This is a genomic window from Mitsuaria sp. 7 (assembly GCF_001653795.1).
Taxonomy (GTDB): Bacteria; Pseudomonadota; Gammaproteobacteria; order Burkholderiales; family Burkholderiaceae_C; genus Roseateles.
Window position 1 is genome coordinate 3,408,719 of record NZ_CP011514.1, and the last position, 454,751, is coordinate 3,863,469.

The 454,751-nt window shown below is 68.2% G+C and carries 402 protein-coding genes, 6 tRNA genes, 1 other RNA gene, 4 pseudogenes and 1 riboswitch (2 of these 414 running past the window's edge); of the genes and pseudogenes, 173 read left to right on the forward strand and 240 right to left on the reverse strand.

The features are described 5' to 3' along the window. From ABE85_RS14925 to ABE85_RS14965, 9 genes are all read right to left on the reverse strand, one after another. A protein-coding gene (locus ABE85_RS14925; protein ID WP_197507014.1) for a DUF695 domain-containing protein crosses the window boundary here: on the reverse strand, window positions 1–468 show its 5' portion. 51 nt of this gene lie to the left of the window's left edge; only the first 468 of its 519 coding nucleotides appear in the window; it begins with the start codon at window positions 466–468; the stop codon falls past the left edge of the window. Next, entirely contained in the window at window positions 446–1,003 is a 558-nt protein-coding gene (locus ABE85_RS14930) for a hypothetical protein (RefSeq protein ID WP_067276074.1), read from the reverse strand. The genes ABE85_RS14925 and ABE85_RS14930 overlap by 23 nt, the downstream gene beginning before the upstream one ends. Before the next feature lie 67 nt (window positions 1,004–1,070). After that, window positions 1,071–1,529 carry a hypothetical protein gene (locus ABE85_RS14935; protein WP_067276077.1) on the reverse strand — a complete coding sequence of 153 codons (459 nt, stop codon included), beginning with the start codon at window positions 1,527–1,529 and terminating at the stop codon, window positions 1,071–1,073. Between the two features lie 2 nt (window positions 1,530–1,531). Beyond that, complete coding sequence (locus ABE85_RS14940) at window positions 1,532–2,095, reverse strand: SMI1/KNR4 family protein (RefSeq protein WP_067276080.1); 564 nt, start codon at window positions 2,093–2,095, stop codon at window positions 1,532–1,534. 78 nt (window positions 2,096–2,173) lie between these two features. Continuing rightward, window positions 2,174–2,767 carry a hypothetical protein gene (locus tag ABE85_RS14945; RefSeq protein ID WP_067276084.1) on the reverse strand — a complete coding sequence of 198 codons (594 nt, stop codon included), beginning with the start codon at window positions 2,765–2,767 and terminating at the stop codon, window positions 2,174–2,176. Between the two features lie 35 nt (window positions 2,768–2,802). After that, window positions 2,803–3,486, reverse strand: a complete 684-nt coding sequence (locus ABE85_RS14950) for a hypothetical protein (RefSeq protein WP_067276088.1) — start codon at window positions 3,484–3,486, stop codon at window positions 2,803–2,805. 87 nt (window positions 3,487–3,573) lie between these two features. Beyond that, the gene (locus ABE85_RS14955) at window positions 3,574–4,017 is read right to left on the reverse strand and encodes a hypothetical protein (protein WP_157522442.1); all 444 of its coding nucleotides are present in this window, start codon (window positions 4,015–4,017) and stop codon (window positions 3,574–3,576) included. A gap of 126 nt (window positions 4,018–4,143) precedes the next feature. Next, window positions 4,144–4,644 carry an endonuclease V gene (locus ABE85_RS14960; RefSeq protein ID WP_067276094.1) on the reverse strand — a complete coding sequence of 167 codons (501 nt, stop codon included), beginning with the start codon at window positions 4,642–4,644 and terminating at the stop codon, window positions 4,144–4,146. A gap of 115 nt (window positions 4,645–4,759) precedes the next feature. Beyond that, the gene (locus ABE85_RS14965; RefSeq protein WP_067276098.1) at window positions 4,760–5,203 is read right to left on the reverse strand and encodes a DUF6196 family protein; all 444 of its coding nucleotides are present in this window, start codon (window positions 5,201–5,203) and stop codon (window positions 4,760–4,762) included. On the opposite strand from ABE85_RS14965, the gene ABE85_RS26970 reads away from it, so the two are divergent. After that, window positions 5,202–5,804 carry a GNAT family N-acetyltransferase gene (locus ABE85_RS26970; protein ID WP_197507016.1) on the forward strand — a complete coding sequence of 201 codons (603 nt, stop codon included), beginning with the start codon at window positions 5,202–5,204 and terminating at the stop codon, window positions 5,802–5,804. The genes ABE85_RS14965 and ABE85_RS26970 overlap by 2 nt on opposite strands. Before the next feature lie 68 nt (window positions 5,805–5,872). On the opposite strand, the gene ABE85_RS14975 is transcribed toward ABE85_RS26970, so the two are convergent. From ABE85_RS14975 to ABE85_RS27620, 3 genes are all read right to left on the reverse strand, one after another. Next, window positions 5,873–6,106, reverse strand: coding sequence for a hypothetical protein (locus tag ABE85_RS14975; protein WP_067276102.1), 234 nt, complete (start codon window positions 6,104–6,106; stop codon window positions 5,873–5,875). Window positions 6,107–6,260: 154 nt separating this feature from the next. Next, window positions 6,261–6,593 (reverse strand): hypothetical protein, encoded by a 333-nt coding sequence (locus ABE85_RS27615; protein WP_157522448.1) that lies wholly within the window; start codon window positions 6,591–6,593, stop codon window positions 6,261–6,263. Between the two features lie 17 nt (window positions 6,594–6,610). Continuing rightward, entirely contained in the window at window positions 6,611–7,240 is a 630-nt protein-coding gene (locus tag ABE85_RS27620; RefSeq protein ID WP_157522451.1) for a DUF6338 family protein, read from the reverse strand. A gap of 130 nt (window positions 7,241–7,370) precedes the next feature. Here ABE85_RS27620 and ABE85_RS27625 point away from each other — a divergent pair, with 130 nt between their 5' ends. Beyond that, window positions 7,371–7,571, forward strand: a complete 201-nt coding sequence (locus ABE85_RS27625; RefSeq protein WP_157522454.1) for a hypothetical protein — start codon at window positions 7,371–7,373, stop codon at window positions 7,569–7,571. Window positions 7,572–7,682: 111 nt separating this feature from the next. Here ABE85_RS27625 and ABE85_RS14980 read toward each other — a convergent pair whose 3' ends face one another. The 4 genes from ABE85_RS14980 to ABE85_RS14995 form a co-directional block, all read right to left on the reverse strand. Next, complete coding sequence (locus tag ABE85_RS14980) at window positions 7,683–8,021, reverse strand: GNAT family N-acetyltransferase (RefSeq protein ID WP_409072587.1); 339 nt, start codon at window positions 8,019–8,021, stop codon at window positions 7,683–7,685. Between the two features lie 9 nt (window positions 8,022–8,030). After that, the gene (locus ABE85_RS14985; protein WP_067276110.1) at window positions 8,031–8,216 is read right to left on the reverse strand and encodes a hypothetical protein; all 186 of its coding nucleotides are present in this window, start codon (window positions 8,214–8,216) and stop codon (window positions 8,031–8,033) included. 308 nt (window positions 8,217–8,524) lie between these two features. After that, complete coding sequence (locus ABE85_RS14990) at window positions 8,525–8,749, reverse strand: hypothetical protein (RefSeq protein ID WP_197507018.1); 225 nt, start codon at window positions 8,747–8,749, stop codon at window positions 8,525–8,527. Then, window positions 8,746–9,210 (reverse strand): hypothetical protein, encoded by a 465-nt coding sequence (locus tag ABE85_RS14995; protein ID WP_067276113.1) that lies wholly within the window; start codon window positions 9,208–9,210, stop codon window positions 8,746–8,748. The genes ABE85_RS14990 and ABE85_RS14995 overlap by 4 nt, the downstream gene beginning before the upstream one ends. A gap of 324 nt (window positions 9,211–9,534) precedes the next feature. On the opposite strand from ABE85_RS14995, the gene ABE85_RS15000 reads away from it, so the two are divergent. After that, window positions 9,535–9,753, forward strand: a complete 219-nt coding sequence (locus ABE85_RS15000) for a hypothetical protein (protein ID WP_067276115.1) — start codon at window positions 9,535–9,537, stop codon at window positions 9,751–9,753. Window positions 9,754–9,893: 140 nt separating this feature from the next. Here ABE85_RS15000 and ABE85_RS15005 read toward each other — a convergent pair whose 3' ends face one another. The 19 genes from ABE85_RS15005 to ABE85_RS15095 form a co-directional block, all read right to left on the reverse strand. After that, the gene (locus ABE85_RS15005) at window positions 9,894–10,370 is read right to left on the reverse strand and encodes a hypothetical protein (protein WP_067276117.1); all 477 of its coding nucleotides are present in this window, start codon (window positions 10,368–10,370) and stop codon (window positions 9,894–9,896) included. 322 nt (window positions 10,371–10,692) lie between these two features. Beyond that, complete coding sequence (locus ABE85_RS15010) at window positions 10,693–12,834, reverse strand: AAA family ATPase (protein WP_157522457.1); 2,142 nt, start codon at window positions 12,832–12,834, stop codon at window positions 10,693–10,695. Window positions 12,835–12,849: 15 nt separating this feature from the next. Further along, the gene (locus ABE85_RS15015; protein WP_067276125.1) at window positions 12,850–14,226 is read right to left on the reverse strand and encodes a methyl-accepting chemotaxis protein; all 1,377 of its coding nucleotides are present in this window, start codon (window positions 14,224–14,226) and stop codon (window positions 12,850–12,852) included. 59 nt (window positions 14,227–14,285) lie between these two features. Continuing rightward, window positions 14,286–14,999 carry an RNA polymerase sigma factor FliA gene (locus tag ABE85_RS15020; protein WP_067276129.1) on the reverse strand — a complete coding sequence of 238 codons (714 nt, stop codon included), beginning with the start codon at window positions 14,997–14,999 and terminating at the stop codon, window positions 14,286–14,288. 21 nt (window positions 15,000–15,020) lie between these two features. Continuing rightward, a complete protein-coding gene (locus tag ABE85_RS15025) occupies window positions 15,021–15,842 on the reverse strand; it encodes a hypothetical protein (protein WP_067276132.1) in 822 nt (273 codons plus the stop codon). A gap of 320 nt (window positions 15,843–16,162) precedes the next feature. Next, a complete protein-coding gene (flhF, locus tag ABE85_RS15030) occupies window positions 16,163–17,869 on the reverse strand; it encodes a flagellar biosynthesis protein FlhF (protein ID WP_067276136.1) in 1,707 nt (568 codons plus the stop codon). Continuing rightward, window positions 17,866–19,968 carry a flagellar biosynthesis protein FlhA gene (gene flhA / locus ABE85_RS15035; RefSeq protein WP_067276139.1) on the reverse strand — a complete coding sequence of 701 codons (2,103 nt, stop codon included), beginning with the start codon at window positions 19,966–19,968 and terminating at the stop codon, window positions 17,866–17,868. The genes flhF and flhA overlap by 4 nt, the downstream gene beginning before the upstream one ends. A 168-nt stretch (window positions 19,969–20,136) precedes the next feature. Next, the gene (locus ABE85_RS15040; protein WP_067276143.1) at window positions 20,137–21,333 is read right to left on the reverse strand and encodes a flagellar biosynthesis protein FlhB; all 1,197 of its coding nucleotides are present in this window, start codon (window positions 21,331–21,333) and stop codon (window positions 20,137–20,139) included. Between the two features lie 167 nt (window positions 21,334–21,500). Beyond that, on the reverse strand, window positions 21,501–22,139 hold the full coding sequence (locus ABE85_RS15045) for a protein phosphatase CheZ (RefSeq protein ID WP_082938636.1): 639 nt from the start codon (window positions 22,137–22,139) through the stop codon (window positions 21,501–21,503). A 16-nt stretch (window positions 22,140–22,155) separates the two neighbouring features. Next, the gene (gene cheY, locus ABE85_RS15050; protein ID WP_067276146.1) at window positions 22,156–22,548 is read right to left on the reverse strand and encodes a chemotaxis response regulator CheY; all 393 of its coding nucleotides are present in this window, start codon (window positions 22,546–22,548) and stop codon (window positions 22,156–22,158) included. Between the two features lie 73 nt (window positions 22,549–22,621). Next, the gene (motB, locus tag ABE85_RS15055; protein ID WP_067276149.1) at window positions 22,622–23,569 is read right to left on the reverse strand and encodes a flagellar motor protein MotB; all 948 of its coding nucleotides are present in this window, start codon (window positions 23,567–23,569) and stop codon (window positions 22,622–22,624) included. Between the two features lie 15 nt (window positions 23,570–23,584). Continuing rightward, a complete protein-coding gene (gene motA / locus ABE85_RS15060; protein ID WP_067276152.1) occupies window positions 23,585–24,442 on the reverse strand; it encodes a flagellar motor stator protein MotA in 858 nt (285 codons plus the stop codon). A 12-nt stretch (window positions 24,443–24,454) separates the two neighbouring features. Next, on the reverse strand, window positions 24,455–25,213 hold the full coding sequence (locus ABE85_RS15065; RefSeq protein ID WP_067276154.1) for a hypothetical protein: 759 nt from the start codon (window positions 25,211–25,213) through the stop codon (window positions 24,455–24,457). A 10-nt stretch (window positions 25,214–25,223) separates the two neighbouring features. Beyond that, the gene (flhC, locus tag ABE85_RS15070) at window positions 25,224–25,760 is read right to left on the reverse strand and encodes a flagellar transcriptional regulator FlhC (protein ID WP_067276156.1); all 537 of its coding nucleotides are present in this window, start codon (window positions 25,758–25,760) and stop codon (window positions 25,224–25,226) included. Between the two features lie 56 nt (window positions 25,761–25,816). After that, the gene (gene flhD, locus ABE85_RS15075; protein WP_067276158.1) at window positions 25,817–26,140 is read right to left on the reverse strand and encodes a flagellar transcriptional regulator FlhD; all 324 of its coding nucleotides are present in this window, start codon (window positions 26,138–26,140) and stop codon (window positions 25,817–25,819) included. 189 nt (window positions 26,141–26,329) lie between these two features. Beyond that, window positions 26,330–27,370, reverse strand: coding sequence for a glycosyltransferase (locus ABE85_RS15080; protein ID WP_067276159.1), 1,041 nt, complete (start codon window positions 27,368–27,370; stop codon window positions 26,330–26,332). Window positions 27,371–27,398: 28 nt separating this feature from the next. After that, on the reverse strand, window positions 27,399–27,935 hold the full coding sequence (flhC, locus tag ABE85_RS15085) for a flagellar transcriptional regulator FlhC (protein ID WP_067276161.1): 537 nt from the start codon (window positions 27,933–27,935) through the stop codon (window positions 27,399–27,401). 74 nt (window positions 27,936–28,009) lie between these two features. Then, a complete protein-coding gene (flhD, locus tag ABE85_RS15090) occupies window positions 28,010–28,336 on the reverse strand; it encodes a flagellar transcriptional regulator FlhD (RefSeq protein WP_067276165.1) in 327 nt (108 codons plus the stop codon). 249 nt (window positions 28,337–28,585) lie between these two features. Beyond that, the gene (locus tag ABE85_RS15095) at window positions 28,586–29,035 is read right to left on the reverse strand and encodes a tetratricopeptide repeat protein (RefSeq protein ID WP_231993307.1); all 450 of its coding nucleotides are present in this window, start codon (window positions 29,033–29,035) and stop codon (window positions 28,586–28,588) included. A gap of 697 nt (window positions 29,036–29,732) precedes the next feature. Between ABE85_RS15095 and ABE85_RS15100 the strand changes: the two genes are divergently transcribed. The 7 genes from ABE85_RS15100 (at window position 29,733) to ABE85_RS15130 (ending at window position 36,680) form a co-directional block, all read left to right on the forward strand. Further along, window positions 29,733–30,572: a flagellin gene (locus tag ABE85_RS15100; RefSeq protein ID WP_067276170.1), complete on the forward strand. Its 840-nt coding sequence runs from the start codon at window positions 29,733–29,735 to the stop codon at window positions 30,570–30,572. A 472-nt stretch (window positions 30,573–31,044) separates the two neighbouring features. Next, complete coding sequence (locus ABE85_RS15105) at window positions 31,045–31,890, forward strand: flagellin (protein WP_067276172.1); 846 nt, start codon at window positions 31,045–31,047, stop codon at window positions 31,888–31,890. A gap of 329 nt (window positions 31,891–32,219) precedes the next feature. After that, complete coding sequence (locus tag ABE85_RS15110; protein WP_067276175.1) at window positions 32,220–33,089, forward strand: flagellin; 870 nt, start codon at window positions 32,220–32,222, stop codon at window positions 33,087–33,089. A gap of 164 nt (window positions 33,090–33,253) precedes the next feature. Next, window positions 33,254–34,726, forward strand: coding sequence for a flagellar filament capping protein FliD (gene fliD, locus ABE85_RS15115; protein ID WP_067276177.1), 1,473 nt, complete (start codon window positions 33,254–33,256; stop codon window positions 34,724–34,726). A gap of 212 nt (window positions 34,727–34,938) precedes the next feature. After that, entirely contained in the window at window positions 34,939–35,373 is a 435-nt protein-coding gene (gene fliS, locus ABE85_RS15120) for a flagellar export chaperone FliS (protein WP_067276180.1), read from the forward strand. A gap of 107 nt (window positions 35,374–35,480) precedes the next feature. Continuing rightward, complete coding sequence (locus tag ABE85_RS15125; RefSeq protein WP_067282807.1) at window positions 35,481–35,780, forward strand: flagellar protein FliT; 300 nt, start codon at window positions 35,481–35,483, stop codon at window positions 35,778–35,780. A 162-nt stretch (window positions 35,781–35,942) separates the two neighbouring features. Next, a complete protein-coding gene (locus ABE85_RS15130; RefSeq protein WP_197507020.1) occupies window positions 35,943–36,680 on the forward strand; it encodes a flagellar brake protein in 738 nt (245 codons plus the stop codon). Between the two features lie 87 nt (window positions 36,681–36,767). Here ABE85_RS15130 and fliE read toward each other — a convergent pair whose 3' ends face one another. Then, entirely contained in the window at window positions 36,768–37,088 is a 321-nt protein-coding gene (fliE, locus tag ABE85_RS15135; protein ID WP_231993099.1) for a flagellar hook-basal body complex protein FliE, read from the reverse strand. Window positions 37,089–37,252: 164 nt separating this feature from the next. On the opposite strand from fliE, the gene fliF reads away from it, so the two are divergent. From fliF to fliR, 13 genes are all read left to right on the forward strand, one after another. Continuing rightward, window positions 37,253–38,986, forward strand: a complete 1,734-nt coding sequence (fliF, locus tag ABE85_RS15140; RefSeq protein ID WP_082938638.1) for a flagellar basal-body MS-ring/collar protein FliF — start codon at window positions 37,253–37,255, stop codon at window positions 38,984–38,986. A 47-nt stretch (window positions 38,987–39,033) separates the two neighbouring features. Then, entirely contained in the window at window positions 39,034–40,029 is a 996-nt protein-coding gene (fliG, locus tag ABE85_RS15145; protein ID WP_067276186.1) for a flagellar motor switch protein FliG, read from the forward strand. Window positions 40,030–40,068: 39 nt separating this feature from the next. Next, window positions 40,069–40,932 (forward strand): FliH/SctL family protein, encoded by an 864-nt coding sequence (locus ABE85_RS15150; RefSeq protein WP_067276189.1) that lies wholly within the window; start codon window positions 40,069–40,071, stop codon window positions 40,930–40,932. Next, window positions 40,929–42,353 carry a flagellar protein export ATPase FliI gene (gene fliI, locus ABE85_RS15155; RefSeq protein WP_067276193.1) on the forward strand — a complete coding sequence of 475 codons (1,425 nt, stop codon included), beginning with the start codon at window positions 40,929–40,931 and terminating at the stop codon, window positions 42,351–42,353. The genes ABE85_RS15150 and fliI overlap by 4 nt, the downstream gene beginning before the upstream one ends. A gap of 34 nt (window positions 42,354–42,387) precedes the next feature. Next, window positions 42,388–42,858 carry a flagellar export protein FliJ gene (gene fliJ, locus ABE85_RS15160; RefSeq protein WP_067276196.1) on the forward strand — a complete coding sequence of 157 codons (471 nt, stop codon included), beginning with the start codon at window positions 42,388–42,390 and terminating at the stop codon, window positions 42,856–42,858. A gap of 33 nt (window positions 42,859–42,891) precedes the next feature. Continuing rightward, window positions 42,892–44,379, forward strand: a complete 1,488-nt coding sequence (locus ABE85_RS15165; protein ID WP_067276202.1) for a flagellar hook-length control protein FliK — start codon at window positions 42,892–42,894, stop codon at window positions 44,377–44,379. Window positions 44,380–44,515: 136 nt separating this feature from the next. Beyond that, window positions 44,516–45,097, forward strand: coding sequence for a flagellar basal body-associated FliL family protein (locus ABE85_RS15170; RefSeq protein ID WP_067276206.1), 582 nt, complete (start codon window positions 44,516–44,518; stop codon window positions 45,095–45,097). A gap of 25 nt (window positions 45,098–45,122) precedes the next feature. Then, the gene (gene fliM / locus ABE85_RS15175; RefSeq protein ID WP_067276207.1) at window positions 45,123–46,124 is read left to right on the forward strand and encodes a flagellar motor switch protein FliM; all 1,002 of its coding nucleotides are present in this window, start codon (window positions 45,123–45,125) and stop codon (window positions 46,122–46,124) included. Beyond that, window positions 46,117–46,557: a flagellar motor switch protein FliN gene (gene fliN / locus ABE85_RS15180; RefSeq protein ID WP_067276209.1), complete on the forward strand. Its 441-nt coding sequence runs from the start codon at window positions 46,117–46,119 to the stop codon at window positions 46,555–46,557. The genes fliM and fliN overlap by 8 nt, the downstream gene beginning before the upstream one ends. 60 nt (window positions 46,558–46,617) lie before the next feature. Next, a complete protein-coding gene (locus ABE85_RS15185; RefSeq protein ID WP_067276215.1) occupies window positions 46,618–46,983 on the forward strand; it encodes a flagellar biosynthetic protein FliO in 366 nt (121 codons plus the stop codon). Between the two features lie 13 nt (window positions 46,984–46,996). After that, window positions 46,997–47,812: a flagellar type III secretion system pore protein FliP gene (gene fliP, locus ABE85_RS15190; RefSeq protein WP_067276216.1), complete on the forward strand. Its 816-nt coding sequence runs from the start codon at window positions 46,997–46,999 to the stop codon at window positions 47,810–47,812. A gap of 51 nt (window positions 47,813–47,863) precedes the next feature. Further along, a complete protein-coding gene (fliQ, locus tag ABE85_RS15195) occupies window positions 47,864–48,133 on the forward strand; it encodes a flagellar biosynthesis protein FliQ (protein WP_067276217.1) in 270 nt (89 codons plus the stop codon). Window positions 48,134–48,194: 61 nt separating this feature from the next. After that, window positions 48,195–48,959 (forward strand): flagellar biosynthetic protein FliR, encoded by a 765-nt coding sequence (gene fliR, locus ABE85_RS15200; protein ID WP_067276219.1) that lies wholly within the window; start codon window positions 48,195–48,197, stop codon window positions 48,957–48,959. Between the two features lie 54 nt (window positions 48,960–49,013). On the opposite strand, the gene ABE85_RS15205 is transcribed toward fliR, so the two are convergent. The 6 genes from ABE85_RS15205 to ABE85_RS15230 all read right to left on the reverse strand — a co-directional run bounded on the left by ABE85_RS15205 (window position 49,014) and on the right by ABE85_RS15230 (window position 55,489). Then, the gene (locus tag ABE85_RS15205) at window positions 49,014–50,330 is read right to left on the reverse strand and encodes an ABC transporter permease (protein WP_067276222.1); all 1,317 of its coding nucleotides are present in this window, start codon (window positions 50,328–50,330) and stop codon (window positions 49,014–49,016) included. A gap of 2 nt (window positions 50,331–50,332) precedes the next feature. After that, window positions 50,333–51,502, reverse strand: coding sequence for an ABC transporter permease (locus ABE85_RS15210; protein WP_067276223.1), 1,170 nt, complete (start codon window positions 51,500–51,502; stop codon window positions 50,333–50,335). A 42-nt stretch (window positions 51,503–51,544) separates the two neighbouring features. Further along, on the reverse strand, window positions 51,545–52,240 hold the full coding sequence (locus ABE85_RS15215) for an ABC transporter ATP-binding protein (RefSeq protein WP_067276225.1): 696 nt from the start codon (window positions 52,238–52,240) through the stop codon (window positions 51,545–51,547). Between the two features lie 64 nt (window positions 52,241–52,304). Beyond that, a complete protein-coding gene (locus tag ABE85_RS15220) occupies window positions 52,305–53,522 on the reverse strand; it encodes an efflux RND transporter periplasmic adaptor subunit (RefSeq protein ID WP_197507021.1) in 1,218 nt (405 codons plus the stop codon). A 162-nt stretch (window positions 53,523–53,684) separates the two neighbouring features. Further along, window positions 53,685–54,332, reverse strand: a complete 648-nt coding sequence (locus ABE85_RS15225; protein ID WP_067276230.1) for a response regulator transcription factor — start codon at window positions 54,330–54,332, stop codon at window positions 53,685–53,687. Next, window positions 54,329–55,489: a histidine kinase gene (locus ABE85_RS15230; protein ID WP_067276232.1), complete on the reverse strand. Its 1,161-nt coding sequence runs from the start codon at window positions 55,487–55,489 to the stop codon at window positions 54,329–54,331. Before ABE85_RS15230 ends, ABE85_RS15225 begins: the two co-directional genes overlap by 4 nt. 282 nt (window positions 55,490–55,771) lie before the next feature. Here ABE85_RS15230 and ABE85_RS15235 point away from each other — a divergent pair, with 282 nt between their 5' ends. From ABE85_RS15235 to ABE85_RS15265, 7 genes are all read left to right on the forward strand, one after another. Further along, window positions 55,772–56,230 carry a hypothetical protein gene (locus tag ABE85_RS15235; protein ID WP_067276237.1) on the forward strand — a complete coding sequence of 153 codons (459 nt, stop codon included), beginning with the start codon at window positions 55,772–55,774 and terminating at the stop codon, window positions 56,228–56,230. A gap of 121 nt (window positions 56,231–56,351) precedes the next feature. Further along, a complete protein-coding gene (locus tag ABE85_RS15240; RefSeq protein ID WP_067068294.1) occupies window positions 56,352–56,714 on the forward strand; it encodes a response regulator in 363 nt (120 codons plus the stop codon). A 19-nt stretch (window positions 56,715–56,733) separates the two neighbouring features. Further along, window positions 56,734–58,875 (forward strand): chemotaxis protein CheA, encoded by a 2,142-nt coding sequence (locus ABE85_RS15245; protein ID WP_067276239.1) that lies wholly within the window; start codon window positions 56,734–56,736, stop codon window positions 58,873–58,875. A gap of 70 nt (window positions 58,876–58,945) precedes the next feature. Then, window positions 58,946–60,853: a methyl-accepting chemotaxis protein gene (locus tag ABE85_RS15250; protein WP_067276241.1), complete on the forward strand. Its 1,908-nt coding sequence runs from the start codon at window positions 58,946–58,948 to the stop codon at window positions 60,851–60,853. Between the two features lie 21 nt (window positions 60,854–60,874). After that, window positions 60,875–61,420, forward strand: coding sequence for a chemotaxis protein CheW (locus ABE85_RS15255; protein ID WP_082938639.1), 546 nt, complete (start codon window positions 60,875–60,877; stop codon window positions 61,418–61,420). Window positions 61,421–61,566: 146 nt separating this feature from the next. Next, window positions 61,567–63,672, forward strand: a complete 2,106-nt coding sequence (locus ABE85_RS28760) for a methyl-accepting chemotaxis protein (protein WP_067276243.1) — start codon at window positions 61,567–61,569, stop codon at window positions 63,670–63,672. A gap of 139 nt (window positions 63,673–63,811) precedes the next feature. Then, the gene (locus ABE85_RS15265) at window positions 63,812–65,887 is read left to right on the forward strand and encodes a M3 family metallopeptidase (protein WP_067276245.1); all 2,076 of its coding nucleotides are present in this window, start codon (window positions 63,812–63,814) and stop codon (window positions 65,885–65,887) included. Between the two features lie 65 nt (window positions 65,888–65,952). On the opposite strand, the gene ABE85_RS15270 is transcribed toward ABE85_RS15265, so the two are convergent. The 3 genes from ABE85_RS15270 to ABE85_RS15280 form a co-directional block, all read right to left on the reverse strand. Next, window positions 65,953–69,162 carry an EAL domain-containing protein gene (locus ABE85_RS15270; protein ID WP_197507022.1) on the reverse strand — a complete coding sequence of 1,070 codons (3,210 nt, stop codon included), beginning with the start codon at window positions 69,160–69,162 and terminating at the stop codon, window positions 65,953–65,955. Window positions 69,163–69,173: 11 nt separating this feature from the next. After that, window positions 69,174–69,848: a FecR domain-containing protein gene (locus ABE85_RS15275; protein ID WP_197507023.1), complete on the reverse strand. Its 675-nt coding sequence runs from the start codon at window positions 69,846–69,848 to the stop codon at window positions 69,174–69,176. A 62-nt stretch (window positions 69,849–69,910) separates the two neighbouring features. Continuing rightward, complete coding sequence (locus ABE85_RS15280) at window positions 69,911–73,069, reverse strand: CHAT domain-containing protein (RefSeq protein WP_157522466.1); 3,159 nt, start codon at window positions 73,067–73,069, stop codon at window positions 69,911–69,913. A gap of 220 nt (window positions 73,070–73,289) precedes the next feature. Here ABE85_RS15280 and ABE85_RS15285 point away from each other — a divergent pair, with 220 nt between their 5' ends. Continuing rightward, window positions 73,290–74,258 carry a hypothetical protein gene (locus ABE85_RS15285; protein WP_157522469.1) on the forward strand — a complete coding sequence of 323 codons (969 nt, stop codon included), beginning with the start codon at window positions 73,290–73,292 and terminating at the stop codon, window positions 74,256–74,258. A gap of 16 nt (window positions 74,259–74,274) precedes the next feature. On the opposite strand, the gene ABE85_RS15290 is transcribed toward ABE85_RS15285, so the two are convergent. The 6 genes from ABE85_RS15290 to ABE85_RS15315 form a co-directional block, all read right to left on the reverse strand. Beyond that, entirely contained in the window at window positions 74,275–75,489 is a 1,215-nt protein-coding gene (locus ABE85_RS15290; RefSeq protein WP_067276257.1) for an MFS transporter, read from the reverse strand. Beyond that, window positions 75,486–76,913 carry a DNA recombination protein RmuC gene (gene rmuC, locus ABE85_RS15295; protein WP_067276259.1) on the reverse strand — a complete coding sequence of 476 codons (1,428 nt, stop codon included), beginning with the start codon at window positions 76,911–76,913 and terminating at the stop codon, window positions 75,486–75,488. Before rmuC ends, ABE85_RS15290 begins: the two co-directional genes overlap by 4 nt. A 13-nt stretch (window positions 76,914–76,926) precedes the next feature. Further along, window positions 76,927–77,910 carry a D-glycerate dehydrogenase gene (locus ABE85_RS15300; RefSeq protein WP_067276263.1) on the reverse strand — a complete coding sequence of 328 codons (984 nt, stop codon included), beginning with the start codon at window positions 77,908–77,910 and terminating at the stop codon, window positions 76,927–76,929. A 98-nt stretch (window positions 77,911–78,008) separates the two neighbouring features. Continuing rightward, window positions 78,009–78,740, reverse strand: a complete 732-nt coding sequence (locus ABE85_RS15305; protein ID WP_067276269.1) for a nitroreductase — start codon at window positions 78,738–78,740, stop codon at window positions 78,009–78,011. Next, a complete protein-coding gene (locus ABE85_RS15310) occupies window positions 78,737–79,213 on the reverse strand; it encodes a thioesterase family protein (protein ID WP_067276272.1) in 477 nt (158 codons plus the stop codon). Before ABE85_RS15310 ends, ABE85_RS15305 begins: the two co-directional genes overlap by 4 nt. 82 nt (window positions 79,214–79,295) lie before the next feature. Continuing rightward, window positions 79,296–80,234, reverse strand: a complete 939-nt coding sequence (locus ABE85_RS15315) for a histone deacetylase (RefSeq protein ID WP_067276275.1) — start codon at window positions 80,232–80,234, stop codon at window positions 79,296–79,298. A 231-nt stretch (window positions 80,235–80,465) separates the two neighbouring features. Here ABE85_RS15315 and phaP point away from each other — a divergent pair, with 231 nt between their 5' ends. Then, entirely contained in the window at window positions 80,466–81,023 is a 558-nt protein-coding gene (gene phaP, locus ABE85_RS15320) for a TIGR01841 family phasin (protein ID WP_067276284.1), read from the forward strand. A gap of 208 nt (window positions 81,024–81,231) precedes the next feature. On the opposite strand, the gene ABE85_RS15325 is transcribed toward phaP, so the two are convergent. After that, window positions 81,232–81,960 carry a TetR/AcrR family transcriptional regulator gene (locus ABE85_RS15325; RefSeq protein WP_067276286.1) on the reverse strand — a complete coding sequence of 243 codons (729 nt, stop codon included), beginning with the start codon at window positions 81,958–81,960 and terminating at the stop codon, window positions 81,232–81,234. A gap of 177 nt (window positions 81,961–82,137) precedes the next feature. Between ABE85_RS15325 and ABE85_RS28765 the strand changes: the two genes are divergently transcribed. The 3 genes from ABE85_RS28765 (at window position 82,138) to ABE85_RS15340 (ending at window position 85,573) form a co-directional block, all read left to right on the forward strand. Next, window positions 82,138–83,676: a methyl-accepting chemotaxis protein gene (locus ABE85_RS28765; RefSeq protein ID WP_067276289.1), complete on the forward strand. Its 1,539-nt coding sequence runs from the start codon at window positions 82,138–82,140 to the stop codon at window positions 83,674–83,676. 37 nt (window positions 83,677–83,713) lie between these two features. Further along, window positions 83,714–84,283: a YdeI family protein gene (locus ABE85_RS15335; protein ID WP_067276296.1), complete on the forward strand. Its 570-nt coding sequence runs from the start codon at window positions 83,714–83,716 to the stop codon at window positions 84,281–84,283. A gap of 111 nt (window positions 84,284–84,394) precedes the next feature. Beyond that, window positions 84,395–85,573 carry a hypothetical protein gene (locus ABE85_RS15340; RefSeq protein WP_157522472.1) on the forward strand — a complete coding sequence of 393 codons (1,179 nt, stop codon included), beginning with the start codon at window positions 84,395–84,397 and terminating at the stop codon, window positions 85,571–85,573. A gap of 18 nt (window positions 85,574–85,591) precedes the next feature. On the opposite strand, the gene ABE85_RS15345 is transcribed toward ABE85_RS15340, so the two are convergent. Then, complete coding sequence (locus ABE85_RS15345; RefSeq protein ID WP_082938641.1) at window positions 85,592–86,584, reverse strand: patatin-like phospholipase family protein; 993 nt, start codon at window positions 86,582–86,584, stop codon at window positions 85,592–85,594. Between the two features lie 106 nt (window positions 86,585–86,690). Between ABE85_RS15345 and ABE85_RS15350 the strand changes: the two genes are divergently transcribed. Then, the gene (locus ABE85_RS15350; protein ID WP_067276300.1) at window positions 86,691–89,081 is read left to right on the forward strand and encodes a penicillin acylase family protein; all 2,391 of its coding nucleotides are present in this window, start codon (window positions 86,691–86,693) and stop codon (window positions 89,079–89,081) included. A 63-nt stretch (window positions 89,082–89,144) separates the two neighbouring features. Here the strand turns inward: ABE85_RS15350 and pncB are convergent, their stop codons facing one another. Continuing rightward, entirely contained in the window at window positions 89,145–90,359 is a 1,215-nt protein-coding gene (gene pncB, locus ABE85_RS15355) for a nicotinate phosphoribosyltransferase (protein WP_067276302.1), read from the reverse strand. Between the two features lie 132 nt (window positions 90,360–90,491). On the opposite strand from pncB, the gene ABE85_RS15360 reads away from it, so the two are divergent. After that, window positions 90,492–91,277 carry a hypothetical protein gene (locus ABE85_RS15360; RefSeq protein ID WP_067276305.1) on the forward strand — a complete coding sequence of 262 codons (786 nt, stop codon included), beginning with the start codon at window positions 90,492–90,494 and terminating at the stop codon, window positions 91,275–91,277. Between the two features lie 121 nt (window positions 91,278–91,398). On the opposite strand, the gene ABE85_RS15365 is transcribed toward ABE85_RS15360, so the two are convergent. Then, window positions 91,399–91,824: an Lrp/AsnC family transcriptional regulator gene (locus ABE85_RS15365; protein ID WP_067282820.1), complete on the reverse strand. Its 426-nt coding sequence runs from the start codon at window positions 91,822–91,824 to the stop codon at window positions 91,399–91,401. Window positions 91,825–92,005: 181 nt separating this feature from the next. On the opposite strand from ABE85_RS15365, the gene ABE85_RS15370 reads away from it, so the two are divergent. The 12 genes from ABE85_RS15370 (at window position 92,006) to ABE85_RS15420 (ending at window position 103,296) form a co-directional block, all read left to right on the forward strand. Further along, window positions 92,006–93,190, forward strand: coding sequence for an ornithine cyclodeaminase (locus ABE85_RS15370; protein WP_082939046.1), 1,185 nt, complete (start codon window positions 92,006–92,008; stop codon window positions 93,188–93,190). After that, on the forward strand, window positions 93,130–94,050 hold the full coding sequence (gene ybiB, locus ABE85_RS15375; RefSeq protein ID WP_067276308.1) for a DNA-binding protein YbiB: 921 nt from the start codon (window positions 93,130–93,132) through the stop codon (window positions 94,048–94,050). Before ABE85_RS15370 ends, ybiB begins: the two co-directional genes overlap by 61 nt. Before the next feature lie 278 nt (window positions 94,051–94,328). Continuing rightward, window positions 94,329–96,017 (forward strand): nitrite/sulfite reductase, encoded by a 1,689-nt coding sequence (locus ABE85_RS15380; RefSeq protein ID WP_067276311.1) that lies wholly within the window; start codon window positions 94,329–94,331, stop codon window positions 96,015–96,017. A gap of 17 nt (window positions 96,018–96,034) precedes the next feature. Continuing rightward, the gene (locus tag ABE85_RS15385; RefSeq protein WP_231993100.1) at window positions 96,035–96,553 is read left to right on the forward strand and encodes a DUF934 domain-containing protein; all 519 of its coding nucleotides are present in this window, start codon (window positions 96,035–96,037) and stop codon (window positions 96,551–96,553) included. A gap of 2 nt (window positions 96,554–96,555) precedes the next feature. Further along, window positions 96,556–98,385 carry a sulfate adenylyltransferase subunit CysD gene (gene cysD / locus ABE85_RS28865; RefSeq protein ID WP_082938642.1) on the forward strand — a complete coding sequence of 610 codons (1,830 nt, stop codon included), beginning with the start codon at window positions 96,556–96,558 and terminating at the stop codon, window positions 98,383–98,385. Then, window positions 98,385–99,725, forward strand: a complete 1,341-nt coding sequence (locus tag ABE85_RS15395) for a sulfate adenylyltransferase subunit 1 (protein ID WP_082938643.1) — start codon at window positions 98,385–98,387, stop codon at window positions 99,723–99,725. Before cysD ends, ABE85_RS15395 begins: the two co-directional genes overlap by 1 nt. A 55-nt stretch (window positions 99,726–99,780) precedes the next feature. Continuing rightward, complete coding sequence (gene cobA / locus ABE85_RS15400) at window positions 99,781–100,599, forward strand: uroporphyrinogen-III C-methyltransferase (RefSeq protein WP_082938644.1); 819 nt, start codon at window positions 99,781–99,783, stop codon at window positions 100,597–100,599. A gap of 108 nt (window positions 100,600–100,707) precedes the next feature. Then, a complete protein-coding gene (gene fdxA, locus ABE85_RS15405; RefSeq protein ID WP_067276314.1) occupies window positions 100,708–101,031 on the forward strand; it encodes a ferredoxin FdxA in 324 nt (107 codons plus the stop codon). A gap of 57 nt (window positions 101,032–101,088) precedes the next feature. Beyond that, window positions 101,089–102,192: an NAD(P)/FAD-dependent oxidoreductase gene (locus ABE85_RS15410; RefSeq protein ID WP_067276316.1), complete on the forward strand. Its 1,104-nt coding sequence runs from the start codon at window positions 101,089–101,091 to the stop codon at window positions 102,190–102,192. 192 nt (window positions 102,193–102,384) lie between these two features. After that, complete coding sequence (locus ABE85_RS15415; RefSeq protein WP_231993101.1) at window positions 102,385–102,696, forward strand: DUF2442 domain-containing protein; 312 nt, start codon at window positions 102,385–102,387, stop codon at window positions 102,694–102,696. Between the two features lie 29 nt (window positions 102,697–102,725). Beyond that, window positions 102,726–102,857, forward strand: a complete 132-nt coding sequence (locus ABE85_RS28660; RefSeq protein ID WP_255362455.1) for a hypothetical protein — start codon at window positions 102,726–102,728, stop codon at window positions 102,855–102,857. 103 nt (window positions 102,858–102,960) lie between these two features. Continuing rightward, window positions 102,961–103,296, forward strand: a complete 336-nt coding sequence (locus tag ABE85_RS15420; protein WP_067276319.1) for a hypothetical protein — start codon at window positions 102,961–102,963, stop codon at window positions 103,294–103,296. Here the strand turns inward: ABE85_RS15420 and ABE85_RS15425 are convergent. From ABE85_RS15425 to ABE85_RS15470, 10 genes are all read right to left on the reverse strand, one after another. After that, a complete protein-coding gene (locus tag ABE85_RS15425) occupies window positions 103,293–103,517 on the reverse strand; it encodes a hypothetical protein (RefSeq protein WP_067276323.1) in 225 nt (74 codons plus the stop codon). The two genes, ABE85_RS15420 and ABE85_RS15425, sit on opposite strands and share 4 nt — an antisense overlap. 19 nt (window positions 103,518–103,536) lie before the next feature. After that, a complete protein-coding gene (locus ABE85_RS15430) occupies window positions 103,537–105,084 on the reverse strand; it encodes a DHA2 family efflux MFS transporter permease subunit (protein WP_067276327.1) in 1,548 nt (515 codons plus the stop codon). 22 nt (window positions 105,085–105,106) lie between these two features. Beyond that, on the reverse strand, window positions 105,107–106,303 hold the full coding sequence (locus ABE85_RS15435) for an HlyD family efflux transporter periplasmic adaptor subunit (RefSeq protein ID WP_082938645.1): 1,197 nt from the start codon (window positions 106,301–106,303) through the stop codon (window positions 105,107–105,109). 100 nt (window positions 106,304–106,403) lie between these two features. Then, complete coding sequence (locus ABE85_RS15440) at window positions 106,404–107,843, reverse strand: efflux transporter outer membrane subunit (protein ID WP_082939047.1); 1,440 nt, start codon at window positions 107,841–107,843, stop codon at window positions 106,404–106,406. 117 nt (window positions 107,844–107,960) lie between these two features. Beyond that, entirely contained in the window at window positions 107,961–110,840 is a 2,880-nt protein-coding gene (locus ABE85_RS15445) for an AAA family ATPase (protein ID WP_067276334.1), read from the reverse strand. A gap of 158 nt (window positions 110,841–110,998) precedes the next feature. Then, on the reverse strand, window positions 110,999–111,253 hold the full coding sequence (locus ABE85_RS15450) for a hypothetical protein (protein ID WP_067276336.1): 255 nt from the start codon (window positions 111,251–111,253) through the stop codon (window positions 110,999–111,001). Window positions 111,254–111,458: 205 nt separating this feature from the next. Then, complete coding sequence (locus ABE85_RS15455) at window positions 111,459–111,791, reverse strand: DUF4148 domain-containing protein (protein WP_067276338.1); 333 nt, start codon at window positions 111,789–111,791, stop codon at window positions 111,459–111,461. A 262-nt stretch (window positions 111,792–112,053) separates the two neighbouring features. Beyond that, on the reverse strand, window positions 112,054–112,308 hold the full coding sequence (locus tag ABE85_RS15460) for a hypothetical protein (protein ID WP_067276341.1): 255 nt from the start codon (window positions 112,306–112,308) through the stop codon (window positions 112,054–112,056). Window positions 112,309–112,513: 205 nt separating this feature from the next. Continuing rightward, window positions 112,514–112,843, reverse strand: a complete 330-nt coding sequence (locus ABE85_RS15465; RefSeq protein WP_067276343.1) for a DUF4148 domain-containing protein — start codon at window positions 112,841–112,843, stop codon at window positions 112,514–112,516. A 258-nt stretch (window positions 112,844–113,101) separates the two neighbouring features. After that, a complete protein-coding gene (locus ABE85_RS15470; protein WP_067276344.1) occupies window positions 113,102–113,353 on the reverse strand; it encodes a hypothetical protein in 252 nt (83 codons plus the stop codon). 169 nt (window positions 113,354–113,522) lie between these two features. Here ABE85_RS15470 and ABE85_RS15475 point away from each other — a divergent pair, with 169 nt between their 5' ends. The 5 genes from ABE85_RS15475 (at window position 113,523) to ABE85_RS15495 (ending at window position 117,540) form a co-directional block, all read left to right on the forward strand. Then, entirely contained in the window at window positions 113,523–113,999 is a 477-nt protein-coding gene (locus ABE85_RS15475) for a GNAT family N-acetyltransferase (protein WP_067276347.1), read from the forward strand. Between the two features lie 54 nt (window positions 114,000–114,053). Next, a riboswitch (TPP riboswitch) is annotated at window positions 114,054–114,162 on the forward strand. Between the two features lie 80 nt (window positions 114,163–114,242). Then, window positions 114,243–116,474: a TonB-dependent siderophore receptor gene (locus ABE85_RS15480; protein WP_067276349.1), complete on the forward strand. Its 2,232-nt coding sequence runs from the start codon at window positions 114,243–114,245 to the stop codon at window positions 116,472–116,474. A 36-nt stretch (window positions 116,475–116,510) separates the two neighbouring features. Then, window positions 116,511–116,586, forward strand: a tRNA-Asn gene (locus tag ABE85_RS15485). Between the two features lie 103 nt (window positions 116,587–116,689). Beyond that, a tRNA-Asn gene (locus ABE85_RS15490) sits at window positions 116,690–116,765 on the forward strand. 61 nt (window positions 116,766–116,826) lie between these two features. Then, window positions 116,827–117,540, forward strand: coding sequence for a methyltransferase domain-containing protein (locus ABE85_RS15495; RefSeq protein WP_310732583.1), 714 nt, complete (start codon window positions 116,827–116,829; stop codon window positions 117,538–117,540). On the opposite strand, the gene ABE85_RS27985 is transcribed toward ABE85_RS15495, so the two are convergent. Next, the gene (locus ABE85_RS27985) at window positions 117,512–118,144 is read right to left on the reverse strand and encodes a hypothetical protein (protein ID WP_197507025.1); all 633 of its coding nucleotides are present in this window, start codon (window positions 118,142–118,144) and stop codon (window positions 117,512–117,514) included. The genes ABE85_RS15495 and ABE85_RS27985 overlap by 29 nt on opposite strands. Before the next feature lie 207 nt (window positions 118,145–118,351). Here ABE85_RS27985 and ABE85_RS27990 point away from each other — a divergent pair, with 207 nt between their 5' ends. Then, window positions 118,352–118,966, forward strand: a complete 615-nt coding sequence (locus tag ABE85_RS27990) for a DUF4124 domain-containing protein (protein WP_197507026.1) — start codon at window positions 118,352–118,354, stop codon at window positions 118,964–118,966. 21 nt (window positions 118,967–118,987) lie between these two features. On the opposite strand, the gene ABE85_RS15510 is transcribed toward ABE85_RS27990, so the two are convergent. The 3 genes from ABE85_RS15510 to ABE85_RS15520 form a co-directional block, all read right to left on the reverse strand. After that, a complete protein-coding gene (locus tag ABE85_RS15510; protein ID WP_157522475.1) occupies window positions 118,988–119,617 on the reverse strand; it encodes a hypothetical protein in 630 nt (209 codons plus the stop codon). A gap of 53 nt (window positions 119,618–119,670) precedes the next feature. Continuing rightward, window positions 119,671–120,432 (reverse strand): YoaK family protein, encoded by a 762-nt coding sequence (locus ABE85_RS15515; RefSeq protein ID WP_067276362.1) that lies wholly within the window; start codon window positions 120,430–120,432, stop codon window positions 119,671–119,673. Window positions 120,433–120,547: 115 nt separating this feature from the next. Further along, entirely contained in the window at window positions 120,548–120,940 is a 393-nt protein-coding gene (locus tag ABE85_RS15520) for a response regulator (protein WP_067276364.1), read from the reverse strand. Between the two features lie 136 nt (window positions 120,941–121,076). Between ABE85_RS15520 and ABE85_RS15525 the strand changes: the two genes are divergently transcribed. Beyond that, window positions 121,077–122,126, forward strand: a complete 1,050-nt coding sequence (locus ABE85_RS15525) for a LacI family DNA-binding transcriptional regulator (protein WP_067276368.1) — start codon at window positions 121,077–121,079, stop codon at window positions 122,124–122,126. A 195-nt stretch (window positions 122,127–122,321) separates the two neighbouring features. Here the strand turns inward: ABE85_RS15525 and ABE85_RS15530 are convergent, their stop codons facing one another. Further along, entirely contained in the window at window positions 122,322–122,552 is a 231-nt protein-coding gene (locus ABE85_RS15530; RefSeq protein WP_067276371.1) for a hypothetical protein, read from the reverse strand. A 63-nt stretch (window positions 122,553–122,615) separates the two neighbouring features. Beyond that, window positions 122,616–122,831, reverse strand: coding sequence for a Blp family class II bacteriocin (locus tag ABE85_RS15535; RefSeq protein WP_067276374.1), 216 nt, complete (start codon window positions 122,829–122,831; stop codon window positions 122,616–122,618). 436 nt (window positions 122,832–123,267) lie between these two features. Here ABE85_RS15535 and ABE85_RS15540 point away from each other — a divergent pair, with 436 nt between their 5' ends. Beyond that, window positions 123,268–125,652, forward strand: coding sequence for a TonB-dependent siderophore receptor (locus ABE85_RS15540; RefSeq protein WP_082938648.1), 2,385 nt, complete (start codon window positions 123,268–123,270; stop codon window positions 125,650–125,652). 253 nt (window positions 125,653–125,905) lie between these two features. On the opposite strand, the gene ABE85_RS15545 is transcribed toward ABE85_RS15540, so the two are convergent. From ABE85_RS15545 to ABE85_RS15560, 4 genes are all read right to left on the reverse strand, one after another. After that, window positions 125,906–126,328, reverse strand: coding sequence for a cold-shock protein (locus ABE85_RS15545; protein ID WP_231993102.1), 423 nt, complete (start codon window positions 126,326–126,328; stop codon window positions 125,906–125,908). 202 nt (window positions 126,329–126,530) lie between these two features. Further along, a complete protein-coding gene (locus ABE85_RS15550; protein ID WP_231993103.1) occupies window positions 126,531–128,528 on the reverse strand; it encodes a S9 family peptidase in 1,998 nt (665 codons plus the stop codon). Between the two features lie 169 nt (window positions 128,529–128,697). Next, complete coding sequence (gene guaD / locus ABE85_RS15555) at window positions 128,698–130,011, reverse strand: guanine deaminase (protein WP_067276380.1); 1,314 nt, start codon at window positions 130,009–130,011, stop codon at window positions 128,698–128,700. 55 nt (window positions 130,012–130,066) lie between these two features. Then, window positions 130,067–131,026 carry a LysR family transcriptional regulator gene (locus ABE85_RS15560; protein WP_231993104.1) on the reverse strand — a complete coding sequence of 320 codons (960 nt, stop codon included), beginning with the start codon at window positions 131,024–131,026 and terminating at the stop codon, window positions 130,067–130,069. A 206-nt stretch (window positions 131,027–131,232) separates the two neighbouring features. Here ABE85_RS15560 and xdhA point away from each other — a divergent pair, with 206 nt between their 5' ends. Continuing rightward, window positions 131,233–132,756, forward strand: a complete 1,524-nt coding sequence (xdhA, locus tag ABE85_RS15565) for a xanthine dehydrogenase small subunit (RefSeq protein ID WP_067276389.1) — start codon at window positions 131,233–131,235, stop codon at window positions 132,754–132,756. Further along, complete coding sequence (gene xdhB / locus ABE85_RS15570; protein WP_067276391.1) at window positions 132,753–135,164, forward strand: xanthine dehydrogenase molybdopterin binding subunit; 2,412 nt, start codon at window positions 132,753–132,755, stop codon at window positions 135,162–135,164. The genes xdhA and xdhB overlap by 4 nt, the downstream gene beginning before the upstream one ends. 799 nt (window positions 135,165–135,963) lie before the next feature. Here xdhB and ABE85_RS15575 read toward each other — a convergent pair. The 7 genes from ABE85_RS15575 to ABE85_RS15585 form a co-directional block, all read right to left on the reverse strand. Next, a complete protein-coding gene (locus ABE85_RS15575) occupies window positions 135,964–136,368 on the reverse strand; it encodes a DUF4288 domain-containing protein (protein ID WP_082938649.1) in 405 nt (134 codons plus the stop codon). Between the two features lie 168 nt (window positions 136,369–136,536). Next, window positions 136,537–136,890, reverse strand: a complete 354-nt coding sequence (locus tag ABE85_RS26990; RefSeq protein ID WP_157522478.1) for a tetratricopeptide repeat protein — start codon at window positions 136,888–136,890, stop codon at window positions 136,537–136,539. 124 nt (window positions 136,891–137,014) lie between these two features. Further along, on the reverse strand, window positions 137,015–137,401 hold the full coding sequence (locus ABE85_RS27630; protein WP_157522481.1) for a hypothetical protein: 387 nt from the start codon (window positions 137,399–137,401) through the stop codon (window positions 137,015–137,017). A 589-nt stretch (window positions 137,402–137,990) separates the two neighbouring features. Then, window positions 137,991–138,266 (reverse strand): hypothetical protein, encoded by a 276-nt coding sequence (locus tag ABE85_RS27635; protein WP_157522484.1) that lies wholly within the window; start codon window positions 138,264–138,266, stop codon window positions 137,991–137,993. Further along, on the reverse strand, window positions 138,263–138,562 hold the full coding sequence (locus tag ABE85_RS27640) for a hypothetical protein (RefSeq protein ID WP_157522487.1): 300 nt from the start codon (window positions 138,560–138,562) through the stop codon (window positions 138,263–138,265). The genes ABE85_RS27635 and ABE85_RS27640 overlap by 4 nt, the downstream gene beginning before the upstream one ends. Before the next feature lie 11 nt (window positions 138,563–138,573). Next, window positions 138,574–142,590 (reverse strand): RHS repeat-associated core domain-containing protein, encoded by a 4,017-nt coding sequence (locus tag ABE85_RS15580; protein ID WP_067276394.1) that lies wholly within the window; start codon window positions 142,588–142,590, stop codon window positions 138,574–138,576. A gap of 178 nt (window positions 142,591–142,768) precedes the next feature. After that, window positions 142,769–143,746 (reverse strand): SLAC1 anion channel family protein, encoded by a 978-nt coding sequence (locus ABE85_RS15585; protein ID WP_067276397.1) that lies wholly within the window; start codon window positions 143,744–143,746, stop codon window positions 142,769–142,771. A gap of 217 nt (window positions 143,747–143,963) precedes the next feature. Between ABE85_RS15585 and ABE85_RS15590 the strand changes: the two genes are divergently transcribed. Together ABE85_RS15590 and ABE85_RS15595 are read left to right on the forward strand one after the other, a co-directional pair. Further along, complete coding sequence (locus ABE85_RS15590; RefSeq protein ID WP_067276399.1) at window positions 143,964–144,914, forward strand: GlxA family transcriptional regulator; 951 nt, start codon at window positions 143,964–143,966, stop codon at window positions 144,912–144,914. A 129-nt stretch (window positions 144,915–145,043) separates the two neighbouring features. After that, a complete protein-coding gene (locus ABE85_RS15595; protein WP_067276403.1) occupies window positions 145,044–146,312 on the forward strand; it encodes a hypothetical protein in 1,269 nt (422 codons plus the stop codon). 48 nt (window positions 146,313–146,360) lie between these two features. On the opposite strand, the gene ABE85_RS15600 is transcribed toward ABE85_RS15595, so the two are convergent. Next, a complete protein-coding gene (locus ABE85_RS15600) occupies window positions 146,361–148,967 on the reverse strand; it encodes a DUF2339 domain-containing protein (RefSeq protein WP_067276406.1) in 2,607 nt (868 codons plus the stop codon). Window positions 148,968–149,215: 248 nt separating this feature from the next. Continuing rightward, window positions 149,216–151,231 carry a peptidase inhibitor family I36 protein gene (locus tag ABE85_RS15605; RefSeq protein ID WP_067276407.1) on the reverse strand — a complete coding sequence of 672 codons (2,016 nt, stop codon included), beginning with the start codon at window positions 151,229–151,231 and terminating at the stop codon, window positions 149,216–149,218. 321 nt (window positions 151,232–151,552) lie between these two features. On the opposite strand from ABE85_RS15605, the gene ABE85_RS15610 reads away from it, so the two are divergent. Continuing rightward, complete coding sequence (locus ABE85_RS15610; RefSeq protein WP_067276409.1) at window positions 151,553–152,965, forward strand: carbohydrate-binding protein; 1,413 nt, start codon at window positions 151,553–151,555, stop codon at window positions 152,963–152,965. A gap of 108 nt (window positions 152,966–153,073) precedes the next feature. Here the strand turns inward: ABE85_RS15610 and ABE85_RS15615 are convergent, their stop codons facing one another. From ABE85_RS15615 to kduI, 27 genes are all read right to left on the reverse strand, one after another. Continuing rightward, a complete protein-coding gene (locus ABE85_RS15615; protein ID WP_067276411.1) occupies window positions 153,074–153,424 on the reverse strand; it encodes a GFA family protein in 351 nt (116 codons plus the stop codon). Window positions 153,425–153,630: 206 nt separating this feature from the next. Further along, entirely contained in the window at window positions 153,631–154,596 is a 966-nt protein-coding gene (locus ABE85_RS15620; RefSeq protein ID WP_157522490.1) for a hypothetical protein, read from the reverse strand. Window positions 154,597–154,697: 101 nt separating this feature from the next. Continuing rightward, complete coding sequence (locus ABE85_RS15625) at window positions 154,698–155,957, reverse strand: HlyD family secretion protein (protein ID WP_157522493.1); 1,260 nt, start codon at window positions 155,955–155,957, stop codon at window positions 154,698–154,700. Between the two features lie 3 nt (window positions 155,958–155,960). After that, on the reverse strand, window positions 155,961–156,476 hold the full coding sequence (locus ABE85_RS15630; RefSeq protein WP_157522496.1) for a DUF6932 family protein: 516 nt from the start codon (window positions 156,474–156,476) through the stop codon (window positions 155,961–155,963). Beyond that, the gene (locus ABE85_RS15635) at window positions 156,473–158,647 is read right to left on the reverse strand and encodes a peptidase domain-containing ABC transporter (protein WP_067276423.1); all 2,175 of its coding nucleotides are present in this window, start codon (window positions 158,645–158,647) and stop codon (window positions 156,473–156,475) included. Before ABE85_RS15635 ends, ABE85_RS15630 begins: the two co-directional genes overlap by 4 nt. Beyond that, a complete protein-coding gene (locus ABE85_RS15640; protein WP_082938651.1) occupies window positions 158,644–159,462 on the reverse strand; it encodes a Fic family protein in 819 nt (272 codons plus the stop codon). Before ABE85_RS15640 ends, ABE85_RS15635 begins: the two co-directional genes overlap by 4 nt. Further along, window positions 159,440–159,646 (reverse strand): hypothetical protein, encoded by a 207-nt coding sequence (locus ABE85_RS27995; RefSeq protein ID WP_067276429.1) that lies wholly within the window; start codon window positions 159,644–159,646, stop codon window positions 159,440–159,442. Before ABE85_RS27995 ends, ABE85_RS15640 begins: the two co-directional genes overlap by 23 nt. 92 nt (window positions 159,647–159,738) lie before the next feature. Further along, window positions 159,739–160,137 carry a hypothetical protein gene (locus ABE85_RS15650; protein WP_067276431.1) on the reverse strand — a complete coding sequence of 133 codons (399 nt, stop codon included), beginning with the start codon at window positions 160,135–160,137 and terminating at the stop codon, window positions 159,739–159,741. Between the two features lie 8 nt (window positions 160,138–160,145). Continuing rightward, window positions 160,146–160,916 carry a hypothetical protein gene (locus ABE85_RS15655; protein WP_067276434.1) on the reverse strand — a complete coding sequence of 257 codons (771 nt, stop codon included), beginning with the start codon at window positions 160,914–160,916 and terminating at the stop codon, window positions 160,146–160,148. A gap of 314 nt (window positions 160,917–161,230) precedes the next feature. Further along, the gene (locus ABE85_RS15660) at window positions 161,231–162,088 is read right to left on the reverse strand and encodes an HDOD domain-containing protein (protein WP_157522502.1); all 858 of its coding nucleotides are present in this window, start codon (window positions 162,086–162,088) and stop codon (window positions 161,231–161,233) included. A 64-nt stretch (window positions 162,089–162,152) separates the two neighbouring features. Further along, window positions 162,153–162,857: a Crp/Fnr family transcriptional regulator gene (locus ABE85_RS15665; protein WP_157522504.1), complete on the reverse strand. Its 705-nt coding sequence runs from the start codon at window positions 162,855–162,857 to the stop codon at window positions 162,153–162,155. Window positions 162,858–163,099: 242 nt separating this feature from the next. Then, the gene (locus ABE85_RS15670) at window positions 163,100–164,503 is read right to left on the reverse strand and encodes a glycerate kinase (RefSeq protein WP_082938652.1); all 1,404 of its coding nucleotides are present in this window, start codon (window positions 164,501–164,503) and stop codon (window positions 163,100–163,102) included. A 27-nt stretch (window positions 164,504–164,530) separates the two neighbouring features. After that, window positions 164,531–165,445: a 2-hydroxy-3-oxopropionate reductase gene (locus ABE85_RS15675; RefSeq protein WP_067276446.1), complete on the reverse strand. Its 915-nt coding sequence runs from the start codon at window positions 165,443–165,445 to the stop codon at window positions 164,531–164,533. A gap of 38 nt (window positions 165,446–165,483) precedes the next feature. Next, entirely contained in the window at window positions 165,484–166,269 is a 786-nt protein-coding gene (garL, locus tag ABE85_RS15680; RefSeq protein ID WP_067276449.1) for a 2-dehydro-3-deoxyglucarate aldolase, read from the reverse strand. A gap of 88 nt (window positions 166,270–166,357) precedes the next feature. Continuing rightward, window positions 166,358–167,341: a tripartite tricarboxylate transporter substrate binding protein gene (locus tag ABE85_RS15685; protein WP_067276451.1), complete on the reverse strand. Its 984-nt coding sequence runs from the start codon at window positions 167,339–167,341 to the stop codon at window positions 166,358–166,360. Window positions 167,342–167,376: 35 nt separating this feature from the next. Continuing rightward, entirely contained in the window at window positions 167,377–168,663 is a 1,287-nt protein-coding gene (locus ABE85_RS15690) for an enolase C-terminal domain-like protein (protein WP_067282844.1), read from the reverse strand. A gap of 97 nt (window positions 168,664–168,760) precedes the next feature. After that, on the reverse strand, window positions 168,761–169,756 hold the full coding sequence (locus ABE85_RS15695; RefSeq protein ID WP_067276453.1) for a tripartite tricarboxylate transporter substrate binding protein: 996 nt from the start codon (window positions 169,754–169,756) through the stop codon (window positions 168,761–168,763). 326 nt (window positions 169,757–170,082) lie between these two features. Further along, window positions 170,083–170,829 carry a FadR/GntR family transcriptional regulator gene (locus ABE85_RS15700; RefSeq protein WP_067276455.1) on the reverse strand — a complete coding sequence of 249 codons (747 nt, stop codon included), beginning with the start codon at window positions 170,827–170,829 and terminating at the stop codon, window positions 170,083–170,085. Between the two features lie 196 nt (window positions 170,830–171,025). Then, entirely contained in the window at window positions 171,026–171,832 is an 807-nt protein-coding gene (gene kdgR, locus ABE85_RS15705; RefSeq protein ID WP_067276457.1) for a DNA-binding transcriptional regulator KdgR, read from the reverse strand. A 29-nt stretch (window positions 171,833–171,861) separates the two neighbouring features. Next, window positions 171,862–174,246: a pectinesterase family protein gene (locus ABE85_RS15710; protein ID WP_067276460.1), complete on the reverse strand. Its 2,385-nt coding sequence runs from the start codon at window positions 174,244–174,246 to the stop codon at window positions 171,862–171,864. Beyond that, a complete protein-coding gene (locus tag ABE85_RS15715; RefSeq protein ID WP_067276465.1) occupies window positions 174,246–175,397 on the reverse strand; it encodes an oligogalacturonate lyase family protein in 1,152 nt (383 codons plus the stop codon). The genes ABE85_RS15710 and ABE85_RS15715 overlap by 1 nt, the downstream gene beginning before the upstream one ends. An 8-nt stretch (window positions 175,398–175,405) precedes the next feature. Further along, window positions 175,406–176,746: an ABC transporter substrate-binding protein gene (locus ABE85_RS15720; protein WP_067276468.1), complete on the reverse strand. Its 1,341-nt coding sequence runs from the start codon at window positions 176,744–176,746 to the stop codon at window positions 175,406–175,408. After that, a complete protein-coding gene (locus ABE85_RS15725) occupies window positions 176,743–177,960 on the reverse strand; it encodes an ABC transporter ATP-binding protein (RefSeq protein ID WP_067276471.1) in 1,218 nt (405 codons plus the stop codon). Before ABE85_RS15725 ends, ABE85_RS15720 begins: the two co-directional genes overlap by 4 nt. A gap of 4 nt (window positions 177,961–177,964) precedes the next feature. Then, complete coding sequence (locus tag ABE85_RS15730) at window positions 177,965–178,894, reverse strand: carbohydrate ABC transporter permease (RefSeq protein ID WP_082938653.1); 930 nt, start codon at window positions 178,892–178,894, stop codon at window positions 177,965–177,967. Next, window positions 178,891–179,778 carry a carbohydrate ABC transporter permease gene (locus tag ABE85_RS15735; RefSeq protein WP_067276474.1) on the reverse strand — a complete coding sequence of 296 codons (888 nt, stop codon included), beginning with the start codon at window positions 179,776–179,778 and terminating at the stop codon, window positions 178,891–178,893. The genes ABE85_RS15730 and ABE85_RS15735 overlap by 4 nt, the downstream gene beginning before the upstream one ends. 145 nt (window positions 179,779–179,923) lie before the next feature. Further along, a complete protein-coding gene (gene kduD / locus ABE85_RS15740; protein WP_067276476.1) occupies window positions 179,924–180,685 on the reverse strand; it encodes a 2-dehydro-3-deoxy-D-gluconate 5-dehydrogenase KduD in 762 nt (253 codons plus the stop codon). Between the two features lie 41 nt (window positions 180,686–180,726). Next, the gene (kduI, locus tag ABE85_RS15745) at window positions 180,727–181,563 is read right to left on the reverse strand and encodes a 5-dehydro-4-deoxy-D-glucuronate isomerase (protein WP_067276479.1); all 837 of its coding nucleotides are present in this window, start codon (window positions 181,561–181,563) and stop codon (window positions 180,727–180,729) included. A gap of 181 nt (window positions 181,564–181,744) precedes the next feature. Between kduI and ABE85_RS15750 the strand changes: the two genes are divergently transcribed. The 3 genes from ABE85_RS15750 (at window position 181,745) to ABE85_RS15760 (ending at window position 186,141) form a co-directional block, all read left to right on the forward strand. Beyond that, complete coding sequence (locus ABE85_RS15750; protein WP_067276481.1) at window positions 181,745–182,080, forward strand: cupin domain-containing protein; 336 nt, start codon at window positions 181,745–181,747, stop codon at window positions 182,078–182,080. Between the two features lie 258 nt (window positions 182,081–182,338). Next, window positions 182,339–185,269, forward strand: a complete 2,931-nt coding sequence (locus tag ABE85_RS15755; protein ID WP_197507028.1) for a TonB-dependent receptor — start codon at window positions 182,339–182,341, stop codon at window positions 185,267–185,269. Between the two features lie 107 nt (window positions 185,270–185,376). Next, on the forward strand, window positions 185,377–186,141 hold the full coding sequence (locus tag ABE85_RS15760; RefSeq protein ID WP_067276487.1) for a rhamnogalacturonan acetylesterase: 765 nt from the start codon (window positions 185,377–185,379) through the stop codon (window positions 186,139–186,141). An 18-nt stretch (window positions 186,142–186,159) separates the two neighbouring features. Here the strand turns inward: ABE85_RS15760 and ABE85_RS15765 are convergent, their stop codons facing one another. The 7 genes from ABE85_RS15765 to ABE85_RS15795 all read right to left on the reverse strand — a co-directional run bounded on the left by ABE85_RS15765 (window position 186,160) and on the right by ABE85_RS15795 (window position 194,243). Further along, window positions 186,160–187,158 carry a sugar kinase gene (locus tag ABE85_RS15765; protein WP_067276490.1) on the reverse strand — a complete coding sequence of 333 codons (999 nt, stop codon included), beginning with the start codon at window positions 187,156–187,158 and terminating at the stop codon, window positions 186,160–186,162. Between the two features lie 148 nt (window positions 187,159–187,306). Then, on the reverse strand, window positions 187,307–190,321 hold the full coding sequence (locus ABE85_RS15770) for a bpX6 domain-containing protein (protein ID WP_067276493.1): 3,015 nt from the start codon (window positions 190,319–190,321) through the stop codon (window positions 187,307–187,309). Continuing rightward, entirely contained in the window at window positions 190,318–192,276 is a 1,959-nt protein-coding gene (locus tag ABE85_RS15775; RefSeq protein ID WP_067276496.1) for a hypothetical protein, read from the reverse strand. The genes ABE85_RS15770 and ABE85_RS15775 overlap by 4 nt, the downstream gene beginning before the upstream one ends. Then, a complete protein-coding gene (locus tag ABE85_RS15780) occupies window positions 192,273–192,749 on the reverse strand; it encodes a hypothetical protein (protein WP_067282849.1) in 477 nt (158 codons plus the stop codon). Before ABE85_RS15780 ends, ABE85_RS15775 begins: the two co-directional genes overlap by 4 nt. 17 nt (window positions 192,750–192,766) lie before the next feature. Continuing rightward, complete coding sequence (locus ABE85_RS15785) at window positions 192,767–193,912, reverse strand: AAA family ATPase (protein ID WP_067276499.1); 1,146 nt, start codon at window positions 193,910–193,912, stop codon at window positions 192,767–192,769. A 160-nt stretch (window positions 193,913–194,072) separates the two neighbouring features. Next, a tRNA-His gene (locus tag ABE85_RS15790) sits at window positions 194,073–194,149 on the reverse strand. Between the two features lie 8 nt (window positions 194,150–194,157). After that, a tRNA-Cys gene (locus ABE85_RS15795) sits at window positions 194,158–194,243 on the reverse strand. Between the two features lie 562 nt (window positions 194,244–194,805). Here ABE85_RS15795 and ABE85_RS15800 point away from each other — a divergent pair. Continuing rightward, window positions 194,806–195,183 carry a hypothetical protein gene (locus tag ABE85_RS15800; RefSeq protein WP_067276502.1) on the forward strand — a complete coding sequence of 126 codons (378 nt, stop codon included), beginning with the start codon at window positions 194,806–194,808 and terminating at the stop codon, window positions 195,181–195,183. A gap of 24 nt (window positions 195,184–195,207) precedes the next feature. Here ABE85_RS15800 and ABE85_RS15805 read toward each other — a convergent pair whose 3' ends face one another. The 3 genes from ABE85_RS15805 to uraH form a co-directional block, all read right to left on the reverse strand. Beyond that, window positions 195,208–196,461 (reverse strand): urate hydroxylase PuuD, encoded by a 1,254-nt coding sequence (locus ABE85_RS15805; protein ID WP_067276505.1) that lies wholly within the window; start codon window positions 196,459–196,461, stop codon window positions 195,208–195,210. A 286-nt stretch (window positions 196,462–196,747) separates the two neighbouring features. Continuing rightward, window positions 196,748–197,566: a xanthine dehydrogenase accessory protein XdhC gene (gene xdhC / locus ABE85_RS15815; protein ID WP_067276511.1), complete on the reverse strand. Its 819-nt coding sequence runs from the start codon at window positions 197,564–197,566 to the stop codon at window positions 196,748–196,750. Between the two features lie 9 nt (window positions 197,567–197,575). Beyond that, on the reverse strand, window positions 197,576–197,929 hold the full coding sequence (uraH, locus tag ABE85_RS15820) for a hydroxyisourate hydrolase (RefSeq protein ID WP_067276514.1): 354 nt from the start codon (window positions 197,927–197,929) through the stop codon (window positions 197,576–197,578). A 135-nt stretch (window positions 197,930–198,064) separates the two neighbouring features. Between uraH and ABE85_RS15825 the strand changes: the two genes are divergently transcribed. From ABE85_RS15825 to ABE85_RS15850, 6 genes are read left to right on the forward strand one after another with little or no spacing between them, the layout of a single operon-like run. Then, window positions 198,065–198,748, forward strand: a complete 684-nt coding sequence (locus tag ABE85_RS15825) for a GntR family transcriptional regulator (RefSeq protein WP_067276517.1) — start codon at window positions 198,065–198,067, stop codon at window positions 198,746–198,748. A 52-nt stretch (window positions 198,749–198,800) separates the two neighbouring features. Beyond that, window positions 198,801–199,757 (forward strand): allantoinase PuuE, encoded by a 957-nt coding sequence (puuE, locus tag ABE85_RS15830; protein ID WP_067276520.1) that lies wholly within the window; start codon window positions 198,801–198,803, stop codon window positions 199,755–199,757. 15 nt (window positions 199,758–199,772) lie between these two features. After that, a complete protein-coding gene (gene uraD / locus ABE85_RS15835; protein WP_067276523.1) occupies window positions 199,773–201,626 on the forward strand; it encodes a 2-oxo-4-hydroxy-4-carboxy-5-ureidoimidazoline decarboxylase in 1,854 nt (617 codons plus the stop codon). 30 nt (window positions 201,627–201,656) lie between these two features. Continuing rightward, window positions 201,657–202,940, forward strand: coding sequence for a M20/M25/M40 family metallo-hydrolase (locus tag ABE85_RS15840; protein WP_067276526.1), 1,284 nt, complete (start codon window positions 201,657–201,659; stop codon window positions 202,938–202,940). Window positions 202,941–202,978: 38 nt separating this feature from the next. Next, on the forward strand, window positions 202,979–203,377 hold the full coding sequence (locus tag ABE85_RS15845; RefSeq protein ID WP_067276529.1) for a DUF2946 domain-containing protein: 399 nt from the start codon (window positions 202,979–202,981) through the stop codon (window positions 203,375–203,377). A 55-nt stretch (window positions 203,378–203,432) separates the two neighbouring features. Next, window positions 203,433–205,769: a TonB-dependent receptor gene (locus tag ABE85_RS15850; RefSeq protein WP_067276533.1), complete on the forward strand. Its 2,337-nt coding sequence runs from the start codon at window positions 203,433–203,435 to the stop codon at window positions 205,767–205,769. Here ABE85_RS15850 and ABE85_RS15855 read toward each other — a convergent pair. Both ABE85_RS15855 and ABE85_RS15860 read right to left on the reverse strand, forming a co-directional pair. Then, window positions 205,763–206,065, reverse strand: a complete 303-nt coding sequence (locus ABE85_RS15855; RefSeq protein ID WP_067276538.1) for a type II toxin-antitoxin system RelE/ParE family toxin — start codon at window positions 206,063–206,065, stop codon at window positions 205,763–205,765. The genes ABE85_RS15850 and ABE85_RS15855 overlap by 7 nt on opposite strands. Beyond that, window positions 206,062–206,373 (reverse strand): hypothetical protein, encoded by a 312-nt coding sequence (locus tag ABE85_RS15860; RefSeq protein ID WP_157522507.1) that lies wholly within the window; start codon window positions 206,371–206,373, stop codon window positions 206,062–206,064. Before ABE85_RS15860 ends, ABE85_RS15855 begins: the two co-directional genes overlap by 4 nt. A gap of 321 nt (window positions 206,374–206,694) precedes the next feature. On the opposite strand from ABE85_RS15860, the gene ABE85_RS15865 reads away from it, so the two are divergent. The 5 genes from ABE85_RS15865 to ABE85_RS15885 all read left to right on the forward strand — a co-directional run bounded on the left by ABE85_RS15865 (window position 206,695) and on the right by ABE85_RS15885 (window position 213,533). Beyond that, window positions 206,695–208,917, forward strand: coding sequence for a prolyl oligopeptidase family protein (locus ABE85_RS15865; RefSeq protein ID WP_067276543.1), 2,223 nt, complete (start codon window positions 206,695–206,697; stop codon window positions 208,915–208,917). Between the two features lie 223 nt (window positions 208,918–209,140). Continuing rightward, a complete protein-coding gene (locus ABE85_RS15870; protein WP_157522510.1) occupies window positions 209,141–209,611 on the forward strand; it encodes a hypothetical protein in 471 nt (156 codons plus the stop codon). Window positions 209,612–209,758: 147 nt separating this feature from the next. Then, a complete protein-coding gene (locus ABE85_RS15875) occupies window positions 209,759–210,997 on the forward strand; it encodes a hypothetical protein (protein ID WP_067276549.1) in 1,239 nt (412 codons plus the stop codon). A 286-nt stretch (window positions 210,998–211,283) separates the two neighbouring features. After that, complete coding sequence (locus tag ABE85_RS15880) at window positions 211,284–212,705, forward strand: hypothetical protein (RefSeq protein ID WP_157522513.1); 1,422 nt, start codon at window positions 211,284–211,286, stop codon at window positions 212,703–212,705. A 75-nt stretch (window positions 212,706–212,780) separates the two neighbouring features. Next, entirely contained in the window at window positions 212,781–213,533 is a 753-nt protein-coding gene (locus tag ABE85_RS15885; RefSeq protein WP_067276555.1) for a hypothetical protein, read from the forward strand. A 36-nt stretch (window positions 213,534–213,569) separates the two neighbouring features. On the opposite strand, the pseudogene ABE85_RS15890 reads toward ABE85_RS15885, so the two are convergent. Continuing rightward, window positions 213,570–216,001: pseudogene (locus ABE85_RS15890) on the reverse strand (membrane-bound PQQ-dependent dehydrogenase, glucose/quinate/shikimate family). Between the two features lie 103 nt (window positions 216,002–216,104). Between ABE85_RS15890 and ABE85_RS15895 the strand changes: the two are divergent. After that, on the forward strand, window positions 216,105–218,618 hold the full coding sequence (locus tag ABE85_RS15895; RefSeq protein ID WP_067276556.1) for a hypothetical protein: 2,514 nt from the start codon (window positions 216,105–216,107) through the stop codon (window positions 218,616–218,618). Here the strand turns inward: ABE85_RS15895 and ABE85_RS15900 are convergent. Further along, window positions 218,567–219,841, reverse strand: a complete 1,275-nt coding sequence (locus tag ABE85_RS15900; RefSeq protein WP_067276559.1) for an SAM-dependent methyltransferase — start codon at window positions 219,839–219,841, stop codon at window positions 218,567–218,569. The two genes, ABE85_RS15895 and ABE85_RS15900, sit on opposite strands and share 52 nt — an antisense overlap. A 127-nt stretch (window positions 219,842–219,968) precedes the next feature. Between ABE85_RS15900 and ABE85_RS15905 the strand changes: the two genes are divergently transcribed. From ABE85_RS15905 to ABE85_RS15915, 3 genes are all read left to right on the forward strand, one after another. Then, a complete protein-coding gene (locus ABE85_RS15905; protein WP_157522519.1) occupies window positions 219,969–223,349 on the forward strand; it encodes a hypothetical protein in 3,381 nt (1,126 codons plus the stop codon). Between the two features lie 2 nt (window positions 223,350–223,351). After that, window positions 223,352–227,140: a hypothetical protein gene (locus tag ABE85_RS15910; protein WP_067276564.1), complete on the forward strand. Its 3,789-nt coding sequence runs from the start codon at window positions 223,352–223,354 to the stop codon at window positions 227,138–227,140. Between the two features lie 64 nt (window positions 227,141–227,204). Then, window positions 227,205–230,738 carry a hypothetical protein gene (locus tag ABE85_RS15915; protein WP_067276567.1) on the forward strand — a complete coding sequence of 1,178 codons (3,534 nt, stop codon included), beginning with the start codon at window positions 227,205–227,207 and terminating at the stop codon, window positions 230,736–230,738. Between the two features lie 45 nt (window positions 230,739–230,783). Here the strand turns inward: ABE85_RS15915 and ABE85_RS28770 are convergent, their stop codons facing one another. Then, window positions 230,784–231,758 carry a response regulator gene (locus ABE85_RS28770; protein ID WP_197507030.1) on the reverse strand — a complete coding sequence of 325 codons (975 nt, stop codon included), beginning with the start codon at window positions 231,756–231,758 and terminating at the stop codon, window positions 230,784–230,786. A gap of 181 nt (window positions 231,759–231,939) precedes the next feature. Here ABE85_RS28770 and ABE85_RS28005 point away from each other — a divergent pair, with 181 nt between their 5' ends. Then, window positions 231,940–233,349, forward strand: coding sequence for a hypothetical protein (locus ABE85_RS28005; protein ID WP_197507032.1), 1,410 nt, complete (start codon window positions 231,940–231,942; stop codon window positions 233,347–233,349). 90 nt (window positions 233,350–233,439) lie between these two features. On the opposite strand, the gene argJ is transcribed toward ABE85_RS28005, so the two are convergent. The 3 genes from argJ to secA form a co-directional block, all read right to left on the reverse strand. Then, entirely contained in the window at window positions 233,440–234,669 is a 1,230-nt protein-coding gene (gene argJ / locus ABE85_RS15930) for a bifunctional glutamate N-acetyltransferase/amino-acid acetyltransferase ArgJ (RefSeq protein WP_067276577.1), read from the reverse strand. Window positions 234,670–234,802: 133 nt separating this feature from the next. Next, a complete protein-coding gene (locus ABE85_RS15935) occupies window positions 234,803–235,909 on the reverse strand; it encodes an FxDxF family double-cut PEP-CTERM protein (protein ID WP_067276580.1) in 1,107 nt (368 codons plus the stop codon). Window positions 235,910–236,201: 292 nt separating this feature from the next. Continuing rightward, a complete protein-coding gene (gene secA / locus ABE85_RS15940; RefSeq protein WP_067276583.1) occupies window positions 236,202–238,961 on the reverse strand; it encodes a preprotein translocase subunit SecA in 2,760 nt (919 codons plus the stop codon). Window positions 238,962–239,216: 255 nt separating this feature from the next. Here secA and ABE85_RS15945 point away from each other — a divergent pair, with 255 nt between their 5' ends. Continuing rightward, complete coding sequence (locus ABE85_RS15945) at window positions 239,217–239,552, forward strand: hypothetical protein (protein ID WP_067276587.1); 336 nt, start codon at window positions 239,217–239,219, stop codon at window positions 239,550–239,552. Between the two features lie 85 nt (window positions 239,553–239,637). Here the strand turns inward: ABE85_RS15945 and ABE85_RS15950 are convergent. The 6 genes from ABE85_RS15950 to petA form a co-directional block, all read right to left on the reverse strand. Then, window positions 239,638–239,713: transfer RNA gene (locus tag ABE85_RS15950), tRNA-Thr, on the reverse strand. A 132-nt stretch (window positions 239,714–239,845) separates the two neighbouring features. Continuing rightward, entirely contained in the window at window positions 239,846–240,403 is a 558-nt protein-coding gene (locus ABE85_RS15955; protein ID WP_067276589.1) for a ClpXP protease specificity-enhancing factor, read from the reverse strand. 14 nt (window positions 240,404–240,417) lie between these two features. After that, a complete protein-coding gene (locus ABE85_RS15960) occupies window positions 240,418–241,035 on the reverse strand; it encodes a glutathione S-transferase N-terminal domain-containing protein (protein WP_067276593.1) in 618 nt (205 codons plus the stop codon). A gap of 166 nt (window positions 241,036–241,201) precedes the next feature. Then, entirely contained in the window at window positions 241,202–241,984 is a 783-nt protein-coding gene (locus ABE85_RS15965; protein ID WP_067276596.1) for a cytochrome c1, read from the reverse strand. A 26-nt stretch (window positions 241,985–242,010) separates the two neighbouring features. Continuing rightward, entirely contained in the window at window positions 242,011–243,411 is a 1,401-nt protein-coding gene (locus ABE85_RS15970) for a cytochrome bc complex cytochrome b subunit (protein WP_067276598.1), read from the reverse strand. A gap of 32 nt (window positions 243,412–243,443) precedes the next feature. Continuing rightward, a complete protein-coding gene (petA, locus tag ABE85_RS15975) occupies window positions 243,444–244,040 on the reverse strand; it encodes a ubiquinol-cytochrome c reductase iron-sulfur subunit (RefSeq protein WP_067276601.1) in 597 nt (198 codons plus the stop codon). Window positions 244,041–244,261: 221 nt separating this feature from the next. On the opposite strand from petA, the gene mscL reads away from it, so the two are divergent. Then, complete coding sequence (mscL, locus tag ABE85_RS15980; protein WP_067276605.1) at window positions 244,262–244,705, forward strand: large conductance mechanosensitive channel protein MscL; 444 nt, start codon at window positions 244,262–244,264, stop codon at window positions 244,703–244,705. A gap of 117 nt (window positions 244,706–244,822) precedes the next feature. After that, window positions 244,823–247,240: a DUF1631 family protein gene (locus tag ABE85_RS15985; protein ID WP_067276608.1), complete on the forward strand. Its 2,418-nt coding sequence runs from the start codon at window positions 244,823–244,825 to the stop codon at window positions 247,238–247,240. A 25-nt stretch (window positions 247,241–247,265) separates the two neighbouring features. Here ABE85_RS15985 and pdxA read toward each other — a convergent pair whose 3' ends face one another. Both pdxA and ABE85_RS15995 read right to left on the reverse strand, forming a co-directional pair. Then, window positions 247,266–248,294 carry a 4-hydroxythreonine-4-phosphate dehydrogenase PdxA gene (gene pdxA / locus ABE85_RS15990; protein ID WP_067276611.1) on the reverse strand — a complete coding sequence of 343 codons (1,029 nt, stop codon included), beginning with the start codon at window positions 248,292–248,294 and terminating at the stop codon, window positions 247,266–247,268. Continuing rightward, a complete protein-coding gene (locus tag ABE85_RS15995; RefSeq protein WP_067276614.1) occupies window positions 248,291–249,043 on the reverse strand; it encodes a Nif3-like dinuclear metal center hexameric protein in 753 nt (250 codons plus the stop codon). Before ABE85_RS15995 ends, pdxA begins: the two co-directional genes overlap by 4 nt. A 13-nt stretch (window positions 249,044–249,056) precedes the next feature. On the opposite strand from ABE85_RS15995, the gene ABE85_RS16000 reads away from it, so the two are divergent. The 5 genes from ABE85_RS16000 (at window position 249,057) to ABE85_RS16020 (ending at window position 253,841) form a co-directional block, all read left to right on the forward strand. Continuing rightward, complete coding sequence (locus tag ABE85_RS16000; protein ID WP_067276617.1) at window positions 249,057–250,217, forward strand: trypsin-like peptidase domain-containing protein; 1,161 nt, start codon at window positions 249,057–249,059, stop codon at window positions 250,215–250,217. 3 nt (window positions 250,218–250,220) lie between these two features. Continuing rightward, entirely contained in the window at window positions 250,221–250,970 is a 750-nt protein-coding gene (locus tag ABE85_RS16005) for a HesA/MoeB/ThiF family protein (RefSeq protein WP_067276620.1), read from the forward strand. Between the two features lie 119 nt (window positions 250,971–251,089). Then, on the forward strand, window positions 251,090–252,046 hold the full coding sequence (locus tag ABE85_RS16010; RefSeq protein WP_067276624.1) for an LOG family protein: 957 nt from the start codon (window positions 251,090–251,092) through the stop codon (window positions 252,044–252,046). A 46-nt stretch (window positions 252,047–252,092) separates the two neighbouring features. Continuing rightward, window positions 252,093–253,013, forward strand: a complete 921-nt coding sequence (gene rocF, locus ABE85_RS16015; RefSeq protein ID WP_067276627.1) for an arginase — start codon at window positions 252,093–252,095, stop codon at window positions 253,011–253,013. Window positions 253,014–253,310: 297 nt separating this feature from the next. Next, window positions 253,311–253,841 (forward strand): spore coat U domain-containing protein, encoded by a 531-nt coding sequence (locus ABE85_RS16020; protein WP_067276630.1) that lies wholly within the window; start codon window positions 253,311–253,313, stop codon window positions 253,839–253,841. 83 nt (window positions 253,842–253,924) lie between these two features. On the opposite strand, the gene ABE85_RS16025 is transcribed toward ABE85_RS16020, so the two are convergent. Together ABE85_RS16025 and ABE85_RS16030 are read right to left on the reverse strand one after the other, a co-directional pair. Beyond that, the gene (locus ABE85_RS16025) at window positions 253,925–254,857 is read right to left on the reverse strand and encodes a ketopantoate reductase family protein (RefSeq protein WP_067276633.1); all 933 of its coding nucleotides are present in this window, start codon (window positions 254,855–254,857) and stop codon (window positions 253,925–253,927) included. A 61-nt stretch (window positions 254,858–254,918) separates the two neighbouring features. Continuing rightward, window positions 254,919–255,803: a DUF429 domain-containing protein gene (locus ABE85_RS16030; protein WP_157522525.1), complete on the reverse strand. Its 885-nt coding sequence runs from the start codon at window positions 255,801–255,803 to the stop codon at window positions 254,919–254,921. Between the two features lie 110 nt (window positions 255,804–255,913). Here ABE85_RS16030 and ABE85_RS16035 point away from each other — a divergent pair, with 110 nt between their 5' ends. Further along, window positions 255,914–257,596: a diguanylate cyclase gene (locus tag ABE85_RS16035; protein ID WP_067276639.1), complete on the forward strand. Its 1,683-nt coding sequence runs from the start codon at window positions 255,914–255,916 to the stop codon at window positions 257,594–257,596. A gap of 10 nt (window positions 257,597–257,606) precedes the next feature. Here the strand turns inward: ABE85_RS16035 and ABE85_RS16040 are convergent, their stop codons facing one another. The 7 genes from ABE85_RS16040 to hutC all read right to left on the reverse strand — a co-directional run bounded on the left by ABE85_RS16040 (window position 257,607) and on the right by hutC (window position 265,973). Then, window positions 257,607–259,163 (reverse strand): methyl-accepting chemotaxis protein, encoded by a 1,557-nt coding sequence (locus ABE85_RS16040; RefSeq protein ID WP_067276642.1) that lies wholly within the window; start codon window positions 259,161–259,163, stop codon window positions 257,607–257,609. Window positions 259,164–259,429: 266 nt separating this feature from the next. Beyond that, window positions 259,430–260,986, reverse strand: coding sequence for a methyl-accepting chemotaxis protein (locus ABE85_RS28775; protein WP_067276646.1), 1,557 nt, complete (start codon window positions 260,984–260,986; stop codon window positions 259,430–259,432). Window positions 260,987–261,064: 78 nt separating this feature from the next. Then, window positions 261,065–262,420 carry a formimidoylglutamate deiminase gene (gene hutF, locus ABE85_RS16050; RefSeq protein WP_067276648.1) on the reverse strand — a complete coding sequence of 452 codons (1,356 nt, stop codon included), beginning with the start codon at window positions 262,418–262,420 and terminating at the stop codon, window positions 261,065–261,067. Further along, on the reverse strand, window positions 262,417–263,241 hold the full coding sequence (gene hutG / locus ABE85_RS16055) for an N-formylglutamate deformylase (protein ID WP_067276651.1): 825 nt from the start codon (window positions 263,239–263,241) through the stop codon (window positions 262,417–262,419). Before hutG ends, hutF begins: the two co-directional genes overlap by 4 nt. A gap of 70 nt (window positions 263,242–263,311) precedes the next feature. Then, on the reverse strand, window positions 263,312–264,565 hold the full coding sequence (hutI, locus tag ABE85_RS16060; protein ID WP_067276655.1) for an imidazolonepropionase: 1,254 nt from the start codon (window positions 264,563–264,565) through the stop codon (window positions 263,312–263,314). Beyond that, a complete protein-coding gene (locus tag ABE85_RS16065) occupies window positions 264,562–265,116 on the reverse strand; it encodes a HutD family protein (protein ID WP_067276659.1) in 555 nt (184 codons plus the stop codon). The genes hutI and ABE85_RS16065 overlap by 4 nt, the downstream gene beginning before the upstream one ends. A gap of 122 nt (window positions 265,117–265,238) precedes the next feature. Continuing rightward, a complete protein-coding gene (hutC, locus tag ABE85_RS16070) occupies window positions 265,239–265,973 on the reverse strand; it encodes a histidine utilization repressor (RefSeq protein WP_067276663.1) in 735 nt (244 codons plus the stop codon). 106 nt (window positions 265,974–266,079) lie between these two features. Here hutC and hutU point away from each other — a divergent pair, with 106 nt between their 5' ends. The 3 genes from hutU to ABE85_RS16085 are packed head-to-tail and all read left to right on the forward strand — an operon-like array spanning window position 266,080 to window position 270,812. Then, window positions 266,080–267,777, forward strand: a complete 1,698-nt coding sequence (gene hutU, locus ABE85_RS16075; RefSeq protein ID WP_067276667.1) for a urocanate hydratase — start codon at window positions 266,080–266,082, stop codon at window positions 267,775–267,777. A gap of 52 nt (window positions 267,778–267,829) precedes the next feature. Then, complete coding sequence (gene hutH / locus ABE85_RS16080; RefSeq protein ID WP_067276670.1) at window positions 267,830–269,389, forward strand: histidine ammonia-lyase; 1,560 nt, start codon at window positions 267,830–267,832, stop codon at window positions 269,387–269,389. A gap of 49 nt (window positions 269,390–269,438) precedes the next feature. Further along, window positions 269,439–270,812 (forward strand): alpha/beta hydrolase, encoded by a 1,374-nt coding sequence (locus tag ABE85_RS16085; protein ID WP_082938658.1) that lies wholly within the window; start codon window positions 269,439–269,441, stop codon window positions 270,810–270,812. 123 nt (window positions 270,813–270,935) lie between these two features. Here ABE85_RS16085 and clsB read toward each other — a convergent pair whose 3' ends face one another. The 3 genes from clsB to nudB form a co-directional block, all read right to left on the reverse strand. Then, window positions 270,936–272,210, reverse strand: a complete 1,275-nt coding sequence (gene clsB, locus ABE85_RS16090; RefSeq protein WP_067276677.1) for a cardiolipin synthase ClsB — start codon at window positions 272,208–272,210, stop codon at window positions 270,936–270,938. Next, window positions 272,207–272,911 carry an endonuclease/exonuclease/phosphatase family protein gene (locus ABE85_RS16095; RefSeq protein ID WP_231993309.1) on the reverse strand — a complete coding sequence of 235 codons (705 nt, stop codon included), beginning with the start codon at window positions 272,909–272,911 and terminating at the stop codon, window positions 272,207–272,209. The genes clsB and ABE85_RS16095 overlap by 4 nt, the downstream gene beginning before the upstream one ends. 119 nt (window positions 272,912–273,030) lie before the next feature. Further along, window positions 273,031–273,582, reverse strand: a complete 552-nt coding sequence (gene nudB / locus ABE85_RS16100; RefSeq protein ID WP_082938660.1) for a dihydroneopterin triphosphate diphosphatase — start codon at window positions 273,580–273,582, stop codon at window positions 273,031–273,033. 303 nt (window positions 273,583–273,885) lie between these two features. Between nudB and ABE85_RS16105 the strand changes: the two genes are divergently transcribed. Genes ABE85_RS16105 through ABE85_RS16115 form a run of 3 tightly spaced genes read left to right on the forward strand, consistent with a single transcriptional unit; the run spans window position 273,886 to window position 275,604 of the window. Next, window positions 273,886–274,299, forward strand: coding sequence for a hypothetical protein (locus ABE85_RS16105; RefSeq protein ID WP_067276681.1), 414 nt, complete (start codon window positions 273,886–273,888; stop codon window positions 274,297–274,299). A gap of 2 nt (window positions 274,300–274,301) precedes the next feature. Then, window positions 274,302–274,862 carry a hypothetical protein gene (locus tag ABE85_RS16110; RefSeq protein ID WP_067276684.1) on the forward strand — a complete coding sequence of 187 codons (561 nt, stop codon included), beginning with the start codon at window positions 274,302–274,304 and terminating at the stop codon, window positions 274,860–274,862. A gap of 43 nt (window positions 274,863–274,905) precedes the next feature. After that, the gene (locus ABE85_RS16115; RefSeq protein ID WP_067276687.1) at window positions 274,906–275,604 is read left to right on the forward strand and encodes a flagellar basal body L-ring protein FlgH; all 699 of its coding nucleotides are present in this window, start codon (window positions 274,906–274,908) and stop codon (window positions 275,602–275,604) included. Between the two features lie 85 nt (window positions 275,605–275,689). Here ABE85_RS16115 and ABE85_RS16120 read toward each other — a convergent pair whose 3' ends face one another. From ABE85_RS16120 to ABE85_RS16130, 3 genes are all read right to left on the reverse strand, one after another. Next, window positions 275,690–277,186 carry a hypothetical protein gene (locus tag ABE85_RS16120; protein ID WP_157522528.1) on the reverse strand — a complete coding sequence of 499 codons (1,497 nt, stop codon included), beginning with the start codon at window positions 277,184–277,186 and terminating at the stop codon, window positions 275,690–275,692. A gap of 167 nt (window positions 277,187–277,353) precedes the next feature. Then, the gene (locus ABE85_RS16125; RefSeq protein ID WP_082938661.1) at window positions 277,354–278,631 is read right to left on the reverse strand and encodes an HD-GYP domain-containing protein; all 1,278 of its coding nucleotides are present in this window, start codon (window positions 278,629–278,631) and stop codon (window positions 277,354–277,356) included. A gap of 144 nt (window positions 278,632–278,775) precedes the next feature. After that, window positions 278,776–279,516 (reverse strand): c-type cytochrome, encoded by a 741-nt coding sequence (locus ABE85_RS16130; protein WP_231993105.1) that lies wholly within the window; start codon window positions 279,514–279,516, stop codon window positions 278,776–278,778. Between the two features lie 88 nt (window positions 279,517–279,604). On the opposite strand from ABE85_RS16130, the gene ABE85_RS16135 reads away from it, so the two are divergent. The 4 genes from ABE85_RS16135 (at window position 279,605) to ABE85_RS16150 (ending at window position 283,549) form a co-directional block, all read left to right on the forward strand. Beyond that, window positions 279,605–280,447 (forward strand): MoxR family ATPase, encoded by an 843-nt coding sequence (locus tag ABE85_RS16135; protein ID WP_067276695.1) that lies wholly within the window; start codon window positions 279,605–279,607, stop codon window positions 280,445–280,447. Between the two features lie 22 nt (window positions 280,448–280,469). Continuing rightward, a complete protein-coding gene (locus tag ABE85_RS16140) occupies window positions 280,470–280,694 on the forward strand; it encodes a hypothetical protein (protein ID WP_067276699.1) in 225 nt (74 codons plus the stop codon). Window positions 280,695–280,757: 63 nt separating this feature from the next. Next, window positions 280,758–281,366, forward strand: coding sequence for a GNAT family N-acetyltransferase (locus ABE85_RS16145; protein ID WP_067276702.1), 609 nt, complete (start codon window positions 280,758–280,760; stop codon window positions 281,364–281,366). Further along, on the forward strand, window positions 281,366–283,549 hold the full coding sequence (locus ABE85_RS16150; protein WP_067276705.1) for a S9 family peptidase: 2,184 nt from the start codon (window positions 281,366–281,368) through the stop codon (window positions 283,547–283,549). The genes ABE85_RS16145 and ABE85_RS16150 overlap by 1 nt, the downstream gene beginning before the upstream one ends. On the opposite strand, the gene ABE85_RS27000 is transcribed toward ABE85_RS16150, so the two are convergent. Together ABE85_RS27000 and ABE85_RS16155 are read right to left on the reverse strand one after the other, a co-directional pair. Next, window positions 283,461–284,204, reverse strand: a complete 744-nt coding sequence (locus tag ABE85_RS27000; RefSeq protein ID WP_197507036.1) for an MHFG family PEP-CTERM protein — start codon at window positions 284,202–284,204, stop codon at window positions 283,461–283,463. The two genes, ABE85_RS16150 and ABE85_RS27000, sit on opposite strands and share 89 nt — an antisense overlap. 393 nt (window positions 284,205–284,597) lie before the next feature. Beyond that, complete coding sequence (locus ABE85_RS16155) at window positions 284,598–285,890, reverse strand: EAL domain-containing protein (protein WP_082938664.1); 1,293 nt, start codon at window positions 285,888–285,890, stop codon at window positions 284,598–284,600. Between the two features lie 131 nt (window positions 285,891–286,021). Between ABE85_RS16155 and ABE85_RS16160 the strand changes: the two genes are divergently transcribed. The 4 genes from ABE85_RS16160 to ABE85_RS16175 all read left to right on the forward strand — a co-directional run bounded on the left by ABE85_RS16160 (window position 286,022) and on the right by ABE85_RS16175 (window position 293,655). After that, entirely contained in the window at window positions 286,022–287,215 is a 1,194-nt protein-coding gene (locus ABE85_RS16160) for a VWA domain-containing protein (protein ID WP_067276708.1), read from the forward strand. Next, entirely contained in the window at window positions 287,212–289,146 is a 1,935-nt protein-coding gene (locus ABE85_RS16165; RefSeq protein WP_067276712.1) for an autotransporter assembly complex family protein, read from the forward strand. The genes ABE85_RS16160 and ABE85_RS16165 overlap by 4 nt, the downstream gene beginning before the upstream one ends. 4 nt (window positions 289,147–289,150) lie before the next feature. Beyond that, window positions 289,151–293,443, forward strand: coding sequence for a translocation/assembly module TamB domain-containing protein (locus tag ABE85_RS16170; RefSeq protein ID WP_082938665.1), 4,293 nt, complete (start codon window positions 289,151–289,153; stop codon window positions 293,441–293,443). Between the two features lie 137 nt (window positions 293,444–293,580). Beyond that, window positions 293,581–293,655, forward strand: a tRNA-Arg gene (locus ABE85_RS16175). Window positions 293,656–293,672: 17 nt separating this feature from the next. Here the strand turns inward: ABE85_RS16175 and ABE85_RS16180 are convergent. Next, window positions 293,673–294,014: a cupin domain-containing protein gene (locus ABE85_RS16180; protein ID WP_067276718.1), complete on the reverse strand. Its 342-nt coding sequence runs from the start codon at window positions 294,012–294,014 to the stop codon at window positions 293,673–293,675. Between the two features lie 325 nt (window positions 294,015–294,339). Here ABE85_RS16180 and ABE85_RS16185 point away from each other — a divergent pair, with 325 nt between their 5' ends. Continuing rightward, window positions 294,340–295,785, forward strand: a complete 1,446-nt coding sequence (locus tag ABE85_RS16185; RefSeq protein WP_067276722.1) for a S41 family peptidase — start codon at window positions 294,340–294,342, stop codon at window positions 295,783–295,785. A gap of 197 nt (window positions 295,786–295,982) precedes the next feature. On the opposite strand, the gene tatC is transcribed toward ABE85_RS16185, so the two are convergent. The 13 genes and pseudogenes from tatC to argB form a co-directional block, all read right to left on the reverse strand. Beyond that, on the reverse strand, window positions 295,983–296,777 hold the full coding sequence (gene tatC / locus ABE85_RS16190) for a twin-arginine translocase subunit TatC (protein ID WP_067276725.1): 795 nt from the start codon (window positions 296,775–296,777) through the stop codon (window positions 295,983–295,985). Continuing rightward, window positions 296,774–296,932: pseudogene (gene tatB / locus ABE85_RS28870) on the reverse strand (twin-arginine translocase subunit TatB); the annotation flags it as partial. The gene tatC and the pseudogene tatB (ABE85_RS28870), both read right to left, overlap by 4 nt. Before the next feature lie 134 nt (window positions 296,933–297,066). Next, window positions 297,067–297,259, reverse strand: a pseudogene (gene tatB, locus ABE85_RS28875) (Sec-independent protein translocase protein TatB); the annotation flags it as partial. A gap of 11 nt (window positions 297,260–297,270) precedes the next feature. Next, the gene (tatA, locus tag ABE85_RS16200; protein ID WP_067276733.1) at window positions 297,271–297,501 is read right to left on the reverse strand and encodes a Sec-independent protein translocase subunit TatA; all 231 of its coding nucleotides are present in this window, start codon (window positions 297,499–297,501) and stop codon (window positions 297,271–297,273) included. A 193-nt stretch (window positions 297,502–297,694) separates the two neighbouring features. Then, window positions 297,695–298,042 (reverse strand): histidine triad nucleotide-binding protein, encoded by a 348-nt coding sequence (locus ABE85_RS16205; protein WP_067276736.1) that lies wholly within the window; start codon window positions 298,040–298,042, stop codon window positions 297,695–297,697. Window positions 298,043–298,086: 44 nt separating this feature from the next. Further along, a complete protein-coding gene (locus tag ABE85_RS16210; protein ID WP_067276740.1) occupies window positions 298,087–298,488 on the reverse strand; it encodes a hypothetical protein in 402 nt (133 codons plus the stop codon). A 24-nt stretch (window positions 298,489–298,512) separates the two neighbouring features. Beyond that, a complete protein-coding gene (locus tag ABE85_RS16215) occupies window positions 298,513–298,878 on the reverse strand; it encodes a phosphoribosyl-ATP diphosphatase (protein WP_231993310.1) in 366 nt (121 codons plus the stop codon). A gap of 107 nt (window positions 298,879–298,985) precedes the next feature. Beyond that, window positions 298,986–299,378, reverse strand: coding sequence for a phosphoribosyl-AMP cyclohydrolase (hisI, locus tag ABE85_RS16220; RefSeq protein ID WP_067276743.1), 393 nt, complete (start codon window positions 299,376–299,378; stop codon window positions 298,986–298,988). 58 nt (window positions 299,379–299,436) lie between these two features. Continuing rightward, complete coding sequence (locus tag ABE85_RS16225) at window positions 299,437–299,922, reverse strand: NUDIX domain-containing protein (protein ID WP_067276747.1); 486 nt, start codon at window positions 299,920–299,922, stop codon at window positions 299,437–299,439. Beyond that, window positions 299,915–300,817, reverse strand: coding sequence for an ATP-binding protein (locus ABE85_RS16230; protein ID WP_067276750.1), 903 nt, complete (start codon window positions 300,815–300,817; stop codon window positions 299,915–299,917). Before ABE85_RS16230 ends, ABE85_RS16225 begins: the two co-directional genes overlap by 8 nt. Before the next feature lie 57 nt (window positions 300,818–300,874). After that, on the reverse strand, window positions 300,875–301,513 hold the full coding sequence (gene slmA / locus ABE85_RS16235) for a nucleoid occlusion factor SlmA (RefSeq protein WP_067276753.1): 639 nt from the start codon (window positions 301,511–301,513) through the stop codon (window positions 300,875–300,877). A gap of 180 nt (window positions 301,514–301,693) precedes the next feature. After that, window positions 301,694–302,383, reverse strand: a complete 690-nt coding sequence (locus ABE85_RS16240) for a response regulator transcription factor (protein WP_067276757.1) — start codon at window positions 302,381–302,383, stop codon at window positions 301,694–301,696. A gap of 267 nt (window positions 302,384–302,650) precedes the next feature. Further along, a complete protein-coding gene (gene argB, locus ABE85_RS16245) occupies window positions 302,651–303,565 on the reverse strand; it encodes an acetylglutamate kinase (protein ID WP_067276760.1) in 915 nt (304 codons plus the stop codon). 104 nt (window positions 303,566–303,669) lie between these two features. Here argB and ABE85_RS16250 point away from each other — a divergent pair, with 104 nt between their 5' ends. Genes ABE85_RS16250 through ABE85_RS16260 form a run of 3 tightly spaced genes read left to right on the forward strand, consistent with a single transcriptional unit; the run spans window position 303,670 to window position 305,477 of the window. After that, on the forward strand, window positions 303,670–304,614 hold the full coding sequence (locus tag ABE85_RS16250) for a cation diffusion facilitator family transporter (protein WP_067276763.1): 945 nt from the start codon (window positions 303,670–303,672) through the stop codon (window positions 304,612–304,614). Continuing rightward, window positions 304,611–305,048 (forward strand): D-aminoacyl-tRNA deacylase, encoded by a 438-nt coding sequence (gene dtd / locus ABE85_RS16255; RefSeq protein WP_067276766.1) that lies wholly within the window; start codon window positions 304,611–304,613, stop codon window positions 305,046–305,048. Before ABE85_RS16250 ends, dtd begins: the two co-directional genes overlap by 4 nt. 45 nt (window positions 305,049–305,093) lie before the next feature. Beyond that, on the forward strand, window positions 305,094–305,477 hold the full coding sequence (locus ABE85_RS16260) for a VOC family protein (RefSeq protein ID WP_067276770.1): 384 nt from the start codon (window positions 305,094–305,096) through the stop codon (window positions 305,475–305,477). Between the two features lie 121 nt (window positions 305,478–305,598). Here the strand turns inward: ABE85_RS16260 and ABE85_RS16265 are convergent, their stop codons facing one another. From ABE85_RS16265 to ABE85_RS16310, 10 genes are all read right to left on the reverse strand, one after another. Next, the gene (locus tag ABE85_RS16265) at window positions 305,599–306,564 is read right to left on the reverse strand and encodes a tripartite tricarboxylate transporter substrate-binding protein (RefSeq protein WP_067276773.1); all 966 of its coding nucleotides are present in this window, start codon (window positions 306,562–306,564) and stop codon (window positions 305,599–305,601) included. Between the two features lie 139 nt (window positions 306,565–306,703). After that, window positions 306,704–307,996, reverse strand: a complete 1,293-nt coding sequence (locus ABE85_RS16270) for a phenylacetate--CoA ligase family protein (RefSeq protein WP_067276777.1) — start codon at window positions 307,994–307,996, stop codon at window positions 306,704–306,706. Continuing rightward, window positions 307,996–308,286, reverse strand: coding sequence for a hypothetical protein (locus ABE85_RS16275; protein ID WP_067282868.1), 291 nt, complete (start codon window positions 308,284–308,286; stop codon window positions 307,996–307,998). The genes ABE85_RS16270 and ABE85_RS16275 overlap by 1 nt, the downstream gene beginning before the upstream one ends. Before the next feature lie 27 nt (window positions 308,287–308,313). Then, on the reverse strand, window positions 308,314–309,180 hold the full coding sequence (locus tag ABE85_RS16280; protein WP_082939050.1) for an ABC transporter ATP-binding protein: 867 nt from the start codon (window positions 309,178–309,180) through the stop codon (window positions 308,314–308,316). A gap of 46 nt (window positions 309,181–309,226) precedes the next feature. Next, on the reverse strand, window positions 309,227–310,540 hold the full coding sequence (locus ABE85_RS16285) for an ABC transporter substrate-binding protein (protein ID WP_067276783.1): 1,314 nt from the start codon (window positions 310,538–310,540) through the stop codon (window positions 309,227–309,229). An 85-nt stretch (window positions 310,541–310,625) separates the two neighbouring features. Further along, entirely contained in the window at window positions 310,626–311,687 is a 1,062-nt protein-coding gene (locus ABE85_RS16290; protein WP_067276786.1) for a branched-chain amino acid ABC transporter permease, read from the reverse strand. Window positions 311,688–311,720: 33 nt separating this feature from the next. Then, entirely contained in the window at window positions 311,721–312,650 is a 930-nt protein-coding gene (locus ABE85_RS16295) for a branched-chain amino acid ABC transporter permease (RefSeq protein WP_067276790.1), read from the reverse strand. A 48-nt stretch (window positions 312,651–312,698) separates the two neighbouring features. Then, window positions 312,699–313,637 (reverse strand): ABC transporter ATP-binding protein, encoded by a 939-nt coding sequence (locus ABE85_RS16300; protein WP_082938668.1) that lies wholly within the window; start codon window positions 313,635–313,637, stop codon window positions 312,699–312,701. After that, window positions 313,637–315,583 carry a long-chain fatty acid--CoA ligase gene (locus ABE85_RS16305; RefSeq protein ID WP_157522531.1) on the reverse strand — a complete coding sequence of 649 codons (1,947 nt, stop codon included), beginning with the start codon at window positions 315,581–315,583 and terminating at the stop codon, window positions 313,637–313,639. The genes ABE85_RS16300 and ABE85_RS16305 overlap by 1 nt, the downstream gene beginning before the upstream one ends. A gap of 147 nt (window positions 315,584–315,730) precedes the next feature. Beyond that, window positions 315,731–316,156 (reverse strand): hypothetical protein, encoded by a 426-nt coding sequence (locus ABE85_RS16310; RefSeq protein ID WP_157522534.1) that lies wholly within the window; start codon window positions 316,154–316,156, stop codon window positions 315,731–315,733. A gap of 305 nt (window positions 316,157–316,461) precedes the next feature. On the opposite strand from ABE85_RS16310, the gene ABE85_RS16315 reads away from it, so the two are divergent. Next, entirely contained in the window at window positions 316,462–317,118 is a 657-nt protein-coding gene (locus tag ABE85_RS16315) for a Crp/Fnr family transcriptional regulator (protein WP_231993311.1), read from the forward strand. Window positions 317,119–317,127: 9 nt separating this feature from the next. Here ABE85_RS16315 and ABE85_RS16320 read toward each other — a convergent pair whose 3' ends face one another. Next, on the reverse strand, window positions 317,128–317,718 hold the full coding sequence (locus tag ABE85_RS16320; protein ID WP_067276800.1) for a GNAT family N-acetyltransferase: 591 nt from the start codon (window positions 317,716–317,718) through the stop codon (window positions 317,128–317,130). A gap of 346 nt (window positions 317,719–318,064) precedes the next feature. On the opposite strand from ABE85_RS16320, the gene ABE85_RS16325 reads away from it, so the two are divergent. The 7 genes from ABE85_RS16325 (at window position 318,065) to ABE85_RS16355 (ending at window position 327,562) form a co-directional block, all read left to right on the forward strand. Beyond that, window positions 318,065–318,748 carry a response regulator transcription factor gene (locus ABE85_RS16325; protein ID WP_067276804.1) on the forward strand — a complete coding sequence of 228 codons (684 nt, stop codon included), beginning with the start codon at window positions 318,065–318,067 and terminating at the stop codon, window positions 318,746–318,748. After that, a complete protein-coding gene (locus tag ABE85_RS16330) occupies window positions 318,738–320,114 on the forward strand; it encodes a HAMP domain-containing sensor histidine kinase (RefSeq protein ID WP_082938670.1) in 1,377 nt (458 codons plus the stop codon). Before ABE85_RS16325 ends, ABE85_RS16330 begins: the two co-directional genes overlap by 11 nt. Window positions 320,115–320,216: 102 nt before the next feature. Continuing rightward, window positions 320,217–321,059, forward strand: a complete 843-nt coding sequence (imuA, locus tag ABE85_RS16335) for a translesion DNA synthesis-associated protein ImuA (protein ID WP_157522537.1) — start codon at window positions 320,217–320,219, stop codon at window positions 321,057–321,059. Further along, window positions 321,010–322,404, forward strand: coding sequence for a DNA polymerase Y family protein (locus ABE85_RS16340; RefSeq protein WP_231993106.1), 1,395 nt, complete (start codon window positions 321,010–321,012; stop codon window positions 322,402–322,404). The genes imuA and ABE85_RS16340 overlap by 50 nt, the downstream gene beginning before the upstream one ends. After that, complete coding sequence (locus tag ABE85_RS16345) at window positions 322,397–325,681, forward strand: error-prone DNA polymerase (protein ID WP_067276811.1); 3,285 nt, start codon at window positions 322,397–322,399, stop codon at window positions 325,679–325,681. The genes ABE85_RS16340 and ABE85_RS16345 overlap by 8 nt, the downstream gene beginning before the upstream one ends. 284 nt (window positions 325,682–325,965) lie before the next feature. Further along, a complete protein-coding gene (locus tag ABE85_RS16350; RefSeq protein WP_067276815.1) occupies window positions 325,966–326,775 on the forward strand; it encodes an alpha/beta fold hydrolase in 810 nt (269 codons plus the stop codon). Between the two features lie 109 nt (window positions 326,776–326,884). Further along, a complete protein-coding gene (locus ABE85_RS16355; protein ID WP_067276818.1) occupies window positions 326,885–327,562 on the forward strand; it encodes a hypothetical protein in 678 nt (225 codons plus the stop codon). A gap of 182 nt (window positions 327,563–327,744) precedes the next feature. Here ABE85_RS16355 and ABE85_RS16360 read toward each other — a convergent pair whose 3' ends face one another. Continuing rightward, window positions 327,745–328,782, reverse strand: coding sequence for a hypothetical protein (locus tag ABE85_RS16360; protein ID WP_067276822.1), 1,038 nt, complete (start codon window positions 328,780–328,782; stop codon window positions 327,745–327,747). A gap of 155 nt (window positions 328,783–328,937) precedes the next feature. Between ABE85_RS16360 and ABE85_RS16365 the strand changes: the two genes are divergently transcribed. From ABE85_RS16365 to ABE85_RS16385, 6 genes are all read left to right on the forward strand, one after another. Then, a complete protein-coding gene (locus tag ABE85_RS16365) occupies window positions 328,938–330,440 on the forward strand; it encodes a hypothetical protein (protein ID WP_067276825.1) in 1,503 nt (500 codons plus the stop codon). Between the two features lie 79 nt (window positions 330,441–330,519). After that, window positions 330,520–331,101: a helix-turn-helix domain-containing protein gene (locus ABE85_RS28440; RefSeq protein WP_231993107.1), complete on the forward strand. Its 582-nt coding sequence runs from the start codon at window positions 330,520–330,522 to the stop codon at window positions 331,099–331,101. Further along, window positions 331,005–331,544, forward strand: a complete 540-nt coding sequence (locus ABE85_RS28445) for an IS3 family transposase (RefSeq protein ID WP_231993312.1) — start codon at window positions 331,005–331,007, stop codon at window positions 331,542–331,544. Before ABE85_RS28440 ends, ABE85_RS28445 begins: the two co-directional genes overlap by 97 nt. Window positions 331,545–331,607: 63 nt before the next feature. Continuing rightward, on the forward strand, window positions 331,608–331,922 hold the full coding sequence (locus ABE85_RS28450) for an IS3 family transposase (RefSeq protein ID WP_231993108.1): 315 nt from the start codon (window positions 331,608–331,610) through the stop codon (window positions 331,920–331,922). Window positions 331,923–332,100: 178 nt separating this feature from the next. Then, window positions 332,101–332,943: a class D beta-lactamase gene (gene blaOXA / locus ABE85_RS16380; protein WP_067276829.1), complete on the forward strand. Its 843-nt coding sequence runs from the start codon at window positions 332,101–332,103 to the stop codon at window positions 332,941–332,943. Between the two features lie 43 nt (window positions 332,944–332,986). Next, a complete protein-coding gene (locus ABE85_RS16385; RefSeq protein ID WP_067276832.1) occupies window positions 332,987–333,481 on the forward strand; it encodes a copper chaperone PCu(A)C in 495 nt (164 codons plus the stop codon). 18 nt (window positions 333,482–333,499) lie between these two features. Here the strand turns inward: ABE85_RS16385 and ABE85_RS16390 are convergent, their stop codons facing one another. Further along, window positions 333,500–334,435 carry a LysR family transcriptional regulator gene (locus tag ABE85_RS16390; protein WP_067276840.1) on the reverse strand — a complete coding sequence of 312 codons (936 nt, stop codon included), beginning with the start codon at window positions 334,433–334,435 and terminating at the stop codon, window positions 333,500–333,502. A 164-nt stretch (window positions 334,436–334,599) separates the two neighbouring features. Here ABE85_RS16390 and ABE85_RS16395 point away from each other — a divergent pair, with 164 nt between their 5' ends. Together ABE85_RS16395 and ABE85_RS16400 are read left to right on the forward strand one after the other, a co-directional pair. Further along, window positions 334,600–335,640 (forward strand): zinc-binding alcohol dehydrogenase family protein, encoded by a 1,041-nt coding sequence (locus ABE85_RS16395; protein ID WP_067276842.1) that lies wholly within the window; start codon window positions 334,600–334,602, stop codon window positions 335,638–335,640. 235 nt (window positions 335,641–335,875) lie between these two features. Continuing rightward, the gene (locus tag ABE85_RS16400) at window positions 335,876–336,877 is read left to right on the forward strand and encodes a hypothetical protein (RefSeq protein ID WP_067276843.1); all 1,002 of its coding nucleotides are present in this window, start codon (window positions 335,876–335,878) and stop codon (window positions 336,875–336,877) included. Window positions 336,878–336,904: 27 nt separating this feature from the next. Here ABE85_RS16400 and ABE85_RS16405 read toward each other — a convergent pair whose 3' ends face one another. After that, window positions 336,905–338,032, reverse strand: coding sequence for a zf-TFIIB domain-containing protein (locus ABE85_RS16405; protein ID WP_067276846.1), 1,128 nt, complete (start codon window positions 338,030–338,032; stop codon window positions 336,905–336,907). 134 nt (window positions 338,033–338,166) lie between these two features. Between ABE85_RS16405 and ABE85_RS16410 the strand changes: the two genes are divergently transcribed. Continuing rightward, on the forward strand, window positions 338,167–338,757 hold the full coding sequence (locus ABE85_RS16410) for a phasin family protein (protein WP_067276848.1): 591 nt from the start codon (window positions 338,167–338,169) through the stop codon (window positions 338,755–338,757). Between the two features lie 153 nt (window positions 338,758–338,910). After that, entirely contained in the window at window positions 338,911–339,555 is a 645-nt protein-coding gene (locus tag ABE85_RS16415; protein WP_067276851.1) for a PEP-CTERM sorting domain-containing protein, read from the forward strand. A 182-nt stretch (window positions 339,556–339,737) separates the two neighbouring features. On the opposite strand, the gene ABE85_RS16420 is transcribed toward ABE85_RS16415, so the two are convergent. Beyond that, window positions 339,738–341,234 carry a carboxypeptidase M32 gene (locus ABE85_RS16420; RefSeq protein ID WP_067276854.1) on the reverse strand — a complete coding sequence of 499 codons (1,497 nt, stop codon included), beginning with the start codon at window positions 341,232–341,234 and terminating at the stop codon, window positions 339,738–339,740. 90 nt (window positions 341,235–341,324) lie between these two features. Beyond that, complete coding sequence (locus tag ABE85_RS16425) at window positions 341,325–341,807, reverse strand: YqaA family protein (protein ID WP_067276858.1); 483 nt, start codon at window positions 341,805–341,807, stop codon at window positions 341,325–341,327. Between the two features lie 21 nt (window positions 341,808–341,828). Here ABE85_RS16425 and ABE85_RS16430 point away from each other — a divergent pair, with 21 nt between their 5' ends. The 7 genes and pseudogenes from ABE85_RS16430 to ABE85_RS16460 all read left to right on the forward strand — a co-directional run bounded on the left by ABE85_RS16430 (window position 341,829) and on the right by ABE85_RS16460 (window position 349,787). Further along, window positions 341,829–342,782 (forward strand): ABC transporter substrate-binding protein, encoded by a 954-nt coding sequence (locus ABE85_RS16430; RefSeq protein ID WP_082938672.1) that lies wholly within the window; start codon window positions 341,829–341,831, stop codon window positions 342,780–342,782. A gap of 75 nt (window positions 342,783–342,857) precedes the next feature. Continuing rightward, a complete protein-coding gene (dusB, locus tag ABE85_RS16435; protein WP_082938673.1) occupies window positions 342,858–343,979 on the forward strand; it encodes a tRNA dihydrouridine synthase DusB in 1,122 nt (373 codons plus the stop codon). Continuing rightward, entirely contained in the window at window positions 343,976–344,209 is a 234-nt protein-coding gene (locus ABE85_RS16440; protein ID WP_067276865.1) for a helix-turn-helix domain-containing protein, read from the forward strand. The genes dusB and ABE85_RS16440 overlap by 4 nt, the downstream gene beginning before the upstream one ends. A gap of 114 nt (window positions 344,210–344,323) precedes the next feature. Further along, entirely contained in the window at window positions 344,324–345,904 is a 1,581-nt protein-coding gene (purH, locus tag ABE85_RS16445; protein ID WP_067282889.1) for a bifunctional phosphoribosylaminoimidazolecarboxamide formyltransferase/IMP cyclohydrolase, read from the forward strand. Window positions 345,905–346,037: 133 nt separating this feature from the next. After that, window positions 346,038–346,556, forward strand: coding sequence for a porin family protein (locus tag ABE85_RS16450; RefSeq protein WP_067276866.1), 519 nt, complete (start codon window positions 346,038–346,040; stop codon window positions 346,554–346,556). 193 nt (window positions 346,557–346,749) lie between these two features. After that, a pseudogene (locus ABE85_RS16455) lies at window positions 346,750–348,162 on the forward strand (coniferyl aldehyde dehydrogenase); the annotation flags it as partial. Next, complete coding sequence (locus tag ABE85_RS16460; RefSeq protein WP_067276872.1) at window positions 348,159–349,787, forward strand: GMC family oxidoreductase; 1,629 nt, start codon at window positions 348,159–348,161, stop codon at window positions 349,785–349,787. The pseudogene ABE85_RS16455 and the gene ABE85_RS16460, both read left to right, overlap by 4 nt. A 54-nt stretch (window positions 349,788–349,841) precedes the next feature. Here the strand turns inward: ABE85_RS16460 and ABE85_RS16465 are convergent, their stop codons facing one another. Next, window positions 349,842–352,214, reverse strand: coding sequence for a hypothetical protein (locus tag ABE85_RS16465; protein ID WP_157522541.1), 2,373 nt, complete (start codon window positions 352,212–352,214; stop codon window positions 349,842–349,844). 239 nt (window positions 352,215–352,453) lie between these two features. Here ABE85_RS16465 and ABE85_RS16470 point away from each other — a divergent pair, with 239 nt between their 5' ends. Genes ABE85_RS16470 through ruvC form a run of 3 tightly spaced genes read left to right on the forward strand, consistent with a single transcriptional unit; the run spans window position 352,454 to window position 354,635 of the window. Further along, window positions 352,454–353,083: a 1-acyl-sn-glycerol-3-phosphate acyltransferase gene (locus tag ABE85_RS16470; RefSeq protein ID WP_067276879.1), complete on the forward strand. Its 630-nt coding sequence runs from the start codon at window positions 352,454–352,456 to the stop codon at window positions 353,081–353,083. Continuing rightward, window positions 353,080–354,066: a phosphatidate cytidylyltransferase gene (locus ABE85_RS16475; protein WP_067276882.1), complete on the forward strand. Its 987-nt coding sequence runs from the start codon at window positions 353,080–353,082 to the stop codon at window positions 354,064–354,066. Before ABE85_RS16470 ends, ABE85_RS16475 begins: the two co-directional genes overlap by 4 nt. A gap of 20 nt (window positions 354,067–354,086) precedes the next feature. Next, on the forward strand, window positions 354,087–354,635 hold the full coding sequence (gene ruvC / locus ABE85_RS16480) for a crossover junction endodeoxyribonuclease RuvC (protein ID WP_067276885.1): 549 nt from the start codon (window positions 354,087–354,089) through the stop codon (window positions 354,633–354,635). 15 nt (window positions 354,636–354,650) lie between these two features. Here ruvC and ABE85_RS16485 read toward each other — a convergent pair whose 3' ends face one another. Further along, window positions 354,651–355,160, reverse strand: a complete 510-nt coding sequence (locus ABE85_RS16485) for a cupin domain-containing protein (protein WP_067276889.1) — start codon at window positions 355,158–355,160, stop codon at window positions 354,651–354,653. 188 nt (window positions 355,161–355,348) lie between these two features. Between ABE85_RS16485 and ABE85_RS16490 the strand changes: the two genes are divergently transcribed. The 4 genes from ABE85_RS16490 to ABE85_RS16505 all read left to right on the forward strand — a co-directional run bounded on the left by ABE85_RS16490 (window position 355,349) and on the right by ABE85_RS16505 (window position 357,530). Further along, window positions 355,349–356,137: a TIGR04255 family protein gene (locus tag ABE85_RS16490; protein ID WP_082938674.1), complete on the forward strand. Its 789-nt coding sequence runs from the start codon at window positions 355,349–355,351 to the stop codon at window positions 356,135–356,137. Next, complete coding sequence (locus ABE85_RS16495) at window positions 356,134–356,631, forward strand: hypothetical protein (protein WP_157522544.1); 498 nt, start codon at window positions 356,134–356,136, stop codon at window positions 356,629–356,631. Before ABE85_RS16490 ends, ABE85_RS16495 begins: the two co-directional genes overlap by 4 nt. Before the next feature lie 107 nt (window positions 356,632–356,738). Beyond that, complete coding sequence (locus tag ABE85_RS27655; protein WP_157522547.1) at window positions 356,739–357,236, forward strand: hypothetical protein; 498 nt, start codon at window positions 356,739–356,741, stop codon at window positions 357,234–357,236. A gap of 78 nt (window positions 357,237–357,314) precedes the next feature. Beyond that, a complete protein-coding gene (locus ABE85_RS16505; protein WP_067276901.1) occupies window positions 357,315–357,530 on the forward strand; it encodes a DUF1902 domain-containing protein in 216 nt (71 codons plus the stop codon). A 3-nt stretch (window positions 357,531–357,533) separates the two neighbouring features. Here ABE85_RS16505 and ABE85_RS16510 read toward each other — a convergent pair whose 3' ends face one another. After that, the gene (locus ABE85_RS16510; RefSeq protein WP_067276906.1) at window positions 357,534–357,869 is read right to left on the reverse strand and encodes a DUF805 domain-containing protein; all 336 of its coding nucleotides are present in this window, start codon (window positions 357,867–357,869) and stop codon (window positions 357,534–357,536) included. Between the two features lie 180 nt (window positions 357,870–358,049). Here ABE85_RS16510 and ABE85_RS16515 point away from each other — a divergent pair, with 180 nt between their 5' ends. The 6 genes from ABE85_RS16515 (at window position 358,050) to ABE85_RS16540 (ending at window position 366,036) form a co-directional block, all read left to right on the forward strand. Then, window positions 358,050–358,427 (forward strand): hypothetical protein, encoded by a 378-nt coding sequence (locus tag ABE85_RS16515; protein ID WP_067276909.1) that lies wholly within the window; start codon window positions 358,050–358,052, stop codon window positions 358,425–358,427. Between the two features lie 60 nt (window positions 358,428–358,487). Further along, window positions 358,488–359,021, forward strand: a complete 534-nt coding sequence (locus tag ABE85_RS16520; protein WP_197507037.1) for an RNA polymerase sigma factor — start codon at window positions 358,488–358,490, stop codon at window positions 359,019–359,021. Window positions 359,022–359,031: 10 nt separating this feature from the next. After that, window positions 359,032–359,943, forward strand: coding sequence for an anti-sigma factor (locus ABE85_RS16525; RefSeq protein ID WP_067276912.1), 912 nt, complete (start codon window positions 359,032–359,034; stop codon window positions 359,941–359,943). A gap of 81 nt (window positions 359,944–360,024) precedes the next feature. Continuing rightward, entirely contained in the window at window positions 360,025–361,782 is a 1,758-nt protein-coding gene (locus ABE85_RS16530; RefSeq protein ID WP_067276915.1) for an ABC transporter ATP-binding protein, read from the forward strand. After that, window positions 361,769–363,565: an ABC transporter ATP-binding protein gene (locus tag ABE85_RS16535; RefSeq protein WP_310732584.1), complete on the forward strand. Its 1,797-nt coding sequence runs from the start codon at window positions 361,769–361,771 to the stop codon at window positions 363,563–363,565. The genes ABE85_RS16530 and ABE85_RS16535 overlap by 14 nt, the downstream gene beginning before the upstream one ends. Window positions 363,566–363,717: 152 nt before the next feature. Further along, window positions 363,718–366,036: a PKD domain-containing protein gene (locus ABE85_RS16540; protein WP_067276918.1), complete on the forward strand. Its 2,319-nt coding sequence runs from the start codon at window positions 363,718–363,720 to the stop codon at window positions 366,034–366,036. A 117-nt stretch (window positions 366,037–366,153) separates the two neighbouring features. On the opposite strand, the gene ABE85_RS16545 is transcribed toward ABE85_RS16540, so the two are convergent. From ABE85_RS16545 to ABE85_RS16635, 19 genes are all read right to left on the reverse strand, one after another. Then, complete coding sequence (locus ABE85_RS16545; RefSeq protein ID WP_067276921.1) at window positions 366,154–366,339, reverse strand: hypothetical protein; 186 nt, start codon at window positions 366,337–366,339, stop codon at window positions 366,154–366,156. 19 nt (window positions 366,340–366,358) lie between these two features. Further along, window positions 366,359–367,294 (reverse strand): UDP-3-O-acyl-N-acetylglucosamine deacetylase, encoded by a 936-nt coding sequence (lpxC, locus tag ABE85_RS16550; protein ID WP_067276923.1) that lies wholly within the window; start codon window positions 367,292–367,294, stop codon window positions 366,359–366,361. Window positions 367,295–367,317: 23 nt separating this feature from the next. Continuing rightward, complete coding sequence (locus ABE85_RS16555) at window positions 367,318–369,531, reverse strand: sensor histidine kinase (protein ID WP_082938676.1); 2,214 nt, start codon at window positions 369,529–369,531, stop codon at window positions 367,318–367,320. Window positions 369,532–369,811: 280 nt separating this feature from the next. Further along, on the reverse strand, window positions 369,812–371,047 hold the full coding sequence (ftsZ, locus tag ABE85_RS16560; protein WP_067276929.1) for a cell division protein FtsZ: 1,236 nt from the start codon (window positions 371,045–371,047) through the stop codon (window positions 369,812–369,814). A 123-nt stretch (window positions 371,048–371,170) separates the two neighbouring features. Next, window positions 371,171–372,400, reverse strand: coding sequence for a cell division protein FtsA (gene ftsA, locus ABE85_RS16565; protein WP_067276931.1), 1,230 nt, complete (start codon window positions 372,398–372,400; stop codon window positions 371,171–371,173). Between the two features lie 8 nt (window positions 372,401–372,408). Beyond that, window positions 372,409–373,245, reverse strand: coding sequence for a cell division protein FtsQ/DivIB (locus ABE85_RS16570; protein ID WP_067276932.1), 837 nt, complete (start codon window positions 373,243–373,245; stop codon window positions 372,409–372,411). Window positions 373,246–373,301: 56 nt separating this feature from the next. Beyond that, the gene (locus ABE85_RS16575) at window positions 373,302–374,327 is read right to left on the reverse strand and encodes a D-alanine--D-alanine ligase (RefSeq protein WP_082938677.1); all 1,026 of its coding nucleotides are present in this window, start codon (window positions 374,325–374,327) and stop codon (window positions 373,302–373,304) included. After that, complete coding sequence (gene murC / locus ABE85_RS16580; protein ID WP_067276934.1) at window positions 374,324–375,799, reverse strand: UDP-N-acetylmuramate--L-alanine ligase; 1,476 nt, start codon at window positions 375,797–375,799, stop codon at window positions 374,324–374,326. Before murC ends, ABE85_RS16575 begins: the two co-directional genes overlap by 4 nt. Beyond that, window positions 375,796–376,905 carry an undecaprenyldiphospho-muramoylpentapeptide beta-N-acetylglucosaminyltransferase gene (gene murG / locus ABE85_RS16585; RefSeq protein WP_067276936.1) on the reverse strand — a complete coding sequence of 370 codons (1,110 nt, stop codon included), beginning with the start codon at window positions 376,903–376,905 and terminating at the stop codon, window positions 375,796–375,798. Before murG ends, murC begins: the two co-directional genes overlap by 4 nt. Then, entirely contained in the window at window positions 376,902–378,185 is a 1,284-nt protein-coding gene (ftsW, locus tag ABE85_RS16590; protein WP_067276940.1) for a putative lipid II flippase FtsW, read from the reverse strand. Before ftsW ends, murG begins: the two co-directional genes overlap by 4 nt. Beyond that, window positions 378,182–380,125, reverse strand: coding sequence for a UDP-N-acetylmuramoyl-L-alanine--D-glutamate ligase (gene murD, locus ABE85_RS16595; protein WP_067276942.1), 1,944 nt, complete (start codon window positions 380,123–380,125; stop codon window positions 378,182–378,184). Before murD ends, ftsW begins: the two co-directional genes overlap by 4 nt. Before the next feature lie 17 nt (window positions 380,126–380,142). Next, complete coding sequence (mraY, locus tag ABE85_RS16600; protein WP_067276945.1) at window positions 380,143–381,321, reverse strand: phospho-N-acetylmuramoyl-pentapeptide-transferase; 1,179 nt, start codon at window positions 381,319–381,321, stop codon at window positions 380,143–380,145. Next, window positions 381,311–382,777 (reverse strand): UDP-N-acetylmuramoyl-tripeptide--D-alanyl-D-alanine ligase, encoded by a 1,467-nt coding sequence (gene murF / locus ABE85_RS16605; protein ID WP_067276948.1) that lies wholly within the window; start codon window positions 382,775–382,777, stop codon window positions 381,311–381,313. Before murF ends, mraY begins: the two co-directional genes overlap by 11 nt. Then, complete coding sequence (locus tag ABE85_RS16610; protein ID WP_067276951.1) at window positions 382,777–384,288, reverse strand: UDP-N-acetylmuramoyl-L-alanyl-D-glutamate--2,6-diaminopimelate ligase; 1,512 nt, start codon at window positions 384,286–384,288, stop codon at window positions 382,777–382,779. Before ABE85_RS16610 ends, murF begins: the two co-directional genes overlap by 1 nt. Window positions 384,289–384,301: 13 nt before the next feature. Then, window positions 384,302–386,122 carry a penicillin-binding protein 2 gene (locus ABE85_RS16615; RefSeq protein ID WP_082938678.1) on the reverse strand — a complete coding sequence of 607 codons (1,821 nt, stop codon included), beginning with the start codon at window positions 386,120–386,122 and terminating at the stop codon, window positions 384,302–384,304. Beyond that, window positions 386,119–386,445, reverse strand: a complete 327-nt coding sequence (gene ftsL, locus ABE85_RS16620; RefSeq protein WP_067276954.1) for a cell division protein FtsL — start codon at window positions 386,443–386,445, stop codon at window positions 386,119–386,121. The genes ABE85_RS16615 and ftsL overlap by 4 nt, the downstream gene beginning before the upstream one ends. Further along, on the reverse strand, window positions 386,442–387,458 hold the full coding sequence (gene rsmH / locus ABE85_RS16625) for a 16S rRNA (cytosine(1402)-N(4))-methyltransferase RsmH (RefSeq protein ID WP_067276957.1): 1,017 nt from the start codon (window positions 387,456–387,458) through the stop codon (window positions 386,442–386,444). Before rsmH ends, ftsL begins: the two co-directional genes overlap by 4 nt. 5 nt (window positions 387,459–387,463) lie before the next feature. Continuing rightward, window positions 387,464–387,892 (reverse strand): division/cell wall cluster transcriptional repressor MraZ, encoded by a 429-nt coding sequence (mraZ, locus tag ABE85_RS16630; RefSeq protein ID WP_067282905.1) that lies wholly within the window; start codon window positions 387,890–387,892, stop codon window positions 387,464–387,466. Between the two features lie 390 nt (window positions 387,893–388,282). Next, window positions 388,283–389,401, reverse strand: a complete 1,119-nt coding sequence (locus ABE85_RS16635; RefSeq protein WP_082938679.1) for an MBL fold metallo-hydrolase — start codon at window positions 389,399–389,401, stop codon at window positions 388,283–388,285. Window positions 389,402–389,718: 317 nt separating this feature from the next. Here ABE85_RS16635 and ABE85_RS16645 point away from each other — a divergent pair, with 317 nt between their 5' ends. Beyond that, window positions 389,719–390,327 (forward strand): TetR/AcrR family transcriptional regulator, encoded by a 609-nt coding sequence (locus ABE85_RS16645; protein WP_067282913.1) that lies wholly within the window; start codon window positions 389,719–389,721, stop codon window positions 390,325–390,327. 92 nt (window positions 390,328–390,419) lie between these two features. On the opposite strand, the gene ABE85_RS28780 is transcribed toward ABE85_RS16645, so the two are convergent. The 3 genes from ABE85_RS28780 to ABE85_RS16660 all read right to left on the reverse strand — a co-directional run bounded on the left by ABE85_RS28780 (window position 390,420) and on the right by ABE85_RS16660 (window position 394,709). Next, window positions 390,420–392,246 carry a methyl-accepting chemotaxis protein gene (locus tag ABE85_RS28780; RefSeq protein WP_067276965.1) on the reverse strand — a complete coding sequence of 609 codons (1,827 nt, stop codon included), beginning with the start codon at window positions 392,244–392,246 and terminating at the stop codon, window positions 390,420–390,422. A gap of 177 nt (window positions 392,247–392,423) precedes the next feature. Beyond that, complete coding sequence (locus tag ABE85_RS16655; RefSeq protein ID WP_082938681.1) at window positions 392,424–393,401, reverse strand: carbonic anhydrase; 978 nt, start codon at window positions 393,399–393,401, stop codon at window positions 392,424–392,426. 87 nt (window positions 393,402–393,488) lie between these two features. Further along, window positions 393,489–394,709, reverse strand: coding sequence for a multidrug effflux MFS transporter (locus ABE85_RS16660; protein ID WP_067276968.1), 1,221 nt, complete (start codon window positions 394,707–394,709; stop codon window positions 393,489–393,491). A gap of 213 nt (window positions 394,710–394,922) precedes the next feature. Here ABE85_RS16660 and ABE85_RS16665 point away from each other — a divergent pair, with 213 nt between their 5' ends. From ABE85_RS16665 to ABE85_RS16680, 4 genes are all read left to right on the forward strand, one after another. Next, complete coding sequence (locus ABE85_RS16665; RefSeq protein ID WP_197507038.1) at window positions 394,923–395,894, forward strand: Gfo/Idh/MocA family protein; 972 nt, start codon at window positions 394,923–394,925, stop codon at window positions 395,892–395,894. Between the two features lie 58 nt (window positions 395,895–395,952). After that, an RNA gene (rnpB, locus tag ABE85_RS16670) (RNase P RNA component class A) lies at window positions 395,953–396,288 on the forward strand. Window positions 396,289–396,385: 97 nt separating this feature from the next. Further along, window positions 396,386–396,853: a GNAT family N-acetyltransferase gene (locus ABE85_RS16675; RefSeq protein ID WP_067276974.1), complete on the forward strand. Its 468-nt coding sequence runs from the start codon at window positions 396,386–396,388 to the stop codon at window positions 396,851–396,853. Window positions 396,854–396,971: 118 nt separating this feature from the next. After that, window positions 396,972–398,072 (forward strand): acyltransferase, encoded by a 1,101-nt coding sequence (locus ABE85_RS16680; RefSeq protein WP_067276982.1) that lies wholly within the window; start codon window positions 396,972–396,974, stop codon window positions 398,070–398,072. Window positions 398,073–398,075: 3 nt separating this feature from the next. Here the strand turns inward: ABE85_RS16680 and ABE85_RS16685 are convergent, their stop codons facing one another. From ABE85_RS16685 to ABE85_RS16695, 3 genes are all read right to left on the reverse strand, one after another. Beyond that, window positions 398,076–399,152, reverse strand: a complete 1,077-nt coding sequence (locus ABE85_RS16685; RefSeq protein WP_067276992.1) for an FHA domain-containing protein — start codon at window positions 399,150–399,152, stop codon at window positions 398,076–398,078. Further along, entirely contained in the window at window positions 399,134–400,597 is a 1,464-nt protein-coding gene (locus ABE85_RS16690; RefSeq protein ID WP_067276994.1) for a serine protease, read from the reverse strand. The genes ABE85_RS16685 and ABE85_RS16690 overlap by 19 nt, the downstream gene beginning before the upstream one ends. Window positions 400,598–400,734: 137 nt before the next feature. Continuing rightward, the gene (locus tag ABE85_RS16695; protein WP_197507039.1) at window positions 400,735–401,982 is read right to left on the reverse strand and encodes a cyanophycinase; all 1,248 of its coding nucleotides are present in this window, start codon (window positions 401,980–401,982) and stop codon (window positions 400,735–400,737) included. Between the two features lie 384 nt (window positions 401,983–402,366). Between ABE85_RS16695 and ABE85_RS16700 the strand changes: the two genes are divergently transcribed. Further along, entirely contained in the window at window positions 402,367–405,201 is a 2,835-nt protein-coding gene (locus ABE85_RS16700) for a TonB-dependent receptor (RefSeq protein ID WP_067277000.1), read from the forward strand. A 129-nt stretch (window positions 405,202–405,330) separates the two neighbouring features. Here the strand turns inward: ABE85_RS16700 and pyrC are convergent, their stop codons facing one another. The 8 genes from pyrC to ABE85_RS16740 all read right to left on the reverse strand — a co-directional run bounded on the left by pyrC (window position 405,331) and on the right by ABE85_RS16740 (window position 413,032). Next, entirely contained in the window at window positions 405,331–406,365 is a 1,035-nt protein-coding gene (pyrC, locus tag ABE85_RS16705; protein WP_067277003.1) for a dihydroorotase, read from the reverse strand. Between the two features lie 14 nt (window positions 406,366–406,379). Next, window positions 406,380–406,595 (reverse strand): hypothetical protein, encoded by a 216-nt coding sequence (locus tag ABE85_RS16710; RefSeq protein ID WP_067277007.1) that lies wholly within the window; start codon window positions 406,593–406,595, stop codon window positions 406,380–406,382. 281 nt (window positions 406,596–406,876) lie between these two features. Next, window positions 406,877–407,611 carry an amino acid ABC transporter ATP-binding protein gene (locus ABE85_RS16715; protein ID WP_067277009.1) on the reverse strand — a complete coding sequence of 245 codons (735 nt, stop codon included), beginning with the start codon at window positions 407,609–407,611 and terminating at the stop codon, window positions 406,877–406,879. A gap of 10 nt (window positions 407,612–407,621) precedes the next feature. Continuing rightward, window positions 407,622–408,287 (reverse strand): amino acid ABC transporter permease, encoded by a 666-nt coding sequence (locus ABE85_RS16720; protein ID WP_067277013.1) that lies wholly within the window; start codon window positions 408,285–408,287, stop codon window positions 407,622–407,624. Window position 408,288: 1 nt separating this feature from the next. Next, window positions 408,289–409,023, reverse strand: coding sequence for an amino acid ABC transporter permease (locus ABE85_RS16725; protein WP_067277017.1), 735 nt, complete (start codon window positions 409,021–409,023; stop codon window positions 408,289–408,291). A gap of 78 nt (window positions 409,024–409,101) precedes the next feature. After that, on the reverse strand, window positions 409,102–409,995 hold the full coding sequence (locus tag ABE85_RS16730) for an amino acid ABC transporter substrate-binding protein (protein WP_067277020.1): 894 nt from the start codon (window positions 409,993–409,995) through the stop codon (window positions 409,102–409,104). Window positions 409,996–410,207: 212 nt separating this feature from the next. Next, window positions 410,208–411,137, reverse strand: a complete 930-nt coding sequence (locus ABE85_RS16735; protein ID WP_067277023.1) for a LysR substrate-binding domain-containing protein — start codon at window positions 411,135–411,137, stop codon at window positions 410,208–410,210. 11 nt (window positions 411,138–411,148) lie between these two features. After that, window positions 411,149–413,032 carry an ABC transporter ATP-binding protein/permease gene (locus ABE85_RS16740; RefSeq protein WP_067277027.1) on the reverse strand — a complete coding sequence of 628 codons (1,884 nt, stop codon included), beginning with the start codon at window positions 413,030–413,032 and terminating at the stop codon, window positions 411,149–411,151. A gap of 98 nt (window positions 413,033–413,130) precedes the next feature. Between ABE85_RS16740 and ABE85_RS16745 the strand changes: the two genes are divergently transcribed. Both ABE85_RS16745 and ABE85_RS16750 read left to right on the forward strand, forming a co-directional pair. After that, entirely contained in the window at window positions 413,131–413,646 is a 516-nt protein-coding gene (locus ABE85_RS16745) for an acyl-CoA thioesterase (RefSeq protein ID WP_067282920.1), read from the forward strand. A gap of 189 nt (window positions 413,647–413,835) precedes the next feature. Further along, window positions 413,836–415,176 carry a dicarboxylate/amino acid:cation symporter gene (locus ABE85_RS16750; RefSeq protein WP_067277030.1) on the forward strand — a complete coding sequence of 447 codons (1,341 nt, stop codon included), beginning with the start codon at window positions 413,836–413,838 and terminating at the stop codon, window positions 415,174–415,176. A 102-nt stretch (window positions 415,177–415,278) separates the two neighbouring features. Here ABE85_RS16750 and ABE85_RS16755 read toward each other — a convergent pair whose 3' ends face one another. After that, on the reverse strand, window positions 415,279–415,524 hold the full coding sequence (locus ABE85_RS16755; RefSeq protein WP_067277033.1) for a hypothetical protein: 246 nt from the start codon (window positions 415,522–415,524) through the stop codon (window positions 415,279–415,281). A gap of 365 nt (window positions 415,525–415,889) precedes the next feature. Here ABE85_RS16755 and ABE85_RS16760 point away from each other — a divergent pair, with 365 nt between their 5' ends. Genes ABE85_RS16760 through ABE85_RS16790 form a run of 7 tightly spaced genes read left to right on the forward strand, consistent with a single transcriptional unit; the run spans window position 415,890 to window position 423,446 of the window. Then, window positions 415,890–417,233 carry a sugar ABC transporter substrate-binding protein gene (locus tag ABE85_RS16760; RefSeq protein ID WP_067277036.1) on the forward strand — a complete coding sequence of 448 codons (1,344 nt, stop codon included), beginning with the start codon at window positions 415,890–415,892 and terminating at the stop codon, window positions 417,231–417,233. A gap of 6 nt (window positions 417,234–417,239) precedes the next feature. Next, window positions 417,240–418,100: a carbohydrate ABC transporter permease gene (locus tag ABE85_RS16765; RefSeq protein ID WP_067277040.1), complete on the forward strand. Its 861-nt coding sequence runs from the start codon at window positions 417,240–417,242 to the stop codon at window positions 418,098–418,100. 13 nt (window positions 418,101–418,113) lie between these two features. Further along, the gene (locus tag ABE85_RS16770) at window positions 418,114–418,950 is read left to right on the forward strand and encodes a carbohydrate ABC transporter permease (RefSeq protein ID WP_067277043.1); all 837 of its coding nucleotides are present in this window, start codon (window positions 418,114–418,116) and stop codon (window positions 418,948–418,950) included. 12 nt (window positions 418,951–418,962) lie between these two features. Next, complete coding sequence (locus tag ABE85_RS16775; protein ID WP_067277046.1) at window positions 418,963–420,015, forward strand: ABC transporter ATP-binding protein; 1,053 nt, start codon at window positions 418,963–418,965, stop codon at window positions 420,013–420,015. Beyond that, on the forward strand, window positions 420,012–421,436 hold the full coding sequence (gene dalD, locus ABE85_RS16780; RefSeq protein WP_067277050.1) for a D-arabinitol 4-dehydrogenase: 1,425 nt from the start codon (window positions 420,012–420,014) through the stop codon (window positions 421,434–421,436). Before ABE85_RS16775 ends, dalD begins: the two co-directional genes overlap by 4 nt. After that, entirely contained in the window at window positions 421,436–422,368 is a 933-nt protein-coding gene (locus tag ABE85_RS16785) for an AraC family transcriptional regulator (RefSeq protein ID WP_067277054.1), read from the forward strand. The genes dalD and ABE85_RS16785 overlap by 1 nt, the downstream gene beginning before the upstream one ends. A 40-nt stretch (window positions 422,369–422,408) precedes the next feature. Then, the gene (locus ABE85_RS16790) at window positions 422,409–423,446 is read left to right on the forward strand and encodes a PfkB family carbohydrate kinase (RefSeq protein WP_067277057.1); all 1,038 of its coding nucleotides are present in this window, start codon (window positions 422,409–422,411) and stop codon (window positions 423,444–423,446) included. 12 nt (window positions 423,447–423,458) lie between these two features. Here ABE85_RS16790 and ABE85_RS16795 read toward each other — a convergent pair whose 3' ends face one another. The 7 genes from ABE85_RS16795 to ABE85_RS16825 all read right to left on the reverse strand — a co-directional run bounded on the left by ABE85_RS16795 (window position 423,459) and on the right by ABE85_RS16825 (window position 432,217). Further along, window positions 423,459–424,220: an enoyl-CoA hydratase gene (locus ABE85_RS16795; protein ID WP_067277060.1), complete on the reverse strand. Its 762-nt coding sequence runs from the start codon at window positions 424,218–424,220 to the stop codon at window positions 423,459–423,461. A gap of 34 nt (window positions 424,221–424,254) precedes the next feature. After that, window positions 424,255–425,106: an alpha/beta fold hydrolase gene (locus tag ABE85_RS16800; protein WP_067277063.1), complete on the reverse strand. Its 852-nt coding sequence runs from the start codon at window positions 425,104–425,106 to the stop codon at window positions 424,255–424,257. Window positions 425,107–425,279: 173 nt separating this feature from the next. Then, window positions 425,280–426,494: an acetyl-CoA C-acyltransferase gene (locus ABE85_RS16805; RefSeq protein WP_067277066.1), complete on the reverse strand. Its 1,215-nt coding sequence runs from the start codon at window positions 426,492–426,494 to the stop codon at window positions 425,280–425,282. A 26-nt stretch (window positions 426,495–426,520) separates the two neighbouring features. Continuing rightward, window positions 426,521–428,917 carry a 3-hydroxyacyl-CoA dehydrogenase/enoyl-CoA hydratase family protein gene (locus ABE85_RS16810; RefSeq protein ID WP_067277068.1) on the reverse strand — a complete coding sequence of 799 codons (2,397 nt, stop codon included), beginning with the start codon at window positions 428,915–428,917 and terminating at the stop codon, window positions 426,521–426,523. A gap of 126 nt (window positions 428,918–429,043) precedes the next feature. Continuing rightward, the gene (locus tag ABE85_RS16815) at window positions 429,044–429,517 is read right to left on the reverse strand and encodes a DUF2147 domain-containing protein (protein ID WP_197507040.1); all 474 of its coding nucleotides are present in this window, start codon (window positions 429,515–429,517) and stop codon (window positions 429,044–429,046) included. Window positions 429,518–429,610: 93 nt separating this feature from the next. Next, entirely contained in the window at window positions 429,611–431,401 is a 1,791-nt protein-coding gene (locus ABE85_RS16820; RefSeq protein WP_067277070.1) for an acyl-CoA dehydrogenase C-terminal domain-containing protein, read from the reverse strand. A 54-nt stretch (window positions 431,402–431,455) separates the two neighbouring features. Continuing rightward, complete coding sequence (locus ABE85_RS16825) at window positions 431,456–432,217, reverse strand: TetR/AcrR family transcriptional regulator (RefSeq protein WP_067277073.1); 762 nt, start codon at window positions 432,215–432,217, stop codon at window positions 431,456–431,458. Window positions 432,218–432,460: 243 nt separating this feature from the next. On the opposite strand from ABE85_RS16825, the gene ABE85_RS16830 reads away from it, so the two are divergent. From ABE85_RS16830 to ABE85_RS16870, 9 genes are all read left to right on the forward strand, one after another. After that, entirely contained in the window at window positions 432,461–432,967 is a 507-nt protein-coding gene (locus ABE85_RS16830) for a chemotaxis protein CheW (RefSeq protein WP_082938686.1), read from the forward strand. Next, window positions 432,964–434,451 carry a protein-glutamate O-methyltransferase CheR gene (locus tag ABE85_RS16835; RefSeq protein ID WP_067277077.1) on the forward strand — a complete coding sequence of 496 codons (1,488 nt, stop codon included), beginning with the start codon at window positions 432,964–432,966 and terminating at the stop codon, window positions 434,449–434,451. Before ABE85_RS16830 ends, ABE85_RS16835 begins: the two co-directional genes overlap by 4 nt. Further along, the gene (locus tag ABE85_RS16840) at window positions 434,448–435,032 is read left to right on the forward strand and encodes a chemotaxis protein CheW (RefSeq protein WP_067277079.1); all 585 of its coding nucleotides are present in this window, start codon (window positions 434,448–434,450) and stop codon (window positions 435,030–435,032) included. The genes ABE85_RS16835 and ABE85_RS16840 overlap by 4 nt, the downstream gene beginning before the upstream one ends. Window positions 435,033–435,046: 14 nt before the next feature. Continuing rightward, window positions 435,047–436,507 carry a CHASE3 domain-containing protein gene (locus tag ABE85_RS16845; protein WP_197507041.1) on the forward strand — a complete coding sequence of 487 codons (1,461 nt, stop codon included), beginning with the start codon at window positions 435,047–435,049 and terminating at the stop codon, window positions 436,505–436,507. 12 nt (window positions 436,508–436,519) lie between these two features. Then, complete coding sequence (locus tag ABE85_RS16850) at window positions 436,520–438,658, forward strand: hybrid sensor histidine kinase/response regulator (RefSeq protein ID WP_067277085.1); 2,139 nt, start codon at window positions 436,520–436,522, stop codon at window positions 438,656–438,658. Next, window positions 438,655–439,767, forward strand: coding sequence for a chemotaxis-specific protein-glutamate methyltransferase CheB (cheB, locus tag ABE85_RS16855; RefSeq protein ID WP_067277088.1), 1,113 nt, complete (start codon window positions 438,655–438,657; stop codon window positions 439,765–439,767). The genes ABE85_RS16850 and cheB overlap by 4 nt, the downstream gene beginning before the upstream one ends. Continuing rightward, entirely contained in the window at window positions 439,764–442,769 is a 3,006-nt protein-coding gene (locus ABE85_RS16860) for a response regulator (RefSeq protein WP_067277092.1), read from the forward strand. The genes cheB and ABE85_RS16860 overlap by 4 nt, the downstream gene beginning before the upstream one ends. Window positions 442,770–442,871: 102 nt before the next feature. Next, window positions 442,872–443,606, forward strand: coding sequence for a response regulator transcription factor (locus tag ABE85_RS16865; RefSeq protein WP_067277095.1), 735 nt, complete (start codon window positions 442,872–442,874; stop codon window positions 443,604–443,606). A gap of 200 nt (window positions 443,607–443,806) precedes the next feature. Further along, the gene (locus ABE85_RS16870) at window positions 443,807–444,367 is read left to right on the forward strand and encodes an HNH endonuclease (protein ID WP_067277099.1); all 561 of its coding nucleotides are present in this window, start codon (window positions 443,807–443,809) and stop codon (window positions 444,365–444,367) included. Window positions 444,368–444,386: 19 nt separating this feature from the next. On the opposite strand, the gene ABE85_RS16875 is transcribed toward ABE85_RS16870, so the two are convergent. From ABE85_RS16875 to ABE85_RS16885, 3 genes are read right to left on the reverse strand one after another with little or no spacing between them, the layout of a single operon-like run. Further along, a complete protein-coding gene (locus tag ABE85_RS16875) occupies window positions 444,387–446,630 on the reverse strand; it encodes a xanthine dehydrogenase family protein molybdopterin-binding subunit (RefSeq protein WP_067277101.1) in 2,244 nt (747 codons plus the stop codon). A gap of 1 nt (window position 446,631) precedes the next feature. After that, window positions 446,632–447,627, reverse strand: coding sequence for a xanthine dehydrogenase family protein subunit M (locus ABE85_RS16880; protein WP_067277105.1), 996 nt, complete (start codon window positions 447,625–447,627; stop codon window positions 446,632–446,634). Then, window positions 447,620–448,231, reverse strand: coding sequence for a (2Fe-2S)-binding protein (locus ABE85_RS16885; RefSeq protein WP_082938689.1), 612 nt, complete (start codon window positions 448,229–448,231; stop codon window positions 447,620–447,622). Before ABE85_RS16885 ends, ABE85_RS16880 begins: the two co-directional genes overlap by 8 nt. A gap of 111 nt (window positions 448,232–448,342) precedes the next feature. On the opposite strand from ABE85_RS16885, the gene ABE85_RS16890 reads away from it, so the two are divergent. Continuing rightward, window positions 448,343–448,783, forward strand: coding sequence for a helix-turn-helix domain-containing protein (locus ABE85_RS16890; RefSeq protein ID WP_067277108.1), 441 nt, complete (start codon window positions 448,343–448,345; stop codon window positions 448,781–448,783). 208 nt (window positions 448,784–448,991) lie between these two features. Further along, the gene (locus tag ABE85_RS16895; protein WP_067277111.1) at window positions 448,992–449,459 is read left to right on the forward strand and encodes a glycine zipper 2TM domain-containing protein; all 468 of its coding nucleotides are present in this window, start codon (window positions 448,992–448,994) and stop codon (window positions 449,457–449,459) included. Between the two features lie 78 nt (window positions 449,460–449,537). Here ABE85_RS16895 and ABE85_RS28020 read toward each other — a convergent pair whose 3' ends face one another. The 9 genes from ABE85_RS28020 to cyoB all read right to left on the reverse strand — a co-directional run. Further along, complete coding sequence (locus tag ABE85_RS28020; RefSeq protein WP_082938690.1) at window positions 449,538–449,732, reverse strand: DUF86 domain-containing protein; 195 nt, start codon at window positions 449,730–449,732, stop codon at window positions 449,538–449,540. Next, entirely contained in the window at window positions 449,719–449,901 is a 183-nt protein-coding gene (locus tag ABE85_RS28025) for a hypothetical protein (protein ID WP_082938691.1), read from the reverse strand. The genes ABE85_RS28020 and ABE85_RS28025 overlap by 14 nt, the downstream gene beginning before the upstream one ends. Next, complete coding sequence (locus ABE85_RS16905; protein ID WP_067277113.1) at window positions 449,898–450,188, reverse strand: nucleotidyltransferase family protein; 291 nt, start codon at window positions 450,186–450,188, stop codon at window positions 449,898–449,900. The genes ABE85_RS28025 and ABE85_RS16905 overlap by 4 nt, the downstream gene beginning before the upstream one ends. Window positions 450,189–450,275: 87 nt before the next feature. Next, the gene (locus ABE85_RS16910; protein ID WP_067282930.1) at window positions 450,276–450,848 is read right to left on the reverse strand and encodes a response regulator transcription factor; all 573 of its coding nucleotides are present in this window, start codon (window positions 450,846–450,848) and stop codon (window positions 450,276–450,278) included. Beyond that, window positions 450,835–452,331 carry an ATP-binding protein gene (locus ABE85_RS16915; protein WP_231993110.1) on the reverse strand — a complete coding sequence of 499 codons (1,497 nt, stop codon included), beginning with the start codon at window positions 452,329–452,331 and terminating at the stop codon, window positions 450,835–450,837. The genes ABE85_RS16910 and ABE85_RS16915 overlap by 14 nt, the downstream gene beginning before the upstream one ends. Beyond that, a complete protein-coding gene (locus tag ABE85_RS16920) occupies window positions 452,255–453,094 on the reverse strand; it encodes an SURF1 family protein (protein ID WP_067277116.1) in 840 nt (279 codons plus the stop codon). Before ABE85_RS16920 ends, ABE85_RS16915 begins: the two co-directional genes overlap by 77 nt. Then, the gene (gene cyoD / locus ABE85_RS16925; RefSeq protein ID WP_067277118.1) at window positions 453,094–453,486 is read right to left on the reverse strand and encodes a cytochrome o ubiquinol oxidase subunit IV; all 393 of its coding nucleotides are present in this window, start codon (window positions 453,484–453,486) and stop codon (window positions 453,094–453,096) included. Before cyoD ends, ABE85_RS16920 begins: the two co-directional genes overlap by 1 nt. Continuing rightward, window positions 453,483–454,106: a cytochrome o ubiquinol oxidase subunit III gene (gene cyoC, locus ABE85_RS16930; RefSeq protein ID WP_067277119.1), complete on the reverse strand. Its 624-nt coding sequence runs from the start codon at window positions 454,104–454,106 to the stop codon at window positions 453,483–453,485. The genes cyoD and cyoC overlap by 4 nt, the downstream gene beginning before the upstream one ends. A 22-nt stretch (window positions 454,107–454,128) precedes the next feature. Beyond that, window positions 454,129–454,751 carry the end of a cytochrome o ubiquinol oxidase subunit I gene (cyoB, locus tag ABE85_RS16935; protein ID WP_067277120.1) on the reverse strand. Its footprint extends 1,372 nt past the window's final position, so the window shows 623 of its 1,995 coding nt (coding positions 1,373–1,995); the start codon falls outside the window, past its right edge; the stop codon is at window positions 454,129–454,131.

Consider the following 454,751-nt stretch of genomic DNA (forward strand, 5'->3'; position numbering starts at 1 on the left):
CGCCCAGTCCGGATCATTGAAGAACTCGATCTTGACGGGAAAGGCCGGCTGCCCCTTGAGCAGATCATTCATGCCCTTCATGAAGATGTCCGTGCTCTCCGCATAGAAGAGCCATTCCTTGACCTTGGCGCCGGTGGTCACGCGAACGCTTTCGGAGTTGCCGTTGTCGCAGGTCAAGGGATCGAGCGAGCGCTCGAACTGCAGCTGGGCCTGGTTCACGTCGGAGGGTGGCATCGAGTCTTCGGACTCGTAGGGCCAGGTGATCACCACGGCGTGGTGCAGCGGCTTGAGCTCCGCCAACACGGGCTTGGTCAGCTTGAGCCGGACGACCAGCTTCTGGTTCAGGACATCGTTGGAGATGTCATAGATGCGCCAGGTCCGGAGATAGGCTTCCGCCTCCTCGGAGAATTTCGTTTCGGGGCGCGATCTCTGCCTGCGGAAGAGCTCAAGGAAGTTCACTTTTTTCATTGGGGTCGTGGCGTGCGCGCCTGGCCTCGCGCAGCAGCATGACGATGATGGCGCCATCATTTTGACCGCGCGGGATCAGCGCACTCAGCAGGAGCAGGACATTGCCGAGCGTCAGCACGATCACGGCGCAGTTCAGCGGCAGGTAGTCCGGAGGTCCGAAGATCCACAGCGACACCCCCACGAGCAGCAGGACCAGGATCTGGGCCAGGATGCCGCCGGCGTAGACGATCACGGCGCTTGTGATCGATCGGGGTTCCGAGGCCATGCACCATCCCCCGGCGCCGGCCAGCACGATGCCATGGACTTCCAGCGACATCGCCTTCGCCGCCGCGGCGTGACCGAGCTCATGGATCAACACCAGGACGATGCAGGTCAGCGAGCACCAGAAGAAGATCGGCAGCGACGGGCCGCCCGTCGCCATCATGAGCACCAGCCCGATGGCGGAGCCCAGGGCGGGCAATGTCCAGTGGAGGAAGAACGGCAGCCCCATGACGCGGAACGTCAGATAGGGGCCGTCCTGCGGGGGTTGATCCATCGGGCCGACTGTATTCACGTCCGCATCCGCTGCGACACGGGAGTTCACCCGAGACGACGGCGGACCGTCAAGGGCCGGGTCTTGTCCCTGAGGGACTGGTCGAGCCGGCGGTGCAGGCCACCCGCCTGGCCACGAAGCTGAGATCCGCCTTCTGATGTCGGAGCGTGAGCACGTCATCGACCAACGACTGGATGTCGTAGACGTCCGTGTACAGGGCGTGTCGCGTATCCACCGGCCGGCCGCCGACCCGCTGCGTCAGCGTGGTGTAGATCCCGTCCTTCCGATGCCACTGCCCTTCCTCGATCTTGAGGACGTCCTGCTCATTGACGATGAACGCGATGTGGAAACTGCCGTCGGCGCTCCGGTTGATCAGCGACTTCACCGTGCGCTGGTATTCAGGCTGGAAATCCTCGCCAGACCAGCAACCGACGAGTGCGTCTTCCGGATCGGGCTTCGGAAACTTCGGCGTGCAGGCCGAGAGCGCGATCAACGCGATGAACGTCGCAGCGAAGGTGCGGAACGGCAAGGTCAGGCGTCCTCTTTGGGGACCAGACCACCGAAGTCTTCCGAGTACACGTACTCGCCGGCCAGGACGTCCGAGACGTACTGCTTCAGCCATTCGCCGAAACCGCTGGCCAGGATCTCCCGCTCGGCGGAGTCGTGCCACATCGTGATGACCTGGCCGACTTCGCCCCCGTCGTCAGGCGCGAGATCGAGGCAATAGTGATTGCCGCCATGTTCGTAGGTGAAAGGGATCCAGAGCGCGTTCCACCAATCATTGCGCACGCCCTCGTCGGGCTCGGACTCGATGCCGTTGAAGTCGCCCGAATCGAGCAGCTCCTTCCAGACCGTCCATTGATCCAGGATGCCCGCAGTCGACAGGAAATCGGCGTTGTCGAACAGCCCGCCGGCCGAGTCCGACTGGCCGTTGTGAACCTTCAGGCAGTCGATGAAATCCTGCGGGAGGCGAGCGCCGAGCGCCTGCTCCAGCGCGGAGATCTCGTCGTCCGTCGCGGGCGGGTTGAGAGACGCCAGTCCCTCGGGCCAGTTGGCGGCGAGCCAGTCCTCGAACTGCTTCCAGAGATCGTTCATCAGTGCCACTCCTTCGATGCGCCTGCCGCCAATCGGCGGCGTGCGGGACTCTAGCAAAGCACGCTCAGGCGTTTCGTGTCAGAACCACCCGCCCCACTCGCTGAGCGGCACCGCGCCAGCCTTGAGAGACGGATCGCGTCGACGCTCTTCGCGCCATGCTCCGCCCGGTCGCCGCTCCCGCTCGACGATCTCGCCTGTGAGCAGGTTCCGGCTGCTCGCCTGCTCCAGTATTTCGCTGTCATGCCGCTCGTCGCTGCCGACCAGCCTCAGCGCCCCCGCTCGCCATTTGAAGCGTTCGTCGAAGTTGTTCAGCATCGTGCCGTCGCCGCTGTGGAAGCAGCTCAACGACAGCGACGCCTTGCTGAGGGAGATCTCCGTCCCGTGCTGGCAGTTGGTGAACGGTCGGGTCGCGGTCCACAGACGCAGCGACTGCGCGCTGTCGCGCTTGAACACCGCGACCAGGACCTGGTTGTTGCCGCCCGGCACCTCCATGGATACGGCGATCTCCGGCCGGCCGTCTCCGTCAAGATCCCCCTCGTTGGTGGACTCGATGATCTTGTGGCTCGGAAAGGCCGCGGCGGCGGCTTGGCGCAGGAGCGGGTCCTCGGCACTCCAGGCCGATGAGGCGAGCAAGGTGTGGGAGACCCACAGCAACAGGGCGGCGCGAATCATGGCGGCATTCTCAGGCAGCCGCCAACGATCACAGATCATCGCGTCGACAACTTGATCGACCAACCGTCGAGGCGCTGCGCCACGAGGGCGCGGAGACGCTCCTCGTCGGCGCCGATGAGGGTGATGGCGCCGGAGTACCCACCGGGAATGTGCGGCAGTGGATGGTGAAGGATGTCGACGCTCGCAAGCTCCGATCGCAGGAGGACCGGCTCAGCGCTTTCAACAATGCGGAAGGTGCCGTCGGGCTCCTTGCGACTGCGTTCCACGACGGCCAACTCGAATACGGCGCCAACCGGAACGTCCAGCCTGCCAGCATTGGTCACCACCCAGCGCCCATCAGGGAGCTGACGATCGACCAGCACCTCATGGCGCGGCTGGTCCCCGCTCCTGAACGTCGCCCGGGCGCCGGCGCGAATGCAAGCCGCCTCCGCGCGTTCGACCTCGAAGTCAAGAAACAGCCCGAGGTCCCAGATCAACCGCCCTTCCCGATGCTGCGCTTCCAGCTTGAACGGCTCGAAGCGCTCGGCAAAGGAGAGCGCATGCTTGAGTTTGAGCAGCAGCTTCAGCGCATCCTTCTCGGAATCGATGGTGACCGTTCCCGTGAAGAGCTCGCGGCCCGCCGGTGCGCTGAGATTCAAGGCGACATGGCAATGCACGGCGATCTCGTTCCCGCAGTTCTGGCACTGCCAGATCTCCAACGCCGAGGGGGTCGCGGGCACGGTGAACTTCGTGCCGCCGCAGGAGGGACACTCCGAGGCTCCGTCATGGAGAGGCCTGGGTTTGCTCACGGCAGCGAGTCTCACAGGTCAGGCGCTCCCGCGGCTCTGCAGATGAATGGTCGCTCCGACATGGAAGGCCGCGACGGGAATCGCCACCGACAGCAGGAGGGCCCAGATAGGAAATGGCGGGAAGTATGCGCACAGGTAGCTCAGCAATGTCAGCCCCGCCTGCACGCCCCCGGCGATGAGCGCGTCGGCATGAGGCGAGGACTCGCTCAACCGCGCCGTCCACGCGCCGCCGGCCAAGTTGCCGAGGAACGCCAGCGCAAGAACGATCATCAGGTAGGAGCTGGACTGGGTCGCGCCCATGGCGACCTCATTGAGCGACACGCCCTGCGCGAGCTGCACCTGGACGTAGACCAGGCCGAACAAGGTCGACAGGACGAAGTAGAGGCCGCTGGCGATGCACACGCCGATCACCACCGCCGTCCTTCTTCCGATCGGACCGCCTTGCGCGGTCAACACCGACATCACCATGCTTCCTCCCGAGTTGAATCCGCGTGCGCCACTGTGATCGGGCGCTTGCGCGACGGGCGGAGCATAGCAACGGGAGGCGTCGCTCCTCGCGGGATCGAAGCGAGGGCAATGCGCGCGGAATCAGTCCGCGTTCTTCGCGAGGCGGGCGGCGAGCTTCATGAGCGTCGGCACGCGCTTCCTGCCGTGCATGGATCGCAGCCGCACCTTGGCCGCGCCGATGTCGAGGCCTGCGCAGGTCACCACCAGCGGCGGGGTCTCCTCTTCGCGCATGACCTCGAACTGCGACGACAGGCCCGGCAGGCTCTTCTTCGAAACACCGACGACGGGCACGCTGCCGCCCAGTGCGTGATAGAGGTGCTGGCCAAGGCCCGGCGTGTCGTCGGCATCCAGGTGGACGAAGCCGTCGATCAGGACGAGCTCGGGTTCCAGGTTGTGCTCGCGCAGCAGTTGCATCACGCAGGGCAGTTCCCGCAGGTCGAGTTCCCCGCGGACGGCCTTCTCCACATGGGCGATGCGCGAGACGTAGGTCTTCTCCGCTTCGGCGGCATCCCAGGCCTCGAACGCCACGGCGGCGGCATTGGCCTGCGCGCCATCGAAGTGAACTGCGACTATGAGTTTCATGCGCGGGATTATGGGTCGCGGCACTGCGCGCATCCGGCGATCAGTGACGGCACTGCCCCGGTCGATCTGCGCAAGGCCTGACCCCGGCGGCCACGGCGGCGATCGGCGATATCAGTCAGGCTGACGCGGACGCATTGACCAAGGACTGCACCTCCGCGATCACGCTTTCCGCGAGCACGGCGGGCACGCCCCAGTAGTCGAAGATGCCGCCGTCGCCGTGGTTCTGTCCACAGGTGACGAACACACCGGTTCCAAAGCGCGTCTTGAGATGCGTGGCGAGCCAGCCGACGAACCCGCTGTTGTCCGCGCCCGCAGGAAAGTGGAAGCGGAAAAGACCGAAGAGGTCCGCTCCTGCGTCTTCACTGGGGACGAGCTGGCTCCAGACGGCATCGTCGCGCACGAGTGCCAGAGCATCCGGCCGCACGGACGTGGCGAAGCTGTCGAGCGGGAACTCCTCGAACGCCCAGGTTCCCGGATAGACGCGCAGGCGTGCCTGGGTGATCACGCGCCTGAGGCGTCGCTCGGTCTGTTCAACTGTTTCGCGGGAGATGTCGACCATGGGGTTGCCGTCGGTTGCAGGGGAGCGGGATGTTGCACCAGACGAGACCGGGACGACGTCGCTGCGTCTAGAAACCCTGAGCCCGACCTCCACGACGAACGCATCTGGCCGGGAGCGCATCTCCGCTGCCCGGCAAAATGCCCGCATGGAAACCCCTTGGATCATCCGGCGCGTCGCCCCTTCCGACGCTGATCAAGTCGCGGCGCATGGCTGCTTTCGCGAGGACGATGCCGAGCGTCGTCCCGCCTACTCGGCCTGGGTGAAGCCGCACATCGGGTCCGGGAGCTATCTGGGCTGGTTCGCCGTCGACGACGGCGTCGTCGCGGGCGGCGCCGGCGTGATCCTGCTGGACTGGGGACCGACACGCGGGAATCCCGGCGGCCAGATGGCCCGGGTCACGAATGTCTTCACCGCCGACACACATCGCCGCCGCGGGGTCGCGAAGGCGCTCGTCGTGGCGGCGCTTGAGCACTTGCGAGGGCTGGGCATCAACGAGGTCCGGCTCGGCGCGACCGAGGATGCGCGGGAACTCTACCGATCGCTGGGGTTCACGGAGTACGCGGCGGAAATGCGGACCAGGTTGCAGACGCCAGGGACATGACGGCGCCCGGATCTGCGATTGAGCAGGACTCATTGGCAGGCAACACCTGGCACTCCTGATCGTCAGGCTCAGCGATAGGCAAATGGATCCCAGGGATACAAATCCTTCGCTTCTTCTCCCATACGGCGATATCGAAGACCCATATACAGGCCCGTCGCCAAGCCGATCAACGTCATTGTCCAGTTGGCCCACGAATCTCCCCAGTCCCCAAGGACGAACGAACTCCCGAAGACGAACCGCAAGGCCAGGGACGCGACCTCCTGCAAACCTCGGAAGTAGAGGATGAAGCAGAACAGCATCATGAGATGGTCGCCTCGATCCCTTTCAACACGCCAGAGCAGCCAATAGGGAACGATTGCGCAGATGCCTGGTGCGCAGTAAGTAATGAATGTGATGAATGGGTCAGTGAATATCTGCATTCAACCACCGTGCTTCCCAGAATTCGCAAATCGGCGATTAACGAACATAAATTGGCTCGAAGGGGTAGTACTTCTTCCCAATGCGTCGGCAATGGCGCGCCAACAGGACGGCAATGACAGCACCGATCGAGCTGAGCGCCGCAAGCGATGCCGCTTCTCCCCAAGCGCCAAACATGAGGGTGCTGCCAAAAATGACTTGGCAAAGGGCTGACGCAAATCGACCAATGAATTGGGCATTTGCGGCAAACAATATAATCATAAGAACAACGTCGCGAAAACTACGACGGATTGGCCACATCACCCAGTAAGGGACACCTGCCAGCACGCCCGGCAAAAAATAGAAAAAAGCATCATTGAATTGATTTTCCATAACCAATCTCACCTCGATCAATATTGCATTGGCAGATGACTTGCCGTCCGGCTCATCGCGATCAAACTGCGTGCTTGTCGCTTACCCAAGAATTGGACCCAAGAGACCTCTTGAGCAGGCAAAAGCACTGCGGACGCTCCTGACTGAAACTCCACGGCCTGCCCGCTCATCGCAACGAGTGGGGTAGTCAAGAGAAAATGACCCGTTGTTGAATCCTCTGGCCATCCCTCTGGCCAACCAAATACCTTTCGGCCGTCCTTGAGATGCAAGATCAGATGGGACTTTTCGGCGCGAAACACTTCATACCAACGAAGGCGGCATGATTGCTGACGTTCTTCATTACCCCTTGAGCTACGCCTCTTACGATCGTTAGAGCGAACTAGCTTTGCCGATCCGGTGACAACGGAAATCGCAATCCCGATTGGGATGACAAGCTGAGCAAGACTCTCCCAAGCGCCCAGCGCAGACAGCGGAGTCGCCTTCAATATTCGCGCGCTCATTTCCGACAAGACCAGCACCACGAGGGAATCAATCCAGAGCATCACCTGCGGACGTTTGACCAGTAGGTTGAATGACGCGGCGCCCACGAGTCCCGGGAGCATCATGATGGTGCCCTGAAGACCAATATTTGAAAATAGATCAGCCAAAGCGGCTCCCGGAAGAGAAATGCAAGACACACCGCAATGGCGTGCCGACAGATGACTCCTCCTGGAGCCTGGCCATCGCTCCAGTGACGGGAAATTTCCCCGGCAGGTGGCGATCGCAGGTTGCCGTGCGTTGAATGAATCGAAGGATATCGGCGAGCGTCGGATCGCTCAATCACTCGTCGAAGTGGCGGAACGCCTAGAATCGGTAGTCGATTCAATGCCGGAAATTCTTGGTTTGCTGCACGTCAAGAAGAGCGACGTCAAACTCGCCAACATAAAGGTAGGTTCACGACAACTGCTTGCTGGAGGAGCTATTGAAGCAAGCCATTAAAAATGACCTGTCCGTGCTGATCACCCAAAACCAGACGAGTGCCACACGCTCCCGCGTAAGCACTCGTTTTCCCTTCGACGACCGCAGCCGAGTGCGACGGCTCTGAATGAATCAGGTCACCACTGGCGGCACGACGTCGTTGACCACGAACTCGACGAACTCGGCCACATCCGGCGGGACGACCTCCCGCACGGACGAGAACGGCAGCCGCTTGAAGGCGCGGTCCCAGAAGGCCAGGGCGCGCAGGTCGTCGCGGAAGACGCAGACCAGCCACGGATGGTCCGTGGCGAGGATGGTCTGCCGGATGACCTCGGTGGCGATGCCCTGATCCCGGTACTTCGGCAGCACGTACAGATCGCCGAACTCGAGGACCGTTCGCTGGATCGTCCCATCGCGCAGGTTCTGGTGACCGACGAGGAGAAGGCCGGCGACCTCCCCCTTCTGACGAATGAGGTAGGCCTAATCGAAGGCATCAGGATCCCCCAGCCGGCCAAGGAAACCGGAGAGCGAGTTGAAGCGCCCGTTGGCATCGATGTCCTCGCCGGACCAGAACGAGGATTCGAGTTCGTAGAACTGCCAGAGGTTGTCCAGCAAGGTCGCGTCGGCGGGCGTGACGCGGGTCAGGGTGATCGAGGGAGGCGTCATGAGGTGCGCGGAAACGGAAATCGAGCATCGCTCTGAACTGGGAGCCGACGCGTGGAATTAGGCAGACGCAAGTCTGGGGTCAGTCCTTGCCTTCAGGTCAATACGGTCACCGGAGCACAGACCGACAAGCTCGCCTGCGCGCCCTCCGTGGGCGGGACTACCGCAGGAGCAAGGCCGTCTCATCGCCCGTCCGTGCATTGGGTCGATGCTGACGCAGCGTAGCTCGCAGAGTCATCCCCAAAACAGAACGAGTGCCACACGCTCCCGCATGGGCACTCGTTTTCTTTCTACCGATCACATTGAGACATTCACACGTGAAGATCGCTCAGCGGCACGCCTGCTTCCTCCTCAACCTCCAGGTACTGTTCCTTCAGATAGGCGAGAAACTGCGTGAGGTGGACGTGGTACTCCTCGTAGTCGGCGCGCTCATGCTCGCGAATCGTCTCGCTACGAAGTAGCCCTTCGTGATACAGGACTGCGTCGCGAACAGCTTGCAGGAGCATTGGCGCAAATGCGTTCGGAATGGTGATCACGCGGCTTCCTTTATCGCGTTCTTAGCCAACTCAATGAGAAGGTGTTTGAACTGTTCCAACGGCATATCGAATGCTGGAGCAATGGTGTAGTGGGTCGCGCCGTATTGCTCATTGAGAGCGTCGCGCACGATAGCCAGACCATGGGGGAGCACGGTGCCAGCGCCAATTCGATAGTACGACCAATCCTTGCCCGGGGGCACGCCAGGCTTGTCGAAGGTACTGATGCCACGGGGCGCGTTTCGGACCGACACCCACTTCGCACCCTTGCGATCAACGATGGTGATGTCAGCCGGCCTCAGGCGTCCGTTGGACAAGGTGGTGGGCTGCTCCACGAAATCGAAAAGCGCGCCTCCTCGGCGGGCGTTAAGGGCCCGCCAGAGGTGCACGGGCACACGACCTTCGAAGTAGCGATCCACTTGCCCCTTCGAGATATAGACGTCCTTCAGAACGGTGTCGGTCACGCTTGCCTCGCATGTTGTCAAAGATCCGACACGGTAAGAACGAATGGCGGCGAATGGAAAGTGACCAAGGTCCCGCTGTTCACGCTTGGTTGCACGGCCACAGACCGCTTTCCGCTCAGACAGAACGACGCTTATCGCAAGCGCGCGTCCGCGCCGCCTCTTGTTGCTAAGCCATTCGGCCCTAAGCATCCGTTAGCCGAAACGGAACTGCCAGTCATCGGAAGACTTGAGGAGGCAGAAACGCGACGGTATTGATAGCGTTGACGGAGCTGCCACGCTAGATGACAGCCACCAATATCAAGCGACTATCAAGGAGGAACGAACATGGCGCAGTTCATCATCAACAAGAATGTGCAGGCCAACGGAGACTACGAAGTTCACAACCTCTCGGCCGGTTGCAACTACATGCCGCTGCCGCAGAACCAGATCGACCTCGGCGAACATTCTTCATGTTCAGGGGCTGTAGCCGCGGCGAAAAAGCAGTGGCCGAATGATCGGATCAACGGCTGCTACTACTGTTGCCGCGCGTGCCACACGACGTAAGAGATCGCCGCAGTTCGGAGCGATACCAGCGCCGCATCTAGCGCACGCCCCAAAACAAAACGAGTGCCGCACGCTCCCGCGTGGGCACTCGTTTTCTTTTGGGGTCTGGGGTTTGTGTGGGGTTCTACCAGTGAGAGACATCAGCTCGCCTGAACCGAGTTCTTCACTTGGCGGTTGTGGTCCTCGACGACCGCGATCTCCATGACCGCGAAGAAACTGGCGACCTCATGGAGGAGATCGACGGCGGTATCGCGGAGGCAGCCGTTGGCGCGGTGCTGGCTCATGGGGACGTCGAAATCCTGCATCAGCGAGATCACCTGGGTGAGGCGCTCGCGGACATTGAACATGGCGGTGCGGACGGTGGTGGACTGCTTGAGCACGAGCGGATAGCGGTAGCAGCTGCCGTCTTCGAGCATGTCATAGCGATAGGGATTGCCGGCGGCGACGCTGAGCTGCTCCAGGGTGCGTTCGGAATTGAGCGCGAGGGGCATGCGGTCGAGGAGCGGGACGGCGGGGGTGCCGGGTGCCGGGTCCAAGTCGAGGTGTTCGAGGGCGAGGAATTCGGAGAGGCGGAAATTGCTTTCGGCGACGGATTCGAGGAAGCGATTGGTGAGCATGGGGAGGAGGTCCTTAACTAAACGGCAGTTGAGGGACGACCACCTGAGCAATTGAATGCGGAGGGTGGGCGAGATGTCAAAACACGCCACCTAGCGCGTGCGGCCGTCCTCGCGGATCGACCCATCTCGCCCGCAAACTTTACGGGCGGGAGAATGGCAGCATTTACGGTGCGCCGCCGCTAGGTGGTTGGTGTTTTGAGCACCTGTCTGAATTATTTTCCGAGTGCTCTGATCGCGCAATTCCATGAATCAACAGAAATCACCAGCGAATCAGTAGTACCAGTTCACGCTCCGATCAATGCAGCAGTCTTCACGGATTTAATTAAATCTTAGCAACATATCGATCACATTCAGATATAACAAACTGCGGCACCATTTGATATTCACGGGGATTCAACTGATAAATAGAGTTATTCTCAATGTGAAAGGCTTCGTTGATGAACTTCAGCACCACATCTGAACCTACCCCATCAACCGAATCATCGAACATGATTCGATATAGATGCAATTTTTCGTAATTATTGGTCGCCGTGCTATACAAGGCTTTCATTGCCGCTCTATCCTGAACGGTAGCAATGATCGTGGCGTAATCAAAATCAGGCACTCTGCTTTTGATGCTCGCCACGCCCGCATCTATTTCGGGCTGTGTCATCAGTCGCCACGAGGAGGCGGCAACGTCGCGTGTTTGAGGAACATCCCTCTTGTGGAATATGTTCGACAATATATCAAACTCAAATCCCTTATCGTGGGTGATCTCGTACAGACGTCGTAGATAGACCAACCTGTTGAGCATCGGGATGGAAGTGTTCAGATTCTCATCGTGCAGCTCCAAGAAGGTTTTCACATTTCCCCTCTGGATCGATTTTTCCGAAAGCACTCCATTAACGTTCTCAAGAAAACATACGACCGGTGGATCGAATCGATCAGTGTGGTGAACCAGCATATCAACAACAGGATCGATGTCATGCGTCAAAAGAAGTACCGTCTTTCCGCGCAAAGAGGGTTGACGGCGAAAAAGCATATCGACGATCGCATATTTCTTGTTCTTATCGAACGAGGAAATCGGATCATCTAGGACAATGAGCGGAGCGTTTGACTTGATTGCATCAAACATAAATAGCACGAGAGCGACAGCATTTCGCTCTCCAAAGCTCAGGTGTTCCCTCACCTCTGATACGTCTCCATCGGCCTCCTTATGCTTCAACTTCAACCGATGCTGACCATCTGGGCCCGCCCTCAAATGCATCTCATACGAGTACCCTGCATTTCTAAGGAAGCTGTTGATGTTGTCGCTATATTCTTCCACCACGCTGCGCACAAGCTTTTGCTGCTTGACGATGGCACCCTGCAATAGGCCAGCCTTATCCGAAAGCGATTGAACACCGCTATTGACAATAGCAACTTTTGCTTTTGTCTCGTCAGACTTGAGGTGATTAAAGAGGTCCAGGTCGATAACATACCCCTTGAGCTCTTCAATTACTTTCCCAACCTCCTTAAGGGAAAGGAATCCAATTTCTCTGCTTTTCTTAAATTGAGCATTCAATGAGTCGATTTGAGTCTTGATCTCCAGAAGAACGCCGACCTGCTGGTCGTTGTAGGCCTCTGTATTGCGGACGAACTTATCGACCAGCTGGCGCGTGCCCTCAGAAAAGTATTTATTTAACCGTTCAAAGGTCGACACAATCTTGTTTAGATTTTCAACCGACTTCGGGTCATATGTCTCTGCAACCTTCTTTATGGTCTCACGCTTCGTCTCAATATCATTTGTGCAATATGGACAATCGTGACCCACCTCCAGATACTCAGCTCCGTCCTGCTGCCACTTTATCCATTTAAAGCCGTTCTGATGCTGGATATAAGGCTTGTAAGCTTCCAGACCTTCGGGGATATTCTCAACTCGATTACCCTCCTTAAAGGCCTTAGCCAATGGACTCGAGCCGTGAATGCCTTTCGCGGGCTTTCCAAAGCTTGCACTCAACTCATCAAAGTCTCTTACAAGCTGCTCGATTTCTGAATCTCCGGAAAGTGCTTTTCGTAGTGCTTGTACCAAGTCATCGATCTGCTGCACTCCTGAATCGTATTCAGGCGAACGCACAAGCAAGTCAAAGCTACCTTTCAGCATGTCGTCAGGCTGAAAGACGAATCCATTTATATAGGCTTCATTGAAAATCTTCGCTGAAGCAATCTGCTCCAATCCGACAACCTCGGGGACCGGCGCACCCTTTACGCCTCTGTATTTGAAAGGGACTAGAGATGCGAGTGCACCGGCCCCTTGATTCATTAAGCTCAACGCCTTGGCGAGGGTACTTTTTCCCGTGCCATTGATGGCGTACTTAACATTCAGCCGTCCAGGCTCAATGTTGAAAATAGCGGATTCGATATTGTTGCAATGCTTTATTTCGAATTTCATATCTTCTCCCTGAAGATTGTTATCTTTAATTTCAAGCAGGCGGGTCACCTGCACCAAACACACTCCACGTTAAAACCCAAACGCCAACCTCACCCCACCCCAATGCCTCCCAGCAACGGTGACGGGTGCCGAAGCCTCCTTGAGCAGCACGAAGTTCCCGCCGCCCATATCCCGGCGGTAGGTTTGAAGGAGGAACGGGCGTTGATTCCGGGCTGAGGCCAGCCCTGTCCGGTCGTTGAAGATCCGCCGGTAACGGCTGTTGGCTGTATTCCAAGCCACGTCGCCCGCGCGCTGGGGTTGGCAATAGCGCTTGTTATGCGCCGCCACATACCCGTTTCGGTCCACCGCGATGCAGAACACCACCTTGTCCGAGAACTTCAGCACCCGCTCCTGGACCTCCGGGAACAGCTGATCCGCGATCTGCGTGAATCTCGTCGTGAACTGCTGCGGGTCGGTCCCCGCGATCGGCTGGTAATGCTCGTCGAAGAGCGACGACACATCGATCCGCTTCTCCTTCACCGCCCGTTCGAGCAACCCCGCGATCTCCGCCGCCGCCGCCTGCACCGCCTGGATGTACGGCGAGTCCTCGACCTCGACGCCGCTCGACGCGATCTGCTCGATCATCTGCTCCGACAGCCGCAGGAACCGGTCGCTGCACGCGAACGCCGACTCCAGCTTGCGCATCGCCTGCTGGATCTCCACCCCCAGCTCTCCCGAGCGCTCCGCCAACTGCTGCGTCGTCGCCTGGCTCTCCTGCGCCGACTTCGCGATGAGGTCGACGTCGACCTCCACATCCGCGAACGCCTGCAGGATCTTGCTCTGGCCGGCTCCTCCCGAGCCGTCCGCCCTCAGCTCCCGGCTGAAGGTCTCGATCCGCGAATCCAGCGTCCCCACCGTGCCCATGATGGCCTTCGACGACGCCTCCACCTGCGCCGCGAGGTCCTTCACCGCATCCGCCACCACGCCGAAACCGCGGCCCGCCTCGCCGGCGCGCTTGGCCTCCACCGACGCGTTGAACGCCACCAGCCGCGTCTGCAACGCGATCTTCGTGATCTCGGACGCCGCGTCCGACACCTGCCGCAAGGTCGACACGATCCCGCCCACTTCGTCGCCCACGCCGGACAGCGCCGTGCGCGCGCGCTCGACCGCTTCGCGGGTCTGGTTCGTGGATTGGTTGATGCCGTCCTGCGCATGCCGGACCTGCTCGAGCTCCGAGCCCAGCGCCTGCATCGCCTGCGCCTGCGAGGTCACGACCTTCTGCGTGTCCTCCAGCAGTCCGCGGACTTCGGCCGCGTCGCGGCCCAGTTTGGATACGCCGCTCGACAGCTCTCGAACGACCTTGGTGGTGTTGCCCTGCAGCGTCGGCTCGCGAAAGCCAACCTCGGCTCCCCCCACCGACGCGTCAGGCGCCGCCTTCCCGGCGCGCCTGCGCAATGAGTCCCACATCGGACGCTCCCCTCATGGTTCTTGGACCACAAGGATTGCGGCCGCGTATGCGGCTCGTTTTACCAGTCGCGCAGCTTCACGCGCAATCGGGCAATCGCTTGACTGTGCAGCTGGCACACCCGCGATTCGGTCACCTTGAGCACCGCCGCGATCTCTTTCAGGTTCATGTCATGTTCGTAGTACATGGACATGACGTAAGCCTCGCGCTCCGGCAGGTTCTTGATCGCCTCCACCAGCGCCTCGCGCATGCGGTGGTCGCCCAGCATCGCCATCGGATCCGCCGAGTTGTCCCCGACGTGCCGGTCCAGATAGTCGTCGTTGTCCTCGCCTCCGGAGATGTCCTCCAGATAGACCAGCTGCGTCCCGCGCACCTTGCCCAGCATCTCCTGGTACTCGGTCAGCGAGATGCCCATCTCGACGGCGATCTCGGACTCCTGCGGCGGACGGCCGAGCTTCTGTTCGAGCTTGTGCACCGCGCTCTCGATCGAGCGCTGCTGGCGGCGGTTGCCGCGGCTCATCCAGTCGCTGCCCCGCAGTTCATCGAGCATCGCGCCGCGGATGCGCTGCGTCGCGAAGGTCTCGAACTGCACGCCCTGCGCCGTGTCGAAGCGCGACAGCGCGTCCGTCAGGCCGATCAGGCCGACCTGGATCAGGTCGTCCAGTTCAACGTTGGCCGGCAGTTTCGCGATCATCTGATGCGCCAGTCGGCGCACCAGCGGGCTGTACTGGCGGATCAGCGAGTTGTTGTCGAGTTGACCCTTGGCGGTGTACATCGTCTCGTCTCCAATCCGGCGTCAATGCGCAGCGAGGGTCACGCCTTGCGGGGCGCGGCCAGCCTTGGGCTGCCACATCGGCCGCGGACGCAGCGGCATCGCATCAGCAGCGCTGTCGAGCGCCGCCCCCGGTACCGAGGCCAGCAGCAGTTCGCGCGCCATGTGACGCAGCTCGTGCGTCAGCGGCGCGGACACCGGCTGGCGGGGATCCATGCAGGCCCACTCGCGCAGCACCGCGCCGAGGAAGCCGTCGCCGCAGCTCGAGAGCTGCTGCGCGATCCGCTCCGCCAGGCGCAGCTGCGGATTGCAGGCCAGCAGCAGGCTGTAGACCATCAGGCCCGCGCGCTGCGTCAGCCACTTCATGCCGGCGTAGGCGTAGGTCACGCTCTGCACGTCGGTGTCGGCCAGCAGCACCGGTCGCACTTCGCGCGAGACCAGCACGCGGCTGAGTTCCGCGGCGCTGGCGTGCAGCAGGACGACGTCGGCGAACGGGGCCGCGTCGGTCACTGCTTCCAGGAATTGGGCGGCCGAGCCGTTGGCATTCACGTAGCGCATCGGCAGTCCGCGCGCCGCGAGGAAGGAGACCTTCGCCGACAGCGGTTCCACGCAGGCCGCGAGGTCCACCGCCGCGAGTTCCGAGGCCGCCGAGGCGTGCTCGCCCGCGTCCACGACCAGCGTGTGCAACCCGAGTTCGCCGAAGGCCGCGCACATGCCTTCCAGCAGCGCGCCGCTTCCTACGACATGCGGGTTGCTCACCACCGGCACCACGCGCACGCGCGCCGTGGCGAACAGGCGGCGCAGGCCGTCGGCCTGGTCCTTGGGAGCATTGCTGAAGTCGCGCATTGGGCTGCTCTGTGTCTCTTGCGTGTTCCGCCCCAGCGCCCTTGTCCCTCTCGAAAGGAACCGGCCATTGCTGGAGCCGTTACCGGAAGTTTCGCCCCGGGGGCCACTCCTTGACCGGGAATTGAAAGGGGGAAACACCCCGCTTTTCTCTCCCGGCACCCTCACCTCGTGGACCTCTCACACAACGACGTCGAGCCGTCCCCCGCAGCAACGGAAAAAGGGGGAAGAGCCCGAGCCCTTCCCCCTTTCTAGAACTTGTGACCGGGTTTGGCAACTCCCGTCCCCGGGATGCCCCCTCCGATCGAGCGGTCAGCGCTTGGTCAGTTCATCCCCATCGGCGAGGATGCGCCCGCCGCGCCGGCCATCGTGCCGGCGGTGAAGATCAGGTTGACGTCCGAGGCGTCGACGCGCCAGGCCGATTGGCCGTGGCTGCGCAGCGCGCGCTGCACCAGCGCCTGCGACGACAGGCGATGCCAGTCTTCCGGCACGCGCTGGCCGTTGGTGACGCCCAGGACGCGCAGCTTGTGGCGGATCACGGTGTCCAGCGCCGGGGCCAGCTTCACCGCCTCGTCCAGCTTGGACAGGATGACGCCTTGCGCTTCCGCGCCGCGCCAGGCGCCCACCACGTCCTCGATCGTCTCGCCCTGCTGGGCGGCGTTGACGACCAGGATGCGCTTGATGCTCTTGTGCGCCAGCATGTCCAGCAGCTCGGCGGTCCGGCTGTCGCGCTGGGCCGTGCCGGCCGTGTCGATCAGCACCATCTTCTTGGACGACAGCAGGTCCAGCAGGTCTTCCAGCGACGCGCGGTCATGCGCCGTGTGCACCGGCACGCCGAGGATGCGGCCGTAGGCGCGCAGCTGCTCGTGAGCGCCGATCCGGTAGGCGTCCAGCGTGATCAGGCCGAGCTGGCTCGCGCCGTACTTGGTCGCGAAAGCCGCGGCGATCTTGGCCGTCGTCGTCGTCTTGCCGACGCCCGTCGAGCCGATCATCGCGAACACCCCGCCCTGGTCTTCCAGGGGCGGTTGCTGCTCGGCGGTCTGCACGTTGCGCGACAGCACGTTGGCGGCCCATGCGTGGGAATCGGCTTCCTCGGTCGTCTTGGCCGGCAGGCCTTCGACCAGCTTGCGCACCAGGGCCGGCGAGAAACCGGAGTCCAGCAGCTTCTGCGTCAGGCGGGCCTGCGCCGGCTGGCGCTGGAGCTTCTCCATGAAGGCCAGCGCGCCGAAGCGCTCTTCGATCATGCCCTTCATCGCGCGGAGCTCGGTCATCATCTCCTGCTCGCGACGCGAGGACGCCGGCATGTCGTTCAGCGGATGGTTGCCCATGCCACCGAAGCCGTGGCCGATGCCGCCCAGGTCCTGCATGGCCTGCTGCTGCACGCGGATCTCGTCGCGCAGCACCGGCGGCACGACGCGCGGCGCGGGGGCCGGCGCGGGTTCGTAGGCACGCTCGTCGACGCGACGGGCGCCCAGGGTCTGCATCGCGGAACGCGCGCGCTGATCGCGCTGCGCGGCCATCGAGGCGACCGAGTCATTCAGTTGCGTCTGCGAGAAGGCCGGGGCCGGCTCGTCCATCATCGGATCGGGCAGGCCGTTCATCTCGGCCGAGCGGCGCTTGAGCATGCGTTCCCGGACGTAGTCCTGGAAGGACAGCGTGCTCATGGCCATCGCGTTGACGTCCTCGCCCACCGAGCCATCGAAGCCGGGCTCGGCACGCTGCGGAGCCGGCGACGCGGCCAGACGCTGCTTGAGCGCCTGACGCGGTTGCACCTCTTCCCGATGCTGCTGGCGCTGCGGCTGGGCGGCGGGCTGGCGCGGCGCGGCGGCGCGGGGCGCTGCAGCGGCGGCACGCGGCGTCGAGGCGGCGACGCGCTCGATCTGCGACATGCCTTCCGGCGCCATCGCCAGCACCTCCACCCCTTCGGGGCAGGGCTTGTTCGAGAGCACGACCGCTTCGTCGCCGAAGGCCTGGCGGACCAGGGCCATGGCTTCGCGGGAATTGCGGGCGGTAAAGCGTTTGACGTTCATGCCGTGCCTCCGATGATGGAGCCGATGCGGATCGTGTGCGTTTCAGGAATCTCGCTGTGTCCCAGCACCTTCAGCCGCGGCGCAGCGCGCTTGAGCAGACGGGCCAGGGGAGCGCGAATCAAGTCGGGCACCAGCAGGCAGGCGGGCAAACCGCGATCCTCTTGGGATTGCGCGGTCTGCGCGGCACTTCTTGCAAGCGTGTCGGCCACACCGGGATCCAGCGCCGCGCCGTGAGGCGAGTGCAGGGCCTGCGAGACCAGACGTTCCAGCTCGGGATCGAGGGCGATGACGTCGAGCTCCTTGGCCGGTCCGTAGATCTGCTGCACGATCGCCGGAGCGATGTGGATGCGGATGCGACGGGCCAGCTCGGCGGGATCGGTCGTCTGCGTGGCGTTTTCGGCCAGGCTTTCCACGATGGAACGCATGTCGCGGATGTGCACGCCCTCTTCCAGCAGGAACTGGAGGACTCGTTGCAGGGCGGCGACATTGACCATCTTTGGAATCACGTCTTCGATGAGTTGGGGCGCTTGCTTGGTGAGGTGATCCACCAGCTGCTGGGTTTCCACTCGACCCAACAACCGGGCCGCGTGAACTTGCAGCAAGTGTGAAAGATGAGTGGCCACCACGGTCGCGCAATCAACGACGGTAAAGCCCGCCATTTGCGCCATATCCCGTTGCCGCTCCTCCACCCAGACCGCCGGGAGTCCGAAGGCAGGATCCGTGGTGGGCGTCCCGATCAGCTTCTGCGTGGCGTGGCCGGGGTTGATGGCGAGCCACATGCCCGGGTAGGCCTCGGCTTCCCCGATCACCGCGCCGCGCAGCGTCACGCGGTACTGGCTGGGGCGCAGTTCCAGGTTGTCCCGGATGTGCACCGACGGGGGCAGGAAACCGATGTCCTGCGCAAACTTGCGGCGTACGCCCTTGATGCGGCTCAGCAGGTCGCCTTCGCGGGACTTGTCGACCAGCGTGATCAGGCGGTAGCCGACTTCCAGGCCCAGCGTGTCCACGGCGACCACGTCGTCCCAGGAGGCTTCGGCATCCGGGTTCGGCGCGCCAGGAACCGGCGCAGCGGCCTTGCTGCGGGTCTCGGCCGCCTTCGTGGCCTGCTCCTTGGTGCGCAGCCAGTATGCCAAGTAGCCCAGGGCGCCGGCGATGATCATGAACACCAGGTGCGGCATGCCCGGGATCAGGCCCAGGAGGAAGACGACACCCGCGGTGATGGCGACGGCCTTGATCGAGCCGAACACCTGCGAGCCGATCATCTGGCCGACGTCCTTGTCCTTGCCGACGCGCGACACGACCAGGGCGGAGGAGACGGAGATCAGCAGCGCGGGGATCTGCGCCACCAGCGCGTCGCCGACGGCCAGCAGGATGTAGCTGTCGGCGGCCTGGCCAGCGGTCAGGCCGTGCTGCACCACGCCGATGACGAAGCCGCCGACGATGTTGATGAAGAGGATCAGGATGCCGGCGATCGCGTCGCCGCGGACGAACTTCGAGGCACCGTCCATGGAGCCGAAGAAGTCCGCTTCGTCGCCCAGTTCGGCGCGGCGGCGCTTGGCTTCCTTCTCGTCGATCAGGCCGGCGGACAGGTCGGCGTCGATCGCCATCTGCTTGCCGGGCATCGCGTCCAGGGTGAAACGCGCGCCGACTTCGGCGATCCGCTCCGCACCCTTGGTGACCACGATGAAGTTGATCACCACCAGGATCGCGAACACGATCAGGCCGACGGCGAAGTTGCCGCCGATCAGGAAGTGGCCGAAGGATTCGATGACCTTGCCCGCGGCGCCGGCGCCGGTGTGGCCTTCCAGCAGCACCACGCGGGTGGAGGCGACGTTCAGCGACAGGCGCAGCAGCGTCGTGATCAGCAGGACGGTCGGGAAGGCGGCGAAGTCCAGCGGCCGCAGCATCTGCGAGGCCACCAGCATCACCATGATGGACATGGCGATGTTGAAGGTGAAGAACAGGTCCAGGGCGAAGGCCGGCAGCGGCAGCACCATCATCGACAGGATGATCATGATGGCGATCGGCGCCCCGAGCGCCTGCACGATGGCGGCGCGGGGTCCGAGGAAGTTCTGCAAACGGGCCATCAGCTCGTTCATCGGGTCTGCCTTCTGCCTGTTGGGGGCCGGGGGGAATCACTCGCCCGACACTGCCGTCGAGCCCCGCCATTGTTCGGCGGGAGCCTCGTTTCCTTTAGCTGGATAAAGGGGGGAATCTCCCCCGAAATCGGGCCTCGCCCCCAGGGCCCCTAGGGCGTGGTCATCCCTTCAGGCGGGGTTGCCTTCGGGGAACTGGTCGTCCAGTTCTTCCTCCGGCGGCGTCCAGCCCGGCTTCTTGTGCGGATCGAGCTCGTCGGGCACCGGCGGGTTCGGCACGGCCTGCGGCGAGGCGCCCTGCCCCTTCAGCGCGGCCTTGAGCTGGTACACGTAGGCCAGCACCTGCGCCACGGCGCCGAAGAGCGCGCCGGGGATCTCCCGGTCCAGCTCGGCGTGGGCGTACAGGGCACGGGCCAGCGCCGGCGCCTGCAGCACCGGCACCTTGTTTTCCTTGGCGACGTCGCGGATCTTGAACGCCAGCAGGTCCATGCCCTTGGCCACGACGCGCGGCGCGCCGAACTTGGTTTCGTCGTAGGCGATCGCGACCGCATAGTGGGTCGGGTTCATCACGACCAGGTCGGCCTTCGGCACGGCCTGCAGCATCCGGCGCTTCACCAGCTCCCGGGCCTTGGCGCGCATCTTGTGCTTCATCTCCAGGTTGCCTTCGGCTTCCTTGAGCTCGTTCTTGGCTTCCTCGCGGGACATCTTCAGCCGCTTGAGGTACTGGAAGCGCTGCAGCGGCACGTCGATGACGGCGAACAGCGCCAGGCACAGGCCCAGCATCATCAGGCCGCCCATCAGCTGCTTGCCCGCGAAGGCCAGCGCCGCCGGCAGCGGCACCGACATGATCCCGATGAAGCCCGCGATGCGGTCCTTCAGCGCCATCGCGCCGACGACGCCCAGCACCAGCGACAGCGCCACGGCCTTCAGCGCCGTGGTCAGGTTCTGCATCTGGAACAGCTTGCCGAACCCGGTGATCGGATTGAGGTTGGAGAACTTCGGCGCCAGCGGCTTCATCGTGAAGTTCCAGCCACCGGAAGCGATGTGAGCCGCGATCGCGGCCAGCGCCAGGATGATCAGCGCCGGCAGGCCCAGCATGAAGCCCTGCCAGGTCAGCGTCGACAGGCGCTCGGTCATCATGCCGGCGCTGCGCAGCTGTTCGGCATCGAAACGCAGCGAGCCTTCCAGCATGCGCTGCAGGGTTTCGACAGCGTACGGTGTCGAGGTCGCGAACAAGGCGCCGCCCGTGGCCATCACCGCGAAATGCGGCAGGTCCCGGGAGCGCGGCAGTTGACCCTCCTTGCGAGATCTTTCGATCTTTTTCTGCGAGGCGGGTAAGTTGCGGTCTTGTGCGTCTTGATCGGCCATGGGTGGTCACGGCGCAAATGCCGTGGCCTCGCCATTGTTCGGCCGGAGGGGGTTTCGCTTTAGCCGGATAAAGGCCCGAAATCAGCCGGACTTCAGCACGCAGGCCCAGAAAGCAGAAACCCGCGCCTGGGCGCGGGTTTCGTTGCGGCAATACCAGCTTCGAAGAATCAGAAGCCCAGCGATGCCAGCAGATCGTCCACTTCGGACTGGTTGGCCACCACGTCGGCGCGGCCTTCCGGATTCACGACCGGTCCTTGCAGGATGCTCGGATCGACCTTTTCGCGCTGTTCCGGCGGGACCACCGAGACCAGCAGCTTCACCAGCGAATCTTCCAGGTCGTTGGCAAGCGTCACGACTTTGGCCACCACCTGGCCGGTCAGGTCATGGAAGTCCTGCGACAGCATGATGTCGGTCAGGTGGGTGTCGATCTTCGACGTGGAGGATTCGACCTCCTTGACGAAGTTCAGCACCGCGCCGGACGCCACCGCGCGGACCGGGTCCGCGGTGATCGCCTGGGCCATCGCGTTGGCGGCTTCGGTGATCTTGGCGTGCTCGGCCTTGGCCTGGTCGACCGAGTTCAGCACCTTGTTGGCGGCGTCGGCGGTCTTGTTGGCGATGTAGGTCAGGCGGCTGCGCGCGTCGGGCAGCCCGTCGGTCGCGACCTGCAGCTTGGGCATCACGCCCAACTGCTGCATCGTGTCGTGCAGCACGCGCGTGATCGTGCCGATCTGTTGGAACACCTCGGGCGAGACCGTCAAGGGCTCGTTGGATTGCGAGGTCAGTTTGGCCAGCTCTTCCATCTGCATGGTGGGACTCCCAGCGTCAGGCCGCAGCGGCCAGCTTCTGCATGATCTTCAGGACCTTTTCCTCCAGCGTGGCCTTCGTGAATGGCTTCACGATGTAGCCCGCCGCACCGCTTTGCGCGGCCAGGACGATGTCTTCCTTGCGGGCTTCCGCCGTCACCATCAGCACCGGCAGGTGCTTCAGCGTGGCGTCTTCCTTGATGGCCTTGAGCAGTTCGAAGCCATTCATGTTGGGCATGTTGATGTCGCTGACGACGAAATCGTATTTCGCCTGTTTCAGCATGCTCAGGGCCTCGACGCCGTCTTCCGCCTCTTCGGCGTTGTTGTAGCCGATCTCCTTCAGCAGACCGCGCACGATCCGGCGCATGGTCGAGAAGTCGTCGACGATCAAGAATTTCATGTCAGTGCTCATGGCGTTCCTCTGAGGGGACTGGAGGGCTTAAGGCGAGATCTGGTTATAGATGACAGAACGTCGATCCGGAACGTTATCGACCCGCGGGCGCGGAACTTGAGGCCTGCGGCGCGCTCGCCGCGGGGTCTGAAGCGTCCTCGTCCTCATCGGGCAGGTTCTTCAGCACCGCATCTTCAGCGTCGCGATTCATCACGATGATGCTGATGCGGCGATTGACTTGGGCCTTGGGGTCTTTCGTGTCGAGCAACTTGCTCGACGCCAACCCCTGCACGCGAAGGACCCGGGCATCCGGCAAACCGCCCGCCACCAGCTCGCGCCGCGAGGCATTGGCCCGGTCCGCCGACAGTTCCCAGTTGCTGTATCCGCGCTCGCCTGCAGAAAACGGCTGTGAATCCGTATGACCTTCCAGCGTCAGCCGGTTGGGCACCTCGGACAACACGTTGCCGAGTTCCTGCAGCAACTCGCGCATATACGGTTTCACCACCGCGCTGCCGCTGTCAAACATCGGACGATTATTCTCGTCCACGATTTGAATCCGCAAGCCCTCGCGTGTCATGTCGAGTCGGATTTGTCCACCTAATGCCGCAATTTTCGGGTTCTCGGCGATGATTTTCTCGACCTTGTCCTTCAACTGCTGCAGACGTACGCGCTCCGCCCGCCGCTGCTCTTCCTTGAGGGCCTTCAGGTTGATGGTTTTGCGGGGAGATTGGACGTCGCCGGCCTTGACCTGGCCGGTCTGGCGCGTCAGGTCCTGACCGCCGCCCTTGATGATGTGCGACGCGTCGCCCGAACCCGAGCCGCCGAACATCGCCACCTTCAACGGCGAGGCGAAATAGTCCGCGATGCCCTTCTTGTCGCCCTCGGTCGTCGAGCCGAGCAGCCACATCAGCAGGAAGAAGGCCATCATCGCCGTCACGAAGTCGGCGTACGCGATCTTCCACGCGCCGCCGTGAGCGGCATGGCCGCCCTTCTTGACGCGTTTGATGATGATGGGCTGGAGCTTCTTGGCGTCACCGGCCATGGTGATTCACTCCGTTCACTTCTTCTTCACGTGGCCTTCGAGCTCGGCGAAGGTCGGGCGCTCAGTCGAGTACAGCACCTTGCGTCCGAATTCGATCGCCACCTGCGGTGCGTAGCCCTGCATCGAGGCCAGCAGCGTGGTCTTGATGCATTGGAGTTCCTTGCCGGCCTCGTCGACCTTGGCTTCCAGCGCGCCGGCCAGCGGCTCGGCGAAGGCGTAGGCCAGGAGAATTCCGAGGAAAGTACCGACCAGCGCCGAGCCGATCATCCCGCCCAGCACCGCCGGCGGCTGACCGACCGAGCCCATGGTGTTCACCACGCCCAGCACCGCGGCCACGATGCCGAAGGCCGGCAGGCCACCCGCCAGACGTTGCAGCGCGATCACGGCGAGGAAGGCCTCGTGGTGGTGGGTATCGATCTCGGCGTCCATCAGGGACTCGATCTCGTGTGCGTTCAGATTGCCGGAGACCATCATCCGCAGGTAGTCGGTGATGAACTCGGTGACGTGGTGGTCATTGCCCACCGTCGGGTATTTCTGGAACAGCGCCGAGCTGTGCGGATCCTCGACGTCCTTTTCGATGGACATCAGGCCTTCCTTGCGCGCCTTCTGCAGGATGTCGTACAGCAGCGCCAGCAGCTCCATGTAGCGCGCCTTGGTGTACTTGCTGCCCTTGAAGCAGTCGCCCAGGCCCTTCATGGTGGCCTTCATGACCTTGGGCGGGTTCGTGGCGAGCATGCCGCCGATCGCCGCGCCGAAGATGGTGGTCATCTCGAACGGCAGTGCGTGCAGCACCACGCTGATGTTGCCTCCGTGCGCGATGAACACGCCGAAGATGCAGGCCAGTGCCAGCAGCCAACCGATGATGACAAACATGAAATGGGTTCCTCAGGCCTTGAGTTCGCTCACCCGGTAGACATACAGCTGATGCCGGGTGCCGGTGTCCAGTTGCGCGAAGACGGGTTGTCCCGGCAGCGGAAAGTCCAGGCTGACCAGCCAACTGCCCGGTCGCATTTCGTTGCGCGCCTTGTGCAGCGCGCGTGGCATCGATTCGGGTCTCTGGAAAAGATAGACCAGGTCCGTCTCGCGCCACGACTGGGCCCACAGGTCGCCCCTGGCAATATCGGCCCAGGGGCAGCGCAGGCGGGCCAGCAGCCACAGGAAGCCACTGTATTCAATGCCCGCGAAACGCACGCCCGGATAAGCGCGGCGAAGAGCCACCAATCCGTCGCCTAGTCCGCAGCCGGCATCCAGCACGCGTGCGCCCTCGTGCAGCTTCACACGTTCCGGGAGCGCGCGCAGCGCGTCGTGAGGAGTCGGGAATAGCGGAGCGTCGCTCCAGCCGCGGCGGGGATAGGCCAATACGAGCACGGCCAGTGGGATCAGCCAGATCCATGCCGGCAGATCGGTGCCCGTGAAAAGCAAGGCCATCGGAAACCCGGCGGCCACGATCATCCGGCGCCAGGTCTGGCGATGGAGTCCGGCGAGGATCAGCCCGAGGCCGGAGGCGACGATCGCCGCTGGCCAGTCGGGCCCGAACAGGCGCCAGATAGCGAAGCAGGCGCCCCAGCTCAGCAGCGCCAGCGTCGGCCAACGCAGCGCGGAGGGAGTGTCTCCAGAAGCGGCGCGGGGAAGTCGGGCAGCCATGGCGGCGCCCTCAATGCATCTGGATGCCGCCGGCCGCCTTGCCCTTGCCGGCGCGCGCCGGGGGGTTGCACAGGCCGCAGACGTAGTGCTTGGCAACCTCGTGCGGGTGGGTCACGAAATGACCGCCGCACTTGCTGCACTTGGTCATCGTCAGCATGCCGTTGTCCACGAACTTCACCAGGCGCCACGCGCGGGTGACGGACAGCAGCTGTTCCAGGTTCTGCGCTGCGGTCTGCTCCTGGTACAGCTGGTAGGCCTTGATGACGACGTCGATCTCGTCCATCTCGGCGACCTTGTTCAGGTACTCGTGAATGTTCAGGAACAGGCTGGCGTGGATGTTGGGCTGCCAGGTCATGAACCAGTCCGTCGAGAACGGCAGCTGGCCCTTGCTGGGACTCTTGCCCGAGACTTCCTTGTACAGGCGCAACAGACGCTCGTAGCTCAGGTCTGTTTCCGACTCCAGCACCTGCAGGCGCGCGCCCAGATGAATCAGCGTCACCGCACGATCGATCTGCTTGGCTTCGGTCAGGATGGACTTGGTGCGCATGTCGGTGTCTCCGGCTTCAGTTCAGCTTCAGTTGACGCAAGGGGCGTCGATATGACTCAGGCGGCTTCCTGATGACGTCCAGCCATCAGGATGGAGGCATGCAGACGGGACACGCTGTCGTTGGCGGCCGGCTTGCCGTGCGAGGTCAGCAGGCCCCACACCAGGTCGTCGTCCATGCGGAAGCGGCACAGCAGCGTGTTGCCCGAGGCGATCTTCAGCATCTGGGCGGCGCTCAGCGTGTTCAGCAGCGTCGCGGTTTCTTCCGAGATGCCCAGACGATACAGCGCCTGCTCGCGGTCGGCACGGATCAGGCTCTGGGCCAGCATCAGGTACGACAGGTTGGCTTCGCGGATCTCGGCGAGGATTTGGTCGGCGTTCATCGTTCGGCTCCTGGGGTGTTGGGTGCTGATGTCGTTTCGTTTCAGCGTGAGACGAACTGTAGAGATCCCGACATGTCAGCAACATCAGGTCGCTTCCATCTCCGACTTAGGGAGCGCGCCGACGCGCTTGTCAGATGAATTCCTACAAGATGCCAGATCAGCGCCATCGCGGCGCTGCTTTTTGAGGGATCACCGCGCCCCGCGCAGTGCCTTGGCCTCCTCTGGACGCCCGGTGGCCTCCAGGACCAAGGCAAGGTTGTAGGCCGCCAGGCGACTGCCGCGCCCCTCAACAGCGCCCGGCATGTCCGGACGCTCGCCGATCTCAAGGCAGCGGCGCCACGCGCCCTCAATCATCGGAACCAGGGCCTCGGCGCGTTGAGGCTCGTCCGCCGCCCAGTCCAGCAGCAGATCCCCCAGCGCGAAGAAGAAGTCCGGCGAGTCCGCGCATCTTTGCAATTGCGTTTCAGCGAAGACCATGCCGTCGGCATGGCGCTTCAGCGATTTCAGGCTAAAGAGTCTTCTCGCGACCAGGTCGTTCCACCATGCGGGCAGGAATGGCAACGAGGTCAAGCGGTCTGCGGCATTCGCGAACGCAGCTTCCGCAGCCGCGAAGCGGTCGTAGACCGAAAAATCCTTGCCAAGCTGGTACCAGAGATACGGATTCGCGGGATCCTCGTCGACTGCGGCGCGCAGCAACTCCTCATTGCGACCTTGCTTCACGTGAAGCCGTTCCGGCAGGTAGCCGTCGTGCGCCACATGGACGTCGAGTGCCCGGACAGGCAAGTCATGCGCGGGCTGTTCGTGGATGCGGCCGGTGTATCGGATATGCCCCGGGAGCACGCGGCTGAGGCGCGATTGAGCGGTACCGCCGTCGAAGTGATCCTGGAGCGCGATCGTGCCGATGAATTCGGGCGCCGTGTCGCGCAACGCCTCAAGCGCAGCCCCACCGCCCTCCCCGACCAGCCATTCATCGGCGTCCAGCACGATGTGCCAGTCGGCGCCTGCAGCATCGAGCGCGGCATTGCGCGCGGCGGCGAAATCATTGATCCACGGGAAATGCGCGACCCGGGCGCCTGCGGCTTCGGCCAGACGAACGGTGTCATCGGTCGACCCGGTGTCCATGACCAGTAGTTCGTCCACGAATGGACGAACGCTGGTCAGCAACCTGGCGATCGTCGCCGCCTCATTGCGGGCGATGACGACCAGGCAACTGCGCCAGCGAGTGGACATTCGAAGGAGCGAACCTGACTCGATGCGCTCAATGCATCTGGATGCCGCCGGCCGCCTTGCCCTTGCCGGCACGCGCCGGGGGGTTGCACAGGCCGCAGACGTAATGCTTGGCGACCTCGTGCGGGTGGGTCACGAAGTGGCCGCCGCATTTGCTGCACTTGGTCATGGTCAGCATGCCGTTGTCCACGAACTTCACCAGGCGCCACGCGCGGGTGACGGACAGCAGCTGTTCCAGGTTCTGCGCAGCGGCCTGTTCCTGGTACAGCTGGTAGGCCTTGATGACGACGTCGATCTCGTCCATCTCGGCGACCTTGTTCAGGTACTCGTGGATGTTCAGGAACAGGCTGGCGTGGATGTTGGGCTGCCAGGTCATGAACCAGTCCGTCGAGAACGGCAGTTGGCCCTTGCTGGGGCTCTTGCCCGAGACCTCCTTGTACAGGCGCAGCAGACGCTCGTAGCTCAGGTCCGTTTCCGATTCCAGCACCTGCAGGCGCGCGCCCAACTTGATCAGCGTCACGGCACGGTCGATCTGCTTGGCTTCGGTCAGGATGGACTTGTTGCGCATGGGGTGCTCCGGTATGTGTCGGATGTTCTCTGGCGGCAATTTCTCTGCCCGGGGCAGTTGCCTGATGACCTGGATCAGGCCGCGGCTTCCTGATGACGGCCGGCCATCAGGATGGAGGCATGCAGGCGGGAGACGCTGTCGTTGGCGGCCGGCTTGCCGTGCGAGGTCAGCAGACCCCACACCAGGTCGTCGTCCATGCGGAAGCGGCACAGCAGCGTGTTGCCGGAGGCCATCTTCATCATCTGCGCCGGGCTCAGCGTGTTCAGCAGCGTCGCGGTCTCTTCCGAGATGCCCAAGCGATACAACGCCTGTTCCCGGTCCGTACGGATCAGGCTCTGGGCCAGCATCAGATACGACAGGTTGGCTTCGCGGATCTCGGCAAGGATCTGGTCGCTGTTCATCTGGTGGCTCCTGGTGTGTGGCGTTGCTGCGATGGAATGAATTCTGAAGAAACACGCAGTCGCGCGACATCAGGCTGGCGCCAGAGACAAGCTAGGGAGCGGGACGACCGCCTTGTCAGCCTGATTCCTACACGGTGACAGGCCCCAAAGAGAAAACCGCCGGACGAAGCCCGTGGTTGCAGGCTCGGCGGCGGTTTTTCAGGGAGACAGCCTGTCAGGCTGTCCCGGTAGCGACGGATCGTCGGTCGCTCAGGCGGCTTGCAGGCGAATCAGTTCGGAGTCGACGATCGCCATGAGTTCCGGCGAATCGCGGCGCAGCATTTCGAGCGCTTCACCCGCATTGAGGATGTTCAGCACCTCGATCGCAGCCTTCACCTCGCCCAGGCCCGACAGCGCGAAGCCGAGGGTATAGAGGGAAGGCGCGTGTTGCGGTGAGAGCTCGACGGCGCGATGCGCATATAGCGCGGCATCGCTCAGTTGGCCCGCGGCGAGCAGCAGCGCGCCGACGTCGGACAGCAGGTCGACGCTCATTGGCGCCATTTCCAGCGCGTTGTAGAGCAGTGCGACGCCGTCGCCGATGCGACCCTGCGCGGCTTGCGCATACGCGGCGTTGCGCGCCTGGGCCAGCAGGAGGCGAGCCTCGCTGGATCCCGGGCGGATCGTTCCATGAAATTGTTCGTCGATCGACGCGTCGATCATCGACACGGCGGACCGTGCCTCGGTTTGCGCTTGCAGTGGCATAGACCTCTCCATGGTCGTTGGGACTCGTCGATCGAGTCCGGTCTCGAGCCGAGACCGGTCCCGGCGAAGGTGACGGATGCGGCGATCCCGCTTGTCGGCATCGCCAGGAGGCACTTTAGGGTGGCACCCCCGTGATCGAGCACACGAAAAGCGCCGGCATTCCCCCTCAATCCCTGCTCATTCATGCCGTAGATACCCCCATGTCCGTCGCCAGACCGACGCCCAGACAGCAGTCCGGGTGAAAGTCAAACGACAAACAACGCGTTGCAAGACCTGCTTATCTCTGGATCACAAGTCTTGACAAATTGCCCTCAAGTTCTAAGGCGAGGGGCCCGATAACCAACTCAACGGGGCTGCTGAACGCAGCGACAAGCCAGCAAAGACAAGCAGTCTTGCTAGCAGGTCGAAGCAGGCAGGCGGCACGTGGTCCGGTTAGAAGGCCTGACGTTCTTGGCTTCCGATGAGGGGTGGGACGGCAACGGTTGACTAGCGTCGGACTGGGACCGAACCGGGAAATGGCCCGGGCGGTTCAGCAGGAGCATCCGAGATCCTCGGCCGGTTCGCCTCACGGCGGGTCGGAGGATCGGAGGACTCAGGCGCTCATGTGTGGTTCGGCGCTTTTGCCGGTATTTACGTATAGCTGTTAGGAGCAATCATGGCCCAGATCATCAACACCAACCTGCTGTCGCTCAACGCCCAGCGCAACACCAGCACCAGCGCCACCTCGTTGGCCACGTCGATGCAGCGCCTGTCGTCGGGTCTGCGCGTCAACTCCGCCAAGGACGACGCCGCCGGCCTGTCGATCGCCGATCGCATGAACTCGCAAGTCCGCGGCATGAACGTCGCCCAGCGCAATGCGAACGACGGCATCTCCCTGTCGCAGACGGCTGAAGGCGCGCTGTCCAAGGTGGGCGATTCGCTGCAGCGCATGCGTGAACTGGCGGTGCAGGCCCGCAACGCCACGAACACGACGTCCGACCTGGACTCGATCGGTCAGGAATACAGCCAGCTGGGCTCGGAAATCACCCGGGTGCTGGGCGGCACGACCTTCAACGGCCGCGCCATCCTTGCGGGTGACTCCGGCACGCAGACCTTCCAGATCGGCGCCAACACGACGGTCAACGACTCGGTCGACGTCACGACGACCAACATGACCACGGACACGACCATCACCGGCGTGACCGGCGGCGCGATCTCCGCTGGCTCCTCGACCACCGACCTGGCCACCGTGATCGACAACATCGACGCGGCGATCAAGACGGTGTCGGGCGAACGCTCGAAGCTGGGTGCCTCGCAGAACCGTTTCGACGCGATCGTGTCGAACCTGCAGATCTCGGTCGAGAACCAGACCGCTGCCCGCAGCCGGATCATGGATGCCGACTTCGCTTCGGAAACCGCGAACCTGAGCCGTGCGCAGATCCTGCAACAGGCCGGCAACGCGATGATCGCCCAGGCCAACCAGGCTCCCCAGCAAGTGCTGGCCCTGCTGCGCTAAGAAGGAACAGGAAACCGTCGCCGCTCACGCGTCGACGGGTGCCGGGATCCTCGAAGGGGACGCAGTCCCCTTCTCTTTCCCCATCGCCGCCTCGGTGGTGGTGAAAGAGAAGTCAACGAGCGAGGGTGGGGCCGGAATGGGGCTTGGGGTTCCCGGAGGGACGCCCCATGCCCCGTGGAGAGCCCGCGCCAGGCCTCCCGAAGGCTGTCTTCAGACCGGCTTGACTCCGGCATCAACCCGGCGTGCCGCAAGTGCCCGCCGAGAGTGGCTCCCCGCCACTCCTTCACGCCCGCAATGAGGCGTTACAGGCTTTCTTTTCAAGAAGGCCTCAAGTCCATTCCTACGCGTCCCGATAACTGCATCAACGGGTCCGCAATTCAACAGCAAGGGCCACGTGGTCCGGCTCAGTCGGACGATTATTCAACCGTCCGCCGAGACCGCAGAAGGTCTTTGAAATTTAAAGGAATGGATCATGGCTCAGATCATCAACACCAATCTGCAATCCCTCAACGCCCAGCGCAACCTGTCGTCCTCGCAGTCGTCGCTGTCGGTGTCGATGCAGCGCCTGTCCTCGGGTCTGCGCGTCAACTCCGCCAAGGATGACGCCGCCGGCCTGGCGATCGCCGAGCGCATGAACACGCAAGTCCGCGGCATGAACGTTGCGATGCGCAACGCCAATGACGGCATCTCGCTGGCGCAGACCGCTGAAGGCGCGCTGTCCAAGGTGGGTGATTCTCTGCAGCGTATGCGTGAACTGGCCGTCCAGGCCCGCAACGCGACGAACACGACCTCCGACCTCGATTCGATCGGCAAGGAATACGCGCAGTTGGGCCAGGAAATCGGCCGGGTCATCGCCGGCACGACCTTCAACGGCAAGTCCATCCTGGGCGCCGACGCCGGCACGCAGACCTTCCAGATCGGCGCCAACACGACGGCGAACGACTCGGTCGACGTGATCACCAACGACATGACCGGCGATCCGTCGATCACGGCCGTCACCGGCGGCACCATCGACGCCGCCTCGACGCCCGACACGCTGAAGACGGTGATCGACAACATCGACGCCGCCATCACCACGGTCTCCGGCCAGCGCGCCATCCTGGGCGCCTCGCAGAACCGGTTCGACGCGATCATCTCCAACCTGTCGGTCTCGGTGGAGAACCAGACCGCCGCCCGCAGCCGCATCATGGATGCCGACTTCGCCGCGGAAACCGCCAACCTGAGCCGCGCGCAGATCCTGCAGCAGGCCGGCAACACGATGGTGGCGCAGGCCAACCAGCTCCCGCAGCAGGTGCTGTCGCTGCTGCGCGGCGGCTGATCCCGCGTCTATATCGACCGACTCCTCAAGCACCGGCCTTCGCGGCCGGGCCTCCAAAGGCTCCGCATCGCCCCTTCCGGGACCGATGCGGGGCCTTCTTTTATTGGTTCGGTAATGGCCGGTTTTCCGCCTTCTAATCGGCCAATCGGCGTTGAAGCACGTTTCGCACAATGGGAACCATCGAGCACGTAGTACCGCTCGACCACCGGTCCAACCGGCAGATCCAAACAATGACTGCGATGGCGCAGCGAGGATCCGCAGGTGAGGTCGGGACCCGACCCACCTAACCGGGATCGCAGCCAGGACAGGATCTCCGCAGGAGTGCATCAATGCCACAGACCATCAACACCAACATTGCCTCGCTGAACGCGCAACGCAATCTGAACTCGTCGCAGTCGTCGTTGGCGACCTCGATGCAGCGCCTGTCGTCGGGCCTGCGGGTGAACTCCGCGAAGGACGACGCCGCCGGACTGGCGATCGCCGAACGCATGAACTCGCAAGCACGAGGCATGACCGTGGCGATGCGCAATGCCAACGACGGCATCTCGCTGTCGCAGACGGCTGAAGGCGCGCTCGGCAAGGTCGCCGATTCGCTGCAGCGGATGCGCGAACTGGCCATCCAGGCGCGCAACGCGACCAACGCGGACAGCGACAAGGATTCGCTGGACAAGGAATTCGGCGAGCTCGCCAAGGAAATCCAGCGCGTCACTGCGGGGACGACCTTCAACGGCAAGTACATCCTCGGTGCGGATGCCTCGACGCCTCAGACCTTCCAGGTCGGCCCGAACACGACGTCCAACGACGAGATCACGGTCACGACGCCCAACATGTCGCAGGACCCGACGATCACGAACGTCGCCGGACAGGATGCGAACGGCACGGGCCGGGCCGTCATCGATCGAACGGCGGACGCGGCGGCGATCGCAACGGTGGTGTCGAACATCGACACCGCGCTGGACACCGTCAACAGCCAGCGCGCGACGCTGGGAGCCACGCAGAACCGCTTCGACGCAGTGATCTCCAACCTGCAGGTGGCTTACGAGAACCAGACCGCCGCCCGCAGCCGGATCATGGATGCCGATTTCGCGGTCGAAACCTCCAACCTGAGTCGCGCGCAGATCCTGCAGCAGGCCGGCAACGCGATGGTCGCTCAGGCCAACCAGTTGCCGCAGCAGGTGCTGTCACTGCTCAAGGGCTGATAGAAAAACGCAATCAGATCGCCCAGGCTCCGTCCTAAAGTCGGACCGCCATGGGCCGATATCCAGGACAGGGCCTCACGCGACACACGCGAGGCCCTGTCGCGCATGGGACTTCCGTGCAGGAAGCCGGGTCACGCTGACCAGGATCACAGGGAGTACGAACGATGGCATCCATTACTTCGGCCGGTCTCGGCAGCGGCCTGGACGTCGAGAGCATCGTCACGAAGCTGGTCTCGCTCGAGAAGCAGCCGATCGCCGACCTGCAGACGCGCACCGACACGATCAAGACGCAGATCTCCGAGTACGGGAAGATCAAGAGTGCCTTCAGCGCGATGCGCGACGCGGCGGCCAAGCTGGCCAATCCGACCACCTGGGCTGCCTTGACCGCGACGTCCTCCGACACGAGCATGGCCACGGTCATCGCAGGCGCCGGATCGGGCGCGGGCTCCTACGCGCTAAGCGTGACCAACCTGGCGTCGCCGCAGTCGCTGTCGAGCAAGGCCTTCGCGACCAACGCGACGGTCGGGTCGGGTTCGATGACCATCGAACTGGGTCAATGGAGCTCGGACAACACGACCTTCACCGGCAAGAACGGCTCGTCGCCGGTGAGCGTCTCCATCTCGGCCACGGACACGCTGTCCAGCATCCGCGACAAGATCAACGGCGCGGGCGCCGGCGTGCTTGCCTCGGTCGTGACCGACGCCAACGGTCAGCGACTGGTGATCCGATCCAAGGACACCGGCGAGGCCAACGGCTTCCGCATCACCACCGCCGACGACGACGGCAACGGGGCCGATGCGAACGGCTTGTCCGCCCTCGCCTACGACCCGACGTCCTCGATCAAGTCGATGACCCAGAACACCTCGGCCATGAACGCCAACCTGACCGTCAACGGCCTGGCGATCAGCTCTGCGTCCAACAACATCGAAGGCGCCGTCGACGGCCTGACGATCAACCTGCTCAAGGGTGGCACCAAGGATCCCGCGAATCCCGACGACCCCACGAAGAACATTCCCGCGCAGTCGACCATCACCGTCGGCCAGGACAAGGACAGCGTCAAGAAGGCGATCACCGACTTCGTCACGTCGTACAACAGCCTGATGACGTTGATGCGCAACGACACAAAGTACGACGACACCAACAAGACCGCCGGCGCGCTCCAGGGCGACAGCACGGCCGTCGGCCTGCAGAGCCAGTTGCGCAACATCACCGCCTCCGGAAGCACCTTGGGCGGCAAGTTCGGACGGCTGTCGGACATCGGCCTGGACATCAACGCCGACGGCACGATGAAAGTCACGGACACCAAGCTGACCAGCGCGCTGGGCAGCATGAGCGACCTCAAGAACCTGTTCATGGGCGTGGACAGCACCAACCCGAACAACAATGGCCTGGCCACGCGCTGGCGCGGTTTCGCCGACCAGGTCACGGGCTTCGACGGCTCGATCACGACGCGGACGACCGGGTTGCAATCGCGGGTGACGGCGAACGGCAAACGCACCGACGAGTTGAACGACCGCGCCGACGCCTACGAGAAGCGCCTGCGCGCGCAATACACGGCGCTGGACACGCAGATGGCCAAGCTCAACGACTTGCAGAGTTATGTCAGCAAGATCACCAGCATGATCAGCAGCGCCTGACGCGGAGACCGCGGTCGCGATCGGAACAAGACCGTCGTCGCCGCCCTTCTCCGGCGCTTCGAAAAGAGCACCGACAAGCCTCCTCACGGAGGCTTTCCTTTTTCTTCACACGAGCAAAATTTCGAGACAAATTCGACACGGGGGAGGCTCAAGTTGGGTCGGCGGGGGCCGAAAACTGATTCAAGCACTTCAGCACACCGCAGCAACAAATCATGTACGGCAACTCCTCCCCCTTCGCCTCCCACGGTCAGCGCGCCAGCAGCATGTACAACCGCGTCGGCGTGGAAACGGACGTGATGACGGCCTCGCCGCATCGCCTGGTGAGCCTGCTGCTGGACGGCGCGTTCGATTCGATGACGCAAGCCATCGGCGCGATCCGCTCCGGCAACGTCGAAGTGAAGAACCGCAGCCTGAGCCGCGCGGTCCGCATCCTGGACGAAGGCCTGAAAGCGGCCCTCAACCTGGAATCGGGCGAACTGGCCCTGGACCTGCGCGACCTGTATGCCTACGTCTGCACCCGGCTGACCTACGCGAACCTGCGCAGCGACGACGTCGCGATCGAGGAATGCGTGAAGCTGCTGCAGCCGATCAAGGAAGCCTGGGCCAGCATCGCCCCGGCCGCCGCCGACCAACGCGCCGCGGCCTGAGCCCCGGCCCCACCCTTCAGCCTGACGACTTGAGAAGTTCCATGTCCAAGTACACCGCCAAGCCCCAGACCTCCGTCGCCCACGCCGCCCCGACCCCGGACCGCCTCATGAGCACCCAACTGTTGAGCTACTACGAAGCCATCGAACAAGCCAGCGCCGACATGCTGAGCGCCGCCCGTTCGGGCAACTGGGACGAAGTGGTGAAGCTCGAAGGCGCCTGCGTGCTGTTGATCTCGCAGCTCAAGCATGCGGCTTCCAGCCAGAACCTGGGCCCGGACGAAGCGCAGTTGAAGACGCGCATCATGCAGCGCATCCTGGTCAACGATGCGGAGATCCGCCATCTGGCCGAGCCGTGGCTGGAAGACCTGGACCAGCTGATGAAGGGCAAGTCCAAGACGGTCCACTGATCCGCTTGCTGAGCGGCTCCGCGATCCGAGACATCGATCACGCGAGCGGGCCTCAGGCTCACGACAGCGCCGCGACCGGCCCCTTGAACGGATGGGGTTGGCGCGGCGTTTGCCTTGGGGATGCGAGAGAATTTTCCCAACGAATCCTGCCGGATGCTGGCCTTGAGCGACCTGAAGCAACCCCCGACCTCCCCCGACGCCGCGGACACCGATTTCCGGATGGACGCGCCCGGCGAGATCATGAACTGGCTGCGCGAACTGCTGCAGTCGCAGGCGCGCATCCAGCTGTCGACGCCGGACGGCGAAGCGATCCACACCGTGCTGCGGGCGCTGGACACGCCGCACGGGATGCTGACGATGGAAGCGCCGCAGTCGGGTGATACCTTGGCGCCAGTGCTGGCCAGCGACGAGCTGGTGGCGACGGCCTTCCTGGACAAGATCAAGCTGCAGTTCGACGTTTCCGGGCTGGTGGCGATCCGGGGCGACGGCGCCGAGGTGTTGCGCTCGCCCGTGCCGCTGCGGCTTTACCGCTTCCAACGCCGACAAGCCTATCGGGTGGCGTCAGCCGGCCAGCTGTACCCCGCATTGAAGCTGGCGAATGCTGACCTTCCCCGGATCCGCGTCGTGAACGTGAGCGCCGGCGGCGTCGCACTGCAGTGGCCGGCCAACGTGATCCCGGTCCCCCAGGCGGGCGAGGAAATCAGCGGGACGCTGGAACTCGAGCGCGAGGTCAGCTTCTCCACGCTGCTGCGCATCCAGCACATGTCGGAGAGCGAACAAGGCGCGCCCCACCATGCGGGCTGCGCCTTTGTCTCCTTGTCGCCCAACGCGGCGCGCGCGCTTCAGATCTTCATCGACCAGGCGCAGAAGCGGGAACGGTTGATGCGCCGCAGCATCTGAGACGTCCCTCTCAGAATGAAAAAAGCCGCCCAAGAGGCGGCTTTTTCGTTCGCGATGCGGTGAATTGGTCGTCGACACTTCAGGCGCTCACACCTGCATGTTCATGATTTCCGAATAGGCGGACACCAGTCGGTTGCGGACCTGCAGGGTGGCCTGGAAACCGATCTGCGCCTTCTGCATGGCAACCATGGTCTCTTCCAGGCTGACGGTCGGGTTGTCCAGCTGAACCTCCCGCTGCAGCCGCGAGGCCTCGTTCTGCTGCGTGCTGACGGACTTCAACGCCGAACTCATCGCATCCGCGAAGCTCGCGCCGCCCGACGCGGCCTTGGCCACCGGCTGACCCTGGGGGGTCAGTCCGGCGCGCGCCACCGCGTTGGCGAAGTCGAAGGGTTTGAGTTTCAGGTCCACGGAACGCATCGTACGGATGCCGGCGTTGTCCATAGCTCCGAACTGGGGGGCCTTCTTCGGCCTGTTCCCACCATTCTTGAGGGCGTCGATCGAAATAATCCAGACCTGTGCCGAGGCGTCCGCCTGGGCACTCCGTTCGACACCAGCCGTACACCGACCACCCCATGGACAACGCCCTGAGCAGCCCCGCCGCCGGACTTCCCGAGGTGCAGCAGACCGCCAAGCCGGCCGGCCTGCCCGCCCGCCTGGCGGCGATGCCCACGAAGAGCAAGATGATGCTCGGCGGTGGCGTGGCCGCCCTGCTGGCGGTCATCGTGGCGATGTCGATGATGACGGCCAAGCCCGACTACCGTCCGCTGTTCTCCGGCCTGTCCGACAAGGACGGCGGCGCCGTCATCGCGCAGCTCGCGCAGTTGAACGTGCCCTACCGCAACGACCCGGGCGGCGTCATCATGGTCCCCGCCAACCAAGTCTACGACCTGCGCATGAAGCTGGCGTCGGCCGGTCTGCCCAAGGGCGGCGTCGTCGGCTTCGAGCTCATGGACAAGCAGTCCATCGGCCAGACCGCCTTCAACGAACGACTGAACTTCCAGCGCGGTCTCGAAGGCGAGCTCACCCGCACCATCACCGCCATGGCCGACGTCGCCGATGCGCGCGTCCATCTGGCCATGCCGCAGCAGAACGGCTTCTTCCGTGAGCAGCAGAAGCCCAGCGCCTCGGTGATGCTGACGCTGCGCGGCGGCCGCACGCTGGACCGCGCCCAGATCGCCGGCATCGTCCACCTGGTGTCCTCGTCGGTGCCGGAGCTGAACCCCAAGGCCGTCAGCGTGCTCGACAGCACCGGCGCCCTGCTCTCCCAGAACCCGGACGGCAACGCCATCGGCCTGGACAGCCAGCAGCTCCAGTACAAGCAGCAGGTCGAAGCCAATCTGAACAAGCGCATCGCCGAACTGCTCGAACCGATGGTCGGCCGCGACAACCTGCGCTCGACGGTCACCGCCGACGTCGACTTCAGCCAAGTCGAGTCCACGGCCGAGGAATACAAGCCCAACCAAGGCCCGAACACGCAGAGCAGCGTGCGCCGCCTGACCTCGGAAGAACAGTCCGGCGGCGCCGCCGGCACGCCCACCGGCGTGCCCGGCGCGACCACCAACCAGGTTCCGCCGCAGGCTGCGGCGCCGATCAACGGCCAGGCACAACCCCTGCAGCCGGCCGGCCAGTCGGGCGGCACGCAGAACCTGCGCCGCAACAACGACACGCAGTTCGAGCTGGACCGCACCGTGCGCGTCACCCGCAACGCGATCGGCCAGATCCGTCGCCTGAACGCGGCCGTCGTCGTGAATCAGAAGACCGTCACCGACAAGAACGGCAAGACGTCCAGCCAGCCGCTGTCCGAGAACGAGATCCAGAAGCTGGACTCGCTGGTCAAGGAAGCGCTGGGCTTCTCGCAGGACCGCGGCGACTCGGTCAAGGTGCTCAGCGCCCCGTTCGTGTCCGACAAGATCGAGAACGCCGACGTGCCGCTGTGGCAGCAACCGTGGCTGCGCGACGTCGCCCGCGACTTCGCCGTGCCCGCCGCCCTGGTGCTGGTCGCGCTGATCGCCGTGTTCGGGCTGGTTCGCCCTGCTCTCAAGGCGGCTTTCCCGCCGCCCGTCGAACAGAAGGACGACACTGCCAGCAACGCCGCGCTCAGCGTGGTCGAAGACGAGCAACTGGCGCTTGGCGGTCCGCGCGGCCCGGGCGGCCTGCCGGCCCTGGAAGCGCCGATCTCCAACGACAAGCTCGAACGCGCCCGCCAGCTGGCCAAGGCGAATCCGATCGCCGTGGCCAACATCATGCGCGCCTGGGTCAACGGCGAGGAGCTGGAAACAGCCGCCCCCGCCGGCGCCCGCCGCTGAGCCCCGCCGACAAGAACGCCCCACCGGATCGTTAGCGAGAAATCACCATGGACGACAAAGGCGTAGAAGACGCAGCCATCCTGCTGATGTCGCTGGGCGAGGAAGAGGCCTCCGAGGTCTTCAAGCACCTCGCGCCCAAGGAAGTGCAGAAGCTCGGCGAGACCATCGCCAAGATGAAGGTCGTGCCGCGCGAGCGCGTCGAGCGCGTGCTCGACAAGTTCGACCTCGTCGCCGAGACCCAGAGCACCCTGGTCAGCGACACCGACGAGTACGTCCGTTCCGTGCTGCGCAAGGCGCTGGGCGAGGACAAGGCGAACCTGCTGCTGGACCGGATCCTGCAAGGCTCGGACGTTTCCTCGATCGAATCGCTGAAGTGGATGGATCCGGGCTCCGTCGCGGAGCTGCTGCGCAACGAGCATCCGCAGATCGTGGCCGCCATCCTCTCGCACCTGGACTTCGACCAGAGCAGCTCGGTGCTGCGCGTCTTCACCGAGCGCCAGCGCAATGAAGTGCTGATCCGCATCGCCACGCTGGACGGCATCCAGCCGTTGGCGCTGAAGGACCTCAACGAGGTCATGGGTCAGATCCTGGCCGGCGGCGAGCGCATGAAGAAGTCGAACCTGGGCGGCGTCAAGACCGCGGCCGAGATCATCAACATGATGGGCACCAGCGTCGAGGCTTCAGTGCTGGACTACATCCGCGAGGCCGACTCCGACCTGGCGCAGAAGATCATGGACAACATGTTCACGTTCGACGACGTGGACAAGATCGACGACCGCGGCATCCAGGCCATTCTCAAGGAAGTGCAGTCCGAATCGCTCATCGTCGCGCTCAAGGGCGCCGGCCCGGAGCTGCGCGAGAAGATCTTCCGCAACATGTCTTCCCGTGCCGCCGAAACGCTGCGCGAGGACCTGGATTCGCGCGGCCCGGTCCGCCTCTCCGAGGTCGAGGCCGAGCAGAAGGAAATCCTCAAGGTCGTCCGCCGTCTCGTCGACGAGGGCCAGATCGTGCTCGCCGGCGGCGGCGACGACCAGTTCCTGTAATACGCTGGGCTCCCCTTCCGCCGACGGACACCCGCACCGATGGTCACCCGCCCACCCCGCCAAGTTCCGCCACCGCCCCGCGCCGACGGCGATCAACAGCGCGGCAGCACCTATGGCCGCATCATTCCCCGGGAGGAGCTCTCCGGCTTCGCCGCATGGAATCCCGGTGCGCTCGAGGGTGGCGCCGCGCCGCGCCGTCCCACGGTCACCGCGCCCGCGCCGGTCGAACCACCGCCCCCGCCGCCGCCGCCCGGCCCCAGCGTCGAAGAGCTGCTGCAGCAGGCCCGGCAGTCCGGGTACCAGGACGGCTACCGCGATGGCATGGCCGCGCTGGACGCCTTCAAGCAGAGCTTCGCCAAGCAGATCAGCGCCCAGGTGGGCCAGTTGGTCGCGAGCTTCGACCAGGACCTGTCCGCGATGGAGCAGGACATGGCGGAGGCGCTCGCCCGCACCGCCGTCGAACTGGCCCGCCAGGTCGTCCGCAATGAGCTGGAGACGGCGCCCGAACTGGTGTCCAAGGTGGCGCACGACGCCGTCGAGGCGCTGCTGATCAACGCCCGCCACGTGCGTGTGCGCGTGCACCCCGACGACCTGCCGCTGGTGCTGGACGGTGCCGGTCAGGAGCTTCGCGCCCGCGAGGCGCAGGTGATTCCCGATCCCTCGATCGCCCGCGGCGGCGTCAAGGTCGACGCCGACATCTGCAGCGTCGACGCCTCCCTGCCAGCCCGCTGGCAATCGGCAGTCGGCGCGCTGGGCCAGAACTCCGTCTGGGAGAACCGCCGCAGCGCCGCCGATGAACAACGGGACGCGCGGCTGGACTTCCGCCTCGAGCCCACGCCCAGCCAGTACGGCGGGCTGCCCCACGGGACGAATCAAGGCGTCCCCGAGGACCGCGACCCATGAGTGCACGCACCGACCGCTGGCGCCAGTACTTCGACGACCTGCAGGCTTTCGCCGGCAACGCGCCGCCGATCGAGCCGCAGGGCAAGCTGGTGCGCGTCGCCGGCCTGGTGCTGGAAGCCACCGGCGTGAAGGTGCCGGTCGGGTCGGTGTGCGAGATCCACATGCCCTCGAGCGCGACGTCGCCGCGTCGCGGGCAGCGTCCCGTCACGGCGGAGGTGGTCGGGTTCTCCGGCGACCGTGCCTACCTGATGCCGACCGACGAGATCCAGGGCCTGGCCAGCGGCGCGATGGTGCTGCCGCGTCCGGCGGCCCTGCACGGTCCCGTGCTCGGCGAAGAACGTCATCCCTGGCGCCGCGACGAGGACCGCGGCCTGCATCTGCCAATGGGCGACGGCCTGCTGGGGCGCGTCGTCGACCCCCAGGGCCACCCGATCGACCGCCGCGGCCCTCTGGCCGACATCCGCGACGAACCCATGGTCCGCCGCCCGATCAACGCGATGGACCGCGACCCGGTCCGCCGCCCGCTGGACACCGGCGTGCGCGCCATCAATTCGTTGCTGACCGTCGGCCGCGGACAGCGCCTCGGCCTGTTCGCCGGCACCGGCGTCGGCAAGTCCGTGCTGCTGGGCATGATGGCCCGCTACACGCAGGCGGACGTCATCGTCGTCGGCCTGATCGGCGAGCGCGGCCGGGAAGTGAAGGAGTTCATCGAGGACATCCTCGGCGAGGAAGGCCTGCGCCGCAGCGTCGTCGTCGCCGCGCCCGCAGATGCGCCGCCGCTGCTGCGCATGCAGGGCGCGACCTACGCCACCGCGATCGCCGAGCATTTCCGCGACCGCGGCCAGCACGTGCTGCTGCTGATGGATTCGCTCACCCGCTACGCGATGGCGCAGCGGGAGATCGCCCTCGCGATCGGCGAACCGCCGGCAACCAAGGGCTATCCGCCTTCCTGCTTCGCGAAGCTTCCGCAGTTGGTGGAACGCAGTGGCAACGGCTTGGCCGGTGAAGGTTCGATCACCGCCTTCTATACCGTCCTGTCCGAAGGCGACGACCAGCAGGACCCGATCGCCGATGCCGCACGAGGCATCCTGGACGGCCACATCGTGCTCAGCCGCGAGTTGGCGGAGAGTGGGCACTACCCCGCGATCGACGTGGAACGGTCCATCTCGCGTGTCATGACCAGCGTGGCCGACAAACGCCACGTTGAACTGGCGCGCCGCTTCCGGCAGCTTCTGGCGAAGTACAACAAGGCCCGCGATCTGATCCAGCTGGGCGCCTATCAGCCTGGCCACGACCCCGAGTTGGACATGGCGGTCCGCCTGCACGGCGACATGGACCGATTGCTCCAACAAGACATGCATTCCCCCGCTTCTTTGAACGATTGCCTCAATCAGTTGACCGCCACACTTAACTTTGCGTGATAGCTGCCGACATCCGTAAAGCGAGGTCATCGACATGAGTAGTTCCAATCTGCAGGCCCTGACCGTTCTCCTCGAACGCGCGGAGGCCGAGCGCGATGAAGCGCTGCGTCATCTGCAGGACGCGCAGTCGCGTGCGAACGCGGCGCGCAACCAGCATGACCAGCTGTCGCAGTACCGCACGGACTACCGCACCCGCTGGTCGCAGGAATTCGCCCAACGGACGACGGTGCAACTGCTGGGCTGCTATCAGAACTTCGGCCAGCGCCTGGACCAGGCGATCGGTCAGCAGGGCGGCATCGCCGACTACGCCGACCAGCGCCTGTCCGCTGCCCGAGACCTGGTGCGCGAGCGCGAACTGCGCGTCGCGTCGGTCCGCAAGCTGATCGAGCGCCGTCGCGCCGAAACCCTGCGCACCCAGATGCGTCAGGAACAGCGCGCCACCGACGAACAGGCCGCCCGTGCCGCCTCGCGCGGCGGCAACCCGATGTCCCGGCTGGTCGCCTGATCGCGGCCCGGTCCACCCGGAACCTTCCTCGCCATGACGCAGATCCAGAACATGAACCCGACGCCGGGTGCCCTCGGCGGCCTCGGCGCGAACAACCCCGCCTACACCGGCCGCAAGGACGGTGCGTCGACGGACTTCTCCCGCCTGCTCAACCAGAGCAACCAGCAGTTGCAGGACCAGTCGGCGCAATCGGCCAAGACGGCCATGGCACAACTGCAATCGCAGCAGTTGGCGAGCCAGCAGGCGAAATCACAGCAGCAATCCAGACAGCTGGAAGCCCAACAACTGGCGCAGCGCCAGGAGTCGGCACAGCCGCCCAAGCCCGCGTCACCGCCTCCCCGTTCGCCGGAGAACACCGCCGCGAAGGACGAGAACAAGCTCGCCGCGCGCAATGCCGCAGCCCGCAATAGCGCGAACAAGGCCGAAGACGCCAGGACGCCGACCCGCAGCACCACGAAGTCGGATCCGGCGACGGCCGGGGAAGCGACGGACGTGGCTGACGCCGCCGAGGCCACCGATCCGGCGGACACCGCCCGGGCCGATGCCGCCAGCGGCAAGGACGCCGAACGCGTCGATGCCAAGGACGGTGACGACAAGGACAAGAAGGCCGCCAAGGACGCGAAAGACACCAGCGCCACCGCTGCCGAGCAGATCCTGGCGATGCTGCGCGGCGACGCGCCGGCTGAGGCCAAGACCCTCCCGCGTGCCGGCACCGACGCAACCGAAGGGGACGAGGCGGGCACCGACGCCCTGCCCGGCGGCGCGCATGCCCATGGCAAGCAACCGACAACCGGCGATGTCCTGCGTGAGCGTCAACAGCTTCAACGCGAGTTGAGCCAGGCCGCCTCCGGCGCCTCTGGTGCGACCGAAGGCGCGGACAAGAGCGCTCAGACCGACGCGCTGCAGGCCGCCTCCAGCGGCGCGCACGAGATCTCGATGGGCGACGCTGCCGCGAAGGGGCCGCAACCGAGCTTCGAAGCGCTGCTCGCCGCGGCGCAGCAGGCGGGACCGGCTTCCGGCACTGCCGGCGCCGATTCAGCCTCCGCGACCCAGGCGCCCAGCGTGCCGCTCAGCCAGCCGCTGGACAGCCCCGACTTCGCACCGGAACTGTCCGCCAGCGTCAGCCTCCTGATCCAGGACGGCGTGCACGAGGCCCAACTCCAGCTCAACCCGACCGAGATGGGCCCGGTGTCGATCAACATCCAGCTCGACGGCCAGCAGGCGCAGGTGAACTTCCACGCCCAGCACGCAGCGACCCGCGAGGTGCTGGAACGCAGCCTGCCGGATCTGGCGGCCGCGCTCCAGGCCCAGGGCTTGACCCTGAGCGGCGGCGGGGTGTTCGCCCAGTCGCAGTCCAGTGGCGGCCAGAATCGTGGCGATGGATCCGCCGACGGCACTTCGAACGGCAATGGCCGCCGGGGCGGCCGCGGTCAAGGCTCCGAGGACGACGGCGCGATCACTGCCGCCGGCCGGTCGGAGCGTCGCTCCGCACCGCGCGGCCTGGTCGACCTGTACGCCTGACAGTCTCCGAGTCTGACCGGAATCCGCCGCCTTTTCGCGCGTTGAGCGCTTTGGCGGCGCTTCACAATGGGAGACATTGCCGGGTCATCCGATCCGGTTCCCCGCCAACGTCCCTCATTTCATCACCGGAGCGCCCATGGCCACAGCCGCCGCAGGCAACGACGCCGCCGTCAAGGGTGGCGGCAAGAAGAAGCTGATCATCATCGTCGCCATCGTCCTGGTGGTGGTGCTGGTGGGCGTCGCCGCGTTGCTGATGATGAAGAAGAAGTCGCATGCCGACGACGAGGAAGGCGCTGCCGCCGAGGAGAAGCCTGCGGCGGCCGCACACGCCAAGCCGGGCACCCCGCCGACCTTCGTCCCGCTGGACCCGTTCACGGTGAACCTGGCCGACAAGGAAGTCGACCGCTTCGCGCAGGTCGGCATCACGCTGGAAGTCGCCGACGCGCACTTCGCCGACCAGCTCAAGGCCTACATGCCGGCCATCCGCAACAACGTGCTGCTGGTGCTGTCGCACAAGACCTCGGCCGAACTGCTGAGCGCCGAAGGCAAGGAAAAGCTGGCCAAGGAAATCCGCCGCGAAGCCGTGCGCCCGATGGGCATCGAGCTCGACGACGAGGATGAGGACGAGGACGCCGCGCCCAAGAAGAAAAAGAAGAAGAAGCGCCAGGTCGAGAGCCCGGTGACGCAGGTCCTGTTCTCCACGTTCATCGTGCAGTGACGAGCCGCACAGCAAGGAGCGCGCGATGAATCAGCAGATCCTTTCCCAAGACGAAGTCGATGCCCTGCTGCAGGGCATCACCGGCGAGAGCCAGAAGCTCGAGGCCGAAGAGGTCCAGACCGGCGGCATCCGCGAGTACAACCTCGCGAGCCAGGAACGGATCGTCCGTGGGCGCATGCCCACGATGGAGATCATCAACGAACGCTTCGCGCGGAACATCCGCATCGGGCTGTTCAACTTCATCCGCAAGAGCCCGGAAGTGGCCATCGGCGGCATCAAGGTGCAGAAGTACAGCGCCTTCCTGCGCGAGATCGTCGTCCCGACCAACTTCAACATCGTGTCCGTGAAGCCGCTGCGCGGCAGCGGACTGATCGTCTGCGACCCGACGCTGGTGTTCGCGGTCATCGACTCGCTGTTCGGCGGCATCGGCAAGTTCCACACCCGCATCGAGGGCCGTGACTTCTCCGCCACCGAGCAGCGCGTGATCCTTCGCCTGGTCGAAGTGATCATCCAGGAGTACACCAAGGCGTGGAAGGGCATCTATCCGCTGGAGCTGGAATACCAGCGCTCGGAGATGCAGCCGCAGTTCGCCAACATCGCCACGCCCAGCGAGATCATCGTATCCACGTCGTTCACGCTGGAAATCGGCGAAACCAGCGGCACGGTGTACTTCTGCATTCCGTATTCGACGCTGGAGCCGATCCGCGACGTGCTCTACAGCACCACGCAGGGCGACTCGAGCGAACCCGACCGCCGCTGGGTGAACCTGCTCAAGCACCAGATCCAGTCGGCCGAGGTCGAACTGGTGGCGGAGCTGGCCAAGGCCCCCGCGACGGTGGAACAGCTGCTGGCCTTCAAGCCGGGCGACTTCATCGAGCTGGACCTGGAGCAGATCATCCAGGCCAAGGTGGACGGCGTGCCGGTGTTCGACTGCCACTACGGCACCTCGAACGGCAAGTATTCGATCAAGATTGAAAAGATGCTGACCGGCCCGGATGCCGGCTGGCTGGGAGCCCGGAATGGCTGACAACACCCCGATGGACGAACAGGACGCAATGGCCGCCGAATGGGCGGCGGCACTGGCGGAAGCCGGCGGCGGCGGCAGCGAGGTCGCGTCCGAAGTGCAGCAGGTGACCGAACAGGTCGCGCCGGCCGCCTTCACCAACTTCTCGCCGACGCCGGGCAACCTGCCTGGCAGCGACATCAACATGATCCTGGACATCCCCGTCCAGCTCACGGTTGAACTCGGCCGCACGCGCATTCCCATCAAGAACATCCTGCAGCTGGCGCAGGGCTCGGTCGTCGAGCTCGACGCGCTCGCGGGCGAGCCGATGGACGTGCTGGTCAACGGCTACCTGATCGCGCAGGGCGAGGTCGTGGTCGTGAACGACAAGTTCGGCATCCGCCTCACCGACATCGTGACGCCGTCCGAACGGATGCGCCGACTCAGCAAGGCCTGACCCCTCCCCAGCCCCACTCCGGTGGGGCTGATGCGTTTCAGGGACGCATAATTCGACGCCATGAACAACAGCCTCGTCCCCCTCCTCTGGTTCCTGGCCATCCTCGCCTTGATTCCGGTCGTGCTGTGGCTCCTCAAGCGCACGCCGCTGGGCGGTGGTGCATTGGGCGGACAGCTGCGCACCGTGGCTCAGCTGGTGATCGCACCGAGCCAGCGCATCGTGATCGTCGAGGTCGGCCAGAACGAGGACCGTCAGTGGCTCGTGCTCGGCATCACCGGCCAGCAGATCCGCACCCTCCATGTGATGCCGCCGCAAGAGGATGTCGGCGCTGCGTTGCAGGCAGCGCAGCCTTCGTTCTCCTCGCTGCTCAAGCGCAGCCTGGGCGGCAGGCACGCCGATGGCCCCGGATCCAATACATCGGCCTGATCGGGAACGGCGCATGACCGCTTCGACCTCCCAAGCTCCAGCCCTGCACGCGCCCCGTCGCCCGCGGCTGTCGCGGCGTGCGCTGGGCGTCGCCGGCGTGCTCGCGCTCGGCGGTCTCAGTGCCGCGGCGTGGGCCCAGCAAGGCGGCGGCGCGCCCGCCAGCGTGCCGCTGATCATCGGCCAGGGCGCCGGGGGCAACAGCTATTCGGTCCCGATCCAGACGCTGCTGTTCTTCACCGCGCTTGGCTTCCTGCCGGCCGTGCTGCTGATGATGACCGGCTTCACCCGGATCGTGATCGTGCTGTCGCTACTGCGCCAGGCGCTCGGCACGCAGGCGGCACCGCCGAACCAAGTGATCGTCGGCCTGTCGCTGTTCCTCACCTTCTTCGTGATGAGCCCGACGCTGGACCGCGTCTACGCCGAGGCCTACCAGCCCTACCAGGCCGGTCAGATCGGCTTCGAGGTCGCGCTCGACCGCGCGCAGGTGCCGATGCGCGCCTTCATGCTGAAGCAGACCCGTCAATCGGACGTTGCGCTGTTCGCCAAGCTGGCCAAGCTCGAGCCCAACGTCGCGCCCGAGAACGTGCCCTTCCGCGTGCTGGTGCCGGCCTTCGTGACCAGCGAGCTGAAATCCGCGTTCCAGATCGCGTTCCTGATCTTCATCCCGTTCCTGGTGATCGACATGATCGTCTCCAGCGTGCTGATGAGCCTGGGGATGATGATGCTGTCGCCGGTGCTGGTCTCGCTGCCGTTCAAGCTGATGCTGTTCGTGCTGGCGGACGGCTGGAACCTGCTGCTGGGGTCGCTGGCGGCGTCGTTCGCGCAGTAGCGGCGCGCCCGTTCCGAAGCGATCCAACGTAGCGACTCCAAGGACAAGCCCATGGATGCACAACAGGTTTTTTCAATCGGCCAGCAGGGGCTGTACGTGCTGCTGATGGTCGCGGCGCCCATCCTGCTGACGGTGCTGGCGGTCGGCGTGCTGGTGTCGGTGTTCCAGGCGGCGACGCAGATCAACGAATCGACGCTGTCGTTCGTGCCCAAGATCGTCGCCGCGGTGCTGGTGCTTGCGATCGCCGGGCCCTGGATGATCACGACGTTGGTCGAATACATCCAGCGCACGCTGCAGAGCATCCCGCAGGCGCTGGGCTGAGGCGCGTCACCGCGCCTCCTTGTCCGACGCTGCCGCACGGATCCCACGGCCCTCGATCCCGATGATCTCCTTCAGCGAAGCGCAACTGCTGGCGTGGATCAGTCCGATCCTGTGGCCGTTCGTCCGCACGCTGGCGCTGTTCGCCGGGATGCCGGTCTTCAGCCAGCGTCAGGTGCCGGCGCGCGTGCGCATCGGGCTCGCGCTGTTCATCTCGGTGGCCGCGCAACCGTCTCTGCCGGCCATGCCGGTGATCCCGCTCGACTCTCTGCCGCAGCTCCTCGCGGTAACCGGGCAGCAGCTGCTGATCGGACTGGCGATGGGCTTTGCCGTGCGGGTCGTGTTCGCGGCGCTGGAATTCGCCGGGGAATTGATCGGCCTGCAGATGGGGCTCAACTTCGCGGGGTTCTTCGATCCGTCGACCGGTTCTCAGGGGACATCGACGTCGCGCTTCCTGGGCTCGATGGTGGCGTTCCTGTTCGTCGCGATCAACGGCCACCTGATGCTGATCAACTCGCTGGTCGAGAGCTTCCAGGCCTTCCCCGTCGGAGAGGAACCGTTCCGCTTCCTGCGCATCGCGCAGCCTCAGGTCTGGGGCGCGGAGATCTTCCGCATGGGACTGTGGATCGCGCTGCCGCTGATCACGATGCTGATGTTCGTGAACCTCGTGCTCGGCATCATCTCGCGCGTGGCGCCGCAGTTGAACGTGTTCTCCATCGGCTTCCCGCTGACGGTGAGCATCGGCCTCGTCGGTCTGGTCGCGACACTGCCGTTGATGCATCAGCCGTTCATGATCGCCCTGGAACGGATGCTGGCGGCGTTCAACTGACCACTGCGGAGTTCTGGCCGACCGATGCTTGCCAGTATCGGTCGGCGTCCCGCTTCAGAGCTCGCGCAGCGCTGTCGTGACCGGCAGGCTCGCCGCCCGCACCGCAGGGAACAGGCCCCCGATGAAGCCGATGGCCAGGGCCCACTTGAGGCCTTCCCACAGCAGTTGTCCCGACACCCTCAGCTCGAAGCTCAGCTTGCCCACGGACCCGGCCGCCATCGTCGACGCCGAATGTCCGTTGAAGATCAGATAGGCGATCCCCCCACCGATGATGCCGCCGATCGCGGCCAGCAGCATCGTCTCCAGCATCACCGCCACCACCACCGGCAGTCCGGGGAAGCCGATGGCGCGCAGCGTGGCGATCTCACGGGCTCGTGTCGCAACGGCCGCGAACATGGTGTTCAAGGCGCCGAACACTGCGCCGACCGCCATGATCGATCCGACCACGATCCCGATGATCCGCAGGATCTTGGTCATCTGCTCCGATTGCTTCGCGAAGAACGCCAGCGTCGTCGTGGCATCCACCTTCAGTTGCGGATTGGCTTCGAGCGCCGCCTTGAACTCCTTGAAGGCGCTCGCATCCGTCAGCTTCACCGTCACGGAATTGCGGCTCGCGCCTCGCCGATAGGTGTCGGCAACGACCGGTGCATCGGCCCACAACTCGGATTCCATCGAGTCACCCGACGCGAACACCCCCGTGACCGTCCACATCTGGCTGCCCAGTCGGATCTGCTTGCCCGGCTCCAGACCCTCGAACTGGCGCGCCGCGCCTTGCCCGACGATCAGCTCCTTCAGCCCCGCCTGGAACTTGCGCCCGGCGACGATCCTGATCTGCGGCCGCACCGCGAAGGCCTCGTCGCCGACGCCGCGCATCTGGACGCTGCCCTCCTCGTCCGTCTTCGTGCCCTTGACCGGCAGGTTGGCCGCGACCACCGTCTCGGCGGACAGCAGCGGCTCGCCCTTCGCGGACTTCGCCACGCCCGGCGCCTGCCCGATCTGCGTGATGTCGTCGCGCGTCATGACGGACGCCACCTCCGCCGCCGAGGCGCCGCGCAGCACGATGGCCGTGTCTTCACTGCCCGACTTGCGCAGCGTCTCCGAATAGCCCTCGGCCATCGCCAGCAGCGCCACCAGCACGCCGACCACGCCCGCGATGCCCACGACGATCACCGCCGACGAGCCGATGCGCTGAGGCAGCGTGCTCACGCCGACGCCGGTCACCGAGCGCGCCTGCGCACCTCGCCGGGTCAGGAACATCCACAGTGCCAGCAGCACCGCCAGGCCGAGCGCCCCGACCCACGGCAACATCACCCACGCCACCAGCACGAGCACCAGCAGCAGCACCAATCCCAGGTTCTTCAGGAATTTCATGGTCAGGCCCTCCCCGCCAGCGCATCGGTGATGTTCAGCCGCATCGCGTTCAAGGCCGGCAGCGCGCCGACGATCACGCCGAACAGCACCATCAGCCCGACGCCGGTGGCCCAGCTGTTCAAGCCGGCCGCCGGCAGGCGCAGCGTGCCGCCGCTGCCCGCGCTCACGGCCGGCCCGATGACGCTCGCCAGTGCCAGTCCGATGACGCCGCCGATCACCAGCAGCAGCACCGACTCCGCCAGCACCATCGCCAGCACGCTGCGGCCGGAGAAACCGATCGTCTTCAGCACGGCGATCTCGCTGGTGCGCTCGCGCACGGCCTGCATCATCGTGTTGCCCGACAGCAGCAGCAGCGTGAAGAACACCGCGCCCATGATCGAGCTGACGATCAGTCCGATGTCCGCCACCTGCTTCATCCACGAGGCCATCGCCGCCTGCTCGGTCTGCGTGCGGGTCTCATGGTCCGAGTTGGCCGAGATCGCGTCGATCGCCTTGGCCACGCGGTCCGCCTGGTTCGCGTCGGCGACCCGGGTCACGTACCAGCCGACCGCGCCCTGGTTGTAGGGCGTCGTGTCGTCGAAGTACTTCCAGTTCAGCAGGAACAGCTGGTCGTACCAGCCGCTGGACTTCTTGTCCGCGGCATGGATCAGGCCGACGACCTCGAACTGCCAGTTCTTGCTGCCGTTGCGGTCAGGGAAGATCGTCGACTGCAGCGGGATCTTGTCCCCGACTTTCCAGTTGAAGCGCTTGGCCAACCCCTCGCCCACCAGCGCACCGATGCGTGTCGTCGCAAAGGCCTGTTTCGCCTGATCGGTGACGACCATCTCCGGATACATGTCGAGGTAGTTCGGCGCGACCGCGAAGCTGAAGACCTGGTTGTGCGGATCCTGGTAAGCGCCGCCGAACCAGTTGGCATAGGTCACCAGCTTGACGCCGTCCACCGATTGGAGGCGCTGCGTCAGCGCCATCGGCAAGGTCTGGATGAAGGACAGCCGCGAGCCGGTCTGCAGCCGCGACGCGCCGTTGGCCGACTGGCCGGCCTGGTCGAAGGAGGTGCGGACCGCGTCCAGCAGCCCGAACAGCAGGAACGCGGTGATGATGGACACCAGCGTCAGCACTGTCCGGAGCTTGCGCCGGAACAGCGCCGCCCAGATGAGGTGAAGGTATTTCATGGCGAGCCCTTTCTTGCGGGACTTGACCTTGGCGCGGCGGCCTCAGGCCGAGGCGGACACGGTCTGCTCGACCAGCGTGCCCTTGTCCAGGTGCAGCGTCTGACGGGCGCGCTCGGCGGCCTTCGGATCGTGCGTCACCATCACGATGGTCTTCCCGTGGTCCCGGTTGAGCGCCTGAAGCAAGGCCAGCACGTCCTCGGCCGATTGACGGTCCAGGTCGCCGGTGGGCTCGTCGCAGACGAGCAGGGTCGGGTCGGAGACGATCGCCCGCGCGATCGACACGCGCTGCTGCTGGCCGCCAGAGAGTTCCGTGGGCTTGTGGCTGGCACGGTCCGACAGGCCCACCAGCTGCAGCGCGATCGCGGCGCGCTTCTTGCGCTCGGCTGCCGACAGCTTGGTCAGCAGCAGCGGCAGCTCCACGTTGCGCTGCGCCGAGAGCGTCGGCATCAGGTTGTAGAACTGGAACACGAAGCCCACCCGGGCCGCTCGCCACTTCGCCAGCGCCGCAGAGCTGAGCTGGTCGATGCGCTCCCCGCCGATGGCGATGCTGCCGCCGCTGGGCTGGTCCAGCCCGCCGATGAGGTTGAGCAGCGTCGTCTTGCCGGAGCCGGACGGGCCCATCAGCGCCAGGAACTCGCCCTGCTGCACATCCAGGTCGATGTGATGCAGCACCTCCACCTTCTGCTTGCCGCGGGTGTAGACCTTGGACAGGTCACGGATCTCGATCAGATTGCTCACGGTGACTCCTCGCTTCGGTTTCCTGGACTTCCAGCGGGGACGTGGCGTCCCCGCGCTGTCGGCTTCACCTGCCGGCCGCCGGCTTGATCTCGCCGCCGTCGCGCAAGGCTTCGGGCGGATTGAGGACGACGGTGTCGCCGGCCTTCACGCCGTCGAGCACCACCGCCTGGTCTCCGACCGGCGTGCCCTGGCGCACCTTGCGCTGGGCGACGGTCTGGCCGGTCACGACGAACACGAGGTCGCCGCCATCGCGTGATACGACAGCCGACTTCGGCACGAGCACGCCGGGCGGCGGCGCGGTCTGCGCGCTTTCCTTCGCGGCGAGGAAGGACACGCGGACACCCATGTCGGGCACGACGCGCTGGTCCTTCTGCTCGAGCGCAACCCGCACCTTCACAGTCGCCTTGCCGCGGTCGGCCGAGGGCACCACCGCGATCACGTGCGCCGGGATGCGCCAGTCGGGATAGGCATCCAGCACCGCCTGGGCCGGCATGTCGGCCTTGACCTGGCCGATGTAGGCCTCGTTGACGTCGACGTCCACTTCCAGCGAGTCCATGTCGACGATGGTGCCGACGCCGGTCCGCGTGAAGCCGCCGCCGGCGGAGAGCGGCGACACAATCTCGCCGACCTGCGCCGCCTTCGCGATAATGACGCCAGAGAACGGCGCCTTGACGACCGTGTAGTCGAAATTGACCTGCGCCTGTGTGGCCTGCGCAGCGGCGGCATCGGCCTCGCGCCGGCGCGCTTCCAGCTGCGCAGCGTAGGCGTTCACCGCTGTGCGGGCCTGTTCGGCGGACTGTTTGGTGGTCATGCCGCTGAGGGCCAGCTCGTCCTGGCGCTTCAGGTCGGACTGCGACTGGAGCCAGTGCGCACGCGTCGCTTCGATGTTGGCCTGCGCGCTCTTCACGTTGGCCCGGGCCATGTCGAGCGCGGCCCGCAACGCGTGATCCTCGAGACGGGCCAACACCTGACCCTTCTGGATCTTGTCGCCTTCCTCGAACAGCACCTCGGTCAGTGTGCCGGTAATCTGCGTCGATACCGTCGCGGCACGACGCGCCGTCACGTAGCCGGTCGCCTGCAGGACGGCTGCGCCGCCTGCGCCGCCGCGCGACTGGGCCGTGGCGGTCTCAACCTCCGGCACCTGCGACTGCCGCCACCACCACCAGCCACCCACGACCAGCAGCGCCAACACGACCAGCACAGCCACCAGCGTCCAGACCCACCGGGGCGGCCCGCCCCCGTGGTCGTCGCGCTCGTTCCCCTGGATGCGCAGCTCTTTCAACAGTGCGGTATCGATGACGGCCCCCTGTGTGTCAGTACGGGGCGCATTCTCCGAGGCGCCCCCTGCTCGTCAATGCTGACTTGCGATGAATGGCGGCTGGCTGGCGTGAACGTCCCTGGATGACGACGAACGGGGACGGAGGATTTCGACTGAGGCCTGGACTCAGCTTTCGACCAGTCCGTTGCGGATGGCGTAGACCGTCAGTTCTGAGTTGTTGGACAACGCCAGCTTCTCCAGCACCCGCGCGCGGTACACGCTCACCGTCTTGGGGCTGAGCATCAGCTCCTCGGCGATGTCGGACAGGCGCTTGCCCGACGCGATCATCACCAGGGTCTGGAGTTCGCGATCGGACAACTTCTGGTGGGCCTGCTCCGGCGCCGGCGCGGTCAGGCTCTCCACCAGCATCTGCGCGATCTCGGGCGTCACGTACTTGCGTCCCTGCGCCACCGTGCGCACCGCCTGCACCAGCAGTTGCGGATCGCCGCCCTTGTTCACGTATCCGTAGGCTCCGGCGCGCAGCGCGCGTATCGCGTACTGGTCCTCGGGGTACATCGACACGATCAGCACCCTTGTCGTCGTTCCCTCGTCCTTGAGCACGTGCAACACGTCCAGACCGCTGCGACCCGGCATGTTGATGTCGAGCACCAGTACGTCGCACTGTTTGTCGACCGCCAGCGTGCGCATCAGGCTGCGCAGCTCGCCGTAATCGCCGGCTTCGCCGACCACCTCGATGTCTGGCGCGTCGGACAGCGTGTCGCGGATGCCTCGACGGATCAGCGCATGGTCGTCGCAAAGGATCACTTTGATCATAGGGCGCCCCACGAAGAGGGGTCATGGCCGGCACCGGCAGGGACCGGCTCCCCGTCGTCGTCGAATTCGAAATCGCCGATCACGCCGCGCAAGGGCACGGACAGGATCAGCGCCGTGCCCTGCAAGCCGCTGCTGAGATCCACCCAGCCGCCAACCGTCGCCGCGCGCTCGCGCAACCCGCGAATGCCGAAGCTGCGGGCCTTGCTCAGGTCGCCCGGCGCGACACCGTGGCCGTTGTCCTTGATCTCCAGCGTCAGCACGCCGCCCTCCATGCTCAATTCCACGTCGACCTTGGTCGCCCCGGCATGTTTGGACACATTGGTCAGCGCCTCCTGCGCGCAGCGGTAGGCCACCAGCGGGACGCCCGCCGGCAACTGGAATTGCTCGCCGACATGTCGCACCGCGGTGGCGATGCCGGTCCGGCGCTCGAAGCGTGCCGCGAGCCATTGCACTGCTGCCAGCAATCCTTGTTCCAGGATGGCCGGGCGGAGGTTGTGCATGATGCGCTGGCTCGATTCGATGGCGCTGGTCACCGTCTCCAGCGCCGACTGCACGCGCTGCTGGACGTCATCGTCCTTGCTGTGACGCGCGATCCAGGCCAAGTCGAACTTCAGCGCCGTCAGCGATCCCCCGACGTCGTCGTGGATCTCGCGGGCGATCGCCGCCCGTTCCATCTCGACGCTCGTCTGCAGGTGCCCCGCCAGCTCGTGCAGCTGCTGCTTGGATTTGAGCAGTTCTCGGTCAGCCTCCTGCCGCGCGAGTTGGGCCTCGCAGGACTCGATCGCGTGCATCAGCGCCGGCGCCAGCCGCGTCAGGTTGTTCTTGAGCAGGTAATCCGAAGCCCCGGTGCGCATCGCCGCGACCGCCGTGTCCTCGCCGATTTCACCCGACACCAGCACGAACGGGAGCACCAGTTGCCGCTGCTTGATCATGTCCAGCACGACCAGTCCCGAATACCCGGGGAGGTTGTAATCGGAAATCACCGCATCCCAGGTCCGGTCGAGGGCTGCCTCGATATCGGGCAGCGTGTCCAGCCGCGTGATCTCGAATCGCAATCCGGACCGCTGCAACTGGGCCAGGATCAGTTGGTGATCCAGGTCGGAATCCTCGATATGAAGCAGGCGCAGAGAGCGCTCGGCCAGGGGGAGAGTCGGCATGGCCGGGAGTATGCCAAGTTTGTCGCGCATCCCTCATCTATGCAGGGAGCCCCCACGCATTATTCATCTGGAAACCTTAGAGTCTTGGGTTTACCCTTATCGAGATTTGCCACGGTCAAGTCGATGACCAAACGATCTGACCTATTGGGATGACTTTGCACGGTTAGTCCCGTCGACAGATGCGTGGCAAAAGCCGAAGATTCTTGCCAGCCGACAAGTCCGGGCGCATGTCTGAGTTGGGCAGACATGAAGACGCACCAGGACACCCTAAGTGGAGCCAAGATGCAAATCGATGAGACGTCGGTCGAGCCGGAAGGCACAGGACTGATGCCGCTGCTCGCCGCTGCCGAGCTGCAGGACCATCTGATGACGGTCAACAACGATCTCGAGCGCCTGCAGCGCCTGCTTGATGACGCCTGCGAAGCGTTGTCGACGCATTTCTTCGGCGCTTCGAGCCTTGTGGACCAGATGCGCGAGCGTCTGCCGGAAGCCAAGGATCAGGATGCGCTGCAGCAGCTGATGCTGCATCTGGCCGGTGCGATCACCGCGCTGCAGTTCCAGGACATGTCGACGCAGTTGATCGCGCACACCAGCCAGCGACTGCGCAACTGTTCCGACCAGCTTGCGCGCGACACCTTCGGGGACGACGAGGACGGCATGGCCGTCGTCGAAACCGCCCCCCTGCGCCCCAATCCCGTCACGCAAGACGAGATGGACGCCGGTTCGGTTGAACTTTTCTGAATGTTCCCCCGATCCGTCCGTTAGGTCACGAAATCACCGGGCACCGTCACCAGACCGCCCTCAAGGTCCTCAAGAATCTTCAGGTCCACCCGAAAACCGCTTGTCATCCGGAGAACTCAAAATGCCCTCGATCCTCGCCGTAGACGATTCGGCCTCCATGCGCCAGATGGTCTCGTTCACCCTCAAGAATGCGGGTTTCAACGTCGTGGAGGCGGTGGACGGGCAAGATGCTTGGGAGAAGTCGTCCCAGCGCGATTTCGATCTGGTGCTGACCGACCAGAACATGCCCCGGATGGACGGCATCAGCCTGACCAAGAAGCTGCGCGACAACCCCAAGTTCAAGACCACGCCGATCCTGATCCTGACCACCGAGTCCAGCGATCAGATGAAGCAGGCGGGTCGTGCGGCGGGCGCCACCGGCTGGCTGGTGAAGCCTTTCGACCCGGCCAAGCTGATCGAGGTGATCGGCAAGGTGATTCGCTGAAGGCTAGCTGGAGAGATTCATGGGAGATATGACCTCCGAGGGCGCAAACCTGGGTGCTGGCATCGACCTGAGCCAGTTCTACCAGGTCTTCTTCGAAGAAGCCGGGGAGAACCTCGACAACATGGAACAGCTGCTGCTGAACCTGGACATCGAGAACCCGGACGACGAGCAGATGAACGCCATCTTCCGCTGCGCCCATTCGATCAAGGGTGGCGCGGCGACGTTCGGCTTCAACGACGTGGCCGAACTGACGCACCAGATGGAAACGCTGCTGGACAAGCTGCGTCGCCACGAGCTGGCGCCGACCTCGCCGATGGTGGATGTGCTGCTGCAATCCGGCGATGCGCTGAAGGCGCAACTGGCCCGCCATCAGGGATCGGGCGCCGACGCGGTGGACACTTCCGCCTTGCTGAGCAGCATCCGCACGCTGGTGGACGGCGGCACATTGGACGGCACGCGCGCACCCGCTCCCGCGCCCGCCACCTTGGCCGCGCCCGCCGCGGCACCTGCGGCGCCCGCGGCAGCCCCGCTGAAATCGAACGTTCGCCAGCTTGAACTCCTCGTCGGCCCGCTGAGCGACGCCGCGCAGGCCGACAATCTGGTCGAGCTGTTCAAGGAAATCACGGACCTCGGCACGATCGAGCCGCTGGACGGCGGCATCTCCGCCGACGGCATGCGTCGCTTCAAGGTGCTGACGAGCAGTACCGACAACGATCTGCTGGACCTGTTCACCTTCCACGTTTCGCGCGAGCAGGTCAAGCTGCTGCCGCTGAGCGAAGGCTTCGGCTTCCACGAGGGTGCGCCCGGCGCGCCGCTGGAGACCAAGAAGGACGAGGACCCCGGCTACGGCTTCTTCGACGACGCGCCCGGCGTGCCGGAAGCGACCGCCGCCGAAGCCAAGGCCGAGGCGCCCAAGACCAACGTGCCGGTGCCCGCCGCCAAGCCTGCGGCGCCCGCTCGCACCGACGTCGCCCCGCGCGCCGGCGGTGCCAGCCCGGATCAGTCCACGTTGCGCGTGTCTGTCGAAAAGGTGGATCAGTTGATCAACCTGGTCGGCGAACTCGTCATCACGCAGGCGATGCTGGCGCAGAACAGCCGCAACCTCGACCCGGGCCTGTATCAGCAATTGGCTTCCGGACTCGCCGACCTGGAGCGCAACACGCGCGATCTTCAGGAATCGGTCATGTCGATCCGCATGATCCCGATGTCGGTCGTGTTCAACCGTTTCCCGCGGATGCTGCGCGACCTGGCGGCCAAGCTCGGCAAGAAGGTCGAGTTGGTCACGCAAGGCGAAGCGACCGAACTTGACAAAGGCCTGGTCGAGAAGATCACCGATCCGCTGACCCACCTGGTGCGCAACAGCTGCGACCATGGCATCGAATCGCCCGCCGACCGCGCCGCCAAGGGCAAGCCCGAGCAGGGCACGATCACGCTGGTCGCCTCCCACCAGGGTGGCTCCATCGTCATCGAAGTGCGCGACGATGGACGCGGACTGAACCGCGAGAAGCTGATCCGCAAGGCCCGCGAAAAGGGCATCGACGCGCCGGACACGATGACCGACCAGGAGGTCTGGGGCCTGATCTTCGCGCCGGGTTTCTCGACCGCCGATCAGGTCACGGACGTTTCCGGCCGTGGCGTGGGCATGGACGTCGTGAAGAAGAACATCACCTCCCTCGGTGGCACGGTGGAGATCGATTCCGCCGAAGGCTACGGCATGAAGGTCTCTGTCCGCCTGCCGCTGACCCTGGCCATCATGGACGGCATGAGCGTGGGCGTCGGTGAAGAGGTCTACATCCTTCCGCTGTCGTCGGTGGTCGAGTCCTTCCAGGTCCAGTCCGACACGATCAAGACAGTCGGCGGTTCGGGTCGCGTGGTCGAGGTCCGCGACGAGTACATGCCCGTCGTCGAGCTCGAGCAGGTGTTCAACGTGCCCCGCTTCGACTTCGAGCATGTCAGCTCGATCATGGTTGTCGTCGAGGCCGAGGGCGGCCGCGTGGCGATGCTGGTGGACGAACTGCTCGGCCAGCAGCAGGTGGTGGTGAAGAACCTCGAAGCGAACTACCGCAAGGTGACGGACGTCTCCGGCGCGACCATCATGGGCGACGGTCGCGTGGCGCTGATCCTGGACGTGGGCAGCCTGGTGCGTCGCTCGCGTCATTGACACTCCCGGGCGTTTTTGAATCAGGGCGGACGTCGGTCGAAAGCCGGCGTCCAACGCATAAGAGGTAGACATGAATTTCAGCGCATTGATGCGTCAATTCAGCATCCGGACCCGCATGATCGGCGCGATCGGCATCGTGCTGGCGCTGTTGATGGTGGTCGGCAGCGTGGGACTGTTCGGCATGCAGTCGATGCGCGGCCAGACGCAGGAGTTCCTCGAGAAATCGACCGCTCGCGGCAATCTGCTCGGCGACCTCGCGGGCACGATGGGCAAGCTCCGTGTCCATGAGAAGGACATGATCATCAACTACGAGAAGCCCGAGGTGGTCAAGGATCGCCACGCCAAGTGGGATGCCGCCCGCAAGAAGGCTTCGGAACAACTGGCTGAGCTCGCCAAGCTCAGCGGCGCCGACGACCAGGACGCGATCAAGAAGTTGCAGACCGCGCTGGAGACCTACGGCGCCAAATCCGCGAACGTGGTGACGCAGTTGGAAGCCGGCGCATACGATCATGCAGCGGTCGCCGACCGGCTGCTGCAGCCCGCCAAGGACCAGGTGGCGGAAGCCGAGAAGCAGCTTGACGAACTGGCCACCCGCCTCGAAGCGCAGTCGGAAGCGATGCGCAAGGGCATGGAAAGCACCCAGGGCGGCGTGTTGTGGACCTTCGGCCTGGTGCTGGTGTTCGCCGCCATCGTCGTGGTGCCACTGACGCTGTTGAACATGCAGACCATCTGCGCTCCGTTGGCCGACGCCGAAGCCCTGGCGGCCGCGATCGCCGAAGGTGACCTGTCGCGCACGATGAAGCCGGTTGAAGGTGTCGACGAGGCATCCAAGCTGATGCGCTCGCTGCACCACATGCAGGAAGCGTTGCAGTCGATGGTCAGCCAGTTGCGGACCGCGGCCGATTCGATCCGCACCGCTTCGGTCGAGATCGCGACCGGCAACCAGGACTTGTCCAGCCGCACCGAACAGACCGCTTCCAACCTGCAAGAAGCCGCGTCCTCGCTGGTCCAGTTGACGGGCACCGTCAAGCAGACTGCCGACTCGGCGCGCACCGCCAACCAACTGGCCTCCTCCGCGTCCGGCGCGGCAGCCAAAGGCGGCGAGGTGGTGAGCCAGGTCGTCTCGACGATGGACGAGATCAACGCCAGTTCCAAGCGCATCAGCGACATCATCGGCACGATCGACGGCATCGCGTTCCAGACCAACATCCTGGCTTTGAATGCTGCCGTGGAAGCCGCCCGCGCAGGCGAACAGGGCCGTGGCTTCGCGGTCGTGGCCGGAGAGGTCCGTTCGCTGGCACAGCGCAGTGCCGAAGCCGCTCGCGAGATCAAGACGCTGATCGGCGCCAGCGTCGAGCGCGTCGAGACCGGCTCGCGCCTGGTGCAGGAAGCGGGCAGCACGATGAGCGACATCGTCTCCAGCGTGCAGCGGGTGACGGACATCATCGGCGAGATCACCGCCGCCTCCAGTGAACAGAGCGACGGCATCAGCCAGGTCAACCAGGGTGTCAGCAACCTGGACCAGATGACGCAGCAGAACGCCGCACTGGTCGAGCAGTCCGCCGCCGCCGCCGAAAGCCTGAAGGACCAAGCCGAGCGCCTGGGCGGCGTGGTCGACCGCTTCCGCGTGTCCGGCAACGCGACGGCGCTTTCGGCGACCGCGTTCACTGCCAAGTCGAGCACCGTGACGAAACCGGCCGCCACCTCGACCGCAGCCGCTTCTACGACGACGACGATGGCGCCGGTCAAACCGGCCGCCAAGTTCGAACACAAGGCCGCGCCGGCCAAGCCCGCCGCAGCGAAGGCCAAGCCGGCAAAGTCGGTCACCGCGCCCGCTACCAGACCCACCACCACGGCGTCGGCAAAACCAGCCGCCGCCAAGCCCGCAGCCTCGCCCAAGGCAGCGCCAGCACCGTTCACTCCCAAGCCGGCAGCCCCGGCCACCACCGCCGACGACGGCGACTGGGAAACCTTCTAATCAGCCGCACGAGGTCAACACATGGAAATCGTCCAACAAACCGGCACGCAAGTCGTGCAAGCGAACTCTGGCGCGCTGGTCCCGCAAGGTGCCGCGAATGCCGCCCCCGCCAGCGGTGAGTACCTCACCTTCCGCCTGGGCCAGGAGGAATACGGCATCGATATCCTGAAAGTCCAGGAGATCCGTTCCTACGAGCAGCCGACCCGCATCGCCAACGCGCCCGATTTCATCAAGGGTGTCGTGAACCTGCGCGGCGTGATCGTGCCGATCGTCGATCTGCGCCTGAAGCTGGGCTGCGCGACGGCCGAGTACAACAGCTTCACCGTCGTGATCGTGCTGAACGTCAAGAACCGCGTCGTCGGCGCGGTGGTGGACTCGGTGTCCGACGTGCTGGAACTGAATCGCGACGTGATCCGTCCGGCGCCGGAGTTGAGCGCGAGCACCGTCAACACCAGCTTCATCATGGGCATCGGCGCAGTCGCCGAGCGCATGCTGATCCTGATCGACATCGAGGGTCTCATGTCCAGCGCGGACATGGGGCTGATGGACGCGGTCACGATCGCCTGATCGAACAAAGAAGACGCCCGGCCCGCCCGGGCGTTTTTTCTGGTCGGTCCGCGCCGTGATGGCGCGCCAAGAGAGAGCGTGTTACGTGGGGGAATGGCGCCAGAGAGCGTGATGCCCGGTGCCGGCAACAGCCAAGGAGCCCGTTCATGTTCGACTCGATCAAGACCCGGCTGATCGCGCTGGGCGTCGGCATCGTCGCCCTGACGCTGCTGGCGATCACCGTCGCCAACTACGTGACCGTGCGGGGCCATACCCGGCAGCAGGTTTCCCAATCCCTCGATGAACTGGCCGCGGCCCGTTCCGATGCGATCCGCCAGTGGGTCCGTTCGCAGCGCGACATCGTCTCGTCGCTGCAGCCGGCCGTCGCGGCCGCCGATCCGGTGCCGCTGTTGCAGCAGGCAGCGAAGTCGGGGCGACTCGAGGCCGCCTACGTCGGGTTCGCCGACAAGAAGATCGTCTTCAATACGCCGCAGAATCTGCCGGCCGACTACGACCCCACCGCGCGGCCCTGGTACACCGGCGCTGCAGGCGCCTCGGGTACCGTACTGACTGCGCCGTACATGGACGCCTCCAAAGGCAGGTTGGTCGTCACCTTCGCCGCAGCAGACAAGAGTGGCGGAGGCACCAAGGCCGTCATCGCGACGGACGTGTTCCTGGACGACGTCGTCGCGACGGTCCAGGCGATCAAGCCGACGCCGGGCGGCTTCGCATTCCTGATGTCGAAGGACGGCAAGATCGTTGCACACCCCGACGCCAAGCTGGCGCTGAAGGACGCCACCGCCATCTCCGGGCAGTTGACCCCGCAGGCGTTGGCCACGGCGCTGGATCCGGCCGCGGGCTGGGTGGAAGCGAATGTAGGCGGCGATGTCTTCCTGGTCAGCGGCACGCCGATCGCGGACACCGACTGGCAATTGTTCGTCGCCGCGAAGAAGGACGAGGCCCTGGCCTCGTTGAGCGCGCTCCTTCGCACCGCGGTCATCACTGCGCTGGTGATGATGGCGATCGCGGCGGTTGCGATGACCGGCACGATCAGCGCGATGCTGCGCGGCGTAGACCGCGTGCGCGCCGCGCTCGACGACATCAGCGCCGGTGACGGCGACCTGACGCAACGCCTGCCGGCGGGCGGTCGCGACGAGGTCGGCCGGATCGCCTCGTCATTCAACCTGTTCGCCGAGAAGATCCAGCGCATCCTGCTGGACGTGCGCGCGGCCAGCAACTCGATCACGACGGCCTCCAGCGAGATCGCGATCGGCTCGCAGGACCTGTCGCAGCGCACCGAGGAAACAGCGTCCAACCTGCAACAGGCGGCGTCGTCGATGGAGGAGTTGACCGCGACCGTTCGCCAGACCTCAGACGCGGCGCAGACAGCCAACCAGCTGGCGTCGAGCGCGTCCAGCGCGGCGGCGCGCGGCGGTCAGGTCGTGGGCCAGGTGGTCTCGACGATGGACGAGATCACCGCCAGTTCCAGAAAGATCAACGACATCATCGGGACCATCGATGGCATTGCCTTCCAGACCAACATCCTCGCCTTGAACGCGGCGGTGGAAGCCGCGCGCGCCGGCGAACAGGGCCGCGGTTTCGCCGTGGTCGCGAGCGAGGTGCGTTCGCTGGCGCAGCGCAGCGCCGAAGCGGCCAAGGAGATCAAGACGCTGATCGGCGCCAGCGTGACCAGCGTCGAGGCCGGTTCACGACTGGTGCAGGCGGCGGGCGAGTCGATGAGCGACATCGTGGGGAGCGTGCAGCGGGTCACCGACATCATCGGTGAGATCACCGCCGCGTCGACCGAACAGAGCAGCGGCATCGCGCAGGTCAACGACGCCGTCGTGCAGCTGGACCGGATGACGCAGCAGAACGCGGCCCTGGTGGAGGAATCGGCGGCCGCCGCGGAAAGCCTCAAGGACCAGGCCCACCGCTTGACGGAGATCGTCTCGGTCTTCCGCCTGGGCTCGGAAGGAATGGCATCGGTCGCGCGGCCTGCGAAGCCCGCACCGACCTCCCGACCGGCGACGTCCGCCGCGTCATCGACTTCGTCGTCGAAGTCGCCGAAGTCCGGCGCGCCGATCGCGGCGCCGAAGCCGGCGTCCAAGGTCATGGCCACGGCCGCGGGCGGTGCCGTGCATGACGCCGTCAAGCCTCCCCTTTCTACGCCGAGGCCGGTGTCGAAGCCGAACCCGAAGCCCGCGGTGACGACGGCCCCGCCGCCGCCCCGACCGGCGCCGGCGGCCGACGACGGCGACTGGGAAACCTTCTGAGGAAGAGAATGCAGGTCTCGTGCGCGGCACGTCCGACTTGATAGCGCGGACGCCGCCCCCACGATAGAAACCTCCCGCGCATCCGCGCGCGAAAGGCTGAGACACTGTCCCGGCATTTCGCCAGACTCACGAGGCCTGCATGACCGACTCCACCGCCGCCGCGCCTTCCGCTGCTTCCTACGATGCGAACCCGCTGCTTTCCACTGCGTCGCTGCCCGATTTCGCCGCGATCGATCCCTCGCACATCCAGCCGGCCATCACCGAGCTGTTGACCCAGGCCCAGAGGGCGCTCGACCAGGTCACGGGCCCCGACGCCCCCGCCGACTACGATTTCCTGTCCCGCACGCTGAACGTCGCCTCGGAGCGCCTGGGGACCGCCTGGGGGGCCGTGGGCCACCTGAACGCGGTCGCCAACACCCCGGCGCTGCGCGAGGCCTACAACGCGATGTTGCCGGCGGTCACCGAGTTCTACACCGCACTGGGCGCCAACGAGGCCCTCTACGCCAAGTACAAGGCCATCGCCGCATTGCCCGACCTGACGCCCGAGCGCGCGCAGCTGCTGAAGCACGCGATCCGCGATTTCGTGCTGTCCGGCGCCGAACTGCAGGGCGAGGCCAAGGAGCGCTTCGCGAAGATCCAGGAACGCAGCGCCGAACTCGGGCAAGCCTTTTCCGAACACGTGATGGACGCCACCGACGGCTGGAGCTACCTGGCCAAGGCGTCCGAGCTGAAGGGCGTCCCCGCGGACGTGATCGCCAACGCGCGCGCCGCGGCGGAGAAGGATGGCAGCACGGATCCCGACACGCACAAGGTGACGCTGCACTTCCCCGTCTACATGCCGGTGATGCAGTACGCCGAGGACCGCGCGCTGCGCGAGCGGCTGTACCGCGCGTACGTCACGCGCGCCAGCGAACTCGGCGACAAGCCGGACTGGGACAACGGCCCGCTGATGCAGGAACTGCTGATGCTGCGCCAGGAGGAGGCCCGCCTGCTGGGCTTCGCCAGCTTCGCCGACGCCTCGCTGGTGCCGAAGATGGCGACCTCGCCCGCGCAGGTCCTGGACTTCCTGCGCGATCTGGCCGGACGCGCCCGCCCGTATGCGCAGCGTGATCTGGACGAGCTGCACGACTTCGCCAAGGCGGCGCTGCGCATGGACGACCTGCAGGCCTGGGACCTGCCGTTCGTGTCCGAGAAGCTCAAGGAGGCGCGCTACGCGTTCTCCGACCAGGAGGTCCGGCAATACCTGACCCTGCCGCGCGTGCTGGACGGACTGTTCCGTATCGTCGACCGACTGTTCGGCGTGCAGTTGGTACCGGCGACGGCGTCCCTGTGGCACGAGTCGGTGCAGTTCTGCGAGCTGCGCCGCGACGGGCGGCTGATCGGCCAGGTCTACCTGGACCTCTATGCGCGCACCGGCAAGCGGCCGGGTGCCTGGATGGACGAGGTCCGCAGCCGCTGGGCACGACCCGACCTGGCGGGCACGGGCGCCGAGCAGATCCCTGTCGCGCACCTGGTCTGCAACTTCCCTCAAGGCGCCGACGGCAAGCCGGCGCTGCTGACGCACGACGACGTCACGACGCTTTTCCACGAATGCGGCCACGGCCTGCATCATCTGCTCACGCGCGTGGCGGAGCTGGGCGTGTCGGGCATCTCGGGCGTCGAGTGGGACGCCGTCGAACTGCCGAGCCAGTTCATGGAGAACTTCTGCTGGGAGTGGGAAGTGATCCAGCAGTTGTCCGCGCATGTGGACACCGGTGAGCCGCTGCCACGCGCGCTCTTCGACAAGATGCTGGCGGCGAAGAACTTCCAGGCCGGGCTGCAGACGCTGCGCCAGATCGAGTTCTCGCTCTTCGACATGCGCTTGCATGCGGAGCCCGGCGCGGAGACGCGCGTGCAGGAGCTGCTGGACGAGGTGCGTTCCGAAGTGGCCGTGCTGCCGCCGCCGGCGTTCAACCGCTTCCAGCACAGTTTCTCGCACATCTTTGCCGGCGGTTATGCGGCGGGCTACTACAGCTACAAGTGGGCGGAGGTGCTGTCAGCCGATTGCTGGAGCGCCTTCGAGGAGGAAGGCGTATTCAACCCGGCGACGGGCCGGCGCTACCTCGACGAGATCCTGTCCATGGGCAGCGTTCGCGACGCGATGGACAACTTCAAGGCCTTCCGTGGTCGGGAGCCGCAGATCGATGCATTGCTGCGGCATCAGGGCATGGCGTGAAGAATCGAGCCCGGAGGATGCCGCCGGCATCGATCCGGGCTTGATGCCGACCGACTGCCCGGCCTTTACCCCGGCTTCTTCCACGGCACCGTCTGGATGAGCCGCTTCGCCTCCTCGGCCGGCAGGGCCTTGGCGAACAGCCAGCCCTGCGCCACCTGCACGCCGAGCTCCTCCAGCAGCGCGGCTTGCGCCTCCTCCTCCACGCCCTCGGCCAAGGTCTGCTTGCCAAGCGCGTCGGCGAGACCCACGATGGTCCGCACGATCTCGCGCGACTCGCGACCGGCGCCCAGCCGCATCACGAAGCTCCGGTCGATCTTCAGCGTGTCGAACGGGAAGCGGTGCAGGTAGGCGAGCGACGAGTAACCCGTCCCGAAGTCGTCGATCGACAGCTTGAAGCCCATGCGCGCCAGCTCCTGCAGCACCTCGGCGCTGCGCTGCGGATTGGCCATCGCCATACTCTCCGTGACCTCGAGCTTGAGCTGCGACGCCGGCACGTCGCCGAGCGCCTTCAGCGTCTCGCGCGCGTCGTTGAGCAGTTCAGCGTCCCGCTCCAGCTGCACGCCCGACACGTTGACCGCGATCTCGCCCTTGAAGCCGATCTCGCGCCAGCGACGCAGCTGCAGCGCCGCTTCGATCAGCGTCCAGCGACCGATCTCGACGATCTGTCCGCTCTCCTCGGCCACGGGAATGAAGTCGCCGGGCATCACCATGCCGCGCGTCGGATGCTTCCAGCGGATCAAGGCCTCGAAGCCGAGCAGCGCGCGGTCCGACAGTCTCACGAAGGGCTGGTAGTGGAGCTGGAACTCGCCGGCTTCCAGACCGCGCGCGATGTTCTCCTTCACCCAGCGCCGCGACTGCTCGACCAGTTGCTGCGCAGGATCGAACAGGCGCGCGTGGCCAGCGCCGGCGGCCTTGGCGCGAGCCAGCGCGCTTTCCGCCGCGGCCATCAGGTCGTCCGGACTGAAGTTGCCCTGGCCCGTGAACGCCCAGCCGGCGCACGCGGTGAGGCGATGCGCGCCGGTGCGCGCGGCTGGCGCGGTCGGAGTGGCAGGAGCAGCCGAGGCAGGCGCCGTGGTCGGACTGATCGACTCCATCGGGACGGCCGCCACCGAGCCCTGCACGGCCTCGAGGGTGTCGAACAGGAAGGGCTCCTCGATGCGCGCCAGCGCCCACTCGGGCACGCGATCGACAAGCGCGCCGGCTTCGATGCGGGCCTCGAAGAGCACGCCGAACTGGTCCGCGCCCAGCCGCGCGACCACGCGACCCGCGCGCGCCGCGCGTCCCGCGCCGCCGGCCAGTCGCCGCGCACTCTCGATCAGCACGGCGTCCCCGGCGATCAGGCCGTGACGTTCGTTGAACGCGCGGAAATCATCCAGGCCCACCAGCGCGACGCCGATCGGTACGCCGGGCGTGGGATTGGCCAGCCGCTGCGCCAGCAGCTCGACGAACAGCGCGCGATTGGGCAGTCCCGTGAGCCGGTCGTGCAGCGCCTCATGCGCGACCTGCGCCTGCAGGCGTTCGTTCTCGCTGATGTCGGTCAGCGAGCCGGCCATGCGCACCGGCTTGCCGTCCTGGCGCACCGCGACGCCGCGTGCCAGCAGCGCGCGGGTCTGGCCGCCCTGCTCGAAGTGCAGCACGTGATGGAACTGGAAGCTGCGGCCTTGAAGGTGCGCGTCGAGATCGGCGCGGAACAAGCCCGCCGCCGGCTCGTCCAGCGGTCTCGTGAAGCGCTCGATGCTGCCCCGCGTCACGTCCTCGGATGCCGCCCGCTTCGGGCGGTGCCAGAAGCGGCGCTTCGTGCCGCCGGGCTCTTCGCCCGGCGCCCGCGCGTCGCCCATCAGCGCGAGCCAGCGGGCCGACACGTCGAGCCGGTCCGAGGCGATGTCCCAGTCCCACAGCCCGTCGTTCGCGCCCAGGGCCGCCAGGGCATAGCGTTCCTCGCTCACCGTCAGGCGCCGGAGCGCCTCACGTCGGCGCGACTGGTCGGCGAGCGCGCGCAGCGTCAACGCGGCGAGACTCGCCGCTGCCACCGCCAGCAGCGGATAGGCGAGCGCCAGGACCAGGTGTTCCTCCTCGAACGCCCACTGCGCGCCGTAGAGACCGCCGCCAACGAGCAGCACCACGACCGGCAGCCCCCGCCACAGCGATCCGCGCGCCAGCAGCAGCGCGCACAGCAGCGGCAGCACCAGCAGCGCGGCCAGCTCGGCGAGCGGGGCCCACGACGGCCGCGTCAGCGTGCGACCGGTCAGGATGTTGTCGACGACGGTCGCGAGCCGCTCCATGCCGGGCAGGCCCGCGTCGAAGGGGCTCGGGAAATGGTCGCCGGCGCCGAGCGCCGACACGCCGATGATCACGATGCGGTTGCGCAGCGCCTCCTCGGGCACCTTGCCGTCGACGAGATCGGCCAGGGTCACCGAAGGGAAGGTGCCCGCCGGGCCGTAGTAGTTGACGCCCTGGCGCGACAGCAGATCCAGCGGCACGCGCAGCGAGCCCCAGCGCAGGTCGCGGCTCCAGCGCAGCGTGGCCTCGGACCACGGCTGGCGCATCGCGTCCCCGGCGATGCGCACGGCCAGCGACGGATAGACCTCGCCGTCCAGCGGCAAGGCCGGCAGATCGTGGCGCAGGGTGCCGTCGATCTCGCGCTCCGCCTGAACGTGGCCGAGCGCCTTCGCCGCCGACAGCAACGGCTCCGGCGGCGCGTCGGCACGTTCGGGCAGCAGCGCGCTGCGCGGCGTGCCTTCGGCACGCATGAACGCCTGAGGAAGCAGGCCGGGCGGAACGATGCCGGACGGCGCCGAAGCCGCACCGGCTGCAGCGACGCCGCCGATACCGCCGCCGGTTCCTGGCGGCATGGCGAACGGCAGCAGCACCGGCGCGCCGCCGCGCATCGCGGCCGCGAGCGCCGCGTCGCTTTCAGGCTTCGCGTCGAGCAGCAGCATGTCGACAGCGATGAGGCGCGGCCTGGCCGCCTGCAACTTCGTGATCGCATCGGCCAGCAGCGGACGTCCCGGCGCCATGCCGCCGAAGCGCGCGGCGCTGGCGTCGTCGAACCGCACCAGCGTGACCGGATAGGTCGCGCCGGGCGCCAGCCGGCCGCGCCACTGCGCCTGCGCGTCCTGCACCAGGCCGTCCAGGCGCGCCAGCGGTCCCGCCTGCAGGTGCGAGAGCCACAGCATCGCCACGGCCGCCGTGACCAGCAGCGCGACGATCGCCTGCGCCCAGGCCCAGCGCGACGGCCAGCGCCAGGCACCACGCTGCCGGCTGCGGGAACTCATGCCCGACGTCATCAGACCCCCGACAGGCGGTCCAGCGCCGCGCGGACCCGGTCCGCCGGCCAGGTCGTCGCAGAGGTACAGCCTTGCGACACCTCGCAGTCCGTGCCGCCGGCGCGGTCGACGACCACCGGCAGCTGCGCGCCCAGTCCCCGCGTCCGACCCGCGGCGCGCGGGCCCGGCAGCACGGCGACCTGACCCGACTGCACGTGCACGGAGGTCTGCTCGTTGTCGCCGACCTCCACGAGGAACTCCGTGCCACGCACCGCCGTCACCGCCGACGGCGTGCGCACCTCCCACTTGCCCGAGCCGGATGGGGTCACCTTCTGCCCCAGCAGGCCGCGTTCGAGCAGCAGGGACACGTCGCGCGCGCCTTCCGCATAACCGGGCATGACGCCCGTGCCCGCGTCGGTGCCGAGATTCAGCCGGGTCAAGGTCAGTTGGCTGCGATCGCCGACGACCAGGCTGGATCCGTCCGGACAGCGCAAGCGCACGCGGCCGTTGTCGCCGGTGCGCAGCTGGGCCCCCTCGCCCACCTTGTCCCCGATCCTCAGCGGCTGCGCCTGGCCCGCGACGACGCGCGTCGCGTCGCCCGCCAGCGCGGCGACCTCGCAGGCCTGCGCCCGTGCGGCCAGCGCGACCATCGTCATCGCCGCGATCAACGCGGCGTCCCTCATCACGTGTGTCATCGTTGTTGTCATCGTTCTCATCATCGTGTGTTCGTCGCGGATGAATGCGGCGGCCGACATCATCACTGCGCCGGGTCGCCGAACAGCGCGTAGGCCGCCCAGTAGTACGGATGCGTCCATTGGCCCTGCCCCTCCTGGCCGTCGGCGATCTGCAGCTGCGCGCGCCTCAGGCCGCCGGCGCGCGTGTCGGCCGGCTGCAGCGCGGCGCTGGTCAGCGCGGCGGCGGAGGCGGACTCCACCGCCCAATGCGTGGCCAGCACCGACCGCGCCCCGGCGAAGAAGAAGCCGCGCACCAGCCCCGACATCGCCGCGCCGCCCTGCTCGCCGGCCGCCGTGTTGCAGGCCGACAGCAGCACCCACTGCGCGTTCATGCGCAGCGTCAGCACGTCGTCGAGCTCGAGCAGCGGCGACGCGGTCTCGTCCGCCTCGGCCGCGAGCGCCAGTGCCGGCTTCGAGATGCCCGGCAGCTCGCCCGGCATCAGGCCGTGCGTCGCGAAGGCGAGCACGCGACGATCGGCCAACGGCGCCGTCAGGACCGCACTGCGCGTCGCGGCCGGGCCCAGACGCAGATCGGCGACCGGATCGGCGCCGAGCGCACGCGCGATCGCGACCAGCTCCGCGCGCGTCTCCGGCAGCGGAGGAATGTCGGCATAACGAAAGCCGAGTTGCGCGTCGTAGCTGCCCGCCGCGCGCGTGGGTGTCGGCGCGAGCAGGTGGCGCGCACTCATGCCCGGCTTGGCCTGCGGGGTTTGTGCAGCCTTTGGCGCCTGCGAGGTCTGCGGACCCGGCGAAGTCGGCGCGACGGCACTGCGATCGAACGCCGGATCGCCGAATCCGAGCAGCGCTTTCGGCGCCGCCGCGGACGGGCCGGCGCGACGCAGCGCCTGCAGCGAGGCGCCCGACGGGAGTTGCACCACGGCGTGCTGCCGCAGCAGCCAGGCCACCGGGCGCCCGGCGGCGGGCGCCTCGGTCACGAGCGCCGCGAGCGGCAGTCCCGCCAGTGGTCCGTCGCCCGCGACGATCAGCGTCTGGAGCCCCTGCCGGTTGAGCGGCGACAGCAGTTCTCGATGGAGCGACTGCAGCTCCGGCAAGGCCTGCGCGAGCGGCGTCTCGCGCCCGGCCGGCATCGCGCTGAGGTCCAGGCGCAGCCGCAGTGCCTTCACGCGCCGGGCCAGCGCAGACGCGCCTTCCGGCACCGCGCGGAACTGCGCCGGCGCATCGGCGCGCAGCAGCCAGATCAGCGTCTGTTCATCGAGCGCGTGCACGACCAGCAGTCCCTCGCCGACGCGCAGCCTCGCGCTCAGCACCGCGGCGCCGGGCGTGGCCGGCGTGATCAGGTCGGCATAGGCAGGATAGGCCGCGGCCAGCTTCTGCCGCTGCACCGCCAGCGTCTCGCGCGCGGAGCTCGCCGCGCCCTGCTGCGCCAGCAGCTGCTGGCGCAGCGCCTTCAGCGCGTCCTCGCGCGGCTTGCGCTGCTCTTTCGGCAGGGCCTTGAAGGCCTCGCCAGCCAACTCCTTGCGCAGCTTGTCCTCCTCCGCGATCAATGCGGCCACCTGGCTGTACTGCCCCGACGCGGCCTTGCGCAGCGACTGCTCCTGGTCCAGCAGGCCGCGCAATTCGGGCGTCGCCGCCAGCATCCGCGCGGTGCTGTCGGCCAACGCGCGTTGCGTGCTGCCGAGCTTGCGCCGGTCGGCGATCTGCAGCGCCCGATCGACCACGGCCGGCGGCAGCGCCTCGCCCGCGATCGCGCGTCGCGCCGCCTGCGCGAGGAACTCGTCGAAGGCCAGCCCGAGCACGAAGCCGCGGAAGCCGCGCGCGTCCAGGTCCACCCAGCCGTCGCTGCGATCCAGCGTGGCGGCGAAGAGCTGCTCGTAGTCGCTCATCGCACCGCCCGTGTCACCGCGCAGCAGCCGCACGACGGCGCGCACGCCGGCGCTCTCGCGCGTCTGCGGATGATCCTGGCCGTAGATGCGCGTGCGATAGCGCAGCGTGCGCTCGGCCGTCTCCAGCGCCTCGTCGAGCCGGCCGGCCTTGGCGGCCAGCAGGGCGCTCAGCCGGTTGTCCTGCGCCCGGCTGCGCGCGACGCCGTCGCCCCCGAGTTCCTCTAGGAACTGGCGATAGGCCTGGTCGGCCTCGACCCAGCGCTTGAGACCGAGCAGCGCCCGCACGATCTCCTGGCGCGCGAGCCAGCGCGTCTGGCTCGCCGCGGACGCATTCGCCTTCGCGAGCATCGCCTCCGACTGCCGCGCAGCGGCCAGTGCTTCCTCATGCTGCTGCGACGCGTTGAGCGCGGTCGCGGCGCGGTAGTGCCAGCGTGCGCCGGGGCCGTCCTCCAACTGACCGGCCCGCCACAGCGCGAGGTTGTCCTGCGCGATGTCGGCCGCCTCCCGGGTGCGCCCCTGCGCGACGAGCGCGTAGACCAGCATCCCCTGAGAGCCGTCCAGCCAGCCTTGCCACTGCCGCAGCGTGTCCGCATCGACGCGCGACTCGCCGCCGGTCCGGAGCAGTTCCCTTGAACGGGCGACCGCCTGGCGCAAGGTCGCCACGGCCGCCGCGCCGTCGCCGGTCAGGCGCTCGACCTCGGAGCGCACCTGCAGCCGGTCGATGGTCAGCGGCAGTCCTGGCTGCTGCTTGAGCGCCTCCGCCGCCAACGCGTCGGCGCGGCTCCAGGCGCGCAGCATCACGTTGCGGTCCTGGCCCCCGTTGGCCAGGAAGTAGGTCTGACGCAGCGCGACGGCCGCGCGCGCGGCCGCGCTGAGCTGCCTGTCGGCCATCAGTGGCTCGCACGCCGCCAGGGCGGTGCCGGAGCTGCCCCAGGTGTACTCGGTGATCAGGTAGAGCCGGATCCATCCCTCGCCGCCGGGCCGCCCGCGGCCCAGCGTCATCAGCGCCCTGGCGATCTCGATCTGGCGGGCGCGGTCCTCGATCCGTCGTGCCGCCGGCCATTGCCGCTGCAGCAGCGCATAACGGGCATCCAGCGCGTCGGGCAGAGGTTCGGCGAGGAGGCGACGCGCCTCCTCCACGCTGAGCCCGCCGGCAAGTCCGTCCTGGGCGTCGGCGTCCTCGGCGGTCGCGGTACCGGGCGCCTCTTCCTGCGCGAGCACGACGTCGGCCAACGGCCCGAGGGCCGCGCCGGTGATCAGCCACGCGCCCAGCCATCGTCCGAAAGATCGTGTCGGCGCGCATCGACGCCGCGTCGGTGTCCGGCGCGTTCCCAACATCTTGTGCGGCTCCTGTCCGGCCTGCGCCGGGCTGACGACCATCCTAGGTGAATGACTGCAGGCCCCCAACACCGCGAGTGCGGTGTTGAACGACGACCAGTCCGACACCGCGAGGGCGGTGTTCCCGCCGCACGAGGGAATGCGGCCTTGTCCGACAGACCGCCTCCGCGGCCGGTCTTAAGGTCAATCAACGGCCTTCGGGCCAGCGATGGAGTTCGCCATGCGTTCCTTCCCGCACCTTCCCCATCCGCACCTCGGTCGGATGTTCCGGCAGGCCAAGCATCCGGCACCGCATCACGGGGCGTTGTTCTGGTTCGCCCACGCGGCCGTGCTGCTGGGCCTGCTGCTGATCGCGACCGAGGTCTCCGCGCAGCAGGGCGCAGGACTGCGCGCGCAGTACGACCAGCTCGCGCCGCAGCTCACGAAGAGTCCGTTCCAGAAGCCCATCGTGCTGAGCTCCGCCGACGACACCGAACGTCCCACCGGGGAGATGCACGCCGTCGTCGATCATCCGTTCGGCACGCTGTCCGGCGCGCTGCGCAACGCCGATGCCTGGTGCGATCTGCTGACGCTGCCGGCCAACGTCAAGCGCTGCGCCGTCGAGGACGACCCGGCGCCGGGCGCGACGCTGCACATGGCCATCGGCCGCAAGTTCGACCAGCCTATCGAGGACGCCTACGCGCTCGACTTCCGTTTCCAGGTGCTGGCGGCGCAGCCGCAGTACCTGCTCGTGGAGATGAGCGCGAACAAGGGGCCGATGGGCACCAGCCATTACCGTCTCACGCTCGAGGCGGTGCCGCTCGATGCGAAGCGCTCGTTCGTGCGCCTGCGCTACGCCTACATGAACAACCTCGCGGCGCGCGTCGCCACCAGCGCCTACCTGTCCACGTCGGGCCGCGACAAGGTGGGCTTCACCGTGGTCGGACGCGACGACGACGGCCAGCCGCGTTACGTCGGCGGCATCCAGGGCATCGCGGAGCGCAACACGATGCGCTACTTCCTGGCGATCGAGTCCTACCTCGACACGCTGCCGGCGCCGCCCGAGCAGCGGCTCGACAAGCGGTTGCGCGACTGGTTCGCGGCCACCGAGCGTTATGCGCGCCAGCTCCACGAGCAGTCGCTCGACGAGTACGTCGCCATGAAGCACAAGGAAGCGCGCCGGCAGGTCGCCATCGCTCCGGGCGGGTGATGCCCTGAGGGCGTGCTCAGGGCGCACCGCCCGGGGGCTCGTGGCGCGGCGACTCGATCTGCCGCGCTGCCCATTGCGCGCCGACCAGGATGGAGGCCATCAGCCACAACGGCGCGGCCGCGACGCTCGCGGCGGCCAGCACGCCGAAGCCCAGCGGCATCGCGACCGTCGCGCCGTTGGCGGCCAGCATCCGCAAGCCGAGCGCCTGGCCATGGCGATCCGGCGGCGTGACCTGATGCATCGTCGCCAGCACCATCGGCTGCACGGCGCCGAGCGCCAATCCCAGCATGGCTGAACCGAGCATCAAGCCGAGCGTGCCGGGCAGCCACGCGTAGACGAGGAGCGTGACGGTCGCGACCGCCATCGCGACGCGCAACGCCTTCACGTCGTCGATCCGATGCGCCCACCGGACGATGGCCAGCCGGACCAGCGTCGCCGCCGCCGCGAAGCTGCCCAGCACCAGGCCGATGCTCGAGGCCGACAGCCCTTTCGCATGGCCCACGACGGGCACTACGAAGCTGTGGGCGTCCCAGCACGAGGACATCGCGACGTTGACGATCAGCAGGTTGCGCAGGCCGCGGTCCTTCAACAGGTCCCACGCGGGACGCGGCTTGACGCCGGCCTTGGCGGGCGCGGGCACGTGACGCGGCACGCGCCTTGCGATCGCCCAGGCAGCGAGCGGCAGCAGCGTTGACAACACCAGCGCGGCGGTGAATCCGGCCGTGTCGATGACGATGCCGGTGATGACCGGCGCGAACGCGTTGGACAGCGCGGGACCGAGCGCCACCCAACTGAACACGCGCTTGAGTTGCGAGGCGTCGTGCGCCATCAGGCCCGCCTCGCGCTGGATCGCGACGGCCGCGACCGCCACGGCGCCGCCGCACAGCAGGCAGCCCGACGCCAGCAGCCAGACCCAGCCCAGGACCTGCGCGCACAGCGCCAGCACCGCGCCGGCGAAGGCCATCGCGACGCCTATCCCCACCGGGCGATGGAAGCCGTGGCGGTCGGCCAGCCGACCGGCCCACAACGACAGGCCCAGCGGCGCGACCGCGAAGAGGCTGAGCAGCACGCCGACGAATCCGCCACCGTAGCCCTGATGCAGCACCCACAGCGTGGCCGCGACGCGCGTCGTCGCCATGCACGCGTGCACCGCGACCAGCGAGGCGATGACCGCCACGAAGCCGGCGCTCAGGCCGGTATAGCCCTTCGTCGCCGATGCGTCGTGGGTCATCCCGCGGCGCCCTCGTCCTCGAGATCGGACTCGCCGTCGGCAGCGATTCCCGCACCGCCGCCGGCAGCGTTCGCTGCGCCCGCACCGACACCGACGCCGACGCCGACGCCGAGCTTCAGCACACGTGCGGCCTCGTCTTCCGGCAAGGCCTCGACGGACTTCAGCTCACGGGTCATCACGCGCGTGCGCCGCTCCGCGAGTTCGATGTTGTTGCTGGCCTCGTCGAGCTTCTTCTTCGTCTTGGCCAGCACGTCGCCGAATTTCCCGAACTCCGTCTTGACCGCGCGCAGCACGTCCCAGACCTCGGCGGAGCGCTTCTCCAAGGCCAGGGTCCGGAAGCCCATCTGCAGGCTGGAAAGCGTCGCCAGCAGCGTCGTCGGTCCGACCAGCATCACCTTGTGCTCGCGCTGCAGCGCCTCGCTCAGGCCGGGCCGGCGCAGCGCCTCGGCGTACAGGCCCTCGGTGGGCACGAACAGCAGCGCGAAGTCGGTCGTGTGCGGCGGGCCGAGGTACTTCTCCCGGATGCTCTTCGCCTCCAGGCGCAGCCGGGTCTCGATCGCGCGACCGGCGATTTCCGCCGCGGGGGCGTCGGCGCGCTCCTGCGCGTCGAGCAGACGTTCGTAGTCCTCACGCGGGAATTTGGCGTCGATCGGCAGCCAGATCGGCTGGCCGTCGTCGCGCTGCCCGGGCAGCTTGAGCGCGAACTCGACGCGCGCGCCGGTGCCCGGCACGGTCTCGACATTCGACGCGAACTGTTCGGGCGTGAAGACCTGCTCCAGCAGCGCCGCCAGTTGCACCTCGCCGAAGATGCCGCGCGTCTTGACGTTGGTCAGCACCCGGTTCAGCGAACCGACGTCGCGCGCCAGCGTCTGCATCTCGCCGAGTCCGCGGTAGACCTGCTCCAGCCGTTCCGCCACCTGCTTGAAGCTCTCGCCCAGGCGCTGCTCCAGCGTGGCATGCAGCTTTTCGTCGACGGTCGCCCGCATCTGCTCGAGCTTCTTCTCGTTGTCCTGCTGGATCGCCTGCAGTCGCGCCTCGACGGTGCGGCGCGTCTCGGCCAGGCCGGCCTCGTTGCGCTGTCCCAGGGCCTGCAGCTGTTCCGTCAGCACGGTCGTCATGCGGGACGCGGCGGCGTCCTGCGCCTCGCGCGCACGGGCCGCCTGCTGGCCCAGCGCCTGCTGGAACTGCGTCAGCGTCGCCAGCGTCTCCTGGCGCAGCCCGGCGTTGCCGCGGTTGAGTTCGTCGCGCAGCGCGCGCTCCAGGCGTTCCAGGCGTTCGCCCGTCTGCTGCATGAGCGGCGCGAGGACCGCGGAAGGATCGGTGCGGGCGGGCCGTCGGAACAGGACCACCCCGATCAGCACGATGACGACAAGGAACAGGAGCACGGCCGCGAGGACCATGACCTGCCAGAACGACAGATTCATCCGCCCGATTCTCTCAGCGCTTGAGCACCTCGGGATTCAGTGCCGTCGGCGGAACACCGCCGGTCAGCGCGGCGATCAGGTTGTCCACGGCGAGGTCGCTCATGGCGCGGCGCGTCGCGATCGTGGCGCTGGCGATGTGGGGCGTGAGCACGACGTTCGTGCACGCGAGCAGCGACGGGTGCACCTTGGGTTCGCCCTCGAACACATCCAGGCCCGCGGCGGCGATGGTGCCGGCCTGGAGCTCGGCGGCCAGCGCCGCGTCATCGACGACACCGCCGCGGGCGATGTTGGTCAGCGTCGCCGTCTTCCTCATCAGGCGCAGTTCGCGCTGGCCGATCAGGTGGTGCGAGGACGCGCTGTACGGCACGACGATCACCAGATGGTCGGCACGCTGCAGCAGTTCATCCTTCTCGACCCAGGTCGCGCCCAGCGGACCTTCCTGGTCGGCCGGCAGCCGCGAACGGTTGTGATACAGCACCGGCATGCCGAAGCCGAGGTGCCCGCGGCGGGCGATCGCCGCGCCGATGCGGCCCATGCCGAGCACGCCCAGCGTCGCGCCGTGGATGTCCGCGCCGGCGAACATCGTCACCGACCATTCCTTCCATTCCCCGCGGCGCAGGAAGTGTTCGCTCTCGGTGATGCGGCGGGCCGTGGTCATCATCAGCGCGAAGCCGAAGTCGGCGGTGGTCTCGGTCAGCACGTCCGGCGCGTTGGTCACCACGACGCCGCGCGCCGTGCAGGCCGGCACGTCGATGTTGTTGTAGCCCACGGCCATCGTGCAGATGGCCTTGAGGTCGGGACAGGCATCGAGCAGCTTGGCGTCGATCCTGTCGCCGCCGGCGATGTACGCGCCGGACTTGCCCTGCAGGCGACGGATCAGCTCGTCCTGAGACCAGCCGGTGTCGCTGTCGTTGGTCTCGACCTCGAAGTGCGGACGCAGCCGGTCGACGATGTCGTCGAAGGTCTTGCGGGCCACCAGGACGCTGGGCTTGCTCATGGACGCATCTCCTTGCAGGGAAGCGCCAACTGTAGAGCGGACCTTCCCGCCGCCCGCACGCGGATCGCCCACGGGCATCGGGAATCAGCGTCGGCGTGTCACTCCAGAAAACGGGTGAACGACGCGACCGGATCGCGCTCGGTCACCAGCGTGTTCTCGACCGCGGCCGGATCCGCGTACCCGAGCGACATGCCGCAGACCAGCTGCTGTTGCGGCGACAGGCCCAGTTCCTCCGCGATCACGCGGTGGAACTGCGTGAACGCCGCCTGCGGGCAGGTGTGCAGGCCGCGGCCGCGGGCGGCGACCATGAGGTTCTGCAGGAACATGCCGTAGTCCAGCCAGCTGCCCTGCTGCATCACGCGATCGATGGTGAACATCAGGCCGACCGGCGCGTCGAAGAAGCGGTAGTTGCGGCCGTGCTGTTCGTGCATGCGCAGCTTGTCCCCCTTGGTGATGCCGAGCAGGCCGTACAGGTCCCAGCCGACCTTGCGGCGGCGGTCGATGTAGGGCGAGACCCACTCGCGCGGGTAGTACGCGTATTCCTCGCCGTGGGTGGCGAGTTCCTCGGGGTCGTCGTAGGTCGCCTGGATGCGCGTGACCAGCCGGTCCTTGGCCGCGCCGGTCAGCACGTGGACCTGCCAGGGCTGCGTGTTCGTGCCCGACGGCGCGCGGGCCGCGACGGTCAGCAGGTCTTCGATCAGCGCGCGAGGCACCGGGGTCGGCAGGAACGCGCGCATCGAATGCCGCGTCACGATCGCGGCCTCGACGGCGGCGGACTGCTCGGGCGTCGGCGGGACGAAGGGGTCGGGGAAGGAAGCGGGGAAGCTCATGGCATCTCCAGCGCGCTGAGCGCATTCAGATAGGACTCGGGCAGTTGCGCCACCGGGCGCCGGGACTCACGATCGACGTACACGTGGACGAAGTGGCCGCGCGCCGCGCACAGGGGCTCGCCTCCGGCGAACAGGCCGATCTCGTAGCGGACGCTGGAGCGGCCGCGCTTCGCGACCCGCAGGCCGGCCTCGATGTGCTGCGGGAACGCCAGCGACGCGAAGAAGTTGCAGTGGGTCTCGATGACCAGGCCGATCACCTCGCCGTGGTGCAGGTCCAGCGCGCCCTGCTCGATCAGGTAGCGGTTCACCGCCGTGTCGAACAGGCTGTAGTAGACGACGTTGTTCAGGTGGCCGTAGACGTCGTTGTCCATCCAGCGGGTCGGGACCGGGACGAAGCGGGCGAAGGCCTCGCGCGGCTCGGCGGCCGGGCGCGCATCGGCGGAGGCGACGGGGGAGTCGGTGGCAGCACTCATGCGCCGATTCTTCCACCGCCGCGCGGGGTCAGGTGTCGCGCGGGCTACTGGTGCACACCCATGGATTGGCAAGGCAACAATCTCAGCGGTTCTGCCACCGCTCCCAGGCACGCGCCGCGGCCTCCAGCGTCCGCATCTGCACGTCGACGGTGACGCTCAGGTCCTCGCCATAGCCGCCGGCCATGCTCAACGCGACGGGGATGCGGCGCTCAAAGAGCGCCTCCAGCACGATGCGGTCGCGTCGCAGCAGGCCGTCCGCACTGAGCTTGAGCCGGCCGAGCCTGTCGCCCTCGTGCGGGTCGGCGCCAGCCAGATAGAACGCCAGCCCGGGCGGCCGGTCCGCCATCCGTCGCCAGACCTCGGCGAGCGCCGTCTCCAGCGCGTCGAGGTAGACCGCGTCGCCGCAGGCGTCGGGCAGGCCGACGTCCAGGTCGCTGGACTCCTTGCGGAAGGGGAAGTTCTTCTCCCCGTGGATCGAGCAGGTGAAGACGCTGTCGTCGTCGCGGAAGATGCTCGCGGTGCCGTTGCCCTGATGGACGTCGAGGTCGACGACCAGCACTTGCAGACCACGGCGCTCCGGATGGCGCCGGTGCCATTCGGCCTGCATCAGCCGCGCCGCGACCGCGACATCGTTGAACACGCAGAAGCCGCTGCCCTTGTCCGCATACGCATGGTGCGTGCCGCCCGCCAGGCTGGCGGCGACGCCCTCTTCCAGGGCGGCGCGCGCCGCGGCGATGGTCGCCCCCACGGAGCACATCGAGCGCCGCGGCAGCCCCGGCGCCCAGGGGAAGCCGATCTCCCGCTGCGCCGCCGCGCTCAAGGTGCCGTGCACGACCGCGTCGATGTAGTCCGGCGTGTGGACCAGCGAGAGTTCCTCCGGCCCGGCGGCCTCCGCCACCCGAGGCCGCATCACGCCGGGCGCCCGCTCCACGCGCTCCCGCAGCATCTGGTACTTGGACTGCGGGAAGCGGTGACCCGGCGGGAGCGCCAGCGTCAAATGGTCGTAATGGAAGGCGAGCATGGTCGGGACCCTAGCAGAGGGCCGGCGCCAGCGCTCCGGCGCGCCTGGAGGCGCTGCTGACAGGGGCTCCGGAGGACAGAACCCGAACTTTGCTGCGATGCACAAAAAGTGCTTGCAATCATCGCCGGCGGTCCTATACTGATTCCATGCTGCACCGCAACAAATGTGTGGCGACGGCGCTCAGCCCGCCGCGTTTTCCCCGGCTGACCTCATTCCTCAAGGAGATTTCGCATGCTGACTGCTGACCAAGTGCTGGACCAACAAAAGAACCTGCAAGCTTCGTGGTTCGGCCTGACCGCCAAGGCCTTCGAAGGCTATGAAAAGCTGGTCGAACTGAACCTGCAAGTCGCCAAGACTGCCCTCGGCGAAGCCGCCGAAACCGCCCAGCAAGCCATCACGGTCAAGGATCCGCAGGAGCTGTGGGCCCTGCAGACCGCGCTGCTGCAACCGTCGGCTGAAAAGGCCGTCGCCTACAGCCGCCACCTGTACGACATCGCCACCTCGACCTCGTCCGAGTTCGTGAAGCTGGCGGAGTCGCAAGTGGCTGACGCCCAGGTCAAGTTCGGCGCCGTCGTCGACAACGCGACCAAGAACGCTCCGGCTGGCACGGAAAATGCTGTTGCTTTGGTGAAGTCGGCGGTGGCCGCGGCCAACAACGCTTACGAAAGCCTGCACAAGGCCGCCAAGCAAGCCACCGACATCGCGGAATCCAATTTCAACGCCGTGACCAGCACGGCGGTGAAGGCGACCCAGACCGCCACCCGCAGCGCCAAGCGCGCCGCGGCCTGAGCGAACGAGTTGCCGTATCGGTTGTCTCCTCGGTACCCAAGGAAGTCTAGCTTCCCAAGTGCCCTTCAAAGCCCAGCGTCATGCGCTGGGCTTTTTTTTCGCCTGTACGGGCCGCTGATGCAGCGCCCCACTCGGCGTCAAGGGCACCGCGGCGGTGCGCCGGTGATCGCCCGGATGCCCAGGCTGCGGGCATCGCAGGACTGGACGGTCAATCCGCGGCGGTCGGAGAGGCGCCCGACGACACCGGATCCGCGGCGGCCGGTCGCGCACCCGCCGCGAACTGCGCGTACTGGTCCGCCACGTCGCGCAGCACGCCCTGCACCGTGAACTCGCGCAGCGCCTCGCGGTCGTAGAGCGGATATCGGGGCAGCCCGATCGTCATCATCATGAAGCCCATGGTGCGGACCGACATCTGGTCGCACATCGAGCGGATCGCGACCTCGCCGGGCTCGAAGCCGGCCGGCGCGCAGGCCGCGACACGCTCCCGCATCAGTCCGAGCAGCCGGTTGTAGACGGGCTGCTGCGCCTGGCCGATCTCGTCGAGCGTGCCGGTCTGCGTCAGCGACATGTAGATCATGCGGAACTGCTCCGGATGCCGCTCCCAGAAGTCGAGCAGGCAGCGCGTGTGCGCCTCCAGCACCTTGCGGGGGCCGCGCTGGTCCTTGGAGGCATCCAGCAGTTCGTCCGTCAGCGACTCGAACACCTCGATCCACAGGCCGTCCAGCAGCGCCTTCTTGCTTTCGAAGTAGCTGTAGATCGCCATCGTCGAGATGCCGAGCTCCTGCGCCAGCCGGCGCATGCTGAGCGCCTCCACGCCTTCGTCGCGGTAGATCTTGCGTGCACGCTCCAGCATCTCGCGCTTGAGCGCGGCCATCTCGGCCGGACCGCGGCGCAGCCGGGGCCGTTCGCGGTCGGAGTCCTGATCGGTGTTTCGCACGGCGTTCCTGTCCCAAAAGGTTATTGTCGGTGTACGTTAACTCATACCACTGGCCACGTTAAATACTCACGAACCCTGGTCGCCAGGAGGCACGGTGAATTTCGTACAAGTACGAAAATAGCTGCAAACGGCATTCCCGCGCCTCTTTGCGGGTTCCTCTCCTGCAAAGAGTTCCTCATGCTCGACCGCCTGTCCGTGGGCGCCAAGCTCAGCTTGGCCTTTTTCTGCGTTCTCCTGATCACCGCCCTGCTGGGCGGCCTGGCCCTGTTCCAACTGGGCCGGGTCAACGACACCGCCACCGACATGGCGGCGAACTGGCTGCCGTCGTCCCGCGTGGCGCAGTCGATCAACCAGGAGGTCACTCGCCTGCGCACCCGCGAGTACCGGCTGCTGCTGACGGAGGGCAATGCACGCGCCACCTACGCCGAGAAGATCGCGCAGGGCCGCCAGACCATCGAACAGCGCCTGAAGGCCTATGAGCCGATGGTGTCCTCGCCCGCCGAGGGCGAAAAGCTGCGGCAGATCCGGACGCTGTGGGCGACCTATGACGCGCACAACATCAAGCTGGTCGAAGCCGCGGTCCGCGGCGACGACGACACCGCCAAGCACCTGCTGGCCGTGGACAGCCTGCCCACGTATGAAGCCATGGGCAAGGCCGTGGACGAGCTGGTCGAGATCAACACCGCCGGCGCCGCCGCGGCCGACGCGCTGGGCGACCAGATCTACGACCGCAGCCGCTGGATGATCATCGGCATGACGCTGCTGGCCGTCGCGATCGGCGCGACGCTGGGCTTCGTGATCACCCGCAAGATCACCCGGCCGCTGGCGGCCTCGGTCGTGATCGCCGAGGCGGTCGCCGCGGGCGATCTGACCCGCACGCTGCACGTCCAGGGCCGCGATGAAGTGGCGCAGCTGCAGACCGCGCTGATGCGCATGGTCGGACAGCTGAAGTCGGTGGTCGCGCAGGTGCGCGACGGCGTGGAATCGGTGTCGAGCGCCTCGTCGCAGATCGCCGTCGGCAACCAGGACCTCTCGGCGCGCACCGAGCAGACCGCGGCCAACCTCGAGGAAACCGCGTCGAGCATGGAGCAGCTGACCAGCGCCGTCGGCCAGTCCGCCGACACCGCGCGCCAGGCCAACCAGCTCGCCGGCAGCGCCGCCGAGTCGGCCGCGCGCGGCGGCAAGGTCGTCGGACAGGTCGTGTCGCGGATGCAGGAGATCAGCGCCTCGTCGACCCGCATCGCCGACATCATCGGCACCATCGACGGCATCGCGTTCCAGACCAACATCCTGGCGCTGAACGCCGCGGTCGAGGCCGCTCGCGCGGGCGAGCAGGGCCGCGGCTTCGCGGTCGTCGCGAGCGAAGTGCGCTCGCTGGCGCAGCGCAGCGCCGAGGCGGCCAAGGAGATCAAGACGCTGATCAACCGCTCGGTCGAGACGGTCGAAGCCGGCACGTCGGACGTCGCCGAAGCGGGTCGCACGATGGACGAGATCGTCCACGGCGTGCGCCGCGTCACCGACCTGATGGGCGAGATCGCCGCGGCCGCCACCGAGCAGCGCGACGGCATCGCGCAGGTCAACCAGGCCGTCGCGAACCTGGACCAGATGACGCAGCAGAACGCCGCGCTGGTCGAGGAGTCGACCGCCGCGTCCGGCTCGCTGCGCGAGCAGGCGCAGCGTCTGTCGGAGGTCGTCTCGGTGTTCAAGGTCGCCTGACCGCCCGGGGGCCGGGGCGCGGGCATACTTCCGCCCCATGGCCACCCGCACCCCGATCTTCTTCGCCAGTGCCGCGGCGTTCCGCGACTGGCTCGACGAGCATGCCGCCACGGCCACCGAGGTCCTGGTCGGCTTCCACAAGCGCGCCACCGGCGAGGCGAGCCTCGCCTGGCCCGAATCGGTCGACGAGGCGCTGTGCCACGGCTGGATCGACGGCGTGCGCACCCGCATCGACGACAAGCGCTACAAGATCCGCTTCACGCCGCGCAAGGCGGTGTCCATCTGGAGCGCCGTCAACATCGGCCGCGCCGAAGCGCTGATCCAGGAAGGCCGGATGAAGCCCGCCGGCCTCGCGGCGTTCGAGCGCCGGCAGGAGGAGCGCTCTCGCGTGTACGCCTTCGAGCAGCCCAAGGAACTGGTCGAGTTCTCGCCCTCGCACGAGGTGATCTTCATGCGCGATGCGAAGGCCTGGGCCTTCTTCCAGGCGCAGCCGGACGGCTACCGCCGCACCAGCATCTGGCACATCCTCAGCGCGAAGAAGCCGGAGACGCAGCTGGCGCGTCTGGAGAAGCTCATCGAGGCGAGCGCGCGCGGCGAACGACTCTGAGCGGGAGCGCCGGCTCCGGCGCCTGGCGTCACCGCGCGCCTCGGGTTGTCATGCGCACTCGATGCGGATGACTACTGATCGGACCTCCTCAACCTCCGGAGTCTTCCGATCATGCGAACGTCTCTTCGCTTCACCTCGCGATGCCGCATCGCGTTGGCGACCGTCCTCGTTTCCTCCGCTGGCGTCGCCCTTGCGGACACTGCATCGACCACGCCGGCAGCACAATCACTGCCGACCGAATGGAAGGAGTGGCATGGTCACTACTATCGCCTCGAAGCCGATGGCCATCTGAGTTGCTACAGCGAGAACAGCAAAAAGAACGCTTGCAGCATCGACGTGCCGGTTAAGGAGAAAGCACAGCCATTGAAATGCAACGACGCGCGCTGGGGCCGCAAGGAACACAAGCGGACGGGGTATCAGGTCGAAGGACACTGGTGCAACAGGGTCTACGCCAACCTGTTCGCCGAGTGGAAGAGCTATGCCCCGTTGGGGTTCGACATGCAGCTCGCCACCACACCCTACAAGGACGTCATGTGCAGGTCCGACAACGGCACCACGTGTCTGCCCGCCACGACGTCCGCTTCGACGAACCCCATCGACCCCTTGGTGTGCGGAAAGATCTATCGGAAGCGCATGGGAGGAACCAGCACGGGATACGACGATCCGAAGCATTGGTGTAGCTCGCCGGAATTCCAACGCATCGAAAAACCGGTTGGGTCGAGTGTTGGCAAGGAAAATGAGTTCCTAGAACACTTGCTCGTCTTATCCCCCTGGGAGGCCAAGGACGAGCCCGCGTGGATCCTGCGGGTGCAGTTGCCCGACCCCGCGAAAATCGACGTCGAATTCGCGGTGAGAGGTAAGGAGTATCTCGGCCCTGCCCCCGCCGAATCGAGGGTTGCAGCCGTCGCCATCAAGAATGACGAGATCGTGGTGGTGAACAATTTTGCAAGTGCCCTCGGGAACAACGTGCAAGTGGATACCGAGGGGCGCGCCACTCTTGCGATCAAGATGCAAGGGAACGGTCGCTTCGACTTCTTCCAACTACCTGGCTGGAACTGGCCCTTGGATGTGGAGCAAGCGCTTATATCGAGCGCAGAGGTGGCGGAAGACCATCGACGTTGGGGCCTCCCGGTCAGCGACTCATGGCTGAACTCCAAGCCCAATTCAAAGATCGCCATCCGGACATCCAAGCCAAAGGTCGCAGACATGAAGCCTGGGGAAAATCCTTTGGCGATGCATTTGGTCCACGAGCTGCTGGTCACCAAGAAGCGCCCGGCTCCCGGCTTGTAAACGCTGTGCGGACAGCATTCAGCGCGTCTTCGCCGCGACCTTGCGCCTGATCTCCGGCAGCATCGCCGTCGCCACCTCGCGCCCGAGCGCGATGGCGCGGCGGCGCGTGGTGAAGTCCGATCCGCTGAAGCCGTCCAGCTTCGGCCGCAGCACGACGTCCGCGCCCTGCAGCTCGTACTGGTTGATCGACTTGCCCATGATCGAGAAGGTCTGCAGCAGCATGCGCATCGCGTCGCCGGGGATCTTCGGATCGGGCGGCTCGCCGATGTCGACGGCGATGACGAACTCCGCGCCCATCTGCTTGGCGAAACGCACCGGCACCGGCGCGACCAGGCCACCGTCCACGTACTCGCGGTTGCCGATCTTGACCGGCTGGAACACCGCCGGCACCGCGCTCGACGCGCGCACCGCCGTGCCCACGTCGCCCTGCCGGAACAGGATCGGCGAGCCGTCGCCCAGGTCCGTCGCGACGATGCCCAGCGGCAGCGGGAGCTGCTCCAGCCCGCGATTGCCCGTCATCTGACGGACGTAGCGCGCCAGCGCCTCGCCGCGGATCAATCCGCGCATCGGGAAGGTCCAGTCGGTGATGGCGCCCTCGTCCATCGCCTCGGCGACCGTCTGCAGTTCCTTGCCCGTGCGACCCGCGGCATAGAGCGCGCCCACCAGGCTGCCGGCCGAGGTGCCGCAGACCAGGTCGACCTTGATTCCGTTCTCCTCCAGCACCTGGATCACGCCGATGTGTGCGAAGCCGCGCGCCGCGCCGCCGCCCAGCGCCAGCCCGACGCGCGGCGGCTTGGGGATCGGCTTGGGCGTGACCGGCGTGGGCAGCTCAGGGTCAGGTGTTGTCACGACCGGCGGTGGCGCCGAGGACGGCGTGAAGGTCGAGCACGCGCTCAACGCGCTCAACGCGCTCAATCCCAGCGCGCCGGCGGCGGTCAGCCAACGGCGGCGGGAAGGCAGCGCCAGCGTGGCGGTGACAGGCTTGGTATGGTCGCGATCGTCTCGGGGCATGGCGCGGGATTCTAGGGAAGCTCTGTAGCAAAGCTGTTGCAGCGCGCACGCACAATCGCGCCCCGGAAATCGAGCCCGAAAATCGACGCCCGAACGAGGAGAACCCATGAGTGGAAAGAGCGCGCTGCGGCGTTGGACCGTACGGGGCCTGGCCGGGCTGCCGTTCCTGCTGGTCGCGCTGGCCATCGCGGCGTGGGCGTGCGTACGCGCCAGCCTGCCGCAGCTGGACGGCGACGCCGAGATTCCCGGTCTGAGCGCGCCCGTGAGCCTGGGTCGCGACGCGCTGGGCACGCTGGTCGTCGAGGGCCGCACGCGACTGGACGTGGCGCGCGGCCTGGGGTTCGCCCACGCGCAGGAGCGCTTCTTCGAGATGGACCTGACGCGCCGTTCGGCGGCCGGGGAGCTGTCCGCGCTGTTCGGCGCCAAGGCGCTGGAGCGCGACCGCACGCGCCGCGTCCACCGTCTGCGCGCACGTCTGACCGATCGCTTCGAAGGACTGTCCGGCGAGGACCGGTTGCTGCTGCTTGCCTACACGGAAGGCGTCAACGCCGGCCTCCATGCGCTGCCGATGCGGCCCTGGCAGTACCTGCTGCTGCGCGCCAGGCCGCAGGACTGGACGCCGGTCGACTCCCTGCTCGTGATCTCGGAGATGTACTTCATGCTGCAGTCGGGCAGCTTCGACGCGGGCTTCGAACGCGCGACGCTGCGCGAGCACGCCGGCGATGCCCTCTTCGACTGGCTCAGCCCGCGCGGCGGTCGCTGGGACGCAGCGCTGGACGGCAGCCAGCTGCCGGCGCCGACTATGCCGACCTCGGCGCAGCTCGACGTGAGCAAGGCACACGTCCCCGACTCGCCCGCCTCTTCCGCTTCTTCCGCCAGCGGACCGGCCAGCGCCATGTCCAGCCGCATGTCCAGTCCTGATCTGCCGGTCCTGGGCAGCAACAGCTGGGCGGTGGCGGGTTCGCGCTCGACGCACGGCGGCGCGATCCTGGCCGACGACATGCACCTGGGCCTGGGCGTGCCCAGCATCTGGTACCGCGCGCAGTTCCAGATCGGCGCCGGCCCGAGCGGCCTGCGCGCCGCCGGCGTGACGCTGCCCGGCCTGCCGGCGCTGGTGGTGGGTTCCAACGGCGCCGTCGCCTGGGGCTTCACGAATGCCTACGGGCAATGGTTCGACTGGATCGAGGTTCCGCCCGATGCCAAGGTCTCGACGCGGACCGAAACGTTGGAGGTCCACGCCGGTCCGGCGGTGACCCTGGACGTGAGCGAGGTCGGCGACGCACCGATCGTCACCGTCGACGGCGGACGCCGCTTCGCGCTGCACTGGATCGCCCACCAGGGCGCGGCCTACAACCTGGAACTCGACCGCATGCTGCAGGTGCGGCACGTCAGCGATGCGCTGGCGCTCGCACAACGCGCCGGGATGCCGCACCAGAACCTGCTGGCCGCCGATCGCGACGGCCAGATCGGCTGGACCGTCGCCGGGCGGCTGTGGGCGCAGCCGGGGCTGCCCGAGGGCTACGGCCGGTTCATCGCGCCGTCGGCGATGCGGCGCGACTGGCTGGCGCCCGATCGCGCGCCCCAGGTGCTGTCGCCGGCACAGGGTCAGCTGTGGACCGCCAACAACCGCCAGCTCGACGGCGCGCCGGGTGAGCTGCTCGGCGACGGCGGCTTCGACCTGGGCGCCCGCGCGCAGCAGATCCGCGACCGGCTCTCGGCCCGGGAAAAGCACGACGAGGGCTCCCTCGGCGCCATCCACCAGGACGACGAGGCGCGCTTCATGAAGACCTGGGCGGCGCGTCTGCTGGCGGCCTCGCGCACCGATGCCGGCGCGAATCCGACGCACCGGGCCTTCGTGCAACTGCTCGAGAACTGGAACGGTCGCGCCGATGCGGATTCCGCGGCCTACCGCCTGGTGCGCCAGGCGCGGCTGCGGGTGCTGGACACGCTGTGGGACGCCTGGACGCTGCCGTCGCTCGGCGAGCGGCAGCTCGATCCGAAGCGGCGCATCCGCTGGCGCAACCAGTTCGAATACAGCGCCGCACGCGCCGTCGACGAGCGCCCGCCGCACCTGTTGCCGGCCGCGTTCGCGAGCTGGGATGCGCTGCTGCTGGCGCAGCTGGACGGCGCGGTGCGCGAGGTCGCACCGGACGGCAACCTCGGCGGCGCCACCTGGGGCGCGCAGAACGCGAGCCGCATCCAGCATCCGCTGGCCAAGGCCATCCCGGCGTTGTCGCGCTGGCTCGACATGCCGTCGGTGCCGCAGAGCGGCGACAGCAACCTCCCACATGTCGCCGGCCCCGCCTTCGGACAGTCGGAGAGGCTGGTCGTGTCGCCCGGTCGCGAGGAACAGGGCTGGCTCTCGATGCCGGGCGGCCAGAGCGGCCATCCGATGTCGCCGTTCTACGGCGCGGGGCATCAGGACTGGGTCGAGGGGAAACCGACACCGCTGCTGGCGGGGCCGGTGATCCATCGGATCACGGCGCATCGCGACTGATGCCCGAGCCCCGCGCGGCCGCGGCTCCGGGTCGTGCGCCGCGCTGGACGCCCGCCTGATCGCTCAGACCGGCGTCGGCACCTTGAACACCTGCCGCAGGTAGGCCAGGAAGGTCTGGTCCTCGCACATGGTCTTGCCGGGGCTGTCCGAGAGCTTGGCCACCGGCTGACCGTTGACGTGGGTGAGCTTGATGACGATGTTCAGCGTCGGCAGGCCCACGTCGTTGCTGAGCTTGGTGCCGATGCCGAAGCCCAGCTGGACGCGGTCCGCGAAGTGGCGGTACAGCGCCAGCGCCTTCGGCATGTCGAGCGCGTCGGAGAACACCAGCCGCTTGGTGTTGGCGTCGATGCGCAGCTGGTCGTAGTGGGCGAGCGCCTTCTCGCCCCACTCGACCGGATCGCCCGAATCGTGGCGCAGTCCGTCGAAGAGCTTGGCGAAGTAGAGGTCGAAATCGGCCAGGAACGCGTCCATGCCGATGACGTCCGTCAGCGCGATGCCGAGGTCGCCGCGGTACTCCTGCACCCAGTCCTCCAGCGCGGCCTTCTGGTGGTCGCGTAGCCGCACGCCGGTGGCCTGGTAGGCCTGCAGGTACTCGTGCGCCATGGTGCCGATCGGCACCAGACCGAGCTCCTTGGCCAGCAGCACGTTGGACGTGCCGCGGAAGGTCTCCGGCAGCTCGTCGCGCAGCGTGCGCAGGACTTCCTCGTGCCAGGCGCCGGAGAAACGCCGCCTCAGGCCGAAGTCGAAGAACTGGAACGGGTGGCGGCGCGGCGCCTCCTCCCGCGCGAAGGTCCGGATCAGATCGATCTTCTGCGCGAGCCGACGACGCCCCTCCTCGATCGCGGCGGCCTGATCGAAGCGGCGGAAGTACAGCTCGTTGACCATCGCCAGCACGAAGATCTCGAAGGCCATCACATGGACCTGCGGACCGCGCACGACGATCTCGAGCTTCTCGCCGTCCGCGCGCACCGTGATGAACGCGCGCTGGAAGCGGAAGATGCGCAGCAGGTCGATGAAGTCGGGCTTCATGAAGCGCAAGCGGCTCAGGTACTCGAGCTCGTCGGCGCGGAAGGTCAGCGCGCACAGGTGGTCGATCTCGCGCTCCAGGTCCTCCACCAGTTCCGCCAGCGGGTATTGCGGCGTGTTGCGGCACGCGAAGCGGTACTCCGACTGCGCCTGCGGATACCGGTGCAGCATCGCCTGCCACATGGTGAACTTGTAGAGATCGGTCTCCAGCAGACTGCGGATCACCGGGGGCGTGGCGTCGGTACGGCTCATGGGCGGGGACTGTACCCGCGGGGCCGCGAAGCTCGGCGATGATCGCGGCTTCGCCACACGCCGAGTCCGCCCTTCGTGCACGAGCCCTCCGCCCACCCCCGTTGCGTCGGCCCCCTGCGTCGCTTGAGTGCCGTGGCGCTGCTGCTGTTGCTGTCGGTGGCCGCGCCCGTGCGCGCGCAGGTCCCCGTCGCGGTCGACAAGCCGCCTGACGCCGCCACCGCGATGAAGCTGGTCTACGGGGGCAACACCTGGCGCGACGGCCGCGCCGCGGCGTTCTTCGGCGGACGCTCGCCGACGCTGCGCGCCGAAGTCCGCGAGGTGTTCCGCGGGCGCTACGTCGAATCGAACGTCGACAAGCTGATGCTGGTGTATCAACTGACGCCGGGCCCGCGCGACCAGTTCCGCTGCGCGGCCTGCGTGCCCGCGCTCGGTGCCGCGGTGCTCGCCGCCGACGAGGCCGGCCGCTGGAAGCTTCGCGCCAAGGGCCTGCTGCTGATGCCGGGCGCGCCGGGCTCCGGCGACGAGGACCTGCAGCTGCTGCAGATCGCCGACGAGCACTGGATCCTGCGCAGCCGCCGCTACGACGTCGACCGCGGCGGCGAGAGCCGCACCGAACGGCTGGTGCTCGAACGCGACGGCGAGATGCAACTCGGCGCGGAGCTCGGCTTCGACAACAAGCCCGGGCCGCTCGCCTGCGGCGCGACGGCGTCGCCGCAGACTTCCGGCGTCAGCGTGCTGAGCCCCGGGCGCGGCCCGCGTGTCGAGATCGTGCTGCGCTTCAACGAAGGCGCGTGCAACGCGCTGCGCGCGGTGGTGCAGCGCACGCGCATGGAGCTGCGCGACGGCCGCTTCCAGCTCGAACCCGACGCCCCCGAACCGGACGACGACGACGCGCCGGCGTCCGCCCCGAAGCGTTGACGCGCCTGATCGCTGACGCGCAGGCGCGACCCGGCGTTCAAGGACTTCATGGGCCTCATGGGCCTCATTAGCCTCATGGGCTCATGGGCTCATGGGCTCATGGGCTCATGGGCTCATGGGCTCAAGCGAGCTTGTAGGTCTGCAGGTGGATGCTGGTCTCGGTCGCGCCGATGCCCTTGATCAGGCGCACGCGCTCGAGGATCTCGGCGAGTTCGTTGAGGTTGTCCGCGCGCAGCTCGGCGAGCAGGTCCCACCGCCCGTTGGTGTCGAACAGCCCCGCCACGCCAGGCTCCCCGAGCAGGATGCCGACCACCTCGCGGGTGCGGTTGCCCTCCACCGCGATGCTCGTCCAGGCCGTGATGTGCGGCTGCGCCACGTCGGCCCGCAGCTTCACCGTGTAGCCGACGATCTGGCCGCTGTCCTCCAGCTTGGTCAGCCGGTTGGTCACCGTCCCGCGCGACACCTTCAGCTTGTGCGCGAGCGTCGCGATGCTGGCGCGGGCGTCCTGGCGCAGCAGCGCGATGAGTTGATGGTCGAGTGTGTCCATGTTGGTGCACCGGCGGCCGCATTGCGCGCGCATCGCCCAGGGTTAACCCGGATTTCACAGCAAAACGCCAGGGTTCGCTGACGAAATGCACAAGGCGCTTCGATTATTGATCAGTTCTCTGGCTTCCTGCTGACACGCCGATCCGAAGAATGGAGGCATTCCCACAGCCATGAGTCCGCCGATGACGACCCGCCTCCTCCTCACGCCTGACGTTGCCCGCGTCGTCCGACACGACGGCATCGCCCAGAGCTTCCAGACCCTCGCGCGCTACATCGCCGAGGACTACGTCCGCTGGAGCGAATTCGACAAGAGCGCCCGCGTCGCCAACCACTCGGACGACGGCGTGATCGAGCTGATGCCGATCTCGGATGCCTCGCTCTACAGCTTCAAGTACGTCAACGGCCACCCCAAAAACCACCGCGTGGGCCTGCCCACCGTGATGGCTTTCGGCGTGCTCGCCGACGTCGCGACCGGCACGCCGGCGCTGCTGTCGGAGCTGACGCTCAGCACGGCGCTGCGCACCGCGGCCACCTCCGCGCTGGCCGCGCAACACCTGGCACGTCCCGGCTCGCGCAAGATGGCCCTGATCGGCAACGGCGCGCAGAGCGAGTTCCAGGCGCTGGCCTTCCACCACCTGCTGGGCATCGACGAGATCCGCCTCTTCGACGTCGACCCGGCCGCGACGGACAAGCTGGTCCGTCATCTGTCGCGCATCGACGGTCTGACGCTGATCCGCTGCCGCGATGCCGCTGAAGCGGCGCGCGGCGCCGACATCATCACGACGGTCACGGCCGACAAGCGCAACGCGACCATCGTGACGCCCGACATGATCGAGCCCGGCATGCACGTCAACGGCGTCGGTGGCGACTGCCCCGGGAAGACCGAACTGCACCACGACGTGCTGGCGCAGGCCAACGTGTTCGTCGAGTACGAGCCGCAGTCGCGCATCGAAGGCGACGTGCAGCAGATGCCGGCGGACTTCCCCGTCACCGAGTTCTGGCGCGTGCTGCGCGGCGAAGCCGCCGGCCGACGCAGCGCCGACGAGGTCACCGTGTTCGATTCGGTCGGCTTCGCGCTCGAGGACTTCGCGACGCTGCGCTGGCTGGGCGACCGCGCCGAGGCGCTCGGACTGGGACGCGAACTGGCCCTGGTGCCCGCGATGGACGATCCGAAGGACCTGTTCGGGGAACTGGACCTCAGGTCTCACGCCGAGGCCGAGGCCATGGGCGACGCCCAAGCGGCGACCAGCGTTCCCGCAGGCCTCCGGGCGGCACTCTTAAACTGCGTCCCTCAACGGAAGGACGCATGGACTACGCCCCCCTCCTCAAGGAAATCGGCCGAGGCGCTCGCGGCGCCCGCGACCTGACGCGCGAGCAGGCGCGCGGACTCTTCGCCGCCCTGCTCGACGGCACCGTGCCCGACCTGGAGCGCGGTGCGATCCTGATCGCGATGCGCATCAAGGGGGAGAGCCTCGACGAGCTGCTCGGCTTCGTCGAGGCGATGCAAACCGGCGCCGCCCGCGTGGCCGCACCGGCAGGCCCCCGGACCGTCGTGCTGCCCACCTTCAACGGCGCGCGCAAGCAGGCCAACCTGATGCCGCTGGTGGCGATGCTGCTGGCACGTGAGGGCATCCCGGTGCTGATCCACGGTCGGCACGACTTCGACAGTCGCATCAGCCCGTTCGAGCTCTTCGAGGCCTTGGCGCTGCCCGTCGCCCAGGACGTGGACGAGGCCGGCCGACGCCTGGCCTCGGATCGTCTGGCCATCCTGCCGACCGAAGTCATCCATCCCGGCCTCGACGCGATGATGTCGCTACGCCCGCGCATGGGCCTGCGCAACAGCAGCCACAGCGTCGCCAAGTTGCTGGATCCGCTGCCGGGACGCAGTGTGCGCGTGGTCGCCGTGACCCACCCGGAATACGTGGACAGCATGGGCGAGGCCTTGCCCCGGTTGAGCGCAGACGACGGACGCGCCCTCCTCATGCGCGCCAGCGAAGGCGAGGCCTACCTGCACCTGCGGCGCAAGGCCCACCTGCAAGGCTTCGCGAACGGGCAAGGCCTGGATCTCAACCCGGCAAGCAACGAGGATCTGGACTGGGCGCTGTCTCCCGCTTGCGAGCCCGAAGCCAACGCCGACTTCATTCGGACGATCCTGGCCGGCTCCGAGCCACTGCCCCCTCGGATCGCCGATCAGATTTCGGCTCTACGCCGGCTGGCAACGGCTTGAGCGCGGCCTGCGGCCGTAAAACCCACCCTCACCCCTCCCTCTCCCGCCCCTGCGGGAGAGGGGGAATACGAAGGGCGCGGCGCCCCCCGGGTGAGGGCCAACCGCCTTTTGCAAGATTCTTCATATGCTTATCTGGCCATAAGCAATCTACGAATTTGTAGTTCTCATATATATAAAGCGTTCATAGAGTGCAGACTCCCGGCCAGCCCTGGGCCAGCCGCGGTGTCAGTTGACGCGGCGGGGTCCCTTGTGAAACCCGGCCGGCCCTAGCTGACGCCATGTACGCCTATACCGATTTCGACCGCCAGTTCGTCCACGCCCGCGCGGCCCAGTTCCGTGACCAGCTCGAACGCCATCTGGCGGGTCAGTTGCCCGACGACGACTTCCGCGCGCTGCGCCTGCAGAACGGCTGGTACATCCAGCGCCATGCGCCCATGCTGCGCGTCGCCGTGCCTTACGGGGTGCTGGACAGCCGCCAGCTCCGCCAGCTGGCCCGCATCGCCCGCGAACACGACCGCGGCTACGGCCACTTCACGACGCGCCAGAACCTGCAGTTCAACTGGATCCCGTTGCCGCAATCCGCGGACGTGATGGACCTGCTGGCCGATGTCGACATGCACGGCATCCAGACCAGCGGCAACTGCATCCGCAACATCACCAGCGACGTCACCGCCGGCGTGGCGGCGGACGAGCTGATCGACCCGCGCCCCTACGCCGAAGTGCTGCGTCAGTGGTCGACGCTGCATCCTGAATTCGCCTTCCTGCCGCGCAAGTTCAAGATCGCGATCTCCGGCGCGAAGGAGGACCGCGCCGCCATCGCGTGGCACGACATCGGCCTGCAGCTGCGCAAGAACGACGCCGGCGAAATCGGCTTCCAGGTCTTCGTGGGCGGCGGCATGGGTCGCACGCCGATCATCGGCCAGGAGATCAGCCCCTTCGTGCCATGGCAGCACATCCTGCTGTACCTCGAAGCGATCGTGCGCACGTACAACCGCTTCGGCCGCCGCGACAACATGTACAAGGCGCGCATCAAGATCCTGGTGAAGGCCGAAGGCCAAGCCTATTTCGACGCGGTCAACGCCGAGTACCAATCGATCATCAGCGACGACACGGGCAGCCACGAGCAGATCATTCCCGAAGCGGAACTGGCCCGCGTCGCCGCGAGCTTCGTCGAGCCGCAAGGCGTGACCCCGGTGCCGGGCGTCGACATCTTCGCCGGCGCTTCGCCGGCCTACCGCCGATGGCTGGAGCGGAACGTCCACGCGCACCGCGTCAGCGGCTACCGCTCGGTGACGCTGTCACTCAAGCGCGTCGGCCTGCCGCCGGGCGACATCACCGACGCGCAGATGGATGCGGCCGCCGCGCTGTCCGATGCGTACAGCCACGGCGAGCTGCGCGTCTCGCACGACCAGAACCTGCTGCTGCCCTGGGTGCGCGAGAGCGACCTCGCCGCGCTCTTCGAAGCCGCGAAGGAACACGGCTTCGCCACGCCCAACATCGGCCTGCTGACCGACATGATCGTCTGCCCCGGCGGCGACTTCTGCGCGCTGGCCAACGCCCGCTCGATCCCGGTCGCGGCCGAGATCACCGACCGCTTCCAGGACCTTGACGAGCTCTGGGACATCGGCGACATCGACCTGCACATCAGCGGCTGCATCAACAGCTGCGGGCATCACCACAGCGGCCACATCGGCGTGCTCGGCGTCGACAAGGACGGCAGCGAGTGGTACCAGATCACGCTGGGCGGCTCGGACGGCTCGACGCTGTCGGGCACCGCGGTGCCGGGCAAGGTGATCGGCCCGTCCTTCGCCGCCGATGAGGCCGCCGACGCGGTCGAGGCCGTGATCGCGACCTACCGCCGCGAACGCGAGGCCGGCGAGCGTTTCCTGCAGACGGTCCGCCGCATCGGCCTGGACGCCTTCAAGCAGGCGACCAACGACATCCGCCGCAGCACCGCCAAGCAATGACCCCGAGCACGCCGGACATGGAACGCCCCCGCATCATGAAGTTCGTCTCCAAGGCCCAGGACCCCTGGCATACCTGCGCCGGCGAGGACGGCCCCCAGCCGCATCCCGCCGCCGCCGACCACAAGCTGCTGACGCTGGAGCAGTGGCACGCCGTGCGCGACACCTGGCCGGAAGGCCTGGCCACCGGCGTGGTCCTGCCCAACGACGTCGACGTGCTCGACCTGAAGACCGACCTGCCGCGTCTGGCGCTGATCGTGCTGCAGTTCCCGAAGTGGGTCGACGGCCGCGCCTACAGCCAGGCGCACGTGCTGCGCTCGCGACTGCGTTTCGCCGGCGAAGTGCGCGCGATCGGCGAAGTGCTGGTCGACATGCTGCCGCTGCTGCAGCGCTGCGGCGTCGACGCCGTGCAGATGCGCGGCGACCAGAACCAGGAAGCGGCCGAGCGCGCGCTGGGGTTCTTCGCCGGCCACTACCAGGCGGACGTCAACGAGACGCGCCCGCTGTTCGCCCGGCCGGGCCAGAAGACCGAGGCCTGAGCATGAGCGGCGAGGTGTCTTCGCTGGACTTCGCGCCCATCGGCGGCGCGTCCGACGACGGATCGGCCGGCGTCTCCGCGTTGCCCGGCGCCGATGTCGGCGTCGGCTCGGCCATCAGCTTGTATGCCCGCAAGACCGCCGGCTTCGACGAGCGCGTCGCGCGCACGGTCGAGGTGCTGAAGCAGGCCGCGGCGGACTTCGGTCCCGGCGCGCTGCAGTCGACCTCGTTGGGCGTCGAGGACATGGTCATCACCGACCTGATCGCGCGCCACGGCCTGCCGATCGCTCTGGCGACGCTGGACACCGGCAAGCTGCACGTGGAGACGCTGGCGTTGATCCCGCGCATCCACGACCGCTACGGGATCGATGTCGAAGTCTTCGCGCCGGTGAACGAGCAGGTCGTCCACTTCGTCCGCGCCAACGGCGAAGAGCCGATGTACCGCAGCGTCGAGTTGCGCAAGGCCTGCTGCGGCGTGCGCAAGCTCGAACCGCTCTCGCGCATGCTGGCCGGCCGCACGGCCTGGATCACCGGCCTGCGCCGCGAGCAGAGCACCAACCGCGCCGAGGTCCCGTTCCGTGAGGACGACGGCCACGGCCGCACCAAGATCAATCCGCTGGCCGAGTGGAGCTGGGTCGACGTCTGGCACTACGTGCAGCAGCATGTCGTTCCCTACAACCCGCTGCATGACCAGTTCATGCCCAGCATCGGCTGCGCGCCCTGCACGCGCGCGATCGCCGTCGGCGAGGACTTCCGCGCCGGCCGCTGGTGGTGGGAAGACAGCTCGAAGGAATGCGGCCTGCACGCCACGCACACCGAATCTGAACCCGAAGCGTCCCCCCCCGACGTTGAATGCGACCTCCGGAGCCCCGGCATGAACGCCCCCGTGAACCTCGAACAACTGCTGCCGCTGGCGGATCACCGCCACCTGGACCACCTCGAAGAGGAGGCCATCTTCATCCTGCGCGAGGTCGCTGCCGCCTTCGAGCGCCCTGCCCTGCTGTTCTCGGGCGGCAAGGATTCGTGCGTCGTGCTGCGCCTGGCCGAGAAGGCCTTCAAGCGCCGCATCGCCGGCAACGAGTTCGCCGGCAAGCTGCCCTTCCCGCTGGTCCACGTCGACACCGGCCACAACTTCCCCGAGGTGATCGAGTTCCGCGACCGCCGCGTCGAGGAGATGGGCGAGCGCCTGGTCGTCGGTCATCTCGAAGACTCGATCAGGAAGGGCACGATCCGGCTGGCGCATCCGCTGGAATCGCGCAACGGCCACCAGACGGTGACGCTGCTGGAGACCATCGAGGAACACCGCTTCGACGTGCTCATCGGCGGCGCCCGCCGCGACGAGGAGAAGGCGCGCGCCAAGGAGCGCATCTTCAGCCACCGCGACAGCTTCGGCCAATGGCAGCCGAAGGAACAGCGGCCCGAGCTGTGGAACCTCTTCAACACCCGCATCCGTCCGGGCGAGCACTTCCGCGCCTTCCCGATCAGCAACTGGACCGAGCTGGACGTGTGGCTCTACATCGCCCGCGAGAACATCCCGCTGCCGTCGCTGTACTTCGCGCACGACCGCCAGGTGATCCGCCGCAAGGGCCTGCTGGTGCCGCTGACCGACGTGACCCCGCCGGAAGCCGGCGAGACCGTCGAGACCGCGCAGGTGCGCTTCCGCACCGTCGGCGACATGACCTGCACCTGCCCGGTGGAGAGCCCCGCCGCCAACGCCGCCGACATCGTCGCCGAGACGCTGACGGTCACCGTCTCCGAGCGCGGCGCGACCCGCATGGACGACCGCACCTCCGACGCCTCGATGGAGCGCCGCAAGAAGGAGGGCTACTTCTGATGTCCGCCTTCCTGAACGCCCTGAGCCCAGTGAGCACCGTGAGCCCCTCCCCCGCCGTGACCAAGATCCATCAATCCGACCTCGACACGACGCACCGTGCGCTGCGTTTCCTGACCGCCGGCAGCGTCGACGACGGCAAGAGCACGCTGATCGGGCGCCTGCTCTTCGACAGCCGCGCGATCCTCGCCGACCAGCTCGACACGCTGGCCAAGCGGGCCGCCGGCCAGCCGATCGACCTCAGCCTGCTGACCGACGGCCTCGAAGCCGAGCGCGAACAGGGCATCACGATCGACGTCGCCTACCGCTACTTCGCGACCAAGCAGCGCAAGTTCATCATTGCCGACGCGCCGGGCCATGAGCAGTACACCCGGAACATGGTGACCGCCGCCGCGGGCAGCGATGCCGCGGTCGTGCTGGTGGACGTGACCAAGCTGGACCTGTCGGTCGACGACGTCCCGCTGCTGGCGCAGACGCGCCGCCACAGCCTGCTGGCGCACCTGCTGCGCGTGCCGAGCATCGTCTTCGCGATCAACAAGATCGACGCCGCCGCGAATCCGGGCGACGCGTTCCGCAAGGTCTCGGCCGCGCTGGAGAAGTTCGCCTCGGCCGCCGGCATCCGCGTGACCGCGGTGGTGCCCGTCTCCGCGCTGCGCGGCGACAACGTGACGCAGCCGCTGGCAGCGGACTGGTACGACGGCCCGTCGCTGCTGCAGGTGCTGGAGTCGCTGCCGACCGTGCAGGAGACCGTCGAGGCGCCGCTGGCGCTGCCGGTCCAGTACGTGGCCAAGGACGGCGACGGCACGGGCAACAACCCGCGCGTGCTGTGGGGCCGCATCGCGCAAGGCCAGGTGCAGGTCGGCGACGAAGTGCAGATCCTGCCGAGCGGCCAGACCGCCATCGTCGGCGAGCTGCGCCGCGCCGGCGAGCCGGTGGCGACCTCGGTCGCCGGTGAATCGGCCGGGCTGCTGCTGGACCGCCAGGTCGACGTCTCGCGCGGCGACTGGATCGTCGCGCCGGGCGCGGCCACGCCCCGCCGCACGTTCGAAGCCACGCTCGCGTGGATCGACACCGAGCCCGCCGTGCTGGGCCGCAAGTACTGGGTGCGTCACGGCAACCGCTGGGTCCAGGCCCGCATCGCCGCGATCGATCACCGGCTCGACATCCAGACGCTGGCCGAGACCGAGGCCCACGAGCTGTCGGTCAACGAGATCGGCCACGTCACCATCGAGCTGCAGGCCGAGCTGCCGCTGCAGCCGTACGCGGACAACCGCGTCGGCGGCGCGCTGATCGTCGTGGACCCCACCAGCAACCGCACCAGCGGCGCGCTGCTGGTCCGCTGACCGCCCGCCCTTCGTCCACCCCACGTCCGCCCACCGACTGCCAGGAACCACCGCCATGGGACGAGTCCTCTTCGTCAGCGCCGGCCCCGGCGCCGCCGACCTGATCACGCTGCGCGGCGCGCGGGCGCTCGCGCTGGCGGACGTCGTGCTGTTCGACGCCCTGACCGACCCGGCGCTGCGCGAGCTCGCGCCGCAGGCGAAGTGGCTGGACGTCGGCAAGCGCGGGTTCTGCCATTCCACGAAGCAGACGGCGATCAATGCCGCGCTGGTCCGTGAGGCGAAGGCGCATGACGTCGTCGTCCGCTTGAAGGGCGGCGATGCCAACGTCTTCGGCCGCCTCGAGGAAGAACTCCTGGCGCTGGCCGAGGCCGACATCCCCTACGAGATCGTCCCGGGCGTGACCGCCGCGATCGCGGCCGCCGCGCAGACCGGGCGTCCGCTCACGCGGCGCGGCGCGGGCCGCAGCGTCGCGCTGACCACGGCGATGACACGCGAGGGAGACCTCCAGGCCGGCAAGTCCGCCGACACCGAGGTGTTCTACATGGCCGGCCAGCAGCTGGCCGCCCTCTCCCGCCGGCTGCTCGCCGCGGGCTGGGACGCCGGCACGCCGGTGAGCGTCGTGTCGCGGGCCGGGTGCGCCGATGCGCTGTCCAGCGAGCACGACGTGGCCTCGCTGGGCGCGGCGTCGATGCTGCACAAGGGACGGCCGACCGTGGTGATCGTCGGCGCGGGCGCAGCCCCGCTGGCGGGGGCTCCGCAAGCCGTTCTGGAGGCCGGTCCGGTGGTCCATGTGGGCGATTACGCGACACCGTCCTCACGCCAAGACCTTGAGCCGCAGGGGCTGGAATCCCTGCCGCAAGGGCCGAACGTTTAAAATCCCCTGTTTACCGTCAGCGCCATCGAGCCCACCGTCCACGGACCGCCAGGGGATCGCTGATTTTCGAGGGCCCGTTTTGCCGGCCCCGTCACTAGAAGAGCCGCTATGACCCACGTCGTCACCGAAGCCTGCATTCGCTGCAAATACACCGACTGCGTCGATGTCTGTCCCGTCGACTGCTTCCGCGAAGGTCCGAACTTCCTGACCATCGATCCCGATGAGTGCATCGACTGCGCGGTCTGCATCCCGGAGTGCCCGGTGAACGCGATCATGCCGGAGGAGGACGTGCCCGGCGATCAGCAGATCATGATCAAGCTGAACGCCGACCTGGCGAAGAAATGGCCCAGCATCACCAAGCGCAAGGCCCCGCTCCCGGACGCCGAGGAGTGGAAGGACAAGACGGGCAAGATCGATCAGCTGGTCCGCTGACCGATCCCCTCATCTCGCGGCGTCGGGTCCTGCTGCCGGCGGCCGCCCCACACAAGAATGGAAACGCAAGTGACTGAAGCGACCTCCGCCCCGCACGCGGGCGTGATCGAAACCGACGCCGTCATCGTCGGCGCGGGCCCGGTGGGCCTGTTCCAGGTGTTCGAACTGGGCCTGCTCGAGATCAAGGCCCACATCATCGACTCGCTGGCCTATCCCGGCGGCCAGTGCATCGAGCTGTACCCGGACAAGCCGATCTACGACATCCCGGCGCTGCCGGTGGTGACGGGCAAGGAGCTGACCGACAACCTGATGAAGCAGATCGAGCCCTTCGGCGCGACCTTCCATCTGGGGCAGGAGGTCACGACGGTCGAGAAGCAGGAAGACGGTCGTTTCTTCGTCGCGACGAGCAAGGGCACGCAGTTCCTGACCAAGACCATCTTCATCGCGGGCGGCGTGGGCTCGTTCCAGCCGCGCACGCTGAAGATCGAGGGCATCGACAAGTTCGAGGGCTCGCAGGTCCATTACCGCGTGCGCAACCCGTCGCAGTTCGCCGGCAAGAACCTGGTGATCATCGGCGGCGGCGATTCGGCGCTGGACTGGGCGCTGAACTTCTGCGCGGCCAACGACGACGGCAACCCGCACAAGGCGGAGAGCGTGATCCTGGTGCACCGCCGCGACGGCTTCCGTGCCGCGCCGGCCTCGGTGGCCAAGATGCGCGAGCTCTGCGACGCCTACGAGATGCAGTTCATCGTCGGCCAGGTCAGCGACCTGGACGAAGGCGAGGACGCGCTGAAGGGCCTGAAGATCACCGGCGGCGACGGCGTGACGCGCGTCGTGCCGGCGGACCAGGTGCTGGTGTTCTTCGGCCTGTCGCCCAAGCTGGGCCCGATCGCCGAGTGGGGCCTGTCGCTGGAGAAGAAGCAGATCCAGGTCGACACCGAGAAGTTCCAGACCAACGTGCCGGGCATCTTCGCGGTGGGGGACATCAACACCTACCCGGGCAAGAAGAAGCTGATCCTGTCGGGCTTCCACGAGGCCGCGCTGGCCGCGTTCGGCGCGATGCCGATCATCAACCCGGAAAAGCGCGTCCACCTGCAGTACACGACCACCAGCCCGAAGCTGCACAAGGTGCTGGGCGTCGAGACGCCGAACTTCGACTGAATGTGACGAGCGCTTCGACGAAGCGCCTCCGAAAAGAAGCCCGCCTGGCGAATGCCGGCGGGCTTTGTCTTTGGGCGGAAGCATGAGCTTGTGATTGATCAATACACGCGTCGAGCGAAAGGTGGACAGTTCCCACTCTTGTCTCAGGACACTGTCGGGGATGCAACCATTGCACCGGAGGAGCACGAACTCATGAAGACGCCGCAATTCACTTTGACGAGCGTCATTCCGACGCCGCGGGCCTCCTTGCTTCTGACGTTTGCCGACGGCGAGAAGTTCGAGGTCGATCTCGTCGACGTGATCACGAAACTCCGCGCACTCGGCCCGTTGAAAGATCAAGGTCTCTTCATGAGGGCGCGCCTGGGCGAGTTCCACGACACCGTCGTCTGGGATGAGGACGGCTCGCTGGAACTGGCGGCTGACAACCTTCGCGCAATGGGTATCGAGCAGACGGGGGGATCTCGCACGAGTTCATCGTGCGCTGGATGTATGAGAACGAACTGAACCTGGAGACAGCCGCCTTGGCGTTGGGCATGTCCCGTCGCATGGTGGCGTACTACCGCAGCGGCGCGAAGGCTGTGCCGCGCACCGTCGCATTGGCCTGTCTCGGCTGGCGGGCGATGAAGCTGGGCCAAGTCGACGATCGATTCGCGCTGGCCGCGTGAGTTCAAGGAGCCTGTCGGCTGCCCAGCGCACTTCGCTGGATGACAGAGAATCCCCGCCAGACTCGCGTACTGCGAGCGTTTTCTTGTGAGGGAGAAGAGACCGATGCCCACCACATTCAACGGAACCGGAACGAAATACGTCGGCGAGCGCGAGCACGATCGCGGCGGCCGCTACATCACGACGAAGTGGATCGTCCTCCTCGGACTGCCGCTGGTGCCGCTGAGCTCATGGCGCGTCTTTCCGCTCAATGACGGCGCCTCGCAGGACCACTCGCATCTGCTCAGCAGCGGCGCCAGCCTGTCGGAGGAGTCCGTCGCCGCGGAGCCCGTGCCGCTGAACTGGCGACAGGTGCTGAACGTCTACGCGATCGTGATTCCGGTGATCGCCTTCCTGGTCTGGGCGTTCTTCCGCCTGCTCCCGGGCGGCATCAAGTTCTAGCCCTTCGGATGGTGGCCGGGAGCCACCGGCCCCGGCGCCTCGGTCAACTCCCGCGCCAGCCCCTCCAGCAACGACGCCGCATCGTCGAAGTCGAAGACCTGTCCAGTGGCCAGGTTCTCGACCCGTCCGCTCAGCACACCTCGCGCCGGATCGGCCTGCCGATCCAGCTTGAGGACGTAATGCCGGCGTACCGGATGCAGCGGGTCCTGGGTCAGGGTCATGGCCGTCGTCCTCCTGCGCTCAGTGCCCGGCCTCGCTCATCGCCACCGCACGCGTCGGCCTTGGCGCGAGCCAGATGGCGAAGGCGGAGATCATGAACAGCGACGCCACGATCCAGAAGATGTGGTTGGTCGCGAGCATCACGCTCTGACCGGTGAGCAGGTTGTCGAGCATCGCGTTGCGCGCGTCCGGCGCCAGCCCCAGTCCGGTGAGCGAGCGCATCACCTCCCCCGACCGGTCCAGCGAACCCACCAGATCCGCATGGATGGCCGTCGTGCGGTTCTCCCAGCTCGTGGTGACCAGCGAGGTCGCGACCGCGCCGGCCAGCGTGCGCATGAAGTTCTGCAGCCCGGCCGCGGAAGCGGTCTCGTGCGGCTCGACGCTGCCCAGCGAGAGCGCCGTGAGCGGCACGAAGAAGAACGGCATGCCCGCGCCCATCAGCAGCAGCGGGAGGGCGACCTGCCAGTAGCCCATCTGCGTCGTGCCCACCGTGCGCAGCATCATCACGCCGCCCAGCCAGGCCAGGCCGAAGAACACCAGCGGACGCGGATCCACCTTGCCCGCCAGCTTGCCGGCCAGCGGCGCCGCCGCGACCGCCAGCACGCCGGACCAGGCCGTCGCCAGGCCCGCCCACGTGGACGTGTAGCCCATGAAGCTCTGCAGCCACAGCGGCGTGAGCACGTTCGCGCCGAACATCGCGCCGAAGCCCAGCGCGATCGTCAGCACGCCGACGGCGAAGCCGCGGTGGCGGAACACCCGCAGGTCGACGATCGGATAGGGCTCGGTCAACTCCCAGATCAGGAAGGCGACGAAGCCGACCGCGGCGACCACCGCCAGCGCGATGATCTCGTTGGACGCGAACCAGTCCTTCTCCTTGCCCAGGTCCAGCATCAGCTGCAGCGCGCCGACGAAGACGATGAGCAGCAGCAGTCCGACGCGGTCGATCGGCTTGCGTTCGAGCGGGGTCTCGTAGCGGCGCAGCAGGCGCGCCGCGACCGGTGCGACGGCGAGCGCGATCGGTACGTTGATGAAGAAGATCAGCGGCCACGAGAACGCATCGCAGAGCCAGCCGCCGAGGATGGGACCGAGGATGGGCGCGACCAGCGTCGTCATCGCCCATAGCGCCATCGCGCTGCCGGCCTTCTCCTTCGGGAACACGCGCAGCAGCAACGTCTGCGACAACGGCATCAGCGAGCCGCCCGACAGGCCTTGCAGCACGCGGCCGGTGACCAGCAGACCGAGCGTCGGCGAGAGGCCGCACAGCGCCGAGCACAGCCCGAACAGCACCATCGCCGTCGAGAACACGCGCACCGCGCCGAAGCGGCCCGCGATCCAGCCGGTGAGCGGCACGATGCAGGCCTCGGCGACGGCGTAGGAGGTGATGACCCAGGTGCCCTGGCTCGAACTGATGCCGAGGCTGCCGGCGATGTCGGGCACGGAGACGTTGGCGATCGTCATGTCCAGCACCGCGATGAAGTTCGCGGCGGCCAGGACGATGGCGGCGAGCCACAACTGCCCGCCCTCGAGCGGGCGGTCGTCGGCGTGGTTGGAAAGGACGGCGGCGGTCATGGCGCGGCTCCGGGATTGCGGCTCACTCGGCGCGCGTGTCGACGGTGGCGCTCATCGACAGGCCGACCTGCAGCGGCCGCTCGGCGAGCTCGCGCGGGTCCAGCGCGATGCGCACCGGCACGCGCTGCACGACCTTGATCCAGTTGCCGGTCGCGTTCTGCGCCGGGATCGCGGCGAAGGCCGATCCCGTGCCGCCGGACAGGCCTTGCACGGTGCCGTGATAGACGACCGAGCGACCGTAGAGGTCGGACTCGATCTCGACCCGCTGACCGATGCGGACCTTGTCGAGCTGCCCTTCCTTGAAGTTGGCGTCGACGTGCACCTGCCCGATCGGGACGATGCTGAGCAGCGGCGTGCCGGCGGCGACCTGCTGGCCGAGCTGCACGGCGCGGCGGGCGACGACGCCGTCCACCGGCGCGCGCACGACCATGCGTTCGAGGTTGACGCGGGCCTGGTCGCGCCTGGCGCGGGCGAGCGCGACCTCGGGATTGGTGTCCTCGCTGACGCCGGCGATCAGCGTGGCGTTCGCTTCGCGCTGGCCGACGGCCGCGACACGGTTGGCGGCGCTCTGCGCGGCAGCGGCCTTGGCGGCGGCGAGCGCGGCGCTCGACGTCAGGAAGGCGTTGCGCGCGCGGGTGATCTCGTCAGCGGAGACCGAGCCCGAATCGGCGAGCGCCTCGCGCCGCTGCAGGTCGACGCGGGCGCGGTCGAGGTCCGCGGAGGCGGAGGCCAGTTGCGCCTCGGCGCGGATGCGATCGGAGTCGCGCGCGGAGATCTGGGCCGCGAGGCTCGCGTCGTTGGCGACGTAGCCGCGCACGCGGCGCTGCGCGCGGCCGAGCTCGGCCTCGGCCTGATCCAGCGCGAGGCGCGCGTCGGTCTCGTCGAGCACGACCAGCACGTCGCCGCGCTTCACGCCCTGCGTGTCGGCGACGCGCACGTCGCGCACGATGCCGCCGACGAAGGGCGTGACCTGCGCGGTCTCGGCCGCGGTGTAGGCGTTGTCGGTGGTGACGTAGTGCGACGCGAAGAAGTGCTCGTAGGCGAAGACGCCCACCGCCGCGGCGACGACCGTCAGCGCGAGCACGGTGAACAGCCGCTTGCGCGTTTCGGGGCGGGCCGGCGCGGCGGGCGCGGCCTGGGCCGGTGGCTCGACGGCGTGCAGATGCTGCGATGGATGTGGAGGCTGATGCGACGGGGCATCGAAGACGGCTTCGGACATGGCGGGACTCGCTTTCTCTCTCGGGCTTCTTGTCGGGGGGAACGGGTTCGGGATCAGGCCAGGCGCCAGACTTGGATACAGAGCCGGGCGCAGCGGGGATTCAGGACTTCGGTGCGGCGCTGTAGCCACCACCCAGCGCGCGCTTCAACGACACGTCGAGCGTGAACGCGCGCGAGCGCAGGTCGGTCTGCGCGCGGCGGTTGGACAGCCAGGCGTCCTCGGCCGTGAGCACTTCCAGGTAGGTGGAGAGGCCGCCGGTGTAGCGCCGCTGCTGGATCTCCCAGGCCTCGCGCGCGGCGTCGACGCCTGCATCGGTGCTGGTCAGCTCGCCGCCTAGGGACCGTGTGCTGGCGGCGATGTCGGCCACTTCCTGCAGCGCCTGCACGACGACCTGGTCGTAGCTCGCGACGGCCGCATCGGCATCGGCGCGGGCGCCACGGAACTGGCCGCGCAGCCGGCCGCCGTCGAAGATGGGCAGCGAGATCGCCGGACCGATGCTGCCGGTGAAGGCGCCGCCGTCGGTCAGCTTCGACAGGCCGAGCGACTGCATGCCGGCGAAGGCGGTGAGATTCACATCGGGATAGAACGCCGCCCTGGCGGAGTCGACACGGCCGAGCGCGGCTTCGACACGCAGGCGCGCCGCGACGATGTCGGGACGGCGACCCAGCAGTTGCGCGGGCAGACGTTCGGGCAGGCCGAACTCGCGGGCGACGTCCAGTTGCGGACGCGTCAGCGCCAGACCGCGATCGGGACCGGCGCCGGCCAGCGCCGCGAGGCGATGCCGCTGCAGCGTGAGCTGCTCGCGCGCCGACAGCAGGTCGGCCGCGGCCATCGCGTGCCGGGCCTCGACCTGGCGCACGCTGCCCAGCGTCTCCAGTCCGTTGTCGCGGCGCATGCGGAACAGCTCGACGGTCTTCTGACGCACGGCCAGCGCGGCCTCGGCGGTGTCCTGCACGGCCCAGAGCCGGGCGAACTCGGCGTAGCCCGAGGCGATAGCGGCCGCCAGCATCAGCCGCGCCTGCGCCGCGTCGGCCTGGGCCGCTTCGGCATCGGAGAGCGCCGCCGCCAGCGCCGCCCGGTTGCGGCCCCAGAAGTCGAGGTCCCAGGAGAAGTCCAGCGTCGCGCGGCCGTAGTCCTTCCAGCCTTCGGGCACGGCGACGCGCGGGGTCAGGTACTCGTAGCTCTGCTTCTGCCCGGTGATCGAGGCATTGCCGCGCAGCTGCGGCCGGTCGGCGGCGCGCGAGGTCTGCACGGTGGCTTCCGCCCGCGCCAGACGCGCCTGGGCGGTGGCGATCGACGGCGACCCGACGAGCGCCTCATCGATCAGCTGATCGAGCTGCCCATCGCCGTACCCGCGCCACCAGGCATCGGACGGCCAGTCGGCGCGGGCGGCGGCGAGCGCCTGCGTGGACACGTAGCCGTCGACCGGTCGCGGGGTGGTGAGCGCCGGCACGTCGGGCAGCGCGGCGCAGGCGGCCAACGCGAGCGCCACGGCCGAGACCAGCGCGGGGCGGACAAAGCGTCGAAGGCAGGGGGACATCGTCATTTCTCCAGGTCGTCACGGTCGGCGCGGAAGGCGCGGCAACCATGGACTGAAGCGTAGGGACGACGGTCGAGGAAGTCGTTCGGGAACGGTCGGGGAACGGTCCGGAAACGGTCAGGACGCCAGCAGCGCGTCGGCGCGCGCGAGCACGGGCCAAGGCAGCGTGTCCCGCCAGCGCGAGCGCACCTCCCGCAGGGCGTCGAGGTCCGCGGCCGTTGCATCGGGCAGCTCGCAGAGCGTCAGCCGGGCGACGAGTTCCGCCGTCAGCGCGCCCTGCTCCCGCGCGATGCGGGCCGACGTCCCGGCCGCCGAACGCGCGCCGGCGTGGTCGCCTTCGCGCGCGGCCAGCGTGGCGTCCGACACCCACAGGTCGGGCAGATGGAGCGTCTCACCCAGCCGCTCAGCCATCTCGAAACCCTCCGCCAGATGGCGCCGCGCGGCGTCCGTATCGCCGGCGGCGAGCGCCGCGTCGACGGCCATCCGCTGCAGCCCGGACGCCTCGAACCACGCGCCGGTGGCCGCGTGGGCGGCGCAGCCCGCCTCGACCTCGCGCAAGCCCGTCACGGCGTCGCCGGTACAGGCACGGGCCCATCCGAGCATCGCCAGGCTCGGGCCCTCGCCCTGCCCCAGCTGATGCTCGCGCACCAGCTCGCGCATGCGCACAGTCCGGGTCATCACCGCCTCGGCGCGATCGAAACGCACGTCGACGATGCTGGCGCAACGCGCCGTGAAGCCGCGCATCACCGGCAGCCCGATCTTGACGGCATGCGCGACGGCAGCGGCGGCCCACTCGGTGGCGATCTCGCCGTCGCCGACGCAGGCGTGGGCGACCGCTCCGACGCCCAACGCCAGTGCGGAGGGGTCATGCAGCACGGTCGGCGGAAGACGCGGATGCCCCAGGGCCTCGGTGAGCGCACGCGCCTCATGCACGAGCGGCAGCACCTCGCGCAGGCGTCCGCGCTGCAGCAGCGTGACGGCCAGGGACACGGCGCCCGCCGCGCGCAGCAGGTCGTCGTCGAAGACGTCGGCGGCCACGCGCAGCCGCAGCGCGATCGCCTCGGCCTGCAGGTACTCGCCGCTGGCGATGAACATCCAGACCAGGCCCGTCATCACCCAGGCGCGATGCTGGGTCGGCGGCAGCATCTCGCAGAGCGCCGCGCAGCGCAGATAGGCCTCGCGACCTTCCGGCGTCGTCACGCCGGTCGACTGGGCGAGCGACGCGCCGCGCATCTGCTGCAGCGCCAGTTCGACCACGCAGCGGGCCTCGCCGTCGGGGCAGCGATCGAGCAGGGCCAGGCCCCGCGTGACGAGCAGCAGCGCCTCCCGCGGCGCGAAGCGCCCGAGCGCACGCTCCCCCGCGGCCGCGTAGGCGCTCATGGCGGCGAGCGCCTCCAGCCCGCGCTCGTGGTGCAGCGCGAGCGCGGCGGCGAAGGTCTCGATCCGGTCCGCGCGCAGCTGCCCCAGCGCGGCCGCGGCCCGCCGATGCAGGCCCACGCGTGTGGACGGTGCGATCCGCTGATAGAGCGCCTGCCGGTACAGCGCATGGCGGAACGCGAAGCGCGACTCCAGCGTGCCGTCCGCGAGCGTCTCCAGCACCGAGTGCGCGAGCCAGGCCTGACGCCGGGCCAGCTCATCGCACTGCATCGCCACGACCGCGGCATCCAGGCCCAGCATCGCGGCGACGATGGAACACTCGAACTCGACGCCGCAGACGGCGGCGGCTTCCAGCAACGTTGCCGCTTCGGGCGCGAGCCGCGCGCGCTGACGCTCGATGACGCCGGCGAGCGAGTCCGGCACGGGCCAGTCGTCGGAGGACGCCGCCTCGCTTGACGCGGCGGCGAGCTCATCGATCGCGTTGGCGACGAAGAGCGGCAGCCCGTCGGTCTGTCGATGAAGGCGTCGCACATGCGCCTCGTCGGCCACAAGGCCGGGCCGATGGCGCGAGAGATAGACGGCGAGCTCGGCTTCGCTGAACGGGTCGAGGAGCAATTCCTCGCAGAGCCTGCGGGCGCGCAGTTCGTGGCGAAGGCCGTTGAGCGGATGCTCGCTGGCGACGAGCTCGGGCGTCCGGTAGGTCGCGATCCACATCAGCCGCGCAGGCGGCCGGCGACGCGCGACGTGGTCGATCAAGCGGACGGTCGCCTCGTCGCACCAGTGCAGGTCCTCGGTGACGAGCAGCAGCGGGCGCACGGCGGTGAGCTGCTCCACGAGCTCCGAGAACTCGCGCAGCATGCGGTCCTGGGTCGAGTTCGCGAGGCCGGCCTGCAGGCGCTCCTGCTCGTCGCGGTCGATGAGCCAGGGCAGCTGCAGCAGCCAGGTCGGCGCGACGCGACGCAACAGCGCGATGAGCGAGGCGTCCGTCCGCGCGAGGCCGGCGAGCGCATCCAGCACGGGCAGGTAGGGCTCGCCCTCGCCGACCTGCTCGATGCACTGGCCGTGCGCGGTGGCCGCGTCGCCGAGCGCGGCGACGAAGGCGTCGATCATCGCGGTCTTGCCGATGCCGGCTTCACCGGCGACACAGCACAGTTGCCGTTGCCCGCCTGAGGCGCGCGCCCAGGCGGCGTGAAGGCGCGCAAGTTCGGCCTCGCGGCCGATGAGACCGGACGACTCGACCATCGACGTCGCGGCTTCGCGTTCAGCGCCACCGTCCGACTCGCCGTTCCGATCGCCTTCGACCGGCCCGATGAAGCGATACCCGCGGCGCGAGGCGGTCTCCACCCAGCGCGGGCTCTTCGCATCGTCGCCGAGCGCGGCGCGCAGTTCGCTGATCGTCGTCTTGAGGACGGATTCGCTGACGTGCCGATGTCCCCAGACGGCATCAAGCAACGCGTCCTTGGTGACGAGCTGCCCGGCGTTGCGCAGCAGTTCCGCGAGCACGCCGAAGGCCTTGGGCGCGAGCCCGACTGCCCGGCCGTCGGCCAGCAGCCGCGCGTCCGCCTCATCGAAGGCGAAGGGGCCGAAGCGCAGTGACAGAGGAGTTCGGGGATCGTCCATGGCGGCGGAATTATCGACCTGCCCGGAGTCGCGCGCAGGACCACAGGCAGGGGTCTCCAGAAAGCAGAACGCCCGGCACGGGCCGGGCGTTTTCTGGGAGCGGGGGAGGCGGTGTCAGCCGGAGCCTCGCTCCATCGATACAGCGAAACCGTCAGGCCTTACTGGGCCAAAGCGATCTGGCCCACGTCGGCCGACGTGTCGCGGCGGCCGGTGATGTAGACGGTGGGCAGCTGTTCGCGCTTGGCGGTGATGACCACCGGTTCCAGCGTGATGATGGAAGCGCGCATTTCGCGCTGACCTTCGGCGTGGGCGATGCCCAGGCCCAGCACCACAGCGGCCACGGCACCGAAGAGGACGGCCTTGACGGTGGTGTTGGTGGCGGAAGAGATCTGCAGGCGGGCGGTGTGGGTCATGTCGTTCTCCTGAAGCGGTTTGCTGTGTCGATGGAGTCAGTGTCGTCATCGACCCGGCCGCTTGCGAGCCCCAGGAGACGAAGCTCCACGGCGGCGGCGTGAACTGCATCTGCGGCAGACAAACGGGAGCGGCTCCAGGCCGTCATCAAAGGGAAACGCCGCCAGGACCTGCGTCCTGGCGGCGTTGCGCGGGGGGCTTCAAGTCTCAGCGGGCGGACACACCTTCGACGACGGCGCCCTTGCCTTCCTTGGCGGCGAAGCGCTGCACCAGTTCGGCGTACTTCGGCGAGGACTTGAGCGCCGCATAGCGGGCTTCAGCCTGCGTGCGCTGGGTGGCGTTCAGCGCGAAGTCTTCGGTGCGGTCCACGGCAGCCAGGCCGGACTCGCGATAGATCTCCAGATCGGCCAGCACTTCAGCGCGGCGCTTCTGGCTTTGCGTGATGGGGTCGAGGTGGCTGTAGCTCTGCGCGAAGACCGGCGAGGCGGCGGCCGACAGGACGATCAACGCGGCGGCGATCAGGGTCTTGGTGGTGGTCATGATGGTTCCTTCGAGAGGGCGTGGAGGTGGGTGTCTGGTATCGGAGCCGGCTTCGTCTGCCGTTGACTGAACAATAGAAGGCGGCCCGCTCTGCATAAATACGGAGGGACGCAATGGATGGATGCAGTGGCAGCAACAATCCGATTCGCAGGAAGGGGACGCCAGAATGCAGAACGCCCGGCACAGGCCGGGCGTTTGCGGGGAGCGGGAGGGCGGTGTCAGCCGGAGCCTCGCTCCATCGATACAGCGAAACCGTCAGGCCTTACTGGGCCGAAGCGATCTGGACCGCGTCCGCCGACGTGTCGCGGCGACCGGTGATGTAGACGGTCGGCAGCTGTTCGCGCTTGGCGGTGATGACCACCGGATCCAGCGTGATGATCGAGGCGCGCATCTCGCGCTGACCTTCGGCGCGGGCGATGCCCAGGCCCAGCACCACAGCGGCCACGGCGCCGAAGAGGACGGCCTTGACGGTGGTGTTGGTAGCGGAAGAGATCTGCAGGCGGGCGGTGTGGGTCATGTCGTTCTCCTGAAGCGGTTTGCTGTGTCGATGGAGTCAGTGTCGTCATCGACGCGGCTCCTTTCGAGGGGCAGGAGACGAAGCCGCATGGCGGCGGCGTGAACTGCATCAGCGACGGACAAACGGAAAGCGCCATCAGGCGCTTTCAATGAGAAACGCCGCCGGGACCTGCGTCCGGGCGGCGCTGCGGGGGCTGGATCGGCGCTCAGCGGGCGGAGACGCCTTCCGTGACGGCGCCCTTGCCTTCCTTCGCGGCGAAGCGCTGCACCAGCGCGGCGTACTTCGGCGAGACCTTCAGTTCTGCGTAGCGGGCTTCCGCCTTGGCGCGCTGGTTCAGTTCCAGCGAGGTGTCTTCTGTGCGGTCGACGGCGGCCAAGCCCGACTCACGATAGATCTCCAGGTCGGCCAGCACTTCAGCGCGGCTCTTCTGGCTCTGCGTGATCGGGTCGAGGTGGCTGTAGCTCTGCGCGAAGGCCGGCACGGCGGCGGCGGACAGGGCGATCAGGGCGGTGGCGATCAGGGTCTTGGCGGTCATGATGGTTTCCTTTGAGAGAGCGTTGGATCGGGGTGTATGGGGTCTTGGGCCGGCTTCGTTTGCCGATGACTGAAGGTTAGGTCCGGGCCCCGTCTGGATAAACGGCCCGCGTCGCAATGGGCCGTTGTGATCGCCGCAACAATCGCCCGCGCTCGGCACAAAGCAAGACGCCCGGCATGAGCCGGGCGTCTTGCATGGGAGCGAACCGAAGTCGTCAGTCCGTGGATCGCTCCACCGATACAGCGCGACCTGGGACGTTCACTCGGCCAAGGCGACTTGCGTGTCGACCGCGTCGGCGCTGCGGCGGCCCGTGATGTAGACGGTCGGCAGCTGTTCGCGCTTCACGGAGATCACCACCGGATCCAGCGTGACGATCGAGGCGCGCATCTCGCGCTGGCCTTGTGCATGAGCGATCCCGAGGCCCAGGGCCAGCGCCGCGATGGCACCGAAGGCGACGGCCTTGACGGTGGTGCTGGTGGCGGAAGTGATGCTGAGGCGGGTGGCGTTCATGTCGATCTCCTGAAGGCGTTGGCTGTGTCGATGGAGTCAGTGTCGTCATCGACCCGGCTGCTTGCGAGCGACAGGAGACGAAGCTGCGCGGCGGCGGCGTGAACTGCATCTGCGGCGGACAAACGGGAGCTGCTCCCAACCACGACGAGCGACTGGCTAGACTCCCCCGATGCCCACCTCCCTCCGCCTCGTCGACATCACGCGCGACAACTTCGACGCCGTCGCTTGCCTAGCGGTCCATGACCACCAGCGCGACTTCCTGGCCAGCAACTCGTACTCGATCGCTGAAGCGAGCTTCAACCCCGCGCTCCGGACGCGAGCGGTCTTCGTGGAAGACCGTCCCGTCGGATTCATCATGTACGTCGTTCCGGAGGCGGATGACGACGAGCCGGGCTGCTATGGCATCTGGCGGTTCATGATCGACCGCGCCTGCCAGGGCTTCGGATACGGACGGGCCGCCCTGTCTGCGGTGCTCCGCGAGATCGAGTCCAACGGCGACGCCATCAAGATCTTCATCAGCTACAAGCAGGACAACGAATTCGCGAAGCGCTTCTACGAAAGCTTCGGATTCGAGGAGGACGGGATCGATTCAGACTCCAACGAGATGGTGGCGGCGCTCGACCCGAGACGCGGTCGGCCCGGCTGAAAAGTGGGAATTGACGCTCGACTAGAATCACCACCACTCGCCGGCCCGTCCGGCGAGTTTCGCTAGGGGTGCTGCACCATCGATCCGTCGACGGCGCGGCTGAGAAAGTCCCTTTGAACCTGATTGAGGTAATCCTCGCGCAGGGAAGCATGCCTTCGACACGCCTCGTGTCCCGCACGCCGCCTTCTCATCGGCGTGCCCGGTTTGCCCACCTGCCATCGCATTTCTGGCTTCGGCACATCGATGGCAACTTCGTCCGCTCTGAATTCCTTCCCGCTGCACCGGCTCGCGATCGCGCTGATCGCCGGCGGCGTCTCGCTCCATGCCGCTGCGCAGTCGACAACGCCGGCCGACGCACCCGGCAACGCGGTCGCCAACACTGCGGCGACCGCCCCCGCCCTGCCCAGCGTCGTCGTCAAGGGCACGTCCGAAGCGCCCGTGATGGCCGGCGGCTTCGGCGACACGCCCGTCGCCAAGCTCCCGATCCAGGCCAGCATCGTCACCGCCGAGCAGCTCACCGACCGCGGCCTGTTCAACCTCGCCGGGCTGACGCTGCTCGACGCGAGCGTGGGCGACTCGTACAACTCCGCGGGCTACGTCTCCTATCTGAAGATCCGCGGCTACGACCTCGACAACCGCTTCAACTACCGCCGCGACGGCCTGCCGATCAACGCCGAGACCGCCCTGTCGCTCGCCAACAAGAGCAGCGCCGAGATCATCAAGGGCACGACCGGCATCCAGGCCGGTACCAGCGCCCCGGGCGGCCTGGTGAACCTCGTCGTGAAGCGTCCGACGGTGGAGCTCACCAGCGTGCGCCTGGGCGTGAGCGAGCGCGGCACGATCGAGTCCGCGATGGACTGGAGCCACCGCTTCGGCGACGGACACGGCAACGACAAGGCCTTCGGCCTGCGCGTCAACATCGAGGCCGCCAAGCTGCGCCCCGAACTGCGCGACGCCGACGGCCATCGCTGGTTGATGGCCGTCGCCGGCGACTGGCGCGTCACGCGCGACACGCTGGTCGAGGCGGAGGTCGAGATCAGCCGCCAATCCCAGCCGAGCCAGCCCGGCTTCAGCCTGCTCGGCGACAAGCTGCCCGACGCGAAGGCCATCGATCCGCGCATCAACCTGAACAACCAGTCGTGGAGTCAGCCGGTGGTCTTCGAAGGCCGCACCGCCTCGCTGCGCGTGCAGCATCAGCTGAACGCCGACTGGAAGCTGCAGGCGCACGCGGCGATCCAGCGTCTGGTGAACGACGACCGCCTCGCCTATCCGTTCGGCTGCACCGCGGGCGACGGCACCTACTACCCGAGCACCTACTGCCCCGACGGCACCTTCGATCAATACGACTTCCGCAGCGACAACGAGCATCGCAACAGCGATGCGCTCGACCTGTCCGCGCAAGGCAAGCTGAGCCTGCTCGGCATGGAGCACCAGATCACGACGGGCGTGCTGTTCTCGCGCTACAAGAGCCGGCTGCAGGGCCAGGCCTACAACTGGGCGGGCACCGGCAACATCTGGGGCACGCTGCCGACGGTCGCCGACCCGACGCTGGGTGCGACCAACACGGACCGCACCGAGCGCAGCACCGAGTTCTACTTCCGCGACGCGATGCAGTTCAGCGCGCAGTGGCAGGGCTGGCTGGGCCTGCGCCACACGCGGCTGGATCGCGATTCGTTCAAGGTCAACGTGCCTGCCGGCGAGGACAACGAAGCGACGAGCTATCGCCAGTCGGTCACCACGCCGTGGCTGGGCGTGAGCTACGCGATCGATCCTCAACTGCTGGCGTATGCGAGCTGGGGTGAAGGCGTCGAATCGGCCGTCGCGCCCAACCTGCCGATCTACGCGAATGCCGGTCGACCGCTGGCGGCGATCCGCAGCAAGCAATGGGAGATCGGTCTGAAGTCGGGCAGCCGCACGGTGGACTGGTCGATCAACTACTTCGACATCAGCAAGCCGGCGACGAACGATGTGCCGGTGGTGGTGGGCGGCGCCGACATGCTCGAGAGCCGCATCGACGGCAAGCAGAACCATCGCGGCGTGGAAGCGCAGGCCGACCTGAAGTGGACGGGCGGCGGCCTGATGGCGAGCGGCATGAAGCTGCACGCGCGTCGCGACGGCAGCGCGGACGCGACGCTCAACGGCCTGAAGCCGACGAACGTGCCGGAGACGGTGCTGAAGCTGCAGGCGCGGCAGAGCGCGGGCCTCCCCGGGCTGGAGCTGCAGGCAGGCGTGGTCTACGAAGGCAAGCGCATGGTGGTGCCGGACAACTCGGTGGCGATCCCGAGCTGGACGCGACTGGACCTGGGCGCGCGCTACGAGCAGAACGTCGGGCGGCAACTGCTGATCTGGCGGGTCGGCGTGGACAACGTGACGGACCGTCGCGCGTGGCGGGAGTCGCCTTATCAATACGGCCACGTCTACCTGTACCCGCTCGCCAATCGCACGTGGCGTGCGTCGGTGGAGTGGGTCTTGTGAAGGTGTGATTTTTCTGTGTATACTCTTAGGCTCTGATCCCCGATAGCTCAGTCGGTAGAGCGCCGGACTGTTAATCCGTAGGTCCCTGGTTCGAGCCCAGGTCGGGGAGCCAAGATCAGACAACGAAGGTCTTCGGACCTTCGTTTTATTTCAGCCAGTGTCCTACCGAAGATGCTGGCCCAAGAATTCAGATCGATTGGATCTGAGCAGACTTTTCCTCGATAGCTCAGTCGGTAGAGCGCCGGACTGTTAATCCGTAGGTCCCTGGTTCGAGCCCAGGTCGAGGAGCCAAAAATTGAAGCCCCATTCGCGAAAGCGAGTGGGGCTTTTTCTTTGGCTTGGCGCCCTTCCCTTGACGCTGCGCAACTCATGCAACATCATGAGTTTCATGAATTCATCTTTCACCGATTCCACCGCCGTGGCGAGCTACGCCGAGCGCACGTCGCGGCTCGTTCCCGGCCTGGCATCGCTGCATGCGATGACGGGGGTGCTGCTGGCCGAGCGGGCGCCCGTCGACGCCCGCATCCTTGTGCTCGGCGCAGGCGGCGGCATGGAACTCAAGGCCCTTGCGGAGACCCACCCTTCATGGACCTTCGTCGGCGTCGATCCGTCCGAGCAGATGCTGGACCTCGCGCGGTCGAGCCTGGGCGAGCACCTGCAACGGACCACGCTGCATCACGGCTACATCGACACCGCGCCGGAAGGTCTGTTCGATGGTGCCACCTGCCTGCTGACGCTGCACTTCCTGTCCGAAGACGAACGGCTGGCGACACTGAAAGCCATGGCGCGCCGTCTCAGGCCGGGAGCACCGCTGGTCGTCGCCCACCATAGCCTGCCGGCCTCACCGGAGGAGCGGAGCATTTGGCTCATGCGGTATGCCGACTACAACACTCAAGCCGGCGTGCGGATCGCCCAGGCGCGCGCCAGTGCGATCGCCATCGGCGAGCGCCTGCCGCTGCTGGCGCCGGGGCAGGAAGTCGCCCTGTTGCAGGCTGCCGGATTCACCCAGGTCGAGCTTTTCTACGCCGCGCTGACGTTCAAGGGATGGGTCGCGCGAAAGGCGTGAATGCGGCAGCAGCGCGCCGGGCATTGACTCTGGTCCACCCCGATGCGATCAGACCGATCAGGCCGATGACCCAGAGCAGCATCGTCGCCGGCTCCGGCACATAGGTCGGCGTTGCAAATGCATGGTTCAGGTCGGGGCCGACGACGCGTCCGAAGGCGACCGGCAGATTCTCAGGTCCGGCATTGACGCCCGAATACACGAAGAAGTTGATGTCCGTTCCTGTGTCAGGCGCGATGCGCGTGCTGAATGAGTAGGTCAGCAGACCTCCAGGATCCACGTCGTAGGTTCGGGACCCCCACGTCCAGAAGGAGCCATAGACCGGGACCCCGTCCTGGGTCCAACCGCCGACCGCCAGCGCGAAGTTCCAACCCTCCGGTTCGGAATGCGAGGCCGGCCACGGGGCATAGAAACTGGCGATGTAGTTCGACCGGATGGCGAGTTCCCGGAATCCCCCTTCCGGCAGGGCATCGGTGTCGAGGACATAGGTGTAGGTGTAGAGACGAGTCACTTGGTTGAACGTCACTTCGCTCGTTACCGGCGCGTTCGCGTACACGGCGCCGCTCACCCAGACCAGGAGCAGCGCCAACAGACGTTGAAAGTTCATTGCGATCTCCCACTGCAGTTGGAACGCGAGCTTCAACCTTGCCGGTGTTCGGGCGCAAGCCGTGACCGAGGACTTTCCAGTGACAGGATCGGGCACGCCAACGCGAGTGCGCGACGTGGGAGACCGATGTCCGGGACAACATTCGCACCGTCCCCGGTCAACTGCGCCGCATGTCGGTGCGTTCGACTTCTTTCAGGGAGACCTCACATGTCAATGATCCGCTCGACCCTTGTCGGCATGCTGTTCGGCGTCTGCGCCGCAGCGGGCGTCCACGCCCAAGTCTGGAAATGCACCACCGACGGCAAGACCCATTACTCGGACCAGCCCTGCGCGGCGAAGGGCGAGCAGATGAAGACGCAGGCCTTGCAGAGCAACGTGATCGACACGTCGGCGGACCGCGCCGCGGCCGAACGCTCCAGAGCGGCAACTGAGCAGCAGCAAGCGAATGCGGCTCCCGCTGCCGCGCCAGCCGCCCCCACCAACGCCTGCCCCTCCGACCGCGACATCACCGCGATGGAGACCAAGGCCAGCTCGATCTCGCTGAGCGCCGATGCCAAGCGTTTCATCCAGGATGAGATCCGCCGCGCGCGCCAATGCCAGAAGGGCCAGGGCAGCTACTCGGCCTCGGACTGGAACGTGAGCAAGCAAGCCGTCGATGCGCAGAGCAGCCTGACCGGCGGGGCCGACGCACGCCGTCGCGCCGAGGCGATGCACAGCGCCGCCAACGCCAGTGAAGGCGACCGCATCGCCCGTCAGCGCGAGGCCGACGAGCGCAACGCGCAGCGCCGGCTGAACGCCCAACAACCGCTGCGCGATCGCTGAAGTCGAACGCCCCGAAGTCGTTCAGTGGGTGAGGCGACTCTTCCGCCAAGCCAGATAGCTCGCCAGCTCCGTGAACGGCAGGAACCCCTCGTCATCGGGGTCCGCGGGCATCTCGCAGACTTCCACCAGATCGACGTCCGTCGCGGCCGCCTTCTCTCCGAGCGCCGTATCCAGGATCAGCAGCAGCCCGTTGGCGAACTCCTCTTCCTGGTCGTCGTTGAAGCCTTGAACGGCCACGCGCAGTCCGAGCACCTCCGGCGAGTCGGGATCCACGAGCGGCTCGAACCACATGTCGTCGGGGTTCAGCTCCAGGCCGCGATAGCCGATGCTGAAACCGAAGCCCATCGCCGGCTTCAACGGCACCGCCGTCCATCCCGGCAGCTCCGGCGCCACCGAGACCATCGCCTCGACCAGCGGGAACAGCTCCCAGTCGCCTTGCGCGGTGATCACCAGCTCGCGATCCTTCTCGCCGGCCGCCGAGACCTCGAACCACAGGCCCTCGTTCACGGCCTGCAGGCGTGCGAGCAGCTCGTCCCAGAACGGATCGTCCGGCGACTCCAGGGCGTTCAGGTCCGACTGGTGCGACGCCAGCCAGGCCCAGAAGGCGTTGATCTTCTGCGGGTCCAGGTCGACGTCGAGGTGGTCTTGCATGCGGGGCTCCAGTTCGCCGGATTGTGCGTCGGCCAGGAACGGTTCCGGCGCGCTCAGCGCCCCCGCGTGAGGAGGCCGCGCCACCGCCCCCAGTCCTTCGTCACCGGCGGCAACGCCAGCACGAACAGCACCGCCGCCAGCGGCACCACGCACACGAACCCGAGGTACTTGAACCCCAGCGCCCCCGCGCCGCCGCCGAGCACGAACGCCGCCAGCAGTCCGCCCGCCCTCATCGCCCGCTGCCGGTCATGCCGCACCGCCACGCGCTTCACCGACGGCTGCCGGTTCCAATAGAGCATCTTCCCGAGCTCCATCCCCAGGTCGGTGATGTTCCCCGTCATGTGGGTGGTGCGGATGCTCCCGCCCGAGGTCTTGGATCCCACCGCGTTCTGCAGCCCCATGATGAACGCCAGCAGCAGCACCGTCAGCGGCACCGCGAACGGCGTGTGCCAGGTCAGCGTGATCGCGCCCATCAGCCCGAAGGGGAACAGCAGCGCCGCCTCCAGCATCAGCGGCAGCGCATAGACGCTGCGAAGGCCGTGCTGCCTCGCCCAGTTCACCAGCACCGCGCAGACCGCCGCGCCGCCCAGGAAGGCCAGGATCGCCCCCAGCGCGTTCAGCACCAGCGTCCCCTGCCCCATCACCGCGCCGTCCGCCAGCTGCGAGGCGAAGCCCGTCATGTGCGAGGTGTAGCGCTGCAGGATCAGGAACCCGCCCGCATTCACCGCGCCCGCGTTGAACGCGAGCAGCAGCCCCAGCGCCTGGTTCGTGGACGGCGCGCGATGGCGGCTCGTCAGGTGCAGCAGTCGCCTCACGGCGCCTCCCGATGTCGATCACGGTGCGGCCGATGATACGGGTGCGCCCGCCGGGCCGCGGCTGCCGCGACGGCGACAGTTGCGGCGACGGTTGCGGCCCCGGTCCCGGCGACGCTCAGTAGATCGTCGGCTGGCCGTCGAGCTTCGCGCCGTACTTGGTCAAGGTCTTGTGCAGCCGGCCGAAGTCGATCGGCTTGACGAAGTAGTCGTCGAAGATCAGGTCCTCGGCGGACTCGAAGTCCGTGTTCAGCGGCGTGCCGCTGACCGCGATCGCGATCAGCGCCGGCAGGCTCACCTTCAGCCGTCCGGCCAGGTGCCGACCGTCGGCGTCGGGCATGTCGATGTCGGTGATCAGGAGGTCCGGCTCCCACTTCAGCCCGATGCCGATCGCCTCCAGCCCGCTGCGCGCGACCCGCAGCTCGAAGTTGTAGACGGTGAGCAGTTCGCGCAGGAGATCCAGCGAGTCCGGCTGGTCATCGGCGACCAGGACCTTGAGACGTTCCGACATGGCTTGGCAGGAATGACAGTTGGGGCGGCAAGAGCAAGCGGCGGGCCTGGGCGAATGCCGAGGCGGGAGTCGCGGCGCATTCTTCCATCAAGCGCGCGCGGGAGTAGGATCATCGGGTTCTTGAAAGCGCTTTCCCATGAAGAGAAAGAAGCCCCTCCTGTCCACGTCCAGCGAGGTCACGCTGGGCATGGTGGCCGCCGCCAGCGGCGTCTCGCCGAGCACCGTCTCGCGCGTGCTCAGCGGCGCCGCGCAGGTGAGTTCGGACAAGGCCGAGCGTGTCCGCCGCGCGATCGACCAGCTGGGCTTCGTTCCCAACACCATCGCCCGCGCGCTCGCGGACGGGAGAACCTTCAACGTCGGGCTGCTCGCGCAGTACTTCGAGAGCCCGTTCTACGCGCTGATGCTGCGCGGCATCGAGGAAGTGCTGACGCCCGCAGGCTACGGCCTCGTCGTGGCGAGCGGGCATTGGCAGCCGGATGAGGAGCAGCGCTGCATCGCCTCGCTGCGATCGCGGCGCGTGGACGGGATCATCGTGTTGACCGGCGGTTTGAGCGATGAGTTCCTCGCCGCGCTCGCGCGCGAACTGCCCGTCGTCGTGACCGGTCGCGCGCTGCAGGCGGTGGGGCTCCATGCGCTGAAGACGGACGACCTCGAAGGCGCGCGCGTGGCGACGCGGCATCTGATCGAGCGCGGCCACACGCGCATCGCCTTCATCAGCGGCGATCCGGCGCACGCGGACTCCTCGGAGCGCGAGCGCGGCTACCGCGCGGCGTTCGCCGAAGCGGGTCTTGCCGTCGATGAGGCCCTGATCGGCAGCGGCGACTATTGCGAGGTCGGCGGCGCCGCGGCGATGACGCGGATGCTCGACCACGGTGCGCAGTTCACGGCGGTCTTCGCGGCCAACGACCAGATGGCGGCCGGCGCCGCGCGCGTGCTGCACAGCCGCGGCTTGCGCGTGCCGGAAGACGTCTCGCTCGTCGGCTACGACGATCTCCTGAACACCGCGCATGCCAGTCCGCCGCGCACGACGGTCGATGTCCACATCGCCGAGCTCGGACGCCGCGCGGCGTCCGCGATGCTGGATCTGCTGCGCACCGGCGGCTCGACGATCGAGCCGCCCGCGCCGCAGTTGATCGTGCGCGAGTCGACGCGACGCCTGCAGCCCGCAGTGGCGAGCACCTGCTGATGAACTGACCCGCTCTGGCCTTGCTTTTCGTCAACTGCCCGTCACAAAAGCTCGGCAGAATGCAATGCATCCGAGGCAACAACCGGCTGCACTACTGGGCAGAGAGCTGGAACCCGTCACCAGCGTCGCGGATACCCCATTCAGAAACGAAGCCACCCCCGGGGTGGCTTCTTTCATTGGGACTTCAGGAAGGCCTCACTGCGAGGAAAGCCTCCAGATGCCACGGCCAAAGAGCGCGACCATGATCGGGCCAAAGGCAAGGCTCACGACCAGCAGCTTCCAGTTCGCATCGAAGTGCCCATCGATGACGACGCCGATGGCGACGAACAGGCCGAAGAAGAGCATCGACAGGCCAAACGAGAAGAAGAGCAAAAACCTGCGCGGTCCGGCGACACGCAACTTCTCAAGGTCGAGTAGATCGAGCATAGGGTCCCCAGTTAGGTTCAAGAGGGACGCGCCGTCGACCGACAGCGCGCCCCGGGACTTCGATCAATGCGCCTGGTACGAGACCCAGTAATGATGGACCGCGCCACCAACGGCGCCGACGGCAGCACCGCCCAGGAATCCCACAGGCGTGCCGCCAGTCACCGCGAATCCGGCGAAGCCGCCGGCAAGCGCGCCCTTGCCGATGTCGCTCAACAAGGCATCAGAGATGCCCCCAGCAACAATCTCAATTTCTTCCAGCGTGAGTTCACGCAGTTCCATTGTGTTGACTCCAAGAAGGATGACTGAAGGAAAAGCGGCCATCAACTGCGCCGCCGTGACTTGCTCGCGACCAGTCAGCGAGCCCCTTCAATGTGCCCACGGCGTTCAACGCAGCCAATTACATGAGTCAGTGCATGGCACTGACGTCTTCCACCCATTCGAGGCGGATAACACTCAAAGTGGTTAAGCAAGCTCCCACTCCGACCCGCATTTGCGGGGTTTCCACCTAGCTGCGTCGCGCCCGCCCATCACCTTGGGTAAAGAACTTTGAAAGTCCGCGCTCGCCTCCGTCACGAAACGTACAGCGTGCGATCCTTTCGACCATTCCGCACCGACACGCCCTCCTGCCGTCGTGCGCGGCGCCCCCACAACCCCGTTTCGCGCTTCCGTCCCAGCCATCGCCAGATCGGGCCGCGCTTGCTCCTGCCATTGCTCAATGACAAGCACCCGCCGACCTGCCCTGCATCCGCTCCCCTTCGCCCTCCTGCTGGGCCTGAGCGCCTCCGCCTGGTCGCAGACCACGCCACCCGCTCCCGCCACGCCGCCCGCAAAAGCACCGTCGCCGACGCCTGACCGCTCGCGCCCCGCGGCGCCGCCCGCCACCAAGGAAGCCGAGAACCCCACCCAGCTCGACCGCGTCGAGGTCCAGGGCACCTCGCGCGACGACGACCAGCGGCGCGCCTCCACCGCCTCCAAGATCGTCATCGGCCGCGAGGAGATCGAACGCTACGGCGACGCCACCATCGGCGAGGTGCTCAAGCGCCTGCCCGGCGTCACCACCGGCGGCCGACCCGGCCGCGGCGGCGAGGTCCGCATGCGCGGCATGGGCGGCGGCTACACCCAGATCCTCGTCAACGGCGAACGCATGCCGCCGGGCTTCTCGCTCGACGAGCTCCCGCCCGAACAGATCGAACGCATCGAGGTCATGCGCGCCCCCACCGCCGAGTTCGGCGCGCGCGCCATCGCCGGCACCATCAACGTCGTCCTGCGCGAAGCCCTCCAGCGACGGCTCAACGAGGTCCGCCTGGCCACCGCCTTCGAGCGCGACCACGTCACCCCGCACTTCAACTGGACCCGCAACGACAAGATCGGCGACAACGGCGACGCCTACAACTTCACCGTCAACGCGATGCAGCACAAGCGCGTCGACGACATCGACTCGCGCTCGTTCACCCACGTGTTCGACAAGGACACCGGCGTCACGCAGCGCGACACGCTGCTGACCAACCTCGGCCAGTCCCGCGACGAGCGCAAGTCGCTCAACATGACCGGCCGCCTCCAGCTGCGCCTGGACGGCGGCGACACGATCGCGATCCAGCCCTTCCTGATGGCCAATCGCGGCGAGTCGTCCAGCAACTTCCATCAGACGCAGACGCCACCGATCACCAACGACAAGGATCCCGAAGCCCTGCGCTACAACACCGCCGCCACGGACGGCAGCAGCCGTTCCAACATGGCCCGGCTCAACGTGCAGTGGAACAAGCGCCTGGACGACAAGTCGCGCGTCGAGACCCGCATGGGCGTCGGCCGCATGACGATGTCCAGCCAGAGCCATCGCGCGGAGGACACGGTCACCGACACGGCGACGGATTTCTACCGGACGCAGGACGACACCACCCGCAGCCGCGACACCTCGTGGAGCTTCAACACGAAGCTGACCCACCAGATGGACAACGACCACAACCTGGTCGCCGGCGTCGAAGGCGAAGGCACCAAACGCCACCAGAACCGCGTCTGCCTGCAGAGCTACACCGAAGGCGCCGCCGGCACCGCCTGCAGCTTCCTCGCCGACTTCGGCGACAACGTCGACGCGTCCACGCGGCGCTTCGCCGCCTATGCGCAGGACGAGTGGAACGTCGGCAAGCAGTGGGGCTTCTACGCCGGCCTGCGCTGGGAAGGCATCAAGACGGAAAGCACCAACAACCAGGGGCCCGTCAGCAACAGCTCCAGCGTGCTGACCCCGTTGCTGCACGCCGTCTACAAGATCGACGAGAAGAGTCGCGAGCAGATCCGCGCCAGCCTGACCCGCAGCTACAAGTCGCCCAACCTGAACGACGTCATCGGACGGCTGAGCATCAGCAACCGCTTCCCGTGCGACGACCCCAACCTGCCCTGCTCGTACAACACCGTCGACTCGCCGGACCGGCTCGGCAACCCCGATCTCAAGCCGGAGATGGCCACGGGTGTCGAGATCGGTTACGAGAAATACCTTTCGAAGGGCGGCCTGCTCAGCGCCAACTTCTTCTATCGCCGCATCACGGACCTGATCCGCAACCAGGTCGTGCTCGAGACCGTGCCCTACGCCCCCGTGCAGCGCTACGTCGTGCGACCGCGCAACATCGGCAACGCCAGGACCTACGGCGTGGAGCTCGAGGCCAAGTTCCGCCTCGACGAGTACCTGACCGACGCGCTCCCGGTCAACCTGCGCAGCAACCTCTCGCTGTTCCATTCGGCCGTCGACGGCATCCAGGGCCCCAACAACAAGCTGGACCAGCAGCCGCGCTACACGGCCAACCTCGGTGCCGACTACCGGCTGCGCTCGGTGCCGCTGACGCTGGGCGCCTCGTTAAACTACACGCCGTCGACGCTGCTCCAGCAGAGCAACCAGATCCTCAACGAGATCGACAAGAAGCGCGTCATCGACCTCTCCGCGATGTGGACCTTCTCGCCGGTCGTGGCGGTGCGCGTCGCCGCCAGCAACCTCGTCCCGCTGACCTACGGCAACGGCAGCATCGCCACCACGCCGGGCCGCATCGTCACCAGCGAAAGCACCGGTCGCAGCTTCACCGTATGGACGGTCCGCCTCGAACTGAAGGTGTGATCCCCTCCCCCGCGGCCCGTGCTCCGAGTCAACGGAAGCCGGGCAGGGGGCGACGATTTTGTGAGCATGCGAACAGTATGAGGAGCCCCCTGCCCGGCTTTCGTTGACGAGCGGGAGCAGCGAGCGCCAGACGCAAAAAAGGCTGCCCGGGGGCAGCCTGAAAGATGCGGAGCGAGAGGGCCTCCGCGAGGGCGACGGGGCTGCAGGTGCCAGCCCCAAGGAGTAAACAGTTCAGCCGCGGTTCAGCCGCGGTTCAGCGGCGCGCCTGGCCTTGTGCCTGGTCCTGCGCCTGGCTCAGGAACTTGCCCCCGATGGCATGGCTGGCCGGTGCCCACACGGTGGCGCCGACGCCCAGCACCAGCAGCGCCAGGACCGTCCACGTCAGCGGCGACGTGCGGCGGCGCGCGATCGGACGCGGCGGGCGCGAGCCCATGCGGGCGGGACGCAGCTGCGACGGCAGCTTGTATTCCTGCAGACGATGCACCCGCACCGCCTGTTTGCTGCCGTCACTTCTGGACACAACCTCGAAGCTCAGGCGCTCGCCTTCGCGGGGCGGTTGTCCGTCCATGGGGAAGGCCGAGACGTGCACGAACAGCGCATCACCGCCCTGCTCCGGCTTCATCATCCCGTGGCCGCGCTCGGCGTACCAACTCTCCAACGTGCCATCGAATCGCATGATCTGATCCCCCATCGTGTAGAAGCCCGACGAGCCCCGCAGGCTTGTGGCCTGCGCGGGGCGTCCTGGACCGGGCGCTTCTCTCTGTGTCTGGACAAAAAGGCCCGGCACTTGGCCGGGCTCTTTTCTTGTCTGGGGGCATCGTGCCTATGCCGGCGCGAGGCGCGGCAACAGCCTGTAAACCGTGCAACTTCGCACGGAATTAATTCTTCAGGCCGGGCTTCAGGTACTTGTCGAGGAATTCGAGCATCTTCTGGTTGGCCTCGATCTGGTTCTTCTTCTTCGAGAAGCCGTGGCCCTCGTCGTCGAAGACCACGTACTCGACCGGCACGCCGTTCTTCTTCACCGCGTCGACGATCTCGTCGCTCTCCGGCTTGATGACGCGCGGATCGTTCCTGCCCTGGATCACCAGCAGCGGCTTGCGGATCTCCTTGGCGTGGAACAGCGGCGAGGTCGCGACCAGGAAATCCTTGTCCTTCACCGGATCGCCGATCTCCAGGTACAGCGCCTTGCGGAAGCTCTCCCAGTACGGCGGGATGGACTCCAGCGTGCGCAGCCAGTTGGACACGCCGAAGATGTCGATGCCGACCTTGAAGGCTTCCGGCCGGAAGGCCATCGCCGCCAGCGTCATGTAGCCGCCGTAGCTGCCGCCCATGATGCCGATGCGCTCGGGGTCGATGACGCCCGTGCCGGCGAGGTAGGTCTTGGCCTCGATGCAGTCCCACAGCGGCTCGCGGCCGTGCTTGCCATCGTCCGCGGTGAAGAAGGTCTTGCCGTAGCCCGAGCTGCCGCGGTTGTTGATGCCCAGCACCGCGTAGCCGTGGTTGACCAGGTACTGCACCATCGCCGCGTAGCCGCGCGTGGTCTGGCCGCCGGGGCCGCCGTGGACCATCACCACGGCCGGCACCTTGTTGGTGGGCGACGCTTCCTTGGGCTCGTAGTAGACCGAAGGGATCACCATCCCGTCGAACGATCGGAAGCGGACGATGCGGCCTTCGACGAGTTCCTCCGGATCGATGTCCTTGGACAGCGTGCGGGTCAGCTGCTTCACCTGCTTCGTCCCGAAGTCGTAGACGTAGAGGTTGCTCGGCGAGCGGTCGCCGTTCAGGTAGAACGCCATGCGCTGGCTGCTCTTCGAGAAGGTCACGCCGCGCAGCTCGCCGCCGGGCAGCTTGGGCAGCACGACCGGCTTGTTGTCGGCGGTCGTGACGATGCGCAGCTCCAGGCTGGCGTCGGCGTTCACGCCGGTCACGCGGTAGCGGCCGTCGCGCGAGTAGCTGCTGTAGACGATGTCCCAGTCCGACTTCTCCAGGTCGCGCTTCTGGCCCGAGGCCAGGTCGTAGGCGATCAGGCGCTGGAACTCGGAGCCCTCGTTCGAGAGGATCAGCAGCGTCTTCGATTCCGGATCGAAGTCCGTCGTGCTGAACGAGGCCACGCCCTGGTGCGGCGTCAGATGCTTGGTCTCTTTCGACTGCACGTCGTACAGGTAGACGTCCGAATCCGCCGTCGTGTTGGTCTTGCCCAGCGCCACCCAGCGGCCGTCGCCGCTGACGTCGAACACCGCGTTGCCGTCGTTGTTCTGGTAGATCAGCGTGCGGGCGTAGGTCTTCGCGTCGTAGCGGTAGACGTCGATGTAGCGCGCGTCGCGCTCGTTGGTCGTGACGAAGAAGGCGTCGCCGTCGCGGCTCCAGCCGGAGAAGCCGGCCTTGACCTTGTCGCCGGGGGTCAGGTCGCGCTCGCTGCCGTCGAGCTCGCGCACGATCAGGTGGTTGTTCTCGTTGCCGCCCTGGTCGCGGGTGAACAGCACGCGGTCGTCGTTGCGGAAATAGCCGACGGCGTAATGGCTCTCCGTCGTGGAGGTCGTCAGCGCCACCGGCTCGCCGCCGTCGACCGACTGGCTGTAGACGTTGAAGATGCCGGTCGCATTGCTGCTGAGCAGGATGCGTCGCTCGTCCTGCGAGAACGACGCGCCGCGGACCGACGTCGTCGCCATGAACTGCTCGATCGTGTAGGGCTTGGCCGGCCGCGGCTGCGCGGACCTGGCCTGCGCCTTTGCGGTCGCTGCCGCCGCGGGGGTCTTCGCGACCTTCTCCGTCGCGGCCTGCGACGGCATCGCCGTCATCGCCGTCATCGCGCCCAGCGCCAGACACAGCGCGCTCAGCGCCAGACGCGGCGCGCCCTTCGGGGACAACTTCTTCATCGGGGATCTCCTCTCCTGATCGGTCCCGGGGACGTCCCGGGAACCCCCGACTGTAGGCACTGGGGTCAGGATTTGACCATCCCGGGATCCACGCGCTGCGTCCTGCCCCGACAGGCCGCATCCAGGCGCGATGAACGGGAGACCCCGGCGTTCTCAGGGCCAGTGGTAGTCAGGGCCGGCGGTACTGCGGCACGCCCGCGACGTAGCTCGCCACCAGGTTGCGATCGTCCGACAGCGTCATCCAGGCGAAGGCGCGCTCATGCGGGTCTCGCGCCAGCGCCATGCGGGCCTCTGCAACGGGGCCGGCGGCCCAGTCCCAGACGCAGACGTCGGCCAGGGTCTTCGCGCCGAAATGGCCCAGCTCGTCCGACAGTCCCAGCGCCTCGGCCGCGCCCAGCGTCGCCGCATGCAGCCCCGCCCAGGCGGTCAGGCGCTGGCCGTTGAGCGCCTGCACCTTGTAGCCGTCCGCCAGCGTGCGCTGCGCCGACAGCGAGGTCCCGCCGCCCACGTCGCTGGCGGCGCTCACCCGCACGCCTGCGGCGAGCGCGCCGGGCCAGTCGAACAGCCCGCTCCCCAGGAACAGGTTGGACGACGGGCAATGCGCGATGTGGGCGCCCGTGCGCGCGACGACGCGGCGGTCCTCGTCGTCGAGCCAGATGCCGTGCGCCAGCACCGCGCGCGGATGCAGCAGGCCGACGCGGTCGTAGACATCGAGGTAGCTGCGCGCCTCCGGGAAGAGCTTGGCCACCCACTCCACCTCGCCGCGGTTCTCGGCCACGTGCGTCTGCATGTAGAGGCTGGCATCGGCGCGGCACAACGCGCCGGCCATCGCGAGCTGCCCGGGCGTGCTCGTCGGCGCGAAGCGCACGGTGACGGCGTAGGACAGACGCTCGCGGTTGTGGTGCCTGGCGATGAGGTCGAGGCAGTCGCGCTCGGCCTGCACGACATCGTCGCGCAACGCTTCCGGCGCGTTGCGGTCCATCAGCACCTTGCCGGTGATGAGGCGCATGCCGCGCTCCGCGGCGGCGTCGAACAGCGCATCGGCGGACACCTTGTGCACCGTCGGATAAACCACCGCCGACGTCGTGCCGTGCGCCAGCAGCGCGTCCAGGAAGCGTCCCGCGCCGATGCGCGCGATCTCGGGATCCTGGTAGCGCTGCTCGGCCGGGAAGGTGTAGGTGTTGAGCCAGTCCAGCAGCTCCGTGCCGTAGGACGCGATCACGTCCAGCTGCGGGCTGTGCACATGCGTGTCGACGAAGCCCGGCAGGATCAGCCGGCCGCTGTGGTCATGGCGGACCCAGCCGTCGCCCGGATCCTCGGTCTGCGCGCCGACGATGCGGCCGTCCTCGATGAGCAGCCAGTGATCCGGACGGAAGCGCACGGCGGGGTCGTCCACGCGCGCCCATTGCGGCGCGGCGGTGAAGTCCAGCAGGTCGCCCTTCAGGGCCAGGCGTGCGGGAGCGGCGGATCGATCGGTCGTCATGCGTTCAGCGGAAATGGATTCAGGGAAAAGGATTCAGAAACGGATTCGGAAGACGCTATTTCACGAGCTCGCGCGCGACCTCGCGCACCTGCTCGCGAAGCCAGCGCAGCGGCGCGCTGTTGTGGCTGACGTCGTGCCACAGCTGGTAGTACGTCATCGGCGGGAACGCCACCGGGCAGCGCAGCACCGTGACCGGCAACTGGTCCAGGTAACGGTTGCAGAACAGCCGCCCCGTGGTCAGCACCAGCAAGCTGCGCGCCACCATCTGCGGCAGCTGTCCGAAGTGGGCACCGCGCACCGCGATGCGGCGCTCCAGGCCGAGCGAGGCCAGATGCTGCTCGATGACGCCCGGCTGGCCGCGGCTCAGCGGCATCGGCGCCAGATGCTGGCAATCGAGGTAGCGGTCCTGCGTCCACGCGCGCGGCGCCATGCGCGCGGCGGGGTGGTCCTGGCTGACCAGGCAGACGACCTCGTCCACCAGCAGCCGGCCCATGTGGAGTTCTCCGGGCGGCTCCAGCCAGTTGCCGATCACGAGGTCGACCTCGCCGCGGGCGAGCGAGGTCCGGTAGTCGAAATCCGCGTTCAGCGGCTGCAGATCGAGCTGCACGCCCGGCGCGAGGCGCTGCAGATGCGCCACCAGCAGCGGCAGGAACAAGGGATCGAGGTAGTCGCTGGCCGCGATGCTCAAGCGGAGCTCCGCGGTCGCGGGATCGAAGCCGGACTTGCGCAGACGCGCGCCGAACAGTTCATCGGCTTCGCGCAACAGACGTTCAGCGGGGGCCAGCAGTTCCAGCGCGGTGGCGGTCGGCGTCATGCCGGCGCCGCTGCGCACCAGCAGCGGATCGCCCGTCAGGGTGCGCAGACGCCGCAGCTGCGCGCTCAAGGCGGGCTGCGTGCTGCCGAGCCGCATGGCGGCCCTGGACACACTGCGCTCGGAAATCAAGGTATGCAGGACCCGCACCAGAAGGAGGTCGATCTTGTCGAAGTTCAGCGCTTCCGACATGTCCCATGGCATATAGAAGTCATAACCCCCATCGTATAACCATAGCGACGTCGGAGGAGTACCGTTCCGGGTAAGTGCATCCGGGGCCGCTCATCGCCACTCTCACTGGCTTCCCGCCCGTTTCTCGCCCTTTCATCGCCCTTTCATCGCCCGGTCCTCGCCCGTTTCTTGCTTGCCAGACAGCGTCCTTTCCGGCGCGCCCAGCCTCGCTTCCGTCCATGACCTCTCCCCGTCCGATCCGCTTCTTCCACCAGGGACAGCTGCAGTCCGTCTCCGGTCTGCCGCCGACGACCACGGTGCTGCAGTACCTGCGCGAGCACGCCCGCTGCGCCGGGACCAAGGAAGGCTGCGCCGAAGGCGACTGCGGCGCCTGCACGGTGCTGGTGGGCGAACTCGATGCCGACGGCAAGGCCGTCGACCTGCGCAACGTCAACGCGTGCATCCAGTTCCTGCCGATGCTCGACGGCAAGGCGCTGCTGACGGTCGAGGACCTGGGCGGCAGCACCGACCTGAACCCGGTCCAGCAGGCGCTGGTCGACTGCCACGGCTCGCAATGCGGGTTCTGCACGCCCGGCTTCGCCATGACGATGCAGGCGATCTATGAGCGGCACCAAGCCTGCGGCACGCGACCGGACCGTCAGGCGCTCGCGGACGACCTGTCGGGCAACCTGTGCCGCTGCACCGGCTACCGGCCCATCCTGGACGCGGGCGAGCGCATGTTCGACGCACCCGCGCGCACCATCGCCCACGCGCCCATCGTCGACGCGCTGCGCGTGCTGGCCGAGGATCCACCGCTTCATTACGAGGCGCTTTCGCGCGCCGGCTCGCCGCAGCGCGCCTTCGCGCCGCGCTCGATCGACGAGTTCGCCGCGCTGCGCGAATCGATGCCGCAGGCGCGGATCGTCGCGGGCGCGACGGACGTCGGCCTCTGGGTCAACAAGCAGCAGCGCGAGCTCGGCGATGTGATCCTCACGGGACGCGTCGAAGGGCTCCGGCGCATCGACACGGTAACGGCGCAGGAAGGCACGACGCTGCGCATCGGCGCAGCGGTGACGCTGGAAGACGCCTGGTCCGCGCTGACCGCGCATGTGCCCGCCCTGCGCGAGCTCTGGCTGCGCTTCGCTTCGCCGCCGGTGCGGCACGCCGGCACGCTGGGCGGCAACATCGCCAACGGCTCGCCGATCGGGGATGGTGCGCCGGCGCTGATCGCGCTGGGCGCGCGCATCGTGCTGCGACGCGGCGCGACGCAGCGCACGCTGCCGCTCGACGCCTTCTATCTCGACTACATGAAGAACGCGCTCGAACCGGGTGAGTTCGTCGAGGCGATCGAGGTCCCCACCCCGCCGCCCGGCACGCGGCTGCGCGGCTACAAGCTCGCGAAGCGCTACGACAGCGACATCTCCGCCGTCTGCGCAGTGCTGAGCCTGCGACTCGAAGACGGCGTCGTGCGCGATGCCCGCTTCGCGTTCGGCGGCATGGCCGCGATCGTCAAGCGCGCGGCGAAGGCCGAGGCCGCGGTGAACGGCCGCGCCTGGGACGAGGCCGCCTCCATCGCCGCGGCCGCGGCGCTGCGCGAGGACTTCAAGCCGATGACCGACCTGCGCGCGAGCGCGAGCTACCGCGAGCGCACCGCCGCGAACCTGATCCGCCGCTTCTGGCTGGAGACCCGCGCCAACGCGCCGATCTCTGCCGAATCGACCAGCGTCTGGCAGGCCGTCAACCTGCAGCGGAGCGTCGCATGAACAAGCCGTCGGAACTCCCGGTCGGCTTCAGCGTCGACGCGCCGATCGATGCACCCCCGGCGGCGTTGCAGCCGCAGGTCGGCGTCAGCCGTGCTCATGAGTCCTCGCACCTGCACGTCAGCGGCGAGGCGACCTACATCGACGACATCGCCGAGGCTCAAGGAACGCTGCATGCGGCGCTGGGCCTGTCGCCCGTGGCGCACGGGACGCTCGTGTCCATCGACCTTGAACTGCTGCGCCGCCAGCCCGGCGTCGTGGCCGTACTGACCGCCGCCGACATCCCGGCCGAGAACAACTGCGGCCCCCTGCTCCACGACGATCCCATCCTCGCCGACGGCGAGCTGCGCTACGTCGGCCAGCCGGTCTACGCCGTGATCGCGACCGATCGGGAACTCGCACGCCGCGCCGCGGCGATGGCGAAGCAGGCCGTCGTCAGCACGCCGCTGCCGGCGGTGCTGACCGCCCGCGAAGCCCATGCCATCGGGCAATACGTCATTCCGCCCATGCACCTGGCGCGCGGTGACGCGCCCTCCGCGCTCGCCGCCGCACCGCACCGGCTGGACGGCGAATGGGCCGTCGGCGGTCAGGAGCAGTTCTACCTGGAAGGCCAGATCAGCTACGCGCTGCCGCAGGAAAACCAGTCGCTGCTGATCCACTGCTCGACGCAGCATCCCTCGGAGATGCAGCAGCTGGTCTCGCATGCGATGGGCTGGCAGTCGCACCAGGTCACGGTGCAGTGCCGCCGCATGGGCGGCGGCTTCGGCGGCAAGGAGTCGCAGTCGGCGCTCTTCGCCTGCGTGGCGGCGATCGCGGCCCACAAGCTGCGCCGGCCGGTCAAGCTGCGCGTCGACCGCGACGACGACTTCCTCGTCACCGGCCGCCGTCACGGCTTCGACTACCGCTGGTCGGTCGGCTTCGACGACGAGGGCCGCCTCCTCGCCGCCGAGATCGACCTGATTTCCAACTGCGGTCACAGCGCCGACCTCTCCGGCCCGGTGATGGCGCGCGCGCTGTGCCACTTCGACAACGCCTACTGGCTGCCGAACGTCTCCATGCACGGCTACGCCGCGAAGACGAACACGCAGAGCAACACCGCCTTCCGCGGCTTCGGCGGCCCGCAGGGCGCGCTGGCGATCGAGATGATCCTCGACGGCGTCGCGCGGCGCCTGGGCCTCGATCCGCTGACGGTGCGGCAGCGCAACTTCTATCGCGACGGCCAGGACGTCACGCCCTACGGACAGCGCGTCGAGGACAACCAGATCCAGCCGCTGACGGACCATCTGGTCGAGACCTCCGGCTACCACGCGCGACGCGCGGAGATCACCGCCTTCAACGCGGCCAACCCGGTGCTCAAGCGCGGCCTGGCGCTCACGCCGGTGAAGTTCGGCATCTCGTTCAACGTCGTCCACCTGAACCAGGCGGGCGCGCTGGTGCATGTCTACACGGACGGCTCGGTGCTGGTGAACCACGGCGGCACGGAGATGGGCCAGGGGCTCAACACCAAGGTCGCGCAGGTGGTGGCGCACGAGCTGGGCGTGCCCGCCTCGCAGGTGCGCGCGAGCGCCACCGACACGAGCAAGGTCGCCAACACCTCGGCGACGGCAGCGTCCACCGGCTCGGACCTCAACGGGAAGGCCGCGCAGGATGCGGCGCGCAAGATCAAGCAGCGCCTGATGCCGCTGGCGGCGCGGCTGCTCGGCTGCGAGGAGGCGGCGCTCGTCTTCGACGGCGGCGAGGTCCGCGTCGACGGACGGGCAGATGGCAACGGCGACGGCCATCGCGAGGGCCTCGACGGTCCGAAGGCGATCGGCTTCAAGGAGCTGGTCGCCAAGGCCTACCTGGAGCGCATCCAGCTGTGGAGCGACGGCTTCTACGCGACGCCGGGCCTGCACTGGGACCGCGCGAAGCTGCAGGGCCGCCCGTTCTACTACTACGCCTTCGGCGCGGCGGTGGCGGAGGTCCTGATCGACACGCTGACCGGTGAGACCCGCGTGCTGCGCGCCGACGTGCTGCACGACGTCGGCAAGTCGCTGAATCCGGCGCTGGACATCGGCCAGGTCGAAGGCGCCTTCGTGCAGGGCCAGGGCTGGCTGACGAGCGAGGAGCTCGTGTGGCATCCGCAGTCGGGGCTGCTGCTGACGCACGCGCCCAGCACCTACAAGATCCCGACGGCCAACGACATGCCGCAGGACTTCCGCGTCGCGCTCTACGACGCGCCGAACGCGGCGGACAGCATCCACCGCTCCAAGGCCGTCGGCGAGCCGCCGCTGCTGCTGCCGTTCTCGGTGCTGCTCGCGATCAAGGACGCGGTCGCGGCCTGCGGACCGGAGCGCTGCGATCCGCCGCTGCGCGCGCCGGCGACGCCGGAGGCGGTGTTGGACGCGGTGGAGGCGGTGCAGCGCGGCTGAACGGGCGGTCTCAATATCGAAGAGCGCGCAAGACGTGCTCCGCGTGTTTGAACCCTTTGTCGGCACGAGGTTTCCGAAACGATAGCTCTGTCCGAGGCGCCACTGAGCCTCCAGATCACCGCCGTCAGCCAACTCCTCGAATGGAGAGCCACCGTCTGCTGCGTTCCGCGCCGCGCGGCATCCCTTCGTTTCCGGCGCACCAGAGCGCCATCATGAAGCAGGCAATGGCCTCCCCGGTCTCCGCGCACGCCTCCAACAAGCCAACGCCAGCAACTCGTCGTCCGAGTCATAGGCCGCCATTGCCTTCAAGAACCCGGAGGACCGTGTCATGAGTCGCTCAATTGAGCGGACGCGCTACGCCCTGCACCGCACTCTGAAACCAGTTCAGCCGAAATCCTCTGCAATAGTGGATTCAATACTATTCGAACATCTTCGGGCTCAGAAGAACCCTTGCCAAAAGCAGTGATTCGAAGTCCGGACGCGGTATCGCGTTCGATTCGGCCAGACAGCGCTCCGCGCTCTGTCCCCAACGGAATGACGAAGTCGACGATGTCCGTTTTCTCGAAATACCTGTCAATTTTTTCAATCGGGACTTTGGTTAGAGCCACGCGTGCGCATTGAGGGTAAGAAACCACGGACACCTCGACATGAAGTTCGCGACTCCACAAAACATCGCCGCAACCGGCAACTGCTACTGCACTTCCCAGAATGAGCAGGGCACGGCCTATAGCTTGCACTTCATCTCCCGTCGCAAGGTCGCCGCGGCTTCCGGCAATCACTCCCGTACCTATACGAATGCCTACTCTCGATACAAGACATTTATCATGTCACCATTCGCCAGAGAGCAAACCTCTTCAAACGTATCAACCTCATATACAGAATATGTAACTTCCCGCCCGCTGAGATTTATCGCAGAGATAGTCTCAGGATTAATTTCAACCTCGATGATCTTGCGAATCCCCGCGAATAGATAGGCCGCCTTTTGCTCATTCAATTCCAGATGCCCATCTTTACTGGGATCCTCACAAGACTGGCCGATTTTCCGGGCAATCGAATCCGCCTCATCTGCGTTGTTCGCTTCGACAAGATGGACATTCTCGTGGATCAGGAATGACTCCTGAGGGGCGTCTATCAACTTAAAGTACATGATTACGTGAGCGCAGAACCACATATCAATCCTCCGCGAGCAGGTCTCAGCCAACATTGAGTATCAAATAAACTTGTCAGCCAGCCGTGCCTTACCTTGATCGACGAGTCGTCGCATACCAAGCCAATCAGCGAGCAAGGGCTCCTCGCACCCAGGGACATCGGCGGAAAAGGAATAGCCGATCGGATTGATGCCTCCATATCTCCGCCAAACGGGGTTACGAAATCACGAGGTATTTCGATCGTCCATCTGAGCATTCAGCGCATCTTCGTCCCCCAAATCGCGAGCGCGCTGCAACCAGTAGCGGGCCCCTCTCATATTTCCTCTTGTGCGGTAAAGCACGAAGAGGTTATATGCCGCCTGCGTTAGCCCCTTACTTGCAGCGAGCCTGTAGTAGTGAACTGCAAGCTTGACGTCCACGGGCACACCCTCGCCCAGGTCATACATGTTCGCGAGATTGACTTGAGCTTCCGCATTGCCGTACCGGGCGGCGATTGAGAAGTTTCTTGCAGCGGCCTTGAAACGACCACGGGCATAGTCATCACAGCCGATTTCCAAATGACGTCGATCCAGTTTCATTTCGGCGCTGCTCGCGATCAAGACCTTGAAATCCGCCCCGTTGCCCCCGGAGGGTGAAAAACTTGCGCGCGGTTTTTCAAGCGCTGAACCCGGCGCTGGACATCGGCGAGGTGGAACGCAGGAGTTATGGCGCACCGCACTTCTCTTGAAGACCGGAGGCGATAAGTTTCAATATAGGATCCAGCTGCGATTTAACCTCTTCAGGCTCCGATAAACCCTTGCTAAATGCGAGAACTTTGAGCCCAAGTTCACCGTCCCTTTGAATGCGACCGGCAACTGGTCGATGCCCACCTCGTACCGGAATTGAAAAATCGATGATCTGCGGGTCACCAAGGAAATCAGAGACTCCTTCGACGGGCTCGCCCGCCAAGGCAATACGAGCACATTGCGGATAATTCTTGGTGGATACTTTCACGTGATTTTCGTGGAGCCATAGAATGTCGTCACACCCGGCAACAACGGCAGTAAAGAAAATGATACCCAATACTCTGCCAATGGCTTTTCGGCTCATTATATCGGTCTCGCAGCCATACCAAGATTTAAACTCAATGGGGGCGCAATCCATCCAGAAGAGTACTTGGACCCGTGGCCATAGGAGCGTCGGAAAAACCAGCATTCCTCACTGGCCGATTCCCCGGGCAATCGAATCCGCCTCATCCGCGCTTTTCGCATCAACAAGATAGACATTCTCATGCACCAAGAATGAATCTTGAGCGGCGTCAATCAATTTGAAGTACATAATAGCGTGAGCGCAGAGCCACATATCAATCCTCCGCGAGCGCGCTGCAGCCGATTGCCAGCACCGAATGATACCAGTCAGCCACCGTACCTTACATGTACCAAATGGGACTACGAAATCATGGGGTATTTCGATAACTGAGCATGGAGCGCGGACACTCTAGCCAATCAAAATAATTTTTTCAGCGGCCACTCCCAGATCCAGCCAAACCTTTCACCGGACGCACTGCACCGCACGCCGAGACCAACTCGGCCGAAATCTTCTGCAGAATCGGCTCCAATATTATCCGAACATTTTCAGGTTCAGAAGAGCCATTACCAAACGCAGTGATTCCAAGTCCGGAAGATGTATCGCGCTGAATTCAACCGGTCAACATTTCAGCAGTTGCACCCAGCGGAATCACAAAGTCCACAATATCGGTCTTCTCAAAGTACTTATCAATTTTTTCAATTGGGACTTTGGCAAGAGCCACGCGCGCGCACTGAGGGTAAGAATCAACCGACACTTCGACATGAAGTTCGCGACTCCACAAGACATCCCCGCAACCGGCAAGGGCTATGCTGACACCCAGCATGAGCACGGCGCGGCCAATTGTTTTGTTCTGACCACAACGGGAGAAGTCACGAGGACTCGTCAAGGAGCAGCCGTTGCTCGAAGCTTCAGAAACTGGCTCAGTACTGCCCAGTGAACAAACCCCGCCGGCACGATCAGTAGTGCCATGACTCCCGCGAAAGGCCATTCTGCAAAGGCATCTACCGTCTTGATCGCAGCGGCAAGCAGAATCAGAGGAATGAGTCCGACAACGCACTCAATGACGCTCAACAGACGCAGATCACTTGATAACTCAGTGCCGCACGCAGGGCATTGAAAATTGGGTCTAAAAAAGGCGATGACCGGATTGGCACCGCAATGTGGGCAGGTAGGGCGATTCATCTGGACAGCTCCTATTGTTTGCACACCATCGAGCAAATGGACATCCTGCCCGCAGTCGCGGCCACGCCACCGACGAGCCCGCCCCCGAGAGCCATGTTGCAGGCAGCGACCGGAGCGGCAGACGATATATTGCAGACGAGTTGGCATTGACCACTATCAACTTGCAATTGCGTACGATTATCCTGTGGGGCAGGTAGTAGCCCCGCAGCGCATTCTGCAGTCGCGCACTTCGACGTATCCGGCGAGGCCCACATCTTGTTCCACCACTCCGGCTTTGGCGACAGGCCGTCCGGATCGCTCAGGTTAAAAGCATTACCGCGCACATAAACATACGTGTTGATGCCGCCCGCCTGCCCGATCGGGTCACTCTGAATGTAGCGCCCCACCGACGCGTCGTAATACCTATTCCAGTTCTGCCACAGCCCCGTCTCCGCGTCGTAATACTGCCCCGGGAATCCGACATTCATCCCGCCGATGGCATCGACGACGACGCTGCGATCGAACGCCGCGTTGTTGGCCCGCCAGACCACGTTGCCTGATGAACCCGTCAGCACTTCAGGTCGGCCAAGGTGATCGTTGTGGCTCGCATAGAACTGGCCATCGCGCGAAATCCCCAGCAGTTGCCCAGCAGCCCAGAGGTAGATCGTCGTCTGCGGCCCGATCTCGGCGAGCAGCTCGCCGCCGGGCCCGTAGAAGTAGCGCGTCTGCCCCGCCGCACTGGTCTTCATGACCCGCTGGTTCAAGCCGTTGTTCAGGTACTGCCCGACCGTCGCGCCGTTGATCGTCGCGCTGTTGAGCCGGTTGAACGCGTCATAGCCGTACCCGCGACTCCCATCCCAACGCGACTCGCTGGAGAGGTTGCCCGCCGCGTCGTACGAGAAGTTCCGCCAGTTGGCCCCGCCCACGCTCATCAGGCGATTGCTGTCCGGCGCCAAGCCATAACTGGTGGACGTCCCCGCCCGAATGAGCAAGGTCCTGTTGTCGACGTTGTCCACCGCGATGGTCTGGTCGTCGCCGGATTTGCTGACCGACGTCAGCCGGTCATTGCCGTCGTAGCCGAACGCACTCGTCTGCGCCGGATACACCGAGTCGGTGATCTGCAGAACGTTGCTTCCGATATAGCCGTAGCCGAGGTTTTGCACGCCGGGGCTTTCCACGCGTTGCAGCAATCCATCGGCATCCCAGGTCTCCATTCGCGGCAGTCCGTTCCCGAATCGCCAGGCATAGGGGCGGTCTGTCGCCGGCTGATAGAGGAAGCTGCTCGCCACCGTCGACCACGGCACCGTCGGCGTGCCCAGCACCGCGCTCAGCCGTCCATACGCGTCGTACTGGTAGCTCACGCTCACGCCCGTCGGATACGTCATGCCCGTCACGCGACCGGCGTTGTCGTAGCTGTAGGAGGTCGAGTAGGTCTGCCCCGCAATCGTCACGGTCTGAGACGCCAACTGCCCGTCGGGGTTGTAGGCGAAGCTTGTCTGTCCCGACAGGTCGCTCATCTGCGTCAGATGGCCCTTGCCGTTGGCACCACCGTCATACGTGAACGATTCGACCTGCCCCCCCGACGAGCGGCTCGTCATGCGGCCGACGGCATCCCATCCGTAGGTCCAGACCTGCCCATCAGCGCGCGACTCGCTGGCGAGCCGTCCCGCGCTGTCGTAGGCGTAGCTCGTCACGCCCGTGTCGGGGCTGTTCAGCGACACGCGCTGGCCCAATCCGTTATAGCCGTAACGCGTCGTCAATCCGCGCGGATCCTGCACCGTCTGAAGGTTCCCTGCCGGGTCGTAGCCGAACTGCGTGATCCCCGAATCCGGCGCCGTGACGCGCGTGACACGGTCCATGGCGTCGTACGCCATGGACGTCGTGTGCCCCGAGCGTGTGCTCGTCAGCAGATTGCCGTTCTTGTCATAGCTGAAGGTCTGCCGCGCGTTGACGCCGTCGCTCCAGAGCGCCGTGACCGTGCGTCCGAGACTGTCGTACCGCGCCGCCGTGGCGAAGCTTCCCGTGCCGCCGACCACTGGCGTCCCGCCGCTGGACGCGGGGGTGTTGCGCGCGGAACTCATCGAACTCGACAGCGGCGGCACCGCCACGGCCGTGTGCACGTAATCGCCGCGCACGTTGCCGACGTCGGAAAGGCGCATGGACGCTGTGTACCGCCACCGCTGCGCCGAGCCGTCGGGATAGCTGGCATCCGTCATCAGCCGGTCGGCGTTGTAGGCATAGGTCGTCGTGCGGGCGACACCGTTGATCGTCGTCGTGGACGTGGTCACGTTGCTCTTCGCGTCGTAGACAAGGTCGGTCGCGACCCCATTGGCATCGACGACATGGGAGGGAAGGCCCCGGCCGTTGTAGCCCGAATAGCTCCACTGCCGCCCCACCGGGTCGGTGACCGACGTGAGGTTGCCTGAGCCGTCGAAGAGCCAGGTCGTTGTCGCGTTCCCCCCCGGAAGCGCCTGCGTGACCGTCTTGCTCGTCAGCACGGCGGACGCGGCAAACGTGTAGCCGAAGGTGGTCGTTCGCGTTCCGCCGTTGACCAGGTCCGTGGTCACGATCGATTGCACGTTGTTGAGCGCGTTGCCCGTCGTGAAGTAGGTGTAGTCGATCCGGTACAGCGACGCGCCGTTCGCATCCTTGAAGAGCGAGCTCGCGAGCAGGTCGCCGTTCCAGGTGTTGACCTGCGTGCTCGCCGAGCTGGTTCCGACCGCCGTCGTGAGCTGCAGCAGCTTGCCTGCGGCGTCGTAGCTGTAATCGTCCTTGTTGCCGTTCCAGTCGAGCGTGTAGTCCGTCCAGCCGTTGGCGTCGTAGGCCGTGGTCGCGGAGGCGGCCGGGCAGGACGAGGTCGGCTGGCGCGAGACCGACGTCAGCTTCTTCCCGCCCTGCAGCGACGCGAAGGTGTAGACCGTGGCCTGCCCGCGCGCGTCGGTGACCGTCGTGGTGTCGGTGCCATAGGTGAAGCCGTCCCGCTCCTCGTCACCGCTCAGCCCGCTGAACTGCACGCGCTTGTCCGCGTAGTAGCCGTAGGTGCTGTAGCGCACGCCGTTGATGGCGATGCCGGTCAGCAGCTTGGCATCGATCGCACCCGCCTCGTAGAAGTAGGTCCGGACGTCGGGCGCCCCGCTGGGCGCGGTGACCGTCGCCAACATGCCCTGCGCGTTGTAGCCGTAGGTCCAGATGTTGCCGTCCTGGTCCTTGGCCTGCGTCACCGCGCTGGCGGCGTTGTAGGTGAAATCGATGTAATGGCCGGCGGCATTGGCGATGCGCGACGGCGACGTCGAGCCCGCGAACGGGTAGGTGTAGGTCACCAGCGGCGAGCTGCCGCGGCTGGTGATGCTGCGGATCGTGTAGGTGTTGTTGTAGAAGAGCGTGAGCCCGTCCATGTTGAGCGCGAAGGACCAGTCGCGCGGCACGATCGTGAGCTTGCCCAGCGCCGACGAGCCGCTCACGTGATAGACCATGTTGTTGGTCGGATCCGGCGTGAATGTGTAGCTCGCGCCGTCGGGTTTCGTGAAGCGGATGGAGCTCGGGACACACTTGCCCGGGTAGTCGGCGTTCGTGTTGCAGGCGCCCAGCGGCGTCAACGGCGCGTAGTCATAGCTCGACGTCCACTTCGGACCGAACATGCCCGGCGTGCTGGAGAAGCTGCGATAGGTGCGACTCAGCCCCAAGCCATAGGCGCCATTGGCGACGATGTCCTGCTCGACCTTGAACTTCTCGCCCGTGGCGATCATCACCGGGTGAGCAGTCTGCGGCGTGATGCACGGATCGTCCGTGCCTCCGTTCGTGCCCGGCGGATTCGCCTTGTTGTCCTTGAGCGGAGAGCCGGCCTCACCGCCGAGCGGTGGGGCGTTCTGAATCAACCCTTGATCGACCGAGATGTACTTGATGTAGCCGATCGACTTCCAGTTGTTGACACTCGGCGGCAAGGTGACCTTGTTCTGGCCATCGTCCAGCCTGGGGTGCGGGTCGCCGTCGTCATTGGCGGCGCAAGCAACGCCGTGCAGCCCTGCCGCCAGCAAGACGACCAGTCCCATCGCTGATTTCACGCGCTCTCCCTGATGCGCATTTTTGTGCGGGAGACGCTATCAGCGGGCTTTCGGTCACTCCTCCTGGGATACCCGCAAGACCTGGCACGGGACGTTCAACCATCGCTCGGGCGTTAACGACGCCTTCATCCGTCCGCGTGTCCAGCGATCCATCCGTCGGGTCCGTTCATCTGAACAGCTGTCCGTTCAGCACGATCGCGACAGTCCGCACGAACAGCACCGCCAGCGCCACGCTCAACACGCCGAGCAGCACGACCGCCAGCGTCTGCAGCGGCAGGCCGCCCGCGTGATGTGCGTACTTCAGCGCCGCGCTCGCCAGCGCCGCCATCGGGAAGCTGATGCCCCACCAGGCCGGCGAGAACGCGATGCACGGGCGGAACACCTTGGGCGCGATCACCAGGAACAGGAACAGCCCGAAGTAGAAGAGCACCGCGGCGAAGCGGTCGACGCCGACGATGTTGGTGTACGCGAGGAAGCCCACCGCGAACGGCGCGACCAGCATCATCAGCGAGGGCGTCACGCCCGGCGCCATCGGTTCGCGGTGGACGAGGCGGCTCACAATCATCACGAACAGCACCGGCGCCAGCATGGCGCCGAGCGCGCCGGCGATCAGGGTCACCTCCGGCGCCCAGGGCATGGTCATGTCGCGGCCCGTGACCGCGATGTCGAGCGTCGCCACGCCGGAGAGCAGCCACGCGGGCATCACGAGCGCGGACTCCAGCTGCCCCTTCAGCAGCCGCGAGACCGCGATGAACGCGAGCGCGAACGCGCCCAGCGCGCCGATGGTCCACAGCGCCTGCGCCGTCGATGCGCTGTAAGGATCGATCAGCGAGGACAGCAGCAGCAGCGAGATCGCGATCGTGCCGAAGAAGTTGCCGCCCACCGGGTGGTGGAACTCCGCGCGCACGGCCTCGGGATGTTTCGCCAGCTTGACGAGATAGCCGACGGCCATCAGCAGGAACACGACGACCGCGAGCGCGCCGACCGCTTCGCCGATGAAGGCGGGGACGTCGAGGTCGCGATGCGCGAGACGCCAGGCCAGCGCGAGTCCGGACAGCCCCATCACGGACGCGAAGAGATTCACCGGCAGATGGCGGATCGAGGCGCCGGCGTGCGAGGACGACACCGGGTGTCCGGCCTTCATGGAAACCGATGGAGCGCTCAACGGAGAACTCGACGGAGAAATCGACGGAGAACTCGACGGAGACAAGGGTGACGAGGCGTGCATGGCTGTGTCCTGGGCGGGTCCGGTGGCGGGCTGGTTGGCTGGATTTGCGTGTGTCGTTATTTTCTGCCAAGCTCCCCGGAGCCTGCCCCTCCACGGCACGGCGTTTCCTGCCAATCACCGGGCATTCACCGCCATGCGCATCGCCATCCTCGCCTTCCCCCGTTTCCAGCTGCTCGACGTGGCCGGACCCGCCGATGTCTTCGCGGAGGCGTCCCAGCAGCTCGGCGACGCCAAGGCCTATCAGGTGAGCGTGATCAGCACGACGGCGGGTCTGCTCAGCAGCAGCAGCGGTCTGCGCATGGCGGTCGACTCGACGGTGGCCACGCATCGCGGGCGCATCGACACGCTGCTCGTCGCGGGCAGCCCTCGGCGCGCGGACATGGCCGTCGATGACGACCTGCGGCGCTGGCTGCAACGCCAGGCCCGCACGGCGCGCCGCTACGGCTCGGTCTGCACCGGCGCCTTCGCGCTGGCCTCGGCCGGACTGCTGGACGGCAAGCGCGTGGCGACGCACTGGAACTCGACCGACCGCCTCGCGGCCGACTACCCCGACGCCTGCGTCGAACCCGATGCGATCTACGTGAAGGACGGCCAGCTCTTCACGTCGGCGGGCGTCACCGCGGGCATGGACCTGGCGCTCGCGATGGTCGAGGACGACCACGGGCGCGAGCTCGCGTTGCGTGTCGCGCGCCAGTTGGTGATGTTCCTGAAACGCCCCGGCGGGCAGAGCCAGTTCAGCGCCCACCTGGCCGCGCAGACGGCGGAGCGTTCCGACGTGAGCACGATCCAGGACTACGTGCTCGCCCACCTGCGCGCGGACCTCTCCATCCCGGCGCTCGCGCGCCGCGCGGGCATGAGCGAGCGCACCTTCGCCCGCGTGTTCCGCGGCGAGACGGGCACGACGCCGGCGGAGTTCGTCGAGAACGCGCGCATCGACGCCGCGCGCCGCATGGCGGAGGACTCCGACCTGCCGGCGAAGCGTCTGGCCGACGCGGTCGGCTACGCGAACGTGGACGGCTTCCGGCGCGCGTTCAGCCGGCGGCTAGGGCTCACGCTGGTCGAGTACCGGCGACGCTTTGCGTGACGCGATACGGGACTGCGGTGGAGCAGTCCGCTGCAGCCGCATGCGGAGAGGCATCCTCAAATCTGATGAGGACCACCCGTGTCCGACTGATTAGCATGGCCTGCCGTCGTTCAGCGGCAGGGAACTGGGATGACGGCCTCCTCCATGCTCCGCCGACATCGGCAGTCGCAGCCTCAGGCGAGCGGGGTGACGCTAGCCGACACACTCAGTGCGGCCGAAGCCGAGCTTGACAGGCAGCAACGCGCCGTCGGCTACGCAGGGAATCCGCTGCGGTTCACTCCGATGGCGCCGGCCATCTGGGTCGCGGTCGTCTGGGCCGCCGCAGTCGGGATGCTCTACGCCGTGGGCTACCTGGACGCCGACACGGATCCGAAGGGAACGGGCGGACTCGCCGAGCTGAAGGCCCTCATCGTGGACCCCCACGTGGACTACGCCGCCCGCCGGGCAGCGCTGGCGTTCAGCGGTGTGACGCTGGCCATCACGCTGGCCCTGTCGATCACCAGCGTTGTCTGGGCCGTCTCGGCCTTCCTGAAGAAGGCCAATCGCTTTCGTATTCCTGCACTGATCGTGGCCGTCCTGTTTCTCGCGCTGTCCATGGGGCTCTCATGGAAGGTTGCCGACGCGTGCCAACCATTCACCTCCGAGCTTGGCAAGCTGCTGCTTTCGCCGAAGAGCGCCAACACTGCTTCGTGGATGGCAGGTGCAGTGCCCTACGCCATGTTCTTCCTGGCCTGCACCGTCCCCAGCGTGCTCCTGGCCGGCGCCACGTTCGTTCTTCAGCCGATGTGGCTTCCCTCCGACAGGCTGAACAGCACGACGAAGGTACGGAAGTTTGCGGAGATTCAGGTCAAGATCCTCATTGCGCGGGTGCGCGAGCTGGACCAGATGCTCTACATCGGCGCGCTCGCGCTGGTGTTCGGCACCTTGCAGCTCTCCGCGGGCTTCTCCATCCCGTTGGCGAGCATGCCCAAGGCCGCGCCATTGAAGGCTCAGGCAGACCTGTGCAAATTGATGTCGCCCGCCGCATCGGCGCCCACGTTCTTCACCGCTGCGTCCGCCGTCGATGCGGACGCACGGAAGACAGACGCACGCTGCCGGGAGCTCCCCAGACAGTTCGCGCAAGTCGAGTCTGCCGACAGCCTTCGGGAACTCGCCCGCGGCATCACGCTGTGCTTTGGACTCGCCTTCAGCGCGCTGCTCGCCGCCGTCTACGTGCCGGCCCTGGTCGGACTCCGCCTGATGATCGAGGAGCGCTTGCCCTGCATCCCGAGCAAGGACGATGGCGAGACAACGAAAGCCATCGCCGAGGTCGACCCGTTGCACCGGGTGGCTGCGGTCGTGGCGACGCTGAGTCCTTTGTTTGCAGGGCTGCTCGCCAACACACTCGCCATCGGATGACGGCAGGCAAGCCGTCCGCGGACGCCGGCTCTCGCGTGGAGCCCCGTGCTACGCCTTGGCCGGCGGCTGCGGCGCCAGATACCCGGCCATCAGGAACAGCGCGCCCATGCCCAGCAGGCTGCCGACGATGCCCATCGGCGACAGCGCCAGGCTGCCCAGCGACAGCAGCAGCTTGACCGCCGAGCCGGCCAGCACGACCGCCGACACCTGCCAGGCCAGGCGGTGACCGCCGCGCGTGCTCAGGAACAGGAAGGCCACGCCGACGGCGGCCAGCGCCACCGGCAGCAGGTAGCTGCGCCAGGCGAGCTCGAACGCGTAGGGCGGCGAATCCGTGAGGCCACGCACGATCACGTAGCCCATCGCCACGCCCGCCGCCGAGGCGGCCACGCTGCGGACCTGCGCGGGCACGCCCTCGCCGAGCTTCCACCAGGTCGCCAGCGCGGCGTAGAACGCCGCCGCGGCCATCACCCATTCCACGCGGTTCGTGCCGACGTCGGTCCAGGTCGCGAGCACCAGCGGGATCGGAGATCCCAGCAATGCCGCGAACGCGACGCTATGGGGCGTGAGGTAGGACGCCTTGGCCGACGGCGCATCCACGCGCAGTCGCGTCAGCACGTGAGCGAACGCGGCGGTGCCCGCGACGGCCAGCAGGGCCACCAGCGTCCAGCTGTCGTCGAGGATGAAGGCCACGAGCGCCGGCAGCAGATGCGCCAGCCACAGCAGCGCCTTCGCGCGCTCGGCCTCGCCGGGACTGAGCGTGCGGCGCAGCGACCGCCACGCCACCACCGCGCCGAAGACCACCGGCGTCACCAGCGCGCCGAGCGCCAGCGCCATCGGCGCCTCCCGCGCCACGGTCAAGGTGAGCAGCCAGCCCAGCACCAGGGCTGCCGAGTAGATCGTCGGCACGAAGCGGACGGCCGGGCCCTTCGGGGCCCCGGCGTTCGTCGCGCTCGTCTCGCTCGTCGACGCTGCGGCTGGTCCCGACGCGGCCCACGACCGCACCATCCCATGCGCCAGCGTGGTCGCGCCGAGCATGATCAGCGTGAACACCGGCAGCAGGCGGAAGTCGAGCCCGGCATACCGGTACGAGAACGCCGCGGCAGCCGCGACGGTCACCGCCGCCGCGAGTGCGGCCTCCACCGCCCAGCCCTCGCGCTGCATGCGAAGGGACATGGCAAGACTTGCCACCAGCAGCAGGGCGACCGGCCACATCGCCGGCACGTCGATCACGGCGACCGCGCCCACCCCGTACAGCAAAGGCGCCACCACGCGGCGGACGATGGACTGCGCGCGCGTCGTCAGCATCAGGATGGCGCCTTCGGCGAACAGCCCGAAGCTCGCGACCGAGCGGGCCAGATCGCCCTGCACCAGGCCGGTCGCGACGCTCAGTGCGCTCAGCACCCACGCGGTCTCGCGCAGCGCCCGCTGGCGGAACACGCGCAGGCCGATGAAGGCGAGGACCGCCGCCATGACGAAGGCGACGACCAGGAAGGCGGTCGGCGCGAGCAGCCAGCTCTCCAGCGCGAGGAACACGACGGAGGTCGTCGAGAAGCAGGCGCTGAGGATGGGGATCTCGCGCGCCGGTGCGGACGACACGTCGCCGCGCGCCAGCTCGGCGGGGCTGTGGCGTTGCGCCCAGACCAGCGCCCAGCCCGCGAACTGGGCGACGTAGGCCAGCAGCAGCGCCTGCTGCTGCCAGGCGGGCAGCGCGGGTTCGAGGTTCGCGCCGGCGTAGGCCAGCGACGCCAGGCCCGTCGCGCAGACGTGGGCGTGGATGCCGATCTCCTGCCATCGGCGCGACAGGCTCACCCACAGCGCGAAGGCCGTGACGATGAGGCCGTAGCCGAGGTTGAAGAGCAGCCCGGCGTGACCGTACATGGCCAGCAGCGGCGCCGCGTACGCGCCCAGGAAGCCGACGCCGGCCAGGACCTTGGCGTCTTCCTTCAGCGCGCGATACACCAGCGCGCCGGAGATCGCGGTGAACAGCACCAGCGCGATCGTCGGCGAGATGACTTCGTAGCCCGACGCGCCGACGTAGGTCGCGAGGAAACCGATGGCTGCCGCCCCGCCCTGCACGACCTGACCCCACAGCCCGTTGCGCGCGCTCAGCCTGATGCCGGCGAATCCCAGCGCGGCCGCGGCGACCCAGCCCAACGACACCTTGGCCAGCGGCGACAGCAGATGGCCCCACTCGATGGAGCGGAACAGCACGACGAAGCCCAGCAGCAGCAGGACGATGCCGGCGACGGCGAAGAGGTTCTTGCGCAGCAGGTCGAAGAAGGCGACCTGCCACTGCGGAGGGGATGACGGAGTCGGCGCAACGCGCGGTACCGCTGGCGCGCGTGCGGTCGTCGGCGCGGGCACTGGCGCAGCAGGCGTGGCGGGCGTGACGGGTAGCGGCGCGGCAGGCAGCGGCGTGACGGGAACCGGAACCGGAACAGCGGCGGCGGGAAGCGGAGCAATCGGCTCGAGCGTTGCCGGCACCGGCTGTGGCTGTGGCTGCCGTGTCGCCTCGGCGGGCGCGTGCTGCGCCCGCACCGCGTCCTTCGCGGCGAGTTGCTCTTCCAGGAGCCGGACACGCCGCTTCACATTCGTGAGCTGCCACCACAGATAGCCCAGGGCGGCGAGCAGGCAGAAAGCTTCGAAGGAGTCCATGTCGCGCGCGGCCGGAGCAGGTCGGGAGAAGGACCGCAGTGTCTTTCAGGCGCGCGCCGCGTCAATGGACGAAAGTCCTGGGGTATCGCGTGGCGGTACCGGCCGGCTCAGGTCGGGACGCCGCTCGCCCCTCCGCCGGCCAGCGGCGCGCCCTTCGTCGCGGCCGGCCCCAACGACAACGGGGGACCGAGCCCTCAAGCCCGATCCCCCGTCCTGACTGTCAGCGCGCTATCGCGCGCTCAGTCGTTTCAACGCGTCGACTCAGTCCGCTGCGCGTTCAGGCCGTCCGACACGATGAACTCGAAGCGGCCGCCGGCCGGCAGTTCATGCGTGTCCAGCGTCGTCTCGCCGCCCTGCAGGTCCTGCGCCAGGTTCAGGCGGCGGGTGCCGTCCGTCCAGGTCACGCTCAGGAACGGCGTCGAGTCCGCATCCCAGCGCAGCGTCGCCTTGCCGCCGGCTTCCTTCACCGTCACCTGCGCGCGGCTGCCGCCGGTCGCCTGCGCCTTCACACGCGCCGAGCTCACGCGCGGCTGGGTCTGGGTCAGGACCACGCCGTCCTTCAGCACGCTGATGCTGGCGATGTTGTCGACCTTGGGCACGAACACGCTGAAGTGCTGGTTGTCGCCGTCATGGTCCAGCGCCTGGGCCGCGAAGGCCTGGTCCTGGATCTGGCCGCCGGTCGTCTGCACGCGCAGCACGTACGGGCCGGAGGCCGCGTCAGGCTTGGCGAACAGCGCCTTCACCGGGTTGACCTCGACCTGGCGGCCGTTGATGCTGCCGCTGACCAGCAGCACGTCCTGCGCCACCGCCTTGGCTTCCGCCGCCTGCGCCTTGACCGCGTCGGTCGGCGTCAGGAAGGTCTGCATGATGCGGTAGTTGTAGTCCGAGAACACCGTGCCGCCGCAGTAGCTCATGATGTCGTGGCGGTCGGTCGGGCGCGGGTCGTAGAACGAGTTCGTGTCCGACAGGTAGCTCCAGATGTAGCGGCCCGGCTTGCCCAGGTTGGCGTCCGGGTACGGGTACTTCGGATCCGGCGAACCGGCGCCGCCGCAGGCCGCGTGCGGCAGCGAGAAGTTGTGGCCGAGCTCGTGCGCGACGACGTCGCGCACCGTGTCCGGATTGCTCGGCATGTCGAAGCCGACCGCCGAGTTGCCCGGCACGTAGCCCAGACCCGCCAGGCCCCAGGTGCGCTTGGGGATGAAGCCGAAGTAGTAGTCGTGACGGGCCGCGCCCTCGATGCGGTGCAGGTCGGCCAGTTCGCCCAGGATCTTGCCGAAGGCGTCGCTCCACTGCGCGTCCGTGCTCGGCAGCGTGGTGACCTTGCCCGACACGAAGGCCGGGTGCGACTGCAGCGTGACCGTCGACACCGGGAACAGCGCGCGCAGATGCGCGGTCTGGTCCGTCGGCAGCTGGCCGGTGGTGCCGGCGATGCGCACCGGGATCGGCACGAAACGCATCGGCGTGCTGCCGCCGACGCGCGGCGTGAAGGTCTGCGCCGCGGCGCCGGCCACGGTGACCGTGACCTTCAGGCCGTTCTTCACCAGCTCGGCCGGCACGCTGACCGTGTAGGCGTCGTCGAAGGACTGCGTGTCCGAGACCGTCGTCGGCAGGCCGCGGCGCGGTGCCGCCAGCACCAGGTCGCGGCTGCTGCCGTCGACCGTGTTGTCGATGCGCACCAGGCCCGTCGGCGCGGCGGTGCCGGCCGGGGCGGTCACGTTGACCTTCAGCAGCGCCGGCTTGTTGGCGATCAGCACCAGCTGGTTGTCCGTGCTGCCGTAGAGCATGGATTGCGCGAACTGCACCGACGCCAGCGTCACGGCCGAAGCGACCACCTTGGTGACGCGCATCGACGAGACCGCGTCGTTCATGCTGACCGAGGTCAGGTTGGCGTTGTCCGCCGTCAGCGTCACCGAGCGGCCGCCGAAGTTGATGTCGGCGAAGAGCTCCACCTTGAAGCCCGCGGGCACGCGGATGGACGAGACGCGGTCGTTCCAGGTCGGTCCGATCCAGCTCGTCGTGGTGCTGCGGCACAGGCCGGCACCGGCGTAGTTGGCGTGCTCGTAGAAGCAGACCTGCGGATCCGCGGCGGCCGTGACGGCGCCGGCCGACGCCGTGCCGGCGCCGTTCTGCTGCGCGGCCGAGACCAGATTGCCCGCGCCATCGCTGCCGCCGCCGCAGCCGACGAGCACGCCGGCCAGGGCCAGCGACAGGGCCAGCGGATGCAGGCGGAGGGCGCCGCTCGGGCGCTGCGTGGTGATCATCATGGAAACCGTCCTTTAGACCTTTGGAGGTAGGCGGCGGATTATTTGGAGCGACCTGCGCACGACCTGCAACCGATCGCGCCGTTTCGTAAGCGGTCGCAAGCAGGTTTCCAGCCTTTTGCGCTTTACACGGCGGACACGGGCGCTCCCGGACGCCGGACGGCGCCACGCCTGGTTGCATTCGATACGGAAAGCGCGTCGCCGATTCGGGGACAGTGATGAAAGCGATTTCACGGAACCCCCACAAAATCGCCGCCGATCGACCCAGGCCGCGCGGATGTCGCGCTGCGCCAGGTCGATCCCACAACCCCAAGGGAGCTCGCGATGACACTGTCCCACTCGTTCCGCCGTCCTGTCCTCACCGGCCTGCTGGCCGCGCTCGCCCTGTGCGGCGTGGCGTCCAGCGCCCTCGCCCAGACCAAGGTGGTTGGCTACCTCCCGGGCTGGAAAGGCCTGCGCGCCGTCGCCGACCGCACCGACCTGACCAAGCTCACCCACGTGAACCTCGCCTTCGCGAATCCGTCGGGCAGCGGCGCCTTCCTGAGCAACGGCAATCCGGCCTGCATGGACGCCTCCGCCGCGGACATCCAGTACGTCGTGCAGAAGGCCCACGCGGCCGGCGCGAAGGTGCTGATCTCGGTGGCCGGCGGCGCGATCCCGGGCTGCTCCGGCAACTGGCAGACGCTGCTGCAGCCGGGCAACCGCGCGGCCACGGTCAACGGCCTGGCGCAGTTCGTCAACACCTTCGGCCTGGACGGCGCGGACATCGACATCGAAGGCGCCGTGCTGACCGCCATCGACCGCGCCGGCAACTACACGCCCTTCATCCAGGCGCTGCGCGCGGCCCTGCCCGGCAAGCTGATCACGGCGGCCACGGCGAGCTACGAGGGCGGGATGGTCCCGGTCTCCTCGATCCCGCACTTCGACTTCGTGACCATCATGTCCTACGACAACGTGGGACCGGGCTGGGGTCAGGTCGGCCAGGAGCACTCGTCCTACGCGATGGCGCAGAAGGACGTCGCGACCTGGCAGTCGCGCGGCCTGCCCAAGGAGAAGCTGGTGCTGGGCGTGCCGTTCTACGGCTACGGCTTCAACGGGTATGCGTCGGACTACGGCTTCAACGACATCCTCAACCAGTTCGGCGCGGCGGCGGCGCAGAAGGACCTGATCGGCACCCTGTGCGCGAGCTGCGGCTACATCACCTACAACGGCATCCCGACGATCAAGGCCAAGACGCGGCTGGCGCTGCAGCAGGGCGCGGGCGTGATGATCTGGGAGATGTCGCAGGACGCGGTCGGCGCCAACAGCCTGCTGGGCGCGATCCGCGCCGAGATCGGCGGCGGCACCACGCCTCCGCCCACGTCGAGCAAACTGATCGAGGCCGAGGCCTTCACCAACCAGAGCGGCGTGCAGACCGAAGCCTGCAGCGAAGGCGGCAGCAACGTCGGCTGGATCGACGCCGGCGATTGGATGGCCTACGCCAACGTCAACTTCCCGACCAGCGGCAGCTACCGCGTCGAGTACCGCGTCGCCAGCCCGAGCGGCGCGCGGCTGTCGCTGGACCTGAATGCGGGCAGCATCCAGCTCGGCCAGGTCACGATCCCGGCGACCGGCGGCTGGCAGAACTGGACGACGGTGTCGCACACGGTGAACGTGAACGCAGGCACCTACGCGCTCGGCGTCTACGCGCCGGCCGGCGGCTGGAACCTGAACTGGGTGCGCATCACGAAGCTGTGATGCTGCACTGACGGGCTGCGACGGCGATTCAGTACTTGCACCGCCGCTGGCCCTCACCCCTGCCCTCTCCCGCAAGCGGGAGAGGGCGTCATGCGAATCAGCGCGGCATCAGGCGTCCCGGCCGTTGTAGTGCGTCACCGGGACGCTCTCCAGCTCGATGCCTTCCAGGCAGCGGACGTTGATCGCCGCCATCGCGTTGCCCTTCGGGTCCGTGCCCTCGGCATACGGATGGATCCCGCACACCGCGCAGAAGCGGTGCTTGATCGCGTGCTTGTTGAACAGGTAGGTGCTGGCCGCCGCCTCGTCCGTCTTCAGCCGGAACTGGGCCCGAGGCACGAACCACAGCAGCGAGCCCTTGCGCTGGCACATCGAGCAGTTGCAGGCCATCGCGCCGTCGATCTCGCCGTCCACTTCATAGGCCACGCGTCCGCAGTGGCAGCTTCCCTGGTATGTCGTCATGCCGTCTCCGCGCCTGATGGAGTCTGGAAGCGATCCACCTTACCTCAAGCGCTGCCGGCAGCGGCATGTCACATCCCTGCCGGCTGCGTCGTCTTGTGAGTGGGAGCCCCGCGGTGTCGCCGCCGCCTCCCCTTCACGATCGTCCATGCGACGCAGTCGGACTGATGCGGCTCAATCCGGGCAGCACGTCCCGGCCGGCGGCAAGCTCACAGCGGCGCGCACGCCGGGGCCTGCGCGACGACGACGGTCATCGGCTGCCGTCCGATCGTTGCCGCCCAGGCGCCCACAGCCGACAGTTGCTCCGCCATCTGCGCCTCGGACAGCCCCAGCAGGATCGTGCGGCAATGGGGCGCATGGTGGTCGATCAACCGACGCATGGCTCTCAGCGACTGGAACACCTCGTCCCGCACCGTCGGTTCGCCCAGGGTCAGGAACAGCAAGCCAGGGCCCTCCTGCCGGATGGCGCCCGGGCGCTCCTCCCCCGCATGGCTGTCATCCGCCTGCGTCGGCCAGGCCATCGCCAACGGCTGCAGCACATAAGGCAGCGATCCGACCAGGCCGCGGAGTGTCGGAGGGAGGTCCGCTCCTGCGGTTCCGCGCGTCATCGTCCGGTCGATGACGAAGTTCAGCGCTGCCATCAGCCGGCTCACCGCCTCGAGCCCGTCGACGTCCGTCGATCGCGATCGACCATCCGGATCCCCGTCGCGCGACGATGACCGCCCCGCGATCGACATGCGCCCGCGGAACATCAGCAGGGCGTACGCCTGCTTGGCGAGGAAATCCGCCTCGCCGGCATAGACCGAGACGGTGATCTCGGAGAACGGCCAGCAGCCCGAGGCCAGCAGCCCGGAAAGCCCGGATCGCCAGCGGGCCACGCGCGGCGATCCAGGCACGCGATCCAGGCGCACCATGCCGATCCGGAGATAGGGCGCGAGATCCCCGGTCTCACCGTCGATATCCGCGACGATCTCGTCAAACAGCGCGCGGTCGATCACGGCGACGTCCAGGTCGGACCGGTGCGCCTCGAAGCGGCGGGACCGCATCATCGAGAACCCGAAACGCGCGGAACCGCAGACCTGCACCGCGCCGGCATCGACCCCGAACAGGCGGCCGATGGCCGGCGCCAGCAGGCTGCGGAACGGCGGCCAGCCCTTGAGCCACGCCTCGTCCAACGGAAGGAACATGCGCGCCAGCGCCGTCGAGAGGTCCGTCGCGCCGTCCAGGCGCTCATGGATCGCCGACTCGTTCATCGGCGCAGGCAGATCCGTGCACATCACACCGCTCCCGATGCGGCGGGTGTCGTGGACACCGGCAGACTCCGGAACGGCGCCAGCAGCCAGTCGAGCAGACGCCGCTCCTCGACGACGAAATCAGCCGTCACCACGGACCCCGGCATCAATCGATAGGCATCGCCGCGATGCCGGATCACCGGATCGGCCAACGCGACGCGGACGCGGATCCTGGGCTCCTGCAGCTTGAAGTCGAAGGGCAGGTCCGTCGGCGTCGAGGGCACCGACCCCACGCTGAGCACGCGCCCCTCCACCACGCCGTAGGTCTGGTACGGAAAGGAGGCGACCTTGAGCTTGACGGACTGCCCGGCCTTCAAGCGCGTACCGACGGCCGTGCCGACCCAGACCTCGGCCAGCAGCGCGGCATCGGTGGGTACGACGCTGCCGATCGACTGCCCCGCCGACACCGCATCGCCCGACTTCAGCGACAGGTTGAACAAGGTGCCCGACTGGCCGCTGAGTACGGCGTAATGCCCCTGGATCTGCGCTTCGTCCCGACGGATCAGCGCTGCCAGACGGGTCTCGCGCGCCTCCGACTGTGCAAGGCTGTTCGACGCCTGCGCCTGCTCGCGCTCCAGGGCGATGGCCCGCAGACGGCCGCTGAGCGCGTTGCGCTCCCGCCGCTTCTCGACGGCCAACTGGCGCGAATCGAGCGAACGCAGCTCGATCTCCCGCACATAGCTCGGCGACACGAACCCCTCCTGCAGCAGGCGCTTCTGCTCGCTGACGCCGTCCTCGGCGCCATGGGAGCGACGTTCATGCAGGGCCAGCACTTCCTCGACCAGCGCCAGTTGGACACCCGTCTCATGCCGTTCCGCCTCCAACTGGGCCATCCGCAGCCGATGCGCCTCCCCCAGCGCCTCGAGCCGGTCGTCCGCCAGCCGGATGGCCTCCTCGGCATGAAGCTGGCGCACCCGCGACGACGCCGTCCCCTGCGGAAGATCGGAGTCCGTGCGGATCACCATCACGGGCGAGCCCTTGCTCACGACCTGACCCTCGGTGATCGCCACCGTGTCGATGATGCCCTCGCGCGCCGCGACCAGTCGGTGGAAGCCCGCCGAAGGCACCAGATAACCGTCTCCCGACTCCATGCGCGGATACCAGACGAGGAACAGGCTGGCGCCGACGACGCTCAGCAGCACCAGCCAGAACAAGGCCATGCCGCGCGCGAAGTCCAGCGAGATCGACACCGGCGCGCCGCTGCCGTGGCCGGTCCGCATCGCGGAGGCTCTGAACGTTTCCATGTCTCACCCTTCCCTTGTCATCGACACCAGCAGCAGTCCCCTGCCGGCACCCGCAGCGGCTGGACGCTCCGCGAGATAGAGGTTGGTCAGGAAGGCACTCATGCGTATCAGCACCTCCGCGCCCGCATCGACCGGCACCAGCCGCGCATCGACGCCGCGCGGCCGCGCGACGCGGACGGCCTCGCCCAGCGCCGCTGCGAGGCCGCCGGACGGCGCGGCGTCGCCCGCGACCGCGCGGTAGAACACGCCGCAGTCGATGTCCTTCGGCGCCCGCACGCGACCGTCCAGGAAGCTGCCGCCGACGAGCAGCGACTCGACGACGGCCACCGGCGCGAGGACGTCGATCAGGCGCTCGAGTTCCGCGATCAGCGCCGAGCGCCGGCCCGGCTGCGCGTAGGCGTGCCGGAAAACTTTCCATGCCATCGGGAACGGCGACGATTCGCGGGTGCCGCAGCGCTCCACCGGTCCGAGGAACCGGGGCACATGACCGTCGGCGGACCAGGACGGGACCGCGCTCACGGCGTCCCCGCCAGGGCGGCTGCCGCAGTCATCGCCGCCGGCGGCCCGTCGCCGACGGCATCCGGCGGCGGGACCGGCGTCGTCCCCGTGCCCCGCTTCACGCGCATCTCGCTGAGCCGCCCCTGCCGCAGATCGAAGGCGCGGTCCGCCAGGGTCAGCACCTCGAACCGATGCGCCACCGCGATGCGCGTGATCTTCATTTCCTTGAGCACCGCATGAATCCGGCTCTCGCTGGCGAAGTCCAGGTGCGCGGTGGCCTCGTCGAGCAGCAGCACCCGGGGCCGCTTGTACAGCGCCCGCGCCAGGATCAGCCGCTGTCTCTGCCCCGCGGAGAAGGTGGACCCCATGTCGCCCACGTCGGTGGACAGCTGCATCGGCAGGCGCCGCACCTCGTCCTCGATGTTGGCCATGCGCAGGCACTCCCACACCCGGTCCTGATCGGCGCACTCGTCGAAGAAGGACACGTTCTCGATGATCGACCCCGCCAGCAGCTCGTCTTCCTGCAGCACCGTGCCGATCGTCCGGCGCATCGATTCCAGCGTCACCGAGGTCTGCGGGTTGTCGTCGTACAGGAGCTGCCCGCCCGAGGGCGGATACAGCCCCGCCAGCACCTTCAGCAGCGTGCTCTTGCCCGCGCCGGACGGCCCGGTGATGGCGATGAACTCCCCCGGAGCAACGCGCAGGTCGAGGTTGTCGAACACCGACCCCTCGCTCGCGGAATAACGGAACGACAACTGCACGGCGTCGATGCCGCCGGCATAGCCGTCGATGTCGCGCGCGCCCTGGTGGGCGGCATGCTCCGAGGGACTGAGCGCGATTTCCGCCACCCTGTGCGAATGGAGATCGGTCTGCCGCCACGAGGTCACGTAGGCCACGATCGCGGACACCTTGCCGTTGAGCTGCTGGTAATAGGACAGGCAGGCGTACAGCGACCCCACGGTCAGGCGGCCGTGCATGCTCTCCTTGACGGCCAGGTAGGTGAGCGCGATGAGCAGCAGCCCTTCCAGCGTGACGATCACGTAGGTCTGGACGATGCGGAAACGCTCGGTCCGGTCCGAGGCCGAGATCGTCTTTGCAAACCGGTTGGACCAGGCCGCCTCGCGCTGGGTCTCGCCCCCCGCGGCCTTGATGGACTGGATGGCGCGGATGGTTTCGATGCGGAAGCCGCGCTCGGCGATGTCGGCCTGCAGCGCTTGTGCGCCCAGGCGGATGGACTGCGGAATGCAGGCGAGCTTGATGGCGTTGGTGATGCCCAGCCCGGCCACCGCGAGCAGCGCGACCGGCGCGCAGAAGAAGAACAACGCGCCGACCAGCAGCAGGACCAGCACGCCGTCCAGCAGCGTGGTGACCAGGCTGCCCGAGACCAGTTGCCGGATGGGGCCGATGCTGTCGAAGCGCGACAGCGCATCGGCCAGGCGACGACGCTGGAACCAGGGCAACCCCAGCCGCAGCATCTGGCGGAACAGGCGCAGCGTCATCTCCCACGACAGCGTCAGGGAGATGCGCGACGCCAGGATCGCGCGGCTGGCCTCCAGCGCGGTCGTCAGCAGACACAGGCCGACGAAGCCGAGCGCGATCGTGAGGTAGGCGTCATTGCCGGTCTGCGACAGCGCGTGGTCCACCGAGAACTGCAGGAACAAGGGCGCCAGCAGGGATCCGAGATGGAGCAGCACCGTGAAGAGCAGCGTGTACCCGAGCGCCCGCACGATCTCGCGCGACGGATTGACGAACGAGAACAGCGGCAGCGGCGAGGCCTGGCGGCGGCGCGTGAAGGCGGGCGTCGGGCAGAGCTCCAGCGCCGCACCGGTGAAGCTTTCGGCGCAGTCGCGCCAGGAGATCTCGGTCTCGCCGACCGCCGGGTCGACGACGATCAGGCCCTTGCGCCCCACCTTGCGAAGCACCACGAAATGGTTCATCCGCCAGTGCAGCACCGCGGGCAGACGCAGGTCTTTCAGCTCGTCGGGCTCGCAACGCACGGCGCGGGCCTGCAGATTCAACGAGGGTGCGATGTCGGACAGGGTCCTCAGGCTGGTGCCCCGCGTCGACGAGGGATGCTGCCGGCGCAGGTCGGAGAGCGCGATCTCCGAGCCGAGCAGCGTGGACACGATCGCCAGGCACGAGAGGCCGCACTCGGCACTTTCGTTCTGGAGTTGATGGCCGAGCCAGCTCATGCCGCCCTTCCCACCCGCGGCGCCATCAGCAGTCCGAGCAATCGCATCATGTAGGTCACGAAAGGCGTCCAGTCGCGATGCAGCTCGACGATGCGCAGGGTGATCTCGTAGCCGCCGCGCGAGTGGAGGAAGGCCTCCTTGAGCGGCAGGTAGTCCCCCGGTCCGAGAATCCGGTCGAGCCGGTGGTTGAGGAGGATGCGGGACAGCCGGCCGTTCCCGTCCTTGAAGCAATGCAGGTTGTTCACCAAGACGTACTCGAATAAGGCGCGCGCGAGGCGCAGGATGTCGTCACCGGTCTCGGTGACGCTTTCCAGATGCGCCGTCAGGCGCGATACGGCGGTTGCGGCGTCGCAGAAGCGGATGACCCGCGCGCCGCTCTGATCGGCCCCGAAGATGTCGTGGCTGCGGATCTCGATGCCGGGACCGAGGTGGCGCCCGAGCGCCAGCAGATCCGGCAGGGCGATCTGTCGCCCGTCGACCGCCCTCTCCCACGTCCGCAGCGAGGCCGCCTCGAGCACCGACACGCCGTAGCGCGCGCACTGCCGGGGCTCCCGCTGAGCGATGTAAGGCGACAACTCGTGGTGCAGGGGCGAGAAGTCGAGGCGATCCAGGTCCGGGACGATGCCCGCCGGCTCGCGACGGCGGGCCGCGGCCCGCCGTGACCGCCAGTCGGTCGGGAGCCCGGCGGCGAGGCCGGCCAGGTCGGCGACGAAGCCAGCCGCGGCCCGCGCCGCGGCATCGGCCTCCCCGGCCGGGATCACCCGGCGCGGCAACGGCGCTGCGGTCGCCTGATCAGGGCTTGACGACCGGTCCATGGACAGGGTCGTCGCCGCCGCCCAGGCCGCCGCCTTCGTTGCCGCCCGAGCCCTCGCCCGGGCCCTCGCCAGGGCCCGGTTCGTCCGGAGGGGTCCAGGGATCGCTGCCGTCGTCGGCATAGACCGAATCGAGCGACGTGCCGCCCGTGACCAGATCGAGTTCTTCGTTGTTCAGAGTGCGCATGAGTGATGGAAGCCGATTCGTCGAATCGGCATTGAATGATGTTGGAATGAACGGGCGAATGAAGAGCGGATGAAAGGCGCGTGTCGCGCCACTCACTTCGCCGGCAGTCGGATCAATACCGAGGTGGTCGGCAGATCGGCCCGTTCGCGGAAGAACAGCAGCAGATCCGAATGGTCCTTGAAGCACATCAGGCTCGCGCCCAGCGGCAATGCGCGCGGTGTCTCCGCTTGCGCCTGTTTCAGGAGCGCATCGGCGATCGGTTGCCCCTGGTAGGCCACCGAGTCGATGCGTGCCGTCTGCGTGGCACGTTCGAAATACGTCTGGACCACGATGCGACGACGGGACGTCGTGCATTCGAAGTCGTTGGTCGCGCGAATGATGCCGGGCCGCTCGTCCTCACGCAGTTCCAGCGTCGACAGATCGCCGGCCTGCGCGAAGCAGGACGATGCAGCCAGCAGCAGGAAGGCCGCGGCAGGGATCCTGAGACTCATGGTGGACCTCACGGGTGCTTGGGACAGGCTTGCGGCGGCGGGGTCTGCAGGCTCAGGGACTCGCCCAGGGCGGCGTTGGGGCTCCTGCGGATGTAGCCAGTGTCGACGCGTTGCTCCCAGACGGCGCGGTCCTTGTAGTCGTACTCGCGCAGCACGTTGTCGGGACCGACAACGTACAGCGCGTAGTTCGGATCGGTACGCCCCTGGAACAGCACCCCGGCCGTATTCCAGTCGTTCGTCGACGGCATCTTGTTGGCCTTCAGGGAAATCGTCGTGTCGTTGGAATCGTTGACGATGGCCATCGGATGGTTGTGGACCAGGCCGATGATGTTCTGCAGACCGCCGGCCTCGTTGACGACGCGCTGGATCTCCGGATTGGAGACGCTGTCCATCTGGCCCGAACTGGCCATCGAGGTGGTGCCGACGGAACCGTCCGCACGACGGTAGATGATCGACATGTACTCGACGCTCGATGCGTTCGGCTTGGCAAGGATGTCGCGCGCCACCTTGGCCGCGAATGCATCGACCACAGGTTCGGTGTGCTCGGTTCCGACGGGGTGTGCGCAGGTGCAAGGCGGCTCGTACGTGTCGTCGTCCCCACCGCCACCGCCGCCACCGCCGCCTTCATTGCCGCCGCCGCTGCCGCCGGTGTCACCCGGCTGATCGGGAATGTACGGCGGTTCCCAAGGGACTTCCGGATGCTGCCCGCCGACGTAGACGGAGTCGAGCGTCGTGCCGCCCGTGATCAGTTCAAGTTCTTCCTGGTTCAGGATTCGCATTGGATTCCAGTCATTGCCATTTTTAGGGAATGGAGGAGTGCCTTCGATGCCGGAGTGAATGACGTCGAAGGGCGCGCACGTTAACACCCACTTAACGCGACTCGAATTCCTACTGAATGGGGAAGTGTTTTCCCGAATGACCTGAATGACCCGAATGGATAACGAATGTCTCCGAATGAGGGCGAATTGAAAAAGGCACTCGTCGAGTGCCTTTTTCATTGATTCGTCATCACGGCGTCATCGACACGGAAGACACGTAGAACCGGCGGCCGCCGACATCCCGTCGGCAGCCCCTCATCTCGCCTTGCCTCGTCTTACTTCAGCATCAACTCCACGTCCTGTCCCGGATCCCCGCAGCCGTCCAGGCGCAGCCGCAGGAAGTCGAGGTCCAGGTGGAGATGCTCCACCAGCTCGGGCACCGCGGTCGTGAGCGCCGCGATCCGGTCGGCGTTGTGCTCGCAGGCGTCGGCGATGACCTCGGAGAGGTGCAGGATCGCCGCGAGCATCGAGAAGGGCTTGACCTCCAGCGGCACGTTCGCGTCCTTGAAGGCTTCCACCAGATCGGCCGGGAAGTGCCAGTGCGCGGCGAGCGCCGCCGTCACGTCCGCATGCGTGCAGCCGAAGCGGCTGGACTCCAGCGAGAAGCGGCTGCCCGGTTCGCCCGCGTGGGCTTCCACGTCGGCGACCTGATCGGGTTCCGTCATCGCCATCATCAGCTGCCCGGTGCGCAGCATCAGGCCGGCGAGATAGGCGGTGTCCGCATCGCCCTGCAGCAGCTTGGCCAGCAGCCGCGCATAACCGGCCGTGCGCATGCTGTGGCGCCAGAAGCGCTGGCGGTCCAGGCCCTTCACGTCGGGGAAGGTGCCCGTCAGGCTGGCCGCCATCGCGAGGTTGCGCAGCGTCTCCAGCCCCAGCGCCATCGCCGCGTCCTGCAGCGTGCTGATGGTGTGCGACGGGCTGTAGCGCGCCGAGTTGGCCAGGCGCAGCACCTTGGCCGCGAGCGTCGAGTCCTTGCCGATCAGCTCGGCGATCTGGCCGAGCGAGACGCCGTCGTCGTCCAGGCTGCGCAGCAGCTTGCGTCCGACCTCGGGCATCACGGGGAGACTGGCGTGCCCCCCGAAGAAACGTTCCGCGCTGGAACCGGTGGTGCCCGTGGGGGTCAGGGGGGTCACGCTGGCAATCGTCACATTGGCCTCCTCAGAACGTCACGACAGGGTGGCACTGAGTCTAAGCCGCTCAGCGGGCGCGCGCCAGCGCCAGCAACTCGACCCGGTCCAGCAGGTCGATGCGGTAGCCCTGGACCGCCACGACGCCCCGGTCGGCGAGCTGCCGCAACGTGCGCGACAGCGTCTCCGGCGAGATCGACAGCTGCGCCGCCACGTCGCGCTTGCGCTCGGTGAATTGCAGCTCCCCGGCGGCGCCGGCCTGCGCCAGCAGCCAGGCGGCCACGCGACCGGTGGCGTCCTTCATCGTCAGGCCGCGGATCGCGTCCTGCGCATCCCGCAGTTGCGCGGCCGTGGCGCGCACCAGCGCCTCCAGCACCAGGGGCTGCGAGCGCAGCCACATCCCCGCCACCGACATCGGCCACACCAGCACCAGCGCCGACGCGGAGACGACGCTGACGTCCTCCGCGTAACGGCCCTCGAGCCAGGCGGTGTGCAGGTCCAGCCACAGCGGACCGGTGAGCGGCGCGCGCGCGGCGACCTTACCTTCGCACAGCGCCAGCATGGCCACCGCGGCATCGCCGCGGCGGATCGCCAGGTCGCCGGCCTTGCAGCGGCGCAGCTGCGTCATGGCGGTCAGCGCGGACCAGCTCTCGCCGTCCAGCAGCACGTCGCCCAGCAGCGCGCGCCAGGGGATGGGATGGGCGGGTCCGGGGATCAGCCCGGCGCTGGAAGGCGGAAAGACCGCCTCGAGCATCAACCCTGCAGGGGTGACCATGGCCGTGGCCGTGGCCGTGGCCGTGGCAGCGGAGGCGGAAGCGAAAGGGGTGACAGGATCGCCGGGGTCGGCGGATCCGTCAGGGTCGGAGGTCAGATGGGCGAACACGGGCACTCTCGGAAGCCGGAAAAACCGGGAGATCCGGACTGTCCTCGCCCTCGGCGGAAATTGCCTTGAGGCGCGTCAACATCTGATCAATTTCCCCCTCGATTCGCTCGATGGGGGGATGTCCGTGAAACGCCTCAGCGGATCAGCAGCGCGCGGAAGTCGTTGACGTTGGTCTGCGTCGGCCCGGTGATCAGCAGGTCGCCGAGCGCCTCGAACAGCGCGTAGCCGTTGTTGGCCGCCAGCAGGTCCGCCGGCTTCAGGCCCAGGGCGCCGGCGCGCTCCAGCGTACTCGGGCTGAGGAAGGCGCCGGCGTTGTCCTCGACGCCGTCGATGCCGTCGGTGTCCGCGGCCAGGCCCCACACGTCCGGTTGTCCGTCCAGCGCGATCGCGCAGCCGAGCACGAACTCGCCGGCACGGCCGCCGCGTCCCGGCTGCGGGATCAGCGTCACCGTCGTCTCGCCGCCGGACAGGATCAGGCAGGGTTTGGCGAAGGGCTCGCCGTGACGCGCCACCGAGCGGGCCAGCGCCGCGTGCACGCGGCCGACCTCTCGGGACTCGCCCTCGATCTCGTCCGACAGCACGTGCGCGGTGATGCCCAGCGCGCGGGCCGCCTCGGCGGCCGCGATCAGGCTCTGGCGCGGCGCCGCGATGATGCGCTGCTCATGGCCGTCGAAGCACTTGTCGCCGGGTTTTGGGGTCTCCCACTCGCCGCGTTCGAGCGCGTCGATCGCGACTTGGGGCAACGCGATGCGGTAGCGGCGGCAGATCGCCAGCGCCTCGGCGCAGGTGCTCGCGTCGGGCACCGTCGGGCCGGAGGCGATCACCTGCGGATCGTCGCCGGGCACGTCGGAGATCATCAGCGTCAGCACCTTGGCCGGCGCGCAGGCGGCGGCCAGCCGCCCGCCCTTGATCCCGCTGAGGTGCTTGCGCACGCAGTTCATCTCGACGATGTTGGCGCCGCTGGCCAGCAGCGCGCGGTTGACGGCCTGCTTGTCGGCCAGCGTCAGCCCCGGCGCCGGCAGCGGCATCAGCGCCGAGCCGCCGCCCGAGATCAGGCAGATCACCTGGTCGTCGGCGGTGGGGTTGAAGTCCCGCACCTTCTGCATCATCCGGGCCGCGGCCTGCTCGCCGGCAGCGTCGGGCACCGGATGCGCGGCCTCGACCATCTCGATGCGGCGCGGCCGGTAGTCCGGCGGGATGTGGCCGTAGCGCGTGATGACCAGGCCGGTCATCGGGGCGCTCGCCGGCCAGGCGGCCTCGAAGGCCTGGGCCATCGATCCGCCGCCCTTGCCCGCGCCGATCACCAGCGTGCGGCCCTTGGGCGGGGGCGGCAGGTGGCTCGCGAGGATCTTTCCCGGCAGCGCCCGGTCCACCGCCACGCGGTAGAGGTGCTTCAGCAGCGCGCGCGGATCGGCGAGCAGCGCCGCGGCCTCCGGCGATCCCGGAACGGGCGACCCGGGGGCAGGTGTTGCGGCAGCCGAGGCCGCCGCAACTGCTGCGGCGGCCGGAGGGGCGGAGGCGTCGTGGGGCGTGCTCATGACCGGCGATTGTGGAGACCTGGCCCCTCAGGCGGCGTCCGTAGTGCTACCGACCTCATGGTTGGCCAGCACTTCCAGCGCCCGCACCAGCGCCGAGTGGTCGAGCTGGTCCCAGCCCTGCGCCGCGGCGGCCTGCATCAGCTGCGCGGTGTTGGCCGTGTTGGGCAGCGACAGGCTCATCGCCTTGGCGCTCTGCAGCGCGAGGTTCAGGTCCTTCTGGTGCAGCGCGATCCGGAAGCCCGGGTTGAAGGTGCGCTTGATCATGCGCTCGCCGTGCACTTCGAGGATGCGGCTGGAGGCGAAGCCGCCCATCAGCGCCTCGCGCACCTTGGCCGGATCGGCGCCGGCCTTGGAGGCGAAGACCAGGGCCTCGCCGACGGCGGCGATGTTCAGCGCCACGATGATCTGGTTGGCCACCTTGGTGACCTGGCCCGCGCTCGCACCGCCGACGAGCGTGATGTTCTTGCCCATCAGCTCGAACAGCGGCCTGATGCGCGCGAAGGTGGCTTCCTTGCCGCCGACCATGATCGACAGCGTGCCGGCCTTGGCGCCGACCTCGCCGCCGGAAACCGGGGCGTCCAGCCACTCGGCGCCGAGCGCTTCGATGCGTTCCGCGAAATCCTTGGTCGCGATCGGCGAGATCGAGCTCATGTCCACGACCGTCTTGCCCGCGCCCTTGCCGCCGGCGAACGCGGCGGCGATGCCGCCTTCGCCGAACAGCACGCGCTCGACGTCCGGCGTGTCCGGGACCATGGTGAAGATCACCTCGGCCTGCTGCGCGACTTCCGTGGCGCTGTCGCAGACGGTGACACCGACGGCGGCGACGTCTTCGCGGACCTGGGAACGGGTGTGGACGAACAGCTGATGCCCGCCCTGCGCCAGACGCACCGCCATGGGCGCGCCCATGATGCCCAGGCCGATGAAACCGATCTTGATGCTCATTGCCATAACTCCTAAATCAATCCTGAATCAACCCTGAATCAATCCTTGAACTTGTCGCGCAGACCCTGGGTCGCGCCGCGGAAGATGCCGAGATCGCTGCCGACGGCCACGAAGGTCGCGCCCTGCTCGATGTAGCGGCGCGCGTCGGCTTCCACCGGCGCGAGGATGCCGACCGGCTTGCCCGCCGCCTTGCACGCGGCGTAGATCGTCGCCATCGCCGCCTGCACCTCCGGGTGCTGCGGGTTGCCGAGGTGGCCGTAACCGGCCGCCAGGTCGGACGGGCCGATGAACACCGCGTCCACGCCCTCCACCGCCGCGATCGCCGCGACGGCTTCGACGCCCGCCGGGCTCTCGATCTGGACCACCACTGTGATCTGCTCGTTGATGCCCTGGAAGTAGCCCGGCACCGTGCCGTAGCGGTTGTTGCGCTGCGAGACCGACACGCCGCGGATGCCCTGCGGCGGATAACGCGTCGATGCCACGGCCCGCGTCGCTTCCTCGGCGGTCTCGACGAAGGGGACCAGGAAGTTGGAGAACCCGGCGTCGAGCAGGCGCTTGATCTCGACGGCGTTGTTGCTGCTCGGTCGCACGACCGGCGCGCTGACGCTGTCCTTGAGCGCCATCAGCTGCGGCACGAAGCTGCTGACCTCGTTGGGCGAGTGCTCGCCGTCCAGCAGCAGCCAGTCGAAGCCGGCCACGCCCAGCACCTCGGTGCTGATCGGGCTGGCGAGCGAGCACCAGCAGCCGATCAGGCGCTCGCCGGCGATCAGGCGCTGGCGCAGCGTGTTGGGAAAGGCGGAATACGGCGTGGTCGGGGTCGGCATGACGGGGCTCCTGGAGACGGAATCAAAGGGGAATCACCCAAGCGGCGCCCGACCCTGCGTCGAGCGGCACCCGGGCATCAAAAAAACATCAATCGAGCTTCAACCCGCTCTTGGCCACGACGCCCGCCCACTTCTTGCGCTCGGCGTTGAAGAAGGTGTCCATCTCGGCGGGGTTCATCGTGCTGACCTCGGCGCCCTGCGCGGCCAGACGGGCGCGGACTTCCGGCGAACGGATGATGGTGATCAGCGCGGCCGACAGCTTGTCGATGTTGGCCTTGGGCATGTTGGCCGGGGCCAGGATGCCCTGCCAGGTGCCGGACTCGAAGCCGGTGGCGCCCTGCTCGGCCAGCGTCGGCACGTTGGGCAGCAGCGGCACGCGGGTGGACTTGCTGACGCCGATGACCTTGAGCTTGTTCTGCTGCACGAAGGGCAGGGTCGCGAGCATGCCGTTCATCAGCACCTGCGTCTGGCCGGCGATCGTGTCGGTCACGGCCTGCGATCCGCCCTTGTACGGGATGTATTCCCACTTGGCGCCGGTCAGGCTGGCGACCTGGAAGCCGGCCAGGTGCGGCGCGCTGCCCATCGCGGTGACGGCGAAGTCGATCTTGGACTTCTTGGACAGCTCGACCAGTTCCTTCAGGTTGTTGGCCGGCACCGACGGGTGGACGACCAGCATGTGCGGCGAGTACGCCAGCATCGCCACGCCCTTCAGGTCCTTGGACGGGTCGAAGTTGAGCTTGGTGTACAGCGACGGGCTGATGGCCAGCGCGCTGACGTCGCACAGCATGATGGTGTAGCCGTCGTTGGCCTTGGACGTCTGGTCGGCGCCCATGTTGCCGCTGGCGCCGGGCTTGTTCTCGACGATGACGGTCTGCTTGAGCGCTTCGCCCAGCATCGGCGAAATGATGCGGGCGATGATGTCCGACGAGCCGCCCGGGGTGTACGGGACGATGATCTTCAGCGGCTTGCTGGGCCAGGCGGCCTGCGCGAAGGCGCCGGGGGCAACACCTGCCACCGCGGCGACGGCGGCTGCGGCGAGGACGGCACGGCGGGCGAATGTCTTGTCTTGCATGTTGTCTCTCTCCAGGTTTCGTTCGGGGGGATCGTTCAGCGGACCATGCAGGGCCGCTTGGGATCGAACTTCCAGTCGGGGATCAGGTGCTGCATGGCGATGGCGTCGTCGCGCGCGCCCAGGCCGTGCTGCAGGTAGAGCTGGTGGGCCGCTTCCACGGCCTTCATGTCGAGCGTCACTCCCAGACCCGGCGCCGTCGGGACCGCGACCTCGCCGTCGACGATCTGCAGCGGCTTCTCGGTCAGGAACTGGCCGTCCTGCCAGATCCAGTGCGTGTCGATCGCGGTGAGGCGGCCCGGCGCGGCGGCGGCGGCATGCGTGAACATCGCCAGCGACACGTCGAAATGGTTGTTGGAATGCGAGCCCCAGGTCAGGCCGAAGTCGCGGCAGGTCTGCGCGACGCGGACCGCGCCGGACATGGTCCAGAAGTGCGGATCGGCCAGCGGGATGTCGACGGACTGCAGGCTGAGCGCGTGCGTGAACTGGCGCCAGTCGGTCGCCACCATGTTGGTGGCCGTCGGCAGGCCGGTGGCGCGGCGGAACTCGGCCATCACCTCGCGGCCGGAGAAACCTTCCTCGGCGCCGCAGGGATCCTCGGCGTAGGCGAGCACGCCGCCCAGGTCGCGCAGCAGGCGGATCGCGTCCTTCAGCAGCCAGCCGCCGTTGGGATCGAGCGTGACGCGCGCCTCGGGGAAGCGCGTCTTCAGCGCCTTGATCGCCTCGACCTCTTCCTCGCCGGCCAGTACGCCGCCCTTGAGCTTGAAGTCCTTGAAGCCGTAGCGCGCCTGCGCGGCGGCGGCCTGCTCGACGATGGTCTCCGGCGTCATCGCGACGTGGTGTCGCACCTTCAGCCAGGCGTCGGTCGCGGCATCGCTGCCGGCCTCGTCCTCGGGCGTCTTGTAGGCCAGGCCCGTCTTCGTGCGGTCGCCGACGAAGAACAGGTAGCCCAGCATCGCGACGCTGTCGCGCTGCCTGCCTTCGCCGAGCAGCTCGCACACGGGCACGCCCAGGTGCTGGCCCAGCAGGTCCAGCAGCGCGCATTCGACGGCGGTGAGCACATGGATCGTGGTCCGCAGATCGAAGGTCTGCAGGCCGCGGCCGCCGCTGTCGAGGCCCTTGAACTTCTCGCGGACCTGCGCGAGCAGCGCGTTCCACTTCGCGACCGGCTGGCCGACGAGCAGTTCGCCGGCCTGTTCCAGCGTCTTGCGGATGGGCTCGCCGCCGGGGATCTCGGCGATGCCGACGTGGCCGGCGTTGTCCTCGAGGATCAGCAGGTTGCGGGTGAAGAACGGCGCATGCGCGCCACTCAGGTTCATGAGCATGCCGTCGCGGCCGGCGACCGGGATCGCGCGGGCGGAGGTGACGATGGGACTGCTGGCGCTCACGCGGAACTCCTGGTCGGTCTGAGGTCGATCTTGATCAATCGGCGGTGATCTTGCGGGTCTCGATGACCTGCTTCCAGCGCGCGAACTCGGTCTTCTGGAAGGCCTGCGCCTGGTCGGGCGTGTTGGCGACGGTCTCGATGCCGATGTCGGAGAACTTCTGCTTCACCGACGGGTCGTGCAGCGCGGCGACGATGTCCTTCTGCAACTGGGCGCGCACGGCGGGCGGCAGGCCCTTGGGCGCGGCCACGCCTTGCCAGGAGTAGACGTCGGCGCCCTTGATGCCGGACTCGGACAGCGTGGGCACGTTGGGCAGCACGGCGGAGCGCTTGTCGCCGGTCACGGCCAGCGCGCGCAGCTTGCCGCCGAGGATGTGCGGCAGCACCGCGTTGACGTTCTGGAACGAGGCGTCGATCTGCGCGCCCAGCAGGTCGCTGATCGCGGGGGCGCCGCCCTTGTACGGCACGTGCAGGCCGTTGGTGCCGGTCTGCAGCCAGAACAGCTCGGCGGTCAGGTGGTCGGAGGAGCCGTTGCCCGAGGAGGCGAAGCTCATCTTGCCCGGCTCCTTCTTGAGCGTGTCGACGACGTCCTTGACGGTCTTCAGCGGGGAGGCGGCGGGCACGACCAGCACATTGGGCGCCTGGATGGCGACGGTGAGCAGGTCGATGTCCTTGAGGGCGTCGTACTGGACGGCCTTGATCAGATGCGGGGCGATGACGAACGGGCCGAGCGAGGACACCAGCAGCGTGTAGCCGTCGGGCGCGGCGCGCTTGACCTGGGTGGTGCCGAGGGTGCCGGTGGCGCCGGGGCGGTTGTCGACGATGACGGTCTGGCCCCACTTCTTCTGCAGCTCGGCGCCCATGGCGCGGGCCAGCATGTCGGTCGACCCGCCGGCCGGGAACGGCACGACGATGGTCACCGGCCGGTCGGGGAAGCCGCTGGCGTGGGCCAGGGTGGCCGTGACGGTGGAGAGGACGGCGGCGCCGAGGGCGGCACCCACTTTGACGGCCAGGCGGCGGGTCAGAACGGTCATGGTTTGTCTCCGGGAAGGAACCGTGGAAAGCGCTCTATGTGCGACGCCGGGCTCAGTCCGGGGTCGCCGTGGCGGCCTTGTTGTCAGTCATCATACAAGTTGGTTTGCGCCGGTGGCAAGGCGATCAGCCCGCATCGGGATCGGGAAAAACGCGTAATCAGGTGGGTTCAGCCGCACAGCTGGCGGGAGGCCTGCGGGAAGGCCTGCGGGAAGGCCTGCGGGAAGGCCTGCGGGATGCCAAGCGCGGGCTCTCCAGGGAGCATGGGGGATCCCTCCAGGACCCCCAAGCACCCTTCCGGCCCCAGCAGCACTCGCTGGGTGCGGGCCTAGCGCTTTTCCTGCAACGCCAACGCCGCGCGCCGGCGCCGTTCGCGGCTGTTGGCCAGGTGCGTCCGCATGGCGGCGCGGGCGGCCTCGGTGTCGCGCGCGGAGATCGCGTCGAGGATGCTCTCGTGCTCCGCGTTCACGCGCAGCAGGTAGTCGCGCTGGGCCAGCGGGTCTTCGTCGCCGGCCGCCGCCAGGCTCGCCAGGCGGGCGCGGGGGATGCTGGGCGCGCCCAGCGTCGCCATCAGCTGCTCGAAGTGCGGGTTGCCCGTGGCGCGGGCGATCTCCAGGTGGAACTGGAAGTCCGAGGCCACCGCGTCACGGCCCGCCAGCGCCGCCTCGGCGAAGGCCGACAAGGCCGCGCGCATGTTGTCCAGGTTCGCATCGCTGCGCCGCTGCGCGGCCAGCGCCGCGGCCTCGGTCTCGATGCCGATCCGCAGCTCCAGCACCGCCACGACATCGTGCAGCGTGGCCATCTGGTCCGCGCCGATCCGGAACGGACCGCCCTCCCCCAGCCCCAGGACGAAGGTCCCGATGCCGTGCCGCGTCTCGACCAGCCCCGCCGCCTGCATCTTCGAGATCGCCTCCCGGACCACCGTCCGGCTGACCTCGAACTCGGCCATGATCGCCGCCTCGGTCGGCAGCTTGTCGCCATTGGCCAGCGCTCCCGCACGGATCCGGTCCTCCAGCGCACGGACAAGGCCGAGCGCCAGGGATTTCGGACGGGAACGGGTCAACGAAGCATTCATCACGGGGTCAGTTGTACGACAACATGGGCCAACACGACAACCGCGTTATCACGGTGTCGCGCCGATGCCGCGTGTTTTTGGAGCGGCAGGCGACGGAGAACGGTGCCGGCGCGTCAGGGGCGCTGTCTGGGAGCGATATCGGTGCGGCACCGGCAAGCGGGACGCGGATTCTCCCGCACCGGCCCCGCTGAGTGCGTCAGGCGGCGTCCAGCGGGAACTTCGTGCAACCCAGCCGGGCCGAGATGTCCCGGCTCGCCGCCTGCAGCATCGCCACGACCTCCGGCGCCTTGGCGTCGTCGTAGCGGAAGGTCGGGAAGCTGACGCTCATGCCGGCGATGGGCTGGCCCAGCCGGTCGAAGATGGGCACGCCCAGGCAGCGGATGTGGTCGTCGAACTCCTCGCGGTCCTCGCCGAAGCCCTGCGCCTTCACCCGGTCCAGTTCGGCCTGGAAGGCCGCCGGCTCGGTGATGGTCTTGTCGCGGAAGCGCTGGAACTCGGCCCCGGCCAGCACGCGGGCCCGGCGCTCCGGATGCTCCCAGGCCATCAGCACCTTGCCGATCGCCGTGCAGTGCAAGGGCGCGCGGCGGCCGATGCGCGAGTACATGCCCAGCATGTGCTTGGAATCGACCTTGTGGACGTAGATGATCTCGCTGTCGATCAGCGTGCCCAGGTGCACCGTCTCGCCGGTGGCGTCGGCCAGCATCTGCATGTGGTGCTTGGACAGGTCGACCAGGTCCGGGTACTGCAGCGCCTTCGCGCCGATCTCGAAGACCTTCATCGCCAGGCCGTAGCGCTCGCTGTCGGTCTCCTGTCGCACGTAACCCAGCGTCTTCATCGTCTGCAGGAAGCGGTAGACCGTCGCCTTGGGCATGGCCAGCCGCACGGACAACTCCGAGATACCGGTATCACTGCGTTCTGACAGGGCCTGCAGGATGGCAAACACCTTGAGCACCGCGGCCACGGATTCGGGCTGCTGTCTGCCATCGTTCAGATCGTCATCCATGCGCGGGGTGTTCTTGGAAAGGGAAGATTTCACCACAGCCGGCCCGTCCCCGCGCTCGCGCGGACTTGGGTGGCCACATCGCGTGCAAGCGCGATGGGCAGCCGGTATGGCGGCGTCCAGCCGGCGTCGTCGACGACAGCCTTGTCAGGGTTCGCGGCGCGCAGCAGACGCGTCGGATCGAAGGGGCCGCCGTTGAAGCTCGAGCCGCGATCCGTGAGGCGATCGCCCTTGAGCAGGCGCACGACGCGCTCCGGGACGATGCCCGGCGCGGCCTCCCAGACGTTGGCCTCGCTCAGCACCTGCGATTCGATGCCCAGGCCGATCGAGTAGCCGTAGGGATAGTCGCCGCCCGGGGCCGCGACGAAGAGGTTGTTGGCGACGTGCACCTGCCCGTAGCGCACGCGCGGCGTGCGCTCCTTCACCTGCTCCCAGAGGTTGTGGTGCAGCGTCACGCGCAGGCGGCCGCGATCGTCGCGATGGCTGTCGCTGCCGCCGATCAGCATGGTCTTGTCGTGGCGGCGGAAGACGTTCCAGGACACGGTCACGAAGTCCGAGCGGCGGGTGATGTCGAGCAGGCCGTCGTGGCGCTGCATCCGCTGACCCAGTGCGACGGGCTCTCGCGGATCGGGGCGCTCGCCGTCGTCGAAGGCGCAGTGGTCGATCCATACCTGCGTCGTTTCACGCAGCGAGACGGTGTCGTACTCGGAATTCCACTCGCCGTGACCGTTGTCGTTCGGGTCCCAGGCGGGGAAGAAGTCGTAGGCATCGGAGAAGCGCAGGTTGCGCAGGATCACCTGCGAGACCTTGTCGAGCATGAGCGAGCCGCCGTCGAAGCCGGCATCCGAGGTGACGCCGACGATGGTCGTGTTCGAGGGCACCTTGACCACGACCTGCGCGGCCTGCTGCTTCGCCGAGCGCTTGCGCGCCTCCTCCAGCGGGCCCTCGGGTGCGCGCCGGCCCCATGTCGCGGGGTCGTACTGGCGTACGAAGGCGTCGAAGTCGAAGGCGGGATCGCGGAAGTCCTCGATGCCCAGACGTCGTCCGGTCGCATCGGCGGCGAGGTCGATGCGCGCCGCGAGCGCGATGAGCTTGGGCGTGTCGCCGAGCGCGATCGCCGCATCGAGTTCCGAGCGCGTCCGCACGACGCGGACCGCGTCGGGCTTCGCACGGGCGCCGCCGATCGTGCCGCCGTTCATCGATGCCCAGCCGTCGCCCGACGCGATCGCGCCGAACGCCGCGACCGGCAACGCGACAGGCAGCGTGACGTTGCGGTACTCGGCCATGCGGTTGGCGGACTCGCCGGTCGCACTGAAGGGGCGCCGCGAGGTCGATGCGGACCACGGCGCCAGATGCGGGCCGAGCAGGTTGCCGCGCAGCACCGCCTGTCCGTTCGGGATCGCCGGCGATGCGCGCCACTCGCCGCGCGCGATGCCGCGGTCCCACGCCCGGCCCAGGCTGATGCTGGCCGGCGCCACGCCGGGCTCGGCCAGCCAGCGCGAGTCCTGGATCAGGAAGCCGCGCGACAACGCGTGGGGCGTGCTGGGCGCGATCACGTGCCCGCCGTGACCCGGAACGCGACGTCCGGCTCGACTGACGATCAGGCTGTCGTCGATGACGAGCGTCGCGCCGCCGAAGATGAAGTCGACGTCGCCTCGGATCTCCGAGCGGCGCACCAGCACGCGCGCTTCGGCCGCGGCGGCCTCCCGCTCCGCATAGAACGTGTCCTGATGGCCGATCAAGCGCACCTGATCGAGCTGGATCCGATCCCCACGCGTCATGAACGCGACGGCCTGCGCGCCGCCGCTTTCGCCGACACCGGCCGGATAACCCTGTCCATCGCGAACGCGGTCCATCGCATCGTTCGCGATGGTCAGGCGGGCGAGCTGGACGTCGTCGCTGAACAGCATCACGCTGGCACTGCCCGGCGTGCCGTAGGTGTCAGCGTCGAGCAGCGGCATGCAGCGATGCGCAGCCTCCCGCTTCGCCTTCGGCAGCGCGTTGTAGCGGCCTTCGACGATCACGACCTCGGACGCATCACCCGCGCCGTAGAGCGCGAACGGTGCCTTGTCCTGGATGCACAGCGGCTCGCGGTAGGTGCCGGGTTTGACGAGCACATAGGCGCGAGGCGCAGTCGACGTCCCCGCCATCCTCGCAGGCAATGCATCGATCGCGGCCTGCACCGTGCGGTGCGTACCGCTGCCGTCCGCAGCAACGACGAAGGTCGGCGTCCATGTCGAAAGATCGAGGGGCGCCGGCTGCCAATCGCCAAGGTAGGCGGCGACCGTGGCCGTCCCCGCCTGCACGTCGGTGAGCTGAGGGCGCTCCTGGACAGAGTCCGCAGGCGCCGCCGCGACTGCGCCGGGGAACACCGTGAAGGCCACACCCACCGTCATGACCGCGCGCCGGAGTCGCATCACAGGTCTGCCAGGTACAAGGCCGGTTCGCCCTCGGCGTCCGCGCTGAAGAGCACCTGCTTCTCATCCGGCGTGAACGACGGATGCGGATGCGTGACCTGCCGGTTGCCCTTGTAGACGCGCCACGAGCTGTCGTGCCGGGCGACGCGGCGCTCGGTGCCGGCCTTCAGGTCGAAGAGGTGCAGGAAGGGATCCGTCGCGATCTGGTGGCTGCCGGTGTCGGCGACATCGGCCGGCGAGTCGCAGCCGTCGCCGATCAGCAGCGTGCCGTCCTGGTTGCTCATCAGGTGCGAGCACGGCGGCATGCGCGTCAGCCGCTTCGATTCGAGCGTCACCGGATCGAGCGAGCAGATCCAGCGGTCGCGCTGCCCCTTCAGGTAGGAGACGTAGATCATCGCGGAGCCGTCCGGCACCCAGAACTCATGGGTGCAGCTCTCGCCCGGATCGTGGCGGCGGCCGCAGCGGACGTTGCGGCCGTCCTCGTCGATGAACCACATGCGCGCGTCGACGAGGTCGTGCGGCCCCTCGTGGCAATACGCGACGGTGTTGTCGTCGCCGGGCCGGTACTGCGGATGGCCGAGCCAGCCCTGCTGCTCGAGGATCACCTCGCGCGCGCCGGTCGCCAGGTCGATACGGATCAGCCGGCAGCGCGGCTTCGCATGGAACATCTGATGGAACTTCTGCCAGTCGCTGAGCGGGAACCAGTCGCTCGCGGCGATCTCGATGCCGACCATCTTCGTGCAGGCGGAATTCGCCACCCAGGTGCCGTAACCCACCCAGCCCTCGGGCACGGTGTAGACGACCTCCTCGCCCAGATCCCGCATGGACAGGCGGATCAGCTGACGCTCCGCGCGGACGAAGTAGAGGTGCCTATCGTCGGGGCTGAGGAAGCCGCCGAAGGTGTTCTCGCCCGGCTGATCGGTGAGCTGCGTCGCCACCTGCGTCTTCAGGTCGAGCAGGTGGTAGTTCCAGCTCGTGCCCGGCCCGAACCCGGCGCCGAAGATCAGCTTCGCGCCGTCGTTGGTGAAGCACTTCTGATAGAAGTAGTTGCGATGGCAGGTGACGTCGGTCGGCGTCAGCCGCGTGACGCGCGCGCCGGTGTCCGGATCCTCGCGGGTGGCGAAGTGGAGCTGTCGTTCGTTGGCTTTCATGATGGCTTTCACTTGATCCGTTGCAGCAAGGCCTGGCCTTCCGTGACGAGGCGGCGCGCGGCATCGACATCGCTGGTCTTGTTGTACGCGACGGTCTCGAAGACCTCGCGCATGAACTTGTGCAGCCGCGCATGCTCGAACAGCGGCGCCGGGCGCTTGAGCCGGCCCGACTCGCGCTGCACCTTGATCTGTTCGTGCGCGGCGACTTCAAGTGGCGGCAACTTGCCGGCCGCCTTCAACTGCTCGTAAGGACCGCGTGCCGATGGCAAGCCGCGCGTGCGGCCGAGCAGCGCCGCGGCCTCCGGATCGGTCAGCAGGAAATTGACGAGCTTGGCCGCCATCTCCGCGCGGCCGTTCTTCTCGGCATGGCGGCTGACCGCGTACATCACGGTCGGTCGGCCGAACATGCCGCTGTCGAGCGCGCCGGGCAGCGTCGGGAACTCGCCGAGCACCAGCTTCTGCTGCTTGTCCAGCGTCGACGCGCGCAGCGCGATGACCGAGTCCCAGGTGTAGTTGCCGGCCCAGCGGCCGACCACCCAGTCGGGCTGCTGCTCGGTCGGTTTCTCGGCGCCGCCCAGGCTCGCGCGCAGCGGCAGCGGCGTCGCGACGTGGTCCGTCACCAGCCGCTTGTAGGTGCGCACCCAGTCCAGCGCCGCCGCCTCGGTCATCGCCACGCGCGGTTGCGCGGGATCGACGTAGGCCATGCCGTGCCGCTGCTGCACCCAGGCCTGGGAGAGCAGCATCATGTCGTAGAGCTCGCCGTCGAGCGGGTAGGCGTCCTCGCCCAGGATCCGGCGGAACGCCGGTCCCGTCGCGAAGAGCTCGTCCCAGGTCTTCGGCAGCGCCAGGCCGGCCCGATCGAACGCGGCCTGGTTCCACAGCATCACGCGCGCGCTGAAGGACACCGGCAGCGCGTTGAGCTTGCCGGCGACGTCGCCGTAGGCGAGGTCCTCGCGATCGAACTGCGCGAGGTCCAGCAGACGCCCGAACCGGTTCAGGTCCGCGAAGCCGTTGCCGCGCTTGCTGAACATCGCCATCCAGGCCCAGTTGATCTGCATGACCTCGGGCTCGGAGCCGCCGGCGATCTGCGTGGTCAACCGCTCCAGGTAGCCGTTGAAGCCCATGTACTCGGCCTTCACGCGCACGCCGTGGCGGCGCTCGAAGAGCGCGAGCGCCTTCAGCGTCGCCTCGTGCCGGCCGGCGCCGCCCCACCACGCGAAGCGCAGCACCGTGGGCTGGTCCTGCGCGCGCAGGCCCGACGCGGTCAGCGCCGCCGTCACGCCCGCGGTCGCCGCGACCGCGGCCGATCCCGCGGCGATGCCGAGCAGCTGTCGTCGCGGCAGGCTCATGCGTAGGTCCCGGAGGTCGACGTCGCGGACGACGTCGACGTCGATGCGGCCGTCGATGCGGATGTCGAAGCCGGCATCGTCAACAGGTTCAGCCCACTCGCCGCGTCGAACAGGTGGCAGGCCGACATCTGCAGGTGCAGCGTCACTGTGTCCCCGCGGGCGAGGCCGTGCAGCGCGATCGCCTGCTCGGCCGGGATGCGCGCGGAGATCGGAAGCGGCCCGAGTTCCGCATGCAAATAGACCTCCGACCCCATGTGCTCGGTGAAACGCAGCCGCGCGCCCACCGGCACGCTGTCGCCTTGCGCGCGCGGTGCGAGACCGATGTGCTCGGGCCGCAGGCCGAAGGTCAGCGCGCCGTCGGCCAGGCGCGGCAGCGACGTGACGCCAGCTGTCTTCTGCACCGGCAAGGGCAACTTCGCACCGCCGACCTCGACCGCCAGACCGTTGTCGGTCGCGAGCAGCCGCCCTTCCAGCAGGTTCATCTCCGGCGAGCCGATGAAGCCCGCCACGAAGGCATTCGCCGGCCGGTCATACAGCGCCGTGGGCGTGTCGACCTGCTGGATCACGCCGTCCTTGAGCACGCAGATGCGCTCGCCCATCGTCATCGCCTCGACCTGGTCGTGGGTGACGTAGACCGTCGTGGCCGGCTGGCGGCTTTCGCGCAGCGTGCGGTGCAGTTCGGTCAGCCGCACGCGCATCGCGGCACGCAGCTTGGCGTCGAGGTTGGACAGCGGTTCGTCGAAGAGGAACACGTCCGGCTTCTTCACGATGGCCCGGCCGACCGCGACGCGCTGCGCCTGGCCGCCGGACAGCTGCTTCGGATAGCGATCGAGGAGGTGCTCCATCTCGAGCAGCCCCGCCGCGTGCCGCACGCGCTGGTCCAGCTCCTCCTTCGGCGTGCCGGCCAGCTTCAGACCGAAGGCCAGGTTGTCGTAGACCTTCATGTGCGGGTACAGCGCGTAGTTCTGGAACACCATCGCGATGCCGCGCTGCTTGGGCGGCAGCGCGTTGACCGCGCGGTCGCCGATGCGCAGCTCGCCGCCGGTGATGCTCTCCAGCCCCGCGATCATCCGCAGCAGCGTCGACTTCGCGCAGCCCGACGGGCCGACGAACACCATGAACTCGCCGTCCCGCACTTCCAGGTCCACCCCGTGCACGGCCTTGAAACCGTTGGGGTACACCTTCTCGATCTTGTTGAGGCTCAGTCTTGCCATGTCGTCAACCCTTGACTCCGGAGGACGTCGCGCCCTCGATGAAATGCTTTTGCGCCGCGAAGAACACCGCCACCGACGGGATCAGCGCCACCACCGAGATCGCGATCACGTTGGCCCACTCGACCTCCTCGGTCGCGCCTATGCTCATCTTCAGCGCGAGGGAGACGGGGTACTTCTCGACCGACGCGAGGTAGATCAGCGGGCCCATGAAGTCGTTCATCGTCCAGATGAACTGGAAGACGACCACGGAGATGATGGCCGGCTTGAGCAGCGGCACGATGATGTGCCAGAGCAGCTGCAGCGAATTGCAGCCGTCGATCTGCGCGGCCTCTTCCATGTCGCGCGGGATGCCGCGCAGGAACTGCACCAGCATGAACACGAAGAAGGTGTCCGTCGCGAAGGCCGAAGGCACGATGAGCGGCAGGTAGGAATCCAGCCAGCCGATCTCGCGGAACACGAGGTACTGCGGCAGACGCAGCACGATCAGCGGCAGCATCATCGTGGCGATCATGATGCTGAAGAGCAGCTTGCGGCCCCAGAACTCGAAGCGCGCGAAGGCGTAGGCCACCAGCACGCAGGAGATCACCGTGACGATGATGCGCGGGATGGTGATCAGGAAGCTGTTGAGGAAGTAGGTCGCGAAGGTGTATTCGGTGCTGGTCTTCCAGCCCTTGGCGTAGGCGCTGAAGTCGAGGCGGTCGGGCAGGAAACCGGCGGAGGTGAAGATCTCGGCGTTGCTCTTGAAGGAGGCGCCGATCAGCCATAGCAGCGGGTAGAGCATCACGATGGCCACCGCGCCCAGCGCGAGGTAGCGCAGCGTGCGGTTGCCGCGGTCGCGGCCGAGGATCAGGGCAGGCGCGGTGCCACGACCGCTGCCCTCACCCCCGCCCTCTCCCGCAAGCGGGAGAGGGAGTTGGGAAGATCGGCGGCTCATCGCTTGGTCTCCTTCTCGCCGGAGTAGAAGACCCAGTACTTCGAGCTCCAGAAGGACAGCGCCGCCAGGCCGCCGACCAGGGCGAAGAGCACCCAGGACAGGGCCGCGCCGTAGCCGAGGTTGAAGAAACGGAAGCTCTGGTCGTAGATGTAGAGCGCCAGCACGTAGGTCGAGTGCAGCGGACCGCCCTCGGTGATCAGGTACGGGCCGTTGAACTCCTGGAACGCGTGCACCATCTGCATGATCACGTTGAAGAAGATCACCGGCGTGATCAGCGGGACGGTGATCTTCCAGAACTGCTGCATCTTGCTGGCGCCGTCGCACTCGGCCGCCTCGTAGAGCGAGATCGACACGTTCTGCAGCGCCGCCAGGAAGATCACCATCGCCGAACCGAACTGCCACGTGAAGAGCAGGACGATGGTCCACATCGAGTAGTGCTCATCGGCCAGCCACGCGATCGGCTCGATGCCCAGCTTCATCAGCACCAGGTTGACCAGGCCGTTGCGCGCGAACACGAATCGCCACAGCACCGCCACCGCGATCGAGCCGCCCAGGATGGACGGGATGTAGAACGCGGCGCGGAAGAAGTTGATGCCCCGCAGCTTGAAATTGAGCACATGCGCGATGAACAGGGCGAATCCCACGCGCAGCGGCACAGCCAGCAGCGCGAAGAGCAGCGTCACGCCCAGCGACTTGCGGAACAGCGGATCCGCGGTCGCGAGTTCCTCGTAGTTCCGCAGGCCGACGAACGTCGGCGGATCGATCAGGTCGTACTGCGTGAAGCTGAGCGCGAAGCTCATCACGAAGGGGAAAAGCTTGAACAGCAGCACGCCCAGCACGAATGGCAGGACGAACAGGAAGCCCAAGCGCTTGTTCTCGTACATCGATCCCCCCGTTGTCTCGTCGGTGGTCGATCATCAAAGCCGCGCGCGTGGTGTCTTCACCCAGCGGAACCCACAAACCGGCTCTGCCGGGTCGTCGGGTTCGCCCCCTTGAGGGGGCGCGCGCAGCGCGTAGGGGGTGGGCCCGTTATCTGGCGAGCCAACCTCCGTCCACCGCGACGGTGTACCCGTTCACGTAGTCGGATGCCTTCGATGCGAGGAACACGACGGGCCCGGCGAGATCGTCCGGACTGCCCCAGCGGCCGGCCGGGATGCGGTCGAGGATCGCGGCGTTGCGCGTCTCGTCCTGGCGCAGCGCGGCGGTGTTGTTGGTCGCCATGTAGCCGGGCGCGATCGCGTTGACGTTGATGCCGTGCGACGCCCATTCGTTGGCCATCAGCCGGGTGATGCCCATCACGCCGCTCTTGCTGGCCGTGTACGACGGCACCCGCACGCCGCCCTGGAAGGACAGCATGGACGCGACGTTGATGATCTTGCCGCCGCCGCCCTGTGCCAGGTATTGCCTGGCCACCGCCTGCGAGAAGAAGAACACCGTCTTCAGGTTCAGGTCGACGACGTCGTCCCAGTCCTTCTCGCTGAAGCGGATCGCATCCTCGCGCCGGATGATGCCGGCGTTGTTGACCAGGATGTCGACGCGGCCGGTCAGCGACTTGGCCTCGGCCACGAGGCCCTCGATGCAGCTGATGTCGCCGAGGTTGGCGCGCAGGTCGAGGAAGCGGCGGCCCAGCCGCTCGACCTCGGTGCGCGTCTCCACCGGATCGGAGACGTTGACGCCGACGATGTGCGCGCCGGCCTGCGCCAGCGCGACCGCCATCCCCTGCCCCAGGCCGGTGTTGCAGCCCGAGACGATGGCCACGCGGCCGTCGAGTTGGAAGTTGTCCAGGATCATGTCGTTCGTTCCCTTGGTGACCGTGACGGAGCCCTGCGCGCTCAGCGCAGCGTCGTCATCGGCACGTGGTCCATGTCCTTGAACACCTGGTTCTCGCCGACCATGCCCCAGATGAAGGTGTAGGCCTGCGTGCCCACGCCGGAGTGGATGGACCAGCTCGGGCTGATGACCGCCTGCTCGTTGCGCACGACCAGGTGGCGGGTCTGCGTCGGCTCGCCCAGCATGTGGAAGACCACCGCGTCGGACTTCATGTCGAAGTAGAAGTACACCTCCATGCGACGGTCGTGCTGGTGGCAGGGCATCGTGTTCCAGAGGCTGCCCGGCTCCAGCTGCGTCATGCCCATCAGCAGCTGGCAGGTCGGCAGCACGTCGGGCACCAGGAACTTGTGGATGGTGCGGCGGTTGCTGGTCTCGGGCGAACCCAGCGTCTCCGGCGAGGCTTCGGCCAGCGTCACCTTGCGCGTCGGATACGCGGTGTGCGCCGGCGCGCAGTTGAAGTAGAGCTTCGCGGGATTGGCCGAGTCCACGCTCTTGAACTCGACGATCTTCGCGCCCTGGCCGACGTAGAGCGCCTCGCGCGGGCCGACGTCGTACTGCGTGTCGTCGACGAAGACACGTGCCGCGCCGCCGATGTTGATCAGGCCGAGCTCGCGCCGCTGCAGGAAGAAGTCGGTGCCGGTGTACTTGCCCAATTCGGCCGAGAAGGTCACCGGCTTGGTCACCGGCATGATGCCGCCGACGATGATCCGGTCGATCTGGCTGTAGGTCAGCGTCGCCTCGTCGGGCTTGAACAGGTCCTCGACCAGGAACTGCTGGCGCAGGCCTTCGGTGTCCAGGGTGCGGGCGTGTTCACTGTGGATGGGTTGGCGGATTTCCATGTCGTCTCCTGGCGGTTCCTGTGGCTTCACGAGCTCTGATGGGATCGCAGCGTACGGGCCTGCGGACTTTCCCGGAACTATGGTTTCCATCTAGTGAACCGCTGTTTCAATTTTCTGCGGCCTCGCTATAGTTGCTCGCAACGACGGCCAAGAACCGTCCTGAATCCAGGAGACATCCCCGATGAGCAGCCCGTACTTCCTGAACGACGACCAGCCGTGGACCGAGCTCGGCGACGGCATCCGCCGCAAGATCGTCGGCCACACGCCGGAGCTGATGTCGGTGCTGGTGCAGTTCGACCAGGGCGCCATCGGCACGCCCCATGCGCACGATGCGCATGACCAGATCGCGTTCGTGATCAGCGGCTCGTTCGAGTGCGACGTCGGCGGCGTGAAGCGCGTGCTCAAGCCGGGCGACGCGTTCGTCGCGCCGCGGCTGACCACGCACGGCGTCGTCGCGCTGGAGGCCGGCAGCACGCTGCTGGACCAGTTCTCGCCGCGGCGCGAGGACTACCTCTGACCTGAATCCCCAGGGTCCGCGCGCGCCGCGGATCGCATCGTCCAGCAGTACCGAGGCGGCATCGCACTACAGCGCTCCCGCTCCCTACCCTGCCGGCGCCCTGCGCGCGCCTGCGACCCCATGCCGCGAGAGCGACGGGCCACGATCCCACGCCCGCGGCCGCAAAAGAACCTTGGAGACAACGTCATGCCCCATCGCATTGGGACTCGCCTCGGGACGTCCGCCACGCCTCGATCCACGCCTGTGGTCACACCACGTTTGACCCGACTCGCCGCCTGCCTCCTCGGCGCGGCCACGCTGTCGCTGCCTGCCTGGAGCCAGGACCAGGCCGCGCCCCCTGCGGCCGCCGCATCGGCGGCGGACAAGGCGCTCGACACGGTGGTCGTCACCGGCATCCGCGCCTCGCTGGAAAGCGCGCTGAACGCCAAGCGCCAGGACCGCGGCATCGTCGACGTGATCAAGGCCGAGGACATCGCCAAGTTCCCCGACACCAACCTGGCCGAATCGCTGCAGCGCATCCCGGGCGTCGTCATCGACCGCGACGCCGGCGAGGGCCGCAACATCACCGTGCGCGGCCTGGGCGCGGACTTCACGCGCGTGCGCATCAACGGCATCGAGGCGCTGGCCACCACCGGCGGCACCGACAGCTCCGGCGGCGCGAACCGCTCGCGCGGCTTCGACTTCAACGTCTTCGCCGCGGAGCTCTTCAACACGATCACCGTGCGCAAGAGCAGCTCCGCCGAGGTGGACGAAGGCTCGCTGGGTGCGACCGTCGACCTGCAGGCCGCGCGGCCCTTCGACTTCAACAAGCGCGTCATCGCCGCCTCGGTGAAGGCCCGCTACAACGACCTGGCGCGCGAGACCGATCCGCGCGCGGCCTTCCTCCTCAGCGACGTGTTCCTCGACAAGAAGCTGGGCGTGCTGGTCTCGGGCGCGTACTCGAAGCGCCGGCTCTTCGAGGAAGGCTTCTCGACGGTGCGCTGGGACAACGGCCCCTCGTCCGGCGGCTGGTGCTCGCCGCAAGGCGTGACCCCCGCGAATCCGACGACCACCGCCGCCAACTGCGGCCCCGCCGCGCAGGGCGTGCCGCGCCTGCCCGCGTCGGCCGGCGCGACCGCGGCCTACAACGCGGCCAGCAGCGCCGACAACTTCCACCCGCGCCTGCCGCGTTACGGCCGGCTCACGCATGACCAGGACCGGCTCGGCCTGACCGGCTCCATCCAGTTCAAGCCGACGGACAGCACGCTGCTGACCTTCGACATGCTGTACTCGAAGCTCGACGCGACGCGGCGCGAGGACTTTCTCGAGGCCATCTCGTTCAGCCGCACGGCCAGCCAGGGCGGCAAGCCGCAGACCAGCGTGGTGGAGGCGCAGTACGCGCCCAACGGCGCACTGCAGTACGGCGTGTTCAACGGCGTCGACATCCGCGCCGAGTCGCGCTACGACGAGCTCACGACCACCTTCCGTCAACCGAGCCTGACGCTGGAGCAGGACATCACCGACCACCTCAAGCTCAATGCGAAGGTGGGCCGGGCGGACTCCAAGTTCCGCAACCCCGTGCAGACCACGGTCACGCTGGATGCCTTGAACGTCAACGGCTACACGCTGGACTTCCGCAACAACGACCGGCTGCCGGTCATCAAGTACCCCTTCGATCCGACGGCACAGAACGGCGCGCTGCAGATCGTCGGCGTGCCGCAGGTCACCACGGGCACGCAGCCGACGACGGTCACCAACACGACCACCAGCGAGATCCGCATCCGGCCGCAGGGGGCCAACAACGTCAACGACATCGCGCATCTGGACCTGGCGTGGGAAGTGATGCCGGACACGCTGACGTTGAAGGCCGGGGTCGACTACAAGAAATACAGCTTCGACACCTTTGAGTTCCGGCGCATCAACCAGAACGACACGATCTTCTCGCCGGCGGCGGGATCGGGCGTGCTGACGAAGATGCTGACGGGCTTCGGTCGCGGGCTGAGCCTGCCGGCGGGCACGCCGACCTCGTGGGTCATCCCCGACCTCAACGCGATCGCCGCGGCCTACGACATCTACTGCAACTGCATCAAGAACGGTCCCGCGGGCGGTCCGGGCGACTACACGCTGTCCTCCACCACCAACGGCAACGCGCGCGGCAACAACCGCGCGGTGGTGGAGAAGGACACCGGCGGCTTCGTGCAGGCGGACTTCGAAGGTCGCGTGCTGGGCTTGCGCATGCAGGGCAACGTCGGCGTGCGCTACGTCGTGACCGAGCAGGACGCGACCGGCTACCTCGCCACCGGCGGCGGCACCGAGGTCGTGATCGGACAGAAGTACAAGGACTGGCTGCCGGCATTGAACGTCTCGGCCAACCTGACCAAGGACCTGATCGCGCGCTTCGCGGCGGCCAAGGTGATGGCGCGTCCTCAGCTGGGCAACCTGAATCCGGGCGGCACCATCAGCACCACCGGCACGCTATCGATCACCACGGGCAACCCGTACCTGAAGCCCTTCCGCGCGAAGACCTTCGATGGCAGCCTGGAGTGGTACTTCGGCCGCAACGCCTTCATCGGCGTGGGCCTGTTCCAGAAGAACATCGACACCTACATACAGAGCCTGCGCACCAACGCGCCGTACAACCAGACGGGGCTGCCGATGTCGCTGCTGCCGTCCAACTTCACCGGCGAGGAAGTGTTCCAGCTCACCACGCCGATCAACACCCCCGGGGGCAAGCTGCGCGGCATCGAGCTGAACTACCAGCAGCCGTTCACCTTCCTGCCAGGCTGGGGTAAGAACTTCGGCACGGTGCTGAACTACACCTACGTGAAGTCCAAGATCACCTACCTGATCTCGCCGACCAGCAACTCGACCATCTCGGACGACCTGCTCAACATGTCGCCCAAGTCGTGGAACGCGACGCTGTACTACGACGACAACACCTTCAGCGCGCGGGTGTCGGCATCCAAGCGGTCCTCGTTCCTCACGCGCGTGCCGGGGCAGAACAACAACGACGTCGAAGGGAAGAACGCGTCGCTCAACGTGGACGCGTCGATCTCATACAAGGTCAGCGACAACCTCACGATCACGCTGGAGGGCGTCAACCTGACCAACGAGGTGAACGACCAGTTCATCTCGAGGGCACGGAACAGCCCGGTCGTCTATCACGTGACAGGGCGGGAGTTCCTGCTGGGGGCAGCGTACAAGTTCTGACGCAGCCCGCTTGACTGCGTGAGGATGAGCGCCGACTCTCCACGGGGCATGGGGCATCCCTCCGGGAACCCCAAGCCCCATTCCGGTCGCATCACCACGGAGGACTCATGAAGAAGTCATGGCTCGCGGCGCTGGTCCTTGTGGCTGGCGCCGCACATGCGCAGGACGCGCCGTCTTCGCTGCGCGTGATCCTCGTCGGCGATTCGACGATGGCCACGAAGAGCGGCTACGGCGATGCGCTGTGCGCGCGCTTCAAGCCGGAGGTGAGCTGCCTCAACGTCGCCAAGGGCGGACGCAGCACGAAGAGCTTCCGCGCCGAAGGCCTCTGGGGTCAGGTGTTGACGCTGCTGCGCGATCGACTGGCAGGCCAGGCCGACGTGGTGCTGATGCAGTTCGGCCACAACGACCAGCCCGGCAAGCCGGGCCGCTCCACCGACCTGCAGACGGAGTTCCCGGTGAACCTCGCGGGCTACATCGCCGACGTCGCGCCGACCGGCGCGCGGCTGGTGATGCTGACGCCGCTCACGCGCCGGAGCTTCAATGCGCAGGGCAGGCTCGAGAACAATCTGCGGCCTTGGGCCGACGCGACGATCCGCGTCAGCGCGGAGCATCAGGTGCCTCTGCTCGACTTGAACGCGATCAGCCACGCCGCGGTCCAGGCGATGGGCGAGACGGAGGCAGACACGCTCGCGATGGCGCCGAAGCCGATCGACGCGCCCGCGCAGGCCGCGTCTGCGCCGGAACGTGCCGGCGCCGCGAATCCCGTCTTCGATCGCACGCACCTCGGCGCCAAGGGCGCGCAGGTGTTTTCGGCGATGGTCGCCGAGCAACTGGTCGTGGTGATGCCGGAGCTCAAGCGCTGGATGCGCTGAACACCGGGCTGGCGACCTTCAGAGCAGATCCGCCATCGCTTCGACGGGAATGATCGCGCCGGGATGGCCGATCACACGCGCCGCGACGCGGTTGCCATGCGTTGCCGCGCTCACGGCATCGTGCCCCGACAGTCGACGTGCCAGATAGCCACCGGCGAAAGAGTCGCCCGCTGCCGTCGTATCGACGACGCGCTCGACCCACTGCGTCGGCGCTTCGAGCCACTCGCAGACTCCCTCTCCCGCTTGCGGGAGAGGGTTGGGGTGAGGGCCAGCGGCCTGCGCAGGCCGCCGTTGCGCGTCGCCGGCACGAACGAGCGTCGATGAAGCGCCGCGTTTGATCAGCATCTCCGGCGGCGACAGCGCCTTCGCATGCGCGATGGCCGCATCGATGTCGGGCAGATCCATCAGTGCCTGATGATCGTCCGCCGTCACCAGCGCGATCGTGGCGAGCGAGAACGCCCGTTCGAACTCGACACGCGCCGCGTACCGGTCCGCCCACAGGCGAGGCCGGTAGTTGTTGTCGAAGACGACGTGGGCGCCGCGCTCGCGCATCGCGCCCATGAGCGCGTAGAGCCGCTCGCGCCCCGCCGGCGGCAGGATCGCCAGCGTGATGCCGCTGAGGTAGAGCGCATCGAAGTCGTCCGCGTGGATCTCCAGCGGCGTGCGCTCGACGTCGAAGTACGCCTTCGCCGCGGCGGTGTCGCGCCAGTAGTGGAAGCTGCGCTCGCCGCGGCCATCGACCTCGATCATGTAGAGCCCCGGCATGCGGCCTGCGAGCCGCCGCACCAACCGCGTAGCTATGCCCTGTTCGCGCCAGCGATCGAGCAGACCGGAACTGAGACCGTCCTCGCCGACGGCCGTCGCATACGCCACCTCCAGCCCCGCCGCCGCGCCGCAACGACGCAGGTAGACGGCGGTGTTGAAGGTGTCGCCGCCGTAGCCCAGCGTCATCGCGCCGAAGGCCTCGCCCTTGAGCTCCAGCATGCATTCGCCGATCACGGCCACGCGCGTTGTCATCGAGTCGTCCCCTCTTCCACCGTCTCCGGGTGTTGCGTCATTCCACTTTTGAAACGACGTTCCGGATTCTGATTTCAGAGGCGGGCCAGCACCACCGGGGTGACCCGGAGGTGGGGATGTCGGGGGACGGGGGGCGCTTCCGTCCGGCTCAGCGTCGCCCGGCCGGCGAAAGCCGCCACTGACGGCACGTGGCGGTGTCGAGCGCGATGACGCGGCCCTCGTCGTCGAAGAACATCCAGGTGCCCCGGAAGTAGCGCGACCGCGGCGGCTTGTCGGACCGCCACGGCCAGCGGGCATGCAGGCGCCCCGTCTCGTAGCAGACCAGTTCGACGCGAACGGGTCCTGGCAACTCGTCGGCTCCCTCGCCATCCAGGCAGGTGGCGATCCATCGATGGCCGAAGCCGATGGTCCACCGCGCCTCGTCCAGAAGGACCGGGAACTGCCGCTTCGCATCCGTCGGATCCTGCGGCTGCAGACACTGCAGACCGTCGGCGTCGGTGAAGGCGTGCAGGTCGATCACCCGGCCGTCGTTGATCGCCACGCGCCGCGTCGGAATGCCGCCCTTCGCGGGCATCAGCGCCTGCAGGGTCTCGCGTCGGACCAGGCGACGCGTCGGCAGGCTGTAGACCCAGAGCTCATCGGCCAGCCGGCCCCCGTCGCCCGCGACCCACCAGTGCTCGAGGTCCTCCCGCGTGTCCACGGCCATGACCCGCCCCGGCAGGTCCGCGACCTGCCACAGCACCTCGCCCAGCAGGGGCGCCGAGACGTCGAGCACCCGCACGCGGTTGTCGGTCGACGTCGTCCAGCTGTCGCCGTCGAACTGCGATGAGTACGCATGGAAGGTGTGCGTGCCCAGGTCGACGACGCGGTCCTGCGGCACGATCAGGCGGCTCACGCGCCACTCGTCGACGCGGCGGCGCGCCAGCAGCAGCGCGGAGCCGCCGTCGAAGGCGCCCACCAGCCGATCCGCCGGCACCGGCAGATGCGCACGGCGGCGGCCTTGCGCGTCCAGTCGCACCACGCCCGAATCACCGAGCGCCAGCAGCCATTCCCCGTCGGGCAGCGGCAACGCGTCGAACACGGCCAGCCCGCAGGCTTCCGGCGTTTCGCCGGCCAGGGGTTCGTCGCGTTGATGCAGCGCCACGGGCTTGCGGTCGATCACCGAGCCCTTGATCGCCGGCAGATCCGCGGCGAACGCGGCGTCGCCGACGAACCGCGAGAAGCGCGTGATCTCATCGACGCCCAGCAGCGGATGCGCCAGGCGCAACTGGTCTTCGAGCAAGGGGCCGATCAGCCGCAGCGCGATGCGACGCGCCTCCGGCACGAGGGCGGTGAAGGTCAGCAGTTCATCGGCCATCGCGGCGCGCTCGACCGAACTCGCCGGCGTGAAGATCCAGCGGTCCAGGGCCTCCTGCTGAAGCCCCAAGGTCTGCGGCCATCCCTGCACGCGCCAGATCAGGCCCCGCGCCGCCTCGGCACCGCCGGCGGCCGCCATGGTCGCGAGCCAGCTCGCGGCGCGATCGCGTTCGTCGGTCACCGGCCAGAGGGTCCGGACGGCCGCGCGGAACTCACCGCGCTGGGCCAACGAGTCGGCCCACTCGATGCGCAGCCGGCGCGCGACGTCGGGCCACTTCTTTTCCAGCTCGACGACGGCGGCCGCGAACGCGCGATCGCGCCGCGCCACGCGCACGGCCTGACGCCAGTCCCCGGCCAGCGCGTAGTAGCGCACGATCACCGAAGGCGAGAGGTCCCAGCCCAGCGCCAGCTCGGCCGCCTTGGCGAACTGCTTCTGGCGCTCCAGCAGGTCCAGCGCGCTCTGCTTCTCGTTCAACAGCACCGCCAGCACGTAGGCCGCCTCGTCGAAGCGGCCTTGCGCCTCCAGGCGCTCGGCCGTCCTGCGATAGAGCTGGCGCAGGTGATCGAACAGCGCGTCCCCGCCGAAGAAGGCGGTGCCGCCATGGGTCGGCCCCGCCAGTGACAGGTCTTGCCGCGGTCCCAGCAGGAAACCCGGCCCCCGCGAGAGATCCTGCACCGGGTCGCCGCCCAGCGGCGGTGCGTGCCGCAGCGCGTCCTTGAGCTGGTCGTCGTCGAACATGCGCATCACGCGGCGCATGTAGGCCGCGTTGCGCACGCCGATCAGCGACATCAGGCCGGTCGTGGCCGACAGGCGCGCGGCCCACCGGCGCCAGGCCTGCGGACGGAAGTCGGCGCGCTTCAGCCGCTCGCGCAAGCCGCCGGCCAGACCGCTGCCCTTGCCGTTCTTGCCGGCCTGGGCGCCGTTGCCGGTGCCGGGACTTCCCGCCCTGCCGGCGCGCGTCCGCGCCGTCGCACGGTGCTGTCGTCCCGAGACGGTCGACCACATCGCCAGTATCGCCACCAGCACCAGGACAGCGATGGCGACGGACAGGAACAGGACCCAGAGGTTCGTGCCGGCGACGTCCCCCGGTCGAGTCCGTACCTCCGCCGCGATCCGCAGCACCGCGATCACGCCGAACATCGTCAGCACGACGTGCCCGCGAGACCAGCCGCCCGGGTCCTGTCCGTCGGCATCGGACGTCACACGCCCCGCCGCGCCGCGCGTCGACTCGCCCTTGCCCGCGCGGCGCCCACCCAGACGGCGCATGGCCTCGAGCATGTCGAGCGTGGCGGGCGCGATCTCGCCCGGTACGTCCGGTCCCAGCACGTCGCGCAGCTCACGCGGCGCCACGACCAGTTGCGCCTCCGGCGCCGGCAGCGTCAGGTCGAAGGTCTTGATCAGCGGCGCGTCCACGGCGATCCACTCGGACGGGTCAGCGCGCCCGGCCTCGGCGAAGCGCAAGGCGCGCAGCCGTCCGCCCTCGGCCAGCCACGCATCGGCGCGGCCAGGACCGGCGCCCTCGCCGTGCCGCATCCATTCCTCGCTCGTCACCGCCGCGCTGCACAGCACGCCGTGCTGTCGACGCAGCGGCCAGGCCCCGATCGCGCCGCAGTCCATCCAGCGCGCCGAGGGCCAGCACAGCAGATCGCCGTCGGCGAAGCGGTACAGCGATGCGCCGTCCCGCCAGTGTTCCAGCACCGCGCCACGCCGTGCCGCCTCATCCAGCCACGCGGCCGGCCACCACAGCGCGTCGACCGGCTGGCGCCCCGCCAGCACCGGTTGGCGAATGTCCGCACCCGCGCTCATGGCGTCGGCTCCTTCTGCTCATCGGTCATGTCGTCCCGGGCCACCATCAGCACCTGGCCGTCCTTGCCGTCCATCACGATCAGCTCGCGGTCCCGCGTCAGCACGGCGACTCGGCCCGTCTCGGCGCAGACCTCCGCCTGCACGATGTCGGCGGCTATGCTGAACAGCGGCCGGATCGCGCCCGACGACATTCGCGCCACGGAGCGGCGATCGCTGCCGATCACGATCAGTGCCGCGGAGTCCTCGTCGTGCGGCGTCGTCAGGCCGATCACCTTCGCACCATGGGGCACCCTGAGGGTCGCCCGGGACAGGTCGGGGAACGGCGCCTCACTGATCAGGGCCATCCCCGGCGACGCCCAGCACAGATCCCAGGTCTCGACAGGCGTGCGCTGCGACCGGGCCGCCAAGGCCGCCGGCATCGGCGACTGGCCTCGGCCTCGATCCGGACGCAGCGCCAGCAGCGCGCGGTCCGCCGCCTTCGTCGCCGGCATCATGGGAATCCCGCTCAGTTGCCGGGACGCCATGCCCAGCCACCCCAGACACACCTGTCCCTCCGCCAGGTAGACGGCCAGCGCCGACGTGGATGTCACGCCCGCGAGCGCGATCACCTCGTAGCCGATGGCGCGCAGCGGCGCATCGCGCGGTCCGGGCTGCCCCGGCCAGAACGACAGACGCTTCGTGCTGTCGACGAGCAGCAGCGCCGACTCCTTGCCGTCGTGCAGGCTCACCATCGGCATCCACCGGGCCGTGCCGGGGACGTGCACGAACACATCGGTCTCGCCCAGCTGGCGCTGGACGAAGCGTTTCACCTGCCAGCCCTGGAAGAGGCGGAGCTCCCCGCACTGGATCAGCGCATGTGCGCTCAGACCGCTGAGGCCGAAGGCGATGGGCGTCGCACGAGCGGCCCACTGGGGCGTACGGCGCTGCACGGGCCGTCCCGATGCCGGCGAAGGAATGGAGAAGATCAACGCCGTGTGCGAGCCCTCCACGCCCGGCACCAGCACCGAGCCGCCACCGCGTGAGAACACGGGCGGATGCGTCAGGGCCATGGGCGGCGCGTTGCCGCGCGGCGGCGCGCGCTTGCCCGTCCCCTTCGGACGCGCCCCCTGGAGCGATGAGGAGCGCTCCGGCGTCTTGAAGTCCGCCCGCATCAGCCGTGCGGCGAGGCCCTCTTCGGGCAACGGCAAGGTCGTCCGCCGCGTCGCGCCGGGCGCGGCGAAGGCGACATCCAGCTGCGGCGACGTCCACTGGAGTCGGAAACTCAGCACTCGCTCGTTGCCCGCGGGCGCGGCCAGGTCCGGCGTCGGCGCGCCTATCCACCAGACCTCGGCGTCGGAGAGATCCTGGCCGGGTTGCCCGCTGTCGTCGTGCGATTCGCCCGACGCGGACAACACCGCGCGCCAGGCGTCGCGATCCACCTCGGAGGCGGACGTCAGCGTGCGCGACGTCATCAGCCGCGCGAGGTCGGCGCTGCGCGCGGCGCCGTGCAGCGCGCCCGGCTGCTGCACGATGCCCCAGCGCAGCGTGCCGCCGAGGTCCGCGGCGCGGCGCGCCAGCAGCACCCATGCGGCCAGATGCGCCAGCCGCGGCGCCCCGAGCTGCAGCGGCCCTGCGTCGAAGAGCGCGACCACCGCGCGGTCCGTGGGCATCGCCTTCAACGCGGGCGCCAGGAACAGATGTTCCGAAGCGGCCGCGCGGCGCAGGAATTCCTCCGGCAGCTCGTCGGCCAGCAGCCATTCGGTCGTCAGCAGGCGGTCGTAGGGACCGCGCGACCGCAGATCGCCGAGTCCCTCGGGCTGCGTGTCGGCGCGCCCCGATCGCGCCTGCACCGGACCGGCCAGGTCCTGCAGACGACGCACCAGATCGCCCAGCGATTCAGCCAGCGCCAAGTCGAACCAGCCCAGCCAGTCGCGCCAGCGATGCAGCGGCGACGGCAGTTCCATCGGCGCGCTCATGGTGAGGGGTCCGCCACGGCCGGCTCCGCAGCGACCGTCAGCTCGACCTCCCAGCGCGCCGCGAGCAGGCGCAGCGTGGCGTCGTCGGCAGGCTGCGCGCGGTCCAGCGGGAGCACGATCTCCGGCGACGGCCACAGCAGCAGCGGCGACCGCGGATAGCGCCGCCGCAGTGCGCGCCACACCAGTTCCGGATCAAGATCGAGCGTCGCGTGCGTGGGCAGCCAGAGCGTGGTCACCCGCGGGCTCGGCGCGGCGTAACGCACGCCGTCGACCCACGGCACGACGGCGGTGTTGCCCAGCACGACCAGCCAGTCCTCGGCGGCGGTCAATTGCAGGCCTTCGCGCTGTGTCGGCGGGAGACCTCCCAACCGGGCCAGCAACGCCCGGCTCGCAGGGCCATGCGCGACGGCCGCCTGCGGGCGCGGTGCCGCGTCCTCCGCCGGCGGCCGCCACACCCAGCGGTGCGGCGCCACGGCTCGGTCCGCCGCGGTCATTGCAGGGTTGCGCCGCCGGTCGGAGCGATGTCGCCGCGCGCTCGCGCCAGCAACTGCTCGCGGACCGCCGCGAGCTCGGCAGGCAGTTGCTCCGCGGAGAAGTTGGCGTCGATCTCGCGCAGCACGCTTTCCACCGCCGCGCGTTCCGGCTTCTCCGCCACCTCCAGGCAGGCCTGGGCCTGCGCGAGCAGCCGCCCGACCCGCGACAAGGGCTGCATCGCGGCGTCCTCGACGGCGAAGCGCAGGTGCGGATGCTCCGCGTGAGCGAACAGGTCCTTCAGCACGTCCCGCGCCTGCAGCTGCGCCTGCTGCGTCGGCAGCACGTAGCGCAGCGGCCAGAGGTCCGCACGCGTCGCCTCCAGGCGACCCGCCAGCACGGCCGCCGCGCCGATCAGGCGCTGCGCCTTGACGATGCGTCGATCCGACAGGCGAAGGCCGGCGGCGCGCAACTGGCGGATCGCGTCGGCGAGCGCGGGACGCACCGTGTCCATGCGGACCTCGCGCAGCTGCCGGCTCAGCAGGTCCAGATGGGCCATGGCGCCGACCCCGTCGACGGTCTGGAAGTCGCTGCGCCAGCCGCCTTGCAGCAGCGCCTCGAGCTGCTCGTCGGGCACGGGCTCGACGAACGCATGGAGCAGGAACCGGTCGGCGAAGGCGGCGAGCGCCTCGTCCTCGGGTAGCGCATTGGCGGCGCCCACGCACACGCGCAGCGGGCAGGCGAGTTGCGTATGACCGCGCCGGAAACGGCGCTCGTTGAGCACACCCAGCAGCGTGTTGAGGATCGCGGTCGAGCCGAGGAACACCTCGTCGAGGAAGGCAACGTCCGCTTCCGGGAGCATGCCGGTGACGTCGGTCTCGACGGTGCCCTCGCGCAGCTTGCGCAGGTCGACGGGACCGAAGAGTTCGGTGGGTTCGGTGAAGCGGCCGAGCAGGTATTCGAAGTAGCGTCCGCCGAGCGCCTGCGAGACGCGGCGCACGACGGCGCTCTTGCCGGTGCCGGGCGGTCCGACGACCAGCAGGTGTTCCTGCGCCACGGCGGCGAGGACGATCAATTCGGCCAGCGGCTCGCGACCGACGAGGCCGGTCGTGGCGGCATGCAAGGCAGCGCGCAGCTCGCGCGCGGCATCGGAGATGGCGGTCATGGCAATGCGGCTCTGCGGCCGGGTTCGGTTCCTTCCCGGCTCGACGCGCGCGTCCTCCCTCCGGGGCTGACGTGGATTATGGCGACTCTGCTCCGGCCTCCCTGCCGCGAGACGCGCCACGACGCTTCAACCGAGGGGTTTCCCTCGATGGTGAATGGCATGGGGTGACCGGTCGGGATCGAACCGACGGCCTCCGGGGCCACAACCCGGCGCGCTGACCGACTGCGCTACGGCCACCCTTGAACTGGACTCGACGCCCGGATTCGAACCGGGGACGGCTTGCGCCAACGGATTTGCAATCCGTCGCCTTGAACCTCTTGGCTACGTCGAGATGAAGGTCTGAGAAATCCTCTCTCGGCTGTGTCCGCACGCGAGCCCGGCCGCCTGCGCGGTGCGTCTCGCTGCATGCCGGCGCGGCCGCGTCGGCACACATGCACGTCGAGCCGGCCCGCCGCTTGTGCACGGACACACCCGAGAGAAGAAGAAGAAGAAGAAGAAGAAGAAGAAGAAAAAAGGAAAACGGAAAACAGGAAGGCCCGGATCCTTGCGGAGTCCGGGCCTCTTTCGAGTCCTGCGAATCGTGGCGCGCTTGTCGGCTAAGCCTTGCGCGCTGCGTGATCCGCCCCGTCATCCGCACCGGCCATCCCGCGATGGTGGCCCTCGGTGTCATGGAAATGACAGGAGCAGCGATGCGCGCTCACCAGGGACGCAGCCACACCGCCGGCAGGCAGTGCGTTGGTCTGGAGGGAGATGGCGCGGTTCATGATCAGCTCGTCGATTTCTGGCGTGGATCAGGTCGTTCGACCCGTTCCGTGGTTCTGGAATGAAGCGGATTGTGAACACCGTTCACATCGTCGTCAAGTAGAATTTGTGAATACTTTTCACATCGCCCCGTGACCACGCCCACCTCGACCCTCCGCCGCCAGAACGTGCTGTCGCTCTTCCAGGAGTTCGTCGAGCAGAGCATCGCCGCCGGCGGATCGCCGAAGGGACTCGAAGCGGCGTTCGCGGAGAAGCTCGAAGTGAGTCGCGCCACCTGGAGCATGGCCAAGTCGGGCGAGCGCCCGATCGGGGACAAGCTCGCGCGCCAGTTCGAGGACCGCTGCGGTCAACCGTCCGGCTGGCTCGACGAGGAACGCGCGCCCAAGGGCATGAGCCAGGCCGAGCAGCAGTTCGTCGCGCTCGCGCTCAAGACCTACCGGGAGACCAACAGCGACGGGCGGAAGAAGCTGCGACAGGTGCTCAAGACCTGGTCGACGGACGCTGCATGAGCGGCAGGACGCGGATGAGCGTCCTCACCTCGCCTTGAACCACCGTCCCAACGCCGCCCGTTCCTCATCGGTGATGCCGGTCGCGTTGTTCAGCGGCATGGTCTTCTGCACCACGACCTGCTGGTAGATCTCCGCCGCGTGCTGTTCGATCATCTGCGGCTCGTGGAACTGGATGCGCTTGGGCGCGAGCGCCGCGTTGTGGCACGCGAGGCAGCGCGCGTTGACGATCGTCCGGACCTGTTCGAACGACACCTCGGCTGACTCGTTGAGCGCGATGGCCGAGCTGGGGCCAGGTGTTGCCGACGAGCCCGCCGTCGTCGTCGGGGGAACCATCGTGACGGGCACCATCGCCGGCTGCGGCGCCAGCCACGCGATCAGCACCGCGAGCAGCATCACCACCGCCACGAGCAGCGGCCAGGCGTCGATGCCCTTGTGACGCTTCACGAACCAGGTGCGCACCAGCGCGCCCGTGAGCATCAGCATCACCAGCACCAGCCAGTTGTGCGCATGGCTGTAGAGCATGCCGTAGTGGTTGGACAGCATCGCGATCAGCACCGGCAGCGTGAAGTAGGTGTTGTGCACGCTCCGCTGCTTGCCGCGCTGGCCGTGGACCGGGTCCACCGGCCGCCCCGCCCGCATGTCGGCGATGACCTGCTTCTGGCCCGGGATGATCCAGAAGAAGACGTTCGCGCTCATCATCGTGGCGATCATCGCGCCCGTGATCAGGAAGGCCGCCCGGCCCGCGAAGAGCTGGCATGCGGCCCACGCCGCGCCCACGACGGCCACCGCGATCAAGCCGAGCACCACGCCGTCGTTGCCGATCGAGCCGTCGGCCTTGCGACCGAAGCGCCGGCAGATCTGGTCGTAGACCAGCCAGCCGCCGACGAGGAAACCGAGCGCCCCGGCCACGGCCGCGGGGGCGCTCCAGTCGAAGACGCGCTTGTCGATCAGGTAGGTGTCGGCGTTGAAGAGATACAGCAGCGCGAAGAGCGCGAAACCGCTCATCCACGTCCAGTAACTCTCCCAGTAGAACCAGTGCAGGTGCTGCGGCAGGTTGGCCGGCGCGACCATGTACTTCTGCGGGTTGTAGAAGCCGCCGCCGTGCACCGCCCAGAGTTCGCCGTCCACGCCCTTGGACTTCAGGTCCTCGGCCTGCGGCTTCACCAGGTGGTTGTCCAGCCAGACGAAATAGAAGGAGGCGCCTATCCAGGCGATGGCCACGATCACGTGCAGCCAGCGCAGCAGCAGATTGGCCCAGTCAAGCAGGTAGCTGTCCATCAACGAACGTCGAGCAAGATCCGGACCACCACTGCGGGCGCTGTGAACCGGCAAGCGTCGCGCTGAGAAGATCGGGGCGCCGCGGCGACGTTGAGGATCCAAGTGTATACAGTTTGGCGTGCGGACTGCGACGGCCGCTGGCCCTCACCCCCGCCCTCTCCCGCAAGCAGGAGAGGGAGCAAGAGGAGCAGGCGCTGCGAGTAGAGCCAGTCGGACTCCCTCTCCCGCTTGCGGGAGAGGGCGGGGGTGAGGGCCAGCGGCGGTGGAAGTACGGAAGATGAGTCGCTCAACGCGGCTCGGCCGGTTCCTGCATCGCCTGCGCCACGACCGACAGCGCCACCATCTCGGGTTGCTTGCCCGGAATACCCGGGATGCCGATCGGACACGTGACATGTGCCAGCTCCGCGGGCGTGAATCCCCGCGCCTCCAGCCGATGGCGGAAGGTCGCCCATTTGCTCTTGCTGCCGATCAGGCCGATGTACGGGAGATCCCGCGACTCGCGCTGGCGCCGCAGGCACGAAGCCAGGATGTCGAGGTCCTCGGCGTGGCTGAAGCTCATGATCAGCACGTGCGAACCCGGCAACAGCGTCGGCACCGCGCCCTGCACCGGCTCGGACTGTTCGGCGCGGACGTTGTCCGGCAGCGGCTCCGGGAACATGCCGTCGCGGCTGTCGATCCAGTGCACCGTCGCCGGCAGCTTGGCCAGCAGGTCGACGATCGCGCGTCCCACGTGTCCACCGCCGAAGAGCACCACGCGCCGCCACTCGCTCTGATCGCCGAGCCGGTCGGCCAGTCCGGCGATCGACTGCGCGTCCAGCCAGTCGAAAGTCAACCACACGACGCCGCCGCAGCATTGGCCGAGCGACGGCCCGAGCGCGAAGCGCTGGCGCGCCTCCAGCACGCGCCCCGCCGCCAAGGCCGCCCGCGCCTTCGCGATCGCGTCGAATTCGAGCTGCCCGCCGCCTATCGTGTTCACGACGTCGGACGCGGTCACCGCCATCCATGCGCCGACCTCACGCGGTCCGCTGCCCTGCAGTTCGTCCACGCGCACCAGCACCGCCGGCTCGCGCGCGAGTCTCAGGGCCAGCGTCTGCCAGGAGCGCATGCGGGGACCTCAGCTGCCCCGGTAGGTCGAATACGCCCAGGGGCTCGCCAGCAGCGGCACGTGATAGTGCGCGCCGGGATCGGCGATCCCGAAGTCCAGCGGCACCTCGTCCAGGAAGGCCGGCTCCGGCAGCGTCACCCGGCGGCTGCGGAAGTACTCCGCCACCGCGAAGACCAGCCGGTAGCGACCGACCTGCAGCGTCGCGCCTTCCAGCAGCGGACCGTCCGCCCGTCCGTCGGCATTCAGCGTCAGCGCCTGCAGCAGACGAGGCTCGCCCGCTTCGATCCGGTACAGCCGCACCGCCATGCCCGCAGCCGGGCTGCCGTGCATGGTGTCGAGGACGTGAGTCGTGAGCTTGCCCATCGGCGCCTTCAGTGAATGAGGGTGTGAAAGCGCAAAGTGTATACACTCTCGAACACACTGCACACCCGCCTCCACTCAGCGTCTCTCCTCCCTTCGTCTCCACGCACGTCCACCACGTCCGTCAATCACACCGCCATGAACGCCCGGGACATCGACGCCAGCGCTTCCGTCACCGGACGCATCACCGCCGCGATCACGCAGGCGATCGTGGAGCGTCGGCTGATGCCGGGCACCAAGCTGGTGGAGCAGCAGCTGGCGGACATCTTCGACTGCTCGCGCACGCTGGTGCGCCAGGCGCTGAACCAGCTCAGCCGCGACCGGCTCGTGCGGCTGGAGCCGGCGCGCGGCGCCTTCGTCGCGCAGCCCAGCGTCGAGGAGGCGCGACAGGTCTTCGAGGTGCGCAAGATGCTGGAGGCAGCCATGCTGGCCGACCTCTGCCAGCGCATCACCCCTGCGCAGATCAAGCAGCTGCGGGCCCATCTGAAGCAGGAGCGCGAGGCCGTCGCCCGCACCGACGTCCCCGGCCGCACGCGGCTGCTGGCGGACTTCCACGTGGTGCTCGCCCGCATGCAGGGCAACGAGGTGCTGGCGCAGCTGCTGACCGACCTGCTCTCGCGCAGCTCGCTGATCGCGCTGATGTACCAGAGCTCCCATTCCGCCGCCGAGTCGCAGGCCGAGCACGATGCCATCGTCGACGCGCTCGAGGCGCGCGACAAGCGCGCGGCGCTGAAGCTGCTCGATGCGCACCTCGGCAACGTCGAGGCCAACCTGCGGCTCGATCCGCGCGTGCAGGACCTGAAGTCGGTCCTTCAGCGCTGATGCGGCCGCGCTCCTTCGACACGTTCATCGACACCGCCATGAAGTCCTTCGCATGAAGCCCGTCGTCTCCCCCGGATATCCCCGCGACCTCGTCGGCTACGGCGAGCACCCGCCGCACGCGCAATGGCCCGGCCAGGCGCGCATCGCCGTGCAGTTCGTCCTCAACTACGAAGAGGGCGGCGAGAACTCGGTGCTGCACGGCGACGCCGGCAGCGAGCAGTTCCTGTCCGAGATGTTCAACCCGCCGGCCTTCCCCGCGCGGCACCTGAGCATGGAAGGCATCTATGAATACGGCTCGCGCGCCGGCGTGTGGCGGCTGCTGCGCGAGTTCGAGAAACGCGCGCTGCCGCTGACCGTCTTCGGCGTGTCGATGGCGCTGGAACGGCATCCGGAGCTGACCAGGGCCTTCGTCGAGCTGAACCACGAGATCGCCTGCCACGGCTGGCGCTGGATCCATTACCAGGGCGTCGATGAAGCCATTGAGCGCCAGCACATGGACATCGGCATGGACATCATCCAGCAGTTGACCGGCGAGCGGCCGTCGGGCTGGTACACCGGCCGCGACAGCCCGCACACGCGCCGGCTGGTGGCGGACTTCGGCGGCTTCGAGTACGACAGCGACTACTACGGCGACGACCTGCCCTTCTGGCTCAACGTCCGCAAGACCGACGGCGCGCTGGCGCCGCACCTGGTCGTGCCCTACACGCTGGACTGCAACGACATGCGCTTCGCGCTGCCGCAGGGCTTCAGTCACGGCGACGAGTTCTTCGAGTACCTGCGCGACACCTTCGATGTGCTCTATGCGGAAGGCGCCGAGGCGCCCAAGATGATGAGCATCGGCATGCACTGTCGGCTGCTCGGCCGGCCGGGCCGGATGCGCGGGCTGCAGCGCTTCCTCGACCACGTCGAGAAACACGACCGCGTCTGGGTCGCCCGGCGCGTCGACATCGCCCGCCACTGGCGCGCCACGCATCCGTTCGATGCGGACAAGGCCTTCGTCTGGGGCTGAAACGCTGGACTTCCGATGAGCCACTCCTCCCCCACCCTGGCGCCCTCGCCGACCTTGTCCCTCGCCACGCTGAACGGCGCGAGCGAGGACGGGTTCATCTCGCTGCTGGACGGCGTCTATGAACACTCGCCGTGGATCGCGCAGCGCGCCTTCGCCGTGCGCCCCGCGGGCGGTTTCGCGAGCCTCGCGGCGCTGAAGCATGCGATGGCGACCGTCGTGCGCGAGGCCGCGCTCGACGAGCAGCTCGGCCTGATCCGCGCGCATCCGGAACTCGCCGGCAAGGCGATGGTCGCGAAGTCGCTCACCGCGGAATCGACGAACGAGCAGAGCCAGGCCGGCCTCACGAATTGCACGCCGGAAGAGTTCGCGCGGCTGCAGCAGCTGAACGCCGACTACAACGCGCGCTTCGGCTGGCCCTTCATCCTCGCGGTGCGTGGCCCGCGCGGCGACGGCCTGTCGCGGCGGCAGATCATCGACACCTTCGCGCGACGCCTGAACGGCCACCCGGACATCGAGCGCGCCGAGTGCCTGCGCAACATCCACCGCATCGCGGAGATCCGCCTCAACGACAAGTTCGGCAACACGTCCGACGTCGTGCCGACGCTCGGCAACCAGGTCTGGGACTGGGCGGAATCGCTCGCGCGGTTCTCCGATCCCGGCTTCGCGGAGAACGGCCAGCTCACCGTCCTCTATCTGACCGAGGCCCATCGCGCGGTTGCCGCACAGCTCGCGGACTGGATGCGCGAGTGCGGCTTCGACGAGGTCGGCATCGACGCCGTCGGCAACGTCGTCGGCGTCTATCACGGCGAGCTCCAGGATCAACACGATCAGCAGGACGGACCGGCCGATGAACCGCCGCGACTGCTCACCGGCAGCCACTACGACACCGTCCGCAACGGCGGCAAGTACGACGGGCGCCTCGGCATCCTCGTGCCGATGGCCTGTGTGCGCGAGCTCAAGCGCCAAGGGCGCCGGCTCAAGCATGGCATCGAGGTGATCGGTTTCTCCGAGGAGGAAGGCCAGCGCTACAAGGCGACCTTCCTCGGCTCCAGCGCGCTGGTCGGTCGATTCGATCCGGCCTGGCTGGACCAGGCCGACGCGGACGGCGTCGTGCTGCGCGACCTCATGCGCGAGGCCGGACTGCCCGGCACCATGGCCGCGATCCAGGCGCTGAAGCGGGATCCGGCGCGCTACCTCGGGTTCATCGAAGTCCACATCGAGCAGGGGCCGGTGCTCAACGAGCTCGACCTGCCGCTGGGCATCGTGACCTCGATCAACGGCAGCCTGCGCTACGTGGGCGAAGTGCGCGGCCTCGCCTCGCACGCCGGCACGACGCCAATGGACCGGCGGCGTGACGCCGCCGCGGCCGTGGCGGAGCTGATCCTCTACGTCGAGGAACGCGCCGGCGCGGTGCCCGAGGTCGTCGGCACCGTCGGCCAGCTGCAAGTGCCCAACGGATCGATCAACGTGATTCCCGGCCGATGCCGATTCAGTCTCGATCTGCGCGCGACGACCGACGCCGCGCGCGATGCGCTCGACGCCGACGTGCGTGCCCGTCTCGCCGAGATCTGCGAACGCCGCGGCGTGACCTTCACACTGGAACGCACCGAAGCTGCCGCCGCCGCGCCCAGCGATGCGGCATGGCAGGCGCGCTGGGAATCGGCCGTCGCCGCGCTCGGCCTGCCGGTGCACCGCATGCCCTCGGGCGCCGGCCACGACGCGATGAAGCTCCATCAGGCGATGCCGCAGGCCATGCTGTTCCAGCGCGGACTGAACCTCGGCATCAGCCACAACCCGCTCGAAGCGATCAGCAACGACGACACCGAACTCTGCGCGCAGGCCTTCCTCGCGCTGCTCGACCGGCTGTGAACGCCGCCCGACCTTCCGGACAAGACGCCCATGACCGCTTCCTCCCAGACCTCGTCCCAGACTTCGTACGACGCGCTCGACGCGTGGATCGACGCCCACTTCGACGAGCAGGTCCGCTACCTGCAGGCGCTGGTGCGCGTGCCCACGGACACGCCGCCGGGCAACAATGCGCCGCATGCCGAGCGTACGGCCGAGCTGCTCGCGGAGATGGGCTACGTCGCCGAGAAGCACCCGGTGCCGCAGGCGCAGGTGCGTGACTACGGGCTGGAATCGCTGACCAACGTCATCGTCCGTCGACGCTTCGGCACCGAGGGTGACGGCCCCCGCGGTCCCGTGATCGCCTTGAACGCGCACGGCGACGTGGTCCCGCCCGGCGACGGCTGGACGCACGACCCGTATGGCGGCGAGGTCGTGGACGGCCGGCTCTTCGGACGCGCGTCCGCGGTCAGCAAGAGCGATTTCTCGACCTACACCTTCGCGCTGCGCGCGTTGGAGGCGCTGGCCGCGCAAGGCGCCGCGCTGAAGGGCGGCGTCGAGCTGCATTTCACCTACGACGAGGAATTCGGCGGTGAGTTGGGACCCGGCTGGCTGCTCCAGCAGGGGCTGACGAAGCCGGATCTGCTGCTCGCCGCCGGCTTCAGCTACCAGGTGGTCACGGCGCACAACGGCTGCCTGCAGATGGAGGTGACGGTCCACGGCAAGATGGCGCACGCCGCGATCCCCGACACCGGCATCGACGCGCTGCAGGGCGCGGTCGTGATCCTCAACGCGCTCTACGCGCGCAACCTCGCCTACCGCGAGGTCACGTCGAGGGTCGAAGGCATCAAGCACCCTTACCTGAACGTCGGTCGCATCGAGGGCGGCACCAACACCAACGTCGTGCCGGGCAAGGTCACGCTGAAGCTGGATCGCCGGATGATTCCGGAAGAGGATCCGGTCGTCGTCGAGGCGGAGATCCGCGACACGATCGCGAAGGCGGCGGCTTCGTTCCCCGGCATCACGGTCGACGTGAAGCGCCTGCTGCTGGCGCGCGCGCTCAAGCCGCTGCCGGGCAACCGGCCGCTGGTCGAAGCGCTGCAGCGTCATGGCGAGGCGGTCTTCGGCGAACCGATTCCGACCTCGGGCACGCCGCTGTACACCGATGTGCGCCTGTACGGCGAGCACGGCATTCCCGCGGCGATCTACGGCGCGGGTCCGCGCACGGTGCTGGCGTCGCATGCCAAGCGTTCCGACGAGCGCGTCGAGCTCGACGACCTGCGTCGTGCGACGAAGGTGGTGGCGCGCACGCTCTTCGATCTGTTGCAGTCCCGCTGACCCTCCGCCGGCGCGGCGCGCCTAGAATCCGCCGCGTCATGCGCCTGCACTCCCCCACCGCCTTCGCCCGCTGGATGACCGTCCTGGTCTTCTGGCTGGCGGCGCTGATGCCTGCGGCGTCCATGGCGGCGCAGGCCTTGAACGGGGATCTGGCGCCGTGGACGCAGATCTGCCGATCCAGCGTGGTCGGGCCGCGCGCGGCAGAGCTGCGAGCGGGATTGGCGGACAGCGGCGTGGACGACCAGGACCATGCGCTGTTCCAGCACTGCGCGTTCTGCCACCTGCACCAGGACGCGCTGCCGCTGCCGCCCGTGCCCGTGGTGCTGCCGCTGCGCAGCGAATTGCGTCACGGTCTGCCGGAACGTTTCTACAGCGCGGACACCACTCCTTACGCCTGGCGCAACGCGCCGGCCCGCGCGCCTCCACTGACGGTCTGAATTTTTCCGTACCGGCTGCCGCCGGTGCTCATTCATACCGTTGGAGTTCCTTTCCATGCACAGCCTTTCCCGTGCGCGCCGGCTTCGAGCCGGCGCGCTGACGGTGCTCGCGTCCGCCTCCGCCGCCGTCTGCACGACCGTGTCCGCCGCGGAGGATGCCGACATCGGCGCCTCGTCCCACGTCCTGTCCCTGGGCATCGTCCGCGTCGACGGCGCCGCGCCGACCTCGCTCCCCAGCCGCATTCCCACCACGATGGAGGGCGTCACCGGCGAGGCCATCGCCCGCGACATCAACGCCACCGACGCGGAGGACGCGCTCAAATACCTGCCCAGCCTGGTGGTGCGCAAGCGCTACATCGGCGACTACAACCACGCCGTGCTGTCGACACGCGCCTCCGGCACCGGCAACAGCGCGCGCTCGCTGGTCTACGCGGACGGCATCCTGCTGTCCAACCTGCTGGGCAATGGCGCGACCTTCGCGCCGCGGTGGGGCCTGGTGTCGCCGGAAGAGATCGCCCGCGTCGACGTGATGTACGGGCCGTTCTCGGCGGCGTACTCGGGCAATGCGGTCGGTGCCGTCGTCGACTACCAGACGCGCATGCCGACGCGCTTCGAGGCGCACGCGCGGGTGGGCTACAGCCATCAGCCGAATGATCTCTACGGCCACAAGCGCGACTATGACGCGAAGCAGGCCAGCGCGGCGATCGGCAGCGCGGAGGGCGCGTTCTCGTGGTGGCTGCATGCCGGTCGGACCGACAGCGAGGGGCAGCCGCAGACCTTTGCGAACCGGCCCTTGAGCTCGGCCGCACCAGCGTCCGGTGCCGTGCCGGTCACGGGTGCCGTCGCCGGACCCAATCGGAGCAACCAGCCTTGGCTGCTGCTGAGCAGCGGCACGCAGTACGACACGGTGCAGGATCAGGCGAAGCTGAAGCTGGCCTACGACTTCGAACCGGGCCTGCGGGCCATGGTCGTCTTCGGGCTATGGAGCAACGGCTCGGATGGCCGCTCGCAGAGCTTCCTGACCGACGCGGACGGGCGGACCATCGATCACCGGTCCGGTGGCGGCATCACGCAGCCGATCAGCGTCGACGGCAAGGGCTACTCGCTGAGCGCCAGCGACTTCCCGCAGACGCGCGACGAGCTCGAGCACCGCATGCATGCGATCTCGCTGAAGCGCCGCGTGCGCGACGGGCTTGGCTGGGAGGTCTCGGGCAGCCTGTACGACTACCTCGCCGACCGCTCGCGCGCCTACGCGCCCACGAACGCCGCGCCCAATGCCGGCCGGATCACCGACCAGGCAGGGACTGGCTGGAACACGCTGTCGGCCAAGCTCACGTGGACGCCGGACGGCAGCGATCACACGATCGATGCGGGCGTGTCGCAGGAGCGCTATCAGCTGCGTACCAAGGTCTCTGCGTTGACGGACTGGCGTGATGGTGGCGCCGACGCGTTGACCTCGCGCTTCGACGGCGACACGCGCGTGCGCGCCGTCTTCGCGCAGGATGCCTGGACCTTCGCACCCGATTGGACGGCGGTGCTGGGACTGCGCGGCGAGCACTGGCAGTCGTTCGACGGCGTCACCCAGTCGACGACGAATCTGCAGAACCACCCGTCACGCGCGCAGACCGCGTGGTCGCCGAAGGCGGCGCTGTCGTACGGACTCAGCGAGCAGTGGGTGATCAAGGCCAGCACCGGCCGCGCGGTGCGCTTCCCGACGGTCAGCGAGCTGTTCCAGGGCGGCTTCAACGCGGCGGGGCAGTTCATCAACAACGACCCGAACCTGAAGGCCGAGCGCAGCTGGACCAGCGAGCTCAGCGCCGAATGGACCGGCAAGGACCGCGATGCGCTGCGGATGACGCTCTTCCACGAGGACAGCCGCGATGCGCTGTACTCGCAGCTGAACGTCGCGACCAATGCGAACACGGTGCAGAACATCGACCGCATCCGGACGCGAGGGGTCGAGTTCAGCGGCACGGCGGGCCTGCCGCAACACGTGACCCTGACCGGCAGCGTGACCTTCGCGGACTCGATCATCCTGGCCAACGCCGGCTACGCGACGGTGCCGGGCGACACGATCGGCAAGTGGCAGCCGCGCGTGCCGCGCTGGCGCGCCACGATGCTCGCGCAATGGCAGGCGCGTGACGACCTGAGCCTGAGCCTGGGCGCGCGCTACAGCGGCAAGCAGTTCAGCACGCTCGACAACAGCGACGTCAACGGCTTCGCCTACATGGCGGCGAGCAAGTACTTCACCGTCGACGTGCGGGCCCAGTGGCGACTCGACAAGCAATGGACACTCGCCGCCGGCATCGACAACCTCAACAACTACCAGTACTGGAACTTCCATCCGTATCCGGGGAGGACGTTCCAGGTGGAGCTGAGGTGGGATCACTGATCCGCATCACCTGGGAGCGCTGCCTCAGGCCAATGCCGCGCCACATGGATCACGCGCCGAATGATCAGTCGCGGCGGCGGTGATTGATAGAGGACTCGGTAGTTGCGTTTGACCGGCAATGCGCGGACGCCCTTGTTCAGCGTGCGAGTACCAAGTCCCGGCTGACACTCGAGGATCCGGAACTTGCGGAAGAACTCCTTCTGCATCCTTTCAGCGGCGATGGGGTCGTCTTCTTCAATGCGGCTCAATATGTCATGGAGGTCCCGGAATGCCTCCCTCGAAATCTCCGCGTTCATGATTTCGACGGGAGGTCTCCGGACCCCTCCGCTCCAAATCGCATCGCAAGCGCCTTCTCAGCGTCGTCGAGCGGAATGTTTTGCCCGGCCATTCCGGATCGGATGCTCTCGCGCACGAGGTGGTACTGCTGGGCCTCCCAGCTCTTCGGATCGAAGTACTCGGGGCTGTTGATGAACAGAGCCTCTTCGATCAAACCAATGACGAACTCATCGACGCTGAAATGCGCCGCGGCAGCTCCGGTCTCCAGCTTGTGCTTGAGGTCCGCATCGATGAGGATGGTCAAGGTGGTGGGGGAGATGTCGGTCATATACGGGCTGAAGTCGATGCGCCTTAGGACAGCGTTCATTCTGCACCTGCACTTTCCATGAAGGGGGATGCAGGATTCTGAGAAGCAGTTGGACCCGCCGGAATCGAGCCACAGCCCAAAACGACTCGGACGAGTCGGTCTGCGGCGAAAGACGATCACTTTGAGCCAGCCCCGGCGACGACACGGCGTCGCGGTTCGTCCACCCCGTACTTCCCCGCCCTGACCAAAGGCACCCCAGGGACAGCGGGGCACAATCCCCGCGCACCGCCCCGCACGGCCACGAGCCCCGCGGGGCGCTTCCCGACTCCAGGAGCACATCGCATGCAATCCCGCCTCTCGTTGACCGCCGCGCTGGCGGTCGGGCTGGTCGCCGGCACGGCCGCCACCGCACAGACCGCCACGGCGCCAACCTCCGCGGCCCCTGCCGCCACCACCGCGACCTCCGCGTCGTCCTCGACCTCGCAAGGCTTGAGCTATCCGGCCACCCGCAAGGTCGAGCAGACCGACAACTACCACGGCACCACGGTCGCCGACCCGTACCGCTGGCTCGAGGACGACAACAGCGCCGACACCAAGGCCTGGGTCCAGGCCGAGAACGCGGTCACCGACAAGTTCCTCGCCGCGATGCCGCAGCGCCTGCCCGCGCGCAAGCTCTACACCGACCTCTACAACTTCGAGAAGTTCGGCGTCCCCTACAAGGAAGGCGGCCGCTACTTCTGGACCCGCAACGACGGCCTGCAGCAGCAGGCGGTGCTCTACACCGCCCGCAGCCTGAAGGACACGCCGCAGATTGCGCTCGACCCCAACACGCTGTCCAAGGACGGCACCGTCGCGCTGACCGGCAGCGCCGTGTCCAGGGACGGACGCCTGATGGCCTACGGCACCGCCGGCGCCGGCTCCGACTGGCAGACCTGGAAGGTCCGCGACCTCGACACCGGCAAGGACCTGGACGACACCATCGAATGGGTGAAGTTCTCCGGCGCGTCCTGGACGCCCGACGGCAAGGGCTTCTTCTACTCGCGCTACGACGCGCCCAAGACCGGCGAGGCGCTCACCGGCGCCAACTACTTCCAGAAGGTCTACTACCACCGCCTGGGCACCGCGCAGTCCGCCGACACGCTGATCGTCGAGAACCCGGCCGAGAAGGAATGGGGCTTCAACGTCGACGTGACCGACGACGGCCGCCTCGCGCTGATCAACGTCTGGAAGGGCTCCGCCCGCAAGAACGGCCTGATGCTGCTGCCGCTGGACGGCAAGGGCGGTTATGCCGGCGCCAAGCCGGTCCCGCTGACCGTCAGCTTCGACGCCGAGTACAGCCCCGTGGTGCTCGACGGCCAGCGCCTGATCGTCAAGACCGACAAGGACGCGCCGCGCGGCCGCCTGATCGCGATCGACCTGGACAAGGACTGGGCGGCCAAGGATCCCAAGACCTGGACCACGCTGGTGCCCGAGACCAAGGACGCGCTGACCGCCGCCAACGGCGTCGGCGGCCAGCTGGTGCTGAGCTACCTGCAGGACGCCGCCACGCTGGTGCGCGTGCACGCGCCCAGCGGCAAGCATGTGCGCGACCTGCAACTGCCCGGCGTCGGCACCGCCGCCGGCTTCGGCGGCAAGTGGAACGACCCGGAGACCTTCTTCAGCTACACCAGCCTGACCACCCCGGGCGAGATCTGGCGCCTGGACGCGAAGACCGGCAAGGCCGAGCTGTTCAAGCGCACGCAGACCGCGTTCGAGGCGAACCAGTTCGAGAGCCGGCGCGTCTTCGTCACCAGCAAGGACGGTACGAAGCTGCCGATCTTCATCGCGCACCGCAAGGGCTTGAAGCTCGACGGCACCAACCCGACGCTGCTCTACGGCTACGGCGGCTTCAACGTGCCGATGACGCCGGGCTACGGCGTCACCGCCGCGACCTGGATGAAGATGGGCGGCGTCTACGTGCTGGCCGTGCTGCGCGGCGGCGGCGAGTACGGCGCCGCCTGGCATGAAGCCGGCACCAAGGGCAAGAAGCAGAACGTCTTCGACGACTTCATCGCCGCCGGCGAGTACCTCGTGGCCAGCAAGTACACGCAGCCCGCGAAGCTCGCCATCAACGGCGGCTCCAACGGCGGCCTGCTGGTCGGCGCGGTCGTGAACCAGCGGCCGGACCTGTTCGGCGCCGCGGTGCCGCAGGTCGGCGTGATGGACATGCTGCGCTTCCACAAGTTCACCATCGGCTGGGCGTGGACCTCGGACTACGGCAGCTCGGAGAACGCGGCCGATTTCCAGTGGCTCAAGGCCTACTCGCCGCTGCACACGATCAAGAGCGGCGCGCGTTATCCGGCGGTGCTCGTGACCACCGGCGACCATGACGACCGCGTCGTGCCGGCCCACAGCTTCAAGTACACCGCGACGCTGCAGGCCGCCGACACGGGCCCCGCGCCCAAGCTGATCCGCATCGAGACGCAGGCCGGCCACGGCGCCGGCAAGCCGACCTCCAAGATCATCGAGGAGCGCGCGGACATCCTGGCCTTCATCGCGAACACGTTCGGGATGGACGTGAAGTAGACCGGGCGTTTGCGCAGGGGAACTGGCGGATGTCAGTCGGCAACTGATGCCCATGCCTATTGCCTTCCCCTCCAACACCGTCCCTGACCTCTCCTACGCTCCGGTCGTCATCAGCACGCCGGGGCGCCACCCGCTCAACGCGTACGTTCGGCCCGAAGCCTTCGACCCCCGTCAACTCCCCGGGACCCTCGAACACTTCGGTCCGCTCACGCCGGCCTCCACGGTGGATGAGGCGTTCCAGCGGGCGCAACGCCATCAGCAGCTTCTCGATGCCGCGTCGATCCCGACGCTGATGCAGCTGCCAGCGACCGCCCTGGGACGTGATCCGGACAACTTCATGCGCTTCATGCGGCGGCTCGGTACCCCGGACCTGCAACATCGATGGTCGCTCCGCCAGGCGGAGGACGGCCACGCGGCAGAACTCTTGTCGATCGGCCTTGTCAGTGCCGTCCGGAGCGACAACGCCGAGGCATTCCGGGAGGCACTGAAGCGGTGCTCACTTCCTGCATATCGCCACGTCGGCTTCGACCTGACCGATGCGTTGAAGGAGGCCGTCGCGATCGGATGCACCGCGGGCTCGAATCCACGACTGGGCGCAATCTGGCGCGCGCATTGCGCGAAGTTCCTGCAGGAGGGTCGATTGACGCGGTCGGAACATCGACGCCTGGTCGCGTGTTTCGACACGGCGGTCTGAACGTCAATACCGCCGTGGGCCCGCAGCCCCCCAGGCTCTTTCCATGGCGGGTCGAGCGCCTGTCCGTCGCGGGCCTGGGACGTTGTCACCGGCGAACCATCCCCGGCCGATCGCGACTGACTGCCTTTGACATCTTCACGACCCGTCATGCCGTCGACGCCCGCCTCCCCCACGTTCACCACCGGTTTCGTCATCGTGGATGACGACGGCAACGTCGGCTATGAGCCGCCGCCAGCCTTGCGGGACCAACTCGAGAAGGCCGTCCTCGATGGCGATCTCGACACGACGAAACACCTCCTCGACAAGATCCACGATCGCAGCGGCTGGTGCGGCGAGATCGACACCCGGGAACATTTCGACGTGCTGAGTCATGCGCTCCAGACCGGCATGCGTGCCGGTCTGGCCGCGACCTCCGCCGCCTGCCTGCGGGCCATGGGCGGCGATCGCGCACTCCGGGAGATGGCGCAGCGCGAGATGCCGCAGGTGCTCCGCACCGTGCCGGCGAGCCAGCGCGCGGGCGACCTCATCCGCCTGCCGGCCGCGGCCCTGGACTGCTGGGCCCGTCTCGTGACGGAGGCGGGACTCACCGGCATCCTCACGCCGGGCGCCGCCGCATCGATGCTGGGCGGTGTCCGCCGCTCGACACCGCTCCTGCGCGCCGCGATGAAGGAGGCGGACCAGTTCCTCGCCGTCATCGAGGGCTATGCCCACGCGGGGCGCGAGAAGCTCGTCCGTGGGGAATCCCTGCTGAGCTTGATGCAAGGCCGTGCCAATGGGGGCGAGACCGTCCTGCTCGCCGCGGCGCTGCAGAACGGCGGGACGCAGTTGCACACCTTCCTGAAGGCGGCCCATGCCGCAAGACGCGGGAATGCCCTGTCGGAGAAGGAGTATGTCCAGTTGATCTCGGAAGGTCGCCCAGGCAGCACGGTCCTGGCCGCGTTGTGCGAGCCGACCCGGCTGGTGGATGCGGACGAGCCGCCCGCCCTCGACGTTCAACGCGGCGAAGCGCTGGCGACCTATCTGCAGGGCCTGCTCCTGGCGCGCCTGCCAAGCGCCGTGAGCTTGAGCGACAAGACCTTCGCGGAGATCCTCCTGAGCCCGGGCAGCGATGGCCGGCCGGCCATCCGGCAATGCAGCCAGCGCCAGGCCAGGGAGATCCGCTCGAGGCTGCAACGGGCGCTCGAGACGGGGATGCTGCCGGCGCCGACGGTGCAGAAGATCCTTGCGCAGGTGCCCGAGGTACAGGCGCAGTCCCCGGCGGAGGTCAGGCCACAGGGACACGCCTTCGGCGACCGCGTGCGGGAGGCGGTGCAACGCGGGGACATCGAGAAGGTCTGGGAACTTCACCGCAGGACGCCCGGCCCCGTGAAGCAGGATCTGGCATGAACGGACGCGATGGCGCCGGACCCGCGCCGTCGCTTCTCCGAAGCGCCGGAAATGGACGCGAAAACCGGCCACTTGTCTGGCCGGATTTGCCCCGTTTTCTCCGCGCCTTCAGGTCGCGCCGCTCCGCGATGATGCAAAGCATGACGACACGCCGCACGCCCGCCTTCTCGCAGCCCACGCTCCCGCGTCCCTGCCCCGGAAAGCCAGCCCCGGCGCCGGTCCCGCCTTCGCGGATCTGAGTTCTCACGATCCACGCGCCCAGGCCGCGTCCCTCAGCGGGTCGCCCATGGCCGGCGCACATGCGCTTCCCATTCGCCACGCCGCAGCGCCACGCCCCCTGAGCAGTCGGGGCGTTCAGGCGGCGTCACAGCGCCCTTGCCCGGCCTCTCCACGAGGGGCCGGGCTTTTTTTCGCCTCGGCCACGCCCGGGGAGGCCGCCGCGCATCGACGGCGCGCCGACGATCAGGGGTGGGATGCGGGAACCTTGCGGCCACGGCCCGCACTGACCGGCATGCACGTCCCCCCGGCCCCCCCGCGCTCCGCAAGCCCGATGCCCAGCGCGCAGATCCAGCCGTCGCAGGCCGCGAGCGATCCGGTCCTGCTGCTGCAGGAGTCCTTGCGGGAGTGCCGGCGTCACCCGGCACTGCTCGCCCTGTTGCTGCGCCTGAGTCCCGCCGAGGGTATTCCGAATCCGCTGCGTCAGGCCATGAGCGCAGGAGATCCCACCAGCGCCGGCATGCTGCTCTCGGTGGTTCAACGCCTGGCCGAGGAGCAATACCTGACCCCGGAACAGGAGCGGCGCCTGCTGATCGATGCGATGGACGATGCCGCACTCGTGCACCCGGACCTCTTCGACGCCTGGTTGCTGAGCGTCGACGCAGCCGCCAAGGCTGGACGCATGGCCATGAAGCAGGCGTTCAAGGTCATCACGAGACGCGGACACGACTCGACGGATGCGCTGCAATGGGTGCGCGGCGGATGCAAGGCCGGGGCGCTCCGGGGTTGGGTCGGTCTGGTCTCGCGGGCGTGCCGACTGGGCGTGATCGAGCGCGACATCGGTCTGCGGATCCTGCGCGCGCCTGGCGCGGACACCAGTTTCCTGGACTCGAGTCAGTTCCGCGAGAACAGGGCCGGCATGCGCGAGCTGCTGGAGGGCTATGTCGACGCCGCCGGCCAAGGCGACATCGATCATGCGGAGCTGATGGACCTGCTCCGCGAGGTGGCGGCGGCGCTCTCCCCGCTCTGGCAGCGCGCTCGGAGTCATGCCGACGCGCACGAGCATCTCGCGTCGTTCATGGACGCCGCCTTCACCGCGGCCGTCCGCAAGACCCTGAGCCCCGACGACTATCTGACGCTCATCGCCCCGCGGGAACGGACCGTCCCACTGCTGACCAGCCTCTGCGAGCCGCTCCGACAGGAGGGACTCAAGGTCTATCTGAAGAGGCTGGTGATCGCATCGGCGGGCGGCGTCCTGCCCGTCGAGTCCCTGCGTGCGCTGCTGCTCGCCAGGAGCGACTGCAGGCGTGCGGACATCGCGGGCGTCTCGGCGACGGCGAAGCAGCGACTGCTGGAGACCGTCGATCACCTGCTGGACTGCCAGTCGATCGATACCGCCGAGGCGGCTCGGCTGAGCCAGGAGATCGCCGAGGCGATCAGGGACGTCAAGGCAGCCAGGTCGACCGGGACGACCGGAATGACCAGAGCCTGATCGCGCACCGCGCGCGTTCATCACAGGTGCCGCACGGCTTTGAACCTCTCGCGGGGGCACCGGCACTGTTGTCGAATGCAACTCTCGTTCTCCGCCTCCTCGTCCCCTTCCCTCCAGCCTGTACCCAGCCTGGACGCCGGGCAAGCGCCGACTAGCCTCGGCCTTGAACACGATGCACTGGCCGCGTGGAACGACAACGGCTTGCCGCAAGTGCTGGTCGCCACGTCGGACACCCATTACCGCGTCGTCACTCCGGGACCACACGGCGTGAACGACCGCCCCGTCAGGCTGGATGACCTGGCCCATCTTGCCGCCCCACCGCCTGAAAAGACGGACGAACGGGCCGCCCAACAGCGATTGCGCCTGCGGCTGATCCGTGAAGCGTCGGTGCCCGAGCTCATTCGGATGCCGGTCGCTGCGCTCGGGGGTGACGTCACGGCGTACGAGACGTTCCTGCAAAGGCTGCCGGCGGGTGAAGCGCGCGACCATCTGATCGACCAGTGGTTCCGGGGCAACCGCGACGACGGCCATATTGCGGGCGTCATGGCCATCACTTTGGCCGGTGCCATGGCCAATGGATTTCACGACCCGGTGTCGGTGATCCTGAAGCAATTGCAGAGTCGCACCTACCGCGACGTCAACGCAGCGATTGTTCTGCAAGCCGGCGCCCGTGCCTATGTCAGGCGAGACGGGGATCAGCAGGAGTCGGAAGCGGATGTGAAACTGCGCCAGCTCTGGCAAAAGGAAGTCGGCGCGCTACTCGCCGCCGGACGCTTGACACCCGGCGAGCATCGAAGCGTGATGCGGGTCCACGACAGCGCGGTGTGATCCCCACCGATCCAGACGTGGCCCCCTCAGCCTCCGTCAACGCTTCTCCAGCGCATACGCCCGCACATGGTCGCCGGGCCGGGTCCCGGTCGACCCGTGTCCGCCCGCGATGACCAGCACGTACTGCCGCCCGTCCGCGCCGAGGTAGGTCATCGGCGTGGCCTGTCCGCCGGCGGGCAGCCGCCCCTCCCACAGCACGCGGCCGTCGTTGACGTCGTAGGCGCGGACATAGTCGTCCATGCTGCCCGACAGGAAGGCCACGCCGCCGGCCGTGATCAACGGTCCGCCCAGGCTGGGCACGCCCAGCCTGAACGGCACGGGGAGTGGGGACAGGTCGCGCACCGTGCCGTTGCGATGCCGCCAGACGACCTTGCCTTCGTTCAGGTCGACACCGGCCACCGTGCCCCACGGCGGCGCCTGGCACGGGACGCCCAGCGGCGAGGTGAAGGGCTTCATCTTCGCGGCGAACGGCGCGCCGAAGTTCTCGTTGAGCGCCGGCAGCGCGCCCTTGGGCGGTCCGCCGTCCTGCACCAGCAGCGAGGTGTCGTCGCGGCGCGGCACCAGCGTCGAGGTGAAGCCCAGCACCGCCGGTGTCGTGAACGCGATGCCGCGGACCGGGTCGACGGCGATGCTGCCCCAGTTGAAGACACCGAAGTTGCCGGGATTGATCAGCGAGCCCTGCTCTGAAGGCGGCGTGAAGCGGCCCTCGTAGCGCAGCTTGTGGAAGGCGATGCGGCACCACAGCTGGTCGAACATGGACACGCCCCACATGTCGCGCTCGCGCAGTTCCGGCGGATTGAACGAGATCGCCGACACCGGCTGTGTCGCCGCGCTGAAGTCGCCCGCCGCCGCGCCCTGGGGCGCCGGCGTCTCGGTCACCGGGAACACCGGCTTGCCGTCGCGGCGGTCCAGCACGAAGAGCTCGCCCTGCTTGGTCGGCTGCACCAGCGCCGGCACGCGCCGGCCCTTCACCGTCAGGTCCACCAGCACCGGCTGCGACGGCACGTCGTAGTCCCACAGGTCGTGATGCACGGTCTGGAACACCCAGCGCAGCCGGCCGGTCTCCAGCTCGAGCGCCACCACCGACGACGAGTGCTTCTCCACCGCCGCGGAGCGCTTGCCGCCCCACTGGTCCGGCGGCTGGTTGCCCATCGGCAGGTAGACCAGGCCGAGCGACTCGTCGACGCTGGCCACCGACCACATGTTGGGCGAATTGGCCCTGTAGCTTTGACCGGCCGTATCGGCGCGGTGGCGTCGGGGTTTGCGGAATCCCAGTTCCAGACCAGCGCGCCGGTCTCGACGTCATACGCGCGGATCACGCCGGACTGTTCCTTCGTCGACGCGTTGTCGAGCACGGTCCCCCCGACGATCACCAGCTTGCGGGTCACCACCACCGGCGAGGTCGAGTAGTAGGCGCCCGGCTGGGCATTGGGCATGCCGGCCATCAGGTTGACCGCGCCCTGCTGTCCGAACGAGGGGCAGGTCTTGCCCGTCGCGGGATCCAGCGCGATCAGGCGTGCGTCGGCGGTGGGCATGAAGAGCTTGGCCGCGCAGGTCGCGGGCTGGGCGCCTGCCGCCGCCATCGCGTCCGGGGGCGGCTGGTAGGACAGGCCGCGGCAGGTCAGGTGCTGCAGCGCCAGCTGTCCGCGCACTTGCGGGTCGAAGCGCCACAGCTCGCGGCCCGTCGTCGCGTCGAGTGCCAGCACCGTCTGGTGCGGCGTGCAGAGGAACAGGCGTTCGCCGACCTTCAGCGGCGTGACCTCGAAGGTGGTCTCGACCGGATCGCCGGGCCGGCCGCGGACGTCGCCGGTGCGGAAGTCCCAGGCCAGCTTGAGATCGCCGACATTGGCCGGCGTGATCTGCGCCAGCGGCGACCAGCGCTGGCCGAAGCCGGTGCGGCCGTAGGCATGCCATTCCCCGTCGGGCACCGACGCGGCGCCGGAGGCCGGCGCGCCCGGCGGACGTGCGGCACCGTTGGCCGGCATCGTGCCCTCGACGGCATGAAGATCACGTGTCCAGGACGTCAATGCCACGACAACGAAAATCCCGAGCACCGCCGCGAGCGCGAGCGCCGGCGGGCTGCGCCACGCGACGCGCCGGAGATCGTCGACGGGCAGGTGGCGCCGCATGGTCGGCACCAGCGCCAGCAGCACCGCGCCGATCACGAAGGGCACGCCGAGCCGCGCGCCCAGCGGCCACCAGTCCAGGCCCACTTCCCACAGGCTCCACACGAGCGTGGCCAGGAAATACAGCGCGTAGCCGAACACCGCCTCGCGCAATCGCCCCCACATCAACGCGCCGATCACGGCCCAGGCCAGGCCCGACAGCGCGTAGTACCAGCTGCCGCCGAGCGAGGCCAGCAGGCCGCCGGCGGCGAGCATGACGAAGCCCAGGATCAGCAGCGCGGCGCCGAGGACGCGGGCCAGCCAGGGGACGGGGGCGGGGGACGGTGCGAGGACGTTGGACATCAAGTCGCCTGAAGCGCCGCAAGCACGGCCATGGCGACACTTGGCAAGATTCATTCCGGCAACTTCAACGAACCGCTGCGGGCGCCCGCGCACCCAGAGACGCATGACCTTTCCATCACCGTCTTCCGGGGCGTCGAGCGTCCCGACCTCTTACGGCTTTGAAGCGGCTTTCCTCGAGAGCAGGCGCGCCGCAGAGAGCCGGCCCGGTGATACCCGACCCGAGCTTCTCGCGACTGGCTCTGCACCCGCATATGCCCCGCGCAAGCTCCGTGGCGTCGAGTTCGGCGCCCTGAAGGCTGACTTCCTAGCGCTCAACACGAAGTTCCTCGAGAGCCCCGAGGGCCTTCGGGCCCGGGAAGAATGGCAGGACGCGATGACAGCGGTCCTTGCCTTCGCGAAGCAGCATGGGCTTGAGGCGGCGACGAAAGAGTTGTCGCATGTGGTCGAGTTCCGGAAAAAGAACGCCGGGCCCCATGTCCATGGGGAGATCGAGCTCTATCGGCCCGATTGCAAGTACTGGCTCGAACGGTTGGCCCAGCATCTCGGAAATCCACGCATCGACCTGTCATCCCGTTGCCAAGCGCTCCTGGAACTTGAAGGGCTGGAGCAATGCCCGGAGCGCTACACCTCTGAGTTCAAGAAGCGCTCCCTATGGCTCGAAGGACGGAGCGGTGGACTCGGGAACTCGGTCTGGTCCGCATTTTCGGCGGTGGCTCTGGATGAGCTCAGGACTCTATTGCGTTCAGAACCTCGTCTCGCCGACCACGACTTCTCGACACCGCACGCGCTGGATCCCTTCGCAGCTGCCTTGCGTCTTCCAGGCTTTTCGCAGGCTTCGGAGATCGCGGACACTTTTGTGCTCGACGTCAAGATCTATCCCGAAGTGGTCGCACGATGCGCCGCATCGCTGGCACAGCGCGTGGACATGACGTCGATCGCGGAGCGGCTCGCCGAAGACTGCCTGCTGGCGATCAGCCAGAAGATCGATTCCGGAGTGAATGGCACCCAGCTCGACCTGTGCGATGGAGACCATTGGTACCTGCTGGTCAAGGCGCTGCAGGAACTCATGCCGCGCTTCGGCGATCTGCACGTCCATCAGGTGGCGGCACTGGACGACGACGGCAACCCGGAAGGATTGACCACGGACCACCGCCTGCTGGCCATCGGCATCCGCCACAACATGGCGCAGCAGGGGATCGCCCCCGCACCGGAGGAGCAAGTGCTCGAAGAACGCGTTGCCGACCGCCAGGGTCGTCAACGAATGGTCCTGTTCGAAGGCAGGTGGCCGTATGTCGCCATCGACGAAGGAGGAAAATCGGGCCCATTGCGTCGCTTCATGGATCGCAGGGAGATCGACGCACTGCTGCGGCCCACCGGACAGCCTCGCGGGCTCGATGCACGTACCCGACAAGCGCTGACTGCCTTCGCCGTCTCATTGTCGACGGCGCAGTTGGATCCGCAGGCTACACGGGAGTTGATCGCTTCCCGGCCAACCGCCGAGGGTCTCGAGACCGTCATCGAGCGCCAGGGACTGGACGATCGCGAATTGGCGGCATGGCTGAGCAAAGCCGCGCCGTCGTGGGACGCAGACCTCCTGGATCAGGCATTGCACCTGCTGCTCCGTGGCCATGGCGGGGCTTCGCTCGCGGCGCTTTTCGAGGCTTGGAACGCCGAAGGCTTCACCGACAGCTGGCAGCGCCAACTGCACGACCAGGCGGTGCGCGACCGATCGTTGAACACCGACCTGCGGGTCAGGGGCCAGCATGGCGACGGGGATCTGGGCTCGGATCGTCGCGTGCCGCAGCGCGAATTGCTCAGCCGCGTGACGCAACAGCTGGGCCCTATCGTTCGTCTCGCCGGCGCGCGCGCTCGACTCGTCCGGTTCAAGAAGACCTATCCGGCGGGCAGCGATCGATCGAACGTCGCCGGAGCCACTTGGGATGAGTTGATTGCAGCAGTGCGGTGGCTGCGCCAGGGTCCTGCCCGCCGGTTGACGGTACCGCTGCTCCAGGAGGTCGGCGGCCTGACCGATGCCCTGGATTCAGTGCTCTTCAGTGGTAGTTCTCGTCGACTGCAGGACGAACTTGCACTGATCCGTCAACTGTCCATCCATGGCGAGTTAAGCGCCGAGGAGACAGCCGCCCTGCTGCAGGTGAGTGACCGCAGCCGGCATCCGGTGCCCTCTTCGCTCCTGAGCGCCGCGCTGCTGGCGGGAAAGGACTCGCTGATCGGCAGTCTGTCGGCGTGGGTCACCGCCATGTTCCGGGAGGGGCTGCTTGACTCTGCCTCGGCTCGGCGACTCCTGCTGCCCGATGGGCTCGAAGCGGAACAGGCGCAGTCCAGCGTGAGGGGCGTACACATGCAACATGCGCTGACCCGTTATTTCGCGGGACTGGATGCCGCTTGCGCGGCGGGCGTGTTGCGGCCACACGATCTGCTGACCGCCGCAGGCGCCCCCATGGGCGAGCCCAGCGCGCTGCTGCGCGTGGCTGCGCAGCGCGGCGGCGCCGAGGCGGACGCGGAGCTCCAGACGTGGCGCACGGCGCTCCCGCGCCGCTTGGCCGCTCAGGCCGCTTCGAGCCTGCCGTCCACCCGCAACAGTGTCTCCAGCGCCTGACTGCGCAGGCCGTAGAAGCGCTTGATCTCCTCGAGCTGCGCCAGCAGCTCCGCGCGCCGCGCCGGGGTCGGGTCTTGCGGGCGCTTCACGGCCAGCACCATCTTGTTCTTGCTGGTGTGCTCCAGCGCGATGAACTCGATGACCTGGGTGTCGTAGCCCATCAGCTCCAGCAGCAGCGCGCGCAGCGAGTCGGTCACCATCTCCGCCTCCTGGCCGAGATGGATGCCGTGCTGCAGCAGCGGGCGCAGCGCCGCCGGCGTGGTCATCTGCGGCCGGATCTCCTTGTGGCAGCACGGCGCGCACATGATGATGCGCGCGCCGCTGCGCAGGCCGAAGTGCATCGCGTAGTCGGTCGCGATGTCGCAGGCATGCAGCGCGACCATCACGTCCAGCGGCTGGTCGCCGCGTTCGCGCACGTCACCGTGCTCGAAGCTCAGGCCCTCGAGCCCGTGCCGCGCCGCCGCGGCATTGCCCAGCGCCACCATGTCCTGCTTGAGTTCCACGCCCTGCACCCGCGGTGCCAGGCCTTGCGCGCGCAGCCAGTCGTGCATCGCGAAGGTCAGGTAGCCCTTGCCCGAGCCGAAGTCGGCCAGCCGCACCGGCGTCCCCGGTTCGTCCAGGCCCGCCTTGCGCACGGCCGCGCCGAAGATCTCGATGAACTTGTTGATCTGCTTCCACTTGCGCGCCATCGCCGGCACCAGCGCGGGCTGGCCCTTGATCTCGTGCGTGACGCCGAGATCGCGCCAGAACGGGCTGTCGCTCGACAGCTCGCGGGGCTTGGCGCGGTCGTGTCCGCCGGATGGCGCCGCGCTCTCCCCGCCTGCCGCGCCGGCGTCGGCCCCCGCCTTCTTCCCCACCTGCAGCAGCGGCTTGCCCTTGCGGCTGAAGCGCAGCTGCACCTCCTCGCCGAGCGTGTCCAGGTGCGCCTGCTGGAAGTCGTGTCCCAGCAGTCCGTCGATGAGCGCGAGGCCCTCGTCGAGCGGGTGGTTCTTGGTGACGTCCTTCGTCTTGTGCCGCCAGAGGAAGCTCAGCGCGCGTTCGCCGCGCAGCTCGATGTCGCGCACGGTCAGGCGCTCGATCGAGGCGTCCTCGCCCTCGTGACGGTTCAGCAGCAGGCGCTGGAAACGGCGCTCCGCCAGCGCGGTGCGCAGCAGGCGGAGGAAGCGTTCGCGCGCGTCGGGCGAGGCAGCGCCGGCATCGGGGGCAAGGAGGGAACTGAACATCGACGGTCCTGGGGCAATCCGCGATTGTCCCGCCAAAGCCGCAAGCGCGACGCAGGGCCGACGCATGTCCGCCATACGACCTCTGTAACGGGAGAAACCCTTCCGGAATCGAGGGGCACACAGCCGGATGCTCGAACTTCATCGTCATCTTTCCGCCCCCGATACGGGCGTGCTCGATCTCGGCTTCCGACCCGAGACGTTCGCCGACGATCCGCCCGCCGCCGGCGGCGCGCCGGGCACGGAGGCTCCCGTGTACGGCCCCGAGGACGTCCCATCAGATGGACCTGTCTTCATGGCGTTCCGAGCCAGCGAGGAAGGCCAGCGCGCGACGGCGCAGATGACGCGCTGCATCGACACGATCGCCCGGTTTGCCCACGATCGCGGCAAGACGAAAGTCGCTGAGGACATCCGTCTCTTTAAAGCCATGCTCGTGCAAGAGAAGCCGAGCGTCGAGATGCACGCCCCCTATCTGGCGCTCCATTACTCCAAGGGCAAGCGTTCATTGGAACAGATCGCCGCCATGCTCGTTCCCCTGGAGACTTGCGTCGACGGCCGCGAGCGGGAGGCCCTGCGCTGCCTGAAGCAGCTGGGCGAGGGGATGTACGTGTGCGGCAGCCGCATCGAGGGCGAACTGTCGGATGCCGAGAACTGGCTGCGGCAACTCGGCGGTGGCCTGAAGAAGACAGTCCAGTACCTGTGCCGGAACACTGCGGACGTTGCGATCGTCGACACACTCGTTCGCAGCGGCGCGGACGCGAAGCACTACCTGACGAACTCCCATGTGCGCCGCCAATTGGAGGCGCGCGTCGGTCTGCCTTGGGCGCAGGCGCCGGGCGACGATCTCCACTTCATACAGCCGCGCGATTTCCCTCGACGCATCCAGGAGTGCCGGGCCGCCGTCCGGCGTTCGGTGACGCCGGCCGCCATCGCGCGACAGCTCGCCAGCGACTGCCTGCACGAGGTGCGGACCTCGCTGCGCGAGAAGACACACGGCGCGCCGACGCTGGATCACGACGGCATGCGCGAACTGAAGGATTTGGTGAAACAGGCCAGCGGACGATTCGGTTCGCTGAAGGCGCACCGCTTCGTGCGGGGCGACGCCTTCTCGGAGCCGATGAGGATGACCGACGACCCGCAGGCCGTCCTGTCGAGCATCCGGATGAACCTGGTGACAGCGCACTTGGTGGACAACAAGAAAGACGTGCTGGTGTGGAAGGAAGACGTCGACGGCACGGAATGGAAACTCGTGCTGAGACAGGGCGACCTTCCGGCCGTGATAGAGGATGACGGCGGGGAAGAGAGCGAGAGGTCCGCGCAGCCAGCCGATTGGCAGCGCGTGCTGCGCAAGCTGGCATCGTCTGGTACAGCGGGGTCACCGTTCACAAGGCGGTTGTCGGATCCGGCCATCCAACGGCGGATGATCGACGGCGCCATGGCGGCACAGACCACTCCGCCCGAGACATGGGACGCGGAATTGCTGGCCGTGCCCGGCGTCCTCTCGCAGGTGTGTGAGTCGATGGAGGACCGGGCCGCCGCCCGACTGCTCAGCGGGATCGCCGGACGACCTGACGCGGGTGGGCCAGGACTCGCCCCGCTCGCGCTGGAGCTGGCCCTTCAGCGCAAGCTTGCCGCGAGCGTGGTCGAGGTGGTCGGCGGGATGGACGTCGCGGACCTGCGCACGGCGTGGCCCCCCAGTCTCCCGCTGCTGGCCGGCGCTCTGGCAGAAGGGAACGATGCCCTCGCGGACGCGGGTCTGACGGCTCTGGATCGCCTCAGCCCCACTGCCGACCAGTTCGTATGGCGATCGTGCCGAAAAGAGCTGCACGACTGGCGACGTGGCATGCAGGCGTGGTTAACCGGCGCGTCGACCCTGCCGCCGTGGCCGGAAGCCGCGCTCCAGCGTCTGGGATCCCTGCATCGCGAAGGCCTGCTGTCGGCGCCGGTGCTGGCGACGCTCTTGCAGGGCGACGCGCGGCTCGGCATCTTCGTGGACCGCGTCGGCGCACGACCCCTCCCCGAGCGTCGACCGCGGTTCCTGGCCTCCCTGGAGCGCGCCTGTGTCGAGCTGGGCTTGTCGCCGCACGACATTCGCCGCCTGGTGCCGACGGCACAGGGTCTTGGGGGTCCCGTCACGGACAACGGACTGGAAGCAACGGCACCCCGCTTCTGGCAACTGCCGCCGGCGCAGTTGGAGGAAGCACTGATTTATCGCGCCCACCAAGGCTATGGCAGCGTCGATGACCTGGTCCGCCTGTTGCGCCAGTTCCTGGACTACCCCGACTCCCTCGTCGCGCCGTTCAGCTGGCAGGGAAGTCTTGGCGCGATCAAGCGTCTGTCCTCGGACGGGGTGCTCTCGCACAGCGACTGCGTCGGGCTGCTGAGCAACACGTTGCCTTCGATCGCCCGGAGGTTCGACTGGCGCAGCCGGATGCTGCAGTCCAGCAACCTGCCCGCGCTGCGCGACTATCTCGACGTGGTGGAACATCTGGCCGTCAAGCACGGCGACCTGGTCGATGTCGATGATCTTCTGCACGTCTGCGTAGACGGCGGCGATCCGTACCGACCCCGACCCCCACTCCGACTCGAACGGCTCCGTCCGTGGCGACCTCATATCCACGAGCGGGACTTCCCCGCGCAGCGCGGCCGGATACCGCTGGCGAGCTACGACCCTCAGGTTCGCGGTGCGCTGACGCCTTCGTTCAACCTGGCACTGGACTTCGCGGTGAAGGCCGCTCAACGCGGTTGGATCACGTCGTCGCAGCTTTCCAGTCATCTCGCCGCAGGCGGATCCTGGGCAGGCAACTCCGTGTTGCCGTTGCTACTGGGCGTCGAGCCGGATGAGCACCCCTTCACCGAGGGCGACGACGCCTTCAAGCAGACCCACCTCCGGTCTTGGCTGAGCCGTCTGGTCGACGCCGGGCGCGGGCTGAGCGGCGCGGACCTGGTCGATCTGCTGAGGACCCCTCACCGCTCTCAGCAGATGACGCCGATGCACCTGGCGGTGACGCAGGGAAGCGCGTCGCAGCTGTCCCTCTTCCTCGACTGGCTGGTGACGGCCACGGAGCCCGACAACGCCCTGCAACGTCGACTCGTGCAGGTCGTTCAGGGCGGGACCTCCGCCGGGGACTGCCATGTCGCCTTCGACGCGCTGCGCCTGGGGCGCTACGAGGCGCTCAAGGCCTGGCTCACCGGAATCCGACGCTTGCGCGAGGCGGACCGCCTGAACAACGCGCAATACGTGACCCTGCTGGTGCCCGATGGCGACGGCGACCGACACGCGATCGACGCGGTGGCCCATGCCGACGCGCGTGCCAGCGTGACGCAATCGCGCGCCCTCGTCTGCGCGCGGCTGCTGCGCGAAGCGGCACTCGACGGCCAGTCGCGCGGCTGGATCGACGCCGACGACCTGCGGGACATCCTGGACCCGCTCGTGCAGGCTGGCCTGATCAACGATCAGGACGCTCCCGCCCTCCACGCCGCCACCGACGCTCTGAACGACCTCCTCTGAACATGTACAACACCATTCATCCCCAGCCCACCCCGGACACGGGTCTGCTCGATCTCGGCTTCAGAGCCGAAACATTCATCGTCACGCCACCCGTCACGCGTCCGACAGATGCGGATGCGGAAGCGCTGGTTTACGGCCCAACGGACAAGCGCGCCTTCGAGGCGTTCATCAACACCGAGGACGGTCGCCGCGCGAAGGCGCAGATGATGCGCTGCGTCGACACGATTTCCAGGTTCGCCCACGATCATGGCGATGCACTGACGGCGCGGAGGATCGCTCATCTGAACACCGTCCTGAACACCGGGGCCAACGACGCGCTCCAGAGCCACTATCTGCCGGAACTCTATGCCTGGGGCAAGCGCGCGCTGGAGCAGATCGTCGCCCAGCTCGACCGGCTCGCGGATGGCGGCGAACGCCGCGAGCATGTCGCCATGCGCCACTTGCACCATCTGGGCGAGGGCATCGGCGAGAACTGCGGCGGTCGCATCCTGCAAGAACTCACCAAGGCCGAGACAGGCCTGGGGCAGATCGGCGGCGATCTGAAGAACGCCGTCGTACGCGTGTGCAAGAACGCGGCGGATACCGTGATCACCCAGACCCTCGCCAGGGGCGGCGCCGATGTCATCGAATACACGGCCAGCGCTCATGTCCAACCGCAGCTCGCGCGAGGCATCGGGCTGCCCTGGGCGAGTGCGCCCAACAACGATATTTTTTACACCCAACCCCATGATTTCCAGCGGCGGCTCCGGGAATGCAGGGACGCCGTCCGGCTGGCGGTGACGCCGGCCCTGGTCGCGCAGACGCTCGGCAGCGAGTGCCTGCAAAAGGCACACGCCAAGCTGCGCCAGTGGGCGGGCGAAACGCCGGACCTGAACGACGCAGATTGGCCCGCGATGGACAAAGTCTTGCAGAAGCTCGGAAAAAAGTACGGCGAGCTGAATCCTTACTGCTTCGTGCGCGGCGACGGCGTCCTGGCGCCGAGGACCCTGATGGACGATCCGCAGGCCGTCACGTTGAACATCCGGATGAATCTGGTGGAAGAGGAGCTGGTAGACAAGAAGGACGACGTGACGCTGTGCCGGGAGGACATCGGCGACACGCGATGGCAAATGGAGTTGAAGCAAGGTGACGTGCCGGTGGTGATCGAAGATGACGGCGATGGCCCGGAGGAACGCATGCCTCTGACCGCCGACTTCCTTCGGGCGTTGCTCAAGACGACCTCGGACGACACGCCCGATGCCCCCTGCACGGACCCGCTGTCGGATCCGAAGATCCGGAGGATGCTGATCGACCGCGTCGTCCCCGCCTTGACCACCCCGCCCGCGACGTGGGACACGGCGTTGCTGGCGGTGCCGGGCGTGCTCTTGGAGGCCTGTCTACCGTTGGATGACGACGCTGTCGCCGGATTGCTCTGTGAGATCGCCGCGCGCCCCGATGCGGCGGGGACCCGACTCGTGGCGCTCGCATTCGAAGTCGCGGTCCAACAGAGAGTGCCCGCTGCAACGGCACAACTGATCTGCGCCATGAGCCTGACGGACCTGCGCGCCGCATGGCCCCGGATCCTGCCGCCTCTGTCGGATGCGCTGCTGGCGGCGAACGACAGGCTCGCGGACGCGGGCATGGCTGCCCTGGATCTTCTGTGTCCCCCTGCCGACGGGGTTTCCTGGCCGGATTGCCGCAGGGCGTTGCACGGCTTCCGACGCGGGATGACGGTTTGGGGGAAAGCGCCGTTGACGGCACCGGTGCCGCCGTGGCCCGACCTCGCGCTCCAGCGACTCGGGGCCCTGAACCGCGAAGGCCTGCTGCCCGGATCGACGATCGTGGCGCTCCTGCAAGGCGACATGAGGTTGGGCGTCTCCCTCTACAACCTCGGAAGACTCGTTGACGCCACGTTCTTCCGCACATTCCTGGTGGGACTGGCGCAAGCCGGTAGCGCGTTGTCCTTGTCCCGGGACGACATGCGCGACTTGATGCGTCCGATCGTCCGATTCCCCAACGCGGCGAGGGACTACGAAGCGACCTCGCCACTGTGCTGCGCTGTGATGCTGGGGCAGTCTGCGCATGTCCGCGAGTTCCTCTCGTGGATGGCAGATCACGCAGCGGAGCCCTGGATGCCGCCACTGCAGGACCTGGCACTGCCTGACGAGGTGATTGTTCTGGAAACCCGCCCGCCGGCAACCGTCGCCGAGGCGTTGAAGGCGTATCTGGATGGCTTGGTGACGCTTCATGAGAACGGCCACCTGCCCGCGCATGCCTTGGCGCCGTTGATCGAAGTTGCGGCGGACAACGCTTCCAACCGTTGGCCGGCGGGTCCAGGCTTCGAGCTGGTCCGCCAGGCACTGGCGAAGACGGCCGACGGGGGACTGGGCGAGGCTGTCCTGCGGGAATGGCGCCAACAAGCCGCACCCCAGCTGGCGAGCAGTCTGTCGCTCGTGAACGGCGCCGCACCCGACAACGCCCATCGAACACTGACGCCCGACGCCGTCGCTCAGGCCGTCCCTCGAAATGGAGCGGAACCGGCCATTCCCCGCCCCTACCGATTGCCAGCCGCACAGCTGCAGGAGGCCACGGTCTACTTTGGCCGACAAGGGTACTTCAGCATCGAGGAACTGGCAGAAACGCTGGTCTGGCACTTGAGCCTGAGTGACGTTCCCGCCCACAGGCTCAGCAAGGAGAGATGTCTCCACGTCATCCAGCAGCTTTCTTCCGACGGCGTCTTCTCTCTCAACGACTGTGTCGCAATGCTGATCGCCGCGGAGCCATCGGACGACTGGAGGGACAAGATGCTGATGGGCGACCAGTTGTCTGTCCTGCGCGCCTACTTCGATCTGGTGGAGCATCTCGCCATCAAGCACGGGAGCCTCGTCGATGCGGAGCACGGGGGGCTTGTCGACGTCGACAAGCTCCTTTGCCTCCCGACAAAGGACGGCAACCTGGTGACGCTGAGTTTGCGCTTCGCGCACGACGTCCGGTTCATGGGCCCCTCGCTGGACACGGCACTGGACTTCGCATTGAAGGCGTGTCATCGCGGATGGATCACATCGAGGCAACTCTCCAGGCATCTCACCGCCGTCCCTCTCCGGACCGGCAGCTCCTTGCTGGCGGACATGCTCCACGATGCGCCAGGCTGGTACACCGACCCTGAAGCTCCAGAGCGGAATGTGGATGCCTATCTGCGCAGGTGGCTGGACCGTCTGAGCGAAGCACAGCTCCTACGGGCGCTGAGCGGCGTGGAAGTCGTCGAACTGCTGGTGGCAACACATGGCCCCACGTGGATGACGCCGATGTGCATGGCGATCACGGACGGCTGCGTGCGACGGCTGGATCTCCTCTTCGACTGGCTGCTCATGTCGACGGCGACCGAAGGCGTCCTGAAGCGTCGGCTCGGCCATATCGTCAGCGGACGGAACGGCGTCCAGGGCGTCCAGGTCGCCTTCGAGGCATTGCGCCTTGGACGCGTCGACACGCTCAGGGCCTGGCTGGCCGGCATCCAAAGATTGCGCGAAGAGGGCCGCCTGACCAACGCGGACTATGTGACCCTGCTGGTTCCCGAGGGGGACGGAGACCGACGCGCCATCGGGGCCGTTTTCCGGGCGGACCCCCGTGCCGGAATGGCGCAGACGCGCACGCTCACCTGCGCGCGGATGCTGCGCGATGCCGCCGTCAAGGGCAACTCGCGTGGCTGGATCGACGCCGACGAGTTGCAGGAAATCCTGAACCCGCTCCGTCGGGCCGGCCTCATCAAGGATCAAGACGCGCGCGCCCTCCGCGCTGCACCACCGATACGCTGAACTCCCTCCTGGGCCAGGTCTTGCCTGGCCCGTACGAACGCGGCGCCCGCGCCACTGACCGGGCATGCACCCCTCCGGCGCCGCGTTCCCGTACGGCTTCCATCCTTCCCTGTTCGACGACGCCGACGATGTGCCGTCCAACGCCGGCCGTGCCGGTCGCGACGAGCAGAGTGCCCATGAAGAGCGCGGCGACACCGCCGCCTCTCCCGATGCGGTCGACTACAACGGCCCCTGCAGCGCGTCGGCCCTGCCGCCGGAGTTCATCGCGTTCCGCGCCGGCCCCGACTGGTCGCGCGCGCGGGCGCAGATGCAAGCCTCGATCGACACGCTCAAGACCTTCGCCGCGCGGCAGGGGATTCCCGATGCGACGTTGACGCGGTTCCAGCAGAACCTGATGGTCCGTGACGGCGCGTACTACGAGTCCTATCTGCCGCAGCTCTTCGGGCGCGGCAAACGCCTGCTCGCCGCCTGTGCCGCAGGCATCGGCGACGACGCCCTGCGCCAGGAAGATCGGCGTGCGATCTTCCAACGCATGATCGCCGGCATGTCCCTGTGCGGGATACGCATCGTCAACGACCTCGCGCGGGCCCACGACGCGCTCGGCATCCTGCGCGACGGCAACCTGCGCCGGCGCGCCGCGGTCTCGGTCAGGAACGTCATGGAGCAGGAAGGCCTCTGGGTGGAGCAACACACGCCGCTCAGACCGGGACGGCAGCGGAGGCTGTCGCTGGAGGTGCACTTCGTCACCGCCGCGATCGCGGAACTCCGGTTGTCCGGCCGCGAGCCGCGCCGGGACGACCCGCTCATCTCGTACACCGGGCGTGTCGCGGACCTGGTCGAACCGCTGCGGGAACGCTTGGTCAAGACGCTCACACCGCTGCGCGTGGCGCGACAGCTCGCGGACGACTGCCTGTCGCGCGTGTCGTCGGAACTCGCCACCTGGCTGGGCGGCGAGCCGCTCGACCTGATGGCGGGGACGCGGCCCGCGCCGGACGGCGCGACCTCGCACTGTGCGCGGCTCCTGACGCTGGTCCAGGGCATGGCGGCGGCGTACGGACCGCTCACCATGGACGCCTTCGTCCGCTCGCGCAGCGGGGCGCTCACGCTTCACCGCGATGCCGCGCTGGTGGCCGTCCAGATCCGCCGCAACCTCGCCGCGCAAGACCTGGCCCTGCCGCCGCGGGAGCGGCCGATCTTCGAGTGGCCCGCCGCCGACGGCCCGCGCCGGCTGGTCCTGATCGACGACGAACTGGCCATCAAGCGGGCGGGCTCGGGCGCCACCGCCGTGGACGCATTGCCCGAAGCCCGTCATCTCCACCGCGTGGAATACGCGGGCCTGCTGCAAGAACCGTCTCCCGGTGTCGGCGTCGACCGCCTGGATCCCGGTGAGCGGAGCGCCCTGTTCGCCGTCATGTTGCGCAACGCCTCCGGGGAAGAACTCCTGGACCTCCCGCACGGCTGGCTCGGTCACTGTGGCGACCTGCGCGAACTGGCCGAGCGGCTCGGGGACGACCGCTTCCGCTCCTGGTGCATCAGGTGCTGGCAGAAGCCGCTGACCGATGGCATGGCCCAGACACTGATCGAAATGAATGAGTGGCGGGCCGACACCGACTTCGTCATCGCCCTGCTGCACGCCGCGGGTCCGGAGCGCAGTCGACAGCTCTGGGGCGACGGCGCGGTGCTGTCGCACTACCGGGCCCATCTCGCGGCCGCGGAGGACAACGCGGCGAACGCCTACCTGAGCCTGCTCGCGCGCGGGCTTGCCCTGCTCGACGCGCCGACCGTCACGGGGCTGTTGTCCTTGCTCAGGGCCGATCGGCTGGACCGGTCGCTGCTGCTGGAAGCCAGTCCCCATGTCCTGGGGCAGTACCTGCAGCTGGTGGAAGCGGCGGCTGTGGCGGACAAGGTCCGCGGCGCCCTGTTGGCCGCGGCGCTCTTCAGCACGCCGACAAGTCGGCCGCACTGGCTGTGGGCCCTCATGATGCTGGAGGCGAACGCCCCGCGTCTGGCCATGCTGCTGGACACCGTGGCGCGCCTTCATCATGCCGGCTACCTGGACAAGGCGGAGATCGAACGATTCCTGATGACGCCCGAGGCGTTCCATCGCGACGACGCGGAGAACGGCACCGCGGCCTCCGACACGGCGGTGCCGGAGGCGCCCTTTTTCGCGGCCATGGCACGGGACCAGGGCGCCACCGTCCGCGTCGCGCTCATCGGCCTGCTGTCGCTGTGCCGCAGGGACGGCCTCGACGGCGAGTGGCTGCAACGGATGCTCCGGGCGTCCGTCGACGGGTCGGGGTCCACCGCGTTGGGCCAGGCCTTGTCCCAAGGCGCCTCGACGTCGCTGTCCTGGTATCTCTACGTCGTCCCCGCCGCGCTGCGGGACGGACAGCTGTCGCTCGACCAGGCCATGGCCCTGCTGCGCGCCGATCAGCCGCCGGACGGCGACGGCACCAGCTCCCTGGTGCTGGCACTGCGCGCGGGTCACCTGGACACCGTCGGCACCTACTGGCAACTCATCCTGCGGATGCAGGCGCAGGGAATCTTCACCGCGGACCAGATCCGCCCCCTGTTGCGCGCCGAGAGTGCGCGCGGCGTGCCGGCGCTGGCGGAGGCCGTCGAGCATCGGCTCCCCGGCGCCATCGAGCGGTACATGCGTCTGATGCAAGCCACCGTTGGCGGCGCCGGGCCGATGTCGCCGGAGCAGCTGGACTGGCTGACCCTGCGCAACGCCGACGGGGCGCTGTCCTGGCCTCCCGCGGACGGCGGTCCTCGCGACGCCTGGCCCGCGCTGAAGGGCTACCTGCGGGGGCTTCGAGCGCTCGTGGAGGATCAGAGCCTGTCGCCGTCGCAGTTGCAGACCCTGCTGTCGAAGCGGCACGGCGACTCGCCCTCGTTGCTGGGCCGGCTGATGGGTCTGGAGGACCGCTGGATGCTGACGCAGTGCCTGGAAGAACTCGGATCGTGGCCGCTGCGGCACCGGGCACGGCATGCCCCCGCGGTGGCGGCGGTGCTCGACATCGACGAACTGGACGGCATCGTCACGACCACGGTCCGGTATCCCGGGCTTCCCGACGTTCTCGGGACGCTGGTATCCGCCGTCGCCCAGCGCTGGATCGATCGTTCGACGCTGCGGCTACGCCTGGAAGGCGAAGAGGGTCCCCCTCCGCTGCTGATCGCTTTCGAGCACAACCGGCCCGACTTGATCAAGGCGTTCGTCACGGCGGTGCTGGGCGCCGGACGGCATGCCCGCTTCCTGAAAGCGCTCGTGCAGCGCATGCTGGAAGCCCGATCCGCCTCCGGCTGCGCCGCGGCTCATCTCGCCTTTGCGCAGGGGTACGACGAGGCGCTGAGGGTGTGGCTCGATGCCGTCCTGCAGGCCCATGGCGACGGGCTGCTGGAGGACGGCGCGCTGCGACAACTGCTGCCCGCGTATGGCGAGGGCGAGCGTCCCGGCCGCGACGCCGCCATGGCCGCGGGTCATGAGCGCTGTCTCGACGTTTGGCGCCAGGCCTTGCAACGCTGCGGGCAGCGCGGTTGGCTCAGCGCGGAGGACTTGGCGGCGCTCGATCCGGCACAGGGTCCACCCAGCCTCTGAACCGGGCCGCGACACCGCGGACCGCAGGCGCCCTTCCCGCGGGCTTCATCCGGCGATGGCGGACGGTCCCAGCGCCGAACGCGCCCGTTCCCGGGCCTGGTCGAGGTCGGGCACGCCCAGGCGCCGGCACAAGGCCTCCAGCCGCACCCGGTACGCCGCGTCCCCCAGCCCCATGGCCCTCGCCTGCTGATCGGGCGCGGGCTCGCCCAGCAGCCCGAACAGCAGCTCCGCGTCCGACATCGGCAGGTCCAGCCCCTTGGCCAGCGTCGCGATGCTCGCGGCCTCGTCCGCCTCATGCAGCACCAGCAGCCAATGGCCTTCGCCGATGACCGCGGCGTCCGCCGCCATGAGCGTGAAGCTCAGGCGCTGCCGCGGCGCGCCCGACGGCGGCGCGACCGTCAGCGACGACGGCGGCGCACCGGCGCGCCGGCGCAGCGCCTCGCGATGCAGCCAGGCCAGCACTTCCGGCGGCAGACGGGCGTGCTCCGACCAGGGCGGCGGGAAGAACGCCGCCATCAGCCCGCGCGCCTGCGGCGTCTGCCAGGCGCAATGGCCGTCGCGTTCCCGCACGGTCATGCTCGCCGTCGGCCGGCGCGGCGCCATCGGCCCGGTCGCGGGCGCCGGGCGCAGCAGGCGTTCGACGCGGGCGAGCAGGTCGCTCATGCGCACGGGCTTGACCAGGCACTCCGCGGCCCCCGCCGCCAGCAGCGCGCCCAGCCGCAGCGGATCGCGCGGCCGGCTCAGCGTCAGCACCGGGACACCGCCGCCGCCCAGGCGTCGCAGCAGCTCCAGCGGTCCGTCGCCGGGCAGCTCCGGCAGCTCCATGTCCATGATCACCAGCGCCGGTGACGCGCCCAGGCCCTGCATCGCCGCGATGGCATCCGCGGCGCGCAGGAGCTCATAACCGCTCTCCTCCAGCACGGCCGCGAGCGGCTGCACCGCCAGCGACTGCACGACCAGGAGCCGCGCCGGCGCCTCGGTGCGGGCGATGGGGAGATCGGCGGGCGGCGGCATGGGCATGAGCTTCACCATACAAGTCCCGTGCCCGCCTCTCAAGGTCGCCAACGCCAACGCCAACGCCAACGCCAACGCCGGCGGAAGGCGGGACCGGCGCGCCGGGGCTAAGCCGGAAACTCGGGGGCGATCGCCCCCGTCCCGTTGCGATCGACGTCGCGGGCGCTGACGCACAATGGCCGGCGCCATGGACGATACCGCCGCCACGCCCGACATCGACCCGACCGCCCCGCCCGCCGGCGAGGCCGCGCCTGTCGCCCCGCCCACGCCTGCCGCTCCCGCGACGCCGTGGGAAGGGCCGTCGCCCGATGTCGTCGCCTGGCTGCTGGTGAACTGGCACAACAAGCATCCGCTGGCGCGTCGACTCGGCATCGCCGACATCCACACGGTGGGCGCGGTGGCCCTGCCCTTCATGGCGCAGGCGCTGCCCAAGGAACCCAGCCTCGAGGGCGGAGCGCCCACCGAGCCGCCGCCACCGCCCGCTCGCCGTCGCCTGCCCTGGCAGCGCAAGGTCGCGGGTTCGGGGCCGCGACCGGCGTGGATCGAGGAGTTCATTCCCGGCCTGAAGACCGCGGCGGTCGCCACCATGGCCCTGGACAACGGGTTTACCACCGCGCCCGACGATCTGCCGCTGCGCCGCGTGGACATCGACGAACGCGCGCTGGCCGCCGACGCGAACCAGCCTGGTGCATGGCCCATGGAATTGGTGCTGCTGAGCGCCGCTTTCGATGCGGGCTCGGCCCGGCGACGCGTGCTCGTGGGGCGTCGCGACCAGGTGCTGGGACAGCGCGCGCTGGATCCCGCCCGGCTGGGCGTGGTCGGCAGCATCGCGGCGCTGGTGCTGATCGCGGCGGTCTGGGTGATGTGGCCCTCGTCCAAGCCATCCAAGGAGGCGCTGGCTGCCCTGGCGGCGGCCGAGGCGGCCTCCGCCGCGTCTGCGGCTCAGGCGGCGTCCGCGACCGCGCTGGCTGAGCAGGCGGCGCGGTCCGCGCAGGCCGCCTCCGCGGCATCGGCGCCGGCTTCTGCTGCCGCGGCCACCGACCCGGCTTCAGCCGCGAGCGCGGCGGCCTCCGCGGCAACGACCGCGGAAAGCCCCCCCGCCTCGGCGCCTGTCATCGCGATCCCCAACATCCGCCCGTCACTCCATGCCTCGACGGAAGCCGTTCCGCGGGAGAAGGAACCGGCACCGACGGCACCATCGACATCGACATCGACATCGACGACCGGCACGACCGCCTCGACGGGTCCGGCGAAGCCGGGCGCCCCGGCCTCCGAGGCCGAGCGCCGCGTGAGCGTCGACGACACCGGCCTGGGCAGCCTCATGAAGCGCGACGGCGCGGCACCCGGCGCCAAGCTGGTGGCCTTGGTGAGCCAGCCGCACAAGACCAAGGCCGATGCCGAAGCGCAGTTGGCGCGCATGCGCGAGATGATCGGTGCCACGCTCGGCGGCAACACCGTCCCGAACGGCGAAGTCTTCCAGACCAAGGACGGCTGGCGCGCAGCCGTGTGGCCTTTCGGCAGCCGCGAGGAAGCCCAGCTGATCAACGCCACGCTGCTGGCCCGCGGCATCCGCGGGACCCGGGCCGTCGACTTCTGAGCAGGGCCGCTCAGGCACTTTCAAGTCGGCCCTCTCAGGTCCGCCCGCTCAGGACTGACCCTTCAGGACTGCCCCTCCCGGACCTCGCCCTCAGGAACGGTAGTCGGCGTTGATCGTCACGTACTCGTGGCTGAAGTCGCAGGTCCAGACGGTGGTCTGGGCCGATCCGCGGTTCAGGCCCACGCGCACGGTGATCTCGCTCTGCTTCATGACGCGCTGGCCGTCCTCTTCCTTGTACTCGGGACGACGGCCGCCCTGCGTGACGACGTGGACGTCGTCCAGGTGCAGGTCGATCAGGCTCTGGTCGAGGTCGTCGATGCCGGCGTAGCCGACCGCCGCCAGGATGCGGCCCAGGTTGGGATCGCTGGCGAAGAACGCGGTCTTGACCAGCGGCGAGTGCGCGATCGCGTAGGCCGCCTTGCGGCACTCGGCTTCGTCCTTGCCGCCCTCGATCACCACCGAGATGAACTTGGTCGCGCCCTCGCCGTCGCGCACGATCGCCTGCGCCAGCTGCTGCGACACGGCAACCACCGCGTCACGCAGCGCGCGGCCTTCGGCGCTGGTCAGCGACGTGATCCGGTCGTGTCCCGCCTGGTGCGTCGCGATCAGCACGAACGAGTCGTTCGTCGAGGTGTCGCCGTCGATCGTGATCCGGTTGAAGGACAGGTCCGCCGCTTCCTTGACCAGCGGCTGCAGCAGCTCGGGCGCGAGCACCGCGTCGGTGGCGACGAAGCCCAGCATCGTCGCCATGTTCGGACGGATCATGCCGGCGCCCTTGGAGACGCCGGAGACGGTCACGGTCCTGCCACCGATCATGACCTGCTTCGAGCAGGCCTTGGGCAGCGTGTCCGTGGTCATGATGCCGGCGGCGGCCTCGGCCCAGTTGTCGGCCTTCAGCGCGGCGATCGCGGCCGGCAGGCCGGCGACGATGCGGTCGACCGGCAGCGTCTCCATGATCACGCCCGTCGAGAACGGCAGCACCTGCTTCGCGTCGAGCTTCAGCTCGGCGGCCAGTGCGTCACAGGTCTGACGCGCGCGCGCCAGGCCGTCCGCACCGGTGCCGGCGTTGGCATTGCCCGTGTTGATCACGATCGCGCGGATCGCCGTGCCGGCGGCGAGATGCTCGCGGCAGACCTGGACCGGCGCGGCGCAGAAGCGGTTGGCGGTGAACACGCCGGCGACGCTCGCGCCTTCGTCGAGCGCGATCACGGTCAGGTCGCGGCGGTTGGCCTTGCGGACGCCGGCCATCGTGACGCCCAGGCGCACGCCGGGCACGGGCAGCAGGGATTGCGGATCGGGAGCGGTCAGGTTGACGGGCATGGTGTGGGGCGTCCGTGGAGGAAATGGGCGCGATTGTAGGAGTCGCGTCCAGCGTCCGCCCAATGCAAAACGCCCCGGGAAGCGGGGCGTTGGTCCGTGAGGGGCCCGCGCTGCCGCGCGGACCCGTCCAGGGTCAGAGGCTCTGACGGCGCTTGCGCAGCATCAGCGTCATGAGCGCAAGCCCGCCGATGAACATCGCGTAGCTCTGCGGCTCCGGCACGGCGCTGGCGGGCAGCACGTTGAAGGTGCCCGAGTAGCTGGCCGAGATCCCGTTGGTGCCGGGCGCCAGGTTGCCGCCGGCGTAGCCCTTGACGACCAGCGTGTAGTCGCCGGCCAGCAGCTTGCTGGGCAGGCTGGCGCTGATCCAGCTGGTGCCGTTGCCGTCGCTCTCCGGCGCGCCGATGGACAGCGACTGCCCGTTCAGCGTGGCTTCGCTGAAGCTGATCTGCTGCGACTGGCCCGAGAACACGGTGATCAGCGACGCATCCACCCAGCCGCTGCCGGTGAAGCTGAAGCGGAAGGTGTCGACGAAGCTGCCGACTTCGGTGTGGATCGCGAAGGGCGCGGCGGTCAGGCCCGAGCCCGCGCCGGCCAGCGGCACGTTCTGGTTCCAGTCGGCGGCGTGGGCGCCCGTGGCGGCCACGGCCAGCAGCGCGGCCGCGGCACCGCCACGGACCGAGGCCTGCCGGCGGCGCGCCACGATCAGGCCGCCGCCCAGCAGCGCCAGCACGGCCAGCGCCAGCGTGCCGGGTTCGGGGACCTGCGTGACGTTGATCGTGCCGGAGTAGCTCGCGCTGATCGGCGTGCCCGCCACCAGTCCTTGGCCGGCGTAACCGCGCACGGTCAGCACCAGCGGACCGCTCAGGCGCACGTCGGGCAGCGCGGCGATCTCGAGCGCGTTCCTGTAGCCGCCCATCGTGGAGCGCGTGAAGTTGTAGGTCGCGCCGTTGAGCACCGCGCTGACGAAGTTGATGTCGAAGGCGGCCGACATGCCGATGGTCGTCAGGCTGGCGTTGACCATGCCCCAGCGATCGATGCCAGAGAAGGTGAAGGTGTCGACGAACTCACCGGCCACCGAATGCACGATGCTGAAGCCGGCCGTCTTGGTGTCGGCCGTGGCGCCTTGCTGGAGCGCGACGGACTGGGCTGCGGTCACCGGCGCGGCCAGCGCGGCGGAAGCGGTGGCGGCGGTCAGGACGACGGCGGCTGCGGCAGCGAAAAGGCGGTTCGTGAGCTTCATGGCGGTGCGGTCCGGAGACCTCGGAGACCCGCGTCGGCAGGTCGATGCAGCGGACTCTATCGAGGGGGTTCCGTACGGTGTCCCCCTCGCCACGGGGGGAGAAAAGCGCGCTCGCACCCGGGTCGTGAGAAAGCGCACATCGCCGGACCTTCACGTCGATCCGGCGCCACAGGCGCCCCGTGCATCCATCACGCAAGGACTGACCCCGGGACCCGGCGTCGGGCCCGATCGCCGGGCCGGAAACGACGACGGCGCCCCGGAGGGCGCCGTCGATCTCAGCCGAAGCGGCCGATCAGGCCAGCTTGCCGTGGCAGCTCTTGAACTTCTTGCCGCTGCCGCAGGGACACGGGTCGTTGCGGCCGACGTGGCCCCACTCGGCCGGAATCGCCTCGGTGCCGCCCGCGACCGGCGCCGCGTCCTGCGAGATCGAGCCGTCCTCGTTCGGATGCGTGTAGGTCACGTTGCCGACGTTCTCGGCGCGCTGTTCGATCGCATCGGCGGCCGCCGTGGCCTCCTCCTGCGACTGGATGCGCACGTTCAGCAGCACGCGGGTCACTTCCAGCTTCACCGCGTCCAGCAGTTGCGAGAACAGCTCGAAAGCCTCGCGCTTGTATTCCTGCTTGGGGTTCTTCTGGGCGTAGCCGCGCAGGTGGATGCCCTGGCGCAGGTAGTCCAGCGAGGCCAGATGCTCGCGCCAGTGCTGGTCGATGCTCTGCAGCAGCACCATGCGCATGAACGGCGTGAACTGATCCTGGCCGACGCGGTCCAGCTTGTCCTGGAAGGACGCGTCGCCCGCCTTCAGCACGGCGTCCAGCACGTCCTCGTCCGTCAGCGTCTCGCTCTTCTTGAGCATCTCGCCCAGCGGCAGGTCGAGCTTCCACTCGTCGCGCAGCACGCGCTCCAGCGCGGGCAGGTCCCACTGCTCTTCCAGCGATTCCTCCGGGACGAAGCCGCGGACCACGTCCGTCAGCGTGCCCTTGCGCAGGTGGGTGATCTGATCGAGCACTTCCTGCGCCTCGAGGATCTCGTTGCGCTGCTGGTAGATGACCTTGCGCTGGTCGTTCGACACGTCGTCGTATTCGAGCAGCTGCTTGCGGATGTCGAAGTTGCGGGCCTCGACCTTGCGCTGCGCGCTCTCGATCGAGCGCGTGACGATGCCGGCTTCGATCGCCTCGCCTTCGGGCATCTTGAGCCGGTCCATGATCGCGCGCACGCGGTCGCCGGCGAAGATGCGCATCAGCTGGTCGTCCAGCGACAGGTAGAAGCGCGAGGAGCCCGGATCGCCCTGGCGACCCGAGCGGCCGCGCAGCTGGTTATCGATGCGGCGGCTTTCGTGACGCTCGGTCGAGATCACGCGCAGGCCGCCCGCGGCCTTCACCTGCTCGTGCAGCTTCTGCCAGTCGGACTTCAGCGCGGCGATCTTGGCGTGCTTGTCGGATTCGGACAGCGCCTCGTCGTTCTCGATGGCGACGATGTCCTTCTCGATGCTGCCGCCCAGCACGATGTCGGTGCCGCGGCCGGCCATGTTGGTCGCGATCGTAATCACGCCCGGACGGCCGGCTTGGGTGATGATGTCGGCCTCGCGCGCATGCTGCTTGGCGTTCAGCACCTGGTGCGGCAGACCCGCCTTCGTCAGCAGCTCGGCGACCTTCTCGGAGTTCTCGATCGACGTCGTGCCCACCAGCACCGGCTGGCCGCGCTCGTGGCAGTCGCGCACGTCCTGCGTGACGGCGTCGTACTTCTCCTTGGTCGTCTTGTAGACCAGGTCCAGCTCGTCCTTGCGCACGGTCGGACGGTTCGGCGGGATCACCACGGTCTCGAGGCCGTAGATCTCCTGGAACTCGTAGGCCTCGGTGTCGGCCGTGCCGGTCATGCCCGACAGCTTGCCGTACATGCGGAAGTAGTTCTGGAAGGTGACCGAGGCCAGCGTCTGGTTCTCGGCCTGGATCTGCACGCCTTCCTTGGCCTCGACGGCCTGGTGCAGACCGTCGCTCCAGCGGCGGCCCGTCATCAGGCGGCCGGTGAACTCGTCGACGATGATGACTTCGCCGTTCTGCACGACGTAGTTGGTATCGCGGTGATACACGTGGTGTGCGCGCAGCGACGCGTACAGGTGGTGCATCAGCGTGATGTTGGCGGCGTCGTACAACGACGCGCCCTCGGCCAGCAGGCCGGCCTGGCCCAGCAGGCGCTCGGCGTTCTCGTGGCCGTCCTCGGTCAGGTAGATCTGGTGCGACTTCTCGTCGACGGTGAAGTCGCCCGGCTCGATCACGCCTTCGCCGGTGCGGGGATCCAGCTCACCGACCTGGCGCTTCAACTGCGGCGAGACCGCGTTGATCGCCACGTACATCTGGGTGTGGTCTTCCGCCTGGCCGGAGATGATCAGCGGGGTGCGGGCCTCGTCGATCAGGATCGAGTCCACCTCGTCGACGATCGCGTAGGCCAGGCTGCGCTGGACGCGGTCGCGGACCTCGTAGACCATGTTGTCGCGCAGGTGGTCGAAGCCGTACTCGTTGTTCGTGCCGTACGTGACGTCGGCGCCGTAGGCGGCCTGCTTCTCGTCGCGCGCCAGCCCCGAATAGTTGATGCCCACGGTCAGGCCGAGGAAGCGGTACAGGCGACCCATCCACTCCGCATCGCGGCGGGCGAGGTAGTCGTTGACCGTCACGACGTGCACGCCCTTGCCGGTCAGCGCATTCAGGTAGACCGGCAGCGTCGCCATCAGCGTCTTGCCTTCGCCGGTGCGCATTTCAGCGATCTTGCCGGCGTTCAGGACCATGCCGCCGATCAGCTGCACGTCGAAGTGACGCATCTTGAGGACGCGCTTGCTGCCCTCGCGGCAGACGGCGAAGGCCTCGGGCAGGATGTCGTCGACGGATTCGCCCTTGGCGATGCGCTGCTTGAACTCCTCGGTCTTCGCGCGCAACTGGTCGTCGCTCAGGCCCTCGAACTGGGGTTCCAGCGCGTTGATGCGCTCGACGTCCTTGCGATAGGTCTTGAGCAGGCGCTCGTTGCGACTGCCGAAAATCTGGGTCAAAAGCTTGGGCAACATGCGGCTTTTTGAAGTTCTGTGGAAGGCCCGGTCGACCGGGCCTGGACGCCCGACGGACCGCCTCGTGGGCGGCCTGATGAGGGCAGCGCCGCGCGACCGGTGAACATGAGGACGAGGCCTCGGGTTGCAAGCGTCTGCGCGGAGAAAAACCGGCGGAGTTTAGCACCCGACCCTAGGCGAGACCGGGCGGCTGCCACGGCGCCGGACCGGCGGCGGAGTCCGGGTTTCCCAGCGGCGGGACTACACTGCCGGCCCATGGCCACCCGCTATCTGCCCCCTCGCGTCAAGCCCGACGCGCCCGATCCGCTGGACTTCGGCCGGGCCATGTCGCAGAACGGCATGCTGGCGCGCCTGGGCAACCAGCTGGCGCTGTCGCGGCGGCACCTGGCGGCGGTCAGCGTCGCGCTGCCGGGCGCGATGAAGCGCTTCGTCCAGGCCGGCACGCTCGACGAGCACGGCTGGACGCTGGTGGCCGACAACGCCGCCATCGCAGCCAAGCTGCGACACCTGCAGCCGACGCTGCTGCGCCTGCTGCGCGAGGAAGGCCTCCTCCTGGAAGGCGAGCTCCGCATCCGCGTCCGTCAGTCCTGATCCAGCCATCCAGGAAAGAACGAAGCCCCGCTCGCCGGTGGACGAAACGGGGCTTCGGAACAGACTCGCGCCTGTGTGTGTTCGATGGTGCCGGCTATCGGATTCGAACTGATGACCTACCGCTTACAAGGCGGTTGCTCTACCAACTGAGCTAAGCCGGCACAAGGAAAACTGGAGCGCCGCAGAAGCTGCGACGCGGGCTGCATTCTAGACGCAGCTTCGAGAGGTCTGGAGCAAAAAACCGCGCCTTCCCTCTGCACTCGCCCCCCCGCACTTGGACGGGGTTCAGACGATCACTTGATGCGCTTGAGCGCCGGGCGACCGCCCGACGGACCCGCGCCCGGATCGTCGTCGTCCGGCGGTGGTGGTGTCACCGCCGCCGGCGCGACCGGCTCCGGCCTGGACTCGCCTTGTGGCGCGCCGCCGACGCTGCCACCGCCGTTCGCATCCGACGCCAGCCGCAGACCTCGCGGCGCGCTCGGCGCCGGTTGGCGCGCGGCGGCATCTTCCGGAGTGGGCGGCGGGAAGGCCATGCCCTGGCCGTTCTCGCGCGCATAGATCGCGACCACGTGATCGACCGGCACGATGATCTCGCGCGCCACGCCACCGAACCGGGCCTTGAACTGGATCAGTTCATTGCCCAGGTCCAGGTTGCTGGTCGCGTCGAAACCGACGTTGAGCACGATCTCGTTGTTGCTCACGTACTCCATCGGCACCTGCACCGTGCGGTCCACATGCACCGCGACGTAGGGCGTGAACCCGTTGTCCGTGCACCACTCGTGCAGGGCGCGGATCAGGTACGGGCGTGTCGAGCTGGCGGCGAGACCGCCGCCGTCCTTGCTGTCATCCATGGGGAGCCAGTGTATTACTTGCGCATCACCTTCTCGGACGGCGTCAGCGCCTCGATGTAGGCCGGACGCGAGAAGATCCGCTCGGCGTACTTCAGCAGCGGCACGGCGTTCTTCGACATGTCGATGCCGTAGTAGTCCAGGCGCCACAGCAGCGGTGCGATCGCGACGTCCAGCATCGAGAAGTCGTCGCCCAGCATGTACTTGTTCTTCAGGAAGATGGGCGCCAGCTGCGTCAGGCGGTCGCGGATCTGCGAACGCGCCTTCTCCAGCTGCTTCTCGGTCGGCTTGACCGTCTGGCCGCGGTTCTCCAGCACGTTGACGTGGGCGAACAGTTCCTTCTCGAAGTTGAACAGGAACAGGCGCACGCGGGCACGGGCGACCGGGTCGCCGGGCATCAGCTGCGGATGCGGGAAGCGCTCGTCGATGTACTCGTTGATGATGTGCGACTCGTACAGGATGAGGTCGCGTTCCACGAGGATGGGCACCTCGTTGTACGGGTTCATCAGCGCGATGTCTTCGGGCTTGGCGAACAGGTCGACGTCACGGATCTCGAAGTCCATGCCCTTCTCGAACAGCACGAACCGGCAACGGTGCGAGTAGGGGCAAGTGGTTCCGGAATAAAGCACCATCATGGCAGTGGACTCCTGATCGAAGCCTCTCGGCTTCATCGATTTCTACAAACAACACAGTTCAACGCCGGCGCGGTCAAAGACCGAACAGACAAACGACAACGCAGTGGGGGCCTGTTCGGCGCCCCACTGCGCTTGAGGACCCGGCCTTCGGCCGAGTCATCGGTTCTTACTTGATGTCCTTCCAGAAGGAGGCATTCAAGCGCCAGGCGAACACGGTGAACCCCAGCAGGAACAGCACCACGATGATCCCGAGCCGGAAACGCGTCCCCTGCGCCGGCTCGCCCATCCACTGGAGATAGGCGACCAGGTCGGCAACGGACTCGTCGTATTGCTGCGGTGTCATCATCCCGGGCGTCACCTGTACGAAGTCCTTGAAGACATGCGTGACCTTGGCCGGGTCATGCGGGTCCTTTTCTTCTTCGAACCTGGCGGTGCGGACGCCCTGGAGCTCCCACAGCACATGCGGCATGGCAACGCTGGGGAAAGCGAGATTATTCCATCCCGTGGCCTTGGTTTCGTCGCGGTAGTATTTTCTGAGGTAGGTATAGAGGTAATCCGCCCCTGTTCCCTTGGCCCCGTCGGCCCGCGAACGGGCGATCACGGTGAGGTCCGGCGGCAGCGCGCCGAACCATTCCTTGGCCTGTTTCGGGTCCAGCGAGACCTTCATCGTCTCGCCGACCTTGTCGCCGGCGAACAGCAGGTTGCCCTTGATCTGCTCGTCGGTCAGGCCGATGTCCTTCAGCCGGTTGTAGCGCATGAAGCTCGCGCTGTGGCAGTTCAGACAGTAGTTGACGAAGATCTTGGCGCCGTGCTGCAGCGCGGCCAGATCGTTCATCTTCGACGTCGGGAAACGGTCCCACTCGATGCCGCCCTCAGACGCGAGCGCCGTCGACGTCAGTCCCGCGCCCAGGCACAGCGACGTCAGCAGCGTGGCGATGATTTTCTTCATTCGTTCGACTCCGTGACGTTGGCGGTTCAGTGCGGGTGAAACGTGACGCGATCGGGGACTGGCTTGAAGGTGCCAGCCTTGCTCCACCACGGCATCAGCAGGAAGAAGCCGAAGTAGTACAGCGTGCCGATCTGCGACACGATCGTTCCCGCATCGGACGGCGGCTTGACGCCCAGGTAGCCCAGCACGAGGAAGAGCAGCACGAAGATGCCGTAGAGGTATTTGTGCCAGTCGGGCCGGTAGCGGATCGACTTGACCGGGCTGTGGTCCAGCCAGGGCAGGAAGAACAGGATGATGACCGCGCCACCCATGACGACGACACCCCAGAACTTCGCGTCGAAAGTCAGCAGCAGCGCGATGCCGACCACCGCCCCGACCACCACGATGCCCTTGCCCAGTACCGACAGCCCACCGCGCAGCAGTGTGATGACCGCCGACAGTGCGATCACGCCGCACAGCACCTGGACCATGATGTCGGTGGTGGCCCGCAGCATCGAATAGAACGGCGTGAAGTACCAGACCGGCGCGATGTGCGGCGGCGTCTTCAGCGGGTCGGCCGGGATGAAGTTGTTGTACTCCAGGAAGTAGCCGCCCAGTTCAGGCGCGAAGAAGATCACCGCCGAGAAGGCCATCAGGAAGAGGCCGACGCCGAAGATGTCGTGCACCGTGTAGTACGGGTGGAACGGGATGCCGTCGAGCGGCAGACCGTCCGCGCCCTTCTTCGCCTTGATCTCGACACCGTCCGGGTTGTTCGACCCCACCTCGTGCAACGCGATGATGTGCGCGACCACCAGTCCCAGCAGCACCAGCGGCACCGCGATGACGTGGAAGCTGAAGAAGCGGTTCAGCGTCGCGTCCCCGACCACGTAGTCACCGCGGATCAGCAGCGCCAGGTCGTTGCCGACGAAGGGCACCGCGGCGAACAGGTTCACGATCACCTGCGCGCCCCAGTAGGACATCTGGCCCCACGGCAGCAGGTAGCCCATGAAGGCCTCGGCCATCAGGCACAGGAAGATCGCGCAGCCGAAGATCCACACCAGTTCGCGCGGCTTGCGGTACGAGCCGTACAGCAGCCCGCGGAACATGTGCAGGTAGACGACGACGAAGAACGCCGACGCGCCCGTCGAGTGCATGTAGCGGATCAGCCATCCCCAGGGGACGTCCCGCATGATGTATTCGACCGACGCGAACGCGAGCGTCGAGTCCGGCTTGTAGTGCATCACCAGGAAGATCCCGGTGACGATCTGGATCACCAGCACCAGCAGCGCCAGCGAGCCGAAGATGTACCACCAGTTGAAGTTCTTCGGAGCGTAGTACTCCGACATGTGCTCCTTGTAGAGCTTGGACGCGGGGAACCGGTTGTCCACCCAGGTCATGAGCTTGACGCCCAAGGGGGCTCCGGCGGGTGCTTCCTTGAATTCAGCCATGTGTTGTCTGCCTCGGTCCTGTTCCTGGGGAGTTAGGCCTTCTTGTCTTCACCGATCAACAGCCGGGTGTCGGACAGGAACGCATAAGGCGGCACCTCGAGGTTGTCGGGCGCGGGCTTGTTCTTGAAGACGCGACCGGCCATGTCGAAGGTCGAGCCATGGCAGGGGCAGAGGAAGCCGCCATGCCAGTTGTCCGGCAGCGAGGGCTGCGGGCCGGTCTGGAACTTCTCGCTGGGCGAGCAGCCGAGATGGCTGCAGATGCCGACGACGACCAGGTACTCCGGCTTGAGCGAGCGCCATTCGTTCTTGGCGTACTCCGGAATGGGAAAGGCCTTGCGATCGGACTGCGGGTCGGCGAGTTCCGGATCGTTGCCCTTGAGCGCGTCGAGCTGCTCCTTGGTCCGGCGGACGATCCAGACCGGCTTGCCGCGCCACTCGACGGTCAGCTTCTGACCGGGGGCGAGGCCGCCGATGTCCACCTCGACGGCGGCACCGGCCGCCTTGGCGCGCTCACTCGGAGCGAAGGTACTGACGAACGGGACGGCGGTGGCCACGCCGCCTACTGCTCCCGCGCAACCGGTCGCAATCAGCCAGGTGCGCTTGCCTTGGTCCACTTGTGGGTCACTCATGAGGGTCCTTACAGGGAACTTCTGATCAGGGGCAACCAAAGATTCTAGGTAAGAAACTTCTTGTCCGCCCCTAGGCGCTCTACCGATGTGCATCGGTGCACCACGTTGACATTTGTCGTGGTGCAAACGCCGTTAGGATGCTTGCCCGGAGGCGAAGCACGCCCCCGGGAAAGCGCTTGGTAGTTGGCGCCTTCGCACACGTGGAGCACAAGGAGCAAGCGATGGGTTTTTTGACCGAATTCCGTGAGTTCGCCGTCAAGGGCAACGTGATGGACCTCGCCGTGGGCGTGATCATCGGCGCCGCCTTCGGCAAGATCGTCGACTCGGTGGTCAAGGACCTGATCATGCCGATCGTCGGCAAGGCGGTCGGCGGACTGGACTTCAGCAGCTACTTCGTCATGCTGTCGGACCCGCCGGCCAACTACGCGGGGCCCATGACCTACGAGGCCCTGACCAAGGCCGGCGTGCCGCTCTTCGCCTACGGCAACTTCCTGACGGTGCTGCTGAACTTCATCATCCTGGCCTTCATCATCTTCATCATGGTGAAGCAGGTGAACCGTCTGAAACGCGACACCCCTGCCGCCCCGGCAGAACCCGCCGCGACGCCGGAAGACATCCAGCTGCTGCGCGAGATCCGCGATGCGCTGAGGCGTGACAAAGCGTAAATCTGCGCTCAAAGAGCACCTTTTGCGCACAAGCCGGGTGAGTCCCACCCGGACGAGGGATGGCCATCGCCGATACTTGGCGTGTGGTGCGGTCACCACAATGTGCCTGATGCCTTGATGAACCGTCTGAACCCCCACGTCGACGCGGCGCTCCAGCGCGTGCGCCTCGCGGCGGAACAAGCCGCCGAACGCGGCGCTGAAGGTCTGGGTCTTGCCGCCCTGTCCTCTGGACAGGCCAAGCGGCGGGACGCGCTGTTGTCCGCGCAATTCATTTTCCGCAAGCACCAGGCACTGTTCTCGCAGCGCTTCGACCAGTCCATGCGCCAGCAGGCCGCCGAAGCGCCGAGCGCCGGAAGTGCTTCGCCCGGCAATGCACGTGCCGCGCCCAAGGCGACACAGTGGGACGAGCTGTCCCTGATGGATGACGATCAGGTCAACACGCTGGTCGCGACGGATCGCATCGGCTTGGCGCTGGGTCATCAGAGCGAGTGGGAACTGCGGGAGGTCAACTCCTACATGGGCGACATCCCCGGCGTGGACGAGGACCGCCACCCGCTGCGTCCGCAAGCTGTCGCCCAGGCGCTGATCGAGGCCGTGAACGCGGTGACGGACGATCCGGACACGCGCCAGGTCTTGACCGACGAACTCACCCGCGCGCTGGCGCTGGAGATGCGCGCCTGCTACGCCGACGTCGCCGGACTGTTCCGCAGCCGCGGCCTGCGTCCGCAGGACCTGCGCGTGCGCGCGGTGGCGGGCGCCACGCGGGGTCAGTCCTTGCACGGCGGCACGACATCCGGGGTGCCGCTGCACGACAGCCGCTACGCCACCCTGCCCGGCGCCCTGCACCCGGCCGTCCACGGCGGCCGTGCCGGCGGACCGCACAGCGTGGCCGGCGGATTCCACGGCGGCAGCCCTGACGGCTACGCGACGACCGGTGGCGGCCCTGCCGGTGGGGGCATGGGCGGCTGGTCCGTCGATCCGCAGTTGATGGACCTCATGCGGCGGCTGGCGATGAGCCCCTCCGTCGGCATGCCCTCGACCGGCAGCGGCGGACTGCCCATGAACAGCCAATGGCAGGGCTGGGACGGCGATCCCGGCAGCTATGTCGAAGGCGGACCGATCGTCCTGCCGCCCAACCTGATCCACCTGCACCGCGACGAACTGCGGCAGGCGGCCAGCGGCTCGCTCGATCACATGGTGATCGACGTCGTCGCCGGCCTGTTCGACCAGATCCTGTCCGACGCCAAGCTGCCGCCGCTGATGGCGCAGCAGATCGCGCGCCTGCAGCTGCCGGTGCTGCGCGCGGCGTTGGGGGACCGCTCCTTCTTCTCTTCCCGCCGGCACCCGGTGCGACGGCTGGTCAATCGCATCGCGACGCTGGCCGCGGCCTACGACGACTTCACCGACGAGCCCGGCAAGTCTTTCCTGACCCTGGTGCGCGAGCTGATCCAGGACGTCGTCAGCGGCGACTTCGATCGCATGGAGCTGTACGAGTCCAAGCTGGGCCAGCTCGAACAGTTCATCCAGGACCAGACCGCCGAGACGCTGAAATCGCAAGGCGACACGGCCGCGCTGCTGGAGCGCAAGGAGACCGAGCTCCGCCTGCAGCGCCGCTACATGCAGCAGCTGCAGCAGGCGATGTCCAGCGTGGACATGCGCGATTTCCTGCGCGATTTCCTCACCCAGACCTGGAGCGAGGTCCTGGTTCACGCCTCGCGTCATCCGGACCTGGACGCGGCGCTGGTCGAGCGGCTGCGCAACATGGGTCGCGACCTGGTGCTGTCGGTCCAGCCGAAGACGACGCCCCAGCAGCGACAGGGCTTCCTGGCGGCGCTGCCGGTGCTGATGCGCACGCTCAACGAAGGCCTGGACCTGGTCCGCTGGCCCGAGCCGGATCGCAAGAAGTTCTTCGCCGAACTGCTGCCGGCGCACGCTGACTCGCTGAAGGGCCAGGCCCTCAGCCCGCTCGAATACAACCTGCTGGCCAAGCAGCTGGAGTCCGTCTTCGGCATGGCGCCCCCGCGCGAACAGGACCTGCCGGCGGCCAGCGCCGCGCCGCTGGACCTGGACCTGAGCGAGAAGCTCTCCGACGAGGAAGCCAAACGGCTCGGGCTGATGGAGGACGCGCACGTCGACTGGGACGGTCATGTCGACATCGACCTCGACCTCGGCGCCGACGAACACCAGCCGCTGCTGGCGGTGGACATCAGCATCGACGGGCTGCCCGCCGCCGAGGAAGCCCCCTCCCCGCCCTCGGGCGAGCTGTTGATCGATCACCTGCAGATCGGCACGGCCTACCGGATGCACCGCGACGGCGACTGGATCAAGGTGCGGCTCGCCCACATCAGCGCCACGCGCAGCTTCTTCATCTTCACCCACGGGACGAAGCATCAGGAGACGCTGACGATGACCTCGCGCATGCTGCACAAGCTCTGCGAGGTGGGGCGCTTGCGCGCCTACGAACACGCGCATCTGCTGGAGCGCGCCACGGCGCGGGCTCGCCAGCAGCTGGCCGCGCTCGGCGCCAAGCATTGACGCCGGGCCGGCGCCTGCCGGCCGATCAGCCCGCCAGCACGCGGGCCATGCGGATCGCCGCGGACATGCTCGACGGGTCCGCCTTGCCCGTTCCGGCGATGTCGAATGCGGTGCCGTGATCGGGGCTGGTCCGCACCAGCGGCAGGCCCAGCGTCACGTTGACGCCCTCTTCCACACCGAGGTACTTCACCGGGATCAGCCCCTGGTCATGGGTCATCGCGACGACCACGTCGAACTCGCCTGGATGCTGAGGCGGCGCATGGCGCGCCCGCATGAATACGGTGTCCGGCGCAAACGGCCCGCGCGCGTCGATGCCCAGCGTTCGCGCCTGCTCGATCGCCGGCGCGATGTGCTCGATCTCCTCGCCGCCGAACAATCCGCCCTCGCCCGCGTGCGGATTCAGGCCCGCCACGGCGATGCGCGGCGCGGCGATGCCGGCACGACGCAGCGCGGCGTCGGCGATGCGAAGTGTCTGCAGCACACGGCCGGTCGTGATCTGGTCGACCGCCTGACGCAGCGCCACGTGGATGGTCACCAGCACGACGCGAAGTTCCTCGTTGGCCAGCATCATGCGCACCGGCGGCAGCCGGCCATCCGCGTCGGCACACAACGCCTGCAGCAGCTCGGTATGACCCGGATGGTCGATACCGCCGGCATGCAGGGCCTCCTTGTGGATGGGCGCAGTCACGAGCGCCCGCGATCGACCCGCCCGTTGCTCCTGCGTCGCGGCGACGATGCAGCGGGCTGCCGCAGCGCCTGCGGCAGCGCTGACCTGACCCAATGGCTGCGCGAGCAAGTCCTGCGGCAGGCCCGGCGGCTGCCACACCGGCAGGCAATCGGGCGGTGCCGGATCGTCGGCGTGCTCGAGCAGCGCCACCGGCAGGCGCAGACCCATGAAACGCAGCGCGCGCCGGAACACGTCGACATCACCGACAAGGCGCAGGTCGGCCCCGCGGTCCTGCGCCCATGCCGCGACGGCGATCTCCGGGCCGATGCCGCAAGCGTCGCCCATCGTCAGCAGCAGCGGACGGGAACTCTCGATGACAGTGCTCATGCCGGATTCGAGATGTCGATGAAACGGTACTGCAGGCCCAGCTGTTCGGCCACCTGACGGCCCAGCGCCTGCACGCCATAGCGTTCGGTCGCGTGGTGGCCGGCGGCGATGAAAGCCACACCGGTCTCGGCCGCGTAGTGCGCCTGCGGCTCGGAAATCTCACCGGTGATGAACACGTCCGCGCCCGCGGCGATCGCCGCCTCGAAGTAGCCCTGCGCCCCGCCCGTGCACCAGGCGACGCGCTTGAGCGGACGACCATCGCCAGCGGCCTGGATCGTCGCGCGCCCGAGCCGCTGCTCGACATGACTCCCCAGCGCCTCCAACGACTCGTACGTCGCCGGCAGCGCGCCGATGCAGCCCAGATCCTGCTCGCCGAAGCGTCCCTCCGCGGCCCAGCCCAGATGTTTCGCGAGTTGCGCGTTGTTGCCGAGTTCCGGATGTGCGTCCAGCGGCAGGTGGTAGGCGAACAGGTTGACCTCGTTCGTCAGCAGTCGCGCCAGCCGCTGCTTCATCCAGCCGGTGACCCGACCGTCCTGACCACGCCAGAACAGCCCGTGGTGGACGAGGATCGCATCGGCCCCGGACTCGATGGCGGCGTCGATCAGCGCGAGACTCGCCGTGACCCCGCACACCAGTTGCCGGATCTGGTCGCGGCCCTCGACCTGAAGACCGTTCGGCCCATAATCCTTGAAACGCGTGGGCTCCAGCGTGGCGGCGAGCAGCCGCTCCAGCTCCGTGCGATGTGCCATGACAGGATCTCTCTTGCGTCAAACCTGGCTGATTTTCTCCCAGGCCACCACGGTGGCGCTGGCCGGTTATTTCGTCGTATCGACGCTCAAGCCCGAATGGTTGCACGAGGCGCCCAAGATCGTGCCCACGCTGCCGGCCGCCGCGGGTGCGCCGCCTCGTGCGTCCGTCCAGTTCAGCTTCGCCGCGGCGGCGCAGGCGGCATCGCCGGCGGTCGTCGCGGTGCTGGCCAACAAGCCGGCGCCCAGCCAGCGCGAGATCGACGCCGACCCCTGGCTCCGTTTCCACTTCGGCAAGCGCCCGCAGCAGCAGCGGCCGCAGATGGGTCTGGGGTCGGGCGTGATCGTCTCGCCTGAAGGCTATGTGCTGACCAACAACCATGTCGTCGCCGGCGCGACCGAGATCCGCGTGCAGCTCGCCGACGGCCGCGACACGCCGGCGCGGCTGGTCGGCACCGATCCGGAAACCGACCTGGCCGTCCTGCGCATCACGCTGCCGGCGCCGCTGCCGGTGATCCACCCCGGCAAGGCCGACCAGTTGCAAGTCGGCGACGTGGTGCTCGCCATAGGCAATCCGTTCAACGTCGGCCAGACGGTCACCTCCGGCATCATCAGCGCGCTGGGCCGCACGCAACTCGGCTTGAGCACCTTCGAGAACTTCATCCAGACCGACGCCGCGATCAACCCCGGCAACTCCGGCGGCGCGCTCGTCGACGTGCAGGGAAGGCTGGTCGGCATCAACACGGCGATCTACTCGCGCACCGGCGGGGGCAGTCTGGGCATCGGCTTCGCGATCCCGGTGGACTCGGCCTACCAGGTGCTGGAAGCGCTGGTGAAGGACGGCAAGGTCTCGCGCGGCTGGCTGGGCGTGATCACCGGCGACATCAACGCCGAGGTCGTCGAGACGCTGAAGCTGTCGGTCGAACACGGCGTGCTGGTCAAGGAAGTCTTCAAGGCGAGCCCGGCGGCCAAGGCCGGGCTGGAAGCCGGCGACGTCGTCACCGAGGTGGCGGGGCAGCCGGTGCGCTCTCCGCGCGAACTCGTCAACGTCGTCGCGGCGCTGAAACCGGAGAGCCAGACACTGATCACGGTGCAGCGCGGCAAGGACGCGCTGAAGCTCCCGCTGCAGGTCGGCCTGCGGCAGCCGCAGACGACCGATGACGCCGTGCCGGAATGATCCATGGATGACGACCAACTGCTGCGCTACTCGCGCCACATCCTGCTGGATGACATCGGCGTCGAGGGCCAGCAACGCCTGCTGGACGCGCACGCGCTGGTGATCGGCGCGGGCGGGCTGGGATCGCCCGCGGCGCTGTTCCTGGGAACGGCGGGCGTCGGCCGCATCACGCTGGTGGATCACGACCGCGTCGACGTGACCAATCTCCAGCGCCAGATCGCCCACAGCCTCGCGCGCGTGAACCAGCCCAAGTCCGAATCGGCCGCCGCGGGCATCGCGGCGATCAATCCGGAGCCTCGCGTCCGGGCCATCACCGAGCGGGCCGACGCGGCGCTGCTCGACGAACTGGTGCCGCTGGCCGACGTCGTGCTCGACTGCACCGACAACTTCCCTACGCGCCACCTCGTCAACGCCGCCTGCGTGAAGCACGGCAAGCCGCTGGTGTCGGGCGCGGCCTTGGGCTTCGATGCGCAGCTGAGCGTCTACGACAGCCGCGATCGCGCCTTCCCCTGCTACGCCTGCCTGTTCCCCGCGGACCAGCCGCCCGAGGAGCAGCGCTGCGCGGTGATGGGCGTGTTCGCGCCGCTGGTCGGCATCATCGGCAGCATGCAGACGGCCGAGGCCCTGAAGCTGCTGACGGGCATGGGCTCGACCTTGCCGGGCCGACTGCTGATGCTGGACGCGCGCCGCATGGAATGGACCGACCTGCAGGTCGCCCGCGACCCGCGCTGCCCCTGCTGCGGCACGACCTGACCCCGCGCTGGAAGCGACCCTGACCGCGCGCAACAAACCAACGCCCGGGACGGCGACCGGCCAGGCCGAACGAACGGAAATTAAGTGGCAACGCCCGTAAGCTTTCGGGCCAACGAATCATGATCAGAAGCGACAAACTCACCGCCCGCAACTTCCCTTCCGCCCAGGAGGAAGCCCAACAGCAGGCCGCCTTCGACGCGGCCTTCGACGCCAATCCGCCAGCCGCCTATCAGCTCGCGTTCACCGACACGGACTTCCTGGTCCGGCCGGAACTGCGCCCGGTGCGCATGCAGCTGGAACTGCTGAAGCCCGAGCTGATCCAGCAGGAACTCAACATCCAGTCGACAGTGGTGATCTTCGGCAGCGCACGCATCGCCGACCGCGAGTCGGCGCAAGCGGCCGTTGATGCGGCCCGCGCGGCGAAGGACGAAGCCGCGGTGCAACGCGCCGAGCGCCGTCTGGTGATGAGCGGCTACTACGAGGAAGCGCGCAAATTCGCGCGGCTGGTCACCGAGACGACCAAGGACTTCGCGCACCCGCTGTACGTCGTCACCGGCGGCGGGCCGGGCATCATGGAGGCGGGCAACCGCGGCGCGCACGAAGCCGGCGGCCGCAGCATCGGCCTGAACATCGTGCTGCCGCATGAACAGCGTCCGAACCAGTACATCACTCCGGAGCTCTGCTTCCGCTTCCACTACTTCGGGCTGCGCAAGATGCACTTCCTGATGCGATCGGTGGCGCTGGCGGCGTTCCCGGGCGGCTACGGGACGCTGGACGAGCTCTTCGAGACCCTGACGCTGATCCAGACCGGCAAGTGCCGCCGGCGTCCTATCCTGTTGTTCGGACGCGATTTCTGGTCGCGCCTGATCGACTTCGAGCTGCTGATCGACACCGGCATGATCAGCCCGGGCGACGAGCAGCTCTTCCACTATGTTGAAACCGCCGACGAGGCCTGGGCGCTGCTGATGAAGGAATACGACATCGGCGGCACCACCAATGGCTCGAGCGGCACCAACGGCACCAACGGCACGAACGGCCATCCGGGGACCGGCGCGGTCCCGGCCGGCGGCACCTGATCCCGCCCCCCCGCGGGGGCTTCCAGCAAGCAAGAGAGGTTCGACCATGACCGCAGCACGACACGTGAGCCTGATCGGCGCCCCGACCGACGTCGGGGCCGGCGCCCGAGGCGCCAGCATGGGACCGGAGGCCCTGCGGGTCGCCGGGCTCGCCGAGGCGCTGCGGGCGCACGGCGTCGAGGTCAAGGACTGCGGCAATCTGGTCGGCCCCTCCAATCCCTGGCAGCCGCCGACGGCGGGTTACCGCCACCTCGACGAAGTCACGGCGTGGAATCGAGCGGTGCACGACGCGGTCTACGCCGAGCTCAACGGCGGTCGCATGTCCGTCCTGCTCGGCGGCGACCACTGCCTGGGACTGGGATCGATCGCCGCGGTGGCCCACCACTGTCGCGACACCGGCAAGAAGCTGCGCGTGCTGTGGCTGGACGCGCATGCCGACTTCAACACCAGCAAGCTCACGCCCAGCGGCAACATCCATGGCATGCCGGTCGCGTGCCTGTGTGGCTACGGTCCGCAGGAGCTGATCGAGATCGGTGGCAAGGTCCCGGCGATCGACCCGAAATGGATCCGCCAGATCGGCATCCGCAGCGTCGACGAGGGCGAGAAACGCTTCGTGCACGAGGTCGGTCTCGAAGTCTTCGACATGCGCTACATCGACGAGATGGGCATGCGTCACACGATGGAGCTGGCGCTGGCGACGATGGACGCCAACACCCACCTGCATGTGAGCTTCGACGTCGACTTCCTCGATCCGGATGTGGCGCCCGGCGTCGGCACCACGATCCCCGGCGGACCGACCTACCGCGAAGCCCAGCTGTGCATGGAAATGATCGCGGACACGGGTCGGCTGGGATCGCTGGACATCATGGAGCTCAACCCGGCGCTGGACGTCCGCAACAAGACGGCGCTGGTGGCGGTGGATCTGGTGGAATCGCTGTTCGGCAAGTCCACGCTGATGCGCAAGTGAGGCAGAAGTCACGCGAGCAGGGGACGCCCCACTCGTGACCTTGTTCACGTGCGCGACTTTGGATCACTACCCGACAGCGATGGTTGCGATACCAATCAAAATCGGGCGTACTCCTCCCCAGTTGGGGGGAACTCTCTAGGCCGATGCCCACGATCCGTGAAGTGGCTCACGGAGCGAAACTGACAAAATCGTGTCCAATTGATACCCAGGGACGGCAAAGAGGCCCGACATCGGAGTGCATCGCGCCGACGTCATTGCAGCCCGCCGACACCTGCGATGCACGAATAGAACCCAACCATGTTGTCTCGTCAGTTGTCTTCAGTTCTCTCGCGAACGTTGGCCATCGCCGCGGCCATCGTTGGCTCCGTCGCCGCCAGTCACGCCGCCACGCCGACGACCTCGTCGGGCACCTTCCAGGTCGGCGCCACGATCCTGGTCGCCTGCAACGTCACCGGCAGCACGCTGACCTTCGGCGGATCGATCGATCCCCTGCAGACGCCGGGTCCGGTGGACGCCTCGACGGCGCTCAACGTCACCTGCACGAAGACCACGCCGTACAGCGTCGCGCTGAGCGCCGGTGCCAACGCGGGCAATGCATCGGCCTTCGGATCACGTGTGATGAAGAGCGGCAACAACAACCTGCCGTACCAGCTGTACCTCGACGCGGGCCGCACCCAGGTCTGGGGCGACGGCAACAGCAGCGGCGTCTACAGCGGTACCGGCACCGGCAGCCAGCAGCAGTTGACCGTCTACGGCCGGCTCCCGTCGCTGAACGGCATCGTGCCCGGCAACTATGCCGACACGGTCACGCTGACCATCACCTACTGAGCCGCGACCGCTGGTCGCGCGCCCCCTTCGAAGCCGGGCCAGCCCCGGCTTCTTCACGTCCAGACCACGCCTGTCCGGCGCTCTCAATCCCGGCTGAGTTCCGCGAGTCGCACCAGCGTGTGCAGCACGCGGTTGGCGGGCGTGGGCACCCCCAGCGCCTCGCCACGGCGGACCAGGAAGCCGTTGAGGTGGTCGATCTCGGTCCGCTTGCCGCGGCTCATGTCCTGTGCGGTCGACGAGAACTGACCCGGCATGGTCTCGGCGATCTTCCGAACGGCCTGGCGGACATCCCCCACCAGCGTGACGCCATCCGCCTCGGCCACCGCGAGCCCCTCGTCGACGAGCTGGTCCATCACCGTCCAGACGCCCTCTCCCTTCACCAGCTCTCCGTAAGGCTGCTGCGCCAGCGCGGACAGCGCGTTGTACGCGCAGTTGATCAGCAGCTTGGACCACAGCGCGCCACGCACGTTGTCCGAGACCTCGGTGGGCACGCCCGCCGCGATCAGCGCCTGCGCGATCCGATCCGCACCGGGCGCCGGCTCGATGACTAGTTCTCCTCGCCCGTGATGCTTCACGTGGCCGGGGCCGGCCATCTCCGTGGCCACGTAGACCACGGCCGCCGACACGGGCTGTGACACCGTGTCGCGCAGTCGCTCGGCGTTGTCGACACCGTTCTGCATCGACAGCAGCAGTGTGTCCGCACCGATGTACGGCGCAAGCGCCTGCGCGGCGGACACCGTGTCGGTGGACTTGACACAGAACAGCACGACCTGTGCGCCGCGCGCGGCGGACGGTTCGGTATCGGCACGCAGGCGGACCTGCTCGTCGAACATCCGCGTCTCCATGCGCAGGCCGCGATCGCGGATCGCCTCCACATGACTCGCACGGCCGATCAGCGTCACATCGTGCCCGGCGCGGGCCAGCATGCCGCCAAAGAAACAACCCACTGCGCCGGCGCCCATCACGGCGATCTGAAGCGTGGCCAGCGGGGCCGGGGTGTCATCGATGCGGGTCATGGTGTCATCCTCATTGTTCGACGTTGAAGAAAGGGAGAGCGGACCGGCGCGGCGCGGCGCGTCAGGCGCAAACGATCCAGCCCTCGAGCGGATCCATGTCGGCGGGCAGGCCGTAATCGGGTCGCACGTCGGCCCAGGCTGCCTGCATCAGGCACAGCACCGCGTCGAGCTTGTCACCGCTGCCGTCATCGGCGATCTCGTCCCGCTGTGCGTGGCTGAGCTTCAACCGCAGGCCCAGCCGGCTGCGGCCCTGTTCGAGCGCCTCGATCAGGTCCTTGCGGGCGATGAAACGGTCAGGCGTCTGCTTGGCCCGATCGTCGCTCTTGTAGCTGCGGGTGCCGATCAATTCACGCGCCAGCAGGCCCGGATAGGCCTCCAGCGCCACGCGCGTCTCGTCGCCGGCATGGAGCCCTGGCAGGTGCACGCCCGCCCGCACCAGACGCGGCACGCCAGCGTGCAGCATGTAGGCGACAGGAGGATTCACCCACTTCATGCTGGGCGACGACCCCGCCGGACCGTCGCAGGCGCGATGCGCGAATTTGCCGCCCACCGGCCGAGCGTCGCAGAACGCGGCGAAGGTGTCCCGGATCTCGGCGCGCGACAGGCTCGCGTAATACGCGATCAACGGCGCCCACTCGGTAGGCCAACCCAGGGTATCGATGAGCTCGCGCGGCAGACCGAACGGCAGGTCGAAGCCGCCCAGCCAGGGGCCGGGTTCCCCGAGCCAGGTCTCGAAGTCCTCCAGCGTCGGGATCGCCACCTGGCGCTCCAGCTTCAGGACGCTCCCTTGCCGACGACCGATGGCCAGACGGATCGGCTTGCGAGCCGTCGGGGCGCTGGTGAAGTCGACACCCACCAGCGCGCGATCCACCGATGCCGCCGCCTGAACCGGAGACGGCTCGATGATGCGACGGAATGCGGCAGGCGCTTTCGAGACTTTTGGCATGCCCGCGACTGTATCCATCGTCCACTGGGGCGAGCCGCCATTGACGTGCGCTATGCGGCGGCGAATGCTGTGCCGTCAAGGTCGACAACATCGACGCAGGAGAGTCCGCCTTGTTCCAACGCGAACTGGCCCGAGCCCAGCATCTGAGCCGCCGCGGCGCCTACCGCGACGCCACCGATGCGCTGGAGCTGTCCCTGGTGGCCGCCGACACGGTGCGCGACCGGGCACGGGCGCTGATCCTCATCGCCCACAACCTGCCGCGACAAGGCGACCTGCAGGGGGCGCTGCGGCGCGCGAGCGAGGCTGCGGCGCTGGTCCGGCTGATCGACGGCGACGACCAGGACACCTGGACGGCCGAGGCGCTCACCGAGCTCTGCTACGTCTACGCGCAGTTCCAGATGGGCCGGGACGCGATGCAGGCCGGCTGGCAGGCCCTGGCCGCCGCCCGGCGCGCCGAGGACGCCGCACGCGAAGCCTGGGCGCTGAACCGGCTGGCCGTGGCCTTCGCGGTCTCGGACCAGGTCGAACAGGCCTGCCAGCAGACCCTGCAGGCCTTGGAGATCGCCCAGCAGCAGGCGCCGGGCGAGCGCGAACTGCTGCTCTCCTGCCTGAACAACCTCGCGCACTTCTGGCTGCAGGCGCATGCCGAAGCGATCCGCGACGAGGACCGGACCGCCTCCGCCGAGGCGCTCGCGCAGGCCGAGCCCTACGCGGTGCGGGCCGCGACGCTGGTGCGTGAGGAAGGCAATCCGTTCCTGGTCGTCGTCTCGCTGTCCAACCTGGTCGAGCTGCAGCTCGGGACCGGCGCGATCGACGAAGCGCTCCAGATCGCCGATGAATACGAACGTCTGGCCCAACGCCACGGCTATGCGGGCATGGTGCTGCAGGCACGGGCGCAGCGGGCGTTGCTGCAGCTCAAGCGCGACGACTCCGCCGGCGCGCAGGACGCGTTGCCCGCGCTCGAGACGCTCCAGGACCTGGTGGGCCAGCAGGCGCCGCAATCCCTGCCCGCCCGTCTGCGGCGGCAGCTGACGCTGGCGATCTATCGCGGCTACAAGCTCCGCGGCGACGCGGTGCGGGCGCTGGCGGCGCACGAACAGCTGACCGCGCTGGAACGCCAGTCGGCGCGCAGCGCCATGGCCTTGCAGACCGAGGCGATGCTCATCCGGCAGGAGTTCCAGCAGGCGCAGGCGCGCGCCGAACATGCCATGCAGGACGCGCGGCGCGAGCGCGAGCGCGCAGACCTGGCGGAGCAGGAACAGCAGCGCCTGCGAAGGCAGGCGGCGGAGCTTGGCCGCATGGCGCATGAAGACGCGCTGACGGGCCTCAACAACCGCCGGCATGCGGAGTTCGCGCTGCCCCTGCTGCTGGAGCGCGCCAGGCAGGAAGACAAGCCCATCTCGTTGGGCCTGCTGGACATCGACCATTTCAAGCAGGTCAACGATGCCTTCGGGCACGGCGTGGGCGACCAGGCGCTGCAGAAGGTCGCGCAGGTGCTGCGTCGTCAGCTGCGCAGCGCGGACCTCCTGGCGAGGGTCGGCGGCGAGGAGTTCATGCTGGTCTTCGTCGGCGTTCCGCCCGAGCGCGCACAGGACATCTGCGAGCGGCTGCGCGCCGCGATCGCCAGCCACGACTGGGGCGACATCGTGGAAGGCCTGAAGGTCACCGTCTCCATCGGCCTGGCCGCGGGCGCACCGCCCGCGAAACCCTCGCTCCTTGTCGAGACGGCCGATCTGGCGCTCTATGCCGCGAAGCACGCGGGGCGCAACCGCGTGCAGTTCATGGCCTGCTGAGCCGGTCGCGTCAGTGGAGCTTGAAGACCGCGACCGATTGCGCCAACGCATCGGCCTGATGCTGAAGGCTCTGCGCGGCGGCGGCGGACTCCTCGACGAGCGCGGCGTTCTGCTGCGTCATCTGATCCAGCTGCGAGATGGCCGAGCCGATCTGGTTGATGCCGCCGCTCTGCTCGGCGGTCGCATGGCTGATCTCGGCCACGATGCGCGACACGCGAGAGATCGAATCGGAGATCTCGTTGATCGTCTGACCGGCGCGCTCGACGAGCGCGGCGCCACTGGAGACGCTCTCGCCGCTCGCGGTGATCAGTTGCTTGATCTCCTTCGCGGCCTCGGCGCTGCGCTGCGCGAGCGATCGCACCTCGCTCGCCACAACCGCGAAACCGCGACCCTGTTCGCCCGCGCGCGCGGCTTCCACCGCCGCGTTCAGCGCCAGGATGTTGGTCTGGAACGCGATGCCGTCGATCGTGCCGATGATGTCGCCGATGCGCGCCGACGAGCTGCTGATCTTTCCCATCGTCTGCACGACCTCGCCCACCACGCTCACGCCGCGCACGGCGACGTCGGCGGCCTGCTCGGCCAGCGCCTTCGCCTCGCCGGCGGAGGCCGCGTTGTGCTGCACGCTGGACGTCAGCTGACCCATCGCCGACGCGGTGGCCTGCAGATTGGACGCGGCCTGCTCGGTCCGCTGGCTCAGGTCGTGCGCGCCGGCGGCGACTTCGCGCGATGCCGTGGCGATGCTGTCGGTGGCGCTGCGCACGCCGCTGACGACGTCGCGGATCGAGGCCTGCATGCCTTGCACGCCGCGCGCCATCGCGGCGGTCTCGTCGGAGCCTTCCGCCTCGACGGGTTGGCTCAGGTCCTTGCGGGCGATGCGTTCGGTGGTGCGCACGGCCTGCGCGAGCGGGGCCAGGATGGATCGGATGTTCAGCACGGTCAGCAGCGCGATCAACGCCACGCCCACCGCCATCACGACGCCGAGCACGCCGCGCACGCTCGCTTCGCGCGTGCCGAGGCGCTCCACCTCGTCCTGGCCGTGCTGCAGGATTGCCTTCGTCATCTCGGCGACGCCACTGTCCATCGCCTGCACGGGCGCCTTGATGGTGTCGGTGGAGCGGTTCGCCTCGGCGGCATCGACGAAGTCGGCGTTGAGGATGCGTTTGGCGATGTCGTCGACGCCGGCCTTGTAGGCCTCGAGCGACTGCTTGAGCTTGGGCGGCAGGCCGCGGATCTCGGGGCTGATCTCGAGCGTGGACAGCGTATCGAGCGAGCGGATCACGCCGGCGTAGGTCTTCTGCCAATCGGCTTGTGCCTGCTTGACGGTGCCGTCGTCGCCGATGTTGATGAGCATGTCCTTCTCGAAGCGGCGCAGGTTGCCGATGCCGGCGCGGACTTCGGAGAGTTGTGTCAGCGCGCCCACGTCCTGCGCGACGTACTGCTGGAAGTCGGACCGGGAACTGCTCATGGCCCAGAGTCCGGCGCCGCCGATGAGCAGGAGTGCGAGGACGGACAGGAGACCCAGACCCAGCAGACGGGTCCGGATCGAGTAGTTGCGCAGCGACTGCATGTTTTCCCAACGAGATGGATCGATGGGAAAAGACTAGCAGTCGCCATGCCAGCGCCCGACGACGCGGCACTCTAAACCTCGTCGACCGTGGACTCCTCCCGCACCGATGTCACGAACGAAGACCTCCGAAGCCCCCCCGAAGTCCTCGGTAGCAAAACCGCGGAAGTACGACAACGATGGGGGACGGCTGTGCTTGGGGTTTTGCCGCTAGCCGGCAAGGCCCCATGCACTGGCGGCCAACGCCCTGATCGTCGAAGGAGGCGTATTCAGCCGAGCTTGAACACCGCCACCGATTGAGACAGCGCATCCGCCTGATGTTGAAGGCTTTGAGCCGCCGCGGCGGACTCTTCGACGAGTGCCGCGTTCTGCTGCGTCATCTGGTCGAGCTGCGAGATGGCCGAGCCGATCTGGTTGATCCCGCCGCTCTGTTCGGTGGTGGCGTGGCTGATCTCGGCCACGATGCGCGACACGCGGGTGATCGAATCGGAGATCTCGTTCATCGTCTGTCCCGCGCGTTCGACGAGCGCGGCGCCGCTGGACACGCTCTCGCCGCTGGCGGTGATGAGCTGCTTGATCTCCTTGGCCGCTTCGGCGCTGCGCTGCGCCAGCGAGCGCACCTCGCTGGCGACGACCGCGAAGCCTCGGCCCTGCTCGCCCGCGCGGGCGGCTTCGACGGCTGCGTTCAGCGCCAGGATGTTGGTCTGGAAGGCGATCCCGTCGATGGTGCCGATGATGTCGCCGATGCGCGCGGACGAGGCGCTGATCTTTCCCATCGTCTGGACGACTTCCCCGACCACGTTGACGCCGCGCCCTGCGGCGCCGGCCGCCTCTTCGGCCAGCGCGTTGGCCTGGCGCGCCGAGTCCGCGTTGTGCTGCACGCTCGCGGTGAGCTCTTCCATCGCCGACGCGGTCTCCTCGAGGTTGGAGGCCGCCTGCTCGGTCCGGTAGCTGAGGTCGTGCGCCCCGGCTGCGACCTCGCGCGACGCCGTCGCGATGCTGTCGGTGGCGCTGCGCACGCCGCTGACCACGTCGCGGATCGAGGTCTGCATCCCCTGCACGCCGCGCATCATCGCCGCGGTCTCATCGGTGCCGAGCACGTCCAGGCGTTCGCTCAGGTCCTGGCGCGCGATGCGCTCGGTCGTGCTGACCGCCTGCGCCAGCGGCGTCAGGATGGACGCGATGTTGAAGAAGGTGAAGGTGCCGATCACCAGCACGCCCACGAGCATCACGCCGCCCAGCGCCATCCGGACCCGGTGCTCTTCCGCGTCGATGCGCTGCACCTCCTGGTTGCCGCGTTCCATGATCGCCTTCGTCATGGACCCGAGCTGCTTGTCCATCTCGCGGACCGGCCCCTTGATGGGCTCGGTCTGCCGGTTGGCCTCGGCGGAATCGACGAACTCCTGCTTCAGGATGCGCTCGACGATGCCGTCGAGTCCGCTGCGGTAACTGCCCAGCGAGGCCTTCATCGCCGGCGGCATCGACTTGATCTCCGGAAGGATGTCGAGCTGGCCGATGGCGTCCAGGCTCTTGTTGACGCCCTCGAAGGCCTTGCGCCATTCTTCCTGGTAGCGCCTCACGGCGCCGTCGTCGCCGATGTTGATCAGCATGTCCTTCTCGTAGCGACGCAGGTTGCCGACGCCCGCGCGGATCTCGGAAAGCTGCACCAGCGATTCGACGTCCTGCTTCACGTAGTGCTCGAAATCCTGCTTGGTGCGGGTCATCGCCCACAACCCATCGCCACCGATCAGCAGCATCGCGAACACCGACAACAGGCCGAGCGCCATGAGGCGCGTCCGGATCGTGAAGTTACGCATGGACCACATGGCATTCCCAACTTTGTAGAAGGAGTGGGAAAAGCCTAGCAGCCGGCGTGCCAGCCGGACATCCTGCGGAAACGGGGGTCAGCGCCAGAGCGCGTTCATCGTCGCGACGAAGTCATCACGGCGGCCGGCATCGTCGATCACGCGCTGCCTGCCGGCGACATAGACCTCGCGCCAGGTCGGCCCCTGGCTGGCGAAGACCAGGCCGTCCAGCAGCGCGGCGTCCGGCAGTCCGGCCAGACCGCTCGCGGCCGTGTCGAGCACCAGGAAGTCTGCGCGCGCACCAGCCAGCAAGCCCCAAGCGGGCAAACCCGCCGCACGCGCGCTGCCCGCGATGCAGGCCTCGAACAGCCGCGCCGCCGTCGACGGCTGCCGCCCCGGCCGCGCCGCCACGTTGCGCCGTTGCAGGCCGAGGCGTTGGCCGTACTCCAGCCAGCGCAGTTCCTCCACCCAGCCGCGCGTGACCTGGCTGTCCGAGCCCACGGTCAGCGGCACTTCCGCGGCGAGCCAGCCCGGCAGGTCCGCCAGTCCGTCGCCGAGGTTGCCTTCCGTGCCCGGGCAGATCACCACGCCCGCGCCGCTCGCGGCGATGCGTGCGATCTCTTCGCGCGTGCTGTGCGTCGCGTGCACGAGGTGCCAGCGCGGATCCAGCCCGTAGTCGGCCAGCAGGTCGATCGGCCGCTTGCCCGTCGCCGCCATGCAGTCGTCGACCTCCTGCTGCTGCTCGGCGACGTGCACGTGGATGGGGATGTCCGCGTCGCCGACGAGCGCCTGCAAGGCCCGCACGTCCTCGGCATGCGCAGCACGCAAGGAGTGCACGGCCACGCCGGCGCGCACCAGCGGCAGGCCCGCCGCGTTGATGCGCTCGCAGGCGCGCCAGACCCACTCGGCATCGGTGCGGAAGCGTCGCTGCGTGTCCCGCAGCCCCTTCTGCGCGAAGCCCGCATGCGCGTACAGCACCGGCAGCAGCGTCAGACCGATGCCGGTCTCCTGCGCCGCCTCAGCGAGCGCCATCGCCATCGCAAGCTCGTCCTCGTACGGCGTCCCGTCTTCGCGGTGATGCAGGTAGTGGAACTCGCAGACCTGCGTGTAGCCGCCGGCCAGCAGCTCCGTGTAGAGCTGCGCGGCGATGGTCTTCAACTGCGCCGGTGTCACGCGCAGCGCGACGCCGTACATGCGGTCGCGCCACGACCAGAAGTCGTCGCTGTCGCTGTCGCGCTGCTCGGACAGACCGGCGAACGCGCGTTGGAACGCATGGCTGTGCGCGTCGACCAGCGTCGGCATCACCGGCCCGCCCAGGCGGACGGCCTCCGCCGGGGCCGGCGTGCCGGCGACGAGTTCAGCCCAATGCCCATCGGCCGCGACGCGCATCAGCACGTCCGCCTGCCAGCGCCCGTCCAGCCACGCCAACGGCGCGTGGAAGATCGTCGGGCTCATGCGGCGTTCCGCGTCGGATTGGCCAGCAGATAGGCCTGCAGCAGCGTCGTCAGCACCGGCCGGACGCTCTCGACGCAGGCCGCGTCCAGCTCATACCCGGTGAAGCCCAGGTCGTTCTCGACCATGTAGCAGCGATAGCACATCTCCAGTTGCACGGCCTGCTGGCCGAGCTCCGGCCGGCCGTACTGGCGCGTGATGTAGCCGCCCTTGAAGCGCCCGTCGACCACCCAGCTGAAGCGGTCCTGCGCCTGCAGCGCGATCTCCATCGCCTGGCGCGTGACCTGCTTGCAGGACTTGCCCTCGACGGTGCCGATGTTCAGGTCAGGCAGCCGGCCCTCGAAGAGCCAGGGCAGTTCCGAGCGGATGCTGTGCGCCTCGAACAGCAGTGCGAAGCCGTGCTCCTGGCGCAGCCGCTGAAGCTCGCCCTGAAGCGCCTGGTGGTACGGCGCCCAGTAGGTCTCGATGCGGCGCTGCTTCTCGTCGGCGTCGGGCGCGAGGCCGTCCTTGTAGAGCGGCTCGCCGGTGAAGAAGCGCGTCGGGCACAGCTCGGTGTTGGACGCGCCCGGGTACATCGGCGTGTCCTCGGGCGGACGGTTCAGGTCGATCAGGTAGCGCGAGAAGCGCGGTACCAGCAGCCCGGCGCCGAGTTCCTCGGCGATCGGGGCGTACAGCGGCTCGAGGTGCCAGTCCGTGTCCTCGCTGCCGAGCGCGCGCTCGACGTAGCGGTGATGCTGGTCGGCCGGGATCTCGCGGCCCACGTGCGGCATGCTGATCAGCAGCGGGGTGCGGCCGCGCCGCAGCTCAAAGACGTCGTGCTTCATCGCTCGTTCCTCTTGTCTCCAGGAGGCGGCGGCGGGCGCGTGCGGCCCACCGCGGCTCCTCGTTCTTGTCTCAGCCGCGCGGCCGTCCGCCGACCACCGTCTGCCGCAGCGGATTCCGGCCGAACCAGTAGGCCAGCTCGCGCGGATGCGCGGCGTCCCAGACGCAGAAGTCGGCACGTTGGCCCGCGGCAAGCCGCCCGCGATCGGGCAAACCGAGCGCCCGCGCCGCGTTCGTCGTGAGACCGCGCAAGGCCTCCTCCGGTGTCATCCGGAAGAAGGTGCAGGCCATGTTGAGCATCAGCAGCAGCGACAGCCCCGGCGAGCTGCCCGGGTTGTGATCGGTCGCCAGCGCGATCGGCACGCCGGCGTCGCGCAGCGCCTGGATCGGTGGCAACTTGGTCTCGCGCAGGAAGTAGAAGGCGCCTGGCAGCAGCACGGCCACGGTACCGGACCGGGCCATCGCCGCAATGCCGGCGTCGCTGAGGTATTCGAGGTGATCGCAGGAGAGCGCGTTGAATCCGGCGGCGAGCGCCGCGCCGCCCTGGTCGCTGAGTTGCTCCGCGTGCAGCTTCACCGGCAGGTCGAGCGCGCGGGCGGCTTCGAACACACGGCGTGTCTGGTCGGGCGTGAAGCCGATGCGCTCGCAGAAGGCGTCGACGGCGTCGACGAGGCCTTGCTGATGCAGCGCCGGCAGCCACGCGCAGACGGCGTCGACGTACTCGTCCTGACGGCCGTCGAATTCGGGCGGCAACGCGTGCGCGCCCAGGTAGGTCGTCTTCACCGTCAAGCCGAGCTCCGACAACTGCCGCGCCACGCGCAGGCACTTGGCCTCGTCCGCCAGCGACAGGCCGTAGCCCGACTTCACTTCCAGCGTCGTCAGCCCTTCGGCCATCAGCGCGCGGGCGCGCTGCACCGCCAGCGTGTGGAGCGCCTGCTCGCTCGCGGCCCGCGTCGCGGCGACCGTCGAGCGGATGCCGCCGCCGGCGCGCGCGATCTCTTCGTAGGTCGCTCCCTGCAGGCGCAGCTCGAATTCCGCAGAGCGTTCGCCGCCGTAGACCAGATGGGTGTGGCAATCGATCAGACCCGGCGTCACCAGCAGGCCGCCGAGGTCGCGCAGCTCGACGGCACTGTCGCGCAGCTCGGCCGGCAGGTCCGCCATCGGGCCGACCCACCGCAGTTGTTCGTCCTCGACCAGCAGTGCGCCGTCGTCGACCAGACCCCAGTCGCGGTCGCCCGCCAGGGTGGTCAGCGTCGCATTGGCGTACAGCACGCGCCGCGGCGCTCCCGCCGACGCCGCGCCGTCCGTCGAGGCCTCCATCGTCATGACTCGCTCCAGATCAGCCACCACGCGGGGCCGTGCTGATCGCCATCGTCGAAGACGCAGCTCTGCGAGGCCGGCGACTCGCACCAGGCGAGCGTGTGCGGCGCCAGCGGCACCGACCGATGACCGTGGATGATCATCCCGCCCTCCTGCGTGAACAGCCCCAGCCACTGCGCCCCGTGCGGGATCACGGGCCGGTCCGCCGGCTGCACGCGGAACACGCCCGCGTCGCGGCGGTGCATCGCGTTGAAGTCCTGCGTCGGACCGTCGATGAGCACGCAGTTCGGCGCGTCCTCGCCGGCGAACTGCACGATGCCCTCGTTGGGTTTGAGCGCGCGGCCGCGCAGGATCACGCCGCCGCCCGACAGCACGCCGAACCAGCGGTCCACGCCCGGGAAGGCCGAGAACGGACCATCGCGATCGATGTCCGCGATGCTGACGCGGACCTTCCAGTCCGCCACGTGCGGCCACGCCAGCAACTCGCGCGTGCGCCCTCCCCCGTTGCGCCACGGGGTGGGCGCGACATCATCGGCGGTGATCCTCATCCAGCTCATGTCCGGCAGCTTGTTGGTTTTTGTCGAAGCCCGGGATTTTCGAAGACTCATCCACCGCGTCACGTCACGAAACGTCACATCCGCTCTCCTGCTACAACTTGCCCGACAACTCGTGAACAGCGTCACGCCTGGAAGCTTCCTTCGAGGAAGTAGCGGCTGGCCGGATGCACCAGCCGCACCGCCGTCACGGTCCGCCCCAGGCTCGAAGTTGCCCGCTTCACCACGAGGCAGGGCTCGCCGCGCGGCATGCCCAGCAGTTTCGCCTCCAGGGCATTGGGCATGGCCGCCTCGATCGTATAGCGCGCCTCCGACAGCGGGGCGACTTCGAGCAGGTAATGCGTCGGCGTCACGCGCTCGAAATCCTGGTCCATGTAGGCCGGGGCGCAGGCCGGATTGACGAGGCGGTCCTCGCACTGGATCGCGACGCCGTTCTCGCGATGCACGATGACGCTGTGGAACAAGGTCGCGCCGGTGCGCAGGCCGAGCATCGCGGCCTGTTCGGCGCTGGCCTTCAGCGTCTCCAGCACATGGACCTTGGCCTCATGCCGATGGCCGCGCTCGGCGATCTCCTCGTGCACGTCGCGCACGGTCAGCGTCGATGCGATCCGATGCAATTCGGCGACGAAGGTGCCGACGCCCTGCACGCGATCGATCATCCCTTCCTGATGCAGCTCGCGCAGCGCGCGGTTCACCGTCATCCGGCTGACGCCGAAGGCCTCGGTCAGCTCCGCCTCCGACGGCAGACGCTCGCCCGGCCGCCAGCGGCCGCCGGCGATGCCTTCGCGCAGATGCGTCTTCACCTTCAGGTATTGCGGCGAGGGGCCGTTGCCGGAAGGGCTCGATGAGGGGGTCGCCATGGGGCGGGATCCTACTTGACTGTACTTGTATAGACAACCAGGAAAACCGCTCCTATGATCGCGCCCCATCGGGCCCCGCCCTCGCCTCGCACACCAGGAGACATCGATGACGACCACCGCTTCCTCCGCCCAGCCGCGCGCCGTGCGCGCGCCCATCGGCACGCAGCTGAGCTGCAAGAACTGGCTGATCGAGGCCGCCTACCGCATGATCCAGAACAACCTGGATCCGGCGGTGGCCGAGAACCCCGATGCGCTCGTGGTCTACGGCGGCATCGGCAAGGCGGCGCGCAACTGGGACTGCTTCGAGCAGATCCTGACCTCGCTGAAGAACCTCAACGAGGACGAGACGCTGCTGATCCAGTCGGGCAAGCCGGTCGGCGTCTTCCCCTCGCATGTCGACGCACCGCGCGTGCTGCTGGCCAACTCCAACCTGGTGCCCGCCTGGGCGAACTGGGAGCACTTCAACGAGCTCGACCGCAAGGGTCTGATGATGTACGGCCAGATGACGGCCGGCTCGTGGATCTACATCGGCTCGCAGGGCATCGTGCAGGGCACGTACGAGACCTTCGCCGAGGCCGGTCGCCAGCACTTCGGCGGCGACATGGTGGGGCGCTGGGTGCTGACCGCCGGCCTGGGCGGCATGGGCGGCGCGCAGCCGCTGGCGGCGACCTTCGCCGGCGCCTGCTCGCTGACCGTCGAGTGCCAGCAGTCGCGCATCGACTTCCGCCTGAAGACGCGCTACGTCGATGAGCAGGCGACGGACCTCGACGACGCGCTGGCGCGCATCGCGAAGTACACGGCCGAGAAGAAGGCCGTGTCCATCGCGTTGCTGGGCAACGCGGCGGAAGTCCTGCCCGCGCTGGTCGCCCGCGTGAAGGCCGGCAGCGCGATCAAGCCGGACCTGGTCACCGACCAGACTTCGGCGCACGACCTGATCAACGGCTACCTCCCGGTGGGCTGGACGGTCGAGCAATGGAAGGCCGCGTCGGCCGATCCGGCCAAGCACGCCGACCTGAAGGCCGCGGCCGCCCGCGGCTGCGCCGTGCATGTGCAGGCGATGCTGGACTTCCAGTCCCTCGGCATCGCGACCGTCGACTACGGCAACAACATCCGCCAGGTCGCCTTCGACCAGGGCGTGAAGAACGCCTTCGACTTCCCCGGCTTCGTGCCCGCCTACGTGCGCCCGCAGTTCTGCGAAGGCCGCGGCCCGTTCCGCTGGGTCGCGCTCTCCGGCGATCCGGAGGACATCTACAAGACCGACGCCAAGATCAAGGAACTGTTCCCGCATCACGCGGGCGTGCACCGCTGGCTGGACATGGCGCGCGAGCGCATCGCCTTCCAGGGCCTGCCGGCGCGCATCTGCTGGCTGGGCCTGGGCGAGCGCCACAAGGCCGGTCTCGCCTTCAACGAGATGGTCCGTACCGGCGAGCTGAAGGCGCCCATCGTCATCGGCCGCGACCACCTGGATTCGGGCTCGGTCGCCAGTCCCAACCGCGAGACCGAAGCGATGCAGGACGGCTCCGACGCCGTCTCCGACTGGCCGCTGCTCAACGCGATGCTCAACACCGCCGGCGGCGCGACCTGGGTCTCGCTGCACCACGGCGGCGGCGTGGGCATGGGCTACTCCCAGCACAGCGGCGTGGTCATCGTCTGCGACGGCAGCGAAGCGGCCGACAAGCGCATTTCCCGCGTGCTGTGGAACGACCCCGGCACCGGCGTGATGCGCCACGCCGACGCGGGCTACGAGCTGGCGCAGAAGACCGCGCAGGAACGCGGCCTGAAGCTGCCGATGCTGGGCCGCTGAGCCACACCCGCCCTTCCCCAGACACCCGAATCAGACTTCGATCCGAGTTCCCATGACGACTTCCCTTGAACTCATCCCCGGCAAGCTCTCGCTGGAGCAGCTGCGCCGCATCCGCGCCGGCGGCATGACGCTCGCCCTGCATGCCGACGCCTGGCCGGCGATCCGCCGCGGCGCCGCCGTCGTGCAGGCCGCCGCGGCCGGCGACGACCCGGTCTACGGCGTCAACACCGGCTTCGGCAAGCTCGCGTCCAAGCGCATCGGCAAGGACGAGCTGGCCGCGCTGCAGCGCAACCTGATCCGCTCGCACTGCGTCGGTGTCGGCGCGCCTCTGGCGCCGCCGGTCGTCCGGCTGATGCTGGCGATGAAGGCGGCCTCGCTGGCACGGGGCTACTCCGGCGTGCGCGAGTCGGTGGTGCAGAGCATCCTCGACGCCTTCAACGCCGGCCTCGTGCCCTACGTGCCGGCACAGGGCTCGGTGGGCGCCTCGGGCGACCTGGCGCCGCTGTCGCACATGACGCTGGCGCTGATGGGCGAAGGCGAGATGCTGGTCGACGGCCAGCGCAAGCCCGCGCTCGCGGAACTCGAGAAAGCCGGCCTGAAGCCGCTGGTGCTCGAGGCCAAGGAAGGCCTGGCGCTGATCAACGGCACGCAGACCTCGACGGCGCTCGCGCTCGAAGGCCTGCTGCGCTTCGAGACCGTGTACGCGGCCGCCGTCGTCAGCGGCGCGCTGAGCCTGGACGCCGCGCGCGGCAGCGACGGTCCCTTCGATCCCCGCATCCATGAGGTGCGCGGCCAGCCCGGCCAGATCGAGACCGCCGCCGCCTACCGCGCGCTGCTGGCCGGCAGCCCGATCCGCCAGTCGCATCGCGACGGCGACGACCGCGTGCAGGACCCGTACTGCCTGCGCTGCCAGCCGCAGGTGATGGGCGCCTGCCTGGACCAGTCCCGCTACGTGCGCGACGTGCTGCTGCGCGAGGCCAACGCGGTGACGGACAACCCGCTGGTCTTCGCTCCGGAGGACGGACCGGCGGCGATGGTCTCGGGCGGCAACTTCCACGCCGAGCCGGTGGCGCTGGCCGCCGACGCGCTGGCCTGCGCCATCGCCGAAGTCGGCGCGATCGCCGAGCGTCGCATCGCGATGCTGATCGACACCGGCGTCTCGCGCCTGCCCGCGTTCCTGACCGAGAACGCCGGCCTCAACTCCGGCTTCATGATCGCGCACGTCACCGCCGCGGCGCTGGCCAGCGAGAACAAGTCGCTGGCGCATCCGGCCAGCGTCGACAGCCTGCCGACCTCCGCCAACCAGGAGGACCACGTCTCGATGGCCACCTTCGGCGCGCGCCGCCTGGGCCCGATGCTGGACAACACCGCGCACATCGTCGCCATCGAGCTGCTGGCCGCCGCGCAGGGCATCGAGTTCCTGCGCCCGCTGCGCAGCTCCGCGCCGCTGGAGGACGTGCACGCGCTGCTGCGCGAGCAGTGCCCGGCGATGTCCACCGACCACTACCTGGCGCCCGACATCGAGCGCGCCTTCGTGCTGGTCAACGACGACGGTCCGCGCGGTCCGGCCGCGCTGCTGCGCGCGCGCACGGAGATGGTCGTGCTGGACTAATATCCGGGGCCTCGGCGGGCCTCGCCCGCCACCTCCGCGCGAGTCCCGCATGCCACATACCGCCTCGACGGCGCGCTCACCGCGCGCCGTCCGCGTTTCCGCCCTCCCCGCGCCGGAACGCGCTTCGCCCCTGCTTGTGCGCTTCGTTGCGAGCCTGTTGCTGCTCATCGCGGCGATGCTCGTCGCGCCGCACGCTTTCGCCGCGACCAAGGTCGTCTTCGACATCGACATGCGCGAGGAGATCGCCGCCGGCCGCTTTGATCCGACCAAGGACGTCGTCGGCGTGCGCGGCGGCGCGGCGCCGCTCAACTGGGGACGCTCGCTGGTCGCACCGGCCGCGGGACTCGGCCGCGAGGGGTGGTACAGCGCCACCGCCGTCTTCGAACGCATCCCCGCAGGCGGCAACGTGCCCTACAAGTTCCACGTCGAGCATCCCGGCCAGAAGGATCCGGAAGGCGACTGGGAAACGGGCACCAACCGGTCGCTTGAGCTCGTCTCCGACGAGGTGCGCGTCACGCGCGCCTTCAACGCGCCGGGCGCGCCGATCTCGCTGAGCCGCGCCGGCACGATCGAACGACTGGCCCCGCTGCCCGGCAACTTCGTCGCCCAGCGTCCGGTGCAGGTCTGGCTGCCGCCCAACTATGAGCGCGAGCCCGAGCGCCGTTATCCGGTGCTCTATCTGCATGACGGCCAGAACGTCTTCGATGCCGCCGCGGCGGGCGCCGAGTGGCAGGTCGACGAGACCGCGCAGCGCCTGGTCGTCGACGGCCAGATCCAGCCGTTGATCATCGTGGCGGTGAACAACACCTCGCGTCGCATCGACGAGTACACCGCGACCGCAAGGACGTATGAGGGCCAGACACGTGGAGGCCTTGCGCCGGCCTATGCGCGCTACCTGATCGAGCAGCTCAAGCCGTCGATCGACGCGCGCTACCGGACCTTGCCCGATGCGGCGCACACGGCGGTGGGCGGTTCCTCGCTGGGCGGCATCGTGAGCCTGTGGCTGGCGGTGCATCACGGCGATGTCTTCGGCACGGCGCTGGTGGTTTCGCCGTCGCTGTGGTGGGACGACGAGTTCCCGATCCGCGACACGCAGAAGACGCCGCTGCCGATGTCGCAGCCGCGTCCGAAGTTGTGGCTGGACATGGGCACGAACGAAGGGCAGGACTCGATCAAGCAGCTGCGCAAGTTGCGGGCGGTGTTGTCCGCACGAGGCTGGGCGGGCGCCGACATCGGCTACCTGGAGGCTGAAGGTGCTGGACACGACGAGGGCAGTTGGGCCGCGCGTGTCGAACCGATGCTGAGATTCGTCGACAAGCAGTTCAACGCGAAGGCCGGCTCGGCCCACAGCACGCAGCAGGACCCCTTCCCGACGAACGTGCGTTCATCGATGCCACCGGGCCCCGGCACATACACCAAGTGACCCTCGCCGTCATCGGTCCCAAACCGATGAAGTCAGCGAGTGCGAGTGGGGCCGGAATGCTGCTGGGGGTTCCCGGAGGGACGCCCCCTGCTGCGTGGAGAGCCCGCGCTTGGCAACCCGCAGTCAGTAGCGTCCCGTAGCGCCAGCCACCCGCAGGTAGACGTACGCGACCCAAGCGACCAGCGCGCGCCCGAGGAAGCCGCGAATCCCTCGCCCTGCGGTCTGCTCGACGCGCAGGGACTTCGCCACTGCGGCGTCGAACTCCCGCCCGACGTCGCCGGCGAACGCGGCGTCGCGCACCACGACGTTCGCTTCGAGATTGAGCAGCAGCGACAGCGGATCGATGTTGGAGCTGCCGATGGTGGCCCAGTCGTTGTCGACGACGCAGATCTTGGCGTGCAGGAAGGCGGGCGTGTACTCGTAGATCTGCACGCCGTGCCCGAGCAGTTCGTCGTAGAGCGCGTGCGCGGCGAGCGCGGCGATCTTGTAGTCGACCTTGCCCTGGAGCAGCAGCCGCACCTGGACGCCGCGCTGGGCGGCGTCCTTCAACGCACGGCGGAAGCGCTGCCCCGGATAGAAATAGGGCGTGATCAGATCCACCCGCGCGGTCGCGGCGCGGATCGCGTCGACGTAGGCGCGCTCGATCGTGCGGCGCTGCCGGAGGTTGTCCCGCAGCACGAAAGCCGCGCGCACCGGCGGCAGCCGATCCGGATCACGCCGGCGGTGCTCCCCGCGCGGCATCCGGATACGCCGCATCAGGCGCTTCGCGCGCCGCCCCGGCGAGGCGCTGCGGATCATCGCCCGCATCTCGTCGCCGAAGTCGTGGCCCAGCCACGCGCGCGTCCACACCGCGCGCGCCGCCTGCTCGATGGCCCGCACCGCCGGCCCGCCGACGCTGACGGCGAAGTCCAGCCGCGGCGTCTCCGTCCGACCGTGGTGCAGGTCCACGCGATCGTCGATCACGTTGATGCCGCCGACGAAACCCACGGCCCCGTCGACCACGCACAGCTTCTGATGCAGCCGCCGCAACTGCCCGGGATGCAGCCAGTTCCACCACCGGTCGATCGGACGGAACACCGCCAGCGCGACCCCCGTGCCTTCGAGCTGCCCGCGCAGCCAGCCCAGGCTGCCCTTCGAGCCGAAACCGTCCACCACCACCCTCACCCGCACGCCGCGCTGCGCCGCGCGCTTCAGCGCCTCGACGGTCGCGGCGCCGGCCTCGTCGTCATGGAAGATGTAGGTCGCGAGCCAGACCTCGTGCCCGGCCCGGTCGATCGCCTCGATCTGCGCCGGGAACAGGGCATCGCCGCCGCACAGCAGCCGCACCGCGTTCCCGCCGGTGAAGCTGGGCTGGGACCCGAGGGTCCAGGGAAAGAGGGGTTCCTGCGGCCGCTTCAAGTCAGCACGAGCTCGGCGAGCAGCGGCAGGTGGTCCGACATGCGCGCCCACGCCGGACCGCGCGGCACCTTCATGTCGACGCAGCGCAGGCCGCGCGTGTAGATGCGGTCCAGCGCGAACACCGGCACCCGCGACGGGAAGGTCGGCAGCGAGCGCTTCGCGCCGGGCAGCATCGCCCGGCTCAGGCCGGTCGTGCGCATGGACTCTTCCAGCCGCTCGCCCCAGTCGTTGAAGTCTCCGGCCACGACCAGCGGCGCGCCGTGCGGCACGTGGTCCTCGATGAAGGCCGCCAGCTTCTGGATCTGCCGCACCCGGCTGCCATGGATCAACCCCAGATGGGCGACCACGGCGTGCACCTCGGTGCCCTGCCAGCGCACCGGCACGTGCAGCAGGCCGCGCTGCTCGAAGCGGTGGTCCGACACATCGTGGTGGCCGATATCCCCGAGCGGATAACGCGACAGCAGCGCGTTGCCGTGCTCGCCGTGGCGCGTGACCGCGTTGGTGCGATAGGCCACCTCGTAGCCTTCCGGCGCGAGGAACTCCGCCTGGCCCTGCTCCGGCCAGCCGAACCAGCTCCGGTCGAACTGGCGCGCCTCGCGGTGGTGGAACAGCCGCACCTCCTGCAGGAACACCAGATCCGCATCCAGCGCCTGCACGCCCATGCCCAGGTTGTGGATCTCCAGGCGCTTGCCCAGCCCCATCCCGCGCACGCCCTTGTGGATGTTGTAGGTCGCCACGCGCAGGCGCCCGACGCTGTCCGCCGGCGAGGTGTCCGTGGTCGCCGAATTGGTCAGGGCCGCGTGACGCGGCGTTCGGCGGATCATGGGGTGGCCTTTTCTTCGCGCGCCCGCTGGGCGGGCAACTGCAGGATGGCTTCCGCGTTGGACGGCGAGAAGCACAGGTCGGCCGCCTCGCGCCACGGCAGCCAGCGGAAATCGAGGTGCTCGCGCGGCGCCAGCGTCACCGCGGTGCCGGACGGCACCGTCAGGCCGAAGACGTGCTCGGTGTTGCGGGTCACGCCCGGGGCGTAGCGGTGGCGCCAGACCGGATAGATGTCGTAGACGTTGGCCAGTTGCCAGTCGACCAGCGACGCCGGGGCCAGGTCTTGCACGCGGATGCCGGTTTCCTCCAGCACCTCGCGACTGGCGGTCTCGCTCAAGGGCTCGTCGAGCGCATCCTTCGACCCGGTCACGCATTGCCAGAAACCGGGTCGGTCGGCACGTTCCAGCATCAGCACGTCCAGCGCGTCGGTGTGGATCACGACCAGCACGGATTCGGGGATCTTGTAGGCGCGCTCAGCCCGTTCGGCGTCGGCCGTCTGGGCGGCGGCCGGGAGCGGGGTGGCGGCAGGGGCGAGAGGCACATCGCTCATAGCGGACAAGCATATCCCAGGGTCATGGCGCGCCCGGCGTGTGCCGGGTCTGGCACGCCGTCGACATGGACTCCCACACGCGCGACAAACAGCCGACACGAACGGGCGCATCGCGGCGTCCGACACGTTCGCCGACCCCGCGGGCAACGCTTGTTCACGGTGGACGAACACGGGCGTCGGCAGATGTGCGGCAGGAAATATAGAAAGTTTGTAGAGCCGTCGGACGCCGCTGCTCATGAGGGCATCCGCCGTGCCGCCCCCCGGAAGAATGGCCTCCATCGCTACCACCACCCCGGAGGGGTCATGACCACCGTCACCACCACGAACGGCACCGGCGCTCCGCTGGTCGCCTCCCGCCAGCTCGTGAACCGCCCGAGCGGCAGCTTCGAGATCAACGCCCGCGAATACGGCACCGTCGCCGCCGGCGCGATCGGCCTGGCGCAGGCCGCCTACCAGGGCGGCGAGAACGCCGTCAGCGCCGTCGTGCACTGGAGCGAGGAAGGCCTGCAGGCGCTGGAGGACGGCGCCAAGGACGTGGGCCATGCGATCTCGACCGGCCTGTCCGAGGTGAAGGAACTGGCCGGCGACGTGAAGGACGCCGTCGCCAGCGGCACCAGCACGGTGATGAAGGAGGCCGGCGATCTCGGCAGCACCGTCGGCGGCTACCTCGCCGCGGGCGCCGTCGCCGGCAAGGCGCTGATCGACGAGATCCTCTGACCATGCGCGCCGCCGTCGCGATCGCCCTCGTGCTCGTGCTCGGGGTCGGCGCACTGCCGCTCTCCGGCTGCTCGCTGCTGAGCCCGATGCCCAGCATCGAGCTGGCCAAGGCCACGGCCGGCATGGCGACGATGGCCATCGGCCAGGGGCCGGTGCGCGCCACGCAGACCGTGTTCCACGACGCGGCGCTGCCGGAACGCGTCTGCATCGAATACAACCGCGCGCTCGCGCTGCCTGAATTCGTCCCGGCGCTGATCGCCGAACTGCGCGATCACGAGGTCCAGGCCCGTGTCTTCGAGGCCGGCGTGCGGCCCGGCGACGAGGCCTGCCCCGCCTGGGTCCACTACCAGGGCCTGCAGCAGTGGGACAAGCCGCCGCTGTCGGACCAGGTCCGGCCCTACCTCGCGCAGGCGACGCTGAGCCTGCACGACGCCGGCGGCCGCCTGATGGCCGCCAGCAGCTACCGCAGCGACGACGCGACGCTCGGCATGGGCAAGTGGGCCAGCACACGCAACAAGCTCGCTCCGGTGGTGCGCGCGCTGCTCACGGGCTTCGAAGGGTGAGCCCGGAACAACGCAGAACAACGATCACATCGACGAGGGAATCATGTTCAACGTTCACACGGCCGCGCAACGCGGCGGACTGCTGCTGGGCGCCGCACTCCTGAGCGCCTGCGCCTCGCCGGAGCCGCTGGTGCAGGGCCCGGTGCAGGTGATGCCGCCGCCCGACGGCGCCTATGTCGAGCGCGTCAACAACGGCGCGATCTACCAGCCCGGCATGGCCGCGGCCTCGCTCTTCACCACCGAGCGTCGCGCACGCCAGGTCGGCGATTCGCTGAAGATCGCCATCAGCGAGTCCCTCAGCGCCACGCAGAAGAGCAAGACCGACACCAGCCGCGACAACAAGCTCGCGGTCAAGGGACCGGGCGGTTCCAGCAACGTCGGGATCGTCGACCGGCTGCTCAAGGCCGACGCCACCGCGTCGGGCAGCGACTCGTACAAGGGCAGCGGCGACACCGAGGCCAGCGGCAGCCTCAGCGGGCAGATGGCCGTGTCCGTGATCAACGTGCTGCCCAACGGCCACCTCGTCGTCGCCGGGGAACGCAGCATCGCGATGAACGGCGGACTGCAGACGCTGCGTTTCTCGGGCGTCGTCAACCCGCAGGACATCCGCACGGGCAACCAGGTCCAGTCCGCGGACGTCGTCAACGCGCGGATGGAAATCGCCGGCAAGGGCGAGGTGTCCGAGGCCGCGCGTCGCAGCTGGCTTCAGCGGGTGTTGACGTCGAGTCTCGCCATCTGGTGAGCACGCAGCGCCGGCTCACCCGGCTCACCCGGCTCATCGCGACCTATCGCTGCGCGGGTGATCGGCGCGGGTGATCGGCGTCGATTCAGGCGAGCCGCGCGGCGAGTCGCCGTGCGAGCTCGATCGCTTCGGACAGCGCCGGGCGTCGCGCGTCGCCGTCCGCGGCATCGCCGGCGCTGCCCGCGAGCCGCTCCAGCATCGCCACCAGGGTCCGCGCCTGCGCGCCCGGGTCCGCGGCGTCGGACGTCCCGCCCAGCGTGTCCTCCGCGGGCAGTTGGGCGATCAACCGTTGCAGCCAGCCGGCGAGTCGTTCAGCCCGGCTGCGGTCGGCGCGCGACCAGACGGCCCCCTCCGCGCGTTCCAGCACCAGTTCACCGGCCACCGCGCCCGCCGCGTTCCTCAGCGACAGCGTCTGCGACGAGCGGCCCGCGCGCGCCGCGGCGCCCACGAGCGTGGCGCCGTTCCCCGCGGTCCAGCGCAGCTCCAGCGCCGTCAACGCCAACGCCTCCAACAGGCGCGGCCGCGCCTGCTGCCATTGCGACTCCACGTCGGCGACCGTCGCCACCGCCGCGCCGGAACGTCCCAGCGTCAGCAGCAAGCCTTCCGCACCGTGCGGGTCCGTGTCGAAGCGCGCGAGCTGTTCCAGCCGCGCCGGCAGTTCCGTCTGTCCGAGCGTCGCCTCCAGCCGCTGGCGCTGCTGCTGGTGGTACCAGCTCGGTCCGAGCTGCTCCTGCTCCGCCATCAGCTGTCCCAGCCGACCGTGCGCCGCGGCCTGCAGGGAGCGCGACTGGATCTCCTCGCCCAGCGCGAGCGCCTGCTGCGCCGGCGGCACGGCCTCGGTGCCGCCCCGCAGTTCGCTGATCAGCAGCAGCGTCTGCGCCTGCAGCCAGCGGTAGCGGCAGCGCCGCGACAGATCCTCCGCCTCGCCCGCGAGGGTCAGGGCGTGCGCCACCGCGCCGCTGTCGCGCGCGCATCGCGCGTGGTGCCACATCGCCTCCGCCTCGTAGTCGCGATGGCCGACCGCGCGCGCATCGGCACGGGCCTCATCCAGGCGCGGCAACGCGGCCTGCGGACCCTGCGTCGCACGCAGCGACACGGCGCGGTTCAACGCGATCTTGGAGCGCATGTAGGGGTCGTCGCCCAGCTGCGGATAGTGCAGCTCGGCCTGGTCCAGCACCCGGCCGCCGCGCGCCCAGTCGCCGAGCGCGAAACACAGGTGCGCCAGACCGATACGCGCCAGGCAGGCCCAGCGGGTCTCGTCGTCGGCCAGCTCCAGCGTCTGGCTCCAGGCATTGCAGGCCTGGACGTAGTCGCCGCGCTGGTAGTGCATGCGGCCCAGGGCCTCGCTGAGTTCCGCCGCTTCCTCGAGCAGGCGGTGCTGCAGCGCGCGGGCGATGGCGCGTTCGAGCTCCGCCTGCAGTTCCGGTCCGCGGCCCCAGCGTTCGAGGATGAAGAAGGCGCCGAGCAGCGCCTGGAACGGCGGCTCGCCTTCGCGCGCGATCAGCCGCTGCAGCCGCGGCAGGGCCAGGCCGGGACGACGCATCACCAGCCGCTCCCAGCGGGCCTGCGGCGTCAACGGCACGCGCCCGCCCGTCCCGGCGCCGCGTCGCGCGCCGGCTTGCCGCGCGCGCCCGTCCCTGACTTTGCTTCCGCGTTCGCCTCGCTCGCCCGTCGCCATCACTGTCCCGTTCAATGCTGTCCCCGCTCCGTGGAACGACAGGAGCATAAGGGCTTCAAGGCTTCAAGGCTTCACTTCGCCGGCGCCTGCCACAGTTCGTCGAGCCGCTGGAATCCCCAGGTGGCCGGATCCTCGCGGCCGACGATGCGGTCCCCGGCATTGGCCGCGGACAGGTCCAGCACCAGCGTCGGGATCGGCATCTGCGACTTGGTCGAATAGAACACCCGCACCCGCGGGGCCGTCAGGGCCGTGGCGTTCTGCTCCAGCACCACGCCCAGGCGGCCCGACTGCAGCTTCACCAGCGTGCCCACCGGATAGATGCCCACGCACTTCACGAAGGCCTGGAACACCCGCGGATCGAAGTGGCCCGTCCACTGCGCCATCCGCGCCAGCGACGACGCCGGATCCCACGCGTTCTTGTAGGGCCGGTTCGAGGTGATCGCGTCGTACACGTCGCACACCGCGCCCATGCGCGACAGCAGGCTGATCTGCTCGCCCGCCAGCTTGCCCGGATAGCCCGAGCCGTCCATCTTCTCGTGATGGCGCAGCGCCACGTCCAGCGCCGCCTCGGGCACCGAGGTGCCTTCCTTGAGCATCTCGAAGCCGCGCGTCGGGTGGTCGCGCATGATCGCGAACTCGTCGTCGGTCAGCGCGCCCGGCTTGTTCAGCACGTTCAGCGGCATCATCATCTTGCCGACGTCGTGCAGCAGCCCGGCCAGGCCCGCCTCGCGCGTCTGCGGCTCGTCCAGGCCCATCTGCCGGGCCAGCGAGACCATCAGCGCGCACACGGCCACCGAGTGCATGTAGGTGTAGTCGTCCTTGGTCTTGAGCCGCGCCAGGCTGATCAGCGCCGACGGATTGCGGACCACCGAGCTCGCCACCTCCTCCACGAGGGGCAGGCATTGCTCGGCGTCGATCGCCTTGCCCAGCCGGGCCTCGCCGAACAGGTGCATCACCGCGCGCTTGGAGCGCTGCATCACCTGCGTGGCGCGCTCGAGTTCCTCGCCCATCGACGTGGGCGCGGTGCTCAGTTCAAGCCGGGGCGCGGCGGCAATGACGGCGGGCGCGGCGGGCGCCGCGGGGACCGCCTGCGGTTCCACGGATGCCGCGACAGGCGCGGGCGCCGGCGGCGCCAGGGCCGCCTTCGGCGCCTCGGGCGCGTCGACATCCAGACCCTTGGACGCGTCGATCCAGCAGAACGGCACGCCGCTCGCCTTCAATGCCTTCAGGTCCTCGGGATCGGTGAGGACGAATTTCGTCTTCCAGAAAGGGTGTGACAGCCACGACCCCTCCATCCCTTGCAGATACATGCCCAGCTTCACCTGGGCCGTGGGGATCTTCTTCAGCATGACTGGCGTTTTCGTCCAGGACAACACAGTATGGCGCCCTCCTCGGCGCACGCACAGTCAGAACAGGCAATAAAAAACCGCCCCGGTGGGCGGTTTGCTACTTCTTTTCGCTTGCGCCGAGGCTGGCGCACAGCCTGCCACGGATCAGCGGAACCGCGATTGCGGGACTGTACGTAGTTCGGACGGCAAGCCTGCCAAATACTGCGACAGAAGCTTCAATTCGGCGTGACTGAATTGCTTCACCTGACCCGCCATCACCGCATTGGTGCGCCCGTGATACGGCTTGCCCTCGATCTGGTAGGACTTCAAGGCCACGTAGAGGTAGTCGGCGTGCTGGCCCGCGATCTTCGGGTAGGTGCCGTCGATGGGCTTGCTGAAGTTGGCGCCGTGACAGCTCGCGCAGGCGCCCTTGTCCAGCAGCTTCTTGACGTCGGCCGGGGCCTCGACCGTCGCGGGCACCGGGTCGACCTTGGCCAGGCCGGCGTAGTAGTTGGAGATCTCCGCGATGTCCTTGTCGCCCAGCGGCAACGCGATGCCGCGCATCGTCGGGTGCTTGCGGTCGCCCTTGGCGTAAGCCGCCAGCGCCGTGGCGATGTACTGGGCGTTCTGGCCCGCGATCATCGGCACCTTGTGGACCTCGGGGAAGGTCGCCTGGTAGCCGGGGATGCCATGGCAGCCGATGCACATGGCCACCTTGGCCTGCACGTTGGCCTGGGGGCCAGGGGTGGCCTGGGGGGCAGGTGTTGCGGCGCCTGTGGCGCCAGGGGTGGTCGTCGACGGCGCTTGTCCCGGCGCAGGCGACGAAGAAGCGTTGGACTGAGCGGCTACAACAAACGCACTACCGGCCAGCATCAACGCGAGGGAGATCTGCAGTTGTCTTCTCATGGTCCCGATCTTCTAGGATTTGGGGCGGCGCGATTATAGGGGGGGCCCTATATACTGGTTTTCACCCCTGCGCTAGAGAAGCCCGCCCATGAAATTCCAAGGTTCCCAGGACTACGTCGCCACGCCCGACCTGATGCTGGCGGTCAACGCGGCCATCACGCTGACGCGGCCGCTGCTGGTCAAGGGCGAACCGGGCACCGGCAAGACCCTGCTGGCCGAGGAAGTCGCCAAGGCCCTGGGACTGCCGCTGCTGCAGTGGCACGTGAAGAGCACGACCAAGGCGCAGCAGGGCCTGTACGAGTACGACGCGGTCAGCCGGCTGCGCGACAGCCAGCTCGGCGACGACAAGGTGCGCGACATCGCCAACTACATCGTCAAGGGCACGCTGTGGGAAGCCTTCTCGTCGGACACGCCGGTGGCGCTGCTGATCGACGAGATCGACAAGGCCGACATCGAGTTCCCCAACGACCTGCTGCGTGAACTCGACCGCATGGAGTTCTACGTGTACGAGACCCGCGAGTGGGTCCGGGCCAGGCATCGGCCGCTGGTGTTCATCACCTCCAACAACGAGAAGGAGCTGCCGGACGCTTTCCTGCGCCGCTGCTTCTTCCACTACATCAAGTTCCCCGAGGCCGACACGATGCAGGCCATCGTCGACGTCCACTTCCCCGGCCTGAAGAAGGACCTGCTGGCCGCGGCGCTGAAGACCTTCTACGACGTGCGCAAGCTGCCGGGGCTGAAGAAGAAGCCCTCGACCTCGGAGCTGATCGACTGGCTCAAGCTGCTGCTGGCGGAGGACATCCCGCTGGAGGCGCTGCAGACGCAGGACGACAAGGTCGCCATCCCGCCGCTGGTGGGCGCGCTGCTGAAGAACGAGCAGGACCTGACCCTGTTCGAGAAACTCGTCTACATGCAGAGCCGCAACCGTTGAACGCCGCCCGTACGATCGCCGCATGAGTCAAGACTTCAACACCGCCTGGCGGGCCGCGCTCGCCGACGCACTCGGATTCGTCGGCGGCGGCGTGATCGGCCTGCTGGCCGGCCGCGCGCTCGGATGGGAATTCATCGGCGACCCCGGCTGGGGCGCGACGCAGATCCTGGGCCTGCTGACGATCCTCGTCGGCATGGGCGGCTGCCGCTGGGCCCTGCGCCGACTGCTGCTCGGCAACAAGGGCTGAGGGCCCGCTCTTCCCGCTTCCTTCCCCTTTCCTCGCACTGCCGGCCGAGGGTCGGCCAGCCTCATGACCGCACCCAACCCCTTCACCGCACCGGTCACGCTGACCGGCCCGCATGCGCGGCTCGAGCCGCTCTCCCACGACCACCGCGAGGCGCTGGTCGAGGCAGTCGCCGACGGCGAGCTCTGGAAGCTCTGGTACACGACCGTGCCCGCGCCCGAGCGCATGGGCGCAGAGATCGACCGGCGCCTGGGCCTGCGCGACGCGGGCTCGATGAACCCGTTCACCGTCTTCGACGCCGATGGCCGCGTCGCCGGCATGACGACCTTCATGAACATCGACGCGACCAACCGCCGCGTCGAGATAGGTTCCACCTGGACGCGCGTGTCCAGCCAGCGCAGCGGGCTGAACACGCAGTGCAAGCTGCTGCTGCTGCGGCATGCCTTCGAGACGCTCGACTGCATCGCGGTGGAGTTCCGCACCAACCGCCTGAACACGCAGAGCCGCCGCGCGATCGAACGCCTGGGCGCGCAGCTCGACGGCATCCTGCGCTCGCACGTGATCATGCCCAGCGGCCTGCCGCGCGATACCGCCGTCTACAGCATCACCGCGGCCGAATGGCCCACCATCCAGACCCACCTGCAGTGGCTGATCGACAAACCCCGGAGCGCCTGATGGCCACCTCGAAGAAGAAGCAATCCGCTGAACTGAAGCCCTTCGACGTCGACGCCCTGTGGGCGCTGGCCCGGATCGGCGCGCCCAGCCTGTCGCCGGACGGCGCGCAGGCCGTCGTGCCGGTCACGCGCTTCGACATGGAGAAGAACCAGGGCGCGACCTCGCTGTGGCTGCTGTCGACGCTGGGCGGCGAGCCGCGCGCGCTGACCTCGGCCGGCGAGAAGGACGGTCAGCCGCGCTGGAGCCCGACCGGCGACTCCATCGCCTTCATCGGGCGCCGCGAGCAGGAAGGCGACAAGGACGAGGCACCGCAGCTCTACGTGATCCCGCCCGACGGCGGCGAAGCGCGCCGCGTCACGAAGCTGCCCTTCGGCGTCGAGTCCTTCAAGTGGTTCCCGGACGGAAAGCGCGTGGCCTTCGTGTCCTGGGTCGCCCCGGGCCTGAAGGGTCAGGCCGCGCAGGCCGAGCGCCGCAAGGCCGAGAAGGACCGCAAGGAATCGGCCTACGTGACCGAGGAAGGCTTCTACCGGTTCTGGGACCACTCGCTGCCGATGGACCGCGTGCCGCATCTGCACGTGATCGACCTCGCCAGCGGCGAGGTCCGCGACCTGTTCGAAGGCACCGACTTCGAGCTCAGCCGCGCCGAGCCCGATGCGAACACCTTCGACATCTCGCCGGACGGCCGCCGCATCGTGTTCAGCTTCGACCCGAACACGCCCAAGACGCTGGAGCACCGCAACGCGCTGGCCGAGATCGACGTGCGCTCCGGCCGTGCGCAGGTGCTGCTGCACGAGCCGGCCTGGGACTTCGTCGCGCCGGTCTACAGCCATGCGGGCCAGCACATCGCCTTCATCGCCACGCACCAGGGCCTGAAGCACACGATGCCGCAGCAGCTGGCCGTGCTCGACACGCACGGCAGCTGGGCCGTGCTGTCGGAGGAATGGGACCAGGACGTCGAGGCCCCGCTGCGCTGGGACGAGGACGACCTCGGCGTGATCTTCTGCGCCGAGGACCAGGGCCGTCGCCACCTCTACCGCTTCGACGTGAAGACGCTGCACGCGTTCCCGCTGTGCGAAGGGGGCCATGTCGGCGCGTTCGCGCTCGAGGCCGGCACGCTGGTCGTGCTGCACGACAGCGCGTCCTTCCCGCCGCAGGTGTCCGTCGTCGACCGCGAGGGCGACGCCGAGGAGCAGGTGCTGCATCGCATCGAGTCCTTCAACGACGCGGCGCTCGCCGCCGTGCGTTTCGGCGCGGTCGAGGAACTCTGGTTCGAGGGCGCGCTGGGCGAGCTCGTGCAGATGTGGCTCTACCACCCGCCGGGCTTCGATCCGAAGCAGAAGACCAAGGTGCCGCTGATGCAGCAGATCCACGGCGGTCCGCACACCGCCATGGGCGACAGCTGGCACTGGCGCTGGAACCACCAGGCGATGGCGGCGCAGGGCTACGTCGTCGCCTGCGTGAACTACCACGGCTCGTCGAGCTTCGGGAACCGCTTCACCGATTCGATCACCGGACGCTGGGCTGAGCTGGAGCTGCAGGACATCGAGATCGCGACCGACCTGCTGCTCAAGCAGCCGTGGGCGGATCCCGGGCGGGTGTTCGCGACCGGCGGCAGCTACGGCGGCTACATGGTGTCGTGGATGAACGGCCACCTGCCGGTCGGCCGCTACCAGGCCTACATCTGCCATGCGGGCTGCTTCGACTGGACGGCGATGTTCGCGAACGACGCTTACCTGTGGCACGCGAAGGAGCTGGGCACGCCGTACTGGAAGGATCCGGCCAGAGTCGCCGCGCAGAACCCGATCGCCTACGCGCACAACTTCAACACGCCGACGCTGGTCATCCATGGCCAGCTCGACTACCGCGTCCCCGACGCGCAGGGCCTGGCGTACTACAACACGCTGAAGGCGCAGGGCATCGAGGCGCGGCTCGTCTGGTTCCCGGACGAGAACCATTGGGTCATGAAGCCGCGCAATTCCAAGCTCTGGTACGGCGAGTTCTTCGATTGGCTCAAGCGCCACGACGTGGCCGGCGCGAAGGCCGGTGCAAAGTCGGGCGCGAAGGCCGGTGCGAAGGCCAAGGCGAAGAACGTCGTCAAGGCGAGCGCGAAGAGCCCAGCAAAGAGCCCGGCAAAGCGCACTTTGAAGAGCGTCGTGAAGAGCGCCGTGAAGAAGCGCGCCTGACGGTCAGCGCCAGCAACGCAAGACCCGCCACCAGCATCGCCACCGTCGAGGGCTCCGGCACCGCCGGTGGCGGGATCTCCACGGCGCGCGGCGGCAGCACGAACAGCGGCGTCGGGACCGTCACCGGCGGCGGTCCCCCGGACGGCGGTCCGATGGACACGCGCGGCGGGCTCGAGAACGAGCCCGGCGGCGTGACCGGTACATAGGGAAGCGGCGTCGGCGGCAAGCTCGCGAAGGGCGGCGCATCGGCAGGCACCGGGGTAGGCGCACCAGCGCCCGGCGGATCGAAGATCAGTTCGTCCTCGCCGGGAGGCGCGGCGCCACCCCCGCCGCCGCTGCCCGGCACCCGAGCGATGCGGCTCACGTTGCGGCACACCGTCGGCACCATCACGCAAGCCGTGCCCTCGCAGTAGACCAGCGCACGTTCGCGCTGCTCGTCAGTCCAACGATCGCGACTCACGCTCGCGCACACGCGGCCCTGTCCGAAATGCATGTCGCGGATCTGCGGCTCGTAGCTCGCATCGCCCACGATGCGATCACGCGAGATCTCGACGATGTCGTTGTAGTCGTGCGCCCTCATGCGCGCCTTGAGCCGCTCGCGCACCTCCGGCGCAATGTCCGTATAGCGATCGACCGCCGCAGGCACATCGCCCATGAAGCTGTCGTGCCCCGGACGGTCCCATGAACAGGCGGCAGGCGCGGCAGCGTGCGCCGGCACTTGCGCGAAGAGCGCCCCAACCGCAAGCGCGGCAAACAGGTACTGCAGTCGTGACATGGGAGGGCAGCGGCCCTGTGGGACCTCGGCGAAGTTGAACCCGAGATCTCTTTGGCAAGACCGGGACCCGGGGACAGGCCTTGCCTGGGTCGTACTGCGTATGGTCCAGTGCGGGTTCGACAGTGGGACGTCGAGGTCGAGAGGGCGTCAGTTCGACTGCGGGACTATGAGCGCGGGCACTCCACGGTGCAGGGGACATCCCTCCGGGAATCCCCAGCACCATTCCGGCCCCACTCCCGCTCACTGCCTGCGGGCCTTGGGAGTGCGGGAGGACTACGCTTCGTCCCAGTCGAGGTCGCCGCAGAGGACGCGCAGACGACCGTCCTGCCAGTAGGCGACGGAGACCGTCACGCACATCCTGGCCCCATGCAGGCTCAGGTAGGGACGCGTGGTCTGGATCTCGCCGACCGTCTCCACGGCGCGGCGGAAGTAAGGCCGTCGCGCCCAGCGGGCATCGCCCGCTCGCTCCATCGGCAGGAAGCGGGGATCGATCTCCGCCGGGCCCGAGGCCGGCACCGCACGCCCACCGATCTCGCGTCCGTCGTCATCCAGCAGGTAGCACATCTGCGCACCTTCCAGCTTGAGGAAGGACTGGCAGGCCTCGACCAGCGGACGGCCCTGTTGCACCGATTGCAGCGACAGCGCCAGCGCCGTGCGGAACGGCGTCAGCCGGTCGAGGTGGTCCTGTCGCAGCTGCGCCTGGCGCTCGTTGAACATGCTCCAGACATCCTCCAGCGCGGACACGCCCTCGCCATCCCGCAGGAAGGGCGCCGGATGACCGAAGGCGAAACCCTGCACCAGGTCCACGTCCGCATCCATCGCGAGCTGCGCGTCTTCCGCCGTCTCGATACCCTCCAAGAGCACGAGCGAGCCGCATTCATGCAGCAGCGCCACCATCTGCGACAGCACACGCGCCATGCGCCGCGAACCGCGCGAGCGCGTCAGCAGCGAGCGGTCGAGCTTCACGATCTCCGGCCGGATGCGCCAGATGCGATCGAAGTTCGAATGTCCGACACCGAAGTCGTCCAGCGCCAGCAGACAGCCGGTGGCGCGCGCGGCCTCGACCGCTTCCTCGAAGCTGTCGTCTCGGGCCATCACGTCCTCGGTGACCTCGAAGACCAGGCGGTGCGTCGGCAGGCCCAACTGGTGCACGACCTCGACCGCCCGCGCGAGCATGCGCACCTGCAGCGCCGCATGCATGAAGACGGCCGGGTGGATGTTCAGGAAGAGCCAGCAGTCGGGCTGCCGCTGCGCGACGAAGTTGTGCACGTGAAGCAGCCGGCACAGGCGGTCCAGCCAGATCTGCTGCTCGAAGTTGCCGACGCCCTCGAAGGCGGTGACCGGGGCGATGGGACGGCCGCGCTCGTCCTCGACGCGGATCAGGCCTTCGTAGCCGACCGGCCGGCGGTGCGGATAGCTGTAGACCGGCTGGAACGCACTGGTCAGCCGGTAGTTCTGGAAGCTGCCGACCCACCGGCCGCGCTCCTCGCCGACGGCGCCGTACAGCGCCTGCAGCATGCCTTCGACCTCGGCGTTGTCGTCGCCGCTGCCTGTCCCGTGATCCATTCGCCCGACCCCAACGTTGGAGGCTGCGCGGCTCAGCGACCGCGGAGCCGTGTTTGTGGCCGATGCTACGCCTGCGACCCGTCGGCCGGCATGGATAATGCCCTGATGCCCCGGAGTCTAGGGGGAGGCCCATGCTGATCCAGTTCTTCTACACGCTGCGCGCCGCCAAGCTGCCGGTCTCCGTCAAGGAGTACCTCACCCTGCTCGAGGCGATGAAGGCCGGGGTGCTCGACGACACCGACATCGGCGGCAGCGGCCCCACGGTCGACAAGTTCTACGCGCTCGCCCGCACCTCGCTGGTCAAGGACGAGGCGCTGTTCGACAAGTTCGACCGCGCCTTCGCCGCCTACTTCAAGGGCGTCGAGTTGATGGGCGACCTGTTCAAGGCCTTGCCGCAGGAATGGCTGACCAAGCAGCTCGAACGCGAGCTGACGCCCGAACAGCTCGCGCAGCTGAAGGCGCTGGACTGGGACGAGCTGATGGACACGCTGCGCCAGCGCCTCGAGGAACAGCAGGAACGCCATGAAGGCGGGAACCGCTGGATCGGCACCGGCGGCACCAGTCCGTTCGGCAACGGCGGCGTGAATCCGCGCGGCGTGCGCATCGGCGGCCCCGGCGGCCAGCGCAGCGCGGTCAAGGTCTGGGACCAGCGCGCCTACAAGGACTACGACGACAACATCGAGCTGGGCACGCGCAACATCAAGGTGGCGCTGCGCCGGCTCCGGCGCTTCGCGCGCGAGGGTTCGGAGCTGGAACTCGACCTCGACGACACCATCCACAAGACCGCGGCCAACGCGGGCATGCTCGACATCCGGATGATCCCGGAGCGCCACAACAAGGTGAAGCTGCTGCTGCTGATGGACGTCGGCGGCACGATGGACGAACACGTGCATCGCGTCGAGGAGCTGTTCTCCGCGGTCAAGAGCGAGTTCAAGCACCTGGAGTTCTTCTACTTCCACAACTGCGTCTACGACTTCGTGTGGAAGAACAACCGGCGCCGTTTCGCCGAGAAGACACCGACCTGGGACCTGATCCACAAGTACAACCGGGACTACAAGCTCATCTTCGTCGGCGACGCGACGATGAGCCCGTACGAGATCCTCCAGCCCGGCGGCAGCGTCGAGTACAACAACGAGGAAGCCGGCGCCGAATGGCTGCAGCGGCTCACCGCCCACTTCAACAAGCATGTCTGGATCAATCCCGAACCGGCCGGGGTCTGGCAGTACCGCCAGAGCATCTCGCTGATCCAGCAATTGATGCAGCAACGCATGATGCCGCTGACGATGGGCGGGCTCGAACAGGCGATGCGCGTGCTCAATCGATGACGGCGACGACCCCGACGCTTCCGGTGACTCGATGGCTGCGGCGCACGCTGCCGATCCTGGCGATCGGTGCGGCGCTCGCGCTGCTGGGCGGCTGCTCGCTGCTGCCCACCGACCGCAAGGCGCAGCTCAAGGTCGCCGTGACCGAAGAGGCCGACGCCAACAATCCCTACGTGACCAGCACGCGCAAGATCTCGGCGTATGAGCTGACCATCGAGGCCCCGCCCGAGCTGCGCGCGCTGCTGATGGAACACCTGGACCTGGCGCGCTTCCGCGACACGCCCGAGGACATGCGCCTGACCGCCGGCGAGTTGCGCCGGCTCGCCGCCGTCGCGCCCGAGCAGGCCACCAAGCTGCTGGAGACCGCCGGCTATTTCAACGCCAAGGTCCGCACCGAGGAAGTGGGCGACCTGTCCGACGGCGTGCGCAACCTGCGGCTGATCGTGGAGACCGGCCCGCGCGCGCTGGTCCGGCAGATGGACCTGCGCGTCGAGGGCCCGCTGAAGACCGCGGCGGAGCGCGGCGACAAGCTCGCGACCGCGCTGGACCGCACGCTGACGCAGAGCTGGCTGCTGCCGCCGCAGACCGGCTTCAGCCAGGGCGACTGGGCCGCCGCCAAGAACGCGCTGCTGACGCGCGCTCGCGCACAGGGCTATCCGCTGGCGCGGATGACGCACAGCGAGGCGGTCGTGCAGGCCGACGACAACCAGGTCGACATCGCCGTCACGCTGGAGAGCGGACCGCTGTTCACGCTGGGCGAGCTGACCGTCGAGGGCCTGAACCACCAGCCCGAGGAAAGCGTGCGCCGGCTGGCCGGCTACCAGTTGCACCAGCCCTACAACGAGAAGCTGCTGCTGGACTTCCAGGAGCGGCTGGTGGGCACGCAGCTGTTCGACAGCGCCAGCGTCGAGATCCAGCCCGAGAGCGTGACGCCGGCGCCGGGCGTGGAGACCGTCGAGGTGCCGGTGACCGTGAAGATCCGCGAGGCCGCGCGCCAGCAGGTGGTGCTGGGCGTGGGCTACCGGACCGTGGACGGTCCGAGCACCAGCGTCGAATACACGCACCGCAAGCCCTTCGGACTCAACATCCGCGAGCGCAGCAAGCTCGAACTCTCCCGCGTCCGCCAGGCGCTGGACACGGAAATCAGCTCGCACCCGCAGCCCAACATGCAGCGCAGCCTGGCGCTGGTGAAGGTGGAGCGCATCGACGACAACGACCAGGTCAACCTCAACCTCAGCACGCGCTTCGGTTATGCGAAGGAGACGGAGCCCGAGGACCGGCTGACCTACATCGAGGTGATCCGCGCCTGGGAACACAAGCCCGACATCCCGACGACGGTGGCCGGCGCGTTGTCGCTGAACCAGCAGATGACGTGGCGGCGTCTCGACTCGCGCGTGCTGCCGACCAAGGGCTGGAGCGCCACCGCCACGGTCGGCGGCGGCTGGGCCGACAGCTCGTCGGAGAAGAACGGCCCGTTCGCGCGGGCGACCGGCAAGATCTACTGGTACTCGCCGCTGTCGGGGCGCTGGCTGTTCTCGACGCGGCTCGAAGGGGGGCAGATCCTGGCCAAGGGCAAGCTGGGTCTGCCCGAGGCCCTGCGCTTCCGCACCGGCGGCGACGACAGCGTGCGGGGCTACGGCTACAACGACCTGGGGCCGGTGAACTCCACGGGCGCGCAGACCGGCGGCCGCGTGATGCTCAACGGCAGCGTCGAGGTCTCGCACCCGCTCACGCCCCGCATCCCGCAGCTGATGGGCGCCGTGTTCATCGACGCCGGCCAGGCCGCGCAGAACTGGGGCGACTACCACCCCGCCTGGGCCTACGGCACCGGCCTGCGCTACCGCAGCCCCGTCGGCGTGCTGCGCTTCGACTTCGCCAAGGGCAACCTGGTCGACAAGTGGCGCCTGCATTTCAGCGTCGGCATCAACCTGTAATCCGATGAGCGACCCGCGCGACGATCTCCCCTCGCCTGCGTCTCCAAACGCGGCGCCTTCCGGCGCTCCAGCGCCGGTTGCTGCGCCGTCTGCGCCTGTTGCGGCGGACGTTGCGCCACGCCGTCGTCGCCGCGGCCGTGGCCTGCTGTGGGTGCTGCTCGCGGTGCCGGTGCTGATCGGCCTGGCGCTGCTCGCGCTGACCTGGGCGCTGAAGACGGAAAGCGGCACCGCCTACGTGCTGGCCAAGGTGCCCGGCCTGTCGCTGCAGAACGCGCGCGGCCGGCTGCTGGGCGATTTCGACGTCGAGCGCGCGGAGCTCGTCCTGCCCGGCACCGAGGACCGCATCGTCCTCGAGCAGTTGCAATGGCGGAACGTGCGGCTGGTCTGGAACCGCTCGCCGCTCTTGTGGGGCGAAGTCCGGGCGGACCGGCTGGCGATCGCGCGCCTGCGGGTGCAGGTCGCGCCGAGCGCGTCGACCGAGCCGGCGAAGCCGCCGCTCAGCCTGCTGTCGCCGGTGGCGATCACGATCGCGGACCTGGAGATCGGCGAAGTCTTCGCCCCCGGCCTGGCGCAGCCGCTGCGCGGCCTGCGCGGCAGCGCGTCGCTGGGCACCGACGGCGGCAAGCAGCATGCGCTGACGGTCAAGTCGCTGGGCTGGCAACAACTGACCCTCGCCGGCGAGGCCCGGATCGCGACGCAGGACGACCTGAAGCTCGCCAGCCGCTGGACGCTGAGCCAGCCGACCGGCGAGTTGCCGTGGACCGCGCCGTTCCAGCTCGACGGCCCGATCGCGGACCTCACGCTGAAGGGCTCGCTCGAAGCGGCCAGGCAGCGGCTGCAGGTGCAGGCGCGGCTGCAGGCGTTCGCGCCCTTCCCCGTCGCGCAGCTGGAGACGCAGGCCAAGGACCTGGACCTCGCCGCGCTGCTGCCCGGCACCGACGGCGTGCCGCATACCGGTCTCAGCGGCAAGGTCACGATGACGCCGAACGCGGACAAGTCGCTCAGCGTCAAGGCGGACCTGGACAACAGCGCCGCCGGCCGCCTCGACCAGGACCGCCTGCCGCTGCGTCAGCTGCAGCTGGATCTGCTGCTGGACCCGTCCAACTGGACTCGCCTGCGCCTGCCGCGACTCGACGCGCTGCTGGCCGGCGGCGGTCGGCTGCAGGCCGTGGGCCAGACCAGCCAGGCCGACGGCAGCGTGCTCACCTTGCGCCTCACCGGACTCGACAGCCGCCAGATCGACGCGCGCTGGCCGCTGGTCCAGGCACGCGGGGAGCTCAAGCTCAGCACGAAGGCGAGCATCGTCAAGGCGTCCTCCGACCAATCGCTCCAGATCGAGGGCGACCTCGCCGGTCAACTCGGCCAAGGGAAGATGCAGGCGCCGCTCGCCGTGACGCTGGCGGCCGAGTTGCGCACGCAATCGATCGATGTGCAACGTCTCCAGGCGCGCTCGGGCCCCGCGACGCTGAACGCGGAAGGCGAGTTCACGCTGAACGAGGCGCTCGACTTCGCGTCGGGTTGGAAGACGCGCGTGGAAGCCTCGGTGCAAGGCCTGGATCCCCGCCGCCTGAGCCCCGAGCCGCTGCCGGCGAGCGCCGCGCCGCAGGCCATCAATGGCCGGCTGAAGGCCGCGCTCCAGTCGGTGCGCGGCAGCCTGTGGCCGCAGGGCAAGGCCGACCTCGACCTGCAGCCCAGCCAGTGGCAAGGCCTGCCCCTCAGCGGCCAGGTCCGCTACAGCCGCAACGGGACCGCCGCGCCGGATCTGCTGGCCGACCTGCGCCTGGCCGACGCGACGCTGCAGGCGCGCAGCCGCATCAACGCCGGAGCGCGTCGCGAGCAGGTCGACCTGTCGATCAACGTGAACGCGCCCAAGCTCGCCAGCCTGCAGCCCATGCTGCGCGCGCAGTTCCCGCAGGCAACCCTCGTCGGCAGCGCGCAGGCGCAGGCCACCGTGGTGCTGATCCAGCCGGGCGCGCGCCAGGCGCAGTACGGCAGCGACGGCAAGTGGCAGCTGCAGGGCTTCGGGCTCTCCGGCGTGCCGGGCCTTCCCGCCAACTCGGGCAGCCGGCCGGCGCTGCAACTGGACGACGCCTCGGGTCAATGGACGCTGTCCAGCCTCAAGGACGCGAAGCTGGCATGGACCACGCAGCTGCGCAACCTGCGGCTGCCGCAGCAGAGCACGCGGCTCGATGAACTGCAGCTGGAGCTCTCCGGCAGCTGGGCGCAGCACCGCTTGACGGTGACGACGCAGGGCCAGGTGCCGCTGCCGCCGGTGCTCACGCAACCGGCGCCGACCAGGGTGATGGCGCGGGCGCAGGCGGCGAGCGCGAACGGCTCCGCCCTCGCGCAGACGGTGCCGCTGGACCCGCAAGGCGCGCGGGCGCGGATCGCGCTGGACGGCGCGCTGGAAGCCGATCCCCTGCAAGCCTGGCGCAACGGCGCGGTGTGGAACGCGCGCGGGCTGACGCTCGCGCTGGAAGCCAGCCAGCAGGCCACGCCGCTGCTGAAGGCCGGGCCGCTGGCGCTCGCGCTGCGGCTGGACCCGGGACTCGATCCGCGCCAAGCGACGCTGGCGCCGGGACGGATGGAACTGCTCGGTGCCGGCCTGCGCTGGGACCGGATGATGTGGCAGAGCTCCAACCAGGCGCACCTGCCCTCCGGCGAATGGGACGTGCAGGCGGTGCTGGAGCCGCTGGCCGCCGCACCGGTGCTGAGCAAGCTGCAGCCGGACTTCGGCTGGGGCGGCGACCTGCAGATCGAAGGCCGCTTCAAGTCGCGACGCGACGCGCGCGGCCTGACGGTGGACGCGATGATCGAGCGCACCAAGGGCGACCTGACCGTCACCGACGAAGTCAGCACGCAGCGGCTCGCGCTGACCGACCTGCGGCTGGGCGTGCTCGCCGACCAGGGCGTGTGGCATCTGGTGCAGGGCGTGGCCGGCGAGAACATGGGCGCCATCGGTGGTGCCGTGACCTTCCGGACCGCCAATGCGCACGCGCTGCCGACGCCCGGCGCCAAGCTCGAAGGCGGCATCGAGGCCAAGGTCGACAACATGGGCAACTGGGGCCCGTGGCTGCCGGCCGGATGGCGGCTGGGCGGCAGCCTCGCCGCGACGCTGAACTTCGGCGGCACGCTGGGCGCGCCCGAGGTCCGCGGTCAGGCCGGCGCGCAGAAGCTGTCGCTGCGCAATCCGCTGATGGGCGTGGACATGCAGCAGGGCGAGCTCGCGCTGACGATGAGTGGCCGCGAAGCGAAGCTGGAGAAGTTCACCGCGCGCGCCGGCAACGGCACGATCAACATGGACGGCACGCTGCGCTTCGGTTCGCAGCCGAGCGCGGAACTCTCGCTGAAGGCGGACACCTTCGCGCTGCTGCAGCGGGTGGACCGGCGCGTCGTCGCGACCGGCGCCGCGCAGCTCAAGGCCAGCGCGCAGCTGCTGGACCTGAAGGGACAGTTCGTCGTCGTGGAGGGCCTGTTCGACTTCTCGCGCGGCGACGCGCCGCAACTCGACAGCGACGTGCAGGTCGTGCGCCAGAACGCGCCGCCCAAGGCCGTGGACGGCAGCGGCAAGCCGATGCGGCTCAAGCTCGACCTGGACCTGGACCTCGGCCGTCGCCTGCAGCTCAAGGGCTACGGCATCGACACGAAGCTGCGCGGACTGCTGCACCTGGCGCAGGACGGCCAGCCGCGCCCGCAGATGACCGGCGAGGTCCGCAGCGAAGGCGGCACCTTCAACGCCTACGGCCAGAAGCTGGTCGTGGAGCGCGGCATCTTCAGCTTCGTGGGTCCGCTGGACAACCCGCGGCTGGACGTGCTCGCGATCCGGCCCGACATGGAGAACGAGGCCGTGCGCGTCGGCGTGACCGTCACCGGCACGGCCAGCAGCCCGCGGATCAAGCTCTATTCCGAACCCGACATGAGCGAGACCAACAAGCTGTCCTGGCTGGTGCTGGGCCGCTCGCCGGACAACCTCGGCCGCAGCGACACCGCGCTGATGCAGCGCGCCGCGATGGCGCTGATCAGCGGCGACGGCGAGAGCGCCAGCGACAAGCTGATCCACAACATCGGCCTGGACGAACTGTCCTTCAGCGGCGAAGGCGACGACGCCCGCGGCACGGTGGTGCGGCTGGGCAAGCAGGTCAGCCGCAACGTCTTCGTCGCCTACGAGCGCGGCCTGAACGCGACCACGGGCTCCTGGCAGGTGATCTACAAACTCGCCCAGCGGTTCACGCTGCGGGCGCAGGCCAACGAGTACCAGCAGGGCCTGGATGTGATCTGGCAGTGGAAGTGGGAGTAGCGGCAGGCATGGCATCGGGCACCGAGGCGGAGGTCGTCGCCTGCACGATGGCGTCGACAGGCCCACTGAGTCGCGCGGCTTCCATGCGAGAATCCGCCGCTTTCGCGGACCTGCCTTCCTGAGGCCGGTCCCCGTGGCTCTCCGTAGTTCAATGGATAGAACGGCCGCCTCCTAAGCGGCAAATACAGGTTCGATTCCTGTCGGAGGGACCAGCCAACGCTTCGGTGCTTCAGCGCTTCAGGACGATCGTCACCAGCGCCGACGCGTCCACCACGCCGGTCACGGCGTGCACCACGCCCCCCTCGAGATAGCAGAGCTGCCCCGCCCGCAGCGTATGACGCTGCTCCGCGCCATCGCGCTGGACGCTGAGTTCGAGTTCGCCCTCCAGACAATGCAGCGTGATCTCGCCGTCGACCTTGTGCGACGGCAGCGACTTGCCCTTGGGCAGCACGATGCGCATCACTTCCAGACCCTCGGACTTGAACAGCGCGGAAGACGGCGTGTCGGTCAGCGCGGCGCCCAGCGGCGCAACGTCGATCGGCTGGGCGGGGGCGGCATGCGGCAGGGCCATGGAACTCCTCCTGGTGGGCGGGCGACTGCGGCGCAACGAGGTCGCGCACGCGGCTGGCATGGCATCGATCATGGCACTGACCGTGCCCGCTCGCATCCTCGATCCGGCGCCACCCTGCCGGAAGTCATCGCTGCGGTCACAAGCCGTATCCATCGCGCATCCGAATGCGCGCGATACGCGTAAATGCGGGGTAAACAGGCGGTTGATGCCGGGCCGGGTTTTTGCCGGACACATATACTGGGAACGCCTTTGTTCCGTCCCGCGCAATGGGGACGGACCATGCGGCGCCAAGCAGCCAGGCTGTACTGATTCAAGGTTTTTCATCATGGGCGCCAAACTGAAAGTCGCGGGCTGGGTCGCATTGGGTGCGATGGCCGGTGTCATGACGACAATGCAGCTGCAGGCCAATGCCCGCAGCACCACCAGCCCCCTTCCGCTCGAGGAACTGCAGCAACTCGCCGCGGTCTTCGGGATCGTGAAGTCCGACTACGTCGAATCCGTCGACGAGAAAAAGCTGATCAACGATGCCATCTCCGGCATGGTCAGCGGCCTGGACCCCCACTCCCAGTTCTTCGACAAGAAGAGCTTCAAGGAATTCCGCGAAAGCACCTCCGGCAAGTTCGTCGGCGTCGGCATCGAGATCGGCATGGAGGACGGCCTGGTCAAGATCGTCTCGCCGATCGAAGGCAGCCCCGCCTTCCGCGCCGGCCTCAAGAGCGGCGACCTGATCAGCAAGATCGACGAGACGGCCGTGCGCGGCCTCACGCTCGATCAGGCGGTCAAGAAGATGCGCGGCGAACCGGCCACCAAGGTCACGCTGTCGATCTACCGCAAGTCGGAAAGCCGGACCTTCCCCGTCACGATCGCCCGCGAGGAAATCCGCGTGCAGAGCGTGCGCGCCAAGCTGGTCGAGCCGGGCTACGCCTGGATCCGCGTGAGCCAGTTCCAGGACCGCACCGTCGAGGACTTCAGCCAGAAGCTGGCCGAGCTCTACAAGCAGGACCCCAAGATCAAGGGCGTCGTGCTGGACCTGCGCAACGACCCGGGCGGCCTGCTCGAGGGCGCGGTGGCGATCTCCGCGGCCTTCCTGCCCAAGGGCGTTGAGGTGGTGTCGACCAACGGCCAACTCGCCGAATCCAAGGCCAGCTACCGCGCCGATCCGGACTTCTACGCCCGCCGCGGCTCCGGTGACCCGCTGCGCCGCCTGCCGGACGCGATCAAGAACGTGCCGATGGTGGTGCTGGTGAACGAAGGCTCCGCCTCGGCCAGCGAGATCGTCGCCGGCGCGCTGCAGGACCACAAGCGGGCGACCGTGATGGGCCTGCAGACCTTCGGCAAGGGCTCGGTGCAGACCGTGCGCCAGCTGGGCCCGGACACGGCGGTCAAGCTGACCACCGCGCGCTACTACACGCCGAGCGGCCGCTCCATCCAGGCCAAGGGCATCGTGCCGGACATCCCGCTGGACGAGACCGCCGAAGGCAACGTGTTCGCCGAACTGCGCATGCGCGAGGCCGATCTGGAGAAGCACCTGCACGGCGCCGACGAGAAGACGGAAGAGTCGCGTTCCAAGGAACTGGAGAAGATCCGCGAGGAACGTCGCCAGAAGCTGGAAGCCGACTACGCCAAGCGCGCCGAAGCGCCGAAGCCGCTGCCCGAGTTCGGCAGCACCGAGGACTTCCCGCTGCGTCAGGCGCTGAACCAGCTGCAAGGCAAGCCGGTCGCGGTCTCCAAGCTCGCGCAGGAACGCAAGGCCGAAGCGAAGACGGAATGATCGAAGCCGGCGAAAGCCGGTGCCGCAAAGACAAACGCCCGATGCATGCATCGGGCGTTTTGCTTGGTGGGTGGGACCCCCAACTTCGCTGGGCCAAGCGCGGGCTCTCCACGATGCAGGGGACCTCGCGTCCGCGAATCCCCAGCATCATTCCGGCCCCACTGGCGATGGCTGCCCTCGGTCGAGGGCCGAGCCGTTCAGCCGGTGGTGCCGTTGCTTTCTTCTGCTTCGGTGTCCGGGGCCTTCGAATATCTGGCGAAGGCGTTGGCGGCCCAGAGACCGACTTCGTAGAGCAGGCACATCGGGATCGCCAGCGCGAGCTGGGAGACGATGTCCGGCGGCGTGATCACCGCCGCGATGACGAAGGCCAGCACGATGAAGTAGCCACGGAACTGCTTGAGCTGCGGCACCGTCACGATGCCCATGCGCGCGAGCACCACCACTACTACCGGCACCTCGAAGGCGGCGCCGAAGGCGATGAACATGTTCATCACGAAGCCCAGGTAGGCCTCGACGTCCGGCGTCGCGCTGATGCTCTTGGGCGCGAAGCTCTGGATGAAGGTGAAGACCTTGCCGAAGACGAAGAAGTAGCAGAACGCCACCCCCGCGAAGAACAGCAGGGTGCTGGACACCACCAGCGGCATCACCAGCCGCTTCTCGTGCGAGTACAGGCCCGGCGCGACGAAGGCCCAGACCTGATAGAGCACCACCGGCAACGCCACCAGGAAGGCCGCCAGCAGGGTGACCTTCAACGGCACCAGGAACGGCGACAGCACGTTGGTGGCGATCAGCGAGCTGCCCTGCGGCAGGTGCGCCACCAGCGGCTTGGCGAGCAGGTCGAACAGGCCGTCCGTGCCCGGCCAGATGCACAGCAGGGCGAAGGCGGCCAGGATCGCCAGCAGCGACCGGATCAACCGGTCGCGCAGCTCCATGAGGTGGGACACAAAGGGCTGTTCGGTGCCGGCCAGTTCGTCTTCTTGGGGGCTGCTCATGGGGCTCGGCGGGAGGGTCTGAAGCGCGCCACGCGGGCCGCGCCGGATTGGGCGTGGCGACGCACGCCCTGCTGCTGCTTGAACCAGACCGGCGTCGCGCCGCGCTTGAGGCGCCAGTTCTTCTTCGGATGCGTGTACACCGGGACCACGCCGCCGTAGCCGACTATGGTGCCGTCCGCGTTCGTCCCGTCCACGGACAGGTCGGACCAGGTGGACTGCAGCGACTGGTTCGCGGCGTCCATCTGCTCCTGCACGCTGGACTGCACGTCGTTGACCGCGGTCTGGAACTGGCCCTTCATCTTCTGGAGTTCCTCCAGCTCGATGGACCGGTTCACCTCCGCCTTCACGTCGGACACATAGCGCTGCGCCTTGCCCAGCAGCGTGCCCACCGTCCGCGCCACGCGCGGCAGGCGTTCAGGGCCGAGCACGACCAGCGCCACGGCGCCGATCAGCACCAGCTTGTCAAAGCCGAAATCGACCATGCGGGCCGCGCTCAGTTGCGCGTCTTGGCGTCGACGTCGACGGTGTTCGGATCAGCCGCCTTGTTGGTGTTGGCCACCTGCTGCGGCGGCGCGTCGGACGAGGTGCCGTCCTTCATGCCGTCCTTGAAGCCCTTGACGGCAGCGCCCAGGTCGCCGCCCACGTTGCGCAGCTTCTTGGTGCCGAAGACGGCGATGACGACGACCAGCACGATCAACCAGTGCCAAATGCTCAAACCACCCATGACAATCTCCAGAGTCGGAAGCCGAAATTCTACGGTGCGCGCATGACAGGCATGTCGGCGATCAATGCCCGTCCCTCCCCGCTTCAGCGGCTTATGGGCCCGCTGCCACCCGCTGGACGAACGAAAGGCCTCGGAAAGCCGATCGCCTGCGCAGGTTCAACCGACGACGGCCCAACTTAAATGAGGCCGGCGCTCAGCCTTTCAACCAGGGACGTGGGCCGCCGACGGCGTGCATGTGGAGGTGGAAGACCTCCTGACCGCCGTCAGCACCCGTGTTGATGACCGTCCGGAAACCGTTCGTGACGCCGAGTTCCTTCATCAGCTTCGGCACCAGCACCGACATCTTGCCCAGCAGCGGCGCGTGCTCGGGCTGCAGGTCGGCCATGCTGGCGATGTGCTGCTTGGGAATCAGCAGGAAGTGCACCGGCGCCCACGGATGGATGTCGTGGAAGCCGAGCAGGTCGTCGTCCTCGTAGACCTTCTTCGCGGGAATCTGGCCCTGGACGATCTTGCAGAAGAGGCAGTGGGGGTCGTGGCTCATGGTGGCAAGCAGTGAGAGGCGGTCAGGACGCGGTCAGGACACGATCACAGCGGCATCGGCCGGCGGTCGTTCATGGCCAGCCAGCCGCGCACGATGCGATACAGGAACCAGATCGAGATCAGGCACCAGGCGATCCAGCCCGGGATGATGAACAGGAACCACAGCGGGATCGTGACGACGTACAGGATGCCGCACCACAGCACGCTGCGCAGCCGCCATGAGAAGTGCGTGGCCTGCCAGGTGCCGGCGGCCTCGTCGCGCTTCACCAGGTCGACGATCACCGCGACGATCAGCAGCACGATGCTGGCCTGCACGCCGGGCAGCAGCGCGCCGATCGCGACGACCGCGTGCAGCGCATAGCTGATGATGCCGACGGTGCGCAGGCCCGCTTCGCGCTGCGGGTCGAGCACGACGTCGGGCGGCTGCGGTTCGAACGACTGGGTCATGCGATCTCCTTCATGCACGCTCCTTCATGCGGTCCCCTGCGGGGAGCTTCTGCGGGCGAATTCCTCAAGGCCGGACAGGCCTTCGCGGCGGGCCAGTTCGGCCAGCACCTGCTCGGGCCGCAGGTCCAAGGCCGCCAGCGCGACGATCGAATGGAACCACAGGTCGGCGACCTCGTAGACCAGCTTGTCCGGCGCGCCGTCCTTGGCCGCGATCACGACCTCAGTCGCTTCCTCGCCGACCTTCTTGAGGATGTGGTCCAGGCCCTTGGCGAACAGCTTGGCGACATAGCTCTTGTCGGGATCGCCCTCGGCACGACGCTGGGCGACGACGTCGCCCAGATGCGCCAGCACGTCCGTGCCGTTCAGCGGCGCCTTCGCCGGATCGGTCAGCGGGGCCGTCACGGCGGGCGAGGGACTGTCGGGCAGGAAAACCGAGTCAGGCGCGTCGGGCGCGCCAGCCACGGTCTTGCCGGAAGTGTCGGAGGGGGCCATGTCGCTCAAGCCTTGTAGATGCTGGCCGGGTCCTTGAGGACCGGCTCGACCGCCGTCCACTGCCCGTTCTCCAGCTTCTGGAAGAAGCAGCTGTGACGGCCGGTGTGGCAGGCGATGCCGGGCTCGTGGCCGTGCTGCGTGATGCTCAGCAGCACCACGTCGTTGTCGCAATCCAGCCGGATGCCGTGGACCTGTTGCACGTGGCCGGACTCCTCGCCCTTGTGCCACAGCTTCTGTCGCGAACGGCTCCAGTACACCGCTTCGCCGACTTTGGCCGTGCGGGCCAGCGCCTCGCGATTCATCCACGCGAACATCAGGATGTCGTTCGAGCCCTGCTCCTGGGCGATGACGGGCACCAGCCCGTCGCGGTCCCACTTGATCTGATCCAGCCAGTCCATCGGGGCAGTGTAGTCCGCGGTCGCTCCAGCGGCATCGCTCACACCATCGGTCGTGCCTTCAGACGACATGGGTCGCCCCGACATGGAAACGCTCGGCGGCGAACCACTGCAGCACAGGGATCGTGCCGGGGAGCACCGGTTGCACCTGCACCGGCAGGTGTTGCCAGCTCATGGTCTGGCCTTCGCGCATCTCGAACTCGCCCTGCCACTCGTACACCTTGCAGAAGTGCAGGCGCACCTTGGCGTGCGGGTACTCCATCAGCTCGATCTTCCACGGCTGCGCGGCGCCGATGGTGATGCCGAGTTCCTCATGCAGTTCGCGGCGCAGCGCTTGCTCCACGGTCTCGCCGGCCTCGAGCTTGCCGCCCGGGAACTCCCAGTAGCCGGCGTAGACCTTGCCCTCGGGGCGGGAGGTCAGCAGGAACTCGGTCTCGCGGCCGTTCGGTTCGCGGCGCACCAGCACGCCGACCGCCACGTCCACCGGCTTGCGATCGCTCGCGGCGGAGGGGCTGTGCGGGTTCGCGGATTCGTTTTTCTCAGTCATGGACTTGCCCCTGCCCCGCCAGATCGCGGGCGAACTGGTAGGCGACACGGCCCGAGCGCGATCCGCGCTCCAGCGCCCACACCAGCGCGAGTGGGCGCGCAGCCTCGATGCGCGCGGCGTCCAGGCCGAAATGCGTCAGCCATTGCGCGACGATCGCCAGGTATTCCTGCTGGCTGAAGCTGTAGAAGCTGATCCACATCCCGAAGCGTTCGGACAGCGAGATCTTCTCCTCCACCGCCTCGCCCGGATGCACCTCGACGTTGCCGTCGCGCTCCGAGTAGGTCGTGGCCAGGTTGTCCTTCATCTGCTCGGGCAGCAGGTGGCGGCGGTTGCTGGTGGCGTAGATCAGCAGGTTGTCGGTGGCCGCGGCGACGGAGCCGTCAAGCATGGACTTGAGCGCCTTGTAGCCGGCCTCGCCTTCGTCGAAGCTGAGGTCGTCGCAGAAGATGACGAAGCGCTCCGGCCGGTCGGCGACCAGGTCGGCCAGATCCGGCAGGTCGACGAGGTCGCCCTTGTCGACCTCGATCAGGCGCAGACCCTGTCCGGCGAATTCGTTGAGGCAGGCCTTGATCAGCGAGCTCTTGCCGGTCCCGCGCGCGCCGGTCAGCAGCACGTTGTTGGCGGGCTGGCCCTGCACGAACTGGCGCGTGTTGCGCAGCAGGCGTTCCTTCTGCGGCTCGACCTCCTTGAGGTCGGCGAGCCGGATCGCGGAGAGGTGCTTCACCGGCTCCAGGCGGGCGCTCGCGCCGCGCTTGCGGTAGCGGAAGGCCACGGCGGCGTCCCAGTCGGGCGGGGTCAGGGGCTGGGGCAGCACGGCCTCCAGGCGGGTCAGCAGCGCGTCGGCGCGTTGGAGCACGGCGACAAGGGCTTCAGAGGCGTCAGGAGCATTGACCATAGCCACCGAGTGTAGGCGGCGCCCCGAGGCGTACGGGGCGGTAGGCATCGCGAAAGCTCAGGCGAGCATTCGCATCGCGGCATCCAGCTGTTCGGTCGGCAGGCGCTTGAAGCCGGAGCGCGCGTAGCGCTGCAGCCGGCCGATGATGAAGCTCACCAGCACCGAGGCCTGCGCCTGCGCCTCGACGGTCGGCGTGGTCGACCCGGAGGCCTCCGCGGCGGTGCGCAGCCCCTGTCGCAGCGCCGACTCGACCTTGTCGAAGAACTGGTTCATGCGCGCGACCAGGCGCTCGTTCTCGTAGACCAGCGCGTCGCCGACCATCACGCGGGCCATGCCCGGATTGCGCTCGCCGAACTGCAGCAGCACCGCGACGATGCGCTGCGCCTGCGCCAGCCCGTCCGTCTCGCGCTCGGCGATCTGGTTGAGCAGCGAGAAGATGCTGGTCTCGATGAATTCGATCAGCCCCTCGAACATCTGGGCCTTGCTGGCGAAGTGGCGGTAGAGCGCCGCTTCGCTGACCTCCAGCCGTGCGGCGAGCGCGGCGGTGGTCACCCGCTCGGCGCCGGGCTGCTCCAGCATGCTGGCCAGCGTCTGCAGGATCTGCACCCGGCGCTCGCCCGGCTTGAGCCGCTTGCGTGGCAGCTCCGCCGGCTTGGCAGCGGCAGAGTCCGGGGTGTCCGAGGAGCTGGGGTGCATGGAGGGGGCCGAAGTGTGCGGCGATTCTGGCACAGCCGGAACGCCGCCTTGACGCCGATGCCGGACGTCGTACGCCAACTCCCCGAGGCCGGTTTCCGGCTCATGCCGGGAGGACCGCCACCCTGGAAGGTGGCAGTCCTTGCCCGATCAGTCGTCGATCAGACCGCGATCGGACCGCGATCAGTCGCGCAGCCAGCCGAGGCGGCGTGCCTCGTAGATGGCCTCGACCTTGGAGCGCACCTGCAGCTTGCGGTAGGTGCGCTTCACGTAGGTCATGATGGTGTGCGGCGACACGTTCATGAACTGCGCGATCTCGTCGAAGGTGAAGCCCTTCGCGGCGAGGTGCAGCACGCGCGATTCCTGTTCGGACAGCGCGACGACCTGCTCGTCGACCAGCGGCATCGGGGCCGAATCGCCGAAGCCGCGCGGATGCGCGCCCGCCCCCTGCGGCGCCAGGCGCAGCAGCAGCCGACGCGCGATCACCGGCGAGATCGGACTGCCGCCCGCGCGCAGCGAGCGCAGCTGACCCGGCAGGTCGAGCGCGAGCGAGTCCTTGAGCAGGTAGCCGGTCGCGCCGGCTTCGATGCTCGAGAGCACGTGCTGCTCGTCGCCGAAGACGGAGATGACCATCACCTCGCACTCGGGCGCGACGTGGGCCGCGTGGCGGATCAGTTCGATGCCGCTCCCCCCGGGCAGGTCGAGGTCCACCAGCAGCACGTCGGGACGCGTCTGGTCGAACATCTTCCGGCCCTGCTGGAGATCGGTGGCCATGCCCACCAGACGGATGTCGGGTGCTTTCTCAAGGGCATGGGCGAACGCTTCGCGGAAACGAAGCTGATCCTCGACGATCAAGACGCTGAAAAGTGACATGCAATCCCTCACGGCCTGCGGAGCCGTTTCGTGGCGCATTCTGGGATGTCGCGTGTTTCAGCGGCAATCCCCAGCTTGCAGTGGTATGACCTTCGACCAAGCCCGGCGGCCAGAGGGACAGCGAGGGCAAGCAGCGATCCTGCCCACCCTCCGGAAACGACCGAGCCCCCTCGTTCGGAGGGGGCTCGGTGGGGGAATCCACCCATCAGGGGGATCCGCGGAATGATCCGGAGCGCCTCTTCAGCGGAGGTTTCTCCGTCGGCCCGCTCAATGCGAGCGGATCATCGTGCCGTAGGCCTGCTCGGACAGGATCTCCAGCAGCATCGCATGAGGGACACGGCCGTCGATGATGTGGACGGCCTTGACGCCACTGCGGGCCGCATCCAGCGCGGAGGCGATCTTGGGCAGCATGCCGCCGGACAGCGTCCCGTCGGCGAAGAGCTCGTCGATCTCGCGCGCCGACAGGTCGGTCAGCAGCGTGCCCTGCTTGTCGAGCACGCCGGGGGTGTTGGTGAGCATCACCAGCTTCTCGGCCTTGAGCACCTCGGCCAGCTTGCCGGCGACGACGTCGGCGTTGATGTTGTAGCTCTCGTTGCTCTCGCCGAAGCCGATGGGGCTGATGACGGGGATGAACTGGTCGTCCTGCAGCGCCTTCACGACGCTGGGGTCGATGGAGACGATGTCGCCGACGGAGCCAACGTCGTGCTCCTTGGCCGGGTCGTCCTTGTCGATCAGCTTGAGCTTCTTGGCGCGGATCATGCCGCCGTCGCGGCCGGTCAGGCCCACGGCCTTGCCGCCGGCGACGTTGATCAGGCCGACGATGTCCTGCTGCACCTCGCCGGCGAGCACCCATTCGACGACGCTCATCGTCTCTTCATCGGTGACGCGCATGCCCTGGATGAAGTGGCCCTTCTTGCCGAGCTTGTTGAGCGCGTCCTCGATCTGCGGCCCGCCGCCGTGCACGACCACCGGGTTCAGGCCGACCAGCTTGAGCAGCACCACGTCCTCGGCGAAGTCCTGCTGCAGCGCGGGATCGGTCATCGCGTTGCCGCCGTACTTGATGACGATGGTCTTGCCGTGGTACTTGCGGATGTAGGGCAGCGCCTGGGAGAGCAGCTCGGCCTTGTCGCGCGGCGGGATGTGGCTCAGATCGGCGTCGTGGACGGGAGGGGTGTTGCTCATGGTGCTGTCCGGAGGAGGCTGAGGGATGGGACGGGGTGGGACGGGGTGAGATTGGGGACGAGGAATGGATCGGGCGCCATTCTAGGACCGGCAAAATCGGCGCCATGCAAGTGCAGCAATATCTGAAGTTGTCCGCCGGCGTGGCCGTGCTGACCATCGCCCTGAAGACGGCCGCCTGGTGGTGGACCGGCTCGGTGAGCCTGGCCTCGGACGCGCTCGAATCGGGGGTGAACCTCGCGGGGGCGCTCTTCGGTCTGGCGATGGTGACGATCGCGCGGCGGCCGCCCGACGAGGACCACCCCTTCGGCCACCATAAGGCGGAGTACTTCTCCAGCGCCTTCGAGGGTGCGCTGATCCTGATCGCCGCGCTGGGCATCGGCTGGGCCGCGATCGAGCGGCTGCGCGCGCCGCAACCGCTGGAGCAGCTCGGCATCGGCATGGCGCTGTCGCTGGTCAGCACGGCGATCAACGGCGCGCTCGCGTGGAAGATGCTGCAGGCCTCGCGCGAACACCGCTCGATCGCGCTGGAGGCCGACGCACGCCATCTGTTCACCGATGTCTGGACCTCGGTCGGTGTCGTCGCCGGCCTGATCGGCGTAATGCTGACGGGCTGGACCTGGCTGGATCCGCTGCTGGCGATCCTGGTCGCGCTGAACATCCTGCGCGAGGCGGTGCACCTGATGTGGAAGTCCACCGGCGGGCTGATGGACATGGCGCTCGAGCCCGAGGACCAGCAGGTCATCGCCGAGGTGCTGGCGCGTTTCGAATCGCCGGAGCTCCGCTTCGATCACGTCGCGACACGCGCGGCGGGCCAGCAGCGCTACGTCGACTTCCACCTCCACGTGCCGGCGCGATGGACGCTCGGCGAGGCCGCCGCGCTGCGGGGTCAGGTCGAGCAGGCGCTGATGGGCGCCCTGCCCGGCCTGCGCGCCAGCATCCAACTGCTGCCGGTGAACGTCGAGACGCGCTTCGCCGAGATGGCGGAACGCGAGACGGCCCCGTCAACCGCCGCATCCGCGGCCACCCCGAACCAGGAAGGACAAGGATGATCGCGCTGCTGCAACGGGTGAAGGAAGCCCGGGTCGATGTCGGCGACCGCTGTACCGGGCAGATCGGACAGGGCCTGCTGCTGCTGGTCTGCGCCGAGCCGCAGGACACCGAGGCGGTGGCGGAGAAGCTGCTGCAGAAGATCCTGAAGCTGCGCGTCTTCAGCGACGAGGCCGGCAAGATGAACCGCAGCGTGCAGGACGTGGGCGGCGGCCTGCTGATCGTTTCGCAGTTCACCCTCGCGGCGGACACGTCCGGCGGCAACCGGCCGAGCTTCACCGGCGCGGCGCCGGCGGAGCTGGGTCGACGGCTCTACGAGCATGCGGTCGCGTTCGCGCGGTCGCAGCATCCGGTCGTGGCGACCGGTGAATTCGGCGCGGACATGCAGGTCAGTCTGATCAATGACGGGCCGGTCACGATTCCGATGCGGATGTGATGAGAATGCGGTGCTACAACGGCCTATCGAAGCAAGGAAACCACCATGATCAGCTACGTCACCCTGGGCAGCAACGACCGCCGCGCGGCCAAGGCGTTCTATGACGCCGCGCTCGCGCCGCTGGGCCTGAAGCCGGGCTACTCGGACGACGAGATGGTCGGCTACGGCCCCGAGGGCGGCGAGACGCAGCTGTGGGTGGTGCAGCCCTTCAACGGGCTGGACGCGACGGTGGGCAACGGCTCGATGCTCGCGCTGGCGGCGTCGACGCGGGCGCAGGTCGATGCGGTGTACGCCGCCGCGATCAGCGGCGGCGGCAAGGACGACGGCCGCCCCGGTCCGCGCGAGAACTACGGACCGAATTTCTACGCGGCCTATTTCCGCGACCTGGACGGCAACAAGGTGGGCGTGGTGTGCCGGTCGCCAGCGTGACGGCGACAGGAAAGCGAGACCGGGGCTCGTCCGCCGTGCAGCAATGAAAAAGCCCGCCATGAGGCGGGCTTCGGAGCCTGAGCCCGAAGCGGCGGCGCCGCTTCGAATCGTCGTGCGTCGATCAGTCGGCGTACTGGCCGGCGGCCTTGATGACCGGCGTCCACTTGGCGATCTCGTCGGCGACGAACTTCTTGTGCTCGGCCGGGTTCACGCGGTTGTCGGTGACGATGACCGCGCCCAGCGCTTCCTCGCGCTTGTGGAACTCGGCATCCTTCAGCGCCGTCTTCAGCGCCGTGTTGATCTTGTCCAGCACCGCCTTCGGCGTGCCCTTGGGCGCGTACATGCCGTGCCAGATCGTGACGTTGAAGCCCTTCAGGCCGGACTCGTCCAGCGTCGGCAGCTTGGCGAGCGAACCGCCCAGGCGCTTGGGCGTGGACACCGCGTAGGCCTTGACCTTGCCGCCGTCGATCTGTGTCGTGGTGTTGGTCGTCTGGTCGCACATCAGGTCGACCTGGCCGCCGATCAGGTCGGTCATCGCCGGGCCCGTGCCCTTGTACGGGACCGTCGTCATGTCGATCTTGACCGTGCTCATGTACAGCAGGCCGCACAGGTGCGACGCCGAACCCAGGCCGGCGTTGGCCAGGTTGATCTTGCCCTTGTTGGCGTTCAGCCACTTCACCAGGTCGGCGTAGTTGGCGGCCGGCAGGTTGGGACGCGAGATCAGCGTCATCGGCACTTCGTTGATCAGGCCCAGGTACTCGAAGTCCTCCAGCGTCTTGTACTGCAGGTTGCGGTACAGGGCCGGCGAGGTCGAGATGCCGATGTGATGCAGCAGCAGCGTGTAGCCGTCCGGCGCGGCCTTGGACACCTTGGTGGCGCCCAGCGTGCCGCCGGCGCCGCCGACGTTCTCGATCACGATGGTCGCGTTCAGCGGCTTGCGCAGCGCCTCGGCCAGGTCGCGCGCGACCTTGTCGGTCGGGCCGCCGGCAGCGAACGGGACGACGATGGTCACCGGCTTGTCCGGGTAGTCGGCCCAGGCAGCGCCGACGCTCAGCGCCGCGACGGAGGCGAGCAAGATCTTCTTCATGGTGTCTCTTCCTCGTTGGAGGTGTGGGTGATGGCGCGGATGCTAGGTCGCCCTCCCACATTGCAACTTACGGAAACTACGTAAGCCGGGATAGCACCGAGGCATGGAACCGCTGCCATCCCCCTCCCTCTGAGGGAAATCAGTCGAACTTCCGCAGGTCCTCGATGACTTTTCCGTCGTTGGGCAGCCCGCCCGCCGCGACGAACACGACCTCGCCCCGCAGCTTGGTCACGTCGCGCAGCGCGGCGGTCAGGCCCTCCGCCATGCCCTCGGGCGCCGGGCCCTCTGTCTCGACCCGCAGCGTCATGCGGTCCTGCGCCATCTCGCCCTCGACCACCAGCCGGCCGCGCCGCGCCTGCGGGAAGCGCCGCAGCACCTCGGCCACCTGCCCTGCGTGCACGAACATGCCGCGCACCTTGGCGCTCTGGTCCGCGCGCCCCATCCAGCCCTTGATGCGCACGTTGGTCCGCCCGGTGGGACAGGGACCGGGCAGCACAGCCGACAGGTCGCCGGTGCCGAAACGGATCAGCGGATAGTCGCGGTTGAGCGTGGTGACGACGACCTCGCCCACCTCGCCGTCGGGCACCGGATCGCCGGTGCCGGGGCGGACGATCTCGAGGATCACGCCCTCGTCGACGACCAGCCCCTGGCGCGCCACGGTCTCATAGGCGATCAGCCCGAGGTCCGCGGTGGCGTAGCACTGGAAGCCGGCGACGCCGCGCTCGCCGCACCAGTCGCGCAGCGCGGTCGGGAACGCCTCGCCGCTGACCAGCGCCTTGCGCACGGACAAGGCCTGACCCTGCTCCGCCGCCTTGTCCAGCAGGATCTTCAAGAAGCTCGGTGTGCCGACGTAGGCCTGCGGCCGGAGTTCGGCCATCGCCTGCAGCTGCAGCTCCGTGTTGCCGACACCGCCGGCGAACACCGTGCAGCCCAGCGCCTCCGCGCCGCCTTCCATCATGGCGCCGGCCGGCGTCAGGTGATAGCTGAACGAGTTGTGGACCAGGTCGCCCGCGCGCAAACCCGCCGCGTGCAGCGCGCGGCCGACACGCCAATAGTCGCGCCCATGTCCTTCGGGCTCGTAGATCGAGCCCGGCGACTGGAACACGCGACGCGCGCCGCCGTCGCGCTTCAGGCCGCGCCAGCCGATGGTCGAGAAGCCCCCGAAGGGTTCGAACGGCACGCGTCCCGCGTCCGCGCGGACCGCCTGCTGCCGCGCGAGCAGCTCCGACTTGCGCGTCACCGGCAGCCGCGCCAGCGCGTCGCGCGTGCGGACCAGGTCCGGCTCCACGTCGACCAGCAGTTCGCCGAAGGCATCGGTGTTCTGCCGCGCGTTGGCCAACTGGTGCGGCAGCGCCGCCATCAGCGCGGCCTCGCGCGCGGCGGGATCGCGCGTCTCCAGCGCGTCGTAGAAATCGAGGCTGGCGGCGCCCATCACTCCTCCGCCCACTGCGCCAGACGACGCTTGAGGTCGTCCTGCAGCTTGCGCACGTCGGCCGCGTTGCGGCAGATGCGCGTTTCCCAGTCGGGGCTGCGCGCCGGCTTCTTCGCCAGCTTCGCGGTGATCTGGCCCTCGCCGACCGCGAGCTGGAGGACCTCCTGGTTCTCGAAGCTCCAGCCGGCGCCGCGCTCCGTCAGCGCGCGCAGGTCGCGCAAGGCGCGCTTCAACTGCACGAGCGCCTCCTCGGCCTTGAACGGCGGGGGCGCGAAGAAGTCGTTGTCCATGAACTGCTCTCCCATCAATCCTTGAATTCAGGCGAGCCAGCGCTTGCGGCGCTTGTAGCTCTTCACGTCGCGGAAGCTCTTGCGATCGGTGCCACCCATGCCGAGGTAGAACTCGCGCACGTCCTCGTTGTCGCGCAGCGCCTGGGCCTGGCCGTCCATGACGACGCGGCCGTTCTCCAGGATGTAGCCGTAGTCGGCGTAGCGCAGCGCCATGTTGGTGTTCTGCTCGGCGAGCAGGAAGGTGGTGCGCTCCTTGCGGTTGAGGTCGCGCACGATCTCGAAGACTTCCTCGACGATCTGCGGCGCCAGGCCCATCGAGGGCTCGTCCAGCAACACCATCTTCGGATCGGCCATCAACGCCCGGCCGATCGCGCACATCTGCTGCTCGCCGCCCGAGGTGTAGGCGGCCTGCGAGGTCCGCCGCGTCTTCAGCCGCGGGAAGTAGGCGTAGACCTTCTCCAGCGTCTGCGCGACCGCCGCCTTGCCGTCGGTGCGCGTGTACGCGCCGGTGAGCAGGTTCTCCTCGATCGTCAGGTGCGCGAAGCAGTGCCGCCCCTCCATCACCTGCACCACGCCGCGATGCACGAGGTCCGCCGGGGTGAGCCGCTCGATGCGCTCGCCGCGCAGCTCGATCGAGCCCTTCGTGACCTCGCCGCGTTCGCCCGCGAGCAGGTTGGAGACCGCGCGCAGCGTCGTGGTCTTGCCGGCGCCGTTGCCGCCGAGCAAGGCCACCACCGCCCCTTCGGGCACGCGCAGCGAGACGCCCTTCAGCACGAGGATCACGTGGTGATAGATGACCTCGATGCCGTTGACGTCGAGCAGCGCGGGCGCCGCCACAGCGACGCCCGTCGGGGCACTCGATGCGGCAGCGGAAGAAGCGGAAGTGGCTTGCATGGCGGTCGTGCTCAAGCAGAGTTCAGGCGAATGTCAGAAGCGACGTTCAGCTGCAGCTGCGCGGCTTCAGGTTCTTGGTCTGGGCGTACTTGGCGGCGTACTCCTTGACCAGCGGATCGATGTGGGTCTTGTCCGACTGGTACCAGTCGGAGGCGAGGTTCCACTTCGCGCCGTCCCACTGGACGATGCGCGCCCAGTCGTTGCCCATGTGGTTGGCGCAGCTGGTCTGCACCGGGCGCATCACCTCGCCGAAGCCCAGCGCCTTGAGCCGCTCGGCGCTCAGGTTCAGGTTCTCGAAGCCCCAGCGCACCTGCTCCGGCGTCATGACCTTGCCCTTGCCGAACTTCTCCTGCGCGGCGCGGATCGCCTCGACCTGCAGCATCGAGATCATCATGCCCCGCGTGTGCGCGATGGCGCCGATGCCGGTGGCCGGGCCGGTGCCCTGGCCCTTGTCGTAGACGAACTTCTTCAGCTCGTCATGGACCTTGTCCTTGGCCGAACTGTTGTGCAGCGTGATCGCGTTGTAGCCCTTGGCGCCGGCGCCGATGTCCTTGACGTCGTGGTCCGAGCCGGCCCACCAGATCGCGTAGATCTTCTCGCGCGGATAGCCGCTGGCCTGCGCCTCGCGGATGCCTGCGGGCGTCATCACGCCGGCGGACCAGAACAGCACGTAGTCCGGCTTCTGCTGGCGGATCTGCAGCCAGGTCGACTTCTGCTCGACCCCGGGCGGCGTGACCGGATACAGCAGCACCTCGAAGCCCTCGGCGGCGGCGCGCTTCTGGATCAGCGGGATCGGCTCCTTGCCGTAGGGGCTGTCGTGATAGACCAGCGCGATCTTCTTGCCTTTGAGCGAGCCCTTCTCCTTCTTCGCGATGTCCTGCAGCATCACGTCGGCGGCAGTCCAGTAGGTGCCCAGCAGCGGGAAATTCCATTCGAACACGGTGCCGTCGGCGGACTGCGACAGGCCGTACCCCGGCGTCTCCACGACGACCTTGTCGACGAAGGCCTTGTCCGTCACCGCGAAGGTGATGCCCGTCGACTGCGTGTCGAAGCCCGACGCGCCGCCGCCCTTCCCCTTCAGGCGCTCATAGCACTCGACGCCCTTGGCGGCGTCGTAGGCGGTCTCGCATTCCTCGAAGGCGAGCTTGACGCCGTTCACGCCGCCGTCGCGCGCGTTCACCAGCTTCAGGTAGTCCTGCTTGCCGTCCGCCCAGGGCATGCCCAGCGGCGCGAACTGGCCGGTGCGGTACACCAGCAGCGGGATGAACTGCTCGGTGGCGGTCTGTGCCGCCGCCGGCAGCGCCGCCGCGACCAGCGTGGCCGCGCAGAGCGCGCCTCGCGCGAAGGTCTTCAAGCTCATGGTGTCGTCTCCTGGTGGTGCACTCTGCGGTGCGGTTTGAAATCTCGTGGACCCAATGTCCGGTCGATGCGTGATCGATCGGCGATCAGTGCGGAAATGGCCACAGGCGCAGCTTCTGGCGCGCCGTCGACCACAACCGCGCGAGTCCGTGCGGCTCGACGATGAGGAAGAACACGATCAGCGCGCCGAAGATCATGTGCTCCAGGTGCGAGGCGGCCGCGGTGGAGAGCGGCAGGCCCAGCCAGTGCGGCACGTGGTTCAGCAGCAGCGGCAGCAGCACGATGAACGCCGCGCCGAAGAAGCTGCCCGCGATCGAGCCCAGCCCGCCGATGATGATCATGAACAGCAGCTGGAAGGACTTGTCGATGCCGAAGGCCGCGGGCTCCCACGCGCCCAGGTGCACGAAGCCCCACAGCGCGCCGGCCACGCCGACGATGAAGCTGCTGACCGCGAAGGCCGTCAGCTTCGCGTGCACGGGCCGGATGCCGATGACGGCGGCGGCGACGTCCATGTCGCGCATGGCCATCCATTCGCGGCCGATGGCGCCGCGCACCAGGTTCTTGGTGAGGATGCCGCACACGACCACCAGCGACAGGCACAGCAGGTAGCGCTGCGCCGGCGTTTCCAGCGGCAGGCCGAAGAGCTGCAGCGTGCCGACGCTCACCGAGCCCGACGAGGAGTTCGTCACCCACGGCACGCGGTTGGTGAACCAGTCGATGAAGAACTGCGCCGCCAGCGTCGCGACCGCGAGGTAGAGCCCGCGGATGCGCAGGCTCGGCAGCCCGAAGATCACGCCGCAGACCGTCGCGGCCAGCCCGCCGCCGATCAGCGACAGCAACAGCGGCATGCCCTCGATGCGCACCTGCAGGTTGTAGGCCGCATAGGCGCCGACGGCCATGAAGGCGCCGGTCCCCAGCGAGATCTGCCCGCAGTAGCCCACGAGCACGTTCAGGCCCAGCGCCGCGAGCGACAGCACGAGGAAGGGGATCAGCACCGCGCGGAAGGTGTAGTCGCTCGCCAGCCAGGGCACGGCGACGAAGGCCACCAGCGCCAGCGCGATCACCGCGCGGCGGTCCTGCGCGATCGGGAACAGCGCCAGGTCCGCGCGGTAGCTGGCCTTGAACTGGCCGTTTTCACGATAGAACACGGTCGTCTCCTTGATCGGTCGTCGAGCGGGAACTCAGACGCGATCGATGATCTTGTCGCCGAAGAGGCCTTGCGGCCGCACCAGCAGGAAGCCCAGCGCGAGCACATAGGCGAACCAGTTCTCGATGCCGCCGCCGACGGACGGACCGAGGTAGATCTCGGACAGCTTCTCGCCGACGCCGATGATCAATCCGCCGACGATCGCGCCCGGCACCGAGGTCAGGCCGCCGAGGATCACGACCGGGAAGGCCTTGAGCGCGACGAGCGAGATCGAGTACTGCACGCCCAGCTTGCTGCCCCAGATGATGCCGGCCACCAGCGCGACCAGCCCGCCGACGGACCACACGATCACCCAGATGCGCGACAGCGGGATGCCGATGGACTGCGCGGCCTGGTGGTCGTCGGCGACCGCGCGCAGCGCGCGGCCGGTGCGGGTCTTCTGGAAGAACAGCGACAGCAGGCCCACCAGCGCGGCGGCGATCACGGCCGAGTACAGGTCTTCCTTGTTGAGCAGCAGACCGCCGGGGAAGCTGTCCTCGAGCACGAACAGCGGATCCTTCGGCAGGCCGACGTCGATCTTGTAGGTCGAGCTGCCGAAGATCAGTTGCCCCGCGCCGTCGAGGAAGTAGCTGATGCCCAGCGTCGCCATCAGCAGCGTGATCGCCGGCTGGTTGACGAGGCCGCGCAGCGCGAGCCGCTCCACCAGCCACGCGACGACGACCATGCAGGCCGCGGCGGCGACCAGCGCCAGCACGTTGGCCAGCAACACGCTCTCGAAGCCGAACCACTGCGGGAACCATTCGGCGAAGCGCGCCATCGCCAGCGCCGCGAACAGCACCATCGCGCCCTGCGAGAAGTTGAAGACGCCGGAGGCCTTGAAGATCAGCACGAAGCCCAGCGCGACCAGCGCGTAGAGCATGCCGGCCATCAGCCCGCCGAAGACGGTTTCGAGGAAGAAGCCCATGATCGTTTCCTTGCTTGCCTGCTTGCTGCTGCTTGCTTCTTCCGGCGCTCACTCGCCGGCGCCGAGGTAGGCGCGGATCACTTCCGGGTTGGCGCGCACCTCGTCGGGCGTGCCGTCGCCGATCTTCTTCCCGTAGTCGAGCACCACGACGCGGTCGCTGATGTCCATCACCACGCCCATGTCGTGCTCGATCAGGACGATGGTCGTGCCGAACTCGTCGTTGACGTCCAGGATGAAGCGGCACATGTCCTGCTTCTCCTCGACGTTCATGCCGGCCATCGGCTCGTCGAGCAGCAGCACCTTGGGCTCCATCGCCAGCGCGCGGCCCAGGTCCACGCGCTTCTGCAGGCCGTAGGAGAGTCCGCCGACCGGCGTCTTGCGATGCGCCTGGATCTCGAGGAAATCGATGATCCGCTCGACCTTCTCGCGGTGCTCGATCTCCTCCTGCGCGGCCGGACCGATCCGCAGCGCCTGCCACAGCAGGTTGCGCTTCATGTGCAGGTTGCGGCCGGACATGATGTTGTCCAGCACGCTCATGCCCTTGAACAGCGCCAGGTTCTGGAAGGTGCGCGCGACGCCGCGTTCGGCCATGCGGCGCAGCCGCGCGCGCGGGCTCCACTGCCGCACGTCCTCGCCGCGGTAGCGGATGCCGCCCTGCTGCGGCTGGTAGACGCCGTTGATGCAGTTCAGCATCGAGCTCTTGCCGGCGCCGTTGGGGCCGATGATGGCGCGGATCTCGTGCTCGCGGACGTCGAAGCTGATGTCGTTGAGCGCCTTCACGCCGCCGAAGGACAGCGAGATGTGCTCGACCTCGAGGATCACCTCGCCGATGCGGCGGCCCGGCGACGCGTCGCCCGCGGACCGGGGCGACGCCGCGCCCTGCGCCGGCGCTGCCGGTGGCGCGGCATGGCCGGCTTCCTGGAACTGCGCCCCGGCCGCGGAGTCGCCTGCGGCGCCCCCGGCATTGACGGTGAGACTGGCGCTCATCAGGCGGCCCTCCGGGTGTGCGGGAAGGTGGTTGCCTCCTCGATGCGCAGGTCGGCGGACACGCTACCGCTGCGGCCGTCCTCGAAGCGGACCGCCGTCTCGATGAACTGCGAGGTCCTGCCCGCGTAGAGCGCGTCGATCAGCACGGCGTACTTCTCGGCGATCGCGCCGCGGCGGACCTTGCGGGTGCGCGTGAGCTCGCCGTCGTCGGCGTCGAGTTCCTTGTGCAGCACGAGGAAACGCGTGATCTGGCTGCCGGTCAGCCGCTCGTCCTGCGCGAGGTCCGCGTTCACCTTCTCCACGCAGTCCTTGATCAGCCCGAGCACTTCGGGCTTGCCCGCGAGGTCGGTGTAGCCGGCATAGGCGAGGTTGCGGCGCTCGGCCCAGTTGCCGACGGCCTCGAAGTCGATGTTGACGAAGGCGCAGACGTGATCGCGCCCGTCGCCGAAGGCCACCGCCTCCTTGATGAACGCGAAGAACTTCAGCTTGTTCTCGACGTACTTGGGCGCGAACATCGCGCCGTCATGCGCACCGCCGCGCAGCCGGCCGACGTCCTTGGCGCGGTCGATGATCTTCAGGTGGCCGCCCGCGTCGAGGAAGCCCGCATCGCCGGTGCGGTACCAGCCGTCGGCGCCCAGCACCTCGGCCGTCGCTTCCGGGTTCTTGTAGTAGCCCTTGAGCAGGCCCGGCGACCGCACCAGGATCTCGCCGCTGTCCGCGAGCTTGATCTCCACGCCGTCGATGGGCACGCCGACGGTGTCGGACTTCGCCTCATGGTCCGGCTGCAGGCAGACGAAGACGGCCGTCTCGGTCGAGCCGTAGAGCTGCTTCAGGTTGATGCCGATGGAGCGGTAGAAGCTGAAGAGATCAGGACCGATCGCCTCGCCCGCGGTGTAGGCCACGCGCACCCGCGAGAAGCCCAGCGCGTTGCGCAGCGGGCCGTAGATCGCGAGGTCGCCGAGGCGGTACTTGAAGCGCTCCCACGCGTCGACCGGCTTGCCGTCCATCAGCGCCGGGCCGACGCGCTCCGCGAGCGCCATCGCCTTCGCGAAGAGCCAGCGCTTGGGCGCGCCGGCATCCTCCATGCGGATCATCACGCTGGTGAGCAGGCCTTCGAAGACCCGCGGCGGCGCGAAGTAGTAGGTCGGGCCGATCTCCTTGAGATCGATGCTGACGGTGCTCGCGGACTCGGGGCAGTTGACGACGTAGCCGCAGGCCAGCCACTGCGCGTAGCTGAAGACGTTCTGGCCGATCCAGGCACAGGGCAGGTAGGCGAGGACCTCCTCGTCGGCGGTGAGCTTGTCGAAGCGCGCGCCGGCCTGGGCGCGGTCGATCAGCGAGGTATGCGTGTGCACCACGCCTTTCGGATGGCCGGTGGTGCCGGAGGTGAAGAACATCGCCGCCACGTCGCCGGCACGGCCGGCGTCGACCTCGCGCTCGAACCAGCCGGGATGGCGCATGGCATGGGCTCGGCCGTCGTCGCACAGGCTGTCGATCGAGGCGAGTCCGTCCGCCGCGTAATGGCGCAGGCCGCGCGGATCGTCGAACCAGATGCGCCGCAGCGCGGGGCATTGATCGCGGATCTCGAGCAGCTTGTCGACCTGCTCCTGGTCCTCGACGACGACGAAGGCGACGTCGGCGTTCTGCAGCGGGTAGGCGAATTCAGCGGCGACCGCGTCCTGGTACAGCGGCACGGGGATCGCGCCCAGCGACTGCGCGGCGAGCATCGAGGCGTAGAGCCGGGGCCGGTTCTCGCCGATCACGACGAGGTGCTGACCGCGTGTCATGCCGGCGGCGGCGAAGCCGTGCGCAAGGTCGCGCACGAGCGCCGCCAGCGCCGCCCAGTCGAGGGTCTGCCAGATGCCGAGCTCCTTCTCGCGTAGCGCCGGCGCGTGGGGGCGCTGGGCGGCGTGGGCGAACAGCAAGCGGGGGAAGGTGTGTTCCACCGTCGTCTCCTTTGTCCTCCCCGCTGTCGCCATCTCTATGGAGGCGCTCTGATCGCGGGGCTGCGCCGACTGTAGGCCGGCCCATTGACGTCGTGTTGTCGTTGCGACGACAGTCCTAGGGAGACTTCGGGGGAGCGTTTTCCCGGATCAGGCTGCCATGTTTGCGATGGCGTCCCTGCGGGCCTTGCGGTCAACAGGCGGTTGCAGCGTCGACGCGATGGTCAGGGGCGGAAGTCCGCACCGGGGCCCGTACGCAGTCCAGGACAGTCCGATAAGTCGCGGCGCTTCGGCTGTCCGGATGTCGATGCACAGGCTGCGCAAGCCATGCTGCAGCGCTGCCAGAGCTTCCGGCTGCATCAGGCCCGCGCGCCAGCGGTCATGGAGCAACCTGATCCGGTACCCCATGGACTGCCAGACGCCGCTCTCCTCGCAGCGCAGCCTCAGCTTTCCGATCAGGTTTCCGAATTGGACGACGTCCCGGGGAATGACGATCTCATCGGGACACAGTGCCTGCGGCTCAGTCCCGTCGCCGGTCAAGTCCTCAACGGCGTTCGACAACATGCGATCGTTCAAGGACATCATTTCGTCGAGATAGCGCTGGAGCCTTTCCGTGCAACATCGGATCACATGTCAAAAAGGGGAAGCTGCGCTAGTCGTCGAGGTTGTCATCCGGGTTCCTGCTCCGTGTTTCCCCCAGGGCCCCTCGTCAGGTTCGTGTCATGCACAGGCGCGATGAACGGGGGATGGCTCCGACCACCGACACCGTTGTCCACGCCGCGCCGGGTTCCCCCCCGCCCGCGGCCCTGCAGCCGTCCGTCTCCGGAGCCGTCCCGACGCAGCCGATACGGCTGCGGGCGCGGGCCGCGAGCGCGCAGGAGATGAGCGCCATTCCCTGGCTGAAGGCCATCGAGCCCGAACTGCGCGAACGCGTCGCTTCGAGCATCCAGGTGGCGGAGGTCGAGGTCGGCGAGCGCATCTGCCGCATCGGGCGCGAGGCCAACTTCTGGTTCGGCGTGGTCGACGGGCTGCTGAAGATGAGCAACGACGAGGCGGCGGCGCGGCAGGTCACCTTCACGGGGGTGCCTCCGGGGGGCTGGTTCGGCGAAGGCACGCTGCTCAAGCGCGAGGCCTACCGCTACAACATCCAGGCGCTGCGGCGCAGCGTGGTGGCGGGGCTGCCGCTGGAGAGCTTCCACGAACTGCTGGCGACCAGCCTGGCCTTCAACCGCTACGTGCTCAACCAGCTCAACGAACGGCTGGGCCAGTTCATCGCCGCGCGCGAGATCGACCGCCAGAGCGACCCCGACCTGCGCGTGGCGCGCAATCTGGCGTCACTCTTCCATCCGCAGCTCTACCCCGGCGTGAACGGGCTGCTGCGCATCACGCAGCAGGAGCTGGGACACCTGGTGGGGCTCTCGCGCCAGCGCGTCAACGAGGCGCTGCGCCACCTGCAGGAGCAGCGCCTGATCGCCGTGGAATACGGCGGGCTCAGGGTGCTCGATCTGGCGGGACTGCGGGTGTATCCGCAGCAGTAGGGAGAGGCCTCAGGCCCCGAACGGTGTTGCCTCGGGCGGCTCCGACGACCGGGCCGCGTACTGCCCGGCGTTGATCTCGTAGAGCAGGCTCGCCGCCTCGCCCGGACAGTCGGCGACCGAACCGGTCAATCGCAGGCCGACACGCTCCAGCGTCTTGCGCGCCGCCGTGTTGCCCGGCGCCAGCAGTGCGTGCACCGACGTCGCATGCAGGCTCTCGAAGGCCAGCGCCAACGCGGCCGTCGCCATCTCCGCCGCATAACCGCGGCCCCAGTGGTCGGACAGGAAGTGGAACTCCAGCAGCAGCGCCGGCGCGCCGCAGATGCGGCCCCGGCTCAGGCCGCCGAATCCGATCGCGCCCAGCGAGGGCTGTTCCCGCAGCGCCACCGCCCACGGTCCCAGACCGTCGCGTGTCCACAGCGCGCGCCACAGCTCCAGCCGCTCCGACGCCGCCGGGCCGCCCGCATCGAATCGGCGATTCGCGGGATCGGTCAGCAGGTCGCGGAAGCTGCGCGCATCCGCGGCGGCGGGCGGACGCAAGGTCAGCCGACGGGTCGCGGTGAGCCGCTCGACGGCGGGGATGGAGATGAAGGGCGCTAGCATAGGGTTAACCCGCAAATTATGCGCCCAAGCCGGATTTCAAGTGCACCTTCGACCGAGGGGTCGGTGACAGGCCCGGACTTGCGTCACGAAACGTGACGAAGGAGATGGAACCGCAGAAGCTTTGAACCCGATGCGCGTCAATCGCCCACCCGTCGCCCGCCAGTCGCCCTCAACGCGGGCGATGCCCCCCGCGTGAGCGGTGCCGACAGCCCGCGGACAGGTCGGGCGTTCCCTGCTGGCATAGCATTCCCGGCATCCGCGGGGCTCGCGGGGGGACGCCTCCCCACCGGGTCCCGTCCCTTCAGGACGACGCGGCGCCCGGCGCCGCAGGAACGAGAGCCTCGTGATGAAGCTGCTGGTCATCGAAGACAACCCGGACATCGTCGCGAACCTGTTCGCCTATCTGGAGCCCATGGGCTACGCACTGGACGTGGCCCGCAACGGCCTGGGCGGCCTGGCGCAGGCCGCCGCCGGCTCCTACGACGCGATCGTGCTGGACCTGACCCTCCCCGGCCTGGACGGCCTGGACGTCGCCCGCCGCCTGCGCAAGGACTTCCGCCGTCCCACGCCCATCCTCATGCTGACCGCCCGCGACACGATCGCGGACAAGGTCACCGGCTTCGAGAGCGGCGCCGACGACTACCTCGTCAAGCCCTTCTCGCTGGTCGAGCTGGAGATCCGCCTCAAGGCGCTGATGCGGCGCTCCCACGGCCTGAACCTCAGCTCGGCGGTGAGCTACGCGGACGTCAACTACGACCCCGACACGCTGGAGGCCACCCGCGCCGGCAAGCCGCTGCAGCTGACGCCGACCGGCTACAAGCTGCTGTCCGCGCTGCTGCGCGAGGCGCCCAAGCTGGTCCGCCGCGAGGACCTCGAGCGCGAGGTCTGGGGCAACGATCCGCCCGACAGCGACGCGCTGCGCACCCACATCCACGCGCTGCGCGCGGCGCTGGACAAGCCCTTCCCCGTCCCGCTGCTGAAGACCCATCCGGGCATCGGCTACCGGCTGGTGTCGCCTGATGCGGGATGAGCCGCGGCGCGACCGCGGCCAACACCGCAGCGACCACCGCGGCGATCCTCGTGCCGGCCGGTCGACGGCCGCGCCGACGACGCTGCGCACCCGCGTGGCCGCTGCGTTCCTGCTGCTGACGCTGCTGGTCTGCGGCGCCTTCGCGGTGGCCGCGGTGCGCATCGCCTCGAGCATCGAGGACCGCCTCGTCGACCAGCGCCTGGACCGCACCGCCGACGAACTGGTGGCCCGCGAGAAGCAGGGCCTGGACGCGGACCTGCCGCCCAGCGTCACGCTCTACCGCGGCGACGCGATCCCGCAGGCGCTGCGGGGCAAGCCGCCCGGCAAGTACACGCTGCCGCAGGAGGACGCCACCTTCACCGCACTGGTCCGGGACGACCTCGGGACGGTCTTCGTGCTGACCGACCGCGACGAGGACTTCGCCAAGATCGAGGCCGGCGTCTACGGCCTGCTCGGCCTGGCCTTCGTCTGCTGCCTGGGACTGGCGCTGTTCCTGGCGCAGCTGACCGCGAGCCGCATCGTCGCCCCGGTCACCGCGCTGGCCCGCGCCGTCGAGACCGACGCCGCGCCGCGCGCCTATCCGCTGCTGGACTCCACCGACGAACTGGGCGTGCTGTCGCGCGCCTTCGCGGCCAAGACCGAGGCGCAACAGCGCTACCTGGACCGCGAGCGCTGGTTCACCGGCGACGTCAGCCATGAGCTGCGCACGCCGCTGGCGGTCATGCTGGGCGCGGCCGAAATCCTGAAGGCGCGCCTGCAAGGCCGCGACGACATGGTGGAGCTGGCCGAGCGCATCCGGCGCACGGCGGCCGACACCAGCGAGCGCGTCGTCGCCATGCTGCTGCTGTCGCGCGACCCGGCCAGCATCGGCGCGCCGCCGACCGCGCTGCTGCCGCTGCTGCGCCAGGAGATGGACCGCTGCCGGCCGCTGCTCAAGGGCAAGGAGGTCGAGATGACGCTGCATGCCGCGCCCGCCGACGCCGGACTGGAAGTGCCGGCGCGGCCCGAGCTCGCGGCCATCGCGCTGGGCAACCTGATCCGCAACGCCTGCCAGTTCACCGACCAGGGTCACGTGGACATCCGGCTCGAGGCCGGCCGCGTGGTCATCGAGGACACCGGCATCGGCATCCCGCCGGCCGTGCGCGACCGGATCTTCGACCGTTTCATGCAGGTCGACCCCGCCGGCGCCGGCAGCGCGGGTCTCGGCCTGGCCATCGTCAAGCGCGTCGCCGAGCACCTGGGCTGGAGCGTCAGCCTCGAAGCACCGGCCCGCGGCGGTACGCGATTCGTACTGACTTTTCCCGCCTCGCCCGCGCCTGCCGAGGCGTCGGGCCGTCTCTCCGGACATGCCCCCGGTTTGAGTTGAAACAGCCCTGGACGGGCCTGCCGTCGTCCTATACTGTATGCAAATACAGTGATTCCACGCCGGTTCTCCAACCGGCGTTTTTGTCTCCAGTCGACGACCGCCATGCCTTCCCCGTCCGCCCCTCTTGCCCCCCTTCCGCCCGCCGTGGCGAAAGCGATCTGGCGCGGCGACTCGATGGGTCGCGGCACCGACACCGTCTGGCCCAGCGGGTTCGACGCGCTCGATGCCGAACTGCCGGGCGGCGGCTGGCCGGGGCGCCAGTTGACCGAGGTGCTGCTGCCGCAGTTCTCGCTGGCCGAATGGCGGCTGGCGGGGCCGGCGCTGCGACGTGTCGTCGCCGACGGCGCCGCGGTGGCGATGGTGGGGCCGCCCAAGCGTCCCCACCTGCCCGGCCTGATGCATCTGGGGCTGGATGAACGGCACCTCGTCTGGATCGACGCGCGCGCGCCGTCGGAGCGGCTCTGGTGCGCCGAACAGCTGATCAAGTCCAACGCCGCCGGCGCCGTGCTGGCCTGGATGCCGCAGGCCGCGCCCGAGCAGTTGCGAAGGCTGCAGGTGCTGGCGCAGTCGTTCGAAGGACCGGTGTTCCTGTTCCGGCCTCTGGGCGCGCGCCATGACCCGTCGCCGGCCCCGTTGCGGGTGCTGGCGACCATCGATGTCGACTGGGCCCTGGACGTCCAGATCCTCAAGCGCAAGGGCCCCGCGCACGAGACCCCGTTGCGCCTGGCGTCTATCCCCGGCGGGCTGGAGCGCGTGCTGACGCCGCGCGTGATGCGGCCCAGCACGATGCGTCCGGTGGCGCCCGTGCCGGTCCCGGTCGTCGAAGCAGCCACCAACGCCCATGCCCTGTCCCCGAGCGAGCCCGTCCCGCTCGCCCTGTTCCCGGAGTTCTCCCATGCTGTGGGTCGCCCTGGTATTGCCGCCTCGTCCGCCGGCACCGTTTGAGGATCCGACGACCGCCCCGCCGCCCCATCCCTGGGGCGTGTGCGCGGAGACGCAGGCGGGTCTGGCCGTGTGGTGCCTGCAGTTCACGCCGCGCGTGGCCTTGATGGAGGACGCCGTCGTGATGGAGGTCGAGGCCAGCCTGCGCCTGTTCCGCGGCCTGCCCGCGCTCAAGGCCCGCCTGAGCGACGAGGCGCCGGATCTCGGCGCCGTCGGCATCGGCTGGGCGTCGTCGGCCACCGCGGCGCTGGTGCTGGCGCGTTGCGGCGTGCTCGACCTCGGCGGGCGGCTGCTGCAGGCGGTGCTGGACCCCTTGCCGCTGCAGACGCTGAGCGCCGGCGCGGAGCACGCCGAGCCGCTGAGCCGCGCCGGCATCAACACGCTGGGCGAATTGCGGGCGCTGCCGCGCGGCGGCATCGGCCGACGCTTCGGCGCGGCGCTGCTGACCATGCTGGACCAGGCCTACGGACTGCGTCCCGAGGCGCACGCCTGGGTCGCCCTGCCCGAGGACTTCCACGCCCGCATCGAGCTGCCCAGTCGCGAGGACCATGCGCCCGCGCTCCTGATGGGCACGCGGCCGCTGCTGATGCGGCTGTGCGGCTGGCTGGCCGCGCGCCATGCCGGCGCCACCGGCGTGACGCTGCACTGGGTCCACGACTCGATGCGCGCCAAGGACGCGGGCGAAGGCGGCAGCCTCACCGTGCGCACGGCCGAGCCGATCCGCGAGCTCGAACACTTCTGCCGCCTGATGGCCGAGCACCTGGCCAAGACCCAGCTGCTGGCGCCGGTCGGCGAACTGCGGCTGGAGGCGGTCGGCGTGCAGTCGCTGGTCGAGGACAGCGGCTCGCTGCTGCCCGACGTGGTGCGCACCGGCGAGACGCTCTACCTGACGCTGGAACGCATCGCCGCGCGGCTCGGGCCCGAGCGCGTGCTGCAGCCGGTGCTCGCCGACGACCATCGGCCCGAATGGATGACGCGCTGGCGGACCTGCGGCGACGGCCGGACGCCCTCCCGCCGCAAGGGCCGGCAGGCGGCGGTGCGTGCGCCGGCCGTGCCGGAGCCGGCGTTCCTGCTCGACCCGCCGCTGCGGCTGGCGGTGCGCGAGCACCGGCCGCATTACCAGGGCCCGCTCACACTGCTCGTGGGGCCGGACCGCGTCGAAGGCGGCTGGTGGGACCGCATCCCCGACACCCAGGCGCATCGCCAGGTCACCCGCGACTACTGGATCGCCGTCAACGAGAACGCCGGCGTGCTGGCCGTCTATCAGGAACGGCTGACCGGAGCGGGGAACGAGACCGAAGACAAGGACGCCGTGCAGGCGTGGTACCTGCACGGGATGTATGCCTGACACTGCCCGCCCTGACGCCTCGGTCCTCCCGGACTACGCCGAGCTGCGCTGCCTGAGCAATTTCAGTTTCCTGAAGGGAGCGAGCTGGCCGGAGGAACTGGTCGTGCGGGCCAAGGAGCTCGGCTACGCCGCGCTCGCGATCACCGACGAATGCAGCATGGCCGGCATGGTGCGCGCGCACGTGGCCGCGAAGCAGCACGGCATGCCGTTGCTGGTGGGGAGCCAGTTCCTCATCGAGCCAGCCTCAGACGACGAGGGGCCCTTCACGCTGGTCGTGCTGGCCTGCAGCCTGAACGGTTACGGCAACCTGTGCCAGTTCATCTCGCGGTTGCGGCGCTCGTCCGAGAAGGGCACCTACCGCTGCACGCTGGCCGACATCGGCCCGCAGACGCTGGACGACTGCGTCGTGATCGCGTGCCCGGACCGGCACGCGACGCCGGCGCAACTGCTGTCGATGGCAAGCTGGCTGCTGTCGCGCTTCACCGGACGCTGCTGGCTGGGCATCGATCAGCCGCAGCATGCCGATGACGAGATCCGCCTGCTGCGCCTGCGCGAGGCCGGCGCGCTGACCGCGATCCCGCTGGTGGCCGTCGGCGACGCCACGATGCATGTGCGCAGCCGCAAGCCGCTGCAGGACGTGCTGACCGCGACCCGGCTGGGCAAGCCGTTGACCGACTGCGGCCAGGCGCTGGACCGCAACGCCGAGCGCCACCTGCGCCACCGCGGTCGCCTCGCGCTCAGCTTCCCGCCCGACCTGCTCGCCGAGACGCTGCACGTGGCCGCGCGTTGCGACTTCAGCCTCGCCGAGCTGCGCTACCACTACCCCTCCGAGGTCGTGCCCGACGGCCAGACGCCGACGAGCCATCTGCGACGGATCACCTACGAGGGTGCGGGCCGGCGATGGCCGGCGGGCGTGCCGGCTTCGGCCAGCGAGCAGATCGAGCGCGAGCTCGCGCTCATCGAGGACCTGCGTTACGAGCACTACTTCCTGACGGTGGCCGACATCGTCCACTTCGCGCGCTCGCAGGGCATCCTGTGCCAGGGCCGCGGCAGCGCGGCCAACTCCATCGTCTGCTTCTGCACGGGCGTCACCGAGGTCGACCCGGAACGGATGCAGGTGCTGTTCGAGCGCTTCATCAGCAAGGAACGCAACGAGCCGCCGGACATCGACATCGACTTCGAACACGAACGCCGCGAGGAGGTCATCCAGTACCTCTACCGCAAGTACACGCGCGAACGCGCGGCGCTGGCGGCGGTGGTGATCTCCTACCGCGTGAAGAGCGCGCTGCGCGATGTCGGCAAGGCGCTGGGTTTCGAGCCCGAGGTGCTGGACACGCTCTGCAGCAACCACCAGTGGTGGGACGGCCAGACGATCGATGCGGAGCGGCTGCGGGAGTCCGGTCTCGAGGCCGACAACCTCGCGGTGCGCCAGCTGGTCGAGATCACGTCCGAGCTGCTGGGCTTCCCGCGGCACCTCTCGCAGCATCCGGGCGGTTTCGTGCTGACGCACGGGCCGCTGACGCGCATGGTGCCGGTGGAGAACGCGTCCATGCCGGACCGCACCGTGATCGAGTGGGACAAGGATGATCTCGATGCCGTCGGCCTGCTGAAAGTCGACGTGCTTGGACTGGGCATGCTGACGGCGATCCGCAAGACGCTGGACTTCGTCGGCAAGCGCCAGCGGTATCCGTTCGAGCTGAGGGACATCCCGGACGGGGACAAGAAGACCTACGACATGATCCAGCGGGCCGAGACCATCGGCGTGTTCCAGATCGAGAGCCGCGCGCAGCGCAGCATGCTGCCGCGCTTGAAGCCGGAGAAGTTCTACGACCTGGTCATCGAGGTCGCCATCGTGCGTCCCGGCCCGATCCAGGGCGGCATGGTGCATCCCTATCTGCAGCGCCGTCAGGGCTTCGAGCAGGTCGTCTATCCGCACGGACTGGAGTCGGTCCTGGAGCGCACGCTGGGCGTGCCGGTGTTCCAGGAGCAGGTGATGCAGATCGCGATGATCGCGGCCGGGTTCTCGGGCGGCGAGGCCGACGAGCTGCGGCGCTCGATGGCCGCCTGGAAACGCAAGGGCAGTCTGGAGAAGTACCGCGAGAAGCTGATCGACGGGATGCGGGAACGGCACTACCCGGTGTCCTTCGCCGAGCAGATCTTCGAGCAGATCAAGGGCTTCTCGGAATACGGCTTCCCGGAGTCGCACGCGGCCTCGTTCGCGCTGCTGGTCTACACGAGCAGTTGGCTGAAGCGTCATCATCCGGCCGAGTTCCTCGCGGGCCTGCTGAATGCGCAGCCGCTGGGTTTCTATTCGCCGAGCCAGCTGGTGCAGGAGGCCAGACGCCAGGGCGTCGACAAGGAGGCTGTCGAAGTGCTCCCGCCCGACGTGATGTACAGCGACTGGGACTGCACGCTGGAGCGCGCGGATGGACGCGTCATCCGGCCGGCGCGGCGCGGCGCGGACGCCGACACGATCGATGCGTTGCCGCTGGACGAGGACGGCATCGTCCAGGAGGACGACGGCGACCCCTACCTCGACGCGGAAGAAGCGCTGGCGGCTGACGCGGCGCCAGTCAAGGTGCGATTGGGTTTGCGGCTCGTCAAGGGACTGCAGCGGTCCTCGGCGGCGCTGATCTGCCGCGAGCGTCGGAACGGCCCGTTCAACGATGCGGAAGACCTGGCGCGGCGCACGGGGCTGAACCAGCAGCAGATGACGATGCTGGCCTCAGGCGATGCGCTGACCAGCATCAGCGGGCACCGCCGCCAGCAGATGTGGGATGCGGCAGCGCAGCACGCGCCGCCGCCGCTGCTGGCCTCGGCGCCGGTGCAGGAGGATTTCCTCGCGCTGCCGCAGGCGCCGGAAGGCGAAGAGATCGTCTTCGACTACGCGTCGCTGGGCCTGACGCTGCGCCGCCATCCGCTGTCGCTGCTGCGGCCGCTGCTGCGCGAACAGCGCTGGATGTCGGCCAAGGAATTGAATGAACTTCCCGACGGCCGGCCAGCGCGAGGTTGCGGCATCGTGACGGTCAAGCAGCAGCCGGCGACGGCCAAGGGCACGATCTTCATCTCGCTCGAAGACGAGACCGGCGACATCCAGGTCATCGTGCACCGCGCGCTGTGGCAGCGGCAGCGCCACGTCATGCTGCACTCGCGGCTGATGGCGGTGAAGGGCAAGTGGCAGCGCAGCGGCGACGTGCGCAACCTCATCGCCGGACACCTGGAAGACCTGACCCCGATGCTGGGGCGGCTGAGGACGGAGAGCCGGGATTTTCATTGATCCGGCGTCGCCAGCGTCCTCTCAACGGACGCTCATGAAACGCGCTCCTTCGAAATCCGTTTGAGGACTGAAAGCCTAGCCCTCATCGCCGCCGAAAAACCGCGTCTCCCTCTGACTCCCGTCAATGGTGGGAGAGATCGCTGGATCTCCCCCGGATGTAGGCCTCGTCCGACGATCACATGCGACCTTGTGGGGATGCCCATGGAAAGCGGCTTGCGGAAAGATGGGCTCAACTGTCCTTCTGCCGACCTCGCCGGTCACTCCCGGAAGGCGGCCCCAAGACCATGAAGAAGATCGCCGCCCTTCCCTCCTCGGTGCCCGTGCCGGCACCGGTCATCTGTTCCCCGTCGTGGGCGCTGCTCGGCATCGAACCGCTGCGCGCCGCGATGGAATACGCCAGCTGCCGCATGATGGACCGCAGCGGTCACCCGCCCGGCGACGGGCATCCCGTCATCGTGTTCCCCGGCCTCGCGGCCGACGCGCAGTCGATCGCGCCGCTGGTGGGCTTCTGCCACGGACTGGGCTACGCGGCGCGCGACTGGGGTCGCGGCATCAACACCGGCCCGACCGGCGACATCGACCTGTGGCTCGACACGCTCGCGGCCGACATCGAAGTGCTGGTCGCCGAACAGTCGCAGCCGGTGTCGCTGGTGGGATGGAGCCTGGGCGGCATCTACGCGCGCGAGATCGCCAAGCGCATCTCGCTGCCGGTGCGTCAGGTCATCACCATCGGCACGCCCATCACCGGCGAGGCGACCCAGACCAACGTCAGCCTGATCTACCGCTGGGTCAACGGCTCGCTGCCGGTGCTCGACGACGACTTCAAGTCGCGCCTCATCGCCGCGCCGCAGGTGCCGACGACCTCGATCTACAGCCGCAGCGACGGCGTCGTCGCGTGGCAGGCCTGCGTGCAGCCCGACGACCATCCGATGATCGAGAACGTCGAGGTCGACGGCAGCCATTGCGGTCTGGTCTGGAATCCGGCCGTGCTCAAGGTCGTCGCGGATCGGCTGTCCAACGCGCCCGACACGTGGCGCCCTTATGGCGAACCGATAGGCAGCGAAGCTTCGCTCGCCATTCAGCCGATGAACTGAATGCCGGTTGGTCTTACCGGCTGGACGAACGGGAGCCGGTCCCAGGAATTGGCGAACCGGATAAGGATGAGCAGGACTGATGGACCCTCCTCATCAACCGGTCACTTGCATGTCATTTCCTGTCCCGAGCATCTTTGAAGCTTTCATTACCAACAAGCTGAGCGGCGACGTGTTCGTTCAGAGCATGGCGAAGTACGAGCCCGCCGAGAAACTGGCTGCGGAGCTCTTCAGGCGCCCGATTCCAGACACCTTGAAAGGAAAGGCGAACTACTTCGAGGATTGCGCCAAGTACGTCAAGGACCATACCAAGCTCGCCAATTGCCCGCTATTCGCGCCGGAGTTGGCAACGCGCTTCCATCAACTGCGGAATCAGCTCAAATCCTGTACTGACGGCCTCCAAGCGCTGCAGACCGCAAAGGAGGCCAAGTCCATGGTCGCTTCGCTGGTCACGCGGATGGGGCCCAAAGGTGACATCGGCATCAAGCGCTATGACGCCACTCCGGGCAACGTCCCCGAGATCTTGGCGTTCATCGACTACCCCTACGACGAGCAGGCCCGCAAGGTCGATCTCATGCGCCCGGACGCACTGAACATCCTCACTGAGCTGTTCAACCGGTCGTTGGAACACTCTAGAAAACTCTACACGGTGAAGGCCTTCGGTCCCTCACCCGACGCTCTCATCGTTGCCGCCGAGAATGGCCAGTCTTTCGATTCGGTGCGTCGGAAGATGTTGGATTCGCAAGCGAGCGCGACTGTCCAGGACGATTTGTATTGCTGCCCGGCCTGAAGATCGGCAATAGGCTCAGCGTTGCAGCTTGAGCACCGCCTTTTCATCGTCACCAGGCAAGCGCCGGACCGCGCCCGCGCGGTCCGGCCAGGGTTCACCTGATCAACGCGATCAGGATGATGATGGGAATGGGCACACCCAGGAAAAAGAGCAGCAACGATCGCATGTGAGTTCTCCTTGTCTTAGTCGATGAGGTCGCGCTGACGGCCGCCGACGGTGGCCAGCAGGCTCGCGGTGAACGCGCCGATCAGCAGCGCGACAACCATCCACAAGGCCGTCGTCAACGCCGTCTTGCGAGCGGCATCGGCGGCTTCCCGCGCACGGGTCTCGAGCGCCTGTGCTTCGGCACGGGCGCGCTGCAGCGTCTCGGTGACGCGTCGCTGCGCTTCGGCCTGCGACAGGCCGGTGCGCTGGGCCACGAGTTGCGACGCGGCCTGCGTGTCCTCCGGCGATAGCGTGCCGCCGTCGCGCAGCGCGCGGACCAGCAGGCGGTTCAACGAGGCCGACGACTGCTCGTCCGCATGCACCATCGAGGCATCCGGCCAGGCGCGCAGCGTCGCCGGATTGGCTCCGGCAGGTGCCGCGGTCGGTGTCGAAGTCGTCGCCGTGGCCGAGGGACGCAGCAGCGTGTCCACGTAGTAGCCGAAGTCGCCGCTGCCCAGCGAGGTCCGCGCGGTTCCCGGAGAACCGCCCTTCATGCCGGAGTCATCCGCAGAAGTCCCGGCGGCCGCGGTCACAGCCGCCGCCCCTGTCGCCGCGGTTCCGGCCGCCACGGCCGCGCCCTTGACGCCGATCCCCGCGATCGCACCGACCGAAGCGGTCAGCACGGCGGCGGTGAACAAGGTGGCCACGGCCCAGGACAGCATCCCGTGCGCCGTGTCGCGGAAATGGACTTCGTCCACGTCGGTGTCACGCCACCGGACCCGCAACCGGCCGGCGAGATAACCGCCTAGCCCCGACGCGGCCAGTTGCGTGAACGCGAGCCACACGATGCCCGCCACGCCCAGCGTCGCCGCGCTCGCGCCATCGTTGGCCCAGGGCGACACAGCGGACAGCCCCAGCCCCGCGCCCAGCAGCAGCAGGATCAACGACAGCGCCGCGGCGGCCGTCGCGCCGGCCAGCACCGCGCCCCATGACACCGCGGAAGTCGACGCGCGGGACGCGACGACCCCACCGACGCCGGCTTCGCCTGGATACCAGGCCTCATTCTTTGCCACCATGGCAGTCCCCTCGAGTTGTGATGGACAGCTACAGGCAAAGCACGGGCCCGACGTTTCGTTACGTGTCGACGCGCCCCTCCGTAACCCGCCCGCGTAACGCCCGTTACGCCGATGCCGTCACACCGCTGAAGCGCCCGGCGCAGAATGCGCCTCCAATGACCGCCCCCGCCCTCGCCCCCGCTTCCGCCATCGCCATCGGAGCCGCCTCGGCGGGTGCCGACATGCCTTCGCATCGCATCCAGCTGCTCGCGCAGGGCCTGCGCATCGACGGCCTGCCCGAACTGCGCGGCCGGTTGCTGCCGCGGCTGCTGGCCGCGCTGCTGCAGGCGCATGAGCAAGGCCTGGCGCGCATCGACAGCCCCTGCTCGCGCGCGGAGCTGCGCGAGCGCATCGCCGGCATGGCCGAGCTGCACCGCACGCAGGTCTGGCGCGCGCTCGCGCTGCTGGACGACGGCCCGCTGGCCACGCTGATCGAAGCCAGCGCCCGCAGCAGCGGCCCGTTCTGGCTCAACGCCGCCTTGCTGTCGGACTGCCGCTTCGAGATCGACGGCGAGCCCGCCACCGGCGAGGCCCTCGCGCGCTGGCTCGGCCAGCAGCGCCCGGTGCGCGCGCCGGCCGCCGCGCCGCTGCTCCCGCTGGCCTACGCCGAGGCGCTGGCCCGCGCCGACTACCTGCTCGATCGCGGCGAGCTCTATCCCGCGCGCCTCGCCTTGCAGCAGGCCGCGCCGCACGTGCCGCCGGGCGACGACGCCGCGGCCGCCGCGCTGGGCCTGCGTCGCGCCCGCATCGCGCGCCGGCTCGGCGACTGGGCCGCGCTGCAGGACGAACTGCGCGAACTCGGCCAGACGCTCAACAACAGCCGCCTGCCGCGTCTGGAACGCCGCCAGCTGCGCGCCCGCGTCGCCATCCTCGCGGCCTGGCACTGGTTCGGCAGCCTCGGCCAGGCGGCGCCGGCGCTGGACAAGCTCGACGAGGTCGATCCCGACGTGCTCGCCGCCGACTCCACGCTGCGCTGCGACCACGGCAACCTGCGCGGCATCGTGCTGCGCGACCTCGCCATCGCCCGCGGCGATGCGGCGCTCGCGACACAGTCGCTGGCCAGCCTCGGCGACGCGCTGCGCAGCGCCTCGCTGGCAGGGCTGCCCGATGCGCTCCAGGTCTGCGCCGCCAACCTGTCCAACGCGCTGGGCCGGCTCGTCGAAGCCGAGCTGCTGCCCGCGGATGGTCCCGGCATCGAAGACGCACTGCGTTGGCTGCTGCTCAGCGACGCGCTCTGCGCGCGCTGGCAGCTCGGACGCAGCTCGCTGCTGAACACCATCTTCCTGCTCCGGCTGGCAGCGCTCGGACGTCTGGACTTCGCGGCGCTGCAGCGGCTGGCCACCACGCAAGGCCTGCCCCTGCCGGCCACCTCCTTCGGCGACCTCGCGGCCCAGCGCTGGGCGTCCTGCCGGGCGCGCCAGTCGCAAATCCCCGCTGACCAGCGTTGCGCGTTCCTCCTGCTCTGGGCGCGCCACGCGCTCGATGAAGGCGATGCCTTCAGTGCCACCGACCTGGTGCGACAGGCCAGGCTGCAGGCGCGCAAGCTGCGCGATGAAGAAGCGCGGCGGCGTTATCTCGACGAGGCCGACGCGTTGATGCCTCAGTCGCGGCGGGCGTGAAAGCCCCGAATACAGCGGAAGGCCAAGCGCGGGCACTCCACGACGTGGGGGGCATCGCGTCTGAAGTGCACCCCGAAGGTTGGACATCAATCCAACCGATGGGGTGTTTTTCATGGCGAAGCACAGTGAGCGTCTGAAGCTCGAAGTTGTTCAGCGGTATCTATCGGGAGAGGCTGGCCACAGAGTCTTGGCCGCAGAGTACGGCGTGGCTCAGGAGCTGCTACGGCGCTGGATAGCGGCTTATCGCGTGCATGGAAAGGCGGGGCTGGAGGGCACCAGGCTTGGCAAGCGCTACAGCGCGGAGTTCAAGCTGGACTTGTTGCGCCGGGCCGAGTGCGAGAAGCTGTCCAACACCAAAGCGGCCATGCTGTTCGACGTGCGTGGGGGTGGTGCCGTGGTTGCCCTGTGGCGGCGCCAGTACGATGAGGGTGGCCCGCAAGCGCTTCATCCCAAACCCCAGGGTCGCCCTCCGAAGAACATGCCAACGCCCAAGCCCACCCCAGTCGCGCCCGAGAAGACGGAAGACAAGCGCTCCTTGGAAGAGTTGCGCGAAGAAAACGAGCAATTGCGTACGGAGGTCGCCTACCTAAAAAAATTAGAGGCCTTGGTTCGAGCCAATCGGCAAGCTGCGCTGAAAGGGCGCAAGCCGTCCTCGAGCTGAGGCCGCAGTTTTTGTTGCGTCGGCTTTTGCTGGCCGCATGTCTGCCGCGCAGCACGTTCTACTACCAGGCCGCGCAGCGGCAGGCCGGCGACAGGTACGCCGGCCTGAAGGCTGGCATTCGTGCTGTGTACGAGCGCCACAAGGGCCGCTATGGCTATCGCCGAATCACTGACGAACTCGGACGAAGCGGTCTGGCGGTCAACCACAAGACGGTGCAGCGCCTGATGCGGGATCTGGGCTTGAAGTCGCTGGTGCGTCCCAAGAAGTACCGTTCCTACCGCGGCGAAATGGCCACGATGCCCAACCTGCTCAACCGGCAGTTCACGGCTGAGCGGCCCAACGAGAAATGGGTGACCGACGTGACCGAGTTCAATGTCCGAGGAGACAAGCTGTACCTGTCGCCCGTGATGGACCTGTTCAACGGAGAGATCGTGGCCTACTAGATGAACGAGCGTGCGCTCTTCCCACTGGTGGGAAACATGCTCAAGAAGGCGCTATCGCGGCTCATGGCCCACGAAGCTCCGATGCTGCACTCGGACCAGGGCTGGCAGTACCAGATGCCGGGGTATCGACAGCAACTGGCCACGCGAGGCCTGACTCAGAGCATGTCCCGTCGGGGAAACTGCCTGGACAACGCGGCAATGGAGAGCTTCTTCGGAACGCTGAAATCGGAGTTCTTCCGGCTCAACAAGTTCGACAGCGTCGAGCAGCTACGACATGGGCTGCACCGCTACATCCACTACTACAACCACCACCGCATCAAGCTCAAGCTGAAAGGCCTGAGCCCGGTGGCGTACCGAGCTCAGGCCTTGGGGGCCTAGCTTCCTACTGTCCAACTTCTTGGGGTCACTTCACGTCCGCGAACCCCCCACATCATTCCGGCCCCACCCGCACTCGCTGGGATCGGGCCTTGGCGGAACAGGCGTAACGGCACTTCGACGATCTCTTGCGGGAGGGACTTCGCACACTGGCGACATCCCTCAACGACAGGAGACTGCCATGTCCTTTCCCCGCCTGATGGCGAGCGCGCTGCTCGCCTGCCTCGCCCTCACCGCCTGCCGCGCCTCGATCGCGCAGACCACGCCCGCCGATCAGCGCGAGCGCTGGGAGACCCGACCCGAACTGCAACGCCATTTCACCGGGCTCGGCACGAAGGGCACGCTCGTCGTGCTCGACACCCGCGCGCATCGCTGGATCGCGTCGGACAGCGTCCGCGCCTTCGAGGGCTTCCTGCCGGCGTCGACCTTCAAGATCCCGATGTCGCTGATCGCGCTGGAGACCGGCGCCGCCGTCGACGAGACGCAGCCGTTCAAGTGGGACGGCACGCAGCGCCGCATCGAGGACTGGAACCGCGACCAGACGCTGGCCTCGGCCTACAAGGTCTCGGCCGTATGGGTGTTCCAGTCGCTGGCGCGGCAGGTCGGCCAGCCGACGGTGCAGCAGTTCGTGCGCGACTTCCGCTACGGCAACGCCGTCGCCGGCCCGGTCGGCGACCGCTTCTGGCTCGACGGCGACCTGCGCATCTCGGCGGTAGGCCAGATCGAGTTCTTGCGCCGCGTGCATGACCGCGCGCTCCCGCTGTCCGACCGCACCTACGACATCGCCCGCAAGGTCCTGCTGCGCGACCAGGGTCCCGGCTGGCGCCTGTATGCCAAGACCGGCTGGGCCGACAGCACCAGACCCGGCCTGGGCTGGTTCGTCGGCTGGGCGGAGCAGGACCGCGACACGCGCCCCGTCTACTTCGCCCTCAACATGGACATGACGGACCCGGCGCTCTCCCAGAAGCGGGTGGAGATCGTCCGCCAGGTGCTGAGCACGATGGGCGCGCTTGAAGAACGATGACCGATACTTCCGGATCGTCATGAATCATGGATTGGACGCCCCGATGAAGTTCCGTTCCCTCGCCCGTCTGGCTGTTGTTCCCGCCCTGCTGCTGACCGCCGGGCTGTCCCAGGCCCAGGTCGTCGTCGCCGACGCCTGGGTGCGCGCAACGGTCCCGCAGCAGAAGGCGACTGGCGCCTTCATGCAGATCAAGTCGCCGACGGACGTGAAGCTGATCTCGATCAGCACGCCGGTCGCGGGCGTGGCCGAGGTGCATGAGATGGCGATGGACGGCGACGTGATGCGCATGCGGCCGGTGGCTGCTCTCGCAGTGCCGGCGGGCAAGCCGGTGGAACTGAAGCCGGGCGGGTATCACGTGATGCTGATGGACCTGAAGGGCCCGCTGAAGACCGGCGACGCGGTGCCGCTGACGCTGGTGTTCGAAGGCGCCGACAAGTCACGCTCGACCGTCACGGTCCAGGCCCCCGCAAGGACTGGCCCCGTCGTGTCGCCCGATGCCAAGGACCCGCACGCGGGTCACGGCGACCACAAGCATTGAGCGGATCCTCCAGGCGCGTCAGCGCCTGAGCCCCTCCGCCAGATGATCCACCAGCGCCTTCAGCCGTTGCGGCAGGAAGCGCTGGCTGGGCATCAACGCATGCAGCGGCATCGGCCGCCCGATCCAGTCCGGCAGCACCTCGACCAGCGCCCCGCTGGCGAGGCTGTCCCGGATGTCGAGGCAGCTCTTGTAGGTCAGGCCCCGTCCTTCGAGGGCCCACTGATGGGCGATGCCGCCGTCATCCGCCGTGCGGCGGCCCTGAACCGTGACGTCCACGGGCGCCGCCTGCATCGCATCGCGTCGCCAGAAGCGCCACTCGCGCTCCAGCCGGTCGCCGATCTTGAAGCGGATGCATTCGTGCTGCGTGAGTTCCCCGGGATGGGACGGCCGGCCGTGCCGCTTCAGGTAGTCCGGTGACGCCACCAGCAGCCGGCGTCCGTCGTGGAGCTTGCGCGCCACCAGCCGCGAGTCGGCCAGCTCGCCGTACCGCAGGGCCAGGTCGACCTCGTCGCGCACGACGTCCTGGAGCGCGTCGCCGACGTTGAGCTGCAACTCGACGCCGGGATGCCGGTCGAGGAAGCTGTCCAGCAGCGGCAGCACGATGCGCCGCGTCAGGTCGCTCGACGCGCTGACCCGGATGCGACCGCGCAGCGCCGTCGCCCCGCGGCCTTTGGCGGCCGCCTCGTCGCCGCCCTCCGACACCAGCGCGAGGCCCTCGTCGAGCAGCTCCAGCGCGCGCTGTGCGTAGTCCCTCAGGCGCTCGCCCGCGGCGGTCAGCCGCAGCGCCCGGGTGCTGCGTTCGGCGAGCCGCACGCCCAGCCGCGCCTCCAGCTTCTTCAGCATCGCGCTAGCCGCCGCCGGCGTGATGCCCATCTCCCGAGACGCCGCCGTCAGGCTGCCGCCTCGCGCGCATTCGATCAGCAGACGCAGCTCCGCGGTGTTCTCGATGTCCATGGCCAGCCCTCCTCCGTCAATCTTCAATCCAGCGTTGAAACTGATAGCGATTCAATGCGCTTCATTGATTCTGCCGGAAGGTTCAACATTCGTTCCCACAGCATCCCGATACCTCCGTCTTCCCCCTCCCTTTCCATTCCATCCGAACCTCCAGGAGTCCCGCCATGAAAGCCGTCGGCTACTTCAAGTCCCTGCCCATCACCGAAGCCGAATCGCTCATCGACCTCGATCTGCCCACGCCCGCCCCCGGTCCCAAGGACCTGCTGGTCGAGGTCACCGCGATCGCCGTCAATCCGGTCGACACCAAGATCCGCGTGCGCCGCGCCAGCGCCGACGGCACGACGCCGGTGATCCTCGGCTGGGACGCCGTCGGCACGGTGCGCGCGATCGGACCGGAGGTGAGCGGCTTCGCCGTCGGCGACCGCGTCTGGTACGCCGGCGACATCACGCGCCCCGGCAGCAACGCGCAGTTCCAGTGCGTCGACCATCGCATCGCCGCGCTGGCGCCGACCTCGCTCAGCGACGCCGAAGCCGCCGCGCTGCCGCTGACCGCCATCACCGCCTGGGAGCTGCTGTTCGACCGCCTGCAGGTGCAGCAGCAGCCGGAGCGGCCGGTCAGCCTGCTGGTCACCGGCGCGGCCGGCGGCGTGGGCTCGATCCTGGTCCAGCTGGCGCGCCGGTACGAGCACCTGACGGTCATCGGCACCAGCTCCGAGCCGGAGGGCGACGGCGGCAAGTGGCTGCACGCGCTGGGCGCCCACCACGTGATCAACCATCGCGAGCCGATCGCCCCGCAGATCGCCGCGCTGCAGAAGGCCGGCGTCCCGCCGCTGCGCTACGTCACCAGCCTGACCCACACGCCGCAGCACTTCCAGGGCTTCGTCGAGGCGCTGGAGCCGCAGGGCAAGCTGGCGATGATCGACGACTTCGGCCCGAACGACCTGGACGTGATGGCGCTGAAGGGCAAGTCGCTGTCGCTGCACTGGGAACTGATGTTCACCCGCAGCATGCATGCGACGCACGACATCGCCGCGCAGGGGCGCCTGCTGGCCGAGGTCGCGGCGCTGGTCGACGCCGGCAAGATCCGCACGACGCTGTCCGACGTCGTCGGCCCGATCTCCGCCGGGTCCCTCAAGCGCGCCCACGCGCTGCAGGAGAGTCAGCGCCAACGCGGCAAGCTCGTGCTGCAGGGCTGGCCTGCCTGAGCTTCGTGCGCTGTACGGCTTGCGTTGCGCGCATGCCGCACTTCCTGTCACGACTGTGACGTCTTACCGCCCCGGCCCGCCGGGGCGTTTTCATTCGTGGGGTCTCCCGGGAAAACCTCCAGTGCGCGCGCCCTCCGCGCAGGCGATACCTCGGCCTTGGACGCCACAACGCAGTCCCGGCGACAAATCAACAAGCGGCCCCCTACCCCGGCCACGAAGAAGAAGAGGGATCGTCATGAACATCCGCAAGGTCCTGGCCGCCGTCGCGGGCGCCGCACTGCCGCCGGCGCTGTCGGCCGTCCTGCTGTGCGCCGCCGCGCCGGCCACCGCCGCCACCATCGGCGTCATCCTGCCGGGCAGTTATCCGAGCACGACACAGGCCGAGGAGCTCCAGCTCGGCATGACGCTCGCGCTCAAGACCTGGCCCGGCGACGCCGCGCCCAAGCTGATCGTCAAGGACAGCGGCTGCGACGCCCGCAAGGCGCTCGCCATCTCCCAGGAATTCATCGCGGCCAAGGTGGACGTCGTGCTGGGCAACTGGTGCGAGATCAACGCCGGCGCCGATGCCCTGCGCGTCGCGGGCATCCCCTTCATCTCCAGCAACGCGGAGCGGATGAAGGACCAGGACCTGCAGCTGCAGCTGGGCCGCATCGAGCTCAACACCGGCGAGAAGATCGCCGCCGACCTGCGTCGCCAGACCGGCCTGCGGATCAGCGCGCGGACCTCGTGCTGGATGGACTTCGACGCGACGCTGTCGGATCGTGTCGACGCCGTGCTGTGCCCGGTGCTGACGATCGACCGCGGCCGCTGGGACCAGGTGGCCAACACCTACGGCGCCGCGTTCCGCAAGCCGTTCACGGCTTCGGCCGCACGCGGTTATGCGGCGATGGAGGTGGCGCTGAACTACCTGCGCCGCGCCAAGGGCATGAAGCCCGCCGCGGCGCTGAAGGAAACCCTGTCCATGGCGACGCTGCTCGGCCCGGTGCCCGCGCTGGACGCGCCCGCGCCGACGACGGCGCTGCAGCTGGTCTTCAAGCACGAGCTGCCCAAGCTCAATCCGCAGCAATCGCAGACGCTGGACAAGCTGATCAAGACCAAGGGCTGCGGCTGCCCGGGCGGGACGCTGCGCAACGGCTGCCCGCGCGATTCGGGACCGTGGGGCGAGCTGCCCTTCGTCGTGCGCGGCGGCGGCACGCCGGCCGCCTGCGCGAAACCGATCGGGGTGTTGGAGCTCTGATCGAAGCGCGCCTCGTGCGCGCCCGCATCACTTCTTCAGCAGCAGCGCGGCAAGACGCAGCGCGATCTCGATCAGCGTGGGCGGCGAGCCCTCGCCGGACGAGGGCCATCCGGACGCATCCCACCCGCGTCCGCCATCGCGGCGCGCTTCGCGGCGCTCGTTCTCCGCGTCGTAGCGCTTCTCGTACTCGCCCTTCCAGAACAGGCCGTGCTTGCCGCCGGCCGGATCGCGGTGCTCGAAGTTGTACGAGGCCAGGCGCTCGCGGCGTTCGCGCTCGAGCTGCGCATCGGCCTCGTGCCCGTCGTGCTCGAGGGCGTCGAGCAAGGGCCCCAGGTCCTCCATCGACGGCGCGACCACCGTGTGATGGCAACGCCCGCAGCGCGTCTCGCGCGTCGGGTCCATGGGCGCGCCGCAACCGCGGCAGGCCCAGCCCACCGGCTTGCCGCCGTTGGGCATCAGCAGCGGCTCCGACGGCGAACGCCTGCGCAGCGCATTCGCCAGGCGCGGCATGTCCACCATCAGCAACGGGCTCTTGCACCAGCTGCAGTCCTCGCTCTTCCCGTCCGCCGGACCGCCGCAGTTCAGGCACAGCAGCTGCCGCTTCTCGGCCTGCAGCGCGTAGCGCTCGCCGGGCAGCAACGGGCGGACCAGGCCGCGCTCGGCCAGCATGCCGGCCTGGCTGTGCAGATGACCGCCGCAATTGCCGCACTCCAGCACCGGGAAGCGGCCATAACGCGTGAGGTTGCGGACTTCCTTCAGCGCCTTCGCGCACAGCGGGCAGGCGCGGTTCGGCTGATGGGGACGGTCGCTCTGGCGCAGGCGGTCCAGGTCGCGCAGCAGCTGGATCCAGGCGGCCGTCGAGAGATGCACCGACTCGCGCGCATCGAACCAGACCAGGCCGCAAGGCTCGCAGTGATCGATGTCGACCGTGGCCGGTGCGTGGTGACCGGGCAGGCTCACATGGCGCATCGGCGCGCGGCATTGCGGGCAGTCGATGAACGCACCCTTGCGCAGCGGCAACTCGCCCGCCATCGTCAGCGGCGGCAGAGGCTGCAGCGACGACGGAACCGGCGGCGCGTCGGCCAGCGCCTGGGGCACGGTGTCGGGGAATTCGTCGCCGCCAGGGCGGCCCCGCGAGGAGGTCGGCAAGGACATGCCCGGTATTCTGACCCCTGCGCGGATCGCCCCGATGGGGGGTTGCGCGTCCTGCCGGCGTCAGCGTGAGACGCCTCACGGGTCGGCACGCCGCCTATAGTCCGGGTCTCGGCGAGCGACGACAAGGAAAGCCCATGGTCAGGAAGCAACAGAAGAAGGCTGCGGCCCAGGCGGCGGACACGCCGTTCGCCGAGCAGGTGAAGACCTCGGCGCAGCAGATCTGGTCGGCGGGGCTGGCGGCGTTCGCGAAGGCGCAGGACCAGGGGGCGGCCACCGTCGGCAAGGCCGAGGCGACCCTCGACACCACGGCGCGGCGCATGAGCGATCTGGCCGGCGAAGTCGGCTCGCGTGCCGGCCAGCACTGGGACAAGCTGGAAGCCATCTTCGAGGACCGCGTGGCGCGCGCGCTCGCGCGGCTGGGCATGCCGGCGGCGGAGGAAGTCGCGGCGTTGAAGGCACGCGTCGAGGCGCTGTCCGCGGAGGTCGCGATGCTGCGCGCCGCGCAGGCCGGCAGCACCAGCACCAGCACCACGCCGAAGTCGAAGTCGAAGCCGGCGGCCAAGCCTGCCGCGAAGAAGACGGTCGCGGCCCGGCCTGCGGCCAAGCCCGCCAAGACGGCCAACCCTCCGAAGGTCGCCAAGACCGTGAAGGCTGCAAAGGCCTCGAAGACCGCAAAGTCTGCAAAGCCTGCGAAGCCTGCAAAGGGCGGCAAGCGCACGACCTGACCCCGCCGCGTCGCGCGGCGGCGTGCACTGCGTCACGAAACGTATCCCGATCCCCATCGTGCAGGGGGATGGCACCCGCGGGTCGGTCTCGAACAATTCGACACAAGCGCAGACGCTCCTGCGCGCCCCTTGTCGAACTCCCGAGCCCGCCCCATGAAGCGCCTGATCACCTCCGCCCTCCTCGCCCCGTTGATGGCCGCCCCGCTGTTCGCCCTGGCCGCGCCGGTGAACCTGATCAACAACGGCAGCTTCGAATCCAACGTCGTCGGCAACGGCACCTGGACCACCGTCAGCAGCACGGTCGGCTGGACCGTCGGCCCGAACGGCCTGGAGATCCGCAACAACGTCGCGGGCAGCGCCTACGTCGGCAGCAACTTCGCCGAACTCGACACCTCCGCCAACAGCTGGATCAGCCAGACGCTGAACACCGTCGCCGGCCAGAGCTACTCACTGAGCTTCGCCTACGCGAACCGGCCGGACAACCTGGGCGCGGCCAGCAACGGCCTGTCCTGGAGCATCGGCAGCCTGACCGGCACCGTCGGCGACAACACCGACACCTCGTGGGCCACCTTCGCCACCACCTTCACCGGCACCGGCAGCCCGATGACCCTGCGCTTCGCCGCCGTCGGCCGCAGCGACGGGTATGGCACCTCGCTGGACAACATCATCGTCAACACCGTCAATGCCGGCAGCAACGCCGGCGCCGTGCCGGAACCGCAGAGCCTCGCGCTGATGCTGGCCGGCCTGGGCGCGATGGGCGTCGTCCTGCGCCGCCGCAAGACGGCTGGCAAGGCCTGACCCCACGGACCAAGGCATTCGAGTCCTCGACGACTCGTTGGGAGCGCCGTGGGTAGAGACCGCGTGCGCGCAAGGAGAAAAGGGCACCCCGCGCGGGGTGCCCTTTTCCATTGGGGGAGGCGGTGTCGGACCGGCCGACGTGCTTGGCCGACGTGCCTGGCCGACGTATTCGGCCTCAGTCTTCAGCCCAGGTAGCGCGACTCCAGGTGCCGGCGGAAGTGCGCCGGGTTCAGCGCCTCGCCGCTGGCGCGCTGCACCAGCTCCGGCGTTTCCCAGCGGCTGCCCTGCGACCACACGCGTGCCTTCAGCCAGTCGAAGACGGGCGAGAGTTCGCCGCGCGTGATCTCCGCGTCCAGCGTCGGACGCTCCCGGCGCATCGTCGCGAACCACTGCGCCGCGTACATCGCGCCCAGCGTGTAGCAGGGGAAGTAGCCGAACAGCCCGCAGCCCCAGTGCACGTCCTGCATGCAGCCGTCCTTGTAGTTGCCGCGCGTGTCCAGGCCCAGCAGCTCCTGCATCTTGGCGTCCCACAGCGCGGGGATGTCCTCGACCTCGATCTCCCCCTCGATCAGCGGGCGCTCGATCTCGTAGCGCAGGATGACGTGCGCCGGGTAGGTCACCTCGTCCGCGTCCACGCGGATGTAGCCCGGCGCGACGCGCGTCATCAGCTTGTGCAGGTTGTCGGCGGCCAGGCCCGGCTGCTGGCCGAGGTGGCGTTCCACCAGCGGCTGCAGCAGTCCGGCGAAGCCGGGATGCGAAGCCAGCTGCATCTCGAAGGACAGGCTCTGGCTCTCGTGCAGGCCCATCGAACGCGCGCCGGCCACCGGCAGGCCCAGCCACTCGCGCGGCAGGTTCTGCTCGTAGCGGCCGTGACCGGTCTCGTGGATGGTGCCGGTGAGGCTCTGCAGGAAGCTGTCGTCGCGGTAGCGCGTCGTCATCCGCACGTCCTCCGGCACGCCGCCGCAGAACGGATGGGCGCTCTCGTCCAGACGCCCCGCCTCGAAGTCGAAGCCCAGCAGCTTCATCGCATCCAGGCCCAGCGCGCGTTGCGACGCGGCGGGGAACGGCCCTTGCGGATGGATCACGCGGTCGTCGGCCTGGCGCGCCATCACCTGCCGGATCACGCCGGGCAGCCACTGGCGCAGATCGCCGAAGACGCGGTCGATGTCGGCGGAGCGCATGCCGGGCTCGTACTGGTCGAGCAGCGCGTCGTAGCGGCTCAGGCCGGAGTCGTCGGAGAGGAACTGGGCCTCTTCCCGCGCGTAGCGGACGACCGGGCGGAGGTTCTCGACGTAGCCGCTCCAGTCGTTGGCGCCGCGTTGGCTGCGCCATCCGTGCTCGCAATGCGAGTTGGCCAGCGAGCGCGCTTCCACCAGCCGCTGCGGCACCGCGTTGGCCGAGCGCCACACGCGGCGCATCTCACGCAGCGAGGCGCGCTGGAAGTCGTCGAGCGGCTCCTGCGCGGCGTCGTCGAGCAGCTGGCGCAGCGCCGGATCGGTGCCCAACTGGTGGAGCAGTCCGCCCATCTCGGCGAGGGCCTCGGCGCGCGCCTGGGCGCCGCGCGCCGGCATGAACGCGGACTGGTCCCAGGACGCGATCGATTGCAGATGGGAAAGACGGTGGATGCGCTGATGGCGCTGGCACAGGGCGTCGTAGGCCGGCGTGCTGGTTGTGCTCATGGCGGGGGTCTCCTGTCGGTCCCCGGATTGTGCAAGCTCGGACGCTCGCCGCCAGCGGTCACCCCCGAAGTGGCGAGAGCATCCGTTCGCTCACTCAAAAATGGCAGTGCCGATCGCCGTCATGAGCAGGTAGCGCAGGAACTTGCCCACGGCCATGTAGGCCACGCAAGGCCAGAACGGCAGCCGAAGCCAACCGGCCAGGGCGCATAGCGGATCGCCGACGATGGGCAGCCAGCTCATCAGGCAGGTCTTCGCGCCGAAGCGGCGCAGCCAGCCGAGCACGCGCTGGTCCCGCGGCGTGTGGTGCACGGCGGCCTCGTAGGCACGTTCCGCGCCATAGCCCATCCACCACGTGATCGCGCCGCCTATCGTGTTGCCCGCCGTGGCCACGAGGATCGCGGGCCAGAAGAGTTCCGGCTTCGCGACCACCAGCACGAGCACGACGGGCTCCGATCCCATCGGCAGCAGCGTCGCCGAAATCAGCGCGATGACAAACACCGCGCCCAAGCCCACCTGCGGGAGAGATAGGGTCTCCAGCATCAGGTGAATCATCTGTTGCAGCCAAGCTTCCATGCGTGGGATTATCTGAAGACCATGTCCTTGCGCCGCCTAGCCGTTTCGTCGTTCGCGTTGATCGGCCTGGCCGTCGCCGGCTCCGGGCCCACGGGATCGACCCCGTTCGCGCTGTCCGCGCTGTCTGCGCCGTTCGGTACCGCGGCGATGGCGCAAACCTCGCCGCCGCCCTCCGCCACCCAGGCAAGCGCGGCGCCCGGTCCTTCGACATCGTCGCAGACGCCCCCGCAAGCGCCCCCGCCACCGATCGCCGGTTGTCCGATGCTGGTCGCGTCCGGCAACCCGCAGTACCCGCCTTATCTCTGGCGCGATCCCGCGGACGAGCAGAAGCTGGTCGGCGCCAATGCCGACCTGATGCAGTGGCTGGCGGCGGAGATCGGCATCCCGGTCGAGACCCGCTACGTCGGTCCGTGGGGCCGCGTGCAGGAGGAGATGCGCGCGGGTCGCATCGACCTGATCGCGGGCGCCTTCTTCACGCTGCCGCGCACCGAGTACATGGACTACTTCCATCCCGCGTTCCGCGAGACGCGCAGCGTCATCTGGACGCGCGCGTCGGCGCCGGTCGCGTACAAGCGCTGGAGCGACCTCGCGCCCAAGCAGGGCGTGACGGTGATCAACAACAGCTTCGGCGTCGAGTTCGACAACTACGCGCGCCAGTCGCTGAAGATCAGCCAGGTCGCCAGCATCGAGCAGGCGATCCTGATGCTGCAGCGCGGCCGCGCCGACTACCTGATCTATGAGGACACGCCGGCCGAGGCCTATGCCGCGCGCAACGGCGGTCCGGCGATCCAGCCGCTGATGCCGGCGATCGCGCGCGAGGGCCTGTACGTGACGCTCTCCCACCGATCGCGTTGCAACACCCCCGAGCTGCGGGGCCGCATCGCCCGCGCGATCTACAAGCTGTCGCAGGACCGCGTGATGAACCGCTTCGTCGAGCAGGGCTTCGTGCTCTGGCGCAAGCAGCCATCCCTCTGACGGGGGCCTCGGAACGGGCAGCCCGGGGGCGGTATACTTCTGCCTCTTTTTTGTGCAACCGCTCTGCTGCTTCCGATGTCCACGCCGCCGCCCGGCCAGTCACCCGGCCCTCTCCCGCTGGGTCCCTACGTCCTGCCGAACCGTCTGTTCGTCGCCCCCATGGCGGGTGTGACCGACCGGCCCTTCCGCGTGCTGTGCAAGAAGCTCGGCGCGGGGTATGCGGTGAGCGAGATGGTGACCTCGCGCAAGGACCTGTGGAACAGTCTGAAGACCTCGCGCCGCGCCAACCATGAGGGCGAATCCGCGCCCATCTCCGTGCAGATCGCCGGCACCGACGCGGCGATGATGGCCGAGGCCGCCGCCTACAACGTGGACCGCGGCGCGCAGATCATCGACATCAACATGGGTTGCCCGGCCAAGAAGGTCTGCAACAAGTGGGCCGGTTCCGCGCTGATGCAGGACGAGGCGCTGGCGCTGGAGATCGTCGAGGCGGTGGTCGCCGCGTGCGCGCCGCGCGGCGTGCCGGTCACGCTGAAGATGCGCACCGGCTGGTGCCAGGCGGAGAGGAACGCGGTGGCGCTGGCGCGCGCGGCGGAGTCCGCCGGCATCGCGATGGTCACCGTGCACGGCCGCACGCGCGAGCAGGGCTACAGCGGCCGCGCCGAGTACGACACCATCGCCGCGGTGAAGGCCGCGCTGCGGATTCCCGTGGTCGCCAACGGCGACATCGACACCCCGCAGAAGGCGCGCGACGTGCTGGCCGCCACCGGCGCCGACGCGATCATGGTCGGCCGCGCGGCGCAGGGCCGGCCGTGGATCTTCGCGGAGATCGCGCACTTCCTGGCCACCGGCGAGGAACTGCCCGCGCCGCGCATCGCCGATGCCAAGGGCTGGCTGATCGAGCACCTGCACGACCACTACGCGCTGTACGGCGAACTGACCGGCATGCGCAGCGCGCGCAAGCACATCGGTTGGGCCGTGCGCGCGCTGCCCGGCGGCGAGGATTTCCGCCGCCGCATGAACACCCTCGAGAGTTGCGACGGCCAGGTCCGCGCGCTGACGGACTGGCTGGACGCGCTGGCGGACGACCATGACCGGCTGCCCTACCTGGCGGTGACCGACGAGGATCTGGAAGACGCTGCTGCCGCTGCGAACGACGAACAACACCAAGACCAAGAAAGAAGGCTGACGGCATGACGCCCAAACCGATCGACGCCTGCATCCGCGAGAACCTGGAGGTCTACTTCAGAGACCTCGGTGGCGAGGTGCCGCACTCGATGCACGAGATGCTGATCCGCCTTGTCGAGAAGCCGCTGCTGGAAGTCGTGATGCAGCACAGCGACGGCAACCAGAGCAAGGCCGCCGAATGGCTGGGCATCAACAGAAACACGCTGCGCCGCAAGCTCGTCGAGCACAAGTTGATCTAGACCACCCCTACCGGCTCCCGCCGGCCCCTCGAGGGGGCGAGCGCAGGAGCCCGGCAGAGCCGGTTCTCCGCGCTCCGCTTGGCAATACGAATCCCCCGCTTCCAAGGAATGTTCATGGCCCAACTCACCGCCCTGATCTCGGTCTCCGACAAGACCGGCATCGTCGACTTCGCCAAGGCGCTGCATGCGCTGGACGTGCGCCTGCTGTCCACCGGCGGCACCGCCAAGCTGCTGGCCGACGCCGGCCTGCCGGTGACCGAGGTCGCCCAGCACACCGGCTTCCCGGAGATGCTGGACGGCCGCGTGAAGACGCTGCATCCGAAGATCCACGGCGGCCTGCTGGCCCGTCGCGACCTGCCCGAGCACGTCGCCGCGATCCAGCAGCACGGCATCGACACGATCGACATCCTGGCGGTCAACCTGTACCCGTTCGAAGCCACCGTCGCCAAGCCCGGCTGCACGCTGGAGGACGCGATCGAGAACATCGACATCGGCGGTCCGGCGATGGTCCGCAGCGCGGCCAAGAACTGGAAGGACGTGACGGTGCTGACCGACGCGTCGCAGTACGCGCAGGTGCTCGAGGAGCTGAAGGCGCACGGCAAGACCAGCGACAAGACGCGCTTCGCCGCCTCGGTGGCCGCGTTCAACCGCATCGCGCAGTACGACGCGGCGATCAGCAACTACCTCAGCGCGCGCCTGGAAGACGGCTCGCTGGCCGAGTACCCCGCGCAGATGAACAGCAGCTTCATCAAGGTGCAGGACCTGCGCTACGGCGAGAACTCGCACCAGACCGCCGCGCTGTACCGTGACCTGCATCCGGCCCCCGGCTCGCTGGTGACCGGCAGGCAGCTGCAGGGCAAGGAGCTGAGCTACAACAACATCGCCGACGCGGACGCCGCGTGGGAATGCGTGAAGAGCTTCGAGGCGCCGGCCTGCGTGATCATCAAGCACGCGAACCCCTGCGGCGTGGCCGTGGCGGCGAACGCGGCCGAGGCCTACGCGAAGGCCTTCAAGACCGATCCGACGAGCGCCTTCGGCGGCATCATCGCCTTCAACCGCGAGGTCGACCGCGCCGCCGCGGAGCTGGTGTCCAAGCAGTTCGTCGAGGTGCTGATGGCGCCGTCGTTCAGCGCGGAGGCGCGCGAGGTCTTCAAGGGCAAGGTGAACGTGCGACTGCTCGAGATCGCGCTGCCGCCGGGCGGCACGCGTCCGTGGGACCAGGGCCGCAACGCGCAGGACGTCAAGCGCGTCGGCTCGGGCCTGCTGGTGCAGACCGCCGACAACCACTTCCTGACCAAGGCCGACCTGAAGGTCGTGACCACGCTGCAGCCGACCGCGCAGCAGCTCGACGACCTGATGTTCGCGTGGACCGTCGCGCAGTACGTGAAGAGCAACGCGATCGTCTTCTGCGGCGGCGGCATGACCCTGGGCGTGGGCGCGGGCCAGATGAGCCGCATCGATTCGGCGCGCATCGCGTCGATCAAGGCGGAGAACGCCGGCCTGACGCTGACCGGCTCGGCCGTGGCGAGCGACGCGTTCTTCCCGTTCCGCGACGGCCTGGACGTGCTGGCCGACGCGGGCGCGTCCTGCGTGATCCAGCCGGGCGGCTCGATGCGCGACGAGGAAGTCATCGCCGCGGCCAACGAGCGCGGCATCGCGATGGTGTTGACGGGCGTGCGCCACTTCCGTCATTGAGGACGTCGCGCGGCAACAACTGCGGGAAAGAAATGTGACATGTTCGCGGCACTGACGATCGGGTTTCCCCTGATCCCGGTGCTACCTTGCGCGCCGGCACCGTTCGGGTGCTGTTGTTCAAGAGCAAGCAAACATGAAAAAGATTTCCGCCATTGCCGCCGCCCTCCTGCTGGCCGGCGCCGCCCAAGCCCAAGCACCGAAGCCAGAGCTGTACGGTGAGGTGGGCTACAGCTTCATCACCATCGACGCCGGCGGGACCGACCTCGAGCCGGGCCTGCTGCGCGGCATCGTGGGCTGGAACGTGCATCCGTATTTCGCCGTCGAAGGCCTGCTGGCCGCCGGCGTCAAGGACGACAACACCTTCGGCATCAAGACCAAGGTCTCGAACGCCTACGGCGTGTACCTGAAGCCGAAGTACGCCTTCGCCAACGGCATCGAAGTGTTCGGCCGCCTTGGCTACGTGCACACGAAGATCAAGTCGAGCTTCGGCAACCAGTCCGGCTCCGACAGCGATGACGACGTCTCGTACGGCGTCGGCGCGAGCTACTCGTTCAGCAAGCAGTGGTACGGCGCCGTGGACTACATGCGCTACTACGACAAGGACAGCATCAAGGCTTCGGGCGTGACGCTGGGCGTCGGCTACCGCTTCTGATCACCGCGATCGCCTCGCGGCGATCCGGACGGGCTCCTCGGAGCCTGCAAGACAAAGCCCGGCTTAGGCCGGGCTTTTGCGTTGCGGGTGCGCCCGCCTGCTAGTCGGACCTCTCTAGTCCAGGGTCGCTTCGCTTGGCCCAGTGCCCGAATGCGCATAGCCTTCGTCTCCACAAGAGCAACAGCGGAGACACCCCATGGACCAAGCCCTGCACGAGCGCCTGCACCTTGTGTTGGAGCAGCAGCGCGCCGCGTTCGACCGCGAGCGGATGCCGACCTACGCGCAGCGCCGCGACCGTCTGGCGCGGCTGCTGCGCATGACCGTCGAGCATGCGGAGGCGCTGGCCGATGCGATGTCCCGCGACTTCGGCCACCGCTCGCGGCACGAGAGCCTGCTGGCCGACCTGTTCACCGTCCAGTCCGGCGCCAAGCATGCGATGCGGCACCTCCGGCGCTGGATGGCCGTCAAGCGCGCCCCGACCGCCCTGCACTTCCTGCCCGCCGGCAACCGGCTGATGTCGCAACCGCTGGGCGTGGTCGGCATCGTCTCGCCGTGGAACTATCCGTACTACCTCGCGATGGCGCCCGCGCTCGCGGCGCTGGCCGCCGGCAATCGCGTGATGATCAAGCCGTCCGAGCTGACGCCCGCGACCTCGGCGCTGATGGCCAGGCTCGTCGCCCAGCACTTCGCGCCCGACGAGATGACGGTCGTCACCGGCGATGCCGACGTCGGCAAGGTCTTCACGCAACTGCCCTTCGACCACCTGTTCTTCACCGGCTCGACGCCGGTGGGTCGTCTGGTCGCGCAGGCCGCGGCGCAACACCTGACCCCGGTCACGCTGGAACTCGGCGGCAAGTCGCCGGCGATCGTCGACCGCAGCGCCGACCTCGCCCGGACCGCCGAACGCATCGCCTTCGGCAAGCTGCTCAACGCCGGGCAGACCTGCGTCGCGCCGGACTACGTGCTGGCACCGAAGGAACTCGTGCAGCCGCTGGCCGAGGCCATCGTGGCGGCCATGCGCCGCCTGTATCCCCGCATCGAACGCAATCCGGACTACACCGCCATCGTCAGCCCGCGCCATCACGCGCGATTGAAGGGCCTGCTGGAGGATGCGCAGGCCCGCGGCGCGACGCTGCGCCCCACGCACGACGACGTCCCCGCGGACCGCCGCCTCGTCCCCACGCTGCTGCTGGCCACCACGCCCGAGATGGCGGTGATGCGCGAGGAGATCTTCGGCCCGCTGCTGCCGATCGTGCCCTACGGTCATCCGTCCGAGGCGATCGCGCATGTCAACGGCAGCGACCGGCCGCTGGCGCTCTACTGGTTCGGCGAGGACAAGGCCGCGCGCGACGACGTGCTCGCCCGCACGCATGCCGGCGGCGTCACGGTCAACGACTGCATCTGGCATCTGGGCCAGGAAGAGCAGCCCTTCGGCGGCGTCGGCGCCAGCGGCATGGGCGCATACCACGGCGTCTGGGGCTTCAACACCTTCAGCAAGCTCAAGCCGGTGTTCCTGCAGTCGCGCTTCGCCGGCACCAAACTGTTCCATCCACCTTACGGCGCGACCTTCGACCGCCTGCTCGGCCTGCTGAAGAAGATCGCATGAGCGCCGGGGACAGCGCGAGGAACGGCACGACACGCGACAGTGATGCCGACTTCGTGATCGTCGGCGGCGGCTCCGCGGGCGCGGTGCTCGCGAGCCGGCTCAGCGAGGACCCGGCGTGTCGCGTGCTGCTGCTGGAAGCCGGCGGCCGCGGCGACGGCTGGGTCACGACCACGCCCTTCGCCGGCGTGCTGCAAGTCGCTGCGAAGCTCAACAACTGGGGCTTCGAGACCGAGCCGCAGCCCGGCCTGAACGGCCGGCGCGGCTACCAGCCGCGCGGCAAGGCGCTGGGCGGATCGTCGGCGATCAACGCGATGGTCTACACGCGCGGGCACCGCAGCGATTACGACGCCTGGGTCGCGGCCGGCAACGCCGGCTGGGGCTACGACGACCTGCTGCCCTTCTTCATCAAGGCCGAGCGCAACACGCGCTTCGGCGCCCCGTGGCATGGACAGGACGGTCCGCTGCGCGTGGGGGACCTGCGCACCGATTCGCCGATCCACGCCGCCTGGCGGTCGGCGGCACGCGAGTCAGGCCACGCAGTCGTCGACGATTTCAACGGCGAGGCCATGGAGGGCCTCGGCGTCTATCAGGTCACGCAGTTCGAAGGCGAGCGCTGGAGCGTCGCGCGCGGGTATCTGGAACCGCATCTCGGCCAACGATCCAACCTGCGCGTCGAGACCGGCGTGCGGGCGCTCTCGCTGGTGCTGGAGAACCGTCGCGCGGTCGGCGTCGAGGTGCTGCAAGGCGGCCATCGCCGCACGATTCGCGCGGCGCGCGAAGTCATCGTCTGCGCCGGCGCGTTGCAGTCGCCGCAGTTGCTGATGCTGTCGGGCATCGGCGACGGCGCCCGGTTGCAGGCGCACGGCATCGCGGTGCGGCACCATCTGCCCGGCGTCGGCCGCAACCTGCACGACCATCCGGATTTCGTCTTCGGCTACGAGTCGGACTGCCTCGATGTCGCGGGCATCTCGGCGCGCGGGAGCGCCCGTTTCGTCGGACAGGTGCAGCGCTATCGCCGCGAGCGGCGCGGGCTCGTCACCAGCAACTTCGCCGAGTGCGGCGGCTTCCTGTCGACGCGCCCCGGCCTGCCCGCGCCCAACGTTCAACTGCATCTGGTCGTCGCGTTGGTCGAGGACCACGCGCGCAAGCTGAGGCTGGGTCACGGGTTGTCGTGTCATGTGTGTCTGCTGAGGCCGCGCAGCCGCGGTGAGCTGACGCTCGCGAGCGCCGACCCGTCCGCCGCGCCGAGGATCGATCCGGCCTTCCTGCAGGACACCGAGGATGTGCGCGAACTGATCGAGGGCTACAAGCTCACACGCGACCTGATGCGCGCGCCGGCGATGAAAGCGTTCTGGAAGAAGGAGGCCTGGAGCGCCGGCGTCGACACGGACGCCGGCATCGAGGCGCTGCTGCGCCAGCGCGTCGACACGGTCTACCACCCGGTCGGCACCTGCCGCATGGGCAGCGACGACGAGGCGGTCGTCGATGCCCGCCTGCGCGTGCACGGGATCGAAGGCCTGCGGGTCGTGGATGCGTCGATCATGCCGAGCGTGGTCAGCGGCAATACGAACGCCCCGGTGGTCGCGATCGCGGAAAAGGCAGCGGCGCTGATCCGCGCAGAATGAAAACGCCCCGCGCGGGCGGGGCGTGGGTCGAAGACCTGCTGCCGCCTCCGGCCCTCAGATCACCGACGAGTTGAGCGTGAACTGCAGCGAGCTGGTCGGGCTGACGTTCAAGAAGGAATCGGCGACCTGCACCTGCACGTTCTTGACGCCGTCCGAGCCGAACACCGAGCCGGGAATGTCGCCGCTGCTCTGCCAGTCCGACCAGTGCTGCCCGTTGTCCAGGCTGTAGTGGACATAGTCGCCCGACTTGAGTCCCGTGACCTGCACGGTCGCATCAGACGTCACGCGGTCCGAGCGGTCCGGGCCGGTGTCGTTCTTCAGCGCCACGTCCGGCTTGACCGGCGCGATCACGTCCGCAACGACGGTCACCGTCCGGCTCGACGTGTTGCCGGCCTTGTCTGAAGCCGTCACCAGCAAGGTGCTCTGCACCGGCGCGTCGCGTTGAGCCATGGCAAAGAATTCCGCGGCCCAGCTGGCGCCCCCATCCGGACCCAGGTTGTAGCCTCCACCGCCCACCCGCACATCGGCGGTGTCACTGCCGTGGGTCTTCACTTCGACGCTGCTCTGTCCATTGAGCTGCAGGCGTGAATCGCTGGCGAAGACGGCATTGATGCCGATCACTTCGATCACAGGCGGCGTCGAGTCCAAGGTCAGTTGCACCGCGCCGGCCGCGCCGGCATTGCCTGCCGCATCGATCTGCCGGACCTCCACGGCATTGGCGCCTTCATCGAAGAAGCGGCTTGAGAGTTGCGTCCCCAGGCCCTGACGCCAGTGGTCGTCGCCGTTGACCTTGAACTGCCAGGTGGCGCCTGCCTCCAGGTTGTCCACCGAGACGTAGCCGCTGGCATTGATCAAGTGATCCTCCGCCGCCGCCTCGCCGCCCTGCCTGCGCACGCTGGCCCGCAAGACCTCCGGCGCGACGTTGTCGACGGTGACGGCCAATGAGGCGACTTCGCTCACATTGCCGGCCTTGTCGCTCTGGCGCACATCGACCGTCTGGTTCCCGTCGTGGAGCAGGCCCGCCGCGAGCGCGTCTCCCGTCCCGAGCTGCCAGTCGCCGCCGTCGATGCGGTATTCCCAGGTTGCGGCGTCCTCGAGTCGATGGACCAGCAGGCTGCCCTGCGCGTTGATCACCGGCAGATCGTTGCTGGTCGCCAGATCCGGACGGTCCGGCACGAGGCTGTCGCGGGTGACCGTGATGGCGGTGATGCCGCTGTCGTGCCCCGCGCTGTCCGTCTGCATCAGCGCCACGTCATTGCGGCCTTCGACCAGATAGTTCGCCGCCAGCTGCGAGCCGGTGCCGACGTGCCAGTCGCTCTCGCCGTTGATGCGGTACTTCCAGGTCGCGCCGGCCTCGAGGTTGTCGACGGCGACCGCTCCCGTCAGCGGGACCAGATCGCCATGACCGCCCGCCACGTGCGCGCGCAGCGGATCGGGGGCGTCCAGGTCCTGACGCACTGCCAGCGTGGCCACGGCGCCCACGTTGCCGGCCGCGTCGACCTGCACGACGTCGACGCGGTTCTCGCCGTCCGACAGCGCGGTCGACGGAATGCGGCCGTCATGACCCTCGATCCAGTCGCCTGGCCCGTGGTCGCCCTGGCCGTTGACGCGGAACTTCCAGCTCGCGCCGGCTTCGATCCCCGAGACGTTGATGAAGTCCTTGGCGTTCAGCAGGTCGGTGCCGTTGCTGGTCTGCAGCAGCGGCGCCTCCGGCGGCGTGAGGTCCGGCGTCGGGGGCGGCGCGAGCGCCTCATCGTGGACACGCACCGCCAGCGTGGCGACATCGCCGCGGCGGCCCTGGTCATCGATCTCCGCGACCATCACCGCGTGAACGCCGTCGTTCAGGATGCCGGCCCCGATGCTGTTGCCCTGGCCGGCGTGCCAGGTGTTGTCCCCGTCGATGCGATATACCCACGAGGCGCCCGGCGTGGCGAGCGCAACCTCCACATGTCCCGCGCCGGCTATCGTGTCCTTGCCCGAGCTGGTGGACAGCCGCGGCGCGGCGGGCAGCGGCGCTTCCGGGGGAGGGGGCGGCGGCGTGAGCGCGCCCGTCGTCCCCGTGCCCATGACCGGCGCAGGCGCGGGTGCCGGCGGCGGCACTGGCGCTGCAGCCGTCGCATGGCTGTCGCTGGCCGGACTCGCGCCGCCGTGACCGCCAGCGCTCCATGCGCCGGCCAGCAGCACCCCGCCGCCCGCGATCATCCACGGCCACACGGCGGACTGGTTGCAGTCCTCCTCCGTGCCGTCGCCGCGGATCTGCCGGCACGAATCGGCCTGACGCGTCTCCGCGTCCGGATCGACACCGAGGTCCCTGGCTGCCACCTCACCGGGGTCGGCCGCAGCCGCAGGCGGCGCGTCCGCGGAAGCTTCGGGCGGGGCCTCCGCAGCGACCTCGGGCAGTGACTCTTCGGACGAATCGGGCGGCATCGCGGACATCGGCGGGACCACGCCCGGGGTCTTGGTTCGGGCGGGGACCGGGGCTTGGGCTGGGGCAGGAAGGGAAGTCGTCATCGGCTTGCTGGCTAACGGAAATAGGGAGAAGGACCGCAGTGTCCGGGGAGTACCCCCTCCGAGGCGATGACCGGTTCTTGTGTGATTTCTCACGAAACCAACTCACTTGAGTGGAACCGCCAAGCCGACGCGGCGGTCCGGGATAATCGGTCCCCATGGTCCTTGCCGAAATCACCGGCCTGTTCCTGTCCTGGCTGGCGCGCCTGATCACCGGCGCGCAGGGACACTGGAAAGGCTGTCCCCCGACGTCCGAACAACGCATCTACTTCGCCAACCATCAGAGCCACTTCGACTGGGTGCTGATCTGGGCCTCGCTGCCTGGCGAACTGCGCGCACGGACCCGCCCGATCGCCGCGCGCGACTACTGGACGAGCTCCAGACTCAAGACCTGGCTCACGAGCGCCGTGTTCAACGCGGTCTACGTGAGCCGCACGCGCGCCACGCCCGACGAGGATCCGCTGGAGCCCCTGGTCGACACGCTGCAGGGCGGCGACTCGCTGGTCATCTTCCCGGAAGGCACCCGCTCGCACAAAGGCGCGCCGCAGGCCTTCAAGGCCGGGCTCTACCACCTGTCCGAACAGTTCCCCGACGTGCAGCTCATCCCCACCTGGATCGACAACGTCCAGCGCGTCATGCCCAAGGGCGAGGTCGTGCCGGTGCCCATCCTGTGCACGGTCACCTTCGGCGCGCCGATCCGGATCGAGCCCGGCGAGGACAAGCGCGCCTTCCTCGAACGCGCCCGCGCCGCCGTGATGGCGCTGCGTCCGGGAGGGTGGAAGGAATGAGGTGGCTCAAGACATTGAACAGCAGCGAGCAGGTGGCCTTCCTGTTCGTGGTGCTGTTCGGCGCGCTGCTGCTGGTGAGCATCGGCTCGGTGCTGTGGTCGCTGCGCGAGCGCCCCGACGATGAACAGGAAGCCTGGCAGGCGCGCTGGTCGCGCTTCCGGCACGAGCTCAACATGGTCTGGGTCGGAGCCTGCCTGTTCTGGGCCGCGTGGGTGTCCGGGCCGGTCGGGGCGACGCTGCTGTTCGCGGTGTTCTCGTTCCTGGCGTTCCGCGAGTTCATCACGCTGCTGCATACGCGCCGCGCGGATCATCGCGGGCTGATCATGGCCTTCTTCGTGATCCTGCCGCTGCAGTACGTGCTGGTGGGGACGCGCCACTTCGACCTGTTCTCGGTGCTGATCCCCGTCTACGGCTTCCTCGCAATCCCGGTGGCCAGCGCGCTGGCAGACGATCCGCAACGGTTCCTCGAACGCAATTCGAAGATCCAGTGGGGCATCATGGTGTGCGTCTACGGCCTGTCGCACGCGCCGGCGCTGCTGCTGCTGGAGATCCCGAAGTACGAGGGCCGCGGCGCCTTCCTGCTGTTCTTCCTGGTGGCCGTGGTGGCCTGCGGCCAGATCGCGCAGGCGATCGCGACCAGCCGCTTCCGCGCCAAGCCGGTGGCGCGGCGGATCAGCCGCTCGTTCACGATGAAGGCGTGGTGGATAGGCGCGTTCACGGCGGCGCTCGCGGGCGCGCTGCTGTACTGGATCACGCCGTTCAAGGCCGGCCAGGCGGCGATCGCCGCGTTCGTCGCGGCGGGCTGCGGCAGCTTCGGCGTGTTCGTGATGCAGGCGCTCAAGCGGGACGCGGGCATCAACGCCTGGGGCAACCGCAGCGCGATCACCGGCGCGGTCGGACTGCTGGACCGCATCGCGGTGATGTGCTTCGCGGCGCCTGTGTTCTTCCATTCGGTGCGGTGGTACTTCCGCGTCGGCACCTGACCCTTGAAGGAGGCGACGGCATGCGCATCCTCGGCATCGACCCCGGCCTGCAGACGACGGGCTTCGGGGTCATCGACTCGGACGGACCGCGGCTGGCGTACGTCGCCAGCGGCACCATCAAGACCAACGCGCTGCCGACCGGCGACCTGCCGGGGCGGCTCAAGATCCTCTACGACGGCATCCGCGAGGTGGTGTCGCGCTACCAGCCGACCTGCGCGGCGGTGGAGATCATCTTCGTCAACGTGAACCCGCAGTCGACGCTGCTGCTGGGACAGGCGCGCGGCGCGGCGCTGACGGCGCTGGTGTCCTGCGACCTGCACGTGTCGGAGTACACCGCGGTGCAGATGAAGAAGGCCATCACCGGGCACGGCGGCGCGGCCAAGTCGCAGGTGCAGGCGATGGTGGCGAGACTGTTGAACCTGCCCGGCGAACCGGGCAAGGACGCGGCGGACGCGCTGGGCATCGCGATCATGGACGCCCATGCGCGCGTGTCCTTCGCGGCGATGGGCAAGCAGACGACGCTGCAGCGGCGGCAGCACGCGCAGTTCAAGGGCTCGCGGACGTATTGAGCAGCGCGACGCCGCTCAGGGCTCGTCCTGCCAGTAGTCGAGGTCGCCCTCGCCCACCTTGCGGATGGCCTCGAACGGGCGGTCCGCCTTGTCGGGGCCGTGCTCGGCCATGAACTTGTTCGAGTCCGGATAGACGCAGATCTCCGGCTGTTCCATCGTGCTGACGGACAGGTAGCGGATCGGCGCGTCCGAGGTGTTGATGATGTGATGCGGGTACTCGGGCCCCGCGGGGATGAAGATCACGTCGCCGGCCTTGATCGGCAGACGCTCGCCGGCGACGCGCAGCGTGCCGGTGCCCTCGAGGATGATGAACATCTCTTCCTGCGCGTAATGCAGGTGGTACGGGCAGGTGGTCTTGCCGGGCTCGACGATGTCGTACGAGGCGCCGAGCTTGCGCGCGGCGGTCCCGCGCGCAAGCCGCGCGAAGCGGGACTCGTACATCGGCTCGCGCGTGAACGAGGTCAGCTCGGCATCATGGAAGTTGCGGATCAGCTGGGCGGCAAGCGCCTGGGCGCGGTCGGTCATGCTGGGGTCTCCTGGCGGTTCTCGATGAACTGAGATGCAAGAACCTCAGACTAGCCCCGAAACTTCAACACCTCGTACCGGGTGTTCACCCGGTCCGTTCTCGACCCAGGAAACGCTGGCTGAGCATGGTCCGCGCACCACTGGCGATCTGATACATTGAGTTCAATAGGACAGGTTGCTACCAGGACATGAGGCACCATTTCAAAGCGCCGCCGGTCAACGAAGTGGTGATTGGCGAAGCCTTCGTACCGAGGGCTGACCTACTGATTCCACTGATCGGTGCATTTTGGGACCGTCATCTCCGTGCGGATTTCCCACGAGTCGAGCACGGCGTGCCCATTGGCAGCGTCGATGGTAGTGTCTACACGGATCCAACCACCGGCTTGGTCCTGCCTCGAGTGTTGATGAGCAGTGCCGATGGTGCATCGCTGGTTCAGTTGCAGCCTGATCGCCTCTATGTGAACTGGCGCAAGATGGAGGACTCCCAGGAGTACCCCCGCTTCGAAGCCGTGCGTGATCGCTATCTGCGCATCCGCGAGCAGTTCAACTTGTTCCTCAAAGAATTGTCAGGCGACGAACTTTCGCCCGCTGGCTACGAGTTGACATACACCAACCCGTTTCTGTCAGCCAATGGCTGGCGCAGCTTTGCCGATCTGCCCAACTTCTTCAAGCCGTGGGCGTGGGACAAGGCAGACTTTGGTTCGGCGCCGAAATCTCTTCGCCTGAACGTTGAAATGGAGCTCCCTGGAGATTGCGGCAAGCTGGTCCTCAACATCAGTCCAGCAATCCGCAAGGTCACCAACGAGCCGGCAATGCGCGTCGATCTGACGGCTCAAGCAGAGGCCACCGTGGCCGCAAGAACGTCGCTCGCTGAGTGGGCCGAAACTGCCCACGTGGCAATCGTCGAAACGTTCGTCAAGATATCCACTGCCGAGAAACTCGCGGAGTGGGGGCATTGGGAGGAACACGGGAAATGATCGAAGTCGAAGAATGGCCCGTCACGCGGGCGACGAATCCGAATTCAGTGAAAGGGCCAAGCCGCGTCCCGGCTGCATCAGGGCTGGACTTGCTATCTCCCGCCCTTGCAGAGACTTCCGCATCAGACCTCCTTTTCGAGGTGGAAAGCGTCGAACAGGTGGCGATGCGCGCAGAGGTGGAGCGTCGGGTTCGTGAGCTTCAGAAAGTGTTCTTGGAAGAGGTCGGACGCTTCCCTTCGCAGACCTCCTTGGAAGCACTTCGACGGTTCATGGGAAGGTTTCAATGGGTGACCCGTCCGGCTCTGTCTTTGGACGTCCACGGGAATTTCGCGGCGACCTGGCGTCGACCAGAAGGATCTTTGGCTCTGCGACTGCTCTCCACCCGCGAGATTCATTACTCGCTCATGACGCCTGACCGTCCGCAGGTCTGGGGCACAGTTGTCCTCGAGAGTCTTTTCCAGACCATCCCTGCGGCGCGCACCATCGTCGGTTGAGCATGCGTGTCGAGGTGCTCGGACCGGGGACGGCAGTTGCTCGGCTGTGCCGCCCCTCACAGCTGGAAGATCAAGGACGCCCGTCCGCCGCCGCATTTCAGGTGCGGATGGACGAGGACAGCCGTCCGCTCGAAGACACGCTTTCGGTGTATTGGATGGACTATCTCGTCGTGCCATTCGCCCCAGATCGTCCAATTCAACTCGAAGCTCTGCGCAGCTATCTCAAGGACGGACACACGGGTTTCCAGGAAATGAAACCAGGAGCAACCTGGGCATTTGCCGTCCTGGAAACAGATCGGCTCATTGAAGCCACCGCACCTGCCGGCGCCATCGAATTCCGAGTCAGTCCACGAGCGGACGAATCCGACAGGTCAATCTGCGTGCGCATAGACGGAGGCTTCGAGTTGGTCAATGGCGCCGAACTTTCTGCCCTCGGTCTGGTGGATCCTCACGCGAGCGTAAATTCCATTCCTCACGCTGCGCCCTTGGAGTGGGCCGTGTGTCACTTCCTCGCCGAACGGGTGATGTCCGCGTGGGAGCCTTTTGGTCCGAAGAGGGCAAAACCCGGCACGCCGTGGCCGATTGCCGGGACAGCCGCCGCATAGCTTCCTACCGATCTATGCGATAGCTTGCGGAGATTCGGCTGACTAACATGGGTCGCTCCTCGCCTCCAGGAGCTCCCCATGCCTCAACCGTTCCAGATCGACGTCAGCCGCGACGTCGCAGCTGACGTCTGGATCGCCCAATCGTCCGAGGTGCCAGGACTTGCCATCGAGGCCAACGACCTCGTGTCCCTTGACGATCGACTGCAGCAGATCGTCCCCGAGCTGCTCGAAGCCAACGGATGTGCCGTCGGCCCCACAACCCGGTGGACTTACCTGCTGCGCCTCAGCGCATGACCCTCACACCGTCGTCGCCGCGCCCACGCCGTACCGGTTCGGCTGGCTCGGCTGCACCAGCCAGTAGATCATCACGATCCAGCCGATCAGCGGGATGAGGCCGACCAGCTGCCACCAGCCGCTGCGGTCGATGTCGTGCAGCCGGCGCGCCGCGACGGCCAAGGACGGCAGCAGCGTCAGCAGCGAGAAGACCAGGCTCAGCTTGTTCGAGATCACGCCCAGGATCGCCGAACCCAGCACCAGGAAGAGCACGAACCACCAGTACTCGGACCGGCTGGCGGTCCCGTTGAAATCCACGTACTTGCGCAGGCAGGTCTGGATCGAATCGCCGAAATTCATGGCACGCCCTCTCTCTCGTGTGAACATGGACAACCCCGGATCGGGGACCGCCGGATCGTAAGGGCCTGCCCCCGCCATGGCGATCCCTCACAGGGAGGAAGAAAGTCAGTTGGAATAAGTGGGCCGCCCACCGTGTTCATGCAATACCCCCCACCTGAACTTCAACCCAGGAGACTCCGCATGACAAAGACCTTCACGCTGACCGCCGCCGCCATCCTGATGGCCGCCGCCGGCCTCGCCGCCGCGCAGTCGGCCCCCGCGACCGCCAAGGGCGACGCGCTGGTCGGCCCCAACGACATGACGCTCTACACCTTCGACAAGGACACCGCCGGCAACGGCAAGAGCGTGTGCAACGGCGGCTGCGCCACCAACTGGCCGCCGCTGATGGCCCGCGCCGACGACAAGGTCTCCGGCGACTGGTCCATCATCACCCGCGACGACGGCTCCAAGCAGTGGGCCTACAAGGGCAAGCCGCTGTACTTCTGGGCTAAGGACGCCAAGCCCGGCGAACGCAACGGTGACGGTATCAACCAGGTCTGGCATACCGCGAAGCCATGAGCGTCAGGTCTTGAGCGCAATGCCCTGACCGGAAGCCCCTCCCCGCAGACCGTCCCGCCCATGCCCCTGGTCCTCGACGAAGCGCTCCCGCTGCTTCCCCGCCTGCGCCGCCACGCGCGGCTGCTGTGCGGCGACCATGCCCGGGCGGACGATCTGCTGCAGGACACGCTGGAACGCGCCGCCCGCAAGGGCGCGCTGTTCCATGCGGAACCCGGACCCACGCGCCAGGACGCCCTGCGCAACTGGCTGCTGACGCTGATGCACCGCCTCTACCTGAACCAGCGGCGCGACGCGCGCGAGGCGCTGCACGATTCGCTGGACGAGGACGACGCGCCGCAGCCGGCCATCGAGGAACCCCAGCAACGCGTCGCGATGCGGCTCGATCTCGAACGCGCGCTGGCGGCCCTGCCCGCGACGGCGCGCGAGATCCTGCTGCTGGTCTGCGTCGAGGAACTCAGCTACCAGGACGCCGCCCGCGTGCTGGACGTGCCGGTGGGCACGGTGATGTCGCGGCTGTCCCGCGCCCGCGAACGGCTGCGCCTGTCGATGGACGGCGCCGCACCGGGCCGCCCGCCGCTGCGGGTGGTGAAATGAGCGCCGCACCATGACGCCCGACGACATCGACTTCGACGAATCCAACCTCCACGCCTACGTGGACGGACAACTCCCGCCTGAACGCGCCGCGCAGGTCGCGGACTGGCTGTTGCGCCACCCGCGTGCCGCGCAGCAGGTGCTCGGCTGGCGCGAACAGCGCGAGTCGCTGAAGGCCCTCCATCGCGACTGGCTCGATGAGCCTGTGCCGCCCTCGCTCACCGCGGCCCTGCGTCCACCGGCGGCGAATGCCTCGCGCTGGCCGCGCGCCTGGGCGGCGGCGCTGTTGCTGGCCGTCGGTCTCGGTGCCGGCGTCGCCGGCGGCTGGGGCGGCCACGCGTGGTGGTACGGCAAGAAGGAAGCCGCCGAGATGGCCGCGGCCGCCGCGGCCGCGCGCGCCGCCGGCCGCGATCCGTCCATTCCCGAATACGTCCGCGACGCCGCCATCGCGCACGCCGTGTACCAGCCCGAGAAGCGCCATCCGGTCGAGGTCGGCGCCGACCAAGCCGATCATCTGATGCAATGGCTGAGCAAGCGGCTCGGACAGCCGCTGTATGCGCCCGTGCTGCGCGACTACGGCTGGAAGCTGGTCGGCGGTCGGCTGCTGCCGGCAGGGGACGATGCCGCGGCAGGCACGTCCTCCGGCGGCGCGGCCCTGGCCCGCGCGCAGTTCATGTACGAGAACGAGACCGGCGAGCGCTTCACGCTCTACGTCAGCACCGGCGCGAGTTCGCCCGACGCGCCGGTGGCCTTCCGCCTGATGCAGCGCGTCGAGGCGGGCCAGACCACGCGCAGCCTCTTCTGGATCGACGGCAAGCTGGCCTATGCGCTCAGCGGCAACTTCGACGAGCGGCGCCTGCGCGTGCTGACCGACCTGGTCCACGCGCGCATCGGCATGATCGCGCGCGCTGCGTCATCCCCCTGAGCGCCCTGAGCGCCTGAGGCTCGCCCGGGCCATGGCCCTGACCTTCCGGCGGTCAGGACCCGGCGGGCACAATGCCCGGCCATGTCGTCGTCTCTCTCACGCCTGATCCTCGGTCATATCCGCGGCCATTGGCGGCCGTACGCGGCCAGCGCGCTGATGCTCAGCACCATCGCCGTCCTGACGGTCTGGATCCCGCGGCAGGTCGGCCACGTCGTCGACGCGCTGGTGTCGCACCGCATCGCCGGCTGGGACCTGCTCGGACAACTCGGCCTGCTCGTGCTGGCCGGTCTCTCGATCTACCTGCTGCGCGTCGGCTGGCGCCTGGCGCTGTTCCGCACGGCGTATGAACTCGGCCGTCAACTCCGCATGCGGCTCTACGCGCAGCTGACGAATCAAGGCCCCACCTTCTTCCACGCGCAGCGCACCGGCGACCTGATGGCGCTGGCGACCAACGACGTCGACGCGATCGAGATGGCCGCGGGCGAAGCGCTGCTCGCCGCCTTCGACGGTTCGCTGACGCTGGTCCTCGTGCTCGGGATGATGACGATCAGCGTCGACTGGCGTCTGGGACTGGCCGCGCTCGTGCCCTTCCCGCTCATGGCCTATGCGTTCTGGCGCATCTCGTCGCGCATCCACGTGGCCTCCGCCGACTCGTTGAAGCGCTTCTCGACGCTGAACCAGCAGGTGCAGGACAGCCTCGCCGGCGTGCGCACGGTACGCGCGCTGGGCCTCGTGCGACGCAGCCGCGAGCAGTTCGGCGAACTGGCCCGCGAGGCCGGTGACGCCTCTTTCCAAGCGCAACGCTGGGAGGCGATGTTCGAACCCGCCGTCGGGCTGTCGCTCGGCGCGGCGACGGTAATCGCGCTCGGCGCCGGCGCGTGGCTGGTCGGCACGAACGTCATCAGCATCGGCCAGTTGACCGCGTTCACGATGTACCTCGGCCAGCTGATCTGGCCGATGTTCGCGGCGGGCTGGGTGCTGTCGCTGCTGGAGCGCGGACGCGCCGCCTGGTCCCGGCTGCAGCCGGTGCTGGACGCGCCGGTCAGCCTGGTGGACACCGGGACGACCGACGTGCCCGCGCATGCCGACATCACGTGGGACCACGTCTCCTTCCACTACCCCGGCATGACGAAGGCGGCGCTCGAGGACATCGCGCTGACGCTGCCGCCCGGCCGCACGCTGGGCATCGTCGGCGCGACGGGCTCCGGCAAGTCGACGCTGCTGCGGCTGCTGCTGCGGCAGTACGAGCCCGACTCCGGCACCGTGCGCCTGGGCGGCGTGCCCGCGCCGGAGATCCGGCTGGACGCGCTGCGGCGCACGCTCGCCTGGGTGCCGCAGGAGCCCTTCCTGTTCTCGGCCTCGGTCGCGGACAACATCGCCCTCGCCCGTCCGGACGCGACGCGCGAGCAGGTCCTCGCGGTGGCCGGACTCGCCGCCGTGCACGACGACATCACGCGGCTGCCGCAGGGCTACGAGACGCTGGTCGGCGAACGCGGCGTCACGCTGTCCGGCGGCCAGCGCCAGCGCGTCGCGATCGCGCGGGCGCTGCTGGCCGAAGCCCCGGTGCTGCTGCTGGACGACGCACTGTCGGCCGTCGACAGCGGCACCGAGACGCAGATCCTCGACCACTGGCGCGAGTTGCGCCAGCGGCATCCCGAGCGCAGCCTCGCCGTCGTCAGCCACCGGCTGTCGGCGGTGATGGAGGCCGACGAGATCGTCGTGCTGAAGCAGGGCCGCATCGTCGAACGCGGCCGCCATGACGAGCTGCTCGCGCTGGGCGGCTGGTATGCCGGCCAGTGGCGCTATCAACAACTGGAGGCCAGCCTTGACGCCGCCTGAGACCGCGTCCGGCAAGGACGGCAAGAACCCGGCAAGCCCGCAGAACGACCACTCGCCGCGAGAGGCGCTGGCGCTGCTGGCGCAGGCCGCCGCGCCGGAGCGACGCGGATTGGTGAAGGGCCTGGGCTGGCTGGTCGTCGCCGCGGCGCTGGAAGCCATCGGCCCGATCCTCGGCAAACACTTCATCGATGCGCACGTGCTGACGCGCAACTTCGAGCTCGGCCCGATGGCGTTGCTGCTGGGGTCCATGCTGCTCGCGGGCTGGACCGCCAGCCTGCTGCGTTACGCGCAGCTGCGCCGCATGGCCTCGGTCGCGCGGCGCTCGGTGCTGCGCCTGCGCGAGCAGGTCTACGCCCACGTGCTCGCGCAGCCGATGGCCTTCTTCGACCGCAGCATCAGCGGTCAGCTGCTGAGCCGCATCACCAACGACACCGACGCGGTCAACAACCTGTACCGCCAGGTGCTGTTCGTGATGCTGGACTCGACGATCGTCGTGGCCGGCGCGCTGGTCGCGATGGCGTGGCTGGACTGGCGGCTGATGCTGATCGTGCTGGCGCTGGTGCCGGCCAGTTCCGGGATCATCTGGCTCTACCAGCGCGCGAGCAGCGGCCCGGTGCAGCGGGCCCGCGCGCTGCGCGCCGAGCTCAACGCGCAGATGGCCGAGAGCATGGCCGGCATGGCGATGCTGCAGTCGGCCGGCGCGGCGCAGCGTTTCGCCGCGCGCTACGAGACCGCCAACCGCGCGCAGCTGGAGGCGCGCGTGCAGGAGCTGCGCGCCAACGCCTGGCTGCTGCGCCCGGCGCTGGACCTGCTCAACGTGCTGCTGATCGTGACGGTGATCTACGGCTTCGGACTGCGCGAGCTGTCGGGCCTGGAGGTCGGTCTGCTGTACGCGTTCCTCGCCTACATCGCGCGCGTCGTCGAGCCGCTGATCCAGATCACGATGCAGTTCAGCCAGCTGCAGCAGGCGCTGGTGGCGGCGTCACGCGTGCGCTCGCTGCTGCGCGAACCCTGCGAGCCGAGGTCCTACCAGCCCGACCTGGTGGTCGGCGCGGGCGCGATCCGCTTCGAGCACCTGCAGTTCGCCTACAAGGCCGGGCAGCCGGTGCTGCGCGACCTGGACCTCGACATCCCGGCCGGCAGCTTCGTCGGCATCGCGGGTCACACGGGCTCGGGCAAGTCGACGCTGCTGGCGCTGCTGCTGCGCTTCTACCAGCCGCAGCAGGGCCGCATCCTGATCGACGGACAACCGCTAGCCCGGCTGCCCGACGAGACCTTCCACGCCGCGCTCGGCCTGGTGCCGCAGGAGCCCTACCTGATCGCCGGGAGCGTGCGCGAGAACATCCGCATGGGACGCGCTATCTCCGACGAGAAGATCGAGGCCGCAGCCCGCGCGTCGCGCGCGCATGAGTTCCTCAGCGCGCTGCCGCAGGGCTACGACAGCCGGCTGGGCGACGGCGGGCTGGCGGTGTCGACCGGGCAGAAGCAGCTGATCGCGCTGGCCCGCGCACTCGCCGGGGACCCGCGCATCCTGCTGCTCGACGAGGCGACGGCCAACATCGACAGCGCGACCGAGGCGCAGGTCGGCGAAGCGCTGCGTGCACTGCGCGGCCAGGTCACGGTCATCGCGATCGCGCACCGGCTGTCGACGATCCGCGAGGCCGACCAGATCGTGGTGCTGAATCACGGCCACCTCAACGAGCGCGGCACGCACGACGAGCTGATGGCGATCGCCGGCGGGATCTACCAGCGGCTGGTGCAGCTGCAGGCGCTGGAGGAGTGAGCCGGAGAGGCGCAGATCGCACAGGCATGGCCTGACCCTCCGCGAATGAGGGGTGCGAACCCGGCGTTCAGGCCGGGGCGCAAGGCGCCCGCTTCCCTAGAATCCGCGGCGCCCGAGGCGTCAGATCTCGCGGCGTTCAGGGAGTTCTCCTCATGCATCGATTCCTTCGCGGGGCGCGTCGCGCCCTGCTGTCTGCCGTCGTCCTGACGGTGCTCACCGCCTGCGGCGGCGGCGGCGGGTCGGACAGTCCGGCCAACCCGTCGGCCAACAACAAGCCGCCCCAGATCAGCATCCTGGGCAGCGGCGACGTGCGGGCCATGGCCACCGGGGCGGCCGGCCTCGGCGCGACCGTCGGCGGCATCGTCCGCCTGGATGCGGGCGCGAGCTCCGACCCCGACAGCGACGCGCTGGGGTTCGAGTGGCGGCTGGTCGCACGGCCCTCGGGCAGCGCCCTGGTGCTGGGCGACACGAAGGGCAAGGTGCTGCAGTTCTCGCCGGATGTGCTCGGCGACTACAGCGTGGAGCTGAAGGTCACCGACGGTCGCGGCGGCCAGGTCACGCAGCTGGTGCCGGTCTCCGTGGACAACCACGCACCGGTCGGCAACGTGGTGGTCCAGGTGACGCCGGTCGTCGAAGGCCAGGCGTACAACATCGCCAACGCCACGGTGGGCTATGTCTATCAGCTCGACAGCGGCGCGTCGACGGATGCCGACAACGACCTCGCGAGCCGCAAGTGGGAGATCCTGAGCAAGCCCGCGGGCAGCGCCGTGACGCTGGCGTCGCCGACGGCCACCGCGATCAGCCTGTCGCCCGACGTGATGGGCGACTACTCGCTGCGGCTGACCGTCACCGACGCGCGCGGCGCGAGTTCCACCTCCGCCATCCTCGTGCAGGCGAACAACCGCCGCCCCGTGGCGGCGATCACGAACAACGCCACCCCCGAGGCGCTGCCCTCCGCTCCGTCCATCAGCGTGCCGCAGCACACGCAGCTCACGCTGCGCGGCGGTGACAGCCAGGATGCCGACGGCGATGCGCTGACCTATCTGTGGACGCTGGTCGGCAAGCCCGCCGGCAGCGCCGCGGCGCTGTCGTCGACCTCCGCGATCAATCCGACCGTCACCGTCGATGCCGAAGGCCCGTACCAGTTCCGCCTGCGCGTGACCGACACGGCCGGTGCCTTCTCGGAACGCACGCTGACGGTCAACGTCGGGGTCGAGCCGCCGGTGGCGCTGGTCGACCGCGCCCGCATCACGCTGCTCGCGGGCCAGACGGCCCAGTCCAGCGCCTCGCCGAGCTTCGACCGCGATGGCGACGCACTGAGCTTCAGCTGGTCGCTCGACGCGCGCCCGGCCGGCAGTGCCGCGACGATCGCGACGCCCAACCAGGCGGCGCTGAGCTTTGTCCCGGACGTGGCGGGGACCTACGTCGCCACGGTCACCGTCTCGGACGGCCGATTCACCGCCAGCACCGGCGTCGAGATCCGCGCGCTGGCCAGCATCGCGACCTCGGTGTCGCTGGGCTTCACGCCGCTGGACGCCCGCTACAGCAGCGGACTGGACAAGGTGGTGATGACGACCGCCGCGCCGGGACTGCGCATCGTCGATCCGGCCACGGGCACCGTCGAGTCCGTGGTGCTGCCGCTCGCGGTCAAGAACTTCAGCCTCAGCCCGCAGGGCCGACTCGCGGCGGTGCTGCATGAAGGCCTCGTCACTCTCGTCGACGTGCAGAACGCGACGGTGCTGCGGACCTCGCCCACGCTCGGTTCGCAGACGGAGGCGATGGTCGACGACGCCAGCTTCGTCATGCTGATGGGCCAGACCGGCGGTCAGTGGGTGACGCCGGCGGTGACCGTGATGAACGGACGCACCGGGCAGTTCGTGACGCAGAGCCAGCAGGTGAACGGAGGCACGTTCTACGGCACGCAGTACGGCATCTTCTCGGGCAAGCTCAACAAGGCCTTCGTGATGGCGCAGGGCCTGTCGCCGGCCGACATCTCCTTCTTCACCATCGATCCTGCCACGCACCAGTTCAGCGGTTCGGGCGACAGCCCGTACCACGGCACGTACGCCATGCAGGCACCGCTGTTCCTGACGGACGCCGAGGATGTGCTCTTCACCGTGTTCGGCACCTTCTTCTCGACGCAGGACCTGACCTACCGCGGAAAACTGGTGGGACTGACGCGGGAGGTGCGCAGCCTGTCCAACAAGGCGTCGGCCGAAGAGACGCTGGTGGTGGAGGGCCCCGGACAGTACTTCCCATATTCGAGCCAGACGCTGCTGCCGAGCTACAAGCGCTATACCTCAAGCCTGATGCTGCCCCAGGCGGACCTGTCGCTGCCGACGATAGGCGGCCAGCAGAGCTACGGGCTGCAGGTCTTCCATTCGTCCACGGGCCGCCACGTCCTGCTGGTGCAGACCGGCAGCGCCACGCGCCAGGACCCGGCTGCGCAGTACCACGTGTTCACGCGCTGATCGCCGCCTGCAGTGCGCTCGTGCAAAGGGCCGCCGGAGTGATCCGGCGGCCCTTTTTTCCTTCCTTGGCGCAGAGGCGATGCGCGCGGCTCTCAGGCCGGCGGCGATCTCGCCCGGTCAGACGAGCAGCACCAGCCGCTCCAGGATCAGCACCGCGAAGAAGCCGATGCCGGCGATCACGGTCCACTTGATCAGCAGGATGCCGCGGCGGCGCCAGATAGGCTGCCTCGTGCCGAGGTAGATGGCGAAGCACAGCAGGCCGCCGGCCAGCAGCAGCGCGAAGACGAGGCGGAAGACGAGCACCTTCAGCGATCCGTCGCGCTCACCACGCCGGCGCCAGTTCGGCGAATCCCGCCGGCGCCTCGCGCTCGTCCTCGAAGGTCACGATCTCGTAGGCCTCGGCGTCCGACAGCAGCTCGCGCAGCAGCAGGTTGTTCAGCGCGTGTCCGCCCTTGAACGAGGTGTACGCCGCCAGCAGCGGATGCCCCACGACCTGCATGTCGCCGATCGCGTCGAGGATCTTGTGTTTCACGAATTCGTCGTCGTAGCGCAGGCCTTCGGCGTTCAGCACGCGGTAGTCGTCGACCACGATCGCGTTGTCCATGCTGCCGCCCAGCGTCAGCCCGCGCGAGCGCATCAGCTCGATGTCCTTGGTCATGCCGAAGGTGCGCGCCCGCGCGATCTCGCGCTTGTACTGGCCGCTGCCCATGTCGAACACGTACTGCTGGCCCGTCGCCGACACGGCCGGGTTGTCGAACTCGATCTGGAAGCTCAGCGTGTAGCCGTGGTGCGGCACCAGCTTCGCCCACATCAGGCTCTTGCCCTCGCCCTTGCGCACCTCCACCGGCTTCTTCACCCGCAGAAACTGCTTGGGCGCGTTCTGCAGCTCGATGCCCGCGGACTGCAGCAGGAAGACGTAGCTCGCCGCCGATCCGTCCAGCACCGGGACCTCGTCCGCGTTGATGTCGATCAGCAGGTTGTCCAGCCCCAGGCCCGCGCACGCGGACAGCAGATGCTCGATGGTCTGCACCTTGGGCTGGCCCGGATCGCCCTGCGGGCTGATCGTCGTGGCCATGCGCGTGTCGCAGACGCTGTGCGTGTTCACCGGGATGTCGACCGGCTGCGCCAGGTCCACGCGCCGGAACACGATGCCCGTGCCGGGCGCCGCCGGACGCAGCGTGATCTCCACCTTCTGGCCGCTGTGGATGCCGACCCCGACCGCACGGGTCAGCGACTTGATGGTGCGTTGCTTGATCATCCGTCCATTGTCCCAAAACGGGATCAACCTTGCTGGGTCCCCGGCTGGCCGCTCAACGGGGTCGTCGACGGGGCAGTCGACGAGGCATTGGCCTGGTCCACCGCCTCGCGATCGGCGCGGGCCACCAGCAGCCGCAGCGTCACCACCGTGCCGTGGCCGGGGCTGCTGTCCACGCGCAGCGAACCGCCCAGCACCTTCGCGCGCCGCTGCAGGCCGCGCAGCCCGCGGCCCTGCGCGATCGAGGCCACGTCGAAGCCCTCGCCGTCGTCCTCGACACGGATCTCCACGCGCTTGCCGAGGTCGCGCGTCACCACCCGCACCCGCGAGGCTCTCGCATGCTTGAGCGCGTTCGTCAGCGCCTCCTGCATCAGCCGCAGCACGTGCAGCGCGTCCGGCGGCTCCAGCCACTCCAGCGGCGGCAGGTCGTGCACGTCCCACTCGAGCTTGAGTCCGCCCAGCTGCAGCCGCTTGCCCAGCCGGTAGCGCATCGTCGCCAGCAGCGAGACGATGTCGTGCCCCACCGGCTCCAGCGAATCGATCACCAGCCGCAGGTCGTCCACGCATTCGCGCAGCACCGTCACGACCTGCTCCTGCGGCATCGTGCCCTGCTCCACCGCCACCATGGCCGACAGCAGCGACGAGCCCAGCCCGTCGTGCATGTCCTGCATGATCCGCTGCCGCTCCAGCAGCAGCGCCTGCTGGCGCTCGACCTCGCGCAGCTTGTCGTGCTGCGCGCTCAGCTGCGCGCTCTGCTCCTGCAGCCGCTCCCCGAGCTGCCCGTTGGCGCGCTCCACGCCGCGCAGCGCCTCGATGTAGCGGAACTGCACGGCGTAGAGGAAGCTCGCCAGGATCACCAGCGTCGCGAAGGGCATCAGGTAGATGTGCTCCGGCCACCACCAGCCCGCGAGCAGCCCCAGGTCGTGCACGCCCAGCACGACGCCGATCACCAGCGCGCCGGCCATCACGCGCAGCTCGCGCGTCCCCTGGCGCCAGGCCACGCTGGCCACGAAGCCCGTGCCCGCCAGGCCCACCACCGCATTGCAGATGTGCAGCAGCACCAGCGCGTCGAAGCCGTTGCCCCACAGCGGCATCGCCGCCAGGCTGGACACCAGCACGAAGAGCGCGATGCCCCGTTCGAAGCGCGCGAATCGCTGCCGCGCGAAGCGCAGCGCGAAGAGGAAGGTCAGCAGCATCACCCACGACATCGACGCGTGCGTGACCCACCAGAACCATTCGAGCGCATCGCGGGTGCGCGGCAGGTCCAGGTGGTAGTGGAGGTTGCGCACCAGCCAGGCGACGGCGGCCAGCGCGAACAGCAGGTAGGAGGAATCCTCGCGCCGCTTCGCCCACAGCATGAGCGCGAAGAGCCCCAGCGTCACCAGCGTCAGGCCGGTCGCCTGCGGCACGCCGATCTGCAGCACCCAGCGGCGGTCGTGGCGCGGCTCCAGGTCCTCGCGCGCGCCCAGCCACACGCTGGACACCGAGTAGTAGCCGGCCTGCATCACCGGCACCGCGATGATCACCTCGATCTCGCGCGCCTGCTGGATCTCGGTCAGCGCCGACGGCAGCACCACCCACAGCGGCCGCACCCACTGCTCGCGCGCGCCGGACTGGTTGTCGAAGACCGGCCGCCAGCCGTCGTCGGTCTTCACCAGCACCGCCGCCGCCAACGCCACCAGCCGCGGCATGTAGAGCGCGACGCTGGTCGGCCAGCGGCCGTTCGGCGCGGCGTAGCGCACGCGGTACCAGCGCATCTGGAAGCGCGCGTCGCTCGTGTGCTGCGTGGCTTCGCGCTGCTGCACCTCGGGCAGCGTGATCCGCTGCCACGACGAGGCGTCCTCCGGCGGCAGCAGCGCCTGCGGCAGCGCGCCGTTCGCGCCGTCCATGACGCGCAGCGCGCGCCACCAGGCCTTGAGCTGATCCTGCGTCCAATCGCTGGTGGCGACCTCCGCCTCGGTCGCGCGCTGCGCGCCGACGGGCGGCGCGGCGTCAGGCACAGGGCGGGCCGGGCCGAGCGGCGAGGCACGCGAGACCTGCGCCGCAGTCGCCGGGCCGGTCGCATGCGCGGGCTGCCCGCCTTGAGCGCGGCCCAGGTCGGGCGTCAACGCGAAGAAGGCCAGCACCAGACTCGCGAGCAACGCGACCAGCAACGGCGTCGACGGGCGAGACGCCCACCCCCACCGCGCACGCGCGGTCGGCGGTACCGACGTCGTTTTCCCCACCTCAGCCTGGACCATGCATTCGCTCTGTCTTGTGATCGCGCGCCAGTGTGCCGAAGTTCACTGAACGGCACGAGCATTCAATTGCAACAACGTCCCGCAACCGCCAGGGCAGCGCTTTGGGCGCCCCGCGTCGTTGCAAATCCTCGCCATAGCTGGGCTATGGCTGCGGTTTGCGCCTAGCGGTGCATCCCAAATCACTGCCCTGGCGGTCGCGGGACCCCGGTCGCGGGAAGAAAAAAGGCCGCGCCCCCGATGGGACGCGGCCTTGAAGCTGATGGCGTCGAGAGCGTCGGTCTCAGTCCGCCTGCTTGCGCAGGAAGGCCGGGATCTCGATCTCGTCCATGCCGTTGGACGACAGGGCCTCGACCTTGGCCGCGGCCGTGCGGCCATGGCGCCAGACGCTGGGCACGCTCATGCCGCCGAAGTCCGTCGTGGACATCGTCGCCGCGGCCGGCGCGCCCTGCGCTGCCGCCGAACCGGGCATCACCACCGGCTGCGTCAGCACCGGCATGTTGTCGGTGCCGGTGCGCAGCTGCGGCTGCTGCACGACGAGCTGCGGCTGCTGGCGCGCCGCGGCGCGCTGGCTCAGGCCGGTCGCGATCACGGTGACGCGCAGCTGGTCGCCCAGCGATTCGTCGTAGGCGGTGCCGTAGATGATGTGCGCGTCTTCAGCGGCGTAGCGCTTGATCGCGGTCATCGCGTTGCGGCTCTCGGCCAGCTTGAAGTTGTTGCGGCTGGCCGCGATCAGCACCAGCACGCCGCGCGCGCCGGACAGATCGATGCCTTCCAGCAGCGGGCAGGCCACCGCGCCTTCCGCGGCCTTGGACGCGCGGTCCGGACCGGCGGCCACGGCCGTGCCCATCATCGCCTTGCCCGGCTCGCTCATCACGGTCTTCACGTCTTCGAAGTCGACGTTGACCAGGCCCGGCATGTGGATGATGTCGGAGATGCCGCCGACCGCGTTCTTCAGCACGTCGTTGGCGTGCGCGAAGGCCTGGTCCTGCGTGACGTCGTCGCCCAGCACTTCCAGCAGCTTGTCGTTCAGCACGACGATCAGCGAGTCCACGTTCGCTTCGAGTTCCTGCAGGCCCAGGTCCGCGGCCTTGCCGCGGCGGTTGCCTTCGAACTCGAACGGCTTGGTGACCACGCCGACGGTCAGGATGCCCATCTCCTTGGCCACGCGGGCGATCACGGGCGCCGCGCCGGTGCCGGTCCCGCCGCCCATGCCGGCGGTGATGAACAGCATGTGCGCGCCGGTGATGGATTCGCGGATGCGCGCCTCGGCTTCCTCGGCGGCGGTTTTGCCGACCTCGGGTTTCGCACCGGCGCCCAGGCCGGTATGGCCCAGTTGCAGGAGTTGATCGGCCTTGGAGCGATTCAGGGCTTGGGCATCCGTGTTGGCCACGATGAATTCCACGCCCTGGACACCTTGGCTGATCATGTGCTCGACCGCGTTGCCGCCGCCGCCGCCCACGCCGATCACCTTGATCTGGGTGCCTTGATCAAACTCTTCGATCATCTCGATCGCCATATCAAACCTCCTGTCCATATTGTGCAGTTGCCATCAGCAAAATAGAAGTGGGATCCACCCTTTTTTAGGGGGCAAAACCCTCAAACGTCGTAAAGAAAGCGTGAGCCGGTCAGTGCCAGCCTCTTAGAAATTCCCCAGGAACCAATCCTTGGCGCGTCCGAACAAGGTCTTCACGGACCCCGCCTGCTGCGCCGCCTTGAATCCCCGTGTGCGCGACAGCCGCGCTTCCTCCAACAATCCCATCACGGTGGCCGAACGGGGATTGGCCACCATGTCGAACAATGCGCCGTTGTAGGTCGGATTTCCCCGACGTACCGGTTTCAGGAAAATATCCTCGGCCAGTTCCACCATCCCCGGCATCACCGACGAACCGCCCGACAGGACGATTCCCGAGGACAGCAGTTCCTCGTAGCCGGATTCCCGGATGACCTGATGAACCAGGGAGAAGATTTCCTCGACCCGAGGTTCGATGACCCCGGCCAAAGCCTGCTTGGAGAGCATGCGGGGTGCCCGGTCGCCCAAACCCGGCACTTCCACCTGATCCGCCGGATCGGCCAGCAATTGCTTGGCCACACCGTGCTCGACCTTGATTTCCTCCGCATCCTTGGTGGGCGTGCGCAGCGCCATCGCGATATCGCTGGTAATCAGGTCGCCAGCGATCGGAATCACCGCGGTATGGCGGATCGAACCGCCGGTGAAAATCGCCACGTCGGTCGTGCCGGCGCCGATGTCGACCAGCGCCACGCCCAGGTCGCGCTCGTCGGAAGTTAGTGCTGCCAAACTGGAAGCGCTAGGGTTCAGAACGAGTTGCTCGACTTCCAGCCCGCAGCGGCGCACGCACTTGACGATGTTCTCCGCCGCGCTCTGGGCCCCGGTCACGATGTGGACCTTGACCTCCAGCCGGCCGCCGCTCATGCCGATCGGCTCTTTCACCTCATGGCCGTCGATGACGAATTCCTGGGGTTCCACCAGCAGAAGGCGCTGGTCGTTGGGGATATTGATGGCCTTGGCGGTTTCCACCACCCGGGCGACATCCACCGGCGTGACTTCCTTGTCCCGCACGATCACCATCCCGGTCGAGTTCTGACCGCGGATATGGCTGCCGGTAATCCCGGTATAAACCCTCGAGATCCGGCAGTCGGCCATCATTTCGGCCTCTTTCAAGGCCTGCTGGATGGACTGGACGGTGGCGTCGATATTGACCACGACCCCGCGCTTCAGACCGTGGCTGGGCGCGACGCCCAGACCGGCGATGCGCAATTGGCCGTCTCCCATCACCTCGGCCACCACCGCCATGATCTTGGCGGTGCCGATGTCCAACCCGACGACCAAATCCTTGTATTCCTTGGCCATGCCTGTCCTCAATTCTTCTTGGCGCCCTTGGGCGCAGTGGTAACCGTCGTCACGCCCGCGAGCCGGACCGCATATCCGGATTCGTGGCGGAGGTCCGCCGATACCAGCGCGGTGCGGTAGCGGGCGGTGATCTGGGGAATGCTGGCGATGAATTGGCCATACCGGGCGACGACCTCGGCCTCGCTCCCCCGGCCCAGTTCGACGATCGCGCCCTTTTCGAGCGTCGCTTTCCAGGAGCCGCGGCCGGACAAATCCAGCCGGGCGACGCCTTCGTCCAGTTTTCCGTGGGTCAGCGGATCGAGTTGCCGCCACATCGCCAGCATCGCGGCCGAGGATTTGGCCGGACCGGCCAGCGTGGGCAGGTCCTCATCCTCGACGTCGCCGAGATTCGCCTCGAAGACCTCGCCGAAACTGTTCACCAGCCGGGTATCGACCACCGCCTCGCTGTCGGCGTCGGCGTTTTCGGCCTTGGTTTCCCAATAGGCGGCGGGGCGGTGTTCCTCGAGCGCGACCACCAGGTGCAGCGGCCAGACGCGACGCACCGTGGCGTGGCGGACCCAGGGCACGGCCTCGAAGGCGGCGCGCGCCTGCTGCAGGTTCATCGTCAGGAAGTTGCCGGTCAGCCGCGGCAGCGCGTTCGCGCGCAGCGACGCGCCGCTGTTGCGGCTCACGTCGCCCTCGACCGTGATCGCCCGGATCGAGAACGCCGGCTGCCGCGCCAGCCAATACACGCCCACGATCCCCGCGGCCAGCGCCACGACGGCCAGCAACAGGCCCGCCACGCCGTTCATCACGCGGATGTCCGGCGGCAGCGGGCTGGCAGTGTGGGTGAAGGTGGCGCCCATGGCGGTGGCTCGGGGTCTCGTGCGCTCGTGCGTCTGGGTGTTCGTCGAGGGCCGACTCAGGCCTGGCTGTCCAGCCGCGATTGCGACAGGAGGTACAGGCACAGCTTCGGGTAGGAGATGCCGACGGCGGCGGCCGCCTTCGGCACCAGCGAATGGGAGGTCATGCCCGGCGAGGTGTTGATCTCCAGCAGGAAGAGCTGGCCATCGGACTTGCGGCGCATCACGTCGACGCGACCCCAGCCGCGCGCGCCCAGCGAGCGGTAGGCCGCCAGCACCAGGTCCTGCACGCGGGCCTGCTCGTCGGCCGGCAACTGGCCGACCAGATACTGGGTCGTGTCGGTGAAGTACTTGTTCTGGTAGTCGTAGTTGCCGCCCTCGGCGCGGATCTCGATGACCGGCAGCGCGATGGCGTCGGCCCCCTCGCCCAGCACCGGGCAGGTCAGCTCGGCGCCGTCGACGAATTCCTCGCACAGCACTTCGGCGTCGTACTTCGCGGCGAGTTCGACGGCCTCCTGCATGTCCGAGTAGCCCATCACCTTGCTCGCGCCGATCGAGGATCCCTCGTGCGGCGGCTTGACGAAGATCGGCAGGCCGAGTTCATCGGGCACGGTGCGGACGCGCTCGCGCTGCAGCTCGCCGCGCTTGAGGCTGACCCAGCGCGGCGTCGACAGCTTGTCGGCGAGCCAGACGCGCTTGGTCGTGATCTTGTCCATCGCGATGGCCGAGGCCATCACGCCGGAACCGGTGTACGGGATGCCCATCAGCTCGAGCGCGCCCTGCACCGTGCCGTCTTCGCCGTGGCGGCCGTGCAGCGCGATGAAGGCGCGCTGGAAGCCCTCCGACTTGAGTTCGAGCAGGTTGCGCTGGCCCGGGTCGAAGGCGTGCGCGTCGACGCCCTCCGATTGCAGCGCGGCCAGCACGCCGCTGCCCGACATCAGCGAGACCTCGCGTTCGGCGGAGTCGCCGCCGAAGAGCACGGCGACCTTGCCGAGCGACTTCGCATCGATGCGGTCGATGGCGAGGTGTTGATACAGCGCGGACGGCGCCGGAGACGCGGAAGCGTTGTCGAGGTCCGTGGTCATGCGCGGCCTCCCTTCGTCATGAGTTCAACGGTGCGCGCGGGGACGGCGGCGATCGAGCCGGCCCCCATCACGATCACCACATCGCCGGCGCGCGCCTGGTGGGCGATCGCCTGCGGCAGTCCCTGCCAGTCGCCGACGAAGCCGGCCGCGGTGCCGCGGTCGGTCACCGCGCGCGCCAGGCTTTCGCCGCTGATGCCGGGCAGCGGGGACTCGCTGGCGGCATAGATCTCGGTCAGCAGCACGCCATCGGCCTGCGCGAGGACGTCGGCGAATTCCTCGAAACAGTCGCGGGTGCGCGTGTAGCGGTGCGGCTGGAAGGCCAGCACCAGACGGCGGCCGGGATAAGCGCCGCGCGCGGCGTTCAGCACGGCCTGCATCTCGACGGGGTGGTGGCCGTAGTCGTCGATGAGCAGCGCGGTGCCAGTGCTTGCCGTGCCACCGGAGGCGGTGCCGACCGACGCGGCGCCGGCGCCCTCCCCGGCGATCATCACCGGCAGCTCGCCATACGACTGGAAGCGCCGGCCCACGCCGCCGAAATTCGCGAGGCCTAGCAGCAGCGCGGCGTCGTCGATGCCCAGTTCCATCGCCATCGCGATCACCGACAGCGCGTTCAGCACGTTGTGCTGGCCGTTCAGGCGCAGCAGGACGTTCAGCACCGGCAGCTCGCGACCCTGACGATCGCGGCGCAGCGCCACGAAGCGCATGCCGCCGCCCGCTTCGGCGGCGACCTCGGTCGCGCGCACGGCGTTGCTTGCGTCGAACCCGTACAGGATCACCGGCCGCGACAGCATCGGCACGATGCTCCGCACGCCCGCGTCATCGCCGCACAGCACGGCCGCGCCCCAGAAGGGCATCCGGTGCAGGAAGTCGACGAAGGCCTGACGCAGACGGGCCATGTCGTGCCCGTAGGTGTCCATGTGGTCGGCGTCGATGTTGGTGACGATCGCCAGCTGCGGCAGCAGGTGCAGGAAGGAGGCATCGGATTCGTCCGCCTCGACGACCATGTGCAGCCCGCCGCCCAGCGCCGCGTTGGCACCCGCCGCCAGCAGCTGTCCGCCGATCGCGTAGCTCGGATCGAGCCCGGCCTGCTGCATCACCGTCGTCAGCAGCGAGGTGGTCGTCGTCTTGCCGTGCGTGCCGGCGACCGCGATGCCCAGGCGCGGGCGCATCAGCTCGGCCAGCATCTGCGCGCGCAGCAGCACGGGGATGCCGTGCTGGTGGGCGGCCATCAGCTCGGGGTTGTCGGCCTTGATCGCGCTGGACTTGACCAGCACCTGCGCCGAGCCGACGTGCTCGGCGGCATGGCCGATCTTCACGTCGACGCCCAGCGTGCGCAGGCGGCGCGTGGTGTCGCTCTCGCCCTGGTCGGAGCCGCTGACGCGGTAACCCTGCGCCACCAGCAGCTCGGCGATGCCGCTCATGCCGGCGCCGCCGATGCCGGTGAAGTGGATGCGTTGGAGGGCGTGTTTCATGCGCGCGCTCCGTTGGTGGACTTGGCGTCCCGTGCGTCCACGAGGGCTTCCAGCTCGTCTGCCACGCGGCCCGCCGCGCGCGGACGCGCCAGCGAGCGCGCCTTGGACGCCATCGCCAGCCAGTGTTCGCGCGGCTGCTGCAGCAGGTCGAACAGCGCCTGCGCGCTGAGCTCGCCCTGCGGCAGGTGCGTGCCCGCCGCGTGCTGCGCCATGTACTGCGCGTTGTCGCGCTGGTGCGAGGTCGTGCTGACGACCAGCGGCACCAGGATGCTGGCGACGCCGGCGGCGCACAGCTCGGACACCGTCACCGCGCCGGCGCGGCAGATCACCACGTCGGCCTCGGCCAGACGCTGCGCCATGTCGTTGATGAAGGGCACGACCTCGGCCTGCACGCCGACCTTCGCGTACGCGGCCTGCACGAGCGGGAAGTTGGCCTCGCCCGTCTGGTGCGTGACCATCGGGCGTTGATGCTCGTCCCACAGCGCGAGCGTCTGCGGCAGCACGTCGTTGATTGCGCGCGCGCCCAGCGAGCCGCCCACCACCAGCACCTTCAGAGGACCGTTGCGATCGGCGAAGCGCAGCTCCGGCGCGGGCAGGTCCTCGATCTCGACGCGGACCGGATTGCCGGTGACGACGCTCTTCTTCTGCTGCGCGGCGGCGAGGCCGTCGAAGCCGAAGGCGATCTTCTTCGCGACCGGCGCGAGCGCCTTGTTGGACAGCAGCAGCGCCGCGTCGGCGTTCACCAGCATCAGCGGACGGCGCATTACCCAGGCCATCAGGCCGCCGGGGAAGCAGACGTAGCCGCCCATGCCGAGGACCGCATCGGCCTTGCGCGCGCTGAAGACGTGAGCGCTCTGGCCGAGCGCCTTGAACAGGCGCACGACGCCGAGCAGCGAGTGCTTCAGGCCTTTGCCGCGCAGGCCGGCGAAGGACAGCCGGTCCATCGGCAGACCGGACGGCGGCACGAGCTTGTTCTCCATGCCGGCTTCGGTGCCGAGCCAGGACACGGTCCAGCCGCGGCGCTGCATCTCGGCAGCCACCGCCAGTCCAGGAATCACGTGACCGCCCGTGCCGGCGGCCATCACGACGAGGTGACGCGTGCTCATGCCCGCCCTCCCCGCATCAGTTGTCTGTTCTCGATGTCGATTCGCAAGCAGATCGCCAGTGCCACGCAGTTGAGGACGGTGGCCGAGCCGCCGTAGCTCATCAGCGGCAGCGTCAGGCCCTTGGTCGGCAGCGCGCCGAGGTTCACGCCCATGTTGATGAAGGCCTGGCCGCCCATCCAGATGCCGATGCCCTGCGCGTAGAGACCGGCGAAGACGCGGTCCAGCGCGACGGCCTGGCGGCCGATGTGGAACAGCCGGCGCGACAGCCAGAAGAACGCGAAGATGACGACGGCCACGCCGATGAAGCCCAGCTCCTCGCCGATGACGGCGAGCAGGAAGTCGGTGTGGGCCTCGGGCAGGTAATGCAGCTTCTCGAGGCTGGAGCCCAGGCCCTGGCCGAAGAACTCGCCGCGGCCGAAGGCGATCAGCGAGTGCGTCAGCTGGTAGGCCTTGCCCTGCGCGTACTTCTCGTCCCACGGATTGAGGTAGGCGAAGATCCGTTCGCGACGGAAATCGCTGAAGGTGATCATCAGCACGAAGGCGCCGATCAGCACCGCCACGCTGAGGAAGAACATGCGGCCGTTGACGCCGCCCAGGAACAGGATGCCCATCGCGATGGCCGCGATGACCATGAAGGCGCCCATGTCCGGCTCGGCCAGCAGCAGCATGCCGGTGAAGGCCAGCGCGGCGGCCATCGGCCACACGGCGCGCACGAAGTTCTCCTTCACCTCCATCTTGCGGACCATGTAGTTGGCCGCGTACATCGCGATGGCCAGCTTGGCCAGCTCGGAGGGCTGGAAGTTCATGACGCCCAGCGGCAGCCAGCGGCGCGCGCCGTTGACGCCTTTGCCGACGTGCGGGATCAGCACGATCATCAGCAGCGCCAGCGCGACGACGAAGAGCTTGGGCGCGTGACGTTCCCAGAAGCTCACCGGCACCATCACGGTGATCCAGCCCGACAGCAGGCCGATCGCGATGAACAGGCTCTGACGCACGAAGAAGTGCATCGGCTGGTACTTCGCGAACTTGGGGTTGTCCGGCAGCGCGATGGAGGCCGAATAGACCATCAGCAGGCCCAGCGCCAGCAGCGACAGCACGACCCAGATCAGCGTCAGGTCGAAGCCGAGCAGGCGCGTGGGCTGGCCGGCGGAGGTGGAAACCCAGTCGCGCACCGGCACATCGACGCTGCCCGCGCCGTTCGCACCCGCGGCCGTCGTCCGGCGCGAGGCCAGCGCGCGCACGCGCTCGCTCAGGGTCTCGAAGAAGGAGGCGCCGCTCATCCGATGAGGCCCTCGTCTTCGGCCAGCTCGCGCACGGTGGCGATGAACACCTCGGCGCGATGGGCGTAGTTGCGGAACATGTCCAGGCTGGCGCAGGCGGGGCTCAGCAGCACGCTGTCGCCGGACTGCGCCTGCGCGAGCGACCAGTGCGTCGCGGCTTCGAGCGAGTCGTGGCGGTGCATCACGACGCCGCAGTCCTGCAGCGCGGCTTCGATCTGCGGCGCGTCGCGACCGATCAGCGCCACGGCGCGGGCATGCAGCGCGATCGGCGTGGCGAGCGGGGAGAAGTCCTGCCCCTTGCCGTCGCCGCCCAGGATCATCACCAGCTTGGCCGGCGCACGGTCGGCGCCCAGGCCCATCACGGCGGCCACGGTCGCGCCGACGTTGGTGCCCTTGGAGTCGTCGTAGAAATCGACGCCCTTGATCGAGGTGATGAACTCGACGCGGTGCGGTTCGCCGTGGTACTCGCGCAGTCCATGCAGCATCGGCGCCAGCGGGCAGTCGATGGACGTGGCGAGCGCCAGCGCGGCCAGCGCATTCGCGGCGTTGTGGCGGCCGCGCACGCGCAGTGCATCGGCGGGCATCAGGCGCTGGATGATGAGGTCTTCCTCATCGTCCTTGCGGCGCTTGAGGCCCTTCAACTCTTCTTCCTGTTCACGGGCGCGAACCAGCCACGCCATGCCGTTCTCGACCAGCAGGCCGAAGTCGCCGGGACGGCGCGGCGCGTCGAGGCCGAAGCGCACGACCTTGCGTTCCACGACCTTCGCCGGGCGGCCACGGCCCTGCTTGACGGTGATCGGCGCGGGCACCAGCGCTTCGACCTCGGGGTCGTCGCGGTTGATCACCAGCACGCCCTGCTCGCCGAAGATGCGGCCCTTGGCCCGTGCGTAGGCCGGCATGTCGCCGTGCCAGTCCAGGTGATCCTGCGTGATGTTCAGCACCGCGCCGGCGCTCGGCTCGAAGCCCTTCACGCCGTCGAGCTGGAAGCTCGACAGCTCCAGCACCCAGACCTGCGGCAGGACCTCGAATTCAGCAGGCTTGGGCGGCGGCGGCTTGATCGGCAGCGGCTGCTCGTCGAGCAGTTCGGCGACGGTCTCGAGCGCGGTGCGGTCGTCGGTCGAGGCTTGCGCGGCGACAGACTCCACGACCGGCTCGGTCGGTTCGACAGCCTCGCCCGGCTCGATCTCGATCTCGTTCGCGTCGAAGGACTCCAGCAGCACGTCGGCGTTCGGCACTTCGGGCACGTCGCCGACGTCCTCGATGGCCACGGTCTCGCCGGGCTCCGTCGACACCACAGATTCCACGGCCAGGTCAACGACGGCCTCATCCGCGGCGTCGGCCGCATCGGCCTCCGCGGCGATGTCGGCGGCGACCTCGTCCTCCTTGGGCTGCGGCATCGGCTCCTTGTCGAGCGCCTCGCTCAAGGTGCCCAGCAGCGTCGGGCCGATGTTGCCGGCCATCGCGACGCGGCGGCCGGCGCGCTCGACCAGCAGCGCGGTCATGCTGGTCGTCGTCGTCTTGCCGTTGGTGCCGGTGATCGCGAGCACGCCGGGCTCGTAGCGGTACAGCGTCCTGAGCTCCGCCAGCGCCTGCGCGAACAGCTCCAGCTCGCCGCGCACGCGCAGGCCGATCTCCTCGGCGCGCTCGAACAGCGGCTTCAGCCGCGCGTCCAGCGGCGACAGGCCGGGGCTCTTCAGCAGCACCCAGCTGTGGTCGATCGTGTCCAGCAGCGCCGGCGAGAAGTCGCCGTGCACGAACGCGGCATCCGGCAGGCGCTCACGCAGCGCGAGCAGCTGCGGCGGTTGCTCGCGGCTGTCCCACACGGTGACGCGCGCGCCCAGGCGCGCGGCCCAGGCCGCCATCGCGAGCCCGGAGTCGCCCAGGCCCAGCACGAACGCGTGCCGGTCCTGGAAGAGCGCCGGGAAGTGGAGGGAGGACATCGTCGTTCCGTTCCCGCTCAGCGCAGCTTCAGGCTGGCCAGGCCGACCAGGCACAGCAGCATGGTGATGATCCAGAACCGGATGACGACCTGCGTCTCCTTCCAGCCCGACTTCTCGAAGTGGTGGTGCAGCGGCGCCATCTTGAAGATGCGCCGCCCTTCCCCATACTTCTTCTTCGTGTACTTGAACCAGGTCACCTGGAGCATCACCGACAGCACCTCGGCGACGAACACGCCGCCCATGATGCCGAGCACGATCTCCTGACGCGTGATCACGGCCAGCGTGCCCAGGCCGCCGCCCAGCGCCAGCGCGCCCACGTCGCCCATGAACACCTGCGCCGGATGCGCGTTGAACCACAGGAACGCGAGCCCCGCGCCCGCGAGCGCGGCGCAGAAGATCAGCAGTTCCCCCGCGCCCGGGATGTAGGGGAACAGCAGGTAGCGGCTGTACACCGACGAGCCCGTGACGTACGCGAAGACGCCCAGCGCCGAGCCCACCATCACCACCGGCATGATCGCCAGGCCATCGAGACCGTCGGTGAAGTTCACCGCGTTGCTGGTGCCGACGATGACCAGGTAGGACAGCCCGATGAAACCGAAGACGCCCAGCGGGTAGCTGATCGACTTGAAGAACGGCAGCATCAGGTCGGCCTTGGGCGGCAGCTCGGTCGAGAAGCCGCTGGTGACCCAGCGGAAGAACAGCTGCACCACGCCGAGGAAGCTGGTCTCCGACACGCTGAAGGCCAGGTAGATCGCGGCGATCAGGCCGATGATGGACTGCCACATGAACTTCTCGCGGCTGCGCATGCCCTCGGGGTCCTTGTTGACCACCTTGCGGTAGTCGTCGACCCAGCCGACCAGGCCGAAGCCCATGGTCACCAGCATCACCACCCAGACGAAGCGGTTGGACCAGTCGAACCACAGCAGCGTCGACACGCCGATGCCGATCAGCACCAGCACGCCGCCCATCGTGGGCGTGCCGCTCTTGGCCAGATGCTGCTGCACGCCGTACTCGCGGATCGGCTGGCCGATCTTGAGCTCGGTCAGGCGGCGGATCACCCACGGGCCGAAGGCCAGGCCGATCAGCAGCGCCGTCAGCGCCGCCATCACCGCGCGGAAGGTGATGTAGTTGAAGACGCGGAGGAACCCGAGTTCAGAGTAATTGGCCTGCAGCCACTGGGCCAGACTAAGCAGCATGGGGGTCTCCTGGGCCGCCGGACTGCAAGGCGGCCACGATCTGTTCCATCTTCATGAAGCGCGAACCCTTGACGAGGATGTTCTGCACTTGCGGCGCGTCCTTGAGCGCGGCGATCAATTCGGCGACGGTGTCGAAGGCGCGGGCGCCCGCGCCGTACGCGGTGGCGCTGTCGCGCGCGGCGGCGCCGGCGGTCCACAGCGCGGACAGGCCCTGGTCGGCGGCGTGCGCGCCGACTTCCTCGTGGAAGGCCGGGCCCTGCTCGCCCACTTCGCCCATGTCGCCGAGGATCAGCCACGACGCGCCGGGCAGTTCGGCCAGCACGTCGATGGCGGCGCGGACGCTGTCGGGGTTGGCGTTGTAGCTGTCGTCGATCAGCGTGATGCGACGGCCTTGCCACACCGCCGTCTGCAGCGCGGAGCGGCCCTTCACGGCCTTGAACGATTGCAGGCCGTCGCGGATCGCCGCGAGCGGCGCGCCCGCGGCCAGCGTGCAGGCCGCGGCGGCCAGTGCGTTGCGCACGTTGTGCTGACCGGCCATCGCCAGCGCGACCGGAACGGATCCGGCGGGGGTGAGGATCTCGATCGCCCAATGACCCGCACCGCCGGCACTGCCCGCGCCATTGGCGAGGGCGGCGGCGACGCTCGCGTCGGTCGGCGCGATCCACTGCGCCCGGCCCATCACGTCGGCCTGGCCCTGCAGCGCGAAGGTCAGCGTCGCACGGCCCACGGCCTGCGACTGCCACACCGGCGCGCACGGGTCTTCAGCGGGGAACACGGCGACGCCGGCCGTGCCGAGCGCGCCGATCACGGCGCCGTTCTCACGCGCGACCGCTTCGACGGTGTGCATGAACTCCTGGTGCTCGCGCTGCGCGTTGTTCACCAGCGCCACCGTCGGCTGCGTCATCGCGGCCAGCGGCGCGATCTCGCCGGGATGGTTCATGCCGAGTTCGACCACCGCCGCGCGATGCCACGCGGTCTCGTTCTGGCGCAGGCGCAGCAGCGTGAGCGGCACGCCGATCTCGTTGTTGAAGTTGCCTTCGGTCGCGAGCATCGCCGCATCGCCCAGCCAGGCGCGCAGGATGGACGCGATCATCTGCGTCACCGTCGTCTTGCCGTTGCTGCCGGTGACGGCGATCACCGGCAGGTGATGCTGTTCGCGCCAGGCTTGCGAGAGCAGGCCCAGCGCGACCTTCGCGTCCGGCACCAGCAGGCCCGGCAGGCCGGCCTCGGCCAAGCCGCGCTCGGCGATGGCCGCGGCGGCGCCGGAGTCCTTCGCCTGCGCGAGGAAGTCGTTGGCGTCGAATCGATCGCCACGCAGCGCAACGAACAGGTCGCCCGCGCGCAGCGAGCGCGTGTCGGTGTGCACGCGCAGCAGGGGCGTGGACGGCTCGCCCACCAGCGTCGCGGCGGGCAGCAGCGGCGACAGCAGTTCGAAGGCGCGACCGAGCGTCAGCATCACAGCCCCGCCCTTTCAATCAATGCGGCACGCGCCGCCTGCACGTCGGAGAACGCGCGGCGTTCGCCGTGGATCTCCTGGTAGTCCTCGTGACCCTTGCCGGCGACCAGCACGACGTCCCGTGCGCCCGCCTGATCGACGGCGCGCGAGATGGCCTCAGCGCGGTCGGCGATCACTTCACGCGCAACGCCGACCGGCAGGCCGGCCTCGATGTCGGCGAGGATCTTCAGCGGATCTTCGGTGCGCGGGTTGTCGCTGGTCAGCACGACGTGCGCGGCCAGCCGCGCAGCGATCGCGCCCATCAGCGGACGCTTGGTCGGGTCGCGGTCACCGCCGCAGCCGAACACGACGCGCAACTCGCCGCCACGTGCAGCGGCCAGCGGTTGGAGCGCGCTCAGCGCCTTGTCCAGCGCATCGGGCGTGTGGGCGTAGTCGACCACCAGTTGCGGCAACTCACGACCGCTACCCACGCGCTGCATGCGGCCCGGCACCGGCGTCACCAGCGCGGCGACCCGCGCGATGTCTTCGAGGCCATGCCCCAACGCCCGCAGGCCGGCGATCACGCCGAGCAGGTTGGACACGTTGTAGTCGCCGATGAGGCCCGTCTGGACGGGCACCGATGCCGCGCCTTCGCGCAGGGTGAACGCGAGACCGCTCGCGTCATGGCGCAGGTCGACCGCGCTCAGGCGCGCATCGGCGCGGTTGAGGCCGTAGGTCCACACGTCGAGCTTGCCGGCGGCGCTCAGCTCGGCGGCGAGCTCGACACCCTTCGGATCATCGATGTTCAGCACCGCAGCCTTCAGGCCGTCCCAGTCGAACAGCTTGCGCTTGGCGACCCAGTAGGCGTCCATGCCGCCGTGATAGTCCAGGTGGTCCTGCGTGAAGTTGGTGAACAGCGCGACTTGAAGCGTCGTGCCGGTCAGCCGGTGTTCTTCGATGCCGATCGAGGACGCCTCGATCGCGCACGCGCCGTAGCCCTCATCGGCCATGCGCTTGAACGCTTCCTGCAGACGCACAGGATCGGGCGTCGTCAGGCCGGTGGCTTCGATCGTCGCGGTCGTCGTCGCGCCCGGCACCGGCGGCTGGCCGACACCCAGCGTGCCGATCACGCCGCAGCGCGATCCCAGCAGCGTCAGCGCCTGCGCGATCCACCAGGCGCTGGAGGTCTTGCCGTTCGTGCCGGTGACGGCAAGCACGTTCAGGCGCTTGCTCGGTTCGCCATAGAACGCCGACGCGATGCGGCCGCAGTTGACCTTGAGGTCCGGCAGCGACGCGATGCGCGCATCGGTGAAGCCGTACTCGGCCGCCCCCGCGTGCTCGACCAGCGCGGTCGCCGCGCCGGCCGCGAGCGCGCCCGCGACGAACTGCCGCGCGTCCTTCGCATAACCCGGCCACGCGATGAACGCGTCGCCGGCGCCCACGGCGCGGCTGTCCGTGCGCAGCTGGCCGCTCGGGGTCCATTCCTGCAGCCAGCGGGCGGCGGCTTCGGGGGATTTCAGATGCATCAACATGATTCGTGCCCGCTCAGAAACTCTCGTCGACGGCCTGGAGCCGCTGCTGCGCCACGATCTGCGGCTTCACGTCGAGGTCCGGCGGCTCGCCCAGCAATCTGAGCGTCTGCGCCACGACCTGGCTGAACACCGGACCGGCGACGGCACCGCCGAAGTACTGGCCGTTCTTCGGCTCGTCGACCATCACCGCCACGATGATGCGCGGCTTGGAAATCGGCGCGATGCCCACGAACCACGAACGGTATTTGTGGCTCGCGTAGCCCTTGCCTTCCTGCTTGTGCGCCGTGCCGGACTTGCCGCCGACGCTGTAGCCGGGAACCATCGCCTGGGGCGCCGTGCCGCCCGGGCCGGCCGCCATCTGCAGCATGCCGCGGACGTCCGCGGCGACCTTGGGGCTGAAGACCTTGATGCCGTTCACCGGCTGGTCGGCCGCGTGCTTGGTCATCGTGATCGGGATGATGTCGCCCTCGCGCGCGAAGACCGTGTAGGCGCGCGCCAGCTGCAGCAGCGACGCGGACAGGCCGTAGCCGTAGCTCATCGTCGCCTGCTCGATCGGGCGCCAGCTCTTCCACGGGCGCAGCTTGCCGGTCACCGCGCCGGGGAAGTCGATCTGCGGCCGCTGGCCCAGGCCGATCGCGGTGAACATCTCGTGCATCTCGCGCGGCTGCATCATCAGCGCCATGCGCGCGGCGCCGATGTTGCTGGACTTCTGGATCACCTGCGTCACGGTCAGGTCGCCGTGCGGGTGCGCGTCGGTCGGCGACCAGCCGGAAATGACCACGCTGCGCGGACCGGTGCTCAGCAGCGTGTCGGGACGCACGCGGCCGGTCTCCAGCGCCAGCGCGGTCGTGAACGGCTTCATCGTCGAGCCCGGCTCGAAGACATCGGTCAGCGCGCGGTTGCGCAGCTGCTCGCCGGACAGGTTCTGCCGGTGGCCGGGGTCGTAGCTGGGGAAGTTGGCCAGCGCCAGGATCTCGCCGGTGCGCGCGTCCAGCACGACCACCGAGCCCGCCTTGGCCTTGTTCTCCGCCACCGCGTCGCGCACGCGCTGGTAGGCGAAGAACTGCACCTTCGCGTCGATCGACAGCTCGATGTCCTTGCCGTTGGTCTCGGGCACGCGCTCGCCGATGTCCTCGACGACGCGGCCCAGCCGGTCGCGCACGACCGAGCGCGAACCGTCGCGGCCCTGCAGGTCCTTCTGGAATGCGAGCTCGATGCCTTCCTGGCCCTTCTCCTCGATGTTGGTGAAGCCGACGATGTGCGCGGCGGCTTCGCCTTCGGGGTACTGGCGCTTGTACTCACGGTCCTGGAACACGCCCTTCAGGCCGAGCTCCTTGATCTTGCGCGCGGTCTCGTCGTCGGCCTGGCGACGCAGGAACACGAAGCGGCTGGCCGGATCGAGGCGCTTGTCGAGTTCGGCGCGCGACATGTCGAGCAGCTTCGCGAGCTGGCGGCGCTTGTCGGGGTCGGTGTCGACTTCCTTCGGGAAGGCCCAGATCGACGGCACGGCCACGCTGGCGGCCAGCACCTGGCCGCTGCGGTCGCTGATCTTGCCGCGGCTGGCCGGCAGCTCCATCTTGTGGGCGTAGCGGGCCTCGCCCTGGCGCTGGAAGAAGTCCTCGCCGATCAGCTGGATGTAGGCCGCGCGCGCCAGCAGGCCGGTGAACGCGAGGCCCACCAGTGCGACCAGGAAACGCGAACGCCACGGCGGCGTCTTCGACGCCAGCAGCGGGCTGCTCGAATAGCTGACGCCGCGCGTGCTGCCGTTTCTGGCGGCGTTGCGCGAGGCATTGCGGGCGCTGTTGCCCAGCTTCTTGCGGAGCTTGCCGATCATCGCGCTGCTCCCTGTGCCGAGGCCTGCGCGCGACCGCGCACGCCGCTGGCCTCGATGGCCGGCGCGTCGGGATTGAAGGTGATGGCCGGCGTGACCGGGCGCATCTTCAGCCGCTCGCGCGCGACCTGCTCGACGCGCAGGTTGGTCGCCTGCGCCTGGCGGTCGGCCATCAGCTTCTGGTAGTCGGCATCGAGCCGGCGGCCTTCGGTCTGCGCGCGGTCGAGCTCGGTGAACAGGCGGCGCGAGTCGTAGGCGCTGCGCACCATGTAGAAGCCGGACACCATCACCGCGGCGATGAGCAGCAGGTTCAGACGGCCGATCATCGACGACCGCCCTTCTTGCGCTTGCCGGTGGCTTCCGCGACCGGCGGCGGCAGCGGCGCGTCGGTGCGTTCGGCCACGCGCAGGATGGACGAGCGCGCGCGCGGATTGGCCGAGACCTCGGCCTCGCTCGGCTTGATGCGCGCGATGGCGCGCAGCGGCTGCGGCTTGGGTTCGGCGAAGGGCGCGCGGCGGTCGAACACTTCCTTGCTGTGCTCGGCGATGAAGTTCTTGACGATGCGGTCTTCCAGCGAATGGAAGCTGATCACCGCCAGCCGGCCGCCCGGCTTGAGCCTGGACAGCGCGGCGTTCAGCCCCTGCTGCAGCTCTTCAAGCTCACCGTTGACGAATATCCGTAGAGCCTGAAATGTCCGCGTCGAAGGGTCCTTGCCCGGCTCGCGGGTTTTGACTGCACCAGCCACGACTTGGGAAAGCTCGGCGGTTGTACGGACAGGGCGCCCGCCTTCCCGGCGAGCCACAAGCGCCTTTGCAATCGGGAGAGCAAACCGTTCTTCGCCATAGTCGCGGATCACCTGTGCAAGTTGGTCCACCTCCGCGCGGGCGATGAAGTCCGCGGCGCTTTCGCCCCGCGTCGTGTCCATGCGCATGTCGAGGGGGCCGTCGAAGCGGAAGCTGAAGCCGCGCTCCGGGTTGTCGATCTGCGGACTGGACACGCCCAGGTCCAGCAGGATGCCGTCGACCTGGTCCACGCCCAGCGCGTCGAGCTGCGCGGCCATGTCGGCGAATGCGCTGTGGCAGATGTGGAAACGCGGGTCGTCGACCCGCGTCTGTCCGGACGTCGCGGCCGCGACCGCCTCCGGGTCGCGGTCGATGGCAATCAACCGCCCCTTCTCCCCCAGCCGCGACAGCAGCAGACGCGAGTGGCCGCCGCGCCCGTAGGTGCCGTCGACATAGATGCCGTCGGGGAGGGTGAAGGCGCCGTCCACCGTCTCGTGCAGCAGCACGGTCGTGTGGCTGAAGGCGGGGGCGGCGGAGGACGGGGACTGCTCGCTCATGTCGGTCAGAAGCTGAAGTCCTGGAGCACGGCCGGCATCTCGGACTGCATGACGGCGGCCTCGTGGGCGGCGTAGGCTTGCGCGTCCCAGAGTTCGAAGTGGCTGCCCATGCCGAGCAGCATCGTGTCCTTCTGCAGGCCGGCGGCGGTGCGCAGCTCGGGCGCGATCAGCACGCGGGCGGCGGAATCGATCTCGACATCCTGGGCGTTGCCGAGGAAGACGCGCTTCCAGCCCGCGGCGGACATGGGCAGCGCGGCGACCTTGTCGCGGAACTGTTCCCAGGCGGGGCGGGGGAAGAGCATCAGGCAGCCTTCGGGGTGCTTGGTCAGCGTGAGCTGGCCGCCGCACAGCGCCTGCAGGACCTCGCGGTGCCGGGCAGGGACGGTCAAGCGCCCCTTGGCGTCCAACGCCAAGGCACTCGCCCCCTGAAACACGACATTCGCCACTTTGCCCCACCGAATTGCACTTTCTCCCACTTTAATGGCGAGGTCGACCCCGGTCAAGGTAATTTGGCGTTTTTCCCAATCAAATCAATTACTTAGCTCCCATTTTCAAGCCAGCGCGCGAAATAAAAGTCGTTCAAAAGCAAGGACTTAAGAAGTGCTGTGCAAGTGATGGATCAACTCAAACCGGTCGTCGTACCCGCCTGAAACCGGGACAGAGGCACCCGACCGATGCACCGATGTGGGGGCGCTGCCGCGCCCCCACCCCGCCTGGATCGGTCTGAAACCGCCCGGAAGTGGCGGAAAAGTGGGGGCCATGCAAAAAGCCCGGCGAGGCCGGGCTTTTGAAGGGGAAAGCGGACCGGAAACGGTGACTTGAAGTCAGGGCGTCGCGGCGGAAGCCGATGCCGGCCGTTCAGGCGTCGCGGAAACCGGCGAAGCGGCGGTAACGCCCTGCCACCACTGCGGCGTCGGCCCAGGCTGCTCGATCGCCAGCGGCGAACCGATCACCGGCGTCACCAGCTCGACGTTGCGCAGGCGCGCCAGCGCGCTGATGCGCTCGAACGGGTCCTGCCAGCGGTGCATCGCCAGGTCGAACGTGCCGTTGTGGATCGGCAGCAGGCGCTTGCCCTTCAGGTCGACGTGCGCCTGCATGGTCTGCTCCGGCTGCATGTGGACATAGGGCCAGCGCGGGTCGTAGGCGCCGGTTTCCATCAGCGTCAGGTCAAAGGGGCCGAAGCGCTCGCCGATCGCCTTGAAGCCGTCGAAGTAGCCCGTGTCGCCACTGAAGAAGACGCGCAGGTCGTCGTCGATCAGCACCCACGAGGCCCACAGCGTGGAGTTACGGTCGCTCAGGCTGCGGCCCGAGAAATGCTGCGCCGGCGTCGCGGTCAGTTGCACGCCCGCGATCGAGGTGCCCTGCCACCAGTCGAACTGCTGCACCTTGGCCGCGGGGACGCCCCAGTCGATCAGCCGCTGACCCACGCCCAGCGGCGTCACGAAGTGGCGCACCTTGGGCGCGAGCGCCAGCACGGTGTCGTGGTCGAGGTGGTCGTAATGGTCGTGCGACAGGATCACGGCCTCGATCTCAGGCAGCTCGTCGAGCGCGATGGGCGGCGCGTGGAAGCGCTTCGGGCCCATGAAGGAAAACGGCGAGGCGCGCTCCGAGAACACCGGATCCGTCAGCCAGAAACGGCCGCGCAGCTTCAGCAGGACCGTCGAATGGCCGAGGCGGAACAGCGTCCGGTCCGGCGCGGCCAGCAGTTGCGCCTTGGTCAGCGCCTGGACTTCGATGGGGGCGTCCGGCGCCGTGCCGGCGGGCTTGTGGAACATGAAGTCCCACATGATCCCCATCGTCTTCCAGAAGCCCTGCTCGGGCTCCACGGCCGGGTTGTGGAACTGGCCCTTCGCCCATTGGGGCGACTGCTCGATGGCGGGCTGGGTGCCCTCCGGCGCAGGGGCGGACACCCCGTTCGAGGGCACCACGGCGGGCGAGGACATCACACGGGAAGCGGTCATGGCAAGGGCTCCAACAATCAGGACGGCGGCAACGCTGCTCATGGCGTTGAACGAGCGCGGCAGCGCGCGGACGGTGCGAGCGACGGAGGGTCGGGAAGGCTGAGGACTCATTGGAATGCTTGCACCGGAACTTGCATCAAACTTGCACTACACAGTGTAGTTTTTCGGCAGTCTAGACGCTCGAATCCGAAAAGTAAACTCCCCGGTGTAAGATTGATCCCATGACTTCCGACGCCGCCAGCCCCCTGCCAGAGCCGCTTGCCCCCGAGGAACTCGCCGCCATCGGCGAGGCCGAGCGCATGCGGCTGACCGACCGCAAGCGCCAGGCGATCGTGGACGCGGCGATCGCGGAGTTCCGCGAGCATGGGTTCGAGGTCGCGAACATGGACCGTATCGCGGGTCGGGCGCAGGTCTCCAAGCGCACCGTCTACAACCACTTCAGCGGCAAGGACGCGCTGTTCGACGCGATCCTGGAGCGGCTCTGGGTCGCGACCGAGGCCAAGCTGAAGCTGACCTACCGCGCCGACCGTCCGCTGCGGGAGCAGTTGCTGTCGCTGGTCGAGCAGAAGCTCGCGATGAGCGACGACCCGCAGTTCCTGGACCTGGCGCGGGTGCTGATCGCCGAGGCGATCCACGCGCCGCAGCGGGCGCGGGAGATGCTGTGCCGGCTGGGCGGTCGCGAGGAGGCGCTGACGGTGTGGATACGCGCGGCGATGGCGGACGGCCGGCTCAAGGAAGGCGATCCGGCCTTTGCCGCGGCGCAGTTGCAGGCGCTGGTGAAGGGCTTTGCCTTCTGGCCGCAGATCACGATGGGACAGCCGCCGCTGGACACGACGCAGCAGCGGCAGGTGGCCGACTCGGCGACCGACATGTTCCTGCGCTTCCACGCGGTCGATCCCGCGCGCTGAACAGCGCGCCCGGCGTCGCCGTACTGCGCAGGCCGCTGGCCCTCACCCCTTCCCTCTCCCGCAAGCGGGAGAGGGGGTAAGAAGGGCGGAGATCAGAACGTCGTCGTAGACGTGGACGACGAGCCGCTGAGGCGGAAGGTGCCGACGACGTCGGCCAGCTTCTGCGCCTGGTCCTTGAGGCTCTCCGCGGCCGCCGCCGATTCCTCGACGAGCGATGCGTTCTGCTGCGTCACCTGGTCCAGCTGCGCGACGGCCACGTTCACCTGGCCGATGCCGTGGCTCTGCTCCTGCGCGGTGTGGCTGATCTCGCCGATCATCTGCGCCACGCGCTGCACGCTGCCGACCACCTCGTTCATCGTCTCGCCCGCGGAGGACACCTGGCGTGCGCCGGTGTCCACGCGCTCGACGCTCGCGGTGATCAGCGTCTTGATCTCCTTGGCCGCGCCGGCCGAACGCTGCGCCAGCGCCCGCACTTCGCTGGCGACCACCGCGAAGCCGCGGCCCTGCTCGCCCGCGCGAGCGGCTTCCACCGCCGCGTTCAGGGCCAGGATGTTGGTCTGGAACGCGATGCCGTCGATCGTGCCGATGATGTCGCCGATCTGCCGCGAGCTGGTGCTGATCTCCTGCATCGTCGACACCACCTGACCCATCGCCTCGCCGCCCTGGCGCGCGACGCGGCTGGCGGTGTCGGCCAGTTGCCGTGCCTGATCGGCGTTCGCGGCGCTGTTGGCCACGGTGCTGTTGAGCTCCTCCATCGAGCTCGCCGTCTCCTGCAGGTTGCTGGCCGTCTCCTCGGTGCGCTGGCTCAGGTCATGGTTGCCGGCGGCGATCTGCCGCGACGCGACCGCGATCGACTGGCTGGTCTCGCGCACCTGCAGCATCACCTGCTCGATCTTGTGGACGAACTGGTTGAAGCCGCGCGAGATGTCGGCGAGCTCGTCCTCGCCACGCACCTGCAGGCGCTGGCTGAGGTCGCCCTCGCCGGCGCCGATGTCGTTCATCGCGCGCTTGATGCCGGCCAGGCCCTTCAGCAGCGCGCCGACCGCCGCAGCGGCGACCAGCGCCGCCACGACCGTCACCACCAGCATCGTCAGGCCCGCGTTGCGCAGCACGTCGGACAGTGCGGCCAGGGCCTCGTTGCGCTCGGCGGCGGCGACCAGCACCCAGTCCGTGCCGGGCACGTCCACGGCCTTCAGGAAGAAGCGGCCGGCGCCGACCTCGGCCAGCGTCGGTTCGTCGCCGTGCGCGGTCGACAGCAGCGCGCCGTCGATCGCGGCGGACAGGTCCTTCACCGGCTTCAGCGTCAGCGCCGCGTCCGGATGGGCGATCACGGTGCCCTGCTTGTCCAGCAGCATCGCGAAACCGCTCGCGGTCGGCTTGATGGACTTCATCGTCGCGACGATGTCGTCCAGCGCCACGTCCGTGCCGACCACGGCCTTGAGCTCGCCGCCCGCGCGCACCGCGCTGGCGAAGGTCACGACCAGCTTCTTGCTCGACGCCGCCACGTAGGGCGCCGTGATCACCGGCTGGTCCGTGCCGGACGCCAGCTTGTACCAGCCGCGCCCGGTCGGGTCGTACTCCGCCGGGCGCTGGCGGTCAGGGATGGAGATCATCCGCTTGTCCGCGCCGCCGACGTAGGCCAGATCCAGCCGGCCCGACTGCAGCGCCTGCGTCAGCACGGGGCGCGGATCCTCGAGTTGAGCAGCCGGCGCCATCGCGGCGACCACGTCCTTCTGCGTCTTCACCCAGGCGGCGACACCCGCGGCGTTGGCGGTGGCCAGATCGGTCAGTTGGGCCTGCACCTGACGGCGCGCGTGATCACGCACGGCCCAGTAGCTGGCGAAAGTGGCGAGCGCCACGGCCGCCACGACGATCAGGATGCTGATGGCGATCAGGCGCGATTTGATGGTCTTCAACATGGTGGGAATCCTGGGGGAGGAGGCCGGCATTGTGCGGGTAGCGCTACCACAAACCAAGGGTTTACACCAAGAAGAAGGCCGAGGCGTGACGGTGGTCACGGCCTCGGCCCAAAGCGGAAACAGTGCTTTCCGCGGCTCAGTCTGTCTGCGTGTCGAAGGGCTCTGCCCCTCGCTGGCTCAGTTCGATTCCTTGATCAGGCGGCCCGACTGCGCCTGCAGCGGACGGGCGTTCATCGGGTACAGGTGCGAGAACACCGAGATCTGCTGCGACGAGAGCTGCACCGGCTGACGAAGCACCAGCCACAGCACGCCCTCGCTGCAAGGCGGCGTGGTCATCGAGCCCATGTACGAGAAATAGGCCTGGTCCCGCGGCAGCAGTTGCGTGAGGTCGATGGGGACCGGCGCCGTGTAGGTGTCGCCGCGTTCGAGCGGCAGGTAGTTCCAGACCGTCTGGATCAGCGTCTGGTCCTGGCCCCGTTCCAGCAGGACCGCGACCGTGGCCTGGCGCCCCTCGGCATCCTTGTGGACGAGGTGGGCCACCATGTCGTACTGGCGGCCGTTGATGCGCTCTTCGCTCGGGCGGTGGAAATGGAACTGCTGCAATTCGTACCGGCGGCCCATGATCGTCAGCGTGTTGCCCGCCGCCACGTTCACCTGGATCGTGTGGCCGTTGTCGACCACCGAGAAGCTGCTGGGCTTGTAGTCGAACTGGATGCGCTCCTGGTCGACCTTGATCGTGTCGCGCAGGTCGATCGGACTCTGGCGGGTGCCGATCGCGCACTGGCGGAACTCGGGCTGCAACTGGCCCCATTTGTCGGGCGCGCCTTCGCCGGTGTAGGACCACGGGGTCGACGACTTCGCCGCTGATGCTGCCCCGGCGGGCTTGGCCGAGCGGCGGGCGCGCAGGTCGACCGGGTTGGCGGTCTTCACGTCGGCGGCGCCGCCGGCCGCTCCCGCCGGCTTGGTGCTGAGCTTGAGCGCGGCGGCGTCTTCCTTCAGGCGGTCGGCCAGGCGATCACGCAGCTGCTCGCTGGAGGCCTCGCCCTTCGGAGCGGGCGCCGGCGCGGGCTCCGCAGCGCGGAGCGCGCCGGGCATCAGCAGGAACAGGCAGAGGGCCGCCGGCAGCAAGGCACGGGGTCCGGGACGGTCAAACATGAAAAGGGGCTCCGCGAGCGACAGAAGGATCGCTCTTCTATTTCGGAGCCTGGCCGGGCATCTTGAGGGTCGCCCGGTGTCCTGATGTCACGCGGGCGGCGCCGCCGACACCTCGCGCTTGACCCAGGTCCAGGCCACCAGGCCGATGCACATCATGGCCGCGGAGGTCACCGCCAGCGCCAGCATCGAATGCATCACCAGCGGCACCAGCACGCCCGCCACGAGGCCGTTGGCCGCGCTGCCGATGCAGGCCTGCAGCGAGGAGGCCATGCCGCGGCGCTCGGGCGCCTGGTCCAGCACCAGCAGCGTCACCACCGGCACCATCAGCGCCCAGCCGAACGCGAAGCTGCTGATCAGCGGGAAGGCCCACAGCGGGCTGTGCGGCAACGTCAGGTTGCACACGATGTTGGCCACGGACGTGAAGCCCATGATCAGGAAGCCGCGCCGGATCTGCTTGCGCGGCGCGATCTTGCCGGCGAGCCGGCCGCTGAGCCAGGCGCCGCCCATGATCCCGCCGATGCTGAACAGGAAGAAGATGAAGTACTGCGTCGGCGCCAGGCCCAGGTGTTCGCCCAGGAAGACCGGCGCCGCCAGCACGTACAGGAACATGCCGTTGAACGGGATGCCGCTGGCCAGCGCCAGCAGCAGGAAGCGGCGGCTGCCGACCAGCGAGCGGTAGCCCCGCAGCAGCGATCCCACGTGGAAGGGCTGGCGATGGTCGCGATGCAGCGTCTCCGGCATCAGGCGCCAGGTGACCGCGAACAGCAGCGCGCCGACGAAGACCAGGAACCAGAAGATGGCGTGCCAGTCGGCGTGCACGTAGAGGAAGCCGCCGATCATGGGCGCGATCGCCGGCGCGAGGCCGAAGAAGATCGTCACCTGCGACATCACCCGCTGCGCTTCCGACGGGGGGAACATGTCGCGGATGATGGCGCGCGAGACCACGACGCCCGCCCCCGCCGACAGCCCCTGCACCGTGCGCCAGAACACCAGCTGGCCGATGCTGCCGGCCAGCGCGCAGCCCATCGAGGACAGCGCGAACACGGCCATGCCCCAGAGCACGACCGGTCGGCGGCCGAAGCTGTCCGACAGCGCGCCGTGGAACAGGTTCATCACCGCGAAGCCGAGCAGGTAGCCCGACAGCGTCTGCTGCATCTCGATCGGCGTGGCGTCCAGCGCCTGGGCGATGCCGGCGAAGGCGGGGATGTAGGTGTCGATCGAGAACGGCCCCACCGTGGCCAGCGCGGCCAGCAGGATGGCGAGGGCCCAGCGCGGGGCGCGCCACAGTTGGCTGGCTTCGGGGTTCATGCGTGGGTGCGGTGCGAGCGTGCGGGCGGAAGCTGTCGACGATAACCCCGGGCAATCGGCGGGACCCGCAGTCATGCCGACCGGGAACGCCGCTTGCGGGTGGAACGTGCGCGGGCCGCCCGGACGGCCCCTGCGATGACCGGCAGTGTAGCGGGGCCCCTACACTGCGGGACTTTTGCGGAACTTCGGGCGGGGAACGTGGTGCCAGGCGTATTGAGCATTGGGTTGGTCGGACTGGGCGTGATGGGGCAGCGGATGCTGGCCCGTCTGGCCGGGCACGCCCGGCTGCGGGTGACCCGCGTCTGGGACCAGAACCCCGAGGTGCTGGCGCAGGCGCTGGTCCACTACCCGCTGCTGCGCGCGGCCACCAGCGCCGAGGCGCTGATCCGCGAGCCGGGCCTGCACGGCCTCTACATCGCGACGCCGCCGGGGCCGCACATCGACCTGACGGAGCAGGCCTTCGACGCCGGCCTCGTGGTGCTGTGCGAGAAGCCGCTGACCACCGACTTCGAGGCCGCGCGCGCCTGCATCGAGCGCATCGAGCGCGAGCGGCAGCGGGCGGCGGTCAACTACTCGCTGGCCTCGTCCACCGGACTGGCGCAGCTGCAGCTGGCCTTCGGCGCGGGATCGCGGCGCCCGATGGGCGCGCTCCACGGCGTGAGCATCGAACTGCGTTTCGCCGCCTGGCCGCGCCCGTGGCAGGCCGGCGCCGGCGCGTGGCTGTCGCAGCGCGCGGAGGGCGGGTTCTCGCGCGAGGTGCTGTCGCACTTCATCTTCGTGCTGCAACGGGTGCTGGGACCGGCCAAGGTCGTGCGCAGCCGGGTCGACTACCCCGCCGACGGCATCGGCTCCGAACTCGCGGTGGAGGCGGAACTGGTCGCCGCCGGCGTGCCGGTGACGATCAGCGCGAGCCTGGGCGGCGACCGCGCCGACGACAACCGCATGCTGTGGCGCGCCAGCGAAGGCGAGATCGAGCTGCGCGACTGGTTCGGCGTCACGCAGCAGCGCCAGGGCGAACGCGTGCAGAGCATGGGCGACGCGGAGACGCTGCGCATGAACGGCATGAACGATCAGCTCCACCACTGGTCGGCGATGCTGGACGGCCACTCGCACAGCCTGCCGGGCTTCGCCGAGGCGCTGGCCGTGCAGAAGACCATCGAAGGGGTGCTGGCCGGTCAGCCCTGAGCGCCTCCGGGAGCGGCCTCCTCTGGGCGCCCTCTGCCGCGGGGTAAAATTCCCCTGTGAAGCAAGCCAGACCGCCGCTGGTGCGATCGTGGAAACACGGCACTGGAGGAAGGTCCGGACTGCATAGAGCGGCGTAGCAGCTAACGGCTGCCCGGCGAAAGCCGAGGATCAGAGCAACAGAGACGAGTCGGTGCGGACGCAAGTCCGCATCGGGTGAAACGGGCAATCTCTACGCGCAGCAACACCAAGTAGGCCAGCGTCGATGCGGCTCGCAGAGCTGGCGGGTAGGTGGCACCGAGCCGGGCAGTGATGCCCGGCCCAGATGAATGGCGGTCACGCGGAAACTCGCAAGACGATCCGTGCACAGAATCCGGCCTATCGGCTTGCTTCACACTTATGACAACCCTGCAGGCGAACATTGGCTTGCAGAACTTTGCAGGGTCTTTCGCGGATCCCACGCGTCTGGGCACATCGGTTGCTACCTTCGGGTCATGCAGATCGAACCTCTGGACCCCCACAGCCCCGCCGCGTTGTCCCTGCTGGCGCAGTCGGACGCGTACATGGCGGCCCTCTACCCGAGCGAGAGCAACCACCTGGAAGACCCGCAGGCGCTGGCCCAGCCGCGCGTGCGCTTCATTGGCGTGTGGCTGGCGGAATGGCTGGCCGGCTGCGCGGCGGTGAAGGTCGTCGACGACGCCGAAGTCCCGTACGGCGAGATCAAGCGGGTATTCGTCCAACCGCATTTCCGGGGACGCGGCATTTCCAAGGTGCTGATGGAAGAGCTCGAGTCCCATCTCAGGGCACAGGGCATCGGACTGGCGCGCCTGGAGACCGGCGTGCACCAGCCGGAGGCGCTCAAGCTGTACGAGACCCTGGGCTATGACCGTCGCGCGCCTTTCGGCAGCTATGCCGAGGACCCGCTCTCCGTCTTCATGGAAAAGCGGCTGACGGCCAGCTGAAGACGACGCTGTCCCCTGCAGGGGTTCCCCCGTCCCGGGGGACATCGGATGAACGCGAGGCGCGATGCCGCCGTACCGTGCGAGGCTGTCCTGGCTCCCGCCGACGTGCCGCCGCCTCATGGCCCCGACCGCCCACTCCCCTGCTCCGAAGCTGGCCTCCATCGAGGCGGCCCGTGCGCTCGCCGCGCTGGCGGTGGTGCTCATGCACGCGACGCATCTCATGCGCGTGCCGCAGTTCACCGGCCACATCGCGCTGGGCGGCGTGTTCGACTTCGGTTACGTGGGCGTCGACTTCTTCTTCGTCCTGAGCGGCTTCATCATCACCTTCGTCCACCACGCGGAACTGGGCCGCGGCGCGGCGCGCTGGCCCGGCTACCTGTGGAAGCGCTTCGTGCGTGTGTTCCCGATCTACTGGCTGGTGCTGGCGATGACCGCCGGGCCCTCGATGCTGTCGCGGCTGCTGGCCGGCCGCACGCCGGTCTCGGAACTCGGCAGCGACGACCTCCCCGGCACGCTGCTGCTGTGGATAGGCGCGAAGGAGCCGGAGTACGTCGGCGTCGCCTGGTCGCTGCAATACGAGGTGCTGTTCTACCTGAGCTTCTGCGTGCTGCTGCTGCACTTGCGCGGCGGGCTCGCGGTGTACGGACTGTGGGCCGCGCTCGTCGTGGCGCAAGCCTTCGGCGCGCTGCCGGACGCCCTGCCCCTGAAGCTCGGCGATCCGCATTGCCTGCAGTTCCTGATGGGCGTCGCCACCGGGCTGGTCGCGCGCCGCGCGACGCTGCCGCTGATCCCCCGGCAGGCATGGCTGGTGGGCGCGGCCTTCGTCGCCGCCGTGCTCTACGAACGGCTCGGGCCGCAGGGGGCGCATGCCTTCGGCGGGCGCGTCGCGCTGGGGCTGGCCTCGGCGCTGGTCCTGGGCACGCTCGTGGCCATGGAGCGGCGCAACGCCGTCCGCGTGCCCGCAGCGCTGGCACGGCTCGGGGCGGTGTCGTACTCGCTGTACCTTGCCCACTGCCTGCTCATCAACATCGTGCTCGCGCTCCTGGCGAAGGCCGGCCTCTACCGCGCACTGCCGGAAGCGGTGACCTTCGCGATCGCCGTCGTGGCGGCCGTCGTCGGCGGCTGGCTCATCGGGCGGTGGCTGGAGTTGCCGGTGGTCGCGTGGCTGCGCCGCCGCACGGCGCCACGCATGGCGCCGGCGACGGTGACCACCGGCTGAGGATCACTCCTCGTTGTCGCCGCTGCCGCCGGCCTGCTCGTTGCGCTTCTCGGCCTGTCTCAGCAGCGGCGCCTCGAGCTTGTCCATGCCGTCGATGAAGCTGTCCACGGGCTTCGGCGATGCCAGGCGCAAGGACGGCGGCGCCAAGGTCGCCATGTAGTTCGGGCCGAGCCAGTACTGCTGCTCGGAGCGCCGTCCCACCGTCAGCACCAGGCCGACGACGCACATCGCGCCTATGCCCACCGCGACGCGACGCGACGCGCGCGGCCACACCACGGTGGCGTGCCACCACAGCAGCAGCGCGGCGCCCACGGACATGATCACGGGCTCCAGCGCCAGCAGGCGCGGGACATTGAGCATGTAGGCCACCAGCGGCAGCAGCAGGTCCAGCAGCTGCATCGTGACCGTCGCGACCAGCGCCCGCCACAGGTGGGCACCGAAGGCGAACCAGTGACGGAACAGCTGCGTCACCAGCGCCCAGAGCGCCGACCAGATCAGCGCCACGCCGATCGGCGCGAGCAGCGCGCTCACCGTGTCGACCCAGCTCGCCGAGCCGTCGCTGGCCGCCCAGTTGGCGCCCCACAGCATCAGCGCCCAGAGCGCGAGCATGGCGGGCAGTGCCCACGACGGCCGCGCATCCCGCTTGACGGGCTCGTCGGCGCGGTTCATCGGCTTCTCGGCCGGCAGCGGATCCAGCGCGGTGCGCAAGCGCAGCCGCGTGGTGCCGATCTGCAGCAGCGCCGACGACGGCCACGCCGCGCGGCTGCCCGCCGCGAGCCGGCGTCCGTCCAGCCATCCGCCGTTCTGGCTGGGGAGCAGTTCCAGCACCGGACCGCCAGGGGCGGGCGCCGCGGGCGCGAGGGGCGCGGACGGTTCGTCCAGGGTCTCGTCGCTGCGCTCGGCCACGGGCTCGCCGCGGTCCCAGTGCAGCAGCGCATGCGCGCCGGCCAGGTGCGGGTCGGACAGCACGAGGTCGCAATCCGGCGACCGCCCGATGCGCAGCGGCCACGCGCGCACCCGGTGCACTTCCCGGCAATGACCGTCCCGGTCGACGATCTCGATTACCGCGGCGTGGTCCATGCGAATCCTTGGAGATAGTGACGCGTCAGCTTGGTGGCATTCGCGAAGCTGACGCCGCGGGCGTCGAATCGGCCGAGGGCGCCTTCAGTCGAGGCGTCCACGTTGGTGACCAGCACGGTGAGGTCGAAGAGGCCCTCCAGCTTGCGGTAGGCGCGCAGGCAGGCGACGGCGCGCAGCGGCGGACCGTCCTTCTGCTGGACGAAGTCCTCCTTGCAGTACGGCGCGGTGCGGTCGCGGTCGGGACCGCCCAGGCGCTCGTTGCGGAAGCTCGCCGAATAGATCGCGGAGAAGCGGACCGCGCCGAGCTTGCTGCCGTCGTAGACCTCCTCGGTGACGCCGAAGTAGCCGGTCTGCAGCGATTCGCTGATGAACAGCGCATGCTCCATGCGGCATTGCGTGCGCTGCATCTGCAGGCCCTGCTCGTCGGCGGAGGACCCGCTGCCCCAGCAGCGCATGTATTCCTCCTGCGGGATCGGGAAGCGGTAGCGCGGATGCGTCATCGTGCGCCACGGCTGCGCCAGGAAGTTGCGCGAGAGCTCGTCCTGGTAGGCCATCAGTTGCTGGCGCAGCTTGGGCCAGGCGGCGCCCTTCATCGGCGCGGCGTTGCGGCTGCGCGCGAGCAGCGCGGCGGCATGCTCCGCCGGGACGAGGAAACTCATCTGCTGCGCGAAGATCATCGTCGACACGTTGATGCCGACGATCTCGCCGTCCTCGTCGATCACCGGACCACCGCTCATGCCGGGGTTGATGGAGCCGGAGTAGTAGATCAACGGGTCGAAGCTGCGCTCGACCAGACCGTTGTAGGTGCCCTCGACGACGGCGAACGCGACGTCGTGCGGGTTGCCCATCGAGTAGATGCGCTCGCCCTTCGCCAGGGGCTGCTCGGCCTTGCGGAACACGAGCGGCGTGGCCGTCATGCGCGCGATCACGTTCTTGGGATCGGGGGTGCTGCCCTTTCCCGCGTCGCCCTTGCCCACGATGCGCAGCAGCGCGAGGTCGCGACGCGCGTCGAAGTCCAGCAGCTCGATGTCACCGCCGTCGCCTTCGGGCGTCTGGTACTGGAGGCGGTAGCGCTCCGGCTCCAGCGCGTGCTGGCTGATGACGTGGTAGTTGGTGATGACGTGGCCCTGGTCGCTGACGACAAAACCCGACCCCACCGAGGCCTGGCTGCCGTTGTACAGCGTGCGGACCTGCAGCAGCTGCGAGCGGCTGCGGTCGTAGAGCCGGCGGGCGCTGGCCGAAACCGGCGCCGAGGACGCCGCCTGGCTGGCGGCGACGGCGGGCGCGCCGGGCGGCACGACCGGGGACGTCGGCACGACGGGCGAGGCCGGCGCCACCGGCGCGGGGCGTGTCTGCGCCGCGGCGGGCAGGCCCAGTGCCGCGATCAGCAGCAGCAGGACCGCCCCGGCGGCGGCACGCCCAGGGGTGAGAGGTTTTCGCGACAACGCAGGAGACTCCAGGAGAAGATCGACGGACGCCGCATGCTAGCGGCTTTGCCCAGCCCGCCAGCAATCGGGATGCCGGACGGCCTGACCAGCGGCACCGACGGGCGGCGCTGACCGCACCGCCCGTACCGGGTCTCTCACTGCTGCGGTCGCTCGCCGGCCGGAGGCTCTTCGGCGGCCGCCGGCTGCTTCGGCCGGGCCTCGCCGGGCCAGGGACCGAACAGCGGCAGCGGCATGCGCACCGGCGTCACGTCCAGGTAGAGGTTGACCACCGTGTAGTCCTCGGGGCCGAGTTCATCGGTGCTCCAGCCGATGCTGCCCGGCCCCTTGTAGAGCCGGAACAGGAAGCCCAGGTCGGCCAGCGTGTCGCCGGCCTTGGGCGCGGCCTCGAAACTCAGGCCGCGGAACTCGGGCTGCACGCTGTCGATCAGGATGGACATGGCCGTGGAGATCGTGGAGTCGCCCAGCATGTCCGTGTAGAACTGCGGCAGCGTGTAGTAGGGCTTGTAGTCGGGCGCGCCGGGCTCGAGCTTCTGTCCGCGCAGCTTCACCGCCGACGGCGTGACGCCGCGCGTGCGCAGGTTCATCCGGTCGCCGTGGTCGAGGTAGGTCAGCCGGGCGTTCTTGAGGTTGAAGACGCCGAGCTTGCGGTCCGAGGACGCCTCGCTCAGATCGACCAGCAGCGCGCCCTTGTGGCCGATGATCTCGACCTCGTCGCCGCGGATCACGGCGGCGGAGTTCTCGTCGACGCCGAGCCCGAGCTGGTAGTTCTTGGCCAGCATCAACGGCACCATGCGGCCGAAGCGCCCGCGCTTGAGGAAATGCTGGTCGACGAAGAGTCCCGGCCCGACGAAGCCCAGACCGCGGTCAATCTGCTTGCCCTCCTCCCACTGGCCCTTGAGGATGCTGATGACGCTGGGCGCGTCGCGGAACATGACCGTGCTCATGATGGCGGCGCCGGCCGAGGTGCCGGCCACGACGCCGCCCTTGCGGTAGACCTCCCAGATCGCGTCCAGCATCGGCGTCGAATGCCCGCCCGGATAGAGCACGTCGACGATGCGCTCCTGCGAGCCGCCGGTGAAGAAGATGCCCTTGGCGTTGCGCACCTTGGCGATCAGCGCGGCGTCGCGCACGACTTTGCTCAGGTCGACCCACGAGAACTTGGGCGCGACGGGCAGCGCCTCGGCAATCGCGCCGCGGCGCTGCAGCTGCTCGACGACCTGCTTGGCGCTGGCCTCGGGATCCTCGGCCGCGGTGCCGAACACGACGAAACGCGCGCCGCGTCCGCCGGCCAGCGCGATCAGGCGGTTCCAGACTTCGTCGTTGTCCGCCTTCAGCGCGCCGCCGATGGCCATCGCGTGGCCTTTAATGGGGACGTCGGCCAAGGGGCCAGTCGTTGCCTGCACGGCGGAAGCGGGGGCGGCGACAGGGGTGGCCGCAGGAGTAGCCGCGGGCTTTGCGGCGGTCGCGGGCCGGGGCGGCGCCGATGTGGCCGGCGGAGCGGCGAACGCCGGCAGCACGGAGAAGGTCAACAGGAGCGCGCCGACAGCGTGGCGCAGCAGACAGCGATCGAACATCGTCAGAGCCTCCCGCCGCGCGGGGCGGCTTCTCACACCACCATAGCGTCCCCCACCCTCCAACGGGTGACCATTGGTCACAGGTCAGTTGCTTCGTCGCGACTGTCGCGGGTCATCACCCTTGTCCGTGACGGTCCGCTCCCTAGACTGGTCCGACAGAGCCACCCCCTCATCGGCCCCAGGGAGCCCACCATGACCCTCCGCACGTCGCGCGTCCGCCGCCTCCCGCCCGTCACGCCTCGCCCGCCGTTCGCGCCCCGCGTCTGCGCGGGCGCGGCGCTGATCGCGCTGTGCAGCGCCGCGCACGCGCAGGTCGCGCCGCCGGAGTCCGCCGCATCGGCGCCTGCGGCAGCGGCGCCACAGGCCGCGCAGAAGCTGCAGCGCGTGCAGATCACCGGCTCCGCGATCAAGCGCATCGCCGACGAGGGCGCGCTGCCGGTGCAGGTGATCAACCGCAACGACATCGTCAAGGCCGGTGTCACCACGGCGGCCGAGATCATGGCGACGGTCTCGGCCATGAGCAATGCGTTGACCGACGGCGTCAGCATCGGCACCGGCGGCTTCCGCGATCAGATGGGCTTCAACTCGGCGAACCTGCGCGGGCTGGGCACGTCGTCGACGCTGGTGCTGCTGAATGGCCGGCGCATGGCCAACTTCGCCTCGCCCGGCGACGACAACGGCGTCGACCTGAACAACATCCCCGCCGCCGCCATCGAGCGCGTCGAGGTGCTGCTCGACGGCGCCTCCGCGATCTACGGCACCGACGCGATCGGCGGCGTCGTCAACTTCATCACCCGCAAGGACTACCAGGGCGTGCAGCTCGACGTCTACGGCGGCAAGACCGGCGAAGGCGGCGCCAGCAAGCGCACCGCGTCCATCGCCGCCGGCCACGGCGACCTGGAGCGCGACGGCTTCAACGTGATGGGCGTGCTGGACTTCCAGAAGACCGGCGCGCTGCGGACCTCGCAACGCGACTTCATCTCCGACCTGCGCATCCCGGAACGGCTGCCGCACCTGCTGTCGTCGGCCGGTTTCCCCGGCAACATCCGGCTCAGCGGCGACCAGCGCGACTACCTCCAGTCGCAAGGCTTCACGATCAACGGCAAGCCGATCACCTCGAGCCAGATCAACCTGAGCGCGCCCAACTGCCAGCCGCCGCACACGCTCTACCTGCCCGACGGCATCGGCGGCGTCGACGGCTGCACCTACGACTACATGCGCGACCTGGAGCTGTATCCGAAGACGGACAAGGGCAGCTTCCTCGGCCGCGGCGTGCTCAAGCTCGGCGACCGGCACGAGGCCTTCGTCGAGGCCGCGTACACGCGCAGCAAGAGCTGGTACGTCGGCACCAGCAACCGGATCGACGCCGACCTCGACGTGTCGATGATCCCGGCGCTGGCGGCGACGGGCCTGGGCGATGCGCTGCCGGACGACCGGCTCATCACCGTGCGCACCCGCATGCTGGAGGCCGGACCGCGCGCGAGCGAGCTGATCAGCACCGGCAGCCGCGTCGTCGTCGGCATGACCGGCACGGTGGGCGCCTGGGACTACGACTGGGGCTTCAACCACAGCGTCAATCGCGTCTCCGACCGCGACGTGCGCGGCTATCTGCCCTACGAGGAAACCTACCAGGCCTATGCGGACGGCCTGCTGAATCCGTTCGGACCGTCGAGCGCCGCGGGGCTCGCCTTCCTGCGCGACAACAACATCAACCAGACGGTGCGCAGCGCGCGGGGCACGATGGACAGCCTCGACATGAAGGCGACCCGCAGCCTGACCAAGCTCGCCGGCGGCGACCTGGCGATCGCGATCGGCGCGGAGCTGCGGCGCGAGAAGTCCAGCTCGGCGGCGAGCGACCTGCTGATCTCGGACAACATCCTCGGCGACCCGACGCCGGGCGACGCGCAGTTCACCAGCAATTCGCGCAAGGTCTGGGCGGCCTACGGCGAGCTGCTGGCGCCGATCACCAGGCAGATTGAACTGCAGTTCGCGCTCCGGCACGACCACTACCAGAAGGTGGGCGCGACGACCAATCCCAAGATCGGCGTGCGCTACGCCCCGATGAACAACCTGACCTTCCGCGCCTCGGCGGGGACCGGTTTCCGCGCGCCGTCGATGAACGACCTGTACCGCTCGGTGAAGACGGGCGAAACCGCGACGCTGCCCGATCCCGTCTGCATGCGCGAGAACGACAACGACCTCGGTTTCTGCGCCAACAACTTCGAGACGCGGACCTACTCGAACCCGAACCTCAAGCCGGAGAAGTCGCGTCAGTTCTCGATCGGCGTGCTGACGGATCCGACGCCGGAGATCAGCGTCGGTGTCGACTACTGGCACATCGAGAAGCGCAACCTGATCAGCACCATCGGCGACGACGTGATCCTCGCCAACCTCGACAAGTACGAGCCGCTCGTGCATCGCTACAACGAAGATGAAGGCCTCGCCGGATGCGATTACGACCCGACCGATTCCGAAATCTGCTACATCGAGCTGCACAAGGAAAATCGCGGCAAGCAGAAGGCATCGGGGCTGGACTTCACGCTGCAGTACCGCTCGCCAGGCACGGACTGGGGACGCTTCGGCGTGAAGCTGGTGGGGACGCTGACGCTCAGCTCGAAGAAGCAGACGGGCAACGGCGATCCCTACCTGAGCGACCTGGGACGCTTCGTCACCGACGGCGTCGTGCAACGCTGGCGGCATCGGTTGAACTTCGACTGGTCGCGCGGGCCTTGGAGCGTGAACCTCGCGAACACGTTCTACAGCGGGTACGACGATCAGAACTCGGCGATCGATACCAACACCGGGCTCATCGTCGGGAAGAACAAGGTCAAGGCGTATTCGCTCTGGGACCTGTCGGGCGGGTGGGATGCCACCTCCGCCCTCACCCTCCGGGCGGGGGTGAAGAACCTGTTCGACAAGGCGCCGCCGTTCTCGAACCAGGCCTACTTCTTCATCTCTGGCTATGACCCGAGCTACACGGATCCACGGGGACGGTTCTTCTACCTGTCCGCGCAGTACCGGTTCTAAGGAGGACGCCTACCTGCCGCGGCCAGAGCGTTGGCCGCCAGGTCGCAGGGCCCTGGCGTCAAGCGCCAGAACCCCGCGACCAGCCGTCCCCAACCACCGTCCTACTTCGCCGGTTTTGCTACCGAGGACTCAGTCGAGCTTCCAGCTCATGACTTCGCCGCCGCGCAGCGGCTTGAGCTGCGCAGCTTCGCCGAAAGGCACGGACTCGGGGAGCGTCCAGTCGGCCTTGCGCAGCGTGACCTGCGTGGTGTTGCGGGGCAGGCCGTAGAAGTCGGCACCGTTGAAACTGGCGAAGGCCTCGAGCTTGTCCAGCGCGCCCGCGGCCTCGAAGGCCTCGGCATAGAGCTCGATCGCGGACAGCGCCGTGAAGCAGCCGGCGCCGCACACCGAGTTCTCCTTCATCACCGACGCGTGCGGTGCGCTGTCGGTGCCGAGGAAGAACTTGGCGCTGCCGGAGGTCGCCGCCTTGACCAGCGCGAGTCGATGCTCCTCGCGCTTGAGCACCGGCAGGCAGTAGTAGTGCGGACGCAGCCCGCCCATGAAGATCGCATTGCGGTTGTAGAGCAGATGCTGCGGCGTGACGGTCGCGCCGGTGAAGCGGTCGGCGGCGGTCACGTACTGCGCGGCTTCCTTCGTCGTGATGTGCTCGAAGACGACCTTCAGTTCGGGGAAGTCCTTGCGCAGCGGCTGCATCACGCGGTCGATGAAGAAGGCCTCGCGATCGAAGACATCGACGTCGCCATCGGTCACTTCGCCATGTACCAGCAGCAGCAAGCCGGCCTTCTGCATGGCCTCCAGCGTCGCGTAGGTCTTGCGGATGTCGGTGACGCCGGCATCGCTGTTGGTCGTCGCACCGGCCGGATAGAGCTTGAGCGCGACGACACCGGCGGCCTTGGCGGCGGCGATGTCTTCAGGGGTGGTGCGATCCGTCAGATAGAGCGTCATCAGCGGCTCGAAGTCCACGCCGGCGGGCACCGCGGCGAGGATGCGCTGGCGATACGCGAGGGCCTGTTCAGCCGTCGTGATCGGCGGCTTCAGGTTCGGCATCGCGATCGCGCGCGCGAACTGGCGCGCGGTATACGGAACGACGCTCTGCAAGGCGGCACCGTCGCGCAGGTGCACATGCCAGTCGTCGGGACGGGTCAGGACAAGGGTTTCGCTCATGGGGCGGGATTGTCTCACCGCCCCAAATGCATGCCCGCCAGCACCATCAGCATGACGATGCCCATACCGCTCAATCCGCCCACGAACATATTCCAGAGGCTGCCCCGGAGGTGGCGCCATCGACGCGCCGATTCCAGCTCCATATCGATCTCATCCATCTTCCTCTGGAACTCCTGCCGGGTCACCGGCTGTTGAGACCTCGGAAGGGGGTTGTGGTCTTGCATGCTCATTCAGATCTCCTTGGTTGGTGCCAGGTGTTGCCGGGCGGATTCCCGCACGATGTCATCGCGCCTCGTGCGACTCGCCGCACAGTTCGGTCGAATCGCGAAGACCTCGATTGTTGGGATCCGGCCCTCGCGCGTCACTGACCTCAACCAGGGGTCTTGCGCTCATCCATGCCGTGGACGAGTGACAACCTCACCGGAAGCCGTGGCGAGCCAGAAAGCAGAAGGCCCGCACCTTGCGGAGCGGGCCTTCGGAGCCGTGCAGAGGACGCCAGCGGCGTCCGGGATCAGTGCTGCAGGATCTTCGCCAGGAAGTCCTTGGCGCGCGGCGAGCGCGCGTCCGGATCGCCGAAGAACTCGTCGCGGGTGCAGTCCTCGATGATCTTGCCGGCGTCCATGAAGATGACCCGGTGGCTGACCTTGCGCGCGAAGCCCATCTCATGGGTCACGCACATCATCGTCATGCCTTCGTTGGCCAGTTGGACCATCACGTCCAGCACTTCGCCGACCATCTCAGGATCCAGCGCGGAGGTCGGCTCGTCGAACAGCATGACGATCGGGTCCATCGACAGCGCCCGCGCGATCGCCACGCGCTGCTGCTGACCGCCCGACAGCTGGCCCGGGAACTTGTCCTTGTGCGCCATCAGGCCCACGCGCTCCAGCATCTTCAGGCCGCGCGTCTTGGCGTCCGTCATGTTGCGGCCCAGCACCTTGACCTGCGCCAGCGTGAGGTTCTCCGTCACCGACAGGTGGGGGAACAGCTCGAAATGCTGGAACACCATGCCCACGCGCGAGCGCAGCTTGGGCAGGTTGGTCTTGGGGTTGGTCAGGCTGGTGCCGTCGACGACGATGTCGCCCGCCTGGATGGGCTCCAGCGCGTTGACGGTCTTGATCAGCGTGGACTTGCCCGACCCCGACGGGCCGCACACCACCACCACCTCGCCCTTCTGGATGTTGGTGGAGCAATCGGTCAGCACCTGGAACGGGCCGTACCACTTGGAGACGTTCTTGATTTCGATCATGGAGCGGACCTCAGCGGATGATGGCGATCTTCTTCTGCAGCCGGCGGACCAGCATGGACAGGCTGAAGCAGATCACGAAATAGACAGCGGCCGAGACCAGGTAGGTCTCCATCGGCCGGTTGAAGTTCGAGCCGGCGGACACGAAGCCCTTCAGCAGGTCGTAGGCGCCGATCGCGTAGACCAGCGAGGTGTCCTGGAACAGCACGATGGTCTGCGTCAGCAGCACGGGCAGCATGTTGCGGAAGGCCTGCGGCAGCACCACCAGGCTCATGGTCTGGCGGTAGGTCATGCCCATCGCGTACCCCGCGAAGACCTGGCCCTTGGACACCGACTGGATGCCCGCGCGCATGATCTCCGAGTAGTAGGTCGCCTCGAACAGCGTGAAGGTGATCAGCGCCGTCTTCTCCGCGCCCAGCGGCCCCGCGATGTACGGGATCAGCAGGAAGAACCACAGGATCACCATCACCAGCGGGATGGAGCGCAGCGTGTCGACGTAGATCGCCGCCGGCTTCTCCAGCCACCACTTGCCCGACAGCCGCATCAGCGCCAGCAGGGTGCCCAGCACGATGCCGCCTATCATGGCCGAGACCGTCAGCTGGATCGAGAACCACAGCCCCTTGGAAACGAAGGAGACCAGGACGTCCCAGGTCAGGAACGAGAAATCGAGTTGCGTCATGTCACTTCGCCCCCAGGATGCCGGGCACGCGCACGTACCACTCGATCACCTTGGCCACGCGGTTGATCGCGTAGGCCGAGACGAAGTACAGGATGGTCACGGGCAGGAAGATCTGCACGAAGCTCGACTGCTCCGACGCCTGCAGCGAGAACTGCGCCAGGTCGGGGATGCTCACCGCGAAGGCGACCGCCGAGTTCTTGACGATGTTCATGCTCTCGCTCGTGAGCGGCGGGATGACGATGCGGAAGGCCATCGGCAGCAGCACGTGACGGTAGGTCTGCGGCAGCGTCAGCCCCAGCGCCTGGCCCGCGTAGCGCTGGCCCTTGGGCAGCGTCAGGATGCCGGCCTTGACCTGTTCGGCGATCCGCGAGGACGTGAACAGCCCGATCGCGATCACCACCAGCACGCTGGGCGGCAGGTCCAGCACCGGGAACAGGCGCGGGATCACGTGGTACCAGACGAAGAGCTGCACGATCAGCGGAATGTTGCGGAACAGCTCCGTCCACGATTCCCCGAACATCGCCAGCTTCCTGTTCGGCACCGTGCGCAGCACGCCGATCAGCGATCCCGCCACCAGCGCGACCAGCAGGCCCGCGATCGAGACGAACATCGTCCAGCCCCAGCCGCGGATCATCGCGTCCAGGTAGGTCTCATAACCGGGCGCGCCGAAACACTTCGGCGCGATCTCCTCGGTCACCATGTCTGTGCAGTACAACTGCCAATCCCAGCTCGCCATGGCGTGCTCCATCCATCAAAACGAAAGCCTGTTGCGACAAGGCGCCCCGCGGGGCGCCTTGTGCTCAGGCGAGGACCATCACTTCTTGGCGTATTCCTCGACCGGCTTGTCGTTCGGGTTCGCCCAGGCTTCCTTGGTCGCCGCCGTGGCCGGCAGGCCGACCTTGGTGTTGGTCGGCGGGATCGGCTGGGTGAACCACTTGTCGTACAGCTTGGCGGCTTCGCCCGACTTCATCAGACCCTTGATGCTGTCGTCCACGGCCTTCTTGAAGGCCGGGTCGTCCTTGCGGATCATGATGGCGATCGGCTCGACCGACAGCACTTCGCCGACGATCTTGAAACCGGCCGGGTTGCGCGACTTGGCGATGTTGCCGGCCAGGATCTGGCCGTCCATCACGAAGGCGTCGGCACGGCCCGACTCCAGCAGCAGGAAGCTGTCGGCGTGGTCCTTGCCCAGCACTTCCTTGAAGTCCACGCCGTTGGCGCGCTCATGCTTGCGCAGCAGCTGGACCGAGGTGGTGCCGGTGGTCGTCGCGACCGTCTTGCCGTTGAGCTGGGCGATCGAGGTGATGCCGGAATCGGCCTTCACGGCGATGCGCACTTCCTCGACGTAGGTCGTGACGGCGAAGGCCACGTCCTTCTGGCGGGTCAGGTTGTTGGTCGTCGAGCCGCACTCGATGTCCACGGTGCCGTTCTGCACCAGCGGGACGCGGTTCTGCGAGGTCACGGGCAGGTACTTGATGTCCAGCTTGGCCAGGCCCAGCTGCTTCTGCACGTCGGCCAGCACGCGCTGGCAGATCTCGACGTGGTAACCGACGTACTTGCCGTCGCCCAGCGTGTACGACAGCGCGCCCGACGACTCGCGCACGCCCATGGTCACGCTGCCGGTGTCCTTGATCTTCTTGAGCGTGTCGGCCTGCGCCACGCCAGCCAACGCGGCGCCAAGGGCCAGTACCAGCAATGCCTTCTTCATAGATGCTCCTGCTTGTTCGGATTCAAAAAGCGGATTCGAGGGGGGTTCGTCCGGTGAGCCCCCCAACCGGCAGAGCAGACCATGAGCGGTCGCTTTGCTGGGTAGGGAGTATCACGCATCTCGACTTGTAGCGTGGCTTACGTATGCAGGTTCCGTGCCCGGTTCAGGTCAGCAGGTCAGGCGTCGACCCAGCCGGCGACCCAGCTGTCGACTCAACTGTCGATCTTCTCGGCGTGGGTCAGGAAGTTCCACAGCGCCTGCGCGACCGGCTTGACCCGCCGCGCGGAACCCTGGCGCTCGCGGTACATGCGCAGTTCCATGTTGAGTTCGTACTGGCCGGGCTCGGCGGCCCGCACCAGGCGGCGCGCCTTCACTTCCTTCTTCACCGAGCTGGCCGGCAGGAAGGCCAGGCCGTGGCCCTCGATGGCCATGGCCTTGAGGCTCTCGGCCATGTCGGTCTCGAAGACCGATTCGAAGTTGAGCGGCTGCGCCGCGCCCTTGACGATCAGTTCCACCAATCGCCCGAGATAGGCCCCCGAGGCGTAACTGAGGAAGGGGATCTTCTGACCCGGGTGTCCGGAAATCCGGAACATCGGCGCGCCGGTTGTGTCAGCTTTCGCATAGGCGGCCAGCGTCTCGTGGCCGAGCGAGACCGATTCGTAACGCTCCGGGTCCAGTTGCAGCGGCTGGCTGGGGTGGTGGTAGACGACCAGCAGGTCGCAGTTGCCTTCGCTGAGCTGCAGCGTCGCGTCATGGACGTTGAGCGCGTTGAGCCGGCACTTCACCTCGCCGAAGCGCTGGCGCAGCTCCATCAGCCAGTGCGGGAAGAAGCTGAAGGACAGCGAGTGCGGGACCGCGAACTCGATCATGTCCTGCCCCGCCGACTGGTGGCTGCGCAGCATGTTGCGCGTGGCCTGCAGGTTGCCGAGCACGTCGACGGCCTGGCCGAGCAGCGTCTCGCCCGCGGCGGTCAGCCGCGTCGGATAGGACGAGCGGTCGACGAGGTCGACGCCCGCCCAGGCCTCCAGCGCCTGGATGCGCCGCGAGAACGCGGGTTGCGTGACATGCCGCAGTTGAGCCGAGCGGGAGAAGCTGCGCGTCTCCGCCAGGCTCACGAAGTCTTCAAGCCATTTGGTTTCCACGGCGCGGGAGTTTATCCGTGTGGTGCGAGGGGCTGCTCAAGCCCCTGCTGGGGGTCCTGGTCCTGACGATCGTGACCGTCCTGCTGCAGCGCCCACATCTGCGCGTAACGGCCGCGCTGCGCGAGCAGCGCCGCGTGCGTGCCGCGCTCGACGATGAGGCCCTGCTCCATCACCAGGATCTCGTGGGCGTCGACGACGGTGGACAGGCGGTGCGCGATGACCAGCACGGTCTTGTCCTGCGCGGCGGCTTCGAGCTCGGCCTGGATGGCGCGCTCGTTGCGCGAGTCCAGCGCCGACGTCGCCTCGTCGAAGATCAGGATGGGCGGATTCTTCAGCAGCGTGCGCGCGATCGCGACGCGCTGCTTCTCGCCGCCGGAGAGCTTCAGCCCGCGCTCGCCGACCATGGTCTGGTAGCCCAGCGGCAGATGGCGGATGAAGTCGTGGATGTGCGCGGACTTCGCGGCGGCCTCGATCTCCTCCGTCGTCGCCTCGGGCCGGCCGTAGGCGATGTTGTAGGCGATGGTGTCGTTGAACAGCACGGTGTCCTGCGGGACGATGCCGATGGCGCGGCGCACGCTGTGCTGCGTGACCTCGGCGAGCGACTGGCCGTCGATCGCGATGCGGCCCGACTGCGCGTCGTAGAAGCGGTACAGCAGCCGCGCCAGCGTGCTCTTGCCCGAGCCGCTCGGACCGACGACGGCGACCTTCTTCCCCGCCGGGATCTCCAGGCTCACGCCCTTGAGGATGGGGCGCTGCGGCTCGTAGGCGAAGTGCACGTCGTCGAAGCGCACCGCGGCGCCGTTCACTCGCAGCGGCTGAGCGCCGGGCGCGTCGGCGATCTCGCGCTCGCGGGCCAGCAGCCCGAACATCTTGTCCAGGTCGGTGAGGCTCTGCTTGATCTCGCGGTAGATCACGCCGAGGAAGTTCAGCGGGATATAGAGCTGGATCATGAAGGCGTTGATCATGACCAGGTCGCCCAGGCTCATGCGGCTGTCGACGACGCCCTGCGTCGCGCGCCACAGCATGGCCACCAGCGCCACCGCGATGATCACCTGCTGCCCGCTGTTGAGCAGCGACAGCGTGCGCTGCGACTTCAGCTGCGCGCGGCGCAGGCGCTCCAGGCTCTGGTCGTAGCGGGCGGCCTCGAAGTCCTCGTTGTTGAAGTACTTCACCGTCTCGTAGTTCAGCAGCGAGTCGATCGCCTTGCTGTGCGCGTGCGAGTCCAGCTCGTTGAGCAGCTTGCGGTACTTGGTGCGCCACTCGGTGACGACGATCGTGAAGCCGATGTAGAACACCAGCGCCGCGCCGGTGATCCAGGCGAAGAGCACGTCGAACTTCACCGCCAGCAGGCTGAGCACCAGCACGACCTCGACCAGCGTCGGGAAGATGCTGTAGAGCGAGTACGAGATCAGCGCGTGCACGGCGCGCGTGCCGCGCTCGATGTCGCGGGTCATGCCGCCGGTCTGGCGTTCGAGGTGGAAGCGCAGGCTGAGGTCGTGCAGATGCCGGAACACCTGCAGCGAGATGCTGCGCGAGGCGCCCTCGGTGGCCTTGGCGAAGATCAACTCGCGGGCCTCGGTGAACAGCGAGGTGCACAGCCGCAGCATCCCGTAGGCGAGCAGCAGCCCCACCGGCACGACCATCAGCGCCTGCGCGCTGCCGGCGGGGATGTCCAGGCTGTCGACGAGCTGCTTGAGCAGCAGCGGGACGCCGACGTTGGCCAGCTTGGCCGCGACCATGAAGCCCAGCGCGATGCCGACGCGCCAGCGGTAGCGCCAGAAGTACGGCAGCAGGCGCGCGATGGTGTGCCAGTCGCCGCGCGCTTCGGGCGCGGCGGTGGATGAAGCGGAAGGAGCGGGAGTCGGCGCGGTGCCGGCGAGTGTGGAACGGCGCATGGAGGGGGAGCGTGGCCTTGCCGTGGAGTCGGGCACCCGCCCTGGCGAGGGCGGACATGCTGGACGACAATGCCGCTCATTGTCACCGTTTGGCCATCATGAGCGACTCCACCGATCCGAATGCCCCCGCCAGCGCCGCCGGCCCCGCCAACGCCGCCAACGCCGCAGCCGCGCACCCGTCGGGCGCCCCGCTGCTGTCGCCCGAGACCATCGGCCCGCGCGAGCTGGTGATGCGCGTGATGCCGATGCCCGCGGATGCCAACGGCAACGGCGACATCTTCGGCGGCTGGATCATGGCGCAGGTCGACCTGGCCGGATCCGTGCTGCCGGCGCGCATCTCGCGCGGCCGCATCGCGACTGTCGCGGTGAACCAGTTCATCTTCAAGCAGCCGGTGTCGGTGGGCGACCTGCTGAGCTTCTACGCGCAGGTCACGCGCATCGGGCGCACCTCGATCACGGTACACGTCGAGGTCTTCGCCGAGCGCAACCCGGCCAATCCGCATGTGGTGAAAGTGACCGAGGCCAACCTCACCTACGTCGCGATCGATCGCGACGGCAAGTCGCGCGTCTTCGGCGAAACGGGCGACACGGGCGAAGCGGGCGCAGTGCGCTGAGCGCCGCGGCCCCGGGATGGGGCCGTCCGGCTGGTCTCCGCCCCATGGTGCGAATGAGCATTCACGCACCAGGGTTTGTACGTAGATCCCGCACACCCTGTGAATTCGTGGGTGGGATACTGCCCGGCCAGGGTGCGCAGACACGCCGGTGACGGCGCCTGCGGCCACCCGCAACCGGAGCCGTATCCCATGCTGACCCCCTCCGCTTCCGCCACGCCGGCCGAGTCCGTGCCGTGGTATCGCCATCTCTACCTGCAAGTCATCATCGCGATCGCGATCGGCATCACGCTCGGCTATTTCGAGCCCGCCTTCGCCGTGAAGCTGCAACCGCTGGGCGACGCCTTCATCAAGCTGGTGAAGATGATCATCGCGCCGGTGATCTTCCTGACCATCGTAACGGGCATCGCCAGCATGACGCAGCTGAGCGCGGTCGGCCGCGTGTTCGGCAAGGCGATGGCCTACTTCCTGTTCTTCTCCACGCTGGCGCTGATCGTCGGCCTGGTGGTGGCCAACGTCGTGCAGCCGGGCGCCGGCATGAACGTCAACGTGGCGGACCTGGACCAGAAGGAAGTGCACCGCTACGTCGAGAAGACGCATGACCTGACCCTGGTCAGCTTCCTGATGGACGTGATCCCGAAGTCGCTGATCGGCGCGCTGGCTGACGGCAACATCCTGCAGACGCTGTTCGTCGCGGTGCTGTTCGGCATAGCGCTGTCGCTGACGGGTGAGCGCGGCAAGCCGGTGCTGACCTTCTTCGAGGCGCTGACCGCGCCGGTGTTCCGCATGGTCCACATCCTGATGAAGGCCGCGCCCATCGGCGCGCTGGGCGCGATGGCCTTCACCATCGGCAAGTACGGCCTGGCCTCGCTGCTCAACCTGGGCATGCTGGTGGGCAGCTTCTACCTGACCTCGCTGCTGTTCGTGCTGGTGATCCTGGGCATCGTGGCCAGACTGTGCGGCTTCTCGATCCTGAAGCTGATCCGCTACCTGAAGGCCGAGCTGCTGCTGGTGCTGGGCACCTCGTCGTCGGAGTCGGCGCTGCCGTCGCTGATGGAGAAGATGGAGAAGGCCGGCTGCAAGAAGACGGTGGTGGGGCTGGTGGTGCCGACGGGTTACTCGTTCAACCTGGACGGGACCAACATCTACATGACGCTGGCGGCGCTGTTCATCGCGCAGGCGACCAACACCGAGCTGACGCTGACGCACCAGATCACGCTGCTGCTGGTGGCGATGCTGAGCTCCAAGGGCGCGGCGGGCGTGACGGGCGCGGGCTTCATCACGCTGGCGGCGACGCTGTCGGTGGTGCCGGAAGTGCCGGTGGCCGGCATGGCGCTGATCCTGGGCGTGGACCGCTTCATGTCGGAGTGCCGTTCGCTGACCAACTTCGTCGGCAACGCGGTGGCGACCATCGTGGTTTCCAAGTGGGAGAACGCGCTGGACCACGACGCGCTGGATCTGGCGCTGTCAGGCAAGACCGTCGATCCGGACGACCTCCCGGTCCGCGTGGCCGGACCGGCCGAGACCGCGTGAGCGATCTCGCCGCATGAACGACAACGGGCCTCCAGGGGCCCGTTGTTCATTGTGCTTCGCGAGACGGGTCATGACGAAACCCAGAGTGCGTTCGGCGTTCGTTCATTGATACCGCGGCATCAAATTCCCCTCGACGTCGATGATCCCCGCGGCGATTGCGCATTCACGGGCCTCCTCCAGCGAGAGCGGTCGACGCTTCGTCCGCAGTAGGCTGAAATCTCCCGCCTTGTGCGCCCAACTCGGCGGCTCGGTCACTTTCACCGAGGCCTTCGCGACCTGTCCGCAGCGCTCGCACAGGCTCTTGCGTTTGGCCGGCTTCGCGCTCTTGCCATTCGACTTCTTGCTCATCAGGAATCACTCCAATCAACAGGGGAGTGCTGATGATTCGCCGATGCGGCGCGGGAGCCAATCACACGTTGACGTGCAATCGCGGCCTGCGCTGACTTGAGCAAGTCGTGACCCTCCTGAGGATGAGGAGGCGTCCGTGATGCTTCGCCTTGCGCGACGCGCCTTCGCGGCATGGCAGGGCCCCGTGTCGACGGGACTGATACGGAGTTGATCCAACTCCGGGATAACCGCAACACAGTGATGCAAAAGAGTATCGCTGGCTGGGCTTGCGGGTATCAACGCGGCAACTGCGAGTGGATATCGTTCGACCTCAGCGCCGGCTCGACCCGGCGCCGACGCCCGATACCCATAACAGGAGACTCCCGATGCCCCACCCCGCCTGCCTGGCCCGGCCACGGCCGTCCGTGCGCGCCGCCCTCTTGCTCGGCGGCCTCGCCGCGCTCCTGGGCACCGCCCACGCGCAGACCGAGCTGGTGATCGCCACGGTCAACAACGGCCACATGATCGAGATGCAGAAGCTCAGCAAGCATTTCGAGGACGCCAACCCCGACATCAAGCTCAAGTGGGTGACGCTGGAGGAAGGCGTGCTGCGCCAGCGCGTCACCACCGACATCGCCACCAAGGGCGGCCAGTTCGACGTGATGACCATCGGCCTGTACGAGGCGCCGATCTGGGGCCGCAAGGGCTGGCTGCAGGAGCTCAAGACCGACGCGGCCTACGACGTCGACGACCTGCTCCCGACCGTGCGCAGCGGCGTGTCGGTGGACGGCAAGCTCTTCGCCGCGCCGTTCTATGCGGAGAGCTCCATGCTGATGTACCGCAAGGACCTCGCCGACAAGGCCGGCGTGCAGATCGGCGACCGCCCGACCTGGACGCAGGTGAAGGACCTGGCCGCCAAGATCCACGATCCCAAGCACGGCGTCTACGGCATCTGCCTGCGCGGCAAGCCGGGCTGGGGCGACAACATGGCCTTCATCACCACGCTGGTGAACACCTTCGGCGGCCAGTGGTTCGACATGCAATGGAAGCCGCAGCTCGAGTCCAAGCCCTGGAAGGACGCGACCGCCTTCTACGTCGACCTGCTCCGGCAGTACGGCCCGCCCGGATCGGCGTCCAACAGCTTCAACGAGATCCTCGCGCTGACCAACGCCGGCAAGTGCGGCATGTGGGTGGACGCCACCATCGCGGCCTCCTTCGTCTCCGATCCCAAGCAGAGCCAGGTCGCCGCGCAGATGGCCTTCGCCCAGGCGCCGACGATGAACACGCCCAAGGGCGCGAACTGGCTGTGGTCCTGGAACCTCGCCATCCCGGCCGGCTCGCGCAAGGTCGACGCGGCGCAGAAGTTCATCACCTGGTCCACGAGCAAGGACTACATCCAGCTGGTCGCGAAGACCCAGGGTTGGGCCAAGGTGCCGACCGGCACCCGCAAGAGCACCTACGCGAATCCGGAGTTCCAGAAGGCCGCGCGCTTCGCCGCCGCGGAGAAGGCCGCCATCGACTCTGCCAGCCCGAACGACGCGACCCTGCCCAAGAGCCCGTATGTCGGCGTGCAGTTCGCCGCGATCCCTGAATTCCAGGCCATCGGCATCGCCGTCGGACAGCAGCTGAGCGCGGCGCTGGCCGGCAAGACGACCGTGGACGCCGCGCTCAAGGCCGGACAGACCACGGCCGAGCGCGAGCTCACCAAGGCGGGCTACTACCGGAAGTAAGCCGCCATGAATCGCTCCATTCCGCGCCTGCTGCTGGCGCCCGCGGTCGGCACGCTGTTCCTGTGGATGATCGTGCCGCTGGGCATGACGATCTACTTCTCGCTGATCCGCTACAACCTGATGCAGCCGGACGAGACGGGCTTCGCCGGCCTGGAGAACTTCGCGTTCTTCGTGACCGATCCGTCCTTCGGCACGGCGGTGACCAACACGCTGCTGCTGCTGGGCAGCGTGATCGCCATCACCGTGCTGATCGGCGTGGCCCTGGCGCTGCTGATCAACGAGCCCTTCCCCGGCCGGGGCATCGTGCGCGTGCTGCTGATCTCGCCCTTCTTCGTCATGCCCACGGTCAACGCGCTGCTGTGGAAGAACATGATGATGAATCCGATCTACGGCGTGCTGGCCCAGGTCTGGACCTTCTTCGGCGCGCAGCCGGTGGACTGGCTGACCGACCATCCGCTGTTCGCCGTGATCGTGATGGTGGCCTGGCAGTGGCTGCCCTTCGCCACGCTCATCTTCATGACCTCGCTGCAGAGCCTGGACCGCGAGCAGCTGGAGGCCGCGCGCATGGACGGCGCGACCTACCCGCAGCAGGTGCGCTTCCTGGTCCTGCCACATCTGGCGCGGTCGGTCGCCGTCGTGGTGATGATCGAGATGATCTTCCTGCTGGGCGTCTTCGCCGAGATCTACACGACCACGGCCGGCGGCCCCGGGGACGCCAGCACCAACGTGACCTTCCTGATCTTCAAGCAGGCGCTGCTGAACTTCGATGCCGGCGTCGCGTCCGCGGGCGCGCTGTTCGCGGTGCTGATGGCCAACATCGTGGCGGTCTTCCTGATCCGCATGATCGGCAACAACCTGGACCGGTGAGGAGACGCCATCCATGACCGCAAGACGACGTCCCCCCTTCCCGCTCGGCCTGCTCATCCGCACCGCGACGGCCTGGTCCGTGGCGCTGCTGCTCTTCTTCCCGCTGGCCTGGCTGGGCCTGACCGCGTTCAAGACGGAGCTGCAGGCCGTGGCCACGCCGCCGCAATGGCTGTTCACGCCGACGCTGGAGAACTTCCACGAGGTGCAGTCCCGCAGCGACTACCTGCTGCACGCCCGCAACTCGGTGGTGACCAGCGTGCTGTCCACCGTGTTCGGGCTGCTGCTGGCGGCGCCGGCGGCCTACGCGATGGCCTTCTTCCGCAGCCGCTGGACCCGCGACATCCTGATGTGGATGCTGTCCACCAAGATGATGCCGGCCGTCGGCGCGCTCGTGCCCGTCTACGTGCTGGCGCAAAAGAGCCAGCTGCTGGACACGCAGCTCGCGCTCATCATCGTGTTCGCGCTGTCCAACCTGCCGATCATGGTGTGGATGCTTTACTCGCACTTCCGCGACATCCCGCCGGAGATCCTCGAAGCCGCGCGCATGGACGGCGCCACGCTGTGGCAGGAGGTGCGGCTGGTGCTGCTGCCGCTGGGCATGGGCGGCATCGCCTCCACGGGGCTGCTGTGCCTGGTGCTGTCGTGGAACGAGGCGTTCTGGAGCCTCAACCTCAGCGCCGCCAAGGCCGGCACGCTGGCCACGCTGATCGCCTCCTACTCGAGCCCGGAAGGCCTCTTCTGGGCCAAGCTCTCCGCCGCCTCCCTGATGGCCATCGCACCCATCGTGGTGTTCGGCTGGTTCAGCCAGAAGCAGCTCGTGCAGGGGCTGACCTTCGGCGCCGTCAAATAACCCGGACCTCCTATGGCATTCCTTGAACTGAACGGCATCGAGAAATTCTTCGCCCAGCATCGCGCCATCCGCGGCATCGACCTGAGCATCGAACGGGGCGAGTTCATCGTCTTCGTCGGGCCCTCGGGCTGCGGCAAGTCCACGCTGCTGCGGCTGATCGCGGGACTGGAGCGCATCGACGGCGGCTCGCTGAAGCTGGACGGCCGCGACATCACGGACCTGCCCTCCAGCCGCCGCGATCTGGCGATGGTGTTCCAGAGCTATGCGCTCTACCCGCACATGAGCGTCTACGACAACATGAGCTTCGCGCTCAAACTCGCGGGCGTCGCGCCGGCGGAGATCCGCGCCAAGGTCGAACGCGCGGCCGAGGTGCTGAACCTGACGGCCTACCTCGACCGCACGCCCAAGGCGCTGTCCGGCGGCCAGCGCCAGCGCGTGGCGATCGGGCGGGCCATCGTGCGTTCGCCCAAGGTGTTCCTTTTCGATGAACCGCTGTCCAACCTCGATGCGGCGCTGCGCGGGCAGACGCGCGTGGAGATCGCCAAGCTGCATCGCGACCTCGGCGCGACGACGATCTACGTGACCCACGACCAGGTCGAGGCGATGACGCTGGCCAGCCGCGTGGTGGTGCTGCGCGACGGGCAGATCGAGCAGGTGGGCACGCCGCTGGAACTCTACGACCGGCCCGCCAATCAATTCGTGGCGCAGTTCATCGGCACGCCGCAGATGAACCTGGTGCCTTGCCGGAAGCTGCCCGACGGGCTGCAGCGGCAGGCGCCGCGCGCCGCCGCGAACGGCAGCATGGGTCTGCGTCCGGAAGCCGTCGGCGTGGGCCCGCGCGGCGAGGGCGCGATGGGCGGCACGGTGGAACTGGTGGAGGCGCTGGGCGCCGAGACGCTGCTCTACGTGCGCACCGTCGAGGGCACTCAGCTGGTGGCACGGCTCAGCGAACGCACGCGCTGCGAGGCGGGCGACGAGGTCTCGCTGAAGCTCGATGCCGCGCAGGCGCTATGGTTCGACGACGCCGGCCGCGTGGTGTCGGCGGGTGAGGAACTCGCCGCATGAGCCTCGCCATCGACACCGTCGCCGCTACCGATGACGCCTTCACCATCCTTCACCTCGGGCTGGGCGCCTTCCATCGCGCGCATCAGGCGCTCTACCTGCAGGCGCTGCACGACCTCGGCGACACCCGCTGGGTGCTCGCCGGCGGCAACCTGCGCCCGGACATGCCCGACACCATCGCGGCGCTGCAGGCGCAGGGCGGCGCGTACACGCTGGAGACGGTCTCCGCGCAGGGCGAGCGCCGCTACGCCTGGGTGCGAGCGATCCGGACCGTCGTGCCCTACACGCCGGACCTCGCCGGACTGATCGCCATCGCCACGGCGCCCGCCACGCGCATCCTGTCCTTCACGGTGACGGAGGCCGGCTACTACCTGGACAGCCAGCACCGCCTCGACTGGGCGCAGGCGCCGGAGCTCAGCGCCGACCTGGACGCGGCACGCGAGGGCCGACCCGGCAGCACGCTCTACGGTGCGCTCACAGCGCTGCTGCGCGCGCGCATGTCGGCCGGCGCAGGTCCGGTCACGCTGCTCAACTGCGACAACCTGCGGCACAACGGCGACCGCTCGCGCGACGGTCTGCTGCAGTTCGTGCGGGCGCTGGGCGATGAGCCGCTCGCGACGTGGATCGACTTGAACACGACCAGCCCCAACGCCATGGTCGACCGCATCACGCCGCGCCCGACGCCTGAGGTCGGCGCCCGCGTGCTCGCCGAGACAGGACGCGAGGACCGCGCCGCGCTGATGAGCGAAAGCTTCACCCAATGGGTCATCGAGGACCGCTTCGCCGCCGGCCGCCCGGCCTGGGAGCAGGTGGGCGTGGAGATGGTCGACTCGGTGGTCCCGTACGAAGAGGCCAAGATCCGCCTGTTGAATGCCACGCACAGCTGCATCGCGTGGGCGGGCACGCTCGCCGGCTACCGCTTCATCCACGAAGGCACGCAGGATGCACGCATCCGGCGGATGGCCCTCGACTACGCCACCGACGACGCCATCCCCGTGCTGCAACCCAGCCCGCTGGACCTCGCGGCCTACCGCGATATCGTGCTGGAGCGCTTCGCCAATCCCGCCATCGCCGACACCAACCAGCGCGTGGCCATGGACGGCTTCAGCAAGATCCCGGGCTTCATCACGCCGACGATCCGTGAGCGGCTCGCCCGCGGCGAAAGCATCGCCAGCGTCGCGATGCTGCCGGCGCTGTTCCTGGCCTACCTGCAGCGCTGGCATGCCGGCACGCTGCCCGAGAAGTACCACGACCAGGTGATGGACGTCGACGCGGCGCACGCGCTCTGCGCCGCGGACGATCCCGTCGCCGCGTTTGCCGCCGATCGCGTGCTGTGGGGAGAATCGGCCGGCGATCCCCGGTTGGTGGCGGCCTTGCGCGCGGCCACGGAGCGGGTCCGTCACTTCATCGCGGGGAGCCCTTGATGCCGACGACGATCCAGGCCCTGCCGCGCCGGATCCAGCCCGAGCTGGAGCACGCCTGCTCCCGATCACCGGAGCTGGGCTACGAGCCGTCGGAGAACGCCGGCTTCATCCGCTGCCTCTCGCACGGCTTCCCGACGCCGCTGGCGCGCTGGCACTGCCACGACGAGTACGAGCTGCACCTGATCACCGCGTCCTCGGGCAAGGTCTTCGTCGGCGACTGGATCGGCCAGTTCCAGCCGGGGCAGCTGGTGCTGACGGGTCCGCGCCTGCCGCACAACTGGATCAGCATGGACGTGCCGGAGGCCGGCGTCCCGGAGCGCGACCTGGTCGTGCAGTTCCCGCATGAGCCCTTCGCCGCCGCCGCCGACGGCATCCCCGAGCTGCGCGAAGTGATGCCGCTGCTGGAACGCGCCCGCCACGGCATCGAGTTCTTCGGACTGCAGGCCCAGGCCACCGCGCATTGGCGGCGCGTCAAGGAACGCCAGGGCCTGGCGCGCTTCGGCGCCTTCTGCGACTGGATGGGGGAGCTGTCCCGTTGCAGCGACTATCGCCTGCTGTCCAGCGCGCCGCTGCGCAGCGAGGACAGCGACCTCGAACTCGCGCAGGTGGACGTCCTGGTCAGCCGCATCACCGAGCAGCTCGGCGCGCCGCTGTCGGCCGCCGACCTGGCGCACGAGATGGGCATGACGGAGAGCCGCTTCTCGCGCTTCTTCCGCCGCGCGACGGGCAACACCTTCACCGACTTCGTGAACCGGGTGCGCGTGAACCGCGCCTGCCAGCTGCTGCAGGAGTCGGACCGCACCATCACGCTGATCGCCTACGAAGTCGGCTTCAACAACATGGCCAACTTCAACCGGCGCTTCCTGGACATCAAGGGCGTCACGCCCAGCGAGTACCGCAAGCGGTCGGCCGGCCGTTTCGGCCTGAAGTGACGTGACAAGACGTGAAGTGAAGTGAACTGAGGACACCGCCATGAGCTTCGCGCCCTTCCCCATCGATGCCCCCTCGGGCGGACGATCCATCCAGGCCGCCGTGGCCGGCGAGGCCCTGATCGACCTGATCGGGCAGGCCGACGGGCGCTACCAGCCGTGCCTCGGCGGCGCGCCGTTCAACCTGAGCCGCGCCTTGTCGCGGCAAGGCGTCGGGACGCACTACCTCAACCCGTTGTCGGCCGATCGCTTCGGGCGCCAGCTGGCGGGACAACTCGTCGCGGACGGCGTGCGGCTGTCGCGGCCGGAGCCGGTCCAGGCGGTGACCTCGCTGGCGGTGGTGGAGGTCGATCCTCACGGCCACCCGCAGTACGCGTTCTATCGCGACGGCGTCGCGGACCGGGCCGTCGATGCGGAGGGACTGACACAGCATTGCCGCGTCCTGTCTGAACTGCGGCTGGTGTGCACCGGCGCGCTGGCGCTCGATGCGCGGGACACGGACCGCTACCTGCCCTGGCTGGCGACGCAGCGTGCCGAACGCCGCTGCGTGGTGGTGGATGCCAATCTCCGACCGTCGGTGATGCCGGACATCGAGGCCTACCGCGCGTCCGTGCATGGTGCGCTCGCGATGGCGGACATCGTGAAGGTCAGCGATGAAGACCTGCTGCACCTGGCCATGCCGGGCGACGATCCGCTGATCCGCTGCGGCAACCTGCTGGACGCGCATCCGCAGATCAGCCTGATCGCGTTGACGCTGGGGGCGGAAGGCGCGTGGCTGCTGCATCGCAACGGCATCCACTGCTTCGCGAAGGAGTCGCGCCGGCTGAAGGTCGTCGACACCGTCGGGGCCGGCGACAGCTTCCTCGCGGGCCTGCTGGCCCACCTGCTCTGCCAGGCCCAGATGGCCCGGGCGGCCAACCTGGTGGAGATGCTCCAGAACCTGCTGTACCACTCCTGCGACCAGGCGCTGCAGCACGCGCTGGGCAGCGCGAGCCTGTGCGTGCAGGCCAGCGGCGCCGGAGCGCCGACCTGGCAGGAAGTCAGGGAGTGGGTGGGCCGCGGCGAGCGCTACGCGGCCTGATCGGAACGTCGATCAGAACTTCGAGAAGTCCGGCTGACGCTTCTGGAAGAAGGCCTGGAAGGCTTCCGTCGCTTCGGGGCTGCGCAGGCGCACGCTGAAGATCTCGGCCTCGGCCTGGATGGTGGCCAGCAGCTCTTCCTTCGTCGAACGGCGCATCAGCTGCTTGCTCTCACGCACGGCGCTCGGCGGCAGCTTGTTGAAGCGCTCGGCGATGCGGCGCGCATGCGCCACGACCTCGCCCGCCGGCAGCACCGCGTTCGCGACGCCGCATTCCACGGCCTGCTCGCCGGTGAACGGATCACCCAGCAGGATCTTCTCGGCCGCGCGACGCGGGCCCATCAGGCGCGGCACCAGCAGGCTGGAGCCGAACTCGGGCACCAGGCCCAGGCTCACGAAGGGCATCGCCAGACGCGCGTCATCGGCGACGTAGACGAAGTCGCAATGCAGCAGCAGCGTCGTGCCGATGCCGATGGCCGCGCCGTTCACGGCCGCCACGATGGGCTTGTCGCAGCCGACCATCGCGCGCATGAACTGGAACACCGGCGCGTCTTCATCGCGCGGCGGGCTGCCCATGAAATCCTCGATGTCGTTGCCCGAGGTGAAGATCTGCGGCTGGCCCTGGATCAGCACGGCGCGCACGGCGTTGTCCGCGTTGGCCGTGACCAGCGCGTCGGCCATCTCCTGGTACATCGCGCGGGTCAGCGCGTTCTTCTTTTCCGGACGTGCGATCTCGATGGTCTGCACGCCGTTGACGATGGCGGTCTTGATGCTCATGGAGCACTCTCCTCGTTCGAATGAATGACCGCGATCATGCCAGCCACGCGCTGACCTGCGGCGAGAGGCTGCGCTCGAATCGATCGCGGAAGAAACCGAAATGGCCGATGCGGCGCTCGCCGATGTCCTTGGGGGCGATGCGGCGCATCTCGGGGTGCGCGCCGGCGTAGAAGCCGTGCAGGGACTCGGTGTTGCGGCGGGACATGAACTCGTCGTCGGTGAAGGCCAGCGAGAGCATGGGCACGGACAGCGACGCGTATTGAGCGCGCAAGGCGTCGCCGCCTTCGCCCATCATGTACTCGCGGTCCAGGCACCAGCGTCGCCACTGCGCCATCACGCCGCGCGGCAGGTCGCCGACCTTGCGCAGCTTGCGGCCGGGGAAGTAGCCGAAAGCCGGCAGCGCCAACGGGACGACGACGTACCAGAGCCACCAGACGTAGCGGCGCAAGCCGACGGAGTTCTCGCGCCAGTAGCCGCTGCCGCAACCCACCGTCACGGCGCGCGAGACGCGCGAGCGGTTGGGCAGCATGCCCAGGATCTGGCCGCCGAGGCTGTGACCGAGCCAGTGGATCTCGCGGCGGTCGCCGAGCAAGTGGTCGAGGTGCGACAAGGCGGCTGCGGCATCGCGCTCGGCCCAGGTGTGGATGTCGGCTTCAAGCCCTCGCAAGGAGCGCTTCATCGCGTCAGGACGCGAAGCGCCCATGCCGCGATAGTCGAAGCTCAGCACCAGCCAGCCCTGCTCCGCCATCCAGCGCGCGAAGGCAGCGTAGTAGCGCTGCTCCACGCCCATCGCCGGAGCGATCAGCAAGCCCGCCTTCGCGGTCGCCGCATCGCCGTAGAGATGGCCTCGAAGCTCGAAACCATCCTCCGCTCGGAAACTGATCATCGCGATCTCCCCCCGATGCCGTTGGCGTCCTTCTCAGGGCGCCTACCTGCGCTTGGCCAAGCGCGGGCTCTCCACGGTGCAGGGGGCATCGCGTCCGCGAACCCCCAGCACCATTCCGGCCCCACTCGCAGTCACTGACCGCCGAAGACCGTACTTGAAGAACCGAGCGCTTCTTACAGACGCTCGATGATGCCGGCCGCGCCTTGTCCAGCGCCGACGCACATCGTCACCATGCCGTACTTGCCGCCGGTGCGACGCAGACCGTGGATCACGGAGGCCGCACGGATCGCGCCCGTCGCGCCCAGCGGGTGACCCAGGGCGATCGCGCCGCCGTTGGGGTTCACCTTGGAACGGTCCAGCACGATGCCCTTGCTGTCCAGATCGTTCAGCACGGCCAGCGATTGCGCGGCAAACGCTTCGTTGAGTTCGATCCAGCCCAGGTCCTCGGCCTTGATGCCGGCCAGCTTCAACGCCGCCGGAATCGCCTCGATCGGGCCGATGCCCATGATCTCGGGCGGCACGCCGCGCACGGCGAAGGAGACGAAGCGCGCCAGCGGGGTCAGGCCGAAACGCTTGACCGCAGCTTCCGACGCCACGATCAGCGCACCCGCGCCGTCCGAGGTCTGCGAGCTGTTGCCGGCCGTGACGCTGCCCTTGGCGGCGAACACCGGCTTGAGCTTGGCCAGACCTTCCATCGAGGTGTCCTTGCGCGGACCTTCGTCGGTGTCGACGATGCGGCTCTTGACGATGACGCCGTCACCGTTCAGGTCGGGCTGACGATCCTTCAGTTCGAACGGGGTGATCTCGTCCTTGAAGAAGCCGCCTTCGATCGCGGCCAGCGCGCGGCGATGCGATTCCAGCGAGAACTCGTCCTGCGCCTGGCGCGAGACCTTCCACTTGTCGGCGACCTTCTCGGCCGTCAGACCCATGCCGTAGGCCAGGCCGATGTTCTCGTCGCGCTCGAAGATCGCGGGCGGGAACGAGGGCTTGTTGCCGCCCATGGGGACCATGGACATGGACTCGACGCCGCCGGCGATCATCACTTCGGATTCGCCGATGCGGATGCGGTCCGCGGCCATCGCCAGGGCAGTGATGCCCGAGGCGCAGTAGCGGTTCACCGTGACGCCGCCCACCGAGTTCGGCAGACCCGACAGCACGGCCGCGACGCGGGCGATGTTCATGCCCTGCTCACCTTCGGGGAAGGAGCAGCCGATGATGGCGTCCTCGATCACCGACGGGTCCAGGCCCGGCACTTGCGCCATGGCGGCCTGGATGACGCGCGACAGCATCTCGTCCGGACGGGTGTTCTTGAAGTAGCCCCGGCCCGACTTGCCGATGGGCAGACGGGTGGCGGCGCAGATGTAGGCGTCTTGAACTTGCTTGCTCATGATGGATTCCTTGTGTGCCGCGGGACTCAGTTGCGAACGGGCTTGCCGGTTTGAAGCATGCCCATGATGCGTTCCTGGGTCTTGGGATGCTCGAGCAGGCTGCAGAAGTGCTTGCGCTCCAGCGACATCAGGTATTCCTCCGTCACCAGCGAACCGGCTTCGACTTCGCCGCCGCAGACGACGTCGGCGATCAGCGAGGCCAGGTGGAAGTCGTGCGCGCTGATGAAGCCGCCGTCACGCATGTTGGCCAGTTGGGCCTTCACAGTGGCGATGCCGGAACGGCCCGCGACCGGGAACTTGGCCTTGAGCGGGGCGCGGTAGCCGGAGTCGACCATCGCCTTGGCCTGCGCCGTGGCGACGTACAGCAGTTCGTCCTTGTTGGGGACGATGATGTCGCTGTCAAGCAGGTAGCCCAGCTTCTGCGCTTCCAGCGCGGAGGTCGCCACCTTGGCCATCGCGGCGTTGGTGAAGCCGTCCTTGAGGAAGGCGAAGATGTCCGCGTTGGCGTTGCCGGCCGAAGCCATTTCCGCCGCGCGACGCGCGATGTAGGTCAGGCCGCCACCGCCGGGGATCAGGCCGACGCCCACTTCCACCAGGCCGACATAGGACTCCATGTGCGCGACGCGGCGGGCGCAATGCACCGCCAGTTCGCAGCCGCCGCCCAGCGCCAGGCCGCGCATCGCGGCGATGACCGGGACGCTGGCGTAACGCACGCGCAGCATCATGTCCTGCAGCTTCTTCTCTTCCGGGGCGATGCCCTTGGCGCCCTTGGTCATGAAGACCGGCATCAGCGCTTCCAGGTTGGCACCGGCGGAGAACACGTCGTCCGGCGACCAGATGACCAGGCCCTTGTACTTGGCCTCGGCGATCTCGACGGCCTTGAGCAGGCCCTCGGTGACCGTCGGGCTGATCAGGTGCAGCTTGGCGTTGATCGAGGCGATCAGGACTTCACCGTCCAGCGACCAGACGCGGACTTCCTCGTTCTTGAACTCTTCGGTGCCGGCCTTCAGCGGCTCGACGGCGCCTTCGCCGACCAGCGCTTCGGGGAAAGCCTGGCGCTCATAGACCGGCAGCTTGGCGCGCGGCTTGAACTTGCCTTCGGCGGCGCTCCACGAGCCGTCCTTCGAGTGCACGCCGCCGTTGTCGGCGACCGGGCCTTCGAAGACCCACGCGGGCAGCGGCGCGCTCGACAGCGTCTTGCCGGCGTCGATGTCGGCCTTGACCCACTCCGCGACCTGCTTCCAGCCGGCGGCCTGCCACAGCTCGAACGGGCCCTGCTGCGAGCCAAAGCCCCAGCGCATGGCGAAGTCGATCTCGCGCGCGGTGTCGGCCACGGTGTCCAGGTGCACGGCCACGTACTGGAAGGAGTCGCGCAGGATGGACCACAGGAACTGGGCCTGCGGGTTGGTCGATTCGCGCAGCAGCTTGATGCGGTCGGCGGCCGGCTTCTTCAGCATGCGCGCGACGATCTCCTCGGCCTTGCCGCCGCCGGTGACGTACTCGCCGGTGGCGAAGTCCAGGCGCTGGATGTCCTTGCCGACCTTCTTGTAGAAACCGGCGCCGGCCTTCTGGCCCAGCGCGCCCTTCTCGATCAGGCCCGCCAGCACCTTGGGCGTGGCGTAGGTCGAGTAGAAGGGGTCGTCCTTCAGGTTGTCCTGCATCGTCTTGACGACGTGCGCCATCGTGTCCAGGCCCACCACGTCCGCGGTGCGGAAGGTGCCCGACGAGGCGCGACCCAGCTTCTTGCCGGTCAGGTCGTCGACGACGTCGACGGACAGGCCGAACTTCTCGGCCTCGATCATCGTGGCCATCATGCCGGCGATGCCGACGCGGTTGGCGACGAAGTTGGGCGTGTCGTTGGCGCGCACGACGCCCTTGCCGACCGCCGAGGTCACGAAGCTCTCGAGCTGATCGATGACTTCAGGATTGGTGGTCGGCGTGTTGATCAGCTCGACGAGGTACATGTACCGCGGCGGGTTGAAGAAGTGGATGCCGCAGAAGCGCGGCTTGATCGACTCGGGCAGGACTTCCGACAGCTTGGTGATCGACAGGCCCGAGGTGTTGGACGCCACGATCGCATGCGGCGCGATGAACGGCGCGATCTTGGTGTACAGGTCCAGCTTCCAGTCCATGCGCTCGGCGATGGCCTCGATGATCAGGTCGCAGTCCTTGAGCAGTTCGAGGTGCTCTTCGTAGTTGGCCTGCTGGATCAGCGCGGCGTTCTCGGCCACGCCCAGCGGCGCCGGCTTGAGCTTCTTCAGGCCCTCGACGGCCTTGGTCACGATGCCGTTCTTCGGGCCTTCCTTGGCGGGCAGGTCGAACAGGACGACCGGCACCTTCACGTTGACCAGATGGGCCGCGATCTGCGCGCCCATCACGCCGGCGCCGAGCACGGCAACCTTGCGAACTTGGAATCGACTCATGGTTTCTCCAATGAACATCCCGAGGATGTAGGAATGTGGTTTGTACGAGGCGCCTGTGACGACACTGGACACGGCGCTTGGTTCAATGCTTTGTTCGACGCGATTCTCGAAGCGTTACTCGAAGCGTTACTCGACGCGGACCCAGGTCTGCGTGCGGCCCAGCATCGGCATGCCGATGAAACCGCGGACCTCCAGCTTCTTGCCTCCGTCGACCGGACGCAAGCGGACGCGATAGACCTTGCCGTTGCCCGGGTCGAGGATGTCGCCGCCGTCCCAGAGCGCCGTGTCGCCGACGTTCTTCTTGACGCCGCGAAGGATCGTCAGGCCGATGATGGGCTGGCCCTTGCGCTCGTCGCTGCATTCATCGCACTTGGCGTCCTGCTTGCTCGGGTCGGTGATCTTCTCGATCTTGCCGGAGAGCACGCCGTTGGCCTCGCTGATGCGGACCGTGGAGCGCTCCTGCTTGGTATCGTCGTCGATGGTCTTCCAGACGCCCACGGGGGTCGTGACCGTCGCGGCGGGAGCCGAGGCCTGCGCGAGCGCGAGATTGGCGGACATGCCGAGGCCCAGGGCGACGGCGGTGGCGAACAGCGGTTTCATCGTGTCTCTCTCCGGTTTTTTATGGAATGCGGGTGGCGACGTCTGCCGGTGAACGCGGGCGCCCCGCTCGAGGGGGCGCCCGTGACGCTGTCCTTAGAACAGCGCCTCGTCCATTTCCATCAGCGGGCTCAGACCGGTGCGCGCGGTGCGGATCAGGCTCGCGGTCTCGGGCAGCAGCTTGGCGAAGTAGAAGCGCGCCGTCGCCAGCTTGGCGGTGTAGAACGGATCGCCGCTGTCCTTCTTCTCCAGGGCCAGCTTGGCCATGCGCGCCCACATGTAGGCGAAGGTCAGGTGACCCACGACGCGGAGGTAGTCCACCGCGGCGGCGCCGACTTCATCGGGGTTCTGGAAGGCCTTCATGCCGATCTCGGTGGTCAGCTTGGTGACCTTGTCGCCGATGTCGGCCAGCGGGTTGATGAACTCCTGCATCGTTTCGCTGGTGCCCTCTTCCTCGACGAACTCGGCGATCTTCTTGCCGAACTTCTTCAGGGTCGCGCCGTTGTTGCCCAGGATCTTGCGGCCCAGCAGGTCCAGCGACTGCACGGTGTTCGTGCCTTCGTAGGTCATGTTGATGCGCGAGTCGCGCACGAACTGCTCCATGCCCCACTCGTGGATGTAGCCGTGGCCGCCGAAGACCTGCATGCAGTGCGAGGTGGCGATCCAGGCGTTGTCCGAGATGAAGGCCTTGATGATGGGCGTCAGCAGGGCGACTTCGTCCTCGCAGGCCTTGCGCTCGTCGGCGTCGTCGCTGCTCAGCGCCTTGTCCAGCTGCAGCGCGGTGTAGGCCGACAGGGCGCGGCCGCCTTCGGCGTAGGCGCGCGCGGTCAGCAGCATCTTGCGGACGTCGGGGTGGACGATGATCGGATCGGCCGGCTTGTCCGGCGACTTCGGACCCGACAGGGCGCGCATCTGGATGCGGTCCTTGGCGTAGACGACGGCGTTCTGGTAAGCGACTTCGGTCAGGCCCAGCGACTGGTTGCCGACGCCCAGGCGGGCGGCGTTCATCATCACGAACATCGCCTGCAGGCCCTTGTTGGGCTGACCCACCAGCGTGCCGACGGCGCCGTCCAGCACGATCTGCGCGGTGGCGTTGCCGTGGATGCCCATCTTGTGTTCCAGGCCGCCGCAGTAGACCGGGTTGCGCTCGCCCAGCGAGCCGTCGGCCTTGACGTTGAACTTGGGCACGACGAACAGCGAGATGCCCTTGGAGCCTTGCGGCGCGTCCGGCAGGCGGGCCAGCACCAGGTGGATGATGTTCTCGGCCAGGTCGTGTTCGCCGGCGGAGATGAAGATCTTCTGGCCGGTGATCTTGTAGCTGCCGTCGGCCTGCGGTTCGGCCTTGGAGCGCAGCAGGCCCAGGTCGGTGCCGCAATGCGGTTCGGTCAGGCACATGGTGCCGGTCCACACGCCCGAGGTCAGCTTGGACAGGTAGGTGGTCTTCTGCTCCGGCGTGCCGTGCGCATGCAGCGCCTCATACGCGCCGTGGCTCAGGCCCGGGTACATGGTCCAGGCCTGGTTGGCCGAGTTCATCATCTCGTACATGAACTGGTTCAGCAGCACGGGCAGGCCCTGGCCGCCGTACTCCGGATCGCACGACAGCGCGGGCCAGCCGCCCTCGACGTACTGCGCGTAGGCTTCCTTGAAGCCCTTGGGCGCCTTGACCTCGTGCGTGGTCCGGTCCAGCGTGCAGCCTTCCTGGTCGCCCGACAGGTTGATCGGGGTCAGGACTTCCGAGGCGAACTTGCCGCCCTCTTCCAGCACCGCGTTGACGGTGTCCTCGTCGATCTCGGCATGCGCGGGCAGCAGCTTCAGCTCGTCGACTGCGTGCAGCAGCTCGTGCAGCACGAACTGCATGTCGCGCAGGGGCGGGTTGTACTGAGGCATGGGGGCTCTCCTGAGGAATGGTTCTATGGAAGGATCGGAAGGGACTCGCCCCGCTCAGGCGCGCTTGCGTCCCGGGACGGTCCCGGTCGCGGCGGCGGTGGCGGATTGAGGAGAGGTCTGCCGCGACTCGGCATCGGCCTTGCGGCCGGCCGGCGTGGCGAAGCTGCCGAGGATGCGCTCCAGGCCCGTGCGGGCCCGGGCCAGCGCACCGTCGCTGCGCAGGAAACGCGCGTCGTGATGCAGCGAGAGGATCAGGCCGTGCATCTCGAAGAGGATCTGGTCCGGATCGGCGTCCGGCACGAGGTGGCCGACCTCCTGCGCCAGCAGGATGGCCTTGCGGATGGCGGCGTGCCAGTCGCGCACCATGCCGACCAGCGCGTCGCGCACGAGGCCCGGCCGGTCGTCGAATTCGACGGCGCCGCTGATGTAGATGCAGCCCGAGTCGACCTCGACGGAGGTGCGGTGCACCCAGCGCTCGAACAGCGCGCGCAGGCGCGGCAGGCCGCGCGGCTGGCGGATCGCGGTGTAGAAGACTTCTTCTTCGAACTTGGCGTGGTACTCGCGCACCACGGCGATCTGCAGTTCCTCGCGCGAGCCGAAGTGGGCGAAGACGCCGGACTTGCTCATCTTCGTCACATCGGCGAGCGCGCCGATGGACAGCCCCTCCAGCCCCATGTGCGAGGCCAGGCCCAGCGCCGCGTCGAGGATCGCGGCCCGGGTCTGCGCGCCCTTCTGCAGCGAGCGCGAGCCGCTGCGCGACGAGGCGGGCGGCTTGGCGGCGACAGGCTTGGCGGGGGTGAAGGAGGAGGTGGACACGGTGCCCGGAATAATAAAACGAACGATCGTTCTATTTTGAGCAGTTCCGGGCCGGAAACGCAATCCTTGACCACCCTTTTTTAGTGATGCCGGCCTAAAGCAGCCCCGGGTTTACCCGCACCCGTGAGCGCCGACTTCTCTGCGACGCTGGGTCTCCCGCGGGGCGTCGACGGCGAAGTGACCTTCGCCCAGGCGGGCCCGCCGGATGCCGGCATAGACTGGCACAAACAGGGAGCCAGAAGAATGTACAAGCCATTGAATGGCGTGTTCCGGGTTCTGGTGTGCCGGATCCAGTCCCGGTTGTGCGGCCTGCCGCTGGACGCCGTCGAGGAGACCCTGCGTCCGCAGCCGCTGCGGCCGCTGGCGTCGCCGGTGGTGCATGTCCAGGGCCTGGCGCGCATCCGCGGCGACTGGCTGCCGGTCGTCGACCTGGGCGGCCTGCTGGGCCTCGAGCCCGTCGCGCCTCGCCGCTACGTCGTCGTGCACGCGGGCCGGCACCGCGTCGCGCTGGCCGTGACCGAGGTGCTGGGCCTGCAGGCCCTGCCGGCCGACGAGGTCCGCACCCTGCCCCCGCTGCTGCGCGATCGCGAGCACGGCGCCATCGCCGCGCTGGCGGAGCGCGACAACGACCTGATCGCCGTCCTCGACCAGGCGCGGCTGCTGCCGGAAGCGTCGCTGGCGGCGCTCCACGCCCTCGAGGGGTGGTCGCAGGACGCGACACCGCCGCCCCGGGCGGAGGCCGGCTCATGACGCGCGCCGCGCCGGCTGCTCTCGACCTCCCTTCGCTCCTGCCGCGGCTGCGCGCGTTGCTCGCCGCCCGGCTGGGCCTGCACTTCGACGAACGACAGGATGACCGGCTCACCGCGGCGCTCACGCGCGTCGCGGGGCCGGTCAGCCCGGAGCGCTTCCTCGACCAGATGGAGCTGGCGCCCACGCGCGCCCGGCTCGACGCGCTGGCGGCGGAACTGACCGTCGGCGAGACCTTCTTCTTCCGGCATGCCGAGCAGTTCGACGCCCTGCGATTCGACCTGCTGCCGGGCATGGTGCGCAGCCTCTCGGAGTCCGCGCAGGCCGAGCCCGGCGGCCAATGGGGCGGACAACTCGGCGGCCCGGGCCGGCGGCTGCGGGCGCTGTCCGCCGGCTGTGCCAGCGGCGAGGAGGCCTACACCCTGGCGATCACGCTGCACCGCGCCGGCCTGCAGGCGCAGGGCGTGGACTGGGAGGTGCTGGCCGTCGACCTGAACCCGGCCGCGCTGGCCCGTGCCGCGGCGGCCCGCTACGGCGAATGGAGCCTGCGCGCGACGCCGCAGGAGCAGCGCGATCTCTGGTTACATCGCGTCGATCCCGGCCTGTGGACGCCGCTCCCGGCGATCCGCGAACGCGTGCGCTTCGCGCAGCGCAACCTCGCTCAACCCGACGCGATGTTCTGGGCGCCCGGCAGTTTCGACATCATCTTCTGCCGCAACGTGCTGATCTATTTCGAGCCCACCGCGCTGCGCCAGGCGATCCGCAACCTGACCGGCGCGCTGGCGCCGGGCGGCGCGCTCTTCCTGGGCCACGCGGAGACCTTGCGCGGCAAGGACGTGGCGCAGGAGGCCGGCCTGGTGCTCCGACAAGCGCACGGCTGCTTCTTCTATCGCCGGGAGCCCGTCGAGGACGCCCGCGTCTGGCCCCTCGCGTGGACTTCCTCATCCTCCCCCGCGCCCGGTGTCGACGCGGCCCCTTCCGCCGGGGCGATTCCCGGATCGGCGCTTTCCTCCGGGTCGGGGCACGGCGTGGCCGGCACGCCGAGCACGCCCGATGCCGCCGGCCCGGAGGGCGACGCCGACCAGGCGCTGCTCGACGAGGCCCTGCAACTGATCGAAGCCGGCCAGGTGGAGGACGGCCTGCGCGCCTGCGCGCGGCTGATCACGCCCGGCACGCCGGCGGCGCTGCAGGCCGAGGGCCTGTTCCTCCATGGACTGGCCATGGAAGAGCGCGGCCAACTGCCCGCCGCGGAATGGCACCACCAGCGCGCCGCCGCCAAGGACGCCGCGTTCGCGTTCCCGCATCTGCGGCTGGGGCTGCTGGCGCGGCGTCGCGGCGAGGTCATCGCGGCGCACCGCGAGCTGCGCCGCGCGCTGGAACTGCTGGACCACGAATCGTCCGAGCGGCTGCGCCGCTTCGGCGGCGGCTTCGACCGCGACGACCTGCGGCGTCTGTGCCGCGACGAGATGCAGGAGACCCGCGCATGACGCAAGCGTCCCGCGAACTGCTCGCCGAATGGCGGGAGTCCTTCGACCGCTCCTTCGGCGAACCGCGCCGCCATGCCGACGAGGAGGCGGTGCTGGACGTGCTGGGCATACGGATTGCCGGCGAGCCCTTCGCCCTGAACTTGGCCGACCTGGCCGGACTGACGCCCGCCATGCCCGCCGCCCCGTATCCCGCCGCCGCTCCCGGGTTGCTCGGACTCGCCGGTCATCAGGGTCAGGTGTTGCCGCTGTACGACCTGCAGGCGCTGATCGGTCGCGGTCCCGCGGGCGTCGTGCGCTGGTGGGCCATCGCGCGCGGCGCGCCGCTGGCGCTCGCCTTCGAAGGCTTCGACGGCCAGTGGCGGCTCGCCGCCGGCGACCGGCTGCAGCAGAACGACGCCGCCGGCACCGGCTGGGCGGTCCGCTGCGGCGGCGCGCTGCGCCCGCTGATCGAGCTCGACGGCCTGATCGCCGCCGTGTCGGCTCACGCCGACGAAGGCGCATCGACCCGCGCGTCGAGCCACGTCTCGACGTCCGCGACGACCTTCACGACGACAACAAGCGCCGGCGCCGCCGGCCGATGACAGGGAGACGTGCCATGTGGACCTTCGGAAGAAAGCTGTCGGTGGGCTTTGCGCTGTCCTTCGCGCTGCTGCTGCTCATCGGGATCCTGTCGTACCGCGGCGTCGATGTGATGACGCAGAACAGCTACCAGGTGGCGCGCACCCATGCGGCGGTGGGCCACATCGGCACGCTGATGAGCTACATGAAGGACGCCGAGACCGCGCAGCGCGGCTACCTGCTGACCGGCGAGGAGCCCTACCTCGAGCCCTACCGCAGCGCGGTCGCCAACGTGCCGCGGACGCTGGCGGAACTCAAGCCGCTGATCCGCGACAACCCGGCGCAGCAGACCCGGCTGAACCAGGCGACGACGATGATCGACGGCCTGCTGCAGCTGCACAAGGAGCGCATCGAGTCGCGGCGGACCAGCGGCCTCGATGCCACCCTGAAGGCCGTCGCCCTGGGCGAAGGCAAGCGCCGCATGGACGAACTGCGCGCGGTCGTCGGCCAGATGGAGGAGGAGGAGAACGACCTGCTGCGCGAGCGCGCGCGGGACGTCGAGTCCACCGCCGCCACCGTGCGCGCGGCCATCGTCTGGGGCACGGTGGCGGGCGCGCTGCTGGTGCTGATCGCCGCGCTGACGCTGAGCCGCGCGCTGAGCGGCCAGGTCGGCACTGCGGTGAAGCACGTGCAGCGCTCGTCCGCGGAGCTGCAGGCCGCCGCCAACCAGCAGGCCGCCGGCGCGCGCGAGACGGCCACGTCGATGACCGAGATCTCGACCACCATCTCCGAACTGCTGGCGACCTCGCGCCAGATCGCCGACAGCGCGCAGCGCGTCGTGGTCATCGCGGAGCAGACGGCGGGCCTGGCCCGCGGCGGCGACGGCACGCTGCAGTCGGCGCGCGAGAGCATCGCCGCGATGCGGCGGCAGATCGATCTCGTCGTCGACCACATGCTGGACCTGGGCCGCAAGTCGCAGCAGATCGGCGTCGTGCTGGACCTGGTGGGCGAACTGGCGGAGCAGACCAACATCCTGGCGATCAACGCGACGATCGAGGCCACCGTGGCCGGCGACGCCGGACGGCGCTTCAGCGTCGTGGCCGATGAGATCCGCAAGCTCGCCGACCGCATGACGGCGTCGACCAAGGAGATCCGCCTCCAGATCGACGACATGCGCGGCGCGGTCAACACCACGGTCATGGCGACCGAGACCGGCTCCAAGGCGGTCGACGCCGGCGCGCGCCAGTTCGACGACGTCGCCTCGAGCTTCGCCAAGATCGCCGGCCAGGTCGTCACGACCACCGACGCGGCGCGCGAGATCGAGCTCTCCACCAAGCAGCAGGCGACCGCCGTCGAGCAGCTCAACGTCGCGCTGTCCAACACCGCGCAGGCCTCGCGCGAGACCGAGGCGAGCTCCGGCCAGACCTCGCAGACGGCCACCGAGCTGGCGGAGATGTCGCGCGACCTGCTCCGGCTGGTGCAGGCGCAACCCACCTGAGACCCCCGCGCCGTGGCCAAGGACCCCTACCGTTTCTTCCGCGTGGAAGCCCGCGATCTGCTGCGGCAGATGGGCGAGGCCGTGCTCGCCGCCGAGCAGGCGCCCGCACCCGATCTGCCCAGCCGGCTGCTGCGGCTGGCCCACACGCTCAAGGGCGCCGCCAGCGTGGTTCGATTGCCCGCCATCGCGGCGCAGGCCCATGCCATCGAGGATCTGCTGACGCCGCTGCGCGACAGCGGCGACGCGCCGGGCCGTCCCGAACTCGACGCGCTGCTGGCGCTGATCGATGCGGCCGAGGAGTCGATCACGGCGCTCGATGCGCCGTCGGCAGGCGCGGGGTCGCCGACATCGACGCCATCCCGCCCGGCAGGTCTCGCGCTTTCAGCGAAGCGCATCGATGCCGCTGCTGCAGCGGCCGCAGCCAGCGGACCGGCCACACCGGACGTATCGGTCAACGCCGCATCCACGTCGGGAGCCGATGCATCGGGCTCGTCCTCCGCGACGGACCCTGAGCAGGAGCCGGCCGACGACCCCGTCGGCGGGATGCTGACGATTCCGCAGTTAATGCCGGAAGAGCTCGACGGGCTGCTCGCCGACATCGCGCGCACGCAGGGTCACCTCGCGCCGCTGGAGCGCGCGGGGCTGCTGCTGCGCGAGTTGCGCGGTGAATTGCAGGGGCAGCAGGAGATCCTGGCCGGACCGCTCGCGCGCATCGAGGACCAGATCGAACGCGGCGCGCGCCAGCTCGCCCGCGAGCTCGTCGCCCTGCGCGACAGCGCCGAGCAACTGCGGCTGCTCCCGGCATCGCAGCTGTTCGCACCGCTGCAGCGCGCGACGCGCGACGCGGCGCGATCGCAGGACAAGCAGGCGCGCCTGACGGGCCACGGCGGCGACGTGAAGCTGGAGGCCGCACTGCTCAACACGGTCTCCGGCGCCCTGGTGCAGATGGTGCGCAACGCCGTGGCGCACGGCATCGAATCGCCCGCCGAGCGCACCGCCGCCGGCAAGCCGCCGCAAGGCCGCATCGAGCTGCGCATCGAGCGGCGCGGCCGTGACGTGCTGTTCTGCTGCTCCGACGACGGCGCCGGCCTGGACCTGGACGCCGTGCGACGCAAGGCCGTCGACAAGGGCCTCCCCGGTGCGGCCTATCTCGACGACGAGGCCCTCATCGACCGGCTGCTGCGCGGCGGCCTGAGCACCGCGCGTCGCGTGGACGCCCTGGCCGGCCGCGGCGTCGGCATGGACCTCGTGCGCGACACGGCCGACCGGCTCGGCGGCCGGCTGACGCTGCACAGCCGTCGCGGCGAAGGCACGACGGTCGAGCTCTGCGTGCCGCTGCAGCTGGCCGCGCTGCGCGCGATCCGGCTGTGCGCCGGCAGCGTGTCGGCCTGGGTGCCGCTGGAGGCCGTCGAGTGCGTGCTGCAGCGCCCGGTGCTGACCGGCTCGCACGTGGCCGTGGGCGATGAACTGCTGCCCCACCTGTCGCTGGCCGAGGCACTGCGCCCCGGCGTCGCGGCGCCGCCGCCGCGTTCCGCGCTGGTGCTGCGCGCCGGCGGACAGCGCGCGGTGCTGGGCGTGGACTCGCTGGACGGCGTGACCAGCGTCGTGCTGCGACCGCCGCCGGCGCTGCTGCCGGCGTCGCCGCTGATCTCCGGCCTGGCGCTGGACGCGGCGCAACAGCCGGTGCCGGTGCTCGCGCCCGAGGGCCTGATCGCCGCGGCCCGTCAGGCGCGTCCGCGGCCCGTCGCGGCGCCGGCACGCACCGGCACCATCCTCGTCATCGACGATTCCCTGACGACGCGCATGCTGGAACAGAGCATCCTCGAAGCCGCCGGGTATCGCGTGCACATGGCCGCCTCCGCCGAGGACGGCCTGGAAGCCGCGAAGCGCGAGCGTTATGCGCTGATCCTGTGCGACGTGGAGATGCCGGGCATGGACGGATTCGAATTCATGACGCGCATCCGCGCCGACGCGGCGCTGCGCGACATCCCGGCGGTGCTGGTCACCTCGCGCAACGCGCCGGAGGACCTCGCGCGCGGCAAGGCCGTCGGCGCGGACGGCTACATCGTCAAGGGCGAGTTCGCGCAGAACGAGTTCCTCGCGCAGGTCGCGCGGCTGGTGGCGCGATCGGCGCAGGGAGTCTCCGCATGACCGGCGGCGCCGGCATCGGCGGCCTGGGCGGCAGCGCGCCGCCCTCGACGAAGACACTGCGCGTGCTGGTGGTCGAGGACTCGATCACCGTGATGGCGCACATCCGCGAAGTGCTGGCCGCGCAGAGCGACATCGAGATCGTCGGCGAGGCGCACGACGGCGCGACCGCCGTGGCGCTGTGCCAGCAGCTGCGGCCGGACGTCGTGTCGATGGACATGATGCTGCCCGGCATGAACGGCCAGGAGGCCACCGAAGCCATCATGGCCCACTGCCCGACGCCGATCCTGATCGTCTCGTCCTCGACCAACCGGGGCGAGCTGCTGCGCACCTACGAGGCGCTGGCCGCCGGCGCCGTCGAGGTCCTGGAGAAGCCCAACGCCAGCCAGCCCGAGGGCGAATGGGAGCAGCGCTACGTGACGCTGCTGCGCCTGGTGTCGCGCATCCGCGTGATCACGCATGTGCGGGCGCGCATCGGCGGCCGGCCCGCCGCGAAGCCGCCGGCACCGCCGCCGCCGCTGCCGCGCCGCGCGGTCCTGGCGCTGGGGGCATCCACCGGGGGGCCGGGCGCGCTGATGAAGGTGCTGCAGGCGCTGCCCGCGCCGGCGCCGCTGCCGGTGCTGATCGTGATGCACATCAACGCCGTGTTCAGCCGCGGCTTCGCCGAATGGCTGGACGCGCAGACGCCGCACCGCGTGCGCTACGCCCAGGGCGGCGAGCGCCTGCGCGAGCTGGCGGGTCAGGTCGTGCTGGCGCCGCCGGACGTGCACATGGTCGTGCGCGGCGGACAGCTCGAGCTCAGCCACAGGCCGCCGCGGCATTCGTGCCGGCCGTCGGTCGACGAGCTCTTCGAATCACTGGCCGCGGAGATCGGCCCGGGCGTCGCGGCGGCGCTGCTGACCGGCATGGGACGCGACGGGGCCGCGGGCCTGCTCGCGATCCGCCGGGCCGGCGGCGCGACGCTGGCGCAGGATGAAGCCAGTTCGATGGTCTACGGCATGCCGCGGGAGGCCGCCCAGTTGGGCGCCGCCGAACGCGTGCTGACGTTGGCCGACATCGGCCCCGCCCTGCTGGGCTTGAGCGGTATGGCCTGGGGAGGAGCCCACACATGAACAAGAGAACCCTCATCGTCGAGGACAGCCTGACGGTCCGCATGGACCTGCGGGAGGCGCTCGAGGACGCCGGCTTCGACTGCGTCGAATGCGCGACGCTGGCGCAGGCCCGGGCCGCGCTGGCCGAGGCCATGCCGGCGCTGGTCCTGCTGGACAACCAGTTGCCCGACGGCGACGGCGGCAGCTGGCTGGCTGAGCTGCGCGCCACGCCGCAGGGCGGCGGCGAGTGCGTCGTGCTGATCCTGTCCAACGCCTCGCTGGCCGGCGACCGGCTGCGCGGCATCGCGCACGGCGCGGACGAATACGTCGGCAAGCCCTACGACCGCAGCTACGTCGTCGACCGCGCGCGCGAGCTGGTGCGCCAGCGGCAGGCGCGGCTGGCGACGCCGGAGCCGCACGTCGCCTCGGTGCTGCTGATCGACGACAGCGAGACCTTCCGCGAAGCGCTGTGCGAGGCGCTGGAGCCGCACGGCTACGACATCTACATGGCCGCCCACGGCGAGGAAGGCCTGCGCCAGGCCGCGGCGCTGCGGCCCAACGCGGTCATCGTCGACCAGCACATGCCGGGCATCGACGGCGCCGCCGTGATCCGCCGGCTGCGGCTGGACCCGGCGCTGCGCCACACGCCCTGCCTGCTGCTGACCGCCGATGAAGGACCGGAGGCGGAACTGCGCGCGCTGGAAGCCGGCGCCGACGCTTTCGCGCGCAAGCAGGACGACGTGGACCTGATCCTGGCGCGCGTCGCCGCGATGCTGCGCAGCGCCAAGTCCAGCCTGCCCGACCAGGGCGCCAGCCTGTCCGGCCCCAAGCGGCTGCTGCTGGTGGACGACAGCGCCAACGTGCTGGCGGAACTGGGCGCGACGCTGCGCGACGACGGGTACGACGTGATCGCCGCCGGCACCGGCGAACTGGCGCTGGAACTGCTCGCGGTGCAGTCGGTGGACGCCGTGCTGCTCGATGTGCAGATGCCGGGCATCGGCGGGCTGGAGACCTGCCGCCGCATCAAGTCCGCGCCGGCGCTGCGCGACATCCCGGTGGTGCTGCTCACGGCCTTCGAGGGGCGGGCGTCGATGCTGGCCGGCCTTGAGGCCGGCGCGGACGACTACGTCGTCAAGTCCAACGGCGAGGTCGAGCTGCTCAAGGCGCGGCTGCGCGCGCAGCTGCGGCGCAAGCAGTTCGAGGACGAGGCCCGCCGCGTCCACGCCGAGCTGCACAGCAACGCGATGGAGGCCGCCGAGGCGCGCGCCGCGCGCGACCTGGCCGACAGCCGCGCGGAGCTGCTGGCCGTGCTGCAGCAGCGCAACGACGCGCTGGAGCAGCTCAACGCCGAGCTCAGCCGCGCCAGCAGCGCCAAGACCGCCTTCCTGTCGACGATGTCGCACGAACTGCGCACGCCGCTGAACGCGGTGATCGGCTTCGCCCAGCTGATGCGCGACGGCGCGGCGGGGCCGGTCAGCGACCGGCAGTCCGAGTTCTGCAACCACATCCACAACGCGGGCCAGCATCTGCTGTCGCTGGTCAACGACCTGCTGGACATGGCCAAGATCGAGGCCGGCCGGGTCGACCTCGACATCGAGCCGGTGGCGCTCGACGAGCTGCTGCGCGACGCCCTGGCGATCGTCCAGGAGCGCGCGCGGCTGAACCGCATCCAGATGGACTTCTTCGGCGTCGGCGCCCACCAGCGGCTGTGCGTCGATCGCCGCCGGCTGCGGCAGATCATCTACAACCTGCTGTCCAACGCCGCGAAGTTCACGCCCAAGGGCGGCAACATCCGGCTCGAGGCGCGCCGCGTCACGCGGCTGCGCGCCCGCGAGGCGCTGCCGGGCTTCCCCGACGGGCGGCGCTCGGAGCTGCCGGACAGCGAGTACGGCGAATTCATCCAGATCAGCGTCACCGACAACGGCATCGGCATTCCGCCCGAGGGGCTGGACAAGCTGTTCCAGCCCTTCAACCAGGTGCGCAACGTGCTGACGCACAAGGTCGAGGGCACGGGCCTCGGACTGGCGACCGTCGCGCGCCTGGTGCAGCTGCACGGCGGCGCGGTGGCGGTGAGCAGCGCGCCGGACAAGGGCAGCTGCTTCACCTGCTGGCTGCCGTGGCGCGACCCGGTGGTGCCCGACGTCATCCTGCCCGACGAGCCCGGCGCGCGCCCGCTCGCGCTGGTGATCGAGCACAACGAGCCGGCCGCGGCGCTGATGCAGACGCAGCTGAACGCGGCGGGATTCCGCGTCCGCCACGTGACCTCGGCCGAGGCGGCGCTGGAACTCGCGCCGCAGATGCGGCCCGACCTGATCACGCTGGAGGTCAACCTGCCGGGCGGACTGGACGGCTGGGAGCTGCTGTCGCGCCTGAAGAACCTGCCGGGCTGGGCGCACATCCCCGTCGTGGTCGTGTCGGTGGACGCGGGGCAGGAGGTGGCGCTGTCGCTGGGCGCGTCGGCGGTGCTGCACAAGCCGGTGTCGCGCAAGGCGCTGAGCAAGGAACTGGAGATGCTCGGCTTCAAGCCGACGGCCACGCGAAAGTTCCTGGTGCTGGCGATCAGCGACGCGCCTGGCGACCTGCAGTCGCTCAGCGCGCACTTGTCGCAGCCCGGGTTCTCGGTGCTGCGCGCGACCGGCGGCAAGGAGGGCATCGAGCTGGCGCGGCGCCATGTGCCCGACCTGATCGTGCTGGACCTGCTGATGACGGAGGTGGACGGCATCGGCGTCGTCGAGGCGCTGCAGCGCGATCCGCTGACGGCGGCGATCCCGGTGATCGTCGTCGCGGCCTCGCAGCTGACGACGCGCGACCGCGAACTGCTGAACCGCCATGTGCAGCGCGCGACCGCCGTGCGTGACCCGGCTGACGCGGGCGCTGCAGGCGCCGCGCCGGCGCCCTCGGCGGGAACCGGTGCCGGTGCGGGCACGCGCGCTCCGGCGAATCCGCAGGGACACTTCATGGACGAGGTCAAGCGCGCGATCAGCCGCACGAGCTGGGGCGACCTCGATCCCCTGGATGAATGAATGACGGACGACGCCCCGGCAGAACAAGCCGGACAGACAAGACCGATGAACACCACGTGACGAGGGACACGCCACATCACGATGCAAGCCACTGCGATCCCCATGACCATCGTCCTCGTCGAGGACTCGCTGACCATCCGCCGCCAGCTGCTGCAGCGGTTAGACACGGTGCCGGGGCTGCGCGTGGTCGGTGAAGCCGCCGACGAAGCCACCGCGCTGACGCTGATCGGCCACCTGCGGCCGGACGCCGTGCTGCTGGACCTCTCGCTCGCGCAGGGCGGCTCCGGGCTGGCGGTGCTGAAGGCGCTGCGCAAGCAGGGTTACGCGGGGCAGGTCCACGTGCTCTCGCACCAGACCGACGCCTACCGTGCGGCCGTGCTGGCGGCCGGCGCGAACGGCTTCTTCGACAAGGCCGAGGAACTCGACGTGATGCTGAGCCACCTGATGGGCCAGCAGCAGGTGCCCGCGCCGGAGCCGCTTTCTCCGGCGGCGCTGCGGGAGCGGCTGGACCAGACGGTGAAGCTGGCGATGCGGGACGGCTCGGAGGTCGTCGTGCACGTGCTCGCGGGCCCGGCCGCCTCGCTCCCGCCCCTGGCCGCGCAACTGATCGCGGGGCTCGACGGCGGCGACCTGGTGGGCTGGAGCGGCGCGCCGGGCGATGCGCAGCTCTGCGTCGTCCAGATCGACAGCGACGACACGCCCACGCTGCGGGAGCGGCTGGACGTGCTGGCGCCGGGCACGCGACTGGGACAGGCCCGGCTGCCGGACGACGCGCTCTCCGCCGGCGGACTGGTGGCCGTCGCCGAGCTCCGGGCGCTGGGGAAGCTGCCCTCCTGAGCGTGTGACGGGATCGCGACGGGGCGCATGACCCGAACGGGTCAACGCCCCCAGGTCATTCCCCGACTTGAACCCCGGCCTTCGGGCGCCTAAGTTCGGCGATCAGCTGAAATATCGTCTCGGCGGCACCACCGTGCCCGTCGGGCACTTGAGTTGCCCCCTCCGACTGGATTACTCTCCGTCGCAGGAGGTCAACGACCGTGGACGTTCTCCAGCTGGACATCTCGGGCCGACCGCAGGCCTGGATCTCGTCGAAGGAAGCAGCGGTGCTGTACGCCAGCGACGCCATCGCGTGGACACTGGGCGCGCCCTTCCACGTCCTGCGCGGCGGGTACCAGCGGCTCACCGGGCTGCAGTCGCGCATCGAGCTGCACCCGATCGTGGCAGTCCGCGGCGCGGTCCCCAGCCGCGCCTGGCGCCAGGCGCCGGCGCTGTCCAACTTCAAGCTCTTCGCGCGGGATCGCCATGTCTGCGCGTACTGCGGGCACGTGCTCCATTCCGACCTGCTGACGCGGGAGCACATCCAGCCGGTGTCGCGCAACGGGCGGGACTCGTGGATGAACTGCATCACCGCCTGCCGAGCCTGCAACGGCCGCAAGGGCAACCGCACGCCCGAAGAGGCGAACATGGCGCTGCTCTACCTGCCCTATGTGCCCAGCCTGCACGAGGACATGATCCTGCGCGGCCGCCGCATCGTGGCGGACCAGATGGAGTTCCTGCTGGCGAGCGTGCCCAAGTCGTCGCGGCTGTACGTCTCGTAGCGCGCCGCAACGCCGGACACTACGCCTCGTAGAGATCCTCCACGCGGATCGGCAGATGCCGCACGCGACGGCCCGTCGCGTGGAACACCGCGTTGGCCACCGCCGCCGCGACACCCACCATGACGACCTCCCCCAGGCCCTTCACGCCCTGCGCGTTGAGCTTGGGATCGGGCTCGTCGATGAAGTCGACGTCGATGCGACCGATGTCCGCCGCGACCGGGATCACATACTCCGCCAGATCCGCATTGAGGAAGCCGCCGTGACGCGGGTCCACCTCGCTGATCTCGCGCAGCGAGGCGCCGATGCCCCAGACCACGCCGCCTTCCACCTGGCTGCGCGCGGTGCGCCGGCTGACGACGCGGCCGCAGTCGATGACGCTCGCGCACCGGGCCACGCGGATGCGGCGCGTGGCCGGCTCGACGTGGACCTCGATGAAGTGGGCCGCGTAGCTGAAGGCGACGAAGTCCGGATACACCGGCCCCGCCGCCGCCGGCAGGCCGCCGTCCAGCCGGCCGAAGACCTGTTCGGGCTGCCCCGGCGCGCGCGTCTGGCTGCGGGCTTCGGCGACGTCCTGTCCGCTGGCCTTGAGCAGGTCGAGCAGGCTGCCACTGCCTTTCACGTCTGCCTTCACGTCTGCCTGCGCGCCGGCCTTCGCCCGCAGGTTCTCCATCAGGCGGCGACATGCCTCCTCGACGGCCGGCAACACGGTCGCCGTGCCCCAGGACCCCGCAGTGACATGCTGGGGCGCGAACTGCGTGTCGCCGATGCGGATCTCGATGGCACCGACCGGGGCGCCGGTGAGGCGCGCCACGCTCGTGGCGATCGCGGTACGCATGCCCTGCCCCATCTCATGACCGCCCACCGACACCTGCAGCCGACCCGAGGCGTCGAGCCGCACATGCGCCCGAGCCGGCGCGGAAGCCGCCTTGTAGGCGCCGATCGCGACGCCCAGGCCGACCAACGTGCCGTCCGGCAGGCTCATCGACCGGGGCGCGGCGCTGCGGCGCTTCCAGCCGATGAGGTCGGCGCCCCGACGCAGGCATGCGGCGACATGGCGCGACGAATGCGGCTTGCCGGTCAGCGGATCGGTCGTGCCGTCGTTCAGCAGGCGCAGCGCGACCGGATCGATGCCCGTGGCCGTCGCCAGTTCGTCCATGGCCAGTTCGAACGCGAAGACCGAGGGATGCTCGTGGGGGCCACGCATGAACCCCGGTGTCTGGACGTCGGTGCGGATCAGCCGGTCGGCGCTGCGGAAGTGCTTGATGTCGTAGAGCCGCGCGGTGGTGTCGCTCCCGGTGGAGGGGAAATAATCGTGACGCGAGGTCTGCTGGTCCGTCTCGTGGATCGCCGCCAGCACGCGCCCCTGCCGATCGGCGCCCAGGCGCACACGCTGCACGCTGCGCGGTCGGAAGGCGCTGTTGTGGAAGAGCAGCGCGCGCGGCACGACCAGCTTCACCGGCCTGCCCAGCCGGCGCGCGGCGATGGCCACCAGCACCGTCTGCGACTGCAGCGAGTTCTTCTGCCCGAAGCCGCCGCCTATCGTCGGCGACATCACGCGCACGGCGGACGGCGGGAGGCCGAGCTGACGCGCCAGACCGTGGCGCACGGACTCGGCGTTCTGCGTGGGCTCATGGACGATCAGCGTGTCGCCGTCCCAGAGAGCGAGCGTGGCGATCAGCTCCATCGGGTTCTGGTGTTGCGCCGGCATCTGCGCGGTGACATCGATGCGCACCGGCGCCTGCGCGAAGACCGTGTCCGCGTCGCCGACCCGCTTGTCGGCGAAGGGTGGGAGCGGCAGCGCCGCGGGTTGTCCGATCGTCTGGGCGCCGGGCGATTCCGGCGTCGCGGCGACAGGCGCCGGCGTGATGCGCGCCGAGACGCGCTGCGCGCCTTCGCGGGCGGCCTCGAGCGACTCCGCCACCACCAGCGCGATGTACTGGCCGCGGTAGGCGATGTCCAGGCTCGCCAAAGGCTGCAGGCTCTGGAAGCCGAAGCCGCCGCCCATCAGGAAGCCGGCGCCCTGCAAGGGTCCGATGTTGGCGTGCGTGAGCACGAGCCGCACGCCCGGCACGCGCTCCGCCGCCGTCGTGTCGATCGCGTCGATGCGACCGCGGCCCACGGGCGCCGGCACCAGCGCGGCATGCAGCACGCCGGCGGGGACGTGGTCGGCCACGTAGCGGGTCGCGCCGCGCACCTTGTCCCGCGCGTCGACGCGCTCGGGTCCGTCGCGGCGGCTGCCGGAAATGGAGGAGGACGTCGCCATGTCAGAGCCTTTCCTTGGATTGCATCAGCGCGTCGGTCAGCGTGTCGATCCCGAGCGCGACCTTGAAGCGGTTGTGCGGCAGCGGCCGCGCGTCGGCGAAGACCAGCTCGGCAGCCTGGCGCGCGGAGTCGCGGGTCAGCGCGCGACCGCGCAGGTGGCGTTCCGCCGCGGCGGCGCGCCAGGGCCGCGTGGCGACGCCGCCAAGCCCGATGCGCACGTCGATGACCTGCCCCGCCGTCATCTGCAGGCCGACGGCGGCCGACACCAGCGCGAAGGCGTAGGACTCGCGGTCGCGGACCTTGTGATAGACCGAGGCCTTCATCGCCGGAGAGCGCGGGATGCGGATCGCCACGATCAGTTCATCCGACGCCAGCTGCGTTTCCAGGTGCGGCGTGTCACCGGGTTCGCGATGCAGTTCGATGAACGGCACGCTGCGCGCACCGCGCGGGCTGCGCAGGTCGACCACCGCGTCGAAGGCGACCAGCGCGATGGCGAGATCACCGGGATAGGTCGCGATGCACTGGGAGCTGCCGCCGAACAGCGCATGGCCGCGGTGGGCGCCCTCCAGCGCAGAGCAGCCGGTGCCGGGCTCGCGCTTGTTGCACGGGTAGGCGGGCGTGCCGCGGAAGTAGGCGCAGCGGGTGCGCTGCAGCAGGTTGCCGCCCAGCGTGGCCATGTTGCGGATCTGCTGCGACGCGGCCTTCCACAGCGACTCGCTGAGCGCGGGGAACTCGCCGCGCACGCGCTCGTGGTCGGCGATCTCGCCCATCGTCATGCCGGCGCCCAGGCGCCATTCGGTGCGGCCGAAGTCCATCGTGCGCAGGTCCTGGCAACGCGTCACGTCGATCAGCGCGGTGGGCGCCTCGACGTTCAGCTTCATCAGGTCGAAGAGCGTGGTGCCGCCCCCGAGGTAGCGGACACCGGGCGCCTCGCCGGCCGCGCGTCGCGCGAGCACGGCGTCCGCGCTGTCGGGGCTGCCGTAGCTGAAGTCACGCATGGTCGCCTCCCTTCATCCGCCGGGCGCCGTCGCGCACCGCCTCGAGGATGGCGACATAGGCGCCGCATCGACAGAGGTTGCCGCTCATGTACTCGCGGATCTGGTCGTCGGTCTGCGCGTGGCCTTCGCGCACGCACGCGATGGCGGCCATGATCTGGCCGGGCGTGCAGTAGCCGCATTGCAGCGCGTCGTGGTCGATGAAGGCTTGCTGCATCACGTGCAGCGCGCCGTCGGCGCGCTCCAGCCCTTCGATCGTGCGGACCTCGCGGCCGTCGCATTTCGCCGCCAGCGTCAGGCACGACGCCACGCGGCGGCCGTCGACGTGCACGGTGCAGGCGCCGCACTGGCCGTGGTCGCAGCCCTTCTTGGTGCCGGTCAGCTGCAGGTCTTCGCGCAGCACGTCCAGCAGCGAGGCGCGCGCCTCGATCCGCAGCGCATGCGGACGGCCGTTGACCACGACCTCGCAGCGCGGCGCGCCCGCGGGCGGTGCGGCGGCGGGACCGGGAGCGGCGCATCCGGCGGTCAGCGCCGGACCCGCGACGCTCGCGGTGGTGACCATGAACGCCCGGCGATCGAGGGTCGTGGCGGGGGAGGAATCACTCATCGGAGGGTCCTTCGACAGGGGGAATGCGCGAGACTAGGGGCCCGAGAAGCGCCTGTGAAGTACGCACTTTTCGGGCGCCTGATTACCCGCCGGTAACCTTTGGACCCCGTCATGACCACGCCGACATCGCCCGCCGCTCCCCCGCATCACTTCGTCCATCCCCACAGCGGCGAAGCACTGTCACCGGAGATCGAAGGCGTGGTCCGCGACATCATCGGCAGGGTCGCGGACAAGTGGTCGCTGATCGCGCTGGAGGTGCTGACGGAGCATGGCCGGCTGCGGTTCACCGAGGTCCGGCAGCGCGTCGGGGGGGTGAGTCAGAAGGTGCTGACGCAGGTGCTGCGCGGGATGGAGGAGGACGGCCTGCTCACGCGCACCGTGCATGCGGAGGTGCCGCCCCGCGTGGAATACGAGCTGACGCTGCTGGGACGCGAATTGAGCCGCGCGCTGTGTGGCGTGTGGCAATGGGCCGAGCGCCATCGGGACGAGATTGCACAGGCGCGGCAACGCTTCGCATCGCGCCTTGAAGGCAAGGTTGCCCGGAGCGCCTGAGCCCGTCCTCCGACGGGCAAAGGATTTGCCCGTGTCGACGGTGCAGTCGTCCGCCCTGGCTTAAGAGCCCCCAAAGCCGGCTGCTGTAGAGTCGCTGCATGCCTCTTCGAGGACGCGGCATGCCGCCTGCCGTCGAGGTAAAGACTTGTTGCCTGGTCAACGGAACCTCACGGATGTTCGTTGGCCGTGCATCGATTGGAGAACCGAGATGAAGAAGCTGCTGATTGCCACGATGGTGGTGGCCCTGGCCGCCTGCACGACCACGAATCCTGACGTGATCCAGCGCGGCGACGCGCAGCGCCTGTCGCAGGTGCAGGACGCGACAGTGCTGTCCTGGCGGCCGGTGACGGTCGACGGCTCGCAGAGCGGCGTCGGCGCCGTCGCGGGCGCGGTGGCGGGCGGCGTGGCCGGCGGCAGCGTCGGCGGCAGCCGCGAGGGCGTGATCGTCGGCGTGCTGGGCGCGGTGGCCGGCGCGGCACTGGGCAACGCGGTGGAGCGCGGCACGACGAAGGAACAGGCCGTCGAGATCCTGCTGCAGCTGCGCAACGGCGAACGCCGCGCGATCGTCCAGGCGCAGGGCAACGAGAACTTCGCCTCCGGCGAGCCGGTGATCATCGTCACCACGGGCGGCAAGTCGCGCGTGATGCGCGCGCCGCAGGCGACGCGGACGAACTGAGCATCACTCAGGCGAGCGTTGAACGCTCATCGCGACGAAGGGGCCTCACGGCCCCTTATGTCGTTTCTGGATGCAAGTTCAACCTTGGTTGATCGCAGCTGCCCGCACCGCAGGCAATTGCCTCAGCAGGTCGACGAGATGAACCTCCACCGTGTCCCAGATCATGTGTATGTTGATGTCGATGGCGCGATGGGCAATCCGATTGCGCAATCCCCTCATGAGGCCCCACGGCAGGTGCGCATTGCCGGCGAGGAACGCCTCATGCTCCGCCAACAACCTCGCCGCTGCTTCTTCCCAACACCAGGATATTGAAGAGCACCGCGTGTTGCGTCTTCTTGTCTTCCAGAAAATCGGCCTTGCGGAGTCCGTCCACATGGTCGCACGCGAAGATCGCAGCTTCCTGCATGTGTTCCAAATGGTCGACCAAGGTGAAACGGCTCATACAGGCCGCGCCTCGGCAAGAACCTGACTGCGATATTTGATCGGCACCTCTGGGGGCGTGAGCAGGCACACGGGAACGCCCAGCAGCTCTTCCAGGTCGTTGTAGAGACCACCCAGATGGAACAGTGTGGCCCCAGGCAGCGCGTCCACCAACAAGTCGAGTTCCTCGTTGTCCTGATCCTTGCCATGCACCACCGAGCCGTACACACGCAGGTTTGTGGTGGGATATCGGGCCACGATCGCAGCCAATTGGTCTCGCTTCAGAGCGAGTGCTTCAGAGGGCTTCATTCACGCTCCTTCCGCTGCGGCAACATCACCGCAGTCAGAAAAGAATAAGCCCGCTCCGACCCGCTCAAAACGAGCGGTGTTGCGGAATCACTTCACCCGCTGCTTCTCCAGCTTGCGTGCCAGCGTGCGCCGGTGCATGCCCAACCGCCGCGCGGTCTCGGAGATGTTGAAGTCCGTCGCCGCCAGCGTCTCGTGGATGTGTTCCCACTCCAGCGTCTTGATGGACGTCGTCGCGCGGTCGGTGACCTCCACCTCGGCATCGCCCTGCGCGCGTGAGAACGCGGCCTCGATGTCGTCGGTGTTCGCCGGCTTGGCCAGGTAGTGCCGCGCGCCGAGCTTGATCGCCTCCACCGCCGTCGCGATGCTCGCGTAGCCTGTGAGCACCACGATCACCATCTCCTGGTCGTGCTCGTGCAGCGTCTGCACGCAGGCCAGGCCCGAGCCGCCGCCCGCGAGCTTCAGGTCGACGACCGCGTACTCCGGCGCCTCCTCCGGGCCGCGGTCGGTCAGCAGCTTCTGCACCTGCTCCACGCTCGTCGCGCGCAGCACCTGATAGCCGCGGCGCTCGAACGAGCGCGACAGCGTGCGCGCGAACGCGTCGTCGTCCTCGACGATCAGCAGCAGGCGGTCGGTATCCGCGATCAGGTCATCCGGCGTCATGGGCAGCATTGTCGGGGAGTCCAAGGGGCGCCAGTGCGGACAGGGGCATGCGGATTTCCACCTCGGCACCGCCCCCCTCCTCCGCCAGCCGGTTGCGCGCCTGCAGCGTGCCGCCCAGCGAGCGCACCACGTTCAGCGCGAGGAACAGCCCCAGCCCGCCGCCCGCGCGGCCCTTGCTCGATTGATAGGGCTTGCCGAAGCGCCCCAGCATCTCCGGCAGGAAGCCGGCGCCCCGGTCGCTCACGCGCAGCACCAGCCCGCCGTCCTCGACGAGCGCGCGCAGCGTCACCGGCCGGCCCGGCGCGGCCTCCAGCGCGTTGTCCAGCACGTTGTCGATCATCTGCTTGAGCCCGACGTCCGACACGATGCGCACCTTCGGCAGGTCCGGCGCGGGCAGGTACTCGAGGCCGTGATGCGGCCGCGTCGCGCGCCAGTGCTCGGCCAGGTCGTCGAGGAAGGCCTGCAGCGTGGTCACCACCGGCGATTCGCCGCGCAGCTCGCCCGCCGACATCAGGATCCCGCTGACGATCGCCTTGCAGCGGCGCAGCTGGATCTGCATCTCCTCGATCTCCTCGCGCAGTTCGGGATCGCCAGCGAAGGGCGCCATCCGCGACCAGTCGCCCAGGATCACCGACAGCGTCGCCAGCGGCGTGCCGAGCTCGTGCGCCGCGCCCGAGGCCAGCAGGCCCATGCGGACGATGTGCTCCTCTTCGGCCGCGCGCTGGCGCAGGTCGGCCAGCCGCGCGTCGCGCTGGCGCAGGTTGCGCCCGATGCGCTGGATGAAGATCACCAGCAGCGCCGCGTTGATCGCGAAGCAGATCAGCAGGCCGCCGATGTAGTGCGTCGGCAGCGCCAGCCCTTCCATGTCGGGCACCAGCAGCGGCTGGTGCCACTGCGTCAGCGCGACGAAGCAGCCGCCCGTCACCGCCACCGTGAACCAGATGTAGCGCGAGGGCAGCAGCACCGCGCCCACCGCGATCTGCAGCAGGAACAGGAAGATGAAGGGATTGGTGACGCCGCCGCTGTAGTACAGCTGGCCGCTCAGCACGGCGATGTCGACGAGCAGGCCGGCGAAGAGCTCGGCGTTGCGCACGCTGGGCACCCAGCGCGTGCGCAGCCAGCAGGCGACGTTGAACAGCACCAGGATCGCCAGCAGCGTCAGCATCTCCGGCATCGGCAGCCGGATGTGCAGCGCGAAGTGCACCGACAGCACCGTGCCGAACTGCCCCGCCGCCGCCAGCCAGCGCAGTTGCACCAGCTGCTGCAGGTTGTTGCGGCCGGCTTGCAGTGCACCCTCGCCCGAAGAGCCCTCGATGCCCAGCGCGCCCGCCGCACCGTCCAGGTAGCGGCTGTCGTCGGGGTGGTCGTCGTCCGGATCGGGACGGCTCAGCGGCATGGTCGCGGCCTCAGTCCTGGGCATCCGGACGGGCGTCGAGCCCGTCGTCCGCATCGGCGTCGGCACCGCGCCAGGGTCGGCTGTCATCGCCATCGATCCCAGACCTGCGGCGCTCCACGCGCCACAGCCAGAACCCGACGCCGGCCAGCATCGCCGCCATCGCAAACCACGTCAGCGCGTACTGCAGGTGATGGTTGTTGAAGCGCACCACCGTGAGCCCGCCGCGCGGCCATTGCGTCTGGTCGTCCGCCGCGGCGGCATCGACGAAGTACGGCGCCACCGGGCCCTCGACGACCTTCCTCGCCTTGGCGATCGCGCCGACATCGCGCGAGTACCAGCGGTCCTGCGCCGGCTCGTTCTTGCGCAGCAGGCTGCCGTCAGGCTCCGTCAGACGCAGCAGGCCGATGACCTTGTCTTCGCCCTGCGTCTCCGACGCGGTGCGCGACGCGCGGGTCTTGAACTCCGGCGGGACGAAGCCGCGGTTGACCAGCACCCAGTCGCCTCGCTCGGTCCGCAGCGGCGTGAGCACCCAGTAGCCGGTGCCGAGCTCGGTGCTCGCGCCGACGAGCGTCTCGCGCGAGTGGTCGAAGGTGCCGGTGAGCGCGACCTTGCGGTACTCGTCACCATCCTTCGTGATCGCGGCCCAGCGGTCCGCGCCGGGCGCGCGCTCGGGCGCCGCGGCCAGACGCTTGTCGAGCCGCGCGATCAGGTCTTCCTTCCACGCCAGCCGCTGCACCTGCCAGACGCCGAGCGACATGAACACCGCAAACGAAAGGGCCGCGCCCAGCAGCAGCGCCCAGAAGGCGATGCCGCGGCGCGGCCGCTGCGGTTCCGTGAGGAACGCGGTCATCAGGGCATGTTGCGCATGTCGTGGACCGGCATCATGTTGCTGTTCAGGTGGAACATCACCCAGATCGAGCCGGCCAGCATGATCACCACGACGGCGATCGTGAAGATCAGCGACAGCATGGACCAGCCGCCCTCGACCTTCGAGTTCATGTGCAGGAAATAGACCATGTGGACCACGATCTGCACGGCCGCGAAGCCCAGCAGCACGATGCCCATCGCCGCCGACGACGAGATCGACTTCGTCATCACCAGGAAGAACGGGATCGCCGTCAGGATCAGCGACAGCAGGAAGCCGATCAGGTAGCCCTTGACGGTGGCGTGGTAGCCGACGTCCTCGTGGTCGTCGTGGCCATGCGCGTCATGGCCGTGGTCGTGTTGGTGGTTGTTGCTCACGGCAGCACTCCCATCAGATAAACGAAGGTGAAGACGCCGATCCAGATCACGTCCAGGAAGTGCCAGAACATCGACAGGCAGATCAGGCGACGCTTGTTCTCCTTGGTCAGGCCCAGCTTGCTGACCTGGATCATCAGCGTCACCAGCCAGATGCAGCCGAAGGTGACGTGCAGGCCGTGCGTGCCGACCAGCGTGAAGAACGAGGACAGGAACGCGCTGCGCTGCGGACCCGCGCCTTCATGGATCAGGTGCGCGAACTCATAGAGTTCCACCGCCAGGAAGCACAGGCCGAGCACGCCGGTGACCGCCAGCCAGGCCAGCGTGCCGGTCTTCTTGTTGCCCAGCATCTTGATCATGGCGAAGCCATAGGTGATCGAAGAGAGCAGCAGGAAACCGGTGTTCAGCGCCACCAGCGGCAGGTCGAAGAGGTCGGCGCCCGACGGGCCGGCCGCGTAGCTGCGGCCCAGCACCGCATACGTCGCGAACAGCACCGCGAAGATGAGGCAGTCGCTCATCAGGTAGATCCAGAACCCGAGCAGCGTGCCGTGCTGCGGGTGATGGTCGCCGTTGTCGTAGAACACCGGCGCGCCGGTGTCGTTCGTCAGGGTCGTTGCTTGCATTTGGAGTTCGCTCGCTGCGGAATCAGGCCTGGGCGGCCAGCACCTTGGTGCGGGCTTCTTCCGTGCGGGCCACTTCATCCGCGGGGATGTAGTAGTCGCGCTTGTAGTTGAAGGTGTGGACGATCGCCGCGATGACGGTCACCGCGAAGGCGACCCCCGCCACCAGCCACATGTGCCAGATCAGGGCGAAGCCGAACAGCGTCGACAGGCCGGCCAGGATCACGCCGGCGCCGGTGTTCTTCGGCATGTGGATCTCCTTGAAGCCGCCGACCGGACGCTGGTGGCCGCGGGTCTTCATGTCGTGCCAAGCGTCGTGGTCGTGGACCACCGGCGTGAACGCGAAGTTGTACTGCGGCGGGGGCGACGAGGTCGACCACTCCAGCGTGCGGCCCTGCCACGGATCGCCGTCGAAGTCGCGCAGCTGGTCGCGCTTGAAGTAGCTCACCACCAGCTGGATCAGGAAGCTGCCGATGCCCGCGGCGATCAGCAGCGCGCCGAAGGCGGCGATCTGGAACCAGATCTGGAAGGACGGATCGTCGAAGTGGCTCATGCGGCGCGTCACGCCCATCAGGCCCAGCACGTACAGCGGCGTGAAGGCGACGAAGAAGCCGATCTGCCAGAACCAGAACGAGCACTTGCCCCAGA

Excerpts from the sequence above, each read along its gene's own strand:
- ABE85_RS16760 (WP_067277036.1), top strand. The coding sequence starts at position 415,890 with ATGCCCCACCCCGCCTGCCTGGCCCGGCCACGGCCGTCCGTGCGCGCC.
- fliP (WP_067276216.1), top strand. The coding sequence starts at position 46,997 with ATGACCGCTTCGACCTCCCAAGCTCCAGCCCTGCACGCGCCCCGTCGC.
- ABE85_RS27985 (WP_197507025.1), bottom strand. The coding sequence starts at position 118,144 with ATGAACTTTCAACGTCTGTTGGCGCTGCTCCTGGTCTGGGTGAGCGGC.
- ftsA (WP_067276931.1), bottom strand. The coding sequence starts at position 372,400 with ATGGCCAAGGAATACAAGGATTTGGTCGTCGGGTTGGACATCGGCACC.
- ABE85_RS16920 (WP_067277116.1), bottom strand. The coding sequence starts at position 453,094 with ATGACCGCGTTCCTCACGGAACCGCAGCGGCCGCGCCGCGGCATCGCC.
- ABE85_RS15410 (WP_067276316.1), top strand. The coding sequence starts at position 101,089 with ATGGAAACGCAAGTGACTGAAGCGACCTCCGCCCCGCACGCGGGCGTG.
- cobA (WP_082938644.1), top strand. The coding sequence starts at position 99,781 with ATGGGACGAGTCCTCTTCGTCAGCGCCGGCCCCGGCGCCGCCGACCTG.
- ABE85_RS16020 (WP_067276630.1), top strand. The coding sequence starts at position 253,311 with ATGTTGTCTCGTCAGTTGTCTTCAGTTCTCTCGCGAACGTTGGCCATC.
- ABE85_RS16715 (WP_067277009.1), bottom strand. The coding sequence starts at position 407,611 with ATGATCGAAATCAAGAACGTCTCCAAGTGGTACGGCCCGTTCCAGGTG.
- ABE85_RS14975 (WP_067276102.1), bottom strand. The coding sequence starts at position 6,106 with ATGATGCTGTTCTGCTTCATCCTCTACTTCCGAGGTTTGCAGGAGGTC.
- hutI (WP_067276655.1), bottom strand. The coding sequence starts at position 264,565 with ATGACGATGGAGGCCTCGACGGACGGCGCGGCGTCGGCGGGAGCGCCG.
- ABE85_RS16830 (WP_082938686.1), top strand. The coding sequence starts at position 432,461 with ATGTACAAGCCATTGAATGGCGTGTTCCGGGTTCTGGTGTGCCGGATC.
- ABE85_RS16040 (WP_067276642.1), bottom strand. The coding sequence starts at position 259,163 with ATGCAGTCGCTGCGCAACTACTCGATCCGGACCCGTCTGCTGGGTCTG.
- ABE85_RS16915 (WP_231993110.1), bottom strand. The coding sequence starts at position 452,331 with ATGACAGCCGACCCTGGCGCGGTGCCGACGCCGATGCGGACGACGGGC.
- ABE85_RS15015 (WP_067276125.1), bottom strand. The coding sequence starts at position 14,226 with ATGTGGGACTCATTGCGCAGGCGCGCCGGGAAGGCGGCGCCTGACGCG.
- ABE85_RS16775 (WP_067277046.1), top strand. The coding sequence starts at position 418,963 with ATGGCATTCCTTGAACTGAACGGCATCGAGAAATTCTTCGCCCAGCAT.
- ABE85_RS15715 (WP_067276465.1), bottom strand. The coding sequence starts at position 175,397 with ATGAAAGCCAACGAACGACAGCTCCACTTCGCCACCCGCGAGGATCCG.
- ABE85_RS15945 (WP_067276587.1), top strand. The coding sequence starts at position 239,217 with ATGGCCACCCGCTATCTGCCCCCTCGCGTCAAGCCCGACGCGCCCGAT.
- uraH (WP_067276514.1), bottom strand. The coding sequence starts at position 197,929 with ATGGGCAAGCTCACGACTCACGTCCTCGACACCATGCACGGCAGCCCG.
- ABE85_RS15125 (WP_067282807.1), top strand. The coding sequence starts at position 35,481 with ATGAGCACCCAACTGTTGAGCTACTACGAAGCCATCGAACAAGCCAGC.
- ABE85_RS27000 (WP_197507036.1), bottom strand. The coding sequence starts at position 284,204 with ATGGGCGATGTGCCTGCGGCGGTCGATCGCTATACGGACATTGCGCCG.
- ABE85_RS15430 (WP_067276327.1), bottom strand. The coding sequence starts at position 105,084 with ATGACCGCCGCCGTCCTTTCCAACCACGCCGACGACCGCCCGCTCGAG.
- ABE85_RS16645 (WP_067282913.1), top strand. The coding sequence starts at position 389,719 with ATGCGGCTGACCGACCGCAAGCGCCAGGCGATCGTGGACGCGGCGATC.
- ABE85_RS16135 (WP_067276695.1), top strand. The coding sequence starts at position 279,605 with ATGAAATTCCAAGGTTCCCAGGACTACGTCGCCACGCCCGACCTGATG.
- ABE85_RS16400 (WP_067276843.1), top strand. The coding sequence starts at position 335,876 with ATGAACATCCGCAAGGTCCTGGCCGCCGTCGCGGGCGCCGCACTGCCG.
- ABE85_RS15265 (WP_067276245.1), top strand. The coding sequence starts at position 63,812 with ATGACCGACTCCACCGCCGCCGCGCCTTCCGCTGCTTCCTACGATGCG.
- ABE85_RS16465 (WP_157522541.1), bottom strand. The coding sequence starts at position 352,214 with ATGCCGCCCGATTCGTCCGAAGAGTCACTGCCCGAGGTCGCTGCGGAG.
- murG (WP_067276936.1), bottom strand. The coding sequence starts at position 376,905 with ATGAGCACGCGTCACCTCGTCGTGATGGCCGCCGGCACGGGCGGTCAC.
- ABE85_RS15475 (WP_067276347.1), top strand. The coding sequence starts at position 113,523 with ATGCCCACCTCCCTCCGCCTCGTCGACATCACGCGCGACAACTTCGAC.
- ABE85_RS16525 (WP_067276912.1), top strand. The coding sequence starts at position 359,032 with ATGACGCCCGACGACATCGACTTCGACGAATCCAACCTCCACGCCTAC.
- ABE85_RS15710 (WP_067276460.1), bottom strand. The coding sequence starts at position 174,246 with ATGCGACTCCGGCGCGCGGTCATGACGGTGGGTGTGGCCTTCACGGTG.
- nudB (WP_082938660.1), bottom strand. The coding sequence starts at position 273,582 with ATGAGCGATGTGCCTCTCGCCCCTGCCGCCACCCCGCTCCCGGCCGCC.
- ABE85_RS16405 (WP_067276846.1), bottom strand. The coding sequence starts at position 338,032 with ATGTCCTTGCCGACCTCCTCGCGGGGCCGCCCTGGCGGCGACGAATTC.
- ABE85_RS15550 (WP_231993103.1), bottom strand. The coding sequence starts at position 128,528 with ATGAAGAAGTTGTCCCCGAAGGGCGCGCCGCGTCTGGCGCTGAGCGCG.
- ABE85_RS15635 (WP_067276423.1), bottom strand. The coding sequence starts at position 158,647 with ATGAGCTGGCTCGGCCATCAACTCCAGAACGAAAGTGCCGAGTGCGGC.
- ABE85_RS15900 (WP_067276559.1), bottom strand. The coding sequence starts at position 219,841 with ATGTTCAGTTCCCTCCTTGCCCCCGATGCCGGCGCTGCCTCGCCCGAC.
- ABE85_RS15590 (WP_067276399.1), top strand. The coding sequence starts at position 143,964 with ATGCGCATCGCCATCCTCGCCTTCCCCCGTTTCCAGCTGCTCGACGTG.
- ABE85_RS15100 (WP_067276170.1), top strand. The coding sequence starts at position 29,733 with ATGGCCCAGATCATCAACACCAACCTGCTGTCGCTCAACGCCCAGCGC.
- ABE85_RS15650 (WP_067276431.1), bottom strand. The coding sequence starts at position 160,137 with ATGAGTCTCAGGATCCCTGCCGCGGCCTTCCTGCTGCTGGCTGCATCG.
- ABE85_RS16865 (WP_067277095.1), top strand. The coding sequence starts at position 442,872 with ATGACCATCGTCCTCGTCGAGGACTCGCTGACCATCCGCCGCCAGCTG.
- ABE85_RS15615 (WP_067276411.1), bottom strand. The coding sequence starts at position 153,424 with ATGACGACATACCAGGGAAGCTGCCACTGCGGACGCGTGGCCTATGAA.
- ABE85_RS16140 (WP_067276699.1), top strand. The coding sequence starts at position 280,470 with ATGAGTCAAGACTTCAACACCGCCTGGCGGGCCGCGCTCGCCGACGCA.
- ABE85_RS16085 (WP_082938658.1), top strand. The coding sequence starts at position 269,439 with ATGCCACATACCGCCTCGACGGCGCGCTCACCGCGCGCCGTCCGCGTT.
- ABE85_RS15895 (WP_067276556.1), top strand. The coding sequence starts at position 216,105 with ATGACCTTTCCATCACCGTCTTCCGGGGCGTCGAGCGTCCCGACCTCT.
- pncB (WP_067276302.1), bottom strand. The coding sequence starts at position 90,359 with ATGAGCCGTACCGACGCCACGCCCCCGGTGATCCGCAGTCTGCTGGAG.
- ABE85_RS16680 (WP_067276982.1), top strand. The coding sequence starts at position 396,972 with ATGGCCCCGACCGCCCACTCCCCTGCTCCGAAGCTGGCCTCCATCGAG.
- argJ (WP_067276577.1), bottom strand. The coding sequence starts at position 234,669 with ATGCCCGTCAACCTGACCGCTCCCGATCCGCAATCCCTGCTGCCCGTG.
- kduI (WP_067276479.1), bottom strand. The coding sequence starts at position 181,563 with ATGGAAATCCGCCAACCCATCCACAGTGAACACGCCCGCACCCTGGAC.
- ABE85_RS16125 (WP_082938661.1), bottom strand. The coding sequence starts at position 278,631 with ATGCTGAAGAAGATCCCCACGGCCCAGGTGAAGCTGGGCATGTATCTG.
- ABE85_RS15760 (WP_067276487.1), top strand. The coding sequence starts at position 185,377 with ATGAAGAAGTCATGGCTCGCGGCGCTGGTCCTTGTGGCTGGCGCCGCA.
- flhF (WP_067276136.1), bottom strand. The coding sequence starts at position 17,869 with ATGAACGTCAAACGCTTTACCGCCCGCAATTCCCGCGAAGCCATGGCC.
- ABE85_RS16610 (WP_067276951.1), bottom strand. The coding sequence starts at position 384,288 with ATGTTGATGCATCTGAAATCCCCCGAAGCCGCCGCCCGCTGGCTGCAG.
- ABE85_RS14940 (WP_067276080.1), bottom strand. The coding sequence starts at position 2,095 with ATGAACGATCTCTGGAAGCAGTTCGAGGACTGGCTCGCCGCCAACTGG.
- ABE85_RS16805 (WP_067277066.1), bottom strand. The coding sequence starts at position 426,494 with ATGAGCAAGCAAGTTCAAGACGCCTACATCTGCGCCGCCACCCGTCTG.
- rmuC (WP_067276259.1), bottom strand. The coding sequence starts at position 76,913 with ATGAATCTGTCGTTCTGGCAGGTCATGGTCCTCGCGGCCGTGCTCCTG.
- ABE85_RS15110 (WP_067276175.1), top strand. The coding sequence starts at position 32,220 with ATGCCACAGACCATCAACACCAACATTGCCTCGCTGAACGCGCAACGC.
- ABE85_RS16660 (WP_067276968.1), bottom strand. The coding sequence starts at position 394,709 with ATGAACCCCGAAGCCAGCCAACTGTGGCGCGCCCCGCGCTGGGCCCTC.
- ABE85_RS15440 (WP_082939047.1), bottom strand. The coding sequence starts at position 107,843 with ATGTCCCCCTGCCTTCGACGCTTTGTCCGCCCCGCGCTGGTCTCGGCC.
- ABE85_RS16530 (WP_067276915.1), top strand. The coding sequence starts at position 360,025 with ATGTCGTCGTCTCTCTCACGCCTGATCCTCGGTCATATCCGCGGCCAT.
- ABE85_RS15600 (WP_067276406.1), bottom strand. The coding sequence starts at position 148,967 with ATGGACTCCTTCGAAGCTTTCTGCCTGCTCGCCGCCCTGGGCTATCTG.
- ABE85_RS16365 (WP_067276825.1), top strand. The coding sequence starts at position 328,938 with ATGACCGCCCCCGCCCTCGCCCCCGCTTCCGCCATCGCCATCGGAGCC.
- ABE85_RS16170 (WP_082938665.1), top strand. The coding sequence starts at position 289,151 with ATGAGCGACCCGCGCGACGATCTCCCCTCGCCTGCGTCTCCAAACGCG.
- ruvC (WP_067276885.1), top strand. The coding sequence starts at position 354,087 with ATGCGCATCCTCGGCATCGACCCCGGCCTGCAGACGACGGGCTTCGGG.
- ABE85_RS16510 (WP_067276906.1), bottom strand. The coding sequence starts at position 357,869 with ATGAATTTCGGCGATTCGATCCAGACCTGCCTGCGCAAGTACGTGGAT.
- ABE85_RS15270 (WP_197507022.1), bottom strand. The coding sequence starts at position 69,162 with ATGAGTTCCCGCAGCCGGCAGCGTGGTGCCTGGCGCTGGCCGTCGCGC.
- ABE85_RS16460 (WP_067276872.1), top strand. The coding sequence starts at position 348,159 with ATGAGCGCCGGGGACAGCGCGAGGAACGGCACGACACGCGACAGTGAT.
- ABE85_RS15105 (WP_067276172.1), top strand. The coding sequence starts at position 31,045 with ATGGCTCAGATCATCAACACCAATCTGCAATCCCTCAACGCCCAGCGC.
- ABE85_RS15230 (WP_067276232.1), bottom strand. The coding sequence starts at position 55,489 with ATGCCGACTCTCCCCCTGGCCGAGCGCTCTCTGCGCCTGCTTCATATC.
- fliM (WP_067276207.1), top strand. The coding sequence starts at position 45,123 with ATGAATCAGCAGATCCTTTCCCAAGACGAAGTCGATGCCCTGCTGCAG.
- ABE85_RS16770 (WP_067277043.1), top strand. The coding sequence starts at position 418,114 with ATGACCGCAAGACGACGTCCCCCCTTCCCGCTCGGCCTGCTCATCCGC.
- ABE85_RS15020 (WP_067276129.1), bottom strand. The coding sequence starts at position 14,999 with ATGTACACCGCCAAGGGTCAACTCGACAACAACTCGCTGATCCGCCAG.
- ABE85_RS16340 (WP_231993106.1), top strand. The coding sequence starts at position 321,010 with ATGCTGTGGGTCGCCCTGGTATTGCCGCCTCGTCCGCCGGCACCGTTT.
- ABE85_RS15805 (WP_067276505.1), bottom strand. The coding sequence starts at position 196,461 with ATGGACAGCTACCTGCTTGACTGGGCCAATCTGCTGCTGCGCTGGCTG.
- ABE85_RS16570 (WP_067276932.1), bottom strand. The coding sequence starts at position 373,245 with ATGGGCGCCACCTTCACCCACACTGCCAGCCCGCTGCCGCCGGACATC.
- hutF (WP_067276648.1), bottom strand. The coding sequence starts at position 262,420 with ATGAGCCCGACGATCTTCCACGCGCCGTTGGCGTGGCTGGACGGGCGC.
- kduD (WP_067276476.1), bottom strand. The coding sequence starts at position 180,685 with ATGATCCTGGACAACTTCCAACTCGACGGCCGCGTGGCCATCGTCTCG.
- cysD (WP_082938642.1), top strand. The coding sequence starts at position 96,556 with ATGAGCGGCGAGGTGTCTTCGCTGGACTTCGCGCCCATCGGCGGCGCG.
- ABE85_RS15450 (WP_067276336.1), bottom strand. The coding sequence starts at position 111,253 with ATGACCCACACCGCCCGCCTGCAGATCTCTTCCGCCACCAACACCACC.
- ABE85_RS16440 (WP_067276865.1), top strand. The coding sequence starts at position 343,976 with ATGACGCCCAAACCGATCGACGCCTGCATCCGCGAGAACCTGGAGGTC.
- ABE85_RS16675 (WP_067276974.1), top strand. The coding sequence starts at position 396,386 with ATGCAGATCGAACCTCTGGACCCCCACAGCCCCGCCGCGTTGTCCCTG.
- ABE85_RS16840 (WP_067277079.1), top strand. The coding sequence starts at position 434,448 with ATGACGCAAGCGTCCCGCGAACTGCTCGCCGAATGGCGGGAGTCCTTC.
- ABE85_RS28765 (WP_067276289.1), top strand. The coding sequence starts at position 82,138 with ATGCTCGACCGCCTGTCCGTGGGCGCCAAGCTCAGCTTGGCCTTTTTC.
- ABE85_RS15735 (WP_067276474.1), bottom strand. The coding sequence starts at position 179,778 with ATGTACGAGAACAAGCGCTTGGGCTTCCTGTTCGTCCTGCCATTCGTG.
- ABE85_RS16345 (WP_067276811.1), top strand. The coding sequence starts at position 322,397 with ATGCCTGACACTGCCCGCCCTGACGCCTCGGTCCTCCCGGACTACGCC.
- ABE85_RS15765 (WP_067276490.1), bottom strand. The coding sequence starts at position 187,158 with ATGACAACGCGCGTGGCCGTGATCGGCGAATGCATGCTGGAGCTCAAG.
- ABE85_RS15675 (WP_067276446.1), bottom strand. The coding sequence starts at position 165,445 with ATGAGCATCAAGATCGGTTTCATCGGCCTGGGCATCATGGGCGCGCCC.
- ABE85_RS15530 (WP_067276371.1), bottom strand. The coding sequence starts at position 122,552 with ATGCTCGATCTACTCGACCTTGAGAAGTTGCGTGTCGCCGGACCGCGC.
- garL (WP_067276449.1), bottom strand. The coding sequence starts at position 166,269 with ATGCCGACCCCGACCACGCCGTATTCCGCCTTTCCCAACACGCTGCGC.
- ABE85_RS16145 (WP_067276702.1), top strand. The coding sequence starts at position 280,758 with ATGACCGCACCCAACCCCTTCACCGCACCGGTCACGCTGACCGGCCCG.
- ABE85_RS15720 (WP_067276468.1), bottom strand. The coding sequence starts at position 176,746 with ATGAGCCTGCCGCGACGACAGCTGCTCGGCATCGCCGCGGGATCGGCC.
- ABE85_RS15640 (WP_082938651.1), bottom strand. The coding sequence starts at position 159,462 with ATGGACCGGTCGTCAAGCCCTGATCAGGCGACCGCAGCGCCGTTGCCG.
- ABE85_RS16180 (WP_067276718.1), bottom strand. The coding sequence starts at position 294,014 with ATGGCCCTGCCGCATGCCGCCCCCGCCCAGCCGATCGACGTTGCGCCG.
- ABE85_RS16385 (WP_067276832.1), top strand. The coding sequence starts at position 332,987 with ATGAAGTTCCGTTCCCTCGCCCGTCTGGCTGTTGTTCCCGCCCTGCTG.
- fliI (WP_067276193.1), top strand. The coding sequence starts at position 40,929 with ATGAGTGCACGCACCGACCGCTGGCGCCAGTACTTCGACGACCTGCAG.
- ABE85_RS15700 (WP_067276455.1), bottom strand. The coding sequence starts at position 170,829 with ATGAATGCTTCGTTGACCCGTTCCCGTCCGAAATCCCTGGCGCTCGGC.
- ABE85_RS15370 (WP_082939046.1), top strand. The coding sequence starts at position 92,006 with ATGACGACCCGCCTCCTCCTCACGCCTGACGTTGCCCGCGTCGTCCGA.
- ABE85_RS16330 (WP_082938670.1), top strand. The coding sequence starts at position 318,738 with ATGCGGGATGAGCCGCGGCGCGACCGCGGCCAACACCGCAGCGACCAC.
- ABE85_RS16105 (WP_067276681.1), top strand. The coding sequence starts at position 273,886 with ATGACCACCGTCACCACCACGAACGGCACCGGCGCTCCGCTGGTCGCC.
- blaOXA (WP_067276829.1), top strand. The coding sequence starts at position 332,101 with ATGTCCTTTCCCCGCCTGATGGCGAGCGCGCTGCTCGCCTGCCTCGCC.
- ABE85_RS16390 (WP_067276840.1), bottom strand. The coding sequence starts at position 334,435 with ATGGACATCGAGAACACCGCGGAGCTGCGTCTGCTGATCGAATGCGCG.
- ABE85_RS15315 (WP_067276275.1), bottom strand. The coding sequence starts at position 80,234 with ATGCTCGCCTTCCATTACGACCATTTGACGCTGGCGCTCCCGCCGGGT.
- ABE85_RS15065 (WP_067276154.1), bottom strand. The coding sequence starts at position 25,213 with ATGGCTGCCCGACTTCCCCGCGCCGCTTCTGGAGACACTCCCTCCGCG.
- ABE85_RS16265 (WP_067276773.1), bottom strand. The coding sequence starts at position 306,564 with ATGAAGAAGATCTTGCTCGCCTCCGTCGCGGCGCTGAGCGTCGGCGCT.
- ABE85_RS15610 (WP_067276409.1), top strand. The coding sequence starts at position 151,553 with ATGACACTGTCCCACTCGTTCCGCCGTCCTGTCCTCACCGGCCTGCTG.
- cyoC (WP_067277119.1), bottom strand. The coding sequence starts at position 454,106 with ATGCAAGCAACGACCCTGACGAACGACACCGGCGCGCCGGTGTTCTAC.
- kdgR (WP_067276457.1), bottom strand. The coding sequence starts at position 171,832 with ATGGATGACGATCTGAACGATGGCAGACAGCAGCCCGAATCCGTGGCC.
- ABE85_RS15210 (WP_067276223.1), bottom strand. The coding sequence starts at position 51,502 with ATGAAATACCTTCACCTCATCTGGGCGGCGCTGTTCCGGCGCAAGCTC.
- ABE85_RS28780 (WP_067276965.1), bottom strand. The coding sequence starts at position 392,246 with ATGTTGAAGACCATCAAATCGCGCCTGATCGCCATCAGCATCCTGATC.
- ABE85_RS16315 (WP_231993311.1), top strand. The coding sequence starts at position 316,462 with ATGAGCGCCATTCCCTGGCTGAAGGCCATCGAGCCCGAACTGCGCGAA.
- ABE85_RS15425 (WP_067276323.1), bottom strand. The coding sequence starts at position 103,517 with ATGACCCTGACCCAGGACCCGCTGCATCCGGTACGCCGGCATTACGTC.
- ABE85_RS16890 (WP_067277108.1), top strand. The coding sequence starts at position 448,343 with ATGACCACGCCGACATCGCCCGCCGCTCCCCCGCATCACTTCGTCCAT.
- ABE85_RS15625 (WP_157522493.1), bottom strand. The coding sequence starts at position 155,957 with ATGGAAACGTTCAGAGCCTCCGCGATGCGGACCGGCCACGGCAGCGGC.
- ABE85_RS15165 (WP_067276202.1), top strand. The coding sequence starts at position 42,892 with ATGACGCAGATCCAGAACATGAACCCGACGCCGGGTGCCCTCGGCGGC.
- fliD (WP_067276177.1), top strand. The coding sequence starts at position 33,254 with ATGGCATCCATTACTTCGGCCGGTCTCGGCAGCGGCCTGGACGTCGAG.
- ABE85_RS15415 (WP_231993101.1), top strand. The coding sequence starts at position 102,385 with ATGAAGACGCCGCAATTCACTTTGACGAGCGTCATTCCGACGCCGCGG.
- ABE85_RS15350 (WP_067276300.1), top strand. The coding sequence starts at position 86,691 with ATGAGTGGAAAGAGCGCGCTGCGGCGTTGGACCGTACGGGGCCTGGCC.
- puuE (WP_067276520.1), top strand. The coding sequence starts at position 198,801 with ATGAAGCCCGTCGTCTCCCCCGGATATCCCCGCGACCTCGTCGGCTAC.
- ABE85_RS28025 (WP_082938691.1), bottom strand. The coding sequence starts at position 449,901 with ATGAGCCGTTTCACCTTGGTCGACCATTTGGAACACATGCAGGAAGCT.
- ABE85_RS15240 (WP_067068294.1), top strand. The coding sequence starts at position 56,352 with ATGCCCTCGATCCTCGCCGTAGACGATTCGGCCTCCATGCGCCAGATG.
- ABE85_RS15395 (WP_082938643.1), top strand. The coding sequence starts at position 98,385 with ATGTCCGCCTTCCTGAACGCCCTGAGCCCAGTGAGCACCGTGAGCCCC.
- tatA (WP_067276733.1), bottom strand. The coding sequence starts at position 297,501 with ATGGGTGGTTTGAGCATTTGGCACTGGTTGATCGTGCTGGTCGTCGTC.
- ABE85_RS15040 (WP_067276143.1), bottom strand. The coding sequence starts at position 21,333 with ATGGCCGATCAAGACGCACAAGACCGCAACTTACCCGCCTCGCAGAAA.
- uraD (WP_067276523.1), top strand. The coding sequence starts at position 199,773 with ATGAGCCACTCCTCCCCCACCCTGGCGCCCTCGCCGACCTTGTCCCTC.
- ABE85_RS16750 (WP_067277030.1), top strand. The coding sequence starts at position 413,836 with ATGCTGACCCCCTCCGCTTCCGCCACGCCGGCCGAGTCCGTGCCGTGG.
- ABE85_RS16225 (WP_067276747.1), bottom strand. The coding sequence starts at position 299,922 with ATGACTGAGAAAAACGAATCCGCGAACCCGCACAGCCCCTCCGCCGCG.
- ABE85_RS15205 (WP_067276222.1), bottom strand. The coding sequence starts at position 50,330 with ATGAAATTCCTGAAGAACCTGGGATTGGTGCTGCTGCTGGTGCTCGTG.
- dtd (WP_067276766.1), top strand. The coding sequence starts at position 304,611 with ATGATCGCGCTGCTGCAACGGGTGAAGGAAGCCCGGGTCGATGTCGGC.
- ABE85_RS15840 (WP_067276526.1), top strand. The coding sequence starts at position 201,657 with ATGACCGCTTCCTCCCAGACCTCGTCCCAGACTTCGTACGACGCGCTC.
- ABE85_RS16095 (WP_231993309.1), bottom strand. The coding sequence starts at position 272,911 with ATGGGGCTGGGCAAGCGCCTGGAGATCCACAACCTGGGCATGGGCGTG.
- ABE85_RS15965 (WP_067276596.1), bottom strand. The coding sequence starts at position 241,984 with ATGAAGAAAATCATCGCCACGCTGCTGACGTCGCTGTGCCTGGGCGCG.
- ABE85_RS15000 (WP_067276115.1), top strand. The coding sequence starts at position 9,535 with ATGGCGCAGTTCATCATCAACAAGAATGTGCAGGCCAACGGAGACTAC.
- ftsL (WP_067276954.1), bottom strand. The coding sequence starts at position 386,445 with ATGATCGGCCGTCTGAACCTGCTGCTCATCGCCGCGGTGATGGTGTCC.
- ABE85_RS15095 (WP_231993307.1), bottom strand. The coding sequence starts at position 29,035 with ATGATCGACGCGTCGATCGACGAACAATTTCATGGAACGATCCGCCCG.
- ABE85_RS15585 (WP_067276397.1), bottom strand. The coding sequence starts at position 143,746 with ATGAAGGCCGGACACCCGGTGTCGTCCTCGCACGCCGGCGCCTCGATC.
- ABE85_RS15540 (WP_082938648.1), top strand. The coding sequence starts at position 123,268 with ATGACAAGCACCCGCCGACCTGCCCTGCATCCGCTCCCCTTCGCCCTC.
- cheY (WP_067276146.1), bottom strand. The coding sequence starts at position 22,548 with ATGAGCACTGACATGAAATTCTTGATCGTCGACGACTTCTCGACCATG.
- ABE85_RS16110 (WP_067276684.1), top strand. The coding sequence starts at position 274,302 with ATGCGCGCCGCCGTCGCGATCGCCCTCGTGCTCGTGCTCGGGGTCGGC.
- ABE85_RS15825 (WP_067276517.1), top strand. The coding sequence starts at position 198,065 with ATGAACGCCCGGGACATCGACGCCAGCGCTTCCGTCACCGGACGCATC.
- ABE85_RS16065 (WP_067276659.1), bottom strand. The coding sequence starts at position 265,116 with ATGAGCTGGATGAGGATCACCGCCGATGATGTCGCGCCCACCCCGTGG.
- ABE85_RS16410 (WP_067276848.1), top strand. The coding sequence starts at position 338,167 with ATGGTCAGGAAGCAACAGAAGAAGGCTGCGGCCCAGGCGGCGGACACG.
- hutH (WP_067276670.1), top strand. The coding sequence starts at position 267,830 with ATGACGACTTCCCTTGAACTCATCCCCGGCAAGCTCTCGCTGGAGCAG.
- ABE85_RS16280 (WP_082939050.1), bottom strand. The coding sequence starts at position 309,180 with ATGCAAGCCACTTCCGCTTCTTCCGCTGCCGCATCGAGTGCCCCGACG.
- fliS (WP_067276180.1), top strand. The coding sequence starts at position 34,939 with ATGTACGGCAACTCCTCCCCCTTCGCCTCCCACGGTCAGCGCGCCAGC.
- ABE85_RS15875 (WP_067276549.1), top strand. The coding sequence starts at position 209,759 with ATGCCGTCGACGCCCGCCTCCCCCACGTTCACCACCGGTTTCGTCATC.
- phaP (WP_067276284.1), top strand. The coding sequence starts at position 80,466 with ATGCTGACTGCTGACCAAGTGCTGGACCAACAAAAGAACCTGCAAGCT.
- ABE85_RS14930 (WP_067276074.1), bottom strand. The coding sequence starts at position 1,003 with ATGGATCAACCCCCGCAGGACGGCCCCTATCTGACGTTCCGCGTCATG.
- ABE85_RS16010 (WP_067276624.1), top strand. The coding sequence starts at position 251,090 with ATGATCAGAAGCGACAAACTCACCGCCCGCAACTTCCCTTCCGCCCAG.
- ABE85_RS16745 (WP_067282920.1), top strand. The coding sequence starts at position 413,131 with ATGAGCGACTCCACCGATCCGAATGCCCCCGCCAGCGCCGCCGGCCCC.
- ABE85_RS16685 (WP_067276992.1), bottom strand. The coding sequence starts at position 399,152 with ATGGACCACGCCGCGGTAATCGAGATCGTCGACCGGGACGGTCATTGC.
- ABE85_RS14985 (WP_067276110.1), bottom strand. The coding sequence starts at position 8,216 with ATGACGCCTCCCTCGATCACCCTGACCCGCGTCACGCCCGCCGACGCG.
- ABE85_RS14945 (WP_067276084.1), bottom strand. The coding sequence starts at position 2,767 with ATGATTCGCGCCGCCCTGTTGCTGTGGGTCTCCCACACCTTGCTCGCC.
- ABE85_RS16025 (WP_067276633.1), bottom strand. The coding sequence starts at position 254,857 with ATGACCCGCATCGATGACACCCCGGCCCCGCTGGCCACGCTTCAGATC.
- ABE85_RS16430 (WP_082938672.1), top strand. The coding sequence starts at position 341,829 with ATGTCCTTGCGCCGCCTAGCCGTTTCGTCGTTCGCGTTGATCGGCCTG.
- ABE85_RS15235 (WP_067276237.1), top strand. The coding sequence starts at position 55,772 with ATGCAAATCGATGAGACGTCGGTCGAGCCGGAAGGCACAGGACTGATG.
- ABE85_RS15885 (WP_067276555.1), top strand. The coding sequence starts at position 212,781 with ATGCAACTCTCGTTCTCCGCCTCCTCGTCCCCTTCCCTCCAGCCTGTA.
- ABE85_RS16275 (WP_067282868.1), bottom strand. The coding sequence starts at position 308,286 with ATGGACAACGACTTCTTCGCGCCCCCGCCGTTCAAGGCCGAGGAGGCG.
- ABE85_RS15365 (WP_067282820.1), bottom strand. The coding sequence starts at position 91,824 with ATGGACACACTCGACCATCAACTCATCGCGCTGCTGCGCCAGGACGCC.
- ftsZ (WP_067276929.1), bottom strand. The coding sequence starts at position 371,047 with ATGGCGATCGAGATGATCGAAGAGTTTGATCAAGGCACCCAGATCAAG.
- ABE85_RS15845 (WP_067276529.1), top strand. The coding sequence starts at position 202,979 with ATGCGCCTGCACTCCCCCACCGCCTTCGCCCGCTGGATGACCGTCCTG.
- fliJ (WP_067276196.1), top strand. The coding sequence starts at position 42,388 with ATGAGTAGTTCCAATCTGCAGGCCCTGACCGTTCTCCTCGAACGCGCG.
- ABE85_RS15455 (WP_067276338.1), bottom strand. The coding sequence starts at position 111,791 with ATGACCACCACCAAGACCCTGATCGCCGCCGCGTTGATCGTCCTGTCG.
- ABE85_RS15380 (WP_067276311.1), top strand. The coding sequence starts at position 94,329 with ATGTACGCCTATACCGATTTCGACCGCCAGTTCGTCCACGCCCGCGCG.
- ABE85_RS16130 (WP_231993105.1), bottom strand. The coding sequence starts at position 279,516 with ATGAGAAGACAACTGCAGATCTCCCTCGCGTTGATGCTGGCCGGTAGT.
- ABE85_RS15580 (WP_067276394.1), bottom strand. The coding sequence starts at position 142,590 with ATGGGACTGGTCGTCTTGCTGGCGGCAGGGCTGCACGGCGTTGCTTGC.
- ABE85_RS15970 (WP_067276598.1), bottom strand. The coding sequence starts at position 243,411 with ATGGCTGAATTCAAGGAAGCACCCGCCGGAGCCCCCTTGGGCGTCAAG.
- hutC (WP_067276663.1), bottom strand. The coding sequence starts at position 265,973 with ATGGCGACCCCCTCATCGAGCCCTTCCGGCAACGGCCCCTCGCCGCAA.
- ABE85_RS16210 (WP_067276740.1), bottom strand. The coding sequence starts at position 298,488 with ATGACCCAGTCGTTCGAACCGCAGCCGCCCGACGTCGTGCTCGACCCG.
- ABE85_RS16030 (WP_157522525.1), bottom strand. The coding sequence starts at position 255,803 with ATGCCAAAAGTCTCGAAAGCGCCTGCCGCATTCCGTCGCATCATCGAG.
- ABE85_RS27615 (WP_157522448.1), bottom strand. The coding sequence starts at position 6,593 with ATGGAAAATCAATTCAATGATGCTTTTTTCTATTTTTTGCCGGGCGTG.
- ABE85_RS16485 (WP_067276889.1), bottom strand. The coding sequence starts at position 355,160 with ATGACCGACCGCGCCCAGGCGCTTGCCGCCCAGCTGATCCGCAACTTC.
- ABE85_RS15905 (WP_157522519.1), top strand. The coding sequence starts at position 219,969 with ATGCTCGAACTTCATCGTCATCTTTCCGCCCCCGATACGGGCGTGCTC.
- ABE85_RS15045 (WP_082938636.1), bottom strand. The coding sequence starts at position 22,139 with ATGCAGATGGAAGAGCTGGCCAAACTGACCTCGCAATCCAACGAGCCC.
- rsmH (WP_067276957.1), bottom strand. The coding sequence starts at position 387,458 with ATGAGCGAGCAGTCCCCGTCCTCCGCCGCCCCCGCCTTCAGCCACACG.
- ABE85_RS28450 (WP_231993108.1), top strand. The coding sequence starts at position 331,608 with ATGGCCCACGAAGCTCCGATGCTGCACTCGGACCAGGGCTGGCAGTAC.
- ABE85_RS16395 (WP_067276842.1), top strand. The coding sequence starts at position 334,600 with ATGAAAGCCGTCGGCTACTTCAAGTCCCTGCCCATCACCGAAGCCGAA.
- ABE85_RS15880 (WP_157522513.1), top strand. The coding sequence starts at position 211,284 with ATGGCCGGCGCACATGCGCTTCCCATTCGCCACGCCGCAGCGCCACGC.
- ABE85_RS16270 (WP_067276777.1), bottom strand. The coding sequence starts at position 307,996 with ATGGGCGCCGCCAGCCTCGATTTCTACGACGCGCTGGAGACGCGCGAT.
- ABE85_RS15655 (WP_067276434.1), bottom strand. The coding sequence starts at position 160,916 with ATGCGAATCCTGAACCAGGAAGAACTTGAACTGATCACGGGCGGCACG.
- ABE85_RS15525 (WP_067276368.1), top strand. The coding sequence starts at position 121,077 with ATGAAGAGAAAGAAGCCCCTCCTGTCCACGTCCAGCGAGGTCACGCTG.
- flhA (WP_067276139.1), bottom strand. The coding sequence starts at position 19,968 with ATGAACGAGCTGATGGCCCGTTTGCAGAACTTCCTCGGACCCCGCGCC.
- ABE85_RS15170 (WP_067276206.1), top strand. The coding sequence starts at position 44,516 with ATGGCCACAGCCGCCGCAGGCAACGACGCCGCCGTCAAGGGTGGCGGC.
- ABE85_RS15770 (WP_067276493.1), bottom strand. The coding sequence starts at position 190,321 with ATGAGCGCGGGTGCGGACATTCGCCAACCGGTGCTGGCGGGGCGCCAG.
- ABE85_RS15865 (WP_067276543.1), top strand. The coding sequence starts at position 206,695 with ATGCAATCCCGCCTCTCGTTGACCGCCGCGCTGGCGGTCGGGCTGGTC.
- ABE85_RS16800 (WP_067277063.1), bottom strand. The coding sequence starts at position 425,106 with ATGATCAGTTTCCGAGCGGAGGATGGTTTCGAGCTTCGAGGCCATCTC.
- ABE85_RS16420 (WP_067276854.1), bottom strand. The coding sequence starts at position 341,234 with ATGAGCACAACCAGCACGCCGGCCTACGACGCCCTGTGCCAGCGCCAT.
- ABE85_RS15665 (WP_157522504.1), bottom strand. The coding sequence starts at position 162,857 with ATGGTCACCCCTGCAGGGTTGATGCTCGAGGCGGTCTTTCCGCCTTCC.
- ABE85_RS15080 (WP_067276159.1), bottom strand. The coding sequence starts at position 27,370 with ATGTCCACTCGCTGGCGCAGTTGCCTGGTCGTCATCGCCCGCAATGAG.
- fdxA (WP_067276314.1), top strand. The coding sequence starts at position 100,708 with ATGACCCACGTCGTCACCGAAGCCTGCATTCGCTGCAAATACACCGAC.
- ABE85_RS15460 (WP_067276341.1), bottom strand. The coding sequence starts at position 112,308 with ATGACCCACACCGCCCGCCTGCAGATCTCTTCCGCTACCAACACCACC.
- ABE85_RS16860 (WP_067277092.1), top strand. The coding sequence starts at position 439,764 with ATGAACAAGAGAACCCTCATCGTCGAGGACAGCCTGACGGTCCGCATG.
- secA (WP_067276583.1), bottom strand. The coding sequence starts at position 238,961 with ATGTTGCCCAAGCTTTTGACCCAGATTTTCGGCAGTCGCAACGAGCGC.
- lpxC (WP_067276923.1), bottom strand. The coding sequence starts at position 367,294 with ATGATCAAGCAACGCACCATCAAGTCGCTGACCCGTGCGGTCGGGGTC.
- ABE85_RS15290 (WP_067276257.1), bottom strand. The coding sequence starts at position 75,489 with ATGACCCACGACGCATCGGCGACGAAGGGCTATACCGGCCTGAGCGCC.
- ABE85_RS16475 (WP_067276882.1), top strand. The coding sequence starts at position 353,080 with ATGAGGTGGCTCAAGACATTGAACAGCAGCGAGCAGGTGGCCTTCCTG.
- ABE85_RS16540 (WP_067276918.1), top strand. The coding sequence starts at position 363,718 with ATGCATCGATTCCTTCGCGGGGCGCGTCGCGCCCTGCTGTCTGCCGTC.
- ABE85_RS16895 (WP_067277111.1), top strand. The coding sequence starts at position 448,992 with ATGAAGAAGCTGCTGATTGCCACGATGGTGGTGGCCCTGGCCGCCTGC.
- ABE85_RS15385 (WP_231993100.1), top strand. The coding sequence starts at position 96,035 with ATGGAACGCCCCCGCATCATGAAGTTCGTCTCCAAGGCCCAGGACCCC.
- ABE85_RS16230 (WP_067276750.1), bottom strand. The coding sequence starts at position 300,817 with ATGGTCAATGCTCCTGACGCCTCTGAAGCCCTTGTCGCCGTGCTCCAA.
- ABE85_RS15730 (WP_082938653.1), bottom strand. The coding sequence starts at position 178,894 with ATGAGCCGCCGATCTTCCCAACTCCCTCTCCCGCTTGCGGGAGAGGGC.
- ABE85_RS27655 (WP_157522547.1), top strand. The coding sequence starts at position 356,739 with ATGGACGAGGACAGCCGTCCGCTCGAAGACACGCTTTCGGTGTATTGG.
- ftsW (WP_067276940.1), bottom strand. The coding sequence starts at position 378,185 with ATGAGCGGCGCCTCCTTCTTCGAGACCCTGAGCGAGCGCGTGCGCGCG.
- ABE85_RS16425 (WP_067276858.1), bottom strand. The coding sequence starts at position 341,807 with ATGGAAGCTTGGCTGCAACAGATGATTCACCTGATGCTGGAGACCCTA.
- mscL (WP_067276605.1), top strand. The coding sequence starts at position 244,262 with ATGGGTTTTTTGACCGAATTCCGTGAGTTCGCCGTCAAGGGCAACGTG.
- ABE85_RS15510 (WP_157522475.1), bottom strand. The coding sequence starts at position 119,617 with ATGCAAGACCACCTCGACGTCGACCTGGACCCGCAGAAGATCAACGCC.
- ABE85_RS15150 (WP_067276189.1), top strand. The coding sequence starts at position 40,069 with ATGGTCACCCGCCCACCCCGCCAAGTTCCGCCACCGCCCCGCGCCGAC.
- ABE85_RS15850 (WP_067276533.1), top strand. The coding sequence starts at position 203,433 with ATGCACAGCCTTTCCCGTGCGCGCCGGCTTCGAGCCGGCGCGCTGACG.
- ABE85_RS15420 (WP_067276319.1), top strand. The coding sequence starts at position 102,961 with ATGCCCACCACATTCAACGGAACCGGAACGAAATACGTCGGCGAGCGC.
- ABE85_RS15250 (WP_067276241.1), top strand. The coding sequence starts at position 58,946 with ATGAATTTCAGCGCATTGATGCGTCAATTCAGCATCCGGACCCGCATG.
- ABE85_RS16740 (WP_067277027.1), bottom strand. The coding sequence starts at position 413,032 with ATGCGCCGTTCCACACTCGCCGGCACCGCGCCGACTCCCGCTCCTTCC.
- ABE85_RS15595 (WP_067276403.1), top strand. The coding sequence starts at position 145,044 with ATGACGGCCTCCTCCATGCTCCGCCGACATCGGCAGTCGCAGCCTCAG.
- pdxA (WP_067276611.1), bottom strand. The coding sequence starts at position 248,294 with ATGAGCACTGTCATCGAGAGTTCCCGTCCGCTGCTGCTGACGATGGGC.
- ABE85_RS15185 (WP_067276215.1), top strand. The coding sequence starts at position 46,618 with ATGAACAACAGCCTCGTCCCCCTCCTCTGGTTCCTGGCCATCCTCGCC.
- murF (WP_067276948.1), bottom strand. The coding sequence starts at position 382,777 with ATGCTGACGCTCGGTCGCGCCTTCGAACTGCTGTCGCCGCTGCTGCCC.
- ABE85_RS16880 (WP_067277105.1), bottom strand. The coding sequence starts at position 447,627 with ATGCGTGACTTCAGCTACGGCAGCCCCGACAGCGCGGACGCCGTGCTC.
- xdhA (WP_067276389.1), top strand. The coding sequence starts at position 131,233 with ATGACCTCTCCCCGTCCGATCCGCTTCTTCCACCAGGGACAGCTGCAG.
- purH (WP_067282889.1), top strand. The coding sequence starts at position 344,324 with ATGGCCCAACTCACCGCCCTGATCTCGGTCTCCGACAAGACCGGCATC.
- xdhC (WP_067276511.1), bottom strand. The coding sequence starts at position 197,566 with ATGCGCTCCTGGCAGACGCTGGCCCTGAGACTCGCGCGCGAGCCGGCG.
- ABE85_RS15535 (WP_067276374.1), bottom strand. The coding sequence starts at position 122,831 with ATGGAACTGCGTGAACTCACGCTGGAAGAAATTGAGATTGTTGCTGGG.
- ABE85_RS15025 (WP_067276132.1), bottom strand. The coding sequence starts at position 15,842 with ATGCGCGACTTCAGCAATGCTCCCAAGGACCAGGCCGACGGCCTGCGC.
- ABE85_RS16160 (WP_067276708.1), top strand. The coding sequence starts at position 286,022 with ATGCTGATCCAGTTCTTCTACACGCTGCGCGCCGCCAAGCTGCCGGTC.
- ABE85_RS15690 (WP_067282844.1), bottom strand. The coding sequence starts at position 168,663 with ATGCTCATGAACCTGAGTGGCGCGCATGCGCCGTTCTTCACCCGCAAC.
- ABE85_RS28660 (WP_255362455.1), top strand. The coding sequence starts at position 102,726 with ATGTCCCGTCGCATGGTGGCGTACTACCGCAGCGGCGCGAAGGCTGTG.
- ABE85_RS16730 (WP_067277020.1), bottom strand. The coding sequence starts at position 409,995 with ATGAAGAAGGCATTGCTGGTACTGGCCCTTGGCGCCGCGTTGGCTGGC.
- ABE85_RS27995 (WP_067276429.1), bottom strand. The coding sequence starts at position 159,646 with ATGCGCACTCTGAACAACGAAGAACTCGATCTGGTCACGGGCGGCACG.
- argB (WP_067276760.1), bottom strand. The coding sequence starts at position 303,565 with ATGAGCAACACCCCTCCCGTCCACGACGCCGATCTGAGCCACATCCCG.
- ABE85_RS27630 (WP_157522481.1), bottom strand. The coding sequence starts at position 137,401 with ATGAGCCGAAAAGCCATTGGCAGAGTATTGGGTATCATTTTCTTTACT.
- ABE85_RS15285 (WP_157522469.1), top strand. The coding sequence starts at position 73,290 with ATGCGTTCCTTCCCGCACCTTCCCCATCCGCACCTCGGTCGGATGTTC.
- guaD (WP_067276380.1), bottom strand. The coding sequence starts at position 130,011 with ATGACGACCGATCGATCCGCCGCTCCCGCACGCCTGGCCCTGAAGGGC.
- ABE85_RS16765 (WP_067277040.1), top strand. The coding sequence starts at position 417,240 with ATGAATCGCTCCATTCCGCGCCTGCTGCTGGCGCCCGCGGTCGGCACG.
- ABE85_RS27640 (WP_157522487.1), bottom strand. The coding sequence starts at position 138,562 with ATGAATCGCCCTACCTGCCCACATTGCGGTGCCAATCCGGTCATCGCC.
- cheB (WP_067277088.1), top strand. The coding sequence starts at position 438,655 with ATGACCGGCGGCGCCGGCATCGGCGGCCTGGGCGGCAGCGCGCCGCCC.
- ABE85_RS15465 (WP_067276343.1), bottom strand. The coding sequence starts at position 112,843 with ATGACCGCCAAGACCCTGATCGCCACCGCCCTGATCGCCCTGTCCGCC.
- ABE85_RS28005 (WP_197507032.1), top strand. The coding sequence starts at position 231,940 with ATGGACGATACCGCCGCCACGCCCGACATCGACCCGACCGCCCCGCCC.
- ABE85_RS16005 (WP_067276620.1), top strand. The coding sequence starts at position 250,221 with ATGGATGACGACCAACTGCTGCGCTACTCGCGCCACATCCTGCTGGAT.
- ABE85_RS16810 (WP_067277068.1), bottom strand. The coding sequence starts at position 428,917 with ATGAGTCGATTCCAAGTTCGCAAGGTTGCCGTGCTCGGCGCCGGCGTG.
- ABE85_RS15305 (WP_067276269.1), bottom strand. The coding sequence starts at position 78,740 with ATGAGCTTCCCCGCTTCCTTCCCCGACCCCTTCGTCCCGCCGACGCCC.
- ABE85_RS15725 (WP_067276471.1), bottom strand. The coding sequence starts at position 177,960 with ATGGCAAGACTGAGCCTCAACAAGATCGAGAAGGTGTACCCCAACGGT.
- flhD (WP_067276158.1), bottom strand. The coding sequence starts at position 26,140 with ATGAACGCCGACCAAATCCTCGCCGAGATCCGCGAAGCCAACCTGTCG.
- rocF (WP_067276627.1), top strand. The coding sequence starts at position 252,093 with ATGACCGCAGCACGACACGTGAGCCTGATCGGCGCCCCGACCGACGTC.
- murD (WP_067276942.1), bottom strand. The coding sequence starts at position 380,125 with ATGTCCTCCCTCCACTTCCCGGCGCTCTTCCAGGACCGGCACGCGTTC.
- dalD (WP_067277050.1), top strand. The coding sequence starts at position 420,012 with ATGAGCCTCGCCATCGACACCGTCGCCGCTACCGATGACGCCTTCACC.
- fliF (WP_082938638.1), top strand. The coding sequence starts at position 37,253 with ATGGACAACGCCCTGAGCAGCCCCGCCGCCGGACTTCCCGAGGTGCAG.
- ABE85_RS16155 (WP_082938664.1), bottom strand. The coding sequence starts at position 285,890 with ATGGATCACGGGACAGGCAGCGGCGACGACAACGCCGAGGTCGAAGGC.
- ABE85_RS15310 (WP_067276272.1), bottom strand. The coding sequence starts at position 79,213 with ATGAGTGCTGCCACCGACTCCCCCGTCGCCTCCGCCGATGCGCGCCCG.
- ABE85_RS15935 (WP_067276580.1), bottom strand. The coding sequence starts at position 235,909 with ATGAAGCTCACGAACCGCCTTTTCGCTGCCGCAGCCGCCGTCGTCCTG.
- ABE85_RS16165 (WP_067276712.1), top strand. The coding sequence starts at position 287,212 with ATGACGGCGACGACCCCGACGCTTCCGGTGACTCGATGGCTGCGGCGC.
- ABE85_RS15520 (WP_067276364.1), bottom strand. The coding sequence starts at position 120,940 with ATGTCGGAACGTCTCAAGGTCCTGGTCGCCGATGACCAGCCGGACTCG.
- ABE85_RS15685 (WP_067276451.1), bottom strand. The coding sequence starts at position 167,341 with ATGCAAGACAAGACATTCGCCCGCCGTGCCGTCCTCGCCGCAGCCGCC.
- ABE85_RS15280 (WP_157522466.1), bottom strand. The coding sequence starts at position 73,069 with ATGTTGGGAACGCGCCGGACACCGACGCGGCGTCGATGCGCGCCGACA.
- pyrC (WP_067277003.1), bottom strand. The coding sequence starts at position 406,365 with ATGAGCGAAACCCTTGTCCTGACCCGTCCCGACGACTGGCATGTGCAC.
- ABE85_RS16185 (WP_067276722.1), top strand. The coding sequence starts at position 294,340 with ATGGGCGCCAAACTGAAAGTCGCGGGCTGGGTCGCATTGGGTGCGATG.
- ABE85_RS16655 (WP_082938681.1), bottom strand. The coding sequence starts at position 393,401 with ATGTTTGACCGTCCCGGACCCCGTGCCTTGCTGCCGGCGGCCCTCTGC.
- ABE85_RS15785 (WP_067276499.1), bottom strand. The coding sequence starts at position 193,912 with ATGACCGCCATCTCCGATGCCGCGCGCGAGCTGCGCGCTGCCTTGCAT.
- ABE85_RS16555 (WP_082938676.1), bottom strand. The coding sequence starts at position 369,531 with ATGGTCCAGGCTGAGGTGGGGAAAACGACGTCGGTACCGCCGACCGCG.
- ABE85_RS15545 (WP_231993102.1), bottom strand. The coding sequence starts at position 126,328 with ATGCGATTCGATGGCACGTTGGAGAGTTGGTACGCCGAGCGCGGCCAC.
- ABE85_RS16575 (WP_082938677.1), bottom strand. The coding sequence starts at position 374,327 with ATGACCACGGACCTCGACAACGCTTCCGCGTCTCCGGCGCCGTCCGCG.
- xdhB (WP_067276391.1), top strand. The coding sequence starts at position 132,753 with ATGAACAAGCCGTCGGAACTCCCGGTCGGCTTCAGCGTCGACGCGCCG.
- ABE85_RS16325 (WP_067276804.1), top strand. The coding sequence starts at position 318,065 with ATGAAGCTGCTGGTCATCGAAGACAACCCGGACATCGTCGCGAACCTG.
- ABE85_RS15435 (WP_082938645.1), bottom strand. The coding sequence starts at position 106,303 with ATGTCCGAAGCCGTCTTCGATGCCCCGTCGCATCAGCCTCCACATCCA.
- ABE85_RS16795 (WP_067277060.1), bottom strand. The coding sequence starts at position 424,220 with ATGAGCATCAAGACCGCCATCGTCAACGGCGTGCAGACCATCGAGATC.
- ABE85_RS15335 (WP_067276296.1), top strand. The coding sequence starts at position 83,714 with ATGGCCACCCGCACCCCGATCTTCTTCGCCAGTGCCGCGGCGTTCCGC.
- ABE85_RS16355 (WP_067276818.1), top strand. The coding sequence starts at position 326,885 with ATGTCATTTCCTGTCCCGAGCATCTTTGAAGCTTTCATTACCAACAAG.
- fliN (WP_067276209.1), top strand. The coding sequence starts at position 46,117 with ATGGCTGACAACACCCCGATGGACGAACAGGACGCAATGGCCGCCGAA.
- ABE85_RS16755 (WP_067277033.1), bottom strand. The coding sequence starts at position 415,524 with ATGAGCAAGAAGTCGAATGGCAAGAGCGCGAAGCCGGCCAAACGCAAG.
- ABE85_RS15775 (WP_067276496.1), bottom strand. The coding sequence starts at position 192,276 with ATGAGCGCGCCGATGGAACTGCCGTCGCCGCTGCATCGCTGGCGCGAC.
- ABE85_RS28775 (WP_067276646.1), bottom strand. The coding sequence starts at position 260,986 with ATGTGGTCCATGCGTAACTTCACGATCCGGACGCGCCTCATGGCGCTC.
- ABE85_RS15915 (WP_067276567.1), top strand. The coding sequence starts at position 227,205 with ATGCACCCCTCCGGCGCCGCGTTCCCGTACGGCTTCCATCCTTCCCTG.
- ABE85_RS16150 (WP_067276705.1), top strand. The coding sequence starts at position 281,366 with ATGGCCACCTCGAAGAAGAAGCAATCCGCTGAACTGAAGCCCTTCGAC.
- ABE85_RS16905 (WP_067277113.1), bottom strand. The coding sequence starts at position 450,188 with ATGAAGCCCTCTGAAGCACTCGCTCTGAAGCGAGACCAATTGGCTGCG.
- ABE85_RS26990 (WP_157522478.1), bottom strand. The coding sequence starts at position 136,890 with ATGAAACTGGATCGACGTCATTTGGAAATCGGCTGTGATGACTATGCC.
- ABE85_RS16835 (WP_067277077.1), top strand. The coding sequence starts at position 432,964 with ATGACGCGCGCCGCGCCGGCTGCTCTCGACCTCCCTTCGCTCCTGCCG.
- ABE85_RS15470 (WP_067276344.1), bottom strand. The coding sequence starts at position 113,353 with ATGAACGCCACCCGCCTCAGCATCACTTCCGCCACCAGCACCACCGTC.
- fliQ (WP_067276217.1), top strand. The coding sequence starts at position 47,864 with ATGGATGCACAACAGGTTTTTTCAATCGGCCAGCAGGGGCTGTACGTG.
- ABE85_RS16710 (WP_067277007.1), bottom strand. The coding sequence starts at position 406,595 with ATGAGCATGCAAGACCACAACCCCCTTCCGAGGTCTCAACAGCCGGTG.
- flhC (WP_067276161.1), bottom strand. The coding sequence starts at position 27,935 with ATGCGCAACAAGTCCATCCTGACCGAAGCCAAGCAGATCGACCGTGCC.
- ABE85_RS15995 (WP_067276614.1), bottom strand. The coding sequence starts at position 249,043 with ATGGCACATCGCACGGAGCTGGAGCGGCTGCTCGCCGCCACGCTGGAG.
- ABE85_RS16700 (WP_067277000.1), top strand. The coding sequence starts at position 402,367 with ATGACCCTCCGCACGTCGCGCGTCCGCCGCCTCCCGCCCGTCACGCCT.
- ABE85_RS16515 (WP_067276909.1), top strand. The coding sequence starts at position 358,050 with ATGACAAAGACCTTCACGCTGACCGCCGCCGCCATCCTGATGGCCGCC.
- ABE85_RS16350 (WP_067276815.1), top strand. The coding sequence starts at position 325,966 with ATGAAGAAGATCGCCGCCCTTCCCTCCTCGGTGCCCGTGCCGGCACCG.
- ABE85_RS16115 (WP_067276687.1), top strand. The coding sequence starts at position 274,906 with ATGTTCAACGTTCACACGGCCGCGCAACGCGGCGGACTGCTGCTGGGC.
- ABE85_RS15255 (WP_082938639.1), top strand. The coding sequence starts at position 60,875 with ATGGAAATCGTCCAACAAACCGGCACGCAAGTCGTGCAAGCGAACTCT.
- ABE85_RS16260 (WP_067276770.1), top strand. The coding sequence starts at position 305,094 with ATGATCAGCTACGTCACCCTGGGCAGCAACGACCGCCGCGCGGCCAAG.
- hutU (WP_067276667.1), top strand. The coding sequence starts at position 266,080 with ATGACGACCACCGCTTCCTCCGCCCAGCCGCGCGCCGTGCGCGCGCCC.
- ABE85_RS28760 (WP_067276243.1), top strand. The coding sequence starts at position 61,567 with ATGTTCGACTCGATCAAGACCCGGCTGATCGCGCTGGGCGTCGGCATC.
- ABE85_RS15480 (WP_067276349.1), top strand. The coding sequence starts at position 114,243 with ATGGCAACTTCGTCCGCTCTGAATTCCTTCCCGCTGCACCGGCTCGCG.
- ABE85_RS16295 (WP_067276790.1), bottom strand. The coding sequence starts at position 312,650 with ATGGGCTTCTTCCTCGAAACCGTCTTCGGCGGGCTGATGGCCGGCATG.
- ABE85_RS15445 (WP_067276334.1), bottom strand. The coding sequence starts at position 110,840 with ATGGACGATCCCCGAACTCCTCTGTCACTGCGCTTCGGCCCCTTCGCC.
- ABE85_RS16505 (WP_067276901.1), top strand. The coding sequence starts at position 357,315 with ATGCCTCAACCGTTCCAGATCGACGTCAGCCGCGACGTCGCAGCTGAC.
- ABE85_RS15560 (WP_231993104.1), bottom strand. The coding sequence starts at position 131,026 with ATGCCATGGGACATGTCGGAAGCGCTGAACTTCGACAAGATCGACCTC.
- ABE85_RS16910 (WP_067282930.1), bottom strand. The coding sequence starts at position 450,848 with ATGACGCCGGATGACCTGATCGCGGATACCGACCGCCTGCTGCTGATC.
- ABE85_RS26970 (WP_197507016.1), top strand. The coding sequence starts at position 5,202 with ATGGGGTTGCCGTCGGTTGCAGGGGAGCGGGATGTTGCACCAGACGAG.
- ABE85_RS16415 (WP_067276851.1), top strand. The coding sequence starts at position 338,911 with ATGAAGCGCCTGATCACCTCCGCCCTCCTCGCCCCGTTGATGGCCGCC.
- ABE85_RS16205 (WP_067276736.1), bottom strand. The coding sequence starts at position 298,042 with ATGAGCCACGACCCCCACTGCCTCTTCTGCAAGATCGTCCAGGGCCAG.
- ABE85_RS15910 (WP_067276564.1), top strand. The coding sequence starts at position 223,352 with ATGTACAACACCATTCATCCCCAGCCCACCCCGGACACGGGTCTGCTC.
- ABE85_RS16785 (WP_067277054.1), top strand. The coding sequence starts at position 421,436 with ATGCCGACGACGATCCAGGCCCTGCCGCGCCGGATCCAGCCCGAGCTG.
- ABE85_RS16285 (WP_067276783.1), bottom strand. The coding sequence starts at position 310,540 with ATGAGCTTGAAGACCTTCGCGCGAGGCGCGCTCTGCGCGGCCACGCTG.
- ABE85_RS15245 (WP_067276239.1), top strand. The coding sequence starts at position 56,734 with ATGGGAGATATGACCTCCGAGGGCGCAAACCTGGGTGCTGGCATCGAC.
- ABE85_RS28770 (WP_197507030.1), bottom strand. The coding sequence starts at position 231,758 with ATGCCCATGCCGCCGCCCGCCGATCTCCCCATCGCCCGCACCGAGGCG.
- fliR (WP_067276219.1), top strand. The coding sequence starts at position 48,195 with ATGATCTCCTTCAGCGAAGCGCAACTGCTGGCGTGGATCAGTCCGATC.
- ABE85_RS16845 (WP_197507041.1), top strand. The coding sequence starts at position 435,047 with ATGTGGACCTTCGGAAGAAAGCTGTCGGTGGGCTTTGCGCTGTCCTTC.
- mraY (WP_067276945.1), bottom strand. The coding sequence starts at position 381,321 with ATGCTGCTTAGTCTGGCCCAGTGGCTGCAGGCCAATTACTCTGAACTC.
- ABE85_RS15345 (WP_082938641.1), bottom strand. The coding sequence starts at position 86,584 with ATGCCCCGAGACGATCGCGACCATACCAAGCCTGTCACCGCCACGCTG.
- ABE85_RS16885 (WP_082938689.1), bottom strand. The coding sequence starts at position 448,231 with ATGAGTGATTCCTCCCCCGCCACGACCCTCGATCGCCGGGCGTTCATG.
- ABE85_RS16240 (WP_067276757.1), bottom strand. The coding sequence starts at position 302,383 with ATGTCACTTTTCAGCGTCTTGATCGTCGAGGATCAGCTTCGTTTCCGC.
- flhC (WP_067276156.1), bottom strand. The coding sequence starts at position 25,760 with ATGCGCACCAAGTCCATCCTGACCGAAGCCAAGCAGATCGATCGTGCG.
- ABE85_RS16450 (WP_067276866.1), top strand. The coding sequence starts at position 346,038 with ATGAAAAAGATTTCCGCCATTGCCGCCGCCCTCCTGCTGGCCGGCGCC.
- ABE85_RS14960 (WP_067276094.1), bottom strand. The coding sequence starts at position 4,644 with ATGAAACTCATAGTCGCAGTTCACTTCGATGGCGCGCAGGCCAATGCC.
- motB (WP_067276149.1), bottom strand. The coding sequence starts at position 23,569 with ATGGCCGGTGACGCCAAGAAGCTCCAGCCCATCATCATCAAACGCGTC.
- ABE85_RS16635 (WP_082938679.1), bottom strand. The coding sequence starts at position 389,401 with ATGTCCTCGCCCGCCGTGGTGCCCTCGAACGGGGTGTCCGCCCCTGCG.
- ABE85_RS16725 (WP_067277017.1), bottom strand. The coding sequence starts at position 409,023 with ATGGCGAGCTGGGATTGGCAGTTGTACTGCACAGACATGGTGACCGAG.
- ABE85_RS16720 (WP_067277013.1), bottom strand. The coding sequence starts at position 408,287 with ATGACGCAACTCGATTTCTCGTTCCTGACCTGGGACGTCCTGGTCTCC.
- ABE85_RS16490 (WP_082938674.1), top strand. The coding sequence starts at position 355,349 with ATGAGGCACCATTTCAAAGCGCCGCCGGTCAACGAAGTGGTGATTGGC.
- petA (WP_067276601.1), bottom strand. The coding sequence starts at position 244,040 with ATGAGTGACCCACAAGTGGACCAAGGCAAGCGCACCTGGCTGATTGCG.
- murC (WP_067276934.1), bottom strand. The coding sequence starts at position 375,799 with ATGAAACACGCCCTCCAACGCATCCACTTCACCGGCATCGGCGGCGCC.
- ABE85_RS15695 (WP_067276453.1), bottom strand. The coding sequence starts at position 169,756 with ATGACCGTTCTGACCCGCCGCCTGGCCGTCAAAGTGGGTGCCGCCCTC.
- ABE85_RS14955 (WP_157522442.1), bottom strand. The coding sequence starts at position 4,017 with ATGTCGGTGTTGACCGCGCAAGGCGGTCCGATCGGAAGAAGGACGGCG.
- imuA (WP_157522537.1), top strand. The coding sequence starts at position 320,217 with ATGCCTTCCCCGTCCGCCCCTCTTGCCCCCCTTCCGCCCGCCGTGGCG.
- hutG (WP_067276651.1), bottom strand. The coding sequence starts at position 263,241 with ATGAAGCACGACGTCTTTGAGCTGCGGCGCGGCCGCACCCCGCTGCTG.
- ABE85_RS16470 (WP_067276879.1), top strand. The coding sequence starts at position 352,454 with ATGGTCCTTGCCGAAATCACCGGCCTGTTCCTGTCCTGGCTGGCGCGC.
- ABE85_RS15225 (WP_067276230.1), bottom strand. The coding sequence starts at position 54,332 with ATGATCAAAGTGATCCTTTGCGACGACCATGCGCTGATCCGTCGAGGC.
- ABE85_RS16790 (WP_067277057.1), top strand. The coding sequence starts at position 422,409 with ATGAGCTTCGCGCCCTTCCCCATCGATGCCCCCTCGGGCGGACGATCC.
- ybiB (WP_067276308.1), top strand. The coding sequence starts at position 93,130 with ATGGACTACGCCCCCCTCCTCAAGGAAATCGGCCGAGGCGCTCGCGGC.
- dusB (WP_082938673.1), top strand. The coding sequence starts at position 342,858 with ATGTCCACGCCGCCGCCCGGCCAGTCACCCGGCCCTCTCCCGCTGGGT.
- ABE85_RS15575 (WP_082938649.1), bottom strand. The coding sequence starts at position 136,368 with ATGTTGGCTGAGACCTGCTCGCGGAGGATTGATATGTGGTTCTGCGCT.
- ABE85_RS16250 (WP_067276763.1), top strand. The coding sequence starts at position 303,670 with ATGCAAGTGCAGCAATATCTGAAGTTGTCCGCCGGCGTGGCCGTGCTG.
- ABE85_RS27990 (WP_197507026.1), top strand. The coding sequence starts at position 118,352 with ATGTCAATGATCCGCTCGACCCTTGTCGGCATGCTGTTCGGCGTCTGC.
- ABE85_RS15855 (WP_067276538.1), bottom strand. The coding sequence starts at position 206,065 with ATGAACGCGGAGATTTCGAGGGAGGCATTCCGGGACCTCCATGACATA.
- motA (WP_067276152.1), bottom strand. The coding sequence starts at position 24,442 with ATGTTTGTCATCATCGGTTGGCTGCTGGCACTGGCCTGCATCTTCGGC.
- ABE85_RS15985 (WP_067276608.1), top strand. The coding sequence starts at position 244,823 with ATGAACCGTCTGAACCCCCACGTCGACGCGGCGCTCCAGCGCGTGCGC.
- tatC (WP_067276725.1), bottom strand. The coding sequence starts at position 296,777 with ATGAGCAGCCCCCAAGAAGACGAACTGGCCGGCACCGAACAGCCCTTT.
- ABE85_RS16615 (WP_082938678.1), bottom strand. The coding sequence starts at position 386,122 with ATGATCGGCAAGCTCCGCAAGAAGCTGGGCAACAGCGCCCGCAATGCC.
- ABE85_RS15955 (WP_067276589.1), bottom strand. The coding sequence starts at position 240,403 with ATGGATGACAGCAAGGACGGCGGCGGTCTCGCCGCCAGCTCGACACGC.
- ABE85_RS16875 (WP_067277101.1), bottom strand. The coding sequence starts at position 446,630 with ATGGCGACGTCCTCCTCCATTTCCGGCAGCCGCCGCGACGGACCCGAG.
- ABE85_RS16300 (WP_082938668.1), bottom strand. The coding sequence starts at position 313,637 with ATGAGCGCCAGTCTCACCGTCAATGCCGGGGGCGCCGCAGGCGACTCC.
- ABE85_RS15750 (WP_067276481.1), top strand. The coding sequence starts at position 181,745 with ATGAGCAGCCCGTACTTCCTGAACGACGACCAGCCGTGGACCGAGCTC.
- fliG (WP_067276186.1), top strand. The coding sequence starts at position 39,034 with ATGGACGACAAAGGCGTAGAAGACGCAGCCATCCTGCTGATGTCGCTG.
- flhD (WP_067276165.1), bottom strand. The coding sequence starts at position 28,336 with ATGAACAGCGACCAGATCCTTGCCGAGATCCGCGAAGCCAACCTGTCG.
- ABE85_RS15670 (WP_082938652.1), bottom strand. The coding sequence starts at position 164,503 with ATGAGCACGCCCCACGACGCCTCCGCCCCTCCGGCCGCCGCAGCAGTT.
- ABE85_RS15005 (WP_067276117.1), bottom strand. The coding sequence starts at position 10,370 with ATGCTCACCAATCGCTTCCTCGAATCCGTCGCCGAAAGCAATTTCCGC.
- ABE85_RS15605 (WP_067276407.1), bottom strand. The coding sequence starts at position 151,231 with ATGATGATCACCACGCAGCGCCCGAGCGGCGCCCTCCGCCTGCATCCG.
- ABE85_RS15340 (WP_157522472.1), top strand. The coding sequence starts at position 84,395 with ATGCGAACGTCTCTTCGCTTCACCTCGCGATGCCGCATCGCGTTGGCG.
- ABE85_RS16820 (WP_067277070.1), bottom strand. The coding sequence starts at position 431,401 with ATGCCTCAGTACAACCCGCCCCTGCGCGACATGCAGTTCGTGCTGCAC.
- ABE85_RS16360 (WP_067276822.1), bottom strand. The coding sequence starts at position 328,782 with ATGGTGGCAAAGAATGAGGCCTGGTATCCAGGCGAAGCCGGCGTCGGT.
- ABE85_RS15860 (WP_157522507.1), bottom strand. The coding sequence starts at position 206,373 with ATGACCGACATCTCCCCCACCACCTTGACCATCCTCATCGATGCGGAC.
- ABE85_RS16495 (WP_157522544.1), top strand. The coding sequence starts at position 356,134 with ATGATCGAAGTCGAAGAATGGCCCGTCACGCGGGCGACGAATCCGAAT.
- slmA (WP_067276753.1), bottom strand. The coding sequence starts at position 301,513 with ATGCACCCCAGCTCCTCGGACACCCCGGACTCTGCCGCTGCCAAGCCG.
- ABE85_RS15275 (WP_197507023.1), bottom strand. The coding sequence starts at position 69,848 with ATGACACACGTGATGAGGGACGCCGCGTTGATCGCGGCGATGACGATG.
- ABE85_RS15960 (WP_067276593.1), bottom strand. The coding sequence starts at position 241,035 with ATGATGGTGCTTTATTCCGGAACCACTTGCCCCTACTCGCACCGTTGC.
- ABE85_RS16320 (WP_067276800.1), bottom strand. The coding sequence starts at position 317,718 with ATGCTAGCGCCCTTCATCTCCATCCCCGCCGTCGAGCGGCTCACCGCG.
- ABE85_RS16815 (WP_197507040.1), bottom strand. The coding sequence starts at position 429,517 with ATGAAACCGCTGTTCGCCACCGCCGTCGCCCTGGGCCTCGGCATGTCC.
- hisI (WP_067276743.1), bottom strand. The coding sequence starts at position 299,378 with ATGGACTGGCTGGATCAGATCAAGTGGGACCGCGACGGGCTGGTGCCC.
- ABE85_RS15300 (WP_067276263.1), bottom strand. The coding sequence starts at position 77,910 with ATGAGCAAGCCCAGCGTCCTGGTGGCCCGCAAGACCTTCGACGACATC.
- ABE85_RS14965 (WP_067276098.1), bottom strand. The coding sequence starts at position 5,203 with ATGGTCGACATCTCCCGCGAAACAGTTGAACAGACCGAGCGACGCCTC.
- ABE85_RS16520 (WP_197507037.1), top strand. The coding sequence starts at position 358,488 with ATGCCCCTGGTCCTCGACGAAGCGCTCCCGCTGCTTCCCCGCCTGCGC.